Here is a 461,373-nt window from a genome sequence, read left to right on the forward strand (position 1 = left end):
GAAATTCATCAATCATAAAAAAGATAAGAAACAGCTTTTAAAAACCAAGAAACCCCGTATTCATAAGGTGAATCCTCGAAAAAAGATAGTGATTGCCCTGTGGATACTCTTAGGAATCAGCTTTAGCTTTGCGGTATTTAAGCATTTCACGGCAATAGATACCCATACGATTCATGAAACCAAGGTCATAGAAAAGGAATATACGGATACTCACAATGTAGAAAACTTTGTAGAGAAATTTGCGAAAGTCTACTACTCATGGGAACAAAACAGCTTCTCGATTGATAACCGAAACAAAACACTGAAAAACTATCTGACAGAAGAACTGCAAGCTCTTAACAATGACACGGTGCGAAAGGATATACCTGTATCTTCTACACTTCAAGGCTTTCAGATATGGAGCGTCAAGAATACTGGTGACAATACCTTTGATGTGACATACAGTGTAGAACAGGGTATTACAGAGGGAGAAAGCAAGAAAAATATACAATCCTCTTATTTTGTCAGCGTCTATGTGGACGCTTCCGGAAATATGGTGATAATTAAGAATCCTACCATCACCAGTACACCGGCAAAATCTTCCTATCAACCAAAAATGGTGGAAAGCGACGGTACAGTTGATTCCGTTACCACGAATGAAATAAACGACTTTTTAACCACCTTTTTCAAGCTCTATCCTACCGCTACGCAAAAGGAATTATCCTATTATGTGGCAGATAAAGTCTTAAATCAGGTCGGTAAAGAGTATGTCTTTCAGGAACTTGTCAATCCGATTTATAACCGCAAAGAAAATCAGGTTACGGTATCTTTAGCAGTAAAGTATCTTGACCCACAGACCAAAGCAACGCAGGTATCACAGTTCAGCCTGACGCTTGAAAAGAATGAGGGGAATTGGAAGATTATAAAGTAATCTTTCTTAACAACCAAAAGACCTGAAAAATAAGAGTTTATTAATTTTCAGGTCTTTACCTTGATAAATAGGTACAATTTACAGCTTTAATGTTTTAATTGTGTCTAAATCCTTTGTAACTATAGCCGTATCAAATCTTACTTCAAATAAAATCAAGGATTCCCCTGCATATTCTATAGTATCTTTGTAATCCGGAATTTTAGCAATAAATTGCTCAGCAATATCAAAAATAGTTTTGGGACTTTTTTGAACTATCCCCTTAGCTTTGACATGTTCATTTCCTGAGTGAGGAATTGTGGTAAATGCCACGTATGGATTTGACTTTATTTCTTTGACTTTGTCGTTCCCTTTAAAAGATGAAAAGTAAAGTATATTTTCAGCCGGCTCAAAATAAAAATTTACTATTCTCACATTTGGAACATTATTTACAGATGTTGCTAAGGCTATTTCTGTTTGTTCAGCCATAATTTTTAAAAATTCTGTTTTTGTATTCATTTAAGAAAACCTCCTTTTTTATACTTTAATTATACAGAATAAAAGTATCAAATTTTGAAACCTTTAAAATTTAGCTACAAACTTAAAGAGATTTGATATAAGTCATATTATCGTCTATTTTTTTAATAATCAATTCCTTTAATTCAGGTGGATTAATTGAAATAATTTCTTTTCCAAAAATAGAAAAGTAACTTGAGATAAAATCTTCCTCATTTTTGTTGTAGTATCCTTTAATAATCGGTGTATTGTTACACCAAATTAATGTCATTGATGGATAATTTTCTTTTATAAATAAATCTACACCTTTTTCTGTTATACTTACTTCAAAATCGGTAGAATTCTTTTCCTTGAAATTCTTTTTTTTCAAAGTTTCAATTCTATAGTTGTCAACAGGCTCTTTATTTTCATTGATAGATAAAGAAAGAATTTTATCACAACGAAATACTTGCATTTTGTCATTATCATAATTATATGCTGTTACATACCATTGACCAAACGATGTAGATACATTCAAAAATTGTACAGTGTATTTATAATCATTATTTTTGCTTTTATAAGTAATATCACATACAGAATAGTTAATTGATAAATACAATACATCTTTCAAAAATGGACAATTATTCACTTGCTTTAAAGATGTAAAGCTGAATACTGTTTCCATTCTGTCCAAATTCAGCTTATGTTCTTTAGAGATACAGGATTCAAATTTCAGTTTTAGTTTCTGTAGGTCTAAATCAAAAGGAGTAGATTGATACTCTTTTAGTGTCAGCATGGAGAAGTACATCGCATACATTTCATCAGTGGTAAAAATAATAGGTGAAAGTAATCGGTTCTTTAAAATTCCATATCTTCCATACCTGCCATGTTCCGAAAATATTGGCATTCCAATCTGTTCTAAAGATTGAACATCTCTAATTGCAGTGCTTCTTGAGATATTATATTTCTCCATCAAATCTGTTAAGTTAAAATAGCTCTTATTATTTAAATATATCATCATATCATTAAGTCGCTCTGATTTATTCATTCAAACATCTCCTCTAAACATAAAGGTGTCATATTTTGAAACCTTTATATATTATACTATAAGTGAAAGAAAAATACGAGGTGAAAACAAATGGTCAGAAAATTATTTTTAACATCTTATTTCAAAGAAGTAGCTACTTTTCTTCCTGAATTTGCAGGTGAATTACATGAAAAAAAGATAGTGTTTATACCAACAGCAAGTAATGTTGAAAAAGTTAATTTCTTTGTGAATTCAGGAAAGAAAGCGTTAGAAAACTTAGGGGCGATTGTTGATGTGCTGGATCTATCAACGGCAAATGAAAAGGAGATGAAAGCTAAGATAGCTGATAACGACATAATTTATGTTACCGGTGGAAATACATTCTTTTTATTGCAGGAAATGAAGAGAACAGGTTCAGACGTACTAATTAAAAATGCAATAAATTCGGGGAAAATTTATATAGGAGAATCTGCGGGAGCAATCATTACAGCTCCTAATATTGAATATATAAGTTCTATGGATAGTATAAAAAAAGCCCCCAATTTAAGTAATTATGAAGCACTTAGGATAGTAGATTTCTATACTGTTCCTCATTATTTGAATTCACCTTTTCAAAAAATAACAAGTAATATTGTAGAAAAATATTCGACAAAATTAGCCTTGCAACCAATAAGCAATGATGAAGTTATTTTAGTAGAAGGTGATAAAGTGACTATTCTGAAAAACTAATGTAGATAGCACTTATAAAAATTCTAAAAAACATGATTAAAGCCACATATTATCGCAAATTATACTTATCCTGAGATAGCAGATATATTTTATTTCAGGATTTAGTGAATGTATGGATTAACTTCATCTCACTGATTCTATAAAAAGTAAAGGCACACAAACAGAGCCATTCACCTGTTTGTGTGCTTTTTCATTATTTTAAAATTTTAAAAGTTTTTGACCGGCAATGCAACAAATCCCCCTTTCACGTCGGGACTAAGAGTGAAAGGAGGCAAAGGGGCAAAACTCACTTCCTTTCAATCCAGAGAAGGGAGGTGAGAACATGAAACCATCATCTTTTCAGGCAACGATAGAAAATCAGTTTGACTATATCTGCAAACGAGCTATGGAAGATGAACGAAAAGACTATTTCAAACAGCTTTCCAGACTTGCAAAGCATGAAGTGTCCTTTTCGGAAATTGGCGATTATCTTGTCAGCCAGTTTGCAACAGCAGACAGTTATTCAACGGATTTTCAGATTTTCACACTGAACAGCATATCCATTGGTATTGAGAATGACCTGCTAAGCGAAGCACTGCGGAATTTACCAAGCAATAAACGGAATATTCTGCTCCTGTTCTATTTTATGGATATGAGCGATTCAGAAATTGCTGACATGCTGAAACTTAACCGTTCCACTGTTTACCGACACAGAACCAGCGGACTTGCCATGATGAAAAAGTTTATGGAGGAATTTGAAGAATGAAAAAGAATTATTCTCTTGTTCCCTTTCCTCTCATTGTAAAGGCTACTGATGGCAATGCGGAAGCAATCAATCAGATTATCCGGCACTATCGGGGATATATGACAAAACGCTCCCTGCGTCTGATGAAAGATGAGTACGGAAATCAAAGCATGGTTGTTGATGAGGTTTTGCGTGGACGAATGGAAACAAGACTGATTACAAAGATTTTGTCATTTGAAATCAAGTGACACACGCTCTCTTTTCGTGGAAGCGTGATGATGTTTCCACGCTTCCCGACTGGAGAGGTTTGTTATTCTGCCAAAGCATATATCCTTTTATATGTTTTTGCAGGCGAATAAGCCCCTATGTTCTTTGAAAACTGAATAAAGCGGTCAAATACGTTGCGGTAAGAAACGAGCTGATGGAACCGATACGCCATGACCTGTCAGAAATGACAGCGAGCGATTCCTACCGGCATTCCATAAATCATCATTAGCAAGATGATTGCCATGACTTTCTTATTGACATAATGATACTCCCGTATAGTCACAGTCCGAGCGTTAGAAGCGTCGCAGGCAATGAGTACGGCTACATGAGAACCATGCAGGGGTGAGATTCCCGTGAGCCTTGCCAAGGCTGTTTGACTGCTTGTAAAACAAAAATTTGAAAGGAGGACTGATTTCATGAATCAAGTTGATGTTCCAATCTGGGAACGCTACACGCTGACGATTGAAGAAGCTGCTAAATATTTCCGTATCGGTGAAAATAAGCTCCGTCGTTTAGCAGAGGAAAATAAAAATGCAGGCTGGCTGATTATGAACGGAAACAGGATTCAGATTAAGCGAAAACAATTTGAAAAAGTAATAGATACATTAGATGTCATATAGTGTAAGGGTCTTGAATATGTATGGTATAATCGTATCAAGTCGTATCAAGGCTCTTTCCATACAGGAAAGGAGCAGATACCATGTCAGAAAAAAGGCGTGACCATAAAGGTCGGATTTTGAGGACTGGAGAGAGCCAGAGAAAAGACGGAAGATACTTATACAAATATGTAGATTCATTTGGAGAAACACAGTTTATCTATTCATGGAAACTGGTGGCTACGGACAGAGTTCCGGCAGGTAAACGGGATTGTATCTCATTACGTGAAAGAATTGCAGAAATACAAAAAGATGTTCAAGATGGAATTGATGTTGTCGGCAAGAAGATGACACTTTGCCAGCTTTACGCTAAGCAAAATTCCCAGCGTCCTAATGTAAAAGCAAATACAAAAAACGGGCGTAAATATCTGATGGAAATTTTGAAAACCGATAAGCTGGGAGCAAGAAGCATAGACAGCATTAAACCGTCTGACGCTAAAGAATGGGCTATCAGAATGAGCGAAAACGGCTTTGCTTATTCAACCATCAATAACTATAAGCGGTCATTGCGAGCTTCTTTTTACATTGCGATACAAGATGATTATGTAAGAAAGAATCCCTTTGATTTTCAGCTTAATACTGTTATTGATGATGATACCGTTCCTAAAACAGTATTAACATTAGAACAAGAAACAAGACTGCTTGATTTTGCAAAGTCCGATAAAATATATCAAAAGAATTATGATGAAATTCTGATACTGTTAAAAACAGGACTTCGCATTTCAGAGCTATGCGGTCTGACTGTTTCAGATTTGGATTTTGAAAATCATCTTATCTCGGTTGACCATCAGCTACTAAGAAACACGGAACTTTGGTATTACATCGAAACACCTAAAACCAAAAGCAGTGAGCGACAAATACCAATGGTTGAAGCTACCTATCAGGCATTGAAAAGAGTATTGGCAAAGCAAGGTGACAGAAAGTGTGTTGAGATTGACGGATACAGCAGTTTTCTTTTTCTCAACAGAAAAGGCTATCCTAAAACAGCATGTGATTTTAACAGCATATTGAGAAACCTCATTAAAAAGTACAACAAATACCATGAGGAAAAATTGCCACATATCACACCGCACACACTTAGACATACATTCTGTACCAACTGTGCCAATGCCGGTATGAATCCCAAAGCCCTGCAATATATTATGGGTCATGCAAACATAACTATGACATTAAACTATTATGCACATGCGACCTGTAATTCGGCTATGGAAGAAATGAAACGCTTGGAGAAAGAACATCAAGCAAGACATTCAGTCGCTTAGAAGAAATGAATTTACTACCCTTTTACCACTTTTGACAATCAATTCATAACAGATTATACAAAGAAACGTGAAGTATCTTCCTAAAGGAAAAACGCCAGAAAGCCTATACAGTAAGGCTTTACGAGCATTTAAGAATATTCAAAATGATAATGGAAAATTTGTGATATGTTTAAATATAAAAAATTTTTTATTCTACGGAATTAGAAACTGGGAATTTTACAAACTGGAATTACCTAATTTGACAACACAGTTTCAAAATATGTTTTATCAATATAAACAAAAAGAAATAAAAGAAACAATAAAATGCCTCTTAGAAGAGATGGCTTTCTTAAATGGCAATGAAATTTTGGATAATCTAACTAGCGATTCTTTAAAAATTTTAAAGGGGTATCTTGCTAATAAGTATGGAAAAGGGGGAAGGAGGGTACAATTTTCTGAGGAAGATTTACAGAGACAATCGGAACGAGTACTCTCAGAATACCCTGTTATTCTTAGTACAACATTCTCGTCGACAACAAGTTTAGGAAGAGATGTCATTTATGATTATTTAATCATAGATGAAGCTTCACAAGTTGATATAGCAACAGGTGCATTAGCACTATCTTGTGCACAGAATGCAGTGATTGTAGGAGACAGTAAACAACTACCACATATTGTGACAAAAGATGTCAAACAAAAGAGTCTTCAACTTTAATGAGTATAGAGTTAGCTATGGCTATAAATATACAAATAGTTTTCTTCAATCAGTATTGGATGTGATACCGGATATTCCAGAAGTACTGTTGAGGGAACATTATCGATGCCATCCCAAAATCATTAATTTCTGTAATCAAAAATTTTATAATGGCGACTTAATTATTATGACGATAGATAATGGAGAAAAAAATGTTCTACAGGCTATTCGGACACCCAAAGGGAATCATGCAAGGGAGCATTATAGTCAGAGAGAAATCAATATTATTTTAAAAGACATTATTCCCAATTACGATACCGATAGAGAGCAGACAGGTGTTATAACACCTTATCGAAAACAAAAAACTAAATTACAGGAACAAATTAATTATTTAGAGAGTGATACAGTCCATAAGTTTCAGGGAAGAGAAAAAGATACAATTATCATTACGACTGTTGATAATAATATAACAAGGTTTACTGATGATCCATATTTGCTTAATGTAGCCATTTCGAGAGCTAAGAGTAAACTATTTATTGTTATGACCGGGAATGAGCAATCATTAGATAAAAACATCAGCGATTTATTGGGGTATATACAGTATAACAATTTTGAGGTGAGAGAAAGTCCGATTTATTCCATTTTTGATTATTTATATAAGCAGTATGAGAAAGAGCGGAAAGAATACCTTAGTAAGCGTAAAAGACTATCTAGGTACGATTCTGAAAATTTGATGTATCATTTGATAAAAGAAATATTTACCAGTGATGAGAAATATAATAACTTAGATGTTATACATTCTTATAAATTGAGAAATCTTGTGAAAAATTTTGACTTACTAACAGAGTCTGAGGCAATTTATGCAAGTCATGGGAATACTCATCTTGATTTCTTAATCACTAATAGATTAACGAAGGAGCCTGTTCTAGCTGTAGAGGTAGATGGTTATGCTTTTCATAAAGTTAACAGTACGCAATTTAAACGCGATAGCATGAAGGATACTATTTTGGGAAAATGTGGTATTCCTTTGGTAAGATTTAAAACCAATGAGAGTCAGGAAAAACAAAGATTGATAAAAGTCTTGGACGAAGTATTAAGGAGAGAATAAATATGAACACAATCGACCTAAATCTGCCTGTGGCAGATATTATCAGTCAGCACCCCGAAGTTAAAGAACTCTTAATTGACCTTGGTTTTAAGCCCCTAGCTAATCCTGCTATGCTACATACAGTTGGCAAGGTGACTAGTCTTAAGACAGGTTCTAAGATGACCAAGATTCCACTTGAGCGTATCCAGCAGGTTCTGGAATACAATGGCTATGATGTGGTAGGAGAACAAGAATGAATAACCAACGTATTGAGATTTTGAAACGTATTCTTTTGGATTTGCACAATGGAGCGAACCCAGAAGAAGTCCAAGCTCAGTTTAATCAGCATTTTACGGGGGTTTCTGCCTTAGAAATCTCCATGATGGAACATGAGCTCATGTCTAGTGATACAGGAATTACCTTTGAGGATGTCATGAGTCTCTGCAATATCCATGCTAACCTCTTCAAGGGAGCGATTACTGATGTAGAAGTGGCGGATATTGATCAAGAAGGTCACCCTGTCTCTGTTTTTAAGCAAGAAAACCTTGCTCTGCGGGCAGCACTACTTAGGATTCGTCGTATTTTAGATCAATATGATCAAGTGAAAGAGTCAGAACTTCAAACCCAGCTCCTTCAAGGTTTGAAGCGCCAGTTTAGTCTTCTAGGACAGTTTGAAAACCACTATACTCGTAAGGAAAAAGTCTTCTTCCCTATTATGGAACGTTACGGTCATGATGCACCACCGAAGGTCATGTGGGGTGTGGATGATGAGATTCGTGACCTCTTTAAAATCGCCTATCAATCTTTAGAGAGTGGTGAGATGAGTGCTCTAAAAGAAAACTTTGAAGTTTTTGCTAAGGAATTCGAAGAAATGATTTTCAAGGAAGAGGCCATTCTTCTCATGATTTTACTTGAGATTTTCACTCAGGATGATTGGATCCAGGTGGCGGAAGATAGTAATGTTTACGGTTATGCTATTGTCAAACCGACAGCCAAGTGGATACCCCATCGGGAGGTTTTTGGAGAAATAGCAGAGCAGGAAGTGGAACCTCATCCTCCGAAAATCGATGCGCCAAATCAACAGATTATCGACACGCCAGAAGGTCGGTTCACCATTACTTTTACACCGAAGGAAAAATCAGAACGGATTCAGGATCGAACTAGCCCGCAAACCTTTGGTAATGGATACCTGTCTGTTGAACAAGCTAATTTAATTCTCAACCACTTACCGCTTGAACTGACATTTGTCAACAAGGATGATATTTTCCAATATTATAACGATAGCCACCCTGTTGAGGATATGATTTTTAAACGGACCCCCAGTCAAATCGGTCGCCATGTTGAACTTTGCCACCCGCCAAAAATTCTTGATAAGGTTAAGAAAATTTTTGATCTTCTCCGCACAGGACAAAAAGAACAGGTATCCATGTGGTTCAAGTCAGAAACCATGGGCAAATTTGTTTATGTAGTCTATAAGGCTGTTCGTGATAATCAAGGTGAGTTTCAAGGAGTTCTGGAGTACGTTCAAGATATTCAACCCTTCTTTGATCTAGAGGGCGAGTTTCATCGGGATATATAAATTCTTATCGGACTGCTCACAAGAGTGGTCCTTTGTGTTATAATGAAAGCATGATTTCAGGAATTATTAACCTAAAAAAAGAAGCAGGCATGACCTCGCATGATGCTGTATTTAAGCTACGCAAGATATTGCAGGAAAAGAAGATCGGTCACGGTGGAACCCTAGATCCAGATGTGACAGGAGTTCTCCCCATTGCAGTTGGAAAGGCTACTCGTATGATTGAGTTTATGCAAGAAGAGGGGAAAGTCTATGAGGGGGAAATTACCATTGGTTATTCGACTACAACAGAAGATGCTTCAGGTGATATTTTAGAGCAGACACCAGTTTTAGAGATAGCTGAGCAAGTAGTTGATGATGCCATGAAAGGTTTTGTTGGAACCATTACTCAAATTCCGCCTATGTATTCAGCAGTTAAGGTCAATGGACGTAAGTTGTACGACTATGCCCGTGCAGGTGAAGTAGTTGAACGGCCGAAACGTCAAGTTGATATTTATAGTTTTGAGCGAACTAGTCCTATCCAACTACTTAATAACTGTGCACGCTTCACATTTCGTGTTCGTTGTGGTAAGGGAACCTATGTTCGAACTCTATCTGTTGATTTGGGGAGCAAGTTGGGCTATGCTAGCCACATGTCCAAGCTGGAGCGGACAGGCTCTGCGGGAATGAAGCTAGAAGATGCCTTGACATTAGAAGAAATTGCGAGGAAGGTAGCTCAAGGAGATCTTAGTTTCTTACATCCGATTGAACAGGGGATTGGAGATTTACCGATTATCGAGTTGACGGATGAACAAGTCATAGACGCCACATTTGGACGGTTTGTGGACCTGGACTCAGAGAAGGAACGGTTGGCTGGTTTTCATTCTGGTAAGCTCATTGCTGTTTTTGAAAAAAGAGACCAAGTCTATAAACCAAGCAAGGTTTTACTTTAAAAGATTTCTGTAACTGTGATAAAATAAATATATGAAGATTACAACGATTAAAGACTATACAGAATTGCATCAAAACGAGCCAACGGTATTGGTTTTGGGCTACTTTGATGGGCTTCATCTTGGGCATAAAGCCTTGCTAGAACGAGCAAGAAAAATAGCAAACGAGCAGGGATTAACAGTGACTGTCTTAACCTTTCCAGAGTCTCCTCGTTTGGCTTTTTCGCGTTTTGAGCCGGAACTTCTACTACATTTAACGAGTCAAGAGCAGCGCTATCTCTTATTGGAAAAATACGGAGTGGATAATCTTTATTTAACGGCGTTTACCAGTGAGTTTGCTAGCAATACACCAGAGGAATTTGTAGAGCGTTATATCAAAGGAGTAAACGCCAAGGTTATAGTAGCTGGGTTTGATTATCATTTTGGTAATTGCAGAGCAAATGTGCAAGCTTTATCAACCCTATTTGAGGGGAGAGTGGAAGTTGTTGAGCAGGTTAGCTTAGGTGGTGAGAAAATATCTTCAACTCGTATTCGTCAGGCAATTCGATCAGGAGATGTTTCTTTAGCTAACCAACTTTTGGGCTATTCTTTTATGACAGAAGGGCTTGTTGTTCATGGGGATGCCAGAGGTCGGACAATCGGTTATCCAACTGCTAATCTAGCTCCATTTGATCGAGTTCATCTGCCTTCTGATGGTGTTTACGTAGCAGATGTTGAAGTGGATGGTAGGCGTTACCGAGCTATGACGAGTGTAGGAAAGAATGTTACATTTGATGGGACTGAGCTACGGATTGAAGCCCATATTTTTGGATTCAATCGTTTTATTTACGGTAAAAAAATAACGATTTTTTGGCTAGAGAAAATTCGAGATATGATTAAGTTTGATGGTATCAATAGTTTGATGGAGCAGATGAAATCTGACGAGAAGTTTGCTTTGCAGTGGGAAGACTATGTCCGTTGAAGCTCATGTAGCTGTCGAATCTATTCAATTTGTCATCCACCCCTCTCACCAAATTGTTAATACTGCGCTAGATGTACAAGTTCTCCTAGGTAGCAAAATACTTTGAAAAACACTAGTTGTGAAGATTGGCAAGTAGGTTGAACCTCTGAAATGATTAGAAAAAAAATAGAATCTTTAGAAGAATTAAGGGGAAATAGATTGGATTTTCTATTGAAAACTCTCTTAAATTAGAGTATAATGAAATAGAGAAAGTCTATAGAGGGGATGGAAGGTATGATCACTTTATTTTTGTCACCAAGTTGTACCAGTTGCCGTAAAGCTCGTGCTTGGTTGACAAGCCACGAAGTCCCTTTTACTGAGCATAATATTATGACCAGCCCTTTGACTGCTGAGGAATTAAAAAATATTTTAACACTGACAGAAAATGGGACGGATGATCTAATCTCAACTCGCTCGAAGGTTTTTCAAAAATTAGATGTTGATGTAGATGAGCTTTCTGTAGGGCAACTCATTGCGTTGATTGAAACCTATCCAAGTCTTTTGCGTCGTCCGATTATTCTGGATGAAAAGAGGATGCAGATTGGTTTTAACGAAGATGAAATTCGTGCGTTTCTTCCACGGAAATATCGTAAACAAGAGTTGAAGAACGCTACACTGCGAGCAGAAATAGGATGAGATGATATGAACAAAAATTATTCATATCCACTTGATTTTTCGTGGAGCACAGAGGAGATTTCCTCCGTGCTTTCTTTTTTCAATCAAGTGGAAGCAGCTTACGAGAAGGGGATTGATGCGGCGACAGTATTGGCTGCTTACAAGATCTTTAAAGAAGTTGTCAAAAGCAAGGGACAGGAACGTCAGCTTGATCGTGATTTTGAGGCGGTTTCTGGATACTCGCTCTATCAAGTTGTCAAAGCAGCTAAAGAGAAAGGGAAAGGGGTGATTCGTTTTGGAAGGTAAATATCAATTAGCGCAATCACTTGTCTTAGAGGCAGGAGAGTTCCTTCGTCAACATATAAACGATGAACTCCAAATTGAAGAAAAAGCTGGTTTTACAGACTTGGTTACCCATCTTGATCGGCAAGTTCAAGAGCAACTAGCTCACCACATCCAATCCTGCTATCCACAAGATAGGATTTTAGGAGAAGAAGGAAAAGATATTTTATCGGTTTCTGAGGGGAATGTTTGGGTGATTGATCCAATTGATGGGACAGCTAATTTTATTGCACAGAAAAATGATTTTGCTATTATGGTTGCCTATTTTGAAGATGGGGTAGGTCAGTTCGGTATCATTTACGATGTTATACGGGATAAACTTTTTCATGGTGGCGGTGTGTTCCCAGTTTACTGCAATCAAAAACGACTGGAAATCCCTGAATTACGCCCACTTCGTCAGAGTTTGATAGGGGTGAATGCTCAGTTATATGCAGCCAACGAGCATGGAGTAGCAGATTTGGCTTTGCAGAGTCTTGGGACACGGTCTGTTGGTAGCGCAGGAATCGGTTTTTCTCATGTTTTTGAGGGGCGTTTGTTTGCTTATGCTTCCTGTCTTTGTCTCTGGGATTACGCAGCAGCTAGTATTATCGGCCATTCTTTAGATTTGACGATGCTAAGTTTTGAAGAATTGGATCTTTCTTATGGTAAACGAGAGTTTGTTATGCTCGTGTCAAATGCTCATCTTGAGGAAGTAAAGGAGTATTTATTCTGATGCAATTACCGCAGGACTTTATTAAAAAATATAGTGATTTGCTTGGTACAGAAGCCCAGGCATTTTTTGAGGCCTTTCGTCAACCAGCAGTATCTGGTTTTCGCACCAATCCTCTCAAGGAAAATCAACAAAAGTTTGAGCAACCGGTTCCTTATATGCCCTGGTCTTATTATGGGAAAATTTCAGGAAAATCTCCTGAACATGTAACTGGATTGGTTTATTCCCAAGAGCCGGCTGCCCAGATTGTTGGTCAGGTTGCGGCGCCAGAAAAAGGGATGAAAGTCTTAGATCTTGCGGCTGCACCTGGTGGAAAAACGACCCATTTGCTATCTTATTTGGATAACACAGGGCTTTTAGTCAGCAATGAAATCTCAAACAAACGTGCAAAAATTTTGGTGGAAAATGTCGAACGTTTTGGCGCTAGAAACGTTGTTGTAACGAATGAATCAGCAGAGAGACTGGCTGGGATCTTCCCTTCATACTTCGATATGATTGTTTTGGACGCTCCATGCTCAGGCGAAGGAATGTTTCGAAAGGATCCTGATGCTATCCAATATTGGTCGAAGGATTATCCGGCTCAGTGCGCTAGTTTACAGAGAGATATTTTAGCGTCAGCTATGGATATGCTAGCTCCGAATGGCTATCTTATTTATTCCACTTGTACATGGGCGCCAGAAGAAAACGAAGAGATTGTGACTTGGCTTTTAGAACACTACGATTTGGAACTGGTGGATATTCCTAAAATAAACGGAATGGTTGAAGGAATTGCTTACCCTGAAACAGCTCGAATGTACCCCCATCACTTTGATGGCGAAGGTCAATTCGTTGCTAAATTCAAATATTGTGGTGAAGGCAAGTCAAGAAAAATAAAAACAGGCAAGTCTAATCTCAGTAGAGAACAAGGGGAGTTATGGAATGAATTTTCCAAAAAATACTTGGCTGTTCAGTTAGATGGATTGTTGCAGGTTTTTGGCGATAATCTCTATTTATTACCATCTGGTTTGCCTGACTTGTCTAAGATTAGGATTGCTCGAAATGGTCTTCACTTAGGTGTCTTTAAGAAGAAGCGATTTGAACCGAGTTTTGCACTAGGACTATCTTTACACAGCTCAGAGGTTAATTATAGGGTGGAGATTAGCTTACATGATTTTAAGACCTATGTCGCTGGTCATCCATTAGCAGTATCCAGAGATTTGGCTAATGGATGGTACCAAGTTGCCGTTCAAGGAAACGGTTTAACTTTCGCTAAGATTGTGTCTGGAACCTTAAAAAATACCTTCCCTAAAGGTCTAAGATTTTAAATAAATTAAGCAGATTTTTTTTGCAACTTGTCTTTTTATATGATATAGTGGATGAGTGGAAATATCTTGTAAATTCTATGTAAAAATGCAATGATGAATAAGGGAGATTCCATTGAAAAATGTAAAGGAAAAAACGAAATGAAAAAAAAGCAGAAACTTGGAATAGCAGCTTTCTTTCTTTTGGGTAGTCTAGTCTTTTCTGGTTGTTCTTCTTGGATTGATAGAGGAGAATCCATTACGGCTGTAGGTTCAACAGCTCTTCAACCACTCGTTGAGGCAGCGGCAGATGAATTTGCTAGTAGCAATATTGGTAAATCTGTCAATGTTCAGGGAGGCGGTTCCGGTACGGGCTTATCTCAGGTTCAGTCAGGCGCTGTCCAGATTGGTAATTCTGATGTGTTTGCTGAAGAGAAGGAAGGTATTGATGCGGGTAAACTTGTTGATCATCAAGTTGCAGTTGCAGGTTTAGCAGTGATTGTCAATGAGAAGGTAACTGTTGGAGATATTACGACGGAAGAACTTCGTAAAATCTTCACAGGTGAGATTACCAACTGGAAGGAACTTGGAGGTGAGGATCTGCCAATTTCTATCATCAATCGTGCTGCTAGTTCAGGTTCACGAGCGACTTTCGATAGCGTCATAATGGATGGGAAACCTGCGGTACAGAGTCAAGAACAAGACTCAAATGGCATGGTGAAATCCATCGTAGCTCAAACTCCAGGAGCCATTTCTTATCTATCGTTTGCCTATGTTGACACGTCCGTTAAGACGATTAAGCTAAATGGCTTTGCGCCAACTACTGAGAATGTGGCGACCAATGCTTGGCCAATTTGGTCTTATGAACATATGTACACTATGGGAAAACCAACCGAATTGACAAAAGAATTTTTAGAGTACATGATGTCAGATGAAGTGCAAAAGGGTATTGTTGAAAGTATGGGGTACATCTCTATCAACGATATGAAGGTTGTAAAAAGTGCGGATGGCACAGTGACGGAGAAGGAGTAAGTATGAAAAACGAACAACTTGCTAGAGAGCTATCATCGCCTTCTAAGAACTCTCGTTTAGAGAGGTTTGGTAAGGTGGTGACCTTTCTTTGTTTATCATTGATTGTCTTTATCGTTGCGATGATTTTGATTTTCGTAGCACAGCGTGGTTTGTCTACTTTCTTTGTGGACGGAGTTAGTATTGTCGAATTCCTATTTGGCAGCAAATGGGAGCCAAGCTCGAAAATATTTGGTGCCTTGCCAATGATTTCAGGTTCCTTTATTGTTACGATTTTGTCAGCAGTTGTAGCAACCCCTATTGCAATTGGTGCAGCTGTATTTATGACGGAAATATCACCAAAACGTGGGGCGAAAATCTTGCAACCAGTTATCGAACTCTTGGTTGGGATTCCATCGGTTGTATATGGTTTTATCGGTTTACAAGTAGTTGTACCATTCGTGCGCTCCATTTTTGGAGGTACAGGTTTTGGTATCTTGTCAGGGGTATTTGTACTCTTTGTAATGATTTTGCCAACAGTGACCTTTATGACAGTAGATAGCTTGCGTGCCGTTCCTCGTCATTATAGAGAAGCTAGTCTGGCAATGGGGGCTACTCGCTGGCAAACAATTTGGCGCGTTATTTTAAATGCAGCTAAACCGGGTATTTTTACAGCAGTTATCTTTGGTATGGCGCGTGCCTTTGGTGAAGCTTTGGCTATTCAGATGGTAGTCGGTAATTCGGCTGTCATCCCAACTTCTCTAACAACACCAGCAGCAACTCTAACTTCCATATTGACAATGGGGATTGGTAACACGGTTATGGGAACAGTTCAAAACAATGTTCTTTGGTCCTTGGCTCTTGTCTTACTCTTGATGAGTCTTATCTTTAATATGATTATGAAATTTATTACGAGAGAGGGTAAGAAAAACTATGCACGCTAAAAAATTTGATAAATTTGCGACGGGTATTCTTTACTCTATCGCTGGTGTGATTGTCGTTATTTTGACATCATTGATTCTCTATATTTTACTTCGCGGTTTGCCGCATGTCAGTTGGGATTTCTTGACTAGTAAGTCTTCTTCTTACAAGGCAGGAGGCGGTATCGGCATTCAGCTTTATAATTCTTTTTTCCTTTTGGTTATAACGCTTTTTATATCTGTTCCTTTATCGACCGGTGCAGGAATCTATCTAGCTGAATATGCTAAAAAAGGTCCCTTGACAAACTTCATTCGTACCTGTATTGAAATCTTGTCCTCTTTACCATCTGTTGTGGTTGGTTTGTTTGGTTACTTGATTTTCGTAGTACAGTTTGAATACGGATTTTCTATCTTATCAGGTGCTTTGGCCCTCACCGTTTTCAATTTGCCACAGATGACGCGGAATGTTGAAGACAGCCTTCGACACGTTCACCATACTCAGCGTGAGGCTGGCTTGGCTCTTGGGCTATCTCGGTGGGAAACAGTACTTCATGTTGTTATTCCCGAAGCACTTCCCGGTATTGTAACTGGTATTGTTTTGGCTTCTGGTCGTATCTTTGGTGAAGCGGCAGCTCTTATCTATACAGCAGGACAATCAGCGCCAGCTCTTGACTGGTCAAATTGGAATCCATTGAGCGTTACCAGTCCGATTTCTATCTTCCGCCAATCAGAAACCCTTGCGGTGCATATTTGGAAAGTAAACAGTGAAGGTACTATTCCAGATGCAACTCAAGTTTCGGCAGGTTCTGCGGCCATCCTCTTGGTCTTCATCTTGATTTTCAATCTTTCTGCTCGTTATATTGGTAAGAAAATTCATGCGAAAATGACTTCTGCAGTTTAAAAGTCAGACGTAATAAGGAGAAAAAATGGCAGATTATAACTGGAATGAACGCCATATCATCACTTTCCCAGAAGAAAAAATTGCTCTTTCAACAAAAGATGTTCATGTTTACTACGGTAAAAATGAAGCTATAAAGGGCATTGATATGCAGTTCGAGAAAAATAGAATTACAGCCCTGATTGGCCCATCGGGTTGTGGAAAATCAACCTACCTTCGTAGTCTCAATCGTATGAATGACACCATTGATATTGCAAAGGTTACAGGTCAAATCCTCTATGAAGGAATCGACATTAACAAGCCGGGAATGAATGTTTACGAGGTTCGTAAACATATAGGAATGGTATTCCAACGTCCAAACCCCTTTGCAAAGTCCATTTATCGTAATATTACTTTTGCACATGAGCGTGCAGGTGTAAAGGATAAGAAGGTTTTGGATGAGATTGTTGAAACCTCTCTCAAACAGGCAGCTCTTTGGGATCAAGTTAAGGACGACTTGCATAAGTCAGCCTTCACCTTGTCAGGCGGACAACAACAGCGCTTGTGTATTGCTCGAGCAATCTCTGTAAAACCACAAATTTTATTGATGGATGAGCCGGCCTCAGCCTTAGATCCAATTGCGACCATGCAGTTGGAAGAAACCATGTTTGAGTTGAAGAAAGAATATACGATTATCATCGTAACGCACAACATGCAACAAGCAGCGCGTGCAAGTGATTATACAGCCTTCTTCTATCTTGGAGACTTGATTGAGTACGATAAGACAGCGAACGTTTTCCAAAATGCAAAACTAAAATCTACTAGTGATTATGTTTCAGGACATTTTGGATAGAAAGGAAGATGATGACATCACCTATTTTACAAGTAAAAGATTTATCTGTTTACTACAATAAGAAAAGGGCTTTAAATAGTGTTTCAATTGATTTCTATCCAAATGAAATTACAGCCTTGATTGGTCCATCAGGTTCCGGTAAATCTACGCTTCTGCGTTCGATTAACCGAATGGGAGACCTGAATCCCGAAGTAACCTTGACTGGAGCAATTGATTATAACGGCAAGGATATTTACAGTCCTCGCACAGATACTGTTGATCTTAGTAAAGAAATCGGTATGGTTTTCCAACAACCAAACCCGTTTCCAATGTCTATCTATGAAAATGTTGTTTATGGTCTTCGTATCAATGGTATTAAGGATAAAGCGGTTTTGGATGAAGCAGTTGAGCGTTCCTTGATTGGGGCATCCATTTGGAATGAAGTAAAGGATCGGTTGCACGATTCAGCAGTGGGACTGTCAGGGGGTCAGCAGCAGCGTGTTTGTGTTGCACGTGTGCTAGCAACCAGTCCTAAAATTATCCTTTTGGATGAACCAACATCTGCTCTTGATCCAATTTCAGCAGGCAAGATTGAAGATACTCTGTATGGATTGAAGGATAAATATACCATGGTATTGGTAACTCGCTCCATGCAGCAAGCATCACGTATTTCTGACAAAACAGGCTTCTTCCTTGGTGGAGATCTGGTTGAATATAATTCGACAAAAGAAATGTTCTTAAATCCTGCTAATAAGGAAACAGAAGACTACATCACAGGTAAGTTCGGCTAAGCCCCGCAAGAAAAAGAAAAGAGGTTTACATGTTAAGAGCTCAATTTGAAGAAGAATTAGGAAAACTTCATAACCAATTTTATGCGATGGGAAATGAAGTATTGGCTCAGATCAACAATGCTGTTCGTGCCTTTACAACTCATGATCGTGAATTGGCTAAAGAAGTTATTGAAGCAGACAAGAAAATCAATGCTTTTGAAGTAAAACTAGAAAAAAAATCACTTGAAATCATTGCCCTTCAACAACCAGTTTCTACTGACCTTCGTCGTGTTATCACTGTTTTGAAGGCAACCAGTGATCTTGAACGTATGGGAGACCATGCTGTTTCGGTTGCGAAAGCTGCTATCCGCATGAAGGGAGAGGTTCGCATTCCCATTGTTGAAGAAAAAATCAAAAAAATGGGACGTGAAGTTCGCCAGCTAGTAGAAGAAACGTTGGAACTTTACCTGAGTGATGACGAGATGGAAAGAGCTTATGAAGTGGCTGCTCGTGATGAAGTTGTAAATGAATTTTACTCAGCCATTCAAGAGCTGACGACAGAGGAAATCAAGAAAAACCCAGAAGCCTTGATTGCAGGTCGTGACTACTACCAAGTACTAACTTACTTGGAGCGTACTGGTGACTATGCAAAAAATATTTGTGAGTGGGTTGTGTACCTTCGTACAGGCGATATTACAGAATTATAAGATAGGGCTCATAGAAGCTCTATTTTTAATTTTAGACAAGTTTAAGAAAGTTACTGTATAGTCTAGAGTAGACGAACTAAGTAGTGTTATTCTTGATGGCAGTTGAAAACTACGCTAAATACAAAGAGCTAAACTCCCATGTTCAAAAAATGATTACTAGTACGATTTTTAAGAAAATATACTTCAGAAATTGATATGGTAACTGTTTTATGGGACAATAGATAAAATAGTTTTTGTTTTTTTCATTCCATGATATAATAAACTTATTATAAGGATAGAAAAGGAAATCGTCCAAATCAAGTATAGTTTTTGGGTCTACGATTTTAAGAGTAATTTAGGAGGGAAAAATGATTAAAATCTTATTGATAGAAGATGATTTGAGTCTATCCAATTCAGTCTTTGATTTTTTGGATGACTTTGCAGATGTCATGCAAGTCTTTGATGGCGAAGAAGGAATCTATGAAGCAGAGATGGGGATTTACGATTTGATTCTCTTAGACTTGATGTTGCCTGAAAAGGATGGTTTCCAAGTATTGAAAGAGTTACGTGAGAAGGGTGTGGTAACGCCAGTTCTCATCACTACAGCTAAAGAAAGCTTGGAAGATAAAGGTCATGGTTTTGAATTGGGAGCAGATGATTACCTCATTAAGCCATTTTACTTAGAGGAGCTGAAAATGCGCATTCAAGCCCTATTAAAACGGGCTGGTAAATTTAATGAGGAAAGCACACTGAGTTTTGGAGATATCTTAGTTGATTTGTCCACGAATACGACAACCGTGAATGGTCAACCAGTTGAATTGCTGGGGAAAGAATTTGATTTGTTAGTCTACTTCCTACAGAATCAGAATGTTATTCTGCCTAAAACACAAATTTTTGATCGCATTTGGGGATTTGACAGTGACACTACCATTTCAGTCGTTGAAGTCTACGTATCTAAGGTTCGGAAAAAATTGAAAGGGACGGCTTTTGGGGAACATCTTCAAACCCTTCGTAGTGTCGGTTATATTTTGAAGAATGACTAAGCGATTTAGAAAGCTAGTTTACACGGATAAATTTTCTTTCTTTATCCGCTATTTTGCAGTCTTTACTCTGATTTTTGGTCTGATGACAGCTATCATCTTTCAATTGATGCGTTCAACCATGTATGAAAATTCGGATGACACGCTACATCGAATCAAAGAAGAACCTGCAATGGCAGTTGGACTGGCAGTGGCGAGAGCCTATCAACCGAATTCAGAACTCACTCTCCAAGACAATTCAAATAGGAATACGACGGCTTCCATTTTGGATGATACGATGACGCCCCAAAGCGGAAATGGGGAACAATTGAGGTTGGGAGTGAATACTCACGTACTGCTGTATAACAAGAATGGTGAAATCATTAACCCTGATAAATTCACCGGCTTATCAAGGTTGACCTTAGACAAGGAAAATTTAGATGAAATTAGGGAAACGACCGTTAAATCTTCTTTTGGTTTGAATGAAAATTATCGTTATGTAACGATTAAACTGGTAGTCGAGGAACTCGGTCGTTATGCGGTTTACGATATAAAGTATGCAACTATCCTAGTGAATGTTAGCCAAATTAAATCATCTATTGAGAAGTATGAAGCAACAGTTGCTGTTGTAATGGTTTCTGCTTGGTTGATTTCTATCTTGGCAAGTATTTACTTGTCCAATCTTAGTATGCGTCCTATTTTGACTAGCTATCAGAAACAAAAGGATTTTGTGGAAAATGCCAGTCATGAGCTACGTACACCATTAGCTGTTTTACAGAACCGCTTGGAAGGGTTGTTCCGTCATCCTGAAACGACCATTTTGGAAAGTAGCGAAAGTATCGGATCTAGTTTGGAGGAGGTCCGCAATATGCGGTTACTGACGACCAATTTGCTCAATCTCGCACGCCGGGATGATGGTTTTAAACTAGATATGGTAGAAGTACCTCCTACCTATTTTGATGAAATATTTGATAACTATATTATAATTGCTGAAGAAAACGGCAAGAAGGTGACTATCAACAATTTAATTAGCCAGTCTATTCGAACGGACAAAGTTTTAATTAAGCAATTGCTGACTATCTTATTTGATAATGCAATGAAATACACCGATGATGATTGCGATATTCAAATTACAGCCAGTATAAAAGATAAATTAGTCTGCTTTACCATTGCGGATAATGGCTTAGGAATTACCGACAACGACAAAAAGAAAATATTTGATCGTTTCTATCGGGTTGATAAGGCTAGAACACGTCAAAAGGGTGGATTCGGTCTAGGCTTATCTTTGGCGCAGCAGATTATCAAGGCTCTGAATGGAGAAATTTTCGTTAGGGATAATCAGCCTAAAGGGACTGTTTTTGAGGTGCAACTTCCAATCAAAAAATAAGGCCTAATAAGAGTAAGCGTAAAAAGCTTTGCTTCTTATCAGGTCTTTTTTTTTTTCGAGTCAGAAAGGAATAAGTTCACATGGTGTCAACCGATAGTACTTAACTTTTAGTGGTTTAGATGGTAGAATTATCACATACCAAAATGCTAAAAAAAAAAAGGAGAGTTAAATTATGTCAGAAACTACACTAAAGGGAACAGCAAGAAGGGCTCTGTATACCATGCTTGCTTCTTGGGGAAATATTATTTTGTTTACAGGTTTTGCTTTTTTTCTGACGAAGTTCATACTAGGTCAAGTTGGAACAGGACGAGGTGGATCAGATGGTACCAAAATACTGATTGCCATAGGAGTTTTCCTTTTCTGTATGTTACTTGCTTCTTTAGGCTTATACACGCTGAAAAGCTCGCAAACCATCTATTACTTTAAAGATGGATTTACTATTGGTAAAAATGGTGAAAAAATCCTTTACCAAGGGCTTCAGTATCACTTTGTTCCAGGAACAACACCAGATAGAGTGATGGCTATTTTTTACAAATCTGTTGGTAAAATAAAAAGAATTCCCGCAGTTTCGTATGCAACGAATGCTTTTGCTACTTTTCAGGAGGATGTTGTTGAGGCGAACTTGCCACAGGCTATTCAAAAAATTGAAAATGGTGGAACAGTTGAGTTTAGAGCTGTAGGAAAAGGTAGTGCCACCGTGAAAAACCTAGAGAAAAAACTCGAAAATGGTATCAAAATCAAGGTCAATACAGAAAGCATTACCTTTGATGATGAGGTATATAACTGGGCGGATTATACCATCATTTCAGATTATGTTGGTTTGGTTGTTGTCTTAGACTCAGAAACAAATAAAAAAATCATGAGCTTTAATCAAAAATATTTAGTGGAGCAACCACACATTCTGACAGGTTTGGTAAATATTCTTGGAGGACGTTAGTGAAAAATCATTTTAGAGGAACGGTGTCCCCTTGGACTATCCGCAAGGTTAATAAATGGTTAGCTTTTCTTGGTGGTCTATCGGGCTTTATTATTGCAACCATAGCATTGTACCTTTTTGCTATTTGGGGATATGCAAATAATCGTCTTGTCTTACTTGCTCTTTTACCATTGACCGGTACAGTTTGGTTTTCAACATTTGATAAGAAACAGTCAAGATCATCTTCTTCAGATGATTATTGGGATTTTGGCAAAGCGGAGAAAAAGAAGTCAAAATTTGATAAAGTAGATCCTAGCATAGATTGGTTCGGTGCGGTCGTTAGTATTGTTTTTGCCTATCTATCAATTTATTTATCCGAAGTCTTAGTTTTAGTTCATGCCTATCAAAAAGCGGGCTGGCAGAATAGCTTTTTCTCTTTGTTTACTGGTATTTTTACCAACATCTTGAGAATGGATGAGGCTAGCAAATATCTGTGGAAGCATTGGATTGGTTTGACAATAGTTCTTATGGTTGTTATTGTCGGTCTGTCTTTTCATTACATTTATATGAGAATAAATGCGACTCCTGGTCGCAAATTAACGGATACAGAAAAAGCAAAATTAGCCTATGGAGCTGTTCTATTTACCAGAAATGGCTTATCGATTATTTGCTGGGCTACTTGCCAACAGGCCGAATCAAAGCCAAAGAAGCAAAAGAGATGCTGGCCCGTGATTGGGACATTCATAATAAGAATGATGTTCTTCAGATTGTCAATGACTTATTGGACAAGAATTCCATCATTGGCGATTTAGATCAACTGTTGCAAAATATCCGTGATGGACAAGCGGATGTAGAGGATCAAGCTATTTATGACGATATTATCAGCAATCTAATGGCTCATTATCAATATACTGATAAAGAGTTGGAAAAAGTTCAAACTCTGGGTGCATGGAATAGTGATCGCCTAGTGAATTTAGTGCGGTATGCCTATGCTGCTAGGTACATCTCAGAAAAGGCGATGTGGGATATGGTTGATCAAGCAATTATCTATGCTAAGCATAGGTATGGTACATGGAGAGAATACTTTGCGGCTGTTATTCTTGGGCGAAGTCTTGGCTGGGGTGGTGATTTTGAAAGCAATCGAATAGTTGCTATGAAATTATTGAACAATCCCAATAGCATCTACAAACAATATCCCTTCTAATACCATATCCATACCACTACATTCTTGAATGCTTTGTCTTCTAAAAGTTTCTTTGGCGATTAACTTTCAACTTCAATGACAAGCCATAAAGTTTTCTTGTCAACATGGTGTTGTTATCCATCGTGTTAGACTTGATTGTTTCATTCGTTTTTCTATCATTTGTCAGAAGTGGTAGTTTTTTCAAGGATATTATTTTATAAGACAGTAGTTTTGAGCTACTGTCTTCTTTTCTATCTATTTAGGTAACATCTTTTAATATAAAGAAAAACAGCCCTACGGACTGTTTTTTAAGCAAGTTTTGATGCAAGACGTGCTTTATCGCGGCTTGCTTTATTTTTGTGAATCAAACCTTTAGTTTCTGCTTTATCAATTGCTGAGCTAGCAGCACGGAAAAGCTCTTCAGATGGGTTAGCTTCAAATGCTTTGATTGCAGTACGCATAGCTGATTTTTGTGCTGAGTTTTTCGCGTTTTGTTTAACGTTCAATTCAGCGCGTTTGATAGCTGACTTAATGTTTGCCAATGGTTTCACCTCCACCCTTTCTTGTACTAACCATACCATTATATCTGAAAAGATGGGTTTTGACAAGTGAAATTTATTTTTTTAGATAAATTTTGTCAATCTCATGATTTTCAGCCTTATGCAGAATAATATCTGCTCGATTTCTTGTTGGCTCAATGAATTTTTCTAGGTTGGCCAAATTGATATTTTTCCAGGTATTTTGTGCGATGGATAAAATTTCAGGATAGGTCATCTGCGTGAAGCGATGGTAATAATTATTTGGATCATTTTTAGCAAGAGTTAATAATTTTTGGAAACGCTCTAAATACCAGGTTTCAATGTGCTCAACATCTGCATCCACATAGATTGATAAGTCAAAGTAGTCGCTAACGTAGAGTCGTTGGTTTTGTGGATTTTGAAAAACGTTAATCCCTTCAACAATCAAAAAATCTGGAGCCGTTATCTCCTGTGATTCACCAGCAACAATATCGTAGATCTCATGCGAATAGACAGGAATTTGACAATCGTAGCCATTTTTAATCTTATCTAGGAAGTCAATCAAACGTTCCATATCGTATGATTCTGGAAACCCTTTTTTATTCAGTAACTGGCGTTCTTCCAAAATAGCATTTGGATATAAGAAGCCATCTGTTGTTACCAGTTCGACCTTGGCATGTTTAAATGTCCGAGCAATAAGAATTTGCAATAGTCTACTGGTTGTTGATTTACCTACAGCGACACTTCCAGAAACACCGATGATGAAGGGTTGCGGCTTAATCGTCTTTTGTAGAAAGAGACTCTTGGTAAAATTTAAGTCCTTTCTGGCCTTTCGATAGATATGGATGAGGTTGATTAAGGGAAGATAAATATCAGATACTTCATGCAACTGTATACGGTCATTGAAACTTTTTATGGAGTTCAGCTCGCTCTGACTCAAGGGGATAGTTGTTTTACGATGAAGCTGTTGCCAAGTGGTTCGATCAATTTGTTCAAAATTTAAAAATTCATTTTTCATGTGCATGTATTCCTATATCTGGTAAGCGTTTTAAAGATTGTAACCATTCTATCATATTTTTCATACTAAAAAAACTCTTGAAAACGTTTTTAAGAAGTGTTATAATAAACACATGTCCAATATGTATTATGAACAAAATCCTATAGTAGCACATGATATTCATGAAGTCCAGATTCGTTTGCTAGATACCCCAATGTCATTTTGGACAGATGCAGGTGTTTTTAGCAAGAAAATGGTTGATTATGGTAGTCAAGTGCTTTTAAAAACCCTTCATTTTGAAAAAGGGGAATCGGTGCTGGATGTTGGCTGTGGTTATGGTCCCATCGGTTTGACCCTATCCAAGGTTTTCTCTGTGCGGTCTACCCTGATTGACATCAATAGCAGAGCTTTGGATTTGGCTAGAAAAAATGCTGAGAGGAATGGTGTAGCTGCTGAGATTTATCACTCCAATCTTTATGAAAATGTAATTGGAACTTTTCATCATATCGTTTCCAATCCACCAATTCGAGCCGGTAAGATGGTTGTGCATGAAGTAATTGCTGGAGCCTTTCAACACTTAGAGGTAAACGGAACCTTGACGATTGTTATTCAAAAAAAACAAGGGGCTCCGAGTGCTAAAGCTAAGATGGAGGAAGTTTTTGGCAACTGCCAAATTATTAAGAAAGACAAAGGATACTATATCCTTGAAAGCGTGAAAGAATGAGAACAGTTGATTTAATTCAAAAAAAACGAGATGGCTTAGAACTATCTTCTGAGGAAATCAAGTGGTTAGTGGATGGTTATGTAGCCGGTACAGTTCCAGACTATCAGATGGCGGCATTGGCTATGGCTATCTACTTCAAAGGCATGTCGACGCGAGAAATTTCTGATTTGACCATGTCTATGGTTGCTACAGGAGAGCAGATTGACTTGTCAGCCATTCCCGGTATTAAAGTAGACAAACATTCTACTGGAGGGGTAGGTGATAAAGTTACCCTAATTTTGGCACCACTGGTAGCAAGTTTTAATGTTCCAGTAGCCAAGATGAGCGGACGAGGTTTAGGACATACAGGTGGTACTCTTGACAAGCTAGAGTCTATCAAAGGTTATAAAATTGAAGTCAGTCAAGAGGAATTCATCAAACAGGTTCAAAATACTGGTGTTGCTGTCATCGGTCAGTCAGACAATCTCGTCAAAGCTGACAAGTTGCTCTACGCACTCCGTGATGTAACAGCAACGGTTGATACGATTCCGCTGATTGCAAGCTCTGTGATGTCCAAGAAGATTGCAGCTGGTGCTGATGCCATCCTCCTTGACGTGACAGTCGGTGAAGGTGCCTTCATGAAAACAGTCGAAGAGGCGCGTGTGTTGGCTCAGACAATGGTAGATCTTGGAAAAGCAGTAGGGCGTAAAACAGTGGCTGTTCTGACCGATATGTCCCAACCAGTAGGGACGAGCATCGGAAATCGTTTGGAGATTTTAGAAGCTCTTGAAATTCTACAAGGTAGAGGCAGGGAAGATATTACAGAGTTTATCTGTGAACTAGCTCATATTATGTTGGGACTTGCTAATGTAGAAAAAACGGTCGAAGAGGTTCGTCAACATATTGAAAATGGTGCAGCTCTTAAGAAATTTGAAGAGATGGTTGTAGCGCAAGGTGGAGATTTAGAGGATCTTTATCGTCCTGTTCAGGTTGCACATCAGATTCCTGTTTTCGCTGAGGAAGATGGTTACATTGTCGGACTCCCAGCTCTAGAGTTTGGACTTTTCGCCATGAAACTTGGTGCAGGTCGTGCAGTCAAAACAGATTCTTTGGACTATGAAACAGGTGTCGTTTTCCATAAGAAAGTTGGTGAAGCAGTTTCTAAAGGAGAACAGGTTGCGACGATTTATGCCAATGAAAATATTTCGGAAAACATGCTTACAAATTTCCAAAAAAATGTTAAAATAGATAGAGTGAGTGTAAAAACGAAAGAAATTATTGAAATCATTTCTTAATGTACGGAGAAAACTATGAAATTGAATAAATATATTGACCACACGATCTTAAAACCTGAAACCACACAAGAACAAGTTGAGAAGATTCTAGCAGAAGCAAAAGAGTACGATTTTGCTAGTGTATGTGTCAATCCGACATGGGTCGCTTTGGCTGCTGAAAGTTTGAAAGACAGTGATGTAAAAGTTTGTACTGTTATTGGTTTCCCTCTTGGGGCAAATACCCCTGCTGTCAAAGCCTTTGAAACTAAAGATGCTATCGCAAATGGTGCAGATGAGATTGATATGGTTATCAATATCGGTGCTTTGAAATCAGGAAACTACGATTTAGTTTTTGAAGACATTAAGGCTGTGGTTGAGGCAAGCGACAACAAACTTGTTAAGGTAATTATTGAAACGTGCCTTCTGACAGAGGATGAAAAAGTAAAGGCCTGCCAGTTATCACAAGAAGCTGGTGCTGACTATGTTAAAACTTCTACAGGATTTTCTACAGGTGGTGCTACTGTAGCAGATGTTGCCTTGATGAGAAAAACTGTAGGACCAGATTTGGGTGTTAAAGCCTCCGGTGGAGCGCGCTCTTATGAAGATGCTATTGCTTTTATCGAAGCTGGTGCAACTCGTATTGGTGCATCATCAGGCGTTGCTATCATGAATGGAGTGCAGGCGGATGGCGACTACTGATTTAATAAAATTAGCTGTGAGCAATAGCCAGAAGGCTTATGTTCCCTACTCAAAATTTCCTGTTAGTGCAGTTTTGGTGTCAAAAGATGGACAAGTGTTCACGGGGGTAAATATCGAAAATGCTAGCTTTGGATTGACGAACTGCGCCGAGAGAACAGCCATCTTCAAGGCCGTTTCTGAAGGCGTACGAGAGTTTTCAGAAATCATTATATATGGTGAAACAGGAGAGCCCATATCGCCATGTGGTGCCTGTCGTCAGGTAATGGCGGAATTTTTTGAACAGGATTTAAAAGTGACCTTGGTCGCTAAGGATCAATCGACAGTCGAGATGACAGTCGGGGAGTTACTTCCATATTCCTTTACAGACCTCACATAGTCTGTATGACAGTCATTTGACTGTACCATTATTACTCTGCAACTACGGTTGCAAAAAGATTTTAGGAGGGTTCAGAAATGAACAAGAAACTTGTTGGACTTGGTCTAGCAGCTGTTGCGGCTCTATCATTGGCTGCGTGTGGTAACCGTGCTTCAAAAAGCGGTAGCTCAGAATCTTCAAAGTCAGCAGACTCAACTGTCAAGGCTGCTATTGTCACAGACCTTGGTGGTATTGATGACCGTTCGTTCAACCAATCTGCTTGGGAAGGTTTGACAGCTTGGGGGAAAGAAAATAATCTCGAAAAAAATAAAGGTTATGCCTACTTCCAATCAAATAGTGAATCAGACTATGTAACGAACCTTGACTCAGCTGTTTCTGGCGGATACAATCTTGTGTTCGGTATCGGTTTTGCCTTGGAGAGTGCTATTGCAGAAGTTGCTCCAAACAACCCTAAGACACATTATGTAATTGTGGATAGCACTGTTCCAAATCAAGACAATGTTGCCAGTGTTGGCTTTGCAGACCATGAAGCATCATATCTTGCAGGTGTTGCAGCAGCTAAATCAACCAAAACAAACCATGTAGGTTTCATTGGTGGTATGCAAGGTGTTATCATCGACCGCTTTGAAGCTGGTTTTGTTGCAGGTGCTAAATCTGTGAATAAAGATATTAAGATTACAGTAGATTATGCTGGTTCATTCGGTGATGCAGCTAAAGGTCAAACAATTGCTGCGACTCAATATGCAGCAGGTGCTGATGTTATTTTCCATGCTTCAGGTGGTACTGGTAACGGTGTATTTGCTGCGGCGAAAGCAGAAAATGCTACTCGTAATGAAGCAGATAAGGTATGGGTAATCGGTGTTGACCGTGACCAATCAGCAGAAGGTGCATATAAGTCTAAAGATGGAAAAGAATCCAACTTTGTTCTGGCATCAACTTTGAAACAAGTTGGTACTTCTGTTAAAAATATTGCAAACCAAGCCCTTAAAGGTGAGTTTCCTGGTGGAAAAGTTCTCCAATTCAAATTGGCTGATGGTGGTGTAGAATTGGCTGAAACAAACCTTTCATCAGAAGCTTCTAAAGCAGTTGCTGATGCTAAAAAAGCTATCCTAGACGGTAAAGTGGAAGTTCCAGAAAAACCTTAAATACTTTTTTAGACTATTCCGACTCGGCGACCTGACGGGTCGCCGTTTTTGGTTGAGATTTCTCTCAGTAAAGCCTATCAATGTACCGTGATGGTAGGTTTCACTGACAAAAATGATATGGTCTTTGGAACATTTTACGAGTCACATAGACCCTGATCAATGTTTCGGAAGACTGTAGTCAGAAAGGAAATAGATTATGACAAAGGATTATGTCATTGAGATGCGCAATATCACCAAAATATTTGGTGAGTTTGTTGCAAATGACCACATCAATTTAAATGTCAGACGTGGTGAAATTCATGCCCTTCTCGGTGAAAATGGGGCAGGAAAGTCTACTCTGATGAATATGCTTGCTGGTTTGTTGGAACCTACAAGCGGTGAAATTGCTATCAATGGTCAATCTGTAAAGATTGATTCTCCCTCTAAGGCAGCGCAATTGGGGATTGGTATGGTTCACCAACATTTCATGCTGGTTGATGCTTTTACAGTTGCTGAGAATATTATTCTTGGATCCGAGACCACCAAAGGTGGAGTGATTGACCTTAAGAAAGCTATTGCTGAAATTAAGGAACTCTCTGCTAAGTATGGTCTTGAAGTTGATCCCACAGCTAGAGTTGCGGATATTTCTGTTGGTGCTCAGCAGCGTGTAGAAATCCTTAAAACCCTCTATCGTGGTGCAAATCTTTTAATTTTTGATGAGCCTACAGCCGTTTTAACTCCAGCAGAAATTGCAGAGCTTTTAAAGATTATGAAAGCCTTGGTAGAGGAAGGAAAATCTATTATTTTAATCACGCACAAGCTGGATGAAATACGCGCAGTTGCTGACAGTGTAACGGTTATCCGTCGTGGTAAGTCGATTGAAACAGTTGCCGTAGAAGGTGCTACTAACCAAGATTTGGCAGAGTGGATGGTTGGTCGTTCTGTATCTTTCAAGACAGAGAAGATAAAAGCCAATCCAAAAGAAGTCATTTTATCAATTAAAGATTTAGTAGTAAATGAAAACCGAGGGATCCCAGCGGTCAAAGGTTTATCCCTAGATGTTCGTGCAGGTGAAGTTGTTGGTATAGCTGGGATTGATGGTAACGGTCAAAGTGAACTAATCCAGGCCATTACTGGTCTGCGGAAGGTGAAATCTGGTTCTATCACTATCAAGGGTGAAGAAGTTGTCGGCAAAACACCACGTAAGATTACAGAAATGCAAGTTAGTCATGTGCCAGAAGATCGCCATCGTGATGGCCTTGTCCTTCCGATGACTGTAGCAGAAAATATTTCCTTACAAACATATTATAAAGAGCCGATTTCTAAAAATGGTATTTTGAACTATGGTACTATTAACGAGAAGGCACGCTCGTTGATGGAAGAGTTTGATGTTCGTGGTGCTAGTGAATTGGTTCCGGTTAAGGCACTTTCGGGTGGTAACCAGCAAAAAGCTATTATTGCCCGCGAGATTGACCGCAACCCAGACCTCCTCATTGTCAGTCAGCCAACACGTGGTTTGGATGTCGGTGCTATCGAATATATTCGTAAACGTCTCATAGCAGAACGTGATAAGGGTAAGGCTGTTCTTGTTGTCAGCTTCGAACTGGATGAAATATTGGATGTATCAGATAGAATTGCTGTTATCCATGATGGGGTCATCCATGGGATTGTTGAACCTGCTAAGACCAATAAACAAGAATTGGGTGTATTGATGGCAGGTGGACATATTGAGAAGGGAGAAGAACATGCTTAAAAAATATAAGAATTTAACTCTTCCAATGTTGGCGGTGGTCAGTGGTATCCTACTTGGAGCGATTGTCATGCTTGTGTTTGGTTACGATCCAATTTGGGGTTATGAAGAGTTATTCTATTCGGCTTTCGGTAATATCAAGTCTATTGGTGAAATTTTCCGTGCGATGGCACCTCTTGTATTTACCGCTCTTGGTTTTGCTGTGGCTAGTCGTGCAGGCTTCTTTAATGTTGGTCTTTCAGGTCAAGCATATGTTGGTTGGGTTTTTGCAGGCTGGTTCGCTCTGGCGAATCCGGATTTGCCACGTCCAGTCTTAATTTTTGCAACAGTTGTGATTGCAATGTTGGCCGGTGGTATCGCTGGTGCCATTCCCGGTGTCCTTCGTGCTTATTTAGGAACGAGTGAAGTTATCGTTACCATTATGATGAACTATATCTTGCTCTATTCATGTAATTACATCATCCGTGATGTTTTTGCAGATAATTTGATGAAAAATACAGATTCGACTATCAACGTATCAGCTAATGCTTCTTATCAGACAGAATGGCTTCGTGCATTGACGGATAATTCTCGAATGAATATTGGTATCTTTTTTGCCCTTATCGCAGTTTTTGTTATTTGGTTCCTATTAACGAAGACAACACTTGGTTTTGAAATTCGTTCGGTAGGTCTCAATCCGACAGCTTCTGATTATGCTGGTATGTCTGCCAAGCGTACCATTATTCTGTCTATGATTATTTCAGGTGCTCTTGCTGGTCTCGGTGGTGCCATTCAAGGTTTGGGGACGTTCCAAAATGTTTATATCCAAAGTGGTAACTTGGACATCGGTTTTAATGGGATGTCTGTAGCGCTCTTGGCCTCAAATTCACCGCTCGGTATCCCACTAGCTGCCTTCCTTTTTGGGGTCTTGTCAGTAGGTTCTCCAGGTATGGTTCGGGCACAGATTCCGCCAGAATTGATTAACGTAGTCACTGCGTCTATCATCTTCTTCATCGGTGTGAAATTCATTTTTGAACAGTTGTTAAAATCTAGAAATAAAGCGAAAGGAGCGAAATAAGATGAATGTTTCAATGCTTGCCTTACTCATTTCGCAAATGCTGATTTATTCTGCACCTTTGATTTTTACCAGTCTTGGAGGAGTTTTCTCTGAGCGCGGTGGTATCGTAAACGTTGGTCTAGAAGGAATCATGGTGATTGGTGCCTTTGCTGGTGTTGTATTCAACATTGAGTTTGCAGAAACTTTTGGTAAAGCGACTCCATTGGTGGCAGTTTTGGTCGGTGGTTTAGCCGGTATCCTATTTGCTGCTATCCATGCGATGGCAACGATTAACTTCCGTGCGGATCATGTTGTGTCTGGTACTGTACTGAATTTGCTTGCACCTGCGCTAAGCGTCTTTCTTGTAAAAGTTATGTATCACAAGGGACAGACTGATAGCATAACACAATCATTTGGGAAGTTTTCATTCCCTATCTTGGCTGACATCCCTATCATCGGAGATATTTTCTTCAAAAATACTAGTTTGATGGGGTATGTTGCCATTGCAACAGCCTTTGTGGCATGGTTTGTCCTCTATAAAACAAAGTTTGGTTTGCGTCTTCGCTCAGTGGGTGAACACCCACAAGCTGCAGATACCTTAGGTATCAATGTCTATGCCATGCGTTATGCAGGGGTTTTGCTAGCTGGTTTTCTAGGTGGTGTTGGTGGTGCCGTAAGTGCCCAGTCAGTTAATATCAATTTTTCTGCTACGACAATTGTTGGTTCAGGTTTTATAGCCTTAGCGGCAGTTATCTTTGGTAAATGGAACCCGATCGGTGCCATGCTTGCTAGTCTATTCTTTGGACTTTCACAAAGTTTGGCAGTAATTGGTAGTCAGTTGCCTGGTTTGAAGGATATTCCAACTGTTTATCTTCAAATTGCACCCTATCTTGTGACAGTGATTGCGCTATCTGCCTTCTTTGGTAAAGCAGTAGCTCCTAAAGCAGATGGAATTAACTACATCAAGTCTAAGTAATCATATAATCTCAACTTCGGTTGAGATTTTTATTTATGGCTTCGAGCCAGTTTTTCTCGTAGAGAAAAACAAGAAAAGAGGTTGGGACAATAGTCCAATCTCATATATAAAAAGCGAACAAATCAAGATTCTGATTGTCAGAAAACTAGTTTTGTTCGCTTTTTTTGTTCAATTATAAATCTAAAGGACTTGATAATTGAGATTTTCAAAATTGAAAATCTTTTTGTCCCAAGCTCCTGACAAGGCTTTGAGCTTCCATTTCTTTTTCCTGATATAATCTAATTGTTCAGGTTAGATAAGGAGGAAAAAGAAATGGCTAAAACCAGTTACAGTTTATCACATACTAAATGGATGTGCAAATATCATATAGTTTTCACACCTAAGTATCGTAGAAAATCTATCTACTACAAATAAGACAAGACTTGATTGATATTTTCCGTCATCTATGCAAATATAAAGTATAAGTATGGAAATCGAAAGTTTTGGGCAAGGGGTTACTACGTCAGTACAGTCGGATTAAATGAAAAAACTGTTGCGAAGTACATTCGCGAACAGGAGAAAGACGACATTGTACTTGATAAGTTGAGTGTTAAAGAATATGAAGATCCGTTTTCGGATGGCGGATTCAGAACACGATAAAAGTCCGTTGTTACGGGCATTAGTCAAGTAATAAAAGCACTAACCTGAACGAAGTTCAGCGAACGCCTTTAGGTGTTGCTGGAGGAAAACGGCTTATAGCCGGTGTACAAGCCACCCGTTTTCACGGGTGGTTATGACTATGCTTGAAAGTAGAAAAAGGCAGACCGTTAGGTCCACCCTCTCTCAGGCTTGATGATTAGTTTTTAACACCTGCTGCAATTTCTGGCTTAGCAAAAGCATCGTCAATAATATCTTTCAATTGTTTAGCAGAAGCTTGCATTTTTTGCAATTCAGCTTCGCTCAATGGGATGTTAACTGGGCGAACAATACCATGTGCACCGATGATAGCAGGTTGACCGATGAAAACATCTTCGACACCTTCGTATTGACCTGCTTGGTAAACAGACAATGGAAGTACAGCATTTTCATCATCAAAGATTGCCTTAGTGATACGAGCAAGGGCAACACCGATACCATAATAAGTAGCACCTTTTTTATTGATGATGGAGTAAGCTGCATCACGAACAGATACAAACAAATCAACAAGACCTTGTTCATCAATGTCGCGGTTGTCTTGCAACCAGTCGTACAATTTCACACCGGCAACGTTAGCATGAGACCAAACAGCAAATTCTGAGTCACCATGCTCACCCATGATGTAGGCATGGACAGAACGAGCATCAATACCGATTTTTTCAGCTAATGCTTGACGGAAACGAGCTGAATCAAGTGAAGTACCTGAACCAATAACACGTTCTTTAGGGAAACCAGAGAATTTCCAAGTTGAATACGTCAAAACATCAACTGGGTTAGCTGCAACAAGGAAGATACCATTGAAACCAGACTTAACAATTTCAGTAACGATTTGTTGGTTAATGCGAAGGTTTTTCTCCACCAATTCGAGACGAGTTTCACCTGGTTTTTGTGGCAAGCCAGCTGTCAATACGACAAGGTCTGCATCATGAGCATCTGAGTACTCAGCAGAATAGATTTTTTTAGGGAATGTGAAAGCTAATGCGTGGCTCAAGTCCTCTGCATCACCTTGAGTGCGGTCTTTGTTAATATCAATAATACCCAATTCTTGGCCAATACCTTGGTTGACAAGAGCGTATGCATAAGCAGAACCTACAGCACCGTCACCGACAAGAATTACTTTTTTATGTTGTTTAGTTGCAGTCATCGCTAAACATCTCCTTAGTTTTATTTGGGGACGAATTCATCCCAACCATAATCCATTCTAGCATGTTTTGTATTTTTTGTCACTTGTGAAAGCGGTTTTGAAAATGTTTACATGCCATTTCCAACAAAGAAATTTACTTCACAATGTGATATAATAGAAGCACAATGACTGTTGAAAGAGGCATATAATGCAAGATAAGAATTTAGTGACGGTTAATCTGACCAAGGAGATGAAATCATCCTTTATTGACTATGCGATGAGTGTTATCGTTTCGCGTGCTCTTCCAGATGTACGTGATGGTCTGAAGCCCGTGCACCGCCGTATTTTATACGGAATGAATGAACTAGGAATTACACCAGATAAGCCACATAAAAAATCTGCCCGTATTACAGGGGATGTTATGGGTAAGTATCATCCACATGGTGACAGTGCCATTTATGAAGCTATGGTTCGTATGGCGCAATGGTGGAGTTATCGTCACATGCTGGTAGATGGCCATGGAAACTTTGGTTCTATGGATGGTGATGGTGCTGCTGCCCAACGTTACACAGAGGCTCGTATGAGCAAGATTGCGTTGGAGATGCTTCGTGATATTAACAAGAATACAGTTAATTTTGCCGACAACTATGATGCTAGCGAACGGGAGCCGGAAGTATTGCCAGCTCGTTTCCCAAATCTATTAGTTAATGGTACAACTGGTATTGCTGTGGGGATGGCAACCAACATTCCTCCTCACAACTTGGGAGAAACAATTGAAGCAGTTAAATTGGTGATGGACAATCCAGAGGTGACAACGCGTGAAATCATGGAAGTCCTACCTGGTCCGGATTTTCCAACCGGTGCTCTTGTTATGGGGAAATCAGGTATTCATCGTGCCTATGAAACTGGTAAGGGATCCATTGTTCTGCGTTCTCGCACGGAGATTGAAGAATATGGAAATGGTCGCGAACGGATTGTTGTTACAGAGTTTCCTTACATGGTCAACAAATCCAAGGTCCAAGAGCATATCGTCAAGCTGGTGCAGGAAAAGCGTATTGAAGGGATTACAGCAGTTCGTGACGAGTCCAACCGTGAGGGGGTTCGCTTTGTTATTGAGGTACGCAGAGATGCGTCTGCTAATGTTATCTTGAACAATCTTTTCAAGCAAACTCAACTGCAGACTAATTTTAGCTTCAATATGTTGGCTATTCAAAATGGTGTACCAAAGATTTTATCTGTTCGCCAGATTTTAGAGTCCTACATTGAACACCAAAAAGAAGTAGTTACCCGCCGTACGCAGTTTGATAAGGAAAAAGCGGAAGCGCGCGCCCATATTTTGGAAGGGTTGCTGATTGCTCTTGATCATATTGATGAAGTAATCCGTATTATTCGCAATTCAGAGACGGATGCGATTGCACAAGCTGAATTGATGACTAAGTTTCATTTGTCAGAGCGTCAAAGTCAAGCTATCCTTGATATGCGTCTCCGTCGTCTGACAGGTTTGGAACGTGATAAGATTCAATCCGAATATGATGAACTGATTGCCTTGATTGCTGACTTGACTGATATTTTAGCTAAGCCTGAGCGTGTTGTTTATATCATTAAAGAAGAATTAGAAGAAGTGAAGCGTAAGTACGCTGATAGTCGTCGTACAGAATTGATGGTTGGTGAAGTTCTTTCTCTCGAAGATGAGGATCTGATTGAAGAAACAGATGTCCTAATCACCCTGTCAAACCAAGGCTATATCAAACGCTTGGCTCAAGATGAGTTTCAAGCACAAAAACGTGGTGGACGTGGTGTACAAGGTACAGGTGTTAAAGATGATGATTTTGTACGTGAATTGGTATCCACTAGTACTCATGATCGTCTCCTTTTCTTTACAAATAAGGGGCGTGTTTATCGATTGAAAGGTTATGAAATCCCTGAGTATGGTCGTACTGCCAAGGGACTTCCGGTAGTTAATCTGCTCAAGCTAGAAGAGAACGAGTCTATTCAGACCATTATCAATGTGACGAAAGATCAAGAAGCAGATTGTTACCTATTTTTTGCAACTCGTCAAGGTGTAGTTAAACGTACCAGTGTTTCAGAATTTGCTAATATCCGTCAGAGCGGTTTGAAGGCTTTGAATCTGAAAGAATATGATGAACTTATTAACGTATTCTTGACAAATGGGCAGGCAGATGTTATCATGGGAACCAAATTTGGTTATTCCGTTCGATTTGCGGAAACAGCCGTCCGCAATATGGGACGAACAGCAACAGGTGTGCGTGGTATCACCCTTCGTGATGGAGACCAATTGGTTGGAGCTACCATGATTTCGGATGAACAAGAAGTTCTTGTCTTGACTGAAAAGGGCTTTGGGAAGCGCACTCCAGCTAGTGAGCACCCTACAAAAGGACGTGGTGGTAAGGGGATTAAAACCCTTAAAGTTGCTGAGAAAAATGGTCCGCTTGCAGGGCTGACAACCGTTTCTGGTGCTGAGGATATTATGGTAATCACAGATACTGGTGTCATTATTCGTACAAGTGTGGCTAATATCTCACAAACCGGTCGCTCTACCATGGGTGTTAAGGTAATGCGTCTCAATGATGAAGCGAAAATTATGACTTTTGCCTTGGTTGAAGCTGCTGAGATTAAAGAGGAAAAGGAATAAGCAGTCATGTCTAAACGTGAAAAGAAGAAGCGAAAGGGTTCTTTTTGGCGTAAACTTCTAACAGTTTTATTGGTATTGATTTCTCTGGCTTTGATATTTAATGCTCCTATCCGTAATTTTATCATTGGATGGAATACCAATAAATATCAAATCAAAAATGTTACTACAGAGGATATTGAGAAAAATAAACAAGCTGAAACGACTTTTGATTTTAATCAAGTTGAATCCGTTTCGACAGAGGCTATTTTGAAAGCCCAATGGGAAGCACAGCGTCTACCGGTAATTGGTGGAATTGCCGTTCCAGAACTTGGTATCAATCTTCCTATTTTTAAAGGTGTCTTTAATACCTCTCTTATGTACGGTGCAGGTACAATGAAGGAAAATCAGGAAATGGGAAAGGGGAATTATGCGTTAGCCAGTCATCATATTTTTGGAGTAACTGGTGCAGCGGACGTTCTTTTCTCACCGCTTGATCGTGCCAAAAATGGTATGAAGATTCATATTACCGATAAGACAACCGTCTATACGTATGTAATCGATAGTGTGCAGATTGTTCCTCCGGAAAGTGTACATGTTATTGACGATGTTGCTGGAAGAACAGAGATTACCTTGGTAACATGTACTGATTATTATGCTACAGAACGTATCATTGTAAAGGGAGTTCTTGAGTCAACAACTCCATACAAACAGTCACCAAAGGAAGTATTGGATGCATTTACAAAGAGCTACAATCAGTATGACTATGGTCAATAGGATTGGCTCGCCCCAACACTCTTAATTCCTAACGAGTAGGATAGTGGCTAATTGGTGCAGACTGTGGTAGTCGGTTTTTAAGGCGAATACAGTAAATTAACTTTGTGGGGGTGGTACAGAATTACTATTCTAATTCTGTACCACCCCTATTTTTTATCCACCTTACGAATAAATAAGTGAGGAGGAAATTATGTATCAAATTGATTTTAAAGAAGAATCTCTGCTCCCTCGTGAACGTCTTATGGAAGTAGGGGCTGAACGACTTAGTAATCAAGAATTATTAGCTATTTTTATTCGAACCGGAACAAAAAAAGAGCCTGTTTCCATTCTTTCCAATAATTTATTAAATCGCTTGGAGAACTTGGCGGCTTTAAGAGAATTGTCTATAGAAGAATTGCAGACTTTAACAGGAATCGGTCGTGTGAAAGCAATTGAAATCAAGGCCATGATTGAGTTGGGAAAACGGATCAACCAGTCTGAATTGCTCTTAAATGAACATATCTTGGGTAGTGAGAAGCTTGGGCGCAAGATGATCCAAGAACTCGGTGATAAGAAACAAGAACATCTGCTTGCTCTTTATCTAAATACACAAAATCAGATTATCAGTCAAAAGACTATTTTTATTGGTAGTGTTAACCGCAGTATTGCAGAACCACGTGAAATTTTGCATTATGCAGTCAAATGCATGGCAACATCTATTATTATCGTGCACAATCATCCATCGGGTTCAGTGCAACCTAGTAAAAATGATTTACTTTTCACAGAGAATTTAAAAAAATCCTGCGAAACGCTAGGATTGGTTTTATTAGACCACTTAATTGTAGGTTGCAAGGGGTATTATTCTTTTAGGGAAGAAAGTGAGTTATTTTAAATAGTCGTTTTAATAGTTTTGACGGGATAATGTCGTACATAGGAAATCAAGAGAGAGCTTTTTGTAGTATAGTGAGCTATACAAGGAAAGCTTTAAATAAAATGTAAGATTGTCCATCATGGTGTAACAGCTTGAAATATGATATTAAAAAACTGAATTGCAAAGTTATCATTTTAACATGGATAAAAATGTTATAGTAGATAAGGTACTTTTAGTTGGGATATTGAGTTGAAGAGAGCATGATTAAATTGTTCTAAAATAAAACAAGTGGAGCAATTTTAAAACCAGTCTATGTTTTGAGGACTGGTTTTGGTTATTTTTAGAAAAACTAGCTGCACGATAGACAGTGCAGCATGCGATAGGTTTTATTCGTGGGTTCATTTTCTGACATGCACCAATCATTATCCTTTGCGTATAAAGTAGAGCAAGGTTTGTAACTCGCTAGTCAAATCAACATATTGTACAACTACATCTTTTGGTACAGAGAGATTAACTGGTGAAAAACTGAGGATACCCTTAATACCAGCTTCAACAAGGATGTCTGTTACCTCCTGAGCTTTGATGCTCGGTACCGTTAAGATAGCTGTTTGTGAGTTGGCCTCTTGAATACGATCTTTAATATCTGAAATGGCATGAATAGGAATATTTTCGTCTATAGTGCCGACCGCAGGGCTGTCATCGGCCTCGAATGCCATGACAATCTTCATTTTATTCCGTTCGTGAAAGCGGTAGTGAAGCAAGGCGCGTCCCATATTTCCAACACCAACTAATATCACATTGGTAATGGAAGTATCGTTTAAAATATCCGCAAAAAAATCCATCAGCTCCTTGACATTGTAGCCAAAACCGCGCCGACCGAGTTCTCCAAAGTAAGAAAAATCACGGCGCACAGTTGCGGAATCTATGCCAATGGCTTCGGCGATTTCTTTAGAACTAGCTTTTTCAATATTACCTGCATAAAAACGCTTGAAAATACGGTAGTAAAGGGATAGACGTTTGGCAGTAGCGCGTGGAATATCTGATTTTTTATCGTTTTTCACTTTGGACTCCTTTATTTTTTATATCGATGATTCGTATGTTAAATAATTCTTTCCTCTATTCTAGTCCAAGTTTGTGAAAAAATCAACAGATTGATTTTAAAAAAGACCAAACAGAGAACCTGTTTAGTCTAGTGTCTGTAAATAAAGATAGAGGTCACCGATTGTTCCTTTGAAATCCAATTCCTTCCCATCTTTGATAATGCTAGAGATAGGATAGTAATCCGGTAGAGTAAGGCAACCAGAGAAGGCTAAAACTGCTGCCTCCTTATTTTCAAATGTCTGGCTACGCTCTTTTTTATAAGCATCACGATAATGGACTTCAATCATTTTTATGCTTCTTTCGTAAAGATGTCACGATCAATCAAGCTATCCATAAGGAAGTAAAACTTTTCCTGAATGACCTTATTGCTCTCTGGTTTAAAAATGTTAACCAAGTGTAGACCGGATTTATCTGTGATATTGATTTTAAAACCTGTCAAGTCCTGATTGATAATAATTTTTAAGAGGAAACCCTGGTTTGAGTTTGGAATTTCTTCCAGAAGACGAGTCAGTTGATAATGTCCTGCTTTGGTTTGTTCAAACGTATTGTCACGCAGTGTATATTTTTTGACAACAGGACTAATATGATAAGTAAAGTTACAATCTTTCAAGGTAACAGATTTTTGGAATGCCATTTTTAACCTCCAATTATTTTTTTTAATTCTACGATAAGAGTATCTATTTCTTGTTTTGTGTTGGTTTCTGAAAGGCTGATACGGATAGACTCCTTCAACCGAGGAGATTCTTTTCCATACATAGCTTCCAATACATGGCTGTTTTGAACAATGCCAGCAGTACAGGCAGAACCGCTAGATACAGCAATACCGACTAGATCTAATTGCATAAGTAGTTGTTCGTTTAGCTTGCCTGGGAAACCAATATTGAGGATATGGGGGAGATGGGGGCCAGACTGATTGATATAATAGTCTAATCCATGTAACCCTTCAATAAGTTGTTTTCTGAGTTGACTGATGTAGTTGCTATTTTTGTCTAATTCGGTAATTTGCTCCGTTAGAGCAGTTGCCATAGCAGCAATGGCTGGGAGATTTTCGGTTCCTGCTCGATGTTGAGCTTCCTGCTTTCCACCATGGATTAAGGAGTCGAACCGGTGAATTTTACTGTATAGAAAACCACTTCCTTTCGGGCCATGGAATTTATGGCCTGCAGCAGTAAGAAAATCAATCCCGTATTCAATCGGGTGTAGCTCTACCTTTCCAACAGCTTGGACAGCATCAACATGAAAGACAGCTTGATGCCCAGAGAGAACTTGACCAATTTCCTTAATGGGAAGTAGTTGCCCAGTTTCATTATTGGCGAACATAACACTGACAAGGATAGTATCTGGTCGTAGGGCTTTTTTTATTTGTTGAGCAGTGATGACCTGATCTATCGGCTGAATATAGGTTACCTCAAAACCAAAATGTTCTTCTAAGTACTGCATGGTATGAAGGACGGCATGATGTTCAATAGCTGTTGTAATCAGGTGTTTGCCCTTATCTTTATGAGCAAGGGCATAACCCTTGATCGCTAAATTATTCGCTTCGGAACCGCCGGAGGTAAAAATGAGCTGATCGGGCGAAACAGCTAAAACTTGGGCAATATCCTGACGTGCCTGACGAAGAATTTGGTTAGCATTGCGGCCAGCATGGTGAATACTGGATGGGTTGCCATAACTTTCTTGAGCAACTTCCATCATTCGTTGGAGAGCAATGGGAGAAGCGGGAGTGGTTGCTGCATGGTCTAAATAAATCAAAAAGTAGACTCCTAGTTTTCTTTTATCGGATTAGTAAACTTGAAGAGTGGGCTGAGCGGCTGATGTTCTTGAATACGGTGAATTGCATTTGCGATTAAGTCACTAGCTGTTAAGAAGGCAATGTTCTTTGGATGTTGCTCCTTGCTAGAAACAGAGTCGGTCACTAGGATTTCTTTGATTGGCGCTTCGTCTAGTAACTGCGCGGCTGTTCCTGCAAAGAGGCCATGGCTGGCAACAGCATAAATTTCAGTAGCTCCACCTTCTTGTACAATTTTTGAAGCTTGTGAAAAGGTGCGACCAGTATTGAGAATGTCATCTACCAAGATCGCTTTTTTACCAGCCACATCGCCGATGATGTATCCTTCGGAACGCTCAGAATCATCTTGAGCATAATCAATAATAGCAATCGGAGCATTTAAAAATTCTGCGATATTGCGAGCACGTTTGATACCTGAGTTTTTAGGGCTAACAATGACCACATCTTCTTTGCAAAGACCTTTTTCCATATAGTAGTGAGCAAAGAGAGGCTCAGTAAGGAGATTGTCTACTGGAATATCAAAGAAACCTTGGATTTGTGAAGCATGTAAATCAAGAGTTAATACGCGATCTACGCCAGCTTTAACTAGCATATTGGCAACTAACTTAGCTGTAATTGGTTCACGTGGAGAAGCAGTACGATCTTGACGCGCATAGCCAAAATAAGGGATAACAGCAGTGACGGTGTTAGCACTAGCGCGTTTACATGCATCGATCATAATCAATAGTTCCCACAGGTGGTTATTGACCGGATAACTAGTTGATTGGATGATGTAAACATCTACGCCACGTACAGATTCTTCAATGTTAATTTGGATTTCTCCATCTGAAAACTGACGAGAAGAAAGTTTCCCAAGAGGAATTCCAGCAGACTCTGCAATTTTTTCAGCAATGTCGCGATTGCTATTGAGTGAGAATAATTTTACGTTGTGTTCACCGAGAGGTTGCACCATTTTCAAGTAACTCCTTTAATACACTGAGCTTTTATGAAGATCATAAAAGTATTTTTTACAATAGATAATTTTATTTTACCAAAAAATTGAAAAATTTTCAGCAGAGAAATAAAAAATCAGTCCTATTGAACTGATTTTTTATAGGCAGCTGTTCGAGCAACTTTGCTGCTGGCATATTTGAATTGGATAGATTTTTTTTTGAGAAATTCATCAAATAGAATTTTCCCTTCATCGGCATCTGTAACCTCAACTTCTAGCTCGTAGTCTGTTTGATCAAGATAATCATTTTTATCCAGAGCCATGAGCCCGATAGATGTCTCTTTTTCATAGCGCTCAGTGGTTAAGCTACCCCAGACAGCAAGTCTATTGAGAGGAATAGCGGTGATTGAAATAATATCTGCAATCTGACCTGTTGGAAGTTGAAAATGTGTAAGTAAGGCTCTAGCGGTCTGAATATCCAGAGCTTGATTGTATTCTTGGTTGCCAATTTCCTGAGGAATTTTTAATGTTAGCTCTGCCATTTCTTCAAAGGTACGAATTCGGAGAGAAAGACGGTTATTTTTCAGATCAAAGTCTGGGGTATCAATATAGTGATTGGTTTGAAAAACGGGATTTACATCAGAAAAATCAGGCAAGAGGCGTTTGTATTCCGATTTGGTCAATAGTGTTTTGTACTCGATTTCTAGATGGTTTTTCATGCAGTAAACCCTTTCATATGTTATAATAGATTAGTCTTTGTGTTATCTTAACACTCTTTGAAAATCAAAATGAAATCTTGTTACTTCGTCTTGATGAGTGTCTTATCTGATGGAGGACTTTAGCTGCTGCTTGAAATTTAAAAAGTAGTAGAGTTCCATCTTTGACTTTATTGCTCATCTATTTTTGATTTTTTATTGAGTATAATACAATTTAAAAGTTTTGACAAGAAAGGGATCATATGGATTTTAATTGGGAAGAATTTTTAGACCCTTACATCCAGACAGTTGGCGAACTGAAGATCAAATTGCGAGGAATTCGTAAGCAGTATCGGAAGGCCAATCAGCATTCTCCAATTGAGTTTGTAACAGGACGAGTGAAGCCAATTGAGTCTATTAAAGAAAAGATGACCTTGAGACACATAAAATTGGAAAATCTTGCTCAAGATATGCAGGACATTGCTGGTCTTCGGATTATGGTCCAATTTGTTGATGATATAGAAGAAGTTCTAGCGATTTTAAGGAAACGAAAAGATATGCAGATTGTTCATGAGCGGGACTATATCAATCACATGAAGGCTTCTGGCTATCGTTCTTATCATGTAGTGATTGAGTACCCAGTGGACACCATAAATGGTAATGAGACGGTTTTGGCAGAGATTCAAATTCGTACCCTATCCATGAACTTTTGGGCAACGATTGAACACTCTCTCAATTACAAATATAGGGGAAACTTTCCCGAAGAAATCAAGAAGCGCTTGGAAGTTACAGCGAAAATTGCCTATGAATTAGATGAGGAGATGCGAAAAATCCGCAACGATATACAGGAAGCGCAGGTCTTATTTGATCCTGGCTATCGTAAACTGAATGATGGTGTTGGAAATAGTGATGATACAGATGAAGAATACAGGTAGAAAAAAAATCGCTCTGCTTGCAAGTCGAAATCCTAAGAGTGAAGCAGTGTCCAGAGAATTGTGGACAAAATTAAGGGAAGCAAATTTTATTTTAACCGCAAAAAATCCAGATATTGTCATCTCTATTGGAGGTGATGGGATGTTGTTATCAGCTTTTCATAAGTATGAGAAGTTGATTGATCGTGTCCGTTTTGTTGGTATTCACACGGGACATTTAGGATTTTATACGGATTATCGTGATTTTGAAGTTGATAAGCTGATTGAGAATCTCAAGCTTGATACGGGTGCACGAGTTTCCTATCCAATCTTAAATATTAAGGTCAAGATGACAGATGATCGGACGATTGAGGCGCGTGCTCTGAATGAAGCGACTATCAAGCGCTTATCTAAGACCATGGTCGCAGATATTATCATCAACAACGTTCCCTTTGAACGTTTTCGAGGTGATGGGATTTCGGTGTCTACTCCGACAGGCTCAACAGCTTATAACAAGTCCCTTGGTGGCGCTGTCTTACATCCGACAATTGAAGCCTTGCAGATTGCTGAGGTGGCTAGTTTGAACAATCGTGTTTATCGAACGTTGGGTTCCTCTATTGTTGTCCCCAAAAAGGATAAGATTGTGATAGAGCCTAAACACAATGACCGTTACTCGATTGCAGTAGACAATAAGACTTTCACTTACGACAATATCAAAACCATTGAGTATCAGATTGATAATAGCAAGATTCATTTTGTTGCTACCTCAAGCCATACTAGTTTTTGGAATAGGGTCAAAGATGCTTTTATTGGAGAGGTGGAGTGATGCGCTTTGAATATATAGCTGACCAGCATATAAAAATCAAGACATTTCTTAAAAAATATGGTGTTTCCAAGAGTCTACTCGCCAAAATTAAGTACATGGGTGGCAATATCTGGGTCAACGATATAGAACGCAATGCAACTTACTTGCTTGATATTGGAGATAGAGTTACAATTGATATACCGGCTGAGGAGGATGTTACGGGAAGTTTGAAACCGATTTCCTTTCCACTGGACATTGTTTATGAAGATGACCATTTCTTGGCTATCAATAAACCAGTTGGTTATGCATCAATTCCATCTGTTTTACATTCCTCAACGATTGCTAATTTTGTCAAGGGATACTTGATTGCTCAGGATTATGAAAATAAGCAGGTTCACATTGTAACGCGTCTGGATAGAGATACTTCTGGTGTGATGCTGTTTGCAAAGCATGGCTATGCCCATGCTCGTCTGGATAAACAGTTGCAGGCGAAATCGATTCAGAAACGTTACTATGCTCTAATCAAGGGAAATGGAGTCTTGAAAGTTCAAGGTGATATTATTGCTCCGATTGGGCGACCAGAAGATAGTATTATTACTCGCTGTGTGACCAATACGGGGAAGTATGCCCATACTTCCTATCGTGTTGTCCAATCATGGAATGACATTCATTTAGTAGATATTCAACTCCATACAGGTCGAACGCATCAAATTCGTGTTCATTTTGCTCACATTGGTTTTCCATTGCTGGGAGATGACATGTATGGAGGGAGTTTAGAATGTGGGATAGAGCGTCAGGCTCTGCATTGTCATCATTTGGTCTTTGACAATCCTTTTTCAGCCGAAAGGATTGATTTGGAAGTGCCCCTTCCAGATGATTTTCAGGCTATTATCAATCAGTTAACAAGTAAATAATTTTAAGGAGTTTGTTCATGAAAATTTTTGAGCAATTAGCTATAAAGCTAGAGGGTAAAAAAGTTCGTATCGTATTGCCAGAAGGCGAAGAACCACGCATCTTGCAAGCGACAAAGCGTTTGGTTAATGAATCAGATGTAGTACCAGTCTTGCTTGGAAACCCTGAACGTATTAAAATTTACCTAGACATCGAAGGGATTACAGAAGGTTTTGAAATTATTGACCCTGCTCACTATGACAAGTATGATGAGATGGTAGCAGCATTGGTGGAGCGCCGTAAGGGCAAAGTGACTGAAGAACAAGCACATGAATTGTTGAAAGATGTGAACTACTTCGGTGTGATGCTGGTCTATATGGGGGTTGTAGAAGGAATGGTTTCAGGTGCCATTCATTCTACAGCTTCAACAGTTCGTCCAGCCCTCCAGATTATCAAAACCGAGCCAGGAGTGTCTAAGACGTCGGGAGCTTTCTTGATGGTCAAAGGTGAAGAACGTTATATTTTTGGTGATTGTGCGATTAACATTGACCCGGATGCTCAAACACTTGCAGAGATTGCGATTAACTCGGCTCGTACTGCTAAGATGTTTGGTATTGATCCCAAAGTGGCCATGCTCAGCTATTCGACAAAGGGCTCAGGTTCAGGGCCTAAGGTTGATAAGGTTGTAGAAGCGACCAAGATTGCTCAGAAATTGCGTCCAGAGTTAGATTTGGATGGGGAATTGCAATTTGATGCAGCTTTTGTTCCAACGACTGGAAAGTTGAAGGCACCAGGTTCAAATGTAGCAGGTCAGGCAACAGTATTTATTTTCCCAGGTATCTCAGCAGGTAATATTGGTTACAAGATTGCAGAGCGTATGGGTGGTTTTGCTGCAGTTGGTCCTGTTTTGCAGGGACTTAATCAGCCTGTAAACGACCTGTCTCGTGGTTGTAATCCGGATGATGTTTACAATTTGACCTTGATTACTGCGGTTCAAGCCTTGGAGCACCGTTAATATGAAATTTTTATCACGATATTTTAAGGATTATACAAAGGAATCCATACTTGGTCCATTTTTCAAACTATTAGAGGCCTGTTTTGAACTTCTAGTACCATTGATTATTGCCAATATCGTTGATACAATTATTCCAAATGGCAGCCGGGGAGACCTGGTTGCTATGCTTTTTTTGCTGGTTACTTTTGCTGGTATCGGAGTTGTTGTTGCGCTTGTGGCACAATATTTTTCAGCTAAAGTGGCAGTTGGAGTGACAAAAGAGTTAACGGAAGATTTGTATCAAAAGGTGCTTTCCCTTCCCAAATCTAGTCGAGATAGGCTATCTTCTTCAAGTTTACTGACTCGATTAACAAGCGATACCTTACAGATTCAGACGGGAATCAATATTTTTTTACGTTTGTTTTTGCGTGCTCCGATTGTGGTATTTGGTGCCCTTATCATGGCCTTTTATCTCAGTCCTAGTCTGTCTCTTTATTTTATGGGGATGATCTTTATCTTGCTTGTGCTTGTGACAGGTATCTCCTTGATTACCAGCCGTATTTATCAAAGCTTGCGAAAAAAATTAGATAGTTTGGTCGGTCAAGTACGTGAAACTATGACAGGTTGGCGAGTTATTCGTGCTTTTGGGCAGAAAGAGCGTGAAATCAAGGCATTTCAGACAATCAATCAAGAGTATGAAAAGCAGCAGTTACAAGCTGGCTTTTGGTCCAGTCTTTTATCGCCACTAACATTTTTAGTAGTCAATATCACCTTGGTGGTTTTGATATGGCAGGGAAATGAGGCGATTTCTAGTAATGGATTGGAACAAGGGATGCTGGTTGCTCTCATCAATTACCTTTTACAAATTTTAGTGGAATTGGTCAAGATGGTGATGGTGGTTTCAACCCTCAATCAGACTTACATTTCAGCTCAGCGAATTCAAGAGGTGTTTGAGCAAGAATCAGAAGATATAGAAGCTCCATTACCCAAGATAACCTGTAAAGATAGGAACCTTATTTTTTCTGTCCAACATCTTTCTTTTTCCTACCCTCGGTCATCGGAAGCCTCTTTGTTAGATATTACTTTTAACTTGTATAAGGGGCAATTTATGGGAATTATTGGTGGTACAGGTGCTGGTAAGTCTACACTGGTAGACTTATTGCAGGCTCTCTATCCAGTGCCAGCTGATCAGTTATCCTTGTTTATAGATGGGGGGAATCCAGAAAATTTGAGGCTTTGGAGACAGCAGTTAGCCTTGGTTCCCCAGCAGGCTCAGCTTTTTGCTGGCACTGTCCGTTCTAATCTATCATTGGGGCTTAAACAGGTTTCTGATAGTGATGTGTGGGCTGCCTTAGACATTGCTCAAGCTAGAGATTTTATTGAGGAAAAGGGAGGTTTGGAGAGTCCAGTTGAAGCATTTGGTAAGAACTTTTCTGGAGGTCAACGTCAGCGTCTAACCATTGCGCGTGCCGTTTTACAGCAGGCATCGGTATTGATACTAGATGATGCAACTTCGGCTTTGGACTATATGACAGAAAGTCGTCTCTTATCTGCTATTCGCAAACATTTACCTGAAAAAACCTTGATAATGGTATCGCAGCGGACCAATAGTTTGCGGTTGGCGGATCAAATTTTAGTATTAGATCAAGGACAGCAAGTGGGGCTTGGTCGTCATGAGGATTTGCTAAGAATCTCAGCGGTTTACCAAGAAATCAATCAGTCACAAGAAGTCGAGGAGGTTAGTCATCATGCAGGAATCTAGTTTTAAAGGTCTTGTAAAATTGGTTGTGAAACAACCTTTAAGACTCAGCTTGCTTCTGATTGGAACCTTTGTACAGGTTGTGCTGACGGTTTATCTACCGATTTTAATTGGTCAAGCGGTAGATGCTACACTTTTAGCGGATAGCCAATTCTTATTTAAGATTGTTCAGCGGATGTTGCTTCTTATTCTGCTGAATACCATGGTTCAGTGGTGGCTGCCTCTAATAACCAATCGTTTGGTCTATGGTATAGTGACAAATTTGAGAGAACAGGTCTATGTCAAACTTCATCATATGCCTTTATCTTATTTAGATAGTCAGTCTGTAGGGGATCTGGTTGCCCGTTTCTCAAGCGATAGTGAACAACTGACCAATGGATTGTTGATGATTTTCAACCAATTTTTTATTGGAGTTTTGACGATTATCTTTACTATTTTTACCATGGCAGGACTGGATTTGACGATGATGCTATTGGTAGTTGCTTTGACTCCGGTTTCACTCCTGGTTTCACGCTATATCGCTAAAAAAAGTTATGGTTACTATAGAAAACAGACTCAGGCACGTGGACGGCAATCTCAACTTCTAGAAGAGTCTATAAACCAATTGACTCTCATTCAATCCTTTAATGCTCAAGATCAGCTTGCAAGTGACTTTCAGTCTGTCAATGATAGCTATGCAACCTATTCTCAGCAGGCTATTTTTGCTTCTTCGACCGTCAATCCCAGCACTCGTTTCATCAACGCTGTCATTTATGCTTTTCTTGCAGGACTTGGGGCTTTACGGATTATGATGGGAAACTTTACCGTTGGATCTTTGACAACTTTCCTCCATTATGCTAGTCAGTATAGTAAACCCTTTAATGATATTTCTTCGGTCCTTTCAGAGTTGCAGAGCGCGTTGGCTTGCGCAGATAGATTATTTACTATTTTAGCTTTAGATGGTTTGGCAGAACAGGCAGAGCGAACAATCAATCCCGAGGAGTTGAAAGGAGTTGTCTCTTTTGAAAATGTGTCCTTTTCATATCGCAGTGACCGTTCCCTGATTGAACATCTGGATATTCAAGTCAAATCAGGTCAGAAGGTAGCTATTGTTGGACCAACTGGAGCAGGCAAATCTACAATGATTAACTTGCTCATGCGCTTTTACGATGTGACAGCAGGTCAGATTGTGTTAGATGGCGTTCCGATTAGTCAGTACAGTCGTGAGGAACTCCGAAAGCAAATTGGGATGGTATTACAAGAAACATGGATAAAGTCGGGAACAATCCATGATACCATCTCCTATGGTTATCCCAATGCTACACGAGAATCAGTTATAGAGGCAGCCAAAGCAGCCAATGCTGACTTTTTCATTCGTCAATTGCCACAAGGATATGATACGATTTTAACGGATGGAGGACGTTCCCTATCTCAAGGACAACGTCAGCTCCTATCCATTGCGCGTGTCTTCATTAAAATTCCTAAAATCCTAATTTTGGATGAAGCAACCTCCTCCATTGATACAAGAACTGAGATTTTGGTACAAGAAGCCTTTGCAAAATTGATGAAAGGACGAACCAGCTTCATTATTGCTCACAGATTATCCACTATTCAATCGGCAGATTTGATCTTAGTTATGGTTGACGGAAAAATTGTAGAACAGGGGAATCATATAGAGTTAATGGCTCGTCAGGGTATTTATTATAAGATGCAGATGAGTCAGCAAGCAGAAGGAGAATGAACTTGATAGATAAATTGAAATTAACCCCTATCACAGCTCTGGATGATTACCAGACCGAAGTAATTAACGAACGTGAAGTGTTATTGACTGCTAAAGTCACTGAAAAATCGCTGAATCCATATGGTATGGCGCACGGTGGTTATCTTTTTACCTTGGCAGATTCTGTAGCTGGATTGACAACTGTTGCAGGTGGAGTGTACTCAGTCACTCTTCAGTCCAATATTCATTACATGAAAGCAGCAAAGCTAGAAGATACCCTATCAGTAACTGGTCGCTGTATCCATGATGGTAGCAGGACAAAGGTTGTTGAAGTAATGATACAAAATCAAGATAAAAAGTTGATAGCGACAGCGAGTTTTACCATGTTTGTGACAGGGAAAGTAGAATAAATTAGCAGGTGCTTCGTTACTGAGTATCAGGCAACAAATCATAGTTCTAAGGATACAAATGGTTTGAAAAGCTACCTTTAGCTGAGCATTAAGTTGAAAAACAAAGTGTGGAAGGTTTTAGAAGGAGAACTTACGGTAGCAAGACATTTCTATAGATTGCTATAAATTATATACAAAAAGATAAACTGAGAGACTACAGCAGTCCCCAGTTTATCTACTTTATGCTATACTAGGTATATGTTAGATTTGAAAAAATATGAAATAGAAATGTGGCCGAAAGAGAAGATTGTAGCTTTTCGCAAGGCACTTTTGGATTGGTACGATGCGAATAAACGTGACCTTCCTTGGCGAAGAACAAGAGATCCTTACGCTATTTGGCTATCAGAAGTCATGCTTCAGCAGACTAGGGTAGATACTGTGATTCCCTATTATGAACGATTTCTCTACCATTTGCCGACTATCAGTGATCTAGCTGCTGCTCCAGAAGAAGTCATACTTAAACTTTGGGAGGGCTTGGGCTACTATTCACGTGTTCGGAACATGCAAAAAGCTGCTCAACAGATGGTCGCAGATTTTGGTGGCCACTTTCCAAAAACGCATGCAGAAATTTCCAGATTAAAAGGAATCGGTCCCTACACTGCTGGGGCTATTGCAAGTATTGCTTTTGATTTACCAGAACCTGCTGTAGATGGTAATGTTATGCGGGTTCTCAGTCGTCTGTTTGAGGTAAATTACGATATAGGTTTGCCGGCAAATCGTAAGATTTTTCAAGCTATGATGGAGCTTTTGATTGATCCTGATAGACCAGGAGATTTCAACCAAGCTCTGATGGATTTGGGTTCTGATATTGAATCCCCGGTGAATCCCCGGCCAGAAGATAGCCCAGTCAAGGAATTTAGTGCGGCCTATCTCAACGGAACAATGGATAAATATCCTATCAAAGCTCCAAAGAAAAAGCCCTTGCCTGTAGCCTATCACGGATTTCTTATCAGAAATAAGGACAATCAATTTTTGCTGGAAAAAAAACACAGATGCAGGACTTTTATCCGGTTTTTGGTCCTTTCCACTTTTGAAAAAAGGGACAATCGTAGACAAGCAGGTATCTCTTTTTGAAATAGCAGAAGAACCTATTCAACCAGATATTCGGCAGAGCTTTACGGAACTTTATGGACTAACCATCGATTGGCAAGAGCAAGAATTTGACTCCGTTCAACATGTTTTTAGTCACCGCAAATGGCAGATAGATTTAACAGAAGGTCTAGCAAGGACAGCCCAACTCCCAACCAATCGAGAAATTAGGTGGGTATCTGTGGAGGATTTTCATTCTTATCCTTTTGCTAAACCACAGCAGAAGATGTGGGATTCCTTTCTCCGTGGAAAAGAAAGATAAAAAAGTAGCGTTTAGAGCGTATAAATGTTTGAAAGCGTTTTACAAACGTGGTATAATCTAATTGAAAAGGAGATATGTCATTTGAGATGTCGAACGCCATCTGACCTAAAGAAAGGAGTCTGAAAGCGTTCAATGATGAAGACTACTGGCTCGCCTTCTCCAATAAAAAAGGGAGGCAGCTAATAGAGGAAAAGTTCATTACCCCTGTTTTATATATCTATTTGTATACCTATTATCAAATGCGCAGCATGAATTCGTTGTTTAGCCTTGCTACCCAGTTCAATCAAAAGTAGGCTAGACTAATCGTTTGGTAACCACTGTATTAAAGAAAAAAATTTTGGAATATAATCACGGAAAATCATGAAGACCTCTAGTGATTTTCGTTATAGTAAGCAATCTCCATGCTTTAAGCAAATAGTACGAGGACAATTACAGACATAAGGGTAGCAGAATAATTATTTAATCATTAACTTATCGCCGAATGACGGTAATGAACTTTTCCGTTTTTAGATATGAGAAGGGGTGGTTGTGTTTCCCAGATTAAAGACAAACATTGTGTTAGTATCTACTTCATAGAAGTGCTACCCTTTGGGTAGCCCCCACTTAGTTTTTGATTCACAAGAAGATGAAATGAGTATTTTAACTGATGTCGGTTTAGAGAACTTGTAGCAATGGTTGCTAAAGTTGGAAAACACCAAGCAAAGACAAAATTAAAGAAAGCAGAGTTTTGGATGATGCTTTAAACTTAACCTCTCTTGGTTATCATATTGCTAAATATTGGGATAACCATGATAAATATCCAGGAAATGGTAGAATCAACTTTGAGTGGTGATTGTCTTGAAGAAAAATTTTATAATTATTATTTATATTTTATTATCTTTGTTTGGTAGTTTTCTCATATTTTCACTACTAGATTTAGATTTTAAATGGTGGACCACTTTAGCCATAAGTACGAGTTTTATATATACCTATCTCAATTCAAAAAATGATGGCAAATGACTTTGGCTAAATTACTTTACAGTCATGATGTAAAGTGCCTTTAAACAAGATCAGTCTTTTGTTGAAGCGATAGCGGACAGATGAACAGCCGTGGCGGAGATTGATTGTGATAAATAGTAAAGAAGTATATTGAAAAAGTTCCAGAATAGCCACTTGATTAGGCTTACATTCTGGAACTTTCTTTTTGGTATAGAGGATGATTGATAATCATGGTATAAAGTATATGGGAGTATTTAGAGTGTTATACCTCTTAAAATATACCCTTTCACATCTGTGTATTCAGAATCATTCCAAATTTTCTAATTCGATTTCTTCCAATCCTTTTTCTGTTAATCTATAAATCTTATTACAAACTTCTCTTAGAAACCGTCTATCATGGGAAACGCAGACTAGACCGCCAGAGTAATTTGTAAATAATTGTCGAATATAGGGTTGAGATGTCGGTGAGAAGTTGCGACTAGGTTCATCTAGCAGGAGGAAATTTGCACGATCAAGCACCATTTTGAGTAACAGCAGCTTGGCTTTTTGTCCACCAGACAATTCACTAATTTTATGATGAACTTCTTGACGGGTAAATTGGAGACTGGCAAGATGTGTCAAAATGATTTGCTCTTGTTCACGGTTACCCTGAGGTGATAGAAATGTGAGAGGTGAAACAGATTCATCCAGTAAATCTTCATAATGTTGAGGCATATAACCCAATATAATATCTGGTCGTTGGCTGAGTTGCTGATAGAGAATGTTGAGAAAGGTTGATTTTCCTATCCCGTTGGAGCCGATAATTCCGATTTTATCTTGGGCATTTAGGTAAAAATGAATCTGCTTAGCTAGTATCTGGTCGCCTATTTCTAGTTTAAAATTCTCATATTGTAAGAGTTGCTTTCTTGGTGGAAGGGGAGAAATATCTGAGAAAAATAGAGCGATGGTATCTTCGTGAAAGGGAACCTGAGTCAGATTTTCTTTCATTTTCTCATAGCGTTTTTCATGAGAGAGAACATTTTTCATTTTTTTAGCAATCAAGCGCCCCAGAGTCGCATCGTGGGTTTTTAATAGAGTATCGCGAACCTGAGATTTCTGTCGTAGGTGTTTAGCCATGACTTTATCAAATTCCTTGCGATCATTTTGAGCCTGTTGCTTTTGTTTCTGATAGGCTTCCTGACGTTGTCGACTGTAGTTCTGATAATCAACTTGTCGAACTTGTGTCTGGGCAAGCGTTTTTTTCTTGACGGATTCCAAATGGATAACCTTTGTAGCTGTTTTAGCAAGAAAGTCCTCATCGTGAGAGACAAAGATGATTGCCTGAGAGCTGGTTATGATGTAATTTTCCAACCAAAGCAAGGTATCCAAGTCTAGATCGTTAGATGGTTCATCTAGGAAAATAAGCTCCGCAGGACTGGCTAGTGATTTAATCAATTGAATTTTTAGCTTTTCTCCCCCTGACAGGCTAGCAATAATCTGTTGACTAGCAAAACGGTTGCTGTCAAATTGGAGCTGCTCAGCGTAGAGATAAAGTAAACCATAATCCAAATTGGCATCCATATCCCCAAAGAAGTAGTCGTTCAGAGTTAGCTCTGCTATTTCTTTGGAAATACTTTGAGGAATGTAGATAAAGGAATGAAAATTTCTCTGTATAGTACCAGTCATGAGTAGATAGTGAGCAACTAGTGATGAGTCCATTAGAGCTTGTAGCAGACTGGATTTACCATTTCCTTCTTCTCCTATAATAGCCACTTTATCGCCAGGATTAACAATTAAATTTAGATCCTGTACCAAGTTTCGTAGATCTTTTTGATGGTCAAGGGAGAGGTGTTGAGTAGTTAGTAGCATAGAGCCTCCTTTACAAGACAAAATACACTACCTATTTGGTAGTGTATGTGCATCCGCTCAAAAAGACCCTATCCGGAGAATAGAGAGTGCAGAAAAAAGACACAAGAAAACCACCAAATAAGCGTAGAACTTAGTTTGATGCTCTCGAAAATCAAAATGATAGGAAACCATTCGTCCAGTTCCAAAACAAACAATCTCCAGACTGTTTAGGTTTTAGGTATCTCGACATCGTTTCTATATCCAGATGATATTCATTGAGCATAGGTTTACTTGTTACTGTCCATTTCTCCTTACCCCACAATTACAATTTTCATTTAGTATATCATGTCTGAATAGACCTGTCAAGCCTATAGTTTTTGAATATCAAAACGATTTTAAGGGCTTTGATAGGTGATAAGCGTTATTGGAAAAAGGGACTTGGCTTTAAGGTGCTAGAGCGTATGATTGAGCGGGCCAAAGAACTGAATTTTAAAGAAATAATTGTCGAAGAAATTTACGATTGGAATGAAGGCTCTCGTAAGTTATTTGAAAAATGTGGCTTTATAGCTGTAAAAAAACTGCAAAAGGCTGGTCCTATAAGAAGGTAATACAATAAGACATCAAGATTATTGGTCATTCAGCTGGGGAAAATCTCTTATTAGCCATCAGAGAAATACCAAGATAAGAAAAATTATATTTATATGGATAAAAAAGGATTAACCTTTTAGGGACAGAGAAAATAACAAAAACTTGGAAAGGAGGTAATTCTCATGTCAAATACGAAAAGAACAGGACAAACAGCACTTTATGAGCGTTTAAGCCGTGATGATGACCAAGGGTCAGACCCTGAAATGCAAGGAGAAAGCAATTCCATCACCAATCAAAAGCAGTTACTTGAAAGCTATGCCAAAAGAAACGGCTTTATAAATATTTATCACTATACCGATGATGGAGTAAGCGGAACAACCTTTGATAGAGAGGGATTTCAAAAAATGATAAAAGCAGTAGAAGAAAACAAAGTATCTACTGTGATAGTGAAAGATATGAGTAGGTTTGGCAGAGATTACCTCAAAGTAGGATTTTACACCGAAATACTTTTCAAAGAAAAGGGAGTAAGGTTTATCGCCATCAATAACGGAATAGACAGCGAAAAACAAGCAGAAAGCGACTTTACCCCATTTCTAAACATCATGAACGAATGGTATGCAAGAGATACCTCAAGAAAAATAAGTCTATCTTTAGAGCAAGAATGGAAGAAGGCAAAAGAGTATCTCCAAGCGTTCCATACGGCTATTTTAGAAACCCAAAGAACAAACAGGAGCTACTTGTCGATAAAGAGAGTGCAAAGGTCGTAAAACGCATTTACCATCTTGTAATAGAGGGATATGGAGTAACACAGATAGCAGATATACTAACCAAAGATAAAGTCCTTATCCCATCAGCTTATGCAGAAATACACTATCCTAAAAATAACCATAGTTCAAAGAAAAGAGGAATAGAAGACCCATATTTTTGGACACCGACCACAGTAGGCTATATCTTAGAAAAAAGAGAATATATGGGACACACTATACTTGGTAAAACAATATGCCTTGATTACAAAACCAAGAAGCGAAGAAAGGCAAAAGAAGATGAACTCATTATCTTCAAAAACACCCATGAAGCTATCATTGACGAAGAAACATGGAACAATGCTCAAAGGCTAAGAAAAATGGTAAGAAGAAGTCCAAAATACGGAACAACCTCACACCCATTTACAGGACTTTTAATCTGTGCAGATTGTGGAGGTAAATTAAGTTACAGAGAGCCGGCAGAACATAAAGAAAAGAAATATGATTGTGATTACTCTTTTGTATGTCAACATTACAGACACAGAAAAGGCACTTGCAGTATGCACTATATCAAAGTAAAAACAGTGAATGAAATTCTCCTAAAATCAATCAGAGAAATCACAGATTTTGCAAAAGAAGATAAACAAGAATTTCTAAAAGTGATGAACAAGTTATCTGACGAAAAAAGAGAAGAAAAATATCAAGAGGATAAAGAGAAGTTAGAAAAACTGTCATCAAGAAATGAAGAATTAACAACCCTCATTACAAAGCTATATGAAGACCACGCACTTGGAAAAATTCCCGTAAAACATTTTGACAGATTATTTAATACTTATGATACGGAGCAACAAGACTTAGAAAAGCAAATACAGTATTTTAAACAAGAAATTGAAAGCTATTATCAGAGAAAAGTTGATACCGATAAATTTCTAAAGATGATAGAGAAATATACAGATATTGAAAAACTGACCGTACCAATGATAAATGAGTATATAGAAAAAGTAGTAGTCCATGAAGCAATGGGAGGAAGACAAGGCAAAGACCGAAAACAACAAGTTGATGTATACTTTAATTTTATAGGCAACTGTCAAGTGCCATAGAAAGAGGAGATAGAAAAACTGGCTTAAAAATGGTATAATATTGTTAATTATTTAGAGAGAAAAATTAGAAGTTGTGGAGGAAAAAATGTTTTTAGAAACGGAAAGGTTGATTCTTCGCCCATGGGTAGAAAGCGATGCGGATGATTTATTTCAATATGCCAGTAATCCGGAGGTTGGTCCGATTGCGGGTTGGCCAGCACATACCGATGTTGAAAACAGCAAGGAGATTATAAAAAGTGTTCTTTCCGCACCGGAGACATACGCTGTGGTTTTAAAAGAAACAATGCAGCCGGTGGGTAGCATAGGATTGATGATAGGCTCTGCAAGTAATATAGGTATTCCTGATACTGAGGGAGAGATCGGTTACTGGATAGGAGTTCCGTATTGGGGTCAGGGTCTTATACCGGAAGCAGTTCAAGAGATTATGAGACATGGATTTGATGACCTGAATCTGAAGAAAATGTGGTGCGGTTATTTTGACGGCAATACAAAATCAAAGAGAGTTCAGGAAAAATGTGGTTTCCGTTATCATCATACAAAAGAGAACGTTCCTTGTGCATTAGAAGGTGTTCTTCGCAAAGAGTACATAACCTGCCTATCAAAAGCAGAGTGGATTTCATTTAAGTAAATCCCAGTTTGTCGAAGTAAAATAATTAAATACAAGCTATAACATAGCAGTTCACGAAACAGTAAATCAAATCGGTTTACTGTTTTTTTTATTGCTCAAAATTAGAAAGAGAGGAAAAGAAAAAATGAAAAACATAGATGAAAAAATCTTAATGACAGAAGAAGAAATCAAGCAGTTACAAAATAAAAGAAAAAAGCTAATCAGTCAGCAGAAACAGGAAGAGAGAAAAAAGAGAGATAGACGGCTTTATGAAAAAGGAGCAGTCTTTGAAAGTATCTTTACCGAAAGCAAGAACTTAACCAAAGATGAATTTTATCAGCTCATTACATTTCCGAATATTAAAGAAGCGGTCAATCAAAAAATCAGAAAAATCATAGAGAAAAGAAAACAAACAGAAGAAGAAAACATAGAAAATCGAGAGGAAGAAATAAACACAGAGGAATAGTCCCTTGTTTACAAGGGCGCACTTATACACCCTAAAGGGTGTGTGCGTTCTCCGAAGGCTCTTAGCAGAGGGTATATCAGCTAACGCTGATACAGGGGAGCTACACTCCCCTACGGAAATAAATTTCCTACCCCTTGTGTACTTCCCAAAAGAAATCGGATAAAAGCTATCCGATTTTTTTAGGAAGTCTTATCCATCGCCACATCAAAGTATCAGAAAAACGAAAGGAGGTTTTTAGCTATGGCGATATATCATCTTTGCATAAAGATTATCTCAAGAGGTAAAGGCAAAAGTGCAGTAGCAGCTTCCGCCTATCGAAGTGGCGAAAAGATAAAAAATGAATATGACGGAATAGTCCATGACTTTACAAGAAAAGGTGGAATAGCACATACCGAAATTCTATTACCGCAAAATGCACCTGAAGAATTTTCAAACCGTTCTGTCTTATGGAATAGCGTGGAGAAAATAGAAAAAAGTAAAAATTCACAGCTTGCAAGAGAAATAGAAATTGCATTACCTAAAGAATTAAGCAGAGAAAAACAAATAAATCTTGTAAGAGAATATGTAAAAGAAAATTTTGTAAAAGTCGGTATGTGTGCCGACATCGCCTTACACGATAAAAATGATGGAAACCCACACGCACATATCCTACTTACCATGCGACCGTTAAACGAAGATACAACATGGGGAGCAAAATCAAAAAAAGAATATATCCTTGATGAAAACGGAGAAAAAGTAAAACTCAAAAATGGCAATTACAAAACAAGAAAAATCAATACAGTAGATTGGAACGAACAAGACAGAGCGGAACATTGGCGAAAAGCATGGGCAGACATTACAAACAAATATTTGGAAGAAAATAGCATACAGGAAAAAGTAGATCACCGTTCCTATCAAAGACAAGGCATAGAACAAATACCGACCATTCATTTAGGCGTATCAGCTACCCAAATGGAGAAGAAAGGTATAGCCACCGATAGAGGAAATATCAACCGAGAAATCAAACATCAAAACAAGATATTAAGAGAAATTGCAAGACGAATCAAAGCCTTAATGAGATGGATAAGGAGTTTAACGAAAGATAAAAATAATGATACATCAAAAGATAAACAGGACGATATGGCTATACAATCCACCACCCTACCAAAACAAAATGATTTAACAGATATGCTCTCTCATCTCATAAAAGAAAATGCAGATAATAGTAATATAAACTTAGAAAAATATATTGAAAGTTATCAATTCTTGAAAGAGAAAAATATTACATCAATATCCGAATTGAAAGAAAGTATATCAGCATTAAGAGATAAGAATTACAAGACTACAAGAGCAATAAAAGATACCGAAAAGAAAATCAATGACAGAGTACAGCTTATCGACCAAGCAGAGAAATATTTGAAACATAAAGACATATATAAAACCTATACCAAGATAAAGAAAAGCAAGCAGGAAGATTTTTATAACGAACATACCGCAGAGATTATTTTATTTGAGAGTGCAAGAAAATATCTAAAAGAACATTTAGGAGAAAGCAAGACCTTAGCTATATCAAAATGGAAATCGGAACTTACTACTTTGAAGAAAGAGAAAAATAGCCTTTATAGTCAAATATTAGAGATACGAGAAGAAGTAGAACAGGCTGAAAAAGTTAAGATCTGTATAGAACAATTACAGGAACAAGAAAAGCGACTATCACAGGTAAAGCGGAACGAGTTAGACCTATAAAATTAAGCGAAAAAATGGTATAATAATACAAATAATGTTTGTAAAATAATGAAAAAACACAAATGCAACTTCATGTTGCGAAAGTGCATTTGTTAAATGGTAGAAGTATACATTGTAGTTTGATAGATTTTAATTACCAAACTACAAGGAGGTTTCATATATGAATTTAGGCGAAAAACTTTTTAAGTTAAGAAAAGAAAAAGGGATATCTCAAGAAAACTTAGCAGAACAAATTGGAACAACAAGACAAGCTATTAGTAAGTGGGAAAACAATCAGGGGTTTCCAGAAGTTGAAAAATTACTTCAACTCTCCAATGTGTTTGAAGTGTCGGTAGATTATTTATTGAAAGACGACAAGATAGCTAATAGTTCTAATGAAAAGGGATATTATGTGAGTAAAGAGGTTGCAACAGGATATATTGCAAACGAAAAAAAGATCAGTTTTTTAATAAGTTTATCTTTTATGTTTTTAGCTTTTACAGGAATTCCATATACAATTTTTTCTCATGATAAATCTATTTCATATTTAGGAATGGCAGTTTGTGTAGTTCTTGGAATTGGGTTAATGGTATTTGGAATGTTTGCTGAAAATGAGCAGTATAAAATATTAAAACAAGAACCTTTGCTATTTGATTATGAGTATCTAAAAACATTAAGGGAAGAATACGCTCTGAAAAAAAGAAAATATATTTTTATTGCAATACCGTCAACAATTTTGTTTATTTTAGGACTTGTTAGTTTAGGGCTAACAGTTAGCAGATGGACAGAATATCATTCATTTATATTTTTTGGTTTTGGAATAGGATTGTTTGGATTTGCATATTCGTTAAATGCTATGGGAGCATACGAATTATTGGTTAAAAATGAGCAATACTCATCAAGCCTATCATTTAAGCTAAAAAGGAAGTTTAGAGATAAAATAGATAAATTTTAGCTTTCAAAATTTGAATAATTATTTTTTATGAACAGTAAATCAAAAGGGTTTACTGTTTTTTTATTGTCTAAAAATGGAAAGGAGAACTTATGGAAGAAGAAAAAAGGAAAATACAAGTACCACCACATAAACAGTTAATTATGGATATTGGAAAGACAAAATACACTGTAAACTTACATTTTAAGCAAGGTACAGGCGAAACACACAAGGATAAAATACTAAAGCTAATCAAGAGAGAAACAGAGAAGATATAAATTTGTCAAAGAAATTTTGTTTATGTCCTTGACAAATCTTCCCAAAGAGGTGAGTAATTGCTGAGTACATCGAAAAAACCTTGACAGTTTGTCAAGATTTTAAGTATTTAAACATTCAAAACTTTATCTAGGAAGTCTTTGAGACGAGGATGTTGCGGGTTATCAAAGATTTGCTCAGGAGTACCATCCTCAAGGAATTCACCGCCATCCGTAAAGATAACACGGTTGGCAACCTTGCGAGCAAAGCCCATTTCGTGGGTAACAATCAGCATTGTCATTCCTTGTTCAGCGAGGTCCTTCATGACCTTCAGTACATCACCGACCATCTCAGGGTCAAGGGCTGAAGTTGGTTCATCAAAGAGCATGATGTCTGGATTCATAGCTAGGGCACGAGCGATGGCTACACGCTGTTTCTGTCCGCCAGAGAGACTATCAGGCATGGCATCGCGCTTGTCTGATAAACCAACCTTTTCTAATAATTCCATACCGACCTTTTCAGCCTGAGTCTTGTCTAGCAACTTGTGTTCAATGGGAGCAAAGGTAATGTTGTCTAGCACGGACATATGCGGGAAAAGGTTAAAGTGTTGGAATACCATACCGACATTTGAGCGGAAGGCATCAACATCTGTTTTTGGATCTGTTAAATCATAACCATCAACAGTTACTTGACCACTGGTAATCGTTTCAAGCAAGTTCATTGTGCGAAGGAAGGTAGATTTACCAGAACCGGAAGGACCGATGATACAAACGACATCTCCCTCGTAGAACTTAGCAGTAATTCCTTTGAGAACTTCATTTTTACCATAGTACTTGTGTAAATCGTGGACGTTGATTTTTAATTGAGCCATTATTTACCTCCTTTTTCAAGTTTACGAGCCAAGCGAGTCAAGAGTGTGATAACTACCAAGTAGATGATAGCAAGGATGGCATACATACGGAATGATTGATAGTTACGGGCGATAATGATTTTCCCTGCTTGGAAGAGTTCAACCAAACCAATTGCAGAAATGATGGTTGTATCTTTTAAAGTGATGACAAATTGGTTGATGAAGTTTGGCAACATGATTTTCCCTGCTTGTGGCAAGATAATCTTCCGCATGGTTGTTCCATAGGAAATACCCAGACTTCGAGAGGCTTCCATTTGACCAGTTGGAACAGCTTGGATACCACCGCGAACAATTTCAGCAATATAGGCACCTGAGTTGAGCGAGAGGGCAATTGTTCCAGCAACAAAGTCGTTGATTGGTGCTTGTTGGCCTGTCATGGACTCAATCAGGTTTGGAATTCCCCAGAAGATAAAGGCTGCGACAATCATTAGTGGAATACCACGAACTACATCGACAAATATAGATGAAGTGACGCGGAGTGCTTTGATTGGGCTAACCGCAAACATCCCAAAGATAATACCGATAACAATAGCGATAGTAAATGAAAGAAGGGCAAGACCAATCGTAATGCCAAGTCCTGAGAACAATTGACCGTAATTATTTTTTAACAGACCGAAAATAGTTGTTTCATCAACAGTTGAGGTTGAAGTATCGGTCTTTTTGGTTGAATTGAAGTACTTGTTTAAGATTTCATCGTATTTGCCAGATTTTACAAGGGCAGCTAAACCGTTGTTGAACATTTCAATCAATTCAGGATTTGTCCCTTTTTTGACCGCAAATCCGTACTCACCAGATTTTTCACCTGGAATTGGCGTAGCAAAGTCGCGCCCTTGTTGGATGGCATAGAGGAGAACTGCTTCGTCATCCATCAAAGCGGCAATTGATCCGGAATTTAAGCTGTCATACATGCTTGAAGCTTCATCAAAGGCTTTTAGCGTATAACCGTACTTGGATTTGTTTTCTTCTAGGAAGGTATAGGAGGCAGTACCATTTTTTGCGCCGACAATCTTACCTTTCAAGTCTTTGTAGGAAGCAATCTCACTCCCGTTTTTGACAGCAAGTAGGATATTGGAAGTGTAGTAGGCATTTGAGAAATCAAAAATTTCTTTACGTGCATTGGTGATAGACATACCAGCGATGACAGCATCGGCTTGTCCTGCTTGAACGGCATTCAGAGCTGCATCAAAGCCAGGATTTTGAATGGAAATGGTAAAACCTTGTTGTTCAGCGATAGCCTTAATCAATTCCATGTCAATACCGACATAATTGCCAGACTTATCTTGGTACTCGAATGGTGCAAATGATGAATCGGCTACGATGGTATAACTAGCTTTAGCCGGTGTTGCTTTGGCTGTAGCACTTCCTGTTAAATTGAGCCGAGATGAATAATCCGTAGTCTCTGAAGTGGTAGTTGATGATCCTAACCATTTGTCCATGATAGTTTCATAAGTACCGTCTTTCTTCATTTCCGCTAGAGCCTTGTTGAAGTCTTTTACAAGGTATTCGTATTGACTACCCTTTTTGACAGAAAATCCAAATGAACCGATAGCTTCACCAGCAATATCAATGCTGAGATCCTGTCCTTGTTGGATAGCATATTTGATGACTGCTTCATCATCCATAACCGCATCAACAGCGCCTGTTGAAAGGCTATTGTACATCAGGTCACCTGTATCAAAAGTCTTGATATGATATCCATATTTACCCTTGTTTTCATCAAGGAAAGCTTGAGCAGCTGTACCATTTTTAACACCGACAGTTTTTCCTTTTAAATCCTTGTATGATGAAATCGTGTTTGCCTTGGTTGTCGCAACCACAATCTTTGTATCAAAGTAAGGATCTGAGAAGGTGAATACTTTTTTTCGTGCCTCAGTAATGGTTGTACCAGCCATGAGAGCATCAGCAGAACCAGCTTGGACTGCATTGACTGCAGCATCGAAGCCAGGGAAACTCTTAGTAATCGTCCAACCAGAACGTCTCGCTACTTCGTTGATAATATCAACATCCAATCCTTTATAGACCTGATCTGAATCTTTAAACTCGAATGGGGCATAAGCATTGTCAAATACAATATCAATTGCATCGTTAGCCTTTATACCGGTAAAGATAAAGAATGCTGGCAAAATACTTGCCAATAACATGAATAATTTTTTCTTCATTTCCATACTCCTTCTATTTAGATAACTGTCCCAGTATACCATATTCTGAGCATTATTGCAAAAACAGGAATCGAACCATGTTACATTTTGTGACATGAAAGGTTATTGAATTGTGAGAAAATGTAATATTCTTGAAATATTTATCAGAGGAATCGAATGTTTCACCATGAAATAAAGTTATGATAAAATAGAAGTATGATAAACAGAAGTAATGAAAATCAATTCAAATTAGTATCTAGCTATTCTCCATCAGGAGACCAACCTCAAGCGATTGAAACCTTAGTGGACAATATTGAAGGGGGAGAAAAAGCTCAGATTCTCATGGGGGCGACTGGTACAGGTAAGACCTATACCATGAGTCAGGTGATTGCTAGGGTCAATAAGCCAACCTTGGTTATCGCTCATAACAAAACCTTGGCTGGTCAATTGTACAGTGAGTTTAAGGAATTTTTCCCTGAAAATGCGGTGGAATATTTTGTTTCTTACTACGATTATTATCAGCCCGAGGCCTATGTACCTTCTAGCGATACCTATATCGAAAAGGATAGTTCAGTTAATGATGAGATTGACAAATTGAGACACTCAGCGACATCAGCCTTGCTAGAACGCAATGATGTGATTGTAGTAGCCTCAGTTTCTTGCATCTATGGTTTGGGCTCACCAAAGGAATACTCAGATAGTGTAGTTAGCCTACGACCAGGTCAGGAGATTTCTCGTGATGAGCTTTTGAATGCTCTGGTGGACATTCAGTTTGAGCGCAATGATATTGACTTTCAGCGGGGACGTTTTCGTGTTCGAGGTGATGTGGTGGAGGTTTTTCCAGCTTCGCGTGATGAACATGCCTTTCGAGTAGAATTTTTCGGTGATGAAATTGACCGCATTCGAGAGATTGAAAGCCTGACAGGGAAAGTTTTAGGTGATGTGGAACACTTGGCAATTTTTCCAGCTACCCACTTTGTGACGAATGATGACCACATGGAGATGGCTATTGCGAAGATTCAGGCGGAACTGGAGGAACAGCTTAAGGTTTTTGAGGCAGAAGGTAAACTCTTAGAAGCTCAGCGATTGAAACAACGTACCGACTATGATATTGAGATGCTGCGGGAGATGGGCTACACTAATGGTGTTGAGAACTATTCTCGTCACATGGATGGTCGTAGTGAAGGAGAGCCGCCGTATACGTTGTTAGACTTTTTCCCTGAGGATTTTCTTATCATGATTGACGAGAGTCACATGACCATGGGGCAGATTAAGGGGATGTATAATGGTGACCGCTCACGTAAGGAAATGCTGGTTAACTACGGTTTTCGTCTACCGAGTGCGTTGGACAACCGTCCGCTGCGCAGAGAAGAATTTGAGAGTCATATCCACCAGATTGTCTATGTTTCAGCAACTCCAGGTGACTATGAGATGGAACAGACAGATACTATTGTCGAGCAAATTATTCGACCGACTGGACTCTTGGATCCCGAGGTGGAGGTTCGACCAACCATGGGACAGATGGACGATCTTTTAGAGGAAATCACTGTTCGAGCGGAGAAGGGCGAGCGAACCTTTATCACGACTCTTACCAAGAAAATGGCAGAAGATCTGACTGATTACCTGAAAGAAATGGGTGTCAAGGTCAAGTACATGCATTCGGATATTAAGACATTGGAGCGGACAGAAATTATTCGTGATCTTCGCTTGGGGGTTTTTGATGTTTTGATTGGGATTAACCTACTTCGTGAGGGAATTGATGTACCAGAAGTCAGCCTGGTCGCTATCTTAGATGCTGACAAGGAAGGTTTTCTTCGCAACGAACGTGGGCTCATCCAGACAATTGGACGGGCAGCACGAAACTCTGAAGGTCATGTTATCATGTATGCTGATAAGATTACAGAATCCATGCGCAAGGCTATTGATGAAACTGCTCGGCGTCGTCAGATTCAAATGGTCTATAATGAGAAGCACGGTATTGTACCACAGACTATTAAGAAAGAAATTCGTGATCTAATTAGTGTTACTAAGGTTGTTACACAAGATAAGGAAGAAGTCATTGACTTCCATGCCCTCAACAAGGAAGAACGTAAAGCTATGATCAGAAAACTAGAAGGTCAAATGCAGGAGGCGGCAGAAGTTCTTGACTTTGAATTGGCAGCACAGATTCGGGATATGGTGATTGAACTAAAGAATCTGTAATATCATCTGTCGAAAGGGATTTACAATGCGCATTAAAAAGATGGAAACAGAAGTAGAAATAGAAGGCAAAGCCTATGTTCATTGGAAAGCCTAGCAGGAGACTTATGTTGGCTTATTGCCGCAGGAGTTTCTTGAAAATATCCGTACACTAGATTGCTGTCGGGACTGGGCCACTCGCTATCCTCAAAATGCTCTAGTTGTTTTGGTGGATAATCAGGCCATTGGATTTGTTTGCTATGGTGTGTCTAATCAGGCAGATTTAGAAAATGCAGGCGAGCTCTATGCTCTCTACGTTTTGGCTGATTATTATGGAAAAAAGATTGGCTATCAGCTTATGCAAGTAGATTTGAAAAAAATGCAGAGTTTTGATAAGATTGCTCTCTGGGTACTAGAGGGGAATGTGCGTGCCATTGCTTTTTACGAAAAAATTGGTTTTCGCTTTGATGGAGTCACCAAGACTGTGAAATTAGGAGTAGATCGAGTAGAACATAGGATGGTGTTTAGGAAGTAGTTTTGTTTAGTTAGCGATGCAAATCATCACAAGCTTGCCTTACATGACTATATCTCTGAATCGGATAATAATCTCCTCCAAATGATTGGTCATGAATTGACCCATCAAAGTGAACTTTTCTTGACCATGAGAAAGAAACCATGTGGTTTTAAGAGGGATGGTAGGAGATAGCGGTTATCGCTATTTTCTAGCTGATACGAACTCTATCAACCAGTGGTTAGAAGAAAAATATAGTTATCATCCTTTATCAGAATTTGGTAGAAAATCTTATAGAGGGAATTATGTTTCTATCTTTTGTGAATATTGGCGGACTTTTCTGGTTATTGGCTGCTAGTTGAACAGTTAGGGTCAGTTAAAAATGTGTTTGTAACTGACCATTGTTGGGATAAAAATGGAAGAACAGTTGATTTAACATTACCATCATAATATCTAGAGGAAGAGGAGACCAAGGTATAATATTGTTATTGAGGCAAGAACATTTGAGAATGTTTTCGCCTTTTTTTTAGTTTAAAGAAGACAAGCGAACATTTTAAGAATTGCAGGAACTAACAATATCCTTGCATAATCATTGTTCTCAGATCCTAATTTTATCCAAGCATTTTTCCAAAAGGTTAGTCATGTAGATAGAAGTTCTTTAAAAAAGTCATTATACAGTAAAAAACGAACATTCGATAGGCATCAGTATAAGAAAACGTATCGAAGTGATATACTAATAGTGTCTGGTTATGGCAGACAAATTTTAAAACATAATATCTAAATAATAAAAATTAGAAAGGGCCTTGGTTAGCCAATAAAATGAACAAAAAATTACACAAATTAATACTTACACTGCTTTCTATCTTTTTCTTATTTACTGAGCAAAATCATGTATTTGCAATCGATCATTATGATGAAACAGATTCGGTAGTATTTGAGAATGATAGGGCATATTTTAAGTTTAATGATTCGGATATTACTAACTATATTGTTAATAACTGGTGGACAAAAAATATTGTATTTACAGAAGCGGAAAAAAAGATTATGCATGATTATACCTATAACCAAGCTACTCCAATAAATACAGCAATCGAAACTGTCAAAGGAGATATTGAACAACTATCTCCCGAAATAAAGCAACAGGTTGTTTTGCTAGATCAAGCAACCCATAAACTGGCAATTCCTTGGGATATTATTGTTTATCGCTATGTGTATGAAACTTTTTTATTAGACTTAGGACTAACTCAGTCTGACTTAAATCAATATTATAAGGATAAGCGGTTTGATCCAGAGATATTGAGCAAAATAAAATCTGGGACTCAATATAAAAAATATAGTTTTATGAGTACTACTGCATTAAAGTACGGAGCACTAACACACAGGCCTATAGAGCTACGATTGAGAGTTAAGCAAGGAAGTTATGCAGCATTTGTTGCCCCCTATTCCTATTTTCCTTCAGAGCTTGAATTTCTCTTCCCAAGAGGAGGTCAATTGGAGGTGATAGGAGCCTACTTGTCGGAAGACAATAAAAGATTGAATATAGAAGTTCACTTTAAGGGGAGTTTATAAGTTATACTAACTTATGGAGGCTGGTCAAAAAAAGTCAATTTTAGTCAATCGTTGCGGAGAATTATCTGAAAAAAAGCAAGGATTTCCAACAAATACATTATTTTTTATGCATAAATATTGAAATATTCAGGTAATGAATGAGATGGAAGGTTGCTGGATTCACAGGTCAGATTCGATCAAGTGAGCTTAAATTAAGGCTCATTGGTTCTGGATACTGTAAAAAGGCATAAATGTAATTATATACAATAAAAATAGCAATAGTGAATCAGGGAATAAGTTTAAAAGAAATCAATCTAAAAAACATGCAAATGATTTTTTGATAGATTAAACAAAACATATATATAAAACGAATGAATAGGGGTAAATATTTTTTAATGCACTCTATTCATTCGTTTTTTGTCATTCAAGTATTCATTTCTTATTTTTAGTTAAGATGTTGTAATTGGAGTATTTGTGTATTTTATAAAGGATATTGTATATATAGTCTGTTGTTATTTGTAAGAAACTAGTCTATTTTTTGTTTTCATTTCTTTTTTCCTGTTAAAAATATTCTTTGTGAAAACGTTGACAATTAAGAAATTGTATATTAAGATGATTTGTGTGATGAGATTTACAAATATAGAATAGGGGGGATAACATGGGAGTAGATAATTTGTTTTCAATTGGTAGAGCGGCTGCTATGAGTGGTGTTTCAACAAAAACATTGCGCTACTACGAAAGTCTAGATCTAATCCATCCTAAGCATATTTCCAGTGAGAATGGCTACCGCTATTATGATAAAGATGCTCTGTTGCTGATACCATTGATTAAGTATTATCAGCAAGTTGGGTTAAGTTTAAAAAGAATTAAAGAGCTGATTCATGTAGCTGGGTGCTCTACTCACTATCATCATCTCAAGAAAAGGCGCGACGAGATCAATGCCGAGCGTGAAGAGCTATCTATCGCACTATCATCCGTGGATGATTGGTTAGAATTGATTGTTGAGGGTGAGATGTGCCTGCAAAGTAGGAAGCATCATCCTGGAGCAAACATAGAGCAGATGATTAGTGTAAAATATTATTCTGAGCAGGCAAGTTATTGTTATTTGGAACAGCCTTATAGCTATAATTACAAAGAGTCGATCATCAATTTGGAGTGGATTAGGCATTTAGAAGCACATCATTTAGAAGTTTCAGGGCCGGTTATTTTGAAATATAACTCTTATCTAAAAAAGATGAAGGGGGAAAGTAAATTCGCAACTATCTTGCAGCATTGTTTTCCAGAGTCGGAAACTTTTTCAAAATTTGGCGGTTTTATGGCTTTAACCTGCTATCACATTGGTCCACTAGAAAGTATTGCTGAGACATATAAGTATTTGCTACACTATGCAGAGAAGCATAAATATAGCCTAAAAGATGAGTGTTATGAACGCCATGTCATTGATTATTGGGTAACTCAGGACCATAATGAGTTTGTAACAGAGATTATTATTCCTGTTGTCACGCAGGATGAGCTTTATCAATAAAATAGTTAATAGATGGACGGTTTGAAGAATGTAAAGAGCATCTTCAGGCCGTTTTTTATATTTTCCAGTTAACGAATCAGTTAATTAGGGGAGATGTCATGATGTTTGACTGATAAATAGTTGTTCAGTTCACAAAACTTTACCCCTAGGATAAAGTTTTGTGAGCATATTTCTTGCAAAAATAAAGATAATGTGCTTGTTTGTTAAAATTGTTAAAATTCTCTAATATATTTTTCCTTTAAAATACCTGAGTGAGAGTACTGCCATGTCATAGAAAAATAGTGTAATTATTTATACATTTTCAAAAAACTAAAAATAATTTTGTAAAAATTTAAAAAAATGATTGACTTTGACTTTGTGGAAGGGTTTACAATGTTGTTATGTAGGGAATATAGAGATTTTTTACAATTGTGCAAAAAGTAAAATTTATATGTGTTTTTGTGTTAAATTTAGTATAAAAAATATATAAAGGAGGTAGTATCATGAGTTCCGAAGCATTGGGAATGATTGAAACTAAGGGATTAGTCGGCTCAATAGAGGCGGCAGATGCAATGGTTAAAGCAGCAAATGTTACTTTAATCGGGAAAGAACATGTTGGTGGTGGTTTAGTAACCGTCCTTGTTCGAGGAGATGTCGGAGCAGTTAAGGCGGCAACAGATGCTGGTGCTGCTGCTGCACAACGAATCGGTGAGTTAGTCTCTGTTCATGTTATTCCACGTCCGCACGGGGAAGTAGAGACAATCTTGCCTGGTTCTAAATAATGGCTCTCTATTTTAAAGAGATTAGGAGGTATTTTTATGGGACAAACGACAAGTACTATTGCACAACAAAAAATGAATGAAACGACCAAAAAATTCCGTATAGCAGGTATTCGAAGCGGAATTGTTTCTGGCTTATTTTATGGATTATACTCCTTTGTTATTATGATTCTTCAGAGATTTGATCCGATTAAGTCAGCGGTGGGCATTTTAGCAGCTCCCTTTGTAATGGGCGCGATAAATGATTTTTTGGGTGGTTGTGTGCTCTTGCTTGCAGCGATAAGAAATGGGAAATTCAAAGAATTGGGGCGTACATTAGCTACTAAACCAGGGAAAATTATGTTGCTCGGCTATATTTTGGGCGGTCCAGTAGCAAATGGTGCTTACCTAGTTGGTCTTTATTTAGCGGGAGCTTTTGCTATTCCAATTTCAGCGACAACGGCTGCGTTTGGTGCTCTTTTCTCAGCTATTTTCTTAAAACAAAAATTAAACATGCGCGTTGTTGCTGGGATGTTGATGTGTGTGGCTGGCGCGGTTGTTATCAATCTGGTAAAACCTGAGGGAGCTCCTAATTTTACACTAGGAATTATCCTGGCTGTAGTGGCTGCAATATGCTGGGGATTGGAAGGAACGATTTCAAGTTTTGGTGGTGCAATGCTTGACTCAGAAGTTACTGTAACCCTACGTCAATTGGTTTCTGGTTTAATTCAAATGGTTATCATTGTCCCAATTATTGGAGCGACGGGTCTATTTACAGCAACCTTAACTTCACCGTTTTTAGTATTTCTCCTACTGATTTCCGGTACATTGGTTGGTATTTCATATATGGAATGGTATCGTTCAAATGCTATGGTTGGTACTGCGATTGGTATGTCCTTAAATATTACCTATGCTTTCTGGGGTGTTCTACTTAGTGTTTTATTCCTTGGACAAGCAATTACAACAACTATTGTTGTTGGTTCGTTGGTGATTATCACAGGTGCTATTCTAGTAACGACGAATCCACTAGATTTTTTTAGAAAAGATGAGGTATAGTCCATGAAATTATTACCAGCAAGAACAGCAGTGCTAAATTATATGAGCACAGTGGAAGAGGCGGATGTATTTCAAGTTATGTCAGCCTTGGAACCTCTATTTGGCAGTGAAAAACAGTTCAGAGAGGACTTGTTTTTAGAACATTTGATGTCGTTAGAGTGCAATGGTTATCTCGTTCAGACGGGATTTAATTTGGATGAAAACGGAAAGTTGAGAATCCGCTATCAAATAAATGATGATGGAAGATACGCAGTGGAAAAATATATTGCAAAAGAATTTCGAAATGTAGAAGGAGGAGCGATATGAGGTATCATGGTGGTCAGGCATTAGGACTTGTGGAAACAGTTGGTTTGGTGCCAGCTTTGGAAGCATGCGATAAGATGTTAAAAGCCAGCAATGTCAAATTGATTTCCTACGAGAATGTTGGTTCTACATTGGTTACAATCATGGTAGTTGGTGATGTAGCTGCTGTTGAGGCTGCTGTTGAGGCTGGAGCACGTGCAGCTGAAGCAATTGGTAAATTAACTGCTCATAATGTAATGCCAAGGCCAATCTCTTCTGTTGGGGACATGGTTTCTGTACATGATATTGATAATTGATAAAGGAGGAGACAATGGAAAGATATCAAGCAATTGGTGCTGTGGAGACATTTGGTCTTGTATATGCACTTGAGGCAGCAGATGCAATGGTAAAGGCTTCAGATGTTGAAGTAATTGCTTATGTCAACACTGCATCCGGTTATATTGCAGTTATTGTCCAAGGTGAAACGGCAGCTTGCAAGACAGCTGTTGATGCGGGAGTTAGTGCGGTAGAAAAAATGGGGACTGAGGTATATAGTAGTGTTGTCATTCCAGGACCACATGAAGATTTAAAGAAAATCATCGATCGCTACTCATTAGAAATGATGTTCCCAGAAGAAGCAACAGAGTAGGAAAGTGTGAACGAAATGAGATATATTGACAAAGATTTGGAATCAATTCAAGAAATAAGAAATTTGCTTCTGAATGGTCAAATGTCTTTTGTTCACTTGCAGAAGTACAGTCAAAGTGATTTAGATGTCGTGACTTCTATCTTTATCAAAACTTTGCTGGACAAAACAAGCGAATATGTCCACGAGTTTGTGACTGGTAATGATTACGGTGTGGAAGAGGATGAGCATTTTTTATGTACACATTTTCTGAAACGTTTCGAGGAAACTCTTCAGAAGGAGTCATATATCGGCATCATCGGTGGAAATTCTACAGAAAAAGTTATCGAAATTGGAGCGCCGATGGGGGTTGTTGCGGTTTTGTTACCAGCTCGCCCAACCTTTACCTTATTGGTTAATGTCTGTTTACTAGCGATGAAAACAGGAAATTCTCTGGTATTCATTGCTAATCGGCAGTCAACAAGGTCAACTCTTCATAGTTTGAAAAAACTAATTACGCTTGCCGAAGAGTCTGGTTATCCTGAAGATGGTATCAGTCTAGGTGAGACAATTAGCGATGCAGGAATACTGGAATTGTTGGCCAGTGATAAGGTTTCTCTACTCATCAATATTGGCTGCCCAGAATACATTTCAAATAAGTTTGTCACCAATATACCTTTATTATATGGTGGGGATTCATCTGGACCAGTATTTGTAGAAAGAACCGCAAACATCGAGAAAGCTGTTAGTGATGTCATTCATTCGAGAAGTTTTCAAAATGGTATCTTACCCGGTGCAGAGCAATTTCTAGTTACTGAAAATGTTATTGCAGATCAAATCAAAGATAGCCTAGAAAAGAATGGAGCTCATTTGCTGACGGAGTCAGAGACTAGGAAGCTGATTGCATTTCTAACAGCTTCAGAGAAGAATATTAAGGAAAATTATATTGGGAAGTCAGCTATTTGGTTGGCAGAAAAATCCGGCATATCTGTTCCAGCAGAAACAAAGGTTCTTGTATCTGTCCAAGATTACATGAATGAAGAGGATTTTTTTAGTCGAAAATTACTCTGTCCAGTGATTGTAGTCTACTTGGAACCGGATTGGACCTTAGCTTGTGTTAAATGTATGAACTTGCTAGATGAGTTAAAAATGGGACATACGTTAACCATACATTCCAAAGATTGGAAAATCATCAGAGAGTTTGCCTTAGTCAAAAAGGTTGGGAGAATTGTGGTAAATGCACCTACAGTTTGTGTCGCTACAGGTATTGTTTCTAACTTCCCGACATCATTGATATTGGGTGGTATCACAACTGGTAAAGGATATAGCTCGGAAAATATCACACCGAAACATTTGACTTATACCCGTCAGGTTGGTTTTGAAGTTAATAATAAGTCATGAATTGATTGTTCGAAAGAGAGGAAATATTCAATATGGATATGAAGGAATTTACAGCTAAGCTGGAAGAAGCTACGAAGAAACTAAGTGCGGAAGAACGTGCATCACTGGTAAAAATTTTCCAAAGTGTTTCTGATGATATTACAAAGCCAGAAGTTAGTTTTGCAAATGTAGAACCGCTTGTGTCAGAAGGTACAGATATACCAGAGGGAATTACACCTCGATTGCAGGCCTTAAAAAACCAATATTTGAAAGCGCAACCAACAATCTCTTTAATTCGTGCGGTAAACCTGACACGAATTTCTAAAGAGAATGAAGGTATGCCAAAAGCAATCCTACGCGGAACTGCTTTCAAAGAATTTTGTAAAATTGCTCCAGTAGTCATTCAAGATAATGAATTATTGGTAGGTGCACCGAATGGTGGCGCACGTTTTGGTGCCTTTTCTCCAGATATTTCATGGCGTTGGCTTCGCGATGAAATTGATACGATTTCAACTCGTCCGCAGGATCCATATGCCTTGTCTGAAGAAGATAAAAAGGTTCTAAGAGAAGAAATTTTCCCATATTGGGAAGGACGTTCTGTAGATGAAGCCTGTGAATCACAATACCGTGAAGCGGGTGCTTGGGAACTTTCTGGTGAATCATTTGTCTCTGATTGTTCTTATCATGCTTGTTCTGGTGGTGGTGACTCAAATCCAGGATACGATGTGGTAGGGATGAAAAAAGGTATGCTAGATATTAAGGCTGAAGCAGAAGCCCACCTAGCAAAACTGGACTATGCTAATCCAGATGATTTGGAGAAAATCTATTTCTACAAATCGCAAATTCTAACAGCAGAAGGTGTTATGATTTATGCGAAGCGTATGTCTGAGTACGCAGCAGAATTAGCCGCAAAAGAATCCAATCCAAAACGCAGAGCAGAATTGGAGATGATTTCTCGCGTCAATGCCAATGTTCCTGCGCATAAACCAGAGACTTTCTGGGAAGCGATGCAATACGTTGTAACAATTCAGCACCTACTACTCTGTGAAGAAAACCAGACAGGTCTTTCAATTGGTCGTGTTGACCAGTATATGTATCCGCTTTATAAAAAGGATATTGAATCTGGCCGGATGAATGATTATCAAGCTTTTGAATTAGCCGGCTGTATGTTTATTAAGATGTCAGAAATGATGTGGTTAACATCAGAGGGATCTTCTAAATTCTTTGCAGGTTATCAACCATTTGTAAACATGTGTGTCGGTGGGGTAACACGTGAAGGGCGTGATGCAACAAATGATTTGACCTATCTTTTGATGGATGCGATTCGCCATGTAAAGGTTTATCAACCAACCTTGGCAACTCGTATCAATAACAAATCGCCACGTAAGTACTTGAAGAAAATTGTTGATGTTGTCCGTGCAGGAATTGGTTTCCCTGCGTGTCACTTTGACGACGCTCACATCAAAATGATGTTGGCAAAAGGTGTTTCAATGGAGGATGCACGTGATTACTGCTTAATGGGATGCGTAGAACCACAAAAATCGGGTCGTCTCTATCAATGGACATCAACAGCCTACACTCAATGGCCAATCTTAATCGAAACAACGTTGAACCATGGTATTCCATTATGGTACGGAAAACCAGTTACTCCAGATATGGGACCTCTTGAGCAATACAAAACATTTGAACAATTTGAAGCCGCTGTTAAAGAGACAATCAAGTATGTTACCAAATGGACTTCTGTTATGACCGTCATCTCTCAGCGTGTCCAACGTGAGTTAGCACCGGCACCATTGATGTCTATGATGTATGAAGGTACGATGGAAAATGGTCGTGGAGTTAAATCAGGTGGAGCGATGTACAATTTCGGTCCAGGTGTTGTTTGGTCAGGACTTGCTAACTACGCAGATTCCATGGCAGCAATTAAAAAACTTGTCTTTGAAGATAAAAAGTATACACTTGCCGAATTGAACAAGGCTTTGATTGCCGATTTTGAAGGGTATGATCAAATTCGCGCAGATTGTCTAGCAGCTCCTAAATATGGTAATGACGATGACTATGTGGATTATTTTGCTTCAGATATTGTCGAGTTCACAGAAGAGGAACATCGTAAGTATAAGACTTTGTATTCTATTTTGAGTCATGGTACCTTGTCCATTTCAAATAATACACCTCTCGGTCAAATTACAGGGGCCTCTGCTTCTGGTCGCCGTGCTTGGACACCGCTTTCAGATGGTATCTCACCAGATCATGGTATGGATACCAAGGGTCCGACAGCGATCATTAAGTCAGTTTCCAAGATGGCGAATGAAAATATGAATATCGGCATGGTTCATAACTTCAAGATTATGGCAGGTCTTCTTGACACTCCACAAGGTGAGGAAAGTTTGATTACCTTACTTAGAACCGCAAGTATTCTTGGTAATGGTGAGATGCAGTTTAACTATCTTGACAATGCAATTTTGCTAGAAGCACAACAACATCCAGAGAAATATCGTGATTTGATTGTTCGTGTAGCTGGTTATAGTGCCTTCTTCGTTGAATTATGTAAAGATGTTCAGGATGAAATTATTGCGCGTACAGTTTTGACACGGATTTAAAACATAATGTGGATACAGTGGTCTTCTTTAGCCAGAAGGCCTACTGTAACTATTCGGATAGGAGAAAATTGTAGTGGCAACAGTAAAAAAACATGAAACACGAATCAATGTATTCAATGTTCAAAAATATAATTTATATGATGGTCCAGGCATTCGTACTATTGTTTTCTTCAAAGGTTGTCCAATGCGTTGTAAGTGGTGTGCTAATCCAGAAGGACTAGAATTTGGGACAAACATCATGCATAAGGAAACCCTATGCAAACCCTATAACTCTTGTGCTAAAACTTGTCCGCTGGGAAGTGTTTGCTTTAAATTTGCTAATGAGGAAGTGCCTGTTCCATATGAGTATTCCGACAAAGAGCATCCAATTGATATTCGGCGTTATCAGAAAAAGCGTCCAACAAGAGCAGATATTGAGGGGTGTCCCGAAGGTGCATTAACAATTGCAGGAGAGGCTAAAACCATCTCAGAACTGATGGATATTATTCATGAAGATGATGCCTTTTATGAAATGTCTGGTGGTGGTGTTACTCTGTCTGGTGGAGAATGTTTGGCCCAGGGTGAAGGGGCACTTGCTTTGTTGAAAGCTTGTAAGCAAGATGGTTTGAATACCGCAGTAGAAACAGCAGGTCATGTTCCAAATAAGGTGGTGATGAAGGTCGCTGAGTATACAGATCTGTTCTTATTTGACTTGAAGCATATGGATTCAAAAAAACACAATGAATGGACAGGTGTTGGAAACGAGCGGATTTTGAACAATCTAAAATCTGTATTAGATGCCGGTTATAATGTGAAGATTCGCATGCCCATGTTGAAAGGAATCAATGATAGCGAAGAGGAGATTCGTGCTATTATTGACTTTTTACTTCCGTATAAAGACAGAGTAAATTTTCAGGGAATTGATCTTCTACCCTATCATAAATTAGGTGTCAATAAGTATAAACAATTGGGAATGGAATATCAAATTGAAGGTGATCCATCGTTAAGTCAATATGACTTAGATAGGATAGAAAGCTATATCTTATCGTATGATTTTCCAGTAAATGTTGTTAAACACTAAGGATTGGGAGGAGGAATTTTTGTGGAAGTAATTGGAGAAATCAATCGAATTATTCAAGAATCTGTTCCGGGTAAACAAATTACACTGGCTCATGTTATTGCTGCTCCCATCCAATCGGTTTATGACAGTCTGGGAGTAGAAGATAAAGGAGCTATTGGAATTTTGGCTATAACTCCATACGAAACAGCTGTTATTGCTGCAGATTTAGCCGGAAAAGCAGCAGATATAGATATTTGTTTTATTGATCGTTTCACAGGTTCTCTCATGTTTAGTGGAGATGTACAGAGTGTAGAAACAGCTCTACAAAGAATTCTTGACTATTTTAAGGCTAACTTAGGATTCTCCATTGTTTCATTAACAAAATCATGAGAAAACGAATACTGATTATTGGACCAGAGGGTTCTGGGAAAAAGGAACTCATTAGAGTACTAGAAAATGAGGAGGAGATTTGCCTCATAAAATCTATCGTGTATGGTTGTGAAACAATTTATGTTCCTAGCACTTATCTCAGGAGTCCCAGCATGAAAAAGCATATTATTGCAACGCAACAAAATGCTTATTGTCTCCTGATGCTCTTACATTCTAGCCGTGTCTATAGAGTCTATTCACCTAATTTTGCACAAGTGTTTAGACTTCCTAGTTTAGGGATTATTGTTCATCATTCAGGACAGTCTATTAAAAATACAGCTGATTGCATAGTTGAATTACAAGAAGCTGGTGTTGATGAGATTATTGAATGGGAGATGGGAGACTCTGATACCTATCACGAATTATGTAAAAAAATAGAACAATTAAAAGAAGGTAATCAATGAAAATACATGAATTTCAAGTGGGTCCACGCTTTATTTTTGGTAAAGGGGCTACAGCAAAAATTTCAGAATTACCAATTACGAAAGCCTATGTTATTTGCGATCCTTTCATGGAACAAAGTCACCTTGTGAACGAAGTTTTAGAGGTTCTAACTACTTCGGGAGCAGAGACCAAGGTTTTTTCAAATGTAGTCCCTGATCCGACAGTACAAGTCGTTTCTGAAAGTATGGCTGAAATTAGAAAGTATAAACCAGATGCTGTTATTGCCTTAGGAGGAGGATCAGCGATGGACACAGCCAAGGCAGTTGTCCGAGTATATTCTGAATCTGAAAAAGTAGACAGTCCTTACTTGATTGCGATTCCCACTACAAGTGGGTCAGGAAGTGAAAATACCGCTTTTGCAGTCATCTCAGATCCAACGCATAACGAAAAAATTGCACTAGTTGATGATTCAATGGTTCCGGATCTCGCTATTTTGGACACTACTTTTACAATGACTGTACCTCCATCGGTGACAGCGGATGCAGGAATGGATGTACTGACGCATTGTCTGGAAGCTTATGTATCCAATCAGGCTAATGATTTTTCTGATGCCTGTGCTGAAAAAGGTATCCGGTTGACTTGGCAATACATCTTTGAAACCTATAAAAATGGTGACAATCAATTAGCTCGTGAGAAGATGCATAATGCTTCATCTATAGCAGGTATCGCATTTAATAATGCAGGGTTGGGAATTTGTCACAGTTTATCTCATGCTATCGGTGCTTTCTTCCATGTACCGCATGGTCGGATCAATGCCTACCTATTGCCCTACATCATTTCCTTTAATGCTTCCTTGGATAGTTCAGGAGAGACAGAGGCAGCTAGACGATACGCTGAGGTTGCAGAGATGCTGAATATTGGCAAAGTCACAGTTAAACAATCAGTAGTAGCTCTGACAAGTGCAATTAAACAATTATCGATAAAAATGAGTATCCCAACGAAACTTGAAGAATTGGGAATCGATCGAAAAGAGTTTGAAAAAATGATTCCAGAGATGGCACAAAGGGTCATGGCAGATGCTTGTACACCAACAAATCCAAGGACCGTTACGCAGGAGCAGATTGAGGCTATCTATCGCTCAATGCACTAATGGCTAACATAAGTATATAAAAAGATATTATTGAGTGGAAGGAGGATGTTATGAAGTATCTAACTGAAGATGATTTACGTCTGATTTATCGTGACAATCCTTTTGAAACCTTCACTATTCAAAAACAAACTAGACTAACTCCAGGAGCAAAAACTTTTCTTATGGACCGTAAGGTTCGACTCATTGATGAGGCCGAAAAAAAGCCGTTAACCAATGCAGTAAAATCAAGTTCAATCACCAATAGCTGTTTATCATGTATCACACAGTCAAATGAGTGGCTGATACTTCGGAGTGAACTTTTACGAGTGGCCTATGAGTTGATTGAGTTGGATTTTTCTATCTCTGAAGAGCTATGCATGCTAGAACAATGTATGGCAACACCATCGATTTCAGACCGTCAAATGATTAAAGAACAAGCAATTAGTCAGCCATCTGTGGTCGAAAGTTTAGGAAGAATGCGATTGTTGTTGAGAACTAAAAAAGGGAGAGTAGCCTCTCGTCTATTCCCTCTATATTTTAAGTTTCAGACCTTATCTGAAAGAGTTGATGAACCAATACCTGAAGTGTTGCAAGAAGTTATCAATCGGTTGGCAAGCATGATTATATCTTGTGTCAAAAGATGTGAGGAGGTAGACGATGATATCAAACAAATTACCTAAAACATGCGATCAGTATGTGGAGGAATTTGAAAAGGCTGAAAAGCAACCTATTATTACAAAAAGTCATATTTATTATACGGGGGTTGATTTAGGAACTGCCTACATCGTCTTAGTTGTCCTAGATGAGAATCGAAATATTGTAGCTGGTGCACACCGCAGCGCCAATGTTATCAAGGATGGAATGATTGTTGATTATATTGGAGCGATTCGCATTGTCCGAGAACTAAAAGAAAGTTTAGAAAGACAATTACAGACGGAATTACTCTATGCTGCTGCGGCTCTTCCGCCAGGGACAGATCTATTAGATGGTGGAGTAATCAAAAATGTTGTTCAAGGAGCAGGCTTTGAGTTGACAGCTTTATTAGATGAACCTACAGCAGCTAATACCATTGTAGGTCTTAAAGATGGGGCAATTGTGGATATTGGTGGTGGGACAACAGGCATTTCTATCTTAAAAGATGGAGAAGTAGTGAAGACAGTTGATGAGGCAACAGGGGGAACGCACTTTACTTTGGTAATCTCTGGTGCTTACCACCTAACCTTTGAAGAGGCTGACGCCTATAAGCGAGATAACAACAATCATAAAGAACTGAATAGTGTTTTGAAGCCTGTCGTTGAAAAAATTGCCAGCATTATAAATAATAGTATTGCTGGATATGATGTGGATATCATCTACTTGGTTGGTGGCACCAGTTGTCTAACTGGAATTGAGGCCATTATCGAAAAAGAAACGGGGATTCGAACTGTTAAACCGAAAAATCCGATGTTTGTTACCCCGATAGGAATAGCAATGAATTGCAGTCAAGAAATTATGTATTAGGAGGCGAAGATGTTAGTTGCAGAATTAGTTGATACAATTTGGGCCACTAGAAAATCGGATGCCTTGAATGGTGCTAAATTTCTACTGGCAAAGGTAGTCGGTGGTAGTAGATCTGGAGAGATTATGGTCGTTGCTGATATGATCGGTGCAGGAATTGGTGATCGAGTCATTGTGGCAACAGGTTCTGCTGCCCGTCGTATGATGGAAAATGATTTGATGCCAGTTGATGCAGCGGTTATAGGAATTATTGACGAAAACTACGATCAAATCAAACAACAAAACGGAGAAATAAATAGATTGTTGGAATAGAAAGGAGAAGAGATGGCAAAATTGATAGTTGCAAAAGATGTTCTTGCATGTAAGGAAGCAGGGCAGATGGTGTGTCATATTGAAAAAGGGACAATTATTACTCCTGCTGCACAAGATGAAGCCAAAAAATATGGTATTTCATTTGAGTGTTGCGAAGATACTTGTACAACATCATTTGAAATGAGTAATCAACGTATCAGCACTGATGAAATCCTGCATATTTTAAAGAATATTTTAATGAATACAGATGACAAAATAGAGAGGGAAGCCAAGCCATACCGTTTTGTTTCGCATACAAATGGTATGAAAGTTGTACGTGGTTCAACGGTTCGGATGGATGACTTTGATACAGGAACACCGGGTGCCAAGGTCGGTTTTCAGGAACTTGTTGGCCAGCATGAATCAAAAATGAGTGCAGGTTTTCTAACGATTGATCAATCCAAATTTGCATGGAAACTACCATACGAAGAAATTGATTATGTTATCTCGGGAACGGTAACAGTTGAAATCGATGGACAAACTTTTGTAGCGCGTGAAGGAGATGTTTTATTTGTCCCTTCAGGCTCAAATGTGGTTTGGGGTTCACCAGATAATGCAAAACTATTTTATACTACGTATCCATCGAACTGGGCAGACTTAATGTAGTTGGGGAGGCCAAAGAATGAGAGCTTTAGGGTTGATAGAAACGTATGGGTTTATCGGAGCCATTGAAGCTGCGGATGTCATGCTAAAAGTTGCAAATGTTTCTTTGCTGAAATTAGAAAAAGTGCATGGCGGCTTGGTCACTGTCAGTATCGAAGGAGATGTTGGAGCAGTAAAAGTAGCTGTGGAAGTTGGTGCTAGCGCTGTTCAGAGATTTGGTACGGAGTTTCTTCATAGTTCGCATGTCATTCCTAGACCGGACCAACAACTCTCTTCCATTTTAGATGAGAATACTGAGATGAGCCTCTTACAAGATGAACCAACAAAAGAAGTAGCAGTTGCCCACTTATCAAACGCTTCAAAAGCGACAGATAAAATCGTTGAGGCAGAAGAACACGTCACAGATAGTATCGAAGAACCGATAGTAAATGTAACAACCGTTAAGGAATACAGGCGACAACTAGAAAGAACAAAGGCTGCAGACTTACGGGCGATGATTTCAGATAATGAGAATATTTCCATTGCAGAAGAAAAATTATCCAGCTTGGTAAGGAAAACGATGATTGCCATGTTGGTCGATGATTATTCTAAGAAAATCAAACAGTCAGTAGAAAAAACGTAGGAGGTTCAAAGCAGAATGAAGACAATTGATGTAGATCTCTGCTCTATACAAGAAGCACGTGATTTAGTAAGAAGCGGCAAAGAGGCGGCACAGAAGATTGCGCATTTTTCAGATGAGCAGATAGATGCCATTCTAAAAAATATCGTGAAATCAGTTGAAGCCAATGCTTATTATTTAGCTAACTTAGCAGTAGAAGAAACAGGCTTTGGTAAATTGGAAGATAAGGCTTATAAAAATTATGCAGCCTCAACTTTACTTTATGACGAAATCAAGGATTATAAGACATCGGGAATTTTAGATTTTGATGAAAATAATAAAGTTTTTAGAGTAGCTGAGCCAATGGGACTGGTGCTGGGGATTACACCTTCTACTAACCCAACTTCAACAATTATTTATAAGTCGATTATTTCTATTAAATCGCGTAATGCAATTGTGTTTGCCCCACATCCATCGGCTAAGAGGTGTAGTATAGAAGCGGCTGAACTAGTGAGAAAAGCTGCGGTTGAAGCTGGAGCCCCAGAAAATATTGTAGGGTGTGTTATGAACCCAACATTAGAGTCAACAAATGAGTTGATGCACTCAAAAGAAGTTGCAATGATTATCGCAACGGGCGGTCCCGGCATGGTAAAAGCTGCTTATAGTAGTGGCAAACCAGCTATTGGTGTCGGGGCTGGCAATTCTCCAGCTTATATTGAGAAAACAGCAGATGTAAAAAAAGCAATTGCTACTATTATTGCCTCTAAAACATTTGATAACGGGACGATTTGTGCTTCTGAGCAAGCGATTATCTGTGAGGAAAGCAATAAGGATGAAGTACTTCGCGAATTAAAAGAGCAGGGGTGCTACCTCATGACCCGAGAGGAGACAGATAGGGTTTGTCAGCTTCTCTTTAGAGGCAATACTAAAGGATGCCATCCGGCCATGAATCCGAAATTCGTTGGGCAACCAGCTATAAAAATTGCAGTTGCAGCAGGGCTGTCAGTACCAGAAGATACCAAGATTTTGGTAGGTCCTCAAGTTGGTGTTGGTCAGGGAAATCCACTATCGTTTGAAAAATTAACGACTGTTATTGGTTTTTATGTTGTCAAAGATTGGGAAGAAGCTTGTGCTTTGAGTATTCGACTGCTACAAAATGGTATCGGTCATACGATGAGCTTACATACAGGTGACCCAGAAATGATTTTCCGTTTCTCCAGTAAGCCTGCTTCTCGTATCTTAATCAATACAGGAGGAAGCCAAGGTGGTACAGGTATTTCCACCGGACTTCCAATTGCCTTTACCCTAGGTTGTGGTACTGATGGTGGTAGTTCTGTTTCGGATAATCTAACCCCAGAACACTTGGTAAATGTAAAAACAGTTGCATACGGAACAAAAGATGTTACAACTATTGTTGCGAAAGATAGTCGCTTTCAATCATTGCCAAAATTGACTATGCTATCTAAAACCGATACAAAGATTGATGCAGTATGTTCAGCGAGCATTCATTGTCAAAACAAGCATGAATTGGAAAAAGATTTTTTGAGTCAAACGCCACAGGCTATTCAAGAAAATTTTGAAAAGCGTCAAAACTTACAGTCTGATGAATTAAATGAGAAACAAACTCTGTCTACCGAAGATGATATTGATAATGAAGCTATTGTTAGAGAGATTTTGTCATCTTTAAGAAGATAGGAGGTGATTGTGTGGGAGAAGATCTAGAAAGCTTGTTTTACAAAGTAGTTGACTATCTTGATGGAAGAGATAGCAATAATGTAGAAAAGGTTTTGGTCGAAGAAAAGCCAGTGGCAGCCAAGGAACCTGTAACAAAAGCAGATGTTTTTGGTCGCAATGCCATTCCTCTAGGTATATCAAATAGGCACATTCATTTATCTCAGGTAGATATAGATTGTTTATTCGGTCCTGGCTACCGCTTTAATCAACTAAAAGAATTGTCGCAAAAGGGACAATTTGCCTACAAGGAATGTGTAACCATTGCAGGTCCTAAGGGAGTTATTGAAAGAGTTAGGATTTTAGGTCCATCACGAAGCCATACGCAGGTTGAAATATTAAGAAGTGATTGTTTTAAGCTGGGTATTGATGCACCGTTACGCTTATCCGGTGACATTGAACATACTCCAGGTTGCACAGTAATTGGTCCAGTGGGCTCGATTCAGCTAAATAAAGGTTGTATAGTCGCTAAACGACATATTCATATGAGCCCAAGTGATGCTAAACATTTCGGTGTAGAAGACAAGCAAGTTGTTTCTTTGGAAATACCTGGTGAGCGTGGCGGCATTATCCATAATGTTATTGTTCGTGTGAATGATAACTTCTCACTGGAATGTCATTTAGATACCGAAGAAGCAAATGCCTTAGGACTAACAGGGCTCAATAAATTACGCATTATTAAGTAAAGGAGAAGGAAATATGACTTCAGAAGCATTAGGCATGATTGAAACAAAAGGCTTGATAGGCTCAATAGAGGCTGCTGATGCTATGGTAAAAGCTGCTAATGTTACCTTGATTGGCAAGGAACACGTAGGTGGTGGTCTAGTTACCGTTTTGGTTCGTGGTGATGTTGGTGCAGTAAAAGCTGCTACTGATGCAGGTGCAGCCGCTGCCCAACGTGTAGGAGAGTTAGTCTCTGTTCACGTCATTCCGCGTCCACATGGTGAAGTAGAAACCATTTTACCACACTAATATAAGTAAAGGAGAAGGAAATATGACTTCAGAAGCATTAGGCATGATTGAAACAAAAGGCTTGATAGGCTCAATAGAGGCTGCTGATGCCATGGTAAAAGCTGCTAATGTTACCTTGATTGGCAAGGAACACGTAGGTGGTGGTCTAGTTACCGTTTTGGTTCGTGGTGATGTTGGTGCAGTAAAAGCTGCTACTGATGCAGGTGCAGCCGCTGCCCAACGTGTAGGAGAGTTAGTCTCTGTTCACGTCATTCCGCGTCCACATGGCGAAGTAGAAACCATTTTACCACACTAATATAAGTAAAGGAGAAGGAAATATGACTTCAGAAGCATTAGGCATGATTGAAACAAAAGGCTTGATAGGCTCAATAGAGGCTGCTGATGCCATGGTAAAAGCTGCTAATGTTACCTTGATTGGCAAGGAACACGTAGGTGGTGGTCTAGTTACCGTTTTGGTTCGTGGTGATGTTGGTGCAGTAAAAGCTGCTACTGATGCAGGTGCAGCCGCTGCCCAACGTGTAGGAGAGTTAGTCTCTGTTCACGTCATTCCGCGTCCACATGGTGAAGTAGAAACCATTTTACCAAAAGTAAAATAAATTTTGAGGAAGAAGAGCTCATCTGGTTTGGGGTGAGCTTTTCTAAAAATAGTAGGTAATTTCTTCTCGAAGAATTGGGGAAAGATTAAAAAATGTAGGGAGGAAGGAATATGTCACATCAAGAAATAATGGATGGTAATATGGCTGCGGCATACGTAGCATATGCTTTTAGTGATGTTGCAGGTATTTACCCTATTACACCCAGCTCTACAATGGGAGAATGGATTGATACTTGGCAGGCAGAAGGTAGAAAAAACTTATTTGATCAGACTGTAAATGTTGTTGAAATGCAATCAGAAGCGGGAGTGGCTGGCTTCGTGCATGGTTCATTAAAAACTGGAGCACTAACGACTACTTGTACCTCTTCTCAAGGATTGTTGCTAATGATACCTAACATGTACAAGATTGCAGGAGAATTACTACCAGCAGTTTTTCATGTTGCTGCACGTTCTGTAACGACAAATGCCCTCAGTATATTTGGTGATCATAGTGATGTTATGGCTGTACGACAGACAGGCTTTGCAATGTTGGCAGAAGGTTCCGTTCAAGAAGTAATGGATCTGTCACTTGTAGCTCATTTAGCAACACTAGAATCCAGTCTTCCCTTCGTTAATTTTTTCGATGGATTTTCGACAAGTCATGAACTACAAAAAATCACTGTTCTAGAATATGATGAGTTCAAGCCTCTAGTGCATGAAGAGGCGCTCAACATCTTTCGTGGTAGAGGAATGAATCCCAACCATCCAACGGTGTCCGGAACCAATCAAGGACCAGACACCTTCTTCCAACAGCGCGAGACAGTAAATCGACACTATCAAGTTCTTCCCTACGTTGTACGAAAGTACATGAAAAAAATCAATCAACTTCGTGGAACAGATTATGACCTAATGCGATATTATGGACATCCTGATGCAGAAACTATTATTGTAGCAATGGGATCCGTATCCTCTACAATTTGTCAGACTGTTGATTACTTGATGGATAACAATAAAAAAGTGGGCTTCATTCAGGTTCATCTCTATCGACCTTTTCCAATAAAAGATTTTTTAGAAAAAGTACCCAAGACAGTTCAAGCTATCGCTGTTTTGGATAGAACCAAAGAAGCAGGAGCCACAGGTGAACCTCTTTTCTTAGATGTAAGAACTGCGTTTTACGAAAGTGAGCGACACCCCATTATCATTGGGGGAAGGTATGGATTGGGTTCAAAAGAAGTGAGACCTAACCAGATAATGGCTATCTTTGCTGAGTTGGAGAAAGCTTCTCCAAAGCCTCATTTTACTATAGGAATAGAAGATGATGTTACCAACTTTTCATTAAAGGTGGGAGATTCTATTGATCTGACAAAGAAAACAACTTACCAAGTGAAATGTTGGGGATTTGGAGGAGATGGCACAGTTAGTGCCAATAAATCAATTATCCGCATTATGGGTGAACATTCTGACTCTACTATTCAAGGTTCCTTCTATTATGATTCTAGAAAACAGAATGGTCTCACGATTTCAAACCTTCGATTTGGTCGAGATAAAATTCAGTCTTCTTATTCTATATTAGAAGCGGATTTTGTTGGGGTTACCATGCCTGGATATTTAAGAAAAATAGACTTGGTAGAGGGATTAAAAAAAGGGGGAATATTTCTATTAAATACCACCTGGTCCCATGAAAAACTCAGTCGCTTACTTCCAAGCAAACTCAAACGCTACTTGGCTGATAACGAGATTCGCTTTTACACCATAAATGCCTACAAAATTACACAAGAAGTAGGATTGTATGGTAAACCAGGCATTTGCATGCAGGCGGCTTTCTTTAAAATAACAGACTTTTTATCGGAAGAAGCAGCAGTTGATGCCATGAAGAAAGAGATTGTTCAGGCGTATAGACATAAATCACCAGAAATTGTAGAACAAAATCTACGAGCTGTTGAGATGACTATTGCTTCTATAAAAAAAATAGACATTCCAGCCGATTGGAAATTATGTAGAGAGGAGCAAAACGCCCCATCAACCAATACTTTGAAGTATATACAGAAGATTCAGCAACCTGTTCATCGTCTGGAAGGAAATTCTGTGTCGGTTGGTCAATTGATAGAAAATGGTCTCGTCGCAGGAGATATTCCCTTGGGAATTGCGCCAGTAGAAAAACGCAGTACGGCTTGGGAAGTACCAGAGTGGAATTCAGAATTTTGTGTGCAATGTAATCAATGTTCATTTGTCTGCCCACATGCTGCCATTCGTCCTTTCCTAGTTGAACAAGATGAGTTGAATCAAGCTCCTGATGGCTACAGGGTTAGAGATTACAAGGGAAAAGATGGACTGATGTATCGTATTCAGGTATCTGTTGAGGATTGTACTGGTTGTGAACTGTGTGTAAAGATCTGTCCTGCCAAAGGCAAGGCTTTAAAGATGATTGAAGTGGATGACGAAGCTTCAGGTAAGTTTAAGGAAGAAGCCATTCATTGGGCCTTTTCAATGACCTTACGTGCCAAAGAAAATCCAGCAAAGCCAGGAACTATTGCACATACACAATTTGAACAGCCTCTCTTGGAATTTTCAGGTGCATGTTCAGGATGCGGTGAAACTCCGTATGTAAAACTATTAACTCAGTTGTTTGGTAGTAGGATGATGATTGCTAATGCTACAGGTTGTTCTTCCATCTGGGGAGGGATGTTTCCTATCACACCGTTTAGTACCAATTCACTTGGGCAAGGTCCTGCTTGGAGTAATTCTCTGTTGGAAGACAATGCTGAATTTGGATATGGTATGTTAATGGCTACGCAAACGAGGAGACACTCGCTGATTGCTGATATGCTCGCAGCAAAAGAGGAAGCAAGTTCACTTTTGGTAGAGCTGATAGATAACTGGATTGAAAACATTGATAAAGGCTATGGGACAATTGCACGAAGCAAAAAGTTGATAGACTTGCTCCTTGTTGAAATGGATGAGACAAAACCATTCTTGACAAAACTTTACGAAAAACGTGATTTATTTGTAAAACCCTCACAATGGATTATCGGTGGAGATGGTTGGGCCTACGATATAGGTTATGGTGGCTTAGATCATGTGCTTGCTAGCGGAGCGGATGTAAACATACTGGTACTTGATAATGAAGTATACTCTAATACTGGTGGCCATGTTTCAAAAAGTACACCGACATCAGCTATTGCAAAGTTTTCAGCTTCAGGTAACAGAGGAATAAAAAAAGACTTAGGAATGATGGCGATGACCTATGGTAATGTCTATGTAGCTCAGGTTGCAAGTGGTGCGAATCCAGTTCAGGTGATTAAAGCATTTGAAGAAGCAGAAAAACATCCAGGACCATCACTTATCATTGCCTACGTCCCATGTATCACTCACAAGATAGCAGGAGGAATGAAGGAAAGTCTTCAGGAAGCAAGACAAGCAGTAGAATCTGGTTACTGGTCCTTGTACCGTTACAATCCAAAGCTAGAACAAGAAGGAAGAAATCCGATGATTTTGGATTATAAGCGCCCAAATTTTGATAAAATGATTGATTTTATGATGAAACAAGAGCGATTTTCTTCCTTACAACAATTTAATCCTACTGTAGCTGCGGATTTATTTCATCAAACAGTGGAACAAGCCAAACGGCGTTTTATAAACTATGCCAAGTTATCTGGAGACTTCGACAACTATATGAAAAGAGTGCAAAAAAATCAGACAAAGAAAAGTAGCACAATACAGGAGTCTACATTAGAAACGATTATACATAGTTTAGATTTTTAATACTATACTAAAAATAAATACTATCTCTTTGGGGATGGTATTTATTTTTAGTTTTATCAGTGAAATAGATATTTTATACAAAATATTGAATAAAAATTTAAAAAATTATTGACAAGTGTATAAAAATGAATTAAAATGGAAATATATTCTGAAAAAGTAAAGAAAATATAGGAAAACAACCTATTTTCATACTTTCTAGGAAAATAGAATTTGAAAAAGAAGGTATTTAGGAAACTATGAAAAAACTATTAACATTAGCAACACTGTTAGCAATCTTGACTCTGGTCGCTTGTTCTTCAACCTCCCCTCAATCAAGATTGGATGCCATCAAAGAAAAGGGAACCTTGGTTGTAGCAACCAGTCCAGACTATGCACCATTTGAATTTCAAACCTTAGTGGATGGAAAAAATAAAGTTGTCGGGTCGGACATTGCTTTGGCGCAGAAAATTGCAGATGAACTCGGAGTCAAACTTGAAGTTTCGTCTATGAGCTTTGATAATGTACTAAGCAGTATACAGTCAGGCAAGGCTGATATTGCTATTGCTGGTCTATCCTATTCAGAACAGCGCGCAAAAGTATTTGATTTTTCTGAAATCTATTATCAAGTGGCAGATACTCTTCTTGTGAAGAAATCCAATCTGGATAGATATACCGCCTTAGCTGATTTAAAGGGACAAAAAGTGGCTGTTCAAAAAGGCTCTACTCAGGAAGTTTATGCCAAGGAGAACATGACCGATGTCAGCTTGATTTCTCTTGGAGCAATGGGAGAAGCAATCAATGAACTGAAAACTGGTCAAGTTGAGGCTGTCTTGGTAGATAAACCTGTTGCTCTTGGCTACGCTGCACAAAATGACGATTTAGTTCTTGCAACGATTCCCTTTCCAACAGTTAAAGAAAATGGCAAAGCTATTGCCATGCCAAAAGGTAGTACTGATCTAAAAGCAGCTATTGATGCTGTAATAAAAAAGGTTGTCGAAAACAATGAGTATGAAACTTTCTTAAAAGAAGCTGCTAAATACACTGTCTCAGAATAAGACAAGAAGAGCAATGCTGAACCTTTGTGGAACCAATCGAAAAACAAGCTTCGTCAAATCTAAAATAAATGATTTCGGATTGGAATAATGAAAAACAAAAAACGAATGGTAAATAGCTAATGTCTTTTGACCTTGCTATCTTCATCCGTTTTTTTTATATGGTTATCTCAGCAATCAGAGAATTTTCTGTGATTCTAATATAGAATTTTGCTTATCTTGTGCGCTCCAAATAGAAACTGGTTAAGCGTGGAATGGTAATAGTTGCTCCGTTTTCATCTGGATAGAGGGTGAACGATTCCATCGGAATGGTGTTAGATGAGAAGACCAATTGATATTCAGAACCTGCTGGAAGGTCTAGGTGAACATTAAAAAGTTCTTGATCGTTGAAGTTGTGAACCGTTAAGATTTCTTGCTCGTCACTCATGCGTGAAAATGCGTAGAGACTAACTTCTTCATCAATTTTTATCCAGTTAAAGCCTTTTTCATAGGCTTGATAATCATACTTCCAGAAAGCATCATGCTCTTTATAGAAAGTGGAAAGAGTCCTCATCATCTGGTAGAAAGAATGATGGATTGGAAAGTTCAGTAGATTCCAGTCCATTTCTGTATGCTCATGCCATTCTCGGATATGCCCCCATTCATTCCCCATGAAAAGTAATTTCTTACCAGGATGAGCGAAGTAGAAGCTATAATAAACCCGCGCTAGGTGGAATTTATCATCATAATCTCCGTTCATTTTGTTGATGATTGAGCATTTGCCATGAACCACTTCATCATGAGAAAGTGGTAGTAAAAATTGTTCATTTTGGTTGTAGTACATACCAAAAGTGATTTCGTTAGAATGATACTTACGATAAATGGCAGGTCGCTCTACAAATTTTAGCGTATCATTCATCCAGCCTAAATCCCATTTCATATCAAAGCCAATACCACCCTCTTCAAGAGAATGTGTGACTTTAGGGAAACTAGAAGAGTCTTCTGCAATCATCAGTACACCCTTATAATCAGTATGAACCATGGCATTGACCCGCTTGATAAAATCTATTGCAGCGTGGTTTATCTTGTCTTCGTCTGTTTCCCCACGCCAATAAAGAAGATAGGATAGAGCATCAACACGAATACCATCAAAATGGAAGTATTCCAGCCAATATTTGAGGTTTGATAATAAGAAAGAACGTGTTACACCCTTACCTAGATCAAAATTAGCTGTTCCCCACTGGTGATTTTCACGGTCGTGTTCATTGGGATACTCATATAGCCAACTACCATCAAATTGATAGAGCCCGTGCGCATCTTTGCAGAAGTGAAGTGGTACCCAATCTAAAATGACTCCGATACCTGCCTGATGGCATTGGTCAACTAAATACTTCAGCTCATCAGGTTTTCCGTAGCGACTAGTTGGACTATAATATCCAGTTACTTGATACCCCCAGGATGCATCTAGAGGGTGTTCTGTTATTGGAAGTAATTCGATATGTGTGTAATGATTTTCCTTGACATGTTCAATCAGAAGAGGAACGATTTCCTTGTAAGAATAAAAAGTGGTGGTTGAAGAAGCCTCTTCGTTTTTATTGGCCAATTTTTGTTTCCAGGATCCCAGATGAACTTCATAGATGGATACCGGTTGTTGCTTAAAATCATAATTTACACGATTGTACATCCAGACATCATCTTTAAACTTGTAACGTGGATTGTAGGTTGTAGAGGCGGTATCGGGACGAACTTGGCTGAAAAATGCATACGGATCTGCCTTATACATTTCCCGACCGTCATGAGTGATAATGAGATACTTGTAATTTTCCAGCGATCTCAGTCCTTCGATATACAGTTGGAATGTTCCATCGATTTCCCACTGCATCTGGTGACTACGTTGCCAGCCGTTAAAATCACCAACTACAAATACTTCTCTGGCGTTGGGAGCATAGACACGAAATTGAGTACCAAGAATCTTATTGCGTAGCTTAATGATATGAGCACCCATTTTTTCATAGAGGGTGGTATGCTCGCCGGAGTTCATATAATATAAATCTAAATCAGTAAATTCTGTCATAGCAATCTCCATTGCCGAAAAGGAGTGGACAGTGGTCGCACTCCAGTTCAGTTCTAATTTTTATTCTAACCGCTAATTTCACGATAAAGCCAGATGTATTTTTCAGCAGAAGCTGTCCAACTGAAATCGCGCTTCATAGCTTGATGGACCATTGCATACCAATCTTCTGGACGGTCATAATAGGTTTGAAGAGCAAAATCATAGACTTGACGCATACTATAGGCATCTCGTCCACCAAAACTGAAGCCCGTTCCTTCTTTGGTATCTATATGGTAAGGTGTCACTGTGTCAACCAAGCCACCGGTTTCTCGTACCAGTGGTAGTGTGCCATAGTGCATAGAAATCAACTGGCTGATTCCGCATGGTTCAAACATAGAAGGCATGAGGAAAAGGTCGCTTGCTGCATAAATTTGATGCGCTAAAGGCTCATTGTAACCACGATAGAAGGCAAATTTTTCAGGGTAAGTATGTTTAAAATGATTAAAGGCATTTTCGATGTCTGCTTCTCCATTACCCAAGATAATAAATTGTACATGTGCCTGTAAAAGATGACCGAGTACCTCGGTTAAAAGGTAGAAGCCTTTTTGCCATGTCAAACGGGATACAATACCAATCATCAAGACATTTTCATCTTGAGGTAAGGCAAATTGAGCTTGTAGAGCTAATTTATTAGCTTTTTTGTCTCCAAGGGTTTCTAAACTATAGTTCTTTACAAGATACTGATCTGTCTGACTATTCCAACTATCATAGTCAATACCATTGACAATACCAACGAGGTCATGTCTACGTAGTTCGAGAACATGTTGCATATTTTCGCCGAATTCTTCTGTCAATATTTCACGAGCATAGGTAGTTGATACTGTGCTAACTTTATCAGCGTAGAGAATACCCAATTTCATAAAGCTGATACACTCGTCGTGGAAGCGTGCGATACCATCCAGATAGTAGCTGTAATCCATACCGAGAGCTGACCAGAGTGCTTGCTTATGGAAGATACCTTGGAAAGCAAGGTTATGAATTGTAAAGACATGCTTGATATTTCGAAATTCCTCACGGTAGCTATAGAAGGTGCGGCAAAGGAAAGGAAGAGCAGCGGTATGCCAATCATGAGTGTGCATCACATCTGGGAAGAAGTTCAACGCTTCTAACAAGCGACAAGTAGCATGTTGGAAGTAACCAAAACGCATGGCATCATCATCGTATCCATACAGCTCATCACGTTCAAAGAAATCACGGTGTTCGATGAAGTAGAAGGTCACACCGTCAATGACTTGGCTATAAACATTGGCCATGGACTGAATATCACCTGCACGTACATCAAAGCTAGATACATAGTCGAAATCAGCATGATTGGCCATAGCAATTTTTTTATATAGTGGCAGGACTACGCGGACATCCAAGCCTTGTTTTACCAATTCTTTAGGGAGAGAGCCGATAACATCAGCTAAACCACCGGTTTTGATAAATGGAAGTCCTTCAGATGCCACAAAGAGAACAGATTTTTTTGCCATATTAGCTCCTATATGATTTGATATGGTTTCAAGTATGAAGGCGATGTTTCACTTCCTTTTATATCAATTGGATGGATGATTTTTGTTGCCTTATCAATAATAGCATTTTCAATGTTTGCACCACTTTTAATCGTTACACCATTGAGAATGATTGAGTTTTTGATGACAACACCTTCTTCAATAACAACGTCACGGTCAATAACAGAGTTTTCGATTTGACCATTGATATTGGCACCATTGGAAATCAGGCTGCGTTTGACCTCAGCAAGGGGACCATATAGACATGGCGAACTATCGCTTGTTTGAGTATGGATTGGCCAATCGTGTTTAAAGAGCAATTTGCGCGTATCTTGGTCAATTAACTCAATTTGAGTTTTGAAATACGAAGCAGTAGTATTGATACATGCGACATAGTCTCGGTGTGCATAGCCCATGATTTTGTATTGATCAACTGTATCGCGCAGTATATCTTTTAGCCAATAGAGAGATGAAACCTTATTTGCACGTCTAATCAGATCAATGAATGTTGTGCGTTTCATAATGTAGGCCTCAAGAGAAATTGGACGGTTTTTATACTTACCATGGTTTTCTTCAAAAGCGACAATCCGTCTATCTTCACCAAACTTAAGAGTTTGACATCCAATGAAATGGTCTTTAGCATCGGAAACATTCTTGTAAAGAACGGTTATATCTGCACCAGTTGCAAGATGTTCGCTCATAACTTTTGAAAAATCCTGACTGTAAATGAAGTAGGATGGTGCAATCAACACGTACTCTTTATTAGAACTTTCAATGTAGTGGATATTTTCTGAAAATGCGTTAATATCATGACGGTAAACGCTGCTTGGATCTGTTGCGCTATTTAGCAAGCGAAGAGAGCCACGTTTACTATTGATATTGTAATGTTTACCTGTACCGACGTGTTGAATGGTAGAACGCATCTCTGTAGGCATGTAGACTTGAAATTCGCTAATTCCAGAGTTTGACATATTGGATAAGACAAAGTCAATGAGGCGGTAGCGACCCAAAAAACCAAAGGCTTGCACGCCACGATGTCTCATCACATCGCCAAAGTGTACATTATTTCCTTCAATATTTACAATTCCGAGGGTATTTCTTAACATAGCAGTCCTTTCTTACTTAGTTACGTTCTTATCAATCAAGAGGATATTGTCCACATCGCCTGTCAGTTTGATACCATCTGCGATTTTAATGTTTTCAGCTACGATAACATGATTGAGTTCAGCCCCTTCACCAATAATGGCTCCAGGCAAAATGACAGAGTTTTTAACAATTGCACCTTGGCTGACCTGGACATCAGTTGAGATAACAGAATGTTCAACTGTTCCATCGATAACAGCGCCCTTATCAATATAGGCAGATTTTACGGTGGCAGTTGCACCGATCACTTGGGCAGGAGAGCCTTTGTCCTCAGAATAGATCCTCCATGACCGATCAGAAAGATCCAGATCCCCAGCATGGTCAATCAAGTCCATGTTAGACTCCCAAAGGCTATTAACAGTACCGACATCTTTCCAGTAACCTCGGAATGGATGTGCTACAAGAGTACGACCATCTTCTAGGTACTTTGGAATGATATCGTGACCGAAGTCGTGAGAAGAAGTATCTAGTTTATCGTCTTCTTGGAGATATTTTTTCAAGGTCTTCCATGTGAAGATATAAATACCCATGGACGCAAGATTGCTCTTAGGATTTTCTGGTTTTTCTTCAAATTCTTCAATACGGTAGTTTTCATCTGTATTCATGATACCAAAGCGAGAAGCTTCCTTGATTGGAACCTCTATAACAGCAATAGTAGCATCTGCTTTCTTCTGAATATGGGTATCAAGGAGTTTGTCATAGTTCATCTTGTAGATGTGATCACCGGACAAAATTAGTACGTATTCTGGATTATGAAGGTCAATGAAATCAATATTTTGAGTAATGGCATCTGCGGTCCCCTTATAGAGTCCAAAACCTTCTATTTTTTCACTTGGAGGTAGCACAAAGATACCAGAGCCTCGGACATCTAGTCCCCACCGTTGCGATTGAGCAACATATGAATTCAAGAGGACAGGTTCGTACTGAGTCAAAACTCCGACAATATCAATACCTGAGTTGGCACAGTTACTGAGTGGAAAGTCAATAATACGGTATTTTCCACCAAATGCAACCGCTGGCTTGGCAACTTTTTTGGTTAAACCTTCTAGACGAGTTCCACGTCCACCTGCAAGAATCATAGCTAACATTTTATTTTGAGCCATCTAACCACTCCTTAATATATGTGATACATGTATTATAGCATAGAATACAAAAAAATGAAAGCGTTTCCTAGGGGTGAAAACGAGATATTTTCATTTTCACTTTCAACATCTTTCATAAATATATCATAGCATATTATTTTGTGTTTGTCTATATAAAATTGTATTTATTTTTGAAGTAATCTATCGGTCTACCTCTGATTTTTGACACATAAGTTGAGCGTAAAAGGAGCGATGGGGTCTAACAAAGTCGAAGGTGTAACTTTCATTTTAAAATTTGGTGCATTTATCATAAAATCCATCGGAGAGACTGACTTGATAACCTATTGGTTTGCTATTAACCTTCTGGTACTTCTTAGGTGTTCAGTCTATTGTAGCAATGACAAATACTTTTTTAACAAAAGTGTAAAGTTCTACTATGCAAATATTAAAATGCTATAATAGAATTATAAAAGTAAAGGAAGTGATTGGTATGAACACAATCACAGCTTACAACTCACGCTGATTATGTAATCAAGCGTGAGTTGTAAAGTAGAAAAATAGGCTTTTTCACATATTTGTAGAGAGTTTTTTGTACTGTTTGCCTGTCACTATGCCTAACCATTTTTCAAATGAAGTTGATGGGCAATTAAGGTTTTACAAAGATTATCTTCCATCAACTGATGTTAATCTTTCAATAGACGATATCTTCACTGACTATACTGATTTATTACATTGGAAACTCAAAACCACATGAAAAGTCTAAGAGAATCTGATAGCCAGTTTTATCGTAATGAGCTATTTCTTGATACCACTAATGGAGAAACGTTGGCAACTACGGAATTGAAAGACTTGATTATTTCTGAAAAGGGAGCTAAATTGTTTTTGCAATGGAAAAATGTTTTAACAGAAGTAAAACAAAGGAGTGTGACCTCGCTTTAACTTATTCAGTTTACAAATTATTGATGAGCTGAATTTATTCAATAAACCAAAAGGAACTGGACAGAAAGGTCATCTATAGTCAATAGTTTTTCAAAAAGGCTTGGAATCAATATTTTTTAGAGGTGATTCCAAGCCTTTTATGAATTTATAGTGCAAACTGATATATGATTCCTTTATTTTTCATCAAATTTTACTTCTTCAAGTAAGTAGTTGATGAACTTTTCTCCCATGTCCGATAGGAGGGATTTTTCATGCTGAATATAAACTAATTCGATTTCATCGTCACATTCAAGAGGGATGGAGACGATATTGTCTCCGTTTAGATTTGAGTTTAGGATACCGGTAGCGATGGTATAGCCATTTAGACCAATGAGGAGGTTGAAGAGAGTAGCTCGGTCAGAGACAACAATGGATTTTTTGTGGTGTTCTTGGGCTAGAATTTCTTCAGCAAAGTAGAAGGAGTTATGAATCCCCTGTTCGTAGCTCAGATATGGGAAGTCAGATAATTCATCCAGTGTGATAGATTTTTTTGAGGCAAGGGGATTGGTCTTGCTGATGAAGACATGGGGGCTGGCTGTAAAGAGATGGGTGTAAGAAAGACGATTGTCATCTAGGAGTTTTAGCAAGACATCGCGGTTGAAGTGATTGAGAAAAAGAACTCCAATCTCAGAACGAAAGTTCTTCACGTCATCAATGATTTCCCAGGTCCTAGTTTCTCTCAGAAATAGCTCATAATCTTCCATCTCCGTCTCTTTTAGCAGAGAAACGAAGGCATTGACTACGAATGCATAGTGCTGAGATGATACACTAAACAGTTGACGCTTGGCGGTTGGATTTTTGTAACGATCTTCTAAAAGCTCAGTCTGTTCAACGATTTGGCGAGCATAAGAAAGAAACTCCATTCCATCCTTTGTCAAAGTAATGCCCTTGGAATTACGGAAAAAAATCTTGATGTTCATTTCTTTTTCCAAATCACGAACAGCATTGGAAAGGCTTGGTTGGGTGATAAAGAGTTGCTTAGCCGCTTCGTTCATGCTACCTGTTTCTGCAATCTTGATAATGTAGTATAATTGTTGGATTCTCATATTTCTATTGTATCATGATTTGACAAAATATTTGAAAAAATGTATAATGCTGAAAATATATCCTTTAACTGAGTCCAGAGAGGCGAAGAAGGGAACGTGAATATTGGGGCAATTATTGCCTTCTTTTCGTGTGACCTTGCTTAGCTAGCAAGGTTTTTTCTCTACATTGACTTTCTTGTTTTCTGTGCAACATAGAATTGGAGAAAAGATGATTTTAAAAGAACAGATGATGATTGTGGAACAAGTTCAGTTGGCACCACGGATATTTGCCATGACCTTAAAAGGAAATATGGTTCGAGAAATGAAAATGGGACAATTTATCCATATACGTGTTCCCGATGATTCTATGCTCTTGCGGAGGCCGATTTCGATTTCTGAGATTGATGTAGAAAATTCACAATGTCGTATTATCTACCGAGTTGAAGGTCAAGGGACAAATGTTTTTTCAAAAATGGTTTCAGGACAGAATTTAGATGTCATGGGACCACTCGGAAAGGGATTTGATACCGATTTTCTCAAAGAAGGGGATCATATCCTCCTCATCGGTGGAGGAATAGGAGTGCCTCCCTTAATTGAAGTAGCCAAGCGAGCCGTTCACCGTGGTGCAAAGGTTACGTCAGTCATTGGTTTTGCCACAAAAGAGGCAGTTATTTTAGAAGAAAAATTAGGCCGCTATGGACAGGTCTATGTTACAACGGATGATGGTTCCTACGGGAAAAAGGGGAATGTTGCTTCGGTTGTTAATCACCTATCTGAAGGATTTGCTGCAATCTATTCCTGTGGTGCACCAGCTATGATGAAGTATGTTGACCAACGCTTTCAGGATCATCCACATGCCTATGTTTCTCTGGAAGCTCGTATGGCTTGTGGAATGGGGGCTTGTTATGCCTGTGTTGTCAAGCCCAAGCAGGGACCAGAACATGAAAATAAGCGGGTTTGCAAAGAAGGTCCAGTCTTTGCAACAGGCAGTCTAAATTTATAGGAGAATGGTATGAATAAACGACTAGCGATTTCATTGCCGGGATTAGAGTTGAAAAATCCTATCATTCCTGCTTCGGGGTGTTTCGGTTTTGGTCAGGAATATGCAGGCTATTACGACCTAAATCAACTTGGTTCTATCATGATTAAGGCGACGACTCGTCACCCACGTTATGGTAATATGACTCCTCGGGTTGCCGAGACTCCAGCAGGAATGCTCAATGCCATTGGATTACAAAATCCGGGTGTGGATGTAGTTTTATCTGAAAAACTACCATGGCTTGCGAGCAACTTTCCAAGCCTACCCATCATTGCCAATGTAGCTGGTTTTTCAAATGAAGAATATGCTTATGTTTCTGGCAAGCTGTCCAAAGCTTCAAATGTAAAAGCCATTGAGTTAAATATCTCCTGTCCTAATGTCGATCACGGGAACAAGGGGCTACTCATCGGACAGGTTCCAGAGCTTGCATATGCTGCTGTAAAAGCAGCGGTCGCATCCTCGTCCGTTCCTGTTTTTGTCAAATTGACACCGAGTGTAGCTGATATTACTTTGCTTGCCAAAGCAGCAGAAGATGCAGGTGCTAGTGGACTGACGATGATAAATACTTTAGTTGGTATGCGGTTTGATCTCAAAACGCGTCAGCCAATTCTGGCGAACGGAACAGGTGGTATGTCTGGACCTGCAATATTTCCAGTTGCTTTGAAGCTCATTCGTCAAGTTGCTCAAACGACGAACCTGCCGATTATCGGTATGGGGGGAGTTGATTCGGCAGATAAAGCGATAGAGATGATGATTGCTGGTGCATCTGCAATCGGTATTGGTACAGCAAACTTTACAAATCCCTTTGCCTGTCCTACGATTATTAAAGACTTACCAGAGTGTATGGATAATCTGGGTATCAGTAGCTTAGAAAAATTGCGCCAAGAGGTCAAGCTCAGCTTGGGCTAGCATTGACAAATATAGAATAAAAGAATAAGATAAAAGAAAATATCTCCTTTAACTAAGTCCAGAGAGGCTGAAAAGGTGTCATGTAAAAAAGCTTGAGGCACTGTTCTCAGGCTGGTTTCGTGTAACCCACCTCTGTCCAATCTGGCAGGGGTTTTTGTGTAGATGAAAGGATTTTATGAAAGAAAAACGACCAATCATTGCCTTAGATTTTGCTAGTAGAGAAGAAGTTAAGTCTTTTCTTGAACAGTTTCCATCACAGGAAAAGCTCTATGTGAAGGTGGGAATGGAATTGTATTACGCGGAAGGGCCAAACATCATCGCCTATCTGAAAGGTTGTGGTCACAGTATTTTTCTAGACCTAAAACTTCATGATATTCCAAATACCGTTGAGGCAGCAATGCGGGTCCTAGCTGGAATGGGTGTTGATATGACGAATGTTCATGCGGCCGGTGGTGTGGAAATGATGCAGGCTGCTAAACGAGGTTTGGGGACAAAAGCAGTCTTGATTGCAGTTACTCAGTTGACATCAACATCGGAAGAGCAGCTGAGGAATGACCAGAACATCCAAACTAGTCTACAAGAAGCAGTGGTTCATTATGCCAAAAAGGCAGCTCAAGCAGGGCTAGATGGTGTTGTTTGTTCAGCTCAGGAAGTAGCTATGATTAAGCAGGCAACTGAGCAAGATTTTATCTGTCTGACACCGGGAATTCGTCCGATAGGTAGCGATGTAGGAGATCAAAAGCGAGTTATGACACCGGCAGATGCAGCACGTATTGGTAGTAATTACATAGTGGTTGGTCGTCCTATTACAAAAGTAGAAAATCCTTATCAAGCCTATTTAGACATCAAGAAAGAATGGAATACAGAAGTGGATAAGATGGGGCAGTAAGAGGGGAAAAGACATATTAAGTAATTACACATTATAAAGTTGATACGGGCTCACGTATCAAGCATTCTATGGAACTTATGAGGTTATCTGGCGAGATAAGCTTGGAAAAACAGAACACGCATTATATGAGGAGGTCTATTATGACACTAGCAACGGAAATCGCATCACACTTGTTGGATATTAAGGCAGTTCATCTGCGTCCGGAAAAGCCTTTTACATGGGCATCGGGGATCAAATCGCCAATTTATACTGACAATCGCATTACGCTTTCTTATCCTGAGACCCGTAATCTGATTGAGGATGGGTTTGTTCAGCGTATTGAAGAAGAATTTCCAGAAGTTGAAGTAATCGCGGGAACAGCGACAGCAGGGATTCCGCATGGAGCCATTATTGCTGATCGGATGAATTTACCATTTACCTACATTCGTAGCAAGCCCAAAGATCATGGAGCCGGTAATCAGCTAGAAGGACGTATTGTCAAGGGACAAAAAATGGTCATTATTGAGGATTTGATTTCTACGGGTGGTTCGGTTCTTGATGCAGTTGCTGCCGCAGAACGTGAGGGTGCAGATGTGGTAGGTGTAATTGCTATTTTCACTTATGAACTGCCACGTGCAGAGCGCAATTTTGATAATGCTGGTGTGAAGCTAGTGACACTTAGCAATTACTCGGAACTCATCAAAGTAGCTAAGGTACAAGGTTATATCAATGCAGATGGCTTGAATTTGCTTAAAAAGTTCCGTCAAAATCAAGAAACTTGGCAAGAAGAATAGAATCTAGAACCTCAAGGTGTACGATTTTTAGGAACTAATTCTGTAAAATGGTATAATAGTCACTGAGTACTTTAAAGTACAAAAATGACAGTATGAGGAGAAAATCATGATTTCAGTTATCGTGCCTTGCTTTAATGAGGAAGAGGTAATCCCTTATTTTTACGAGGCCATGGAAAAAGTCCGTAGGGAGATGGAAGAAGAGTTTGAGTATCTTTTTGTTAACGATGGATCAAAAGACGGTACTCTAAAGGTTCTACGTCAGTTGGCTACTGAGGATACAAAAGTTCGCTATCTTTCCTTTTCACGAAATTTTGGGAAAGAAGCTGCACTCTATGCTGGTTTACAAGAAGCCCAAGGAGATTTGATAACAGTTATGGATGTTGATCTTCAGGACCCACCGGAAATGTTGATAGAGATGAAGGCGCTACTTGAAGCCAATTCTGATTTGGATTGTGTGGGGACCCGCCGTGTAAGTAGAGATGGGGAGCCGCCGATTCGTAGTTTTTTTGCCAAGCTATTTTACAAGTTGATGAATAGGATTAGCCAGGTGGAAGTAGTGGATGGTGCTCGTGATTTTCGTCTGATGAGACGTCAGATGGTGGATGCAATTTTATCAGTCTCAGAGTACAATCGCTTCTCTAAGGGAATCTTTGCATGGATTGGTTTTGAGACGAAATACCTACCTTATAAAAATGTGGAACGTGTTGCTGGGGCCACAAGCTGGTCTTTTTGGAAGTTGCTATCCTATTCTGTTGAGGGGATTATCAATTTTTCGGACACACCATTGAATCTCGCATCTTACACAGGTTTTTTCACTTTCCTACTATCCCTTGTTTTGATGGCTCTAATCGTCTTTAAAACTCTGGTATTTGGAGAAGCAACTATCGGCTGGCCTTCAACCATTTGTATTATCCTTTTTTTAGGTGGATTGCAGTTGATGACGATTGGTATCCTTGGTAAATATTTGGCAAAAGTATTCTTAGAAACAAAAAAACGTCCGATTTATATCATTAAGGAAAAAAGTTCTAATTAGGAGTTACAGTATGAAACATTCGGCTTGGCATGACTTGATAAAGGCCCAGTTGCCAGAGCATTATTTTGGAAAGATCAATCAATTTTTAGATTATGTTTATGCTGGTGGAATAGTCTATCCACCGCGTGAGAAGGTTTTTGCAGCTATTCAGACTACAGCTTTAGATAAGGTTAAGGTCGTTATCTTGGGACAGGATCCCTATCATGGTCCACAACAGGCTCAAGGCTTGTCTTTTTCAGTACCGAATACGGTTCCTGCGCCGCCATCTCTTCAAAATATTCTCAAGGAACTAGCTAATGATATTGGTATCAAGGAGGAACATGACTTGACCTCTTGGGCTGAACAAGGTGTCCTTTTGCTCAATGCTTGTTTAACTGTGCCAGCAGGGCGAGCAAATGGACATGCTGGTCAGATTTGGGAGCCTTTCACAGATGCAATTATAAAAGTGGTTAATCATCTAGAACAGCCGGTTGTATACATTCTATGGGGCTCCTATGCTCGTAAAAAGAAAGCTTTAATTACCAATCCCAAGCATTTGATTCTTGAGTCAGCCCACCCGAGTCCCTTATCAGCCCATCGTGGCTTCTTTGGTAGTCGGCCTTTCTCGCAGACAAATGATTTTCTAATTGCTCAGGGGTTAGTTGGTATTGATTGGTTGAAATAATCAATGCCCTAATTCCTCATTTTTAAACTCGGGTTCTGAGGAATTTAGAAACATAGAATCAGGCTCTGTAAAATTGAAACTATACTTTGTCAACCAGCTTTTCCGAAGCTCAGTTTTATTTGTGGCTTTATTTCTTCATCTGGTTTTGATTTTCATTTGGTATCTTCCATTTATTTTTAACTAGATTTGCTTTAGGCAGTTTCGTAGCTGTTGAGGTGGCTATTTCTGATTTTTATTTTAATAACAAAGGAGAACATAAATGTTTTTAGTAAAGAATGGTCGGGTGATGGATCCCAAGTCTGGATTAGACAAGGTTTGTGATATTTTAATTCAAAATAAAAAAATCATTAAGATAGCAGAGAAGATTGAAGGTGATTTTGCACAAGTTCTGGATGTGACGGGATTAGTAGTTGCGCCGGGTCTAGTAGATGTACATGTACACTTTCGGGAACCGGGGCAGACACACAAGGAGGATATTCATACAGGGGCATTAGCTGCCGCAGCCGGTGGTTTTACCTCAGTTGTCATGATGGCCAATACCAATCCGACCATTTCAACCGTTGAGACCTTGCAAGAAGTACTGGCTTCAGCTCAGAAGGAAGCGATTCACATCTATAGCGTAGCGACAATTACAGATTGTTTTGATGGACAAAATTTAACAGATTTTTCAGCCTTATTAGAAGCAGGAGCAGTAGCATTTTCAGATGATGGTATTCCACTAACAAATGCTGGTGTTGTGAGAAAGGCTATGAAGTTGGCCAAGGAGCAGAATTGTATCATCAGTCTTCATGAAGAAGATCCGGATTTGAATGGTATTTTAGGACTCAACGAACAAGTGGCAGCCAAGCATTTTCATGTATGTGGTGCGACTGGTGTAGCAGAGTATAGTATGATAGCGCGAGATGCCATGATTGCTTATGAAACGGGTGCGCGGGTTCATATCCAACATTTATCGAAAGCTGAGTCAGTCAAAGTAGTGGAATTTGCCCAACATCTTGGCGCTAATGTAACAGCAGAGGTAGCACCTCAACACTTTTCTAGAACAGAAGATTTGTTGTTGACTAAGGGGGCTAACGCAAAAATGAATCCGCCTCTTCGCTTAGAAAGTGATCGGTTGGCTGTTATAGAAGGGTTAAAATCTGGAGTCATTACCGTTATCGCAACAGATCATGCACCACATCATGCTGATGAGAAAAGTGTAACCGATGTGACGCAGGCACCTTCTGGTATGACTGGACTAGAAACCTCCCTTTCTTTGGGCTTGACCCATCTGGTGGAAGAAGGTCACTTGACGCTTTTGGAACTACTAGAGAAGATGACCATCAATCCAGCTCAACTATACGGTCTTGATGCGGGTTATTTAGCTGAAAATGGACCAGCAGATTTAGTTATATTTGATCCAGATGCAGAACGAATTGTTGCTTCGGATTTTGCTTCAAAAGCAGTCAATTCACCATTTATTGGAGATTGTTTGAAGGGAAAAGTTTCCTATACAATAGCGGATGGGCAGGTTGTTTTTGGAAAATAGAAAATGAGCGAATTAGATTACTAATTCGCTTTTGTCGAACCTTTTTAAACCGTAAGCGATTTCAATGTTTTGATTTTGAGGAATAAAAAGTGTATAATATATCTATCAATAATGCCAAAGGAAGGTTGGTTTATGAAAAAGAAAGATTTCCTACTGCCGGTATTGTCCACATTACTGTTGTCACCATTTATTTTGACTCAGCAAGTGCAAGCTGCCGAAACCGCAACGACCCCTCAAGCTAATCAAGCTACCACCCCTGCCCCGAGCGCGAGCACTGCAGAAGCAACAACCCCGGTAGCAGAGGAAGCTGTGGAAGGTGTTATTATCCACACAAACGATGTTCATGGACGTATTCTTGAAGAACGTGGAGTTATTGGAGATGCAAAGGCTGCCGCTGTCATTGAAGAGGAGCGTAGCAAGGTCAAAAATACTATCGTTGTAGATGCAGGAGATGCTTTCCAAGGCCTACCGATTTCAAATTCTACTAAGGGCGAGGATCGTGCCAAAATTATGAATCAAGTCGGCTACGATGCGATGGTAGTCGGTAATCACGAGTTTGATTTTGGAATGGATCAAGCAATTAAGTACAAGGAAACATTAAACTTTCCGTTGTTGAGTGCGAATACTTATGTAAATGGTGCGCGTGTGTTTGAAGCTTCAACTATCATTGATAAAACACCGACAGTTGCAGGAGATGAATTTGTTGTTATCGGTGTAACAACTCCTGAAACAGCGACCAAGACCCATCCCAAAAATGTCGAAGGAGTAACCTTTACCGATCCTATCACAGAAGTCAATAAAGTGATTGATGAGGTAGAAGCTCGTGCTTTGGCAGATAATCGTGTTTATAAGAACTATATCATTTTAGCTCACTTAGGTGTAGATTCCACAACTCCTGTTGAGTGGAGGGGGTCAACATTAGCGCAGGCTCTTTCTGAAAACAGTAAACTTGCAGGTAAACGTGTCATCGTCATTGATGGTCACTCACATACAGTTGAAGCAACTACCTATGGCAAGAATGTTACTTATAACCAAACCGGTTCATACCTGAACAATATTGGTAAAGTAACTCTAAGATCTCAACAATTGTTGGGAGAAGCGAGCTTGATTTCTGCCGATGATGCAAAAAATATCACTCCAAATCAAGCCATTGCCAAGCTTGTTGAAGAAATTAAGGCAAAATATGAAGCAGACAATGCTCAAATAGTGATTGAAAAGAACAATGTTGAATTGAATGGTGATCGTTCAAATGTTCGTGTTCGTGAAACAAACTTAGGAAGTGCTATTGCAGATGCTATCTATGCTTATGGTCAAACAGGATTTTCAAACAAGACCAGTCTTGCAGTAACCAATGGTGGAGGCATCCGTGCAACAATCGCTAAGGATTTACCAGTTACAAAAGGTGATATCATTGCAGTTTTGCCATTTGGAAACATCATTTCACAAATCACAGTGACAGGTCAGCAGATTGCAGACATGTTTACCAAGTCCTTGTCATCTACCCTGCAAGTTGATAAAGAGACAGGTAAGATGATTCTGGATGAAAATGGCATGCCCCTTTTTGAAGCTAGCGGTGGATTTCTTCACATCTCCGGTGCACAAGTATTTTATGACCCAACTCTTCCTGCTAAAGACCGTGTCCTCATCATTGGTATTCTCAATCCAGAAACCGGTAAGTACGAGGAATTAGATCTTCAAAAGACTTACTATCTAGCAACAAATGATTTTCTTGCGGCTGGTGGTGATGGTTATACTATGCTTGGTGGTGCACGTGAAGAAGGTCCTTCAATGGACAGTGTTTTTGCAGAATACTTGAAAACTGCTGATTTATCAGTTTATAAAGTTGTTAATCCATATTCTCGGTTGCTACCTGTTAATTCGAGTTTGGACACAGATGGTGATGGTTATCCAGATTTTATGGAAATGTTATTAGATACGGATCCTGAAAATCCTACCTCTAATCCGGATGTGACACCTGAAGATAAATCTGACACTGTACCTCATCAAGTAGAAACAGTATCTATTCTTGAAAAGAATGATCAATCCAAGGTTTCTAAAAAATCAGATACAGTACGTACAGCTAAGACCTCAAAAGCGACGACATTGCCAAATACAAGTAGTCAATCCAATGTGGTACTCAGCTTGTTTGGTTTCGGTCTGGCTGGTCTAGCTGTAACTGTTCGTCGTAGAGAGAGCAAATAAATCATCATCTTAAACAGAGTCCTTGGGCTCTGTTTTTTGTTGTTGAGGAGGCATTTTATTTCAGTAATCTTGCTGTGGGTACCTTTCTGTAAAAAGGTATTCACTATCAGTTACAAATCTTGTCAAGAAACCAAGGATGATTTAGGTATGATGTGTTACCTAGATAAATATAACAGTTACCAATTATTAAGATAACTGTATCCATCTTTACAAAGTTGTAGAAGTTCTGCGGAATACTAATAGCATAAACTTAGAAGAATATAGAGAGGCAAGATATGAGGAAACAAGGCAATTTGTATTAACTATAAACTGCTTACCAGCAATCTCTAGCAATACTTGTAGAATTAAAGATCGTAGGTCAGATTAGATTGTTCAAACCGGCTATACATCTACACTATATAGCCCGTCTAAATAAAAGTGAATTTGCTTCTGGATGATCTTTAGTGAATTGTTTTCAGTTGTGTCTATAACCCCAAATGCTCGATAATGATTTTTGAAAAGTTCTTTATAGTTGATATGACTGCCGATGATGATAATGTTCGCTAAATCGGAGTGAGCTCGTATATCTTGCAGGTAGAAGGCCATCTGATCGGATGTTAAAAGCCTTGACTTTATGATAAAATAAGTGGTAGGTACATCAGATTTATAAGGATGATAGTATAGGGATAATTTGGACTTTTTCCGGATATTTTTGATGAGAAAATAGGCTTTAATGACAGTTGTTACGAATATACTGGTTAGGGAATTTGGAAAAATTTCAATCATACTGTCTTCTTCCTTCTAGAGGTTTTTTGACTCTATTTTATCAAATATGGTCTGGTAACTAGAGGATGTTTCCTGAATGGTCATTTAACTTTCCTAAATAGTATAACAAATACCATTTAAGATATTCTGATGACCGTTTGGGATTTTAGAAAGCGTAAATATCCATTTCGTGGTATCTCAGGTAAGGCAAGAGGAAGATACCAATGAAATCCATTATCGTGCAAATAAAACAAGAAACTACGAACCATTATGTCGTGTCCAATCAAACCTCACTATGTTTAAATGATTACCGAAGAGAAAACCTATGAGTTGCTGCAGCAATTATAAAACATTGAAAAACTATATCCCGAAGACTTATTAAGATGTCATAGAAATTGTTTAGTGAATATCTCAAAGATGAAGGCAGTCAATTTTCAAGAAAAACCATTTATCTTAAGGAGAAAGGACAGTATCAAGTCGTTTTTTCAAGACGTAGCCACCAACGGATACTAGAACGATAGCTGAATAAAGGAGATTGGTAAGATGAATATATTTGTACTAGAAGATGATATTATACAACAAACAAGGATTGAAAAAGTGCTTAACAATCTTTTGGAGAAACATAAAATAGAGCCCAAAAAACTTATAATTTCTGGGAAACCCGAACAGTTGATTGCTTCAGTGGAGGAGAAAGGGGCGCACCAGTTGTTCTTTTTGGATATTGAGATAAGATCAGAAGAACTTAAAGGTCTTAAAGTCGCTAAACAAATCAGAGATATTGATCCTTATGCTATTATTATTTTTGTGACGACGCATTCTGAATTTATGCCTCTCTCTTTTCGTTATCAAGTATCAGCATTAGATTATATTGAGAAGGAACTAGCAACGAGAGAATTTGAATCTCGCATAGAAACAGCTTTACTGTATGCAGTGAGTAAAGATAGTAAAACAGTAGCTGAGGATTCTTTCTATTTCAAATCTAAATATGCCCAAGTTCAGTACCCATTTGATGAAGTTTACTATGTTGAAACGTCTCCAAGACCACATAGGGTTATCCTTTATACAAGAACTGATTGTATGGAGTTCACCGCCAGTTTATCAGATATTTTAAAGCAAGAAAAGAGACTGGTACAGTGTCATCGTTCGTTTCTTATCAATCCTGCAAATGTTATCAAAATAGATAGACAAGCCAAAGTTGTTTATTTTCCCAATGGGACACATTGTTTGGTTGCAAGAAAAAAATTAGATGTTACTTTGGCGACTATAGACCAGTTGCACTGAGTGAGGAGAATGTATGAATGTTATCCAGTATATCATGGAAGTTGTTGTATCTAATAGCTTGATGATAGGGTTATTTTTCAAAATTAACCATATAAGATTTACTGTTAAATCAATTTCAATGGCGTTTTTTCTTAGAGTGCTGGTCGCATTTGTAATAGCTACCTTAAATAGTGTCTTATCAAGTCGTTTTTTTAACTATTTCGACGATCCTCTGTATGGTCTCTTATTCTCTTGGTTCTTTCTGAAACCACAGTCTAAAACACTACTTATTTTCTATGGTCTCTTTACACCTACTTTCTGGGATATTTTTAATCGGTTGATTGTATTTTTTATTATTCCCTTTTGGGGACAGCCCAAAGTTCTATTAGAAGATAATCTGTTCTCTTTTCTCTCTCTTTTTTTGAGTATTTTATTAACTCTTATTTTCCTTAAATGGCTTCGGTATGATTTTGTTGCACTTAGAGCTGAGATGGTTGATTTAAAAGAGAAAAAGCTATTATGTGTCGCCAATTGTGCAATGGTCATTTATTATTTGCTAATGCAAGTATTGACTTACTTTGAGTATGAGCATGCAGTTCTTACTCAAAGCTATCGCCAGTTTATATTAGTAATCTATTTGATACTATTTATGGGAATGATCAAGCAAGTTGATACTCACTTGAGGGAAAAATTACAGGCCAAACTGACTTTTCAACAGAGTTTACAACTCAATGATTTAGAGAGATATAGCAAGCACATAGAGGGGCTCTATCGCGAGGTGAGAGGCTTTCGCCATGATTATACCAATTTATTGACGACATTACGTTTGGGTATTGAAGAAAATAATATGGCACAAATTAAGGAGATATATGATTCCGTACTCAAGGATTAACATAAAAAGTTTAGACACCAAAAATACGACATTGGTCGTTTGATAAATATTCAAGATTCCGCCTTGAAGAGTTTGCTAGCTGCTAAGAGTATTCAAGCTGATGAACATGATGTGGCGGTAACCTTGGAAGTGCCGGAGGTTGTTAAACTCCAAGATATGGAGTTGATTGATTTTATCACGATTGTATCTATTCTTTTTGATAATGCCTTAGAAGCTGCTGTGGATACTAGCAGTCCAAAGGTAAATGTTGCCTTTTTAAATATAGGCGATAAGCAAATGTTTATTATTGAAAACTCGATTAAAGAGGAAACAATCAATATTTCAGAAGTTTATTCTTTTGGTCATAGTTCAAAGGGGAGTGACAGGGGGATTGGTCTATATAATGTGATGAAGATCATAGAACGTTATCCAAATGTATCGCTTAATACTAGAAGTCAATGCCATGTTTTTGGTCAAATGTTAGAAATTGGAAAGAATAAATAAAAATAAGTAGGCATAGGGAGTTAGTTCACACCTACCATTTTATATTAGTTCTATACTTATTTTTTATTTATAGAGACTGTAATTTTCTTGAGAAAATCAGCCCACCAATCTCCACCAGAGATACGGTTAAGTTCTGAGTCAGTTAGTTCGGTAAACTGAGTGAATGGTTTTTCTTTGTCCATTTTTGGACCTCCTTACATATTTGTTTATTTTATTGTATACAAAAACAGATGATTCTTTTCTTCAAATCCTAAATGGTCATCGAAACGTCCTAAATGGTAAAGTTAAAAAAATAATTTTCACAAACTCTTCCTAAACGGTCATTTTAAAGCTTTGAACGAAAAAAATTACCATTCAGGAAAGTTAAATGACCATTCAGGAAATGGAGCAAAAATTTTTTGAATACGTGGTATACTAAATTTGTCAAGGTTGCAACCCGACAAAAATAAAAAGCATATAGGAGGTCTTCGTTGTGAATACACAAGTTGTACATGATTTTACTACTATCAATGAGCTTGAACTTTCTGGTATTGAGGGAGGTAAGAATAACTGGCAGACTAATGTTTGGGAAGGCGGATCAGCAGCTGTTAGTGGCTGGGGCTTTGGATCAGCAGTTTGTGGAGTTCTTGGAGTAACTGCTCCCCTAATGCCAGCTTGTGGCTATATTGGAGCTAAATTTGGTGTAGCACTATGGGCAGAGGCGACAGGAGCAACGGGCGGATTTTAATAGAGGGAGACTTATATGAAGATTTATAACGATATAGAGGAAACTAAGTTGAGTGAAATCTGTGGTGGTAATCCCGCGGGAGCAGCAGTTGTCGGTGCTCTAGGTTGTGCAGCGGGCGGCGTGAAATTTGGCAGTAAATTAGGACCTGCAGGAGCTATAATTGGAGGAATTGGAGGAGCAGCTGTCTGTGGTTATCTTGCCTATAAAGCTGCAGGAGGGTAAACATGCAGTATGTTTTTCCTATAGTTATTTTTATTTTTCAAGTTTATCTGATCTATTTATCAACAAAAGGTTCTGATAAAAATAGCAGCATTGTTGAGATTACCACGTTGAACAGTTTCTTTATTTTATTTTTAATTTATGATAAATTGATTTTTCTTTTTATAGGGTACATTGCTTTGATAATTTTTGTTTTAGGGCATTATAAAAGACGATAAAACTTCAATAGTTACTTCTGAAATTTATCAAGTACGTTGGTGATATCAATAGATCCAATATTCTCTTGGAAAACAGCATAAATACTATTTTTGAAAGATACCCTGTTACGTATCGGTCACTATATTGTTACATTTAACATCAAATATCTTTTAGATGGCAGTGGTTTATTGTCCTAAACGGTCATTTTAAAGCTTTGAACGAAAAAATTACCATTCAGGAAAGTTAAATGACCATTCAGGAAATGGAGCAAAAATTTTTTGAATACGTGATATACTAAATTTGTCAAGGTTGTAACCCGATAAAAATAAAAAGCATATAGGAGGTCTTCGTTGTGAATACGAAAACAATGGAACAATTTGAACTTTTGGATAACGACAAGCTTGCCAGTGTTGCAGGTGGTGGTGCTTTACAATGTGTTACGGGGATACTTGGTTCAGCGGGACTTGGATTTTTGGCGGGAGCAAGTGCGGGAACTGTCACCATTCCATTCATTGGTTCTGTTCCTGGATCAGCTGTGGGTTTATGGTCAGGCTGGTCACTTGGTGCAGCAACGTTCTGTAATTGATAATATTATGAAGATAAAGTGGATAACTACTATTCCCTTGCTTATACTATTAACGATGGGAATAATAAACTTATTTCGAGTGACAGACTATTTGCTGTATATTCTAAATATACTGGGTTTGGTAGGAGTATTATTTCTGTGTTATCATACATCTAAAAAGAATAATCGGAATTAGTTGTAACGGATAAAAATGTAAAATACATAGGAGGTCTTCGTTGTGAATACGAAAACAATGGAACAATTTGAACTTTTGGATAACGACAAGCTTGCCAGTGTTGCAGGTGGTGGTGCTTTACAATGTGTTACGGGGACACTTGGTTCAGCGGGACTTGGATTTTTGGCGGGAGCAAGTGCGGGAACTGTCACCATTCCATTCATTGGTTCTGTTCCTGGATCAGCTGTGGGTTTATGGTCAGGTTGGTCACTTGGTGCAGCAACGTTCTGTAATTGATAATATTATGAAGATAAAGTGGATAACTACTATTCCCTTGCTTATACTATTAACGATGGGAATAATAAACTTATTTCGAGTGACAGACTATTTGCTGTATATTCTAAATATACTGGGTTTGGTAGGAGTATTATTTCTATGTTATCATACATCTAAAAAGAATAATCGGAATTAGTTGTAACGGATAAAAATGTAAAATACATAGGAGGTCTTCGTTGTGAGTACGAAAACAATGGAACAATTTGAACTTTTGGATAACGACAAGCTTGCCAGTGTTGCAGGTGGAGTAAAGATTGCACCTGGTGCGTATTGCAAGACTGTGAATGGTAAAACAAGCTGTTCGGTAGACTATAAGGAATTGTGGGGATATACTGGTCAAGTTATTGTTAATGGATGGATAAATTATGGTCCGTGGCATGCAAGACCAGGAATTGGAGTGATTATTCCATAATGAAAAAAGAATTGATAGAAAAACTAGAACAACTTTGTGAAGATGAAAGTGTCGTTCAAGTTCCTGATTTAATTAGCCTTTTTCAAACCAAATTAAAAGATATACAATTTTTAACTACAAAATATCAGTTGCTAAAATTTTCTGCTGAACTGAGTCAAGCGATATCCCTTTATTTAATGACACATCATTATCAAGCGCCTAAGTCGGTTATTGATTTTGGTGTTTGGATAGCCAGAACTTCCTCTGAATATAGAGGGCAGTTGTCATTTTGGCAAATGCTAGCCTTAAGTCTCTCTGGAATGATAAAATAGTATCAGATTATAATTTTTATTATTGAGGAACTGAAGAAAGATTTTTGAATACGTAGTATACTAAATTTATCAAGGTTGTAAGCTAATAAAATAGAAAAATAAGGGGGTATTCGTTTTGAATATAAAAACAATGGAATACTTCAATATTTTGGATGTTGATAGTCTTGTTGACTACTCCTAACCGATATAACGTAACTCCGTGGAGTACTAATTTATAATGTAAAAATGGGCCTCATACACCCAATCAAATGTGGATAAAGTCCTGTGTTGCTGATGCATGGACAAGTATGAATGATTAAAGCGATAGAAAAAAACTAATGGATACGGCTGTAATCCTAAGAAATATTCAAGATATGCTGAAACAATTAGAATTAACTCAAAAATAGGGAATAAAATTTTAATTGTTTTAGCGAAGTTTTATCAGTCAACCAGTCTTTTTTATTGAACCAGAGCAAGTAAAATTTGGTTCAGAATTTTACAAAGCAGAAGGAGAGTGTGATAAGTTTCATTTTCCAGAAGCTGTAGTGACCATTACACTTTTGTAAAATCACTAGTAGCTGGTGTAGTAGCTATTTTTGCTGTTGAGTAAATCAATAAAAAAACGACTGTAGGTATCTTTTATAGTCGTTCAATTTATCTTTTATTTATCTAGCGAGCGGAGCCAGAATTAAAAAGATTTTCAAATTAAAAATTCTTTATTATCATCAATAAAAAGGCGAACAAATCTGGGAGAGTTTATCAAACTAAGTCTCAACATGTTCGCTTTTTTATAATATTAGTAATCTGTTTTATATAAGTTCGATCGTTCTTGAACAAGCTTCCGCAACTTCTGGATCATGTGTCACAATCAGAATGGTTTTACCATCCTGATTTAACTTGCGGAGCAAGTCCAAAACAATTTCTTTATTCTTCCTATCTAGTGAGCCAGTAGGTTCATCGGCGAGAATCACTATACTTGGTTTTAGAATAGCTCTAGCAATAGCAACCCTTTGCTGTTCTCCACCAGATAGTTCAAAAATGTTATCATTTTCGTAGCCTTTTAAGCCGACTTGCTCTAATGCCTGACTGATTCGTTTCTTTTTTTCATGTTTGCTTAATTTTTGGTAAAAAAGTGCCAACATTAAGTTTTCTTCGACAGTCTTTGAATCCATCAGCGCAAAATTTTGAAAAAGGTAGGATATTTTATTTCTGATAATGCTACTAGCTTGGCTACTGTTGACCTTGATATTTTCCATACCATCAAATTGATAACTTCCATTTTGAAAATCATCAATCAAGCCAATGATATTAAGTAGGGTGGATTTTCCGCAGCCGCTAGGACCAGTTATTGCGACCATTTCGCCTTTTTTTATTGAAAGAGAAAAATCCTTTAATACATTCTTCTTTCCGAATGACTTGTTAATTCCATTTAGTTTAAGCATGCTTACTCCCCTTTCAAAATTTGTAGTGCGTTTTGATTTTCCAGCTTTTTAATGTTAAACATTGTGAAAAGTGTATCGACCAAAATCAAACCACCAAAAAGAATAAGAACTAGATGTGATCTGGAATAAATCAGCAGTGATAGCAAACCGATAAGATATAAAATCGTAAAACTGTAAAAGTGTTTGCGGTAGCGATCTACAAATGTGAAACCAAGTAATTTTTTTATCATCAAGTTAGATTTATTAGAGTGGAAAATAATGCCAGATAGAGCAAGTGAGACAAATAGTTCTATGCCTGTAACTAGCAGTAAGATGAAAGAGACAAAAACCAGGGCAATTTCTTGAACGTTCACATTTCCAGCTAAAATATCTTTTAAGATGGTGAATTTCGGAATAAGATATTTTGATTGAGAGGAAATGTTGGTTTCAATTGCTTCCCCTAATGTCTCACGATAAGGAATCTTGATTGGGTTATTTAATGCCCCTACATTCCCAAGAAACTGTTCCTCATGAAATAGCATGTTTTCACCAGTAAGGACGGTGAAGATTGGATTGTTGATTTGTCTATGTTCTTTGTCAAATGAAAAAATATTTATATTTTCGTTGTAGTAGATGATTTTTGTTTTAATGCTGGTAACATCTAACTTTTCTTGTTCCTGACGGTGGTATCGGTTGTACAGAAGATGCCGAATAGCTTCTTGTATATTCGTGTTTTTGTATTTAATGGGGACTAAGAATAGACGCTCGGAATTAGTTTGACCGTCAACTGTTAGTCCTAATTCTGACAAGTAATTGGAGTTGATAGTCATTATATTATAGGAATCATCAGCAGTGAAATGGATTGTTTCATCGTAATCATAAAACTTTTGTCCCTTCTCTATTTTTTCATAGTGAATATAAAAGGCATTTTCATTTTTTTCTAGAATTGAAAAGAGACTACGAAGTTCTCGCATTCCCTGGGTTCCACCACTTGAAAAATCTGCTTCACCAAGAGTGGTTAAACGATAATTTTCCAGTGTTAGGTAGTTGGAGTAGGGAGACCAGGCTATCTCGGTTTCTCTATCTTGTTTTAACTGTTGAAATGTAACGGACATGCTAACTAATATCAATGAACAGATGAGCAAGGTAATAGCTTTCAATCCATACATGATAAAGGTTCCGATTTTAAAATCTGCAAAATTTTTAAGTAACTTGCTAATGGATAAATTTCCTACGATGAGATAGACAAGCACCTGCAAGAACAGATAGAAACATAGGATTGACAACTGGCTAAGAAAAAGATGAAAATAGAAGTTATCAGGAGCTGTTTGTAGGGATAATGAGAAGTAGGTGTTAGTCAGAATCATAGCAGCTATGAGAAACAGCAGATCAACTTTTGCTCTAGATACCATGATTCTAAGATCGGAAAGCCCCATCATCTTCATAACACCTATTTCCTTGATTTTGCTAATGGTATCGTAGATCGTGAGAACTGCAACTACCAGCGCTAAAATAGCTAGAACAACAGAAAAAATGATGAGGTAGCGGTTGACAATACTAGTTGCTTCAGAACCACCTGGGGTTGAGAGCATGGCTGGGGAAATTTGATAAAAATCACTCAGTTCCTTGATGATACTGGTTACATCATAGGCATTTTCTGAAACAATGGTATAGTTGCCATTCACCGCTCGATCTTTATTTTTATAATATTCTTCTAAAGAGGTGATTTTTAATTTATTTAGGTAATAGAAAGATGGAAGAGTTTGTTTTTGTTTTGGGTTTCCAGTCGCAAAGTTTGCGTAGAAACCATCAGAAAAATCAATTGTTTTGATGTCAGGGAAAACTGATGCTGGGAAGGTATCAGAGTGTAAGAGGATGGATTTTCTGATGACCCCATCTTCCATATCTGTGCGAAGGATAGAAACCCTGTACTTTTCTTTTATGCTAGACAGAAATGAAAGGTGATCAGTCGTTGATACTGAAGAATTGGTGATATAAAACTTGGTCGTTTGCCCCTTGCCTGCTTCTATGTCTTGGAGGTTTTGATAGTCCTTGGTCTGATAGATATTAAGGATAAATAGACTGGCCAGCACAATCAGCAAGGAGTTAAAGATATGTAAAATTTTTTTCATTAGTTTCCTCCTAAGCAAAAAGGTCAGTTCAATGAGATTAGACTGACCTTCCGTTCTAGATATGATTAGTAAGTATTCCAGTAGTAGGACATTCTAGTTGGTGGAAATCTATAATAAACACTCTTGGCCCAAACACCTGGTTGAGCGCGACTTGATGCTACAACTTGACCATCAAATTTGATAGAAGAACTGTGTGTTTTAGAGTTGTGCAAATAGTCTGAATATCCGAAGTTTCCACTCCATCCAACTCCATAATTCCAATAGCCACCTCCAACCTCAACAGCTAGGACAACAACTGGAATTGTGAGCATTATTGTTAGGAGGCTGGACAAAATAATTTTTTGAAGTTCATGCCAATTCTCCTCATAAAAATGTAATAATGAAATAGTCGTATCGGAAGGATTTGCAATATAGTTTCCGGATTATTTTCCTCCTTTCTAGCAAACCCTCCATATCATCTTCATTATAGCATATAAAAACTTAACTTATCAAGTAAAATTAAAATGATTAGTGAAGAATGGTTGAACAAAATAAAGTGATGTAAGCGGCTGTCTCTCGCTCCAAAATTAAAGAAACAATCAAGAAGAGGTAATGGACATAGTAGTTGACTGTCCTGTTATAAAATTTGGAGAATTTTTGTACTGTAAACAACGGTAGTAATATTTTGGGCAAAATAATGGTATAATATAGACTGATTGGATTTTTTAAATCGGTACCAACGTATGAAAGAGATAAGGTGTTTAAACCTTGATATGAAAGGAATTTTTTAACATGGCTACTATTCAATGGTTTCCCGGTCACATGTCAAAGGCTCGCCGTCAGGTACAGGAAAATATTAAACACGTTGATTTTGTGACGATTTTAGTTGATGCACGACTACCCCAATCCAGCCAAAATCCCATGCTAACCAAGATTGTTGGTGATAAGCCCAAGCTGATGATTCTCAATAAGGTGGACTTGGCCGATCCAAGTCGTACTAAAGAATGGCAGAGCTATTTTGAATCTCAAGGGATTCGCACCCTTGCTATCAACTCAAAAGAGCAAGCAACGGTGAAAAAAGTCACCGACGCAGCCAAAAGTCTGATGAAGGATAAGATTGAACGACTACGCGAAAGAGGAATTCAAAAGGAAACCTTACGTACGATGATTATCGGTATTCCAAATGCAGGCAAATCTACCCTGATGAACCGTCTTGCTGGTAAGAAAATCGCTGTGGTTGGAAATAAACCAGGAGTCACCAAAGGGCAACAGTGGCTCAAATCTAATAAAAACCTAGAAATTTTGGATACCCCAGGAATTCTCTGGCCTAAGTTTGAAGACCAAGAAGTAGGGTTGAAGTTAGCCCTGACAGGCGCTATCAAAGATCAACTTTTGCCAATGGATGAGGTTACCATTTTTGGTTTGGACTATTTTAAAGTTCACTATCCAGAACGCTTACTAGAGCGCTTTAAGGGAATGGATTTAGAACAGGAAACACCTGAACTTATCATGACTTGGACACAGAAATTGGGCTTTCGTGATGACTATGATCGTTTTTATCATCTTTTTGTTAAGGATGTTCGAGATGGGCGCCTAGGTACCTATACATTGGATAAGGTGAGTGATTTGGATGGCAACAATTAAAGAAGTGACAGCTCTGCTGGCTAGGGTGGACAGTCTAGAAAGTCCGATATGGTCTGACTTGGCTCTGGATGAGCGAGCAGGTGTTCAGGCTGCCATTAAGAAACGCCAAAAGGAGCTGAAAAAAGAAGCAGCAGAAGATGCTCGCTTAGAAGCTATGCTATGTTACGAAAAAAAACTCTATGAAAATGGGGTTGAGTGGATAGCTGGTATTGATGAAGTTGGTCGGGGACCTTTAGCGGGGCCGGTGGTGGCAGCGGCGGTCATCTTGCCAAAAGGCTGTAAAATTCGTTACCTCAACGACTCCAAGAAAATTCCTAAGTCTAAGCATGAAGCTATCTACCAAGAGGTAATGGAGCAAGCAGTAGCGATCGGTATTGGGATAAAGAATGCTGAAATAATTGACCAAGTGAACATTTATGAAGCGACTAAATTGGCTATGTTAGAGGCTTTAGAAAAGTTAGATAAAGAACCCCAGCACCTCTTGGTAGATGCTATGAAGCTGGATAGTTCCATTCCTCAGACATCCATCATCAAAGGCGATGCGAATAGTCTATCCATTGCAGCAGCTTCTATTGTTGCCAAGGTGACACGGGATAGGCTGATGGCGGATTACGATAGAGAATTTTCTGGCTATGGCTTTGCTAAGAATGCTGGCTATGGAACTGCTGAACACGTAGAAGGTTTGAACAAACTTGGCATTACACCTATTCACCGTAGAAGTTTTGAACCTATCAAGTCTTTGGTAGAAGGAGGAGCGAGCTAGTGCCTGTTCTTATTGGTTTATTTTTTCTATCTTTGGTCGTCTTTATCGCTCTTTATTTTATTGAAAGACGATCTATTTTTATATCACTTTTTGCTCTAAATATCTTCATTTGGACTGTGGCTTCTGTGATTTCTACAGGAATTTTAGAGAGCAATGAAATCGTGCGACTATTAGCTATTGCGGTGGCTATGGTATTATTGCTAATCTTGCTAAGTGGTCCTGTCGTTCTGCTTCTTACTCTTTATTTAAATGGTTTTCAGATTTTGAAAAGAGAAGGTTTTTGTTTCCGTAATTTCCTGTCAATAGGATTGGCAGTTGGCTTAACATTCTACTTTTTTATCGCACCGTTTGTTGTTCGGTCTCTTTCTGATATTAGTTTTTTCAATATGCTTTTCATCTATGTTGGGTTCCTAGTGTCCTACGCTATTTTTATTAGCATTCTTTATACAATTTCTAGTTTTATCAATCTGATCAATCTATTTTCTGGGAAGCTAGACTATGTGGTCGTATTGGGAGCAGGACTGATTGGTGATAAGGTAACGCCATTGTTGGCTTCGCGGATTGATAAAGGCATAGCAATTTATCAGAAACACTCAGGCAGCAAACTAATTATGTCAGGCGGCCAGGGGGCTGATGAGCTCATTCCGGAAGGTCAGGCTATGGCAAATTATGCTATGGAACAAGGAGTTGCTGCCGAAGATATTATTATTGAAAGTCAATCTATCAACACAGAGGAAAATCTAAAATTTTCCCAAACCTTGATGAAGAAGGATAGTCGTTTTGCGCTTGTAACCAATTACTACCATGTTTTTAGAGCTCTCTTATTAGCTCGGAAATTGAAAATGAAATGTATTGGCTATGGAGCTAAAACCAAGTTTTACTTTAGTCTCAATGCCTTCATTCGTGAATTTGTAGGCTACCTAGTTATGAGTCGGAATGTGCACATAATCTTTTTAGGCATTGTATCAGTGATTTATTTGCTGGGAATGGTTGTTAGTTTGATGTATTAAAAGAGCCTAGACACATCAGTCTGGGCTCTTTTTCAGAGTTCTAATCACCTGTTAACGCAGTGGTTAACTGGCAGATTTGTTTCCAAATCAAGTCTCTACGGCTGTTGTGAATAGACCTTCGTTTTAAATTATCTACTAAGCAATTTAAGTACATCTATCGCGTATTTTATACCTATTTATTACAGCATAAAATATACGATTGCTACATACTGTAAGGCAGAAGCTAGAAGGATAAAAAGGTGCCAAATCATGTGAAAATAAGGTTTTTTCCTAGCATAAAAGAACGCTCCAATAGTATAAGATAGTCCTCCAGCTAACATGAGAACTCCAAAAGTCAGCCCTGTCTTTTGGAGAATAGAAGGAAGGATAAAGACAACCAGCCATCCCATAAAGAGATAGAGAAAGAGACTAAATTTTTCGTTGATTTTTTTAGCAAAAATTTTGTAGAGAATTCCCAGAATTGTTAATCCCCACTGTAAAATAACAATCAGATATCCAAGCCAGCCGCCAACCAAAGATAGGGCTACCGGTGTATAGCTTCCAGCGATGGCAATGTATATCATACTGTGATCTATGATGCGTAGGATATATTTGTGGGTGGATGCGTAGGGCATAGAGTGGTAGACAGAAGAAGAGAGGAACATTAAGAAGAGGCTGATGACAAAAATGGACATCCCCACTGTAGCTGTAAGATTGTAATCTTTGAAGGAATGTATGGCGGTAATGGGGAGTAAAACCAGCATGAACACAGCTCCAACGGCATGAGTCACACTATTTGCAACTTCTTCTCCAAAGGAAAGAGGGAGGCTGAGTTTTAAACTATTCTTCATGAAAACTCCTTTCTAGTTCAAAGGCAAGTTGATGTGTTTGATAATAGAGTTTGACAGTTTGACAAGCATGACGGATAATATCGGGAGTTTCCTTGCTGTCTTTATCTTGCATACAGTCAATAAAATGATTATATAAGGTTGCTGAGTCGCTAGATAGAAGTAGCATTTTAAGGGTTTGACTGATTTCCTGAATGGAAAACACATTTTTCAAAATGGTTAGGGCTATCAAACGGGCTAATTGATGCTTTTTATATTTTTTCTTAATCGGTTTTTCAATCTGTTTATGTTTGACATAATTATTTATCATGGCAGCAGTTAGAGCTTTTTGCTCCAAACAATATGGAGCTTTTGTTGCTTGATTAACATACATGAGAACCTGATCAAGGTACAAGTCTAAGTCAGGTAGCTCGTGCCAATAGGGTAAAGAATGATTCATAATTACCAGCTTTCTTTTATCTAGTATCGATAACTAGATTTTATGATATTATTTATCTGAAGTCAAGAAAAAGCTTCAACAATTTGAAGCCATAGTATTTTAGATTGTGTGAACATTTCGATTAACTTGTTGGTTAATACCATTAAGATTTGTTATTGACTTTTTTTAAAGCTAGTTATACCATATAGAAAATATATTGATAAATACAAGTGAGTACTATTCTCTTTGAATAACACAATGAAATTAGTCATTGCTTGGAAAGTTTAGACTTGTAATTGATATCTATCTAATCGTCCAAAGATTGGACTGATTACAAAAAATAGGAGTTTTTATGCTCACTGAGAGAGAAAAAATGCTTGCTGGTCAGCCATATACGGCCGATGACTCAGAACTGAGACAAATGAGGATGCTGGCCCGCCAAAATATGCAAAAATTTAATAATGAATTAGACGGTGAAAAGCGTTCTGAATTGATCAAGTCTTGGTTTGGCGGGACAGGTGAACGTCTCTATATGGAACCGAATTTTTGTTGCGACTACGGAAGTAACATTCATGTTGGAGAGGATTTTTATGCTAATTTTAACTGCACCATGTTGGATGTCTGTCCGATAACAATTGGAAAGAATGCCATGATTGGTCCCAACTGCCAGTTTTTGACGCCCTTACATCCGTTGGATCCCATTGAACGCAATTCTGGTTTGGAATATGGTTCGCCGATTACTATTGGGGATAATTTCTGGGCTGGTGGTGGAGTTATCGTTCTGCCAGGAGTAACCTTGGGTGACAATGTCGTTGTTGGTGCTGGTTCCGTTGTGACCAAGTCTTTTGGTGATAATGTCGTTTTAGCGGGCAATCCTGCGCGTGTCATCAAAGAAATACCTCAAAAATAATTCTTCCATTTGGGAGAATTTTTTGTTTTCATTACGAACAATATGATTGAGGTGAATAATATGAATAACTTTGAACTATTTAAACTAAAAAAAGCTGGACTAACTAATCTCAACATCAACAAGGTCTTGGCTTATAGAGAAAAATATGGTAAACAATTGTCCATTCGGAATATTGCTGTTGTCTCAGAGTGCAAGAATCCAATTCTTTTTATGGAAAATTATAAGAGTTTAGATTTAAAAGCTTGCAGACAAGAGTTTAATAAGTACCCATCCCTATCCATCTTAGATGATAACTATCCCTTAGCATTAAAACAGATTTATAATCCACCCGTCCTCTTATTTTATCAAGGTGATTTGGAACTCTTAGACAAGCCCAAGCTAGCTGTGGTAGGGACACGAACTGCCAGTAAAAATGGTATCCAATCCGTCCGAAAGATTCTAAAAGAACTCAACAATCGCTTTGTTATTGTTAGTGGTCTAGCGAGAGGAATTGACACAGCAGCCCATATTGCCAGCCTAAAGAATGGCGGACAAACGATTGCTGTTGTTGGAGCTGGTTTGGATATAGTCTACCCAAAGGAAAATAAGGAACTACAACACTATATTGGAAAGAATCATTTACTCCTAACAGAGTACGAACCGAGTGCCAAACCTCTCAAATTTCATTTTCCAGAGCGCAATCGTATTATTGCTGGTTTGGTTGAAGGTTTGGTAGTTTGCGAAGCCAAAATGCGGTCTGGTAGTTTGATTACCTGTGAAAGAGCTTTGGAGGAAGGTAGAGAAGTTTATGCCATTCCAGGATCTATTTTAGATGGAAAATCGGATGGTTGTCACCATTTGATACAGGAAGGTGCCAAATGTATTACAAGTGGTTTGGATATCATTTCAGATTATCAATTTTAAAATAAGTTTTTTTATAGGAAAATAAAAATCTTGACACTGGTTGAAAAATAGTATATTCTTTGTGAGGTTAAAAATATTTATTAGGATAAAAGAATGGCAACAAAATCAGTGAGCAAGAAAAAGACAGCAGCCAAGAAAAATTTAGTTATTGTTGAGTCGCCAGCTAAGGCCAAGACAATAGAGAAATATCTTGGTAAAAACTATAAAGTGGTAGCTTCGGTTGGGCATATCCGTGACTTGAAAAAATCCAGTATGTCCATTGACTTTGAGAATAACTACGCACCTGAGTACATTAATATTCGTGGTAAGGGACCTTTGATCAATTCTTTGAAAAAAGAAGCTAAAAGTGCCAAGAAAGTCTTTCTTGCAAGTGACCCGGATCGAGAAGGAGAAGCTATTTCCTGGCATTTAGCCCATATTTTGGGTTTGGACGAAAACGACAAGAATCGTGTTGTCTTCAATGAGATTACCAAGGATGCGGTAAAGAATGCCTTTCAAGAACCTCGGACCATTAACTTTGATCTGGTTGATGCCCAGCAAGCTCGTCGTGTTTTGGATCGTATTGTTGGATATTCAATCTCTCCTATTCTATGGAAGAAAGTTAAGAAAGGATTGTCTGCAGGGCGCGTTCAATCTGTTGCTCTTAAACTGATTATTGATCGTGAGAATGAAATCAGTCAATTTAAGCCAGAAGAATACTGGACTATTGACGGAACCTTTAAAAAAGGTAGTGAGAAGTTTCAGGCGTCATTCTATGGTTTGGATGGTAAAAAGACTAAAATTGAGAATAACGAGCAAGTGCAGAATATTCTGTCTCGTCTCACTGGGGATGACTTCTTGGTAGAACAAGTGGAGCGTAAAGAGCGTAGACGTAATGCTCCACTTCCTTACACGACCTCAACCATGCAGATGGATGCAGCCAATAAAATCAATTTCCGTACTCGCAAGACCATGATGGTTGCTCAGCAGCTTTATGAAGGAGTCAGCTTGGGAACAGGTGGGACGCAAGGTCTGATTACCTATATGCGTACAGACTCAACTCGCATCAGTCCTGTTGCTCAGGCTCAAGCAGCGGCATTTATCACAGAACGATTTGGGGTCAAATATTCTAAACATGGGAATAAGATTAAAAATGCAAGTGGTGCTCAAGATGCCCATGAAGCTATCCGACCTTCAAATGTCAATCTAACACCAGAATCAATCGCAAAATACCTAGATAAAGACCAGCTGCGTCTCTATACGCTCATTTGGAATCGTTTTGTAGCTAGTCAGATGGCTGCCGCAGTATTTGATACCATGAGTGTACGTCTAGGACAAAATGGCGTTATCTTTGCTGCTAACGGAAGTCAAGTTAAATTTGATGGCTATATGGCAGTTTATAACGATTCTGATAAAAATAAGATGTTGCCAGATATGGAAGAAGGGGATACGGTTGTTCGCCTCTCAACAAAGCCAGAGCAACATTTTACCCAACCACCGGCTCGCTATTCTGAAGCTACCTTGATTAAAACTTTGGAAGAAAATGGAGTTGGTCGGCCGTCTACTTATGCTCCAACCATTGAAACAATCCAAAAACGCTATTATGTTAAATTGGTATCCAAACGATTCGAACCAACAGAATTGGGAGAGATTGTCAATAAGCTAATTGTTGAGTTCTTCCCAGATATTGTCAATGTTAAGTTTACAGCAGACATGGAGCAAAAGCTAGATGATGTTGAAGTTGGAAAAGAGCAGTGGCAGAAGGTTATTAACAGTTTCTACCTACCATTTAAGGTTGAATTGGCAAAAGCTGAGCAAGAAATGGAGAAAATCCAAATCAAGGATGAGCCAGCAGGCTTTGCTTGTGAAGTTTGTGGACATGAAATGGTTATCAAATTGGGACGATTTGGAAAATTCTATGCATGTAGTAACTTTCCAGATTGTCGCAATACCAAGCAAATTACAAAAGAAATTGGGGTAACTTGCCCCATCTGCCAAAAAGGACAAGTCATTGAGCGTAAGAGCAAACGCAATCGTCTCTTTTATGGCTGTGACCGTTATCCGGAGTGCGAATTTACTTCGTGGGATAAACCAGTAGGCCGTTCTTGTCCAAAATGTGATCATCATCTTGTAGAAAAGAAAGTTCGTGGTGGTGGCAAACAAGTTGTTTGTCCTAACGGAGATTACGAAGAGGAGAAAGTCAAATAATCAGTGTTTGGGACAAAAAGATTTTCAATTTTGCAAATCTCAAATATCAAGTCCTTTAGATTTATAATTAAGTCAAAAAGCGAACAAACCGATATTCTGATTGTCAGAAAACTAGTTTTGTTCGCTTTTTATATATGAGGTCGGACTATTGTTCCAACCTCTTTCAAATTTTTAAAAAAATGAGAAAAAATTCTTGCTTTATTTGAAATACTGTGGTATGATTATTTAAGTTTGAAAAAACTGACCTAAGACAGTAGGGGAGCTAGACTCGTAAACATCCTACCGAGGCACAAAACGATTATTGATATAAACGTATTTGTACTTTCGTGTCTGGGTTTGGATGCGATTTTTTTGTGTCCAACCAAAATAAAAACGGAGGTAAAGAAATGAGTGAAGCTATTATCGCTAAAAAAGCGGAATTAGTAAATGCCGTTGCTGAGCAAATGAAAGCTGCAACATCTATCGTTGTTGTAGATGCTCGTGGTTTGACAGTTGAACAAGATACAGTTCTTCGTCGTAACTTGCGTGGTGCAGAAGTTGAGTACAAAGTTATCAAAAACTCAATCTTGCGTCGTGCTGCTGAGCAAGCTGGTCTTGAAGGTCTTACAGAATTGTTTGTAGGTCCATCTGCAGTTGCATTCTCAAATGATGCAGTTGCTCCAGCCAAAACAATTTATGATTTCGCAAAAACTGCTGATGCTCTTGAAATCAAGGGTGGTGCTGTAGAAGGTAAAGTTTCTTCTAAAGAAGAAATTGAAGCACTTGCTACATTGCCAAACCGCGAAGGCATGCTTTCTATGTTGCTTTCTGTACTTCAAGCGCCAGTTCGCAACGTTGCATACGCTGTTAAAGCTGTTGCAGAAAAAGAAGACGCTGCTTAATGTGTCAGAGTGTGGCTGCTTAGTGCTACAAACGAATTAAAAAACCTAAATTGGAGGAAAATCACAATGGCATTGAACATTGAAAATATTATTGCTGAAATTAAAGAAGCTACTATCCTTGAGCTTAACGACCTTGTTAAAGCTATCGAAGAGGAATTTGGTGTAACTGCGGCTGCTCCTGTAGCTGTTGCTGCGGTTGGTGGTGCTGCAGAAGAAACTAAAGACTCATTTGACGTAGAATTGACATCTGCTGGCGATAAAAAAGTTGGCGTTATCAAGGTTGTACGTGAAATCACTGGTCTTGGTCTTAAAGAAGCTAAAGAACTTGTTGACGGTGCACCAGCGCTTGTTAAAGAAGGTGTTGCAACAGCTGAAGCTGAAGAAATCAAAGCTAAATTGGAAGAAGCTGGCGCTTCAGTTACTCTTAAATAATAGAGTATCGCAATTTGAGAGCGATAAGCGATTGATAGAAACTGATAAATTGATTTGGTTTCCTGCCAAAAATCCTGCCAAAAAATCTTTGGCAGGATTTTTGTTTTATATAGATTTATTACCTATGTTGCTGAGAATGTAACCTAATTGATTATGTATTAAGAAAGGTATTTCATTTTAAAAAATGTTGGAAAAATCAACAATTTTTGATCATTTTTTGCTATAATGTAGAAAACCAACAGGAGACTGAACATGAATAAGCGTGAGAGATTAGATGAAATTACACGTCTGGTGAATAAAAAAGGGACTGTACGAATATCAGAAATTGTCGAATTATTGAATGTGACAGATATGACTGTCCGCAGAGATTTTGTCGAATTGGAAGAACAGGGAGTATTGACCAAGATACACGGGGGAGCTAGAAGCAATAAGGCCTTTCAGTATCGCGAATATTCCCATTCTGAAAAGCATATCCAGAATAAGAGAGCAAAGCAAGATATTGCAGAGAGAGCAGCTCAACTGATTGAAGATGGTGATACCGTATTTCTAGGTCCAGGGACAACGGTTGCTTTCTTAGCAGAAGCTATAAGGAATACACATCTGACAGTCATTACCAACTGTATGCCGGTCTTTACAATTCTTTCTCAAAAGAAAACAGATGATTTTCATGTTTTTCTACTCGGTGGAGAATACAGACAAGTGACGGAATCGTTTGTGGGAGAAATCACAAATACAAGCTTAGAAAAAATGCGATTCAGCAAAATCTTCTTTTCAGGAAATGGGCTCAAAGGAAGAGATGTCATGACATCCACTCTAGCAGAAGCCTATACTCAGGATTTAGCAATCAAACATTCTGTTGAAAAATATTTATTGCTTGATTCCTCAAAAATCGGAAAAGATGATTTTACAGTATTTTGTGATTTGAAGGATGTAACAGCCATCATCACAGATGTAAAAACTGGTGATGAAAACCACCAATTGCTTGAAAACTACATTGAAGTCATTAACGAATCAGACTAGATTGGAATGCCAATATATAAAATGTTGGCTTTTTGTTTTGTTTTTTTAAAAAAAATAACATTTTTTGCACAAAATAGTTGACTTTCTGTTTGATTAGCTATATAATTTAAACATAAAAAGTGAAAACGCTTTTAAAAAATGTAAAATCAATTAACTTTCTATTATGTTAGGAGATACGTTATGACAATTATTATCGGTGCTGATCCAGCAGGTGCTCAACTAAAGGAAGTCATTAGGCAGTATTTAGCTGAAAAATCATATGACTTTAAAGATGTCAGTGATGGAAGTGATTTTGTAGACACAACACTTGCTGTCGTTGCAGAAGTCAACAAAAATCAAGAAAATCTGGGAATCGTAATTGATGCTTACGGAGTTGGACCATTTATGACAGCAACAAAGGTAAAAGGTATGATTGCTGCAGAGGTTTCTGATGAACGCTCAGCCTATATGACAAGAGGACATAATAATGCTCGCATAATCACCATCGGGAGTGAGATTGTCGGAGCGGGTATTGCTAAAAATATCGTTAGGGGATTTGTTGAAGGGAAGTATGATGGTGGTCGCCACCAAATTCGTGTCGATATGTTAAATAAAATGTGCTAATAGTTTAGAATAAAGGAGCCTAATGATATGAAAATTGCAATCGGATGCGACCATATTGTCACTTATGAAAAAATAGCTGTTGTAGATTATTTGAAGAATCAAGGGTATGAGGTATTAGATTTTGGAACATATGACAATGTTCGTACCCATTATCCAATCTATGGTAAAAAGGTTGGTGAAGCTGTTACCAGTGGGCAAGCAGATTTGGGGATCTGTATCTGTGGAACTGGTGTAGGAATCAACAATGCTGTAAATAAAGTTCCGGGTGTACGTTCTGCTCTTGTTCGTGATATGACTTCTGCCTTATATGCTAAGGAAGAATTGAATGCGAATGTTATCGGTTTTGGCGGAAAAATTACAGGTCAATTGCTCATGTGCGATATTATAGAAGCTTTTATTAAGGCAGAATACAAACCGACTGAGGAAAACAAACGCTTAATTGAAAAAATTACAGCTGTAGAAACAGCCAATCAGGAGCAAGCTCATCCAGAATTTTTCAATGAGTTTCTTGAAAAATGGAATCGTGGGGAATATCATGATTAGGAGGGGCTTATGATAGTAACGATTACCTTGAATCCGTCTGTTGATATTTCTTATCACCTAGATTCATTTCATTTTGATAGGGTAAATAGAGTAGAAAAAGTCCGAAAAACTGCTGGTGGCAAGGGACTCAATGTGACTCGTGTTCTTCATCAAATTGGCGGAGAGGTAGTAGCAACAGGATTTGTTGGTGGGCAACTAGGAAATTATTTAAAGCAAGATTTAACAATAAAAGGTATCGAACATTCATTCGTTGAGATTGAAGGTGAGACTCGAAATTGTATTGCTATCCTCCACGGTGGTCAGCAGACTGAACTGTTGGAACAAGGGCCAACTATTCACGGGCATGAATCCTTAAATTTCATTCACCACTTGGAAACTTTATTAAAAAATAATGCTGAGCTTGTGGTTATCTCTGGAAGCCTACCTAAAGGATTGCCTGTTCATTTTTACGTAAAGGTGATGGAGATTTGTCAGAGATATAATGTAAAAGTGGTTTTGGATTGTTCAGGTGAACCACTGAAGAAAGTACTGACAAGTGCTAGTAAGCCAGTGGTCATTAAACCTAATATCGAAGAACTTTCTCAACTCATTGGAATAGAGGTAACCAACAATATTGAACAATTGAAAACAGTTTTATCAGAGAAGCTGTTTGAGGGAATTGAATGGATAATTGTTTCCTTAGGAGCACAAGGTGCTTTTGCCAAGCACAATGATACATTTTACCAAGTCAAAATACCTAAAATTCGTGTCGTGAATCCAGTAGGATCAGGAGATTCCACTGTAGCTGGAATTGCAGCGAGTTTAGTACACAACTCATCGGATGTTGAATTATTAAAGAATGCGAATGTTCTGGGGATGCTGAATGCTCAAGAAGAACAAACAGGCTATGTTAATACAAGTAACTCGGAGTCTTTATTGTCTCAAATTACAGTAACGGAGGTTTAATGATGATAGTATCAACTGATAAAAGAAAACAGATGGATAAGGTAAGCAATGAAATGGGCGTTATCTCTGCCTTAGCCTTTGACCAACGTGGCGCTCTTAAAAAGATGATGGCTAAGTACCAAGCTGAGGAGCCAACCACAGAACAAATAGAAGATTTGAAGGCGCTTGTTTCTGAAGAATTGACACACTATTCTTCCTCCATTCTTTTGGATCCTGAGTTTGGACTTCCTGCTTCTCGTGTTCGTAATAAAGAATGCGGATTGCTGTTAGCCTATGAAAAAACAGGGTACGATACAAATTCAACTAGCCGTCTTCCAGATTGTTTGGTAGAATGGTCTGTCAAACGCTTAAAAGAGGAAGGAGCAGATGCTATCAAGTTCTTACTCTACTATGATGTGGATGGAGATCCTTATGTTAACCTTCAGAAACATGCCTACATTGAACGCATTGGTGCGGAGTGTCAAGCTGAGGGGCTTCCTTTCTTCCTAGAAATCCTAAGCTATGATGAAACCATTGCAGATAATGCAAGCCTAGAATTTGCCAAGGTAAAGCCTCATAAGGTAAATGGTGCAATGAAAGTTTTCTCTTCTGAGCGTTTTGGTGTTGATGTCCTGAAAGTGGAAGTTCCTGTCAATATGAATTTTGTAGAAGGCTTTGGAGATGGGGAGGTTGCCTATACGAAAGAAGAGGCTGCCGAATATTTCCGTCAACAAGAAGAAGCAACTCAGCTACCATATATCTATCTCAGCGCAGGAGTATCTGCTAAGCTCTTCCAAGATACACTAGTATTCGCCCATGAATCTGGAGCCAAATTCAACGGTGTCTTGTGTGGACGTGCAACTTGGGCAGGAGTTGTTCCAGTATATATTGAACAAGGAGAAGAGGCAGCACGTGAATGGTTGCGGACAACTGGACGTGAAAACATTGAAGGACTGGATGCTGTTTTGTCCAAAACTGCAACTTCTTGGATGGAAAAATCATCATTTTTCTTTAAGTAAGGGTTTACATTTTCCAAGAATGTGCTATAATGAGTTTAATTAGTAAGAATAAGGTGGATTGTAACTAATTCGATTAGGCAAGACTGCAAATGGATTAGAGAATAGTGCATTCTCGGTTTGTTTGTAGTCTTTTTTGCTTCATAAATGTAGGAGGGAAGTATGTTTAGAATTATACAGCCGCTAAATAATAATGCCGCTCTGGTAAAAAATGAAAGTGGCGAACAGGCAGTTGTGATGGGATTAGGGATAACCTTTCAGAAGAAAAAAGGAGATCTCATTGCCAAAGATAAAATAGAAAATATTTTTTCATTGAAAAATGATGAAGCCAAGGAAAATTTTTTAACCTTGTTAAAAGATATTCCTCTCGATTTTATCTCTATAACTTACGCTGTCATTAGCCACCTAGTATCTACTTATCATTATCCTGTTCAAGAGTACCTATATGTGACATTAACCGATCATATTTACTGTTCTTATCAAGCCCTATTGAAAAATACTTATCAGGAGAGCAGGTTACCAGATATATCATCTGAATATCAACTAGAATATCAGATGGCACGAGAAGCTTTGCAGCTATTTCGTGATAAGTTGTCAGAAGATTTTCCGGATGACGAAATTGGAAGAATTGCCCTACATCTTATCAATGCCAAAGGAGAAACAATCTATCATACAACTGAAGAATACGACATCAGCAAAAAGATAATGACAGAAGTTGAGCGAACCCTTTTTGACAACGGTATAAAGAGAACGAAAGAAAATAGTAACTTTTACGATCGCTTTATGATTCATCTATCTTATTTTTTAAATTACTTAGATCGTCCCGAACAATCAAATGATTCCATCACTACCTTAGAGAGCTATATCAAGCTACATAATCCTAAGGCCTATCAGATAGGGGATCATATTTTTGAGATGATTAGAAATCTGGTGAGAGAGCCAGTTAATGATAGTGAGCGTTTTTATATTGTATTGCATATTCAACGTTTGTTATAAGTTTCGCTCCACATAAATCAAATATAAAAACTTGTTGACTAAAAACACCTACTCCTTGTAGAGAGATTTTTTGAATTTGATGTTTATTGAGTATCACTATAAAAAATAGAGGAGGTCCATATTATGAATAGGGAAGAAATGACGTTACTGGGCTTTGAGATTGTGTCTTATGCAGGAGATGCTAGGTCAAAGCTTATGAATGCTTTGACTGCTGCGCAGGAAGGGGATTTTTCCAAAGCTGAGGCACTCGTTCAAGCAGCAAATACATGTATTGTTGAGGCCCATAATGCCCAAACCAGTCTGTTACAAAAAGAAGCAGCGAGGGAAGATTTAGCTTTTAGTGTCACATTGATGCACGGTCAAGATCATCTCATGACAACATTGCTCTTAAAAGATATGATGAGCCACATGATTGAACTATACAGAAGGGGTAATTTATAATGAATACTTTGATCAATGCCTTAGAAAAACAAAAACCGTTATTTGAGAAAATTTCTCGGAATATTTATCTTCGCGCTATTCGTGATGGTTTTATTGCCAGCATGCCTGTCATTCTTTTCTCTAGTATTTTCCTTTTGATTGCTTTTGTTCCAAATATTTTTGGATTTACTTGGAGTAATGAAGCTGTTGCTCTGTTGATGAAGCCTTACAACTACACCATGGGAGTTGTTGCTTTGCTTGTGACTGGAACAACAGCCAAGTCATTGACAGACTCTGTTAACCGTGGTATGGAAAGCACAAATCAAATCAACTACATGTCCACCATGTTGGCTTCTATTACAGGCTTCTTATTGTTGGCTTCAGACTCGATTGAGGGGGGCTTTGCTAATGGATTCCTAGGTACTAAGGGGCTGTTATCTGCCTTTCTTGCGGCTTTTATTACAGTTACGATTTACAAAATTTGTGTTAAAAACAATGTCACCATCCGTATGCCAGCAGAGGTGCCACCGAACATCTCTCAAGTCTTCAAGGATTTGTTCCCATTCTCTTTCTCAATCTTTGCTCTTTATGGTTTAGATTTACTTGTCCGTAATACCATTGGGACAAGTGTTGCTGAAGCTATCGGTACGCTTCTTGCGCCACTCTTTACGGCTGCAGATGGTTATCTAGGTATTACTATTATCTTTGGAGCCTATGCTCTCTTCTGGTTTGTTGGTATCCATGGTCCATCAATTGTTGAGCCAGCGATTGCTGCTATTACTTATGCAAACATTGAAACCAACTTACAATTACTTCAAGCAGGTCAACATGCTGATAAAGTTTTGACTTCAGGGACACAAATGTTTATCGTTACCATGGGTGGTACTGGAGCTACCTTGGTAGTGCCATTCATGTTCATGTGGTTGACAAAATCAAAACGCAATCAGGCGATTGGGCGGGCATCAGTTGTTCCTACTTTCTTCGGTGTCAATGAACCAATTTTGTTTGGTGCGCCACTCGTTCTGAACCCGATTTTCTTTGTGCCATTTATCTTGACACCAATTGTAAATGTTTGGATCTTCAAATTCTTTGTAGATACCTTGGGTATGAACAGTTTCTCAGTAAACCTTCCTTGGACTACTCCAGGGCCTTTGGGTATTGTTATGGGAACCCAGTTTGCAGCCCTATCATTTGTTCTTGCAGCCTTGCTTATTGTTGTTGACGTTGCCATCTACTACCCATTCTTGAAAGTGTATGATGATCAAATTTTAGCAGAAGAAATTGCTGGAAAAACCAACGATAGCTTAAAAGAAAAAGTTGCTGCAAACTTTAATACAGCTAAAGCAGACGCTATTCTTGAAAAAGCTGGTGTGACAGAAAAAACATCCGAAACAGAACTCACTGAGCAAACCAATGTCCTCGTCCTTTGTGCGGGTGGTGGTACCAGCGGTCTCCTTGCTAATGCTTTGAACAAGGCTGCAAAAGAGTATGGCGCTCCAGTAACGGCAGCTGCGGGCAGCTACGGTGCTCACCGTGAAATTTTACCACAGTATCAATTGGTTATTCTTGCTCCTCAGGTTGCATCTAACTATGAGGATATCAAGGTCGAAACGGATAAACTTGGTATTAAATTGGCTAAGACTGAAGGCGCTCAATACATTGGTTTGACCCGTGATGGTCAAGGTTCACTTGAATTTGTTAAGCAACAATTTGATAATTAAATAATACGAAATGGAAGGTTGGGGGAGCTCAGCCTTCTCTTTTGCTTAGAAGAATTAGTTTTAGAAGAGGAACATGATGACAAAAACATTGCCAAAAGACTTTATTTTCGGTGGAGCGACAGCTGCTTACCAAGCAGAAGGTGCAACAAAAACAGATGGTAAGGGACCGGTTGCCTGGGATAAATACCTAGAGGAAAATTATTGGTACACAGCAGAGCCAGCAAGTGATTTTTATAACCGTTATCCAGTTGATTTAAAATTAGCAGAAGAGTTTGGTGTCAATGGCATTCGGATTTCAATTGCTTGGTCACGCATTTTTCCAACTGGGTTTGGCGAGGTCAATCCCAAAGGTGTTGCATACTATCACAAGCTTTTTGCAGAATGCCATAAACGTGGGGTAGAGCCATTCGTCACACTGCACCATTTTGACACGCCAGAAGCCCTGCATTCAAACGGTGACTTCTTGAACCGTGACAATATTGACCACTTTGTGAATTACGCAGCTTTTTGCTTTGAAGAATTTCCAGAGGTTAATTATTGGACAACCTTCAATGAAATTGGTCCAATTGGTGATGGACAATACCTGGTTGGAAAATTCCCTCCGGGTATTCAATATGATTTGGCTAAGGTTTTCCAATCTCACCATAACATGATGGTATCACATGCTCGTGCTGTTAAGCTTTATAAAGACAAGGGGTATGCAGGAGAAATCGGTGTGGTGCATGCTCTACCAACTAAATATCCCTATGATCCTGAAAGTTCAGGTGATGTCCGTGCAGCAGAACTAGAAGATATTATCCATAATAAGTTTATTTTAGATGCAACCTACTTGGGGCATTATTCTGAAAAAACTATGGAAGGTGTTCATCATATTTTAGCAATGAACGGTGGTGAGTTAGACCTTCGAGATGAAGATTTTTCAATTTTGGAAGCAGCTAAAGATCTTAATGATTTTTTAGGCATCAATTACTATATGAGTGATTGGATGCGTGCCTTTGATGGAGAAACAGAAATTATTCATAATGGTAAGGGGGAAAAAGGAAGCTCTAAATATCAAATTAAGGGAGTAGGTCGTCAAGAAGCACCTCTAAATATCCCTAAAACAGATTGGGATTGGATAATCTATCCACAAGGTTTGTATGACCAGATCATGCGCGTCAAAACAGACTATCCAAACTATAAAAAAATCTACATCACTGAGAATGGTCTCGGATATAAGGATGAATTTGTAGATGGCACGGTCTATGATGACGGTCGTATTGATTATGTGAAGAAACATCTTGAAATTATTTCTGATGCGATTGCGGATGGTGCGAATGTCAAAGGATACTTCATTTGGTCTCTTATGGATGTTTTCTCGTGGTCTAATGGATATGAGAAGCGTTATGGTCTTTTCTATGTTGATTTTGAAACGCAGGAGCGTTATCCAAAGAAAAGTGCTTACTGGTATAAAAAAGTGTCTGAAAGCCAACTCATTTGTTAAGAGAGGACAGAGCTGGTAAGTTACAAACTCTCAAAGAACTGCTTTCATTTCAAATAAAGTAGTTCTTTTTATTTTCAGACAATTTTTGGTATACTGGATAAGTATTACATAAAGAAAGGTTCTGTTTTGGGGTTACCCTATGGGGATTTGATAGTGTGCCGCTGAATTGTGTCTACATTTCATTTTCACTAAGTAATTGTCCCAGACAGTAGTCAGAGAGTATCTGACTAGAGGTATTAGTCTATTGTCTCAATCAACTGCAAAATATATCAATGTTATTGGAGCTGGTTTAGCCGGTTCTGAAGCTGCTTACCAGATTGCCAAGCGGGGCATTCCTGTGAAATTATACGAAATGCGTGGGAGCAAATCGACTCCCCAGCATAAGACAGATAAGTTTGCGGAGCTGGTTTGTTCCAATTCTTTTCGTGGTGATAGCTTGACCAATGCGGTCGGTCTCCTCAAGGAAGAAATGCGCCGTTTAGATTCGCTGATTATGCGAGCTGGCGAAGCTCACCGTGTGCCCGCTGGTGGTGCTATGGCTATGGACAGGGAAAATTTTTCGCAAGCTGTCACAGATGAAATTTACAATCATCCACTGATTGAGGTAATTCGTGAAGAAATTACGGATATTCCTAAAGAGGCTATTACGGTGATTGCAACAGGTCCATTGACTTCAGATGCTTTGGCGGAAAAAATTCATGCTCTCAATGGTGGTGAAGGCTTTTATTTCTACGACGCAGCAGCTCCGATTGTTGATAGCTCAACTATTAACATGGATTTGGTTTATCTCAAATCTCGCTACGATAAGGGAGAAGCTGCTTATCTCAATGCACCGATGAACAAGGAACAGTTCACCGCCTTTTATGAAGCCTTGATTTCCGCCGAAGAAGCACCACTTAACTCCTTTGAAAAAGAAAAATACTTTGAAGGTTGTATGCCGATTGAAGTTATGGCTAAGCGAGGAATTAAAACCATGCTTTATGGACCAATGAAACCGGTTGGCCTAGAATATCCAGAAGATTATAAGGGGCCGCGTGATGGGGAATATAAAACACCGTATGCTGTTGTCCAGCTCCGTCAGGATAATGCTGCTGGCAGTCTCTACAATATCGTTGGTTTCCAAACTCACCTTAAATGGGGTGAGCAAAAGCGGGTCTTTCAGATGATTCCAGGACTTGAAAATGCAGAATTTGTTCGTTACGGTGTTATGCACCGCAATTCTTATATGGATTCGCCAAATTTATTGGATCAGACCTTTGCGACTCGTAAGAACCCAAATCTCTTTTTTGCTGGTCAAATGACTGGAGTAGAGGGCTATGTTGAATCTGCGGCTTCTGGCTTAGTAGCTGGTATCAATGCTGTCCGTCGTTTCCTAGGTGAAGAACCTGTCATCTTCCCCCAAACCACAGCTATTGGGGCTCTGCCTTTCTATATCACCCATACCGAAAGCAAACACTTCCAGCCTATGAATGTTAATTTTGGCATTATCAAGGAGTTAGATGGACCTCGTATTCGTGATAAGAAAGAGCGCTATGAGGCAATAGCAGAGCGTTCCCTCAAGGACTTAGAAGAATTTTTGACTTACTGATATTGGTTGAAACCTTTTCCTGTCAGATGAGAACTTCACACACTTGTCTAATAATTGACATCTAAGTTTGCGGTTTTATTCATGTTTTGACAATGATACCAAGGCAATGGATAACTAGTTTTAAAGAAAAAATATACTGATTTAAGGACACCTTCGGGTGTCTTTTATTATGGCTTCGAGCCAGTTTTTCCCGTAGAGAAAAACAAGAAAACCACCAGCTATGCCGGTGGCTGACAAGGCTTTGAGTTTCCATTTCTTTTTCCTGATATAATCTAATTGTTCAGGTTAGATAAGAGGAAAAAGAAATGGCTAAAACCAGTTACAGTTTATCACATACTAAATGGATGTGCAAATATCATATAGTTTTCATACCTAAGTATAGTAGAAAATCTATCTACTACAAAATAAGACAAGACTTGATTGATATTTTCCGTCATCTATGCAAATATAAAGTATAAGTATGGAAATCGAAAGTTTTGGGCAAGGGGTTACTACGTCAGTACAGTCGGATTAAATGAAAAAACTGTTGCGAAGTACATTCGCAAACAGGAGAAAGACGACATTACACTTGATAAATTGAGTGTGAAAGAATACGAAGATCCCTTTAGGGATAGTGGCAAGTAATACTAACGCCTCTTTAAGAGGCGAGTGACGAGTCAAAAGCGGTTAGGCTTGAACAAAGTGAAAGCCAGCGTCTTTAGGCGCTGGCTGGTGATGTGGGCTTATAGCCGGTGTACAAGCCACCCGTTTTCACGGGTGGTTATGACTCTGCCAGTTTTGATCAACTTTTGCTCGGTTATGAAAAAAAGGCCAACCCTTTCTTTGATCCTAGCTATATTCGGAAAATTTATACCCTGACTGGTATTATAAAACCGACAGTCTTTTACAAGGGACGACTGGTAGCTACTTGGCGATGAGATAGGGGAAGGATTGTATTGGATATTTTTGAAGATCTGACCAATCAGGAGAAGAAAGAGATTGAATCCTACCGCCATATCTATGAAGAGGAGCTACGTGACTAGAGAATTTTGTTCGTAAAATCCGAAAATTACGAACGAATAACTAAATTTTCTGAATATTCCGCAAAAACTATGATATAATACTTAGAATAACACCGAGAAAAGGATTGTATATGAATAAGTCTTATTTTTACCTAGATGTAAAGTCACATGACTTAACCGTCCCTTTTACAGGAAGAAAACGCCGTGTGCGAGTATTGTTACCCAAAGGATATGAAGAGGATAAGGAAATGAGTTATCCAGTTGTTTATTTCCATGATGGACAAAATGTTCTCTATAGCAAGGAAGCTTTTTCAGGGCATTCTTGGAAGATTATTCCAGCAATTAAGAGAAATCCTGATATTACTAAAATGATTGTTGTTGCAATTGATAATGATGGTGCAGAGAGGATGCATGAGTACGCAGCATGGAAATTTAGTGAGATGGGGATTCCTGGTATTCAATTTGGTGGCAAAGGAACCTTATATGCAGAGTTTATCATGGATGTCGTGAAGCCATTCATTGACCGATACTATCGTACTAAGTCAGACAAGGAACATACGGCCATGATTGGTTCATCTCTCGGAGGCAATATTACCCAATTTATGGGATTAGCGTATCAAGATAAGATTGGCTGTCTGGGTGTTTTCTCATCCGCAAACTGGCTTCACCAAGCTGCATTTGATCGCTATATTGAGCGGAAACAACTTGATCCAGACCAACGTATCTACATCTATGTCGGTACAGAAGAAGCAGATGATACAGATAAGACCCTAATGGCTGGAAATATCAAACAGGCCTATATCAATTCATCTCTGACCTACTATCGTCAATTGGTAGCAGGTGGTGCTAAACTGGATCATTTAAAATTGGAAGTTATTTCTGGAGCTGTTCATAATGAAGAAGCTTGGGCAGCTTATTTGCCAGAATGTTTGCGTTTTTTAAGTGAAAAATGGTAGAAAGAAGGTAACAAGCTATGCATGTAGAATTTTTAAGCCACTGGTCAGGAAATCTTGGTCGTGAGATGCATGTCAATCGTTATGGTCATGCAGGAATTCCAGTTGTTGTTTTTGCTTCATCAGGTGGTTCCTACAATGAATATGCTGATTTTGGTATGATTGAAGCCTGTCGCGGCTCGATAGAAGCAGGGCATGTGCAATTTTTCACACTTACTAGCTATGATAAAGAAAGCTGGCTAGCTGATTGGAAATCTATTCATGATAAGGCTCAGGCACACCGTGCCTATGAACACTATGTAATTGAAGAGGCTATTCCTTTCATTAAACACAAAAGCGGTTGGTTTGATGGGATGATGGCAACTGGTTGTTCCATGGGAGCCTATCACGCGCTTAATTTTTTCCTTCAGCATCCAGATGTTTTCAATAAGGTGATTGCGCTATCGGGAATCTATGATGTACGGTATTTTAATCATAATCAGGACTATGGTCACGACGATGTTGTCTACCAAAATTCTCCGATAGACTATATTTGGAATCAAAATGATGGTTGGTTTATTGATCATTATCGCCGGGCGGATATTATTGTCTGCACTGGTTTGGGAGATTGGGAGCGAGATGGCTTAGAATCATTTTATCATCTTAAACGTGCTTTTGAAGAGAAGAATATTCCAGCTTGGTTTGATACATGGGGAACAGACGTAGCCCATGATTGGGCTTGGTGGAGAAAGCAAATGCCTTTCTTTCTTCACACACTAGGTTTGTAAGAAAGGAGACTCATTATGAATTATCTTGTCATTTCCCCTTTTTATCCAGAAAATTTTCAGCCCTTTACGATCGAGCTATCTAAGAAGGAAGGAGTTACGGTTCTCGGTATTGGTCAAGAGCCGTACGACCAACTTTCTGAGGAGCTCCGCAATGCCCTAACAGAATATTTTCGTGTTGAAAATCTTGAAAATTTAGATGAAGTGAAACGAGCTGCTGCCTTTTTGATATATAAACATGGTCCAATTGATCGTGTTGAATCACACAATGAATATTGGCTAGAATTGGATGCCAGTCTTCGCGAACAGTTTCATATCTTTGGCGCCAAACCTAATCATCTTAAAAAGACAAAACTCAAATCTGAGATGAAGAAATACTTCACAAAAGCTGGAGTACCAGTTGTACCGGGAATGGTTATCAAGACCGAAAAAGATATTGAGAAAGCTGTGAAAAAAATCGGCTTTCCAATGATTGCTAAACCTGATAATGGCGTAGGGGCATCAGGGACTTTCAAATTAACTCAAAAAGCTGATTTGGAAACTTTTAGGGCTACTTGGGATGGCCAGACAATCTATTTCTTCGAGAAATTTGTCAATTCAAGTATGATTACGACCTATGATGGTTTGGTTGATAGCAAAGGAAATATCGTTTTTGAAACAAGTCTAACCTATGTTCATACACCTTTTGAATTGTTGCAAAGTAAAAAAGATAACGCTTATTATATCGAAAAGGAATTGGATCCAAGGTTGGTAGCCTATGGTAGGGCCATTATGAAGACTTTCGGAATGAAAGAACGCTTTTTTCACATTGAGTTTTTTAAAGATGGTAATGACTACATTGCAATTGAGTATAACAATCGTATAGCTGGTGGTTTCACAGTAGAAGCATATAATTATGCTCATTCGATTGATCTTTTCCGTGATTATGCCAATGTAGTGACTGGGGGTGCCGTTGAAGAACGTCATTTTGCACCGCAATATTGTTTGGTGGTAACCCGTCGCGATACAACCAATTATGTCCACCCAGTTGATGAGCTTCGTAATCGCTACACCGATAAACTAAAAGCAATAAAACGTATGCCAGATGCTTTTGCAGGATTGCAAGGCAATGATGCCTATTTACTTGTAACAGATAGCAAAGAAGTACTTGACGATATGATTGCCTTCATTGGTGAAGTAAAATAAGATACCCAAAGACACTTGGCAGTGTCTTTTTTGCTTCCCTTACAAAGCTGTAAGTTTGCGGATTAGAATTGTAAGAGTAGGAACTTCCAAAAAGTTTATAATAAAATCAAACATTAAGGAAAGAGAGGAATGAGCTATGTTATTCAAATTTTTACGAGTAAAACAAGAGCGAAAGCAAGACTTTACCGAGAAGGAAAAAGTAGCAATGATGAAACAGATTGAGTTTCTAAAAGATATTTCTCAAGATTTGCAAACCATTCGATTTATGGCATACTAAATGGAGGGAATATGAAAAAGAAGATACTAGGCCTGATCGCTATAAGCAGTTTCGTCTTTACTTCTTGCTCCTCATCCTCGGCTGGAATTAGTTTTAATGAGACATACCAAATCTTCCATTACAAGGGCAAAAACTATGCTATTACCAAACAAAGAGTAAAGGGAGATTCTATTCGGACAGCAGAAACCAGATTTATGGAGTGGCCTGTTGTCAAAGAGAAAGGAAGAGTAAAAGAAACAGTTTCCCTTAATAACCTCTACGTGACAAGTAGTGACCAGTGGGTAATCGGTATTCAGGGACACTATTATAAAGTGGAACTTGCGAGTAGAGTTGCCGAGTCAGATCGTATTGATTACCAAAAAGTGCTAGATGAAGTTGATAGTCAAAATTATTTAAAAGATTAGAGCGATAGAATCGTTATGGTATCTATAGCAGAAATTGTAGTTCTGACCATTATTGCTTATCAGGAAAAAAGAAGTAAGAAAAAATAAAAGAAAGGAATTGAATACAGCTAGCAAATCTAGAATTGAGATAAACAGGTTGTGTGTAAACACGCTTTGCCAATATTTCAAAATGTTGCTAGGTTGTTGTTCGAAAGAGTATAAGTAAGTATGTTATTAGAAATCAATCATTTAGAAAAAATCTACCGCACACGTTTTTCAAAAGAGGAGACACGTGCCCTTCAAGATGTGGATTTTAAGGTAGAAGAAGGCGAGTTTATCGCCATTATGGGTGAAAGTGGATCAGGTAAAACGACCTTGCTCAATATTTTGGCGACTTTGGACAAGCCAACTAGGGGGTCGGTTATCTTGAACAATCAGGACATTACGAAAATCAAAGAGGGGAAGTTAGCAGATTTTCGCTTGCGCAATCTAGGTTTTGTATTCCAAGATTTTAATCTTTTGGACACTCTATCCGTTCAAGACAATATCTTTCTACCTTTGGTGTTGGCGCGTGAGAGTCACAAAGAAATGGACAAACGATTGGTGGCACTAGCTCCAAAACTTCGTATTCAAGATTTGTTGAAAAAACGTCCTTTTGAGCTATCGGGTGGGCAAAAGCAGCGCGTGGCTATTGCACGAAGCCTGATTACCCAGCCGCAGATCGTCCTAGCTGATGAGCCAACTGCTGCCTTAGATTACCGCAATTCAGAAGACTTACTCAGTCTCTTTGAACAGATCAATGAAGGTGGGCAGACTATCCTTATGGTCACTCACTCAGCCAATGCTGCCAGTCATGCCAAGCGAGTTCTCTTTATCAAAGATGGACGCATTTTCCATCAGCTCTATAAGGCGGGTAAGAACAATCAAGATTTTTCAAGGGAAATCTCACTCAATATGTCTGCCCTGCTAGGAGGTGAGTAGATGTTTTATTTCAAACTCGCCCAGCAAAATATCCGCAAATCCATTAGTGTATTTGCTCCCTTTGTTCTAGCTAGTTTAGTCCTATATACCATCATTTGTTCTATGTTTCTACTCATGTTGAGTCCTGTCATGGAATCCATGAAAACTGGTGGTATTGCCCTCGGACTTGGTTTAGTCGTTTTGACTATTTTCTCACTGATTATGGAAATTTATAGTTTTAATTTCCTTATGAAGCAACGAGCCAGAGAATTTGGTCTTTACAATATGTTGGGAATGAACAAGAAAAAAGTTTCATTGATTGCTAGCCTAGAGCTCATCATGATCTTCTTAATCATTGTTCTGATTGGATCTATCCTTAGTAGTATCTTTTCCAATGTTCTTTATTTGATCTTTGTTAATTTGCTAAAATACTCTGATTTACATTTTAGCACTGCTCCGTTGGCCTTTGTCATGACTGCTCTTCTTTTTGCGGGTATTTTCCTCTTCTTAGAATTACTTGCTATTCGGAATATCAGCAAGACCAGCCCTCTCATTCTCTTTAGAGCTAGTGAGAAAGGAGAGAAGGAGCCTAGGGGAAATATTCTTTTGGCAGTTTTGGGAGTCTTAGCTCTGGGAATAGGGTATTATCTCTCATTATCTTCTAAAGTACAGGGTGTTGGGGTTATCTATCGCTTCTTTATAGCTGCGCTTTGTGTCATTGCCGGTACCTATCTTTTCTACATTAGTTTTATAGCTTGGTATTTAAAAGCACGCAGAAAAAATAAAGGTTATTTTTACACCCCAGAACATTTCGTCACGACTTCACAGATGATTTTTCGGATGAAGCAACATGCGACAGGTCTTGCTAATATCACTCTTTTAGCGGTGATGGCTTTTGTAACCATTGCTACAACGAGTTCACTCTATGCCGGTACTTCAGGTATTGTAAACACTCTTTATCCAAAGGAATCCTCTATTTCCCTCCGTACTTCGGATCGCCAAACAGGTAAGCAAACCTTGCAGGATGTGGTACTTAGCCATTTTCCAGGAGAAAGAGTAGAGGATCATCTGACCTATTTGACCTATGATACTGCAATCCAATATGATAGCGGGGAAAAACTTGTCATCAATTCTGAAACTGTATCCAGTCCTGATTTTACAAAGATGTTTTATGTTTGCTTTATAACACAAGATGACTTTAGAGGATTGGGAAATAAGTTGCCAACATTGGCAGCCAATCAAGTCGCCTTTTTCCAACCAGGTAAAAAATATCCTTTAAAAACACTATCCATAGGTGATAAAATCCTTGAAAATGTGATTAGTCTGGATAAGGCGACCTTTCCAGATAGTGTCAGTACTATCAATCGTGCAGTCATTATAGTGAGTGATGATAAGGCTCTATTAAATATTCGTGATTATTATGAAGCGAATCACCCTAAAGGGTATCCCACAAGCTTGAACTATCGGGTTTTCATGGATTTGACCCAAGAACAGGTAGAGAGTATCGGTGAAATGATAGGAAATATGTTCATACTTTCTGATTCAACTGGTGAAAGAATCGGTACAATCATCCAGAAAGCAGATTTTCAAAACACAATGTTAGGCTTTACCGGGGGCTTCCTTTTTACAGGTTTCTTGTTAGGGATTAGTTTCCTTCTTGGTGCGGCTTTGATTATTTACTACAAGCAGTATTCTGAAGGATACGAAGATAAAAAATCCTATAAGATCTTGCAGGAAGTGGGCATGAGTCAGCAATCTGTCAAGAAAACCATCAATTCGCAAATACTGTTGGTCTTCTTTATGCCACTGGCTATAGCTACTCTACATTTCCTCGTTTCACTGGTTATGCTCAGACAAATGTTACTGATGTTTGGAGGAACCTCCTCCACCGTAATCTACACTGCCAGTGGGGTCACTCTAATCTTTATTGCTTTCATCTACTTTATCATTTATAAATGGACCAGTAGAACGTATTACCGGATTATTGAGCGGTAGGAGTAGAGCCGAGAAGTGATTAGTGATTGTACTAGACTGGAAGTTTGGGTTGAAAATAATTGACACATAGTAGTCAAATCAACCAATGTTTCTTAGGTTGTTGATCACTATAAGGAAGTAAGACTGGGGTCACCTCCAGTCTTTTTATACTAGAAGAAAGGCGGAAACTTTGATAAAATAAAGCTATGAAGAAAGAAACGATTTATATTGTAGAAGATGACGAAATGATTGTGCAGCTCTTGACACAGCATTTGGGGAAATCTTATCGAGTTGAGAGCGTACAAAATTTTCGAGCAGTTAGTCAGGAAGTAGCAGAACTCCAGCCAAACTTGATTCTGATGGATATTAACCTACCATATTACAATGGGTTTTATTGGACGACTGAAATTCGTAAGACTATGACCATGCCAATTATTTTCATTTCCTCCAGTGATGATGAGATGAATGCTGTAATGGCTATGAATATGGGCGGTGATGATTTTGTGTCTAAACCTTTTTCATTAGGCATTTTGGATGCCAAAATTGGAGCCTTTCTTCGTCGAGTCAATCAATTCAATAAAACAATGCAGCTAGAGCTTGATCATTACCTCTTGAGCTTGGATGGCTATTTTTCCAATGAATCGGACAAGGTTCATCTCTCTCCAACAGAAACCAAGATTTTAACGACCCTGTTACATCAGCAGGGACAAATCGTTCGTAAGGAGGATTTACTGGAAAAGCTCTGGGAAAATGAGGAATTTATTGATCAAAATACGCTCAATGTCAATATGACCCGACTGCGTAAAAAAGTCAGTGAATTAGGTTTTAACCGTATTCATACGGTTCGTGGTGTGGGGTATATTGTCAAATGATGATTGCATTTATTCGAGAATACCGGAGCTTGTATTTTTCTTACGTAGTTTTGGCAAGTAGTTTTATTTTACTTTTTTTCCTCTATCGCCTACCTGTAGAATTTTTGGGACATGCTCTGATGTTGTCTGTGACACTCCTTATCATCTTGACAATTGGGCTATATTGGAAATTTTACAAACGCATGAAAGCCCTAGAGGATTATGTGGATGAAAAGGACCTGCCCTTGCTCAACAAACCAATAGATTTGACCTACCTGCATTTAATTGAGTTGGAAAAACAAGCTACACGTGAACAACTTTTGGAATACAAGTCCAGAGAAGAAGATCTACAAGCTATGGTTAAAATGTGGTCCCATCAGATGAAAGTCCCCTTAGCAGCTCTGTCCTTGATGAGCCAGACCAGGAATTTAAAGCAGCAAGATGTCAATTACCAGCTTATGCGTCTGGACAATTATATGGGGAATCTTCTTAACTATCTCAAATTAACCAATCATAATAGTGATTTTCGTTTTGAGCAAATAGAAGTGAGAGAAGTAGTGATTGATGTAGTCAAAAAATACCGCAATCAGTTTTTACAAAAGGAAATAACTGTGAGCATAGATGGTACATGGATGTTGAAAACGGATAGAAAGTGGTTGAGCTTTGCTCTTTCACAGATTATTGACAATGCTCTCAAGTACAGCAAGTCAGGGGGCAGTGTGACAGTCATCTTAAATCAAGGAATTTCAATCAAAGATACAGGAATTGGCATATTACCTGAAGACATCCCAAGACTGTGCGACGAGGGATTTACAGGTTATAACGGGCGTGAACATCAGAAAGCGACTGGCTTCGGACTTTACTTGACCAAGCGGGTTCTGACACAATTAGAGTTGGATATGCGGATAGAAAGCCAAGTGGAAATTGGAACAGAGGTAGTTATCAATAAGCGGAGAGACTAGCCTATTTCTCCTCTTTTTTGAAAACGTTTTTAAAATATGTTATACTCAATCTAGTTTGATTTAGGAGGAAACTATGTCACATCATGTTTTACAGAATGGGTCAGATATTCGAGGAATTGCTATTGCAACTGATGAATACGCTGTCAATCTAACAACTCAAGCGACCCAAAATATTGTCCGTGGTCTCATTCATTGGTTGATTCAGGATCCCGAATTAGCCCAAACCTACCAGCAAGGTCAACTGACAATAGGTATTGGTCGGGACAGTCGTTTAAGTGGCCCTGATTTAGTATCAACTTTTACGGAAGAAGCTGTTCGCCTTGGAATTCAGATGATTGATTTTGGCATTGCCACTACACCCGCTCTCTTCATGAGTACTCAGTATCCGCAGTTCAAGTGTCATGCTGGTGTGATGATTACCGCCAGTCACCTGCCGTATTATTTTAATGGTATTAAGATTTTTTCAGCAAATGGCGGAGCAGAACACGATGATATTGACTTTATCCTCTCGCACTATGAAGACTTGCCAAGTTCACGCTTGGGAAGTGTGACTCAAGCAGATTTGATGACACCTTACGCTCAAGATCTAGTCACAAAAATCCGTCAGGCATGCAAGGGGCAGGAAAAACCATTAAGCGGTTTGAAGATTATTGTTGATGCTGGAAATGGAGCTGGAGGATTCTTTGCGGGAAAAGTTTTAGCAGAACTAGGAGCAGACACGACAGGGTCGCAATTTCTTGATCCAGATGGAACCTTCCCGAATCACATTCCCAATCCTGATAATAAAGAGGCAATGGAAAGCATTCGCCAGGCTGTCTTGAAACAGGGAGCAGATTTGGGCATTATTTTTGATACAGATGTTGACCGTGCAGCTCTTGTAACCAAGTCTGGCTCCATTCTCAACCGCAACAACCTGATTGCTGTTCTCAGCCAGATTATTCTAGCTGAACACCCGGGGACTAGTATTGTGACAAACTCTCCAACAACCGAACACCTAAAAGTGTTTATTGAAGGTCTTGGCGGCAAGCAAATCCGCTATATTTCAGGTTACCGCAATGTCATCAATAAAGCCCTTGAAACGAATAAGGCTGGTATCGACTGTCAGTTGGCGATCGAGACTTCTGGACATGCAGCATTCAAAGAAAATTATTTTCTTGATGACGGTACCTATGTCGCAGCAAAAATTCTCATGTTATTGCCAAAGCTCCAAGCGCAAGGGCAGTCTTTGGACGATTTGATTGCTCAGCTCAAGCAACCTGTAGAAACTCAGGAGGTTCGATTTAAGTTAGAATCACCAGATTACCGCAAACTTGGTGAGCAGGTAATCGCTGCTCTTCGTCAAACTCAGTTTGAAGGTTTTACTTTTAACCCAGAAAACGAAGAAGGAGTACGCTTTGATTTGACTGCTCCTTATGGCGAAGGCTGGTTATTGTTGCGAATGAGTCTGCATGAGCCATTATTGGTCTTACAGGTTGAAAATGATCAAGCAGGTCACATTCCAGCTGTTTTACAGACTATCTCTACTTTTTTAGATAAATATCCAACTGTCAATCAAGAAAAGTTGAAGGAATTGATGTAGTTAATTCGATAGTCTAAAAAATAAAAATCGAACAAATTAGTTTGCTAAACTTGCCCAATTTGTTCGATTTTTTATTTTATAGGCTAATAAGTAGTATGTTTTCTTTTTCAAGGAATTTGTAAACAGAAAGTTTTTCTTTATAAACTTTTTACATAATTTATTTTATGCAAAATTATAATTTATCCAAAGCATTTTTCTGTTCATCATTGACAATGTGAGTATAGAGGTCTGTAACCTGAGTATTGGCATGACCTAATTGATGACTAACAAGAACTTGTGACTTTGTGGCATCATAAAGGCGTGTTGCAAGCGTGTGTCGGAGCTTATGGGGAGTCACACGTATTTTAAAATCTGAGGAGTATTTGGCTACCATTTTCTCAATAGAAGAAGCGTCGATACGATTAGGAAGCCCACGGTATTCCGATAGAAAGAAGGCAGTATCTGCTTTTTCAGCCTTGTAGCGTTGCTGACGGATACTCATATAATTCTCCAAATAGGGCTTGGCAAAACCGGCTACATTTACTGAGTCGCGCTTGCCACCTTTACGCGTAACTTCAATCATCATCATTTTGATATTAACATCACGGAGATCTAAATTGACAGCCTCGGATAAACGGACACCAGATGCTAACAGAAGGGCTAGAATTGCTAAGTCTCTTTCTTTATTTTTTTGAAAAGAAGAGAGGGCTCGTTTGGATAATTTAGCTTGATATTCATTTTCTACATAGTCCAGGAATTCCATGGTCTCATCACCTAAAAAGAGCTTTTGTTTGATGTTTTCTGCCCGTGCTGCTAAGGTTTCTTTCTTTTTCTTGGTGGATACCTTTTTCATAACATTGCGGTAGAAGTAGGGTTCTCCTTGCTCATTCTCCACCTCTTCAGTCAAATACTTGAAGAGACTAGAAAGTGCCGACAGAGTACGGTTAATGGTGGTCTGCGACACGCCATTCTGCGTGGTGTTAGCATTTAATAAAGGGCGCTCTCGTAGATAAAGAATAAAGGCCTCCATATCTTTCTTTGTCAGATGTTCAAGCGCCTCCAATGGGATGTCAGCAATCTGTCTAGCAGACACCAAGGCAGAATCTTGTAGCCATTCAAAGAAACGTCGATATTCTTTCAAGTATTCGTATAAAGTTGTAAAGCTGTAAGGAACAGTTAGCTTAGATTGATAATACTCCAGCACATACCAAGGCATGATGGCTTTTAATTGCTCAATTTTCTCTAATAACAACTCACGTCGCATAATTTTCTCCTGATTTTTTACTTATTGGTAGTATAGCATAAGTCTATATAAGTTTCAAGAAAATTATAGTTTTTCGGAAAGATGTTTGTGAGTAAATTACTATCATAACCAAAAAAATTTTTTTCACCGCTTTCACTAAAAATGTACAAAACTAGGACTTATAATGACGGGAAACCGGATTTCTCAATATTTCCCATTTCGAGTAAAATGTACATAATCAAACGGAAAACTAAAAATTTTTTTAAAGTCCATTTTGAAAAAATGTACATTTGAATTTTATTTTTGCTTATGACTAAAGTATTTTGTAACGTCTCAATTATAGTCTCTATTTATTTCTTATTATATTTAGAATACACACTTCTAAACTTATTCCTTTAGGAAGGAGTGCAATTTTCTCCCCATAGTTTTGGTTCATCAGGAAATATATTATCATGTGTCTTAAAATAATACTCTCTCACTACTTCAACCCACTTATTTATCATATTAGCCGCCAACAATGCATCACTGGAAGGGTATAAAGTTAAAAATAGGGTTGTAAGTTGTGCTAAAGTAATAGCCGAATGTTCACCTGGAGTCGTTAAACCAAAATCTGTGCGCCCGACAGTAATGACCTCCTCGTTTCCGATTGTACCAAGTCTATTAAAGGTGCCTTGAGATGAGGGATGTATAACTTCATTGGCTAATTGATATTGATGTTGCCACAAATTTGCAGGAAAACTTGCTTTATTCTTTATATCATCAAAACGAATAAATTTCTGTTTAGAATCAAATTCACCACATGCTTTAGCCCAATCATACCTGTCTTCTGAATTGCGGGAAGAAATAAAGGACTCTGCTACTTTTTCTCCATATTTTGAGATAAATGATGCAATAATATTTAATTCATAAAGTGAGCGCCATCTAGCATAGGCACCATCAGCAAAACCATTCTTCATTAACGTAATAATCTCTAAAAATTGTTGAAGCCCTCTTCCGTGGATATATTTTAAGGCAGTATATGTCTGAATTGACTTCTCTTTTTCCTCAGCGTCTAATTCATTTACAAATTCAGAATAATCTCTTACAGCTTCTAAGACCATCATATACATAGCTTCAGAAGTCACAAAAGCACTAGACCATTCTTGATTTATTCGTGCAAGTATTTCTGTTTCTTCATTTCTAAAAAATAGTGAATTCTCATGCATTATCGTTTTAGCATCATCCACCATTTGATCCGAAACGTCAATAAGCATTGTTTGATATAAATCTGAAAGGTCAGCCTTTTCGTATTTCTCTAAAAAATTATCAATTTCTTCTTGATTAGTTAACGTACTTATTTGTTCTTCAAGTACCTTATTTAATGTATCTGTAAAAAACTTTTCGAATCTATCAGCCATTATTGCTCCTACTGCTTAATTCTCTAAATATAGACTGCTCTATACTCTTGCAACTTCTTGTTTAAAAATCTACCCACTTTAATGTCATGATTGTTAATCTGAGATAATCGTTCATCATCTGATGAAATTTGGGGTTTCTGAATGAATTGCAAATCTTTAGAGGATAAATTTTCTCTTAGAAATCTATTGAATTTTTCTCTTTCAAAATCATTTTCAAAAACTAAAATAACTTCTAAAAATCGTCTCTTTGAAATCGCAGCCTCATGGTTATCTGAATCAAATAAAAATTCATGTATATCCCATTCAATTGAGTCACGAGTAAAGTATCTATACGATAAGGAATCTTTTGTAATGCGAGCATTATCTAAGAATTCCCACTTAGGTATGGAAGTCATATATCTTCCTGAATCCATAACAATCATTTCATCCTCATACAATATCGTTTGATGGTATTTAAATTGATATTTTTTAAAATAATGATTTGAATTCATTTGTGTATGAGCATAAAATACATCTCGATTACGATCTTCAGAATCATTGTCTTCTTCAAATGTAAATTCAGGAAACAACTTATAGTATTTTCCGTTTGAATTATTTTCCCAAGAGCTCCTATCTTTTATATAACTGCTTAATTTATCAAAAGGTAAGAGATCTAGCCCAAATCTTTTACGCCATAATAATTCAACTTCATGAGAAGAAGCGATGCTACTAATTGGAGTATTGCTATCTTGTCTTCTAGTATAAATAACTCCTGGTAATATTTTTGATTTATCTCGGGTGAATTGTTCTTCAAGATAATAAGGAACTTGTTTTGAGTTGTATATAACTAAAACATCAATTTCATTATCTTCAATCTGAATAGTTTCTAGTTTAACAAAAGGAGAGATACCGCCAGCAAACTTTTGATTTCTAAGCATATCGACAATGTCAGCTTGGCTCTTTCTATTTTCGTCATGAGAAATACCTTTTATTTCTCCATCATCTGCAACACCAAATATTAGGTATGCATCTCTATTAACTAAATTATTTGCTAAACAAATAATATCATGAACAAACTTTGCATTGTTAGAATGATATTTTTCTTTATAATCCCAGTAACTTCCTTCTCGTTGCATTTTAATTAAAGAAAGTATTTCATCTTCAAAACTAGTATCCATTTGTTACCTCATTTCATAACATTATACACTTCTTATTATACCACTAACGCAGTAAAAACATATAGACTATATCACTACGGTACTCCTCTAAAATCTACACAATATTATCTTAAAAAATGTACATTTGAACTCACTAACTTCCTAATATTTTCTACTTCATTTTGTACAATTGAATCTCTAACCAAGCTACAATCTCCTCATCCAATACTGTACTTTATTAGTGTTTAAAAAAAAGTACAAAATAAAAATAAAGTACATTTTTTAATCAATGTACTTTATGCTTCTATCCCAGTATTATCAAGGGTTTAGACCATGTTAGGTCAATTGTTCATAAATTTTTAGTTTTTTAACATTCTAAGCTCGTGTAATAACCTAGAATTGGGTTATATGTCTTTTCAGGTTTCAAGTTATTTGTATGCTTCTAGAATCTGATTTTAAAATGCTTCTAAGCAGATTGTCAGCGGTCTTGTGACCCAAATGTTATTATTTGTTTGAGCGTTCTAGAATGGTTATTTTATCTACTGTTAAAATATAATGTTCCATCAGTTGCTGAATAGTTTTCTTTGTAGTATTTTTTCTTGTAAATTGTCATAGGAACAACGACCAGTAAGTTGGTTTTTGTTGATAAGTCATTTCATTTATAGTATTTAATAGGTAGCTTATCTCCAGATTACGAAATCATCATATAAAGACTCTTTTCTATTTTTATAAAAAATTACATAATATATATTATGTAATTTTTTAAAGTATCAATAAACCATAAACAATCAAAACACTAATAATGCTAAACAAAGAGCCGATTAGATAATACTCAGCAAATGCTTGGTTCTTTGAAATTTTATCGTAACGTGCAATGGATTTTGCTGTGAAGACAAGACCGATAGCAGTAAATTGTCCAAGAAGCAAAAAAATTCCCATAATCAAGCGTTCTAATTGCCCTATCAAGGCTCCTGCACCGCTAATTGTTGATTGATTAGCTTCCACTTCTTCCACCTGAACCTGATATTTACTGAAAAATAGCTTGAAAATAATGTTGACAGGCTTGGTAAGTAAGATGATGAAGAGGATTCGGACAAGCAAGAAAGCGCTAGAGTTCCAAAAAGAATGCGTAGCTACATTTACCCCTATCGTTTGATAAAGAATGAAAATGCAGCTAATATGCAAAAACTGATCCAATAAGAAAGCTACAGGCTCCCAAGATGATTTTATCCAATGATGTTTGTTGAGGAAATACTTGAGGTAATCAATCGCAGCGTGACTTAGCCAAATTTGGAAAAATAGATCTCCATTTTGATTTGGTGTGAGGATTGTTAAAATAAAAAGAGGAAAGGCGACAAGCAATAGATGGATAGCGAAGGCAGTAAATTCTCTTTTTTTCGCATCTGCTAGCCTTTGGCTTTGCAATGTGAAATCACTCAAAAAGTGTGCGATAAGAAGAGCAACTAGAACTGGTTCTTGGATTAAATAGCTAGATATAATAGAATAATTCATGAGCTTACCCCTCTTTTTGGCTTAGTTGCAAGATTAGATTCATAACAGTTTGACGATTTCGTAGATAGATTTTTATCCCACTTGATTTTAAACGTTTAGTAAAAGCACTTGGGCTCAGTTTCATCTTTTCAGCGATTTGTTTTTGCTTAAAATCTTCCTGGTAAATGTTATTGGTCAATAAGGTTTCAAACAATTCCGCCTGGGAAGAATTCCAGGCTGCTCTTATGAAATCGCTGGAAGTCAATAAAGGATTGATAACGTGGTCAATTTGCTTGTATTCGGACGAAAATGCTAGCTGACTGGTACCATAGTCATTATTATCATGGATAAATTCAATCGCTTTGCGTGCTTCCCAGTAAGCTGGACCATCTGCTCCGATACTTTGTCGAGGGTCAATCGTTGTTAAAATACCTCCCAGGCCAATTCCAAAGCGAATCTCTAACTCCCCTCGAAAAGCTATTTGTATTCGATCAATCATAAGAAAGATGTAAGGATTTGGTTTGCAGAGTGCCTGAAACTCATCTCCCTTTGTAATAGTAAATGGAGAGGCAAATTCACGAGAATAAGAAAAGTTGATTACTTTTAACACATTTTTTAAGCGTTCTTGAACGGTAGAACGATTTGAAGTCTGTTTTGAGTTGATAATATCACCGATAATGGCTATATAATTCATCAGATGTCCTCCATTCTTCTATATATGTCCATTTTACCAGACATTTTCTGATTTGTCCATCAAAACGGACATTTTCTGGTTTGTCCATCAAAACGGACATTTATTAAAGGGCTAAAACATTAAAATAACTTTTCAGCTACTTCTACTTTTCATTTTTGAAAAATATATTGCAATCATGAGATAGGATATCTTAAAAAAGAAGAGATTTATGTACTGACCCCAAAAAGTTGGACAAGAAATATTATTGAAAGGATTTAGTTCTGTATTGAACAGGGCTAATTGAGCTGTTGTTAGGAGAATATCTAGTCGGAATCCTCCCTCAACCATTTCTCTAATTGTTTCTGCCTTTCTCTCGCTAAGGCTTCGTCCCTGAGGCGCAGTTCCCTCAACTTTTTTAGATAGGCCACCTCAGTTCGTAGACGTTCATTTTCTTCCTGAAGTCGCTCCAGTTCTGTCATTTCTTCCCAAGTTTTCTTTGGTTTACGTCCCATTTTAGGTATCCTTCCTCTTGGTTTTTCAAGAATAGTATACCCGTTTTTCTTGTATTGCGCTATCCAATTAGGCAGTGTCCCTATATTTGGCAGTGCATAATCCAGTGAAACGTCTAGTTGAGAACGGCCTCTTAGTAGGACTTCGTTGATGATTTTCTCTTTCAGCTCTGGTGAATAGTAGTTGTTTTTCCCTTTTTGGGCACAGTCTAAACCATGTTTGTCAATCAGTCGGACCAAGTATTGTAGATGAACCTTAGTCACATTAAATCTTTGGCTGAGTTGTGGCCAAGTCCAACCTAATTGTTTTAAGTGATAATAGATTCCAACTTTATCGTTAGCGTTTAATTTCATAAGAAAAGCACCCCAAACGTTAGATTTTGTGTCTAACTTTTGGGGGGCAGTACATTATTTTCTCTTCTTTTTTGCTTTTTTAATTTTATTAGCTTGGCGCTTCATGGCTTGTTTCATGGCAAATTGTCCTATTTTTCCCTTCAGACCTCCGCCAAACATTTGAGACATATCAGGCATATCAGAATTCCCCATCAATTGACTCATGTCTGGCATATCAGCTCCTCCCATCATTCCCTCAAGGGCTGACATATCCATACCATTCATATTAGGCATATTTTTAGGGAGATTATTAGGATTGATTCCCATCTGTTTCATCATTTTATTCATATCACCAGACATGACACCTTGCATCATAGTCTTAGCCTGATTGAAGTCTTTGATAAACTTATTGACTTCTACAAAGCTGTTTCCTGAGCCATTAGCAATACGACGACGACGGCTAGGTGTCAATAAATCTGGATTTTCCCGTTCTTCTGGTGTCATAGAGGATACAATCGCACGCTTACGGGCAATTTGCTTTTCATCCACTTTAAGATTTGCCAAGGCAGGATTGCCAGCCATACCAGGAAGCATCTTTAAAAGTTCTTCCATAGGTCCCATATTTTGAACCTGATCCAACTGGTCAATGAAATCATTGAAATCAAAGGTATTTTCTCGCATTTTCTCAGCAAGTTCCAATGATTTTTTCTCATCATATTCTTTGCTAGCCTTTTCAATTAAGGTCAGCATATCTCCCATACCAAGGATACGTGATGACATACGGTCTGGATGGAAGGTTTCGATATCAGTAATTTTCTCGCCTGTACCAGTAAATTTGATTGGCTGACCAGTAATATGGCGAACAGATAAGGCTGCACCGCCACGGGTATCCCCATCAATCTTAGTCAAGATAACACCGGTAATAGCCAGCTGATTATTAAACTCACGCGCAACATTAGCAGCTTCTTGACCAATCATGGCATCCACAACCAAAAGGATTTCATTTGGTTGTGCAAACTCTTTGATTTCTTTTAGTTCAGTCATGAGAGCCTGATCAATTTGGAGACGACCGGCCGTATCAATCAGAACATAGTCATTGTGATTGCTCTTAGCTTGTTCCAAACCTTGACGGACAATTTCAAGAGCAGGAACTTGGTTTCCAAGCTCAAAGACAGGAACGTCAATTTGTTGACCGAGCGTTTTTAACTGGTCAATGGCTGCTGGACGATAAATATCAGCAGCAATTAGCAACGGACGTGCATTTTCTTCCTGTTTGAGTTTGTTAGCTAATTTTCCTGTAAAGGTCGTTTTACCAGCACCTTGCAAACCAGCCATCATGATGATGGTTGGAATTTTGGGTGATTTGATAATTTCTGATGTTTCAGCCCCCAAAATAGCTGTTAATTCTTCATCAACAATCTTGATGATTTGTTGGGCTGGGTTCAATGTTTCAATGACTTCGTGTCCAATCGCACGCTCACGAACTTTTTTGATAAAATCCTTTACAACAGGCAGAGCAACGTCGGCCTCTAATAATGCCAGACGAATCTCTTTGGTAGCCTCTTGAATATCACTCTCTGCAATTTTTCCCTTACGGCGCAAATTTTTAAATACATTCTGTAAGCGTTCTGTTAAGCTCTCAAAAGCCATATTTTCTCCTTTTACTCTCTATTGTCAATACTATTTAGAATGGTGATTTTTTCCTTCAAATACGTATCATTGGGATAGGTATTAAGAATGTCATCAAACACCTGACTGCGAACGACATAATCAGAATACATGTGCAATTTCATTTCGTAGTCTTCTAGCAATTTTTCTGTTCTCTTAATATTATCGTAGACTGCTTGACGACTTACCTGAAATTCCTCTGCAATCTCCGCTAGACTATAATCATCTGCATAGTAGAGTTCAATGTAATTCATCTGTTTGTCGGTTAGCAAGGCAGCATAAAATTCAAATAAGGCATTCATTCGATTGGTTTTCTCAATTTCCATAAGTTCTATTATATCAAAAAATCTGTCTTTAATAAATAAGAAATGGCACAATCCTTTTAACAGAAGTTCTTCCTTTCACAAGTAAACAGTGAAAAACAAATATTCGCTACAGAAAAGAATAGTAAAATGGCAAATTGTATTGTTTTTACATAATTATTATTACGTTAATTATTTTCCAAATAAAACTCAAAACGTTCGCCTACATATTGGCTATTTACAAACTCAAATGCTTGACCATCTTCCAGATAGGAGACCTGTTTCAGGGCAAGAATCGCTTGGTTCTTGGCAATTTGTAGGTACTGAGCGACCTTTTCATTTGCCAATCGAGCAAAAATTGTCTGCTTGCTGGTACCAATCCGGTAACCATTCTTTGTTAAAGTTTGAAAAAAATGGTTGGTTACTTCTTCTTTTGGAACATGTTTTATCAACCGTTCAGGAATACAGGCCACCTCGTACACTACGGGAATATTATCTGCGTAGCGAACACGCTCCATCCGCACTATATATTCACCCTTTCCTAACCCTAGTTGTTCTATCTCTTTATCTGTTGGCTTGGTTCGGACATACGACAAGAGTTTGCTCGTCGGTATTTTCCCTTGAAGCTGGACAATTTCGGTAAATGAGGTCGTGCCCCGCATCTTTTCCTGCACCCTCGTATTTGCTACATAGGTACCGGATCCGACTTTTCGTTGCAAGATTCCTTCTTCAACAAGCAGGGTAATACCTTGGCGAAGGGTCATTCTAGAAACACCAAATTCTTCTGCTAAGTCGCGCTCGCTCGGTAAACGTTGTCCAATTTTCCAAGTTCCACCGTCAATTTGATCTTTTATCTTATCGTGAATAGTGATGTATGCTGCTTTCATTTGTCTAGCCTTTCTAGCTTCTAGTTTACCAAAAATAAAGACGTTTGACTAATCTAGACTGGTTTCTATTTGGAAAAGATTGCTAGACAAACAATGTGAGTAAAAGAACTAAAATAAACGGTGTAAAACTAAGAAAAATACGAACACTCAATTTAAGAAAATCACTCATAGTTTGGAAAACAGATATTTAACAAATATGGTTTGGAAAATGTTCGTTTTTATGGTAGAATGAGTAACGATATTTGAATTTTATTCAAAATAAAGGGGTAAAACATGACAAAACAAGATGTTCAAAAAATCATTGTTCTGGATTATGGTAGCCAGTACAATCAGCTCATTTCACGTCGCATTCGTGAATTTGGTGTCTTTTCAGAATTGAAAAATCATACTATTACTGCTGAAGAAGTTCGTACAATCAATCCAATCGGTATCGTTCTATCTGGTGGCCCGAACTCTGTTTACGCAGAAAATGCTTTTGATATTGACCCGGCAATTTTTGAATTGGGGATTCCAATTTTAGGAATTTGCTACGGAATGCAATTGATTACTCATAAATTAGGTGGCAAGGTTGTGCCTGCCGGTGAAGCTGGTAATCGTGAGTATGGTCAATCCAACTTGCAGCTAGAAGCTGAATCAAAACTGTTTGCCGGCACTCCTGAGAAGCAACTAGTTCTCATGAGTCATGGTGATGCTGTGACAGAGATTCCTACAGACTTCCACTTAGTTGGTTTATCTGCTGACTGCCCTTATGCGGCCATTGAAAATACAGAACGTCATATTTACGGTATCCAATTCCACCCGGAGGTTCGTCATTCTGTTTATGGGAATGACATCTTAAAAAACTTTGCTTTTGCTATCTGTGGCGCTAAAGGTGACTGGACGATGGAAAATTTTATTGAAACAGAAATTGAGAAAATCCGTCAAACAGTTGGAGATAAGAAAGTCTTGCTTGGTTTATCTGGTGGAGTAGACTCTTCTGTCGTTGGTGTCCTTCTTCAACGTGCTATCGGAGACCAGTTGACCTGTATCTTCGTTGATCATGGCCTACTTCGTAAGAATGAAGGGGATCAGGTTATGGAGATGCTAGGCGGCAAGTTTGGTCTCAATATTATTCGCGTTGACGCTGCTAAGCGTTTCTTAGATTTACTTGCAGGTGTGTCTGATCCTGAGAAGAAGCGTAAAATCATCGGAAATGAATTTGTTTACGTTTTTGATGATGAGGCAAGCAAGCTGACGGATGTCGAATTCTTAGCTCAAGGCACTCTCTATACAGACATCATTGAATCTGGTACAGATACGGCTGAAACTATTAAGTCCCATCACAATGTTGGTGGTTTACCAGAAGACATGCAGTTCAAATTGATCGAACCATTGAATACCCTTTTCAAAGATGAGGTGAGAGCACTTGGTACTGCTCTTGGTATGCCGGATGAGGTTGTTTGGCGCCAGCCATTCCCAGGACCAGGTCTTGCTATCCGTGTTATGGGTGAAATTACCGAGGAAAAACTTCAGACAGTTCGTGAGTCTGATGCAATCTTGCGCGAAGAAATCGCAAAAGCTGGTCTAGATCGCGATGTTTGGCAGTATTTTACGGTTAATACTGGTGTACGCTCTGTAGGAGTTATGGGAGATGGTCGTACCTACGATTACACTATCGCCATTCGTGCTATTACTTCCGTTGATGGTATGACCGCTGACTTTGCTAAACTTCCATGGGATGTCCTTCAAAAAATCTCCGTCCGTATCGTAAATGAAGTTGAACACGTCAACCGCATCGTCTACGATATTACAAGTAAACCACCCGCAACTGTTGAGTGGGAATAATATAAACTATTCGAGAAGCCTTGTGAAATAATGTCTACAAGGTTTTTCTTTTATTTTTGACAATAAATTTGACATAAAATCCCCCTTAGCTGTGTCTCGATGGTGCTAAGGGGGAACCTTTTTTGAGAATCAACGCATTTGTATGTGTTTCCTAAGAGTTCTTTTGGCGAAGCAACAGCACTATTGCGACTAGTAAAAATGGCAAAGCTGCAAGCATGCCCATCGGTGCAGGTCCTAGTAATCGTGCAGAGCCAGTATTAGTAAGACAAACGGACAAAGGTAGAGCTGCTACTGCATTGATTGCACCGTGGAAAAGTGATGGTATCCATATACTTTCGCTTTTTTCATACAGCCAATCGTGCAGAATTCCCCATCCAACCGTGATGGCACAAAAGAGAAGCATACCAACAATAGGAAAACCAATATACCCATTTTGATTTGCTGTAGCCGCTCCATATTCATAACCAACTAGCCAAATGAGAGGCCAATGCCACATTCCCCAAATGATACCCCCTATAATCCATCCCATTCTTCTCCCTAATTTGGCTTTTAATTGAGGATATAAAAATCCACGCCATCCAATCTCTTCGCCTAGTGCTATAACCATATTGACGAATGGTGCATAAGTAATGCTACTGATGAAGCTCATTATGATATATAGGGGATAAGAAATACCTAGCGACTCCATCTGCTTAATAGCCTCTACGCCTCCAGTTACTACCAGATATTTTCCACTTATATCAAAATGCGTAGGAAAAATCATGAAGTATAAGCAAGCTCCGAGCGTTACTAGGACGATTGGAGCAAACCATGCTATCATAATGAATCGAAGGTTCTTCCGAAACTGCACCTTCCAGCCCATATCGCCTAACTTGACTCCTGAAATTAGCGCACCAATTGTAGGAACAAACATCATTCCTGTAATGATTAGTTGAGCAAATATGGTATTACCATTATTATAAATAAACGAGGCACCTATCTGTATGGCGTATGCAAGAAGAAATGTCCATATCAGATACTTCATCATCTGAATTTTATTGTATCTTTTCATTATGTGTCATCCTATCTCTTCTTGTGATTCGGCAGCAATCTCCACGCAGAAACCGTGATGGTTACAAGATGAACAAGTGAGTTTTCGCGTGGTATAGGTATGCTTGGCCCATAGTCCTTCCTTAATGGTTGGCTGAAAAACTGTATGACATTGTGGACAGATATAAGCCATCTTTTTGAAATACCAACGGCAAAACCAAATGATATATGGAACCACAACAATAACCCAGACAAGGAATAGCCACCAGATTCCCTTTGTGAACCATAAGATAATTGATGCCCACTGTAGAATACCGAGTGGTAGCGCACCAACTATCATAATGAGGCGGAGATTCCTCAGTTTCTTCCTGTTTGTCATAGTATATGCTATGTCACCGATAAATTCGATGGAAAATTCACTCACATTTTTAAGTCTGGTCTTCAGTTCGGAAATTTTATGTAGCTTCTCCTCCCGCTCGATAACCTCTCTCTTCAATATAGCTTCCTGCTGATTTAAAAGTAGAGAGATAATGCTACCGGGATCTTCCTCAGAAAGAATCTGTCCGATTGAGTCCAGAGAAAGTCCTAGTTCACGAAGAAAGCAGATAATTTTCATACGCTTTACATCATCTTCAGAGTAGAGCCTTCGTCCACCTTCTGTCAATTCACTCGGAACAAGAATACCACGGGTATCATAATATTGAACTGTTCTGACTGTCACTTCACAAAGTTTTGCAATTTCCCCTGTCGTGTATTTTGACACAGCTTTCACCTCCTTTATGCTAATAATAGCATATAACCTAGCGTCACAAGCAATACCTGACGTTAGGTTATGTTATATTTATTTGGAACACTTGCAATCACTGTCAAAAAGTAATTGTCTTATTAGGACATTTGTAACCTGCACTGCATACCTTCATCTTGTTCTGTATTTTTTATAAGGAAAAAGTACAAGTTGTTTTTCTTATCGTTTCATTATAGCGTATCATTGAAAGCTGTGTCTATATTTTCCTAGTAATTATTGCTAAAAAACGAAAATAGAACTTAACTCTGTCTAGCAACAGAACTAAGTTCTATCTCATTTTATGATTAGACAATCGCTATTGAATAATTTTTATCACCTGTTTATAAATAGCATTTGCAGTTAGTCCATATTCTTCCATCAGGTAGTTTTGTTGTCCGACCTGTCCGAATCGTTCGTCAACGCCAACACGGTAAACCAAAGTATCTTTAACTGTTGCCAGTAGCTCACAAATTGCACTGCCTAAACCGCCGATACGATTGTGATTTTCTGCTGTGATGACAGGTTTTCCCACAAGAAGATTTGTTACTTCTTCGTGAATTGGTTTAATACGAAAAAGATCTATCACTTGTACAGATATTCCTTCTTCTGCTAAACGGTTAGCAGCGAGTATAGCCTGTTCTACCATAATACCGCTAACGACTATAGTTGCATCTGTGCCGTTGCGTAAGATGGTATAGCCCTTACTGAAGTCCTCATCTCCTATATAAAGAGGAAATGGCCTTTTACGGATAGTTCGGATGTATTTGAGACCACCTATCTCTAAGGTTTCCTCCAAGATAGCTCGGAATTGAATGTCATCACTTACTTCATAAACTCGAGCATTTGGAATCAGGCGCATCAGTCCTAAATCTTCAAAAGGCATATGGGTGCCACCATTCATTTCAGCAGATACTCCAGCATCTGAACCAATAATAGTCGCATCAAGCTTAGCGTAACCAAGTGATAAGAATACTTGATCATAAACACGACGACTGGCAAACGGTCCAAAGGTATGTAGATAAGGCTTATAACCTAAAACAGATAATCCCGCAGCCACACCGACCATTTCCTGCTCCATAATGCCTACATTGATATAGCGACCACCATAAGTAGATTGTAATGTATTGGTGGACATAGAACTAGACAAGTCTGCTTCTAAGACAATGACCTGTTCGCTCTCTTTGCATTTCTCAGCTAAGAAATCACTATAGATTAGACGCATTTCTCTACTTTCTCTCATGTCCTACCCTCCAATTCCTTCTCCAAATCCTGCGCAACTTTCTCTAAATCTATTAGTAAATTGCCAGCAAGACGTAGGTGGTGGTTGTTTTCCATATTTTCAAGGAGAGGGACCCCTTGTCCTTTGATAGTATCAAGTACGATACACTTTGGTTTGTTGGAACGACTTGTTTTTACGGTTGTGATAGCATTTAAAATCGCTACAATATCACTGCCATCCACTCGTACTGCTTCCCAGCCAAAAGAAATAAATTTCTCCACAAAATCAAAAGTTTGACAGATATCTACTGTACGACCATCTAGCTGTTTCTTATTGTCATCAACAAATAGAATGAGATGAGATAATTCATGGTGAGCTGCAAATTGAGCAGCCTCCCAACATTGTCCCTCATTCAACTCACCATCTCCTACCAATGTATAAGTATAGTAAGGGAAGTTGGCAATTTTTTGACCGTAAGCAACTCCTGTGGCCACACTCATTCCTTGGCCCAAAGAGCCAGTTGTCATGTCAATCCCGGGAGTGAGATTACGATCAGGATGTGAAGGTAGACTAGTCCCGTTACGATTGAGCGACCACAAAAAATCATGATCAAAGAACCCTTTCAGATAAAGTGCGCTGTAGAGTGCTGGACCTGCATGCCCTTTAGAAAGGATAAAATGGTCTCGCTCTCGAGATGAAAAGTTTTGAACAGTGATATCCATTATTTCACCATACAGAACTGCTAAAACTTCCACGATAGATAAACTGCCGCCATAATGACCAAATCCAAGCTGGTTGAGGGTTGCTATTGTATGATAACGAATTTCATCCGTAAATTGTCGTAGCCTCGCTAGCTCTGCTGCCATATTAAACCTCTTTCTTATTTTTGGAAATAATAGTCAGTACTAGCATTAGTGCAAGAACAGCGAAAATACCAATAGATATTGTTGCCATACCACCATTTTTGGCTAAAACACCAAGGAAAATACCTGATAGCCCAAAATCTGCATCAGAGAATGTAGAACCTGCAAAGCCGAGATTTCCCAAAACTGGAAGTAAGAAGACTGGTAAAAAACTCAATAAAATACCTTGAGCAAAAGCTCCAACAATAGAACCACGAATACCACCAGAAGCGTTCCCTATAACACCTGCTGTTGCGCCGCAGAAAAAGTGCGGCACCACTCCTGGTAAAATCACTACGCTGCCTGTTACAATCATAACTGCCATACTGACCAAGCCACCGACAAAACTAGAAATAAAACCTATCAATACTGCATTAGGAGCGTATGGATACACAATTGGACAGTCAAGAGCTGGTTTGGAGTTCGGTACCAATTTTTCAGAAATACCTTTAAAAGCAGGTACAATTTCTGCCAATATTAACCGTACACCAGAAAGAATAACGAATACACCGCCGGCGAATGTACCACCCAATTGTAGTGCATAAACAAGACTGTTTGTACCATTACTCAATGTTGTTTCAATCCAGTCACCACCAGCGAAAAGAGCAACGATAATGTAAATAATTGACATTGAGATAGCGATACTGACAGTTGAATCACGTAAGAAGGCCAAACCTTTAGGGAATTTGATGTCTTCAGTTGATTTTGACTTGTCGCCAACCAAGCTACCAATGAAACCACTGAGCCAGTATCCTAAGGAACTAAAATGCCCAAGAGCAACTTTATCATTGCCTGTCAATTGAATCATATATTTGTGAACAAAAGCAGGTGACAAGGTCATGATAATTCCTAGAGCTAAACCGCCCATAATAATGAGTCCTGCTGATGTAAAACCTGCTACCGTCATGATGACAGCAATCATACAGGCCATGTAGAGGGTATGATGACCTGTCAAAAATATGTATTTAAAACGTGTAAAACGTGCAATTAAGATATTAAAAAACATACCAAGAAGCATAATGAGAGAAGTTGCTGTCCCGTATTCAGTCAATGCAAGTGCTACGATAGCTTCGTTGTTTGGAACGACACCTTGTAAATGAAAAGCGTGTTCAAACATGGTTCCAAATGGATTGAGGGAAGTTTGTAAAAGTGTTGCTCCACCACCAACTACAAGGAAACCAACAAAGGTCTTCAAGCCACCTTTAATTAGTTCGGATGCGGGCTTCTTTTGAAGTCCCAATCCTAAAACTGCAATCAAGGCAACTAGAATTGCTGGTGTCTTTGCAATATCAATTAAAAACTTTAACATACTCTTCTCCTTTACAATTTTTTCACTTAAATCAAATCTTTTTCCTGACAGATGGTGGTTACAAGCTCTCTCAGTTCATCCATATCAATAATGCTATTGAGCGAACGAACATCCCCAAGATGACTAGCAGAATCTGCCAAGTCACGACCAACAATCCATACATCGGCATCTTGTGCTGTTGCTCCACCAATATCATAATGCTCGACTTCAACATCTGCTATGCCTAAATCACGCAAGATTGATTCAATATTCATTTGAACCATAAAACTTGATCCCAATCCTGAGCCACAGGCTGCTCCAATTTTTAACATTTACCGTTCCTCCTTTAATAAATCTGCAATCTCAATGAACTCTTTTGAGTCAGTAAGTTGTTGAATAGTTGTTGTTTCTCTTAATATAGCTGTCAAATGTGACAAAGCTCGCAGATGGGTGTGATTATCTACTGCCGCAATGCAAATCAGCAAGCTAATCTCATGAGTAGGATCGTCTAATAGGTGAATGGGATATTTTAGGCTCAGCATAGACATGCCGACTTCCTTAACACCATCTTCTGGACGTGCATGAGGGATTGCTACTCCTTTTCCTAAATCAATAAATGGTCCTAAATTTTTTACCTTATCAATCATGGCATCAATATATCGTTCTTCGACTTTTCCCTGCTCAACCAGAGGTTGTGCAGCTAACGAAATAGCTTCCATCCAAGACAATTTTTGTTCTGTGTAACGGTAGGTGTCTACCGTAATCAATTCAGCTAACATCGGACTCCTCTCCCTTCCATTAGGTATTCTTTCATTTAAAAATTGTACAAGTTCATACTTTAGAGCTGGCTCGCGATGAACAGTGGCGTACCTACTGATAATGCTAAGCAATCGCTCAATCTCGATAGGAACATAGCCAGCGTTAACAAATTGTTCACTGACTAAATGAAAGAGCTCTCGCTTTTGTGCCAAAGTCATTAGAGTAGGAACTAAGAAAAAAGGACGTTGTGTCTCCAACTTAATTGTTGAAAAAATCATATCATAGTTGTCTTCAATGGCTCCTTCAAGATAGGCTAAAGAATGTAGGTCTGAGAAGCAAATATTAGGAAAAAGTTGTTTAAGATGCTCTTTCACAATCAAGGATGAACTTACTCCATTAGGACAGACCACCAAGGCTCGATAATGAAACGACCGGTCTGTAGCGGCTTCTATATATCCTCCAAAATGGATAACGAAGTAAGATACTTCACTGTCTGGAACATCAAATCCTAAATGATTTTCTAAAGGTCGTAAAGCCTTCTTAACAATTTCGAATAAATCCTTGTGTTCTTTTTTTACCACATTGGTATAAGCATTTACATTGACTAAACGTGATGTCAAACGTGCATAGGCCGGTATTAAATGTCTCTCCAGTCCTTGGATTAACTCCTTGCGATGCTTAAATTCAATCAAAGACAAACGTTCCATTTCATCAACAATTTCCAATGTTAATCGATGGAAGAAATCATTTTCACCACTAATTTGTCCCTCTAAACATCCCTGTAATAGATGGGTTAGATAAGCAACCCAAGATTCTGACAACTCCTGATGCGTCTCTAATCCCCTCCACAGTTCACGCACAATATCCTGAGGGAAGGGTGAAACTATGTCTGTAATATCCTTGTCTACTCGTTTTTTGCGGATAGAAAGATATTGAAGGAAATAGAGAAACTCATCCAGGCGGTCTTCCAAGGCTGACAACTGGTAAAAATGACAAAGGTGCTGACTAATCTGTTTGAGATTTGTAATGTGATTTTTTTCCTGCCAAGCCCTGAGAAGATAGTCCATAGCCCATATCCCAACGGAAGATCGTAAGCAACTACTAATTGCATAAAGTGCTAGACGATGTTTATTTTCTTCCTGTCCGATTAAATGGTAGCCGTCCGATCGAGTATAGGCAAGAAAAATATCAAAGCGACTGCAAACATTTCGCACAGCTTTAATATCAGCTAGAACAGTGTTGCGACTAACCCCCAACAAATCTTGAAAATGATTATTGGAAACAAATTCTTTTCGGATGAAGGTATAAAGGTAAAGAAGCATTTGTCGCTCCTCTTGCGACAAATAAATCTCGTGGCTCCGCAACCATTCAAAAATCTCTCGCTGGTACGATAAAAGTGTTTCGGGAACTTGATATAGTCCCCCTTTAAAATAGATGGGTTCATATCCTTCTCGCTCTAAAAGTTCGTTTACTTCTCGTAAGCCAACCAATACATTTTCCTTATCAACTCCTGTCTGAACACTTAATTCATAAAGACTCATTTCTTTATTAGCAAATAACTCTATGATAACAGCAATGGTACGATTATCCATTTCTCTCACCTCTTATTTTCATTTTATTCTTTTTTGAGCCCCTTTTCCAGTCTCTTTGAGTCCAATTTACACTCGTTTAGAAAACGCTCTCATTGTACTCAATAGAAATCGAGTAGAAAAATTATTCTCTTTCGTCTGTAAATAGCTGACTAATTGCCGAAATCCATCTCTATTCTCATTGTCTTGATATGTTGAATGATAAGGTCATAGAGGGAGACTTTATATCAAAACGACAGAAGATATAGTGAACACAGTTTGTATCAATGAGTCATAAACACCATCTAATATTTTTTTGAGTTCAAGCATTAGCTTAAAATAGATGGCAAGATGAGTTCAAATATTAAAGTGTCTCCTCATCTGCTAGAGAGAGCCATAAAGACTAAACTAAAAAGAAACAGCCCATGAGACCGTCTCCTTATCTTAAATGTATAATTCCGAAGCCCTTTATTTACATATGTCTGTACGCTTCAGGACAATTTTAAGGTTGATAGATAATCTGGTAACCAGCATTAACAATCACTCCGTTTTGATAAACTGTGTAACGGGTGTTATCGTTTCCTTCCAAAACATTGTAAGGTATAGACTCCGTTCGTGTATAATTCCCTTCGGTTACCCTCCAATTGTTCTTGCCTAAAATCCTATTTGCGTAATCAACTGTTTTGGGACCACTCTCTAATTGAACACCTGTTTCAGTATTTTTTAGTGGATCTATACCGCTATTAGCTGAATTCGATAGACGATAAAAGGCATCTGCATCAGCGCCTAACAATCCATTTTTGGCCACAATTCTATCACGGGAAGCATCTGTTGGGGCTGTCACTCCACTTGCAAGGAAAGAAGAACTCAATGTGGTACCTTTGGGAATCATAAGAAGGTCAACTTCTCCAACGCTTGAATCAACATAGCCAGTTTCAAAAATCCCATCCGTTATTTTTCCACGACCTAAAAGATTACGATTCTCATCAACTAAACCTTTGCTATTAAACACCAAGGTTTCCCCTTTACTATTCTGCCAAGTACCGAGAATGCTGTCATAATTCCCCTGCATTAGTGCATCAATATCCATAGAAAGTAGTGATAACTCTCTGGGTACAGTGGATGAAATACTTGAACTAGTTGACTGATGTTCAGTGTTTGATGAACTTCTTGTTGTCTTTTCTTTTCCCATGTGACAAGCAGAAAAAACGATAAGAGTAAAGAGTCCCAGTAATGCCAGAGGATATTTTTTCTTCATCTTGTCCTCGCCTCCTTATTCCCTATGAATCGTAAAACCAGTAGCCTGCTTCGTCGCCATGATAGTCATATCTGAAATCTGTACATGCTTGGGTTGATTGGCAACAAATAGAGTGCAGTTGGCAATATCTTCCGCTTGTAGCGCTTCGATTCCCTTATAAACAGTAGCTGCCCTTGCTTTATCACCATGGAAACGAACCTGACTGAAATCTGTTTCTACGATACCAGGTTGTATGGTAGTGACCTTAATTTGCTTATCAATTGTATCAATGCGAATACCATCTGATAGGACTTTTACAGCTGACTTTGTTGCAGCATAAACTGCCGCTCCTGCGTAGGCATAGATTCCTGCTGTTGATCCGATATTGATGATTTGTCCATCGTTATACATAACCATTTGGGGCAATAACTGATGCGTAACAGCAAGCAAGCCCTTTATATTAGTATCGATCATAACCATCATATCCGTCAAATCATAATCTTGGAACTTATCCAATCCCAGAGCTAGACCAGCGTTGTTAACCAAAATATGAATCTGACCTACTTTCTGTAAAATACTCTGACAATGTAGGATAACCTGCTCTATATCTGTCACATCAAAAGAATAAATATAGACCTGAACACCGTACTTATTTTCAATATCTCGTTTAATCGCTTCCAATTTGTCAAGTCTGCGCCCCGTGATGATAACATTATCACCATCTTTAGCAAAAGCATAAGCAATCGCTTTACCAATCCCACTGCTTGCACCTGTAATCAACACATTTCGTTTCATCACTTTGTCTCCTATTCTCCTATTATACTACATTTTTGATGAGATTGTTTCAAATACATATTCCGAGAGGGGAAATAAGACTGTTCGTACCATCACTCCTGATGATAAATTGATCCGATACAGATACCTGCTACCTATTGTCAAAGGAAAGCTGAGCGACACTTCAGGCATTTATCAGATAAGAGCATGTCTCCAACAGAAAAAACTCATTTCTCATGAGTTTTAGACAATTTAAAATAAATTTATGAATCGCATTAAATGCATATTAAAGCGAACTTGCCGTGCATAGTAGATGTTTCCGCCATTTACATATAATTTTCCACCATTCAGCAAGGCGATTGGGTGGTAGTAGGTATAGGTTTCCTGTGTAGTATTGCCTAGACTTGGTGCCACCACGTTTTTTGAATATTCTTCTGCTAAGGCAAGAGTATGCTCGCCACCATGTTTAGCAATATAATCAATATAGGCAGGACCGAAATTATAGGCTTGTACAGCGGTCCAGACTCCTACACCTTTTTCCTCTGCTAATCGTAGTTTTTCGGTAAGATAGACTATTCCTTGACGGATACTTTCTTTACTATCTGTAATGGTATTGGCAGAACCGCTTGCCGATTCGCTGGACTGCATGACATCAACTTCTCGTCCTTTGGTTTCTGTATAAATCATTGCTAAAATGAGCTCTTCATTGGCTGATGTGTCATTTTCCGCTAATATTTCTCGAACCATAGGTTGATAAGTCATAACTTGCTTGACTGTACGATACGTTTGAAAACATTTATAGCCAAGAAAGATTAGTAAAAGAAGCATTAGTATTTTTATCAATTTTTTCATTTACTTACTCTTTATATCTTCAATATTTTTGATAAGGATGGAATAAGTTCCATTATCATTTTGAATAAATTCGACCGCTTCCGCATCTTCATAGATAGCATTTGGTACAATCAGTTCAATACCATTTGATAAAGACAACTTTTGATTTTCAAACTTTTTGAGCTGGCGGGTCTTATCAATCTCATCAAAAGACACCTTGTCTGGAATGACTTCTTTCAGCTGATCAACAAAATTCAGACGAGCAGTTAAGTTGGTATCGAACAACTGATCTGCTAATTTCTCTGGTGATAATTCGTTACCTTCTTCCAAATTGTTAAAAATAGCTGATTTTACCTTGGAGTGGAATTGGAAATCATCTTGATGAAAACTATCTGCAATTTTCTGAGCAGTTTGTTCGACAGCTTTGATTGATTTTTTAGCGGAAATAGCTGGTGTGACCTGCAGAAGATTATCTGAAAAGTAATTGAGAAAGGCACCGTTGTGTTTGATTCGTTTCTCAATCAGATGATACCTATATGTCTGAAGATTGACAATTAAGGCCTCATCTGGTGCGGTTCCTGCTCCTGGCAAGTTATTCTGTGTAATTTTTATAGGACTCCCGCTCTCTGCTCCTACATGAGCCAGACTTTCACGTAAAGAAATTCTTAAGAATGCAAAATGTTCGATACCATTTTTCTCAAAAGTGATGAATATGAGGTCATTGGTTTTGAGGTTTTCAGAGATCGAAAATTCTTCCTTCCAGAGATTTGCAATCTTGACAGAATTGGTTAGTAAATCTCCTTTCAAATAATCCAGAAAAGGATGGTTTGCTTCAAATTGTCCTGTCTTAGCTTCATCAGAAAAGACACGCTCAATTTTCTTACGCAAATATTCTTCTATTTTAGGAGTAACAGTCAAAAGCTGGTCGGCAAGGACCAGCTCAGTATCATCAGAACTAAATTGATGTATTAGGGCTTTTTTTACAAATATATCCATTATAAACCTTCGTATAGAGGGAATTGTTCTGTCAAAGCACGAACTTCCTGACGAATTTCCTCAAGAACTACTTCATTATCAGCATTTTCAAGTGCTTTGATAGTTAAGTGGGCAACCTTACGAGCCTCTTCAATACCAAAACCACGAGCAGTGATGGCTGCTGAGCCAATCCGAATGCCACTGGTTTTGAATGGTGATAATTTCTCGTAAGGGATTGAGTTTTTATTTAGAGTAATATTTACTTCATCCAAAAGATGTTGGGCAACTTTACCATTTTCAACAACTTTGGTAACATCAACAAGGAAAAGATGGTTATCCGTTCCACCTGTGATGACTTTAAAATTCGGATTAGCAAGAAAAACTTCTGCCATAGCCTTACTATTATCTATGACTTTTTGAGCATAATATTTAAAGGAAGGATCCAATACCTCTTTAAATGCAACTGCTTTGGCAGCGATGACGTGCTCTAGCGGGCCACCTTGAATACCAGGGAAGATGGCTGAATTGATTTTTTTTATGATTTCTTCATCATTTGTCAAGATCAAACCACCGCGAGGACCACGTAGAGTTTTATGAGTTGTTGTAGTAACGATATGTGCATGCGGAATTGGACTTGGATGAAGCCCTGCTGCCACAAGACCAGCAATATGGGCCATGTCAACCATCAATTTTGCTCCTACACTATCAGCAATCTTACGGAATTTAGCAAAATCAATAATACGGGAATAAGCTGAAGCACCAGCAACAATCAATTTTGGCTGAACTTCTTTCGCTTGCTCCAAAATAACATCATAATCCAAGAAGCCCGTTTCTTCATCAACATTATAAGCTACAAAGTTATAGGTTTGGCCTGAGAAACTAACAGAAGCACCGTGAGTTAAATGTCCACCTGCAGCCAAATCCATTCCCATAACAGTATCTCCAGGCTCAATCAAAGCCATATAAGCTGCACAGTTGGCTTGACTTCCTGAGTGGGGTTGAACGTTAGCAAACTTAGCACCAAAGATTTCCTTTGCACGCTCAATCGCTAAACTTTCAACAACATCTACGCACTCGGTACCGCCATAGTAGCGACGGCCCGGATAGCCTTCAGCATACTTGTTGGTCAAGATAGATCCTTGGGCAGCCATGACAGCTTTAGAAACAACGTTTTCAGAAGCAATCAGTTCGATGTTATTTTGTTGACGAGCTTCTTCTGCCTTAATTGCATCCCATACTTCTTTATCAAAGTCTTTGTAATCAACTGTATCAAAAATCATGTGCGGTACTCCTTTATAAATGATGGTATTCTATAAAAATAGATGCGCTGTTCAATGGTTATTTTATAGAGTTTTAATAAAACGCTTCTGCAGCTTATCTGATATATAGCCATGCTGTTCGTAGAAATGATGGGCTTGTTTGCGATGGTCGGCTGAATTCAGGCGAATAAAAGTATATCCATTTTCTTTAGCTAACTTCTCGGTAGCTTCTAACAAAGCTGAACCAATTCCTTGTCCTTGAAAATTGGGTAAAACAGCTAAACCAAGGATATTCAATCCAGTTTCAGAATAGAGACTTTCGTAAACTTGAGCATGGATGTAACCCAGCACTCCTTGGTCTGCCTCATTTTCATAAACGAGAAAGAAATGTCCCCCAGCGTTGGAACAACGTTGAAATTGCCTTTCTGTTTTTTCCAAGGAAACGTCATATCCTAAGGAAACAGCGTTAATGGCTCTTATAGCTGATAAATCTGTTTGTTTTAGTGATCGAATCATAGGCTTAGTCCTCGAATTTTATTTCAGGAATAGCTGTCTCAATTGCCTCACGACTAATAGCGCCTTGACGAAGAATACGAGCTTTCTGTCCGGATAAGTCTAAGATAGTTGAATCCATACCTGTTAGAGCTTGATCATCTTCTATTCCTGCTAACTGTTCTGGAAACTGAGTCATCAGAAAGGCGAACTTTGTGCCACTTTCTTCTCCAGAAATATTGGCAGACGGTCCAATTAAAGGGCCAGTTTCTGAAATCAAACGTAAGGTTTTTTCATGGCTAGGAATGCGAAAACCAACAGTATTTAGCCCTGAATTGACCCAAAAAGGAACGTTTTTATTTGCTTTCAATATAATCGTTAAGGGACCAGGCATAAATCTATTATACACTTTTTCTAAAAAATTGGGTGGATTTTGACTAAAATATTGTATCTCTTCTAAGCTGGAAACATTTAAGTTCATTGCCTTGTCCCTAGGACGCCGTTTTAGACGATAAACATGATTAACTGCTTCTTCGTTCAAGGCTTGAGCGAAGAGACCATAGACTGTCTCGGTGGGGAGAACAACCGCGCCTCCACTTTCAATAATAGCTCGAATAGTATCTATTGTCATCTGCTACGACCTTCCTATCCTGACCAAACTGGTCTTTGAGAACTCGGACTCGTTTTTCAGGGAAATGCAACGCTAATAAATCAGCAACAGACTGCCCTTGCTTATAGCCAATTTCAAAGTATATTTTTCCATTATCCTTCAAAAATTGTCTTGCCTGCTCTACAATTTTTCTATAAATAACTAGGCCATCTTCCTCCGCAAATAAAGCTAAATGAGGCTCTGATGCGAGTACGTTAGTACCGACCTCATCTTTATCATTTGGTGAAATATAGGGAGGATTGGAAACAATAATATCAAAATTACCCGAAACTGCTTGGAAAAGGTCTGAGTGTAGAAACTGAACAGAAACTTGATTGCTTGCTGCATTTTCTACGGCTACTTCTAAGGCATCAGACGAAATATCGACTGCAACCACTTCCCAGTCAGGTCTAGCTTTAGCAAGCGAAATTGCAATTGCACCGCTGCCTGTTCCTATATCCAAAACTCGTAAATTTGCTCTGCTATTTTCCAGCAAAATCAACTCAACCAACTCCTCAGTTTCTGGTCTGGGAATCAAAACTCGCTCATCTACAGCAAATCTGAGTCCGTGGAAATCAGATCTGCCGATGATGTACTGAGCTGGTCGGTGAAGGGCAAGCTGATGGTAAATCTGGTCAATGAGTTTGCGGTCAGTGGGAGTCACTTCCTGACGAAGCATGAAGAGAAAATCTGTAAAATCAAGATTTTTCAAGCTACGATAAGCGAAGGATAAACTTTCTGCTTCTTCACCGATGGCTACTAGCTGTTTTTCATAGTCAGCAAATAATTGCGCATAGTTCATTATTTGCTAAGTTCTTCTAGTTTTTTCGTCTGATCGTAAAGAACAAGGGCATCAACAACCTCGTCCATCTTGCCAGACAAGATGGTATCTAATTTTTGTAGAGTCAAGCCGATACGATGGTCTGTCACGCGGTTTTGTGGGAAGTTGTAGGTACGAATACGCTCAGAGCGATCTCCTGTTCCGATGGTTGACTTTCTTTCAGCATCTTGTTCATTCTGTGCGATTTGCGCAAAATGATCAGCTACACGTGCACGGATAATTTTCATAGCCTTGTCACGGTTTTTTTGTTGTGTCCGTTCTTCCTGCATTTCAACCTTGATGTTAGTTGGTAGGTGAACGATACGAACAGCTGTGGCAACCTTGTTGACGTTCTGTCCACCAGCACCAGAGGCATGGTAGATGTCAACACGAAGGTCTTTAGGATCAATATCATACTCTACTTCTTCTACTTCTGGCATGATAAGCACAGTTGCTGTCGAGGTATGAACACGCCCCTGACTCTCTGTCACGGGAACACGTTGCACACGGTGGGCACCTGATTCATATTTAAGTTTTGAGTAGACGGATTGACCAGATACCATGGCGACTACTTCTTTGATACCACCGACACCATTATATGAAGCCTCCATGACTTCAAAACGCCAACCTTGACTTTCTGCATATTTTTGATACATGGTCAGAAGATCTCCGGCAAAGAGGGCAGCCTCATCACCGCCGGCTGCTCCACGAATTTCCAAGATGATATTCTTGTCATCATTTGGGTCTTTGGGTAGAAGAAGAATTTTAAGTTTTTCCTCGTAGGTTTCTTTGTCAGCCTTGGCTTGTTTGAGTTCTTCCTTAGCCATCTCTTCCAAATCTGTGTCGCCAGAAGATTCTTTAATCATCTCCTCAGCATCCACTATATTTTGCAGAACAACCTTGTATTCACGATAAGCTGTGACTGTATCACGAGTTGCTGCTTCTTCTTTTGACAAATCCATAAAACGCTTGGTATCGCTGACCACATCCGGATCAGAAAGCAATTCTCCAAGTTCCTCATAGCGGTCTTCAACCGCCTGTAATTGATCATAAATATTCATAATAAAAGATACAAAGCCCGTAAGGAAGCGATGGAAAAATAGGGGACTGATGAAGTGCGTCTACACGCAAGGCAGTCTATCTTTTTTTCGTAGCTTTCAGGGCATGTTCGATTCCTTTCTAAGATATTAAAGGGCATAAGCGAACTGAGAAAATGAGAGGTTCTGACGAAGGATAAAACCTCCCTAGGAAAAATATCTTTTTGTACAGCTCGTAACCCGTATTCAGTTCACTCTAAGATATTAAGGGCACTAAGCGACTCAAAGGAAATTAGGAATTCGGACCTAGAAACTAAAGTTTCTGGGAAGAATTATCTATTTCCACAGAGTCGTAGCCCGTATTCAGTTCCTTTCTGTAAAATAGTTGGAATGAATTCTTCCACATAATTAACTTGTAAGACATGCTCAGTTTTTCTGTGAAGTATTCAAAATAATACATCTTGCCTGAATGGCTCATATCTCGGGTGAGAAGTAGTGCTTGCGGCAAACAGGAATATAGGTTTCATTACCACCAATCTGAATTTGTTCTCCCTCGTAGGTTGGTTTCCCATCTTGAGTCCGCAAGACCATGGTTGCCTTTTTGGAGCAATACTGACAGATTGTTTTAATCTCATCCAACTTATCGGCCAATAAAAGCAGGTATTTGGAACCTTCAAATAATTCGTTTCGAAAGTCATTTTTAAGACCGAAGGCCATGACAGGCACATCCAATTCATCTACGACACGTGCGAGAGCATAAACATGATGACGTCGGAGAAATTGAGCTTCATCAATCAAGACGCAATAGGGACGTGTTTCCATTTTTTTGATAAAACCAAAAATATCCATTTCATCATCAATCGCTACTGCTTCTCTACGCATACCGATCCGACTGGAGACAACACCAAAGGCATCACGAGTATCCAAGGCTGATGTCATAATGACAACAGGCTTTCCTTGTTCTTCATAATTGTGTGCAACTTTCAAAATCTCGATGGTTTTACCAGAGTTCATTGTGCCGTATTTATAATATAATTGTGCCACTTTTTCTCATCCAATCTTAAATTTCACTCCTTCCATTCTATCACAAAATATGCTTTAAGGGAAACATAAAAACAAGCTCCAAAGAGCTTGCTAAAAATCAGGGCCATGTTAATAAATTCCCGATAATATCGAAAACAATTCGTGCAAATTTTGGTCTCCACTTATAAAGCATAACCAGGCCATAAATCATACTGTATAGGAAAAAAGTGATAAAAACCGGTCCTTCCCACGTACTCTGGGCAAAAACTGTTGCAGCCAAATATAAAGCCAGACAACCTAATAAAAACGACAAAATCATACGATTTCTGTGATTCATTGCTATCGACCTCCTATCTTAGATCAGAATACCATTTTTTGTAAACGCTGTCAAATAAGGGCTATGTGCTTATCGCTCGCAACCAATTCCATCACCGTCACGATCCAAATGCGGTCCATAGCCTGGTTGCCCTCTATAAACTGGAGCTGCTCCAGCTTGTCTAGCTGCCTTACAATTTGGATAATACACATTTTGTGAAGTATTTCCAGCAAATTGCTGGATTTGATTTTGCACTCTTACTTTAGTCTGCCTCTTAGCTTCGGCAACGATTCTTGCTTCTTCATCCTTAAGTGCCTTTTCAGCAATGGCTTTTTCTGCATTCCAATATTTAATAACTACTTGGCTATCTTTTTTAATAACTTTATCATTGATGTCACTGAAGACCTTACCATCAATTTCAACAGCAATGACTTGTCCATTCTTAGAAATTTCATTAGTATCTGTAGCTACTTCTGTTACTTGTGGGAAGCCACCGTCTATAAATAATTTTTTGGTATCTGCGATTTTGGTTGTTGAAATAGTGGTTGGTAATTCTGCGAAACTAGAAAAATCAGAATAAGCAATCACAATCGGAGTCTCTTTTTTTATAACAATTTCTTGCTTAGTGCGTAGCCTAAGTTCTACACCACCCAAGGTTATCTTTTGAATTTTCTCATGATTAGACTTATCTTTATCTGCAACAGCTTCCCATTTAATATCAGTAAAACCTGCTACTTTTATATGTTTTTCAAGTTCTGATTTACTTTCAGCATCAATTACATTTTCTGGCACCCTGATATTATCCTGACTAACATCAAAATAAGTCAACTTGACTGGCAAACTGGCAGAGTAAAAATATCCTGTTTGATACAGATGATTACCAATTTGAAGAGTGTCTACCCTATCTTTCTTATCTTCATTGCCTTTCTCTATCAGTAGAATAGGAATCATATCAATCTGCTTAAAGCCTAATTTACTTAGTTCTTTTTCAACATCTGCAATTTTACTAGAAGGCGAAAATTTCACCTCAACAGTATCTTCCTTAGGAGCATGATAGGAGATGACAATAGGAGCATTTTTTCTAACCCAGCCTTCCTTCCACTTCTCTCCGTCAACAGAGACAACTTCAACAGGATTATTTTCACCAATTTTTCCAAATTCTAAATCATTGATCTCCTTCCCCTGTATATTCTCGAAACCTGCTTCTTGAAAATGCTTTACAACTGTTGCATATTGTTGACCATAAAGTTTCTCTTTTTTAGGGAGTTCAGCAGTCGTTAATTGACCTGTAATAAAAATAATAGCTAATGTAACGCCCGCTATAATACCTGTTTTTCGATTAAAAAATTTACGCGATTTTTTCAAAAAAACGCTAGTAACTTTTTGAATAATTTTTCCAGTAAACATAATTCTCCTCCTTAATTCCATACACTGTTATTATAACAAAATATAATAGGTAATTGCAATGGTTTATAAGAATATCCTTGGAAAACAGTAGAAACTATGATACAATAAACAAAAAAATACTGGAGGACTGTCATGCCATTTGTACGAATCGATCTGTTTGAAGGACGCACCCAAGAGCAAAAAATAGCTCTTGCACGTGAGATAACAGAGGTTGTGTCTCGCAATACTAATGCACCTAAGGAAGCCATTCATGTCTTTATCAATGATATGCCAGAAGGGACTTACTATCCACAGGGGGAAATGAAGCATAAATAAAAATACTCTCGCAATTCACATTTGCGGGAGTATTTTTATCTTGTACTTTATTTCGTATTCAGCGATAACGTGATTACTTTTTCTCATCGTCATCCATGCTGAGAACGCTGAGAAAGGCTTCCTGTGGAACTTCTACAGATCCTATTGCTTTCATGCGTTTTTTACCAGCTTTCTGCTTCTCAAGGAGTTTTCGTTTCCGTGAAACATCGCCACCGTAACATTTTGCCAAAACGTTCTTACGAAGAGCCTTGATGTCACTACGGGCCACAATTTTATGACCGATAGCTGCCTGAATAGGAACCTCAAACTGTTGACGGGGGATAATTTTTTTGAGTTTATCTACAATGATTTTTCCACGCTCGTAGGCAAATTCCTTATGGACAATAAAGCTGAGAGCATCCACCTTATCTCCATTGAGGAGAATGTCCATCTTAACCAACTTGGAAGTGCGGTATTCAGAAATCTCATAGTCAAAGCTGGCGTAACCACGCGTTGAAGACTTGAGTTTGTCAAAGAAGTCAAAGACGATCTCAGCGAGCGGAATTTGATAGATAACATTGACTCGATTGTCGTCAATATAATCCATTGTTACAAAATCTCCGCGCTTGCGCTGGGCCAATTCCATGACCGCTCCAACGTACTCTTGGGGAACCATAATTTGTGCCTTAACATAAGGTTCCTCAATGGTTGCAATCTTGGTAGGATCTGGAAATTCTGAAGGATTGGCAACTTCAAGCATCTCACCATCTGTCATATTGACATGATAAACTACAGATGGGGCAGTCATAATCAAGTCAATATTAAACTCACGCTCGATCCGTTCTTGGATGACATCCATATGTAGGAGTCCCAAGAATCCACAGCGGAAACCAAAGCCTAAGGCTTGTGAAGTTTCTGGCTCGAACTGTAAACTAGCATCATTGAGTTGGAGCTTTTCTAAAGCTTCACGTAAATCGTTGTATTTGTTAGAGTCAATTGGGTAGATACCAGCAAAGACCATCGGATTCATCTGCTTGTAGCCTGACAAGGGCTCTGCTGCTGGATATTCTGCCAAAGTTACTGTATCACCGACACGGGTATCAGCAACAGTCTTGATAGAAGCTGCAATATAGCCCACATCACCAGTTGCTAAAAACTCACGTCCGATAGCTTTTGGTGTAAAAATACCTACTTCTGTGACATCAAAGGTTTTACCATTACTCATCATTTGGATGGTATCACCTGGTTTAACCACACCATTGACAATCCGAACTTGCAAGATGACCCCGCGATAAGGATCATAAACAGAATCAAAAATCAAAGCCTGTAATGGAGCCTCTACATCACCAGTTGGTGCAGGAACTTTCTCTACAATTTGCTCTAAGATTTCTTCAATACCGATACCAGCCTTAGCAGAAGTCAATACTGCTTCTGAAGCATCCAAGCCAATCACATCTTCAATTTCCTGACGGACACGTTCAGGATCCGCTGCTGGTAGGTCAATCTTATTGATAATAGGCAAGATTTCCAAATCATTATCCAAAGCTAAATAAACATTGGCAAGTGTCTGGGCTTCAATTCCCTGTGCCGCATCTACGACCAAAATAGCACCTTCACAAGCTGCTAGAGAGCGAGACACTTCGTAGGTGAAGTCAACATGTCCTGGTGTGTCAATTAGGTGAAAAATATAGGTCTCACCATCTTTAGCCTGATAATTGAGTTCAATAGCATTAAGCTTAATGGTAATACCGCGCTCACGCTCTAGATCCATGCTATCCAGTAATTGAGCCTGCATTTCACGGCTAGAAACTGTCTCTGTCTTTTCCAAAATGCGGTCTGCTAAAGTTGATTTACCGTGATCAATATGAGCAATAATAGAGAAGTTCCGAATCTTCTCTTGACGTTTTTTTAAATCTTCTAAATTCATTATCCATCCTCTACAAGGGTACTGCTCTTTATTATATCAGATTTAGCAAGAACTTTCCATAGCAAAAGCACCCAGATAACCTAGGTGCCTGCTCTGTTATTCTCTCAACCAGCATCTCTAAGTTTCGGATTCAACATTTATGAGAGAATGAAACCCGTAATTTAGCTCTTGGGGGCTATTCGTCTTTTGATGATGACGAATAAATCTCTGCTAGATATTATCCAAGATAGCCTCCCATGCTTGGTCGTAACCATGGCGAGTCTCAGAAGAGAAGACGACAAACTGGTCATTCTTATCAAAATCTAATTTCTTTTTAATAATGGATTCATGTTTATTCCATTTGCCACGAGGGATTTTATCCGCCTTTGTTGCAACGATGATAACAGGAATTTCATAGTATTTTAAGAAATCATACATTTGTACATCGTCTGCAGATGGCTCATGTCGCATATCTACTAAACTGACGACGACCCGTAAATTATTGCGGCTAGTCAAGTATTCTTCAATCATTTTTCCCCACTTGGCACGCTCAGTTTTTGAGACTTTGGCATAACCGTAGCCAGGAACGTCAACAAAGCGGATTTTGTCATCAATATTGTAAAAGTTTAATTGCTGAGTCTTCCCTGGTTTTCCCGAAGTACGAGCAAGATTTTTTCTCCCTAGTAAGGTGTTGATAAAAGAAGATTTTCCGACATTCGAACGACCTGCTAGAGCAATCTCTGGAATATCATCAGCAGGATATTGGGATTTTGAAACTGCACTAAGCAAAATTTCGGCATTATGTGTATTGATTTCCATTTTTTACCTTTCATAAGCAAGGGAGGGAAATCTCCCCCCTCGCTCCTCCTAGTTTTTCCTTAAGCAGTTTCTAGTAGTGGCTTTTCCTTGCCATTTACTGCAGCTTTGGTTACTCGAACACGCTTAACCTCATCTTGACCCGGCACTTCAAACATGACATCCAGCATTGTTTCCTCAATAATGGAGCGAAGACCACGAGCACCTGTTTTACGCTCAATTGCTTTTTTAGCAATTTCCTCCAAGGCATCCTCGTCAAATTCTAATTCCACATCATCGTACGAAAGGAGCGTTTGGTATTGCTTCACCAGAGCATTTTTAGGTTCAGTCAGAATGCGAATCAAATCCTCTGTTGTCAGTTGATCCAGAGCTGCAAAAACTGGTAAACGACCAATCAATTCTGGAATGATACCAAATTTTTGAATATCATCAGCGATAATATGTTGCATGTAGGATTCTTTTTCATCAATGGCACGATTATTCTGACCAAATCCAATAATTTTTTCGCCGAGACGTTGTTTAACAATTTCCTCAATACCATCAAAAGCACCACCTACGATGAAGAGGATGTTCTTGGTGTCTACATGGATCATCTCTTGGTTTGGATGTTTACGTCCTCCCTGTGGTGGTACGCTAGCAACTGTCCCCTCGATAATTTTTAGGAGAGCCTGCTGAACACCTTCACCGGATACATCCCGCGTAATGGACACATTTTCACCTTTTTTGGCAATTTTATCAATTTCATCCACATAGATAATTCCTCTTTCTGCACGGTCAATATTGAAATCTGCCGCCTGCAAGAGTTTGAGAAGGATATTTTCTACATCCTCACCAACATAACCTGCTTCTGTCAAGGCTGTGGCATCTGCAATCGCAAATGGCACATTCAAACTTTTAGCGAGAGTCTGTGCTAAGAAGGTTTTACCAGATCCAGTTGGTCCAATCATGAGGATATTTGATTTTTGTAAATCAACATCATTATCATCACGACTGTCTTGAAAATTGATTCGTTTATAGTGGTTATAAACCGCCACTGCCAGCGCACGTTTCGCCCGGTCTTGTCCGATGACATAGTTGTTTAGGATATTTAATAATTCCTGTGGTTTTGGCGTATCAGCCAAGTCTGTTAGAACTTCTTCTGCCAATTCCTCACGAATGATTTCTTGTGCTAATTCGACACATTCATTACAGATAAATACATTGTTTCCGGCAATAATTTTTTTGACTTCTTCTTGATTTTTTCCACAAAATGAGCAGTAAATAAGCTCATGTGTATGCTTAACAGCCATATACTTCCTCTTTCATACCTCATTATCTAAATAAAAATCCATAAATAGCGTGAATGCTATTGACCAGATTGGTAAAAGCGTTCAATAAAAATAGAATCGCTAAACCAAAACGTTTCTTTCTAAAAGCCTGAACAGCACAAAGAACGCAGATTCCGCATAGAAACGCTGTAAATAGACCAAATAAACTTCTCTCCATGCCTTACTTTTCTCTTCTTTCGTAGGTTTTGATTGTGAAATCAAACAGATTGACTTGATCTTTTTGTCGTAGGTGACTACTTTTAAGCTTAAAGTTAGCGAGTGAGAAACTATCTGGGAAAAAGACATCACCATCAAATTGCCCATGAATATTTGTCACAATCAACTCCTCTATGTATGGTTCAAAAACAGTAAAAATCTGACTTCCACCGATGACAAATAGATTCTTATCTTGCTCTTCATACCAATCAAGTACTTCTTCAACACTATGTACCACAGTAACGCATTCATTTTCTACATGATAAGACGGGTCTGTAGTCAGTACGAGTGATATACGATTGGGAAGGGCACGTTTGCCCATACCATCAAATGTTACTCGTCCCATGACCATAGCATGACCACTTGTAGTCTCTTTAAAGTGGGCTAAATCAGCAGGCAGGAACCAAGGCAACTTATCTCCTTGTCCAATCAATCCATTTTCATCTTGAGCCCAAATCGCAACAATCTTTTTCGTCATTATCCTCTCACTTTCCGTTTTACCATTCTATCAAAAAATCATAAAAAATGCACTTGCCAAGTCGACTTCATGCACTGATGACCTCACAAAACAAGGAAGTGAACAACGAAGGTTAGAGATAAGCAGTGCGCAGTTCACATCAATAGATTGGGGAGCAGCTATATGAAATTACCAGATAACCCAACAGTTGATATTATCTAGAAAATATAATATAAAAACGAAATCAATCGGAAATGATAGAAAAATCTTTCTAAATTATCCGATTGACCCGTTACATCAAATCTTAGTCACTTCAATAGTCAGTGAAGTGATTAGTGAGGATTGGAGGTAAAAATTAGCAATAATTCCTTTACCGCTTAAATTGTCCTGAGATTGTAGATAAAAAGAATAGCGTTCTTTACTACCATCTGATTAAATCGCTAAATCGAATTTTAGTTGCGGTTTAACCGGATGATAGTTCACTAATTCGAAATCTTCTGGCTTAATATCAAAGAAATTGGTACCATCAGGTACATTCAATATCAAATGTGGCTCTACTTCTGCCGATGTTCTACGAAGCAATTCTTCTGCTTGTTCAAATTGGTTATCGTAGATATGGAGATTGTTGATGAAGTAGAAAAACTTTCCAATTTTCCAGCCAAAATGTTTGGCAATCATCATCTGCAAAGCAACATACTGCATAGCATTGATATGATGAGCCACCAACATGTCATTTGAACGCTGTGTTAATGTTGCATCCAAGTAAATATCCCCATCTACTCGGCGAACATCAAACATAGTTTGAAAGGCACACGGCAAGAGACCTTCTGATTGTTCAAAAGCCTCATAATCCCAAAGTGAAATCACATTGCGGCGGTTCCAAGGATTTTCTTCTAACTGTTTGAGAATTTTGGAAATAATACTATGTTTTTTGACAATGGCTCCGTAGCGCTCACCAATGGTACCTGTTCCCTTGACCTCCCAGTCATTCCAATAGCTAACACCATACTTGTCCTGCAAGATGGATAAATCATTGGTCTGATCCTGATAGATCCAAAAAATCTCCTTGATGGCTGATTTTATAGGGATAGGACGCAAGGTGGTAATAGGAAATTCCCCCTTAGAAAGATCGTACTCAGCGAAACTTCCAGTTACGTACCTAGAGTTGGCAACATTTCCATCTTTATAACGAGGACGAGCATTTTCTGAAAAAACGCCCTCTTCCATAATCTTACGAATATTGTCTTTGAAAATCTTATCTGCTTTTGTCATGATTTTAGTATAGCATGTTCCAACCAAAAACTCCAGTTTGCACTGGAGTTTTCAATTATAAAGTAGCAGGTAGAAGTCCAGCTTAAATAAACCAGATGAAGCAATAGCTAGGTCCAAAAATGGAATGATAATGAAATGCAAATTTGCAACGCCAAACCATTGGTCAGTTGGTAAAAAAAGCAAAACTAAGAAAAGAACTGCAATGCTATACAAAACCATATTCAGTCTTTTTAATACAGTCATATTCATAAGTTGCTCCTTCTAGGGACCAAAGATAAGATACCCTAGACCGAAGATTAAGGGGAAAGAAATAATCAGAAATATACTGATTAAGCCTGTCCAAAGTTTCTTATAGTAGATAGACAATATAAGAATCAGAGTGCCAAGCAGGGGAAGAATCAACATAGTCGCTACAGACCCCCAGCTTGATGGAAAGAACCAATCACGGATCCAATAATCCACGAAAAATGTAGACAATAAAACCAACAAACCAAGTATAGTCAGATAATCAATTATTTTGGATATATTTAGCTGTTTCATAAACCAATACTCCTTTTCTTCACTATCAGAGTACGCTTTCTAGCTGTAACTTTCAATATATTTATATAAAATACATGTGACAGCGGATTAGAAAAAAGCAGAGTTCTCCTCTGCTTTCAACGATTATTTCAATACTAGTGATGCTGCACCAAGTACACCTGCATCATTACCACGTGTCGCCAATACAATCTGCGTACTTTCTTTAATTTGCGGGAAGCTGTTTTCAGCAAAGACCCTGCGAACACCATCCAACAAAAAATCACCTGCCGCAGACACACCACCGCCTAATACGATGTAAGCTGGATTGAGAACTGCTGCAATATTGGCACACGCTACGCCAAGATATTCGGAGAAATGACGGTAGACAATCAGAGCCAAACCATCCTTTTCTTTGGCCAAGTCAAAAACATCCTTAGCAGTTACTTCCTGACCATCATCAATCATTTGTTTTAGCTTGGCATCTCCAGCATATTCTTCTGCATAACGACGGGTTAGATTGACAATACCTGTTGCTGATGCAACGGTTTCCAAACAGCCTTTTTTACCACAAGTACAGGCAAATGGGTTCTCAAAATCAACAGTGATATGTCCGAGTTCACCGCCAGCTCCCTTAACACCACGAATCAAATTACCAGCAGCAATAACTCCACCACCAACACCAGTTCCAAGGGTCATGAAGACAACGTTTGGATTATTATTTCCTGCACCAACCCATTGCTCACCAAGTGCAGCCACATTAGCATCGTTATCAATAAAGAAAGGCAAACCTAGTTCTGCTTCAAACTGCTTCTTGACTAACTGCAATGTTTTCCAGTTAAGATTATAAGCACCGATTACCGTACCCGCTTCACTGTCAACTACTCCTGGTGATCCCATACCAACGCCTAAAAAATCATCTTTGGTCAAGCCATGGGTTTCAAAACGATGTTTGATACTCGTAATAATATTAGGAACGATATGGCTTCCCTCATCCAAAATGTCTGTTTTAATAGACCATTTTTCTTGAATCTCACCTTCAGTTGTTAAAATTGCTAGCTTAACAGATGTTCCGCCAAGGTCAATACCAATAATTTTTTTAGACATATCTTTTTTCACCTCAAATCAGTTTTCTTTATTATACCACAATGAAAAGGTTTGCGTAAAGCCCTTTCAATCGTTTGTTAGTCTTTTAGGGCTAGCTCTAAAAGTTCGTCAGATAGAGCGAACGCAGTTCGTTTTTAAAAAGGTGCAGGATACATCAGACAAGTTTATAACGAAACTAAAAAGCTTGATGGATGCTCCTATCCTATCTAAATAGATAGAGCAAGATTAAAAATTGAATGTGCAAAATAAATCGGCCAACACTAAATAGCATAATGATTGTGAAATTGCTACCTTCTTTAGTTCCATTGTAGAGAAATAGGGTTGAAATAAAAGTAAAACCAAGCGCAAATCCCAGCATTTGCCAGTCCTGATAAGAATGAGCATAAAAGGATGTGCTTATCGCTAATAAAGCTAAAGATAGCACGGTCAATAGCAAACGTAGAATCGTCATTTTTTTAGTCTTGAAATAACTAAAAATCGCAGCCATCAAGGTCACCAACAAATAAATGATCATATAGGATATGACAAGAATCTTCATCCTAGCCCTCCAATTCACTCAAATACTCGAAGCGATCGTATTTTTCTAGCAGTTGATCATTTTGGGCATCCAGCTCCTTTTGCAAGTCAGATAATTTTGTAAAATCACTACCACAGGTCAACATCTCTGCCTCGATAGCTTCAATCTTCTCTTCCAACGCTGCAATTTCATCCTCAATACTTGCCCACTCCTGCTTCTCAAAATAGGACATCCGCTTCTTATCTGTCTTAATTCTCTCTGTTTTTTCCTTTGCTTTTTCTTTGGAAATTGCAGAGCTAGCAGTTAGAAAGGCCTTCTCATCAAGATAGTCGGTGTAGTTACCGAAAAAGACTTGAATGTCATCCTTCTCAAAAGCAAGAATCTTGGTTGCTACCTTATCCAAAAAATAGCGGTCATGACTGACAGTAATAACCGGTCCCGCAAATCCTTGCAAGAAATGCTCTAATACCGTCAATGTTGCTATATCAAGGTCATTTGTTGGCTCATCTAGCAAGAGTACATTCGGCTTTTCCAAGAGAATTTTCAGCAAGTAGAGGCGTTTTTTCTCCCCACCGGATAATTTTTCAATCAAGGTACCATGGGTATTTCGAGGAAAGAGAAATTGCTCCAAAAGTTCTGCGATAGAAACTATGCCAGAGCTAGTCTTGGTCTCTTCCGCCACCTCTTGCAAAAAATTGATAACCCGCTTGCTTTCGTCCAACCCTCTAATAATTTGTGAAAAATAGCCGATGCGGACAGTCTCGCCAATATTCACTTTTCCACTATCGACTTGCAGCTCTCCTGCTATCAAGTTGAGCAGAGTCGATTTTCCCTTACCGTTATCCCCTACAATACCAATCCGATCCTTGTTCTGAATAAGCAGGTTAAAGTCAGATAAAATAGACTTATTCGGATAGGAAAAATAGACATCTTCAAAATGAATGACCTTTTTACCAATGCGCGAAGTTTCAAAGTTAATTTCTAAATTATTATCGTCAATTTTATGAGCAAGTTCACCCTTTAAATCCTGAAAACGATTGATTCGAGCCTGTTGCTTAGTAGCACGAGCTTGTGGTTGACGGCGCATCCAAGCAAGCTCTTGCTTGTAAAGTTGTTCTTTTTTGTGACGAAGTGCCGCATCACGCTCATCTTGCTCAGCTTTCAAGCGTACATAATCTTGATAATTTCCCTGATACTCGGTCAAGCTAGCACGATCTAGTTCAAAAATACGTGTCGCTACATTATCCAAGAAATAGCGATCATGGGTAATGAATAGAACGGACTTTTTTGTATTTTTCAAAAAAATCGTCAGCCACTCAATCGTTTCAATATCCAAATGGTTGGTCGGCTCATCCAGAAGTAAGAGATCTGAATCACCTAAGAGGACTTGGGCCAACTGAACCCTTCTACGCAAACCACCAGATAGCTCTGCCACTATTTGGTTACTATCTGTTAGCCCCAGTTTCGATAGAACCGTTTTCACCTGACTTTCAATTTCCCAAGCATTGAGGGCATCCATTTCTGACATAATTTTTTCCAAATGCTTTTGGCTAGCTTCATCGTAATTTGTCAAGAGCCGTTCATATTCGCGGATAAGCCGTATTTCTTGTAAATCAGATGATAAAACAGTATCAAGTACCGTCCTACCTTCATCAAAGTCAGGATCCTGAGTTAAATAGGCAATCTTGTAGGAATTTTTACTATAAAAAGGAGAAATATCACCATCAAACCCTATACGACCGGCCAGAACATCTAAGAGAGTTGTCTTCCCTGTACCGTTAACGCCGATAATTCCGATTCGATCACCCGGATGAACAATGAAAGAAAGGTCAGAAAAAACTGTCTTATCACCAACTGATTTGGTAAGATGTTCAACAATAAAATCACTCATTCTCTAAAATCCTTTTCACAAATGCCATAATTGCTGCTGTTTCATTAGGCAAATCCCCTTCAACAATCTGATACTCAACTTGTTTGAGTACTTTTCCAAGCAGAGGTCCTGGTTTTAAGTTGCATTCACTCATGATATGCCCACCATTAACCACTATTTCTTGCCTATCATAAATAGCCAGTTCACGATGTATTCTGTCAATTTTGTCAAAATCTGTGCTCAACCCTTGAGCATGACGTAATTCTTCAGCCAAACACAATAAGTCTTTTCCATACAGGAAACAGATTTGCTTGGTGATAGATCCTGTTTGACGAAGTTGATAAATCTCAACCAATTTGACAACCTTGCGCTGGAAATCGTTACTGGTTTTCCATTTTTTTAGGAAGGAATGGGTATTTTTTAACTCCAGACAGATAACAAGCATAGCCCAAGCTTGTTCAGAACTTGAAAAGTTAAAGCTTTCCTCTATGCTAGCTAACAATTTTTCCAAGTTTTCTCCCTTTCCTGCTAGGTCAGGTAGATGATTATAAGCCTTAGAATCAATCATAGCGCGTAGGCCTTTTCGCCAAAAATTTGCCACTAAAAGTTTGTCAAACTCAATAAAACTACGTTCCACGGAAATTTTTTCCAGTAGGGGAGCAGTCTCTATCATAGCTGTAAACGTTGAAGGCTCTATCTCAAAGTTTAAGGTGGCCGCAAAACGAAAACCACGCATGATACGCAGAGCATCCTCATTAAAGCGCTCAGTTGGAATACCAACTGCTCTTAAAACTCGATTTTTTAAATCGTCTAAACCATTAAACAAATCCACAACGGTCGCTGACTCATTAAGTGCAAAGGCGTTGACTGTAAAGTCACGACGTTTAAGGTCTTCTTCCAAAGAACGCACAAAAGAAACCTGACTAGGACGTCGAAAGTCAACATACTCCTCTTCAGTCCGAAAGGTTGTAATCTCATATTCTTTCCCTGCCTCAAGCACCAAAATGGTTCCGTGCTCAATCCCCACATCAATCGTTCGTGGAAAGATTTGCTTGGTTTCTTGAGGGTAGCTGGATGTAGCAATATCTACATCATGAATGGGTCTGCCAAGAATGGCATCTCGAACAGAACCACCGACAAAGTAGGCTTCAAAACCAGCAGATTTAATTTTCTCTAAAATCGGTAAAGCCTCCTGAAATTCAGAAGGCAAATTGTTTAATTTCATAATAATTGTTCCAAACCATAAACGAGTTGTGAGCGATTAACGACCTCTTTGATACCGAGATTGACACCGCTCATAAAGGAAATACGATCATAGGAGTCATGACGAATCGTCAACCCTTCACCTTGAGCACCAAAGATAACCTCTTGGTGGGCAACAAGTCCCGGCAAACGCACCGAGTGAATACGGAAACCATCAAACTCTGCCCCCCGAGAACCTGCAATCAATTCTTCTTCATCTGCTACACCTTGAATATGTGATTGCCGCACCTGAGAAATTAACTCTGCTGTTTTTATAGCAGTTCCACTCGGTGCATCTTTTTTCTTGTCATGATGTAACTCAATAATCTCAAGATTTGGGAAATACTTGGCAGCCTGTGCTGCAAATTGCATAAGAAGAATGGCACCGATTGCAAAATTCGGAGCAATTAGCCCCCCCAATCCCTTTTCTATGGAGAGGGCTATCAATTCCTTGATTTCTTCAGGTGTAAAGCCTGTCGTTCCCACTACAGGTGCAAAGCCATTCTCCAGTGCAAAACGAGTATTTTCATAGGCAAATTTCGGTGTGGTAAAATCCACCCAAACATCTGCATCAAGAGTGGTCACTTCTTCTTTTGTATTGAAAACAGGCACACCATCCAACTCTGTTTCAGATGCAAATGGGTCTATCAAAGCTGCCACAGCCAGTTCTGGATCGCTTTTTACCATATCCAAAGCTGTAGAACCCATTTTCCCTTTAAAACCAGCGATAATTACCTTGATTGTCATGCAAACTCCTATTCAATAATGGGAGAAATACCAAACGCCACTGCTCCTTCTCCAAGATGGGTTCCAATGACCGAACCAAATGAAACGATTGGCAAATCGCTGCCTATCCCTGCTTCTGCTAATTGTTGCTTAAAACGAATCGCTTTTTCAGGTGCATTGGCGTGAATAATGGCAATTTGGTACTGTCCTTCTTTGGTCTTCTCTTGAAGAATCTCTAAAAGCCGTCTGATGGCTTTTTTCTCTGTACGTACTTTCTCATAAACCTCAATTTTCCCTTCGCCTGTAAAGTAGAGAATCGGTTTTATACTGAGAAGATTTCCTAGCAGAGCTGCTCCATTTGATAGACGTCCACCTTTTACTAAATGATTCAGATCATCAACCATGATAAAAGCTGTAGTTTTTCCTATCTCTTGGTCTAATTTTTCTATAATCTCTTCAAAATCAAGACCTGTTTCAGCCCACTTGAGAACATTTTCCACCATCATTCCTAAAGGAGCAGAGGTAATTTTCGTATCAGGAAAGGCAACAGTTAAGCCGTCAATCTCATCTGCTAAATACTGGATATTTTGATAAAAACCTGAGATTCCAGATGACAAAAACAAACCTAGAACGTGCGTAAAGCCTTTTCCTTTCAGACTAGTTAGAATTTCTTCTAACTCTAATAAGCTTGGCTGACTGGTTTTGGGCAACTCTTTAGAAGAGGCCATTTTCTGATAAAATTCCTCAACTGTCAAGTTCTGCCCTTCAATATAATTCTCCCCATCTATGCTAACCGGGATACTCAAGACAAAGAGATTCTCTCTTTCCATACTTTTTGTATCCAAAACTGCTGATGAGTCAGTAATAACTGCTAACTTCATACTAAAACTCCAAATTTACTCCCGGGGCATCAAATGCAATTTCTGTAACGTCATACGTCATTCGCTTCAATATATCCAAAAGTGGCTCGACCAAAATGCGCTTGTCTTCGTCAGTAAACTCCGTTGGTTCTTCTACCAAGCGATGAGGTAAGTGAACTGCTTGACTCATGGCACCAGAAATAACAAAATGTTCCAATACAATCATGAAGCGTAAAATGGTCACCATAGATGTTCTATTTTCGGAACGATTTTGCTCAATCAATTGAAAGTCAACTTTCAATTTCGTTTCTGGTACACCGTTTTCTTTCTCCCATGCATGGTTTCGAGCGTCAAAATGATACTGGTTAACAAATTCTTTATCGCGAATGATTTCCATTTCAATTTCTCCTAATAACAATAGTACTCACATTATATCATAATTCGCTTGAGAATTGCGAAAAAACCTTGCTAGCCGCAAGGTTTTTCAGTGATTACTTAGATTGGCGAAGTGCTCCATAAAGGATACCTGAAACAACTGCACCAATTACTACATAAGCAATGTAAAGAAGTGGATTTGAAGTAAGGGCGATAACGAAAATACCACCGTGTGGAGCCATCAATTGAATACCTGACAGACCAACTAAGGCACCAGCAAGCGCAGAACCGGCGATAAAGCTTGGAATTGCACGAGCAGGGTCGGCAGCACCGAATGGAATGGCTCCTTCTGTAATGAATGAAAGTCCCATAACGATATTTGTCAAACCAGAGTTACGCTCTTCTTGAGTAAATTTATTCTTGTAAAGAAGGGTTGCTACGAAAACTGCCAATGGAGGAACCATACCGCCTGCCATTACCGCAGCCATCGCAACAGATCCACCATTAGAAACAGTCGCAGCAAGTGTACCAGTCCCAAAAACATAAGCTGCCTTATTAACTGGACCTCCCATATCAACTGCCATCATACCGCCGAGAACCAGTCCGAGTAGAATTGCCGAGCTACCTTCAAGACCACCAAGAAAATTATTCATGCCTGTATTGATAGCGGCCATTGGGATATTTACGAAAAACATCAAGAAACCAGTGATGGCTGTTCCCAAAAGTGGCAAAAGCAAAATTGCGTTCAGACCTTGCAACGATTTTGGAAGGTTACGTAACAGATTACGAAGTCCAAGAATGACACCACCAGCGATAAATCCACCGACTAAAGCGCCTAGGAAACCAGAAGACACACCAGCAAGAGCAAGTGTTGCTTCTCCACCGGCTGCATAAGGAATCTTACCGAATGCTAGACCACTGCTAGCTATAGACCCTGCTACAAAACCAGCTACCAACCCCGGTTTCTCAGCGATTGAGTAGGCAATATATCCAGCTAGAAGTGGCAACATGAAACCGAATGCTGCACTACCAATCTTCATAAACATGGCAGCAATTTCATTGTAAGACCCAAGGCTGCTTAGGCTATCACTTGGGACACCAAGTAGATTATCAAATAGAAAGGCCAAAGCAATCAAGATACCGCCACCAATTACGAATGGCAACATCTGAGATACCCCGCTCATCAAATGTTTATAGAAGGCTTTACCAAGGCTAAGTTTTTCTGTTGATTCCATTGTTTCTGTCCCTTCTTTGGCTGTATAGGTTGAGACATTTCCGCCTAAGACAAGATTGATGAGTTCTTCGGGTTGCTTGATACCAGCCGCAACTGGACGAGATAGCACTGGTTTGCCATTAAACCGTGGCATATCAACCGCCTTATCTGCTGCGATGATAACACCGACCGCTTTCCGAATATCCTCGGCAGTTAATCTATTGCCGATACCTGATGCTCCATTCGTTTCAACCTTAATATCCACACCCATTTCTGCCGCCTGCTTTTTAAGAGATTCCTCTGCCATATAGGTATGAGCAATGCCCGTTGTACAAGCAGTTACAGCTACGATGAATGGACGATCGCCACTTGCATTTAGTTCAACAGCTACCTTCTCAGCTTCTTCTGCTTCTGCCGCATCAAAGACTGCTAGAACATCTTCTGGAGATGAAACTTTGCGAAGTTGATCAGCAAAACCAGGTTTCATCAAGTATTTTGATATTTCTGCAAGAGCTGCTAAGTGGGTATCGTTAGCTCCTTCTGGAGCGGCAATCATAAAGAACAGATCAGTTGGTTGGCCATCAAGACTGGCATAATCCACACCCTTGTTTGACTTAGCAAAGAGAACGGTTGCTTCCTTAACGGCTGCATTCTTAGCATGTGGCATTGCAATACCATCTCCCAGACCAGTTGTTGTCTGTGCTTCACGATTTAAGATGCCTGTTTTGAAAGTCTCAAAATCTGTCACAACCCCTCTATCAACCAGACTAGTAATCATTTCATCAATGACCGCTTCTTTTGCTGTAGATTGCAAATCAAGAAGCATAACTTCTTTTCTTAAAACATCTTGAATTTTCATAGTTTTTCTACCTCAACTTTTTCATAAGTTTCCTTGATAAATGCAATGCTTGCCAAATCATCTGAAAAGGCAGTTGCTGTACCACATGCAACCCCCCACTTGAGGGCTTCAATTGGATCTTGCGAGCGAACGTATTCCCCTGTAAATCCTGCCACCATAGAATCACCGGCTCCAACAGAATTTTTTACGATTCCTTTGATTGGGCTAGCAAAGTAGGTTGCATCTGGAGTGACCAAAAGAGCACCGTCTCCTGCCATAGAAATAATGACATTTTGAGCTCCCATCTCTAAAATTTTCTTAGCGTAGTTTTCAATGTCTTCAATACTATTCAGCTCAACATTAAAAATAGCTTCTAGTTCATGATTATTCGGCTTGACCAACAAAGGCTGGTACGCCAAGGAGTCTAAGAGAGTTTGACCTTCAAAATCACAAACAACCTGCGCACCTGTTTGCTTGGCTACAGGAATCAATTTGTTATAAACTTCATTCCCTAGATTGGCTGGTGCAGATCCTGCAAAGACAACGGTATCTTCTTTTGTTAATCCTGCAAAAATCATCTCGAGCTCTGCTAATTGCAATTCAGTGACAATTGGTCCCAGACCATTGATTTCTGTTTCCTGATCTGCTTTTATTTTCACGTTAATGCGTGTATCTTGATCAACCTGTACAAAATCCGTATCAATACCTTCTGCAACCAATCCATCCTTGATAAATTGGCCGGTAAATCCACCGAGGAAACCAGTTGCTGTATTTGGATAACCTAAACGCTTCAAAATGCGGCTAACATTGATTCCCTTACCGCCGGTATACTTATCATCGCTTTCCATCCGATTGACGCTCCCCGTCTCGACATGGTCCAAACGAACGATGTAGTCAATAGCTGGATTGAGCGTAACTGTATAAATCATACCTCAATAACCCTCGTTTTCTCTTTTATAATGTCCAACAAACTGCTTTCCGAAGATTGACAGATAATATTGGCTTTTTCGATAGCTGCAACTTTTACAAAGGAAAATTGACCAATCTTTGAAGCATCCGCTAGAATATAGCTTTCTTTTGCATTTTCTAAAACAGTACGCTTAATGGTCGCTTCTTCAATGTCTGGAGTAGTCAGGTAATGTTTATCAATACCATTCATTCCCAAAAATGCTTTGTCAAAGTTAAGTTGCCGAATCTGTTCTAGTGCTACTGCACCGATAGAAGCGTCTGTTGACTGTTTGACAAATCCACCAATGATAATGGTTTTTATCTTGCGATCAACTAGCTTGACTGCGTGGTGGACAGAGTTTGTCACGACTGTTAGATTTTCTTTTTGGAGATAGTCAATCAATACACCGGTAGTTGTTCCTGCGTCTAAAAAAATCACATCTCCATCTGCAATTTGTTTTGCTGCTCTTTCAGCAATCTCTCGTTTTTCCTGAACGTTTTTGACAGATTTTTCAAGAATAGACTCTTCAAGCTGCAAGTTTGCTGGTGCTTGAGCTCCACCATGTATGCGACGAAGCTTTCCTTCGTTTTCTAATTCATCCAAATCTCTACGGACCGTGGACTCAGAGGTCTTAAGAATCTCGACCAACTCTTCTAAACGGACGAATTGTTGTGTCTGTATACGCTCCAATATCGCTTGTTTTCGTTCTGATTTGAGTATGTCCAACACCTCCTGCAATCGTTTACAAAATCTATTATACACGAAACTCAAACCTTGTCAATCATTTTCTATCAAAAACAATCAAAAAACTTCATTTTAGATCAAAAAGGCTCATAAAATCATCTCCACATTTCTCCGAAACAAATAAAAACACAGTCTAGTCAACTGTGCTCTCTGTTTTGATTTTTTGAAAAATAGCCGCTTCTTCGGCTGTAAATGGATAACTTTCTAACAAATCTGGACGACGGTGGTAGGTCTTTCGAAGACTTTCTTCTAAGCGCCACTTGCGAATATTTTCATGATGGCCACTCATCAGAACATCCGGCACTACCATCCCACGATATTCATAAGGGCGAGTATATTGCGGATATTCCAAAAGACCTGATGAGAAACTATCATCCGTATGACTGACTTCCTTACCAATCACCTCTGGAATCAACCGAACAGTCGCATCAATCATCGTCATGGCTGCCAGTTCACCACCTGTCAGAACATAATCTCCAAGTGATATTTCATCTGTTACTAAAGTTTTGATGCGCTCGTCATATCCCTCATAATGACCGCAGATGAAAATCAACTGCTCCTCCTGAGCCAATTCTTCTGCATAGGCTTGATTAAAGGTCCGTCCGGCAGGATCCAACAAAATGACTCGGGGATTGGTCTGCTCAATACTATCCATGGTGTCAAAAATGGGCTGAGCACGCAGTAGCATCCCCTGACCACCACCGTAAGGCTCATCATCGACATGACGAGCTTTCTCAGCTTTCTCACGAAAATTATGGTAAGAAATTTCTAACAAGCCCTTGTCACGTGCCTTACCGACAATCGAATGCTCCAATGGGGCAAACATTTCTGGAAAGAGGGTCAAAATATCAATTTTCATCATCTAGTCCTTCAAGCAATTCCACATCAACACGATGATTGGCAATGTCAATATTTAGAACAACTGGCGGGATATAAGGTAGGAGCAAGTCTTTTTTCCCTTTACGCTTGACAACCCAGACATCATTAGCACCCGGCTGGAGAATTTCTTTGATTTGGCCGATTCGTTGATCATTTTCATAAACATCCAAACCGATAATTTCATGATAGTAAAACTCACCCTCATCCAAATCAGCCAAGTCTTTCTCTGCAATTTTCAGACTGAAGCCCTTGTATTTCTCAATATCATTGATATGGCACATACCTTTGAATTTGATAATATCAAAGTTTTTTGCCTTACGATGACTAGCAATCTCCACTTCCATTACGAATTGTTCCTTATCGTTAAATAAGGCCAACTTAGCTCCTTTTTTAAAACGTTCTTCCGCAAAATCTGTCACAGAAAGTACACGCATCTCTCCTTGAAGACCTTGGGTATTGACAATTTTTCCTACATTAAAATAATTCATGATCTCTCCATTAGTATTTCTATCTCCTTATTCTATCACGAGCCAGACGATTTCTCAAGTACGGAAAAGGTAACCACAATCTCCAGCTCTTTAAGCACCATGGTGAGGCGGAATAAGGGATGATATTTTTTTCAAACGGAGATTAAGAGCAACACCACAGACAAAAATTCCTGCAATCAAACCAATCCAGTAGGCCTCTGGTCCCATTTTGAAGCATTTCTCTAAGAAAAAAGCGACGGGGAAGGTCATAGACCAGTAGGCAATCAAACCAAGGAGAAAGGGTACTGTCGTATCTTTGTAACCACGTAGAATTCCCTGAATTGGTGCGGTATAAGCATCAGCCAACTGGAATAAGAGTGCAAATGTCAAAAATTGTGATGTCAGTTTAATAAATTCTATATTATTTCCATAAAGAAAGGCGACTTTTGAACGGAAAAAATATAAAAATGTAAGTGTTAAGCCAGCAAAGCCTAAGGCAACAAGTCTCCCTAAATGGCTATAAGCTTTTACATCCTTGATGCGTTCTGCTCCTACTTCATAAGCAATCACAATAGCCAAGGTCGAAGAAACAGAAGAAGGGAATGCATAAAGTAAAGTAGCAAAATTCATGGCTGACTGGTGCGCAGCAATAATCTGAGCAGAAAATTTTGCCATATAAAGACCAACTACTGCAAAAATTGCCACTTCTGCAAACACTTGCAAACCGATTGGGACTCCTACTTTCAAGCCTTCCTTCAATAAAGAAAGATTGATTGGACTCCATTTCCAAACACTATAGGATGAGATGGTCTTATTTTTGAACATAACACAGATAATAACTACTAGAGTTGCCCAGTAAGCCAAAGCAGTCCCTAGTCCCGCTCCTGCTCCTCCAAGAGCTGGTAGGCCCATTTTCCCATAAATCAATAAATAATTAAAAAAGCTATTAAAAGGAACAAGAAGCAGCATGAGGTACATGGATAGACGAGTCAAGCCTAAAGCGTCAAAGAAGGAACGACAAACGCTGAACAACAAGAGAGGGAGGATGCCGAATGAAATGTAGAGAAGATAGTGTTTACCAACTTGGAAGACACTGGCATCCAAGTTGAAACGTGCTAAAACTGGAATCGCTACAAATAAAATCACGACTAGAAGGATACCTGTTAATCCCAACGCTAAATAGACAAACTGGTGAAACTCCTCACGAATCCTAGTGCGCTCACCACGTCCCAAGTACTGTCCAATAATGGGAACCATTGCTGAAACAATTCCTGTCAAAAAAGAGAAAAAAGGATTCCAAAGACTGGTTGCCATTGAAACACCTGCTAAATCCATGGTACTATACCGCCCTGTCATCATGGTGTCAATAAATGAGGCAGAATAGTTGGCGAATTGATAGATCAAAATTGGTAAAAATATCTTAATAAAAAGCCAGAGTTTCTCTGTATTGGTCTTAGTTGGATACATAGCTCATCCTTTTCTATTTTAATACAATTTATTGTAACAAGATTGCCCTTATTCTGCAAATACTACAAAAAGAAAAGGCCCTGCTTGCAGCCCCTTCTCATCCTTAAATCGAATCGCCATTCCAGATGGAATTTTTAACGATAACATAATCTACATGCTTGAGGCTGGTAATATCACGACCACCAGCATAGGAAATAGAGGACTGTAAATCCTGCTCCATTTCTATCAAAGTATCTTTCAGATGCCCTTTGGCTGGAAGTAAAATTTTCTTACCTTCTACGTTTTTGTAGGCACCTTTTTGATATTCTGATGCAGAACCATAGTATTCTTTGAATTGTTCACCATCTACTTCTACTGTTTTCCCTGGACTTTCAATGTGACCTGCAAAGAGCGATCCAATCATTACCATACTAGCACCAAAACGGATGGATTTGGCAATATCACCGTGAGTGCGAATACCGCCATCCGCAATAATCGGCTTACGAGCAGCTTTTGAACACCAACGAAGAGCCGCTAGCTGCCAGCCACCCGTACCAAAGCCTGTCTTAACCTTAGTAATGCAGACTTTACCTGGGCCAATACCGACCTTGGTCGCATCTGCACCAGCATTTTCTAACTCACGAACTGCTTCAGGGGTGCCAACATTACCTGCAATCACAAAGGTTTCTGGTAATTCTCTCTTGATATGCTGAATCATCCTGATCACACTTTCTGCATGCCCATGAGCAATATCAATCGTAATAAACTCAGGTGCATCTGCCTTCAAGCTAGTCACAAAGTCGTATTCATAATCTTTTACACCTACTGAGATAGAGGCAATCAATCCTTGCTCATGCATGCGCTTGATAAATGGTATCCGTCCCGCTTCATCGAAACGGTGCATGATGTAAAAATACCCTTCTTTAGCCAGCATTTCTGCTACATCTTCATCAATAATAGTCTGCATGTTAGCTGGAACAACTGGTAACTTAAAAGTGTATTTACCCAAAGTAGTCGTCGTATCCGCTTCAGAGCGGCTATTGATAATACACTTATTGGGAATAAGCTGAATATCTTCGTAGTCAAATACCGGAGTCTCGTTGAACATGATTTTACCTCTATTTTCGTATATTTTTCTGCGGCAACAGAATAATTTTCGTTTTTAAACGATTTTATATCATTTATTATAAAATATTGTTTGGTTTTTGTCAATTATCTAAACTTTTACAAGACTATCATTCGTCTATTTCCCTTATTTTGGATGATTATTATCTTTAACATTCGTATCATTCACGAATTAAGTGTTTTTTCCAAAAAAATTCCTAGAACGTTCTGGATTTTCGCCATATTTTTTATAATTTAAGATAAAAAATTTTAAAAAAACAGAATTTTTTGTTTTTAAAATAAGATTAGAATCATACAAAAAGACTAATCAAGTAGAACCTCACAACTTGACAACGCTTTCAAAAATATTTATAATAAATACATAAAAACATGAGTAATATCGTATCAGCTAACTCATTATTCCATTGATTTATATTATTTTAGAGAAAAAGAATTATAGATAAGGAGTATGTTATGAAACGTGTCTTTGTACTATTTTCAAACTTAGTGCTTTCTATCTTTTTTGTATGGGTATTTTCGATATGGTCTGACACTTTCGTCTCCTACCACTATCCGTCTGTTGTTGTTAGCGAGGCAAACTCACAGGTCAACTATTCTCATGTAAAGACTGCCTTGACCGATCTAGCTCATCGAACAGATAGCTTAATCGCCATACAGCACCAGGAACCAGGAGAAGATGGAAAAACAAGATTTTCCTATACCCCCTTTGGCAATGGCGATTTGCCTGAAGACTTGAAGAAAAAGGAGATTCAAGATCCCTCGACTGTCGGAGTGGAAGCCAACTATTTTATTCTAAAAGGATCAGTCACTACACAGAAACTCAGAAACACTTTGAGTCAGATAGGTATGACGAATCTATGGATTATTCAACCTACACCGCTTAGCAATCTGGCTAGAATCTTTACCAATGGTTTTCAACTGCTCAGTGTAGCAATATTCTTCTTGACCTTTGGCTCTCTCTGTCTCATCACTCAGATTAAGGCGCTTCGGTCAGCGGGAATACGGCTGATTTCAGGTGAGAATCGCTGGAAAATTTTTCTTAGTCCACTCCGCTCTGATTTGTTTAATGCTGTGGGAGGATTTGCCCTAGGGACTCTTGCCTTCTACATTCTCAGGCACATCTTTTCCCTCCCTAGCCTATCCATCTATACCGCTAGCACTGGACTATTGGTCTACAATCTTTTACTGTTGGGCATTGCTTTGTTCTTTGCAGTTTTATTTGCTACAGGGATTAAGAAAGTCCATCTGATGAGCGTTATCAAGGGAAAAATCCCTGTTAGAGGAATGATCAGTCTAATCCTCATCGGTCAGTTATTAGCAGTGATTATCGTCTCCTTTAGTATGTCACAAACACTAACTTACACCGCTGCTTGGAAACAGCAAGAGCAAGGACAAGTCGCTTGGCAAAAAGCTAAAAACTATATTACCCTTTCCGCGAGTCGTGAAGCCATAGATGTAGGTAGTCTAGATCAAGCTAGACCAAAACAAATCAAATGGTTAGAGTTTATGAAGCAGGCCGTAGCCGAAGACAAGGCGATGCTGGTACGCCATCATCTTGTTGATCGTGATCGAGGAAGTGGTCCTAACTCAAAGGTGCTAACAACCTCCACTGTCTGGCAGGACTATAGCCCTCAAGGTAATGTCTTGATTGTAACTCCCCAATATATCCGACAGGAAAATATCAAGCTCTCCCCAGCTACTAGTAACAAAGTCAACAACCTAGCTCTGGGGGAATTTGTCCTCCTCCTACCTGAGCAACTCCGGTCTGAGGAGTCCCGCTATCGGGCAACATTTGAAGAGTCCATGACAAATCTGATGTCCACAAAGTCCCTAAACATGACAGCTACAGTGGATTATTTACCAACTGGGCAGAAACGCTTTGTCTATAACACAACACCTATTTCCTATCAACAATTTCTGACAGATCCGATCATCATTGTGACTACTCCAACATCAACTGGACCGGATGCTATCGACTTTTGGAACAACGCTTTGCAGGATTATTTTCTGTTCAACAATCTCGAAACAGCACAGGCACTGATCAAACAAGCAGGATTTAAAACTTGGGTGAACGAACTAAAATCAGGCTACCATATTTATAAAACACTACTGGATAACCTTAAAAGAGAAGTTTGGTTTACAATTGCTGGCGGTATTTTGGGAATAGCAACCTCTATCCTGATGTTTAACACGATGAACCTTCTCTATTTTGAAGAATTTAGACGTGACATATTTATTAAACGGATAGGTGGCCTCAACTTCTTTGGACTTCATAAAAATTATTTATTAGCGCAATTAAGTGTATTGCTACTAGGTTTGATAGTCAGTCTTTTGCTAACGACTAACTTTGCTGTTTGTCTATTGGTAGCTACCCTCTTTGTTATAAATTCTATCCTACTTCTGTATCGGCAAATGAGACACGAAAATAGGATGTCTATGATTATTTTGAAAGGAGCTTAATGTGAGATGATTCGATTGGAAAGCGTTAGTAAACAATTTGGAGATCGTGTTCTTTTTTCTGATTTGACAATGACATTTGAGCCAGGGAAGGTGTATGCACTGATTGGTTCAAGCGGTAGTGGGAAAACAACCCTGATGAACATGATGGCAAAACTAGAGACTTACGATGGGAATATCTTTTTCCGTGAAAAGGAGCTGAGAAAATATAAGTCTAGTGAGTTTTTTCGCGATGAACTTGGCTATCTTTTTCAAAATTTTGGTTTGCTAGAGAGCCAGTCGATTGATGAGAATTTAAAGTTGGGTTTGATTAAGCAAAAAATGAGCAAAGAGAAACGAAAAAAGCTTGAGCTAGAAGCCCTCGAACGTGTTGGATTGCATTATCTTACTCTTGATAAGCGTATATTCGAGCTGTCTGGTGGCGAAGCCCAGCGTGTTGCACTGGCAAAACTGATTTTGAAAAATCCACCTTTCATTTTGGCAGACGAACCGACGGCCTCCATTGACCCTGAAACAGCTAAGGTCATCATGTCCATCCTATTATCACTGAAAAATGAAGACAGGACGATCATTATCGCAACCCATAACCCCACAATTTGGGAAATGACTGATGAAGTAATTGTTGTGGATCAACTTTAACCTCTATGTTCCTCGTAATAGATAAAAAAGATCTATGGTGTGTCTCCATATATCTTTTTTATCTAGATACTTTTAGTCAAAATCATATAACTGTGGGAACTTTTCACACTCAGGATTTTTAGGATGACAGACCTCACGTCCAAAATATATCATGGCTTGATGAGCCGGAAGCCAGAGCTCCGGTGGTAAAACTTCCATCACACGCTTCTCTGTCTCTAATGGTGTTGCAGATTTTTTCACAATATCATGATGTTTGCAAATACGTCCGACATGAGTATCTACGGCGAAGGCAGGAATACCAAAACCAACACTCATGACGACATTAGCAGTTTTGCGACCCACTCCTGCTAGAGCTTCCAATTCCTCACGTGTCTGCGGAACGATTCCATCATGTCGGTCTAGTAGTTGCTGGGCACATTCCTTTAAAAACTTAGCTTTATTGCGATAAAGACCCAAACGAGAAATATAGGGCTCGATCTCCTTTGTTTCTGCTGCTGCCATTGCCTCTGGAGTCGGAAAAGCCGCAAACAAGCCAGGAGTCGCCTTATTAACTGCTGCATCTGTCGTTTGAGCAGATAGAAGAACAGCTACTAAAAGTTCAAAATGATTGCGAAAATCTAAGCTGGGTTTAGCATCAGGATAAAGAGCAATAATTTCTTCAATAACTTTGCGTGCGCGTTTATTTGATAATACCATATACACATTATACCATGAAAGAACTCATTTTTCTCAGATGAGATTCCAGCTACAGGGGTAATTTTGTATACGGAGAAAAGACAATAAACCTCAGTAATTGACAAGACTTGCGCCACTTTATTTTCTGCATATCAAGTACGCAATACATGATACAATATAAGAAAACGATCAAGGTGATGAGTGTTATGAATCTGCAACAACTTTGTCAGCATGTCATCCAAGCTAGGCCACGTGATAGTCATAAGGGCAGTTTTGGGCGTGTCTTGCTTGTTGGTGGTCTCTATCCCTATGGAGGAGCTATTATCATGGCCGCCCTTTCTACAGTCAATAGCGGAGCTGGTTTAGTGACTGTTGCTACCGAAGGCGATAATATCTCTGCTCTACACAGTCATCTTCCTGAAGCTATGGCTTTTCCAATAGAAGATACCGCCTTATTCACTGAGATCTTGACCAATAGTGATTTAGTGTTGATTGGTCCGGGGTTAGGAGATAATAGCAGAGCAGAACAGTTATTAGATTTTGTATTAGAACAACTTACCGAGTGGCAAACTTTGATCCTTGATGGTTCTGCATTGACCTTAATTGCAAGAAAACATAGAAAAGACTTTCCTTGCAAACAAGTCATCCTTACGCCTCATCAGAAGGAATGGGAACGACTATCTACCATCCCTGTGACTGAGCAAAATTCCGAAAAAAACTTGCAGGCTCTAAAAACTTTCCAAGATTATACAATCTTGGTTTCTAAAGGCTCTGCTACACAAGTTCTCCAAACTCAGCCAGAGCGTTCCACTCCCATAATGGTCGGTGGTCCTTATCAGGCTATGGGAGGGATGGGAGATACCTTAGCTGGTATGATTGCAGGTTTTGCGGTTCAATTCCCACATGCTCAGCTCTATGAGAGAGTCCTTGTGGCTACCTATCTACATTCTTATATCGCAGATCAGTTGGCCGAACAGCAATACATTGTCAAGCCGACCGACATCTCCAAAGAAATTCAGCAAACCATGCGTTACTTTCAAAATCAAGAATAATAGAGAGACTATCAAAAAGGCTTAAAATCAATGTTTTACGAACAAGATTCTAAGCCTTTTATATTATATAGAGTTTTTATTCACGCTATCCGGAATAATCTTTCCTGAACATCTACTTTATAATAAGCTTAATCAGTTTGTCCCGAATCTGATGCTCCAAATTCATTATTCCCCTAGACTTTCTTTATCTTGTTTTAAATCAAAGGGAGCTATAAGAGTGCCAAACAGCATGAACAGACCGACCAATACAACTGTATTAGAAGAATCTCCTGTGCTTGGTAGTTTGCTTGCTCGAGGGATGTTGACAAGACTAGTTGGATTTATCAGGTGAGTAATAGGAGGAGCTAACTGTGAGTCCCCTGTCTCTGTACTAATCGGATGATAGACCAGATTTGATACTTTAATCACTGGTAACGGTTGTCCACTATCGACCTGCTGTTGCTCTTTTCCTGATGGAACTGCTATACCATCAAGATTTGCTTGAGCACTTGTCAAACTAGCAAGTGCTTGATCTACGCTCTCCTGACTCGCTTGCTCATCGGCCAGAATGGCTTTCGCTGTTTCAAGCGCTTGATCATAAGCAAGTTTTACATTGTCTGAAGCATTGAGATACTTAACATCTGTTGCTTTCAATACAGATGAAACAGAAACAGCATTACGAAGTGCAGTAAAGTCTGTCTTTTGTCCATCCAAATCTGCCTTGGTCGCTAATAAGTCTGCTAGTACTTGATCAATTTCAGTCTGAGTTACTTTTTCCTTGCTCAGTATCAGTTGTGCAGTACGAATAGCTGTATCATAAGCTACCTGTCTGGTAGTTTGAGCATTGTAGTAAATAAAGCTTGACTGGATTGATGGATAAGCTGCTACTTCCGCTATTAAAGAACCAGTATCAGTGGCTTTACCATTTAATTGTTCCTTTGCAGCGACCAGATTTGCTAACACTCTATCTACTTCTGCTTGATGATGTCTATTAGCAAGTACAGCATTGGCTTCTTCTAATGCCTTATCATAAGCTGCTTGAAGATTCATAGCTGCATTGTAATAAGTATCTGTAGCTTCTATCTCTGAAAGCTCAGAAATCAAGTCTTTTAAGGCAACCTTGTTAATCAAGGTTAATTTTTTAATATTTGATTGATTGGCAAGGACTGCTACATCCAATTCCTCTAAGAATTCATAACCATCTGGAAGAGTAGAAACAATAGTATAGGTACCTACCGGAACAAATTTACCATAGTCTGTCTTAGAATATTTCGCATTTGGCAAGAGGATCGTTTGTCCATCATTTGTTTTTAGCTGAATCATTGAACCAGTAGGTAGTAGTTTATCAATGTCTACAAGTAGATTAGCCTTATCTTTCAAAACGACATAGAAATTCACTTCTGCCGTGCTATTTTCTTCATTGATTGTAACTACAAACTTAGTCTCACCAGCTAAGACTGACCGTTCTGTATCATGGAGAAAGAGTTCAAAGGTATAAGTACCGAAAGGTAGTTTTAGGATACTACTATTATCAGCATAGCGTGGCAATTCAGCAACTATCTTGCCAGTTGCATCTCTTACAGAATAAGTAAAAGGAATTTGAACAGTTTTGTCGGTATCCTTATCCAGTATGCTTACTGTGACCAAACCTTTATCATTTCCTATGCTAATCAAATTCTCTACCTTTTCATAACTAACATTACCTGCATAATCTTCCACAGTATAGTAGAATTTTGAAATATCAGCCAGATTGAGCGGTAAAGTAAAGGAACCATCCTTATTTTGTGGGACAAAGACCTTATTATCTGCAACAACCACATCACCATTTTTTTCCAATGAATGGACTGTTGTCATACCATTGCCATCTGCTACAAGATAAAAGACTTGCTCTCGGAAAATACCTGATTCACCTTTTTCAATTGCCGGACGTGGTTTGAATGTGAATGTTGTTTCATCATAGGTTGCTGTTGTAATAACTGGAGCTTTTCTATCAATGATGACATCAAAAACCATGCTTTGTACTTTAGCTCCTGGAACTTCAGGAGAGTAGGTCAAAACATATTGGTACTTGCCATCTGCAAGGGCATTCCCAGCACTATCTGTTCCCTTCCATTCAGTTGGATAAATAATCGTTGATTTTGGATTCTTTTTATCATTACTATAAAAATTCTTATCACCACCTTGCGGCTCACTTGACCAAAGCGGTGTAGTCCGTTCTGTATCAGTTGCAGCATAAACATTTGCTACCAAATCAGTATAGTTTCGTAAGAACACACCTTTAAAAGCTAACGAGTCTTGATTACGGTCACCATTAGGGGAGATAGCTAAATGAGGCTTTCCTTCTTGATCTAACCGCAATACAAAGTGACCTGACTCATTTTTGAATGTTCCTAAAGTTTTGGTGGTAAACTCTGTTCGCTTACCCGTTGAGTAGACTAATTCTGTACTTCCGGTAACAAGACCTGTATAGTGTTGACGAATATCAACTGTGTCTGGTTGTTCTGCAACTGGCTCAAAATAGAACCCACCCTTTCCATCTGCAATCAGATTGTAAATCGGCTCTTCTACGACAGATAAGTTTTGAAATTCTCCACGGAAGCTAACATAAGGAATACTGACAATTTCCCCACTATCAACCACATTAGTGAATCGAACAAAACCTTCAAGATAATAGCCATTCTTCATCAAGTTTGTCAACTCTTTTGCAAAACTTGTCGCATCTACCTCAACGGAAATAGTTGTGGAGGAATTTGCCTTAACAGTAACACTACCGCCAGGAATTTCTTTTAACAAACGTGGTGCTAAGGTGATCAGTCCTTTTTCATCAACTGTATCGGTGGTTAATTGGGTAGAGTAATTCAGTGTCTTGTCTTCATTGGTGATATTATGAAGAGTGACAGTGAAATTAAATCTATCTCCAACATTGCCTAAAGTAATGCTACCATATCCATCTTCACCAGTCAGGTATAAACCTGTAGAGATAGCCGCTGCGGTGTCTATAATACCAGCACCTTGTTGACGTGGCGAAGTATAAGCTTTTGTTTCTTTGTTGATGTGTGCTTTCGCGGTTGACATTAACAGGTACTTGATAAGTGCTTCAACTTCTTGAGGTGTTTTTGTTGGATAAGTAGCTTGTATGTATTGCTTTACCAAAGCTGCTGCCGCAGCTACATGGGGAGCGGCCATACTGGTTCCCTGCATGCTAGCATAGTCATTGTCGTTGATTGCTGCATAGATAGCTCCACCAGGAGCAGCCAAATCCGGTTTCAACTCACCATCTGCTGACAATCCCCAACTTGAAAAGTCGGACAAAAGCCCGGCTTTAGGGTTAGGCTGAATATCGGTCTCGTTATTAAATACAATCTTGTATGAATTGGCAGCCAAAGCCTCACCAAATTTCATTGGGATAAATATTGAAGGGATGGCAATGGCTGTGTCATCCAATGCCATACTTACATTTGCCTCATCTGGAAGATTATTAAAGACAACAACACCCGTTGCACCTGCGGCAGTTGCATTGGCAATTTTTTCAGTGAAAGGAATGGAACCGCGTTTAATTAAAGCTAGTTTACCTTTTACATCTAGATTTTCAAAATCTTTTTCTGTACCAATTCCTGCAAATGCATACTCGTACTCTTTACCCAATTCAAATTTCACAGAACTTTTATCTGGATTATCAAATGTACTCTTACCATAGTTCAAATCTGCCCTATCCTCAAGTCCGACAATGTTGATAACCTTGCTACCAATGGTCGTATTGTTGTAAGAAGCAACTGAAATTGCATTACGAGCTGTAGAAGGTGCTCCTACCAAACCGTAATCTGGATTTTCTGCTGACGGATTGGAATGACCTGAGCCAAATGTTCCATCATTACCGGCAGCAATTACAACTGACACCCCTGCACGACGAGCAGCTTCTATGGCAGCAGTCACATTTTCATTCATATTGACAACAGAACCATTTGCTCCACCCAAACTGAGGTTAATGCTATCTGCACCCAATTTTACTGCATCTTCAATCGCTTTTACGTACAATGCTGCGCTGGTTGTAGACTGAATATCAGAGAAGACCCGCATGAACATGACCTGCGCTTCTGGAGCAACACCGTACATCAACTGTCCAGCTACAGGTTGAGTCGGATTCCCCGTTGCAATGCTTGTTACATGCATACCATGAGAACGCTGGTCTTTCTCCTTTAAGACAGTATTGGCATCAACATAATTATAACCAAATACAACCTTATCACTAAACCACTTACCATAAGTAATTCCTGCGGCTTTTTTAGCAGCTTCTAATTCTTCTGCTGTTTTATATTTTGCAGTTGAAGTATCTGAGATACGCATCGTATCATGATCAATATCCAAACCAGAATCAATAATCGCAACGACTGTTCCTGCACCCTTATAACCATTTTCCCAAACTTTAGGGACGGTGACGATTGTATTACTGTCAATATTTTGTGGTTTGGCTTCTTCAGAGACGCCAATCAAAGATGCTGTTTTGGTCTCTTTTTCTTCAGCATTTTCTTTCTTACTTGCAGCACGTGTTTTCTCGATTGTAGTAGATTGTTCGGGACTGATAGAAATGTCACTCTCAACTGGTTTGCTTTCGCTAGTTGATGTCGCAGCTTCATTCTCAACAGTGATTGTTTCGACTGGAGTTGTTTCTATGGGTAGGTCAGTCCTTTCTTTCACTGTCTGATTTTCCTGCTCGGCATTTTCCTTTGTCTCAGCAGAAAGGGTGGCTTCTACTTGTGTAGGCGCCGGATTATTAATTTCATTAGCGGCTACGGACTGGACTCCTCCAAACAAAAAAACTGCACCCAAAAGAACAGACACAGTCCCAATTTTATGTTTTCTAAGTGAGAAGGTTTCCTTCTTTTTCATACTACTTCCTCCTAATTTACTCCTTCATTATTGGAAAAACCAATAAGTCTATTTAAACATAAAATTATCAGTATTGCAAGTATATTCTGAAAATTCTATTATTTAGAAAAACTATGGCTTGTTATAACAAAAACTTATAACTATTAAAAATGATGCAAAAAAATACACTGAAACAAAGAGAATTGTTTGTCGCAGTGTATTTTTATTACTTATTTACGATACATCTTAACTTGCAGGTACAAATCATTATAAGTACCGAGCAAATCCTTTCCTAAGTTATCATAAACTTCCATCTTCTTCATTGTTTCTTCTGATGGATAGAAGGCTTCATCATTCTGAGTTTCTTCATCAAGCATTGCTTTAGCAGCAGGAATTGGGGTTGAATAACCAACATATTGTGCGTTTCGTAGAGCATTTTCTGGGCGAAGCATGAAACTCATAAAGGCATAAGCTCCACTAATATTCTTGGCTGTTTTTGGAATAACCATATTATCAAACCAGAGATTTGAACCTTTTGAAGGAACAACATAACGGAGATTTTCATTTCCCTCTAGCATATCGCTTGCCTCACCCGAAAAACTAACTGCAATAGCTGCGGCATCCTGAATCATATACCCCTTGATTTCATCAGCAACAATGGCCTTGATATTTGGGGTTAGATGATAGAGATGTTCTGCCGCTTTTTTAATCTCTGACGGATTCTTTGAGTTCAAGCTGTAACCTAAGGATTGCAAACCAAATCCCATAACCTCACGAACGCCGTCAATTAACATGATATTATCACGGTATTCTTCTGACCACAAGTCTTCCCACTCCCGTGGCGGCTTGGTAACCATTGTTTTGTTATAAACAATTCCCAAGGTTCCCCAAAAATAAGGAATAGAGTAGTCATTATTTTTGTCGAAACTTAATCCCATAAACCGTGGGTCAATATTATTGAGTCCTTCAATTTTGGATTTATCTAGTTTGATGAGCATATCTTCTTCAGTCATCTTAGAAATCATGTATTCTGAAGGGATAGTCAAATCATAGGTTGTCCCACCCTGTTTGATTTTGGTATACATCGCTTCGTTGGAATCAAATGTCTGATAATCCACTTGAATGCCTGTTTCAGCAGTAAATTCTGCTAACAAGTCTGGATCAATATAGTCTCCCCAATTATAGATAACCAATTTATCCTTTGTTCCCTGGGCTGAATGAGCTTCTAATTTGTAACTAATTCCCCACAGGACTAAAATAATCATCAAGATCCCTAAAAAGAACGAATAGAGTCTCTTCATTAGTTAGCCTCCTTCTCACGTGAAATGAAATAATAGCCTACTACTAGTAGGATAGAAAAGAGGAAAACTAGGGTAGACAGAGCATTTATCTCCAAAGATATTCCTTGACGAGCCCGTGAGTAAATCTCTACAGACAGGTTGGAATAACCATTTCCTGTGACAAAGAAGGTGACTGCAAAATCATCAAGTGAATAAGTAAAAGCCATGAAGTAACCTGCAATAATAGCCGGAGTTAAATAGGGTAACATGATTTCTTTTAACATTTGTGGCTGAGTTGCTCCAAGATCGTAGGCTGCCGAGATCATATCTGGGTTCATTTCCTTCAACCGTGGCAAAACCATCAAGACAACAATCGGAATAGAAAAGGCAATATGACTTAGTAAAACGGAGATAAAACCTAATTGGAAACCAATAATGGTGAAAAGAATGAGAAAGCTTGCTCCAATCATGACATCAGGAGCCACCATCAAGATATTGTTAACGGACAAAAGAGCGTTTTGAAAACGAGGTCTGGCTTGATAAATATAGATGGCACCAAATGTTCCAATAAGAGTCGCAATCAAAGAACTCAAAAAAGCTAACAAGAAGGTTTGAGCTAAAATTAGCATAAGACGACTATCACCCAACATAGATGAAAAATGTTTAAAAGTAAAGCCTGTGAAACCATTCATATCACCGCCTTTATTGAAAGCATAGAAGATGAGATAAAAGATTGGCAAATAAAGAACGAGAAAAGCAATCGTCAAGTAGATGGTAGCAAATTTCTTCATTATTTCTTCCTCTCTTTCGTTACCCACATAATCAACAGCATGGCTACAATCAAGACAACACCAATGGTTGAACCCATTCCCCAGTTTTCCGTAATGAGAAAATGTTGTTCGATGGCTGTTCCTAGTGTGATCACCCGGTTACCGCCAATCAAGCGAGTCAACATAAAGAGACTCAAACTTGGAATAAAGACAGCCTGAACGCCAGAGCGCACTCCATTCATAGAGAGAGGAAAAACAACTTTTACGAACGTTTGCCATGGAGTCGCTCCCAAATCTCGGCTAGCATTGATTAGATTCTTATCTAAATCGTCAAGCGCATTAAAGATTGGCAAGATCATGAAAGGAATTTCGATATAAGCAGCAACTGCAATAAAAGAAAAATCTGTAAAGAGGATTTGCTGGGCTCCCAAACCAACAAACTCCAGAAATTGGTTAATTGAACCATGCTGTCCGAAAATCCCAATAAAAGCATAAGCTTTAAGTAAGAGATTGACCCAAGTAGGTAAGATGATCAACATAAGCCAAAGTTGTCTGTGCTTAAGTTTAGTCAAAAAATAAGCAGTTGGATAGGCTACCAACAAGGTTGCTAAAGTGATGACTCCTGCATAAAAAATAGAGTTAAAACTCATTCGCAGGTAGGTCATATTGGGAGAATTAAAATAGGCCTGATAATTGGATAGTGTAAAATTATTATGAATATCAAAGAAGGATTTGAAAATAATCAGGGCAACTGGTGCAAGGACGAAGAGAGACACCCATAGTACATAAGGAATCGCAAATAGCCTAGAGGTTTTCTTCATTACGTTCCTCCTCAATAGCATTGATTAGGCCATCTTCTACTTCTTCTACCTCTACATATTCTTCAATACGGGCATCAAATTCTTCCTCAGTTTCGTTGAGACGCATAATGTGGATGTCTTCCGGTTCAAAATTTAGACCAATCACCTCACCGACAATAGCTTTGCGGGTGGAGTGAATCATCCATTCATTGCCCAAATCATCGTAGGCAATAATTTCGTAATGAACACCACGAAAGAGCTGAGTATCTACCTTCACCTGTAATTTTCCTTCTTCCGGTAAGGTAATGCGTAAGTCTTCGGGACGGATTACAATTTCAACCTCTTCATTTGGACGCATACCACCATCAACAGCTTCAAAACGCTTGCCGTTAAACTCGACCAGATAGTCTTCAATCATGCGTCCCGGTAGAATATTGGATTCTCCAATGAAAGTCGCAACAAAATGGTTAATCGGTTCATCGTAAATGTCTACCGGCGTCCCTGATTGAACAATTTCACCATCATTCATGACAAAGATCCAATCGCTCATCGCTAGAGCTTCTTCCTGATCATGGGTTACAAAGACAAAGGTAATCCCCAAACGCTGCTGAAGCTCACGGAGCTCATACTGCATTTCTGTTCGCAGTTTCAAATCCAAGGCAGAAAGAGGTTCATCAAGTAAGACAACTCGTGGCTGATTGATGATGGCACGTGCGATAGCGACACGTTGACGCTGTCCGCCAGATAGTTTTTGAATGGAGCGATTTTCGTAACCTGAAAGACGAACCATCTGAAGGACCTCAGTTACTCTTTGTTCAATTTCAGCTTTTTCAATTTTTCGCAGTTTTAAGGGAAAAGCCACATTTTCAAAGACGGTCATATGCGGGAAAAGGGCATAAGATTGGAAAACTGTATGGACATCCCGTTTATTGGTCGGAATATCATTGATGCGTTGACCATCCAGATAAATATCCCCTGAACTGGCTTCCAAAAGACCAGCAATAATATTTAAAATTGTTGACTTACCGGATCCAGAAGCACCAAGTAGGGTATAGAATTTCCCTTCTTCTAATTCAAAACTAATATCCTTTAAAACGGTCGTCCCACTGTCTTCGAATACTTTGGAAACGTTCTTAAATTCAATAATTGGCTTTTTCAATTTTCATAAATTCCTTCTTTTTTTGTAGGAGCCTAGTGGCTATAATGTGTCAGCAGGGTCACCGATAATGCGAACTTCCCTCTCCAAAGTGATGCCTGAAGATTTTTTGACCATTTCAATCACATATTCAATTAAATCTTCATAATCTTTAGCTGTCCCATCAGCAAGATTGACCATGAAACCAGCATGTTTTTCAGACACTTCTACACCACCGATACGATACCCTTTTAAGCCAGCTTCCATAATCAACTGACCTGCAAAATGCCCCAGTGGACGTTTGAAGACCGAACCACAAGATGGATATTCTAGAGGTTGTTTGAGTTCACGGATATGGGTCAAGCGAGCCATTTCTTGTGAAATTACAGTGTGGTTCCCCGGCTTAAGAGCGAACTTAGCAGACAAAACGATTGCACCATTTTCCTGTAAGACAGACGAACGATAGCCGAATCGGAGTTCACGATTATCCAAGGTTTCTACATAACCAGCCGGTGTTAAAATTTGTGCAGACACTAAAATATGAGCCACTTCTCCACCATAGGCTCCTGCGTTCATATAAACAGCACCCCCAATACTTCCCGGAATGCCACATGCAAATTCAAAACCTGACAAGGAATGGAACAGAGCAACCTTAGTTGTTTCAATCAAGTTTGCTCCTGCTTCTGCTTCAATAGTATAACCTGAAACCGTCACAGAATTAAGCTTATCCATTCGGATAACAAAACCACGAATCCCACCATCACGCACAATGATATTACTAGAATTCCCAAGTACTTGCCAAGCAATTCCCTCACGTTTGGCAAATTCTACAATACGAACAATCTCGTAGCGATTGCGCGGAAAAGCTAAATAGTCAACAGCTCCTCCTACTCTCGTGTAGGTATATTCTTTCAAAGGTTCATCAAACCGAATATCAATACCTTCCAATTCAAACCTAATTTTATCTTTCATAATCTTCTCGTTTCAATTTAGGATATACATGATTTATTATACCAAAAATTAGAAGATAAAACGAATAAAAATCAACAAAAATACATTTATAAAAAATAGCCCCTAAGGGGCTAGAAAGATTAGAAAATTTGAATGCCTTTAGTATCAACCCGGAGACGATGAATCGTCCCATCTAAGGTGAGATTTTCAAGTGCCTTAACTATTTGATCTTCTTTTTCTTTAGGCGCTAAAATCATAACAGTAGGACCTGCGCCAGACAAATAAGTTGCATATGCTCCTAAATCCTGTCCAACTCGTCTAATTGAACAAAACTCTTTCACTAATGATTGACGGAACGGTTCATGGAACATGTCAGACTGAATAGCTCTTCCAGCCGTTGTCAAATCTCCTGCCATCAGACTAGCAATCGCTACATTAGCAATCGCACTTGCTGCTACTGCCTTCTTATAGCTCATTTGGTACGGTAGGACTCCTCGACTTTCCACTGTTCTCAGCGAATAACTTGGAATAAATGCAACAAAACTAGCTTCAGGAAACTCCGTTACAACCGCTTGAACCCTTCTATTTACATAGCTAGAGATAACCAGGTTCCCATAGATAGCTGGTGCAACATTATCCGGATGTCCTTCAATTTCTGTTGCCTTCTGTAATTTTTCATCTGTAGTCATCTTCAACTTAGCTAGTTGATTTGCAAGTTCAATACCTGCTACAATTACTGAACTAGAAGAACCCAGACCACGCGCTAAGGGAATATCACTCGTCATCCTGATACGGTGTGGTTGCAATTTTTTAGTAACCTTCAAGGCTGTTTTTATTAAAAGATTATTCTTATCAGTCGGAACAAATTCAAGATTGTGCTCAATAATCCATTTATCTGTTGGCTCAAGTACCTCAATCGTTAAATACCTTGACAAAGCGACTCCAACCGAATCAAAACCAGGACCAATATTGGCTGAAGTTGCTGGTATCATGATTTTCATAACTTATTCTCCCAAAACTTTAAGAATATTCAAGACAGTGAAATCTGTCTCTTGTGCCAATCTCACTGTCACATTTTCTAGCTGCGTTTTGCTCATCTCGTGTGTCACAATAACCAGACGAGCAGTGTTACCATTGACTCCCTTTTGCAAAATTTGCTTGAAGGAAATTTCTTCGGCATTGAAAAGTTCTGCTAAACGGAGCATCTTCCCATTCTTATCAGGTGTTACGATAGAAAAGTAATATTCGCTCTTCACATCGCTTGGTATAGCCAATTTAAGCGAACGGCTATATTCATTAAAGGCTTTACCGACAGTTCCCTCCTTAAGACGACGAACGATGCGGATAATGTCTGCTACTACACTGGTCGCTGTGGGTTTTTGACCAGCACCAGGACCATAGTACATTGATTGACCGATACCGATGGACTCGACAAAGACAGCATTCATAACACCACTAACGCTTGCTAGTGGATGATCTTTCGGTAAGAAGGTAGGGGATACTTCTGCAAAAATACCAGAGGCGGTTTCCTGAATATCCCCCACAAGTTTAATGACATACCCTAATTCTTGAGCCACTGCTACATCCTCTGGCGTGATATGAGAGATCCCCTTGTGAGCTACATGTTCAAAATCAACAGTCATCCCAAATGCAAATTGGCTGAGAATCACTGCCTTGTAGGCAGCATCAATTCCTTCGACATCATTTGTCGGGTCGGATTCAGCATATCCTAATTCCTGAGCAGTCTGCAAAGCCTTATCATAAGTCCAACCTTCATCCACCATTTTTGTCAACATGAAGTTTGATGTTCCATTCAAAACTCCCAGAATGCGGGTTACTTTATCTGCTGCCAAAGAATTAACCAAAGTACGCAATACAGGGATACCACCTGCAACAGCAGCCTCATAATAGAGGGCTAAATTCTTTTCTTCTGCCAAGGCACATAATTCACTGCCGTAAACAGCCAGTAAATCCTTATTAGCTGTAACGACATGTTTGCCTGCTTCTAAAGCGCGGGTAATGAATGTTTTAGCAGGCTCGATTCGCCCCATCAATTCCACTACGATTGCAATCTCTTCGTCCTCTAAAATTTCACCAATATCTGTAACAAAATGATAGTTGTATCCCGCAACCAAGAGACTTTCTTTTTCTGCATCATCCTTGACAAGTACTTTGGCAACTTCAATTCTATCTTGGGCTGCTTTTTCAATTTTCTCTGCATTTTCTTTCAATAAAAATGGCACACCGCTTGCTACTGTTCCGAATCCCAATAATCCTACCTTAATTACCATGCACTCTCCTTCAAAAGTTTTTCTCTCATTATACCAAATATTCTGACTACTTGGCAAAAATTTGGTATAATTGTCTTACTATCTATGTTATGGAGAAACAATATGAGACATTCAAGAAGAGCAATACGAAAACGTAGACAGCATGGTAAACTAATTGTCGGCATGGTCATTGTCCTATTACCGCTTATAGCTATTTCTGCATTTCTATTTTCCATGTCAAAAAAAGTGGAAAATTCTAGTACTTCTAGCCCAGTTCAAAGCCAGCAAGAAATTTCAACAACCACAACAGCTAGTTCTAGTTCATCGGTGCAACCCGAAGTCACTTGGGAACGACAGGAACAGCCTGTCAAATTCCCTATCCTCATGTATCATGCCATCCACATAATGGCTCCTGAGGAAGAAGCCAATGCTAACCTAATCGTTGCTCCAACAACCTTTGAAAGTCATCTGAAAGCCCTGCAGGATGCAGGGTACTATACCTTATCGCCTGAAGAAGCTTATAAAGTTTTAAAGGAAAATGTCTTGCCAGCTGGCAAAAAAGTTGTTTGGCTCACCTTTGATGATAGTATTTGGGATTTTTACAGTCATGCTTACCCACTCCTTAAGCAGTACAAAATGAAGGCGACCAATAATGTCATTACTGGTTTTACAGAAAATGGACGAGCCGGCCACCTCACTTTAGAACAAATGAAAGAAATGCGTGCTGCTGGACTTTCCTTCCAAGCTCATACTGTCAGTCATCCCGATTTGGAATACAGCTCGATCGAAACACAAACCGATGAACTTACTGCTTCCAAAGCTTATCTGGATAACCAGCTAAATCAGGAGACGATTGCTCTTGCCTATCCAGGAGGACGATACTCAGCAGATACTGTTGCTTTAACCGAAAAAGCTGGTTACAAGCTCGGTGTGACAACCAATTATGGACTGGCTTCTGCCAGTGATGGTTTATTGACACTAAATCGTATCCGTATACTACCAACAACCAGTGCTGAAAGCTTGTTGGCAGAAATTGCCCAATAATAGCATATCTCCCTTCAGATTGAAGAAAAAGTCTATTTCGGACAAGATCTTCAATCTTTTTTTGCGATCAAAAGTAAAAACTCCCAGAAACGTTAAAAAGTAACGTCTCTAAGAGTTTAGTTACAAACCATATCTCAAAATGATTTGTTTTATCTGCACTCTCACTTCCTTAACAACTAGGAAGCTATTTTTCATTTTAGTTGATGAAGCAGAAGTTCAGGAATAAAACTTAATGTTCAAGTAATAAATTGATTACACAATGAACATCAGACTAGCAAATGCAACAGTAGGTAGAACTGAAGCTTATCAAGTCAGGTAGATGAAGTCTGGTTTTGACTTTCAAAGAATATGAAATACTCTCCTACTATGTCACCTATCAAGACAAATAAGTCAGTATTTTACTACTTAGATTGACTAAATTGACTTTGGTAAAGATTGTAGTAAAAACCTTTATCTGCTAGGAGGCTCTCGTGGTTCCCCTGTTCGATGATTTGTCCATCTTTTAGAACCAAAATTTTATCTGCTTCTTGAATGGTAGATAAGCGATGAGCGATGACGAAACTCGTCCGTCCCTTCATCAAGTGTTTCATAGCCTTCTGAATCAGCAACTCTAGTCGCGTATCAACCGATGAGGTTGCCTCATCTAAAATCAGAATCGCTGGATCTGCTAAGAGAGCACGAGCGATAGTCAATAATTGTTTCTGACCTTGAGAAATATTGCTGGATTCCTGATTCATCTCCATGTTGTAGCCACCGGGCAATGTGCGAATAAAATGATCTACATTGGCAGCTTTGGCAGCTTCAATAATCTCCTCATCCGTTGCATCTAGTCGACCAAAACGTAAGTTTTCTTTAATTGTTCCTTCGTAGAGCCAAGCATCTTGAAGAACCATCCCAAATTGACGACGATAAGATTGGCGAGAAATGGTTCTAATATCTTTTCCATCAACCTTGATAGAACCAGAGGTCACATCATAGAAACGCATGAGAAGATTTATCAAGGTTGTTTTTCCTGCACCTGTCGGACCAACAATAGCTACCATTTCTCCAGGTTCTACTTGTAAATTAAAGTTTCGGATAAGCGGTTTGTCATCCGAATAACCAAATTCAACTTGTTCAAAACTAACTTGACCAGATAAACTTTCTGTCAACTCAAGCGCATTGGCGTCTGCTTCATCAAGCTCATCTAGGACCGAAAAGATGCGTTCAAGGGAAGATTTAGCTGACTGGAGTTGGGGGGCCAGCTGAGTCAAGGTTTGGACAGGCTGCGAAATCTGCCAAACGTATTGGACGAAGGCCTGCATATTCCCTACAGTTAACCTCCCAGCAAGAACTTTTAAGCCAGCAAGCAGAGCGACCACTACATAGGCGATATTAGAAAAGCCGTGTACTATAGGCATCAGTAAACCAGACATGAAGCTAGCCTTAAACCCGACTTCCTGCAAATCTGAGGTTATTTGTCGAAACTCCACAGTCGATTGTTCTTCACGTCCATATAGCTTGACAACATTGAAGCCTGTGAGGTTTTCTTGAACAAAACCGTTGAGGCGACCGAGAGCATCTGCCTGTTGTTTAAAGTAGGGTTGAGATTTACCCATGATAAATTTTGAGCCAAAATAGGTCACAGGCACTAAGATCATCACCACTAGAGCCAGCGAAACATCTAGCCAGAAGCACATGAAGAGGGCTAGGGATAGGGCTAGGGCTGCGTTGACCAACTGAAGAAAACTTTGCTGTAGAGCATTTGAAACCGTCTCAACATCACTGGTGAAGCGACCTAAAAGATCTCCATACTGATGTTTATCAAAGTAAGATACTGGAATTTTGTTAATCTTATGACTCAAGTCATGACGAAGTTCCTTGGTAGCTCCTTGGACTGCCTTGGTCATAAAATAATTGGAACCGTAAGCTCCGATTTCATACAAAAGAGCTCGAAAAGCATAAATAGCCAGCAAGATAGCAATGTAGGAAACATTGATTTCCGCTCCAACTACACCATTGGCAATGTCAAGAAGATTTTTTGTCAGTTCTGTAATGATAAGTCCTAATACAAATGGTTCTAGCGCATTCATAACCGCACTAATTGTCTTTAGAAAAACAGCTAAAAATACAGAAGATTTATAATGACGTAGATAGTCCCAAACACGAGTAAATACAAATGTGTTCTTCATGATTCCTCCTATTCTTCTGTCAGGGATTGACGATTGAGCTGAGAATTTGCGATTTCACGATAAATCTCGTTATTTTCCATCAATTCATTGTGAGTACCGCGACCAACGATTTCTCCTTCATTCAGAACAATAATCTGATCTGCATCCATAATAGTTCCAACACGTTGGGCGACAATTAAGACTGTTGCATTTCCTGTAACTTCTTTCAAACGACTCCGTAAAAGGGCATCTGTCTTATAATCCAAGGCTGAAAAAGAATCATCAAAGATATAAATATCAGGCTGCTTAACAATGGCACGTGCGATAGAAAGGCGCTGTTTTTGTCCACCAGATAAGTTGCTTCCCCCTTCTGCAAGATGGGTATCGAACTGCTTCTCTTTGCTTTCGATAAACTCCTTGGCCTGCGCCACATCTGTTGCTTGATGAAGTTCCGTGAGACTAGCATCGATTTTCCCATATTTGAGGTTTTCTGCGATTGTTCCGGTAAATAGCAGAGCTTTCTGCGGAATAAATCCAATCTTGCTACGGAGAGCCTTCAGATTATAACGTCTGACATCCACACCATCTACTAGGATACGACCTAAGGTCACATCATAAAAACGTGGAATTAAGTTCACCAAAGAAGATTTACCCGAACCAGTTGAACCGATAAAAGCAATCGTTTCACCAGGATTAGCTTTGAAGGAAATGTTATGAAGAACTGGAGATTCTGTTTCACCCGGATAGGCAAACGTCACATTCTCAAATTCTAAATAGCCATGTGTATCCGTTTCTGTCACACCATCTTCATTCTTTGAAATAGAAATCGGCATGGCCAATACTTCTCGAATTCGTTGGCTAGATACAGACATGCGCGGATACATGTTAAATAAATTAGCAAATAGTAAGAATGAAAATAGAGCATGGAAGCTGTATTCAATAAAGGCTACCAAATCACCAATTTGTAAATTACCTTCTTTCAAAGGTTTTAAAGCAAACCATACGATGGCTACAATCATAGCAATGATAATCTGCACAAATAAGGGTTCTGTCAGACCGGTTAAATGAAACAGTTTTTTAGACGTTTCTGTGTATTGTTCATTGACTTCTTCAAAGCGTTCTTCTTGGAATGCTTCGCGTGTAAAAGCTCGAATAACCCGTAAACCCATCAAGTTTTCTCGCACATATTGGTTAATGGTATCCAAGCGCTTCTGTTGCTTTTCTGAGAGCGGACGGGTCTTCGTTGCTACATAGATGATAACCATGATAAGGAAAGGCGTAGCAACTGCTACTGTCCATGCAAGACTTGGACTAGTCACCAGAGTCATTACTACACTTGCAACCATCATTAACGGGGTAATAATACCTAGTTTTAAAATCATCTCTGAGAATTGCATTAAAACAAAGGCATCATTTGTCATGCGAGCCACCAATGAGGAAACACCAATCTGTTCATACTCATGATGTGAATAATCTTGGATTTTCTCATAAAGGTCATTACGAATATCTTTGACAATACTTGTTGTCAGTTTTCCAGCTGCATAGGCTAATGTTACCCGTCCTACAATACCGAGCAACACGATAAAACCCATCATGATAGCCCAATAATAGAGTTGGTTGACATTATTTTTGGTGATTCCTTGGTCAATCATTCTAGCTAGAAAAGTAGGTAAGCCTAGATTCACTACTACAAACAAGAAAGCTCCCAATAAATCTAGGGCAAGCCATTTGGGATATTTTTTTAAATAAGTCCAAATGAGGTTCATTATTTTCGTCCTTTCTATATGCTAAAAAGGGGCAAGCCCCTTCCTGATACATTGATAATAAAATTCCTCACTCCCTTTCAATCAGACAAGCGATGATTGGAAATAAGAATAAGCTTGCTAGATTGGATACAACTCACACTAGGCAAGCCAAAATGATAGTAGCAAGAGACTATAAAAGCCACCAAATGGTGACTTTCCTATTCTCTTTCGTCAATCACTAAACGAACTTTCTTACCACTTGTTGGAACAGAATAAACAATCGTCCTGATTGCAGAAATTGTACGTCCTTTCCTACCAATGATGCGACCAATATCAGACGGATCTAAATCCAAATGGTATTCCAAGAATTCAGGTGTATCAACGATTTTAATCGTCAAACTTTCAGGTTGTGAAATCAATGGTTTCACAATTGCAATAATGAGATTTTCAATCATGTCCATAAGTGTTCTCGCTTACTATTCTTATTTAGAGAATTTTTGCTCGTGGAATTTTTTCAAAACGCCTGCGTTTGAAAGAAGGGAACGAACAGTATCAGATGGTTGTGCACCTTTTGCCAACCACTCAAGTACACGCTCTTCTTTAAGAGTTACTGAGTTTTCAGCCAAAAGTGGGTTGTAAGTACCAACAGTCTCGATAAAACGACCATCACGTGGTGCGCGTGAGTCTGCAACGTTGATACGATAGAAAGGTTTCTTTTTAGAACCCATACGAGTTAAACGGATTTTTACTGCCATTTTTAGTATTCTCTTTTCTTTATGATAGTATTCGGTGAAATAGCAGAGCTATTTAGCACATGTTTTATTATATCATACTTCTATCAGGTGTCAAGAAAAAAACTTGACACTTTTAATTATTTTTCATATTTCTAGCAAAAATGTCTATTTTTGAGTCGGATGAATTTTCCCAAATTATCTATAATAAAATCCGGCCAGTACTTGTACTGTAACTAACTTATCAGACATCTTACTTAAAATAAATTTTTTATCATACCATCACGTATTTTCTTTTATTTTTTCTATCCATTTCATTTTGAGTATTTTTCATATTCAAGGGCAATTACAAATAGACATAATTTTTTTCGAGGAGTCCCATCAATGAGTCGCTCCTCCAACTATTTTCATATCTTCTTTCCCTGCATATTCTACAATAGTCTCTATTGCTACTTGGACCCCTTTTACGATAACCTCCAAAGACATTGAAGCAAGTCCGGATTTGCCAATAACTTGTTCAGGTATAAAAGGGATATGTAAAAATCCAGCCCTAGTCTGCGGAAAATTCCGCTCAGCCAGATAAAGGGATTGATACATAAGATGATTGCAAACAAAAGTTCCAGCAGTATTGGACACTGATGCAGGAATCCCAGCTTTACGAACAGCTTCTACCATAGCCTTGATTGGTAGCGTTGAAAAATAAGCAGGGGCCCCATTTTCACGAATAGCCGTATCAATCGGCTGTTGCCCGGCATTGTCTGGAATACGTGCATCATCTTGGTTGATAGCAACCCGCTCAAAAGTCAATTCCATACGACCACCAGCTTGACCGAGACAGAGAACAGCATCCGGCAAATGCTTTGATAACTGTTCTTCTAAAACACTGGCAGATTGATAAAAGACAGTCGGTATCTCAGCCACTATAATCTCTGCACCAGTGATATGCTTAGGCAAGCGCTTGATCACTTCCAAAGCAGGATTGACAGTATCACCACCGAAGGGATCAAAACCAGTTACTAAAATTTTCATTTTATCACTTCTCCTATAGTATTATTTCTCCGTAATGAAATTTTTGATTGGGTCGTATGTGACGAACAAAACCTAATTCCTCAAAAATCCTATCTCTAAAATGAGCTTTTAAAATAATTTTCTCTCTGGCAACCCGTTTGGCTTCATGGAGAATGTCCTCATTCAAGCGACTAACATTTGCCAGACCAGCCAGACCAGCTAAATTTTGTGATTCTTTTATTTTTTGTGAGAACATAGGATCAAAGTAGATTATATCAAAAGATTTATCTGGTTGCTCCCTTAGATAAGTCAGACTATCTGTCCACAAAGTTTTGACTCCTCGCATGGCTTGGTTGATAGATTCATCACCACTATCAAAATCCTGCAAACCTTGACGAACGATAAAATGAATCAGTTGAGAACTTTCCAGAGCTGTAACCCGATGGCCTGCACTAGCCAGTACAATACTATCAGAAGCAAGCCCCATGGTACAATCTAAGACTCTTTTTGCGCTAGCTCCTACCAGTTCTACAAGTGGGTCTCGCCCCGATTTAATCCGCAAAATAGCTGTATCCGGATGAAAAAACAGTCTTTGACCGTTCTTCTGTTCCAGAGTGAGTTGTTCTTGATAGACAACTAAGATACCATCTACCCTCCTTAATAAGGCAGAAACGGACTGCTTCTTGCGTTCGACATACCGAACCCCTAGGCCTCCAGCTATCTGCTTAGCTTTTGCGACAAGGAGTTCGTTCATTCTAAGACTAGTTGTAACAATATATTGCATAGTTAGATTATAACAAAAAGATGACCTCTTGCGAAATCACCCTCTGTACTAAATGTTGCAAATTCAATCAATAAACCAATTTAAAATCATGATTTATAAAAAATTGAAGACAGCAGGCATACTCTCTCTTCTAGATTGCCTGAGTCATAAAACTACGACTTTCCAGCACTTTTACCATTGCTTCTGCTGTATCAAGCGCTGTGAAAAGAGGAATTCCTCCTTCAATAGCAGATCTACGGATCATTTGACCATCTCCATCAACTATGCGCTTTTTGCTAACTGTATTGATGATTGCTTGAACTTTTCCTGCCCGAACCAAACTAGGGATGTCTGGATATTCAGAATCACCTAATTTACCAACAGGTGTCACGGATAAGCCTTTATTGACGAGATAGGCTGCCGTTCCTGCTGTTGCAAATAGACCATACCCCAACTCATGGTAACGTTGAGCAAGTCCTAACGCTTCTTCCTTATCTTCATCCGCAATGGTAAAAACGATATTCCCAAACTCCTCCAGATGCTGATGGCTAGCCTCAAAAGCCTTATAGAGAGCTTTTTCCAATGTCTGGTCTGAACCCATGATCTCACCAGTAGACTTCATTTCAGGTCCCAAAAGACTATCTACTTTGGCCAATTTAGAAAAGGAGAATACCGGTGCTTTCACATGAACTTGTTGACTTTCAGGATAGAGTCCCCCCTCATAGCCCAATTCAGTCAAGCACTTCCCTAAAATTAGCTGAGTCGCTACCTGAGCCATCGGGATATCGGTTACCTTTGATAAAAAAGGTACTGTACGACTGGCACGAGGGTTTACTTCAATAACATAGACCATCTCATCTTTGATGACAAATTGAATATTCATCATACCAATACAATGTAGACCAATCGCCAAGCGTTTAGTATAATCTGCAATTGTTTCTTGAACCTTTTTAGACAAACCTTGTGGAGGATAAACTGCCATCGAATCACCCGAATGGACACCTGCACGCTCGATATGCTCCATAATGCCGGGAATAAGAACATCGGTACCATCCGAGATAGCATCTACTTCACACTCTCGACCAAGAATATAAGAATCAACTAAGACCGGGTGTTCAGGTGATACCTTTACCGCAGTTCGCATGTAAGAACGTAAATCATCTTCATTTTCAACAATTTCCATGGCGCGTCCCCCAAGAACATAAGAAGGACGCACGAGTACTGGAAAACCGAGCTTGCAAGCTGCCTTGATGGCCTCTTCTTCAGTGGTTACAGTCTGACCTGGTGGCTGGGGAATACCTAATTCTTTCAATGCTTTTTCAAATAAATCTCTATCCTCTGCACGATCTAAATCCGCTACCTGAGTCCCCAAGATCTGAACCCCAGCTTTTGCCAATGATTCTGCCAGATTGATAGCTGTCTGTCCACCAAACTGAACAACGACACCTTTTGGTTGCTCCAAATCAATAACATTGAGAACATCTTCTAAGGTCAGTGGTTCAAAGTAAAGCTTATCTGAAATAGAAAAATCTGTCGAAACAGTCTCTGGATTTGAGTTCATGATGATAGCTTCATAGCCTGCGGCTTGAATAGCCTTAACCGAGTGAACCGTTGCATAATCAAACTCAACACCTTGACCAATCCGAATTGGACCCGAACCTAGAACCAAGACAGATTCCTTTTCTGATTTGATTGACTCATTTTCCCATTCATAGGTTGAATAGAAGTATGGCGTTGAGCTTTCAAACTCCGCAGCACAGGTATCGACCATCTTGTAGACTGGAATAATCTTGTTTTCCATCCGAACACGACGAATATAACTTTCTGTTCTGCCCCAAAGCTCTGCAATCTTACGATCCGAAAAGCCATATTTCTTGGCTTTTTTCAGAACATCAATATGATCAAAGTTAACTGCCAATTCCTGCTCTATTTCCAAAATATGAAGCAATTTATCGAGGAAAAATAGATCAATCTTCGTTAACTGTGCCAATTCTTCTACTGTATAACCGCGTCTGAGTGCTTCCGAAAGATAGAAAAGACGATCATCCTGCGCCTTGACAATTTTTTCGACCAGGGCATCATCCGACAGCCGGCTAAGTTCCGGCATTTCATTATGATAGACACCAATTTCAAGCGAACGGCAAGCCTTTAGCAGACTTTCTTCAATATTACGACCAATCGCCATAACTTCTCCCGTTGCCTTCATCTGTGTTCCCAAACGACGTTCGCCTTTTTCAAACTTGTCAAATGGAAAACGTGGAATTTTGGCTACTACGTAGTCCAATGCTGGTTCAAACATGGCGTATGTTGTTCCTGTTACAGGATTGATCATTTCATCAAGTCTGAGGCCAACAGCGATTTTGGCTGCCAATTTTGCAATCGGGTAACCAGTTGCTTTGGAAGCTAAGGCAGACGAACGAGATACACGAGGATTGACCTCGATAACATAATACTTAAAACTGTGTGGATCTAGTGCCAGTTGAACGTTGCAGCCGCCCTCGATCTTCAAAGCTCGAATGATACTAAGACTGGCATCACGAAGCATCTGATTTTCAATATCTGAGAGGGTTTGAGTGGGAGCAAAAACGATAGAATCTCCTGTATGAATCCCCACAGGATCGAAGTTTTCCATGTTGCAGACAACAAGGGCATTATCTGCAGCATCGCGCATCACTTCATACTCAATTTCTTTAAAACCAGCAATAGATCGTTCAATCAAACACTGAGTGACTGGAGAGAGCTTCAGACCATTCTTGACAATCTCACGTAATTCTACTTCATCGGTACACATTCCACCACCAGTACCACCTAATGTAAAGGCTGGACGAACAATGACTGGGTAGCCAATTTCACGAGCAAAATGCAAGGCTTCTTCAACAGTTGTTACAATAGTAGATTCTGGAATAGGTTGCTTCAATTCCTCCATAAGTTGCTTAAAGAGGTCACGATCTTCGGCTTGATCAATAGCAGATAACTTAGTTCCTAAAAGCTCTACACCCAGCTCTTCCAAAATCCCAGCCTTCGATAACTCCATCGCCATGTTAAGACCTGTCTGACCTCCGAGCGTTGGCAAAAGAGCATCTGGACGTTCTTTGCGTAAAATACGAGTGACAAATTCAAGCGTAATCGGCTCAATATAGACCTTATCCGCAATCTCCTTGTCCGTCATGATAGTTGCTGGATTGGAGTTGACAAGTACGACACTATAGCCCTCTTCTTTCAGAGCTAAACAAGCCTGAGTTCCAGCATAATCAAACTCGGCCGCCTGACCAATAACAATCGGACCAGACCCAATCACCATAATTTTTTTAATATCTAAACGCTTTGGCATAATTTATGATACAAGGCCCGTTAAGTAAACAAAGTCAAAATAAGAAGGCTAATACAATATCAACAGATACTAGAAACCTTATCCTTTTGACACAGCTTATAGGGCGTGTTCGAACCTGAAAACCAAAAAGTTTTCACGAACCTGTATTCTCCCCTTTCTATTTGTCGCCTCACAGGGCGACATTAAATAAGATTTTCGACACGAGAAAATAAGTCAAGATTAAATCATTTTAAAAACAAATGCAAGAATCGGCCACCTCTTGAAGGGAGGACAAGAAACTTAGCTTCTACCTAACTTGCTGTCTCATGGAACAGTACAAAATCCTTGCTAGTTTTCCTTCTTAAAAGAATCTATTAAGTCCATAAATTCATCAAAAAGGTAACTAGCATCGTGCGGACCGGGTGCTGCATCCGGATGGAATTGGACAGAAAAACCTGGGTGATATTTATGTCGCACACCTTCAACTGACCGATCATTGATCTCTTCATGCGTAATCATCAGACATTCTGGTAATTCCTCACGTGCGACAGCATAGCCATGATTCTGACTAGTAAAATCAACACGCCCCGTTGCAATCTCACGTACCGCATGGTTAAACCCACGGTGCCCAAACTTCATTTTATAGGTCTTTGCACCATTGGCTTTTGCAAAGAGTTGATGCCCCATACAGATACCGAAAATTGGAATTTTTCCAAGAATACCACGAATCATATCAAGTGCTTCAGGCACATCATCAGGATTCCCTGGTCCATTGGATAACATGACACCATCTGGATCTAGGGATAGAATTTCTTCAGCTGTTGTGTCATAAGGCACAACAGTTACGTTGCAATCACGCTTCGCTAATTCTCTGAGAATAGAATGTTTGAGCCCAAAGTCAACCAACACAATGCTGCGACCAATACCTGGTGCAGGATATGCAGTTTTGGTAGATACCTGCTGGATATTATTAGTTGGTAAAACGGTCGCCCTCAACTGATCTGTCAGATGTTCAACAGAATCTCCTACATTGGCCAAGGTAGCTTTCATGGTACCGTGTTGGCGAATAATTTTTGTAAGTGCACGCGTATCAATTCCTGAAATCGCAGGAATATTCTTAGCCTTTAAAAATTCATCTAAAGTCATTTGATTGCGCCAATTACTAGCTCGACGAGCCCATTCACTGACGACAACTCCCTTACAAGTCGGCTTAATTGATTCATAATCATCCCGATTTATACCATAATTCCCTATCAAAGGATAGGTAAACGTTAAAATTTGACCATTATAAGACTGATCTGTAATGGACTCTTGGTACCCCGTCATACCAGTCGAAAAGACCAATTCTCCTGTCACATCAGTAGTTGCACCGAAGGCTTCACCTTCAAAAATTGTCCCATCTTCTAAAATTAAACGTCTTTTTGACATAATAATAAGATATTAAAGGCGTTAAGCAGACACAATCAAAATAGGAATTTATTTGGATGAAAAACAAAACCATTCAAGGAAAAACTATCTTTTTGACTCAGTCCGTAGCCGGAATTCAATTACAAAACCCGGATAGAATAACACCCCTTCTCCTTTCTATTTGTAGCCTCACAGGGCGACATTAAATAAAACTTTTGACACCAGATCCAACTAGTACAAGATAAGCTCTTACACGACTCGTTCTTGACTAATAATATATTTTAAGCCTTCCCATTCACAATGGCTTCCAAAATCGCCATACGAACAAAAACACCATTTTGCATTTGGCGAACAATACGTGACTTTGAAGCTTCTACTAAATGATCATCAATTTCTACATCACGATTGACAGGAGCTGGATGCATGACAATGGCACTATCTTTCAAGCGTTTGTAGCGCTCATCTGTCAAACCATGCATGCTGTTATAGGTTTCTTTTGAAAATCCACCAGCACCATCGTGGCGCTCATGTTGTACCCGGAGCAACATCAATACATCCACTGTTTCAACAATATCATCAATATTCAAGTGCTGTCCATAAACATCAAAATCCTCTGAATACCACTCTTCCGGACCAGTAAAGAAAATCTCTGCACCCAAACGCTTCAATATCTGCATGTTGGATCTAGCAACACGCGAATGCGTAATATCTCCAGCAATAGCAATCTTTAGCCCCTCAAACGTTCCAAATTCCTCGTAGATAGTCATCAAATCAAGCAAGGATTGACTCGGATGCTGCCCAGAACCATCACCACCATTGACGATAGATGTCTGAATAGTCGGACTGTCGATTAGCTGTTTGTAGTAATCAACTTCTGAATGGCGAATCACGCAAATATCCACTCCCAAAGCAGACATTGTTAAAATGGTATCATATAAAGTCTCCCCCTTATTGACAGAACTTGTACGAGCATCAAAATCAATCATTCCCATATCCAAACGTAGCTCTGCCATTTCAAAAGACTTATGAGTTCGAGTTGAATCTTCAAAAAATAGATTAGAAGCGAAATACTTTCGATCCAATTCCACTCGTTCTCCGCGTTTAAAAGCAATTCCTCGTTGGATGAGTCCCAGCACTTCTTCATTCGAAAGAGTTTCCATTGTAACCAAGTGTTTGAGTGAAACTTTACCATTTGTAATTGTCATGATGATACCTACCTTTATAGTTTGGGTGTAAAATAATGATTTGTAATATTCTCTGGCAATCAAAAGGATAGCCTAGCAACTTATACCCTTATTAGCCTTAGATAGTCTACATTGATTTTCATCAAATATTGGGAATGACTATACTCCTTCAACGAGGAGCACAGCATCTTGTCCATCAATTTCAGTCATGTGGACAATAATTTCCTCCGCGTGACTAGTCGGAATGTTCTTTCCAACATAGTCCGCTCGAATAGGTAATTCCCTGTGTCCGCGATCTACAAGAACAGCCAGACTAACACGAGCAGGACGTCCCAAAGAAACTACATTGTCAATTGCTGCTCGAATGGTTCGACCTGTGTAAAGAACATCATCTACTAGTATCACATCACGATCATTAACATCTGCAGTTATACTTGTCGTATCTTCTTCTACTTTCATATCATCTCGGAAAGGCTTAGTATCCAATTCTCCCAGTGGAACATCTATACCTTCTAATTGTTTCAACCTTTCCTGAATTCGTCTGGCTATAAAGACACCACGTGTCTTGATTCCTGCAAGAACAATGTTATCCAAGTTCTTGTTGCGCTCAATAATTTCATAGGTAATACGGGTGATTGCCCGCTTCACCGTCACATCATCAACAATTTCTTTCGTCTTCATAAGACCTCCTCAAAATAAATAGTGCATTGATACACAGTTTCCTAAGATCTGCGACATCTTCAAACCTGTAATCACTAAGAAAAGAGAGGAACGGTGTTCTCACTGCCGTTCAAACTACATCAATTTCTCTAAGCTCTGTTGCCGTCGCTAAGAGAAACAGAAAAGTCTCCTTTTTACAAGGAGACCATGAAAACATAGACTAGTATAAACCAGTCTGCTTAACACACGACTCCTTGTCTGCCTCTCTGGACAGGTTTTAAAGGATTATTAGGCATAAGTATAGCATAAAATTTCAATCTTGACAATTTTTTTCTGAAAAAAATGAGAATTCTTCGTGTTTTACTGAGTATCAGACTTGATAGACACAGGACGTTGAAGGTTTAGAGATTTTATTGCCACCAATAAGAAACCACAGAGCAGGTAAGCTACAAAGATTGTACCCGCGTAAGTCAATACATAGGGCCAACCATACTTTGGAACATTGAGGAAAAAATAGGCAAAAGGACTATCCTTAGCGTCCGGAATAGGAATCTTGATAAAAAAGCCATTGATTAAACCAAAAATCATATAAAAGACTGGCAATGTTGTCCACCAAATTGGATCAAACCATTTGTACTGCCTTTGACGATCCACAATCAGAGTATCCAAAAGAAAATAAAGTGGCACAATGTAATGACAGAGCATATTTTCCACACGCCAGAAATCTTTAGCTAAGGGAGCTAGCATAAAATGATAAACCACGCAGGTAATCATAATAGACATGGTAACAGCCGCTTTGATTCGAAGGAATTTGTGATTTTGTAAATCAATATCCTTTCTCATAGCATAGAGCATATAAACTGCAAATATAGATACCAACAGATTGGACTGAACGGTATAGTACATAAGCATGCCAACACCGTATCGCATAATCTCCAATACCGTGCCAGTGATAGCTAAAATGGTTAACAAACAGCGACTATAAAATAAAATACTTTGATACTTCATACTATCCTTTCATATATGACAAAAGACTGGAATAGGCCAGTCTTTTACTTAGGCAATAAAATCTACTAGATTTTCTTAACAAACTCAGATTTAAGCTTCATTGCACCGAAACCATCAATCTTACAATCAATGTTGTGGTCTCCTTCAACGATACGAATCCCCTTGACACGTGTACCTTGTTTAAGGTCTTTTGGAGCACCTTTTACTTTCAAGTCTTTGATAAGCGTTACGGTATCACCATCAGCCAGACGGTTGCCATTAGCATCAATAGCTATCGGACCATTTTCTTCCTCAGCTACATCTGCTGGATTCCACTCATAGGCACACTCAGGACAAACCAAAAGCGCACCATCTTCATAAACATATTCAGAACGACATTCTAGACAATTTGGTAAAGTTTCCATTTTCACTCTCCTTACATTTTCCGTGTTCTAGTATAACATGTATTGGAAAAATGGGCAAGATGATAAGGTTTTCACTGGTGTTCAGTCCGCCGTAGTCTCTCTAGAGTCTCTTGAAAAATAGCTGGCGCTTCTGCTGTAAATTCGATGACCTCTCCTGTTCGCGGATGGGTAAATCCAAGTGTCCGGGCATGGAGAAATTGCCCCTGCCCCTTCAAAGTCTTACGTGGACCATAAACCTCATCACCAGCAACGGGATGTCCAATATAAGCCATATGAACACGGATTTGATGGGTACGACCCGTTTCCAAAGTTAGTTCTACTAAAGTATAAGTTTTAAATCGCTCCAACACCTGAAACCTAGTCACGGCTTCCTTACCCTTAGCGGTCACAGCCTGCTTCTTACGATCTTTTTCAGAACGACCAATCGGTGCTTCAATCTTACCACGATCATTTGGTAAATTCCCATGAACGATTGCCCAATATTTGCGAAGCGATTTTTTTGACTTCAATTCTTCAGCTAATCTCACATGAGCTTCATCATGTTTAGCAATCATCAACAAGCCAGATGTATCTTTATCAATCCGATGAACAATCCCCGGACGAAGAACACCATTGATCCCCGATAAATCCTTCACATGATAGAGAAGAGCATTTACTAATGTGCCAGAAGTATGGCCTGCTGATGGATGAACGACCATACCTTGTGGTTTATTTATAACAACAATATCTGCATCTTGGTAAACAATTTCTAGCGGAATATTCTCGGCAACATAAGAAAGTTCTTCAACCTCAGGCATTTGATAAGAAATGATATCACCGACCTGCACACTATACTTGGCTTTCTTTAGCTCACCATTGACCAAAACCTGGCCAGCTTTGATTTGCTCATTAGCGATTGATCGTGACAATTCTGTAAAATCTGCCAAAGCCTTATCCAGACGTAAACCACCTACTTCAACTCTTACTTCCATTCTTCTCTTCTTTCAAAATACAAATAAATAAAATACCTACACCAACAGTTAAACAAATATCTGCAACATTAAAAACTGGGAAATTGATAAAATCTAAATGAAACATATCTACAACATAACCTAGTCTTACACGATCTATAAAATTCCCCAAACCACCAGCCATAATCAAAGAGAGGCTGAACAAAATCCAAAAACTACCATTGATTTGTTTGATAAAATACCAAACTAACCCTACCATGACGATAATGGTTACAATGGTAAAGAACCATTGCTGATTCTGCAAAATGGAATAGGCTGCTCCATAATTCCGTAGATAGGCTAAACTCATAAAGCCGGGAACAAAATCTCGCACAGTATCTAACTCAATATTAGCAACTGTCCACCCTTTCACAAGTTGGTCTAAACCAATCAAAACAGCTATCCAAAGCGGAAATCCAATTTTACGCATTCTCATCCTTCTTCCTATCGAAATATGCCTGCATCGCTTCAATAAAATCTTGTGCACAGGTACTCAGCTCATCAGCAGCACGTTTGACATAAACCATACGATTGTCCCTCTTTCCTTTAAAGGGAATTACCGTAATACCATTTACACTCTCTTTGTCAAGGTAGCCTGAACCCGTTGCATAGGCATCTGTTCGTTCTAAAATTCCATTCAAAGTGGCACGATCTGTCACATCAAAAATAACTGAGGAATCAGAAGTGTCAATCAAATTTTCTGAATAGTAGAGATAAGCTTCTTTTTCCTGTGTAAATCTTACTGTAGGCAACCCCACCAAATCAGAAGACACAATCTCATCCTTCATCGTCAATGGATGATCCTTACGAAGATAAATGTGAGTTTGAAAAGATGCCAACTCAACCGCCTGCAACTGAAGCTTGTCTAACTTCTGCATAATCCCCTTGGTATTTCTCTCATTTAAGTAAATGATGCCAAGTTCACTATACCCTTGCGCAACCTCATCCAAAATCTGAACCGTTGTCGATTCAAAGATACGAAAATGTGGATACTGTGGGTGCTGACGAGAAAATTCGGTCATCAATGGCGGTAGAAAGTCATAATGCTGACTAGAAATTGAAAAAGTTTTCTCCCCCTCTTCCGGTTGCAAATAGAGGTGTTCAAACTGATCAAAGCCCTTGACCAACATCTGAGCCCTCTCATAAAATTCCATTCCTTTTTGTGTTAAAAATGTGCCTGAACTGGTTCGACTAAAAATCTGGAAGCCCAATTCTTTTTCTAAATCACGAATGGAAATTGACAAACTCGGTTGAGAAATATACATCTTCTCTGCCGCTTCTCGAAATGTACCACTATTGGCAATTGCCACTACATATCGTAATTGTTGAATATTCATCTTTGAACCTCCAAAACTGCTCTACTCATTATACCAAAAAAAGTAGGATTTGCCGACCTCCTACTTCTTTCGCATATAAACAATCTGCGTCTGCTCTGTAAAACCTAAGTTTTTATAAAGTGACCAAGCTCCAGCATTTTCTTCTTCAACTGCAATTTGAAATTTTCTCGTATTTCTGTCAATCAAATCATTGATGACTGATTTGACCAAAGCAGAACCAATCCCCTTTCCTCTCATATCTTCAGTAACAGCAAGACCATAAAGATAATTATAGGAGGTGGAGAGATCCACTGTACAGGAAGCAAAAATCTTCTCTCCTTTTTTTATAATATATAAAAGACTATTCTTATCATAGACTGCTTCTTTTGCATACTGAATGCTCACCTCCAAACTTGTTTCAAAAGTCTGAGACTGAAACTGCGCAATCGCTTCAATATCATCTGCTGTTGCTAACAAACATTCCATATCTGGCAAATAAACTTCCTTAAAAGCTTTTCGTTCCCTACTTAACCAAATCTCTTTCTCTTCCTCGGCTACTAACTCCATATTTTCTAAAAAATTCGGATTCTGTTGCAGAAAAACTTGCTCAGTAACAAAAAGCGGACCTAATAGTTTATGCTCCTCTTGTATCAAGTAAAATTGATCCAAGAGTTGGCTAGCAATTCCCTTTCCACGAACATCGGGCCTGACCATCAGACTAACTTCAGCTAGTTCTTCTCTATCGTCTGCATAAATGGCCAACAATCCTAGCAATCTCTCATCCTGATAAGCTAAAAGAAAGGCTGGCATATCTTTATCAAAATTGAGCATGTTAGACAAGTAAGGTTGACGATAGGTCCCATCAACCTCTCTACAAGCTGCATTCAAACTATGACAGGCCTCTAACTCAGCTTTCGATAGATTGGTTCGTGTTTTTATTATACACCTTTTCATAAAAAGTCCTCACTCACATATAAATTCCTATCTTTTATCATATCAGTCTATACAACTTTAATAGGATTGTCAAGAAGAAAATGAGTTCCAGATGATGGTAAATAGATCAAGAAAAAAGCTCTCCGAAATCTCGGAAAGCCTATTGTTAAGCCATTTTTTGACTTATTTTGCGATTGGGTAAACAGATACTTGTTTCTTATCGCGTCCTTTACGTTCAAAGCGAACAACACCTTCTACTTTAGCGTAGAGGGTATCATCTCCACCACGACCTACGTTAACTCCTGGATAGATTTTAGTACCACGCTGGCGGTAAAGGATTGAACCACCAGATACAGTCTGACCATCAGCAGCTTTAGCGCCAAGACGTTTTGCCTGTGAATCACGACCGTTTGACGTTGAACCTCCACCTTTTTTGTGGGCCATAAATTGCAAGTTAGCAAGATTCAAGTTTAACATATGTTATTCCTCCGAATTTCTGTAATGATTGTCTCAAGCTATACCAATTAAGCGTTGATAGCGTTGATAACAACTTTTGTGTAAGGTTGACGGTGACCTTGTTTACGGTGGCTACCTTTTTTAGGTTTGTACTTGAAGGTAACAACTTTCTTTTGTTTACCTTGTTTTTCAACAGTACCAACAACAGTAGCGCCAGCTACAAGTGGAGTACCAACAACAGTTTTCTCACCACCAACAAGAACCACTTCTTCGAAAGTTACTTCTTGACCTGCTTCAACGTTCAATTTTTCAACGTAGATAGCTTGACCGACTTCAACTTTAACTTGTTTGCCGCCAGTTTTAATGATTGCGTATGTGCTCATTATGCACCTCCTATGAAAGATATGGGCTCATGCCCGATTTTTTGTGAAGACTCGCCTAGTACCGTGGGACAAACCTCTTTTACTTAATAAGCCTAAGTGACGGTAATCGAGCGGTTGCACAGGCTGTGCATAGTCAACACTCCCACTATACCAAAAATCACCTGCAAATGCAAGTGATTTATATCTAAATTTTTTGGAAAGTCTAAAATCTCCTCAATAACTTAAGAAAACGTGTATTTCTCTGACTTAAGAAAGGCTAGAATAACGTTTTCTTTTACCTTCCCCTTCCATTACATTTCAAAAACTTCACTCTCTTGTTTATTTGGTAAGAAAAGAGAAAGGATAATACCTACGACAGCCGGTAAAAACCAAGCTAAAGATTGTCCCGCCAATGGTAAAGATGAGATGAAAGCTGAAACGGCTGTCCAACCCAATTTCCCTGCTAGAACTTCTACCAAAGATAAAATAGTTACTACTCCTACTGTCATCTGCATCCCATAGGTTGATAGTGGTGCAAACTTATTAACAATAGTAATCAAAACAATACAAATCGTAATCGGATAAAGAACTAATAAAACAGGCACTGAGTAGGTAATAATATTATTCAGACCGAGATTAGCAATCCCAAAACCAATCAAAGTAAAGATTGTCGCATAAATTTTATAACTAAAGCGTGGAAAACGATCAGCGAAAAACTCACCACTTGAAACAATTAGTCCTGCAGTTGTGGTAAAACAAGTCACGATAACCATAGCTGCTAAGAAAATCTGAGCACTTGGACCAAAAATCGCTTGTGTTGCTTGCGACAAAATGTAAACGCCCTTGTTTGTATCCGAAGATAAAACATCAGCCGGAACTGGGAAATGGTTTCCAAGGAAGGCCAAGCCGATATACAAAGCAGAGAAAGCCAAGGCTACAACAAGTCCTACCGACCAAATAGTAGATACATATTCTTTTTTACTAGAAAAACCAAGCTGTTTCAAGGTGTTGACAGCTACGACACTAAAGGCAATAGAAGCAAGAGCATCCAGAGTATTGTATCCTTCAATAAAGCCTGTACCAAAAGCCTGTGCAGTCGAATAAGCTGCAGATGCTGGTAATGGGTTAGTTGAACTGTATTTGAAAAAACCAAGAACAACTAAAATAACAATCAACATAGCAAATACCGGCGTTAAAATCCGGCCGATACTGTTCAAAATTTTAGATGGATTCAAGGCAATCAGGTACGCTGCAATAAAATACAAAGCTGTAAAGAGCAAAAGCCAAAATGAAGGATTACCATCTCCTAATAAAGGGGCAATCCCAATCTCGAATGAGGTCGTTGCTGTACGTGGAATAGCAAAGAATGGACCAATTGCCAAATATAATGCTACTAGATAAACCGTTGCAAAGAATGGAGAAATCTTGCGTGAAATTTCATAAACATAACCTTTAGGATTTAAGGTACCGACAATCAAGGCAATAACAGAAATTCCAACTCCTGATACCACAAAACCGAAAATAGCCGGCCAGAAATTTTCACCAGATAAAACTCCAAGTGCTGGAGGAAAAATCAGGTTACCAGCACCAAAAAACATACCAAACAAAAGTAAACCTGTTAAAGCTCCTTTTTTCATAACTCCTCCTCTTAAAAGAACTTTGTGATTTTTCATTATACCATGAAGCGTCACTATTTTAAATAATTAAAATCAGAAAAACCGGATTAGCAAAATCTGTAAAAATATCTTTGAAAGTAATATAATTCAATAAAATCAACACCAGATATTCCGATAGAAACAAAGCTGATGAAGATTAGAGATATTCCATTCAGGCTGGACAACTGCTGAAAGGAAAAAAGGGACAGAATTTTTTCAGAATGTTATAGCAATTCCTCAATCAAGCTCTCCACTTCATCTTGAACATCTTCCCTCGGTGTGATGTCACTTACGATAATACCTGCAACCGCCCTTTCCACCAAAGCTTCAACATCCATACGAGACTCATATTGTTCCACATTTTTGATTTTAGGGTTGGTTTTTGGACGATCCGGTGCAAAAATAGTACAACAGTCTTCAAATGGCTGAATGGAAATATCAAAGGTATCAATTTCTTGAGCAATTTCAATAATTTCCAGCTTATCCATTGTAACAACCGGACGAATAATAGGCGTATTAGTTACTGCATTGATAGCCTGCATAGACTCTAAAGTCTGACTAGCAACTTGTCCCAAACTTTCACCATTGACAATTACCATGGCACCACGCTCCTGACGGACACGATCTGCAATCCGCATCATAAAACGACGTGTCAAAGTCATCAAATAGGCCTCTGGTGCTTTTTCCTTGATTTCTTCTTGAATTTCGGTAAATGGCACTTCAATGAAAGTGATATTACCACCAAAAGCAGTCAATTTACGAGTCAAATCATGGGCTTTTTTCAAAGCACCAGGACTTGTATAAGGTGGACTTGCAAAATGGAGAGCTTCAATCTCCACACCACGTTTGAGTGCTAAATAACCTGCAACAGGAGAATCAATACCACCAGATAACATAAGCATCCCTTTACCGGATGTCCCGACGGGTAAACCACCCGCTCCTCTAATTTCTTCATGAGAAATATAGGCTGCATCCGAACGAATCTCTACCCGCAAAGCAATATCAGGTGACTTCATCTTGACTTGTACAGTCGGAATGGCCGTAAAAACTGCATCTCCTAAAACTTGATTAAGATCACGACTATCTAGTTCAAAGCTATGATCACTCCGACGTGCCGCAATCTTAAAAGTCATGCCTTCACGGTAAATCTCCTTCATAATGCCTTGAACAGCTTGCTTAAGAGCCTGAACAGACTTTTCTACCTTGTAGGAAGGAGCAAAACTCTGGATACCAAAAATCTTTTTCAAAGAGGTGGATACTGCTTGATAATCTGCACCATTCAGATAGACATGTCCACGATCTCGATCAAAATAAACTGTCACTTCTGGATAAACCGAGAGGATATGCTTGATATTATTGCGAAGTTTATTAACAAATCGCATTTTATTTTTACCTTTGGTTGATAATTCGCCATAGCGAATCATAATTTCTGAATAGTTCATATTACCTGACTTTCTGTGTATTCTGATAAATTTGCTTAAAAATAGTCAAAAATTGTTCGATTTGTCCCATATCATTTTCATCATCCAAGCTGATACGAACGGCAGTTTGAGCCAATTTCTGAGGAACTCCCATGGCAATTAAGGTTCCCGCTGGCTTTCCAACTTTGGATGAACAAGCCGATGTCGTTGAGATATAGATTTGGTGTTCCTCAAGAGCATGGACAATAACCTCGCCACGAATATTTCTAATACCAAAAGTTAAAATACTGGGGCTAAAACCATCCATCTCTGAAAAAACAATTACATCATCGTATTTGCTAAGTTCATCAAAAAGAATTTTCTTCATAGCAACAAGCTGCTTTTGACTCTCAGCTTCCTTATCTAGTATTAGGCGGAGCGCCTTAGCTGTTGCGGCTATTCCAGCCACATTTTCTGTTGTCGATCGTTTATCATTCTCCTGTCCACCTCCTGTCAATAACGGAGTGATTTTCTTTCCAGATTTGACATAGACAAAACCAACTCCTCGAACAGAATGGAATTTATGACCTGAAAAACTTGCAAAATCAACTCGATCTGTCAAATAATCTTCTGTTGGTACTTTTCCGATAGCTTGAACTGCGTCTACATGAAAAGAAATTGTTGGCTTATCAGCCAGAAGCTGAGAAATTGCACCAATCGGTTGAATTGTTCCAATTTCATTGTTAACAGCCATGACAGATATTAGAATAGTATCGGAACGTATCAAACCTTCCAAAGCTTCAAGATCCACAAAACCTTGAGAATTGACCGGAGCCACATCAACCTCAAATCCTTGTGTTTTGAGCCAGAGTGCTGACTCTTTTACCGCTGGATGCTCAATAGCTGACACGATGATGTGCTTACCCAGATGTGCCTTTTCAAATGCCACTCCCTTGATGACCCAGTTGTCACCTTCCGTACCACCTGAGGTGAAAAAGATTTCTTTGCTATCCTGGCCAAGCAATTCTGCGATTTGCTTGCGAGATGCTTCCAAAATACGGGTTGCTTGACTGCCTAGATGGTGCAAACTAGAAGGATTTCCCCAAATTTTTGTAACAACTTCTGTATAGGTCTTAAGAACTTCTGGATAGACCTGTGTCGTTGCCGCATTATCAAAATAAATCATTTTTTATTCCTTTTACTACAATAGTCCTATTTTATCATGTTTTACATGGAGTTTCCACTCTTTAAAATAGTTTTACAATTTGTTTTCTTAGCTGGAATCGAAGGTCAATTTTAGGTGTATACCAAAAATAACATACAGCAAAAATCATTAGTCTATCTGTTTTTTAAAAATTCTCACTTCTATCAACTCTATACTCTAGATAGGATTAAAACCTATATAAATAAACAGATAGTCTCTCTTGTGATTCCAGTCAATAGTACATCATCACCTAATGGTAAAATTCTTTTTATTTCCTTATAATCGCATCCAGATAGGGAACCCACTTGTCTCCAATCAATTCCGATAAGGAGCCAATCCAGCGGTAGGCAGTATGCTCTTCGGGATCTAATTGAATAGGCAAATTTGTAAGCAATTTTCCACTATAAACTAGCCGAGTGAAAACCATCTCCTTTGATACATCATATTGACTATCCTCATGGATAATAGCAAGCAACTCCACTTGTTGACCTGTTTCTTCAAACACTTCACGAATTGCTGCATCTTGGGGAAGCTCACCAACTTCTACCCCTCCTCCAGGAATATCCCAGAAGTTTGGGTAAACATTCTCTTGACCTCGTTTTATCATTGAGCGTTTGGTAACTAAATATCTTCCATCTTCCTCTAATAATACATGAACAATAAGTTTGACAGGCATATTTACTCCATTTCAAAAAGATAAAAACTCCTGTAAAAACAAGAGTTTCTAACGTATGTAGTCCACCCTGAGGGAATCGAACCCCCATCTCAAGAACCGGAATCTTGCGTGATATCCATTACACTAAGGGTGGAAAGGAAAAACTTGCGTAGAAGCAAGTTTTTATATCAATTACAATTCAATGTCACCGAAAAGGTCAGCCATTGAGAAACCAGATTGAGTTTCTGGCAATTCGTAATCACGTTTGTCTTCACGTTTTTGACGACGTGGACGTGGAGCACGTTTTTCAGCTTTTTCTTCACCTTCAACTGCTGCTGGACGCTCTTCCAAAGCTTTGATTGAAAGTGATACACGCTCATCCGCTGCATTTACTTCAAGAACCTTAACAGTAACTTCTTGACCTACAGACAAGGCATCTTTTGGATTTTCAACACGTTTGTGTGAAATTTGTGAGATATGTACCAAACCATCGATACCTGGCAATACTTCAACGAAAGCACCGAAGTCAGTCAAGCGTTTTACTTTACCTTCGATGACATCGCCAGCTGCCAATTTTTGCTCAACACCATCCCATGGACCAGGTTGTGTAGCTTTCAATGACAATGATACACGACCTTCAACTTCATCAATCGCAAGAACTTTAACTTCTACTTCCTCACCAACTGTTACAGCTGATTTAGGAGATACATTACGCTCATGTGACAACTCAGTCAAGTGAACCAAACCATCAACACCACCAAGATCAATGAATGCACCAAAACTTGTAATACGTGCAACTTTACCAGTTACAACATCACCAACTGACAACTTACCAAATACTTCGGCGCGCACTGCTGCAGCTTCTGCTTCAACAACCTCACGACGTGATAAGATAAAGCGGTTTTCAGATGGATCAACTTCCTTAATTTTTGCTTCTAACTCTTGACCTACAAAGCGCTCAGTATTACGAGTGAAACGGCTATCAATCATTGAAGCTGGAATGAAACCGCGAAGACCTTCAAATTCAACTGCAAGACCGCCTTTAACAGCGCGAGTTACTTTAACGGTAACAACTTCTTCCTCACGACCAACAAGCTTGTCCCATGCTTTACGTGCTTCCAAACGTTTTTTAGATACAAGATATGTAACAGTGTCTGTATCTTTGCCAACAACTTGGCGAAGTACAAGCAATTCAAGCGTTTCACCAACTTTAACAAGATCGTTGATGTCAGCTTCACGGTCATTTGTCAACTCACGAAGAGTCAACACACCCTCTACACCAGTACCCGAGATTGCTACATTTGCTTGACCAGCATCAACTGTCAATACTTCTGCAGTTACCACATCACCAGGTGTAACTTCATTTACACTGTTCAACAAATCTTCAAATTCGTTCATTAAAAACCTCCGACAATCAGGTCTCTCGACCCAAAACAAAATATATTTTATTTAAGGCACACGCAAGGACAAACAACAAATGGACATCTTTGACGAACTAGAATGAAACCTAGTACCTTTACTGGGGTAGCTGGATTCGAACCAACGCATGAGGGAGTCAAAGTCCCTTGCCTTACCGCTTGGCGATACCCCATGAGTATTCAAATAAGATATAAATTCTTCAAGCTGAACACGGACTAAAATCCTAGTGAAAAAGATAAACTTCCTCGTGCGTTGCACACATTACGTCAGTTTCCTATTTTCATACGGATTTATTAACGTTCTTTGTATCCTGCTTTATGGAGAGAGAGGGATTCGAACCCCCGAACCCGAAGGAGCGGATTTACAGTCCGCCGCGTTTAGCCTCTTCGCTATCTCTCCGTGCATCAACAGTCATTATTCTAACATAAAATAACGACTATTACAAGCCCTTTAGTGAGTTAAATTATAATTTTCAATAATATTTCCGACTGCTTTTTCTAGTTTTTTGTAAAAGCTTTCGGTATTTCCATTTTTTACAACAGCAAAATTGTTTTCAGCCAATTCAGCAATCTCACCAATAACTTTCTTGCCGATTACAAGGCGATAGCCAGAAAACTCTTCTTTATTTACCAAAACCTTACTATCTTCAATTTGAATTTCAATTTTTTTATCTTTTTTGCTCATTTTTTAACCTCACTTTTACTATTCTACAAAAAAAGAGAAAAGCTTGCAAGTACAAGCCTTATGAAATCAATCTACTTCTACAATCCAGCCTGCGGGTGCTTTAATATCCCCAAACTGAATACCTGTTAACTCATCATAGAGTCTACGAGTAATCGGTCCTACCTCCGTCTCACTGTAAAACACATGGAACTTGCCTCCCATTTGAACACCGCCAATTGGGGAAATAATAGCTGCTGTACCACAAGCACCCGCTTCCACAAACTGATCCAAATCTTTAATATCGATTTCTCGTTCCACTGCCTTCATACCCAGATGATGCTCTGCCAGATAGAGAAGAGAATATTTAGTAATAGATGGTAAGATTGATGGCGAAATTGGTGTGACAAATTCATTCTCCGCTGTGATACCAAAGAAGTTTGCTGAGCCGACTTCTTCTATCTTGGTATGGGTAGCTGGATCTAGGTAGATAACATCTGAAAACCCCTGTTTTTTTGCATACTGCCCTGGCAGAAGAGAAGCTGCATAGTTACCACCAACTTTGGCCGCTCCTGTTCCATTTGGTGCTGCACGGTCGTATTTGTCTTGGATAAGAAAATTAGTCGGAGCGAGACCACCTTTAAAATAATTGCCAACAGGCATCGCAAAGACTGTGAAGATGTATTCTTCTGCTGGCTTGACACCAATAATATCACCAACACCAATAAGGAGCGGACGGAGGTAGAGAGTTCCACCTGTTCCATACGGAGGAACATAGTCAGCATTGGCTTTAACTACCTGTTTGCAGGCTTCAATAAACAAATCTGTCGGAACTTGAGCCATCAGTAAACGTTTGGCTGTCCGCTGAAGACGTTCTGCATTTTGATCCGGACGAAAAAGTTGTAATTTCCCTTCCTTGGTACGGTAAGCCTTCAACCCCTCAAAAGCCTGTTGACCGTAGTGAAGGGCTGGCGAGCTTTCAGAAATATGAAGAATAGCCTCCTCTGTTAAGTCTCCCTTACTCCACCGACCATTTTTATAATAAGCAATGAAACGATAGGGTAATTTCATATACGAAAAACCCAGATTTTCCCAATCAATTAACACAGACATATCTACACTCCCAGATTACTTTCTATTATTTTACTACTTTTACAATGGATTTTCAATTAAAAATTCAGAAAATTTTGTGAATACAATAAAAACCCGCCATAGCGAGTTTGTTTCTAATCAATCCATGCTCTGAAAACTTCCTCATCAGAAATTGTATCTGAGATAAAGCTGCCATTGCTAGTGCGCTCTGATAGGCTGAGCTGAATGAGATCTATTTGATGGACTTTACCAGTTTTGGACTGAACATGGAGCATTTGACTCGATGTTTCCTCTTCGACTTGACTGGTAAATAAATCAAAATCTCCTTGATCTGTCAGAATCGGTCCAGCTGCAAAGACACGATGGGGCTTCGCTTTGAGCTCACGTAAAACTTGTAAACCACGCTTAGCACGGCTGGTCACCGGAATATCATTCGTCGCCATACGCTTTAGACTACCACGCTGAGTCAAGATATAACTTGAACTAGTATTGCTGATAAAAGCTGCAACCACCGTGTCTTTATCTTTGAGATTGATCGCCTTGACACCGGCTGCCTTAGCACCGATGACTGGCACTTCTTCGATGTTGAATCGCAGAGCATACCCTTTTTCTGTGATGATCATCATGTCATCCAAAACCACTGGAGATACTGCGATAACCACATCTTCTGCATCTTTTAATTTAGCATACTTGGTTGATTTTGACTTGTAAGTCCGCCAAGGAGTGAATTCCTTACGCTCCACACGCTTAATCTGACCATACTTGGTTGCCGCAAAGTAAGTCCCCTCTTCAAAATTCTCTAACAATTCAGCAAAGATAATCTCTTCATTAGTTTCAAAATTCATCAATGTCTGACTGAGGTGTTCTCCAATATCCTTCCAACGAATATCTGTCAGTTCATGAACTGGTCGGTAGATAACATTACCAAGATTAGTAAAGAGTAAGAGATGCTGAGTTGTCTTAGCATTCTGTAAGAAAATTAGCTGATCATCATCCCGTTTCCCCATTTCTTCAAGCGTTGAGGCATTAAAAGAACGTGGACTAGTTCGTTTAACATAGCCCGCCTTGGTTACGCTGACGAAGGTCTCTTCTTCAACAATCAAGCTGGCCGTATCAATTTCGATGGCTTCTGCATAATCTTGCAATTCACTTAATCTAGGATTACCAAATTGTTTCTTGACATCACGCAACTCTTTTTTCATGAGGTTGAACATAGTACGCTCATCACCGATAATAGCTGCTAAAGTCTGAATCTGCTCACGTAAGGCAGCTTCTTCGTTTTCCAAGGTAACAATATCCGTATTTGTCAAACGATAAAGTTGTAAGGTCACAATTGCTTCTGCTTGTTCCTCACTAAATTCATAGCTAACTTTTAGGTTTTCCTTGGCATCCGACTTATTCTCAGAAGCACGGATTAGGGCGATAACCTCATCAAGAATCGAAATAACTCGAATCAAGCCTTCTACAATATGAAGTCGTTTCTCAGCTTTTTCCTTATCAAACTTGGAACGTGCAATGATAATCTCTCTGCGATGGGTAATATAGCTGGATAGAATTTTCTGCAAGCCGACCTGACGCGGTGTAAAGTTATCAATCGCAACCATATTAAAGTTATAATTGATTTGTAAATCAGTGTACTTGTAGAGATAGTTGAGAATGGTCTGTTCATCACTATCCTTTTTTAACTCAATAGCAATCCGCAAGCCTGTACGATCTGATTCATCCCGAACTTCTGCAATACCAGGTACTTTATTGTTCACTCGAACATCATCAATCTTTTTAACTAAAGTAGCCTTATTGACTTCATAAGGAATTTCAGTAACGACAATTTGTTTCTTGCCAGCCTTGAGCTGTTCAATCTCACAACGACTACGGACAACGACACGCCCCTTACCAGTTTCATAGGCCTTCCTGATTTCATCAGCCCCTTGGATAATAGCACCTGTCGGGAAGTCTGGTCCCGGCAGGAACTCCATGAGTTTTTCTAGTTTCGCTGTCGGATGATCAATCAGATAAACAACAGCATCAATAACCTCTGCCAAATTATGCGGTGGAATATCAGTCGCATAGCCTGCTGAAATCCCCGTTGCTCCATTGACCAAAAGATTTGGGAAGGCAGCCGGTAGTACTGTAGGTTCTTTTTCTGTATCATCAAAGTTCCATGCAAAAGGCACCGTCTTTTTCTCTATGTCAGCAAGGAGATAGCCAGCCATTTCCGACAGGCGTGCCTCAGTATAACGCATAGCAGCAGGTGGATCACCATCCATAGAACCATTGTTCCCATGCATTTCCACCAGAATCTCGCGATTTTTCCAGTCCTGACTCATGCGCACCATGGCTTCATAAATGGAGGAATCACCATGTGGATGAAAATTCCCCATGATATTACCGACTGACTTAGCAGACTTACGATACCCCTTGTCAAAGGTGTTACCATCCCTATTCATAGAATAAAGAATCCGGCGCTGAACGGGCTTTAAACCATCACGAATATCAGGAAGCGCACGCTCCTGAATAATGTATTTGGAGTAGCGACCAAAACGCTCTCCCATGATGTCCTCAAGGGACATGTGTTGAATGTTACTCATAAGATACCTCAATTAAATATCTATACTATAGAATTTTCTTACTGCCTAGTCAAACATTTCGTGATCTCTACAATTTTCTCAGAAGTAAAAATCAATCATACGAGTAGGAAAAATGTCTAGGAGCAAGGCCACAATGGTAGGGAAATCACTATTTCCCGTTGTTTCCAATCTCAAATAGTTACTCCTCTGACTGTTTGATCTGACCTTAAATCACTTCAATCTTGTTCAAAATCAATTCCGACCTTTTGATACGATAAAAATGGGTGAACAATGTTCAGATTAGCATATTTTTCAACAATATCATCAAAGGTCTCACGAGGTAGCTTGTCGATATAGTTTAAGGATTGCTCTAAAAAATACGTGGTGCAATTTGACAGCAATCTTGGGCGACATTGGTGTGACGAATTTTACCGGCAAAACCATAAATGCCTTCAAGTTAAAACTCGATGAATTTGAGAACGTCTTAAACATTTCTCAATTTCTATCTTGAATAGTCAAGCAATCTTGAATAACTGAACAACCTTTTTCTAGCTTCTCCGCTCTTCAAGACGAGCTAACCATAGTTGCATTCCTAGTTCCTAGTTTATTTTCTAAAGCCATACCCTGCCTCAGTTTATTTGGTAAATGCTGTAGCTTCTTCCAAAGTAAACTTGACATTATCCTCAATCCATTTGCGGCGTGGTTCAACCTTATCGCCCATAAGGACGGAAACACGACGTTCAGCACGCGCTAAATCTTCAATCGTTACACGAATGAGGGTACGAGTATCGGGATTCATGGTGGTTTCCCAAAGCTGGTCTGCATTCATCTCACCTAAACCCTTGTAGCGTTGCAAGGTAGATCCCTTGCCAAATACCTTACGAAGATCTTCAAGTTCGCCATCTGACCAGGCATAGGCAATCTTCTCTGTCTTTCCTTTACCCTTGGACATTTTATAAAGAGGAGGAAGAGCAATGTAGACACGACCTGCCTCTACTAATGGTCGCATATAGCGATAAAAGAATGTCAACAAGAGAGTCTGAATATGAGCTCCATCCGTATCCGCATCGGTCATAATGATAATCTTGTCATAATTAACATCTTCAAGAGTAAAATCAGAGCCAACACCAGCACCAATGGTATAAATCATAGTGTTGATTTCTTCATTTTTAAGGATGTCTGCCATCTTAGCCTTGGCGGTATTGATAACCTTACCGCGCAGGGGAAGAATGGCTTGAAACTTACGATCTCGTCCCTGTTTAGCAGACCCACCAGCAGAGTCTCCCTCCACGAGATACAGTTCATTTTTAGCTGGATTCTTGGATTGGGCTGGAGTCAGTTTTCCTGACAATAAGCCTTTATCTTTCTTATTCTTCTTACCATTTCTAGACTCATCACGAGCCTTACGGGCAGCTTCACGGGCATCACGAGCCTTAATAGCTTTGCGAACCAGATTAGAAGCTAACTCGCCATTTTCTAAAAGGAAGAACGTCAACTTATCCGAGACAATGCCGTCCACAACTGGTCTAGCCAAGGGACTTCCCAACTTGTCCTTGGTCTGTCCTTCAAACTGCAAATGTTCTTCAGGAACGAGAATAGACAATACCGCAGACAGACCCTCACGATAGTCAGAACCTTCCAAGTTTTTATCTTTTTCCTTTAGTAAATTAGTCTTGCGAGCGTAGTCGTTCATAGCCTTGGTAATAGCTAATTTTAGACCTGTTTCATGGGTACCTCCGTCTTTAGTACGGACATTATTGACAAAGGACAGAATGTTATCTGAGTAGCCATCATTGTACTGCATAGCCACTTGAACTTGAAAACCAGAGTCTTCTCCTTCAAAGTAAAGAACGGGCGTCAAAGTCTCCTTGTCCTCGTTTAAATAAGAAACAAAATCCTGCACACCGTTTTCATAATGGTACTCTTCGTGCTCACCGGTCCGCTCATCTGTAAGAGTCATGGTGACTTGTTTGAGCAAGAATGCTGACTCTTTCAAGCGTTCGGAAATGGTGTTGAACTTGAAATCTGTCGTGGAAAAGACAGTGTCATCAGGCATAAAAGTGACCTTCGTACCAGTTTTTGATTTTGGTGCGGTACCAATTTTTGTCAAGGTTGTAACTGGATTTCCACCCTGCTCAAAACGCTGTTTATAGATAGCACCATCACGGGTAATTTCAACTTCCAACCAACTAGACAGGGCATTGACCACTGAAGACCCCACCCCGTGCAAGCCGCCCGACGTTTTATAACCACCTTGACCGAACTTACCACCTGCATGTAGAACGGTGAAGATGACTTCAACAGTTGGCTTTCCTGTGACATGCATACCAACCGGCATACCACGCCCTCGGTCAGTGACTGAAAGACTACCATCTTTATTAATTCTTACATCAATACGATCACCAAAGCCAGATAGCGCTTCATCAACAGCATTATCAACAATCTCCCAAACCATGTGGTGTAGACCATTGCCATCTGTTGAGCCAATATACATGCCGGGGCGTTTACGAACCGCATCTAAACCTTCCAACACCTGAATGGCATCATCGTTATAATTATTTACAGTAATCTCTTTTTTAGCCAAAACTGACCTCCATACTTATCATCCTTTCTATATTACAAGTTTTTGTTTATTTTTGCAAAAAATTTCTGTTTTCTATCCGATGAGACAACTTACTCAAGGATATTTTAGACAAAATTGTCTGAGAATATGCTATAATGAGAGCATGTTATTGAATTTTATTTTACTACTAGTTGCTTATTTATTGGGCTCTATCCCGTCTGGTCTCTGGATTGGTCAATTCTTTTTCAAAATCAATATTCGTGAGCATGGTTCGGGCAATACTGGTACAACCAACACTTTCCGTATCCTTGGTCCAAAAGCCGGAACAGTGGTGTTTGTAGTGGATTTCTTAAAAGGTACCTTAGCAGCTTTACTGCCTGTTTTCTTCCATGTTCAAGGTATTTCTCCGATTGTATTTGGGCTGATGGCAGTTTTAGGACATACTTTTCCTATTTTCGCACAATTTAAGGGAGGAAAGGCAGTTGCAACTTCAGCCGGTATGCTTTTGGGAGTGGCTCCAGCCTTTTGCCTCTATCTGGTCATTATTTTTGTGACTTCCCTCTACCTGACTTCTATGGTATCCTTTTCTAGCGTTTTAGCGGCTGGCCTAGCTATCTTGGGAGCTTTGTTATTTCCAGCGATTGGTTTTCTATTGATAGGATATGACTGGTTATTTACATTGATTATCATCTTCTTGGGATTATTTGTCATTATTCGCCATAAAGAGAATATCAGGCGCATCCTCAAAAAGGAAGAGAATATGGTTCCTTTTGGGCTCAATCTAACCAAGCAAAAAAAGCGAGCGTAAAAACTCGCTTCTATTCTTATTCCACATCAATTGACACAACCTCAATCCTATCACCACCAAGTAAAATCAAATAACAGTCTACACGATTTCTAGTGTAGGCTTTTTTTAATGCTTCTGCATAGAGCCCCATCTGTGTCTTGTAACGGTCACACAATTGACTGGGATGATCGTATTTATCCGTCTTATAATCAAAGAGAACAATATGATCAGCATAAAGCAGATAGCCATCAATAATTCCTCGAAGGACAAACTGTTCCTGCGAAAGAGGATCGATTTGCAGGCTAGCAAATGGTGCTTCACGATGGAGCTTGTCTGTGTTTGACAAAATTTCTTTCCCCAAATCTGTATCAAAGAAATCCAAGATTTTTTGAATATCAATCTTATCCTTTACCTCTTGCTCTGCTTGAACCCCCTGTAGGGCTTGGAAAACTGTGTCTTCTGTCACTAACCAAGATAAATCAAGGCGCTGCATCAGTTCATGAACTGCTGATCCGATTTGTGCACTACTAATGGTTAGTTTCTTAGAAAAATCTGGTAGATCAAATTTGACTTTTGGCCGATATGTCTCCATGATTTCCAAGCCTTCTTGCTCCAAAACAGGTTCATAAAGCTTTTTGATTTGACTTGGTGTTCGCAAGCTAGGTAATTCAATAGCAGACTTGTATTTGGTATTTAAATCTTGGACAGATGACAACTGATTCAAGGCGGTTGTCATATCTTCTGACTGACGAATATGTTGTAAACTGGCGCCCTCTAACTTATGTTTAACCACTAGTTTTCCAATCTTGTCTTCAGTCAAATCTTCATCGGTAACAAATACTTTCTTAAAATGAAGATTTTCTTCGGAAAAAGCTGCATCAATGCCCAAGATCCAGTCCTGAAAGGTTGCCATACTTTCCCTACTTGATTTGGCCAGAACACCATTTTCTCTCTTGCCATCAAAGCGATTGGCTAGTTTTTCTGCATTCCCTTTTCCAACCAAGTATAGCTTTTTCTTCGCACGAGTCAAAGCTACATAGAGTAAACGCATCTGCTCAGATAGATTGGCAATTTTCAGTTCTTGAAGATTTTGTCGATAAGGCAAGGTGGTCATTAAAACACGGACCTGTGGCAGCGGACTGTTGACTCTGGCTTTCATATCCGCTATATACTGGATACCCAAACCATTTTTCCGACTAATAATGACCGATTGATAGTGATCTTCCAAATTAAAACGCTTATCACTATTCATCAAGAAGACATAGCTAAATTCTAACCCCTTTGACTTGTGAATCGTCATAAGTTGTACGGCATTCTGTGGCAAAAATTCTTGGACATCTGCTAAGTCCTTATTATTGGCCAAAGCTCTGTCAATCATGGCTATAAAACGAGCCAGTCCCTTATAACCAGTCTTTTCAAATTGATTAGCACGAAGACCCAGAGCATAGAGATTGGCTTGACGCTTGCTACCATTTGGAAGGGCACCAACATAATCATAGTAGAATTTTTCATTGAAAATCTTCCAAATCAAGTCATAGATAGAATGCAGTTTTGCATAAGATCGCCAGCTGTCTAAAATAGATAGAAAGTCTCCAATTTTCCTTTTGAAGATATTATCAATCAATTCTGGATGCTGACCGGTACCGGCTTGAGCCAGTTTCATTTTTTGGTAATAAAAACCTCTGCTAGCCTGTAGGGCAATCCTCGTTAATTCGTCCTCATCAAATCGAAACATCGGTGATTTGAGAAGAGCGACTAAAGCATAGTCATTGAGTGGATGGTTAATGATACGTAACGTATCCAACATAACCATAACTTCCAAGGATTTTAGGTAGGAAGCTGTCCCTCCATCTGCTACCAGTGGGATCCCATGCTTGTCAAAAATGGACATAATCAAGTCATTATGGGTTCGCTTTTGCACCAAGAGAGTAATATCCTTAAACTCAACTCCTTTTTCATTATGGAGGCGAATGATTTCCTTGGCAACGACTTCTACCTCACCAGCAGTCAATGTAGCCTCATCAATAGTCTCCTTGCTTGATGGGCGGCTTCCTTCCTCATTGTCATAAATCAAATACTCCATCTCATGCTGGGGTTGAAGAAGCTTCTGACTCGGACTACCTGCTACCAGATGATGTGTCTCGTCATACCTGATTTCCCCAACTTCACGATCCATCAATCTTGTAAAAATGGCATTGGTAGCTTCTAAAACCTCTATCTGACTACGGAAATTTTCCTTAAGCAATATCAATTTCCCAGCAGATGGATTTTTCTGATAGGTTTCAAACTTCTCCTGAAAAATCATAGGGTCGGCCTGACGGAAACGGTAGATGGACTGCTTGATGTCCCCCACCATAAAGCGGTTATGCCCATTAGAGAGTAAGTCTAGCATCCGCTCCTGACTATGGTTGTTATCCTGGTACTCGTCCACCATAACCTCATGGTATTTTTCTTGGAAATGCTGGCGTATCTCCGCATTTTCCTCTAAAATCCGAATAGCAAAATGTCCAATGTCTCCAAATTCAAAGGCCGCTTCACTGATTTTCAAGTCCAAATAAGCTTGTGAAAAATCTAAAACAAAATCACGTAATAATTCCAGCAATGGAATCGCCTGACTCTGGTATTCTTTCAGCAAGTTCAGCTCGTAAACTTCTTGCCTTATATCACGCAAGTTAGCGATGATTTCACTCTTTCCTGCATTGTATTCTTCTTTGAAGGCAACCAAATGCTCATCCTTAGGACGATTAGCATTGGTTAATCCCTTACCACGTGACTGGTCATTGATAAGGAGAATGGTTTCAACCCGTTTCGTCAACTGCTCAGTATTGAGATGTTCTAAATCGGACAAAAGATGAACCACCTCTTCTACCTTGGCAAAATACTTAGCAGAACCAAAATCTCTCCTCCCCCATTCTACATGATGACGGAAAAAATCCTCAGCTTGGTAAAGCTGGTTTAATACCCTATCCTTAACACCTTGATTAAGTTGTTGCTCAATCTTCTCTGGACTATACATATCTGCCTGAACGGCTATACGTGTTAACCATTCTGATGGATTGCTGGTTGATTGACTGAATTCATAAATCTGATAGACCACCTCACGAAAGCCACTATTATCCTTGTGATTGCCAGAAAAATTACGAACTAGCTTGCGAAAGTTCCCAGAAGTATCCTGATCAATATACTGCTCAAATAACTGACTAAAAACTTCTTTTTTGAAGGCTGCTTTCTCTACTTCGTCCTGCAAGATACGAAATTGAGGTGAGATTCCCAGACTGTAGCCATAGGTCGTGACCAATTTCTGAGTAAAGGCATCCATGGTTCCAATATCTGCCTTGGTAAGATCTGCCAGTTGAGCAGATAGATGTCTACGCAAGTCCATATCACTTATCTGGGCAATAGTCTCATTGAGATTTTTCTCAATCCGTTCCTTTAATTCGCCCGCAGCTTTGACTGTAAAAGTTGAGATAAAGAGCTGGTCAATCCCAACACCACGCTTGAGCTTGTCCAATATCCGCTGAACCATCACAAAGGTTTTACCAGACCCTGCGGATGCAGAAACCAGAATATTTTGTCCATACGTATAAATAGCTTCTATTTGCTCAGGGGTTCGCTTTTGTTCCTTATCAGAAACAAGTTCGGCTGCTTGTAAATCTGCAATTTCCTCAGGGCCCAAAAAGCCTTCAAATGTCATTTGTTCTCTCCCCCTTTCATCCGTTCTATCCAATCTTGCCTCTTCGCTTCCCTAACCAGGCGCCGAGCCATTTTCATGTGTCGATCTGCTTCAAATCCAGTGATAGCTTTCAACTGATCACCTACTACTGAACGCCCATCTTTCGTGTAAGGGTTAATAGCAAAGCGGCCTGCAAGAATATCTTGAGCTGCTTGTTTGTAAAGGTGCTGATTGTAAGCCAACAAGGTCCTAAATTCATCTTCTGTGTAGAGCTGATTGTACGTCTGATATAAACTATTCAAACCAATACTCTGCTCTTTTAAATACAAGCCTTTGTAAACTAAACTGCTATTCGCAATCCCTTCCAGTTGCTCCATGCTCCTCGTATCTTTTAACTTAACAATCGGATCCTGCAAATGCAAATACATAGCACCAAAAATAGGTTTATCCTTGGTTTCTTCCAACTCCTGCAAGGCCGCTAAGTAGGTTACCAACTGAGGCTTTAAACCGTTGTAAAAATCAGCAAGAGAAAAAGTCTGATCACTAGACTTGTAGTCTACAACACCAATCGCCTGATTATTCTGTAAGGTATCTAAGCGATCAATGGTACCATTTATATGAATCTGCCTTCCAGTTTCCAAGCATAAGGAAAGAGCTTTCTCTTGACGGAAACTTTTTTCCTGACCATCAATAACGATTGTATCATTATCCCTTAAAACTGTTGCACTGGAGCGTGCAATCTTATCCAGAACCTCTTCTGTAAAGCGAGCCTCCGCATCCTGATTGTAAAACATGGCAAACTCAGCTTCCGAGCGAGTATTAGTGATTGCCATCTCCAGCTTCTCATCAAAGCTATTATCCGTTTGATCCATTACCAGACGCTCAAAAATCCTATGCAAAAATAAACCGTGCTGAAAAGCTGTTGGATGGATGGATTCCTGCTCTCTCAAACGTAGTACATTGCGGACAAAATAGAGATACTGGTTATTGTAAAAATTGGTCAAACTAGAGGCTGAAAGATTCAAAGGCTTATCTTCCGGATAGAGGATAGCTAGAGTTTCATCTGCCAGTTTTTTAGAAGAAATGTCTCCTGTAATGGTCGGAATCTCAATATCTTGCGACTCTAGTTTTTTCTTTAAATGCCGAACTAGAACCATCCAAAAAGCTGCTTGTCCTTCCCATTCTTCCCCTTCAAGAGCTGGATTTTCCAATTCCACCACTCGTGATAAGAGACTCTTATAGTGACCAATATCTTGTGGATGAAGTGTTTTATTGCGACCTCGTTCTTCCACTTTTAAACCCATCTTTTGTAAAATTTTGACGTAGGGAGAATGACTATTTTCCTCTTCTTTGTAAATCTGTGGCGTTGAAATGATTAGTTGCTCTGTTGCAGCATTCAACAGAGACATCATGGCAGCGTGATTCTTCTTGATATTTTCCCGACTCACCAGATCAAAACGTGATGAAGTGGCTGATACAAGATTAACCTTTTCCATCTCTTCTTCCGTTAGAAGACTAGTGTTTTTGACAACCTTTGGAAAGTTAGATTGTCCCATACCGATAGCATAGACATATTTAGCAGAATGAGGCTCAATCAAGTCATAGGACTTAATATTCACCACGTCAACAGTTGCAGGAACGGTCCGATAATGACTAGCCTGCATGCCTGCCCGTAAAATAGCTAAAAAGTCAGCTAGTTTCAGCTTTTCTTTACCAAAAATCTGGTGGAAAGAATGCAGGATATATGTAAAACTTTTCCAGACCTGCTCTTCTTTTTCCCGTTCAACTTCATTTAGTCCTCGAGATAGTTTTTCCATATTTTGAGGGAGATGAACAGCCTCTAAGAAGGCCATAAATTTCTCCAGCAAATTGGAACCGGATCGAACACCTGTCTTAAATAGATCATTCAAGGGCTCCATAATTTTTGCTCGCAAGGGTTCTAAGATATTCAAATCATAGACAAGTCCTCTATCTTTTATGACAACCTTATCATAATCTGCTCTGCTATTGACCGAAAACGCACGCGAAAAAGCAGCCTGACCCTTTATATCTGCAAAAAGAATATAGGATTCAAAAAGATCCTGCTCTTTTTGAGGAATGTTGGCATATAAACCTGATTTAAGGAGATTGAGCAAATCTTCAGCTCGAAAACGATACCGTTGCAATCTATCCAACGACTCAATAAAATGAACGAGTGGGTGGTGGCTCATTTCTTCTGCCTTGCCAAAATAGTAAGGAATTTCGTACTTATCAAAAATCTTCCCAATCTGCAATGCATAGCTATCCACATCACCCAGAAGTAACAAAATATCCTTATAACGAACTCCCTGATGCAGGTGCTGACGGATGGCCGTTGCAACCTGCTCCACCTCTTCTTTCTGATTGACCACATCCCAGAGTTGAACTCTTTTCAGATCTTCATCTGTCAAATCCAGCACAGAACCACTATAGTCATAGTAGGATTCCATGTTCTTAGAAAGTTTGCTTAAGCCATCCAAAGCAGGATCTTGTCCAACATAGGTTGCCTTGACACCGAATTGAGCGGACAACTGTCGCAAAAAGTCAACACTGGCTTGATAGACATTACCCTCTATATAACTAGCTTGAATCGCCTTTTTACTGGCATAAACACCGATAAAGATTTCTTTTACACGACTGTTCAAAGCCGCTACCAAAGCTTCTTCTTCCGCGGAAAAACGGGAAAATCCATCTACAATTAAAACAATGTCCTGTAGTTCCTCATCTAGCTGATTGGTTTCGAGCAAAGCTGTTAACTGTGCCAACTTAGATTGGTGTTCAAATCCCTCTTTAGATAGCAGTTCAGTCACTGCTAAAAAAATCCGAACGAGATCAGCCTGTTTGTCTGGAGAACCCATAGCTTCTAAATCCAAGACAGACATATTGGCACGTTGCAATTCTTTGTACAAGGCAACCAGCTGATTGATGAAAGCAAAATCAGTCTGTAAGCGCCCATAAACCTTCAGCTCTCCATCTTCAAATTGCGATAAGACTCTGAAGAAAATCATAGCCAAACCAACATCATCAATTGCTTGACCTGTTCCTATCTGCTTGATCATCAAGTAGCGTGTCAATTGTTCAAAACGTGTCACAATAATATCAAAAGAAGCCTGTTCTTGTAGATTTCTCAAGACCTTACGTTCCATCTCAAAAGACAAAGAGTTGGGTGCAATATAAAAGACACGCTTCCCTTGTTTAGCATAATCTGCTGCAATCTCCGTTAAAAACTGCGTCAGAGGGTTTCGTATATCTGTATAGACTAATTTCATAAGAAACACTCATACTTTCTAAAAATATCCAGTCAGTCTACATCAAAATTGACTAGATATGCTCTGATAAATCCTTGGTAATCTTCAATACTTACTACAATCTCTCAAAAGATTCTACCATCACTAGTATATCAAAATTCAGAATATAATAAAAAGGAAAGATGAGACTTTCCTTCTTCTTTTCTATGCGTCTTGCTCTTTTGCCAAGCGCTCCCGTTCCAAGCGTAATTTACGATTAGGGTTAAGCTTGTTAAACAATTCTTCCAATTTTTCAGCATTCCAAATGTCAGCCGCTGAAACAAAGTTACCATCTTTATCCTTGAAGGATATTGGTTTATCACCCATAAATACCTCCTCATAAATCATTCTTCAAATCAGAAAGAACACGACACAAAGGGCGGACAATTGATACTATTTATCCAGAGTGAGTAAGACAATTATCGCGTCTCCCAATGTTTGACCCAGGTTAAAACTGGACATTCTTCAGCTTCTGAGCTTGCACCTAGAACACTGCTATGTGGTATCTTAGTCTACAAATTCAAACTCAAACTTACCGATACGAACAATATCTCCATCTTTTGCTCCACGCACACGGAGGGCTTCATCAACCCCCATTCCTCGTAATTGACGAGCAAATTTCATAACGGATTCATCACGATCAAAGTTGGTCATGGTAAAGAGCTTTTCAAGTTTTTCACCAGATAGAATCCAACTTGCATCATCTGCGCGACTGATGTCAAATGCTGGTTCATCTGGATTAAAGCCATAATAAACTTCTTCTTCCTGAAAATCTGAAGCATCGTAGAGCAAGAATTCTGGTGTTTTTTCTAGCAACTCTGCAGTGGCTTCCAGCAGATTTTCCAGACCTTGGTGAGCGATTCCTGAAATAGGGAAAATCTTAGGCAACTCGTCAAATTCATCGTAGTTAGCTGCCAATTTTTTCTGAAATTCTTTCAAATTATCAGCTGCTTCTGGCATATCCATCTTGTTAGCAACAATAATCTGCGGACGCTCCATCAGGCGCAGATTATAGGTCTCTAGCTCTTTGTTAATAGCTACATAATCCTCGTATGGATCACGTCCTTCGCTCGCAGACATATCTAAGACATGAAGGATAACACGAGTCCGCTCAATATGACGGAGGAATTGTGTTCCCAAACCAACTCCCTGACTAGCTCCCTCAATCAGTCCCGGTAAGTCCGCAACTGCAAATGATTCACCAGACTTGGTACGAACCATCCCTAAATTCGGTACAATCGTCGTAAAATGGTAAGCACCGATTTTGGGCTTGGCAGCCGTTATAACACTGAGAAGGGTTGATTTCCCAACCGATGGGAATCCAACAAGACCGACATCAGCCAAAACCTTCAATTCTAATTCAAGATTGCGTTCCTCGCCTGGCTCACCATTTTCAGAAATCTCTGGCGCAGGATTCTTAGGTGTCGCAAAACGAATATTTCCACGACCACCACGACCACCGTGAGCAACAATAAATTCTTGCCCATTTTCAACCAAGTCTGTGATAATCTTTCCAGTATCTGCATCACGGACTGTTGTTCCTTGAGGGACTCGTACATAAAGATCCTCAGCACCGCGACCATGCATGCCTTTTGTCATCCCTTTTTCACCAGCATCAGCCTTGAAAGTACGATTGTAACGGAAGTCCATCAGGGTACGCAGACCTTCATCAACCGTAAAGATGACATTGCCTCCACGACCACCATCTCCACCCCAAGGACCGCCATTTGGTACATACTTTTCGCGGCGGAAGGCAACCATGCCATCTCCACCTTTACCAGCCTTGACCTTTATCTTAGCAGTATCTAAAAACATACTCATAATTTAACCTATTCTTTCCTAGAAAAAAACGCCTAGTAGCGTTTTACTTCATCAATGCATTGATTGCCGGTAAAATCAAACCAGCTAGTGTCACGACGACCATCACGACAACAATCGCTAATGTTACCTTTTCAAACGTTGTTTTTTTATGTTTTTCTTCACCAAAAGCCATTGCTTTCTCCTTATTTCAGTCATTGATAACCTATTCTACCACATTGTAAGATAGTTTTCAATTCTGATCCTTGGGCGATAAGCTTTCTTTCACTCTCTCTGCTACCTTGTATGGTACACCGACATCAGCGATTTCCTGTAAACTTGCTGCCTGAATTTTCCCAATGGATTTGAAATGTTTCATGAGTGCCTGCTTGCGTTTGGGACCCAACCCTTCAATACCATCTAATTTGGAAGAGAAAGAATTTTTAGATCGCAACTGACGATGAAATTCAATAGCAAAACGATGAACCTCATCCTGAATACGGTGAAGCAAGAAAAATTCCTGGGAATTACGAGGCAAGCTCACCACTTCTAGTGGATCTCCAAACAACAATTCATGTGTCTGGTGTCTGTCATTCTTTTGCAAACCAGCAATCGGAATAGCCATCCCCAGCTCTTGCTCAATAACCTCTTTTGCTACATTGACTTGTCCCTGACCTCCGTCAATGATAATCAAGTCAGGAACGATCAAACTTTCTCGCTGAACTCGACTATATCTACGATAAAGAACTTCACGCATAGAAGCATAATCATCTGGTCCTTCTACCGTCTTAATCTTGTACTTACGGTACTCCTTCTTATTTGGAACACCATTTTCAAAAACGACCATAGCTGACACAGGACTGGTTCCCATAGTATTGGAATTATCAAAAGCCTCTATCCGAAGAGGTGTCGGAATCCCCAAAAGTTGACCAATATTCTCGATAGCACCATAGGTCTTCTCCAGGTTCTTCTCCAAAAGGTTGAACTTCTGCTCCAGACTAACACGCGCATTCTTAGTCGCTAAATTGATAAGTTGCTTCTTCTCACCACGCTGAGGCTTAAACACCTTTGTATCAACCAAGGCTTCTACGGCTTCTTGGTCAATATCCTGTGGTATCAAGATTTCAGACGGTATTAAATGCTGCTGGTCTCTATAAAACTGACCGATATAGGTCAAAAAATCTTCGTCCGCATCGTTATAATAGGGAAAAAGATTGACATTCCGCTCAATCAGTTTACCCTGACGAACAAAGAAAACCTGCACACACATCCAGCCCTTATCCACATAGTAACCGAAAACATCCCTATTTTGTAAATCATGAGCCATTACCCGCTGTTTGGTCCGCAAGGTGGATATAGATTGTAAAACATCTCGGTATTCCGCAGCCTTTTCAAATTCCAGATTGCTGGCAGCTAGCTTCATCCTTTCTTGGATTTCCTTGACAATCTTATCATCGTTTCCATTCAAAAACTGAGCGACTTCCTTTGCCATCCTATCATAATCGGACAGACTAGGTAAATTTTCCCCGTGGGCTAAACATTGCCCCAAGTGGTAATACAGACAATACTTATTCTCAGGCAATTTGCATTTGCGAAAAGGGTAGAGACGTTCCAATAACTTCAGTGTCTGATTGGCTGCGCCAACATCAGGATAAGGACCAAAATACTGACCACCATCCTTCTTAATCTGTCGCGTAATGATGAGTCGGGGATGGCGTTCCTTAGTAATCTTGATAAAGGGGTAAGATTTGTCATCCTTGAGCATGATGTTATAGCGAGGCTTATTTTCTTGAATGAGATTGATTTCTAACAAAAGCGCCTCAATATTGGAATCAGTCACAATAAACTCAAAATCAGCTATCTCAGCCACCAAAGCCTCTGTCTTGGTGTCATGAGCACCACGAAAATAAGACCGAACCCGATTGCGCAGATTCTTGGCCTTGCCTACATAAATGATCTTTCCATACTTATTTTTATGGAGATAACAACCAGGGCTGTCCGGCAATAACTCCAATTTATGCTTGATGATTTCATTCATAGGATTATTATAACAAATTTTCCTGTTTTCTACCCTCGTATCCAACTAAAACCTTATCAAAAAGACTTTCTCTTTTATTTTATAGTAAATCGTTTTTTATCCTAGCATAGCCTTATAGTTATAAAAGCTAAGTCAAAAGGTTATACATTAAGCAATACTGAATCTAAATTAAATAGCAAAAATATTCTCAAAACATTTATAAAGAACTATTGCTTTTGTACTAACTCAGTAGTATAATGGTTATAATTTATCATATTTTAGGAGGTTGTTATGATTCAATTTGATCACATTACCAAAGCCTATGGCAAGACTATTGCACTTGATGATTTGAACCTAACCATTCAAAGTGGTGAAATTTTCGGATTGATTGGGCATAATGGAGCTGGTAAGACAACGACAATCAGTCTTCTTACTTCCATCATTGAAGCCAGTCAAGGTCATATCATAGTAGATAACCTTAACCTAGCAGAACACCGTGATGACATAAAAAAACGTATCGCCTACGTTCCTGACTCACCAGATATATTTCTTCATTTGACAGCTTTTGAATATTGGCATTTTCTGGGGAAAGTTTATGGTGTGACTAAAGAGGAAGTGGATGAACGCATCAGTAAGCTATCTACTCTCTTTGATATGACAGCACGCCAACATGAACCAATTGATAGTTTTTCACACGGTATGCGCCAGAAAACAATTATCATAGGAGCTTTGATTCCTAATCCTGATATTTGGATTTTGGATGAGCCCTTGACAGGTTTGGATCCCCAAGCATCTTTCGACCTCAAACAAATGATGAAAGACCACGCTCAAGCTGGTCATACAGTCCTATTTTCGACCCATGTCCTTTCTGTTGCAGAACAGCTCTGCGATCGTATTGCGATTTTAAGAAAGGGACAACTCATTTTCGTCGGAAGTTTGGATGAACTCAAATCTCAATATCCAGACAAGGACTTGGAAACTATTTATCTTGAGTTAGCTGGTCGGCAGCAAACGAAGGCAGGTGAGGAGGTATGAAGAAATCCATCATCTGGGAGCTAGTCAAGATCAATATTCTTTACTCCAATCCTCAGCTCTTGGCTTCTATTAAGAAAAAACAAAACAAACGCAAGACAGCTTCCTTTTCGGCTTATAAAAGCGTCCTTCGGCAGCAATTATTATTGACTTTAACCTTTGGCCTTATCTATTCTTTTCTCTTTATGGGTGTGGATTATAGTCGTTCTGTCGGCTTCTTCTCTCTGCAACTAGCACTCTTTACTCTGATTGCTATTGTCTATGGCTTTACCGGATTCTTTTCGGTTTTCTACGATAGTAAGGATACTAAGCTCTATTTGGCTCTCCCCATAAAAGCACAGGAAGTTTTCATCGCTAAGATTTTCTCCGCTCAGGGTATGGTTTTACCTTTCCTCATGCCCTGCTTGGCCTTGCTCCTTATTACCTATTGGCAAACTCGAGGCTCACTCTTTGCCTTACTGGCCATTCCATCTTTCTTAATCTTATGGTTATTCGTCAATATGGTTAACCTAGTTATCATGCATCTTGTCGGAGCAATTCTCACAAAAAGTCCTCGTAAAACCATGATTTCGACCATCTTGATGACAGGCTCTTCCTTGTTGGCATTTGCTGCTATCATGTTCCTCCAATCCCAACAAACCGTATCCTTGCAGTCTGGAGGATTCGTGAATTTTTCGATTATACCACTATTCGTTGGCTTCCATTACGTGATTAGCCAGACAATATCAATCGGAACTTTTCTACACTTTGTCATTCCTCTAATCTTGATGATTGGACTGATTATTTTTGCCTTTAAAGCAATCATTCCTAATTACTTCAATCAGATTTTAGCGATTGAAAATGTTTCTACCAAGAAGACAACCACTAAGCCTGCAAAAATTCCTAGCAATCTCAAACAAGCTCTCATTAAACATCACTTATCTACTTTAAAAGACAGCAACCTCATGGTTCAAACCTTGATTCAGCCCATCATTATGGGGGTAGCTTTATTTCCAGCATTCAGTCGTATGTCTGCAAATGGTAGCTTAAGTGCCTTTGACTGGAAGTACTTTGGTATCGCTATGTTAGCTGGCTTTCTATTTGGTAATCTCTTTTCCGGCTCGACAACCTTCATCGGTGTGGCCATGTCATTGGAAAAAGAAAACTATCACTTTATCCAAACACTTCCTATCAACTTCAAAAAGTTTATTATCCAAAAATTCTGGGTTATTGTGGCAGTTCAATTTTTCTTACCAACCCTACTCTACTTCGTTTTAGCTATCGGTCTAATGAAACTCAACCTTATCCTAGCACTCTTTTTCATTATCGGCATCATTATAGCTTCCCTACTCACAGGACAATTGTACTATTGGCGTGATCAACGCTTGCTTATGCTTAGCTGGCAGAATAGTAACCAACTATTTGGCCGTGGTAGTGGACAATGGCTGATTGCAGGTAGCATTCTTGGAACCATGTTTTTAGGGGCTATCGCTATGGTTATGAGTATTATCTTAGCTGGTACAATTGGGGCAATTTACGTTAGTTCTGCCCTATTAACACTGCTAGTTGTGCTATCAGCTGCTCTTCAATTTTATATTTACAAGGCCTATTGGCAAAAACTATAAGAGGTTGGGACAATAGTCCAATTTCATATATAAAAAGCGAACAAACCAAGATTCTGATTGTCAGAAAACTAGTTTTGTTCGCTTTTTTTGTTCAATTCTAGATCTAAAGGACTTGATAATTGAGATTTTCAAAATTGAAAATCTTTTTGTCCCAAGCTCATTTTTATAGTCAACGCAAGATCTTAAAAATCTGAATAGCTAGTAATGCTAACTATTTAGCTACCTCATACCAGTCGCTTGATCTCACAATTACCTTTAGTAATCCCCACCAGGAACACTATAATATTCTTCTAAAGTCAATCCTGAATTATAAATGTCTGTCGCTTCTTCACCGATATAGCGAACATGCCAAGATTCTGCCATATAGCCTGTAATGTGTTCTTTCCCAGGAAGATAACGAACAACAAAACCGTAGTTATGTGCATTGGTAGCTAACCACTGGGATGCTTTCGGTTCTTCCAGCAAATTGCCACTAGTATCTAGTAAATCAAATGCCAATCCTGTTTGATGTTCGCTGTAACCGGGTCTTGCAGAATAGGTATCTGCGGCAGCTTGGCCTTCTTGATTGACATACGACTGATAGACACTAGCTTGGTGTGCATATGAACGAAATCCACTATAGCTATTAGAAATACCGAATCCCAATGCCTGCATATCCGCCATCAATCGCCGAAATGCTGCAGCAGCTGTTGGATTTTCACCTGGTGCATAATCAGCCGCAAGTGGGTGCTTTTTATTAGCAATAATGACTTCTCCGTATTTTCCTTGAACGCTATAATAGGAACCATTAAAATGCGCTTTAGTCACTGTACCAGTATTTGTAGTTGTTTCTTCTCGGCTCTTCTCAGTCGTTGTAGAATCACTAGTAGATTGCTCTGTGGTCGTTGTCGAGTTAGTAGTTGAAACAACCGCTGAAGAGCTACTATTTGTGGAGGAGCTACCAGTAGTTGTCTGGCTTGCTTTTTGATTGCAGGCAGCCAATAATAGTACCATCGGAATCATCAATATAAAGCTACGTTTCATTTCTATAAACACCCCATTCTCCTTCATATCTATGTCTATTGTATCACAATCCAACAAAATAATCAGAATTTCCCTTAGTCTCCACTTCCTTTACATAAGGTTATTATAATAACTCTAAGAGTTCTTGATAACTATGGATAATATAAGTCGGGACAGCCTTACTTTCGTTCATTAGTCTGGTTGGATTGTACCAAACTGTATCAATACCTGCATTATTTCCTCCTTGAACATCTGCAGTTAAGCTATCTCCTATCATCAAAGCTTTGTCAGGACGAAAATCGGGTATCTGCTCTGCTATTTTTTCATAAAAAGCAGCCTCAGGTTTCTGTATCCCCATCTGCTCGGAAATAAAAACTTCTTTGAAATAAGAGCCAAGAGATGAGTGAAACAAACGATTTTTCTGAATATAGGTAACACCATTAGTAGCAGCATAAATATGATAACCACGCTCAGTAAGTTCTTGTAAAAGTGTGTCCGCTCCTGTAAAAATCTGCCCCTGCCGCCCAATGAACTCTTGATAACGAAGAGCCATTTCAGCCCCATCCACTTGATGTCCAAAGTGTGCAAAGACACGAGAAAAGCGAGTGTTAACCAACTCTTTCTTGGTAATGTTCCCCTTTTCCAAGTCCTTCCACATGGCCTGATTTATGGAACGATAAATATCTTTAAAGGTTTGAATATCATCTACAGCCATTGAAGTCAGAAACTCCGTTAGAGCCACTTCTTCTCCGCGGGTAAAATCAAGGAGTGTGTGGTCAAGATCGAAAAGTAGAAATTTGTAAGACAATTTAGGGATTTTCCTTTCTAGGGGGGGTGCAAATGGCTTTAAGGGGGTGCAAAATTACCCGACCCATTCTATAACTTCATTATACCACAAAACAAAAAAAGCGGTCACACCTACTAATGTATGACCGCTTCCCTTTTCTATGCTACAATATCTAATCCTGACTTAAATCTAATGAATATTATATGCTATTTACCAATACAAAAGGGCCCCTCCAGGATCACAAGGGGACGGTTTGAAGTGACCCCCTTGTGTTGTAACTATGGTTTTAGCTTCATATAATAATCCCTTTGCTCTGGATCTAGTTTTTCTATTGCCATCCGGAGGGTCACCCGGGGCATGGACTTCCCGTGTTGATCTAGAAATGCCAACAATTTCTCCCTGTCCTTCTTGCCTGCTTCTCTAATCCAGCTACCTACAGCCTTGTTGATGAGTTCATGTTCATCGTATAAGAGAATTTCAGCAATCTTAAAGGTATCCTCCACCTGTCCTTTCTTAATGAAGGCGTAGGTGCTGACAATTGCCGTTCTTCTCTCCCAGGGGTCATCAGATTCGGCAAGCTGATATAGGATTTTTCTATCCTTATCAATCAGATACTCTCCAATTATGTTATAGGATCCCCGATCTACAAAATCCCAATTGTTAAGTCGATCATGTCTTCTTAAATAGAGATCAAAGAGTTCTTTTTTCTTCTCGGGTGTAGTCTTCTTGTCCTTGGCTTGATAATCCATAATGCTTACTGCACCCATTCGGATTTCGTAGTATTTGCTTTCGAGAAGCTTTTCAATTTCTTCAATAGACATAGACTTATACTTTTTAGCGATTTTAAATACATCCCCAAATTTCACCCCAAAGGCTTGAGTCTCCTTGTCTTCTCCTTTGAAATACTTCTCGAGCTTCTTGAGCTCTTTTTCCGTCTTAAGCTCCTTTAGGGTATCGATAAAAGCCTCGGCTGTAAGCACTATATCTTGATTTTCTTGCTTCTTAACCATATCCTTTCTCTCCTTTTTTCATTTTTATTTTTATTTTTTACCCTCAGTTATAAGCTTTATTCAACTGTTCAATCTCAAGCTTCTTCATCTTTAAATCAATATCAATGACCCTTTTCACACGATCTTTGTCTTGGTCCTGAAGATATTCAAATAATACCTAAAGAAAAATTTTCCAACAGCACTTGTCTATCTGAAATAGTATACACTCGACATGATGTGTCTTTAGAGAATCAATGATACTATTTAACGATTTGACACTTTCTAACGATTAATTTTGAATAAATATTATAAGATGTACTACCATTACAAAAAAGTTTCCTATCATCCTTAAGAACAGCTAAAAAGCCTTGAAACCAAGCTATTTCAATGGATTTTAATCGTTTATTTGTATCATTTAACTTCTACAAATTTCGAAAAGTAGAAATTTGTAAGACAATTTAGGATTTTTCCTTTCTAAAAGCATGACATGTTCATTTTATCAAAAGTCAGGAAATACTATTGATCCTATTTACTCCTATTGCATAGTCTGGATAAAAATATTCTGAAACTGTAATCTGTCTAAAGAAACTAAAGAGTTCAGACTTGCTTTTTAGAGTTACCCTCTCAAAAACTATTCTTCCTTACTAATCGGCGCTAAACTTGCAAGAACTTTTTTAAGTCCCATTTCTGGGAAATTAATTTTCAATTCTTGATTGTTACCTGTGCCTAAAACTTCAAGGACTGTGCCAGGGCCCCATTTCTTATGGATAGCAATATCACCGACTGACCAGTTAATATCTGAATCTGATGTTGGATGATTGGAAGCAAAAGGCATGCTACCACCTAGCTTGGCAGACGGTTGTAGAGTCGCTTTTCGACTCTGCATGGCCTCCTGCAAACTCATCCCTTGTCCAAACTGAGAAGCTCTGCCATTGATATAGGATGCCTTAAAGCTAGTATTAGCTGGACGGGCTAGACCTTGATAGTCAAGGAGGTCACTGGAAATTTCACGGATAAAACGACTTGGTTGGTTGTAGTTGCTCCGCCCAAAGAGGAGACGAGAATTTGCATTCGTCAGGTAGAGTCGTTGCTCCGCCCGCGTAATACCAACATAGGCCAAACGGCGCTCCTCTTCCAGTTCTGCCTCTTCTTCTGCCGATCGGCTAAGAGGAAAGACATTTTCTTCCATACCAATCAAGAAGACAACCGGAAACTCTAAACCTTTGGCTGCATGAAGGGTCATGAGAGTAACCTCTGAAGATTCCGTATTGCCATCGTCTGTATCCGCAATTAAGGCTAAGTCATTAAGAAATCGACTGAGCTTTTCAAGACCTGTCTCTTCTTCCTCTAAACTTTTATCATCAAAATTTTTAGTTACAGATAGAAATTCCTGAATATTTTCAATACGAGCATTGGCTTCAAGCGTATTCTGAGTTGCAAGGAACTCTATATATCCTGTCTGATCCAGAACTGCTTCCACAACTTGGGTAACTGTTAAGGTATCCAATTGACTCCGAAGGTTATAAAGGAGATTGGCTAAGTTGTACACTGCTTGCGCTGCTTTACCCTTGATTGTTGACAGTAGAATATCTTGTGATGCTTCCAAAAGAGACTGCCCTCTGCTATTAGCAAAATCACGTATCTTGTCAACCGTTCCTGGTCCTACACCACGCTTAGGTTCATTAACAATGCGTGCATAAGAAATATTATCTGCTGGATTAGCAATGATGTTCAGATAGGAGATAACATCCCGAATCTCTTTACGACTGTAGAACTTAGTTCCACCAACCATGGTATAAGGAATGTTCGATTTAAGCAAGGCTTCTTCAATCGTACGAGACTGGGCGTTGGTGCGATAAAGAACAGCAAAATCTTTATAACTTTTACCTTCTCTGAACAATCTATCAATCTGACTGGCCACAAAAATGGCTTCATCATTCTCATCCTTTGCTCGATAATAGGTAATCAAATCCCCTTGTGGATTTTGGGTCCAGAGTTTCTTAGGACGACGGTTGCGATTATTTTCAATCACTTCATTCGCAGCCTGTAGAACCGTCTTGGTTGAACGATAATTCTCCTCCAAGAGAACCACCTTGCTTTCTGGATAGTCTTTCTCAAAATCAAGGATATTCTGCATATCTGCACCACGCCAACCATAGATAGATTGATCCGCATCACCGACCACACAAATATTTTTAAATCGTGAGGCTAAGAGCTTGACTAACTGATACTGGGCATGATTGGTATCTTGGTATTCGTCAACATGAATATATTGAAATTTTTGCTGATAATAGGTGAGAATCTCTGGATTTTGGTCAAATAGGCGAAGCGTTAACATAATGAGATCATCAAAGTCAACAGCCTCTGACTGGCGCAGTTCTTTCTGGTAGGCGGTGTAACACTTGGCAACAATCTGTGCATAGAGATCACCTGCCTGAGCAGCAAAAGCTTTATCATCAATCAGATCATTTTTAGCATTGGAAATAGTGGCTAGGATGGACCGCTCACTCCATTTTTTAGGATCCAGATTGAGGTTCTTCAAAATACGCTTCATGAGACTACGTTGCTCACCAGGATCTACAATCGTAAAATTGCGATTATAGCCAATATGGTCGGCATCTCGTCGCAAAATCCGAACACACATGGAGTGGAAAGTTGCGATCAAACTGTCCTGAGTAGCTGGATTGAGGGCATAAGCACGCTCTTTCATCTCACGTGCGGCCTTGTTTGTAAAGGTAATGGCAAGGATATTCCAAGGATTTATCATCTTCTCATCAATCAAGTAAGCAATCCGGTGTGTCAGCACTCTAGTCTTACCTGAGCCTGCCCCTGCCATAATCAAAAGCGGTCCTTCCGTTATCTGTACCGCTTCCGCTTGTCTGTCATTCATTCCTTTTAATAATGGATTCATATAAGATACATGGGGCTATGAAACAACCAAAAAATGACTGTTTCAGGTTTGAAATAAGGAAAGCTAAACTCTCCTTAGTATTCGCCCGTGTTCAGTTCGTTAAACCAAACACTCCTTTCTTTTCATCATACCTCCCATTATACCAAATTTCACCCAATCTTGCTTCCAGAGACGATAAAAGACCGAGATTTCGCTCGGTCTTAGCTTTGTTATTCCTACCCTAATTTTGCATTTCTAGCATAGGGATGAGGTTCTTTTATTCTTTTGCTGAAAGTGCAGCCATGGTGATGTAGTTATATGGCTTGTTGAAATGTGGCAAGAAGAGAATATCAAGAAGAGCTAATTTCTCAATCGTTACGCGCTCTTGGATTGCCAATGAGAACATGTGCATACCCATAGAAATATCTTCTTTAGAAGCCATTTGAGCACCTAGAATAACACGAGTATCTTTATCATAAACGATACGGATTTTCACTTCATGGTTGTCATGCTCTATGAACTCTGGTTTTTGCAAGTCTGAGAAGTCAGTTGCTACAGCATTGTAACCGAAACGTTTTGCTTTCTCTAGGGTCAAACCAGTTGAGACCATCTTAAGGTCGTAGATAGAGATACCGTTAGAACCTTGTACACCAGCAGTTTCAAGCTCAGTACCACATGCATTGTGAGCTGCAACGATGGCTGTACGAACAGCATTAGTAGCTAAAGCAATGTAGTTTGTATCTTGAAGAGCGTTATCATAGACAGTTGCACAGTCACCGATAGCATATACATCAGGAATGCTTGTTTCGCCTTTTTTGTTTACAAGGAAGGCACCATTGCGGAAGAGTTCAATCTTACCAGCACCAAGTTCAGTGTTTGGACGGAAACCTACAGCCAAGATGACCATGTCAACGTCAAAGGTTTCCTTATCTGTCACAAGACGCTCAACTTTACCATTACCTTCAACCGCCTGTACAGTTTGACCAAATGCCAACTTGATCCCATGCTCTTCCAAGTTTTTGTTCATCAAATCTGTAAACTCTGGATCGTAGTAACCACCGAGGGATGATTGAGCAATATCCACCAAGATGACTTCTTTATCAAGACGCTCAAACGCTTCGGCAAGCTCAACACCGATATAACCAGCACCAACAACTGCAACACGTTTGATGTCTGGGTTATTGAGTTTCTCAATCACTTCTGCTGAGTTTTGGTACAATTTAACGAATTGGAGATTTTCAAGAGTTGCCTTAAATTCGCGTGAACCCTCTTGGATTTCTGCCCCCTTGATTGGTGGCAAGATCGGCTGTGAACCAGTCGCTAAAATCAACTTATCATAGCTTTCAACATGCTTCTCACCGTTAACGATAGCTGTTACTTCTTTTTTATCATAATCAATAGACTCAACTGGTGACTCCATGTAAACTTTTGCACCAGCTGCCTCCAATTTTTCTTTGTCTGAATAGAAAAGACCTTCTGGACCAGAAATTTGCTTACCAATCCACAATGCCATACCACATCCCAAGAATGAGATGTTGTTGTTTTGGTCGAAAACGACAACTTCGTTTTCTGCACCATAATTGTTCAGGATCGTATTGATTGCTGAAGTACCGGCGTGGTTTGCACCGACAACAACGATTTTAGCCATAATGTAAAATCTCACTTTCAAAAATAAATTTTTTCCAGTTTATATTATACAACAGGCTTGGTACCGATTTCAAAAAATATGCTCAAAATATCACATTTTTTTATAAAAAACTTTTGATGGCCTAACAGTGCTATAATAAAGGGTATTCACAAAACAAAAAAACCTAGATTTCTCTAGGTTATAGCTTAGCGTACTTGCTCGAAACGCAGATGAACAATCATCTTATCAGCGTAGCCATTGCGTTCCAAATCACGTTGCAAACGGTATGAAATATAGTGCTCAGCAATCGTAATATAACCAGCATCCAAAAGGCGATGCTCCACCTGCGACTGAACCATACTAATCGTTGGGCGCTCTGTATGAGCTTCTTCCAAGTCAAGCACTACCTTTTTCGTTACCTGAGCAAGATTTTTCCGCCAAGTCTCATCAATGACATAAACAGTCTGTGCTGCCTTTAGAATGGCTTGGTAGATTTTATCCGGGTCAAATTCAACAATCTCTCCACTACGTTTAATGACTTGCATAAAAGCTCCTTTCTGGTTTTCAGTAAACCCTTTCATACTTCTATTATCTAGGTTTTTCACGGTTTTGTCAAGTTTCTTTTTCCATTCTATGGTATAATATCACTATTAACTTAAAAGAAAAAGGAGAAGCCAATGTCAAATGCAATGCCAAAGCGTCATGAAATAGACGTCCAGCTCACTTGGGATACCCATCTAATTTTCCCAGATAATCAAGCTTACAAGGATGCACTCGTATCCTACAAGACACAAACTGAACATTTTGAAAGAACCTATAAAGGAAATTTAACAAGTCTTGAAACAATCGTAGCGGCTCTCAAGGACTATGAAGGCCTCTCAATCCTCGTAAGCAAATTGTCTCACTATGCTTTTCTTCCGCTTGAAGTGGATAAGATGAATACTGAACTTGCTAGTTTATCTAATGATTTTGATTTAACACTCGCCTATACTACTCCTAAATTGTCCTTCCTTGAAACAGAATTAGGCTTGCTTGATCAAGAAGTTTTAGAAGATGTTATTACGAATCAACCGCAATGGAAAGCCTATATTGAAAATATTATCCGTCAGAAACCACATCAGCTTCACCCGCTACAAGAAGAACTTTTGGCCAACTTTGCTCCAACTCTCACCCAACCATATAACAACTATGGCGTAACCAAGTTTGAAGATATGACCTTTGATAGTTTCGAGGCTAACGGTGAAACATTGGGAAACAGCTATGTTTTATTTGAGAATGACTACGAAATTAGCCACGATACGGAAGTCCGTCGTCGTTCTGCTGCTGGTTTCTATTCTACCTTGAAAAAGTACAAAAATACCACTGCTGCAACTTACTTATCTCATATCAAAAACGAGCAAATTGAAGCTCGCCTGCGTGGATTTGATAATACGATTGACTTCCTTTTGCATCGTCAAAATGTGTCACGGGATTTGTTTGACCGCCAGATTGACATCATCATGAAAGAATTGGCTCCTCATATGCGCCGCTATGTGAAATTAGTTGCTAAGGCGCATGGTTTAGATAAAATTACCCATGCCGACTTGAAAATCAGTCTTCCATCTAAATTCAACCAGCGGATTACTCCAGAAGAGTCAAAACAATTTTTGATTGACTGTCTAGGTATCCTCGGTGAAGACTATGTTAAGATGATTGAACAATCATTTGATGAGCGCTGGATTGACTTTGCTCAAAATGAAGGCAAAGCGACAGGTGGTTTCTGCGCCACTCTTTACGATGGACCATCTTATATCTTGCTTTCATGGACTGGCTTGATGAATGAAGTTCTGGTACTAGCTCATGAATTGGGGCATGCGGGTCATTTCCAATTGGCTAAAAAACAAAGTGTTCTTAGCTACGAACCATCACTTTATTTCATTGAGGCACCATCTACTGCCAACGAAGTCTTGACATGTAATACTCTTCTGAAAAATAACCAAGATCCGAACTTCCAGGCATACTTGATTAGCGAATTGATTAGTCGCACTTACTTCCACAATATGGTTACCCATCTGCTTGAAGCAGCCTTCCAACGTGAAGTTTATACTCGTTTGGATAATGATGAATACCTCAATGGTGACATCCTCTGCCAAATCAAATTGGATATCATCAAAGAATTCTGGGGCGAAGACTTTGAAATCGGTGATGATGCTGGTCTTATTTGGATGCGCCAGCCACACTACTACATTGGTCTTTACCCATACACTTACTCAGCAGGTTTAACAATTGGTACTGCTATGGCAAAACAACTGGAAAAAAATCCAGAAGAAGTCGTTGAGAAATGGCTTGAGACCCTTTCACTCGGAGCCAGTCTTTCAGCTCAAGACTTAGCAAAACATGCGGGTGTTGATGTTTCGACCGACAAACCACTAAAAGATACTATCACCTATGTTGGCTCTTTGGTAGATAAATTAGAATGTTTAGTATAAATGGAACAGGATATCCTGTATTTCAGATTGAAGACAAAGTCCATTTTGGACGAGTTCTTCAATCTTTTTCTTTGCAGCCAACAGCAAAAAAACTCCCAGAAACGTCGAAATAATAGCGTTTCTAAGAGTTGAAAGATGAACAACATTATCGTAGGTTTTCAAAAGTTATTACATTTTAAGGGTTTGTCTACGCGCTGAGCAGTTTTTCCTGCTCTTTATTTGTTAATAATCGGGTCTTACAACTCCAGTCACAGTCGCTTTTGTTGCTTCATAATCTCCATCAACCACAACCTTAATAATACGTTTGGCATCTTCTTCTGGACATGGAACCAAGGGCAGGCGAAGCGGACCAACTTCAAAGCCCATATAATTGAGAACCGCCTTAACTGGCGCAGGACTGGGATAAGAAAAGAGGGCATTAACTTTAGGAATGAACTTACGTTGAATGGCCGCTGCGGTTTTGATGTCCTGTTGCTCGATAGCCACAAACATGCGATGCATCTCATCTCCATTAGTATGAGATGCCACAGAAATAACACCATCTGCCCCAAGATTCATTGCATGAAAGGCGTCTCCATCTTCACCTGTATAAATTAAGAAATCTTCTGGTTTATGCTCAATTAAATAAGCCATATTGGCCAGACTGGTACACTCTTTGACCCCGATAATATTTGGATGCTCGGCTAAGCGAAGCATGGTTTCAGGAGTCATCTCTACTACAACACGACCCGGAATATTGTAGATGATAATCGGCAAATCCGATGCATCAGCGATGGCCTTAAAATGCTGGTACATCCCTTCTTGTGATGGTTTATTGTAGTAGGGAACAATAGCAAGACCAGCAGCAAAACCACCAAAAGCTGCAACTTCTTTGGCAAATTCGATGGAATCACGTGTATCATTGGTTCCAATTCCAGCAATCAATGGCACGCGCCCCTTAACAATTTTTTGTACAGCAGCGAATAATTCTAATTCTTCCTCATGAGTCAAAGTGGGACTTTCAGCAGTTGTTCCGGCTAGTAGGATAGCCTCTGTATGGTGATCTAAGAGGTATTCAATCAGTTCGGGCAGAACCTCGTAATGGATAGAACCATCTTCTTTGAAGGGGGTAATCATAGCTGTGATGATTTTTACATTGCGTAATTCTTGGATGGACATCGGTTTCCTCCCTTTTTTATTGCCCCAAAAGACTATTAAGAGCCCTTTTTATGTTCATTTAATATGCCAGACTTATTGCAATTCAAACTTTAATTCCATGGTTGGACGGACAAGACCACGTTCATGGAGGGTTTCAGCAATCTGTACAGAATTCCAAGCAGCACCTTTGAGTAAATTATCTGAAACGACCCACATGTGGATCCCATTTTCCTTATCCAAATCTTTACGAATACGACCAACAAATGTATCACGACTACCGACCGCATTGATGGCTTGTGGATAGATTTGATTAGCTACATCATCCTCCAAAACCGCACCTGGAAAGGCCGCAATAGCAGCTTTTACTTCATCAATCGGTGCCACTTCCTTGGTTTCAATGTAGACAGACTCAGAGTGAGCTGACAAGACCGGAATACGGACACAGGTCGCAGAAACAGCAATGCTATCATCTTCCATGATTTTCTTAGTTTCTTTTGTCATCTTCATCTCTTCGTAGGTGTAGTCATTATCTGTAAAGAGGTCAATTTGTGGCAGAGCATTAAACCCGATTGGATAATGCTTCTTATCTCCACCTGAAGGTAAAATATTGGCTTCAACCGCTTTTGGTTCAACACCGTCATTCAAGATGGAACGAAGCTGATGTTGGGTTTCTAAAATAGCTCCCATACCTGCACCAGAAACTGCCTGATAGGTCGATACGATAATCCGCTCCAGTCCCCACCTCTGGCGAACTGGTTCCAAAGCTACCATCATCTGGATGGTTGAACAATTTGGACAAGCAATGATACCATTATGCCCCTCAAGTGCATGAGCATTGACCTCTGGAACAACCAGAGGAACATCTGGATTTTGACGGAAATATGAGGTATTATCCACAACAACTGCTCCCGCTTTGACTGCATAGGGAGCATACTTAGCAGATGTAGATCCCCCCGCTGAAAAGAGAGCAATATCAACACCTTCAAAAGCTGTTTCCTTTGTTTCTTCAATGACAATATCCTGACCTTTGAACTGTAAAGTCTTGCCCGCAGAACGTGCAGAAGCCAAGAAACGAACTTGTTTAATCGGAAGTATTGATTCTTCCAACATTTTAATCATCTGAGCGCCAACTGCACCAGTCGCACCAACGACAGCCACTACATAGGCCATAGTTACCTCCTTAAAAACAGCGTTGTGAAATCCCATGATAGGTCAGTACCTTCGTCTTACTCAAGACAAACACAAATAGTCTTGTCATATAAACTAGGTCCAGTTTACTTCCAGTCTCTTATACTCTATCACCAGACTATTAGAGCAAATCAGAAAGGTATTTCATCTAACTGAATCATTCTTCAAAATTTTCTAACTATTTATACCTACTAAGTATATCACAATTTTGCTAAATGAACAGTCCTAAAAAAGTATTTTCTCAAGTACAATCATTTTTTATGAATGAACATGGAATTGATTTTCACTGAACATTAAATAATAAAAAGAGGCATTGAAGACATTACTCCTAAAACTAAGATGAGCTTGGGACAAAAAGATTTTCAATTTTGAAAATCTCAATTATCAAGTCCTTTAGATCTATAATTGAACAAAAAAAAGGCGAACAAACCAAGATTCTGATTGTCAGAAAACTGATTTTGTTCGCTTTTTATATATGAAATTGGACTATTGTCCCAACCTCATGCTTAATGATTTATCTACCTCACAAAACCGGAAAAATACTATCGAAATATAGAGATAACCCCTTATTATTTTCCTTTTCGGCGATGCGAAACGGCTACGACTGTTCCTAGCAATGCCAATCCTACCAAGGAAAGTACGGAGATAGTCTCTCCTGTTTTAGGTAAAATTGCGGCTGTTTTAGGCAATTCTTTAGCTGCGCTAGCTACAGGTACACTTAAAACGCTATTTTGTGCTACTGCCAGAGATGATTCTTGTTCATCATTGATTGCTTTTGAAGTGCTATTGGTCTGCTCAATATTTTGTGCGGTTGCCTGATAGATAACAGCATAATCACTGAAACTTTTCGCAGTAAATTCGACAAAACGACCAGATTGTCCCAAATCCTGAACAGTGAAATCAAGGGAATGAACTTGTCCTGATTGTGGCAAATAGAGTACTTGAGCGACTGCTTTATCGGTAGCAACCGGTAGAGATACTCTAGCAGTATAAGCCATCTTCACCACTTTTCCTCTGCTATCAATGAGATCAATATCATACATTTTATAATCTTTACCTGCTAAAACAGATTGGGTCGGCAAAGAAGAGAGTGATTTTGGAGTAACACGTAGAGCAACAATTTCAGATGATTCTTTCTCTGACAATACTACTCTAACACCAGTTGGTACATCAACCAATTCACGCTTAGTAGAACTAGTACTACCATCCTCATTTTTCAATGTTGGTGTATTATCCTTCTTGGTCTCTGAATTTGGAACTTCAGGATCTGGTTTATCTGCATCTTTTTCTGGTGTTACATCTGATGGCTTATCAGGAGTAGATGGACTGCTACCTGAATCTGGTTTACCGTCTTCTTTCTCTGGTGTTGCATCTGATGGTTTATCAGGAGTAGATGGACTGCTACCTGAATCTGGTTTACCGTCTTCTTTTTCTGGTGTTACATCTGATGGCTTATCAGGAGTAGATGGACTGCTACCTGAATCTGGTTTACCGTCTTCTTTCTCTGGTGTTGCATCTGATGGTTTATCAGGAGTAGATGGACTGCTACCTGAATCTGACTTATCGTCTTCTTTTTCTGGTGTTGTATCTGATGGTTTATCAGGAGTAGATGGACTGCTACCTGAATCTGGCTTATCTACTTCTTTTTCTGGTGTTACATCTGATGGTTTATCAGGAGTAGATGGACTGCTACCTGAATCTGGCTTATCTACTTCTTTCTCTGGTGTTACATCTGATGGTTTATCAGGAGTAGATGGACTGCTACCTGAATCTGGCTTATCGTCTTCTTTCTCTGGTGTTGTATCTGATGGCTTATCAGGAGTAGATGGACTGCTACCTGAATCTGGCTTATCTACTTCTTTTTCTGGTGTTACATCCGATGGCTTATCAGGAGTAGATGGACTGCTACCTGAATCTGGCTTATCGTCTTGTTTTTCTGGTGTTACATCTGATGGTTTATCAGGAGTAGATGGACTGCTACCTGAATCTGGCTTATCTACTTCTTTTTCTGGTGTTACATCCGATGGCTTATCAGGAGTAGATGGACTGCTACCTGAATCTGGCTTGTCTACTTCTTTTTCTGGTGTTACATCCGATGGCTTATCAGGAGTAGATGGACTGCTACCTGAATCTGGCTTATCGTCTTCTTTCTCTGGTGTTACATCTGATGGTTTATCAGGAGTAGATGGAGTGTTATCAGAATCTGGCTTAGTCGGTGGTTCCTCTTGTTTAGGCTCATCTTTTTCCATTGGCTCTTGAGTCTCTACCTTAGTATAAACCACTTGGAAAACTGCTGGGGTAGCAGAGAAATAACCTGCCATACCGGCCATAGCTTCTGTCAGATTTGCTTTACCATTAACAGTATAAGTATAGCCTTCTCGTGCCAAATCAGTATCTGATACCGTAAAGCGAATTGCTTCTCCTTCTAAACCAATAGCTTGGTAAGTTCCACTAGCCTCACTAGCTGATTTCGGTAGTTTTTCCAATGGATCATTCTCAGACACAAGCTTGGCTGTCATTTCTTTAGCATAAGTAACCTTGACCTCTTGACGGGCTGATTCCAATCCCAGCACACTACTTGTGACCTTCTCTTTATCTCCAGCCTTTTCTGGACTGATAGACTGAACCTTATGACCTGTTACTTCAGGATAAGAGACATCATCGGTCCTTTCCCATACTTGACTGAGCCACTTCTTCTTATCTGTTGTATAGTTTGATGGAACCTCAACTCCCTCTGGTACCTCTTCAAGCAAGCCAAGCTGCGTTCTTTTTACCCATTTGACAGTATCAGAATCAACAGGTTTACCATCATCACCGATAGTCACATCAGAAAGATTGAGGTTTACTTCAATTGGTCGTCCATCCTTAGACGTAGCAACATAAACATACTTCACTGTTGGTAATGTTTTTGATACCTTATTAACAATATTTGAAGCATGGCCTAAGTCGGTTGGTGCAACTGGAATTTGGGAGTTTTCAAAACCAAATTTCAAGTCTGGAGCTGGTTCTTCAACAGTTAAGAAGGTCACTGCTTGTCTATGTGGATCCGATACCTGATTCCCCTGACGGTCAACATAACTTATCACACGTTCTACAGTTTTTAGCTCTGTTGCTTTAGCAGGAGCAGGAATAAAGAGAACCGTTGCAGACAGTGGATCAACTGTTAGCTCTTTTTGACCAACTTTTTGACCAATCTTGTCATAGAGACTCTTGGAATTCGAAGTCACGATAAAAGCATTGCTGAAATCATTAGTGCTATTGATGCGCCCTCGATTTCCTTCCATATTTTTAAATTCATTAAGTTTCTCATTACCTCCATAATACCACTGGTTACCACCAAGCGTCAGTGAAGATTTACTATCGCCATTATTGTTATTGAAAATAACGAGATACTTACCATTTTTGTTTTCACCTTTACCATCGAGACGGAGTTCATAAGTGATGACACCTGAACTACCTTGGGCATTTGTAACAACCATCTTCTCGTTAATATCATTATAGTCAGATAGTTGGAAGAGCGGTTCTGCCAATCGTAATTGGGTAATTGCTTTGGAGAAATTCACTGCATCTGCATGAGTTTTCACCAAATTCCAATCAATTTTATTGTATTCATCACCGCTGTTATAAGTATTAACGGAATTATTTTTTGTTCTCAAAAATTCTTGTCCATGTTGCGAGAAATGAATCCCTTGCGCTAAGGCACTCATGGCTGTCGCCAACTCAACACGATTCAGGTGAATCTTTGGATCACGTGTGTCAATGACATTGTAACGTTTCAAGAGGTCACTTAGAGTCATACCATCATGGCATTCCACATAGTTTAGTTGTTGAGAAGCGTTTGCATATTTCTTACGATCACCACCTAACAGACTGTCCGCTACCTGTGTTGCATTAGCAATGTTAGGATTGTTTTCTCCCTCATTGACAAACCCTTTGGCATCTAGATGGTCATTGTGAGCATGTCCAACGATAGCATTGCGACTCGTTGCATCGAAGAAACCGTAAGTCGGGATTTTCTTACCTTGAACATCGCTACCTGCCTCGCCTTTCGGCAAGTAGGTTCCCATACTATCCCAACCTTCACCATAGGTCACTATATTAGGACCAACCTTATCTAGAGCCTTACGAACTTCATTCAGTGTCGTTACATCAAGATCGCTCATGGCATCGAAACGGAAACCGTCCATACCATATTCTGCTGCCCAGAAAGCAGTTGAATTGACGATATAGCGTCTCATCATTTCAGAATTAGAGCGCACCGCATTGCCCACAAAAATATCGTTATTCATCACATTGGCAGGTTGGTTGATGGCATAGTAATACCCAGGAACAGTCTGCTCAAAGACATTCTTTTGCCCATGATAAAGGTGGTTATAGACCACATCCAAGGTGACATTAAGCCCTGCATCATGAAGCTTTTGCATCATCTCTTTGAGTTCTTTGATACGGTTTTCTGGGTCGCTTGGATCTGTAGCATAAGATCCTTCTGGAACGTTGTAGTTCTTAGGGTCATAACCCCAGTTTTGTTGGTTATTATGAACACCATCTGGTTCTGCTTTTGATATAGTGGTATTTTCTGGATTGTCCTTATCTAACTCAGGAACAGTTTCAAAATCATTAAGAGGCATCATTTGGAGATAATTGGTGCCACGATATTTTAGATAGTCCAAACCAGTCATCGTGCCATCGTTCGGATTTTTAGTACCTGACTGAACAAAACCAAGATAGTTCCCACGATCTTTTTTGTCAACACCAGATGATTCGTCAATAGAAAAATCACGGACATTGACTTCTAAAACACTAATTTCTGAATTCGTCTTAGCACGTTTATTGTTTGTCACCTGAACTTTTGGACCAACCTTGCTTGGGTCAAGAATGACAGACCGTGTGCCCCCTTGAATAACTGCTACAGAATACGGATCTTGAGTGGTGACCTCACGGTGATTGTGTTCCTTAACGACTATAGTATTATCACCATTCCCTTTTCGCTCAATTACATCCCCAGCGTAGAAGGCTGCTACTTCTTCACGGGTAGCCTCGCCATTCTCATTCAAAACTTTACCACTGGCAGAATTTCGATAAATTTTAACTTTTTTATCTCCCTTTTGTTGCTCCTCTACTTGTATAAAGTGCGCATTTGGCAGACTAAGAGTATAATCATATGCTAATTTTTCAGCAGTATCTACGCCCAGCTCTCCCAACAGTGATTTATCAAGTTTATAGGTCCATACACCAACGGTATTTTGGGTATGGTCATCTGGATTAGCAACTGTCCCGCGGGTCATATTGACCGTTTTATCAGCATTCGCAGTAGGGGTTAGAGTCTTATAAAGATTGAGTTTAACTTCCTTGGCTGTCGGTGCCCAGAGATTGATAGTCGCTGTGCCATCATCGTTTAAGGTCGAACCAAGTCGTCCCAAACTACCAACTGTTTTGAACTTATCTGGCTCAGATGCATCTACAACCTTATCCTCATAGCCAAATTTTTTATCAAATTCAGGTGTTTGTATGTTGGAAATTTGTGAGTAAAAATTGTCTCCAACATAGATATTTGTTTCAGTGTAAGGATTGACCGTTGCAGTCATATCACCAGTCTTTTTATTGTCCCACCCCGTTCCTTTTTTAATGATATAGTTAAAGAAAGTCGCATCAGCCTTAGGTGTAACCGTTACCTTCCACTGATCACCATCTTTTGTCATTTTGTGATCCTGTCCAGCTTGCCCATTTTCCCAAATATGTGCATAATAATCATCACCATTATCCGTCGGCTTGTAGTAAATATGAACCGGCTTAGCTGTTGTCACATCAACCTCATGCCGCGCTTGATGCTGATCATCCTTGACTGTCACATCTTGAGCCTGGTCTAAAAATGATGAATTAGACTCTTCAGCAGATTCAACACTAGAAGAGACACTACTATCCTCTTCTATCTTTGGTGCAGGTGGCTGCTCTTCTCCAGAATCCGTACTCCGCAATTCTGTTGAAATTGGTGATTCAACAGGTGTCTCCAGTGCAAGCGCTTGCATTTCGCCGCATAAAAAAATAGCTGTCATAGCTCCAAGACCAAATACCCATCGCTTCCCTGATTTCCACATTCTAAAACCTTTGGCTTTTAGAACAAGTTTTGGTTTCTGTTGCATAACAAACTCCTTTTGTGTTATTTATTTATCTCTATTATGCAACCGTTTTCCTAAAATGTCAAGTGTTTTACTAAGATATATCAAACAAAAAGTACACAGGGTGTCGCCCACCTTATCTCCAAGATTTAATAGACTGAGGTATAGCATATCAAGAAGATACCTATCTAAGTATCTTACCACCTCAGTTTTAGCATATTTCAAGCAGCATTCCAGTAGTTTAAATACCCCTCAAATTTTTTACTATAGATGGAAAACAATAGTCTCAAAAACTTCACCTAAATAGATTATTAGATTGTTTGAATAGGTATCCACATCTTTAAACGGTAACACTCTAAAAATCATAGCAAATGAATTCATAATTTCAAACAGCAGAAAAACTCCTAGATAGCAATAAAAAATAGTTCATACCAACTATTAACCAAACTATAACCTGCAAAAAAGCCCACCTAAAGAGTGGGCGAGAGTACTATTTCCAGTAAAGATAACCTTTTAATTAAACGAAGGTCCTCCTAACTTTAGATGCGATAAGGTCAACACTTGATCGGGCATATAAGGCTGTTCCATCACACTTTCTAATGTTAACTGAACTACTGCAATTTCTCAGAGCAATTGATTATCTATCTAAAGAGCGAACATAGTAGTCAACAGCCAAAAGAGCTTCTGCTACATCCTCGGCTGAAATAGCAAATGGCATACCATGGATAGTTTCCCCTGCGATAGTCGCCTGTTGCCCTACCTTCAGCAAATCTTCATAGCTAGCGTCTGCTAAATGCAATCCTGCTAAGGTAGTCGGCAAATTCAAAGCTTGGTAGAATCGGATATATTTTTCCAATTCTGCTTTCGGACGATTTTCCAAGAAAAGTTGTGTCAGGGTACCGTAGGCAACTTTTTCACCATGTGTTAAATGATGTATGTCACCTTCTAAAGCTGTGAAGCCATTATGGATAGCATGTGCTGCTGCCAGACCTGCACTCTCAAAGCCCAAACCACTTAATAGCGTATTAGCTTCAACAATATTTTCTAAGGCAGTGGTGACAACTTTAGCTTCACAACTTGCCATAGCTTGTAGTCCATAATCAAAGAGCACCTTCTCACAGGTCTGTGCGATTGCAATGCCTGCAAGGGTTTGAGCACCACCAGCCATAGTAGAACCATTACTCTGCAAAATAGCACGTGCCTCCACCCAAGTTGCCAAACCATCGGCAATACCTGAAGCCAGTAAACGTGGTGGTGCTTGACAAATAATGGCTGTGTCTACCAGAACAAGATCTGGATTTTTCTTATAGAAAATATAGCGCTCAAATGCTCCTTCCTCAGAATAAATGACAGACAGAGCAGACGTTGGAGCATCTGTGGAAGCGATTGTTGGAGCAATGACTACAGGAACCGCTAGCAAATCAGCAATAGCTTTAGCAGAATCAATTGTCTTGCCACCACCCAGGCCGATTACTACATCACTCATCTCCTTTTTTCCAATTTCCACAACACGCTGGATTTCTTTGTCTGATGCTTCACCATTAAAAGCAACTCGACAAGCTTTCATGTCCTCTCCAGCTAGATAGGATAGAAATTTCTCTCCTACAATGCCATAAACCAAATCATCGCAAAGCACCAGGGGCTTATCCCCCAATTTTCCAATTGCTTCTGCACCTTGAAACAGGACATGTTTTCCCTGTATATAACGTGATGGACTTGCGAATACTTTCATAGGAATTCCTCCTTATTGTTAGATAATAACTATTTTTATAGACTAATTCATCGCTAAAACTTGTTCAATCGCACATTGAACTTCCTCATCCTTTATTCCTAGTGGTTTCAGGTCTTTTCTTATAACATTCAGCAGTTCTAAACGATCTATTTTGTTGGAGAATGGTAATAAATGAAGCTGCTTGCACCATTGAATAATGGCTGTCATTTTCTCTTCTGACTCATGGTTCAAGTAAGTAAAAAGCAACAGGATAAATGCATTCCTTCTAAGCGATTCATCTAGCCAATTTAATTCTATTTTTGCGAGGTTTGCTCCTAGTTTCTCAACTAAAGACCAAGCATCTGTGCTCAGACAATATCCGTTTAGCACCGTGAGAACCTCTAAAATATCTTTCAGCACTCTTGATAATGTCGAATTTTCAAAATCAACTATAGCTTGAGAAGCATCTTTTAATAAAACGCTTTCACAACCTTTGATAAGAATACCATCTACCAAACTGGATAGATGATGATTGTTTATTTTTTTAATAACAGCTAGGTAAAGCAGAGAATTTATTATACCAGCCTTCAAATCTGAAACAGGCTGAGCCAGAAGCAAATCTCTATCCACTATAATGAGCCGAACTGACTCCTCCAGTAAGATTCGTGGATTTTTCCACTCCTCAGCTACTACAAATGGCAAACTTGTAGAAGGAAGTGACAGAGAAGTCGGAATCAAGACAAATGGCAAGCCCAGCAGATTTGCAACAGCCTTCGCACACTCCATCGCGACATTGGTACCAAACCCAATAACAAGATCTGCACGGTGCTGAAACCCCATTTCTCCAACTTCTTCAATCAAGGCTTGACTCATCTCTGTCAGACAGGCTACTTTGGTAATTAGCCCATGACAGGTTAGATGTTTCACCAAACCTTGTATATCTTTATTATACTCCCACTCTACACATAAAACAAGGGGACGATGACCTATCTTCAAAATATCAACCGCACAATTTTCTAAGAGATTATTCCCCTGGATGCTGCGTGAAAGACTTGAGAATCGTTTCATAATGTCCCCCTTATTTTTTTATTATATATAGCCTAAAAGTTCCTAGATGGATTTTTTTCCATAAATGGCTGACCAATCGCTGGCAAAGTCATCCACTGCCTTTTCAATAGCTGGCATAGCGAAAGCTGCTTCAAATACATCTACACCTGCTGTAACAGCCTGTGCACCGTGCGCAAATGCTTGATTGACTTGATGAACATTTTTAAATGAAGCTGCCAGGATTTTACTTTTCGAACAATCTCGATCAATAGCCTCTGCTAGTTGAGCAATAACTGCATTCGAATCAATGTTCAGATTCGCCATACGATTATAATAGGGCGCTAAGTAATCTGCACCAGCTTCAATAGCCAACAAACCTTGAAAAACACTGTAGATGGCCGTTGCTGTAATCTTATACCCTTCTGCTTTCAAGATTTTCATAGCAGCTAAGCCAGCAGATGTTACTGGAACCTTAATATAGACATTTTCTGGTGCCAACTCACGAATTTTTTTAGCATCTGCCAAAATACCTTCGTAATCTTTTGCCACAACTTGTACATGCAGTGAAGCTGTTGGTCCGATTAGATCACGAATAAAGTGCAAATGTCCGAAAAAGTCAATGCCCCCCTCTTTCTTTGCAATGGTCGGGTTCGAGGTCACTCCTGCAAGCGGAAGGACCTGAGCCCATTTTCTTATCTCCTCTATATTGAGGGTATCCAGCATAAATTCCATAATAAGTAACCTCTTTTACAATGTATGTTCTGTACGACCGATAATGTCGTCCTGCGTTGCTCTAGACAGTACATTGAAGAACGCTGAATAACCCGCCACACGGACAATCAGGTCACGGTGTTTTTCAGGATGCAACTGCGCATCAATCAAGGTTTCTCTAGAGACAACGTTGTATTGAATATGATAACCATGCAAGCGGTTAAAAAATGTCCGCAGTAGAGCAATCAATTTTTGTTTATCCTCTTCTTTTGCAAGAGTTTGTGGATTAACTTTCTGATTGAGCAAAACTCCTCCAACAATTTCATGTGTTGGTAATTTTGCAACAGACTTCAAAACGGATGTTGGTCCATTTTTATCCATATTATGAGATGGTGAGCAACCTTCTGCAAGTGGAGTCCCTGCATTCCGTCCGTCTGGAGTCGCTAGCGTGCCACGACCTTGTCCCACATTTGCAGAAATAGATGATGTACCTGAATAGCGAATACCACCAATAGGCCCCCTGCCAAAACGAGTATTTGGATACTTAGCAATCTCATCAATATAGATATCATAAGCTGCTGTCACCAACTGGTCTGCATAATCATCATCGTTACCATATTTTGGTGCATCCTCAATCAACATCTCTTGGATTTCTTTACCACGCTCACCAGCATAATCTGTTTCCAAAGCATACCACAACTCCTCTGGGGTCAGCCTTTCTTCTTCAAAGACCAGTTTCTTGATGGCTGCTAGAGAGTCAGATAAATTAGCAATACCAACCTGCAAACCTGAAATATAATCGTAAATCGCTCCGCCTTCTTTCAAATGCTTGCCGCGACCAATACAGTCATCTGTAAGGGCGGAGCACAGGATATCTGGTACCTCTCTTTCCAGAGCAAGGTCAATTGCATTTTCTACAATAACACTCATACGTGTCAAGTGGCGGAGGGTTTCTTCCCAAGCAGCTTGCAACTCTTCAAAAGATTTCATATCTTTGAAGTGGCCAAAGGCAGGAGCAAAGCGTTTCCCAGATGCCGGATCAATACCATTGTTCATGGCAATCAACAATACTTTCGGGAAGTTCATGTAGCTCATCCCTGTACAACGATAGCCCCATTTCCCCGGAACTGCTGTTTCTACACAGCCAATGGCACTGTAATCATAGGCATCTTCTTCCAAGACACCTTTGTCGATAAAGGATGGAATGATAATCTCATCGTTATTAAAAGCTGGCATACCAAAGCCAAGTTTCATTACTTCGATACATTCATTCATGAAGCGAGCATCCAGACCTGCATGATAGCGAACCGTTAAGTTTGGTTGTGGTAAATGCGTTTGGGCAACAGACTTCAATACCAGATAAGAAAGAGGATTGACCGCATCCTTCTTATCACGTGTCTGTCCGCCAATTGTGACATTTTGATACAACGGACTACCTGCAGATGAGAAGGTGTGGGACTGACTGCGAACCTTGTTGATAGTGATGGTCTTAATCCACAAGTTGGTCAAGCGTTCAACAATACTATCTTCTGTTTCACGACCTGCTTCCAAATCTGCTTTTACATAAGGATACATGTACTGATCAAACCGTCCATAAGATAGAGAATGTCCATTTGACTCAATTTGTAAGATACACTGAATAAACCAGACGGATTGTACCGCCTCTGCAAAGGTCTCAGCAGGCTCATATGGAACTTTAGAGCAAATGCGTGCAATTTCCAACAGCTCCTCACGGCGTTTAGCTGTCGGTGCTTTTTCTGCTAATGCTGTCGCCAAGGTAACAAAGCGATCTGCGTAGGCCTTTACAGCTTTAATGATGATGAAAATAGAGTCATAAAAGTGATACTTATCAATACTTGCCGGATCTGTCAAGTCAAGGTTTGACTTCGCTTTATGCACCCGTTCTTCAAAACCACGCAAACCCTGTTCTAATACTTTTTGGTAATTGACAGCCAAGTGCGCATCACCTGAGTTCATCTTACCTTCCATACCAAAGAAGCCAGTTTCCATATACACCTGAACCTCTTCTGGAAGTAGAACCCCAGCTCGTGATCGAAGATTGTTCTTTTCCCAGAATGGCGCAATATTTCGTAACTGCTCCTTGGTTTCTTCCGTAATATAGAAGACATCCCCATCCCGTTTTTCAAATAAATCCAATTCATTCAAAACAAATTCCAAGGTATACTCAGGGAAAATCGGAGCATCTTTGTTGGAAGAAGCTTGGTTTCCTACAATCAAACTTTCTTCTTCAATGTAGAGCGTCATGTTCTCCAATATTTCCTTGAGCATATAAGCTCTTTTTAACACATTAGGCTTTTCTCTATGCTCTTGATAAGCTCTTGTTGCTAGAACAGCTCGTTCTGCATCAATATAAGGTTTTTTATCAAGAACATCTTCTCTGTATTTGTTCATCCGATCTGTCAGACTTCCAAAATACTCTGTTTTAATGCTGGTGCTAGCTACTTCAGTTACTGTTTTCATAGTTTTATCCTTTCTTTAGAAACAGTATTTAGTTTCGTTTGTAAGAATAGTATACTCTGTAATAGAGCCTATTGTCAATTATAGTTAGTTAAAGCTAGGATTTCTGAGGCAACTTGCACATTCTTGCAAACTTTTTAAGTAGCATTCTTGGCTAAACTGCTTCTTTCGTCTCATTATCACAAGCTATCTTATCTTGAATCTTAAAGAATGGAAAATAAACAAGTGTTGATACTGCTAAAATAAGAATCTGAACAACCGCTCCCTGCCAGCCACCAACCATAAAACCAGAGATGATGGCAGGAGTGGACCAAGGCAAGGTGACACCTGAGAATGGCTGCATAAAGCCAATTGAAATAGCACCGTAGACAATGAAGGCTGCCAAGATTGGCACCAAGACAAACGGCAAGAACATCACCGGATTCATCACAATTGGGAAGCCAAATACAACCGGTTCATTCACATTAAAGAGTGCAGGAAAAGCTGCTACTTTACCGAGTGCTTTATACTGTTTTGACTTCGCTGCAAATAACATGGAAAACACGATACCAAACGTAATACCTGAACCTGACATAATCAAAAAACTATCTAAAAACTGCTGGGTCACAATATGAGCTCCATTTTCTAAAGATAGCTTATCTGCTGCTAGAAGAGCCTTATTAGCATCAAGGTTTGATAGAAGCAAAGCGGTAACAACACCATTCACAACTGACTGTCCGTGTACACCAAACCACCATAGGAAAGAAATGAAGAAGGCAATCCCGATGGCACCTGGCAATGAACCTGTTAGCCCTTGAAGAGGCACTTGGATTACATCGTAAATCATTTCAATGAAAGTACCACCATTTGTCACTATCTTAGAAATGATATAGACAATGAGAATATAACAAAGGCAGGGATCATCGCCTCAAACTGTTTAGCAATCGCCTGAGGCACTTGTTCAGGCATTTTAATAACAATATGACGCTGAATAAAGGTCGTATAAATAGCACCTACTACCAATCCGATGATGATTGCACCGATAATCCCCTGACCACCAAACCAAACTTTTGCAACAGCATCACTAATAGGTTCACCGCTTGCTGGAACATAAGAGGATTTCAAAAGAATAAAGAATGAAGAAACTGATAGCACACCGGCTGGAAGCGGTTCTACACCACTATTTTTCGCATAAGAGTAACCGATTGCAAAACAAGAAATCAAACCCATGATTGCAAATGTTCCACTATAAACCTGCATGAAAGGCTCTGTCCAATTAGGACCAAATAAAGAAGCAATTGCAGCATTCAAATCTGCAAAAGGTAATTGCCCTAAAATCAAGAAAATACTACCAACAACTGTCAAAGGCAAGATGGCTAACATACCATCTTTTAGAGCAATAATTCCTTTCATATTTACAAATTTCATGATTGGGACAATAATTTTTTGTGTATCAATTTGGGACATGACCATACTCCTTTATGAAACCATGCTGAGCGCTAATTGCAGAACTTTTTTGCCATCCAACATACCGTAGTCTGCCATTGGAATTACGGCAATCGGAATCTGTTTCTCATCGCAGAGAGCTTTTGATTTATCAAGTGTATAAGCCACCTGCGGGCCCAACAAAGCAATGTCAATTTTATCAAGGTAATCTGCAATTTTCCCTTGAGAGTGTGCAGTAATTTCAACCTCCACACCAGCATCCGCTGCAGCAATTTTCATATTGTTGACCAACATACCTGTAGAAAAGCCAGCAGCACAAAAAAGAGCAATTTTAACCATTTCGGTTTCCTCCTAAATATAAAATATATTTTGTTTTAATTAACTTTTTGTAGTTCTTTTCTCAAATCAATAATTTCTTTAATTAAATTGATTTCCGTAATGGATGTCATCAAATGGTCTTGAGAGTGGACAAATAAGGCAGTAATATCTGATTTTGAACCTCCTGCTTCTTGTGCAAGGAACTTGGTTTGCATATTGTGAGCTTCCAATAGTGCTGCATCTGCAAGTCTCAATTCTTCTTCAGCCCCTTCCTCCTCACCAGCTTTGACAAGTGAAAGAGCTTGATAGGCATGACTCTTTGCATCTCCAGCATAAATAATCAATCCCATGATCAATTGATCAGCAACAATCATTTCCATTGTTTTTTCCTCCAACTTGTTTTATTTGTAAGTAAATATTTTTCTTTCGTAACCAAATCATATCATTTTCTATAAATGGAGTAAACATATTTATGGAACATTTTCTGTTTTTATATATTTACGCACTTTTGTGCAATATTAAGTAATTAAAAAACACCCAAATCACATCTATAGTTGATTTAGGTGTTTTAAAGGTTACTCTTGCCTACTACTCCAACTGAAAGTTGGAAGCTTGATCAAGTTCCAAAACTTTCACTATTGTTCGTTCATCTGTCACCAAATGATGAATATATCCAGCACGTAAAACCGCTAGAATAGCTTGAGCTTTTTGATCTCCGTATGCCAACGCCATCGTGTCTGGAACCTCTTTCAAATCTTCTAAGGATATAGCAATGGTTCTTTTTTGCAAATCTTCAACAACTTGTTTCCCCTGTTGGTCAAAACAACGACAACAAGTTTCACCAACTGCTTTTTCAACTGATAATTGCTGGAAATCGTCCGCTGTCAACATATCTAACCACTGGCGATTTTTTTCATCAACCCCACCGCCAATTCCTACTACTGCAACATCCAACTGTTTCCAATCTGCCCGTAATTCCTCAAAATATTTAGAAGACAGAATACCATTGGCAAGTTCTTGATTTTCTTGAATGATAGTTGCATTGATAAAACGACATTCTCCGCGAAATTTGCTAGCCATGTTATAAATCAAGGTATTGACATGATAACGTGCGTGAATATGACTAGGCCCACCAGCAATAGGAACAAACTTGACTCCTTTCATGCGATGATGCCCGATTTTATCTACGATAAGACTAAGACTTCTTCCCCATGAAAATCCAACCTTCTTCTCATCATCAATCAGATTGGTTAGCATATCCGCAGCTGCTTGAGCCAAGCGATTTTCCAGATCAAACAGATCCTCATCTGTACTATTTTCAACCAGTTCAAGGCCTTTCAGACCATACCTATTCTGCACATACTTCTCTAGTTGATAAAGCCGCCTATCAAAATCTTGAATTTCAATCTTTACAATACCTTCCGACTTAGCCTTGGTCAGCATTCTACTGACCGTTGTTCGATAAATCCCTGTTTCAGTAGCAATTTCTGCCTGACTTTTTCCCTCTACATAATAAAGATAGGCGATTTTGGCTAGCTGCCTTCTTTTTTCTTGTTTCATCCTACCCTCGCACTAAACTATTGTTACCTTTACATGAGCTTGTTGTAATTCAGTTAGGACTGTTTCGGTGATAGAAGCATCTGTAATCACCTGCGCAACTTGACTCAAGCTAAATCTATGTACGGTTCCACGCTTTGTAAATTTACTAGCATCTGTCAGGACAATCATCTCTTCAGCAACCTCTGACATATATTGAACAACTTCACTCCGCATTAAATTCTTTCCAGTGAAGCCATGCTCGCTATCAAAACCATCTGCTCCTACAAAAGCTTTGTCAACATGGAAAAACTGAATCATTTTACGCAAGAGTGGCCCAACCGTCACTTGAGAATCTTTCTGAAATTCCCCACCTAGTAAAATAATCTGACAGCTATCATATTGTCGTACGAAATTCGCGATAAAATATGAATTTGTAATAATGGTGACATTCCTCTTGGTTTTACAAATCTCCTCAGCTAAAAGTGCACAAGTCGAACCAGACTCTATCATTATCGTATCGTTATCTGCAACCAAGTTAGAAGCTTCCTTAGCAATGCGTTTTTTCACATCATAGCGAAAAGACATACGAATATTGAGATCATCTCCACTATTTAAAACAGCATAACCATGCTCTCTCCGCAATAATCCTTTCGATTCTAGCTTATCTAAATCCTTACGGATGGTCACCTTAGAAACTTCCAACTGCTCTGCCAAACTGTTAACATCAATTTTCTCATGCTGTGATACTAACTGTATAATTTTATCTAAACGTTCCATTTTTATCACCTCATATTCATTCTACCAAATTTTTGCTCTTTTTCAACTATTAGCAGTCTTTTTGTTACGTTCGTAATTGTAAAACTTTCTTTTGTGTGATAAAATCAAATTAAATCGAAAAGGAGTGCGTCATGAACATAAGAAAAGGTATTATTTTTAACATCCAGCATTTTTCCCTCCATGATGGACCCGGTATTCGGACAACTGTTTTCTTAAAGGGTTGTCCCTTACACTGTCCTTGGTGTGCAAACCCAGAATCTCAAAAGCGAAAACCCGAGCCTATGTTAGATGCTATTAGTAAAAAAACAACTATCATAGGAGAGGAAAAGACAGTTGACGACATTATGATAGAGGTCATGAAAGATATTGATTTCTATGAAGAATCTGGAGGTGGTTTAACACTTTCTGGTGGAGAAATTTTTGCCCAGTACGAATTTGCTAAAGCCATTCTAAAAGAGGCAAAGTCACACGGTCTTCATACTGCTATTGAAACAACTGCCTTTGTTGAGCACCATAAGTTTGTTGATCTCATTCAATACGTTGACTTTATTTACACAGATTTGAAACACTATGATACTATATCCCATCGGAAAGTAACTGGGGTCAATAATAATCTTATCATCCAAAATATCCAATATGCCTTTTCTAGTGGAAAAGAAATTGTCCTTCGCATTCCTGTTATCCCTGAGTTCAATAACTCATTAGAAGATGCCGAAGAATTTGCTCAGCTCTTCAATCAACTCAATATAGACAAAGTTCAACTCCTCCCTTTCCATCAATTTGGTGAAAACAAGTATAAGCTCTTACATCGCACATATAGTATGTCTAATGTTAAAGCTCTTCATCCTGAGGAATTGAAGGAATACCAATCTATCTTCATAAAGCACAATATCAACTGTTACTTCTAGCAGTTAGGATGGAAAAATTACCATTCTACTACCTTGATACACTGCATCATCCTTGCTGGTCAAATCTTTCTCAATAAAAAAAAGCCCACCTAAAAGGTGGGACGGGGCATCGTATCCGATGAGAACAGAAGGTTCACACAACTATTCAAGGTCCGCTCCTGCGTTTCAATTAAATGAAGACCTCCCCAGCGTCGAACATGACAAAGTCACTATTCGGCTCATCGCATAAAATCATTTTATCATATCTCAAGATGGTTGTAAACTAAACCGATCTCTAAAATATCATCTGCTTATTTGATTACTACCTATTTTCCATATTGATGACATGTCCGTTATCATAGTCACAGGTTTATCTAAATATATTTGGAAGCCTCACGAATCGAAAGACTTGCCATCTGATTACGGTACTTATTGATAAACATCCGTACCCAATCGGGATTCGTTTTGGAATAATCTCGCAGACTCCAACCGATTGCCTTATTGATAAAAAATTCTGTTTGGTTGAGATTGTTGACAAGGATCTGTTCCAAAAGTTCTGTATCTGTATTCTCCTTTTCCAGTAACTGATGGTCAATCGCAAGCCGTCTCAACCAGAAATCATCATCCACACTCCAATCCAAAATAACCGTTTTAGCCTCTGGATGATTCAAAACAATCTTTCCGACCAGTTTGTCTAGTCCATCAATACTATCCCACCAAGATTTAGTTTGAGCCAATTTTTTTAAACGTGGTAAATCCTTCAGGGCTAGATCCTTCTTTTTTATCACCAAATAGTCAATCGCCACATATTGAAATTCACGATAAGGCTTGTCCCAACAAGCCTCTACAAAATCCCAATCAATCCCTTGACTCTTGCTTTTTTTAAACAATTCCCTTGTAACCTTGCGGCGATCTGGCGTGCGGACACCTAGGAAATCAAAATTGTTTTTCATATACGCTCTCATCGGCTGAACCTGATGAAAATCCGCAACAGCCAGTAACTGCTCTTCTAATTCTGCAATATTCATTTTACATTCCTTTTTGTAGTTTTTGTCTGTGCAGGGTACTTCTTTGTTTTCGGGCGACCAGCTGAAACAGTCTAACCCCAGACTGTATGGGCGCTTCCCTATTTTTGGGCGACCAGCTGAAACAGTCTAACCCCAGACTGTTTCAGTCCTCCACCAACGATTTTTGAAGCCAGACAACATCATGCCAGTTCCCAAACTTATAACCGACTTTCTTTAAATGAGCTACCTGTTTATAGCCCATTTTTTCATGTAGAGCAAGAGAAGCAGGATTAGGTAGGGATATACAAGCCAAGAAATTCTTAAAACCACGCGCAATTAGCTCTTTCTCCAAGTGACTATAAAGCAAATTTCCAATTCCCTGACCACGTGCCTTTTGACTAATATAGATTGACAACTCAACAGTCCAATCATAAGCTGCACGAGGGTAGTAAGTTGAAGCGTAAGCATAACCTAAGATTCTACCTTCCTCTTCCGCTACTAGATAAGGAAATTTTTCCAAAATCTTCTCTATCCGATCTGCAAATTCGGTAGCTGTAGGAACTTGCGTTTCAAAGGTAATAACTGTTTCTTCAACATAAGGAGCATAAATGGCAACCAGCTCTTCTACATCAGATGGTCGTACTGAACGAATTTCAATCATTTATTTCTCCAACAATGCACGATCATAAATCGTATAATCACAACGATAAATAATCAATCGCTTGCCATCAATCAATAATTCAGATGTTTTGGGTGCATCTGAAGCGTATAAAGACACCTTATCACCTGCGTAAGTCGCAAGCGGTGTCCCATTTTGCGAACGAATCAAAACAACCTTTGCCTTTCCTGTAAAATCATTTTGTAGGCTAGATACCATTCGATTAACAAGGGGAATTGCACGGTCGTAATTAGCAATGTTCACCGTGGTCTGATACTTGGCATATAGGTCTTCTAAACCTTCTTCTGCTGCAATCAATGACGAACCTACGTGATCAATCTCATATTTTCCAAGTGTTACTTTCAAAACAGAAGAGTCTGCCTTCGAGTTCCCTTCCCTATCAACAGAATCAAATTCTGCATTCCTTGAAATGGAGAGAGACTTACCAGCCATCTCGTCAATCAATTGGGAATTTTCATCAAAAGTTCGAACTGTCATCTCCAGACCAATCCACTCTTCCTTTGTATTCTTCCACCAGTTGGAGATAGATTGACAAGCTGATAAACTTATCAGGCACAGACTAAAGACTGTTAACACAGCCAACTTCTTTTTCAGTTTCATATAACACCTCCCAAGTGTGATACCTTATTGTATCATGGAACAAGAAAAAATTCCAAATCCAGTAACTCCTATAATGAGAGACACATCCAAACAACAAGGGTCTAAAATATAGTGTTATAATTATGTACAAAGCTTTTCAATTCATCGTCAATTAAATGATATTTTAGCTAGCATCATCGTCTTATTTAATTTAGAAAAATAATGCAAAAAAACGCACTCCAAACTTTGACGAGTAAGGATTACGGTTTTACTATTTTTTACTCTACTAACTTTGCGTCAGCATTGAGAAGAGGCAAATTCCAGTAGGATTTTACAAGAGTTGACAGCTTTCCTTTAAAAGATAATTAGCACAAAATCTTCTTTAGAAATTGAACACATCATTCAAATTCTCAGCCATGGTTGGATGGGTAAAGATTTGCGTTTTAAAATATGTATACGGAATCTTGTTATCAATTGCCATAGCAATTAAATTTATCAATTCCTCCGAATTGCGACCAAAAAGGGTTGCTCCCAGAACCAGCTTAGTTTCCTTATCAACAATTACCTTGAAGATCCCCTTTAAATCATTGTTGACATGGGCGCGTGGCATATTGATTACTGGAAGCTCATTGGTAATATAGTCATATCCTGCTTCTTTAGCCTCATTCTCCGTCAGACCAACACGTGAGAGAACCGGTGTGATGAAGACGCTCGTTGGAATAGACTTACGCTGACTTAGACAATAGTTACCAGTGCCAGTTAACTTACCAAAGACAATACGAAAATCATCTAGAGAAGTATAGGTGAATTGTGGACCACCGTTGACATCTCCAACAGCATAGACACCTGATACAGTCGTTTCACAGTAGTCATCCACTTTGATGGCTCCATTTTCTGACACGGCAATGGTAGTATTCTCCAAACCCAAGTCAGCGGTATTTGGCACACGTCCTGTCGCATAGAGGACTGCATCAAAGACGGTTTCTTCCCCCTTAATCGTCACAGCAACCTGTTCTCCTTTTGCTTCCACTCGCTCAATGCGTGCATTCATCTCAAAAGTCACACCGGCCTCTTCCATGTATTCTTTTGCTAATTTAGCGACTACTTCTTCTTCCTTTGGCAAAATGGTAGGACTAGCTTCATATACCGTTACCTGACTGCCTAACTTGTTATAAAGTCCGGCAAATTCTAAACCAATATTTCCGCCACCAATAATAGCTAGTTTATCAGGGCACGTTTTTAAGTTCTGGATGCCTGTACTATCATAAACATGGGGCGTATCAAGCAATCCAGGAATCGGAAGAACACGAGATTTAGCACCCGTATTGATAACAATAGTTTCTGCGGTCAACTGAATTGATTCACTTCCTGCAGACACTTCCACAATCTTATCTGCCACAAAACGAGCATGACCTTGGTAGAGATTTGCACCACTACCTTTTAAAACCGCTTCATTTTTATTACGCAGTCGAGTGGTAACCGTTTCTTTTTGATCCATAACCTGCTCAAAAGTCCAATTTTTATCCGCAGCTACTAAAAGTGTCTTGGTGGGAATACACCCAATATTGATACAAGTGCCACCAAACATTGCAGGATTTTCCTCAACCAGAGCGACCTTTTTGCCTGCCGCCGCTAACTTACCTGCTAGAGTCTTACCAGCTTTACCAAAGCCAATTACTAATAAGTCATATTGTTTCATACTATATTCCTCTTGTAATCTATTTTATTACTCAGTGTATCACAAACGGATATTTTTAGCACAATTCTGCTACGGTAAAGACTAGAGGGGCAAAAAGACTGCTAGAACAGACCAATGGCTGCTCCATCCTCCGCCACATCCATATTGAGAGCAGCAGGGGCTTTGGGAAGTCCTGGCATCGTCATAACATCACCTGTTAGAGCGACAATAAAACCAGCTCCCAATTTGGGAACAAACTCGCGTACAGTAATATCGAAATCAGTCGGAGCACCAAGAGCAAATGGATCATCCGAAAAACTGTATTGCGTTTTAGCCATACAGACCGGTAAGAAGTCCCAGCCATTCTTAGCAAATTCAACCAATTGGTTACGCGCTTTCTTCTCAAAAACAACACCTGAACCACCGTAGATTTCTGTAACAATCTTGGTCACTTTTTCTTCCAGACTATCTTCTAATTTGTAGAGCCCCTGATAGCTAGCAATCTGATTGTCAATAGTTGCAACAACTGTCTCAGCTAATTCGACACCTCCATCAGCACCATTTGCCCAAACACTAGCCAGTTCAACAGGCACACCGATTTCTTCACAAAGTGCTTTTAAGGTCATAATTTCATCTTCTGTATCTGATACAAATTCATTGATAGCAACCACTGCTGGAATGCCATATTTCTGTACATTTTCTACATGGCGTTTTAAGTTGACAAAACCAGCTTTTACAGCTTCTACATTCTCAGTCAAAAGCTCAGTTTTAGCTACACCACCATGCATTTTCAAAGCTCTCAAGGTCGCAACAATCACCACTGCATCAGGAGCCTTAGGTAGATTTGGCACCTTAATATCAAGGAACTTCTCTGCTCCAAGATCAGCTCCAAATCCTGCTTCTGTCACAGTGTAGTCCGCCAATCGCAGAGCTGTTGTGGTGGCAAGAACTGAATTACATCCATGTGCGATATTAGCAAATGGCCCACCATGAACAAAGGCTGGCGTACCATAAATAGTTTGAACAAGGTTTGGTTTTAAGGCGTCTTTCAAAATGAGGGCAAGAGCACCCTCTACAGCCAAATCACGCACATAGACAGGACTGCGATCAAAACGATAGCCAATCACAATATTGGCCAAACGCTCTTTCAAATCATTGAGATCAGTTGCCAAACAAAGAATTGCCATCATTTCAGAGGCTACAGTGATGTCAAATCCATCTTCTCGTGGAATGCCATTGAGCGGTCCACCCAAACCAACTGTAACCTTACGCAGAGCACGATCATTCAGATCCACCACGCGCTTCCAAATAATACGGCGTGGATCAATTCCAATGACATTCCCTTGATGGATATGATTATCAATCAGAGCAGAAAGAGCATTGTTTGCAGTTGTGATAGCATGCATATCACCTGTAAAATGTAGATTGATATCTTCCATCGGCAGAACCTGAGCAAAACCGCCACCAGCAGCTCCACCTTTAATCCCCATCACAGGCCCTAGAGAAGGTTCACGAAGGGCGACCATGGTCTTTTTGCCAATCTTTGAAAGAGCATCTGCTAAACCAATGGTAATCGTAGATTTTCCTTCACCAGCAGGAGTCGGGTTAATAGCCGTCACGAGAATTAACTTGCCGAGTTTGTTTTTCTTAACTGCATTGATTTTTTCAAAAGATAATTTTGCCTTATATTTCCCATATAATTCAATATCATCAAAATGAATTCCTACTGTTTCAACAATATCCGTAATGGGTTTCAAGGTAATACTTTGAGCAATTTCTATATCTGATTTCATGAGAATTCCTAATTTCTTTATTATTTTGATATTATTATATCACACAAAACTTATTTTCGCACGTTATTTGTATTTTTTTAAAAAACGTACGGTTTTTATAATTATTTGCTAATTTATTACCCTAATATAAGAAAAAATACTCTATTTTTCTGTTTTCGCATATAAATCAATTATTTTGAATGCAAAATAGTATTCCGTAAGCTTTACGAAAAATCAAAATTCTAGTACAATATGAGCATGAAACTATTGATTACATCCGGCGGGACAAGCGAAGCAATCGATCAGGTCCGCGCCATTACCAATCATGCCTCAGGTAGCTTAGGAAAAATCATTGCGGAACAGGCTCTAAAACGCGGTCATCAAGTCACTCTAGTTACAACAAAACAAGCTCTTAAGCCTGACCCACAGGATTGTTTAACTATCATTCAAATCACAGATGTAGACAGTCTGAAGACAACGTTGGAACCCTTGGTCAAGTCCCATCAGGTTCTCATTCACAGCATGGCTGTATCTGACTATACACCGATTTACATGACCAGTTTGGAGGAATTAGAAAAAACGGACGACCTCTCTTGTTTACTCCATAAAAAAAATACCGAAAATAAAATTTCTTCAAAAGAGGACTATCAAGTTCTCTTTCTAAAAAAAACTCCAAAGATCATCTCCTATGTCAAGGAGTGGAATCCAGCAATTCGACTCATCGGTTTCAAGCTATTGGTTGCTGTCTCAAAAGAAGAATTATTGGCAGTTGCTCGGCATAGCCTTGAAAAAAATCAAGCCGATTATATTTTGGCTAACGATTTGGTAGACATAGAAGAAAACAAACATGTTGCCTACCTCGTTGATCATGCTACAGAAACACAGGCAAATACTAAAGATGAAATTGCCCAGCTCATCTTAGAAACCTTAGAAAAAGGAGGTTAGAATGGCTAATATTACCCTCGCAGTAACCGGATCCATCTCAGCCTATAAGGCTGCCGATCTGACTAGTCAACTGACTAAGCTTGGACATCAAGTAACCGTCCTCATGAGTCAATCTGCCATGGACTTTATCACCCCCTTAACTTTCCAATCTCTGTCAAAAAATCTAGTCCATACAGATGTAATGATTGAAGAAAATCCCAGTCTGATTAAACACATTGATATAGCAAAAGAAACAGACCTCTTCCTAGTCGCTCCTGCTTCTGCCAACACCATTGCAAAACTAGCAAACGGTCTGGCAGACAATATCGTAACAGCAACAGCTCTTGCTCTTCCCGATAGAACGAAGAAATTAGTTGCACCAGCCATGAATACCAATATGTACCTCAACCCTGCTACCCAGAAAAATCTAAGCAGATTAGCGGATTACGGATTTGAGGAAATCAAACCACGTAAAGCCTTACTCGCCTGTGGTGATTTCGGAACAGGAGCTTTAGCAGAAACTGAATATATCTTGGAGAAAGTGAGTCAAACCCTTTATGAAAAACAATAAATCCAATTTTGTAGCAACTATTGCAATTTTCTTTGCTGTCATGCTAGTAGTCCATTTATCTAGCTCTATCATTTTTAATCTTCTACCCTTTCCAATCAAACCTACCTTGATACACATTCCTGTGATAATCGCCTCCATTCTTTATGGTCCTCGAATCGGAGCCACACTCGGTGGCTTGATGGGGATGATTAGCGTTGTGACAAATACCGTGATTCTCTTACCAACTAGCTACCTCTTCACTCCTTTTGTTCCCAATGGAAATATTTTGTCGCTTATCATTGCCATCGTACCACGTATTTTGATTGGTATAACACCCTATTTTGTACACCAATTTATCAAAAATAAATTAGGATTATTGATTGCTGGTGCAATTGGTTCTATGACGAATACTGTTTTTGTATTGGGAGGAATCTTTGTTTTCTTCTCATCAGTTTACAACGCTAACATCCAGCTTATGCTAGCTGGAATTATAGGTACAAATGCTATTGCTGAGATGGTTATTTCATCTATCTTAGCACTTATAATCGTCCCAAGAATATTAAAATTAAAAAATCAGCACACATCTTAAACCATGTTTGTGTAGCCATCATCCATAAATCAAACAGTAAAACTCTTGAAAAGTTTAATAGATAAGCAATATCAAGAGTTTTTTTATCTGTAAAAAAGAAACCCAAGTCAAACTTGAGTCTCTGTATACTTTAAGTAGTGTACTCTGTTCTTTTAATTTCGCCCCATACCTTCTTCTTTTTTTTATAGCCAATAAAGCTTGTCAGACGAACGTAATTTAAAATCCAGTGTAAGCAACAATATCTAAAAATAGAAACAACCGCTGCCTTACATAAATCAATGGGAGTAATAAACAAATCTTGAGAATAGGCGCGTTGCAAGAATGATGTGAAGGTCACAAGAGAGCAAAAAACAATATGGAGACAGAATAACGATACTAAAAACGAAGTATTTAATTGGTGAGAAAAGAAAGATAGCAAGATAATAAAACAACCAAATGTTTCTATAAATGGAGCCAAAAATTCAAACAGCAAGTAGTAGATATATGCAAAATATCCCACCACACCAAATTTTACTCTTGACAACATTTTATAGTATTTCTTCAAGCATTGATATAGACCTAAAAACCATCTGCGACGTTGCTGGCATAAATCTCCTAGAGAATTTGGAGCTTGACTCCAGCAAATAGCGCTTGTCTCATAGCAAATACGATAAGAAATATTATTATTACGACAAAAATAGTGCAATTTCATAACCAGTTCCATATCTTCCCCGAGAGTTTGCGTATCATAACCACCAACAGCTATTACATACTCTTTATGAAATAAGCCGAATGCACCTGATATAATTAAGTTAGATTGTAGATAATCAAATAAAATTCGTGTCCCTAAAAATGCACAGTCATATTCAATGGCTTGAGCACATGGCAGTAATGACCAAGGTAGTTGATAATTGTTGACTTGATCATCAACAATTCGCACTCCTTGTGCTACTTGAACGACCCCTCCAACGGAAATAACATTGTCCCACTTCTGCATTGGACGAACCAAGTTTTTCAAGGAATCTTTTTGGAGTATAGAATCTGCATCAATACACAAAAAATAATCATGGTTTGCTGCATTAATTCCAAGATTCAGAACATCCCCCTTGCCTCCATTCTCCTTTTCGATTAAGGTCAGATGTACGGAACCAAACCACTTCTCTGATATTCTATGATAAGGACGACAGGATAAGCGATACTTGATTTCACAATGACATTCTTCTAGTTGAAAATACTCGCGTACTAATTTAGCCGTTTTATCTTTCGAACCATCATCTAACACAATAATCTCATAAACAGGATAATCCAACTTGAGCAATGATTGTATGGAAGAAATGATTGTCACCTCTTCATTATAGGCTGGTACCAATATAGAGATGGGAGGGTAACTCTTTTTACTTTTCTCATATTTCTCACGATTTTTATAGCGCTCGTGGAGATGGACTCCTCCAGCAATGACCGAAAACATAAGAAAACTAGCATATATAGTGAGGTGTCCCAAAAACAAAGTTTGTGAAACCGTTAAAAAACCTTTTAACCAAACCATTTCCTTTTCTCCCCTTAACTAATGTTTTTTCTTCCATTGAACATAGGAGCGCTTGATAATGTAGGACATATTAAAAATAAAAATTGCGATACAAATAATGATATAAAAATACAAAAGATTATGAACCATCTTTATTCTCCTTCCAATAGTTTTTCAATATCGTATACGATTCCTTTAGAACACCAGTGACATTAGGTTTATTCCATTTATTGATACGATAAAACGCTATCGGTATATTATTATTTTGTCTCAACTGGCCAATTCCAATTCCAATCTGGTCAATGCGCATTTCGGAAACACCATAATGCATGTAGTAATCATCGTGGATTTTCCCTTGAGCAGGATTTGAAAAATTTAATAACTGCCATGGAATTCGTACTTCTACCACATCTTTACCAAAATAAATATCTGATCGTGAATCAAAATCCTCAGCCCCTCTTTGGCTATTTCCAACTCGTAGCTTACCAGTTTCAAAAACAGGATTCCATTTGTCTTGACGTGCCGCTTTCTCTAAATCATCAAAGATGCGATTATGCTTTAAAAGTAATGAGACAGGATGAAAATGTGACGAATCTGACTCAGGGATATCTACAAATGGATCTATTCCCTTTATTTGTTTTAGGTAATTAGCTCGAACAGCATCGTATCTATTTTGCACCAATAATTGACTACCATTTGTACCATCTATACTCAGGATAAAATCCACCTTACTTTGGAAGTTCAACTTTCCATGTTCCCAATACAAGCTCCCTGTCTTAGGTGTTATATCCAATGGAAGAGTCCATTTATCTTGTGGTGTTAAACCTTCTTTTTTTATAGCAAAATACAGATAATTTTCATCACTATCTACACTTAGTTTAGCTCCATCATGCTCTATTAAAGGCTGAATATTCCACTCTGTCAACTTTCCATCAATCACATGATTCTTGACTTGATTTTCAAAAGCTAATAATCCAAATCCTTGATTATTGGATTGAACATCCCCCCATTGGAAACGACTGTGTCTATTTGTCGTAAAGGAGGTGTTCCAAGTACGAGCTCCCCAATCATCTTGCCATGTTTCAACGAGAGCACCAACTGTCCCTGCTTTTAGAAATGATTGATAGTCTCGAACTAATAACTCACCTTGTTGTTTTTCTGATAATGGTCCTTCAATTCCTTCCTGACTAAGCGCAGTAATACCTCTGGAAGTTGAATACCCATAAGAGGAGATTAATACAGGAACACGATGATGACTTTTTAGAAGATGAGTATAGTTCTCTGGGTAATTTTTTTGTTTTGCCACTTCTATTACTTCTTGAGAAAGATTTGAACGATCCGCAATCACATAATCCAAGGCCTTTGGATGGTAGTCCAGTAACTGATAGGAAGCAAATAAACCTGTCTTCAAACGGCTAGTTGGAACTATATGTTCAATATCTAGCTGGGCATATTTTGAAGTCTGAGCTGCAAATGGTTTTTGATATATAAATGGATCTGTCAACGCGGAGCTGCCAAAGGTGATTAGGTGTTGCCAACCATATTTCTTTGATTCATACGCTACCATCTCATCCATAACTTGTGCTAGCATCACTTCAAAAGGTGTCACTTCTTTGATAGTACGAATATATTTTCCCTCATATGCTTCCTTCTTGACTTGATGATTTGTATAAGCAATTGTTGAACTATTCCACTGATCTCCAACTGCAAAACCAAGTACCCATTTTGAAACATCTTTTTTATAATACTGACTACCTAGATTTGTATTCCACACTTTTCTTCTACCATGTATTATATCTACTGCATCCTTTACATCGTGTAGCAGTTGTCCACGATAGTACTCATGAAAAGCATCAATAGCACTATTGTCTCGATAATCATCTATACGTACTCCTTGCAAAAGATACAGAGGATACTTTGAACGATTATTGTGTTCATCTAGCGCTTCATAGAAAGCAACATCCATAATCGATTTTACACGGATTGTATTGGCTCCCATCTCAGAAATTTTCTGCATCCAAGAAAGATATCTTTCCTTTCCTATCGCAAAGTCGTTCTCATGATAGCCTGCTATGCCGCTCCCCATATTTACTCCTTTGACGATGAAGGGACTATTACCTTGTTTTGTTTTTTGAATCAACTTCTGATTTTGAATTTGAAAAGTATACTGAATTTGACTATCTGAATACATTTGAGGCAAATATAAACTTCCATCAAAATAATAGAAATAATATCCAATACTTAAAAGGGCTGTTAGTAAACTAACTACAATAAGATATTTTTTCACAAGTCCCTCCTAATCTACTAATGTATTTGTGTTTTTTGATGGTGCACAATATTGATAAAGAGTATCAATGTGCTTGTCTAACCATTTTCCTCTATCTTCAATGAACTTCTTTAAAACATGAACAGACTCTCCGTAGCTAGTTTGATTTCTTTCAGGAGGCTGTAAATAATTCCTAGAGTCTACTTTTTGTACTTGAAATACATACCCCCACTTTTCATTATTGCGTTGGATAGCTGAACCTAAAAAATCGACAGTCTGATCAATATAATTTTGAAGTCTTTGTGTACTTAATTGATTTTTTCGCAAATGATGATATTTCTGAACCACTAGATCTACAAATTCTTTATCCTTCAACATCATGTTAAACCATGGAACATCTAGCATGGAAAAGCCAGCTTGGTCATAACTGACATCAATATGGTTATCAAAAGCATTATTAAAATCCCAGACAGCTATCTTCATTTTATCGCGCAAATCCTTATAAAGATAGGTTGAAAAAATCCCTGCATCCGTATTACGAAAGAACTCATTAATAATAAAATAGGTCGCAAATGCATTTCTATCAATGTATTGAGAGTATTTCTTTAAATCATACGAATACAGGATTCGTTCAATTTTACTAATATCTCGTTGAATAAAATCCTTTTGTTCTTTTGTGATATTTCTAATATTTGGATAGCGAATATCTAATGCTGAAATACCAGCCTGGTGAGTATAGCCAACAAAGTTATCAACAGGATTTTTTGCCTTATGTGGCCGATCCCAGACAGCAATATAGGATGTTAGAACCGCACGTTTATTACTTTTTTCAATAGCTATGCGATAAGGACCTTGTTCTATGCTTTCAACAATCAAATAAAGACCTTGGTACTCTCCATTTACAATCAATTCACAATAGCGAACATTTGGCGCATACTCCATTAGCTCTCCTGATATATTGTAAGAAAGATAATTCCGCACCAAAGTTCTGTCTAGAAATGGACCGTGCAATACCCACTCTGATTCTTTTGGCATACCAGCCACTGTATGAGCTACATCTTCACCATTTTTATTAACAAAACGCAACTTGATTGATTTTTTATCAAAATGTCGTGAAGAATTTCCACGATAGGCAACATCTGCCAAAGATTCTATACGAGCTTTTGTTGCCAGAGTATTTTTTTGATAAAGATCATCATGTAGACGGATTGTACTACGAACAGATTGTTGCCGAGTGGAACCTTCATTGAGACCTCTGTCTTGAGGGATTTCTTGCTTATTTTCCGTATCAATTTCAACAATTGGTAAATGGCTTGTTAGATATTCGGTAGAGTTGATAGGTTTATGAGAAACAGCTATTGTATGATGATGAAATCGTTCCTTAGATGGACGAAATTGAGCCACGTATAAATAGAAAATTCCTATTATCAAGCAACTTAAGGTCAGCAAATACATTAACTTTAACTTCATGTTTCTCACCCATTTATATCATCACTTTGTGTCACGATATTAAAATATTCAACTTCACCAAGTCGATAAACTTGATCAACCAATCCTTCCTCCTTTGTACAAGATTTATCATATACTCTTCGATTTACCTCAAATATTAACTCTACCATATCAGATTTAGTGTTTTTTACACGCTGAACTATTTGTCCACTAAAATATCGGAAAAAAAGTCCTTCCAAAGAAACCTCCAAATCCCGAGTAGCTCGTACAATCAATAACATACGATTCTCATTTTTTACCCTTCCCCAGAATAGTAATAATAAGAAAATCACACTACTACCAATCATTGCAACAATGTAATCACCAACTCCACAACAAATACCCACTACAATAGTCCAAAAAATATAAGTAGTATCACGAGAATCTTTCACGGCTGTTCTAAAGCGAACAACAGAAAGGGCACCGACCATACCTAGAGACAAGGCAACATTATTTCCAATAACGGTCATAACAGTGGCAGTTAGTACAGTAAGAGTCATAAGAGAAATGTTAAATTTCTTACTGTAAGTGGTACCTACATGAGTATAAGCATAGGAAATATAAATAACCCCACCTAAAAGCGCTGCTACTAAAATATGCATAAACATATCTTGTATCGTCAAAGTTCCGTTATGTTCTAAAATCTTTCGTAACAAGTCTTTCATTTTTAACCTTTTCCTATTTAAAATTGATAATGTTTACTAATCATTCTTCCCATACAATACTTGCTAGCACTTAGTTCACTACGATCCACCTCAGCTAGAAGATCTTTTATATAAGACAACAAAAAGCCATTAAACTTTACTTCTAGAATTACCAAGTGAGGGTCTAATAGCGTATATTGCAATAAATCATCATCGAAAATATCATGGGACGCTTCGGTTCCTTTTACTTGCCAATCAAAAGTGACACGGATGTCATTTTCAGGTGCAAAAAATGCTTTACGTCTGTACTCAATAATAGTTTTAGGTCGGTAACAATACTGATTCATACGATAATAAGACTCAAGAGCCAGTTGTTCAGAATGGCATAACAGTACAGAAGTATCCCCTAAAATTAGAGCCTGAGCTTCATCTTTCGGCAACAAAAGAGAGCGCTTTCTTTGACTATCTCCTTGTTTCTGCTTCATTTCTAATTTTGCATACGGTGAATTACCACCGTAGTTTCTCAGACGAATTTTGCGCCGAACTTCAAGACCGTCCTCTTTTTCTTGCCAATCCACATCCTCAAGCGAATCAAAATAAAGAGAACGTACACGGTAACCATCTCCTTTTCCATGGCTATCTGTCTGCATTATTCTTTCTAGTTTTAATGACAAATAATAATAAGCTTCTAACGGAATCAGGTATTTTTTTTCTTTCCGCAAGACTTCATTAATCACTGCATACTCCTTTCTAATAATACACATGCACAAAGAGAAAACAAAATTTACTTTCTAGTGCTTAGCTTTTTATCTAACTCACTAGAAACGGCTAAGGCTTGCTTCTGGTTGGCTGAGAAATCTTTTTTCTCAGATTTAAATATTAAAAAAGATTTCTAGGTTCATTTTCATTATCTTCTAGTGTGTTTTTTTATTGCTGCAAACAACAACAAATTCCTATCGATAACATTCATCTACATCCTACAAATGTTGTTGAGACATTTTTCAATTGCCATCACATATTCCTCCTTTATTATTCTCATAATAAATGTCTCCAATAGATATTATCCCCCCCCCCCCCCGAAAAATCAACTACTTCTTCTGTTTTTTATTTGTTTTTTATTTGTTTTTTAATTAGATTTTAATTAAAAAATAGTGCAATAAGTTACTTAAACAGTATGATAACATATGCTCTTAAACATGAGAAATCATACCTATTTTTGTATCGAACCCTTTAAATTCACACAATCCAAAACATCGATGAAAAATATTATTGTAAAAATTGATTTCAATGATATGACATCTATGCATTTCTCTATCTTCATTATCTTAATCTTGAATAGAATAACCTGAAAAACTGAATTTTTCTTTTTTGCAATTATTATCAGAAAACTTCTCTTTGCTCAAATATAAAAAATTTATTCAAATGAATCGCAAGATTGAACTTATAAATTTAGATGTAAAGATCACTTTTGCTGCAGACAGACAATGGCGATAAGGAAATTTTGAAGATTTAAAACCTTAAAAAATAAAGAAAAAATCACATATAAACGTGCTTTTTTTCATTGAAAATGATATAATGAAAGCGATTAACAAGATTTTTCAGAAGGAGAAATATATGACCTATATAAACAACTACCAAAAATGGCTCGATTTTGCAGAACTTCCGGACTACTTGCGCAAAGAATTGGTCGCAATGGATGAAAAGACAAAGGAAGATGCCTTCTATACAAACCTTGAGTTCGGTACAGCAGGTATGCGCGGCTATATTGGTGCTGGTACTAACCGTATCAATATCTTTGTTGTCCGTCAAGCTACCGAAGGCTTGGCTAAATTGGTAGAATCTAAAGGTGAAGAAGCAAAACAACGCGGTATTGCTATCGCTTACGACTCTCGTCACTTCTCACCAGAATTTGCCTTTGAATCCGCTCAAGTCTTGGCTGCACATGGTATCAAATCATACGTGTTTGAGAGCCTCCGTCCAACACCTGAATTATCTTTTGCAGTTCGCCATTACAATGCCATTGCAGGTATTATGATAACTGCTAGTCACAACCCTAAAGAGTTCAATGGTTACAAAGTCTATGGCGAAGACGGTGGACAAATGCCTCCAGCAGATGCTGATGCCTTAACCAATTACATCCGTGCTATTGATAACCCCTTCGCTGTAGAATTAGCCGATCTGGAAGCAAGCAAGGAAAATGGACTTATCACCATTCTCGGTGAAGAAACAGACCTAAAATACCTTGAGGAACTCAAAGACCTCACCATCAACTCTGACCTGATTGCCGAATATGGTAGAGACATGAAGATTGTCTATACCCCCCTTCATGGTACAGGAGAGATGCTGGCTCGTCGTGCACTTGCTCAAGCTGGTTTTGAGTCCGTACAAGTTGTCGAAGCACAGGCAACACCAGACCCAGACTTCTCAACAGTTGCCTCTCCAAATCCAGAAAGTCAGGCCGCCTTTGCCCTTGCTGAGGAATTGGGACGTCAGGTTGATGCCGATGTTCTATTAGCCACTGACCCTGACGCTGATCGTGTTGGTGTAGAAGTTCGCCAAGCTGATGGTTCTTACTGGAATCTTTCCGGCAACCAGATCGGTGCAATCATTGCAAAATATATTTTGGAAGCTCACAAACAAGCTGGTACTCTCCCTGCTAACGCTGCTCTCGCCAAGTCAATCGTATCAACTGAACTAGTTACCAAAATTGCTGAAAGCTATGGTGCAACTATGTTTAACGTTTTGACTGGTTTCAAATTTATTGCTGAAAAAATTCAAGAATTTGAAGAAAAACACAATCATACTTACATGTTTGGTTTTGAAGAAAGCTTCGGCTACTTAGTTAAACCATTCGTTCGCGACAAGGATGCTATTCAAGCTGTACTGATGGTTGCGGAAATCGCTGCCTACTACCGCTCACGTGGCATGACCTTAGCAGATGGTATTGAGGAAATCTTCAAAGAATACGGCTACTTTGCTGAAAAAACCATCTCTGTTACCCTTTCTGGTAAAGATGGTGCTGAACAAATCAAGGCAATCATGGCGAAATTCCGTGAAAACTCTCCAGAACAATTTAACTCAACGGATGTTACAGTCTTTGAAGACTTTGCCCTCCAAACCAAAACGGACAAGACTGGTAATGTAACAGCTCTGACAACTCCTCCATCTGACGTTTTAAAATATACACTTGCTGATGATTCTTGGTTTGCGGTTCGTCCTTCCGGAACAGAGCCAAAAATCAAATTCTACATCGCAACTGTTGGTGAAACCTTAGCTCAAGCAGAAGAAAAGATTGCCAACATTGAAAAAGAAATCAACGAATTTGTTGGGTAAAATTGGGAAAGAGTCCGAGAAAAGATCCGTTCTTAGTCCAAAATAGATAACCAACTGTACTATAAAAGACTTGAAATCAAGGTTTGTTTAAACCAAATTTCAAGTCTTTTCGTTATTTTATTAATTTTGGCAGCCTCTTTTTCTAAATCATTTCCCCTTAATATCTTAGACTGCTGCCCTGCCACTTAGTTTTACAAGTTTGATAATCATATCAAACTCTATAAAATCAATGCCATTTTTTATGATGAATTAACAACTTTACTACTCATTTACTTCTGCCATACCAGCCAATTGCTTCACGGACTATAAATCAGTAATATACTCACTCACAACCAGCAAAACTTTCCATCGTCTAGCGTTTGACTAAACTAGAGAATATACCTTTGTTTTGCCCACTATCTTTTAATCAATACAGATATATCATAACTAAAAAATTTATTTATTTTTTAACATAGAAAATAGCGGAATCAATTATTTGTGATATACTAGTGATAATAAAATGTTATCGGTAGGAGAAGTGTAGTGAATGAAAAGCTAGATTTAGTTGAAATAGAAAAGTTTTATAATGAACACGAAGCCATTTGGTATGATAACTGGTATCGATATACAAATAAATCGATTGAATTATTTTTAAAGAATAATTGCTCTTTTAATAATGATGATATTATTCTAAATGCTGGTTCTGGGGCAATACATATGGTTTATCGGGTCATACAATCCATATGGATATAGCTGAGAAAACCTTAAGTAGAATTTCTGACAAAATTATCGAAATATTGAGAATATTCCTATGAGAGATAATTACTTTGATCATATTGTTTGTGTAGGTTCTGTAATAAATTATTGTGATGCTAACAAAGTAATCAGTGAATTTGAACGTGTGTTAAAAGTTAAAGGAACTTTGTATTTAGAGTTTGAACCTAGTGATAGTTTTGAGTATTTCGGAAGTAACAAATACAAAAAATCCGTTTCAATTATAGAAACGGATTACTTAAAGACTAGGCATAGTAATTGGATATTTTCGGTAAAGTATATTGAAAATATATTAAAATCTCAGGGTTTCAAATTGATACCAAGTATCAGTTCATATAATAAGTTCTATCATCCTTAGAATAACGAATAACTACGATCTTGCAGCAAAGTTCACTGGACTAGATAAGATTGTTAGATTTTTTCCAGAATGCAACTGTTCTAGCAATATAATTTTGAATTACTAAATTCACTAGCAGTATTTTTTTTAGTAAAAATGGAGTATCTAACATTATGCTAGATTAATTATTGAGTTTAGTCAGCTTCGAATAAATTAATGATTAATCAATATTAATATAAATATAGATGTTAAATTATAGTTTAGTTTCTTTTTATGCAGTACTTTAACGTATGCATTTTGATTTTATCTTATTAACTTCAATAAACTGCAGTGTTCAGGTAACTCTTCAAGTTTATTTTGAATACTGAAAAAAGTATTTTGATCTGATTATTATATCGAAGTCTCTCACTTTCACTAAAAAATGTACATACCAATTTATATAGTATTCAAAATATAAAGATTGGATAATTCTAATATAAGTCTCTTTGGAATCGTCTTTATGTTAGTATTAGAATTAATCATTAATTTAGCTTCGAAGCTGCTAAACTCATTATTAATCTAAAGATATGTATAGTGAATTCTATAGTAAATTTCATAAATTTATATTATAGAACAGTTCATTGAAAAATTAACATCTTATCTAGTCATAACTTTGCTAAATCGTATTATTGTTATTCTAAATGATAGAACTTATTATATAAACTGATTCTTAGTATCATTTAAATAGCTAAGTAAGTATTATTTTTTCTGTATGCATCTTCGACAGCTATATACTCTAATTACAACTGTTTTAGTGGATTTTAAGTATGTACACATTGCTAGGCTCAATATTTGTATCGTTTAAGAAGAAGAGAAAAAGTAGCTCTCAAATTCTACAATTTTATTATCTAGCACAATATGTAGCTCGTATTATGTTTGTTCTATATTTGAAGTAGTAACTCTTAATTTTTCAGCTATATCATATGGATTGTATGACATAACTATGTATTGCAGAAAGCATTTGAATAATAATCATTTTAACAGAATCAATATAGTCAGTATCGGATGATGTCTTAATTAACTTAATTTTGTAATTATTTTCAAGATACTGGTTGTTCATTTTCACTTCTCCTACCGATAACATTTTATTATCACTATACAAAATGACTAAATCAGTTTATAATAGCGTAATTATTGATAAAGGAGACATTCATGAATTACACTATTATTTCTACTTACTTGGACTACTGTAAAAACCATAGACGTTTAAGCCAACATACTATCCGAGCATATAAAAATGACCTCAATCAATTTTACAATTCCAAACAGGAAAATATAGAAAATTATGTCGAATACTTAACAAAATCAGATATTAAAACGAGTACCTTACGACGAAAAATCGCGTGTCTAAAAGTTTTCTATAACTATCTAAAGTCCCAAAATATAATCAAAGAGAATCCCTTTAGTAAGTTACGCTTTCAATTTCGACCGGAAAAATCCTTGCCCAAAACTATTCCTTGTAGGGAATTAAAAAAGATTTATCTATATCTAAGCAAGAGGTGTCTAACTACCAAAACACCTTATCAGAGACAAAAAGCCGAGCGAAACTTACTTATTATCTCTCTCCTACTATCAACTGGCATAAGGATTTCAGAACTTTGTCATATTCAAATTTCAAGTATCAATCTCTCAAATCGTACTCTACATATTATGGGTAAAGGAAAAAAAGAACGAATAATATTTTTAGGGGACAATACCACTTTTATCCTATTAAAATCATACATAACAGCATATTGTAATGAGTCGGATAAGTTTTTATTTCCTGGTAATACTCCACACAGGCCACTATCCGATCAAAGTATCCGCTTAATCTTAAAAAATATTCGAGAGCATATTCATCTGAATATTCCTATTACACCTCATATGTTTCGACATAGCTTTGCTACGATGTTATTAGATAACGATGTAGATATTCGTTACATCCAACAAATACTTGGACACAGTTCTATTTCTATAACCCAAATTTACACCCACGTATCACAATCGAAGCAAAAAGAAATCTTAAGTTTATACAATCCAATCACCTCTATTCTTCCCAAATAACATGCTTAAGCTGGCGTGAAAAACTTTGAGCAAACTCTATTGTAGAGCCTTTTTAAGCATAGAAAAAACTTACGGACTAACCAAACTCCATTAGAAAATTATATGGAATTTAAAATGTTCTACAGCATAGGCGCGCGTTAAACTTGAAATCTCCTATTCGATGAACTGATTCCTCTAAAGAACTATGATGCTAAACATAAATGTCGCGTAAACAAAGGAAATAACTACGATGATTGCTCACTCCATCTCAAGAGTAAGTTACTCTCTGTTGACTAGCAACTAACTAATTCATGACATCCGTTATTATAAGTATAAAATATTAAAAAAGGCATGAATCCCATGGAATATGGAAAAACATACCTTTTAACTATCTAATTTAATTGAAACTTAGCAGATAACCTTTCTTATTTTCCACCAGAGACTTTCATCTCTGTGCTCTTTCAATCTACTGAACTCGACTTTCCTCTACAGCACCCCTAACTTGTTCTGCTGTCTGCCCTAAAACCTCTCCAGCCTTGGCCGCTTGTTCAGAGACAAAATCAGTCGTTGCCTTCCCTGCCTCTGTTACACGATCCTGAATTGTTATGGATTCTTTTTCAAATTCACCACGTGTCTTAATATCTACAACATGGACATTAACTTCAATGACTTCTAGATGGGTCATACGAGCGACTTCTTCACTGATAATTAACTTGATTGTATCAACAATTTCCGGAATATCACGACCGTATTCTACAACAATTCGCAAATCAGTTGCAACTTGCTTTGTTCCAACTTCAACATTAACCCCTTCAGTAACATCATCACTGTTAATAATTTTGTTTTTAAAATCCGTCAGGAATCCACCACTTACCGAAAGTAGACCTGGTACTGTCTCCAATGATTTACCAATGATTTTTTCAATAACCCTGTCACTGTACGTGATGTCTCCTTTAAGACCTGCTGCTTCATGTTGTTGCGTCAAGTTGTTAGTTGTTTGATTTGACATAATGAGTTCCTCCGCCTATTTCTTTAATGTATTACTTTCCTGCTTCATCATTGTCCGTGTGTTTTTTGACACCATCAATGATGCCTTCGACAGTACCCTTGACATCCGCTGCTACTTCCTTGATCTTACCGGCCACCTTATCAACAACACCTTCTGCCTCAATCTTTTTATCATCAGTCAGTTTTCCGACAGTCTCTTTGATAGTGCCCTTTGCTTGATCCAATTTTGCATCGATTTTTTCAGTCATATAATTTCCTCTTTCTACTTTTAACCTAGCTTATTACTACTAAATTACACGTGGTTCATCTGATTCTGTTAGGTTTTGGATTCCCTTAGCAGCTTTGTTATAATGGGCTGAGGCAAACTCACCAGTTGTTTGAGCAACTTCAGTGATTCGTTCCTGCAAACTAATCTTTTCTTCTTCATACTGCTGGCGGGTCTTAATATCTACGACGTTAACATTAACTTCTACGACATCTAAGTTTGTCATTCCCTTAACTTCTGTTTCGATGACCTTTTTAATATCTTCGAAAATTGTTGGAACATGTTTTTTGTACTCAGCCACAATATTCAAATCCACTGCAACTTGTTTTTTCCCAACTTCAACATTCACACCATCTCTGGTTGAGTCTGTATTAACCAATTTTTCTTTAATATTGGATAAGAAACCACCATCCACTCCCAAAAGACCATCTACGGATTCGAGAGCTAGTCCGATGATTTTTTCAATAACTTTATCATCATAAGTTAAATCACCACGGATAGTTTTTGCTTTTGTTAGTTCTACTGCTTGAGTCATACATTATACCTCTCTTTATTAGTTTATGTTTGCACTACTTATTTGAACAACTGTTTCAAAAGCTGTGTTTTTTGTAAGTAATTAGCAATGAAGATACCGCTTAGCATAAAAGCTACAATTAGTAACGTTTTTAAAAATCCAATTTGTATCAATAGTACTGCCACGAGTAAACCGACTAATGCACCTGTTATTGAGTATTGATAATGACTAAACCATTTTTTCCAGTTCATAATGCCTCCTATTCTACACGACTAGACGTTCCTTTCTGCTTAGGCTCGATATGAGTGACAGCTACATGGTAGTCTAATTTCTTGGCAATACCAAAGAATTGCTCCAATCCTGCCCGAATTTCTTTCTCTAGGGCTGCTAGTTTTGCGGGAACATCAACCTTTGGAACAATCCGTCCACTCGCGTAAACCTTGAAGCGATTACGAAACATCTTCACTTTGACAGCGGGTGAAGGCATGATTCCTTCTTCCTGAATCAAAGTACGAATATAAGATTCAATAGCATCTTTTTTGATTTCTAATCGTCCAGATTCTGTATCCTCCAATTCAACCTCTGTATAAAGTCTTGGATAAAATATCACTACCAGAATGAACATTAGGAGAAAGATTAGCACCGCCGTTGCCGTCCAAAAGATATAGGGAGCTAAGGTACTTTGTAAAGCTGACTTGAGATATAAGGAAGTTATTAGATTAGATACTTGATCCGGAAACCTTACCTTATCCACAGTCATTAGAGCCAATATTCCAACTAGAAGACTTAGAAGAAATCCGAAACTAACGAAACTTATTTTTTTGACCCTATTCATAAATTTCTCCCTCTAGCGAGATTTTCCTAGAAAGAAGGAAACGACTGCGACTACAATAACAGCTCCAAGAATTGAAGGAATTAAAGCCATGCCTGCTAAAGTTGGTCCCCAAACACCAAAGAGTGATTGGCCAACCGAGGCACCAATGAGCCCAGCCAGAATATTAGCTATCCATCCCATAGAGCCACCTCTTTTTGTTACAGCTCCAGCAACAACTCCGATAAATGCACCTACAATAATTGACCACAACATATTCTATGTTCCTTTCTGTATAGTTGCTAAAATTGACAACTATTTTTTTAATATATATTGTCATTTTACAGATTTTGAAGATAGTTGTCAACACTTTTGCTCATAGTTGCAACATTTTTTAAAAAATAAGTTGTCAAGTTTAGATAAAATAAATATCTCAAAAAAAAAAAAAAGACTAGGACACAAATCCTAATCTCAGCTCTTTAGGGAACCATCACCCTGATCCCCTCAGGCAGTACAGTCAATTTAACAGGTAAATAATCACTTTTATCTCCATCAATTCTTGTTCGAGCACTTCTGTAGCGTCGCTTGTATTGTTTAATCGATAGTTCTGAAGTACGAAAATGTTGAAGCTCTTGTAGTTGAGCGACTTCCCCTCTGAAAATACGAGGCAGACGAAGCAACCATCGCCACAAAGAAACATCTGAGAAGAGATAAACACTCATCAAACCATCGTCAAATTCAGAAACGGTATCAAATTGGGTTATGCCACCGATTGACTTGGTCAAAGTAATGAGCAAAATCTTAGTTTTATACCTGACGAGCTCTTGCCCATATCTTAGCTCCAGATAATAATTCCTATTTCTAAAAAGAACCCGTATCGTATCCTTAAGATAGGCTAACGGTCCCCATTTTCTTTTTTGTGCCGATGTTACCTTAGCTGCAATATCTGCCATAATGCCCAGAGTCAAACTCGAAATGGCGTATTGCTGGTTGACCTGGCATAGTTTTACAGCTTTAACCTGCCCCTTCAAAAGGTTTGGAATAGCTGCTTCTCCAATAGGAATTCCCAAGGATTTAGCAAAATTATTAACAGTCCCTGAGGGTAATATTCCCAGAACAGAATGGCCACCACCTTCATAGATACCACCTGCTATTTTATTTATGGTACCATCACCACCCATGGTAACCACCAAATCAACCCGTTCTTCAGAAGCTTGTTTGGCCAGAGCTACCGCTTCTTCAATACTTTTAGGTTCATGCAAGCAGATATTTTTTTCTTCTACCCCCTCACCTGCCAGATAGGTTGTCAATGTTTTGATTAAGCTTGTTTTATCACCAGAGCCTGACTTAGAATTGTAAAGAACCAATACTTTCATCTGCTTCCTCCCTTTCCTATCATTTATTATAACAAAATTCAGAAGAAGTTAGGAATCTAGTATTTCGCTTAGCGTTATTAGTAAGATATGAAAAGGGAGAATAGATGAGGACAAGGGAGGCTTCTCATTGGAATGAAGCAAGGTAATTACTATGAACTTAAAAAGACACTGTTGTTTATTTTTTATATTGTCTATTTTTAAAAATATCACTATATCAATAAGAAAAATAACTATAAATCACAAAAAGTGACAACAACAAATAAAAATATTGTAGCTTATTTTACTTTTCTAATCAATCCATGATATAATAATCGTAAAATCAGAAAATAAGAAAACGGAGGTTATAATGCCTAACAGAAAATTGATTAAAACATCAAAATTTCAGAAAATCGCTGTTGAAGTGGCTAAAAAAATCGCTATCGGTGATTACCCCGTAGGTTCAAGTATAAAATCTCGCTCAACACTCTCAGCCACTTTCGGCGTTTCTCATGAGACCATCAGGAAAGCTATGAATATCTTAGCCGACCTCCACATTGTAACCCTTAAACAAGGTAGTGGGGCAACTATATTATCAAAGGAGCGCGCAATTGAGTTTCTTGATGATTTTGAAAGTACTAATGATATCGAAACTCAAAAAAATAATATTCTAGAACAAATCAAAGAACAAGAAAGGCACCTAAAAAAATTATCCGGCTTGGTTTCTATCTATCTGGAACAGACTAAATTAGTCAACAAAAAATATCCCCTTGATCCCTATGGTCTCCGTTTATCAGCGGATTCTGAATTTATAGGAATGCAGCTCCTTGATGCTCAGATTTGGCATAAGACAGGGGCCACAATAGTGGCTATCGAGCGAAATAACGAACTCCTTCTCTCACCTAGTCCTTATCAGACATTCCAGAAGAATGATACAATCTACTTTATTGGTGAAGAACCTAGCTATGCTCGCATGGCTAATATCTTTAACCTTTCATAGTTTCACCTATGCTAAGAGCACAGTATAGAATTTCTCAGCTACTGATGAAGCCGAGACCAAACAAAAATTTTCAACTTTTGGCCCCCTTCTTCACCTATTGCTGTTCAATGAAATGACATACATAAAAATAAACAAAAAATGTGAAAAGAACCACTTATAATGCCCAGTATAAAAATTATATACTGTGCTTATCCAGAGGTTCTTTTTTCATAGCTGAGAAAGTTTACAATGTATTCGCCCATCTTCACTCTGTATTCCCTAATTAAAATGAGGAACTGTCTATCCCAATCATTTGATAAACTGCTATTGACCTACTGGTGAAGCTTGTCAAAAACCATTAAGGCGATAAAAAGATACAAACAGGCCATATCTATTTACTCTGCCACTATTAGTCTTAGAAATCAAAGGTTAACAATAATTTTCATCTAGAAACTCCATTACGACAGAAAAATTTAGATTTGATAACTATTTATATTTTTCTATACTTCTACTTCTGTTCCTTCAAGAAATCAAACGGTGATGTCTTCATCAAGACCAATAGTGATATGGTCTAGCACTCAACACAGATCAAGTGCCAAACTCTATTTGGTTCTACTTAAATACCAGGCTGTAGTGTCTATCAAGCAGGCGATTTTCTTCTAATATTCTCTCCTACTTATCATCAAGCAATTCAATGTTCTCACTTAAAAGCTCCAGTGCCTTAGAGTATTTCTTTGTACAAGTAGCTACTTCCTCCTAATATGATAACAACTGTTACAAATCTATCTATCCTTAGAGGAGAGACACCATCTTCTGAAATGACTAGATTTTTATCAATGAATCCCAGCCTCTATCTAATTTATATAAAATAATTATACTCTCTATGCTTATATAAATTCCAGTTTTCCACTTATACGTGACTTTCTTTCCATAAATTTCAATAGAAGAGAAGTTACGAATATGAAAGAAAAACCTAAGGCTAACTCTTCATAAATTAGTCCATAATATTTAGAAAGGCTATTTCCTTCTACTAAACCTTGAGCAATCTGAATAGATCTTGTCAAAGGTAGAATATTAGAAAACCATTGTAAAATATGAGGTAATTTACTAATTGGAAAATTAGCACCGGTAAAAATCAACAACAATCGACTTGCTAAATTCAATACAAGATTTGTCTCACTGGTAATTAAAATAAAACATGAAAATATATATCCAAAACTCATGGCTACAAAAGAGGAGAGAAAAAGAACTACAACAAACGAAGAAATCATTCTTATATTCCAACTAATTCCTAAAATAAAACTAACTAATGTCACTCCTATAGTTACAGATAGCATACTCGTAATCATTGTGCTAGTGGCACTGGAAAACAAGATTGAGCTTAACTTAGTTTTGGAAGCCATTAGAAAACTCAGTGTCCCATTGTATTTCTCTACCATCAGTTGTGTTCCAACACCAAACAAAGCGCCAAAAGAGGCAATGAGTATCGCATTTCCAATCATCCACTTTTGAATGTAATCCGTTCCGTAAATGTATCCGGCAACCATAGAGAAAAACAAGGTTTGTGAAATGGGAGGAATCAAGTCAAACATCATGTATGTTTTCCAATCCGACATTATTGAGGATTGTTTGTAAGAAAAGACAATCCTTCTAAAAAATCTTAAAATACTTTCCATTTAATACACCTCCAAAGTTGCGTCAATTCTACTTTTTTTCTCTACACTGACAAAGGCAAAGTAAGCAATTATAAAATTAAATACGGTAAGTAAGGAGAGAATTGATATAACAATAAATATCTCTTTTAAATTCCCACCGTATACAGCCAGTTCAAATCCTTCCATTACCCATGTTGGAGATAAAATATACGAAAACCACTTAACATATTGAGGGATAACATCTAAGGAAAAAACCATTCCGGTTACTAACAGTAGCGGATACTCTATTAAGTTCATTAACAACCGAGCACTTCTTGATAAAGTAAATGCTGAACACATTAGCATCCCTATACTGACAAAAGTCAGTACTGCCAAGACAATCACAATTACTAATAAGCTAAAATTTTTAACAACCAAAAAACGATTAAATAATATGGTCACAAAAAATACATTCAACAAAAATGCTATTACTCCCCAAAGACTGTTACCAAGTAATTTACCAAAAATAATCTTTTTAAAACCTGACGGTGATGTGAATAAAATAGGTAACGTCCCTAAATACTTTTCTCTGTTTATATCTGCCGCTGATGAAAAACAAATAATCGTCCAAAATGAAGATAGAGAGGTTCCCAAAATAGCATATAAAGTAAATTCTTGATTGGATCTATTACTATACATTAGCCCTAAGAGAACAGCATTACACAGAGGATTTAAAAATAGACAATAGCGAAACATACTTCTTGCTATCGCTTGCTTCATATGTACAAGAGCACTAGAAATAATAACTTTCATACTCCTGTCTACCTCACCAAATTCAAATAAATGTCTTCCAGTGTTACATCTATTTCTTTTTGTTCTTTCACTTTATCTTGAAGAATTTTTGTTCTATCTTCATCTGAAATTAATGATGCAATTTCTGGTAATGTACCACAGGTTACAATTTCGCCTCGATTAATGATTGCAATTCTATCACAAAGTTCCTCAGCTTCAGCCATATAATGGGTTGTTAAAAGAATTGTTTTCCCATTTTTAGCTAGCTCTTTTATGATGTTTCTCAACTCAAGTGCTCCTACTGGATCAAGACCAATACTCGGTTCATCTAAAAAAATTATCTCAGGATCATTTAACAATGCTCTAGCAATCTGAAGACGCTGCTTCATACCTTTTGAGAATGTCTCTACTCTACGTTTTGCAACACTATTCAACCCAACCTGTTTAAGTAAAGCTGGAATCAAAATCAGTTGCTTCTTTCGAGGTATCTTATATAAATCTGCAAAATAAAACAAATTATCCTCAGCAGAAAGTCTAAAATATAAACTTCTTTCTCCTCCAAAAATGAAATTTATTCTCTCGCGAATTTGTTGCTCATCTTTATAAATATCAAATCCAGATATTTCTACTTCACCTGATGTAGGAAGAAGCATTGTTGAAAGAATTTTTATTGTAGTTGACTTGCCTGCACCATTCGGACCTAATAAGCCAAAAATTTCTCCTGGATAGATTTCAAAGGAGAGGTCCTCAACTGCTTTAACAACACTAGGGTTCTGTTTAAAGAAACTCTTCTTTTCTGAATATTCTCTGCTCAACCGTTGAACTTTAACTACTGAATCCATAAAACCTCTTTTCTATTTTCATAAAAATCGATACACATCTAATTCGATTTTAATAGAATTTTATTTTTATGTCAATAAAAAAAATGTGGCTGTTACACCACATTCTTTATATTTACAGGTCAATCGAAAAGTCCTCAAGTAATTTCTTTAGTACTTCTTTCATTTTTGTTTCTGATATGGAATAATACTTTGAATTTTTAACCGGCTCCTCATTGATCAAGCCTACATCTTTCAAAAGTGAGATATGATGTGAAACAGTTGAAGGTGCTAGTTGCAACTCACGACTGAGCTCCTTACTATTCAAAGGAGAGGTGTGTTGTAATAGCTTCAAGATTTGATACCTGGTCTCATCAGAAATTATTTTGAGAACAGGCAATAAAGAAATCGTACTAAACTGAGGCTGACTGATATTATAAATCAAGATTTGCTTATTATTGCTAGTTCCATCATTATAGAATAATCTTACACATTTCCTAAAAAGTAAAAGTGTTGGTACAAAATAATAATGGTCATAAGGGCCTACGTTTTTAAACTTTTTTCCCATCATGCGTTGTGACACTTCAAATGAACTTTCATTTTGAAGATCCTGTATTAAGTTGTTTTTAAAGTCCCAAAACTGTTTTTCACTAGAGACCAGTTTTTCTCTCAAGGCATCATTTATCAACTCTCTTGATAAATCGAAAAATTCATTCAAGTAGCGGTCATTTTCTCGTAAAAAACAAGAAAAACCTAAAAAGTTAGAGCAACTTTCTTGCACAGTAAAAAATAGACTATTTAAAATTCCATCGTCGCTAAGAGCCTTTAAAATGGTTTCCGAAGCTATGCCACAATCATATGGCCAATCAATTAAACGGTAAATTCTTTCTCCCTTATTTAACCTAGCAATACTTGATTGAATCGAGTCTAGACTAAGCTCTTCCGAAATGCTATCAAGTAAAAAATCAAGAATGGAAATATTTGTTAAATCCTTTACCGCATGAAAGGTTTCAAATAAAAAGCGATAACGTTTTTTCCAATCTTCAATTTGGGCTTTAGAATAAAAATTTAGAGCAAGAAAATCATCTTCATCGTGCAACAAATAAAGACAGGCTAACATTGCCTCTATATCCTCAGAAACTGTATAGATTGCCTTATCCGACATCACTTGATAATCAGTCATTTTTCCTCCATGTAACCCTCAAAGCAAGAGTCTCATTTCAATTATACCACCTTTTCTCTATCTATACATATAAAAATCACTTAGTCATTTTCTATTCCCCCATACGCACAAATTGTTCCTTTCTTGATTAGTCGTCTGATAGTTTGATTGTTGGCATCATAAGTCTCTATCTCAGTATCCTTAAAGATCATCTTACCAAAAATGGAAAAGTCAGAAGAGAGCTTGGTTTCAATGACGGTAAGCCCCATAGCAACTACAAGCTCTGTCACGTCAATCTTGGTAGGTGACTGTAGTATTTGGCTAGAAAGGCATTGGTCAACTCATCAAAGTCTGCCTTTTTGATGTAGGGGACACCTGACCGACTAAGGGCTCGGCTACACCTTCTATTTTGTTCTTTCAGGTCAACTGACTGAATAACAAAAGACTGAATACCATTATCTAAGACAACTTCTGTGACCAGCGAGAGCCAGATGGTTTTCTCATCTACTTCAAGCTCTCCCTTATACCGCTCGCTCACTTCCACAAAGTCAGTTACCACAATCTTCATCTCTAAACGGTTATTGTCTAACATAGAGGTGTAAATAGCATAGACATCAATATCTATCAACTCGATATAATTTCTGGGATTTCGGATATTTCTAGTTGATAAATCAATCTCCTCTCTGTGTTCAATCAAAAATGCCCTGGCCTTAGCAAAAAGGAGGTTATAATACTTCTTTTAGATATGGGTTTCAAGAGATGGTCTGGACATGGCAGGACTCCTTTTCTTTTATCTTAAATTCTATTATAGCCTATGGTACAATTTGTCAAGTTATAAAATGACAAATGAGAAAAAGAGGAATTACTGATGTTCTCACCCAGTAAACTAAAACACTATCGATTAGCTAATAACCTATCTCAGACGGCTATCGCAAATAAACTAGGTGTCACCAGAGCAACTCTCTCAGCTTGGGAAACAGACAAAACTGTTCCCAATAAAAAACACCTTCAAGAACTAGCTCAACTCCTACACACTCACCCAGATAACCTGCAGGAAGAACACCCTCATCTCACTCTTTATAAACAGCTCAACAAGACAAACAAAAAAAAGTCGATGAACTCACTCATGACCTTCTCATGAAACAAAAAGTTGTCCCACTCTTCTCTGTTCATGTCCTTGACAACGTGGCTCTATCAGCTGGGTACGGTAACGATATCTGGGATGAATACGAAACTAAGGAAGTTTTCACAGATAGGGAATACCTCTACGATGTAGCGACATGGATTGACGGTCACTCTATGGAACCAGTTTATCAAGATGGAGAGGTCGCTCTTATAAGAGAAGGTGGTTTTGATTACAACGGTGCAGTCTACGCCATTGTCTGGAACGATCAAGTCTACATAAAGAAAGTGTATCTTGAAAAAGATGGCTATCGCCTAGTTTCAATCAATGACTCCTATCCAGATAAGTTTGTACCAGCCGAGGATAATCCAAGAATTGTAGGGAAAATAGTTAGAAACTTTATGCCTATAGAACAGTAAAGAGCTTGGGACAAAAAGATTTTCAATTTTGAAAATCTCAATTATCAAGTCCTTTAGATCTAGAATTGAACAAAAAAAGCGAACAAAACTAGTTTTCTGACAATCAGAATCTTGGTTTGTTCGCTTTTTATATATGAGATTGGACTATTGTCCCAACCTCTTTTGAGTACTGCTAGTATTTCTTATATCACATAACTAAATGGTACTTATTTCAAAAGGTTTTTCCACTGAAATTGCATGTTCAAACACCCTAATCATCACATCCAGTAAATTACTACCATTTAAAGTGATGAAATAATCCGATAGTAGTTTAATTTCCGAGCAAATTTGATTTCCCCAAGGAGCAGATTCTTCTAAGTTCTCAAAATCCCAAACATTGTCATAAGACGACAACTTGCTAAACTCTATTCGAATATTCTGCAGTTCAAGTAGACAATCCTTTAAATTATACACTGAAACTCTACCATAATACAATTCATTCATAAGGATTGGATATCGACTACCCCATTTTGAATTTTCAAGGCGTATAAATACAGTTGAAAAAAATGAATTAAAGAACCCAACTGATCCAACAGTGTAATAGCGCAGACCAACTTTTAATGCAACTGACATCTCATTCTCCTTTAAAGCGCTATTTTTAAAATGGTATATTAAACAAGACTAAACATTTTTGCTTTGATATTTTTTCTTAGATATAAAAGATGACACCAAGAACACTATGAACAACAGAACATCAACAACGTACAAAGACCTACTCTCAAGATATATTCGGATAGCATTGACCAAAAAAGCTATTGATAGAACGAGAAAAACGTACGGTATGGATTTTTTCATGAATTTCAACCTCCTCAATATCAGTATACTGAAGTCGTAGTAAAGAATCATGAGTAAAAAGGGTAATTATTTGATATATCCTAACTTTTGAGCCTTTATAACCGCCTTTAAAGTTGAATCCACTTCAAGTTTTTCTAATATATTTTGGATATGGTTTGTTAAAGTCCTATCAGAAATATAAAGGGATTTCGCAATATCTTTTCGTTTTTCACCATTGCCTAAGTGCATAAGAATCTCTTTTTCACGTTCTGTTAGTCCATCTATAAAATAATTCTGATTGGGAAAATAGTCTTTCTCGCAGGAGATATCTTTAATAATTTGAATTAATTTTTTAGAACTTATATTTTTAGGAACAAATCCTTTTACCCCAATTCGTTGAGCTTGATATTCATATACAGGTAAATCAAAGCCTGTTAATAGTACAATCTTACAGTCGCTGTATTTCTCTAAAATATCTTGAGCTATTTCAAAACCATCTGAACTAAATTTATTGTCTAAGTTAATGTCTAACAATATCACTCGGTATTCTGTCAAAGTTGAAAACAATTTTTTAAAATCATCCTCATTAGTCACAATATCAATGTGAATGTCTGACTGATACTGATGTATAGCTAAGGCTAAACTCTCTGCAAACAGGCTATGGTCATCTATTAATAAAATTTTCAATCGCTTTCTCTCCTTCCATCATCAGTTTAATATCAACTTGCAATCCATTAGAATCAGCTTGTTGAAAGGTAATAGCTCCTCCTACTGCCTTTACTTGTTCTTCCAAAACTGACAACCCGTGTCCGTGTTTAAAAGGCTTTAGCTTTTGATAACAACCATCATCAATGACCGACAAAGAGAGCTCCCGTCCATCTCTAACCAATGTAACAGTAATCGTTTGGCCTCTGGAGTATTTATAGGAGTTATTAACGAGCTCTCTTAGCCATCTGTAAATTAGAAAATCATAAGGAGGGTAGATTACTAAATCTTTTGCTGAATAAAATGCTAGAGAAATAGCCGTTTCAGGATAACGTTTTTCAAACGATTTTAGCACCATACGATAATTGTCATATAATGATAACCCTTTGAGTAACTGAGGACTATACTGATTCATTCGCTCACGGACAAAAATATTGAGATACTCTAATCTTTCTTCTATCGTTTTGACAGCGATACTTGGATTATCCAATCGAGACAACTGAATCAAAGCGTTTATATCCTGAAGAATATTATCATGCAAGAAATTCGCAAACTCTTGATTCAAAGCTTCCTCTTTCAAAACTGAACTAATCCCTACATAATCAGAATACGTACTTCCAGTTATTAGTCTGTAACTTTCTCCAAGTAACTGTAAGAAGTACTGAGTATATACAATAATTGTTACAATTTCAAGAACAACTAAACTCCTTCTATTTAAAATTAGAATAAACAGAACAATATAAAATAAAACTAGAAAGATAATCGTTAGTAATTGTTCTTTTTGCCTAAATACTGCGTCATTATGATAAAACAAGATGAGTACTAATCCTGCAATTAGAGCTAAAAAATAAAATAGCCATAAACCAGAAAATAAAACTGATGATTGAAAAAAAATGAAACCGATAGAAGTGAAACAAATTATGAGATAAGAGATTAACACCATTAACCAATAAAATCTATTGGAATCATTTCTATAAAACGTTTGCTTGCTCCTTAGAAAAACAATTAAGAGAGCCATCACGAAAGTGACAACCAAATAAAGCGAAAAGGCAAGACTAGTCAATTCTGGAAAAAATAAGCTTGTACCAGATAAAAGTCCTACTATCATCATGAACAGATAAAATGAAGTCTGTAACTTTTGAAAAAACAAGCTAAGAGATATGGATATTAATGAAGAATAGATTATGATGCCAGTTAAATATTGTAACCAAATAGGAACTGCAGTCCCCCCTATGACAAATAAAATAGAGTGACACTGACCAAATCTAACTAACCATACAATAAATTTGCTAATTTTAGACCTAATAGAAATTGTTCTATGCAAAATAAAATCCAATAGTAATAATACATTTAAAACAAGCAAAAGCAAGCTAGTTTCGATGTTATCTAGAAATCCTTTAAAGGACAAATAAATAAATCCTGTAATAAACAAAGCATAATACGCTGTACTTAACAAATTTCTTCTCATGTTTTACTCAAATCTATTCTTTTTCCTAAGTAGTATTATACCAATAAAAGACAAAGAAATGATTAGGAAAACAGCTAAATAGTGGATTGCAGCAAATGATTTAAAATCAGCCACATAACTTAAATAAGAGTACGGGTTAGCAATCCATATGATTTGTCCTAAAGGGAGACGTCCGAGGACGACTCCTACAACAGCTACTAAAATTGGTAATACATAAGTCCCACTGAACTGATGTATCAGCAGACTAATATTGACAAGTGCAACGATGCTTAAAATTGATAGGATCAAAAATAAACTATTATCAATAACCACGTTGAGGACACTCTCTCCTCTCAAGGCAACAAATACTAGTGGAATAAAAAAGTGACAAAGAAATATGAGTGGTATTACTATCCAATAAAATTTCAATATGGAGAACTGTATCTGTTGGCTAGAGATTCCTTTTATTGTTAAGTTTTGAAAAGCAGTATTCTCTACTTCACGGTAAATAGAAATGATTAGGAATACAGGAATCATCACTGGTAGTAAAAGATTACTGTATAAGTCTAGACCTGTCACAAATAAAACCTTTGCAGGAATCTCTTTGATTGTATATCCTGCGTAGCTTTGAAAAATGACTAAAAAGATACCTATCCCTATAAATACAGGAGCTAAATAAGTTCTCTTATACTTTAAAAATTCTAATTTCCACATAATTATAATCATTCCTTTCGTTTCACTCAAGGCTAAACACCGAATGAAAGGGTGCAGTTCCTTTATTTTTCCTTTATATTATAAAATGAGAAGGCCTATTACGACTACAGATCACGGAGAGATGAGTAGGTGAGTAGCTCTGTCTCCACCTTGAATTTTATAGGTTTAGCTCATCCCATCAAGCACAACTAACTGTGACGCTGTACACAGAAAACCAAAACAAGACAATGTCTATTCAAAACGCTATTCGCTTCACACAACAACACGGATTCTCTGTTGCTTAGTTTTCAAGCCTTCTTTTTAGCGTGCTCAAAATTACGATAAACCAGACATAAATTAACTGTTATTTTTTCAAACTTACCTACTAAAGATGAAATTTTTTAGTAGTGACTAAAAGAACAGCACCACTCCATATAATATTCCCTAGAGTGATTAGTAAAATTATCATTGGATTAAGAGCACTAGAAGTTATCAAATAAGAAATGCCATTTATTGGAAACACATAAACAAAAATCGGATTAGAAGCAAAAAGAGTTTGCAACAAAATAAGAATAATAACACTGCTTAGGGCAGATATACTGTTTTTTATTAACAGATGGGTACAAAACTGAAGTGTCATCGTGAGTAAGCTGAAAAATATAGTGGACGATAAAACTAAGAATACCATAGACCAATCAATTACTAACGATAAGTTGGTCTGTGTAACAATAACAAAGAAAATAGTTGACAGTAACTGATAAGAAATTAAAGACAGAATAACTGTGAAATATTTTGAAAAGAGAATTTTATTTTTCTTGCCTATCCCTAAAAGGAGTAATTCCCAAGTATGGTTATTGTGCTCAGTTGAAGTAACAAAATAGTTAATAATCCCATTTACCACTAAACTCACTAATCCAGAAAAACCCAAAAAGATCAGCATAGCCTTCTGAAAAGGTGTTTGCGCTATTTCCCCAACTCGCACATCTAATGATTTGAAGATAAAAACTGTTCCTAGTAATTGCAAACAAAAAGTAATGCCAAGCAATAACAAAGCTGTGGGAGTTCCCGCAAACCTCCTTATTTCATTTTTTATCAGCGTGACCATACACTTCATCTCCTTTCGTTAAGTCTAAGAAGATTCTTTCTAGATTTTTATTTGGTGAAACCTCCAAAATATCAACTCCTTCTTGTACAATTTCTTTTATTAAAACTGGTATATCTTGCTTGGAAGTCTTTATTTCAAAATGAGTTTCTTTTCGAACAAAAGAGATATTTCGGGCTTTCAAAACATTTTTCAGAACATATGGATTTGCAACTTCCAAATGATATGAGCTTTCCCTCTTATTATAAAGTTCAGAGAGGGGACCCTCAAAAATGAGTTCGCCATCATGTATTATACCGACCATATCCGCAATTGTTTCGATTTCACTAATATGGTGGCTTGATATAAAAATCGTTTTCCCTTCTTCTTTAGCTAGTCTGTATAAGAGTTCTCTGATTTCCACAATTCCTTTCGGATCTAGTCCATTCGTAGGTTCATCTAGTACCAGTATATCTGGATCATTCAGAAAAGCAAATGCTAAACCAAGGCGTTGTTTCATACCAAACGAGAATGAAGAGACTACTCTATTGCAGGCTTCACTTAAGCCCACTAAATTTAAAACTCGATCAATTTCTTCTTTCGGTTTTTTGAGAACTTCTTGTATAATAGCTAAGTTTTCATAAGCCGTTAAGTTTTTATAGTAACTTGGTGTACTAATAAATGCTCCGAATGTTGATTCCTGATTTTTTAAGTCTTTAAGACTTACCCCATCAAAGTATACGTTACCTTTTGTTGCAGGTAATAATCCTGTAAGGATTTTCATCGTTGTGGTTTTACCAGCTCCATTAGCCCCAATAAACCCATAAATTTTCCCTGAAGGAATCCTAATAGTAACATCTTTTAAAATGATTCGATCACCATATTTCTTACTTATATGATTTAAATGTATATCCATTTTCTTCCACTCCTAATTCTAATAGTTTTGATCCAGGTTTGATTAATTCTTTATCATGTGTAATAATAATTTTAGTTGCTCCAAGGCCATCAATAGCTGCCATAATGGCTTTAGCGTTTTCGGAATCCATATTACTTGTTGGCTCATCTAAAATAATAACTTTATATTCTTGCAAAAATAATCTTATCATTCCTATTCTTTGACGTTGACCAGTTGAAAAATTAGTACCATTTTCTAATATAAATAAATTTTCAATATTTAAAGCATGAGAGAACACATCTGAAAGATTTAGTTTATCAATTGCTAACATTAATTCTTCAACAGTATAGTTTGGACAGAATAATTTCAAATTTGACTTCAAAGTGCCTTTAAAAAGAATTGACGGATGTGATATATAGCAAACATCTCTTCTTAAATCTAACTTTTGGCTTAGAGAATTAACCCCTCCAATAGTTATTCTTCCCTTATTACCTGCTCCGCTAATACTTTGTAAGCCCAGTAAGATTTTAACCAAAGAGGTTTTACCGCTACCTGATTTTCCAGTTATAAAAAGAGTGTCTCCGTCCTCAAGAGAAAACGAAAGATTTTTGAAAAGATAAGCCGAATTATTATCATATCGATATGATAACTCATCAACATCAACTATGCCATTTTGAAGCTTTGCAAAGGTTTTAGGAGGTTGTTCTTCTCCTACTAAATCAATAAGTCTTTCAATATTTGGATACAGACTAGCTGCGTTAATAAGACTACTTACAATTCCCATCATGGGAGAATATAATATCATAGCCATAGAACTAATCAAAGCCACTTCTCCACTTTTTTCAGGACTCAATATAACTATAACTAGACTCACAATAGAAATTAAAAGAGAAAAGAATGTCGACGTAGTTTGCTGGAATGTAGTCGATTTAGCTTCTGCAATTCCTCTATCAATCTGCGACTGTACATAGTCTAATAAACTACTTTTAATCTTCTTTAGATAACGATGGGTAATCCCTGATCCAATTAAAAAATTATAAGCTAGGATACCATCACTGGCAACACTTCTAAATATAGACCGTTTATAACTTTCATTTTTAGATAATTTTATTAAATCAGTAATAAATATACAGTTAATGATAGCGATTAGTAAAATTAGCAAAATTATCATACTGGCGTAGATTCCAGCATTTAATATTAGATATAGACTTGCTAAGAAAATAAGCATTGTTGAGATAATCATATTGGGTACTTCAACTGCCAAAAATCTACAGATTTGAGGATTAAGCGATATTCGTGACATAATATCGCCACTATGATATCTAGCTATCTCAGATTCAGTTAAACTAAATAATTTCTCATAGATATTAACTGTTGATTTTTCTTCAAGAATTATAGTTTTTTGACTCCGTAATTTTTCTAAAATATAATTCAAGACAGCTGTTAAGCATATTACACCAATTAAAAAGAACACTCTGTGTATATTGATTTCTCTTGTTGACAAGTTATTAATTAATTTACTTATTAAAATAGGTGTCATTAATAAAAATATATTGTAACTCGCCAAAGCAATAGAATAGGTTTTACCAAGCTCAAAATTCCAAATTTTGGTATTTCTGATCCTAGATATCTTATTTATTATGGATAACTTTCGCTTAATAAAAGATTGATTGGGCTTTAGCTCCATACAATAACCTGAAAAAAATGTTATAAATGTATCTTTGTTAAGAGTTTTTCGACCATAATTAGGATCAAGTATAGTTGCCTCTAACTCATTGTACTTTTCTAACACTACAAAATGTGAGAAATCCCAAAAAAGTATTGCTGGAAGAACTATTGATGACATACCTTTCATATCATCTACTCTAAGCACAACAGCATCTACACCGAATTGTTTTGCAACATTCTTTATATCTCCCATGCTCCACCCAACAGCAGTATTCTTGTATTGATATAGTTCTGATAGCTCAACATCTCTTCCTAAATAATCCAAAATCATTGCTAAGCAACATGGTCCACAATCATTTTGCTGGGTTTGTAACTTTTCTCTTATTTTTTTCATTGCTCTTTACCTTAAAATCCTAGAGTAATAACAGAACCTCTAAGTGTTTTTTTTCGTTTGAGATAGTAGAGAAATCCTGATATTCCTGTAAATAGCGATATATCTTTTTTCAGAATGTTATTGTTATTGGACTTAAAAATTAAGGTTTCCTCCAACATTTTCAGTTTCTTCTGATACTCGTCAGAAAGTAAATTATCTTGATTCAATACTTGCAAGAAATCCAATCCGCCTAAAAATCCATGGCATAATGAATAATCCTCAGTCTCACTTAACTTATTCATTAGATAATCAATATTAGATAACACTTTATCAAGATATTTAGAGTCGTTACTTATTTTAAATAAAATATATTCAGAAACAAGATATCCTGTCAAACCGTTGCACCATCCCGATCCAGGGTATAACATAATATTATCCCGACTCTCAAAGTATTTAAATCTATTAGCAAACTCTGAATTATCTGGTAAAACAAGAGAACATATTTTATAAATAACTTTTATACCAGTAAACCCATGTGCAAACCCCACTTTAAACTGTTCCTGGTCTTTTGTTAATTCTAGAAAAACTTCTCCTAACTTCTTTAATTCAACAATATCTACAAATTTTGGATTTTTCAAAAATATCAAATATTTTTGTAAAATTAAACCACCGACTCCATCAATTATATCAAATTCAGTAAAGTCTAAATTGGGAATTATATCATCTTCTTTTATTGGAGAATTGCTTAAATTTTTATAAAGCAATAATGAAGCATAGCCATCAATTAGGCCTACGTCTTTTGAATTGATAATTTGTTGTTCAATAACTTTTAAATCAAATATTTCTTCCAATTCATCGTAAGATAATAACAATCCTAACTTCCCTTCATACAATCCCAAATTAGATTCTCCATATATGTAATTCCCATTAGGATCTTTCTGAAGGGTAAGAGCATACGGCGGTGTATCACTAAAGATTGACTCTCTTACTAATTTTTTAACATCTGCTTCAAGATGATTATTTCGCACTTGAGAAAAATTGTAATTATCAATATTTAAACTGACTCTAAGAAGATTTAATTGATATTGTAAATCTGCTTCAGACATACAATTTAACTTAAAATCTATAGAATCGTACAGACTCATAAAATTTTTTGCGTCAGTCATTGAAATAGTTCCAAAGTTACCAAATGTAAACAATGGAACTTCACCATTAACCAATTGATCAATTTCAATCATGATGTACTTCTTTTCATGACTATTAATCACAGGTATTTCTTTTAAGAAACTTGTTAAAATATTTCTTGTTTTTAGCTCGTCCATCAATAAATCTGGTACAGTTATTCGATCAATAAGTGCTGAATATATAGACGTATTTCTTAATACCAATCTACACTGTAAGACATTTTTATACTTTAAGATTACTGTTTTTAAAATTTTATAATAACTTCTTAACCTTGAATAACCAAAGATGAATCCAGATTCAATATCACCTAAAAACTTATTAGCCGAGACATGAACATCATCAAGCACTGGTAAAAATTCTTTAATATCTTTAAATTGATGCTCTTTTAATATTAAGCGTACTTCTGAACTAAACGGGTTTATTTCTTCAAAAATTTTTTTTACAACAATATTCTCTTGACCTATACTACTACAGTCAAATATTCCATCAAAATTTCGTCTATATTTCATGGGTAATAACCCAGTTGAAAAGATACTGTTTGAAATTTTTCCCTCTAGTTGAGACACAGGATTTATTAACGTTTCAAAATCGATTACATAGGGATGTTCTTTACAAGCAATAATATTTTCATTGTGCATATCATTTCCATTCAACACATACGTAAATGCTAGAAGTATTCCCATATTTCTATAAAATAAATGAATTTGATCTTTATCATGACAAGATAAATTGTCAATTTTCTCTTGAATCATAAAATTGTTACCAACAAATGTATCAGGAAACTTGAAATACTTGGAGTCGAATACTCTACGATTTAATTCATTCAAAATTGGATACAGAGTATATCCTGAAGTTTTATAAAAAAATGATTTACTTTGAAGTTGAAAGCTTATATTCCTATTACTACCATGATTGTCTCCCACTATTGATACTATTTTAACATTTATATTTTCCTTATTCAGGTCAAAATTTTCTATAATTTCATTATAATTTTGGCTTAAATTTGCTAAAAAACATTCAATACTCTGCTCATAATTGTCCTTTAATAACTTTAATCTTCTTTTTAAGACTGGATATTTATCAAGAAAGTATAATCCGTCATTAAGTATACTGTTACAAAATTCATTGTATTCTTTATATTTTGAATTGGTTCCTTTCTCTATCCTAAATAAATTAATTTCTTGGACTAATACAGGAAGTAGTATTTTTCTGAACTCCTCTTTAAAACTATTAAAAATGCTGTCAGAAAAGGAGCACACTCCATTAAATTTTGAAGTGGCGAATGAAAATTCTTCTATAACCTTCGATATGACTACATCAAAACTTCTTTCCTCTGCTATATTATTTGCCATATATATTACCTCTAAATAGAATAACAGGAAATGCCCTATCAAAAAATATGATAGGGCATACATAGCTACATAGCTACAAACTAATTTTTATTTTAACAGTTTTTACAACCAGAGATGAATCCAATGTTTACACAGATATTTGATAAAAAGCCTGGGCAATCTTTGGTTAAAGTCTTAACAAGCCCACTTCCAGCACCACCGACTAATAATGCAATTTCTTGATCAGTTGCAGTTTGAACATAAATTTCCGGATTAGTATTATTCATCATAAATTCCTCCTTGAATAAGTAATTATTTGTAACTATGTTTCCCTACAACTTCATTATAAATCGATTAGTGATGTAAAGCATGAGTAAAAAAGGCAAAAAATAAAAATTTTTTTGGTTCCAAATCTAAAAATATCGAAACATAAAAATAAAGTAAGCGTCCAATAACAAGGTATCTAGAAAATCCTCGAAACTTATGCCTCGAGGATTTTTGAATAGGGTTAGCTTGCTTGTAAGCGTCTAATAACGCTAACCGCCCCATAACGAAGTATATAGAAAACATCCCAAAGTCTATATTTGACTCTGGGATGTTTTTCTATTTACAGTTCCGTTGAATGGTTTCATTCCATGGTAAATAAGCCTCTAGCACCTCCTTTTTTACGAGTGTCTCCTCGTTAGGTAGATTGTCTAGAAGATAGGTCATATATTTCTCTGAATCAAGGCCGTGTCTCTTGGCTGTTTCCAAAAGACTCAAAATAACGGCTGTCGACTTGGCGCCCTCAAAGCTTTGAGAGAACAACCAATTTTTACGTCCTATAACCAAGATCTTCATAGACCTCTCAGCCATGTTGTTGGAAAGGACTAAGTTACCATCTGAGAGAACGGTTCGGAAGGTGGGTTCGTAGTTGAGACTATACTCAATCGCAGCACCCAATTCGGAACCTGGCAAGACAGCCTGTTCACGACACCAGTCAAAGAACTCATCCATTAAAGGGGCTAACTCTGCCTATCGGTTGTACAATCGCTCCTCAGCTGATAATCCCTCCCATTCCCTTTCAAGACTAAACAATTGGTCACAATAAGCTAAGCCTTTCGCGCCTAGAGAGCTCGTATCCGCCTTCTTGGGAGTTGCCTCAAAGAATTTCCGTCTCACATGTGCCCAGCAACCGACTAATGTGGCTTTGGGTAATTGTCGGTAGGCACTCCACATGTCACAGTGAACATAACCCTCATAATCCCCAAGAACTTCCTGAACAACCAAACCACTTCGGCGCTTGTCATGGTGATAGAGGGTAATCCCTTGCGCTTCCTGTTTTCCAGATAAGAAGGTCCAATAGTAGGTTAACTGACGATCACATTCTAAGACCTTGTAAGAGGTTTCGTCCGCATGAAGAATGGGCTGCTCCAGCAACTTCTCATGTAGAAGGGCATAAATCGGCTCGAAATAATATTGGCTAGACCTGATATGCCAGTTGGCTATTTCCTTGCGACTAATCGGTAAGCCCAGCTTGTTCCAATCCTCTTCTTGACGGTAATTCGGCACTTTCAGATTGAATTTCTGATGAATAGTGTGGGCGATGATAGAAGCTGAACCCAAGCTGTGTGCTATGGGGGCCTTAGGGACAGGAGCCTTGATAATCTTATCGCTGAGATTCTTCTGACTACATGCCTGACACCTATAGGCATGTTGGATATGGTCAACCCGTTTTAATTGCGCAGGAATAAAGATCAACTCTTGACGTTGAACCGTTGTGCCAATCTCCTTCAACGGCCCCTGACAGTCTGGACAAAGGCAATCTTCACCCTGTAATTCGTGATGAACTATCTCTGGAGTGAATTGGCTTAAAACACCCTGACGCACTCCCTTAGTTTTCTTACGTTTATAGGTAATCATTTCTGTCTCAACTGGGTAAGTCAGCTTCTTCTTCAGGGAGACTTTCTTCACCAAACAAGCTCAGCTGACCGAGTTGATGTACTACCTTTTCGGATGATTTTCCGTAGAGTTTCTGTCTCAGATATTCAACCTGCTCACGAAGGAGGGTCAACTCGTTGGTAAGTTGTTCAATCGTTGAGGTCTGTTGTTTTATAATTGCCATTAACTCATCCATACGATTGAGCCTCCTTCTTTTTATCTTATTATACACAAAGAAAAGCCATCATTTCAATAGAAATCACGACTTCTTGTAGGTTTTATGTTAGGACTTATCGAAAATCCTTTCATGAGCCAGTCCCCCTGCTCGGAAGTGAGGGCTTTAACCTCCTCTTCATTGTTTGGCCAAGTCAATTTCCCATTTTCAAAACGTTTATACAATAACCAAAATCCCTGTCCATCCCAGTAAAGAGCTTTGAATCGGTCTTTTCGACCTCCGCAGAAGAGATAGACCTGACCTGTGAAGGGATTTAGATTGAATTGACTTTTGACAAGGTAGGCGAGGGAATCAATCCCTTGACGCATATCTGTTTTTCCACAGACCAAGTAAACTTGTCCTAAATCACTGAGTCGGATGGTCATAGGCTAGTACCTTGTCCAAGATGGTTTCCAATACTTCATGGTTGATAGAATGAAAGAAAGTGAGTTCTACTTTTTCGGGACGAATTTTCAGCAGAGTAGCGTTTCTGTTTTTTCTCTCAAAGTGACGAGACTGTGGGGGTGAGTTTAAGGGGACGATAGGTGTTGGCATAATGAAAAAACCTCCATTTCTGTTTTCTATTAACAGTTTAAAAGAGGTTGGATTATTTTTATAGATACTTCGTTATTGGGCGGTTACATTTGACAGTGTTACTTCAAAAATGCTTTTGTAATGTCAAAGAGCTTATGTACAAGAAGATTTTAAAATTATACTTCCTACTCGATAAATAAGAAAATCTCACCTCAATCTATTCAGTTATCATTGAATAAATCAAGAAGAGACCTTTTTCTATCAAAGACAATAAGGGAAGCAACACGACCCAGTTAATACTCTGTACTGATATGAGAGTTTTTATAGTAAAATTAATTGATAATAGTCAATTCCAAACATCAACTTTAGAATAGACTAATCAACTATAGGTTAAATATTGAGTAAGGTATTTTTACGCAATTGCTTGTGCGTTCACTATTAAAATAATTATTTTTTATAATCGATAATTGAACGCGATATATTTTCTGCTTCTACCATAAGCTACTTACGAAATCTACTAAGATCCTCAACCTAGTTATAACTAACAGCATAACCTACATTATAATATGAAAATTCAGCACTCAACATCATTGGTTCAGCTTTAATTGATAAGCGTTTTAATAATTTATGAGTCCCTTGAGGACGAGACTTATGTTAGAATGTGCAATACTTATTAAAATTTGCCTTATCGGAATACACTTCACCTAACTAATAATTAGAAGGCCGCATAATCTGATTTCTTCTCAACTCAACTTTTACTAAAAAACTGAAATTTTCCAGTTATTGGTATAGATACTCTGGTATTGAATGAACTTCCGGAACTTTTTAATTTTCATAACATCCTCTTAACAATTATAATATAGATTATCATTTACATTATTTCAAATTTTTTCAAAGCTTTATTATTATAAAAGATAACTCCTGAGATTAAATATGGTAGCCCAATCAACAAAGAAATTAATTCAATATTCCAATTAAATACTATTCCAGCAACGATGCTTCCGAGTGGCATACCTACAGATATAAAAGAGTCGATTGTTGTATTTACTCTAGCTAGCATTTTTTTAGGAGGGATTTGTTGATAAATTGAATTAAAAATAATATTATACACTCCCTTTGATAAATAACATAGAAAAAATAAGAAAAGCGAAATAATATAGTTTTTAATTGTTATTGCTAATATCCAACTTATTGCGTTCATGCAAAGAAATATTCCGATAATTTGATTTGGGCGTAAATACTTCGCTATAATTGGAGAAAGGATATTCCCAAATATTCCACCAATCCCTGTTACAGTTAAGAAAGCACCATAAAAAATTGGTCCATTAAAGAAATTCGTTGAAATAATTGGAACAACTACCGTCTGAAAAGAGTTAAAAAAATTGATTAATAATAATAATTGCGCTGACTTCAATAACAGATCATTATGTATTATATAATTTGCTCCTTCAATCATTTCATTTTTATAGATTTTTATATTAAACTTACTCGAGCTTAAATTACCTTTGGATTTAAAGTCAAAAAATAATATTAAAACTAACGCTATTACAAATATACCAATATTTACCTTTAATAACAAAATAAGCCCAAGCATTGCTTGCAATACTGAAGATAGTGCATTAAAAAGCGAATCTAATACCTTATAAGATATACTGAATAATGAATTTGCAAAAATAATCTGATTATATTCAACAATCTGAGGAATAAGTACGTCTTCTATAACATAACTTATCGAACTTGCTAAAACAGAAGTAAATACTATAAGCATCATCCAACTAAATGGTATAGAATTTCTAAACGCTAGGAAAAGTATAACTGAAGTCAATTGAGTTAAAATTGATATGAATAAAACCTTTCGAGGATTTGATCTATCAATAATCGGACCCAAAAAAACTAAAAATATATCTGGTAAGTAATTAATTGCTACAAATACCCCTAATAAAAAACTTGATGAATAGTTATCATTGATATACCATAGTGTAGCAATATAAAAAATACTATCAGCTAAATTAACAACTAGCCTAATTAATAATAGTTTCAACAAATTTTTCACTTTTCATCTCCCCGCAAAATAATTTATAAAGATCATTCAATCCCAAGTGTTAATAATTTTTATATCTTGACCAATGCAAAGTTTTCAAGAAAATTGACTTACGGAACGGACTCATGGTCGTTTCTTTTTCTCAATGTTGCTTAAACTCCACATTTAGTTTTTTACCCAAGACTTGTCCTTGCTTTCAAAACACCAGCTGTTTCCTCTAGCCCCAGAATAATCTTATTCGAATCGTTGAGGTTAGGTATTTCTGGAGAAACCTAGGGTAGTAAAGTGATGTTCTAAATCATGAAATGTTTCGACTATATCTTGAAAAATCAAATAAAGTTTAGTCAATTTTCTCTTGACTATTTTCCAAAAAGTCTACTTCAAATTCGCTCAATAGAAAAGCCATTAAATAATAGTTAATTCCTTTAAAAACTCCTGGACAAATTTTAAAAATATAATTATTAGTTTCTAGTATCCCAAAATACTCGACAGTTAAATTTCTAAAACCAAAACTATTTCTTGCATGCAATGATAACCCAAATTGTTGAAATTTTGAACTTAACCACTGAAAAAATATTTCAAAATCTTCTTTCTCTTTGTCTATTAGTTGTATAAATACAAAAGGAACTCTACCCTCATATCGAATTAAAATACCTTTTTTCCTTTGACAAATATTTAAGATTTTCCTATGGAATTTTTTTGTAGTGTTTAAAACCAAATCTGAATAATGGTCACCATGCGTTAAACTTAATGAGTTATCAATTAGACAAAATTCATAAAAACTCAAATTTGAACCATGTGCATTTCTAAATTTATTTAGCTCCTTTTCAATAAAACTCCCTAATTTTCCTAAATGATTAGGGACAAATACTTCTACAATGCCACCATTAGTCAATTCTAAACCTAATTGATCTAATTTTATTAGAGAACGTACTACAAAAACAATTACATTTGAATTCTTATATACTCTTAAAAATTCCGCTAGATTAAAAGCTAATCCTTGATATGATATATCTAAAATAATGATCTTTAACTTATTATTTTGAAACTTAACAAGTTGTTCTACATAACGAAAATCTGTTGCTTGTAACGTTAAGTCGGCCTTATTAGGTTCAATGATAAATACATTAAATAGATTCAACTCATCATTTTGATTATCTAGATCATGACATTCAATTCCTGATTTCGCCAAATTATTTAATAGAAATTTTGTCTCATAATATCCAACAGAGTATGCTAACTTTTTAGGTTGAGATATAATAAGGGAATTCATTAACTCAAAACATAAATTTATTGCAGACATTCCATTCGCAGTTAGTGTATTATATGAAGTATAGCCATCTTCTTTTCTAATATGTATTGAACCATTGATAAAATATCTCTCGTATTTTGAATCAATTTTATTTCCTCTTAAGGTGTCCATTTTAATATCAGCTTCTATCAATGGAGAAGAAAGATACTTATATGTATGTTGAAAACATGCTATTTTCCATTCTGATCTAATTTTACAAGAATAGTCAAACAATAATTGTTCATTTCTAACTAAGTTAGCAATATCATCATTATCAAACGAAAAAGTAAAATGAAATTTTTCGGTTGAAAGTCCAAAGCTATCCCTTATATAATCCAGTCTAGAAAATTCCTTTTGCTGCTCATCTAATATTTTACTTTTCTTAGAATTAATATACCTTTCTGCTCTTATTATCAGCTCTCTGTTTGTGTCCATAAATAAACCTCAGACATAAATTTATTACTGTGTAGATTAGAATGATTACTTTTTACATATGCTCCCATTGGAAAAAATACCAAACTGCTCTCCGTTGATACTTTAGGTAAATAAATTTCTTCACTATACTTATCATATTCGAAACAAGTATTCCCATATATTTTAGAATGTATTCGATTAGTTGACGTTGGATTCAATGTAGTAATAATTTTTGGAGTAAACCATAATGTATTAGTGTATATTGAGGTATTAACTGTAATTATTTGTTTACCACTTTCTTCACTAACATTAATTGGCTTAGCAACCATATATCCTGAAAATTTAACCAAAGCATTACCAGGTTCAATTAGAGTAACAATCTTATCCTCAATGCCAAACATTTTATACAGTTTCATTAATTCGAGAAAGAAATTATTCAACTGATTGCTCATTAGCAACTGAATAAAGCCTCCCCCTATGTTAATTTCTGTAATATTTTTTAGCTTATCCATTTTCTTAAACTGAATTAATGTATCCTCTAATTTTCTAATAAAGTTTATGTTTTTTTCACCAAAATGAAGATGTAATCTTGTTATATTTGCTATCTCAATACTGTGAAAATAGTTATCATCAAATATATTTATACCAAATCTACTCAAAGAATTATTTTGTTCATCAACCTCCATAATTCTAATACCAATTTCACTATCTTGAAAATTATTTATTAGATATTCCGGGTAATTTATATCCGTTCTATATCCTTCACGATTTAATAGTTTTATATCCTCACAGGTAAATGCTGGTCCATTTATAGAAATTTTTTCTGAACTAAAAAATTTTTTAGCTATTTTCAATTCAGCTAATGAGGCTACATCTACTCCGTCGATTCTATCAGATAAATATTTCAATATTTCCTCATTTGCATTTGCCTTAATTGCATAAAAAAATTTATAATTGAAATTTTCTGGAATTTGTTTTTTAAATTCGAATAATACCTGTTCTAACAAACCAAAATCATAGACTAAACAGGGAGATTCTGAGTTACTGTAGGTAGTCACATACTTATTTATTGAATCAAACATTATCTTTTGTAATTTTTTATAAAACATTTTTTCCTAATACTCCCTAATTGTATAAAACTTATTCGAAAACAATAAAGCACAATACTAAAGATATGCAAAAAGCGAATCAATTTTACCCTGAAAACTTTAAATTGTTGATTAGCTTCAAATATGAAGCTTTCAAAACCATGATTTTCTACCTTAAATTAGCTCATATCACCAAGTACAGAAAAGCGTGGTGACAAAAATCTTTAAATCTTGAAAAAAGCTAATTAAGTAGAAAATACTAGTCATACTTCTGACCTTTTTTAATGAACCATATATAATCATTAAGTGTATCACACAGAAAGTCCAATTCAGCTCCTCAAAAAAAAATAAATTATTTTGGCAAAGGAAAATGAGACAGTCTCAAAATGCAATTTTTTTATCAACTAAGCACTCAACGAGCCCGTAATTGCCTATTACAGCTGGTCATGTCCAGAATTTTTCACTTTTAAAAAAAACCTCTCCTATGTATATTTTAGATGATTTGGTATCCTACAATACAATCTAACTACTTTCATTTCAGCGATATCTTCTAAACATCATTGTTTATTTAATAGAAAAAAATAGTCGAAAGTCGAAAGTTCATACCCCTCTCATTAAAATATATTACTCTAATGAGAAATTTAAACTTTTATATAATTGCACAACAGTATCGTAATCGAATAACATGTTTTGACAATCGCTCTGAGTTAATTTGCGGAATTATCAATTTTGAAACAATCCAATTTCCGAACAAGTCTATTTTAAAAGCTATCGGAGTCACAATTTAAATCCGATAGCTTATAAATATGTGATAGTTACGCACATAGTAACTTATTAGCAATCTTTATCAACAAAAACAATAGCCAATGCTTCCTGAGTCAATTCTTCCAAAAGCATTTCAACATCAATCACAGAATTTTCCATGTTACTCTACTCCCTTCTATATTTTTTTAACGAGTAGTTTTTAGTGTCCCTCTCCAAGGACAATTTTTTCAATTGATAGAACTTCTCGAACTAATGCTTGTGGTTGTAGCATAGAACACATGGAATCAGTTGCTTTTCGTAACCCTACTTCATAGCTTCGTTTAGATTCAAGTAAGAAAAAATGCCCTAATTCTTCTAAAATTGATACATTTTTTTGTACTATAGGATTATTCCACATAGTACTATTCATATTAGGACAGAAAATTATACTCTTAGAAAAATTCAATACACTTGATGTTACCAAATCGTCAGCTATTCCATTAGCAATTTTACCTAGTACATTAGCTGTTGCTGGTAATACCAGAACTAGATCTGTTTCATTTGGTAATATAACATGAGGAACAACTCCTTCAATAAATAATTGATCATATACCTTATCGCAAAAATAACTGACTAAATTTTTATTTATAAACTGCTTAGAATTTTCAGAGAGAATTACAGTTAAATCATAAAACTCTTTTAAATAGTATAAATAGGCATCAAGGTTGCTTGCACCAACCGAACCTGTCACAAGAATTAATAATTTTTTCTTCACTACTTCACCATAATATTTGCAGGCCCAGGATCAATTCCATTCATTGGTTTAACTTTATTCGTTCCACCTTTACCAATGGCTAAAATTAAACCTCCTAACAAAGATATAACAATGAGTTTCTTTAAAAACTTCCTCATAAGTATCTCCTTTAATTTTAATAGGTTTATTTTAACAACTATAAATTCATTTGTCAATATTTTTTATAAACTTATTTTATATTTTTTATATATATACTTTTTTGTATTTTGTCCAAAAAAGAAAACGATGCCCTTGAACATCGTTCTAGTATCTAATTTCGAAATTTATCTGCAATATAGTGCTCTACTGTCAAAGCCATCTCTTTATTACCTTCAATTTGCTGATACAAAAAAGTGCAGTCTCAAAGTAGCTTTTAACGGTCGATTTTTCTGAAAAATTTTGACTTAGATTTCCCAATAACAAAAATGAATCTGCTAATAAATAAGTTGTTCGATAATCTTGACATAGTTTTATAGTAGTGGTTACTTGTTTAATAGCAACCTCTATATTTTTTTGAAAAGAACCCCTTATAATGGACAGTATAAAAAGTACTATACTGTTCTTATAAGGAGGTTCTTTTCATGTTATCACAATAAATTTAGGGAAAAGAAAAAGGCTATCGGAAGCACAACCGATAACCTCTGAAGAATACTTAAAAATAAAAAAGAGGAGGACTGACGCATCAGACCCTCCCAGACGTGACTAGCACGCCCCAATTCGATACGACTATGATACCACTAATTTCGTTTTTCGTCAATAAATTTACTTAATTGTTGAATTGATGTTTTTCTATTTGTACTGATAATCTTAAAGAGAATATCACGATTATTGAGCGAAACATCAAATCGTTCAACAATTTCATTGAACTGATTGATATAATTATTGAGGACTACTGTATCAAATTTTAAAATGTTCAAAATCCAAATTAGTAGAATGAAATAATCTTCAATGAAAACACAAGTGAATGTCGATAATCCTAAATCTTGTTTTATCTGTTTTTTGAGTGCTTTAGATACACCGCTTGAAAAATTAGCATCAAAAATCGCACTGTTGTGCATGGTAGCATTTCTTAACTCAATAAGAGCATTGACAACTAACTCGAGAGAATTTGACCTATTAGGAATGATCGTGAAATCTTGATTTAATTTTTCACGACTTGACTTAGATAAACTTCCTAAAAATCTACTAAACTGTCCCAAAGTAATAACTTCAAAATAAGCCCAGAGAGGAATTTGATAATCACTTTTTAAATAATGCTTAATGACCTCATTTTTATCTGAGTAATAGTCAATTGTATCCAGTATATTTTGCCTTGTTTCATTATACTGATCGAGTTTATTACTATATTTTTCGTGGTCTTCAGGATAGTCCATGTAACAAGCTAATTGATGTTCTAATATATCCTCTATCCCACTACTAGATTCTGCTACAATTGAATCGATAGTCCGATTTTTTAATGCTGTCTCTACAAGCATCACTATTGGATAAAAAAGTCCTTTTAACTCCATATCAAAATTGTAGATTGCTTCAATTTCCTTAAATGAAGAAACGGGCAGAATCCCATCTGAATTAGATTTTTTAACAAATCTATATCGTTTATACCCATGATAATATCCCATATTTAAGAGTGTGACAGAGTCATCATCTTGAATATCTATTTTATGATTTTTAAAGATATGGTCAACTAGATCCCCAGAAGTTAAACCAGTTTTCGACTCTTTTTTCATTCTTTCAATAATTGTCTCCATTTAAAATATTCAGTAACCTCTCCTTAGTATTATACCATATCACTAAACTTTTCAAAGTAACTAAAAGGTAGAATTTCTAACGGATTATTTACAAAATAATGAGTCCGAGACAAAAGTCTTCCTCAGCTCAAAAAACAGGCTCTTTGTCAACCGTAGTGGGTAGATGAAAAGCTAACACCTAGAGAGGACGAACTTCGTTCTCTCTTTCTTTATGTTCAAAGCAATCAAAATGCGTTTTTTAAAGTTTTCAAAGTTCCTGAAACCAAAGGCATTTCTCTTAATGCCTTTGATGAGATTATTGCTAGCTTCCAGTTTGGCGTTGGAATAAGGCAATTCTAGGGCATTCAAAACCTTGTCTTTATCCTTTAGAAATGTCTTAAATCCCGTCTGGAAAATAGGATTAACAGTGGCTATTTCCTGTTCGATGAGGTCAAAGAAATGGTCTGAGTTCTTCTCTTGGAAATGGAATAAGAGCAATTGATAGAGTTCATAGTGCTGTCGTAGTTCCTCGGAGAAAGACAGGAGTTTTTCCAGTATTTCCTTGTTAGTCAAATGCATTCGAAACATAGGGCGATAAAATCGTTTATCGCTGAGTTTACGACTATCCTGTTGAATCAATTTCCAGTAGCGTTTCAAGGCTCGGTATTCCTGCGATGTTCTGTCGAATTGATTCATAATTTGAATACGAACACGGTTCATAGCACGGCTAAGTTGTTGAACAATATGAAAGCGGTCGAGTACGATTTTTGCATTCGGAAAAAGCTGTTTAGCAAGTTGATAATAGGGACTAAACATATCCATGGTAATCACTTTGATCCGATTTCTAACCTTTCTAGGATAGCGTAGAAAGTGGTTTCGGATGGTTGCTTGAGTTCTTCCGTCGAGAATGGCGATGACATTTAGGGAGTCGAAATCTTGAGCGATGAAGCTCATTTTCCCCTTCTTGAAGGCATACTCGTCCCAACTCATCACCTCAGGTAGGGTATTCCAATCCGTTTCAAACTTGAACTCATTGAGCTTTCTCATAACTGATGATGTTGAGATAGATAGCCTGTGTGCAATATGTTGCATTGCTTGATTTTCGATGAGTCATTGAGCGATCTTCTGGCTAACAGCGACGGAGATTTGGTGGTTCTTCTTGACAAGAGGAGTTTCAGCGACCGCCATTTTCCCACATTCTTTACACTTGAAACGACGCTTTCGAAGACGGATAAGTAAAGGGTAGCCAGCAGTTTCTAGGTAGGGGATTTTAGAGGTTTTCTGATAGTCGTACTTAGCCATTTGTCCCTTGCATTCTGGACATTTAGGAGCCATGTAATCCAAGTAACCGTGGAGTTCTAAGTGAGTTCCCATATCATATTCATCAGTGATAGTGATATTTTTGTCTTTAATTCTGAGAAAATTTGTGATAAGATTTAGTTGTTCCATATGAGTCTTTCTAATGAGTTGTTTAGTCGCTTTTCATTATAGGTTATACGGGACTTTTTTTCTACACTCAAAAAGGCTCCATAATCTCCACGGTGGTTTTACCCACTACAGAAATTATAGAACCTGTTTTTTGAGCTGAGGAAGACTTTTGTCTCGGACACTTTTTACTATTTCCATTTATCAAAGAGTTCTAGGCTTTCACCAGCAAACCAACCACCTCGACGTGTGCTGAGAGCTTTCTTCTATACTAATAGACGAAAGGGGGTGAAGGTGATTTTAGAATGATACTGTGGAACGGAAGTTATAAAAAAATTATTTCGTAAGTAAATCCTCTAGTTCGCCAATCAACCTCTCCTTTACAGAACCGAAATCAATACTCTGAACTGCTTCCAAGCGCCATTTTACTTTTGATTGAGTATTATAAGAATCTAACTCATCCTGATTGAAAAAATCTAAACCACTATATCTACGTATAGAGATAAGATTTTTATCATAATAAACTAGCATTTTAATAGGATTAGCTCGAAGTACCTCAGCTAATCCAGAATCCGCAGTTGCAAAATAATGAAGATATACAACTTCTGTATCTGCCATACAATCAAACAAAATACTTTTCTCTAATAATCTTATATGAAAAATATCCCATGCTATATTATGTATTTTATTTACTAGCTGCTTAGCCCCAATCTGCAACTTTTTAAACACTTCTTGAACCGAACTATCATTTTTCAAATACAATATTAGTAGAGGCATTTCCAACTCTAAAAATACACATAATTCCTCAAAACAATAGCGTTTGAATTCAGCTATTTTAGATTCTGTAGAAAGATTTTTTGTGTTTTTCAAAATAAATGCTTTCAATATATAACAACAAACCGCCTCATAATGTTGTATTTCTTCATCATTGTCTAGATAAGTGTGTGCATCATCCCAAATTTCTCTCATCCAAATATATTTGTCTTGCTCTAGAGCCTGAGGTACATTTGATTGAAACACATCAAATTCAACACTATCAAAATAAACATAACTTTCAATCATTTTAGCTAACAACTCCGAATTTACCGGGGTAGTATATCTTTCCATTAATGCCGTTGAGATGTTATTTGTTAAACGTTTTGTTTTTATTTCATTTAAAAATTTAATCAAATTTTCCTTATCCGGTACATTTCTTCTCCGATACAAATCGTTTATATAGGTGAATACATTCAAGTCATAGTTAACAATTCTAGCAACAGGTAACACATTGTCCCTCGTATTAGAGGTATTTTTATCAATAACCCAAATTTTTTGATAGTCGCCTATGCCAATCAAATTAAACTTTCCGTAACAAAGTGATTTACCTATATCTCCAAAATTTGATTTTTCTTCATCAAATAAAAAAACTCTACACTTACTCAGGTTCCACCTATTAAAGACTTCCATTTTTTGTATAGTAGTTTCACAATCGATCATCTCTTGAATAAAAGGATATAAGTTCAGCATAGCAATCTAACCTCCAGCCAATACTACATTATCTTGTTCAAAACGGATAACTTCCACCCAATAATCATATTCATCATTAATACACAAAATGACATTAAATAACTGGAGAAACATTTTCTCTGTTATTTCTTCTTCCCAACGGCCATGACCAATCATGTGACGATTAGGTTCATCAATTGTAAAACGTTTAGTATCTTTGAAAAAATTATATAGCCAATACATTAAACCGATATCTGTAAATGATTTATCAATAAATAATTCATCAATTTCTTCAACAGCATTATGACCAACCGGTATTTTCTTTTTTGAAGAAATCATTTCTGAAACTCTGTTGATAGCTCCATCAATTGCCAAACTAGCAAGAGTGTACGCAGCATAGAAATTCTTATTCTGATAACTGTCAACCATTGACTTTATTAACGGGTCTGAATAACATTTTGAATTTTGTAATTCAGCTGTAACATCTTTGTCCGCTAACCTTTCTCTCAATATTACAAACCACTTTTCCTCTATTTCAATCCAATCCTCAGTACAAATTCGGCGATAGATATTACTTTCCTGGAAATAGATAACCCAACCGTCTTCAGCTAATTGCTTTACACGTAGGGTAATTTGTTCAATTTCCTCCTTCGTATAAGGTGAAGGAAGTGACTTTAGAACTTCGCTTAAATTACTAATTATCTTAGAATAATCAATTTGATAGCTATCAATCAATCTTTTAGCAGATTCAGTAATACTCTGAATCGCTTGTAAATGCTCACTGGACCAAACCTTATTATACGAAGAAACAACTTCCGATATTGCATTAATAGCACTTTTATTTATTTGAATGGATGAGCTGAGTTTTTCAAAAGGGAGAGTTAGGTTAGCAAGGTTTGCTAAACTAGATGTATTTAACGCATTAGAAGCCGCTATAACTGCTGATAAATTTGTCTTATTGATTACATTTTGAAAGTTACTAAGCGAATTTGTCAATGCAGAGATCATCAGCGAGCTTTGTTCTAATCCTATTTTTTCAGGTAAGTTTGTCAAACTATCAACATCCATTTTAATAGAATCATGCTCCACCTTGCTTACATCATTATTATCAATCATCCTTTACTCCCTTAATATTTATTCTATTTAAACATTTTATGTAACCATGATTCAAGTTCATGATGTTCTACTTCGCTAATCGGGTACCGATTTCTATATATTTTCTTCTCACCATCAGTCAAGTAAGATGTTGTTACAATTATACCTTGATTAAAATTTCCATCAATCACGTCGAAGCAGAATGACTTAACTGAGTCTACAGAAACAGATCTATTTTTCCGATATCTTTTACATTGGATGATAGTTACTGTCTCTTCAATTTTATTTCTTGCAATCATATCTATACCACCATCATTCCTGCCCTTATTTAAAGTAATTTCGTATCCCTCACGAGAAAAAAATTCAGCTACCAAACCTTCAAATTGTCTCCAATGAATTGTTTCCAACTTATCTTGGTTCATTGATAGGTAATTAATAAAACGTTGATCAAAGAAACTTTTTTCGGGTAAATTTTCACTTTTAAAGAGTCTATCCAAATCAATAGGGTCTTCAAGAAGTCGTTGTGAAAACTCACTCCCAATACTTTCATTCAAATGAATAGACATTTTTTCCAAGAAAAGAAACACTGAGAGCTCACTCACACCATATTCATTTACTGCTTTATCAATGAATTCCAGACCTAATGGTTTTTCAATGCCAAATTCTTCTCTATGCCATTCCAATAACTCGATACTATTTTTGCACACTACCTCAAAGTCTTTAGAAAGTCGTTCATTATTTGCAATAAAATTTGTTATAACTAGACCATCTCTGTCGTCAACATCTCCAATATTTCTTCTTATCTCATTGATTAGTTCTTGTAGTTCCTCAGGCCTAAAACCAATTGTTCTAGAGTCACTTTTTAATAAATCACTTGCAAAACTCAAGTTTGATTTTTTCAATAATTCATCTAAATCACTCTTTTGTAATATAAGCTTAGACTTGATAATAATAGTATCAATGATGTAATCTTTAATTTGTGGTACAGTTAAATGAGTTCTCATATATCTTCCTTTTCTCATTGACAAGCTTGATACAATTAACTTTTTCATCCTCAATTATACCACAAAAACGCAAAAAAAGGCTGTAACCACAATGGTTTCCCACTGTCGTTACAGCCTTTCTTTTTTCTATAAATCTACTTCAGTTCCTTCCAGGAAGCGAACCGTGATTTCGCCATCAAACCCAATGCTGATATGGTCTAGCACTCGACACATGTCTGAAGGCTTGAAATCGATCTGGTCCTGCCTAAGAAGTTCCCCTAATGCCATGCTGTAGTACTTATCAAACAAATCAACGTTCCCACATTAGAGATTAAATGTAAAAATTATTGGATTGTTTTACTTAAGTGGGGAACATCTGTTCCCTCATACTCCTACCCCCATGTCCCCACCATACGTCTACGGAAATAAATCTCTCTCAAATCCCCCAGCAACTCAATTACCTCAACTGAGGTAGTTACTCTGATACTACCCCACTCCAAGCTAAAAAGCCTTGTCTCCAAGGCTTTTTAAGATGCTTTCGTTCAAAGGTTTCTAGGCTTTCACCAGCAAACCAACTACCTCGACGTGTGCTGAGAGCTTTCTTCTATTACTAATAGACGAAAGAGGGTGATAGTGATTTGGGAATTATACTGTGGAACAGAACAATATCCCTGTCAACTATTCACTTTTCAACCGACTAACCGAGGATAATCATGACTCAACAACATAAAGAAGACCGTAAGGACAATGGTTGCCCACTGTCGTTACAGCCTTTCTTTTTCTTTATAAGTCTACCTCAGTTCTTTCAAAAAATCGAACAGTAATTTCTCCATCAAGCCAAGCGACGACCATATCGTAATAATATTCAAATCAATTGATTCGAAGGTTATGCTCAATCCGCAGGCACATAATGTTTGAAGTTGCGCTCACGCTCCTCCAAAGTCATATTGAAATAGCGGAAGTCTTTATCGAGAGTATGGATGCTTGCCATTTCTTCCTCGGTCAAGGCAAAGTCAAAGATAGCGATATTTTCTTTTAGATGGTCAGGATTGGTTGTCTTTGGAAAGACAGCATGTCCTGACTGAATATGCCAGCGTAAAATAATTTGTGCATTGGTCTTATTATATTTTTGAGCCAATTGCGTAAAGACTGGCTCATTGATTAGAGTGGCGTCACCGTGTCCCAGCGGATACCAACTTTCGATGATAGCACCAATACCTGCAATCCGTTCTTTTAGCTCACTTTGCTGGAAATAAGGATGGCATTCTACCTGCAAGGCTGCTGGCTGAATGGTTGCTAGCTCTAACATTTCTTCCAAGCGGTCCGATTCAAAATTGCTGAGCCCGATAGAGCGCACCTTGCCAGCTTGAACGGCTGCTTCTAGATTTCTCCATCCTGCCTTGTAATCACCGATTTCCTGGTGCAAGAGCACAAGGTCAATGTAGTCCATATCTAGACGTGCCAGCATTTTGTCAATGGCTTCAGGATCTGCATAATCGCTCGGCCAGAATTTTGAGGTGATAAAAAGTTCGCTGCGTTCCAATCCAGAAGCCTTGACTGCCTGGCCCACCTCACGCTCATTTTGATAAGCATGCGCCGTGTCCACATGGCGATAGCCCAATTCAAAAGCGTCCAGTACATTCTGTTTGGTATCAGTTGGGGCAACGAGGTATACACCTATGCCAAACTGTGGCATCTTGTAGCCTGAGTTAAGTCTTAAGTAGGTTTGTTCCATGATCGTCCTCCTTTTACATTAAACAGCTTTCACATCTGTGTACACGAAATAAGACGTTCTCTTAGCAATCTTCCATTGACTATCAACTTTCACGTACTCATCTTCATAGCGAACACCTTGCGTGGTTTGGATACGCTGGCCCTCCTCGTTGGCACCAATCAAGACTACATGGCAGTAAGCTGTGCCACTAGCCTTGTTGCCATCAATGGTGACAAGCTGTTGTCCGTTGAGGTGGTAAACTGTATCGAATAATGCCAAGAAATTTGCACAGGCTTCTTCGATAGCCTCTCGCCCCTCCTGCTTGAAAACCTGGTCCCCATTGTGCGAGGTCAAGGTGGCATCTTCCACAAACAACTGGGCCTGTGTCTTGGTATCCTTACTGTCTGCCAAATTTGAAAATGTATCTAGCAGTTCTTTTAATTCCATCTTTGCAATCCATGTTTCTGTAGTCATATTTTTACCTCTCTTATCTTTTATGCAACAATTTGCCATTGGCCATCTATGTTTTGAAAGTAGCGATTTCCTGGGACAGACCAAGTCCCCTCACTACCATATATCTTGGCATGAATCCGCTGTTTGACCTGCATGAGGACCCGATCACCTTCTTGTGAAAAGGTATAGGCTGTGTCTAAAAAGTCATAGTAATTCATCTCGCCATTTTTGATGTCAGCTAGCCATTCCTCCTTGGTCTGGGTTCGCCCGGTGACATGCACCGCCACATAGTCATCTGGTAAAATAGCATCTAAGGTAGCCATATCCTTATCAATCATGGCCTGGCGCATCTGCTCAAAAATTGCAATCATCCTATCTTTATCTGCTTGTGTCAGCACGGTTTCCTCCTGCTTATTCGATTGACGCTGATCTGTCCTTATTTGCTCCGCTTGTCCAGTTTGTTCTTGCTGGTGACTGCACCCCATTAGCAACAGGGCAAGCAGAAAAGGCATTATTCCAAACTTAGTTTTCATTTGCCGGTTGCCACCTCCCTTCTATTTTTTCAAAGGGTAACTCAAAATCCATGGTCCAGACCTTCCGAAATCCATAAATGCGTGCATCCGTCTTGGCCTTAGAATGAAGAATCGCTCGCTCATCACTGAGTAGGCGCACCGTCTCCGAAATAGGCTCATAGGTGTAATATCGGAAAGTCCCTCCTCGAATATAGTCAAAGTATTCCTCCCGTGTCTGGCAGTAACCACCAACATGGCGGAAGAGATGATCCTCTGGATAGAGTTGATTGAGTTTATCAAAATCTTGTGCAATCATCGCTTCCCAAATTTCGTGTTGGAGGGCGATAATCTCTCTTTCTGCAGTTTGTGTCATTTAGTCTCCCTTCATCCGAATCACCTTAGCTGGATTCCCACCCACAATAGCATTAGCTGGAACATTCTTTGTCACGACTGCACCACTGGCTAACAATGCGTTGTCTCCAACCGTCACACCTGGCATCACTTTAACGCCTTCGCCAACCCAAACCTTCTTTCCAATCACGACAGGCTGGCAACGTAGGACCAGAAGATCTTCCATATCGTGATTATCCGTCACAATGCTGACGTTGGGCCCAATGAAGCTACCATCGCCAATCGTCACACCACCGATTGACATAAGGGTCAGACTGTGATTGATAAATACACCTTCTCCTAGGTGAACATGTTTTCCAAAATCAATTTGTGACGGACTCATGATATTAGTCGATGCAGGTAATTTCCTTCCAAGCAAATCACTATAGAGCTCATGAATTTCAGGAGAGGTTGGCTGGGTTTGATTGATTTGAAATTGTAGGTCTCGACAGCGATGAAACTCTGCTAGCACCATCTCTTGATAGTCCTCTTCCATCATATTAACCGCATCTCCATCAGCCAAACGCTTCCAAATATCCTTCATTATCGTACCTCCTTTTGTTCTATTCTAAGTCCATTATAAAAGCCCACTGTGAGAAACACAATGGGCAGTTTTCTAAAAAGGTGGCTTATGCCACACATGGGCTAAAAACGTGGCAGAATATTATTTTAAAAGGGAATTGACACCAGCAAGGGTAAGGAAGTTGGCTGTTTCAATCACATCATCAAGAGGTGTTTTCTTCCCCTCTTCGACCCATTGGCGATAAATAGACAGACCCGTTGTTTGAACAAAGTTCAGGAGACTGATCTTCTGAAAATCACTGAGTTGATTCACTTTTTCTGACTTAGACCAAGTAGAGGCCATGACCATATCAATCATATCCTGACGAATATCCCTGTAAGAAGATTGGCTGATGGTAATCTTATCATAGGCCTCTCCCTGCTGGGCTGAAAACTCAAAAAAGGCGCGCTGCATTTTTTCCAAATCCTCAGGCAGAGAAAAATCCTTAATCCTGTCAATATAGGCCTTAGAATACTCTTCCTGCATTTCAGCTAGCAAATCATCCAAGGACGGGTAATAGCGATAAAAGGTTTTTTTGTTAATCCGAGCACGCTTAGCCAGCTCTGTCACTGTGATTTTATCATAATCTAGCTCACAAATGAGCTCCTCAAAAGCCTGAGAAATAGCTGTAACCGTACGCTGAATCCGTAAGTCTTCAAAACCAGTTAACCTCATGACGTCTCCTCCTCTTGTATGTATCAAGCTTTTATAGAGTGCACCTAAGTAATCCTAGATTTTTTCCTTCATAGCCTTTATGAAAAGCAATACAAGCCTAATCGATATTTCGACTACACAATTTATTTTTTCTATAAAAACACCATTCACATCAATATACTTTTTTGAAAAGAACCACTTATAATGGACAGTATAAAAAAGTTGTATACTGTTCTTATAAGGAGGTTCTTTTCTCATGGCCAAAAAAGGAAGCAAGTTCACCAACTATCCACCCGAGTTCAAAATACAGGTAGTGGAAGACTACCTCAGCGGAAAGAGCGGAGGGATGCCTTCTATTGTTAAAAAATATGGGTTAAAATCAGACAGCCAGGTTCTAACTTGGACAAGAAAATACCGAGAAGACCCTGTTTTACTCACACAGGATTTACGAGGTAGGAAGTCCACTGGTCGTCCCAAAACCAGGAATCTAGAGGAGATGACCCTAGAGGAACAGAATACTTATCTACGAATGGAGAATGCGATTTTAAAGACCTTAAGGACTCTCCTCCATCCGTGAGAAGAGTCCACCTCTATCAAGTAGTTGAGCGGTTGAAAGATCGTTACTCCGTCTCCGCTTTATGTGCCTATTTCGGCTTCCCCAGGTCTTCCTACTACCTTTGGTTGAGCAAGGGGAGGCCGGTCTATAAGCGGTTTGATGCGAACTTAGCCCAAAAGATTACAACTATCTTCCATGACACTCAAAAGGGCTATCGCTTCATCTCTTATCAACTGAGAAGACACTATCAACTTTCCCCTAATCCTAAAACTGTCTTGCGCTATATGCGTATTCTTGGTCACCAGTCTCCTATTCGGAAGAAGCGGTATCACTCCTGCACGCAACGAGAGATAAATGAAAAGGCAAGACACGTCCACTACAATGTGCTTGCCCGAAACTTTAAAGCAGAACGTCCTCTCCAAAAACTGACAACAGATGTCAGCTACGTTTACCACAAACAAGGGAGGATGTTCTTAAGTGTCATAAAAGATTGTTATGACAATTCTATTTTAGCCTATACACTATCAGATTTCAATGATAACAAGTTAGTTTTTGACAATATCGACCTGGTCTTTCATGATTCCTGGGATTCGACCAAAGTCTGTGTCCTTCATTCTGACCAAGTTTTTCAATATACCAATCAACAGTATCTCCGAAAATTAGACCAATATGGTGTGACCATATCTCATTCTGGCAAGGGAAATTGTTATGATAATGCAGTATGTGAGAATTTCTTTTCTCACTTGAAGAGTGAGTCCTTGACACTATTTCCACCTGAGAATAAAGAAACCCTCGTCCATCAAATCAGGGAATACATTGACTGGTATAATCACCACAGACCACAAGAAAAATTAAAAGGTATGACTCCCTTAGAATTTAGGGAAGCATACCTTCTAAACACCTAACTTTTTTAACTGTACATTTTATCTGGGGCTTGACATTTTGAACTTTTTTTCATTATTTTACCACAAAAAAGACTGTAACCACAATGGTTTCCCACTGTCGTTACAGCCTTTCTTTTACCCTATAAGTTTACCTCAGCACCTTGATACTACCCCACCCAAAGCTAAAAAGCCTTGTCTCCAAGGCTTTTTAACATGCTTTCGTTCCAATGTTTCTAGGCTTTTACGAGCAGAGCAACACACTCCACGTGATGCGTATTCGGGAATAGGTCAACAGGTTTTACCTTAGTTAGTTTGTAACCTAATTCTTCATAGAGTTTGACATCACGCGCCATAGTGGCTACATTGCAGGAAATGTAGACAATTTTATCTGGTTGAACAGAGGTGCTTGCTTTGATAAAACTCTCAGTTAGGCCTTTTCTAGGAGGATCTACGAAAATAATTGTCGGCTTGATTCCTTCATCTACCCACTTTTTCATAGCAGACTCTGCACTATCACAGATATAGGTGGTATTGTCAATACCATTTCTAGCAGCATTCTTCCGACTATCAAGTACTGCTTTCTCAATTACTTCCACACCGTAAACATGCTTGACTTGTTTGGCAAAGGAAAGTCCAATTGTCCCAATACCAGAATAAGCATCAATTGCGACATCATCTGCTGACAAGTCTGCAAAGTCAATAGCAGTCTGGTAAAGTTGCTCTGCCATTTGCGTATTAACCTGATAAAAAGACGGACCAGAGATTTCAAACTCATTACCTAGCATGGTATCTACAATAGTCTCTGAACCATACAGCAGACGAAATTCTTGACCAAAGATGGTATTAGTAGCTCGATCATTGATATTTTGGATGACAGAAACAAGATTGGGAAACTGACCAGTCAAGTGTTCAATCAATGTCTCTACTCGGAAAATTTTAGGACGAGTTGTCACTAAAATCAGCATCAATTGTCCTGAATAATGTCCACGACGAACCACTAGATTTCGAATCAGACCAGTTTTCTCCCTTTCATCATACGGCTTCAAATCCAATTTACGTAAAAGATCGCGAGTTGCCACAATGAGAGAATCAATTTCTCTATGCTGAATATAAAAATCCTCAATTGGGATTAAATCGTGGGAATTTTTACGGAAAAAACCTGTCTCTAACTGCCCATTAACACGACGGACAGGAACTGCTGCCTTATTTCTATAGGCTACAGGGTTTTCCATTCCTAGTGTATCCCCTACTTCTATATCTGAGATTCCAGCAATCTTACGTAGGCTGGTTTCAACTTGTTTTCTCTTGAAAACTAATTGGGCTTCATAGGTCAAATGCCCCAAATCAGCAATACCTGTTCGCAAATAAGTCAAGTCTAAATTTTGATTGCGGTCTAAAGAATGAATTAGATAATCTTCCACTTTCCCAAAACCAATATTTTTCTTGAGCTTCAAGACACGCATAAGAATTTTCTCACCGGGAAGAGCATTTTCTATAAAAAAGACAAATCCATCTAATTTGGCAATCCCTTGCCCTTCATGTGTTAAATCCACAATTTCTACTTCAACAATATCATTTTTCTTTAACATTAGTTCTACTTTCTATTTGGCACTAGTCCCCTCTGAGAATGACAATTAGATAAATTCTCAAAGAGTTTACTCATCACGGTAAGACAAGACCCATAATACTGATTCGCAAAAACTATAAAAAGTGACCGAAGCCACTTCCATAATCAAGTGAAGGTATCGTCAGAACAAGGAGCTAGACTATAACCTATCATAGCGATCCTACGAGCTACGATAGACTACTCCTAGCGCAGACCCAACTCAGCCAAGCGGCGCTTGTATTTTTCAAAGTCGACACGCAGGGCCATTCCACCATACATGTCATAGTCATCAATCCAGTCGCCATTCTCCGGTATAGTCATTCGTTCGACTCCATTGGCAGCATCTAAAATGATTCCCGGTCCCTGTAACCACATGAAGCTTTGTGGCACAGTTGTAGGAGTCATAGCAACTACCTTTCCAATCGCTTCAATACCAGAAAACAATTTCATTGGATTTTTTGCCTGTGTCATCACAGCTGATAAGACTTGCTGCTGACGCTTAGTCCGCCCAAAATCTCCTTCATCATCTGAACGGTAACGTGCGTAGTTAAGCAAAGTTTTTCCATCCATTCGCTGCAAGCCAACCTGAATCGTCTGGTAAGCCGGAGCATTCTTCTCCAACTGTAAATCATTGGGTACCTCAACAGATTTGACTACTTCACCATTGACGGTAGAAAACTGAGCATCAATACTTACTCCTTCAGGGAATAAGGTATCAATGGTTGTTGCAAATGTTGCAAAATCAACCATGGCATAATATTTAATATCAATCCCAAAGTTATTTTTCAAAGCCTTGCGAACTTCTTCTGCTCCCTGCCGATTATCTTGTTCTCCCAGAGTATAAGCAGCATTAAGCTTATACTCATAGCCCTCAATATTTACCAAAGTATCACGCATAAAGCTGACAAGTTTCACCTTCTTGTCTTTATTATTGACATTTAAAACCATGATAGTATCTGTCCGTGTCTCGTCAGAGCTTTCACCAACACGCCCATCCGTACCTAAAATCAATATGTTTGTACCATTTGCTGTATCTACTCCATTGAAAACTTCAGGTACAGGCCTTTCAGTGACACTATTCATCCCTTTGAAAAAATGATAACCCATTGCGACAATGAGACAGACAAATGCAAGCAACAAAAAGCCAACAAATCGTTTCAGTCTCCCTTTTTTTCGAGGTTTCTTAGCTTTTTTTACTGGAGGTTCAAACTCCATTTTCAAAGGTCGAGCTGGAGATACTTGTCGACTTCTCTTTCTATGTTTGCGGTCAGGATATTGAGGCAAAAGCTCCTCTTCTTCCTCAATATACTCCTCTTCAAACAACTCATCCTCAAAATCATCTTCACTTGCAACTGGTATAAAGTTACGTGCAGACTGACTCAAGCTTCTGTTCGAGCTTTGTAATTCTTTTTTGTATAATAAATAATCCAGTTCCCGACTTTCTTTGTCGTTTAGATAATGGATATTTTTCTGTAAATAATCTAACCTCAACTGCTCATGATGGGTCAAGGCGCTATTGTTTTTATTCATTTGCTTACTTTCATCCTAGTTGGTGATATAGACTAGATAATTCCCTAGTATTTTACATGATATTCCCAAGCTAGTCAATTCTTCTTGCGCATAGGCCAGTAACTCATCAGATTGGCGGTCAATATCCAGTATAAAAAAATACTCTCCTAAAGCAGTTTTCAAGGGACGACTTTCAATTTTTGTCAAATTGATCTCACGCCATGAAAAAACTGACATAGCCTTATACAGGGAACCAGGTAAATTATCAGGCAAAGTCAAAGCTAGGGTAACCTTTTTCCCTGTTTCCTGCAATTGTAAGCTCGGTGCTTCATTTCCTAAAATCCAAAAACGTGTGAAATTCTCATTTATTTCTTGAATATTCTGGGCAAGCATTTCTAAACCATATTCCTTCGCTGCTGCCTGTGGAGCAATAGCTGCAAATGGTCGAGTAGGATGCTCAGCCACAAAACGAGCTGCATAAGCTGTGCTAGCTGTCATTTCTAAGCGAGCTTGCGGGAAATACTTCTGAATGTACTTCTTACCTTGAGCTATGGCTTGAGGATGAGAATAAATGGCTTCAATCCTTTGCCAACTCTTTACAGCCAAAAGTTGTTGGGCAATAGGCTTCACAACCTCAGCTACCGCACAAATATCAGCCTGATGAAAAAGATAGTCAATCGTTTCATGAACGCTTCCCTCAATAGAATTTTCTACTGGGATGACTGAATAGGCAGCCTGACCTGTCTCATAGGCCTTTATGACCTCTGTAATAGTGTCAAATGCTTGCAAATCAGCCTCCGGAAAAGTTTTTTGAGCAACTTGATGGGTAAAGGATCCTTTCGGTCCTAAATAGGCTACCTGCATAAAATATTCCTTGCTACTTGTTCTGGACTTAAATGATCGGTGTTGATGATGGTATTCGCTAATCCTTGATATAAAGAGATGCGTTCCATATAGATTGCTTTAACTTCTTCTTTACTAAGTTGTAAAAAAAGTGGACGTTCAGATTCTTTGTCTAAACAAATCCTCTTATAAGCAACTTCAAAGGAAGCAGTTAAAAGGATATTATTCTCCCTGTTTGCTACCAGCAACTTTCGATTCACTTCGGATTTAATCACACCACCGCCAGTCGACACAAGACAATCTTCTGGTAAATTTAACAATTCTTGCAAAACTTGAGTTTCCCGTTGACGAAAGGCAACTTCTCCCTCGTGATCAAAATAATCAACAATCGACATCCCAATTTGTTCTTCAATAATACGATCCATGTCATAGACAGGGAGAGGTAGTAAACGTGCAACAGTTGTTTTTCCAACTCCCATAAATCCCAGTAAAACGATTGGCATTGTCTCTCCTAATCTATCAAACAATCAAGGTGATCAAAGAAGGAAGGATAGCTAGTGTTGATGGCTTCAGCTCTTTCTAAAGCAACCTCTCCATCAGTAACCAAAAGAGCTGCAATGGCAGTCATCATACCGATACGGTGGTCACCGAAGGTATTAACAATGGTTCCATGTAGTTGCGTAGGCCCATAAACAATCATGCCATCTTCTGTCGGTTCAATAGCGGCTCCCATACTATTTAGTACATCAGCAACTACTTGGATTCGATTTGTTTCTTTGACCTTCAATTCTGCTGCATCACGAATAGTCGTTGTTCCAGCAGCCTGAGTAGCCAATAAAGCGATAATCGGCAGCTCATCAATCAAGCGTGGAATTAAATTCCCAGCAATTTCTATTCCCTGCAATGCAGAACTTTCAACAGTTATCGTCGCGGATTTAGCTAGTTCATCTATATTAGATAAAGTAATATTTCCACCCATAGCCCGAATGACATCAAGAATACCTGTCCGAGTCTCATTAATGCCAACGTTCTCAAGTACTATCTTAGAGTTGGGAACAACCAATCCCGCCACCAGCCAAAAAGCTGCACTAGAAATATCCCCCGGAACTATAACATCTTGAGCTGTAAATTCCTGACCTCCTTGGATCCGAATTTCTTTGCCAGAAACTGTCAGTTCCCCACCAAATTGCACAATCATATCTTCCGTATGATTACGGGTAATTTCCTTTTCAAGTATAACTGACTCACCTTCAGCTTGTAAAGCAGCAAATAGCAGAGCCGACTTGACTTGTGCAGAAGCGACTGGCAACTGGTAGCTAATCGGCTTCAGACTCTTGTTTCCTTTAATCGTCAACGGTGGCATATCACGCTCTGTCTGTCCAGAAATCTTGACGCCCATTTCACTGAGTGGGATTGTTATACGATCCATTGGACGCTTGGATAGAGAGTCATCACCAAACATGGTTGCTTCAAAATCTTGACCTGCTAAAATGCCAGAAATTAAACGGATAGACGTCCCAGAATTCCCCATATCCAGTTGAGTTTTGGGAGCATGAAATCCATCAAAACCAACGCCATGAATCTCAACAATATCATCCTTATCTTCTATCGTTACCCCAAGCTCACGAAAGACCTGCATAGTAGAGAGAACATCTTCTCCGTGCGAAATATCATAGACACGGGTTACCCCTTTAGCCAAAGCTCCAAAAATGATAGAACGATGACTGATAGACTTATCGCCCGGTACTCGAATAGTACCAGATAAGCGCTTGATATTGGTTTGTAATCTCATGAATTACCCCCAAGATAGTAATACTATTATTTTATCATAATTTTATAATATTTTCAGAAAATTTCGTAAGAAATATAGAAAAACCAGCCTCAAGACTGGTTGACAATCAATAAGCGAACCAATACAAGTGGTATAAAATCAAGGATGATTCCTACTTATTTTTACAAACTATAATTGCTGATAGATGTCAGCACTGGTCGGGTAAATCAAGGAAGTACCAATCTTCTCTACCAAAATAATATTTAAGCGATTCTCCAAATTCTTTTTATCAGCCGAAATAAATGGCAAAGCGGACTGGATCACCTTCTTATCTATATTTGTCGGTAAATGAAAAGCTCTTAGGAGTTGTTCAATACGCACCGCATCTGCCTCTTGCAACATTCCTGCTGCAATGGCCAATTGGTTAGCAGCCACCATTCCGATAGAAATGGCTTGCCCATGTGAATACACTTGATAGGCTGTGGCGCTTTCTAGGGCATGGCCAAGTGTGTGACCGTAGTTGAGTTTGAGGCGTTCTCCAGTATCACGCTCGTCATCCTCAACCACCTTCCGCTTAATGTCGCAACAGATATGAATGATTTCTTCAATCTGCTCCATAACAGCCTGACGATTCTCCAGTCTCTCTAGCAACTCGAAAAGTTGCAATCGTTTGATACAGCCATATTTAATGACTTCTGCCATCCCATCATGAAAGAAATGATCTGAAAGAGTATTCAATACCTCTGGATCAATCAAAACCGTTTTGGGTTGATAAAATGCACCGATTACATTTTTACCTTGTGCCAAATCAACCCCTACCTTACCACCAACACTTGAATCAACCTGAGCCAGAAGTGAGGTAGGAATTTGAACAAAGTCAATACCACGAAGATAAGAAGCTGCAATAAAACCTGCTAAATCACCTATCACACCTCCACCAAGAGCAATGATTAGATCACTTCGTGTCAGTCCAAAGGCTAACAAATCCTCGAAGATAGGTTGCAGATTAGAAAAATCCTTGGTGCCCTCTCCTGCTGGCAAAATCTTAATCCCCACTTCAAAAAACTTAGACAGTTGAGCTACCAAATCTTGCCCATAATGAAAGTGAACATGTTCATCTGTTAAGATAAAGACACGCTTTCCCTTAACAAAGGGATGGATATAGTCCACAAAGCGATGACGAAGCCCATTTTCAATATGGATGGTATAACTACGAGAACCTAAATCAACATAGATTTCCTTCATAAATCTACCCTCTATTAGCCAAGTTTTTTCTTTTCAATATCAAGAAGAATCTTAATAACTGCCATCATGTCATCAAATTGATCTGGTGTCAATGCCTGCTGACCATCTGACAGAGCATTCGCTGGGTCATGATGAACCTCAACTGTAATACCATTGGCACCTGCCATCACACCTGCTTTAGCCATTGGCTGCACCAAATAAGTATAACCACCAGCATGTGATGGATCAACAATGATTGGCAAGTGTGAATTTTTTTGAATAACTGGAACAGCTTGCAAGTCGAAGAGATTGCGAGTGGTCTGATCGTAAGTACGGATACCACGCTCGCATAAGATAACATTGTTATTACCACCAGCCATAATATACTCTGCCGACATCAACCATTCTTCATAGGTCGCTGCCAAACCTCGCTTGAGTAAGATTGTTTTTTGAGTTTGACCGATAGCTTTTAAAAGGTCAAAATTCTGCATGTTCCGTGCACCAATCTGGATGACATCAACCATTTCAACAAACTCATCCAAATGATCTGTCCCCATCAATTCAGACACAATTGGCAGACCTGTCTCGGCTTTAGCTTGCTGTAAAAGGCGTAAACCTTCTGTTCCCATACCTTGAAATGAATAGGGTGAGGTACGAGGCTTGTAAGCACCACCACGTAGCATGGTCGCACCAGCAGCTTTTACACGATGAGCAATCTGCATCAACTGTTCTTCTGATTCAACTGAACATGGTCCAGCAATCATTGCAAAATGGTCACCACCAACCGAAGTTCCGTCAACTGTAAAAATAGAATCTTCTGGATGCATGGCACGGCTCGCCTTTTTATAAGGAGCAGATATCTTCACAACACGCTTGACATCCTCAAGCGATTCAAAATGTTTGACTGGAACTTGTGTCGTATCACCGATAACTCCCAAAATCAAATCATTGACACCATAGTTTATATGAACCTCACAGCCACTTTCTTCCAATTGACGAATGATATTCTGAAGTGCCCAATCTTTGATCAATTTATGAACAATAATAATCACACTATTTCTCCTTATTTATCTTGAAACACTAGTTTTCTAATGTAGTCGACAGGCATTTCTTTCCCTGTAATCAAGCGGAAAGCTGCTGCACCTTGATGTAAAATCATACCCAAACCATTGATCGTTTTTCTAGCCCCTTGTTCCTTAGCAAAGGCAAGTAACTTGGTTTCTCTAGGTGTATATATAATATCATAAACAATTAACTTTGGATGAATAATCCCATCGGTTTCAATTAAACTCTCAGATGCCAGTGGTTTCATCCCCACACCCGTCGCATTGATGAAAATAGTACTTTCCTGAATAGATTGATGGAAATGCACTTGATTTTGTAAATCAGTTAGGCTTACTGCACAGTTCGTCACCTGATTAAGCTTGTCAACCAAATCTTTGGCAGCTTCAAAATTCTTACCCTCATTGTTGAAAATACGAATTTCCTTTGCACCGTCTAAAGCTGCCTGAACTGCAATCGCACGACCTGCTCCGCCAATTCCTGCTAGGGTAATAATTTGATCTGTGATGGCTACTCCTTCTTCTCGGAGTGATTCCATAGCACCAATCCCATCTGTATTATGTCCAACTAAATAACCTTGACCATCTTGATTGACTACCGTATTGACAGCTCCAATCAATTGAGCTGATGGTGAGATTTCATCCAGATACCCCATAACAGCCTGTTTATTCGGCATAGAGATGTTTGCCCCACGAATGCCTAAGGCTCGCATGCCTTTTACTGCATCCCCTAATTGCTCCACTCCAACCTCATAGGCTAGGTAAACATAATCCAGCCCTAGTTTCTCATAGGCTGCGTTATGCATACTAGGCGACAAACTATGTTCAACTGGGGATGCTAAGATACAAACTGTCTTGGTATATCCACTAATCTGCTTCGCCATTTCTCCTCCCAAAGTCCCACTACTGTCTTCAGCTTGTTCAGTCTATCATTACTTTACAAAATCATTTCATCATCGGTCAACTTCTCACCGCTATTCTTGTAGAAAAGATCCATCAAATTCTGGACGGTAAGATGCTTCTTTTTCTCACCTTCTACATCCACAACAATTTGGCCACGATGGAGCATGACCAGACGATTTCCATATTCAATAGCATTTTCCATGTTATGAGTAATCATCAAGGCTGTCAATTGATGCCCTTCAACGATTTTCTTGGTTAATCCCATCACCATATCACTCGTTTTCGGATCTAAGGCTGCTGTATGCTCGTCCAAAAGGAGAACCTTGGGCTTTACCAGTGAAGCCATCATCAAGGTTAGAGCTTGACGTTGCCCACCTGAAAGAAACTGTGTATCTACTTTCATACGATTTTCTAGTCCAAGCCCAAGCTCTTTCAAGGCCTCCTTGAAAATAGCACGTTCACTATCTTTTACTCCCCAGCCTAAACCACGAGAAAGGCCACGACGATAGGCAATAGCCATATTTTCCTCAATAGTCAATCGTGAAGCAGTTCCCATTTTAGGATCTTGAAAAACACGACTAATATTTTTTGAACGCTTCGCCGCTGAAACATGTGTGATGGATTTGCCTTCTAGGAGAATGTCCCCTGAATCTACCATCAAAGTTCCAGCTAAGGAATTCATGAAGGTTGATTTACCAGCACCATTGCCACCGATAATAGAGATAAAATCACCTTTTTTCACATCCAGATTCAATCCACGCAGGACATGGTTCTCATTGACCGTACCGGCTTCAAAAGTTTTATGAATATTTCGGATAGATAAAATTGTACTCATGGCTTTCTCCTAGACATTTCCATTTGATTTTGGACGACGGATATTGGCTTTTCTTTGCCATTCTGGCACATATAGAACCGTCGCCAACAGCATCGCTGAAAAGAGCTTTACAAGATCTGCGTCCATGCCTGGAATCTCCAAAATAGCAAGGATAATCAAGCGATAAATCACTGCACCAAGGACAACAGATAACAACCTCCATCCAAGACGTAAATTGCGTAAGATGACCTCTGCAATAATGATCGAGGCCAGTCCTATGACAATGGTACCTGTACCTGAGTTAAGGTCTGCATAGCCATTATTTTGAGTCAATAAAGCTCCGCAAAGGGCAATCAAACCATTTGACATCATATAACCATAGATTTTCATCCTATTGACATGTACACCGTTGGCCTCGCTCATTGGAATATTATCCCCTGTTGAACGAATTGCAAGACCAACCTGAGTATTCATCAATAGCGTTAAAATCCCTACTACAGATAAAACAAAGATGAGAGCAATTATAAACACTGCATTTGTTTTTCCAAAACCGAGACTTTGTAGTTGCGTCACTAGAGTTTCCTGTTTGAGAAGAGCCACATTGGCCTTGCCCAAAATCTTCAAGTTAATGGAATAAAGACCTGTCAAAGTGACAATACCCGTCAAGAGAGCAGGAATTTTCAACTTTGTATGTAGAAAACCTGAAATCAGACCTGCCCCCATACCAGCCAAAGCTGCGAATAACGTTGCTAGAAGAGGAGGAATCCCATTTACAATTCCTGTAGCACAGACAGCCGCTCCGAGAGGATAGGCTCCCTCAGCGGTCATATCTGCAATATTTAAAATGCGAAATGTCAAGTAGACACCAAGCGCCATGACTGACCAAAGCAAGCCTTGCGAGATACTTGATAAAATAATATCCACGATTTTCTCCTTTTAAGTTTTCTATAACCTTTTGAAATGGCTTGGATACCACACCATTTTCACCCTATTTGACTTTAGCAGTCTCCATATCTTAAAAATCAAGAAAATATGTAATGACAGTCGTAAACTAGATCCTATTTTACCACTTTTATCAAGATACAGAAAGTTTAGCTGCACTTCTTAACTCTTTTCTCACCTTATATGGAAACTGGTCGTTTCCTAGTACCCAATAGCATCGTAAAACTCTATCAATTTTTATTTTCTAATGCTTTCATCACTCCAACATCAATACCGATGGCCTTTGCCATGTCTTCATTCACAGTGATAGCTGCTGTATTTGGTTTTTCAACTGCTAAAGTCGCAGTTTTTTCTCCTTTCAGTATCTTCACAGCCAATTCTCCTGCCTGAACACCAATCGCATGGTAGTCAACACCATATGTAAATAGAGCTGCATCAATAACTGCTGCATCACTTCCTATAGCTGGTACTTTTGCTTCTTTTAAAACATCACCAATTGTAGATGCAGTTGAAGCAACTGTATTGTCGGTCGGAAGATAGATAGCATCGACTTTTGCTGCTAGGGAAGTCATAGTTTGTTGCACATCATTAGTTGATGTAACAGTCATCACTTCAACCTTCACTCCCTTAGTTCTAAGGGCTTTTTTGGCCTGCTCTGCTTGAACTTCTGAGTTTACTTCACTCGAATTGTAGAAAATTCCGACTGTTTTTGCTGATGGCACTACCTTGAGCAACATTTCAATTTGCCCTTCAACATCCGTTGTATCAACAGAACCAGTCATGGAACCTCCTGGCTTATCTAACGACTCAACCAAACCAGCCTCCACTGGATCTGTCACAGCAGTAAAAACACTTGGTGTTTTACGATCTGCATTGAGCATAGCTTGTGCTGCTGGTGTTGCAATTGCAAAGTTGAGATTATTTCTTCCAGCTAATTTTTCTACCATTGTTTGTAGATTTGCCTGATCTCCCTGTGAATTTTGCAAATCGATTATCAGATTTTCCCCATCCTTGTAGCCAGCTTTTTCAAGAGCTTCTACAAAGCCTTTACGAGCTGATGACAAGGCTTCGTGCTCCGCATATTGAATGATGCCAACTTTTACAGTCTCAGAATCTGATAATTTGGAACGGCACGCAACAAATACGACAAGGGCTAGAAATGCTACAAAACTCAGAATCATTTTTTTTGAACTCATAATTTTTCTCCTTAAAATAATATATGTAAATAAGAAAGGGACCGCTTAGAAGATACTCTAAACGGTCCCAATCTTTCAACTGTATCAGAAAAACAGACTGAATCTTCTGTGCCATTTAGATGTATCATCTATGAGGCACATGTCAAAAGAACTACAGCCACATAGATACAAACTTCACGTTCCCGGGTTTGCATCCATGTTTACCATGTCTACAAACACTATCTAAAATAGCCATAGAAATAAGTAGGTGCAACTGTTTGCTTTTGACGAATGAGTGACATATCTATTTTCCTTTCGCTTTTATTTTGTAACCATCATAACTATTTTTACACCATTTGTCAATAGGTAAATGGCATATTTTTCAACTTTTTTGAATATTTAAAAAATTGTCGAACCAGATAGGTGTTTATCTCTCAAAACGTTTCACACCATCGAGGTAGGTTGCCTGCAAATGGCCTTCATCATCCACTACGATAAAATCCGCTGCTCGTCCTTCTGCAATGCAGCCACAAACATGATCAATATTGACAGATCGAGCAGGCGCTAGCGAGGCCATCCGAAGGGCATCTGGTAAGCTAACTAAGCCCCATTTTACCACATTTTGTACCGCCTCAATCAATTCCAAAATGGATCCTGCCAAATTCCCACTCTCTTTCAGGCGTGCTGTCCCATCTTTGACAATCACTTCAAACTCACCCAATCGCGACTCTCCTTCGCCTATGCCACCTGCTCTCATACAGTCCGTAATGAGAACAGTTTCCTCAGCCCCGCGAGCCTTCACAACAATTTCTGCTGCAGCTGGATGTACATGATGGCCGTCACAAATCATCTCAGCATAGACATTTTCCAAATCCAAGGCTGCTCCAACCATACCTGGTTCCCGATGATGAAGACCACTCATACCATTATAGACATGGACAAAGATGTTAGCCCCAGCTTTTACCGCTGCCTGAGCCTGTGCATAGGTCGCATCACTATGGGCCAAAGCAGTGTGGATAGCCTTACTATTGGCAAAAGCAATAAACTCCTCCACCCCTTTACGCTCAGGGGCAATGGCGATTTTATTCACCAAACCATTAGATAGACTATGCCATTTTTCTAACTTATCAATGGAAGGGTCGCTCATATATTTTGTATTTTGAGCTCCCTTATATTTTTCTGTAAAGAATGGCCCTTCTAAAAAGATACCTTGGATTTTTGCTCCCTGTTCCTCACCAGCGTGCCTTCCTATCGTTTCACAAACCGCATTTAAATTTTCAGTTGTGTCTGTTAAGGTCGTTGGTAACCAAGATGTTACACCACAAGATAATAATCTTTCTGATATTACCTTAATTCCCTCAAAATTATTATCCATAACATCATGTGAAGCATATCCGTGGATGTGTGTATCTACTAAGCCAGCAGCCAGATGAAAATCCGAATAATCAATAATTTCTCCTTCCGGTTTTTCCGTCAAAATACGTCCAAATTGACCCTCATCTGTAATTTCTAAGTAAGCAGACTCTACTTCTCTATCTGACAAAATAATAGACTTTGCTTTAACAAATCGTGCCATATTGTCTCCTTTAACCGATCTAATTCTAAATTGATTATAATCATATACTAATTGTAGTTTAGTCCTATTAAAGTAAATTGTCAAGTTATTACCATACTATTCTGGCAAAAATAAAATTAAGTTTTTGCTATATAATTATGGTACAAATAGTAGAAATTGAGCAGAAAAATTGAGCTTCTTGGAGAGCTATTTTCGTCATATTGTTGACAATAAAAAAAGCAAGAGAGAGCAACAAATAACAGTCACTTTCTCCTGCTGTGAATAAGCTTTACTGGGCCCAAAGGCTATCTTAATAGCATTGGCCCTACAGCTGCTTTTTATAATAGTTCATTCAACGGTTTAAAAATTATGCGTTCCAAATCTGCAACATACGTACCAAGTTGCTGTTGTTTGTTGAAGTATTCTGTCAACAGTGGGGTGGCTTGAACTTTCTTATTGAAGTCCAACAATTTCTCCTGATCTGCCTCAGTTGGAATCTCGCCAGCTTGTAACTTACCTTGAATATCCTTTTGAAAAGAAATATAATTTTCCAAAACTTCCTTGGCTTCTGAATTTCCCTCAACTGAAGCTTTTACAGCTTCTACTGCCTTGTATTCAGGCAGATTGCGAATAGCACGCTCCAATTCATTTGCAATATCATAGATATTTACTGACATAAACTTTCTCCTAATCTAAGTAAATTTGGTAAGTCGTCTGCTTGCTCAAGCGTTTGGCAGCTTCTTCCAAATTTCCTTTATTTTTAAACGTAATTTGCAAAACACCGTGTATATCTTCACGATTTTCCTCATTGATACGGATATTAACAATAGAGATTCCACGTAAAACTTCTAAAACATTCAAGATTGTATCATCTTTATCTGGAATGTTGATAAACAAATCATAAAAAGAGTCAATTCCTGCTCGCTTGTGAATTTCCATTGCCTTGCGTGTCTGCCTACCTTTGTCAAAAAATTCCCAAATAGCTTCCTTGTTGCCAGATTTCAGTAAATCTGATACCGCAATCAGACGACTTTGAAACTCCTCAATTCTATCAATAATTGCTTCTGGATTGGTCATAAGGATACTCGTCCACATACTAGGCTCAGTCTCAGCAATCCTAGTCATATCTCTAAAACCACCCGCAGCAAAGTGATTCGTGAAAGGATGAAGCTGGGCATACTCCCCTGCTTGATGAATCAGGCTAGAAGCCAAGATATGTGGAAAATGAGAAATTTGACTAGTTACTTGATCGTGCTCTTGTGCTTCCAACTGAACAAAGCGAGCACCTGTTCCAGATAACAAATCCACCAGTGTGGGTATAGCATTTGCCTTGGTAACTTTGCAAGGCGTCAGAATATAATAAGCGTTCTCAAAGAGATGAATATCTGCAGCATCTACACCAGATTTATGACTACCAGCCATAGGATGTCCACCGATAAAATTAAGCTGCTTGGGAGCCAAGTACTGCTCAGCAGCAGCCATAATTACTGACTTAGTGGAACCAACATCCGTAATCAAGACTGTATCCTTCAAGGAAAAAGAACTCAACTCCTCTATCAAACCAATACAGACTTGGATAGGAGTACAAAGAAAGATAACATCTGCCTGATTAGCCAAGACCTCAAGATTTGTTGACACTTGATCTACCATTCCACTATCTAGAGCAATTTGCCAGGAATGCTCATTCGGATCAACTCCAAAAATTTGATAGTCGGGATGTTGTCTACGAATACACAAGGCAAGTGAACTCCCAATCAGCCCTAATCCAACAATCAAAATATTCTTGCTCATTTGATACCTAGAAATTTCTTATATGGTCACGATAACTTGCAACCGCAACTTTCAATTCTTCCATATTGTCTGAAGAGAATTTATCCAAAATCTCCATTGCAAGAGTTGTTGCTACAACAGATTCCATAACTACTCCAGCGGCTGGAAGAGCTGTTGGATCTGAACGTTCAACCGTTGCCTTGTAGGGTTTATGGGTATCAATATCAACAGACATGAGTGGCTGATAGAGTGTCGGAATCGGTTTCATGACACCACGAATGATCAAAGGTTGTCCATTGGTCATTCCTCCTTCAAAACCACCTAAATTGTTGGTTCTGCGAGTATATCCTTCCTCTTCAGACCAAAGAATTTCATCCATAACTTGACTCCCTTTAAGGTAGCCAGCTCGAAAACCAACACCAAACTCTACTCCTTTGAAAGCGTTGATGGAAACAACAGCTTGTGCTAGTTTGGCATCTAGCTTTCTATCCCATTGCACATAAGAACCAAGACCTGCTGGAACTCCTCCAACAATCGTTTCAACGACACCACCGATAGTATCACCATCTCGCTTAACTTGATCAATATAGTCCTTGATTTCCTCTTCACATTCTCGGTTCACAACTGAAACTTCTGATTGTTCAGCACGCTCACGGATTTCAGCGATGGTTAGACCATCTGGTATATCCATTTCCTTGCCACCAAAAACAACTATATGGTTGGCAATTTCAATATCTAGCTCCGCTAAAATACGCTTGGCAACTGCGCCTACAGCTACTCGCATGGTTGTTTCACGCGCACTGGAACGCTCCAGAGAATTTCGTAAATCGTCAAAGCGATACTTCATCCCTCCAACTAAATCTGCATGTCCTGGTCGAGGATGCTTGATTCGGCGCTTACTTTTTAACTTGTCCTCAATATCTTCAACAGACATAATATCCAGCCATTTTTGATGGTCCTTATTGGTGACATTTAGAGTGATGGGAGCACCTGTCGTCTTACCATGACGAACACCTGCAGTAATCTCTACACGATCTGTCTCAATCTGCATACGACTACCTCGACCATAACCACCCTGACGGCGTTCCAAATCAATATTGATATCCTCGGCTGTCAATGAAAGACCAGCTGGTACTCCCTCTACAATAGCTGTTAGTCGCGGACCGTGAGACTCACCGGATGTTAAGTAGCGCATACCTTAATTCTCCAAAATTTCCAAAAACTTACGAGTATTCCCCAGAGACATTTGACCCGGTGCAGATGTTTCATCAAGACTAGCAAATGTCCAACAAGAACCCGTAATTCCCCCTGCAATACGAGTCAACTTGCCCAATTCTCCCATTGCAAACGTAGCAAATTTTTGCTCTGCATTCAAGGACTTGAACCCACGAGTATAATTCATAACATCCAAGACATCCTGTTCAGTATTAGCCATCACAGCCATCTTAACAACAGCTGGTGATAGACTAGTTAATTCAGACATAATCTCCAAATAATTAACAGGCGTTTCCTCAAAATTATGGTAGCTCAAAACAAGATTCGGAAAATCCAACATCTGCTCAAAAACAGCCTGATAGGAATAATATTCAAAATCAATATAATCCGGCTGATAAAGAGCTGCAACTTCCTTAATCAAATTTACATACTCTTGATCTGCCAAATCCAAATGGCCACCCTCACGTGTCGTCCGTATAGTGAAAATCACTTCCTTACCATTACACTTCTCAAATATGGCTGGGGCTACTCTTAAAATATCATCTTTTGGGAGGTAATCAGCCCTCCACTCAATCAAATCAGCTTCTGCCAGACGCTCTACATCAATGACCTCTACATCTTCCAAGCTTCTAGGCATGATAGGAACTACTATTTGCATTTGTCTACCTGTATCGTAAAGACCTTGAGGTAATTACTACTTTCATCATTTTTATTGATTACAAAATCGGCTGGCAAGCGATAACTTGCCACATAACGGTGCTTTTTAGGCCCAAATCCTTTTTCGATTTGTCGCTTGAATTTCTCTACCGAAACATTGGCTGCATTGGTCGAAGCAATGATAGTTCCACCTGTATTTAGTATTTCTAGGGATTGTGCAATCAATTTATGATAGTCCTTAGCCACTGAAAAGGTCTGTTTCTTGTTTCGAGCAAAACTCGGAGGGTCCAAGATAATAACATCGTAACTTAATCCTTTTCGTTTGGCATACCTGAAGTACTCAAATACATCCATCACAATAAACTGGTGAGCCTTTACATCTACACCATTTTCTAAAAAATGCGCTTGTGACAGTTCGCGCGAGCGCTTAGCTAGGTCAACAGAAGTTGTCTGCGAAGCACCTCCTAAAGCCGCAGCAATGGAAAAGGCTGCTGTATAGGAAAACATATTTAGAAGTGACTTGCCAGCAGCTAGACCATCAACCAGTGAACCACGCACCTCATGCTGATCCAAAAATATACCGGTCATCAATCCATCATTCATAAATACCTGATAGCGAACACCGTTTTCTAAAACTGTAAAATAATCTGGAGCCTCTTCTCCATAAAGAAAGGCAGATTCAACATCTCCCCCTTTAAAACGGATTTTCTCATAACTCCCCTTGATTTCGGGAAATACGTTTCGAAAAGCTGAGACAATCCTATCCTTAATAGAGTAAATAAAGGTATTGTACCATGAAAAAACCGCATATTCACCGTACAAATCAACCGTCAAACCACCAAAACCATCGCCATCTTGATTGAAAACACGAAAAGCATCGGTCACCTCGGACTGGTAAAAAATTTGTCGTCTACGCTTGGCTTTAACAAATAAATTAACAAAAAAATCTATTGTTAATTCTTGATGTGATGTACTAAATACCCAACCTATTCCTTTATTTTGTTGGGATAAATAAGCCTGCCCTAGATGCTTTCCAGCCTCAGAATATAGACTAACCAGTGTGTCCTCATCAAGAGATAAGTCTGGAAAATCGGCACTTTCTAAGAGTTGAATTCCTCTATTAACCTTCTGTTCTACAATCCGATTCACCTTTATTTTCATAGAATGATTATAACATATTTCCACATATATACCAAAAAAGCTCCCCATTTTGAGGCTTATTAAAAAATTGTGGTATAATGAACTGAGATATTAGAAAGGATTATGAGCTTTTATCGTGCGAAAACTAATTGACTCTGTCAAGCCCCATGTACAGACTCGGCTTGGCTTCATCCTTACTTTGTTAATCATTTATTGGCTAAAAACCTTATGGGCCTATTATGTTGACTTCAACTTAGATACACAAGGATTTTTTCAAAATCTTATTGCTATTATCAATCCTTTACCAATCGGCCTACTCTTACTTGGACTTGCTCTCTATATAAAAAATACTAAGCTCTTCTATGGGTTGGCGATTGGAATTTATACCCTCCTTTTTATCTGGTTATTTTCAAATGCCATCTATTTTCGAGAGTTCTCAGATTATATCTCCATCTCTACCATGATGGCAACATCTAGCGTATCAGCAGGACTCGGTGAAGCAGCCATTAAGCTATTTAGATTGTGGGACATCATCTACTTTATTGATTTTATCGTCTTTGCTACCCTACTTTATCGAAAATCAATCCAATGGGATCAAAGAAGATTTCATCAAAAATCTAGTTTTGCTATTACTGCATTTTCTGTACTATTTTTCTCCATCAATCTATTTTTAGCGGAAATTGATCGTCCAGAATTGCTTACGCGTGGATTCTCCAATACTTATATTGTCAGGGCACTCGGATTACCTGCCTTCCTCGGCTACAATGCCAATCAGACATATAACACTCACAGGGATCGATCCGGTGCAACAGCTACTGCTCTTCCCCCTATCAAACAATATGTCGCGGAACACTATGCTCAACCGAATGATCAATATTTTGGAATTGCCAAGGGGCGGAATGTCATCTATCTCCACCTTGAAAGCTTACAACAATTTGTAATTGACTATAAGTTAAATGTTAATGGTGTAGAACATGAAGTAACTCCTTTCCTTAACTCCCTCTATCATTCTAACTCAACTCTTGCCTTTTCCAACTTCTTTAATCAAGTCAAGGCTGGAAAAACCTCAGACTCTGAGACAATGCTTGAAACCTCTCTCTTCGGGCTTAATCAGGGTTCCTTTATGGTTCAATACGGCGGAAGCAATACCCAGCAAGCAGCACCTTATATCTTATCAAAGAATGGAGGCTACACATCTGCTGTCTTTCACGGAAATGCGGCAAGCTTTTGGAATAGAAACAATACTTACAAACAATGGGGGTATAATTACTTCTTTGACCAGTCTTATTTTTCAAAAACTACTGCAGACAATTCATTCCAGTATGGTTTGAACGATAAAATCATGTTTGCAGATTCCATTCAGTATCTTGAACGCTTGCAGCAGCCGTTCTATACAAAATTTATCACTGTTTCCAACCACTATCCCTACACAACCAGCTTGACTGGAGATGAGATTGGCTTTCCACTAGCTAATACAAAGGACGAAACCATCAATGGTTACTTTGCAACAGCCAACTATCTAGATGCTTCCATCAAAGCATTCTTCGATTATTTAAAAGCAACTGGTTTGTATGAAAATTCTATCATCATCCTTTATGGCGATCACTACGGAATTTCTAATTCACGCAATCCAGATTTAGCACCACTAATTGGAAAAGACTCCCAAACCTGGTCAGACTTTGATAACGCTATGATGCAGCGTGTCCCATATATGATTGTTATTCCTGGGATGACAAATGGTGGTATTTTCAATACTTACAGCGGTGAAATAGATGCTCTCCCTACCCTCGAACATCTACTAGGTATTAAAGCAAATCATTTCCTTCAAGTTGGTCAAGACATACTTTCTAACCAGCACAACCAAATTGTAGCCCTAAGAACTGCGGGAAGCTTTATTACTCCTAAATACACTAGCTATGAAAGAAAACTCTATTATACTGAGACCGGACAAGAAATTACAAATCCGGATGAAACAACTCAAAAAGAAATCGATCATATCAAAGAAACAGTTGCAGCTCAATTAGCCGCTAGCGATGCTATTCAGACTGGTGATCTCATACGCTTTTTTGATAATGGTTTACCAGCTTTAGATATTAACCAATATAGCTACATAGACTCACTGGCTGCTGAAATTGCCATTGAAAATAAACTCGGTAAAAACTCGACCAGTCTTTATAGCAAAAACGGGAATAAATCTACTGTTGATTTGTTTAAAGCACCAAGCTATGCCGAGCTTTACAATAAGAATGGCTCAGTAAATACCGAAACAAATACGACAACTAGCACATCATCTGAATAAAAGAAACTAGGTTAATTCCTCTTGTTAGAATTTAGAACAAAAGTCAGACTCACCATACATTTAGTAGTCTGAATGAAAAGCTCCACATAAAATAAGGAGTTAAAAAGCTGAATATTTAAAAGGCATGATTCCCTCGGAATGTAGAGGGGCATGCCTTTTAATATGTCGCGATTTATCGTAGTTATACCAGTTACGATATATTCGATAATTTGATAGATGAGGCTCCCTTCTTTGAACGAGAGTAAACTCAGTGACTCATTCTTCAAATGAGAGAAAAAGTTTTATCATAACATGTCGTAGTTAAGGGGAGCCAATACTTCACCTGCTTTATCACCATAAGCTCTCGGAATTCTTGCATCATAAAATATCTGCAAAGTATCAAATTCTCCTCGTAATTTAGCATCACTCCAAATAGGTGAAATTTGATAAGCATCTTGCACTTGTCTCGCTGAATCAAATTTTGTAAATCCTACATAGCTACCGGGAGCTTGCATTGATTCCATTGTTTGCTTTGCATATTTAGAATCCATATATCTATAGCCAGTAGCTGGAAGGGTTGTTCCATCAGGTGCTACACAAAAATCTGTCTTGGGCGTGCTTTTATCGGGCCTAGAGACTTGTTGGACAGGGAGCGCATCCTTTTGTGAAGACACATCCCCCTTCTGTCCTTTAACAGTCTTGCTGGAGACACCTTCTGTTATGGCATTGATCGCTAGGTTTGTTCCAATGCTGGCTGGACTGATGTTGCCACCTTGGGCCGCATCCACAACAGTATCCACTGCGGTTTCAATGACAGTATCTGCTGCTTGGCGGCCCAGTGCATTCCCAATGCCTGAGGTAGCTCCTCCGAGTATACTGCTGCCTACATCCTTCACGATACTACCGGCTTGTTTACCTGAAAGAACGCCTGTGGTAAAGGCATAGGAGTACCATTACCTTTTTTTATAGTAACCTACTTATGTTCTTTACGCTTATTTATATATGTCAAATCTATCAATCGAACACTCTACCCAGTCCCCTGAAACAATATCTCCAGGTAATGGTCCGTCCAATTCTAAGACATAATCGAAGCATTGTATTAGTGGAATATCCCTATCTAATACTTGACCAACTACATAATGTTCAAAATTCCCAAGATATCCTAAGGAATAGGAATGTTCATCACTTCTAATTATCTCAGAACCTCCCATTCCCAAAATAACATTAAGTTTTTTCGCAATAATATCCAATGGTTCTGCATCAGTAAAACAGACCAACTTCTTATTATGACTATCCACCAAGGTAATTTCTCCCTCGTAACTTGCTTCATCAAGCCAGTTAACGTTGTGTATTTTTATCATATATCTCCTCCTACTCTAAGGTTTAATTCCTAAACTAGAATCCCATTCATACATTTTCTTAACGTTTTTTATATGATAGGTTGTTATTTCCCCAGTAACCCTATCAAGACCAACAACTGCATACTTTGTACTGCCTTGTCCATTCCCATCCTTACTGAAACCGATGTACTTATAATAAGCATTATTTTTAGAAGAGTACTCACCAGTTTGTATAACGTAATTTGCATCATCCAAATACTGCTCAATGGTATAAGTAGACTTATTCAGTGCATTCGCAACTTGCTGTCCGTGTTTATTATAATGATTCTCTAACTCGCCAGGTTTAAACGTCTTCTGACTACTACTTCCCCACTTCGCTCCATTACCTGTCGGTACACTTGAACTATACTTAGAATATTGGTAACCCGCAAAAGCTGCTGCACCAGCCTGCACGATTGGAATCAGTGGGACAAATGGCGCTATTTTCTTCTCTAAGTCAGTAGCTGGAGTACCATCAGGTCGTAGACCAGTTTCCGCAATGGTTTTATAGAGATTTAGATAGTGGTATTTATTCATCTCCGCAGCTTTAGCGGCTATCTTGGCTTCTTCCTCAGCTTTGAGAATCTTGTATCTTTCAATAACTGCTCTATTTTCACCATTAGCTAGTGGATTGAAATAACCTGTACCTATATAGGTACTGTAGTTTCCAATCACACTGCTGTACTTAGCTTTCAAGTCAGCCATAGACATTGTATCTATCTTAGTCTTTTCCGCTACCGTTAAGCCATATTTGTTGGCTTCCTCAATTTTGTGGAAATCCGCAACCCTGATGTTGGTTTTATTAGTGGTAACGCTCTGCACCCAGCGCTCGGCTGTTGTACAGACATGCGTTATGGTTTCCTCTAGGGATTTGGTCCAGTTGCGCGCAATATTGGTGGCCTCTCTTGTCCTTGAGGCACCCCAGTCATAGACCGATTGTCCTATGGCCTTGGCTTGTTCCCAAGCATTGGAAACACTTCTTTGGGCTTGAGCCTGTTGCCATAAGGTCTGCTGGTAGCTGGTTCTAGGAGCGTTATGAGATGGCGTGTAGTTGTAGGAATAAATCTGGGTCTGTTGTTGGCGAACCTGATGAGCCCTATGCTCCGGTGTGGATGGAGCGTACAAGGTGCCATCTGTTGGGTTCATCAGAGGTTTCGGTTGGCTGTACCCCCTGACAGGGCGACCCCTACCGCCTTCCATCATGGCAAACGGTGAACCATAATGCCCACTCGGGTCGGTATAGTTTGCTGGGTTATTCTGCACATAGGTGTAGAGGTTGTGACTGAGTGGGTCTGTCCGACTGCCCTGATAACTGTCCGCTGTCAGGAAAGTCCCCGTCTGACTATCGTAGTATCTGGCCCTTAGGTAATCCAAGCCCGTGACATCCCTAGCCTCACCATTGTAGGCGAACGGTTGCCCAGTCTGATCGGTGGTCTGCTTGGTGGCACCATAGAGACCATAGCTGCTGGAAGCGACTGCCTCCCCGTGCTCAGTCAGACCAGTCACAGAGCCAGATTGATTGGTTAGGTAGAAATAGCTCTTGCCTGTACTTTCATTCCTATAGTTGCTTCTTTCCCTACCATAGGTATAGGTCTCCCGCTTCTTGAGTTGTGCATCATAGGTCTGGAGGACCTGTGTGTGCTGGCGGTTGACATCATTGACATAGTTTCGAGTCTCGTAGTAGTGATAAGTGTCTTTCTTGGTCGTGTAAGGAATCAGAACCTCTTGGACCTCGCTTGAGTAGACCACTGGAGACTCTCCCGGCAGATGGTCTGCACTCGGTGGATGAACTACTAAACCTTCCTTGCTTGCCCGATCCTTTGCCACCTTCTGATGATAGGCGTTCGATACCGTATCGAAAGTCGCAATCCAGTCATAGCCCTCGCTAGTCGCAAAGCTAGAGAAGAACTGGATGACATTTTGTGTGAAACCATACCAGAAGAGACTGTGCTCTTTCCCGCTTGATGTGGTATATGGAGACTTACGCTTCTTATCCGCAGGCTTACGCTTGAAAAGTTGGTAGTGATGGGTCGCCTGTGTTCGACTAGCAGTGAAGACACGATTATGATCTCCATCATAGAGAGCCGCAAAGAGGAGACCTTCCTTATCCTTGACCGCAAGGAGACGATTCTCCGTATCGTAGATGTAGTTCAGCTTGGCATCCCCTTCGCCAGAAGCTGTGCGGTTGCCATTTTTATCATACTGATAGGTAGTGGTCTTATCTCCCGTCTTCATTTCAAGCAGACGATTATTGGCATCATAAGTATAGCTCGTCCTAGTTGACTTGCCCTCTACTTCCTCTGTGCTCGTCAGCTTGTTTCCTGCTTGGTCGTAGGTGTAGCTGAACTTACTTAACTCCTTACCAGCCTTGTTTGAAATCATCATGGTGGAGATTTGCCCCAAACTGTCGTAGCTATAGGCTTGAATGAGTGTTTCCCCATCCTGTGTGATGGTCTCCTTGGCGATATAATTACCATCATCATACTCGTAAGCATAGCTGGAGATGACCTTATGCTTCTTATCCCGATGGATCATTTCCTTCACCCGATGTGCCGCATCGTAGGTCAACTTGCTAGTCGTCCCATCTCCACGCTCTATCTTGACCATGTCCCCAGACTTATCATAGGTGTAGGTGGTGACGTTGCCATCACGATTGGTAACCTTAGTCAAACGATCAAGAGCATCATAACTGTAAGTTACCTCACTACCATCTGGATAGGTTAGTTTAGTAACATTACCATAGTCGTCGTAGGTGTAGGCAATGAGGCTGCCATCTCCCTGACGAACTCCTATCAACTCGCCCTCTTCATTATAAGCGTATCTAGTCTGACCCGTCAAGTCGCTCATAGCTACTCTGCGACCATCCGCATCATAGGCATAGAGAACCTGACCTTCCGACTTGACAGATGTCTTTTTGGTTAGGAGTTGGTCTAGCTTATTATAATCATAACGGATAGTCTGTCCATCCGCTTTCTTGACTTGAGAGAGTTGATTATTGAGGTCATAGGTGTAGCTTTCAACATCTCCCAACGCTGTCATCTTCTTGATAACATTGCCTAATTGGTCGTAGCTGTATTTGGTCACTTGACCATTGCCATTGGTAACAGAGGTAAGGTTGCCCACACTGTCGTAGGTATAGCTACTCGTTGAGGCCTTATCTCCACTTCCCTTGGTCGCTGTCAAGAGCTGGTCTTTCAGGTCATAGGTATAGCTAGAGATGCGTTTGCTTCCGGATAGAACACTGGTCAAGTTGCCATTGCCATCGTAAGACAGGCTGCTGCTTGCTCCTGTCGGGCTTGTGACCTTAGTCAGACGATTATCCTTATCATAGCTGTAGAGAGTGGTTTTCCCTCCCGTATCAGTTTCAGCTATCAAGCGATTGCCTACATCATAGCTACGCTTACTCACTTGTCCCAAAGCATTGACGACTTCCTGCAAGTTACCGTTTGGATCGTAGGTATAGGTTTCCTTCTGTTTGCCATTGATAGTACGTTTGGTCACTTGACCTACAGGGTCATAGCTTTGTTCCGTCTCACGACCTGTCGGTGTTGTGATGGTCTTGAGTTGGTCCAACTTAGTATAGGATAGGCTAGTCTTAGCACCACTTGGTGCAGTAATGCTTGCTAGATTCCCAGAAGCATCATAGCTATACTTCGTTTCAAGGTCCAGTGTATTCTTTTCAGATAGCAGACGACCAGCTATATCATAGGTGTATTTAGTCGTTCTGTTTGACTGGTCAGCCTCTGTGATGAGGTTACCTGAAACATCATAAGTATAAGACCTAGAAAGTCCTTGTGGAGCGGTCTGCTTCTCCAAACGACCAAGAGCATCATAGGCATAGCTAAATGTGGCTTGATTGGATAGAGTACGACGAGTCGCACGGCCATAGAGGTCATTGACATAGGTTGTCACTCCACCGTTTGGATCGGTCTCTGTGGCAATACTTCCTGTTTTATCATAGGTATAACTGGTTTTTCCACCTGTTGGCTTGGTCATACTAGCCAGACGATTGAGTGCATCGTAACTATAGATGGTGGTGTTACCCTCGCCTGTTGTTTCAGATAGACGATTACCCACTGCATCGTAAGTATGGGTTTGGCTGGCACCTGTTGGTGCAATTGTTTCTGTCAAGCGACCGAGTGGATCGTATTTCAATACCGTCTCTTGACCATTTGGATCCTTGTAAAGAATCAGATTTTCATTGGCATCATAACCGTAGGTAGTTTGATGCCCGTTGGCATCCGTTACACTTGCGACATGTCCCAACACATCGTATTCGTAACGAGTTTTGTGTCCTTCAGGATCTACCTTGGTGACAACACGGTTGAGCGGATCATAGGCGTAGCTGGTTGCCCGACCGAGATGGTCCACTGTCTTATTTAGATTACCGTTTTCATCATAATGATAGCTGGTCTTATGACCTTCTACATCTGTCTTTGTCACCAGATGACCGACCTCATCATAGGTATAGCTTTCGCTACGACCATCTGCATAGGTGACTGTAGTCAACTGATTATAAGCATCATAGGTTCTACTTGTCGTCTGACCGAGACTATTGGTCGTTGTGAGACGGTTACCTGCAGCATCATAAGTGTAGGTTTCATTTAAGGACTGGTTATCCTTAGCTGTAATAACACGGTTGGCAGCATCGTAACTATACTCGGTGATGAGTCCACTAGATTGACTTTGCTTCACCAAGCGGTCTAGGGCATCATATTCATTGAGGGTGCTTGTACCATCCGCTCGAATAATCTCTTTAACTTGAGCAGTCGGTGTATAGGTTAGCTGAGTCGCATGTCCATTTGGATTAATAACTTGCGTTACGTAGCCTAATTCATTGTACCGATAGACAGTCTTTCCTCCTAGAGCATCTGTTTTCTCTATCAAGCGCTCCATCTGATCGTAGGCAAAGTTGGTTGTGTGACCAAGGGCATCTACAACCTGTGCCACTTTATTCTGACCAGTATAACGGGAACTAGCGGTATAACCTGCAGCATCGGTCAAGCTATTCTGATTTCCATTGGCATCGTAGGTCATGTTTGTTGTTTGCCCGAGTGCATTTGTCGTACTGGTCAAACGGCCTGCGGCAGTATAGGCATAGCTGGTTTTAAGACCTTTGGCATCCACTCGTTCCAGAACATTACCCATGGCATCGTAGCTGTAAGAAATACTCGTTTGATCTGGATAGTGGATGGTCGTCACATTGCCAAGCGCATCATAAACATAGCTGGTCGTACGCTCTCCCAGACTTTCTGTGAGTTTATTGCCCACTGCATCATAGGTATAGGTTACTGTTTGACCGGCTTGGTCCGTATGGTTGAGGAGGCGTCCAAGTGAGTCATAGCTGCTAGAGGTGCTAGTGCCGATAGGGTACTTGGTACGAACCTGATTGCCCGCCTTATCATAGCTATAGGTGGTCACTTGACCAAGGGCATCTGTAACAGTCGCAATTTGGTTAACAGCTTCATCATAGGTGTAGGTTCTTGTCTGACCCGCTTCATTGGTTCGTGTCAAGACTCGCCCCAGCGCATCTCGACTGTAGGTCACGGTCTGTCCACCAGCATTCGTCTCTGTTAATAACCGTCCTCTACTGTCATAGCTATAGGTAGTCGTATGCCCTTCCGCATCCGTCTGGCTAAGGAGATTGCCCACCCCATCGTAGCTGTAACTATAATTACCTCCTTCACCATTATTGGCCGCAATCTTACGACCAAGCGCATCATAGCTAAAGGTACTGGTATTCCCATTACCTTCCGTCACAGTAATGACCTGCCCTGCTGGGTCAAAAGTCTGACTAGTACCAACACCATCCGCATCTTTTTCACTCAGTTTACGCCCTTCGGCATCGTAGGTAAAAGTAGTCACTCCACCACGTGGATTGGTAATGGTGGTGACTTGATTGTGAGCATTATAAGCAAGTGTGGTGACACCACCAGCTGAATTGGTCACTTTGACTAATTTAGCACCATCATAAGCTAGTTGAACCGTATTGCCACGAGCATCTTTTGTAGAAAGAATTCGTCCCTGCTCATCAACGGTATAGGCGATGGTTGAGCCATCTGCTAAAGTCGTAGAAAGAAGGTTGCCCTTATTATCGTAGGTATGACTAGTCGTATGCCCTGCAAAATCTGTGACAGAAAGGAGATGGTTGTTTCGATCATATGTAGAGGTCTTAACGGCACCATCAAAACGGGTCTCTGTGAGAATATTTCCTTGACTATCATAGGTGTAGCTAGTGGTTTGTCCCAACTCATTGGTTTTACTTGCCAAACGATTATTGCTATCATAAGTTTTTCTTACACTACTTCCATCCGGATAGGAAATCCCTTTTGTCCGATAAAATGTATCATAAGTATAAGTCGTCTGTTGCCCATTGGCATCAGTCGTCACTGTCTGTCCATCACTGTAAGAAAGGGTAGAAACTGCACCTGTGCCATCTGTTTGTTGGATTACACGGTTTTGATCATCATAGACATTCTCGACGATTTTGGTACCATTTGCATCATACCAGGCTGTCATGCGTCCCTTGTCATCATAATCGTAGCGAGTCTTAGCTCCTGCTGCATCTGTGTAGGCAATCAGATTACCGGCCTCATCATATTCATAGGCTAACGTTGCACCATTGGGTAACTGGATAGCTCCGATATAACCAGATTCATTCAGGATGATACCATATGTGATGCCTGTTGGAGATACAATCTTTCTTAGCTGTGCCTGTTCATTGTATTCTAGATCGGTTTTATTTCCTTTTTCATCAATCTGACGAATCAGTTGACCATGGAAATTAAAGATTTTTTCTTTCTGGTTGCTATCTTTGATATGGTATTCCTTGACTGCATATTCTTCCTCGCCATTGCCAAAATCAGCTTTTTTAGTTTCTAACTCTTTGACAGTCAGGGTCAAATCATATCCTTCTGGAGCCTTGTATGTATCACCTTCTTTAGTGAATATCAGGATTGAACCATCCATGCGTGTATAGTAAAGATTACCTTCCTCATCAAGGGATAGCTGTTCGTTGAAGGCAAAAGACCAGCCACGACCAAAGAGGGTATTCATTCCTGCGGCTTTGGAGTTATAATGACGAATAATGGCAAAATCTCCACCTAGGTCAGAAATAGCTACATCTGTCCGCTCTAGGAAAAAGTTCCCCGTATTGAGGTTAATCGGTTCAAAACCAAACTCACAGTGCAGTCCCCGTCCCATCAAAAGCATATCTACATCAGCCTTTGTCTTATCATTTAGGGCAGGCGGGTTGTAGGGAGTCTTAGCATTTTGCTTAGGATTACGGATAAAGAGGGTATTATTTTTAACCAGCAACATATCTTGAATCCGATTGTCAAAGGCAATCTGATTGAGAGAAACTCCGTAGTAGCTCGCTATCTTGGGCAAGGTATCATATTGAGTGACCTTGTAAATAATGAAAGAATCACTAGTTTTTTTCCCGCTAGTTTGTCCCTCCTTCTGACTTTCTGCATCAATAGTATACAAAGTATTGAGATCTGGCTCTGTAAAAGGTACCAAGGTCTGCCAGTTTGATAACTTATCTTTGTACTGAGTGGTTCCTTTTTCAAAAGCGGAGATAAAAGAGCTGGTATCAGGATACTTATACGAGAAACTAGCTGTACTCTGGCCACTATAATTCTTAGCAGGATCGCTCAATTGGTAACTAACTTGTGCTGCAGGACTAGTCAGACCATCCGCAAGGACTCCTTGAAACTGGAGCTTCCCAGACCTATCTGTTTTGACCATCGTTCGCAGGTTAATTGTCGTATCACCGATAGCATAATGAACATCTGCTGGATCGGGTACTGACCAATGAATCGTCAAACTTGGAGCCTTGTCAGAGGTAAAACCAATCTGTCCCGCATTGGAGGCAGTTGCTTCTGTCGTATAAAAAGCACCACCATCTGCATCTTCATCTGTAGCTGCAACGACCAAACCATAGTTAGGATAGAGTCCCTGTACCCATCCGTTAACCGCATCGCGAATATCAAAGTTGTGCATCCCCACTTTTTTAGTTGAAATAGCATTCTCGCCCGCAATTTCTCGACCTAGATTAACAGAAGAATTCCATGTCACTGTATTGATATCGAAGTCTTCTGTCATACGATAGGCACCAAATTGCGTTCCTTGATTTCCTGGAGCCGTGTACTCATAGAGATTTAGTGTAGCACTATCAATCTTAGCTTCTGATGGAATATGTTGTTTAAAGTCATAGTTTACTTTAAAATACATCCGACTACGGCCGATATCTTTGACATAAGGTACACCTGTCATCCCCATCAAGTCGACCGTCATATATCCTACATACCCATAGGCCAGACCTTGGTATTGACCATGAACAGTACTAGTAACAGAGTCAAGAATGTTTTCACGAGGAACTGTGATAGTCGGATCAATTCGTACAGGGTATTGACGAGCACTGTCTGCCAACCACTCTTTTCCAGCAACGACAGTAATCTGATAGCGTCCCTCTTTTTTTACTAATTCCAGTTTCAAATCTTGACTAGTCTCACCAGCCGCATCTACCATCATAGGTGCAGTCAGAACAAAAAGGATATCTTTTTTCCCCCTTTGACGAACCAAGACTTGATTGACTTCCAGAGACACATCATAGTCTCCCGCATCTAAAATATAGGTGAATCGGTTCTTTTCTTCCCATTTGGCGAGAACAATTTCTTCCTTGACCCCATTTGATTGGACAGTATACTGAACATCTGTTGTCCCATCAACATTATTGTAAAGGATAGCATTATCCTGCACAGTTGCATGTCCGTAAGTTTTATCCAAAGGGTAAATAGAAATCTTTTTCTCCTGACTGACCACATCAATCGGTGTTTCATTATTCACTTGAGAAGGTAAGACCACATTGACTGGGGATTCTTTTGGTAGGTAGTAGTGCTTCCCGTCTGCATGATAAGAGTAAAGACTCAAATCAATCGGAACCTCTTTCCCTTCGTGATCCAAGTAGGTCTTAGCCTGACTACCGATATGGGTCACAAAGCGAGTTTCATCCACCTTGTAGAGCTGTTCTCTCCCATTTTCGAGGATTGGAGCACCATACCGCTCACGCAGAGCCGCTTCTTCTGCACTCTGACTATCCTCACTAACTTTAGGCTGTTGGATGGCATCCCCTGCATCGTCCGCTGTTTCTTCCTGTTCTTGAGTCGTAGATGAAGGAGTTATCGTATTTTCATTACCAACTGTCGTCTTACGTGCTTCTTCCACCGACTCATTGTAATAAGCCTGGCGTTGCGAAGTTTCAACAATTTCCTGAATTTCCCTCGCATAGATTAGCGGGCTGTTAGTCAGCAGGAGGGTTGATAGCATCAGCCAACTAACTAGTTTTCTTATCTTTTTCATATTCATCATCCTATTATTTTCCAATTAAACGATATGCCGTTCCCAAGACAATTACAGTATCAACAGCACGCAACAGCAAGCCCGAAATGCTTGGTAAAATCAAACCTATACTAGTTGTGAAGATAAGTACTATTGATACAATAACCAGAATTCTCTGAAAGTTCTCCTCCTTCCAAGACAAGCTGGTTCCTTGATAGAAGCGATACAAAATAAACAACACAGTTACTTTCACCAGCGACTGAAACACACTAGTCACTAGCCAAACACCATTTTTTACATCTCGGTAGCTAAAGGAACTGTGATCATATATGAACTGCCCCAATCCACCAATCAGTAATCCTCCCAGAATGGCTACAGCGAATATCAAAATCAAGGTCTTAACAACACGATTGTCTTGATTATACTGCTTTATGAACCAAAGAGCTAATCTACCTATAATAAACAAAGCCACCCCTGATAAAAAAAGACCCACAATTCCGATTCCTAAAAGAAAGGGAATATTCTCAGACCAAGGTTTCAATAGACCGATTCTCATCAGCTCTTGACCTATCCCCAAACTGATAAAGCCAAACACAAACTCAGAAAATCGCCTACGTTTTCTAAAAATCTCCATATCAACTCTCTCCTTTTCTGATAGCATGGACAACAAAACGCATACCGTCATTTGCTGCATCACAAGTAGACAAAATCAATAGCCTATCCTCCGCAGCATCAAAAGGAACCGAACGATAAAAACCACCATATTCTCTTGATCTTGTCTCTAAATGAGAAACATAGGTTGCAACCTGTCTTGAATCACTCAGTCCATAGGTATGGTATAAATGATCATCTGTAAAAGAGTAGGCCGCAATAATTTGGTAAGAATAGGTTTTATCTTTTGTTATGATGGTCACTGTTTGAAATTCTTCAAATACAGAAATATCTGCAAAGTAATCCAAGCTTCCAAACATTGAATCATCCCTCATGGCGTGTCCATATAGAATAGTTGCCGGATCATCAAAACTCCTATTATTGACCTTCTCAGTGAAAATCGCACCGTAATTCGTCTCGTTGCCCTTTTCATCATGAGTCAGATAATACCGATCATCTGTCGGGTGTTGCAGGACAGGGTAGTTGATTTTCGTACCATCCACTCTAATCCAAGCATAGACATCCGAGTTTTGATGAAAACTTTGTTTCATCTGTTGTATCTGTCTTCGTATCTCTTCTGTCTTCTCCAAATGTAGCACTCCATGAGACAAGAGGAAAATCATACCACCAACTAAGGCTACACCCAGTAGCTGTCTAAAGTTCTTCAATTCAGTCTCCTTTTCTCTAATATTTTACCATAATCTTAATAGGAATAATAGCTTTTTACAAAAATTTATTTGGGAATTTCCTATAACAGTTAATGGACGAAAAAACGATAGTAACTTTAATGGAGATTCCCTACGTTCTAGATTGGTTACTCATTAGATACTATCCCTTCTGACTTTCAACTACTCTTTGGATACTTTTAAAATTTTCTATCAATAGGCTGAAATAGCTATTTTTCTATTGTTTTAATAAAACAAAAAAAGGAACCGATGACCAGTTCCTTTGCTACCTATGCCTTCTTGTCTTTTAGACATGGCTCTTCAATTTTTACTTACCTAATTTTGCTTTTGCTGCATCAGCAAGAGCTGTAAACGCTGCTGCGTCATTTACTGCTAAGTCAGCAAGCATTTTACGGTTTACTTCAATTTCTGCCAACTTCAAACCATGCATCAATTGTGAGTATGACAAGCCATTCATACGAGCAGCCGCATTGATACGAGTAATCCACAATTTACGGAAATCACGTTTCTTCTGACGACGGTCACGGTATGCATAGTAATAAGAGTTCATTACTTGTTCTTTCGCAGTACGGAACAAGAGATGTTTAGCTCCATAGTAACCTTTAGCTAATTTTAAAATACGTTTACGGCGTTTACGAGAAACAACGCCACCTTTAACACGTGCCATTTAATTTTCCTCCAAATAATAATCTAAATTCTAGTAGTCAGCTTATCTCAAACCTGTAAGCATTGATTTGATACGCTTAAAGTCACCTGCATGTACCATACCTGCTTTACGAAGGTGACGACGTTGTTTCTTAGTTTTACCATGGAAACGGTGTGAAGTATAAGCGCGGAAGCGTTTCAATCCACCAGAACCTGTACGTTTGAAACGTTTAGCTGATGCGCGGTGAGTTTTTTGTTTTGGCATGTTAATTCTCCTTTTGCTTAAAAAGCTTATTTTTTATCTGAAGCTGGGGCCAACTGCATAAACATTTGACGTCCGTCCATCTTAGCACGTTGTTCAATAATAGCAATATCTTGGGTTGCTTCGGCGAACTCAGCTAATACTTTCGCTCCAACTTCTTTATGGGTAATCATACGACCTTTAAAACGGATCGAAACCTTGACTTTATTTCCTTTTTCTAGGAACTTACGGGCATTGCGAAGCTTCGTATCAAAATCCCCTTTGTCAATCGTTGGACTTAGACGCACTTCTTTTACAGTGACAACACTTTGTTTTTTGCGTTGTTCTTTCTGTTTTTTCTGATATTCAAACTTGAACTTACCGTAGTCCATAATTTTTGCAACTGGCGGTTTAGCTTGTGGTTGAATCAATACTAAATCCACGTTTGCATTATCAGCAATGGCTTGAGCCTCATTGAGTGGTTTGATTCCCAACTGTTCACCCTCAAGACCGATAAGACGAACTTCACGCACTCGAATTTCATCATTGATGAACAAATCTTGCTTTGCTATGGCTTTTCACCTCATTTTATATTTTTCGAGAAAAACGAAACGGACTTGCTAAACAAGTCCGCACTACACCATTATTATTTCCGAAGAAATCTTAATCCGTAGAGCCAGACAACGTTAGTCGCAAGGCGAGAAGCTCTCACTTCTGCTTTTCTCAATACGACTATTTTATCACTTATCCGACTGCCTGTCAAGAATTTCTTTCGCTTTTTCTGTAATAAATTGAACAACTTCCTCAATTGATACACCTGTGGTGTCAAAAGTAATAGCGTCATCTGCTGCTTTTAAGGGGGAAACTGCTCGATTTGAATCCTTAAAATCACGAGCCGCAATCTCTTCTTTCAAGATTGCCAAATCAGTCTCAATCCCCCGCTCCATATTTTCCTTAAAGCGACGGCGAGCGCGTTCTTCTACAGAAGCAATGAGAAAGATTTTCAGCTCTGCCTGAGGTAATACCACAGTACCAATATCGCGACCGTCCATAACAATACCGCCACCCTCAGCAATTTTCTGCTGCAAACGCACCAATTCCTCCCTCACTAGAGGTAGAGCTGCTACTGCTGATACATTATTGCTCACCTGATTATCCCGAATAGGAAATGTTACATCCGTCTCCCCAACAAAGACCAGTTGTTGACCATTCTCATCTCTTCCGAAGCGAATGGGGTACTGGGTAAGTAGCTGAACAATCCTCTCTTGATCTGTGACATCAATACCATGCGTCAAGGCAAGGTAGGTAGCCGAACGATACATGGCTCCTGTATCTAAGTAAGTATAACCAAAATCTTTGGCTATCATCTTAGCAACGGTTGACTTACCACTTGAAGCCGGACCGTCAATTGCGATTTGAATTGATTTCATAACTCCTCTATCTAATACGAACTACATCACCAGGATGGGCAAGCCAAGAACCTGTCGTCATTTTTTCTGGATTCAGTCGTTCTAATTCGGCGATTGAAATGCCACCACGACTCGCTATCTGCCCAACCCCTTCTCCTGGTTGAACAGTTAGAGTAGACCCATCAGCAGCCTCAGCAACCTTAGAACTTGATTCTGTCGTCTCTGCCCCTGATGCCTCCGTAGAGCTAGACTCTGTCGTCTCTGCAATAGTTGATGAACTATTTGAAACGACCGCAGTGGTACTCGGATTATAAAATTCTTTTGTAGAATCCGTTCTACTACCACCTACAGATAGATAAAACGCAGTGACACCAATAATTAGCACAATGACAAAGAAAATGATTGCCAAGGTTGTAAAGACACTTGTGCTTGCCATTCCCTTACTCAAACGTTCTCTACGACTAAGAGATTCTGTGTGATAAACTTCTTCATTCCATGGCTCTTGTGACATTATCGGGAAAACTCCTTGTATTTTTATTAAAATATGATTACAATACTAAGTATGAAAATAAAACTTATTCCTGAGCGTTGCATTGCCTGCGGGCTTTGCCAAACCTATTCATCTATTTTCGATTACGATGATGAAGGCATTGTTGTCTTTTCAGACGATACAAATCTGGAAAAAATGGTTGAACCGACTCCAGAGATTCTTGCTGCCATCAAATCATGTCCTACAAAAGCCATTTTATCAGATTGATTTGGCTTTTTTTGTATAATATTCTTCAAAATAATCCAGTTTTATCAGGTGATCGACCAATTCAATTTCACCTTTGAAGTGACTATGAACAACCAAATGGTTCACAAAATACTTTTTCGGCCACTTGCGCATATAGTACACCTGACCGTTTGGTATTTCTTTAGAGAATATGCGAATCGCCAAATAAGTGACCTCTACTCGAGTTATGCTGGCAATTTCAATCTCCTGGACAGAAAATGGATTAGCCGAAACAATTCGTAAATGCTCTTCTCTTAACTCAAAGTAACGATGTAAGCCCAGTATGATCAAAATAAGGGAAAGGGCAACCAAAAAAATAAATAGTCTTGATATTCTTAATCGCTCCAGTAACAATATCATACCAACAAAAAGAGGGGTGAAGGCGAGTGACCAGTAAATAATAGCCCAAGATAACTCCGGCTGCCAATGGTAACGGATTTTACCGAAAATTTTAATCATGTCCAACCTCCACCTACTATTCTAGCATAAATAAAGAGATTTTCCTATGAAAACCTCCCCCTTTTGAATGTTTATTGCATTCACATGTCAGTTCAATTATGATGATAGAATAATTTAAATATACTCGTTACAAATCGCTAAAAATTAAGGAAAAAGAATCGATTTACCATTCTGTTCTGTCTTAACCATAATATATATCTTGAGATTTTTATACTAATTTTCGAGACAGACCAATAATAAGTCCTCTACTTTTTGTTAATAGCAATAAATTGAATAAGCTCCTTCAATTTAATTTCAAGTTTAGCCTGTTTTAAAGTCATACGATACTGATTGACAATCAACAAGAAAATAATTGCTAGAAATACAAAATTTGCAGGAGATTCAATACCTATCCAATCTGATAATTGACTAATTGCATTTGGCAAAAACGCAAAGACAAGTAAAACACCTGAGAAAAAAAACCAAAAAATACTATCCTCTATTTGAATCCTTGACTTGCGAATATTCATTAAAATAAAAGCTGAAGTAGACATAGCTGTCACAATAAGTAAAAATTGAAATTGGATAGCCATTATTTCCTCCTAAAGTTTTGAATCAATAAAATAGATGTAAACATATGTACCATATATTTTATAGAACGGGATAACGTCAAGTAAGATTGTCCAGCCTGTCTCTCCAGCATCTTAACTTGCACTTCTCTTATTTTATATCCTTGACGAATCAAGAAAGAAATAGTATCTGGTTCGGGTGTATAATTGACATTCAATGCAAAATCCCTGATAAGTTCCTTGTTAAACATCCTCATACCAGATGTGGGATCCGTAATTTTTTGACCAGTAGTTAGCCTGATAGACCAGCTAATTAAGCTATTACCTAACATTCTCAAAGAATAATTTTTAGGAGCAGATACGAAACGTGAGCCGATGACACAGTCATGTCCTTTTTTGATTTCCGTAACCAAATCACCAATATACTCTGGTAAATGCTGACCATCTCCATCAAATTGTATCGCCTGATTATAATTCATTTTATATGCGTATTTAAAACCAGTCTGAACAGCTCCTGTCAAACCAAGATTAACAGGAAGATCAATGATATTGAAGCCATTCCCATGACAAATTTCTGATGTACGATCTTTTGAACCATCGTTAATAACTACATAATCAAATTCAGGAAAATTGCTCTCCAGATTATTTACAACAGCCTCAATTGATCCTTCTTCATTATAAGCTGGAATAATAATCAACGTATCTGATTTCTTTTTAAACATATCTTCCCCTAACCATTTGATTCTTGACTTTTTTCATAAAAGTGAATAAGAATTCTTACCATAAATTCTGGCCAAAACAAACGATACATTTCCGTATCTTCTTTTGTCCGAACATTATCACGAATAGTATTAGATGTTTCTGATTCTTGATGAATACGGTGATACATCAGTTTTTCAGAAATATATCCAAAACTTCCCTTGTAATGCGTACTGATGTCATACCAAGCATACCAATCTAAGTTTGTTCTCATCTGTGTTTCAAATTGAAAACCAGATAATTTCTCCATATCATAGGTTACAGCAGGACAGCAGATGGCATTTCCAAAAGCTAATATGCGATTTCTCCAAAATCTCCAATTTGGGAATAAAGCTAGCGCTTGCAACATCAGCGTTTTAATCTTCAAATTGGTATTAGCTGGAACTTCCTGATTATCACGGTATTCTGCATAGTCTGAGTAAACTATTGTATTATTGGAATGACGAGAAAATTCTGCAAGGACTTGTTCAGCATAATTCTCTTTATAGAGGTCATCCTGATGTGCAATGGTTACATATCGACTACTGGCAAACGATAATGCATAGTTCCAATCTTCTCCAATCCCTCCACCACTACTTGTATGGTAAGGAATAGCATATTGCTTGCATAGCTGCTCAATATGTTTACTTGGTGTGGAAGTATACAGGATGATTTCTGATCTTACCGTCTGATTTTTCAAGGAAACAATACATTCTTTCAGGTATGGACTATCTCCATATGCGCAAATCACAAAAGTGTGATTGGTTTTCATAATTTTTTCTCCGATTTGAATACTTCTTTTGTGCTTCAAATGTTAATTTTATCAACAATCAAATAATATTACAATTCATTTTTTAGCGATTTCTTAATAAATACATAAATGCCGATACTTAGCAAAAAATATACCAGCATAGCTAGAGCAAAACTAATTGAAGCTCCTAGAATAGAGTAATGCTCAATAAAGGGAGTAGTAATTACTTTTGAAATAATAAAAGTTAAAATTGTCACTACTAGTAAATAGGACTGTTTTCTATGAATCGTCAGCAAATTATCTACCAATACTGAGTATACATTCAAGCCACCTCCAATGAGCAAGATCATAAATGGCAACTTATACTGTCCTAGTTCAACACCAAATACAATGCCTAACACAGGAAGGCCCAAAATGTAGCCTCCCAAGAGTACCACTAAATGAAATAGGGTCAACAATAAAAACAATTTCTTGACTTGTTTTTGATAGGATACTATTTCTCTCTTGTGCCAAAAGACAGATAGTTCAGTGAGCATAGGACGTAGAATATATACCAACAAACTCAATACAAAAGATGGCATAAAAATAATATTAAAGTCCCTCTGCAAACCTGCAAAATTGCCATTATTCTGTAAAACTGAAGAAATGACAAATTTAGGTTCAGAATAGATATAATTTACTAAAAACGCATTTATAAAAATTGGAAAACAATTGAACAATATGTCCATTACTGATTTAATATTCCGTATTGAAGTAAAAAGAGTATCTTCTGAAAAATATTTCTTCAAATAGTGTATATCTTGAATGATAAATAACAAAAAATTTACCAGAAGCATTGCAGAAACAGAAATATTTAGAGATTTGAACAACACAAGAGAAATGCTAAAAAATAGTATGGTACTTAAACTATGACCGAATAATACTTTTCCTGCTAAATCTGATCGATTATGTTGTTGAAAAAATCCCTGAAAAACATCCGAAAGCGCATCAAAACTTCTATGAAATGTTAAAAAAACTATTGGTAAAGTATAATCACTTGAAACTTTATTAAAATTTAAGTAAAAGCATAGACATATCATCATGCAGACGATAGTAAGTAATCTAGAAATAAAGTACTCTGAAAAATTATTCTTTTCAAGTATATCCGTTGATTGATACTGCCTTACACCAAATAATCCTACAACATACAATTGTTGCGCCACAGTAAAAGAAAAACTAAAAGTATCAGCAACAGCTGGAGAAGTCAGTCTACTCGCAACCATCAACAAGACAACAGATACCAAGGTCGCAAAGACTGTTCCAATAGTATTCCAAATTATCCCTACTTTTCCAATATTTCTGCTTTGCATCATTTATTCACCTTTACAATACAATTTTGAAAAGATAGGAAGAAGTTTAATTTTGTCTAGTAAATAAAACATAGAGACAATAAATCTATTTTTAAAACTCTCACCTTGGATAACTTTAGAAAAGAACATGCTTTTATACGCCATCTCACTATCCAAATAGTTCTTACCATTTTTAAACTGACGCATAAATTCCTCAGGTTTTGCCTTACTTCCAGAAAACAGCATGTACCATACCAAGTATCTATAAAGATAGTACTCTATCCTTCCCTTATCAAAGTCTCCGCTTTTAGATTTAATTTCCCTCATGACAACTCTCAAATCCAAATCCTCAGACAACCCGCGTTGATGAGTATTAGAGACACTAGCCTCATTATAATACCAGAAGTAGCCAACATATGGGATTACCTTTATCTTATTTGTTTTTGAGTATGCCACAATACTAAAAACAACATCTTCTCCAAGACCATAATTGAAAAATGTAATGGCATTGCTTAACAAAAAACTTTTCCTGTAGATTCTTGCCCATGGAGCTACAATAATATATTTTGACCACTCCGTATTGCTCAATACTTCTGTATGCAAAATTTTTCCACTCGAATTGACTCTTTGATAGCCTCCTATAACAATGTCCAGATTATTTCTTGTTATCTCTTCAAAAAAAATCTCTATATAATCTTCTCTAAAGTAATCATCATTATCTACAAACATGACATATTCGGACTCAGCAAGGGTTATTCCTAAATTTCGTGTTTTAGCAACGCCACAATTTTCTTGATCAACTACCCGTATATTTGAATACTTTTTAGCCCAATTATTCAATATAGACAACGAATTGTCACTTGACCCATCATTGATAGCAATAATTTCAAAGTTTTTAACTGTTTGTTCCAGGAGGGAACTCAAACATTTTTCAATCGTTTTTTCTGCATTATATACGGGGATAACGACCGAAACCATAGGTTTTTCCATAAAATATAATATTTCTCCTAGTTAAATCTGTATATAAAATCCAATACTTACTGTCAAAATAGTCAAAAATGATATCAATAGTTGTTGTATTTTACTAAAATTATCAGTATCTACAAGTTCACGATTGATAACACCTTTTGGCAAAATCACAGGTAAAAGTAAAGGTAAAAAACAAACCATCAGATAATAATATCGACCTTGAATACCGCCAACTAAAACATCACCGGGTTTGTAAACACGTGGATCTCCAGTTATAGCATAAACCATTAAAAATGATATACCTATGAAAAGAAATACTAAATACAATCGGAGTTTTTTAGGCACCCGTATCTGAAACTCAATGGAATTCCATATATATAAACAGATAAAAATAAGCATAGAAATCACAGCCAGAAACATTGGTTCGTGACTAACATATTGTAGGGGACGCGAGACAAAATTATTCAAAATAGCAGTCGGTGCATTTACCATCGTCCGAATAATTGGTAACGGATGTAGAAGGAAATAGGCCAAGCCCGGACTTTTACCAGTTACTGAAGTGGAGAAATTAAAAATATTTAAAATTCCAGTATAAACTAACCCTAAAAATAGGACTGGTATAAAAGAAAAAATTGCAAATAGCTTTACTTTCTTTGATACAAAGTATTTATTAGGTAACACTGCAAGCAAACTTCCCATCAATACAAATGGAAACTTAGAAAATACAAGCAACATTGCCAGACCTTGAAATAGACAAGAATATTTTAGCGTAATTTTTTCTTTTTCAGCCAAAACATTCGTCAGCATAGCAATCATAAGAAGACTAGCACCGTAATATAAATAATCATAATGATAACCTGAAACAACATATAAAGCAGAAGGTAAAGTCCCCATCAAATAAATCATATTTTGATAAACTCGACTTATTCTAATGGCCAAAAACACCAGTAAAGCATAAGCTAGCACATGAAAAATTCGACCAATATAATACGAAATATAGACTTTATTCGAAACTAAGCGACCAATATTCCATCCTATTGCTCCTGGTATAAAGGAAGGGTTATCAAAAGATGTTGGTGTCCCTGCAATTTTACTTTTCTGATGTTCTACATTATACCAATAATCATCACCTTTAAAATTTTGGGGATTCCGAATACTGTCATGTAAAAAGACAGAATCGTAATCTTTTAGCTGTTCATCAGAGTATTTAAATAAAAAACTATCTGAAATTCCTATAGCATTTGCTAAGTGTGATTCTTCATCCAAAGCATATTGAACAGGTCTAATCAAAGCAATAACAGTACCGAATGATAAAATAAGGAAAAAAGCGTTCCTAGCTAATTTCCTAGGTTCCTCCATATCAACTATTACAAAGTAAAATACAACAGCAATCACAATGTACCAAAAATTTTGATTGAACTTCCACTCAAAAAAAATCGGTAGAGTCAATTGAGCAAATAAAATCAAAAAAATACCAACAAGAATATTGCGTAGCTTTGTAATCCATAGACTGTTTGTCAGCATACTGTCATGAACCTTTCTTTTTTTCTAGTGAATAGCGTGAAATATCTTGATTGAGTTCAACAAGATTAGCCTGACGGATACCACGCCACTTTTCAATATGAAAAAGAGGGTTAATCGCTAGCCAATACAATTTTCGTTTCCAAGTATAATCATTATCTGAAATAATTTTCATACTATCTTCAAAACTTGACCTTAGTACTTGTTTCACCACCGAAAAAATCGATACCTTATTGGTTATACCACTATTCAAGCGGACATTATAAGCCTCATCAAAGATACGATGCCGGTACTCTGAAAGACGTACATCATTTGAATGTTCAACAATTGCTTTTGAATTATAAACCTTGATATAGCCCGCATCCAGTATATCCTTACCATACTCATAATCCTCTGAGTAAGCAACATTGCGGTAACCTATTTTTTCGATGAGAAATTTACGAGGGGCGGCAGAACATACATCGCTATAAAAAGACTCTTTAGTGTATTGCCCCTTCTGACTGGTATCCAATCTCTGCCAGAAAGTTAATGCATCCGCAACTCCTTGTTCATTGAAAACTGCTAAAATATCGTATTTCATTGCAGGAAAACAATAGTGACGCGGCTTTTGATTTCCGAGTACAGCTACAATATCTGGATGGATAGCAAACGGCCGAACCATTTCAACCAACCACTGCTCATTATGTGGTACAGCATCCTGACTAAGGTAAACCATTATCTCGCCTTGACTTAGTTCTGCTGCCATTTGACGAGTTCCACCATGAGAATACTCTTCTTTTTTCAGATGGAGGAGTTTCAAATTATTGTGCTTTTGGGCAAAACGATTGATAATATTGACTGAATCATCAGTGGAACCCGAATCCGTAATCAATACATCCCAACTGAAATCCGTTACTTGTCGATACAAAGCAGACAAAGTTTCTTCTAAGTGGTCATGTTCCCCATTGTAAACGGGAATAAATACCGTAGCTTTTATTTGATTAGTCATTCAAAACCTCACGACAAATAATCGTCTCCACTTTTTTATAACTTTCTTCCCACGAAAGTCCTGTATATTTTTCACTCATCGCCTGAGCATGCTCTGTAATATCCTGACGTTCAACAGCTTGACACAATTTATCTGCCAATGAAACAGGATACGCCTCTGTATAGAGAATGTCTTCAATTTCACCAAGTACCATGCGATTATTATCTCCATCATTCATGACTGGTACACAACCAGCAACTAGGAGTTCCAAAGGTAATAATGAAACGTTCGTCAGAGAAAGTACAAGGCAAGCCACACTTTCGTGATAAAGCTCTGCCAACTGTTCTTTATTCAAAATGCCACGATCTGTAAATTCAAAAGGAATATCATAATTTGACATATCTTGACCGAAAAACTCGATTTCATATTCAGGATGACGTTCTTTAAAAATGTTCAAAGCCATGACACCAATTTCAAAACCTCGACGTTCTGTATGAGCGCGAGCATAGAAACAAATTTTCTTTTTCTTGACAACAGTTTTTTGAGGTTTATAGATATCAATATCAGCACCAAAGTCAAAATAATCAGCCTGCATCCCATACTGACCAACTTTTTCTACAAGCCATTTTCCCGCAGTAATACCGTAAAAACCAAATTTATATGTAGCTTCTGCTAACATGTAACGAGAACCAACACCGAAGAAAATTGGCTCAAAATCCTGAACAAAATAAAACTTATGTAACTGTTCACCTTTAAGATTAAAAACAGCATATGCTGTTTCCCAGCTAGTTGCAAATACTACATCCTGATTTTTAAAATCTTGTAGCTCTTCTACATCTACTTCTATACCGTATGAGCGTGAAAAGATTTCCTGTGCTTCTTTAGCAGATTGGGGAATAGTATTATTATGGTGGATATAGAATGTAATACGATGTCCTTTACTTTGCAAATATTTCACAAAACGCGAAATCGTTGTATGACCTCCACCGCCAGGTCCAACTGGAGGTGACACCCAGGCAATATTCAGTTTATCCTTTGCCAGCTTTGCAGGCTTAATGTAAGGATTGTTGATATAGTCAGCACCAGCAATCTCTCGTATTCCGGGCATTTGCGGAAGCTTGTTCATATCTATTTTGGCAGGAATCGTTTGTGTCGCCAGAGGACTGGCTCCAGTTAATTTCTGTTTCACTTTCCTCGCTGTAGCGCGCCATCCCTCTTGTCTATAGCTTCTGATTATCTTATCTAACATTATAATTTCCTTCTTACCTTATTTATTTGAATCGTTTCAATAGACTTGATAATTTTCGTATTGGCTCAGTTATTTTCCATGAAAACGAGGCTTGTATTTTTTGAATTTCATCATTTAAACGATCAATATCATCGTTCAAACGCTGAATATCACCATGTAAGCTCTCCTGTTCAAAAAGTAATGTTGATATTCTATCCGTCTTTTCTCCCACAATTCTTTCAAAATCTGCTATCCGCTCTGCATCCCAGGCAACATCTCCTTCAAGCAAAGCCTTCTTAAAGGTAGATGACCAGGTATAGGCAAAAATACGAATCGCTGAGATATCCATTGGAAGTTTTTCTAGAGGTAGCGTTCGGAAAGTTTTATCATTCGAATACCCTGTAAAACTGCGGGCACGTTCTATCATCAATTCCCGAATTTCTTTATATCTTTCTGGATTTTTTAATGGCTCATCGAGTGGAAAGCGCTCAGGGTTTTCAATATACTCCTCATCTGTCAAGCTATGTGGTAAGACATCCAAGCCACCATATCGCGCAGGTTCATACTTTTCTGAATCCTTAATCAAAAGAACAGGAGTTTCAAAAGCCAATGAAGGCAAGAAACAATGCAATCGTGTCGTTACAACTGCGTGTGCTGACTGGTACAAAGCAAGCATATATTCAGCGACCGCAAATCGTTCCTCATTTTCCAAAAACGGGAAATGATAGACAGTCAATTCGATAATTTCACGATTAGTTGTTTCACGCATTTTTTCAACAACATTTTTCGGAACATCCACTGCTAAAATAAAGCCCTTTTTTTCAATTTCTGGATCACGCTGCAATGTCAATGTGAGACATCCTGAAAAGTAGGCATCTAGTCCATTTTGTTCAAAAAAGTCCAATGTTTGCTTATCGCGTGCACCAACTGGACCATTCTTCAAAAGGAACTTTAGACTTTCCTCCGATTCAAAAGCCTTTCTCACCTCATCATCTTTGGTACTTACATGTACGGAAGTGATAAGTGGTTTCAACTTTTCGGTATTCTGAGGAGGCCATCCCTTGGGTTCTCGATTGTACCAGCCATTCATAATAATCTTTGTAGGCTCTTTAGGTTCCCATTCTGCCAGCTTGTCACGATCAACATATTCATCAATATGTGGTAAAAAGCGTCTGGCAGCAATACTCTGAACCTCATCACCGATATTTTCAGTTGAGTACTTCATCAGTGCGAATTTATATTCCATAAAATCTCCTATTTTTCACTCCATACTCCCTGTGCATTAAACTGCCCGCTACGGGCAGGGTTTGACTCAAGGATATTGATTTTGGGTGGTTTTCCTTCCATCGTAATATCTTCATAGCCAAGGAGCTCACGTGTCTCACTCCAAAATGAAACATTAACCGAGTATTCCCCCTTCACAAATTGTGAAGCAGGAATCTTACATTCGGCTACATATTCACCTTTTTCTTTATCAAGAAGTTCCATATCTGCTATGCTACCGATACCAGCAATCAAATTATCCCCGTAATCGCGAAATGAGGTTCCAATTGTAAATTTTACAGGTTTATTTACCTTGTAACTCACCTCAACCCAAATATCATCTTTTAAATAAAAATTATTGGTTTCTTCTTTTGAATTTTTGGTCCGTATTGACACTATTTCTATGTCATTTTTACGTCTCTCTCTTTTATCATCTGTTTTTTTGATTTCTGTTCGGTGCTCGACATTTCGCAAGGTGTATTTTCCAGCAACCATATTGGGATCTCCGATAATGGATATTTCACCTGCATCAATCATCATCGCCTTTGTACAAAATCGTTGTACAGAAGCCATATCATGAGTTACTAAAATAACAGTTTTCTTTTGCTTTTTCAAATTCGCAAAGTACTCAAAACATTTTCTCTGAAATGCCTCATCTCCGACAGCCAGTACTTCATCCAGTACTAAAATATCACCTTCTGCCTTAATTGCAATCGAAAAGGCCAGACGAACCTGCATACCGCTTGAATAGTTCTTCAATTTTTGATCCATAAACTCTTCGAGTTCAGCAAATTCAACAATATCGCCGTACATATCATCAATTTCAGACCTAGTGAACCCTAGGAGTGCACCATTCAAGTAGACATTTTCTCTACCTGTTAATTCTGGATTGAAACCGACTCCGAGCTCGATGAAGGGAATGAGGGTGCCATTGACTGTCACTTTTCCTTTTTCAGGAACATATATTTGAGAAATGATTTTTAAAAGCGTTGACTTCCCAGAACCATTCCGACCAACAATGCCAAAAAAGTCACCTTTTTCAACTTCAAAAGATATATCTTTCAAGACATGCTGCTCTTTATAACCTTTTATCCCCCGAAAATAATTTACCAGCGTTGTCCTTAAACTATGGGTTGATTCGGTTGGTAATTTAAAATTTTTGCTGACAGAATCAACCTTTAATGCAATTTCCTTTTTCGACATTATAGAATCTCCGCAAATTTTTTAGAATTCTTTTTAAAGATGGTATATCCAACAACAAAAATTAGAATTGATAATACATAAGGAATGGCAACCATCCATTTAGCTTCATAAATATCCCATGAAATAGTTGCTCCATCATATACAATATGATGACGAAGATCTTGTACAATCTGAGCAATTGGATTCATCATCATCACCTTCGCCACTCCCGTATGACCGCGTTGGATAATATAGGTAATCGAATAAATAATCGGTGTTGAATACATCCCGGCTTGTAATACAACTTCCCAGATTGGTCCCATATCACGATATTTTACAAATAAGCTAGAAAGGATAAGGGCAACACCTGTCGCTAACACGATCAATTCCAAAAATGCGGGAATCAGCATCAATATACCAAAATCAAGTCGTACTCCATTGATGATCGCAAAAAGCATTACTACAGCAATGTTAATGCCATAGTTGATTGCAGCACCCACAATTGAAGAAATAACAATAAGTTCTTTAGGGAAGCTGATTTTGCGCAACAAGTCACCTCGAGAAACAATTGAGAGCATCCCCATATTGGTGGCTTCTGTAAAGAAGTTCCAAGTCACCATACCAAGAAGCAGACTTACCGCATAGTGTGGAGTACCGTCGTCAAACTTTAAAAATCTCACAAAAACCAAATACATAATGGTGAACATCATAAATGGCTTCAAAATGGACCAGAGGTGCCCGATTAAGGAGCCTTGGTAGCGAAGTTTAAAATCAGTTTTTACCATTTCTCTCAGGAGAATCTGGTTTTCTTTATTTAATAAGTTCATGATTATTCCTTATAAGCAAATTTTGTCACAATCAGTGTTGTGAATATAAATGTGTGAAAGGTTTTATTTTTTTTCAAACCATACTTACGCAAGGTTCTATAACGTTCCAGCATAGGCTTATCCATAATGGATACAAAGGCTTCAATCAACTCTCTATTCGACTTAGAAAGAGGCATCTCTAACAAATGACTAGCTTGCTTTTGACTGCTTTTTATCAAATCCCAATAGACTTTAAATAGAATATGAGGACGGATCCATTTTTTAAATCGTTTAGATAGAGTTCTCGCACCCAAAACATTATCAGAATGCTGCCGATATAGTTCGCCTGGCTGATCAATATAAACCAGTGTTCCAAATGCGGATGCTAGCAAAGCTAAATACCAATCATGCATGAGAATATTTTCTGTTACTCGCCACATTTGTGCTAGATGATGGTTGATCATGGCAACGCCACCGGTAACTGTATTTTCTGTTAACTCCTGAACCAATTCAGTATTAGCATGATGAGATTGGGAACGAATCATACTCTCGGTCATGACCTCTAACTGTTGATCAACCACTTTTAAGTCCATGTATACCATGAGTGGTTTATCCATCGGATACATCTGAGCTTTTTGTAAGCTAACTTCCAGTTTATCTGGTAGCCAGATATCGTCTTGGTCGCTGAAAAAATAATAGTCTGCAACATCGTAATTGACTAGGCGATGGAAGCTTTTGATAACTCCTATGTTTTCTCCTGGTTCCTCTTCGATAAAATGAATCCGACGATCTTGATTAACAAAATCTTGGATAATCTCTCTAGTCCGATCGCTCGAACCATCATCGCGAATGAAAAGCTCCCAATCTGTGTAAGTTTGTTCTTGAATGGAGCGAATCTGTTCTGGTAAGAACCGCTGACCATTGTAGGTCGACATGAGTATATTTACTTTCATTGTAGAAATAATTCCTCGTACTCTCGGACAATTTTTTCCCATGTATAGGATTCTTGCATGTGACTCTTTGCAATTTCTCCCAACTCCACTGCTTCGGATTGTCCGTCAATATTGTTTATAAGTTGAGCTAGATTCCCCTGCTCCTTACTCCAGTATCGTGCTCCATCTAAGGCAACTTCTCGGTTAAAGTCAATACCGAGAACTAGATTTTCATTGGTCTGAGCCAGAGCTTCCAGAAGACTGGGATTTGTCCCACCCACCTCATGACCATGGATATAAGCGCGACATTCTTGTCGGAGATACTTGAGCAGGTCTTGATCATAAACTGTTCCGATAAACTTGATGCGGCTATCCGTCTCAAAGTCAGTCTCTTCTTTTAGTCTTTGGAAATAAGCAGAGCCCTGATGATTGGCTACAATGACCAAATCACGTTTAGTAGAACTTGCCATAAATTCCTTAATGGCTGTTGCATAATTATTTTCTGGAACAAAACGACCGATGATGAGATAAAATTCTTTTTCCTTAATGCTCCATTTGTCAAAATGACTGCGAACCTGCTCAGATCCCTGTGTCAACTTTGTTGGACTTAAATCCGTACCATAAGCAATAAATCTTGTCTTAGTACCTGGGTATGTAGATTGAATATAATTCTCAATCCCCACATTATCTGCAATGATAAGATCAGCATATTTTGCCATCATCTTCTCAGAAAATTTTAGGTAGGATTGGATAGGTTTGGACCACTTAGCTCGTCTCCACTCCAACCCATCTGGATTGACAAATAGAGTTCCGCCTACAGAGTGAATCTTTCTGGCAAAAGGAGCAATAAAACCACCTATGGTATTTCCTAAAATATAGAAAATTGGCCTTTCTATCTGCTGTTCCTTGACTATTTTTAATGCATAAGTGATGGCCATCATATCATAAGCAATGACACGTGCAGGACCAAGTTTTGGGGGATTGATTGTAAAACAATCCGCACCCAAATAAGTTGAGTGCTGGTGGTGACTTGTATCCGATAGACAAGCCACGTGATAGCAAATGCTTTCGGACATCTGGTGTCCGACTAGTTGTTGGACAAAGGTCTCAAAGCCACCATATTGTGCTGGTAATCCACGACTACCGATGATAAAAATGTGTTTCATGATTCCTCTCCATCAAATTGCACTTCTTTTTATTATACCATTTTTTCGATTTTTTTCCTAATTCCATCCATGTTTTATCTGCAAAACTCTTCCTCATTTCTCATTCGTTTGAGACCCCAAAACAAGCTTCAAGTAGATTTTGAGTTATGGAAAAAATTTGATATGATATAATGTATAATATTGAAAATAAATAAACCTTAGAATTGTTAATCATTTATGAAGTCTATCAAATACCTCATTCACCTAATTGTCGTCGTGTTCCTATGTGGTTCTTTTTTTAAATATGTAAGCCTAATCCAAAATGAACTCGGATCTGCGGATAATAATGGAACTGTCCGTATAGTAGCTGATGAAAATCAGCAATACGTTTATGGAATCCAAATAAATGGAAGATATATCGTTGAAGAATACGTTGTCAAAAATGATTGGTACGTTGTCTCCCAAAATGTAGTAGATACATTCTATATTTCACAAACTGAAGAAAATATTATGGAGTTCAAGTTACCTACCTCGATAAAATCTGTCGCATTTGAATATCGAGTTAGCGAAGAACCAAAGACAATCAAGGTGTATATTGATAATAAACTAGTGAAAACTGTAGATACCTCAGATGGCAATAGTCATAAAAATATGGTTTTCATTGAAACTCCTCAGGTATCTATGCTGACAAAAGAAAATCAGTTATGGTATTTACAAATTGCTATTTTATCCATTGGACTATTATTTTATACACTGCATAATGCGACTTGGAGAATCAAACGCTATGAATTGCTTATCCTAGTTCTTCTACTCACTACTCAACATTTGTTAGTTTCACTTATTTTTCCCTATCTTTATCGAGATAGCTTAGTTTTATTTAACTCCTCTTTTAACCAAGTCGAGATACATCAACTCCTTGCTACACTCTCCCTATCAATATTTGCTAGCTTTTTGGGCTATAAACAACTTAAAAATAGTATAGTTAAGCGCCTAAGAGTCTTATTTCTCATGGCTAGTTTCCTTTCAGTGCCAATATTATCACTCTTTATCATAGAAAATAGCTACTCACAATTTTCAACATTGTCTATAGAGAGTATTAGAAACAATTTAATCATTATCGGAGTGTTGTACGGTATCTTTGCGCTCATAACAAATTTGAAATTTGCAAGTATTTTGGTACTAAGTAGCTCAGCAATAATTGGTATCAGTAATCAAATTATGATTACCAGTCGAGGAATACCACTACTGTTTTATAATATTCTCCAAATTGAGGATGGTTTGAATGTTGCTTCAAACCTTGCGCTGAGTTTTAATAATCAGATGCTACAAAGTCTTGTTTTTACCTGTATTTTAATCACATATTTTTCTTTTCTTCCAAAATTATCTATTTCTATTCCTCTCCCCAGTGCAGCATTTGACTCGAACTATGGCTACAGATGGATGAAGCGTCTTGCTAGAGTTATCACCGGATACATTGCTCTCCTGACAATCTTGCCAACAATGAGTCAAACTGTCGTTCATAGTGCCAATATTCCCTTAGATTATTGGAAAATGTATGTCACCTATGGACAATTCGGTCTACCACTTTCGCTTGCTTCTTTCTATGAAGATAGTAAAATTTCTAAACCAGAAGGGTACTCAAATTCAAAACTCCAAGAAGTACTTCGTGAATATCCTTCCGAGACGGCTCAACAGACAGTAAAACCAAATATCATCTTTATCCAGAATGAATCGCAAAGTGACTTTTCAAATCTGGCTGGACTGACTATGGAGCCAGATCCTTTGGCAAATCAGCACTCATTAGTTGAAAATACTATTCATGGTACACTAAATGTTTCTGTCTATGGTGGCGGTACTGCAAACACTGAGTACGAGGTTCTGACAAGCAATCCTATCAGTCTCCTCTCCTCCAACCTATTTCCTTATCAGCAAATTATCACCCAGGAACGGCCAAGTTTTGCTACTTATTTAAGGAATAAAAATTATGATACGATCGCACTCCATCCACAATCTGGCAACAATTATAATCGTAGAGCAGTCTACCCTCTCTTAGGTTTCAATAAATCCTATTTTCTGGATTCTACACCAGCAATCAGTAGTTTAGCACCGCTAACAAATGAGAGAGGCTGGCCATCTGACAGCTTTTTATTCAACGGAATCAAAGAGCTCTATTCTCAAAAGGCAGACAATCCTCTATTTAGCTTTGTAGTGACAATGCAAGGTCACGGAGGTTACCCAAGTACAGAGAGTGCTTATCCAAGAGAAGTTCGTATCAATGGTTCGACATCCGAATACTTAGCTGAAACCGAATTTCTGACTAGTATGAAGAAAACTGATGAAGCCTTCGCTGATTTGATTTCCTTCTTCCGTTCTTACAAAGAGCCGACAATCATTGTTATGTATGGAGATCATCAGCCAAGCCTAAGTCAGGAATTTTATTCTCAATTTATGGATGAAAATGACCCATCAGCAAAATATTCTGCTCCTTTTGTTATCTGGTCAAATTTTCATATCAAAGAGCGTGAAGCTACAACCATCAGCCCAAATTACCTTGTACCATACTTGATGGATATATTGTCCGAATCTGATTATCCTCTTCCTCGGTCATCATATCAGCAATTTTTAAGTGCTATGCAAAATCAGGCACCTGTTATTACTAGCTGGGGTAATCTAGATAGCAATGGACAACAAATTGAAAATCTGGGTACACTACCACTCTATCAAACATATTTACAATTAGAATATAACAGCGCTGTTGATAAGCAACCACTTTTAGACTTATATGAGTAACAAATAACCTCGCCCTAAACTGAGCGAGGTTATTTTACTGTCTATGTAGTTAATTATCCAAACGGTACAATTTATAACTTTCAATAACAGAACGTAGTTTTTCACCATATCGTGGATCAGTTGCATATCCCGATTGTCGCAAGGCAACAATAGCTTGCTGATAATCAGTCGCTTCTCTATAACCTTGATAATTCTTTGTTCTCCATGGAGTAGAGGTAAAGAATTTACCATAGTCAGCTATGCTTTCTTTCCATGAATTATATTTTCTAAATAACTGTTTTTCTTGTTTAAGCTCTCCGTTGCGGTATTCGTTGGTTACAATTTCGATAGTATCACCAGTCCATGTTTCGTCGGCCTTGATACCGAAGAGATTATTTCCCTTAGTAGCCAAATGAGACGTTCCCCATGCACTTTCTAAAATAGCTTGAGCTAACATGACACTTGGAAGAATAGAATGTACCTTGGAAGTTTGTTTGATGGCGGGTATTAAAACATCAATGAAACCTTTTTGCATATCAGAAATAGGTAATGATTCAGTCCCTATTGTCTTTCCCCCGACAGCACCATACCAAGCCATTACCCCCTCTGTCAAAGCTCTAGCAAGACGAGTATGATACGAATCTTGTTTGATAACCTGCAACTCGGAAGGATTATCCATAAAACCAAGTTCTACTAGAATAGCTGGAACTGCTGTTTCACGAAGCACTGCAAAGGTCTCCCTTTTCACCCCACGGTTTACTGCCCCAGTTTCCTTAATCAAGCTTGCTTGAACCTTATTAGCTAAGATTTCACTTTCAGCCAATCGGGTAGGATCATTGTGTTTTTCTTTGTTAATTTTTGGTTGATACTCAGGATCATACTTATACCAGTAAGTTTCAATCCCTTTCGTATCGGTCACCCCTGCTCCTGTCGCATTGAAATGAAGGCTAATGAACAGATCAGCATTGCTTTTATTAACCAGACTTGAACGCTCCGTACGATAGTCAACATCGTAATCACCGGTACGGGTCATTAAAACATTGATACCACGTTGTACAAGACTGTCTTTCAATTTATTTGCAACAGACATAGCGAGATTTTTTTCATGAATTCCACCGTAGGAGGCACCAGAATCTCTACCACCATGTCCCGGATCAAGGTAGACTGTGTAGGAACGTGGTGCTGAAGGTAAATCAACCGTGGTAGCATTCACATAGGTCATACTGCCATCAAAGCCTCGGTAATACAAGTGAACATTGTACTTGCCAGTGCCATTTTTGTGCTGAGATTTATTAACTTTCAGCAGGTAACTACCATCTGGTTGGCGATCTGCGGTGTGGTAAATAATATCATCCTGACCGTTGGTCTCTGTCCAAGTTGGGACCAAGACCTTACTGATACCTTGTTGGGAGGAGACATTGGTAATACGAACATCAAAACTACCTGTTTGATGGTTAACATTGGCAATACTCAAATTGCCCGTAGTAGAAACCTCTGACAAGCTAGTCGTGGTCTGTGCAACATAGGTCATACTGCCATCAAAGCCTCGGTAATACAAGTGAACATTGTACTTGCCAGTGCCATTTTTATGCTGAGATTTATTAACTTTCAGCAGGTAACTACCATCTGGTTGGCGATCTGCGGTATGGTAAATAATATCATCCTGACCGTTGGTCTCTGTCCAAGTTGGGACCAAGACCTTACTGATACCTTGTTGGGAGGAGACATTGGTAATACGAACATCAAAACTACCTGTTTGATGGTTAACATTGGCAATACTCAAATTGCCCGTAGTAGAAACCTCTGACAAGCTAGTCGTGGTCTGTGCAACATAGGTCATACTGCCATCAAAGCCTCGGTAATACAAGTGAACATTGTACTTGCCAGTGCCATTTTTATGCTGAGATTTATTAACTTTCAGCAGGTAACTACCATCTGGTTGGCGATCTGCGGTATGGTAAATAATATCATCCTGACCGTTGGTCTCTGTCCAAGTTGGGACCAAGACCTTACTGATACCCTGCTGAGAGGAGACATTGGTAATACGAACATCAAAGGTGCCTGTTTGATGGTTAACATTGGCAATACTCAAATTGCCCGTAGTAGAAACCTCTGACAAGCTAGTCGTGGTCTGTGCAACATAGGTCATACTACCATCAAAGCCACGGTAATACAAGTGAACATTGTACCTGCCAGTGCCATTTTTGTGCTGAGATTTATTAACTTTCAGCAGGTAACTACCATCTGGTTGGCGATCTGCGGTATGGTAAATAATATCATCCTGACCGTTGGTCTCTGTCCAAGTTGGGACCAAGACCTTACTGATACCCTGCTGAGAGGAGACATTGGTAATACGAACATCAAAGGTGCCTGTTTGATGGTTAACATTGGCAATACTCAAATTGCCCGTAGTAGAAACCTCTGACAAGCTAGTCGTGGTCTGTGCAACATAGGTCATACTGCCATCAAAGCCACGGTAATACAAGTGAACATTGTACTTGCCAGTGCCATTTTTGTGCTGAGATTTATTAACTTTCAACAGGTAGCTACCATCTGGTTGGCGATCTGCGGTATGGTAAATAATATCATCCTGACCGTTGGTTTCTGTCCAAGTTGGGACCAAGACCTTACTGATACCCTGCTGAGAGGAGACATTGGTAATACGAACATCAAAGGTGCCTTGAGCATCATTACGGTTCTCAACGGTAATGGTACCAGTAGGCTGACTAGCTATTGTTGAACCAGTACTCACCTGAGTTTGTGAAACATTTGATGACGCACTCAATGAACTTTCTGTTCTGCTTGTGGCTGAAGTTGTTGAATGACTAGCAACAGTCGACACTGCTTTCGCTCTTATATTGGTTGAAGCTGCTTGACTACCTCCTGAGGATGTTGGAGTACTTGCAACATCATGCTTTTCCACTTCCCATTTAAAACTATAATCCGTTAATTGTTGCGAGCTACCATCAGTGAGTTGTGCTGTTAATTTCAGTGTAAAATCTCGATCGTCTTGAGAAAAGTTTGTACGATCCAGAATCGCTACATATCTTCCGTATTCATCAATTGAAAATGTAAGGGGATAGCCAACACTAGTTTCTGAACTAAACTGAGCAGTTATGCCAATAATTTCTCCTGTGATCTGAGATAAGATAGCCTTCATTTGTCCTGCTTCTTCAACCACAGATAACTGACCACCAGTATTAGCCATTGCTGTTGAAGAAACATGACTTGATGGTGCGTCTATAGTATCTGCTTGAACAAGTTGACTAGATGATAGCAACGCACACAAAGAAAGAAATAATAAGGTTTTCTTTTTCATATAAAATCCGTTATCCTATTTTTTCTCTTGTTTATAAAATTCCTCTAATGCTTCTTGCCAGGTCGGAATGATAAAGCCAGTTGCTTTCGCCTTAGCTAGGCTCATAGTTGAATTAAATGGGCGTTTAGCTTTAGCAGGGAATTGACTAGAAGCCACCGGTAGTACCGTAGTATTGGTATCCTTGAGGATTTCTACTGCAAAGTCAAACCAGGTTGTATCTTCATTCGCGTCATTTGACAAATGGTAGTAACCAAATTCTTGCTTTGTATCCACTAGATGAACCATAAATTCCGCCAAGGTCCGTGTCCAAGTTGGGCGCCCATGCTGGTCGTTGACAACAGTCAAGGTGTCACGTGTCTCAGCAAGATTTTGCATAGTAAAGACAAAGTTTTTACCATAGTTACCAAATACCCAAGCCGTACGCACAGTGTAGAACTTATCGGCAAATTTCTCAACTGCCTCTTCGCCTAAGCGTTTGGCACGACCGTACTCAGACTGGGGATTTGGTTGATCATTGACCTGCCATTCTTGACCAACTGACAGATTACCATCGAAGACATAGTCTGTGGAGATGTAAACAAGAATTGCATCATACTTAGCAGCTGCCTTGGCAATATTTTCAGAACCGATAACATTTATTTTGTAGTTCAATTCTTTACCTTCATCTTCCGCCATATCAACTGCGGTATAAGCTGCGCAATGGTAAACGACAGTTGGCTTTACTTCTGCAAAAAATGTATCAACTGTTTCCGCATCTGTAATATCCATTTCTGCAACATCTGCGGCAATGTATTTGATACCACGTTCGTCCAAAAGGTAACGCAATTCAGTCCCTAACTGACCATTTGCACCTGTAATTAAAATCATGTTTGCTCCTTTGTTTTAAGAAAGGCTTGAGCACTTGCCCTAGCCTTTAGTTTATTCGATTACCTCTTGCGTTTTGGCGTAATTAGCTTCGACCGCTGCTTTTTCACCTTGCCACCATTCTTTATTATCGGTGTACCACTTGATGGTCTCTTCTAAACCTTCTGAGAAGTTGGTAAATCGTGGCTCCCACCCAAGTTCATCACGAAGTTTGCTAGCATCAATGGCATAACGTAAATCATGACCAGCACGGTCTGTCACATGATCGTAAGCATCTTTAGGTTGCCCCATTTTCTCTAAAATTAGTTCAAGAACTTCCTTATTATTCTTCTCACCATCAGCACCAATTAGGTAAGTTTCCCCTATACGACCCTTGGTCAAGATAGCCCAAACACCTGTTGAGTGATCATTGGTGTGAATCCAGTCACGAACATTCTTGCCTTCACCATAGAGCTTTGGTTTGATACCGGCCAAAATATTGGTAATCTGACGAGGAATGAATTTTTCAATATGTTGGTAAGGTCCGTAGTTGTTTGAACAGTTGGAGATAGTGGCCTTAACACCAAATGAACGCACCCAGGCTTTAACAATCAAATCAGAAGCTGCTTTTGTTGATGAATAAGGCGAACTTGGGTTGTAGTTGGTATCAGCAGTGAATTTCTCACCTGGTCCTTCACCATGCCCTGGTAAATCTTCACGTAGAGGAAGATCGCCATAAACTTCATCCGTTGATACATGATGGAAGCGAATATCATACTTACGAGCAGCTTCCAAAAGGGTGTAAGTCCCGATAAAGTTGGTATGGATGAATGGTGATGGATCATTGAGCGAGTTATCATTGTGACTTTCAGCTGCATAGTGGACAATCGCATCAGCGTTGGCTGCTAACTTGTCCACCAGCTCAGCATCAGCGATGTCACCGACAACCAACTCTACACGGTCACCCAGAATTGCTTCTAAATTGGCACGGTTACCCGCATAAGTCAATTTATCCAGAACAGTCACATGGACATCTGGATGGTTATTGTAAACGTAGTGCACAAAGTTTGAACCGATGAAGCCAGCTCCACCTGTGACAATAATATGTTTGAATTCTGACATGATTTCTCCATTTATTTTTTTATGTGCCATCTCAAGTCGTTCGGACAGCAATGATATATTGGTCAGGCTCGCTTTGCGCACCTTAGTTCTTTAGTGATTGACTTAGGTAGTCAATTTTTGCAAAATCTTTATGGTTATTTTGATCAGCTCGGTAAGAATCTTTTGAAGAGGATTGATAAATAGCCAAGTACTGCTCCAAGGTTGGTAGATAATAATGAACTCCTTTTGTCACTTGCTCTTCCAATTCTTCTAAGCGGATACCTGCAAAATCAGGGAGAGTATCTATGACACCAAACTCGATAGACAAATCATCCTTTTGATACTCGTGTTCATGACGGTCAACAAGCTTATAACCAAGCGTTACCATAACCTGATGAATGGCCTCAAACTGGTAAATCCGTTCTTCATCAGAGACTTGCCAGCCCCTTGGATCACCTGGCACGTGAATATCCAAATCTCTAGCTTGCCAGTCTTGAGCGGTCCTAAGTTCCAATCCAACAGAGCCCATTAACAAAGGAGTTATGCCAATCTTATTGAGCTGCTCTGCTATTTCCAAAAATACTGAAAACATTACAAATCCTCTTTTTTTAAGGGTTTAACATCCTTGAGCAAGGGGTGGTTCTTATCGGCTTCAGAAACTTCTGCCTCTGCCAGATTTTCCCAAGTGATGTCCAAACTAGGATCCGCATAGTTAACAAAGGCATACTTAGGCTTGAGCTCCAAAGCCCAGTAATCATTGACTAGATAGCTATAAGCTACAAAATCTGACAGTACTTGAAATCCGTTAGCAACACCGCGCGGTACAAAAATTCCCTTACTCGCATCAATGATTGTCTGATAGGTATTCCCAAAAGTGTCACCTTCACGCAGATCAACCCAAGTTCCTAAAACCTTACCACTATCTGCTACAGAGATGTACTTGTCCCAAGGCTCAGCATGAAGTCCCCTAAGGACATTCTTACGTGAAAAACTGACATTATTTTGCAACTTTCCTTCGGCAAAGAAACTTTCTGGAAAACCCAGTGGAAGCATTTTTTCCTTTTGAAAATTTTCCTTAAACCAGCCACGATTATCTCCGTGAACTGGAATATCGAATTCCAACATGCCGGGGATAGTTTCTACTGCACGTGCTGCTAATGTTTTTCCGAAAAAGTTTTCTATCATTCAGTTTCTCCAATCAAACGGAGCAGATACTGTCCGTATTCATTTTTCTTGAGTGGCTGTGCCAATTCATGCACTTGTTCCTTGCTGATATAGCCCATACGATAGGCAATTTCTTCTAAATTGGCAACTTGAACATTCTGCAAGCGTTGAACAGTCTCAATGTACTGCGCTGCTTCTAGTAAGCTCTCATGCGTGCCTGTATCCAGCCATGCAAATCCACGTCCCATTAGCTCAACAGACAAATCTCCACGCTCAAGGTAGGCTTTGTTGACATCTGTGATCTCAAGTTCTCCACGAGGTGATGGCTTGATATTTTTAGCAATCTCCACAACATCATTGTCATAGAAATAGAGACCTGTAACCGCAAAATTTGACTTTGGCTGCTCCGGTTTTTCTTCAATGGATATAGCATTCATATCTGAGTCAAACTCCACAACACCAAAACGCTCTGGGTCTTTCACTTGATAACCAAAGACTGTTGCACCAGTTTCCTTACTTGCTGCCCGTTGCAACATCTTGGTCAAACCATTACCATGATAGATATTATCTCCCAAGATAAGCGCAACAGGGTCATCACCAATGAACTCTTCGCCAATAATGAACGCTTGGGCCAACCCATCTGGACTTGGTTGCTCAGCATAAGAAAGCGAGATTCCCAATTCAGATCCATCTCCTAACATGTCCTCAAAACGTGGCAAATCTTGAGGTGTGGAAATAATCAAAATCTCTTTAATCCCAGCTAACATAAGTGTTGATAGCGGATAGTAAATCATCGGTTTATCATAAATGGGCATCAACTGTTTTGAAGCTGCACGCGTAAGTGGATAAAGCCGAGTTCCTGATCCACCTGCCAGAATAATACCTTTCATGTAAGAATACCTTCCCTAAATTAATATCAGTTCATTATACCATATTTCCAAAGACATTGTCAGTAGGAAAAAAACTATAAAAATAGCCTTTTTCAGAATTTATTCCACAGCAATATCCAAAATCACTTGGACAAATCCTGCCATAAAACCCAATAAATAAAATATGTTAGTAATAAACTGATAGGTAAATATTTCCTAAAATTTATCGACAGTTGTAAAGGTACCTTTACCTATAGTAGTTTATAAATGCCTAAATGGATTAGTCGAAATGGTTGAGGCTAAAATTTCCAACTCCCAATTCTCCTCTACCTTCCATTTTTCTAATAGACCTGCAATTTTAGTGATAAACAAGACTTCGATATGATGGCCGGGATCAATTGCCAAAAGTCCTTGAGTTAGCATATCCTGCCCTGTGTGGTAATAAATATCTCCTGTGATGTATACGTCTGCTCCTTTAGTTAGGGCATCTTGATAAAAAGAGCCTCCGCTACCTCCACAAATAGCAATGCGACTGACACGCTGTTTAGTTTGATGATTATAGGCAACCAGACGAACAGCATCCAAATCAAAGACGGACTTAACTTTCAAGGCCAATTCTTCCAGACTCTGCTCTGCTATCGTCCCAATACGACCGACTCCTTGACCTTCGGCAGTTTCATGCAGGTAAGTCGTATCTTTTATATCTAGCAATTCACAGAACCAATCATTCATCCCTCCTTCAACCACATCGATATCTGTATGGCTGACATAGACCGCAATATCGTTTTTGACCAAATCTAGGTATATTTTTGTCTGTGGGTTATCTTCCACCAAATCTTTTAGTGGTCGGAAAATTGGTGCATGTTTGACAATAATCAAATCAATCTGCTTATCAATGGCTTCTGCTACCGTTGTTTCTCGAATATCCAAGGCCACCATGACGCGTTTGACTTCTTTGCTGAGTGTACCGATTTGCAACCCCGAATCACCTTCCATGGATAAACTAGTTGGACAAAAAGCCTGATAGCGTTCGATAACTTTACTTGCTAACATAGAGAGCCTCCTCAATCTGTTTGATTTTATGAAAAATAACAAGTCGATCTTCACCGCATTCCAGTGGAATTTGTTCAAAAGCTACTTTTAACTTTTCCTGTTCCTTATGCCACTTTTTGATAAAAATCGAAGACTTTTGTTCTAATAAATACGGACCGAACCGATGTTCAATTTCCAATAACTTCATCTGCCCAGATTCTGCAACGAGGACTTCGTAGAATTTGCCATTTTCTTCCAGAATCTCTTCAGCAATCAATTTGAACTGATTTTTTTCAAGCCAGCGACGGACATCATCCTCACGATTATTAGGCTGGAGAATCAAGCGCTCAACGTTTGCTAATTTATCTTTTCCAGCTTCCAAAATATCGGCAATGAGCCTACCACCCATGCCTGCGATAGTAATTGCGGTGATATTATCAGCCACTTCTACAGCCGCCAAACCATTTGCTAAACGAACTTGAATCTTATCCAATTTCCCTGCCTGTTCCACATTTTGTAAGGCTGACCGATAAGGACCTTGAACAACCTCACCAGCTATCGCAAAATCAACTTGTCCTTGCTCCACCAAAAAAAGAGGGAGATAAGCATGATCACTCCCTACATCTACTAAACGTGCTCCTTTAGGCACAAAACTTGCGACTGTCTCCAATCTTTTTGATAATTTTGTTTCCATTTTACTCTTTCCAAAGATCCATCGCATCAAGAAAATCACTTGATACTGCTACATTCTTAGGTGTCTGAATCTCTCTTTCTGCATTCTTGGCTTCTACCTGAGCAGGAGTAGTAATTCCCTCCCGACGCCAATTTCGTAGAATAGCCTGGATATATTTCCAATTGGTCTTGTTATTAAAAACCGCTTCTTTCAAGGCTGCACGCACTAAATCCACAGAAGTCTTATCATCCTCAACAGTTTTCTGTAAGTCCTCAACCTCAAAAGGTGATAAGAAACGACCAAGTTCTCGTTCAAAATCACCAACTAAGGTCTTTAAATCATTCTCTGGCTGTATAAGTTCCGGCCGCTGCTTCTGTAACAAGAGATGATCTAGTCGTTCCAAAGCAGGAAAAGCATTAAATATCATTTCAATTTCACCTGCAATGCTGATTGTTTTAAATTCCAAAAGACCGGCTTCTTGTAGATTTTCAATAGCTTGGTTAACCTGAGCAACAGTCTTACCAGTTGCTTGTGCAATTTCACTTGGTGCTAGAGACTCCATGGATGATGAATTCTGATGAAAGAAAAATTGCCATATCAAAAAGTCATCTGCTGACGGAAAAAGCTCTTGGTAATGAAATAAGATGGCTGCAGGCAAAACCAGATACCCCTGCTGAAATTGCTGTGAATAGTTCATACTTCCTCTTTAAAGATTCATATAGTGCATCCCAAAGTCTAGAAAAGCTTGGGATATTATAATCTTGACAGCACTTGCCATAAACAAAACGTATGTTAAACAAGTGTGTTGACAAACCTATACGGCTGACTGCTTAAATGTCTGCCAGTTGTATGGAGTTTCTTGGTAAACAGCATAGTTGATCCAGTTAGTGAAAAACTGTGCTGCTGGCAAATTCCATGATAGAGAAGGTCTGCTTGTTGGGTCATCCTGTTTAAAATAATTTTCTGGTATGTGCGGATTTTTACCAGCCAGACAGTCACGTAAGTACTCCTTAGCTAATGTATCCCTATCATACTCAAAATGTCCAAAACTGTAGACTTCCCTCAAATCCTTACTAGCTAAGATTGACAAACCAACTTCTGACCCTTGTGATAAAATCATCAAGGTATCCAAATGTGAAATATCTTCCTCTTTTACTTCGGTATAACGCGAATGAGGCGAGCGAAACTCGTCATCAAATCCTCTCATAAGCGGACTGGTACGATTCGTTACTTCCTGCCAGTAGACACCTGATAGCTTGCGAGCCATACTATGCTTAGACACACCATAGCGAGCATACAAACCAGCTTGAGCCCCCCAGCAAATATGCAATGTAGAATAAACATGTGTTTTTGACCAGTCAAATATCTGTATCAGTTCTTGCCAATAATCTACTTCTTCAAAGGATAGATTTTCCACAGGCGCACCTGTTATGATAAGACCATCAAAATAGTTATCCTGAATTTGATTAAAAGTCTTGTAAAATTGTTTCAAATGATCTGAATGGGTATTTTTAGATTCATGACTAGCCATATGAAGAAATTCTACTTCTAATTGCAAGGGAGTATTAGCTAAAAGACGGAGCAACTGAGTCTCCGTCACAATTTTCTGTGGCATGAGATTGAGAATTAAAATCTTAATCGGACGAATATCCTGGTGACTCGCACGATCACTGTCCATAACGAAAATATTCTCTTCTCTCAAAATATCAACTGCTGGTAATGATTTTTCAATTTTAATCGGCATAGACAACCTCCTATTAGCTTATACATATTATAAGATAGGTTGCTATACAATTCAATTAGAAGAAAAATAGGACCAGTTATAATTTTTAGCTATATCTGAATACTAATAATGCATTAAGACCTTATAGTCATAATCTCCAATAGCTTCACGACCATTCAAATCATCTAGCTCAATCAGGAAGGCACAACCAGCTACAATACCTCCAAGTTTTTCAATCATTTCAATCGTTGCCTTGACGGTACCACCAGTCGCCAATAAGTCATCAACAATCAAGACACGCTGTCCTGGTTTTATGGCATCTGCATGCATGGTAAGTGTATCTACACCGTACTCTTTCTCATAATCTGCTGAGATAACCTCACGCGGTAATTTGCCTGGCTTACGAACTGGTGCAAAACCAATCCCCAATTCAAATGCAACTGGACATCCAACAATAAAACCACGCGCCTCCGGGCCAACGATCATATCGATTTGTTTATCAGTTGCATATTGTACAATCTCACGTATAGCATAGCTGTAAGCATTCCCATCAGCCATCAATGGGCTAATATCACGAAATTCGATTCCCTCTTTTGGATAGTTGGGAATGGTTGCAATGTAATCTTTTAAATTCATTTTTTTCTCTCTTTAAAAAATAATATTTTACTCTTCATTATACCATGAATTTGTATTTTGGTACACTGCACACCTAGAGAAAATAAAAATGATAGATAGCAACTCACTAATTTTCAAACCCATTGGCTTTTATCATCATTGTTGCCCTCTTCAAAAATTGCAAGTTTTGAAGAGAGATTAACTGAGGAATGTGTTAGTCAATCATCCTCGTCCGCATAGCCAATCATAGATTTCTTGAACTGTTCCAAGAGCCATTAGCTCTTGCTGGATGACTGTTTTTTTTAAGTTTTGATAGATTTGACTCTCCGAAAGTTCCTTCTTCTGGGCTGTTTTGTTAACACGCATTATACCATTTGTAATCGTGACAAATTCCAATTCTTGGAAAATTTGAATCATCTTGATTAACAGACTATCTTTGATTTTCAAGTAACCGGCCAAATCTTTTAATTTATAACGAACATCAAACTCATCGAACTGGTGGATAGTCTTATAGAGCCTCGCAAACTGATCTCGGCTGCCATAACCATCCAAATAGTAGGGTGTAGCCATTTCATTCTTAAAGTAGACCGCTTCAAATTTTGTCTTTTGAAAATAGCTGCGCAGACTCTCTATTTCCTCTGGTAAACTAACTAAGACAATGGCCTTTTCATCTGTAGGTGGATGTTCCAAATCCAAGATAGGGATGCCTGTTGGTAATGGATGCTGTTTGCCACGAATATTATAGAGTTGAATACCAACAACACGCGCGTCAACCAGCATCAATTGAAGACTAGTATTACCATTCCATTGATTGACAGACAAGGTAACCGCTAATTCTAACTGCTTGGCCTGAGAAAATTCCAAGGCTAGATTCCCTCTGCCGAATGCGACCACATCAAAAGTTGCTGTCCCTTTGGTGACCCGCAGTTTGAGATGGGCATTATTTTGTCCCATGGTTCGTGCAGATTCCACTTGAAACTCTTTGAGGTAAAAGACTGGTTTTTTATTATCCATACCGTAGGGAGCCAGTTTACCAAACGATTTGAGAGTTTCCATAGTCAGTTCTTCTAGGTCCAACTCTTCGTCTAAAACCAGCGGAGACTTACTAGGTTGATCCAAACTATTTTCTCTTATGTAGGTCGCTAATGTTTCAGATAGTACACCTAGTTTATCTACTTCCAAGGTCATCCCGGCCGCACCCGCATGTCCTCCAAAGGCGAGAAAAAGGTCCTGATGATCCTTTAGAGCTTGGAAAATATCAATAGCTTCAGTAGAACGAGCCGAACCTTTAGCCTTATCTGCTTCGATTGACAATACAATAACAGGTTGTTGTAATTCTTCCAGTAGACGTCCTGCAACGATTCCAAGTACTCCTGGATTCCAGCCTTCTCTAGCTAGGACTTGAACTGGTCTATCACTGCGAATCATGGTCCTAGCTTCATCATAGATAGCCTGAACCACATCTTTTCGCTCTGTATTTTTACTATCAATCAAAAGAGCAATTTCGTAGGCTTGCTCCTCATCAAAACCTGTCAATAATTCCACTGCCGGATTAGGGTCATCTAATCGACCAAGAGCATTGAGGCGGGGAGCGAGCTGAAAGCCAACGGTCTCTTCATCAAGACTAGCCACATCAATGCCTGCTATCTTTATCAGTTCTTGCAAACCAACACGTTCTGTCTGCCTAAGAAGAGACAAACCATACTTGACCATCACACGGTTTTCATCTGTTAGGCTAACCATATCAGCAATAGTTCCAATAGCCACAAGATCCAGCAAGTCAGCATGAACTGTCTCCAAAAGAGCGCAGGCCAATTTGAAAGCAACACCACAACCAGCCAATTGTTTGAAAGGATACGAACCATCTGGATGTTCTGGATGGATAATTGCATAGGCATTTGGCAGAGTCTCTTGTAAAGAGTGGTGATCAGTTACGACAACATCAACCCCTTTTTCTTGGGCATAAGCAATAGCTTCATGCCCTGCTACTCCATTGTCCACCGTCACAATAAGTGAGACTCCCTGCTGCTCAATAAAATACTTGTAAACTGATAGGTTAGGCCCATAGCCATCTGTAAAGCGATTGGGCAGATAGACCTGAACTTCTGCACCTAGTTCCTCTAAAACCTCCTTTAATATCGATGTTGCAGTCATGCCATCTGCATCATAGTCTCCATAAATCAGAATCTGTTCGTAATCTTCTATGGCCCGACGAATCCTATCAACAGCCTTGTCCATATCGTGAAGTAAATAAGGATCGTGCAAATCATCTAGGCTAGGGTGTAGAAATGTATGTAGATCTTCCGATGTATGAATACCCCGATCGTAAAGTAACTTAGCAGCTACTGGGTCCAGACCTTCTTTTTTAGCTAGTTTAGTAAATTGTTCACTGGAAGAGCTGGTCAACAACTGCCAGTCATATTGTGGTTTAATCACATTTTTACTCCTTATTCAAAAATGATATTTTTTTCAAGCTTCCTTATACATTTAAGAGAATTTTACCTATGTACGATTTGCCGAACAAACGTTATCTTCAGCTTTCTGGTGTTCATGGAAGATAAGCTGTCCTACCATTGTATCATTTTCACCTCAGAGCAGGGGCGAAATAATCCGAAATAAGGCTCCACTGAGGCGTTTATACCAAGAATAAGTCTTGTCAAAGGTCAGCAAATTGATACGTTGGGATTTTTTAAAAGACTGATTAAAATCTTCTTTTATCGCTGTTAAGACCGCTGAATGATTGTAAATGTAAAGACCACATTCAAAATTAAGATAGAAAGAACGAAAATCCATATTAACTGTTCCGACAGTTGCTTTTTTATCGTCAACCAGAACAACCTTTGAGTGGACGAAGCCTGGTTTAAACTCATAAATCTCAATCCCTGCTTCTAGATAGACTGGAAAATCCGTTCTAGCTGCCAGGTAAGCTGACTTCTTATCATAGATATGAGGTAGTAAGATCCGCACCTCTACCCCACGTTTTGCAGCGTAAGTCAGATTATCAATCATTTCATCATCTAAAACTAGATAAGGTGTCATGATGTAGATATAGTCTGTAGCTGATTGAATCATATCTAAGCATACCCGCTTAGCCACAGCTTCACCATCAAAGGGATTTTCACCATAGGGCAAAAAGAAACCTCCTATGTCAACGTTCCCTTTGTCTAACACTTTATAGGGTTTGAGGTATTTAAGGTCATCTGTCTCCCCCTTTTCATTGTAGTTCCACATTTGTAGAAACATGAGGGTAAAATTGGCAACCGCTTCTCCCTTAATCATAATAGCGGCATCCTTCCAGTAACCAAAGCGCGATTTTTTATTGATGTATTCATCCGCAATGTTGACTCCACCTGTAAAAGCAACCTTACCATCAATGATTGCAATTTTCCGGTGGTCACGGTTATTCTGAACAGTTGATAATGCAGGGATAATTTGTGAAAAAACCTTGGCCTTAATACCATATTTTCTCAAAGTTTTATAGTAGGTATAGGGAAGATTCGTCAGTGAATTCATACCATCATACATAAAACGGACTTCAACTCCCTGCGCCACTTTTTCCTTTAAAATTTCCAAAATGGAATCCCACATGTACCCCATATCCACGATGTAATATTCCATAAAAATATACTGCTCTGCTTTTTTTAATTCTTCTACTAGGACCTCAAACTTGGCCTGTCCCGTTGAAAAATAAACAGCATCTGTATTGGTATGGATAGGGTAACCGACATACTCACTCATATAATGGGCCAACTTTAGCTGCTCCCTATCTTCTCTCTCCAAAGCTTTCATCACCTGCTCAGATGTCTTACTATATTCTCTTAGACGTTGCGCCTGCTTCTGAAAATTTTTTCGATAGCGCTTGGTTTCAATATTTGATTGCAAAATAAAATAGAAAAGAGCACCGAAAATCGGAAGACCAATCACAAAGATGATCCATGTTAACTTAAAACTCGTATTCATGGGACGATTGATGATAGAAATAGCAACAACGATCGAGCAAAGTTGCATAACTATCAATAAAGCAGGGACATAAATCGCTGCAGAACCCACCAGCCATAAAACTAGAAAGATGGTCAAAGCTAGTAAGCTGATGACAATAAAGGCCCTACTGTAAATTATTTTCCAAATTTTCTCCATACATCGCCCTTCCAAGTTTTTTTTCCATTATAACAAATTTTAATCAAATATCCTATCTTAAATAAATGATCATATCAAGCAAATCTTTCCGAAAATTTTGAATATATAGATATATTCAATTAGTATTGTAAGCCCCTTTCTTTTTTGGTAAAATATATTTGAAAAATATCCCGTCCAATCTATTACACTGTACATTATTTCATAAAGGAGGAAGTTCCTATGAAACTTTCACATAAAAGGAAACTGTTGAATCAACTTTTACTTGCTTCAACAGCTCTTTTGGCTGCTTCCATCACACAGGCCAATGTCTTTGCAAATACAGAAGATGCTGTCCTGCCTGCTTCAAGTGAGACGCTAGTTCCAGCACCAACTGAAGCTAACCCCGATAAAAAAGCTGCCAATCCTTCCGAGGAGACCCCCGTAGAAAAACAAGTCGAGGAGGCAACTACGACACCCCCTACCCCCGCTTCTACGGAAATGGAAAAAAGCACTGCCGAAGTAAACAAGTCAACTGATGAATCTACACAAGATACTACTGAAAAAACTAATCAACCAGTTGCAGAAACACAAAGTACAGCCTCAAATACAACCATTGTCAATCTTAAAACAGAGACTGTTTATTTGTCCGAGACTGCTAGTATAACAGAAACTGTCCCTCTAGCAAACACCACCACTGAAAAAATCGAATGGAAATTGGATGGCAAACCAATTTCAGAATGGAAAACTTGGAACCTAGAAAAAGGGAACTTTACAGGAGATTCATTCATCACCGTTGAAGAAAGTAGACAGAATGACCAACTTCATTTGAACATTCATTTGGCAGCTTTATTCGGTGAGGATTTAAGCAAACGAACTCCAAGTAATATTCGCCGTACCTACCGCCAGCACATGAAGGACCTCGTTTTAGAAGGTACCAGTGTAGATGGAAAGTTGACTATCACTAAAACCCTTCATTTCCGCCCCTATGAGGCTTATCGTACCCACGACGAAATGCTTGCAGAGATAGAAGAAACTAAGAATGCTGCTGCCAAAGATCGTCTCGTGACCATTGATACGATTGGTAAATCCGCTGAAAATCGTGAGATAAAAATGGCCATTGTGGCTAAAGACCAAGCAAGTATTGATAAGTATCTTAATGAAACAACACCTCTCATGCTTACCCAGCCTGATCAGATGTTACAAAACTTAAAAGCTGGTACTTTCGACTACAAACTACCTATCTTAATCAACAATACCCATGCTGATGAGCAGCCTGGTATTGATGTAGTAACCAGTCTTTTCCGTGACTTTGCACAAAAGGATACCATTACCTTCCCATCTACAGATGCAAACGGTAAACCGATTACTCTGAATTTAAAAGTTTCAGACTTGCTAGATAAATTTATTTTCCTATTTAACTTTACAGAAAATCCTGATGGCGATGTTAAAAATCTTCGTTCTCTCGTAAATGGCTTGGACCCTAATCGAGACGCTGGTTTCCAGGTCAATCCTGAAACTCAAGCGATTGTCCGTCAAATTCACAAGTGGAATCCAATATCCGTCTTGGATATTCATGGCTTTGTATCTGGATTCCTCATTGAACCTGCCACTCCACCTCATGATCCGAACTTTGAGTATGACTTACTAGCAAATATAATGTTGGAAAAAGCTCATGAAATGGGACGAGCTGGAGTTGCCAATTCTAAATATACACGCTACACCATTCCAAAAGTACACTGGGGAGATGGTTGGGATGATTCCTTTTCCGGCTATACTGCTGTCTATGCAATGTATCATGGTATCTTAGGTCATACAATCGAAATTCCTGAAAGCAATCAAGAATCATTCAAAGCTGGATTTTTTGCAGTTTTAGGTGGCATTCACAATATGGCAACTAAACCAGACAGTCTGATGGAAATGCGCCTCAAGTACTACTCTCGTGGCGTTAACAAAGTTGAAGATCCAAAAGCCGAAGCTGAATTAGTCGGTCCTGATGGCAAGATAGTTGGTCGTGTGAAAAAGAACCAACCAAAATTCTTCCCAGACTACTATGTCATTCCTATGACACTTGACAAAAACAATGATATGCAAGAAGCATTTAAAATGATTGAGTACTTCAATCGCAATGGTGTTGTTGTCAAAGAATTGACCGAGGATGTCGGAAACTTCCACAGAGGAGACTTGGTCGTTGATATGGCTCAAGCCAAACGCGGATTTGCCAACCATGTCCTCTATTCCGGTTCAAATGAATCTGCTTGGGGGGCAATGTATGCTGAATTAGTTGTCAATTTCCCAAATATGAAAGGCTTCACAGCGAAAGCTATTTTCGATCAGGATGCTTTTAATGGAAAATTAGGAAGCATTACTTGGACCAAAGCACCGCGCACTACAGAAATCGATCATAAGGCTCCTTATTACATCGTTGCAAATACCTCTGAAAGTGCTGTTCAAGCTATCAATCAAGCTATCAAATCAGGGGCCAAGGTCTACTTGACAGAGGATGGTTACATTATGGAAACCAGCCAATTCAGTCACCTACTGGAACACTATGCTCTTTATGGTGAACCACTTTATAAGAAACCTGTTGGACAAGAATTAAAACCAATGAAGGTCTATGCACCATCACATTCTTACAGTTGGGCTGGAGATTTTGCAATTTTAGCCAATTCTGCTCTTGCTGCAGAGCGTATGGGATTCGAAGTTGTAAAAACTGCAGATGAGGCAGATGCCATTATCCTTGAATCCGATCAATTTGATGCTAGTGTATTCGGTAAGAAACCTGTCATCATTGTTGGCGGTGGTGCTATGCAAAAACTAGAAAAATTAGGAATTTTAGCGGGATTCAATGCTGAACAATTTGCAAATGGCAGTGACCATGAAGGACTTATGCGAGCCATTATTGATGATAAACATCCTCTAACTAGTGGTTATGCAATGAACGGTCTTTTCTACTCAAACTCCGGTAATTGGATCGAAGGTATCCCTGAAGGTTTCAAAACTCTCGTCAAAATTGCTGATAAAGATTACTATATTGCAGGTTGGTGGCCTGGTTATGAAAAATTAGCCAATAAGGTTGTTGCGATTGCCGGTAATCATCAAGGTTACCCAGTCTTCATCTATGCTGGTAACCCAACCAATAAGGTCCATCCCGTACACTTCTTCCGTTGGGTATCCAATGCCCTTTTTGGTAGTCAGTTAGCAACCTTGGAAGATCTTCCTCCTGTAGAGATTCTAGTGCCACAACCTATCAAAGAGGAAAACACTAAAGAGTCTAAAGCTACACTATTAGTCAAACAGACCGGCTCTAGTCAAAAACAGTTGCCTCGAACTGGCTCACAAACAAACTATATTGCTATTGCATTGGGTAGTCTGTTACTAGGCACAATTATCTTTCGTAAAAAAGAACGCAGCAATAAGTAAATAAAATACTAATAAAAAAACGCCGAATAAACATGAACTGCATTCCAGTTGTTAGATTGTTGGTCTAACTTTTGGAGGGCAATTCAAAGATTCGGCGTTCTTTATTTTAGGGAAAAGATTGTCCTAGCTAAATAATCAGCTATCTGCGGAAAGAGGGTGTAGAGCTTATGCGCTGCTGCCAAAGTCCACGGCAGATTGACATCACGCTTTTTCGTTCCCATAGCTGCCACAATTTTCTTAGCCACATAGTCAGGTTGTAATAAGAAAGCCTTTACACTTTCTTGATAACTTCCATCAGGATCTGCTTGGTCGAAAAAACCAGTTGCAATTGGGCCTGGATTGACCGTTGTAACAGCTACGCCGTACTTGGCCAATTCTAATCGAATGGTATTGGAAAAGCCTATGGCCGCAAACTTTGTTGCTGAATAAACTGATGATTTAGCTGAAGCGATGAGACCTGACATAGAAACAATATTGATAATATGGCCACTTCGCCTAGCTTTCATCCGCTTGCCAACCAAGCGACATAGAGTCATTAGAGAAAAAGTATTGATGTCAAACATGTCCTGCACCTGCTGGCTAGAAAAGTTCTCAAAATCATCATAAACAGCATAACCGGCGTTATTGACCAAGATATCAATCTGTCCATGTTGACCATCCAGCTCATCCAAGAAGGCTGTCAGAGCTGCTTCGTCTCGAATATCCACATCATAGACAGCTTTTTTCTCATGATAAGTATAAAGCTCCATTATTTTTTCCCGATTCCGTCCCAACAAAATCAGAAAATCATCTTTGAGCAAGGGTACCATTGCCTGTGCTAAACCACCAGAAGCACCCGTTATCAAAATCGTCCTCATAGCTCTACTTCCTCTAAGTCCTTGACAACATAAACATTTTCAAAAATTGTGCTCGCGTCCTTCCTAAGACGGCTAATATCTTTAGACAGGAAACGCGGGCTAATATGATTTAGGAGAAGTTGCTTTACTCCCGCTTCTTTGGCCACCTGTGCCGCTTCCATATTGGTCGAATGTCCATGCTTACGGGCAATCTGCTCATCACCCTTACCATAGGTCGATTCATGAACCAAAACATCTGCATTGACCGCTAAGCGCACACTCGCATGACACTTGCGCGTATCACCTAAAATCGTCACTACCTTCCCCGGACGTGGTGGTGAAACGTAATCACTAGCTATAATTTCAGTTCCGTCGTCCAACGTAACATTTTCTCCATTTTTGATTTTTCCAAAGAGAGGACCAAATGGTACACCCGCCGCACGAAGAGCTTCTGCATCCAATGTTCCTTCCAAATCTTTCTGGATAACACGATACCCGACACAAGGAATTGTATGATCTAGCTTTTCAGCAAATACCGTGAATTTATCTGTATCCAAAACCTGTCCAACGGTATCTACATCAAATTCATGAAAATGAATCCGATAAGGTAGGCGAGAACCAGAAACTCTGAGACTGCCTAGGACAAAAGAACGGATTCCCACCGGACCATAAATGTCAATATCCGTCTGTTCTTCACTAGACTGGAAAGATCGACTAGATAAAAAACCAGGTAAGCCAAAAATATGATCACCATGTAGGTGAGTAATAAAAATTTTTGCTACTTTACGAGGGCGAATGGTTGTCTCCAAAATCTGATTCTGTGTCCCTTCTCCACAATCAAAGAGCCAAACCTGATTGATTTCATCTAAAAGTTTTAAGGCCAAACTGGATACATTACGAGCCTTAGAGGGCTGCCCCGCCCCCGTACCTAAAAATTGAATTTGCATTGCTTCCCTTCTAAATTTCTATATATAAGACAGCTGAACGACCAGACCACGCAAAATACTGTCTACCAGAGTAAATTTCTGCCACTTCCATGATCTCATCCTGATTGAGTCCAGATAGTTTTACCAAGCTAGTAGAACTAGCTACCTGAGTCAGGAGGTAATCTGTTTCCTGTTCCATCAACTGATTATCATCGAATGCATTATATTGCATGAAAATCTTTCCATTCTCTACAAAAATAACATAGTGCGGAAAGATTTGAGCAATTTCAAAGAGCAGACTATCAGTGACTTCTTCCTCATGCTCTGAAAAAATCTGACTCAAACCATCAGTTCTTACGTAGGAAAAACCAAAAGATTTGCCGGACAAATTGAGGCGGATAAAAGGTTTCTCTTCTGCAAAGGAAGGATTTTCCTGAATCAAGCCCAACTCCAGAGATAGGTTAAAAAAATAATCTGTCGCCTGTTTGGCCCCCCGCTTTTGATACATTTCTGCAAAATAGGCATTGACCACAGAAGGGGGTGGTGTGATAAAGTCAAGCTTTTGTTGATCTGTTAAACCAGCCAATTTCCTGTCCAGATAAACCTTATCAAGACTGGTAAAACCACCGTATTTAAGAGCTAAATCAAGGTAATCTATCATACAATTCTTCCAACTTCCATTTATTTGTAGAGGCGATATAGCCCGAAACTACTTCGACATCGTCTTCATAACTTCTTTTATCAATCAAAGCCAGTGTGGATAAATCATGTAATTGATAAGCTTGAGTCAAAGGAACTCTGACCTCAAATGGCTCAAACATGGTCTTTATCTTTGCCAAAACCATCATCTGAATATGCCTTTTGGCATTTTCAGCCTTAGCCGATAGCATTACATGAGGAAACTGACTAGGAGTAAAATGATCATCTGTCTTATCCAACTTATTATAAAGAGCTAAGCGAGGAATATCCAGCATATCTAAGTCTTTGAGAATATCCAAGACTACCCTCTCTTGCTCACTATGATTCGGATCAGAAGCATCAATGACATGAAGTAAGAGGTCCACATTTATAGACTCCTCCAAAGTAGACTTGAAAGCAGAAATCAACTCCGTTGGCAAGTCCTGAATGAAACCAACTGTATCGGTCAAGGTTACATTGAATTTACCAGACAAGTTGATTTGCTTGGTCGTGGCATCCAGTGTCGCAAAGAGTTCATCAGCTTCATACTGTCTCTTGTCTGTCATAGCATTCATTATGGTAGACTTACCAGCGTTAGTATAGCCAATCAGGCCTATCTTGAAGACTCCTGATTGCAGGCGACGCTCACGAACAGTAGCACGGTTTTTCTCTACTATCTTTAGCTGACGTTCAATGTCATGAATCTGGTTACGGATACTCCGGCGATTTAGCTCCAACTGACTTTCTCCTGGACCACGAGAACCGATTCCCCCAGCCTGCCGACTGAGCATAATTCCCTGACCAATGAGACGAGGTAACATGTACTTGAGCTGGGCGAGGTGTACCTGCAATTTTCCCTCATGACTCCGAGCACGCATAGCAAAAATATCTAAAATCAACTGCATACGGTCAATAACTTTGACACCGAGAACGTCTTCTAGGTTAATATTTTGTCGCGGGGTTAGACGATGATTAACAATCACCATGTCAATCTCATCAGCTCTAACCATTTGAGCAATCTCATCTAGTTTTCCAGAACCAACAAAGGTCTTACTGTCATATTTTTCACGTTTTTGAGTATAGACTCCCTTAACCAAGGCACCCGCTGTTTTCGCCAGACTAGCCAACTCCTCCATAGACATCTCGAAATTGTCTGTCTGCTGCAATTCCACCCCGACTAAGAGAACACGTTCGTGGTCTTTTTGCGTTTCAATCATCTAAAAAATTCCTCCACAGCGGTGAAAATAGTATCCTTGTAATGTGAGCATCCAACGGAATAAAATGGGACGTGCATGCGATTTCTAAACCATGTTAATTGGCGTTTGGCAAAACGACGACTATTTTGCTTGACCTTATCAAGTGCTTCATCCAAGCTACACTCTCCAGCCAAGTAAGGAAAAATCTCCTTATAACCGATTCCCATAGCTGCCTGAGAAGTCGGATAATTTTGATAGAGCCAAGTTACTTCTTCTAATAGGCCTTGATCCATCATCTTATCCACTCTCTGATTGATCCGATCATAAAGAACCTGCCTGTCATCCGTCAAACAAATATAGATAGGCTCATAGTCCGACTCTGTATTTTCTAAATTCTTACCGAATTTTTTTAACTCTAATCCACGAATCATCCTCCGACGACTGCTATCTTGAACTGACAAACCTGCCTGCTCTGCCATTGTCACTAAAATCTCGTCTGAAAAGAGAGCAAGCTCTTTTCGATAGGCAAGAACTTCTTCTTGATTAACCTGCCCTCCCAGATGGTAACCCTCAAGGAGACTCTGGATGTAAAGTCCCGTTCCTCCTACAATGATAGGAAGTTTACCCCGACTAACTATGTCGGCAATCAACAGCTTAGCTTCCTTCACAAATTCATAAACCGAATAACCTTCTGCCACATCTCGGACATCTATCAAATGGTGGACAGCTGCCGCTTGCTCCTCTAAACTAGCTTTGGCAGTGCCAATGTCTAGCTTGCGATAGACTTGCTGGCTATCACCACTGATAATTTCACCATTGTAGCGCTGAGCCAACTCTATTCCTAGGGCAGTCTTTCCAACCGCTGTCGGTCCTACGACCACAATTACTTTAGTTTTCATCTTTTTCCTTGAAAATATTTTGTTTTTCCGCTAGAATCTATTATAACATAAGTAAAGGAGAATTCACTATGGCTAAAGGTTTTGGCAAAGGTTTCTTGACAGGTGTTCTTTCAACTGTTGCCCTTGCAGCAGGCGCTATCTTCACCGTTCATAAGACAATCATCGAACCAGAAGAAAAGAAAGAAGCTTTCATTGAGGAAAATCGTAAAAAAGCTGCTCGCAAACGAGTAGCACACTAAAAAGCTGGAAATGTTCCAGCTTTTTTATTTACATAAAAACATAGACTTATCAAACAACTTAAGGAATACTCAAAAAATCAAATCGCCATCATCATTTTAATTTCCTAAAAGCATTACAGAATAATATCTCTCTTCTCAATCAATACAATGGTCCACATCATAGCAAGCGTTACAATGGCAAGAGCAATCATTAACGGTAACCAACTACCAAACATCGGAAAACTATATCCCAACAATCCCGGACCAAGAGCTGCAATGAGATAGCCCCCTGTCTGAACCATTCCTGATAATTGAGCAGTCGCTTGACTATTACTTGTCTTCAAGGAAAAACTCAACATCATGTAGGGGAAGAGTGCCCCGTTTGAAAAACTGAGGATAATATGCAGTGCAGACCAGAGAAATAGATTAGCAGGAATAAAGGCCATCATGAACAGACCGAATAAGGTTACAGCAGAAATAGCCAACATGCTATTGCGTCTTGTAACTCTCGTCTGGCGTGATAAAATTGCCGGAATAATCATAGACATCGGAATGGCTGTCATATTGAACAAACCAGCCATCAAACCCGCCTCTGCCTTGCTAAAACCAACCGATTGTGCAATCGTTGGTAGCCAGGTGATTTCTGTATAGTAAAGCACAGATTGCAGACCTGCAAAGATAAGAAAGGCCAAAGCCGCCTTATTCTTCCAGATGGAGACTACCTTTTCTTCCTGAGAATCACTTGCAAATGTGTGATTCTGTTGAATATTAGGTAGCCAAATGAGGAAAGCCAAAAGAACCAATCCCGAAATCAGGTAAATGAAGAACTCCCAAGAACTAGCCGAAACAATCGGTACCGCAACCATTGAAGCAAAAGTGGCGGCCACCCCCATAAGAGTAATGTAGACAGTAGTGTATAGACCTATCTTTTGAGGAAAATTAGCTGCAACTAGACTTGGTAACAGAACATTTATAAAAGCAATGGTAGCACCAATAAGCATGGTACCAACATAAAGCGCCGGTAAGTTCAAGACCCGCATGCCTGAACCAACAACCATAACCAAAAGAACAATAATCATCAGTTTTTCCATACCAAACTTAGCTGCCAGACGAGGTGCTAAAGAAGAACAGAGAGCAAACATAATCAGTGGAATAGAAGTCAGAATCCCCAATGAGCTAACTTCTACTCCAAGTCCTACTGCTACATCCGTCAAAATAGCAGGTAAAGCAGTGAAAGGGGCGCGCATAACCACTCCCAGCATAACAATGCCAGCTACCATAAATGGTGATTGTTTTTTCATCATTTTTCTCCTAAATTTCCTAACGTTCGGATTTCAACACTTTTGATTATACCATAGTTGACAAATGAGAAAAAGGTTTTAAGCATGTAATTTTCTGTTGTTATAGTTTCTAGCTATGGATGCAGTATAAAAATAACTATTTTTCAAATACAGTAATCTGAGTTAGAATAGTTTCACTACTAAATTGAAAGAGAGAGAAATAATGACAACTTCAAGATTCCAGCTCGTCGGCTCACTCCTCCGTCCATCAAACTTAAAAGAATTTAAACGCAAGATTGAATATCGTGATGATATTCAATATCCATTCTACGATGCTTTTGATGGTTATCAGGAGACAGAAACTGCTGCTATTGAAGCAATTATTGCTGAACAAAAAGCAAACGGCATTGATGTCATAACGGATGGGGAGTTTTCCAAGTCCATGTGGCACCTTGATTTCATCTGGGGATTCCAGGGAATCAAGCGCTATATTGCTGAACATGGCTATCCTTTCAAAGACCACAACGGTCAGATTTTTGAAACTCGCAAAGATATTGGTCTATCTATCACGGGACCCTTATCTGCTAAAAATCACCATTTCATTGACATTTACAAAACTGTTAACAAACTGGCTGGCAACAGCGACACCAAGTTGACTGTCTGGGGGCCGGCTCATGCTTTCACTGAGCTTGTTCTCTTCAATGGACAGGTAGGACCTGATAAAATTTATAAGACACGTGAGGATTTAAAAGAGGGCTTGTTGGCAGCCTATAAGGAATTCTTAGTAGAATACAAAGAAGCCGGCGGAAGCATTATTCAGTTTGACGATTGTCTCTGGGAACTATTTGACCCTGCCAACCCTGTTCCATTTCTGCCACAAGATGATTCCGAAGCCTTAGCTGCATTGGCTGATGAATTTATTTCTATCAACAATACCATCATAGATTATGGACATGAAATCGGTTTAACCGTTTGGACTCACAATTGTCGTGGGAACTATGAAAGCCGAGCTGCGGCTAATGGTACCTACGAAGCCATAGCTGAAAAATTCCTTCGCGACCAAAAATACGACCGCTTTTTCCTTGAGTGGGATGACGAGCGCGCAGGTGACTTAAAAGCCTTAGAGAGCTTACGTGATAAGGATGTTGAAGTCGTACTGGGCTTGCTTTCCAGCAAAACTTCCAATCTAGATGATGAAAAACGAGTTTACAAACTATTGGAAGAAGCGAGCAAAATCATTCCTAAGGACCGACTCTACCTCTCACACCAGTGCGGCTTTGCTTCATGTGACTCAGGAAATGAATTAGCTATTCCACAACAATGGAATAAAATCAAACAAGGACAAGACATTGCCACTACATTCTGGTCCGAATAGCTTTACGCAGGTTATTCACACAAAATTGACTATCTCTATACAGTAACAAGAACCCTTTAGGCATTAACCTAGAGGGTTTTTACTATTATTCTATTTATTGAGAACTATCAATCCAAGCACCTGCTCTATTCAATCTTAGTAGCATACGACAACCTGCTGTTACCGCCAAGCATACTGGAAAATTAGCTGAGAACATTTTATGGACTTCGTAAAAAGCTGCAATGCAGCTCGCATACTGCACAAATTGCCTCCGGCAAAAATAATACTTTCTCTGATATTCCTGTTCAAAAACTAAAAGTAAATAAATTAAATACAGGTAGATAAACCAATCATCCTATTTACCACCTCTTGCCCTGACTCGTTATAATGTATCCCATCACTGGTGTACTCATATTTTAAATGACCTTCTTCTGCCATTGTTTCATTTAAGTCAATACAATAAAGTCCCATTTTTTCAGCCTTGTCTAAAATAAATTCATTGATTTTCTTCACATCTTCATTGTTAACACCATCTCTAAACAAAGAATAAGCAATCGTGGTAACATAGAGAGATTGACAATGGTCATTCAGTATGTTGAACAGACGATCCACATTATGCTCAATCGTTTCTAAATCATATCCAACGATAAAATCATTTATTCCCAATGAAATGATGACTGTGTGGAGTTTTTTTGTGAGAAGCTGATCTATATTATCCAAAAGCGTGTTGAACGTTATCCCCCCTATACTTAGATTATCAAATCCTTCCAATGAAAGATTTAAAAGACGACTATCTCCCAGAATGATATTACTCTGACTCTGTTTATGAACTAACTTTTCAATCTTTTCCGCATAAAAACGGCTGTTTTTCTTTTCTCGCTTTTGATAATCAAAATAAATACGACCAATAACTGCCATAAAATCAAAACGATCATCCACATCCACTGAATCTTCTTTTTTCATCAGATAGGCCTGAGTTTTCTCCGAAAAGTACGTTTCATCTCTTAAATAGGCATTTTTAGAGCTTATATATATAGCTCCATTAGGATAGTAAAGGAGCTTCTCGTCTTGCCTTCTATAGTTTTTCCCCAACCCGACACTATCTTTTATATAAGATCCCTCATCCAAAGTTGTAAATAAGGTTGGAGATTTATCAACCTTAGTAAAACTCACTACATGGTCTGCCTCCCCATTTAGATACAGAGCGAATGCTTCTTGGATATGTCTCCCCGTTCTCAAGGGTGAGGTAACTTGGAGTAGGACAAATACTTGATCCTCTGGAAAGGGCTCTAAAAAATGCTTGTTTACCTGATAGGAGGTGGCAAACTCTGTGGCCAATTCCTTGGGTCTCATGAGAACAGATACTCCTGTTGTTTCGCATATTTTTTTATAGTGCTCAGAATCTGTACTCACAAAAATATTTTCTTTCTTAAAACATCCTGACTCAATTGCGGCATGGATTGTATGGAAAATCATAGGCTTTCCATCTAAAAATAACATATTTTTATTTGGTAATCCTTTTGACCCAGATCGGGCGGGAATGATACAAACTGGTTCCATAGCGCACCTCTATTTTATCTTTTTTGCAGGCACACCAACATAGGTACCCGATTCCAAAATATTTCTAACAACAACACAGCCAGCCCCTATGGTAGTAAAGGGATGGATGCTGATACATTGAATAATGACCGCACCACTACCAACATAGGTTCCTTCTCCTATTTGGCAGAGACCATTAACGGTTGAACCTGGGGCAATGTTGCAATGCGGGCCAATGACTGAATGATGTTCAATTATCGCACCTGTATTGATAATACAGTTATCATATACAACGGACTCTGAGCCAATAAAACTGGAAAAACCCAAAAAGATTCCCCTCCCTTTGATGCTATCTTTTGAAAATACATTGGAATGGGGACTGATAATATTTATAATAGCAGAATAATGGTTCTCTGCGACTAGTTCAAAAACTTCTTTTCTCTTCTCATTATCCCCAATTGTAATAAAGACACAGTCAATCAATCCTTTTTCTAAGAATGATACACTTTCAGAAAGCTTCCCTAAAATAGGATACCGTCTATATTCCTTTATCGGTTTATCATCAAAATATCCAACAAATTCATACATGGTAAGATCTAAAAAGGGTAAAACTCCATCTGAAAAGGTTCCAGCACCGAGAAAGGCAACTTTCTTCATATTATCTCCTCATCACATTTCAAATCATAAAAATCTTTCATGACCACATCGCCAGCGGTTAAAAACTCTTTAATAGCGCTATAAGCCAAAAATGACGAATCTGCTTTTTCATAGGGATTTGTAAAATCACTTATTTTTTCAAGCTCATCTAGTCCTAAAACAATATCAGCTGTTCTAGTGTTAACATGGCAAACACTCGGCCCTGATACCCTGCCTAGCTGGCGATTTCCTATATTGAGAGTCGGAACTCGTAACGAAGGAACTTCAATTAAGCCTGAGGAAGAATTTCCTAACAGACCTTTAGAATGCTTTACCAACGAATGAAAGTATTGTGTCGGCAAAGAAGAAAACAAATGACACGAAACATTCTCCTCCACAAAGGAGTGTAAAACCTGCATAATAGCATCTGACGATGTATCTGAATTGGATCCAATAACAATGCATTGTGTTCCTGTTTTCTTTAGAGCCTCCACAAGGGCTTCTGTTTGGGATACCGCGGTCTGGTTTTCAAGAGTGACAGGATGAAACAGTACCACATAGTAATTTTCTTCCAACTCAATGTTCAATAAGCACGACAATTCTTCTTTGGATAGGAAATCCTGCAATAAAACATTTTCAACTCCCATACTTCCAATATGTTTTACCCGTTGCGGTGATTCTCCAAGCTGTATGACCCTTTTTCTGAACTCCTCGGTAGATGTCAGATGAAGATGACTCATTTTTGTAATAGCATGCCGAATCGACTCATCAAAGTTTCCCAACGTTTTTTCCCCACCGTGAATATGACAAATTGGAACAGTAAATATAAGCGCCACATTTGCGACTGGTAACATTTCATACCGATCACCAAGGATGATCACTAAATCATATTGTTCACTAGAAAAAACATTAATCAGACCATCTGTCAAAGTAGCTAGAGAATGTGCAATCGTTGCCTTAGAAGTATCTGTCAGCTGCAAGTAAATTTTCTTGGTAATGGTAAAACCATCTCGTTCAATATCTGTGAGTGTATAGCCATATTTCTCCTCAAGATGCATGGCCGTCACAATTAAATCCAACTGGATATCCTCATCCTGATCTAGCCTGGTCAACAAACGACGCATAATCCCATATTCAGCGCGCGAACCAGTCACAAAACAAATTTTTTTCATTACTCCCTCACATTATAACTGATTCGCAAAATCACTATGTATGATATTTTGATCCACTTCAAAATCTGCCTCACTCACCTTACCTAAAATATCATACCATTTCATAGGAGATATTCCATCTCCTGGCCGTTTAACGGTAATATTGTCTACAGAAAAAATATCGCCTTTTTTAATATCTTTTTTAGCCACTATAGACTTGCGAGCAACAATTTTATTCTTTTCTTCTACAGGATCTGGAATTTTTTCACTTCTTCCCAAAGCTTGTTCAATGATGCGAACCCCCTTTACCAAATCCGATAAAACTTCCGGAGTAGCACTGGCCCTATGGTCAGGACCTTCCATAGCATTGTCCAAAGTAAAATGTTTTTCTATGATACTAGCTCCTAGTGCCACTGCTGCAATTGGAACTTCCGATCCGATACTATGATCCGAATACCCAATGGATGCATTGGGAAACTCTTTCTTTAAGGTCGTCAGCACATTTAAATGGAGAGAGCTATAGGGAGCTGGATACTCTGTTGTACAGTGTAAAATAGAAATATCGGTTGTTCCATTTTCTCTCAAAATATTTACAGCCTGATGAATTTCCTCCATGGCTGCCATTCCAGTTGACAAGATAACCTTTTTCCCTTGCTTGCCAATCTTTTCCAAGTAAGGTAAATTCCTAATCTCCCCCGATGGAATCTTGTAAACAGGCATATTGGTTGAAATCAAAAAATCAAGTGATTCTTCATCAAAAGGTGTCGAAAACACATCAACATGTTTGGAGAGACAATAGTCACGCAGCTCCAAGTATTCATCGAAACTCAACTCCAATCGGCGAGTCATTTCCAGTTGCGAATCTTTTTCTCCTGTAGTCTCTTTCTGGTACTCTGCTTTAGGGGCATATTTTGAGATCAATTTTTCTGCTTTAAAGGTTTGGAATTTTACCGCATCAACTCCACATTGAACCGCGACATCAACCATTTTCTTTGCGAGGTGGACATCACCATTATGGTTGCATCCAATTTCTGCTATGATATAAACCATTCGTATTTTCCCTTCTTCTCTTCTTGGCTACTCGTAAAGATAGAGTATGAGCAAGTATGCCTATTACTATTGAGATGTAGCAAGAACATTGTAATAATATCACATTTTCTAAAAAATGTTTCTTGTTCTTTCTTAACAGACGGGTTAGCAGCAAGCTTGTTGAATGCTAGTAAAATCCATTACTTGCTAACTTCTATCATTTTTACAAATACATTATAACACTAAAAAAATTTATAGTGAGCTTAAAAATTATTTTTACTACTATGTTATAATCATACTCCATAGAGATCAGCCCTGCAAATTGAAATATAATTAAGTTTTGTATCAACAAAAGGTCGACAAATTATCTTACATTACAAGATAGAAAAGTTTACTTCTTTTTTTACACTACGAATAAGATCATGATATTCTTTCTATAGTGATAAGCCAAATAGAAGCGTTCATCCTATAGGCACTTATTGCATTTTCTGAGAACAACTGGAAAAGACCGCAAAGTATTGAGAAGTTGTTATAGTTTTCCTTATGAGACAAAAGTATTTTATTATCTATATAGTCATGGTAACATTCTATCATTTTCTAAGAATTTTGAAAAACACTCACTACAACGGCATAACAGTTTCATTACTTTATCATAGAAAAAGCAAAACATGATCACTAAAAATTTAAAGTTGTTGTTTCAAAGAAATCGCGACATTAAAAAAGCGATCTTCAACGGAGAAATAAATCGCTTCTTCTTTCATTCAAAAGCCTTTTAAAATTACATTTCAGGGCAAAACAAAAAGTTTGTCTTCATTTTAAGAAGACAAAAACAAGGTCAAGAAATCAATGACCTTAGAGGGGACTGTTACTTAAATCTTGAGAGTACAAAAACTGACTTTTTTCTTGACCTTACCGCAAAATTGTTTTACTGTTACTTAAATCTTGAGAGTACAAAAACCAATCCGTGCTGGTAAAAACTTAGAAGGATGTTTTACTGTTACTTAAATCTTGAGAGTACAAAAACAAGCAACTACCACAAACAATAAAGCGCAGGGTTTTACTGTTACTTAAATCTTGAGAGTACAAAAACAATCGAATATCACGATTACAGCTGACAACGGTTTTACTGTTACTTAAATCTTGAGAGTACAAAAACTAAAATTCACGTTTGTAGTTAGCTTTGGTTGTCTTACCTTTACTCAAATCCTAAGAATTCCCAAGAACACAAGAACAATATCATTATCTAATCATATTGTCAAGCATTTTACTATTATTTAAGCCTTGAGAGTACAAAAACTAGTTCACTTTTATCAATTACAGCACCTAGGTTTTACTGTTACTTAAATCTTGAGAGTACAAAAACAAAGTATGGACCCATCTCGCATCCGAGTTGTTTTACTGTTACTTAAATCTTGAGAGTACAAAAACCTGCTTGACCTGTACCATCTAAGATAGCTTGTTTTACTGTTACTTAAATCTTGAGAGTACAAAAACTTTAATTCTTTTATGGATTAAGTATATCATGTTTTACTGTTACTTAAATCTTGAGAGTACAAAAACTAGACTTTGTATTGGGTAAGATTAAATCTAGTTTTACTGTTACTTAGATCTTGAGAGTACAAAAACCATCCACTTGTCTTTGAATTTCGTGGTGGAGTTTTACTGTTACTTAAATCTTGAGAGTACAAAAACTGGGTAATGCAGTGGCTATACAAGACAATAGTTTTACTGTTACTTAAATCTTGAGAGTACAAAAACCAACAGTTAACGACAGTCCGGAACCAGCTAGTTTTACTGTTACTTAAATCTTGAGAGTACAAAAACATTCCCCTATTTTGAGGAAATAATCTTACCGTTTTACTGTTACTTAAATCTTGAGAGTACAAAAACTTCTAAAGGCGCTAGAGTAGTTGAAATCAGTTTTACTGTTACTTAAATCTTGAGAGTACAAAAACTGGCACAGTAAGAATGGATTGGAAGACTTGGTTTTACTGTTACTTAAATCTTGAGAGTACAAAAACTGTGACATTTTTCTGCCTCCTCTCATTAAAGTTTTACTGTTACTTAAATCTTGAGAGTACAAAAACTCCGTAATAAGTCCCAATCTGCAAATATCTGTTTTACTGTTACTTAAATCTTGAGAGTACAAAAACTAAAGTTGTTTAGAGATAATCAAGCATTGGGTTTTACTGTTACTTAAATCTTGAGAGTACAAAAACGGTCACCAATACTTAAAAATTGAATTTTTCGTTTTACTGTTACTTAAATCTTGAGAGTACAAAAACTACACAAAGAAGTATTGAACAAAGACGGTCGTTTTACTGTTACTTAAATCTTGAGAGTACAAAAACTACACAAAGAAGTATTGAACAAAGACGGTCGTTTTACTGTTACTTAAATCTTGAGAGTACAAAAACCATAGCCATCAGTTGTTAAATCAGCAAATTGTTTTACTGTTACTTAAATCTTGAGAGTACAAAAACTCATTATGGGAGCTTGGGAGACTTACACAAGTTTTACTGTTACTTAAATCTTGAGAGTACAAAAACTGGATGTATCCGTTTTTCGTTCAGTCGTTTGTTTTACTGTTACTTAAATCTTGAGAGTACAAAAACGAGGATGACATCTCCTGGCAAGTTAGTATGGTTTTACTGTTACTTAAATCTTGAGAGTACAAAAACTGGGTTAGATATGGGAAGGGACGAGGTTGGTTTTACTGTTACTTAAATCTTGAGAGTACAAAAACCTACTCCCAATCAGCAATTTTTAAGAGCATGTTTTACTGTTACTTAAATCTTGAGAGTACAAAAACCGGAGTAGCTGGAGGTATTTAGGTGAGCGAGTTTTACTGTTACTTAAATCTTGAGAGTACAAAAACAGGAATTTTCCATGAGTGCAACAGAAGTTAGTTTTACTGTTACTTAAATCTTGAGAGTACAAAAACCATCTCGTCTTCTTGACCATTCTTCTTATAGTTTTACTGTTACTTAAATCTTGAGAGTACAAAAACTTAGCATAGTTCAGGAGCAAAGTATGCCGAGTTTTACTGTTACTTAAATCTTGAGAGTACAAAAACTTTAATTTCAGGTGTCATACCTGCGCCTTTGTTTTACTGTTACTTAAATCTTGAGAGTACAAAAACTTTTGATAATGTCACGTTTTTTCATTTTAAGTTTTACTGTTACTTAAATCTTGAGAGTACAAAAACAAGGCTTACAAGTTTTCCCAGACCTTAATTGTTTTACTGTTACTTAAATCTTGAGAGTACAAAAACCTGAACGTGTTATTGGTATAATGAAAAGGCGTTTTACTGTTACTTAAATCTTGAGAGTACAAAAACAAGAACCTTCAAGGAATTTAACCACTCCTCGTTTTACTGTTACTTAAATCTTGAGAGTACAAAAACACTCTATGGCGTAGAGAGGAAAGGCGATGTGTTTTACTGTTACTTAAATCTTGAGAGTACAAAAACGAAAGTTGAAAAATTTAGAAATGTTTTAGAGTTTTACTGTTACTTAAATCTTGAGAGTACAAAAACAATTAAAAGAGAAATTTGATAAGGAGTTGCGTTTTACTGTTACTTAAATCTTGAGAGTACAAAAACAATGGCAGATGTCAGAGTAACAGTTGACCTGTTTTACTATTACTTAAATCTTGAGAGTACAAAAACTGGAAGTAGTAAATAAAGCCACTGGCACATGTTTTACTGTTACTTAAATCTTGAGAGTACAAAAACAACAGCGCTTGGTTAAAATCAACAACATAGGTTTTACTGTTACTTAAATCTTGAGAGTACAAAAACAACAGCGCTTGGTTAAAATCAACAACATAGGTTTTACTGTTACTTAAATCTTGAGAGTACAAAAACGGTGTTGGCTTATAATTGACAATGCACCCTGTTTTACTGTTACTTAAATCTTGAGAGTACAAAAACATAGTCACGCTGTATTAGGGCAAGCCTTGTGTTTTACTGTTACTTAAATCTTGAGAGTACAAAAACTAGTTCAATACAAACCTTGGATTGAAAAAGTTTTACTGTTACTTAAATCTTGAGAGTACAAAAACTAAAATTCACGTTTGTAGTTAGCTTTGGTTGTCTTACCTTTACTCAAATCCTAAGAATTTCCAAGAACACAAGAACAATATCATTATCTAATCATATTGTCAAGCATTTTACTATTATTTAAGCCTTGAGAGTACAAAAGCTAGGGAGCCAATCTTTAGTAGCTCCAAAATGTTTTACTGTTACTTAAATCTTGAGAGTACAAAAACCGGCTTTGCGTCGTAGGTACGAGCTTATCAGTTTTACTGTTACTTAAATCTTGAGAGTACAAAAACAATTGATGATGGGATTGAGAGTTTGACAAGTTTTACTGTTACTTAAATCTTGAGAGTACAAAAACCGTAGGCTCTCTTGTTATTGGAAAAATTCAGTTTTACTGTTACTTAAATCTTGAGAGTACAAAAACGCACGTTCACAGTACATAGAACAGTCACAGGTTTTACTGTTACTTAAATCTTGAGAGTACAAAAACGAAGTCTTCTAACGATGTCGCATTCTTCAGGTTTTACTGTTACTTAAATCTTGAGAGTACAAAAACAAGTACACTTTCGATTGCGACGGGCGATGAGTTTTACTGTTACTTAAATCTTGAGAGTACAAAAACCTCAAATGATTTTTATACTCTCTTACTCCAAGTATAATCCCTATCAAAATACTTGTCAACTTTAGGTATTAAGATAATTTTCTTCCAAAACAGACAAGGAATATTTCTCAAATTTTGGCTTTGTATCATACTGATAAAGGGTATTTATGATCTTTAACGTCAGTAGATCTCTATATGACAGACTAACCACTTCGCTTATCTCAGAGCAAAACAAATAGGAGCTAACTTTTCTCAAAGAAGTCAAAAACTCTTGTTTGTCTAATGGATTATTGGAAGGATAAGAGACCTTATAGCGCTCATATAGAAATTCAAGTGCTGGATAATGCTCAATTTGATCTGCTAAAATATTCACCGTTTCAATCGTGCTTTCATTTAAGTATAGATATCCCTCTTGAGAAGGAAATATCATAACATGAAAATATGGATATTTTCGACAGAGCACTTCTAAGTGTTGAGCGATTCTTGTAAAAGAAGAATAGCCCAAATAATCATCCATATTTTTGAAAACAAGTAATATCGACTTAGTTTGTTTCTCAAGCAAATAATCCATCATTTGTAGTAGAAACCATAACTTATTTTCATTAGGAACAAACTCAAAAGCAATTGAATCAAGCTTTTTCTTAAAGTAGGGTACCAATTGTTTTGTCACTATTTGTTCAGGAGTAACGTCCATATTTCCAACTTCGTAACAAGTATCATCAATAACTAAATCAATATTTGCACTTACTTTTTGAGCAGTTTTTTGTAAATGATGGTTGATCGCTTCTAGTTCTTCCATTATCTCAATACATTGTATTTTAGAAGAAAGGTAAGAAAAACCAATTGTCCCCTTCTTGTAAGACATCTGCTCTACAATATCTCTCACATCTGAAATAGAAATGATTTGAAATGCATTTCGCTTCAAAACAGTCTCATCTAAAAAAATTTCAGGCTCAGCTTGTTGAAAAAGAGTTAAATCTTCCTCTCTATATTTTTTGCCATCAAGATACCAAATGAGTAACTGCCAGATATAATATTTTAATTCTTGATTTTGACCGACAATCTGAGTAAACTGACCAAAATGAATTGGAATCCTACCAAGGGTATGATGAGTAAAAAACAAATTCATATAATCACCAACTTCTTATCACTGACAGTTTCTTCTTGTTTTGTTTTACCACCTACTATCAACACCATCTCTGAAAATTGCTTTTCTGTAACAGCTAATAATCTGACATTTCCAGCTGGCAAATAACTTTGTTGTAATTTCTTATAAAATTTACTTGCAAAACTTCTATTGGGACAAGTCCGATAGTATACGGAAAATTGTAACATTTCAAAGCCGTTTGCAATCAATTCTTTCCGAAACAAACGATATTGTCTCTTCTCTTGAGCAGTTTCCATCGGTAAATCAAAAAAGCATAATAGTCTCATTGCATCGTACCTCATGACTTCTCCATTTCTAAACTTGAAACAATAGGACAGAAAAATTGACTGGTCTCTTTATCTTCTATACAGCGAATAAATCCTTTGACAAATTTGTCCATCGCTACCGTAACACTACAATTTTCTTTACCATATCTCACTTTAGCATTTAATAAATTTGTTAATCCTAAGCGGTGCTCATAGGTCAAAAAATCTGCTTCTCTTAAATGATAATATACCCACACATCAACAATTTGCCTAAAAGGCTCCATTAAATCATCGACTAAATTAAACTGATTATATTCGTTTTTATGAAAAATACCAATTAAAGCATTTAAGCCATAACCTCAACGATTCGGGCCAGTTGAGCTCTGAAGATAGCATAACCATAATTCAAACCAGCATTGATTGTATCTGTTTCTTGTTGGGTGAGACGAACAAATTTTTTCCCAAACAATTCATTAAAGTAAACCTTGGCTGCATGTCCCTCTCGATTCGTTTTATCTCCAAGCTCAATGTGATCTCTATAATCCGCTAATAATTGAATTGTTCCCAAATCTTTCTCTAACATCGCCAGAACATCCTGTTGATTCCCTATTTTGAAATAGGTTATAATCTGCCACAATCTGTCCTTCTGCTGCTGGGTCCAGGCTAATTGAGCCTGTAATTTTTTATAGGCTCTAAAATGTCCATTCTGTGAATGATAGATACCTGTAGGCAAATGTTGGTTATCACAGACTATCAGAGCAATATTATACTTGCTGAGTGTACTCAATAGGCGCAGCGTAACAACTGTATCACCTCCTTCAGCAACAATAATTGAAATATCACTTAATGGAACTGTAAACTCTTCTCCCTGTTTTTTTTATAACTAGATTATCTAACTTTAAATGCATTTTTTCACTCTGATGAATATGTACAATTCTCCAAGTCATTTTTACCTCCTATTGCATAACGAAAAGCACCCCATACGAAATGGGGTGCTTGATTTCGGCATGAAGCCTTATCTTTGTAGGCTCAGCAAGATTTAAGTAACAGTGTAAGGCGTCCCTTACACTCTAAGTTTACACTTTTTACTTAAAAAATGCAACCCCTTTTTTTACTTATTTTTAAAATTTAACTGAGGTTGATCTCCCTCTTGTTTTATAAAGTATTTAAATCCCAATACATCTGTTCGGACCTTATAGATTGAAATATTTTTCTTCCCTAATCCCTTGATACATCGCCCTATCTTATCCGCAACTCCTAAAGTGCTTAACAATTCTTGACCAGCATCAAACTTAGCTTTATCATATGGTTTTAATTCAACATAGTGCTTTTGATTAGGTAATGTTCTAGAAAGAAAGCGGAATAGTTGTTTCTCCTTGGTAGAACTATCACAAACAAGCAGCAAATCATTTTTATATAAGGTAAATTTAAACTTCGATTCTTCTGATATTCCTTCTTGAACTTTAATTATATTGTATTGTTCTTGCGTAATACCATAATCTCCCGTTCGTTTTTGGTACCTCAAATCAGAATATTTAAGACCTAACAACTCATATTTTCCACTCTCAGGATTGAAATAAACATCTCCTCTCCAAGGATATCGCGACTGCAATACAACCGCATTGCGACTATTTTCAGGAGTGATATTGATATGATTTCCAAGTTTATTATCATAATACTTCAAAGATTTTATTGCTGGTCCGTTTCCTTTACGACTGTATTTCTTGATATAGCCATTTTCCTTGTAATACCGCTCAAATGGATTTCCTACTTCCTTACCCTTATCATCAAATTCTCGATAATCACGTAAAATAATCTCAATAACTTTTTCCCAAGTGTCAGGATCTTTTTGATACATTAGGAAGGATGTTTTATCTTTATGATAGCGTCTTGAAAAAGCCTCATATCCAGCCTGCGTATAGATATCCTTGATTTTTCCAAGAACGTAGGTCTCCTCTATTTTATCTTTTCCAAGCTGAGCTTTACGGGTTGCATAGATTGTCGCATCAGAAAGTTTACGATTCACTTTTGAATCTATTTGATAAGAGAACAAAATCTCATCTTCAAAAGCTGGACTAGAAATTGTACGTACAAACCCTTGATAAGGTGGTTGATAAACAAGTTCTTTGTATTGTTCATCCGTCAACTCTAATATTTCACCGGTTTCTAAATCAATTTGTTGTCCCTTTTGGTAATCTATAAGAAGAGGATTTTCCTGTTTCTTCCAAAGCTTTAACTGACTAGACGCTGCAATAATCAATGCATCTATAGCATGATGATGATAGGTTTCTCGCGTCTTTTCAATTCCCCATTTTCGGCGCAATTGCGAAGTGAATTGCCCTCGAACAACTGAAACCTTAGTTGATTTTCCTGAAGTTTTATAATAGTCTTGCAAAGCATTTAATATGACTCTGGAAGCGTAGCGAGTATCTACTAAATTACGTTGAATAAACTTGCTCTTTACTTCAAAAACATCAATATCTTCCTCAAATATCAGGTATTCACGTTTCTTCTTCCCAAGCCCTCTACACTTATTGACATAATCCTTGAACTCACGATAGGACCATGCTGCTGTCGTACTTTGAAGATAGCGATAAGGCGTCCGTTGCCCTTTTTCTTGATTGGCTGTTGCAAGAACTAAAACCTTATTTGATAAACTATCATCAAAAGTGAGAGAAAGCGGCAGAATATGATCAATTTCGTACTGATTCTGATTGTGTATCAAATCATGTATTGAAATTGGTTGTCCCGTATAAATACATCTTTCTCCCTGCTGATACCACAATCGAATTTTTGTTGCAAGCTGCTTGTGTCCATGATAGAGATGATCTGGCAATTCTTTACCGTTACAGTAAAGCTCTGCAGCTCTTTTTATGGAATCTACTTTCTCTTTTGCATTTGCTTTTTGCCCATCTGCAATGCGTTTCTTTTCCTCATCTTCATTGCGATCACGAGGCATTTCTATCACAATTTGATCAAATTCACCCCACTTTTTCGTAGCTGCATTGATAATCTTAATCGTCTGACGAATAGACTTGGCGACAACCGGGTTATAAATTTCTTCCACCACTTCATCAACCTTGATAGTGTTGGTATTTCCTTTTTCTTCATCATTCTTCTGAAACTTGCCTAGTCGAGTCAGAATTGTCATCTGCTCCTCAGATGTAGCATACAACTCTGGAATGAGTTCCAGCATCATTTTTTGAGAAAGACTGTGCCAACCTCTTGCAAATAATTGACTTTTTGCTTTTCGGAAACTTGCCAACTCCTTAACTTGTTCATGATTGAATAAGTCTGGTAGTTGTCTATCTAACGCTTCTTGAATTCCTTCAAAATCTGTATTAAGAGTCAATATATCTGCCAGTACATCTAATTGCTCACGTGATAAGTCTTCAATATCTACCAGTGGTACAAGTCCCTTCATTGCTCGAAAAACTTCAAATGTATGCATATCTGGCTTATCTTTATTATCTAAACGATAGCCTTTTATGTCATCAACCTCACAGCCAACGAGCTTTGCTACCTGTTGCAATACTTTCTTTGCACCTAATGTAGTAGTATGTTTTGCATACTCAACTAAACATTCCTTCTGATCCTGACTTAATTTTTTAGTCTCAGTGGGAACGGTTAAATTATTTAAATCATTTAAAAAATTGAATTCCTGTGCCGTATAAGAAGCCTTTGAGGAACGGTATTGGTCTTCATAAAAGGTACATTTTCCAATCAAAATACCAAATAAATTTTCCAAAGTTGTTCCATCTGTTCGATAAACACCATAATCTGTCCTAGATTTTTCATTTCCTGGTCCAATATAATATTTTCTCTTTCCAGTAAGTAAATGAAGCATGTTATCACAGAAATCGTCTGAAATAAAAGTGTGGTATGCCTTCTGACATTCTAAAATTTGTTTGACTTCTTTTGCATAATCAGAAGTAGAAAATACATTGATAATTTGTTGCGGCTGCCCTTCATCATCTATTATTGTGAAGTTTCCACGTAGCTGACCGTATTTCTCCAAACGGTCCAACTGAATCTCCCCTGGCGTCTTATTATCTAGCAACTTTCTATTTCTCTCAATAGCTTTTGCGTAGTCTGTTTGCCCAGCTTCACCATCTGCTTCCGCATCATCAAGGTAGGAGATTCCTCTACGTTTCATGATATTTTTTAGTGCGATATACAATTCATCAACTGTCAATTTTTGGGAAAGTCCCTTTACACGGAGAATATAAGGATTTTCGGACGATAATTCTCCCTTCAACTCCACTTGGTAAGTCGCAAATAAATCTTCCAATCTTTTTATTCTATGTTTCTTCCTCCTCACTAGGCGACGGCTTTTACGAAAATCTCTCCGCTCTGCATTATTAGCTGCATTTGCTGAAGGAAAAATCCGAGAGCTAGCATGAACAACTTCTCCAGTCTGTGCCTCAATGATCCCAACCCCAACAGAAGCTATACCAATATCTAATCCTAAAATTTTACCGTTTGACATATAGCACCTACTTTCTTTTTGTATATCTCATAATTATTTTACAACTTTTATAGAGTATTTTCAATATCTATATTAGGTTTTTATCTCTCAGAGGTGATTTTTTTTGCCTTCCATGTTAAACTATAAATGCTATATCAACTAGAAAGAACCAACCTATGATGATTACCAAAGAATTTGATACTATCGCTGCTATTTCTACCCCACTCGGTGAGGGAGCCATCGGTATTGTTCGCCTGTCTGGAACAGATGCTTTTACGATTGCAAGCAAGGTTTTTAAAGGTAAGGATCTGGCGACAGTTCCTAGCCACACTTTAAACTATGGGCATATTATTGATCCAGCCAATGGTCAGGTACTAGACGAAGTTATGCTTGGAGTCATGCGTTCGCCACGTACCTTTACACGTGAAGATGTCATTGAAATCAATACCCATGGTGGAATTGCTATAACAAACGAAATCCTTCAACTCCTCATTCGACAAGGAGCTAGAATGGCTGAACCGGGTGAATTTACCAAGAGAGCCTTCCTAAATGGTCGAGTTGATTTAACACAAGCAGAAGCTGTCATGGACGTGATTCGAGCCAAAACTGACAAGGCTATGTACAATGCAGTTCGCCAGTTGGATGGCTCGCTCTCTCAACTTATCAACGATACTCGTCAAGAAATTCTAAATACCTTGGCTCAAGTCGAGGTGAATATTGACTATCCTGAGTATGATGATGTTGAAGAAGCAACTACAGAGCTAATCCGTGAAAAGACTCTCCAATTCCAGATGCTGTTGGAGCAACTTCTCAGTACTGCCCGTCGGGGAAAAATTTTACGCGAAGGAATTGCTACTGCTATTATTGGCCGACCCAATGTTGGTAAATCTAGTCTACTCAACAATCTCCTGCGTGAAGAAAAAGCCATCGTAACCAATATCGAAGGAACAACGCGTGACATCATCGAGGAATATGTGAATATCAACGGTGTTCCCCTCAAGCTAATTGACACAGCAGGTATCCGTGAAACAGATGACATTGTTGAACGAATTGGAGTCGAACGTTCCAAAAAAGCCCTTGAAGAAGCCGACCTCATCCTCCTTGTTCTTAATGCAGCCGAGCCGCTCACCGAGCAAGATAGAAAGCTGTTAGCCATCTCTAACCTAGCTAATCGCATCATTCTGCTCAACAAGACAGATCTAGAGGAAAAAATCGAAGCAGATCAATTACCAAATGATGTCATTCGCATCTCGGTTTTAAAGAATCAGAATATCACTCAAATCGAAGAAAAAATCAACCAGCTCTTCTTTGAAAATGCAGGTTTGGTGGAACAAGATGCCACTTATCTATCTAATTCTCGCCACATTTCCCTCATAGAACAGGCTGTTCAAAGCCTACAAGCTGTCAACGATGGATTAGAGATGGGAATGCCTGTTGACCTACTGCAAGTTGATTTAACCCGTTGTTGGCAAATTTTAGGAGAAATTACAGGTGATGCTGCTCCGGATGAACTCATCACCCAACTCTTTAGTCAATTCTGCCTCGGAAAATAAAAAGTATCACATCACTTTTAATTGATCAATAGCCAATTAAAGCCATTAGATATTTAAAAAAACAGAGACCGTTAGAAATCATCGAGTAGATCCATTTTCAATAACCAACCTCCCCCATCCATGAAAAAATAAGCAAGCCATCAACTTGCTTATTTTTCTTTTCATCAGCTATCTTAGTTTCCTTTATTCCTTATCCCCTAAATCAACACTTGGTACTGTAGTTGTAGCATCATTGCTTGCTTGAAATAGTTCAACTTTTTTATAACCAAATATATTGGCATAGATCGAAGTTGGAAAACGTCTGATTTTTTTATTATACGTTGTTGCTACTGCATTATAATCCTTACGAGCTACCAAGAGTCGATTTTCTGTCCCTTCAAGCTCAGTAATTAAATTAGATACCTGCTGATTGGCAGTTAGTTGCGGATAGTTTTCCGCCACCACCAAAAGTCTTGATACAGCGGAATCCAACTGACCTTGAGCCTGATTGTATTCTGCTGATCCCTGTTTACTGGAACCAATTTTGGCCCGAGCATCTGCAATGGCTATAAAAATCTTTTCTTCATGTTTCATGGCTCCTTTAACAGCAGAAACCACATTGGGAATCAAATCATACCGCCGTTGCAATTGGGTATTCACATTTGCTTGGGCATTTTCTACCTCTGCATAACTATCTACCAGACCATTGTACTGTCCGATCGCTCCCATTCCCAAAAATAGCAAAGCTAAAACTGGAATAAGGATAATCAACCATTTTTTATTCATTTCAAATCCTCTCATTATCATTCATACATCCGTCAGCTATTGACTTGATTTCGCTACCAAGTGGTGTGTACCAAATAGAACTACCAGCCTGAAGAAGCGCCGCCACCGCCACCACCCCCTCCAGACCAACTCCCTCCTCCGAAGTCAGAGGATGATGAGCTAGAAGAGTGATTATTTCTATAATGCTGATGGTCATTTACTAACATCCAAAGGAGACTTCCTGTTCCACCGCCACCACGGCCAGATTTATCTATGACCAACAAAATGATGGCCACGAAAATGACAACTAGAAAGATGCTAAAGCCATCGCCCTCCGAGCTATTGTGTTTCTCCAAAGCTGCTAGTTGATTTTTAGCGTCACTCGTTCCATAAAATCGATCACCGATGGACTGAACAATATAGGACACCCCACCGTTATAATCTTTCTGACGAAAAAATTCCCTAGCATTGTCCAGAATCTTCTTTGCCACAATATCTGGCAAAACTGTAGCGGCATTGTCTGATGTCTCTATACGAAATGCCCTATCAGCTATAGCAATAACCAGCAAAATGCCATTGTTTGTCCCAGAAAATCCAATCTGCCAACGTCGAAAGGTTTCATTAGCTAAACTTTCAATATCACTTGACAGCTGCTCTTTCATATAGACACCAACCTGCAAGCGTTGTTCGGTTGCCGCCCAACTTCGATTGAGTTGATCAATCGTTGCGATGGTTTCTGTAGACAGTAGTTTTGTCTCATCAACTACTGTAGTATCAATCGGTTTTTCAGGAATCAGATCGGCACTGACCAACTTGGGAGCAAAAGAAAAGCTTATAATCAAGATTATTAAATAACCGATAATATTATTTTCCCATTTTCTCATCAGAACACCTCCTTCGATGAACAAAGATAAGAAAAAATCTATTAACAATATACATACAATTATATCATATTATTTGTTTTCTAACAACATCTTTACAATTTTTTAAAAGCAATCTACTCTAGCCCTACCTGTCAGCGATGTAGCAATGGCTAAGTAACAAAGACAGTCTTTTTAATCCAGTTAATCAAAATAATCTAAAACAATATAAAACGTTTGATAAAAAGCCAAAAACCTTTCCTATCAATTCTATAACAATACACAGTTTTCAAAAAAGACGGGCGAACCCGTCTATGTCGTTTACTTGATTAACTCATAAATAGCTTCTGCATAAATAGCAGCCGCACGATAGAGTTGCTCTACTTCGATAAACTCATTGGCTTGATGCATCGTGTTCACATCACCAGGGAACATAGCACCGTAGGCAACACCACGTTTGAGCAAGCGTCCAAATGTTCCACCACCGATAACTTGTTCGTAACCTTTTAGTCCTGTATGTTTTTCATAGACAGATAGGAGGGTCGCAACCATTGAATCATCAATCGGGCAATAGTGTGGTGTATGTCCCTGCTCAGAAAGGCTAACAGCCTCTACCCCTAGTTTTTCCAAACCAGCCTTAATGGTTTCAGGATTGGTATTTTTAGGATAACGGAAATTGAGGGCAATGGTATTGTCAGATGAAGCCTCATCAAACTTGAAAACACCCGCATTCATGGAAAGAGCACCCATTTGCTCATCGGAAATAGCTACACCAAGTTTCTTGGCTTCATGATCTTCTAGAAGAGTATCACCTGCCAATTCCAGATAAGCTTTCGCAGCTCCATCAAAGGCAAACTGCCCGAGGAACTTAGCCAAATAAGTTGCTCCGTTAACACCTTCTTCTGGGGTTGAACCGTGGGCTGATTTTCCGATGACAGTTACTTGTACCCTGCCGTTATCAAGAGCTTCTGCGTCAGCTTTTAGACCGTATTCTTCTACAAAAGCTGCAAGTTTACTATCTAAATCGGTCAAGTCTCCAGAAATAATAGCTGTTGCAGACTCAGGCACCATATTCTCACGTAAACCGCCTGCAAAGCTATGCAATCTAGCAGCTCCGCTATTTTCTCCAGTAAAATGCAGATAAGCTGTGATGTTCCCTTTCTCACCATTGATAATCGGAAACTCAGCATCAGGTGAGAATCCAAAGTCTGGCAAAGGCAGTCCCACATGCTCAAAGTAATAATCCATGTCCGCCCAACCTGACTCTTCATCAGTACCCACAATAAAACGAACTTTCTTAGAAGTTGGCAAACCTAATTCTTTGATGATTTTCAAACCATAATAGCAAGCCATGGTCGGCCCCTTATCATCAGAAGAACCGCGAGCAAAGAGTTTTCCATCAATAATTTGAGGTTCGTAAGGGTCTGTATCCCAACCACTACCAGCAGGTACCACATCTAAGTGTCCAAAGATTCCGAGAACTTCATCTCCTTCACCAAATTCAAAATGCCCTGCATAATTGTCTACATTCGTTGTTGGATAACCGTCACGGTCTGCAATTTCAAGGAATTTATTCAAGGCATGAACTGGGCCAGGACCAAATGGATGTTTTGCATCTGCTTGACTATCGTCACGCTCAGAATTGATGCGCAAAAGATCAAACAAGTCTGCCATAAACTCGTCTTTTCGTTTGTCTACTTCTGTTCTAAAATTCACTGTCATGATTTCTCCTTTTAATATTAAAGTAAGTCCATTCTATCATAATTGAAAGAGATTTCATAGAAAAAGCAAAGATGAGGTTGCTAAGCACCTCAACCTCTATCTTTTTATGGATAAATTGGCAAGATAGTCTGTGCCAAATTGTGTCAAGCGATTACGACTATCTTTGGATTCATAGAAATCAATCATAGCAAAACCTGCCTTGAGTTGACCACCTATTTGCTCCTCCAGTGTGTGACTAAATTCATAGCCATATTTGGGATTGATCGCCAGTTCGCCTGCCGCCTCCAATCTTCGTGAGTTGAAAGGTAAGCTATATTTAGGCTCTAAAGGTTTGTCTAGGTCATCCCATACATCATCACCATCAAACACATAGATCCATGGATTCATATAACCGACCATCAGCAAACCACCTTTTTTCAAGACTCTATAGGACTCCTGCCACATATTTGTTAAATCTTCAATGTAGACGTTAGACACTGGGCAGAAAATAATATCAAAACTCTCATCTTCAAAAGGAAAGGGATTCGTCATATCTGCTTGGACCGCTTGTAAATCTATATTTTCTCGCTCTGCAACTAGCCTATCTTTGGCTAACTGCTCTTGTGAAAAGTCCATAATCGTTGTGTTATAGCCATGCGCAGCAAAAATAGGTCCCTGTTGTCCACCACCACAGGCCAACCCCAATAGCTTTTTACCTCGGGCTTTTTCAAACCATTCTAGCGGTACCATTTTCCCAACTGTTAAAGAAACTTCTAAGAAACTGTTTTTTACTCTTAGGAACTCTTCATGACTAATAGGTACTGTGTAGCTGTTTCCTTGCTTACTAGAAATCCGATCCCAACGGTCTTGGTTGTAACTTACGTAATCACTCATCTTATGTTCTTCTAACGAGGTTTGAGCAAATACAACCTTATCTTTTTTATTATTCATTTATTTTACATTCCTTACTATGCTTATTATAGCATTCGCTAGCAAAAAAAGCCACCTTCCCGTGACTTTCTCTGCTAGGTTAATACATTAAAATCCCAAATATCGTCCACCCAATCTTGATAAAAGTCAGGTTCATGACAAACCATGAGGATAGATCCTTTGTAATCCTGAAGAGCCCGTTTGAGTTCGTCCTTGGCATCCACATCTAGGTGGTTGGTCGGCTCATCAAGGACTAGGACATTGTTTTCTCGGTTCATCAACAGGCAAAAGCGAACCTTAGCCTGCTCACCACCTGAAAGAACTTGAATTTGACTTTCGATATGCTTAGAGGTCAGACCGCAACGGGCGAGAGCCGCACGAACTTCTGCCTGATTGAGAGCTGGGAAGGCATCCCAGATAGCTTCCAACGGTGTCTGTCGGTTTCCTCCTGCTACTTCTTGTTCAAAATAGCCAAGTTCAAGGTACTCACCGCGCTCAACTGAACCACCTAGTGGTGAGATAATTCCCAGTAAACTCTTGAGAAGAGTGGATTTCCCGATACCATTGGCACCAATAATAGCAATCTTCTGATTGCGTTCAAAGGTCAGATTGAGTGGCTTGCGATTTAGGACACGATCATAGCCGATTGCCAAATCTGTCGTCTGGAAAATAAAGCGACTTGGTGTACGAGCCATCTTGAAATCAAAGTTTGGTTTCGGTTTTTCAGCTTGAAGCTCAATGATCTCCATCTTGTCCAATTTCTTCTGACGAGACATGGCCATATTCCGAGTTGCAACACGAGCCTTGTTTCGATTTACGAAGTCTTGTAAGTCTGCAATTTCTTTTTGTTGACGTTCATAGGCAGCTTCCAACTGAGCTCGTTTCATCGCATGAACTTCTTGAAATTGGTAGTAATCCCCTGTATAACGAGTCAGGAGTTGATTTTCAACATGGTAGACAATGTTAATCACATCATTCAAGAATGGAATATCATGTGAAATCAAGACAAAGGCATTTTCGTAGTTTTGCAAGTAACGCTTGAGCCAGTCGATGTGTTCTGCATCCAGATAGTTGGTCGGCTCATCAAGCAGCAAGATGTCTGGTTTTTCCAAAAGCAACTTCGCTAGAAGAACCTTGGTTCGTTGTCCACCAGACAACTCAGTCACATCTGTATCCATACCATAATCCATCACACCAAGAGCACGCGCCACCTCATCAATTTTAGCATCCAAAATATAAAAGTCACGACTTTCCAAACGGTCTTGCAATTCACCTACCTCTTCCATGAGGTCATCTATATCTGCTCCTTCTTCTGCCATGGATAGATAAATATCATTGATACGGGCTTCTGTCTTAAATAGTTCATCAAAGGCAGTTCGCAAAACATCACGAACCGTTTGTCCTTTCTCCAATTTAGCGTGTTGATCCAAGTAACCCGCTGTCACGTAGCGAGACCATTCCACCTTACCTTCATCTGGTTGCAGCTGTCCTGTCACGATGGACATAAAGGTTGATTTCCCTTCTCCATTGGCACCGACAAGTCCAATATGCTCTCCCTTTAACAGACGGAAGGATACATTTTCAAAAATTGCTCGATCACCAAAACCGTGACTCAAATTCTTTACTTCTAAAATACTCATTTTATCTCCTCTAAAACACCAAAGAACTGGAGTCTAAGACTCCAGTTTAATTCTATGTTACTCAATGAAAAACAGTAATGAACCAATACATTCGTATATCAAAACAAGTTGACAGATTCAGCTATCAATTCTTGACAAACATTAGTCCAAACCAATTTCTGCACGCACCACATCTGCAATTGTATTAACATAGTAATCAACTTCGGCATCCGTTGGTGCTTCCGCCATGACTCGCAAGAGTGGCTCAGTACCACTCGGACGGACTAAAATGCGTCCATTTCCTGCCATTTCAGCTTCCATTTTCTCGATAATAGCTGCAACAGCAGGCACTTCCATCGACTTGTCCTTCATGCTATTTTCCACACGGATATTGACTAATTTTTGTGGATAGATAGTTACTTCTGCTGCTAATTCTGACAATGTTTTGCCTGTTTCTTGCATAATTTTTGTCAATTGCACAGCGGTTAGCTGTCCGTCACCTGTGGTGTTGTAATCCATAAGGATGACATGTCCTGACTGCTCACCACCAACATTGTAACCTTCCTTACGCATTTCTTCTACCACATAACGGTCGCCAACTGCGGTCACAGCTTTTTCAATCCCTTCACGATCTAAAGCCTTATGGAAACCAAGATTGGACATGACCGTTGTCACAATCGTATTTTTAGCCAAAAGCCCTCTATCAGCAAGGTACTTGCCAATGATATACATGATGCGATCGCCATCTACTAGATCTCCATTCTCATCAACTGCAATCAAACGGTCACTATCTCCGTCAAAGGCAAGACCGATTCGACTTCCCGTTTCCCTGACTAATTTTTGAAGCTGCTCCGGATGTGTTGAACCGACACCTTCGTTAATGTTGAGTCCATCTGGATTTTCAGCCATGACAGTCAAATCTGCGCCCAAGTCTGCAAAAACCTGACGAGCAGAGGTTGAGGCAGCACCATTTGCCGTATCAAGTGCAACCTTCATTCCTTCCAATTCTATACCCGCTGATACAAGGAATTGTTGATACTTGCGCAAACCTTCTGGGTATTCTACTACATCCCCTAACCCTTGAGCAGATGGGCGTGGAAGAGTATCTTCTTCTGCATCAAGAAGCCCTTCAATCTCCGCTTCCAAAGCATCATCCAATTTGAAACCATCACTGGCAAAAAACTTAATGCCATTATCCTGAGCTGGATTGTGGCTGGCAGAAATCATAACTCCTGCACTGGCTTTCTCTGTTTTTACCAAGTGGGCAACACCTGGTGTTGCCAAAACACCCAACCTATAAACATGAATTCCTACTGATAGGAGACCGGCAATCAAAGCAGCTTCCAACATCTGCCCTGAAATCCGTGTATCACGCGCTACAAAAACGCGAGGGACTTCCGTCTCATGCTGGCTAAGTACATAACCACCGAAACGTCCTAATTTAAACGCCAATTCCGGCGTTAATTCAATGTTCGCTTCTCCTCGAACACCATCTGTACCAAAATATTTACCCATCTTATTTCTTAACCCCTTATTTTGTTTTTGTAAGTGCAACTTGCATATTAACTTCTGTTTGTGAAAGAACAACCGGCAAGACATTACCATCTGCATCAACTGCGCGCAACTTAGCAACCCCACTATAGTCCTCAGACAAGTTGCTAACATCCATGGCTACGGCTTCAATACGGTCAATCTTAGCCATGGTCTCCTCATCAGTCGTCACCTTGACCGTATCTAAATTAACAGAAACCTTGGACAGACTATAGCCTTCTGCCAACTGATTGCTGTAGACTCGTCCTTCAACTGGAAAAGCCTTGCTCACTCGTTTACCAATCTTGACAGTGATGGTATCAGGCGCTAAAGTCGCACTCACTCCTGCTGGCAAATTGGCTAATTGGAGTTTAACTGTCTGCGTTCCAGCGCTTACCTTCTTTAGATTTGCAATAACTTGAAAAGTTCGAGTCAATTCTGCAGATTCTCGCTGCAACAGAACGCGATTGGAGCCACGCAACTCAACTGCTACTGTTGATGAAAAGCCTGAAATAAAATACTTGCTCGTATCGTAATCTATCTCAATCGGCACGTTATTCAAGGTATGCACATAGGTTTCTGATTCTTTATTTTTTGCTGATGATTCTGATGTTTTATAGTTGGTAGTTGTTGCATAGAAAAAGAGCAACAAAGCTAGAAAAACTGATAAGACTAAGTGGCCGACCGCCTTAAATTTATCGTGCATGTTTGCTTCCTCCCAATCGTTTCCAAATAGGCTGTTTGTCTGCATGTTCAGAAATAAAAGTGGAGCGCAATTCAGCTTCAAATTCTTCAAGCGTCAAATCATGCTTGAAGACTCCATTGTGAGCAATTGAGATGCTCCCTGTTTCTTCCGAAACGATAAAGACAAAGGCATCTGAGACTTCAGACAAGCCGATAGCTGCACGATGGCGAGTACCAAACTCCTTTGAGATTCCTGCACTTTCTGACAACGGCAAATAGGCACAGGCAACTGCTACCTTATCTTCTTTAACGATAACAGCACCATCGTGAAGCGGTGTATTGGGAATGAAAATGTTAATCAGTAATTCCCGTGACACATCCGCATTTAGAGGGATTCCTGTCGCCCTGTATTCTTGCAAGGTTCGTGCTCGTTCAACTGCTACAAGTGCTCCGATTTTCCGCGGTGACATGTAAGCCACCGATTTGAGAATGGCATCAATTAGCTTCTCTTCTGCACTCACAGTATTTGCGGTAAAAATCTGAGTTGTACGGCCAAGCTTTTCCAACATAGCGCGCAACTCTGGTGCAAAAATAACAACTGCCGCAATAACTCCGTAAGTTATGACTTGATTCATCAACCAAGCAATGGTCTGCAAGCCAAATAAACTAGCCACAATCTGAGCAATGATAAACAGAAAAACCCCACGAATCAAGGTCATAATTTTAGTGCCTGCAATAGCCTTACTAAAATTATAAATTAAATAAACAACAATGCCAATATCAATTAAGTGAAGTAAGGCGGTCCATGGACTAACAATCAGACTCGACCAATACCCCGCATCTAATAACTGGTTAAAGTTTAACATATCGTTCTCATACTTTCTAACTCATACATAGTAACGACTCCATTATACCATATTTTTTCCTATATTCTTTAGAAAACCATGACCATCCCATTAAAAAGATTACAGATTTACTGCGAAAATATGTCGAAGATCTGCATACTCTATTATAGAAAATCAAAAGGCTTTGTGTTAAAATAAGTCCATGAAAATAAATACATTACTAGGGATGATAGCAGGAAAAACTTCCCAATTTGTTTTAAGTAAACTCGGTCGTGGAACAACCTTGCCAGGAAAAATTGCTCTTGCATTCGATAAAGATATTCTAAACAGTTTGGCAAAGGATTATGAAATCGTTGTTATCACTGGCACAAATGGTAAAACTTTGACAACTGCGCTAACAGTCGGTATTCTTCAGGAGGCTTTTGGGGAAATTACCACTAACACCAGTGGAGCCAATATGATTACAGGGATTACGGCTACCTTTTTGTCTGCCCCCAAAAATAAAAATGGCAAAAAAATTGCTGTGTTGGAAATTGATGAAGCCAGTCTTACAAGAGTGACTGACTTTATCAAGCCAAGCCTGATTGTATTCACTAATATCTTTCGCGATCAGATGGATCGTTACGGTGAGATTTATACGACTTACCAGATGATCTTAGATGGAGCTGCAAAGGTACCGACCGCCACTATTTTAGCTAACGGTGACAGTCCGCTTTTCAACTCAACGGCAGTCATCAATCCAGTCAAATACTACGGTTTTGCGACAGAAGAACATGAGCCTCGCTTGGCCCATTACAATACCGAAGGTGTACTCTGTCCACATTGCCATCAAATTATTCGGTATAAGCTCAATACCTATGCAAATCTTGGAAGTTATACTTGTAGCAATTGTGAATTTAGCAGACCTGAATTAGATTATAAGCTGACCAAGCTCAAAGAAATCACCAATACTTCTTCTTCCTTTGTTATTGATGATCAAGACTATAGAATCAATATCGGTGGTCTCTACAATATTTACAACGCTCTTGCAGCAGTCAGTGTCGCAGAGTTCTTTGGGGTTCCATCTGAGAAAATTAAAGCTGGCTTTGACAAGAGTAAGGCGGTTTTTGGTCGTCAAGAGACCTTCAAACTAGGCAACAAGGACTGTACCCTCGTCCTCATTAAGAATCCGGTCGGTGCAACTCAGGCTATGGAGATGATAAAGTTAGCTCCTTATGAATTTAGCTTGTCTGTTCTTCTCAATGCTCATTATGCTGATGGTATTGATACTAGCTGGATATGGGATGCCGATTTTGAGCAGATTTCACAGATGAAGATTCCTCAAATTTTTGCAGGCGGAGTTCGTTCTTCAGAGATTGCTCGCCGTCTCCGCGTCACTGGTTATCCAGAAGATCAGATTGTTGAGAAGTCAAAATTGGAAGACATCATCAACTTGATTGAACACTCCAGCAGTCAACATGCTTACATACTAGCGACCTACACTGCCATGTTGGAATTCCGTGACTTACTAGCCCAGCGCCAAGCTGTTGGAAAGGAAATGAAATAATGGTTTATACTTCATTAAAAAGTCCCGATAGAGACTATCCTTACAAGCTCTATATTGCTCATCTCTACGGAGACTTGATGAATACTTACGGTGATAATGGC

The 461,373-nt window shown here is 38.6% G+C and carries 413 protein-coding genes, 3 tRNA genes, 13 pseudogenes, 3 CRISPR repeat arrays and 3 other annotated features (2 of these 435 cut by a window edge); of the genes and pseudogenes, 162 read left to right on the forward strand and 267 right to left on the reverse strand.

The window, feature by feature from the left end:
- Nucleotides 1-910: the 3' portion of a conjugal transfer protein gene (locus BZG42_RS04135; RefSeq protein WP_155972103.1), read on the forward strand. It extends 2 nt beyond the left edge of the window; the window shows 910 of its 912 coding nt (coding positions 3-912); the start codon is cut by the window's left edge — 1 of its three bases falls inside, at nucleotide 1; it ends in the stop codon at nucleotides 908-910.
- Nucleotides 911-988: 78 nt separating this feature from the next.
- Here BZG42_RS04135 and BZG42_RS04140 read toward each other — a convergent pair whose 3' ends face one another.
- Nucleotides 989-1,405, reverse strand: coding sequence for a pyridoxamine 5'-phosphate oxidase family protein (locus BZG42_RS04140; RefSeq protein ID WP_155965671.1), 417 nt, complete (start codon nucleotides 1,403-1,405; stop codon nucleotides 989-991).
- Nucleotides 1,406-1,487: 82 nt separating this feature from the next.
- Nucleotides 1,488-2,429, reverse strand: coding sequence for a helix-turn-helix transcriptional regulator (locus BZG42_RS04145; protein WP_155965673.1), 942 nt, complete (start codon nucleotides 2,427-2,429; stop codon nucleotides 1,488-1,490).
- Between the two features lie 90 nt (nucleotides 2,430-2,519).
- On the opposite strand from BZG42_RS04145, the gene BZG42_RS04150 reads away from it, so the two are divergent.
- The 3 genes from BZG42_RS04150 to BZG42_RS04160 all read left to right on the forward strand — a co-directional run bounded on the left by BZG42_RS04150 (nucleotide 2,520) and on the right by BZG42_RS04160 (nucleotide 4,109).
- On the forward strand, nucleotides 2,520-3,137 hold the full coding sequence (locus tag BZG42_RS04150) for a peptidase E (RefSeq protein ID WP_155965675.1): 618 nt from the start codon (nucleotides 2,520-2,522) through the stop codon (nucleotides 3,135-3,137).
- 322 nt (nucleotides 3,138-3,459) lie between these two features.
- Nucleotides 3,460-3,882 carry a sigma-70 family RNA polymerase sigma factor gene (locus BZG42_RS04155; RefSeq protein WP_155972104.1) on the forward strand — a complete coding sequence of 141 codons (423 nt, stop codon included), beginning with the start codon at nucleotides 3,460-3,462 and terminating at the stop codon, nucleotides 3,880-3,882.
- A complete protein-coding gene (locus BZG42_RS04160) occupies nucleotides 3,879-4,109 on the forward strand; it encodes a helix-turn-helix domain-containing protein (RefSeq protein WP_106083821.1) in 231 nt (76 codons plus the stop codon). Before BZG42_RS04155 ends, BZG42_RS04160 begins: the two co-directional genes overlap by 4 nt.
- Nucleotides 4,110-4,306: 197 nt before the next feature.
- On the opposite strand, the gene BZG42_RS04165 is transcribed toward BZG42_RS04160, so the two are convergent.
- On the reverse strand, nucleotides 4,307-4,546 hold the full coding sequence (locus BZG42_RS04165; RefSeq protein WP_155965679.1) for a hypothetical protein: 240 nt from the start codon (nucleotides 4,544-4,546) through the stop codon (nucleotides 4,307-4,309).
- Between BZG42_RS04165 and BZG42_RS04170 the strand changes: the two genes are divergently transcribed.
- The 23 genes from BZG42_RS04170 (at nucleotide 4,545) to BZG42_RS10080 (ending at nucleotide 23,876) form a co-directional block, all read left to right on the forward strand.
- Entirely contained in the window at nucleotides 4,545-4,748 is a 204-nt protein-coding gene (locus BZG42_RS04170) for an excisionase (protein ID WP_002262306.1), read from the forward strand. The genes BZG42_RS04165 and BZG42_RS04170 overlap by 2 nt on opposite strands.
- 80 nt (nucleotides 4,749-4,828) lie before the next feature.
- Nucleotides 4,829-6,046 (forward strand): site-specific integrase, encoded by a 1,218-nt coding sequence (locus BZG42_RS04175; protein ID WP_155965681.1) that lies wholly within the window; start codon nucleotides 4,829-4,831, stop codon nucleotides 6,044-6,046.
- 67 nt (nucleotides 6,047-6,113) lie between these two features.
- Nucleotides 6,114-6,740, forward strand: a complete 627-nt coding sequence (locus tag BZG42_RS10075; RefSeq protein WP_227990316.1) for an AAA domain-containing protein — start codon at nucleotides 6,114-6,116, stop codon at nucleotides 6,738-6,740.
- A complete protein-coding gene (locus tag BZG42_RS04180) occupies nucleotides 6,712-7,827 on the forward strand; it encodes an AAA domain-containing protein (protein WP_227986028.1) in 1,116 nt (371 codons plus the stop codon). The genes BZG42_RS10075 and BZG42_RS04180 overlap by 29 nt, the downstream gene beginning before the upstream one ends.
- Nucleotides 7,828-7,829: 2 nt before the next feature.
- Complete coding sequence (locus BZG42_RS04185) at nucleotides 7,830-8,063, forward strand: DUF1858 domain-containing protein (protein WP_024531683.1); 234 nt, start codon at nucleotides 7,830-7,832, stop codon at nucleotides 8,061-8,063.
- Nucleotides 8,060-9,385 (forward strand): DUF438 domain-containing protein, encoded by a 1,326-nt coding sequence (locus BZG42_RS04190; RefSeq protein WP_155963853.1) that lies wholly within the window; start codon nucleotides 8,060-8,062, stop codon nucleotides 9,383-9,385. Before BZG42_RS04185 ends, BZG42_RS04190 begins: the two co-directional genes overlap by 4 nt.
- 53 nt (nucleotides 9,386-9,438) lie before the next feature.
- Entirely contained in the window at nucleotides 9,439-10,314 is an 876-nt protein-coding gene (gene truB, locus BZG42_RS04195; RefSeq protein WP_024531685.1) for a tRNA pseudouridine(55) synthase TruB, read from the forward strand.
- A gap of 31 nt (nucleotides 10,315-10,345) precedes the next feature.
- Nucleotides 10,346-11,272, forward strand: a complete 927-nt coding sequence (locus BZG42_RS04200) for a bifunctional riboflavin kinase/FAD synthetase (protein WP_120171590.1) — start codon at nucleotides 10,346-10,348, stop codon at nucleotides 11,270-11,272.
- 273 nt (nucleotides 11,273-11,545) lie between these two features.
- Entirely contained in the window at nucleotides 11,546-11,947 is a 402-nt protein-coding gene (locus BZG42_RS04205) for a Spx/MgsR family RNA polymerase-binding regulatory protein (protein WP_024531687.1), read from the forward strand.
- A 6-nt stretch (nucleotides 11,948-11,953) separates the two neighbouring features.
- On the forward strand, nucleotides 11,954-12,232 hold the full coding sequence (locus BZG42_RS04210) for a UPF0223 family protein (protein ID WP_029751278.1): 279 nt from the start codon (nucleotides 11,954-11,956) through the stop codon (nucleotides 12,230-12,232).
- A complete protein-coding gene (locus tag BZG42_RS04215; protein ID WP_155970960.1) occupies nucleotides 12,222-12,980 on the forward strand; it encodes an inositol monophosphatase family protein in 759 nt (252 codons plus the stop codon). Before BZG42_RS04210 ends, BZG42_RS04215 begins: the two co-directional genes overlap by 11 nt.
- Entirely contained in the window at nucleotides 12,980-14,281 is a 1,302-nt protein-coding gene (locus BZG42_RS04220; RefSeq protein ID WP_024531690.1) for an RsmB/NOP family class I SAM-dependent RNA methyltransferase, read from the forward strand. The genes BZG42_RS04215 and BZG42_RS04220 overlap by 1 nt, the downstream gene beginning before the upstream one ends.
- Before the next feature lie 138 nt (nucleotides 14,282-14,419).
- Nucleotides 14,420-15,289: a phosphate ABC transporter substrate-binding protein PstS family protein gene (locus BZG42_RS04225; protein ID WP_155962905.1), complete on the forward strand. Its 870-nt coding sequence runs from the start codon at nucleotides 14,420-14,422 to the stop codon at nucleotides 15,287-15,289.
- Between the two features lie 2 nt (nucleotides 15,290-15,291).
- On the forward strand, nucleotides 15,292-16,209 hold the full coding sequence (gene pstC, locus BZG42_RS04230) for a phosphate ABC transporter permease subunit PstC (protein WP_120171594.1): 918 nt from the start codon (nucleotides 15,292-15,294) through the stop codon (nucleotides 16,207-16,209).
- Nucleotides 16,199-17,086: a phosphate ABC transporter permease PstA gene (gene pstA, locus BZG42_RS04235; RefSeq protein WP_024531693.1), complete on the forward strand. Its 888-nt coding sequence runs from the start codon at nucleotides 16,199-16,201 to the stop codon at nucleotides 17,084-17,086. Before pstC ends, pstA begins: the two co-directional genes overlap by 11 nt.
- Before the next feature lie 25 nt (nucleotides 17,087-17,111).
- Nucleotides 17,112-17,915 carry a phosphate ABC transporter ATP-binding protein PstB gene (gene pstB / locus BZG42_RS04240; protein ID WP_024531694.1) on the forward strand — a complete coding sequence of 268 codons (804 nt, stop codon included), beginning with the start codon at nucleotides 17,112-17,114 and terminating at the stop codon, nucleotides 17,913-17,915.
- 11 nt (nucleotides 17,916-17,926) lie between these two features.
- Nucleotides 17,927-18,685: a phosphate ABC transporter ATP-binding protein PstB gene (gene pstB, locus BZG42_RS04245; protein ID WP_155996307.1), complete on the forward strand. Its 759-nt coding sequence runs from the start codon at nucleotides 17,927-17,929 to the stop codon at nucleotides 18,683-18,685.
- A 29-nt stretch (nucleotides 18,686-18,714) separates the two neighbouring features.
- Nucleotides 18,715-19,371 (forward strand): phosphate signaling complex protein PhoU, encoded by a 657-nt coding sequence (phoU, locus tag BZG42_RS04250; RefSeq protein WP_024531696.1) that lies wholly within the window; start codon nucleotides 18,715-18,717, stop codon nucleotides 19,369-19,371.
- Nucleotides 19,372-19,718: 347 nt separating this feature from the next.
- On the forward strand, nucleotides 19,719-20,393 hold the full coding sequence (locus tag BZG42_RS04255; RefSeq protein WP_120171596.1) for a response regulator transcription factor: 675 nt from the start codon (nucleotides 19,719-19,721) through the stop codon (nucleotides 20,391-20,393).
- The gene (locus BZG42_RS04260) at nucleotides 20,386-21,756 is read left to right on the forward strand and encodes a sensor histidine kinase (RefSeq protein ID WP_155963845.1); all 1,371 of its coding nucleotides are present in this window, start codon (nucleotides 20,386-20,388) and stop codon (nucleotides 21,754-21,756) included. Before BZG42_RS04255 ends, BZG42_RS04260 begins: the two co-directional genes overlap by 8 nt.
- A gap of 172 nt (nucleotides 21,757-21,928) precedes the next feature.
- Nucleotides 21,929-22,693 (forward strand): hypothetical protein, encoded by a 765-nt coding sequence (locus BZG42_RS04265; protein WP_227990319.1) that lies wholly within the window; start codon nucleotides 21,929-21,931, stop codon nucleotides 22,691-22,693.
- Nucleotides 22,693-23,484: a hypothetical protein gene (locus BZG42_RS04270; protein ID WP_227990321.1), complete on the forward strand. Its 792-nt coding sequence runs from the start codon at nucleotides 22,693-22,695 to the stop codon at nucleotides 23,482-23,484. The genes BZG42_RS04265 and BZG42_RS04270 overlap by 1 nt, the downstream gene beginning before the upstream one ends.
- A complete protein-coding gene (locus BZG42_RS10080) occupies nucleotides 23,391-23,876 on the forward strand; it encodes a DUF1266 domain-containing protein (protein WP_227990323.1) in 486 nt (161 codons plus the stop codon). The genes BZG42_RS04270 and BZG42_RS10080 overlap by 94 nt, the downstream gene beginning before the upstream one ends.
- Nucleotides 23,877-24,163: 287 nt before the next feature.
- Here the strand turns inward: BZG42_RS10080 and rpsT are convergent, their stop codons facing one another.
- On the reverse strand, nucleotides 24,164-24,412 hold the full coding sequence (gene rpsT, locus BZG42_RS04275) for a 30S ribosomal protein S20 (RefSeq protein ID WP_075098301.1): 249 nt from the start codon (nucleotides 24,410-24,412) through the stop codon (nucleotides 24,164-24,166).
- A 58-nt stretch (nucleotides 24,413-24,470) separates the two neighbouring features.
- Nucleotides 24,471-25,391 (reverse strand): type I pantothenate kinase, encoded by a 921-nt coding sequence (gene coaA, locus BZG42_RS04280; RefSeq protein ID WP_024531701.1) that lies wholly within the window; start codon nucleotides 25,389-25,391, stop codon nucleotides 24,471-24,473.
- Between the two features lie 112 nt (nucleotides 25,392-25,503).
- Here coaA and BZG42_RS04285 point away from each other — a divergent pair, with 112 nt between their 5' ends.
- The 9 genes and pseudogenes from BZG42_RS04285 (at nucleotide 25,504) to BZG42_RS04325 (ending at nucleotide 33,947) form a co-directional block, all read left to right on the forward strand.
- The gene (locus BZG42_RS04285; protein ID WP_120171599.1) at nucleotides 25,504-26,094 is read left to right on the forward strand and encodes a class I SAM-dependent methyltransferase; all 591 of its coding nucleotides are present in this window, start codon (nucleotides 25,504-25,506) and stop codon (nucleotides 26,092-26,094) included.
- Entirely contained in the window at nucleotides 26,091-27,368 is a 1,278-nt protein-coding gene (locus BZG42_RS04290) for a pyrimidine-nucleoside phosphorylase (protein ID WP_120171600.1), read from the forward strand. Before BZG42_RS04285 ends, BZG42_RS04290 begins: the two co-directional genes overlap by 4 nt.
- 15 nt (nucleotides 27,369-27,383) lie before the next feature.
- Nucleotides 27,384-28,046 (forward strand): deoxyribose-phosphate aldolase, encoded by a 663-nt coding sequence (gene deoC / locus BZG42_RS04295; protein ID WP_155962911.1) that lies wholly within the window; start codon nucleotides 27,384-27,386, stop codon nucleotides 28,044-28,046.
- Nucleotides 28,033-28,422 carry a cytidine deaminase gene (locus BZG42_RS04300; protein WP_024531705.1) on the forward strand — a complete coding sequence of 130 codons (390 nt, stop codon included), beginning with the start codon at nucleotides 28,033-28,035 and terminating at the stop codon, nucleotides 28,420-28,422. Before deoC ends, BZG42_RS04300 begins: the two co-directional genes overlap by 14 nt.
- Before the next feature lie 77 nt (nucleotides 28,423-28,499).
- On the forward strand, nucleotides 28,500-29,567 hold the full coding sequence (locus BZG42_RS04305; RefSeq protein ID WP_024531706.1) for a BMP family lipoprotein: 1,068 nt from the start codon (nucleotides 28,500-28,502) through the stop codon (nucleotides 29,565-29,567).
- 196 nt (nucleotides 29,568-29,763) lie between these two features.
- Nucleotides 29,764-31,299 carry an ABC transporter ATP-binding protein gene (locus BZG42_RS04310; RefSeq protein WP_155962912.1) on the forward strand — a complete coding sequence of 512 codons (1,536 nt, stop codon included), beginning with the start codon at nucleotides 29,764-29,766 and terminating at the stop codon, nucleotides 31,297-31,299.
- A complete protein-coding gene (locus BZG42_RS04315) occupies nucleotides 31,292-32,353 on the forward strand; it encodes an ABC transporter permease (RefSeq protein WP_024531707.1) in 1,062 nt (353 codons plus the stop codon). The genes BZG42_RS04310 and BZG42_RS04315 overlap by 8 nt, the downstream gene beginning before the upstream one ends.
- A gap of 1 nt (nucleotide 32,354) precedes the next feature.
- Nucleotides 32,355-33,308 carry an ABC transporter permease gene (locus BZG42_RS04320; RefSeq protein ID WP_024531708.1) on the forward strand — a complete coding sequence of 318 codons (954 nt, stop codon included), beginning with the start codon at nucleotides 32,355-32,357 and terminating at the stop codon, nucleotides 33,306-33,308.
- 312 nt (nucleotides 33,309-33,620) lie between these two features.
- Nucleotides 33,621-33,947: pseudogene (locus tag BZG42_RS04325) on the forward strand (transposase).
- Between the two features lie 196 nt (nucleotides 33,948-34,143).
- Here BZG42_RS04325 and BZG42_RS04330 read toward each other — a convergent pair.
- On the reverse strand, nucleotides 34,144-35,127 hold the full coding sequence (locus BZG42_RS04330; RefSeq protein WP_024532867.1) for an L-lactate dehydrogenase: 984 nt from the start codon (nucleotides 35,125-35,127) through the stop codon (nucleotides 34,144-34,146).
- Between the two features lie 187 nt (nucleotides 35,128-35,314).
- Between BZG42_RS04330 and gyrA the strand changes: the two genes are divergently transcribed.
- The 3 genes from gyrA to radC all read left to right on the forward strand — a co-directional run bounded on the left by gyrA (nucleotide 35,315) and on the right by radC (nucleotide 39,383).
- Nucleotides 35,315-37,759 carry a DNA gyrase subunit A gene (gene gyrA, locus BZG42_RS04335; RefSeq protein WP_155996294.1) on the forward strand — a complete coding sequence of 815 codons (2,445 nt, stop codon included), beginning with the start codon at nucleotides 35,315-35,317 and terminating at the stop codon, nucleotides 37,757-37,759.
- A gap of 6 nt (nucleotides 37,760-37,765) precedes the next feature.
- Nucleotides 37,766-38,512, forward strand: a complete 747-nt coding sequence (locus BZG42_RS04340; protein WP_024532869.1) for a class A sortase — start codon at nucleotides 37,766-37,768, stop codon at nucleotides 38,510-38,512.
- A gap of 190 nt (nucleotides 38,513-38,702) precedes the next feature.
- A complete protein-coding gene (gene radC / locus BZG42_RS04345) occupies nucleotides 38,703-39,383 on the forward strand; it encodes a RadC family protein (RefSeq protein WP_155996295.1) in 681 nt (226 codons plus the stop codon).
- Between the two features lie 401 nt (nucleotides 39,384-39,784).
- Here the strand turns inward: radC and BZG42_RS04350 are convergent, their stop codons facing one another.
- From BZG42_RS04350 to BZG42_RS04375, 6 genes are all read right to left on the reverse strand, one after another.
- Nucleotides 39,785-40,423, reverse strand: a complete 639-nt coding sequence (locus tag BZG42_RS04350) for a redox-sensing transcriptional repressor Rex (RefSeq protein ID WP_024532871.1) — start codon at nucleotides 40,421-40,423, stop codon at nucleotides 39,785-39,787.
- A 123-nt stretch (nucleotides 40,424-40,546) separates the two neighbouring features.
- Nucleotides 40,547-40,750, reverse strand: coding sequence for a DUF4649 family protein (locus BZG42_RS04355; protein WP_024532872.1), 204 nt, complete (start codon nucleotides 40,748-40,750; stop codon nucleotides 40,547-40,549).
- A gap of 2 nt (nucleotides 40,751-40,752) precedes the next feature.
- Entirely contained in the window at nucleotides 40,753-41,097 is a 345-nt protein-coding gene (locus tag BZG42_RS04360; RefSeq protein ID WP_024532873.1) for a DUF1831 domain-containing protein, read from the reverse strand.
- 2 nt (nucleotides 41,098-41,099) lie between these two features.
- Nucleotides 41,100-42,215 (reverse strand): cysteine desulfurase family protein, encoded by a 1,116-nt coding sequence (locus tag BZG42_RS04365; RefSeq protein ID WP_024532874.1) that lies wholly within the window; start codon nucleotides 42,213-42,215, stop codon nucleotides 41,100-41,102.
- A gap of 11 nt (nucleotides 42,216-42,226) precedes the next feature.
- Nucleotides 42,227-43,204, reverse strand: a complete 978-nt coding sequence (locus BZG42_RS04370; RefSeq protein ID WP_024532875.1) for a ribose-phosphate diphosphokinase — start codon at nucleotides 43,202-43,204, stop codon at nucleotides 42,227-42,229.
- A gap of 122 nt (nucleotides 43,205-43,326) precedes the next feature.
- A complete protein-coding gene (locus BZG42_RS04375; RefSeq protein ID WP_120171606.1) occupies nucleotides 43,327-43,902 on the reverse strand; it encodes a CYTH domain-containing protein in 576 nt (191 codons plus the stop codon).
- Between the two features lie 239 nt (nucleotides 43,903-44,141).
- Between BZG42_RS04375 and BZG42_RS04380 the strand changes: the two genes are divergently transcribed.
- The 8 genes and pseudogenes from BZG42_RS04380 (at nucleotide 44,142) to mutY (ending at nucleotide 52,737) form a co-directional block, all read left to right on the forward strand.
- Nucleotides 44,142-44,813, forward strand: a complete 672-nt coding sequence (locus tag BZG42_RS04380; RefSeq protein WP_024532877.1) for a GTP pyrophosphokinase — start codon at nucleotides 44,142-44,144, stop codon at nucleotides 44,811-44,813.
- Nucleotides 44,797-45,615 (forward strand): NAD kinase, encoded by an 819-nt coding sequence (locus tag BZG42_RS04385; protein WP_024532878.1) that lies wholly within the window; start codon nucleotides 44,797-44,799, stop codon nucleotides 45,613-45,615. Before BZG42_RS04380 ends, BZG42_RS04385 begins: the two co-directional genes overlap by 17 nt.
- Nucleotides 45,615-46,508 carry an RluA family pseudouridine synthase gene (locus BZG42_RS04390; RefSeq protein ID WP_024532879.1) on the forward strand — a complete coding sequence of 298 codons (894 nt, stop codon included), beginning with the start codon at nucleotides 45,615-45,617 and terminating at the stop codon, nucleotides 46,506-46,508. The genes BZG42_RS04385 and BZG42_RS04390 overlap by 1 nt, the downstream gene beginning before the upstream one ends.
- Nucleotides 46,509-46,525: 17 nt before the next feature.
- Nucleotides 46,526-47,500 carry a phosphate acetyltransferase gene (pta, locus tag BZG42_RS04395; protein WP_024532880.1) on the forward strand — a complete coding sequence of 325 codons (975 nt, stop codon included), beginning with the start codon at nucleotides 46,526-46,528 and terminating at the stop codon, nucleotides 47,498-47,500.
- Nucleotide 47,501: 1 nt separating this feature from the next.
- Nucleotides 47,502-49,241 carry an ABC transporter ATP-binding protein gene (locus tag BZG42_RS04400; protein WP_155996296.1) on the forward strand — a complete coding sequence of 580 codons (1,740 nt, stop codon included), beginning with the start codon at nucleotides 47,502-47,504 and terminating at the stop codon, nucleotides 49,239-49,241.
- Nucleotides 49,228-50,958, forward strand: coding sequence for an ABC transporter ATP-binding protein (locus BZG42_RS04405; RefSeq protein ID WP_155996297.1), 1,731 nt, complete (start codon nucleotides 49,228-49,230; stop codon nucleotides 50,956-50,958). The genes BZG42_RS04400 and BZG42_RS04405 overlap by 14 nt, the downstream gene beginning before the upstream one ends.
- On the forward strand, nucleotides 50,955-51,347 hold the full coding sequence (locus BZG42_RS04410; protein WP_165437150.1) for a PaaI family thioesterase: 393 nt from the start codon (nucleotides 50,955-50,957) through the stop codon (nucleotides 51,345-51,347). Before BZG42_RS04405 ends, BZG42_RS04410 begins: the two co-directional genes overlap by 4 nt.
- 237 nt (nucleotides 51,348-51,584) lie before the next feature.
- Nucleotides 51,585-52,737: pseudogene (gene mutY, locus BZG42_RS04415) on the forward strand (A/G-specific adenine glycosylase).
- 1,284 nt (nucleotides 52,738-54,021) lie between these two features.
- On the opposite strand, the gene BZG42_RS04420 reads toward mutY, so the two are convergent.
- Nucleotides 54,022-55,563 carry an ATP-binding cassette domain-containing protein gene (locus tag BZG42_RS04420; RefSeq protein WP_120171612.1) on the reverse strand — a complete coding sequence of 514 codons (1,542 nt, stop codon included), beginning with the start codon at nucleotides 55,561-55,563 and terminating at the stop codon, nucleotides 54,022-54,024.
- Between the two features lie 356 nt (nucleotides 55,564-55,919).
- On the opposite strand from BZG42_RS04420, the gene BZG42_RS04425 reads away from it, so the two are divergent.
- The 7 genes and pseudogenes from BZG42_RS04425 (at nucleotide 55,920) to BZG42_RS04460 (ending at nucleotide 61,959) form a co-directional block, all read left to right on the forward strand.
- Nucleotides 55,920-56,150: a GNAT family N-acetyltransferase gene (locus BZG42_RS04425; protein WP_227984757.1), complete on the forward strand. Its 231-nt coding sequence runs from the start codon at nucleotides 55,920-55,922 to the stop codon at nucleotides 56,148-56,150.
- A 162-nt stretch (nucleotides 56,151-56,312) separates the two neighbouring features.
- Nucleotides 56,313-57,973: pseudogene (locus BZG42_RS04430) on the forward strand (recombinase family protein).
- A gap of 85 nt (nucleotides 57,974-58,058) precedes the next feature.
- Nucleotides 58,059-58,601: a GNAT family N-acetyltransferase gene (locus BZG42_RS04435; RefSeq protein WP_155996298.1), complete on the forward strand. Its 543-nt coding sequence runs from the start codon at nucleotides 58,059-58,061 to the stop codon at nucleotides 58,599-58,601.
- A 124-nt stretch (nucleotides 58,602-58,725) separates the two neighbouring features.
- Nucleotides 58,726-59,046: a DUF3847 domain-containing protein gene (locus BZG42_RS04440; protein ID WP_155996299.1), complete on the forward strand. Its 321-nt coding sequence runs from the start codon at nucleotides 58,726-58,728 to the stop codon at nucleotides 59,044-59,046.
- A gap of 240 nt (nucleotides 59,047-59,286) precedes the next feature.
- Entirely contained in the window at nucleotides 59,287-60,771 is a 1,485-nt protein-coding gene (gene mobQ / locus BZG42_RS04450) for a MobQ family relaxase (RefSeq protein WP_155996300.1), read from the forward strand.
- A 160-nt stretch (nucleotides 60,772-60,931) separates the two neighbouring features.
- On the forward strand, nucleotides 60,932-61,705 hold the full coding sequence (locus tag BZG42_RS04455) for a helix-turn-helix domain-containing protein (protein WP_155996301.1): 774 nt from the start codon (nucleotides 60,932-60,934) through the stop codon (nucleotides 61,703-61,705).
- An 89-nt stretch (nucleotides 61,706-61,794) separates the two neighbouring features.
- Complete coding sequence (locus tag BZG42_RS04460) at nucleotides 61,795-61,959, forward strand: transposon-encoded TnpW family protein (RefSeq protein WP_155996302.1); 165 nt, start codon at nucleotides 61,795-61,797, stop codon at nucleotides 61,957-61,959.
- A 107-nt stretch (nucleotides 61,960-62,066) separates the two neighbouring features.
- Here the strand turns inward: BZG42_RS04460 and BZG42_RS04465 are convergent, their stop codons facing one another.
- Both BZG42_RS04465 and BZG42_RS04470 read right to left on the reverse strand, forming a co-directional pair.
- Complete coding sequence (locus BZG42_RS04465) at nucleotides 62,067-62,807, reverse strand: amino acid ABC transporter ATP-binding protein (protein ID WP_024532886.1); 741 nt, start codon at nucleotides 62,805-62,807, stop codon at nucleotides 62,067-62,069.
- Nucleotides 62,807-65,005, reverse strand: a complete 2,199-nt coding sequence (locus BZG42_RS04470; protein ID WP_155996303.1) for an ABC transporter substrate-binding protein/permease — start codon at nucleotides 65,003-65,005, stop codon at nucleotides 62,807-62,809. Before BZG42_RS04470 ends, BZG42_RS04465 begins: the two co-directional genes overlap by 1 nt.
- A gap of 195 nt (nucleotides 65,006-65,200) precedes the next feature.
- Here BZG42_RS04470 and uvrB point away from each other — a divergent pair, with 195 nt between their 5' ends.
- From uvrB to BZG42_RS04610, 28 genes are all read left to right on the forward strand, one after another.
- Nucleotides 65,201-67,186, forward strand: coding sequence for an excinuclease ABC subunit UvrB (gene uvrB / locus BZG42_RS04475; protein WP_155996304.1), 1,986 nt, complete (start codon nucleotides 65,201-65,203; stop codon nucleotides 67,184-67,186).
- A 115-nt stretch (nucleotides 67,187-67,301) separates the two neighbouring features.
- Nucleotides 67,302-67,697, forward strand: coding sequence for a GNAT family N-acetyltransferase (locus tag BZG42_RS04480; RefSeq protein WP_227985526.1), 396 nt, complete (start codon nucleotides 67,302-67,304; stop codon nucleotides 67,695-67,697).
- 157 nt (nucleotides 67,698-67,854) lie between these two features.
- Nucleotides 67,855-68,031 carry a hypothetical protein gene (locus BZG42_RS04485; RefSeq protein WP_155963819.1) on the forward strand — a complete coding sequence of 59 codons (177 nt, stop codon included), beginning with the start codon at nucleotides 67,855-67,857 and terminating at the stop codon, nucleotides 68,029-68,031.
- A 461-nt stretch (nucleotides 68,032-68,492) separates the two neighbouring features.
- Nucleotides 68,493-69,242, forward strand: coding sequence for an ADP-ribosyltransferase (locus BZG42_RS04490; RefSeq protein WP_120171615.1), 750 nt, complete (start codon nucleotides 68,493-68,495; stop codon nucleotides 69,240-69,242).
- Nucleotides 69,243-69,879: 637 nt separating this feature from the next.
- Nucleotides 69,880-70,746 carry a MerR family transcriptional regulator gene (locus BZG42_RS04495; RefSeq protein ID WP_120171616.1) on the forward strand — a complete coding sequence of 289 codons (867 nt, stop codon included), beginning with the start codon at nucleotides 69,880-69,882 and terminating at the stop codon, nucleotides 70,744-70,746.
- 482 nt (nucleotides 70,747-71,228) lie between these two features.
- Nucleotides 71,229-71,507: an ethanolamine utilization microcompartment protein EutM gene (gene eutM, locus BZG42_RS04500; RefSeq protein ID WP_024532891.1), complete on the forward strand. Its 279-nt coding sequence runs from the start codon at nucleotides 71,229-71,231 to the stop codon at nucleotides 71,505-71,507.
- 36 nt (nucleotides 71,508-71,543) lie between these two features.
- Complete coding sequence (locus BZG42_RS04505) at nucleotides 71,544-72,539, forward strand: DMT family transporter (RefSeq protein WP_024532892.1); 996 nt, start codon at nucleotides 71,544-71,546, stop codon at nucleotides 72,537-72,539.
- A gap of 3 nt (nucleotides 72,540-72,542) precedes the next feature.
- The gene (locus BZG42_RS04510; RefSeq protein WP_024532893.1) at nucleotides 72,543-72,845 is read left to right on the forward strand and encodes a hypothetical protein; all 303 of its coding nucleotides are present in this window, start codon (nucleotides 72,543-72,545) and stop codon (nucleotides 72,843-72,845) included.
- Nucleotides 72,842-73,138 carry a BMC domain-containing protein gene (locus tag BZG42_RS04515; protein WP_024532894.1) on the forward strand — a complete coding sequence of 99 codons (297 nt, stop codon included), beginning with the start codon at nucleotides 72,842-72,844 and terminating at the stop codon, nucleotides 73,136-73,138. The genes BZG42_RS04510 and BZG42_RS04515 overlap by 4 nt, the downstream gene beginning before the upstream one ends.
- A gap of 14 nt (nucleotides 73,139-73,152) precedes the next feature.
- A complete protein-coding gene (locus tag BZG42_RS04520) occupies nucleotides 73,153-73,470 on the forward strand; it encodes a BMC domain-containing protein (RefSeq protein ID WP_024532895.1) in 318 nt (105 codons plus the stop codon).
- Between the two features lie 15 nt (nucleotides 73,471-73,485).
- On the forward strand, nucleotides 73,486-74,847 hold the full coding sequence (locus BZG42_RS04525) for an aldehyde dehydrogenase (RefSeq protein ID WP_155996309.1): 1,362 nt from the start codon (nucleotides 73,486-73,488) through the stop codon (nucleotides 74,845-74,847).
- A 32-nt stretch (nucleotides 74,848-74,879) separates the two neighbouring features.
- Nucleotides 74,880-77,426 carry a choline trimethylamine-lyase gene (gene cutC / locus BZG42_RS04530; protein ID WP_155973088.1) on the forward strand — a complete coding sequence of 849 codons (2,547 nt, stop codon included), beginning with the start codon at nucleotides 74,880-74,882 and terminating at the stop codon, nucleotides 77,424-77,426.
- Between the two features lie 67 nt (nucleotides 77,427-77,493).
- Nucleotides 77,494-78,486 (forward strand): choline TMA-lyase-activating enzyme, encoded by a 993-nt coding sequence (gene cutD / locus BZG42_RS04535; protein WP_024532898.1) that lies wholly within the window; start codon nucleotides 77,494-77,496, stop codon nucleotides 78,484-78,486.
- Nucleotides 78,487-78,507: 21 nt separating this feature from the next.
- On the forward strand, nucleotides 78,508-78,855 hold the full coding sequence (locus tag BZG42_RS04540) for a BMC domain-containing protein (RefSeq protein ID WP_156805127.1): 348 nt from the start codon (nucleotides 78,508-78,510) through the stop codon (nucleotides 78,853-78,855).
- Complete coding sequence (locus BZG42_RS04545; RefSeq protein ID WP_024532900.1) at nucleotides 78,852-79,298, forward strand: EutP/PduV family microcompartment system protein; 447 nt, start codon at nucleotides 78,852-78,854, stop codon at nucleotides 79,296-79,298. Before BZG42_RS04540 ends, BZG42_RS04545 begins: the two co-directional genes overlap by 4 nt.
- Entirely contained in the window at nucleotides 79,295-80,428 is a 1,134-nt protein-coding gene (locus BZG42_RS04550) for a 1-propanol dehydrogenase PduQ (RefSeq protein ID WP_120171617.1), read from the forward strand. The genes BZG42_RS04545 and BZG42_RS04550 overlap by 4 nt, the downstream gene beginning before the upstream one ends.
- Nucleotides 80,429-80,478: 50 nt before the next feature.
- The gene (locus BZG42_RS04555; RefSeq protein WP_155996305.1) at nucleotides 80,479-81,087 is read left to right on the forward strand and encodes a hypothetical protein; all 609 of its coding nucleotides are present in this window, start codon (nucleotides 80,479-80,481) and stop codon (nucleotides 81,085-81,087) included.
- On the forward strand, nucleotides 81,065-81,907 hold the full coding sequence (gene eutJ, locus BZG42_RS04560) for an ethanolamine utilization protein EutJ (protein WP_162496985.1): 843 nt from the start codon (nucleotides 81,065-81,067) through the stop codon (nucleotides 81,905-81,907). Before BZG42_RS04555 ends, eutJ begins: the two co-directional genes overlap by 23 nt.
- Nucleotides 81,908-81,916: 9 nt before the next feature.
- The gene (locus BZG42_RS04565; protein WP_024532904.1) at nucleotides 81,917-82,216 is read left to right on the forward strand and encodes a EutN/CcmL family microcompartment protein; all 300 of its coding nucleotides are present in this window, start codon (nucleotides 81,917-81,919) and stop codon (nucleotides 82,214-82,216) included.
- Nucleotides 82,217-82,228: 12 nt separating this feature from the next.
- Nucleotides 82,229-82,861, forward strand: a complete 633-nt coding sequence (locus tag BZG42_RS04570) for a cupin domain-containing protein (protein WP_024532905.1) — start codon at nucleotides 82,229-82,231, stop codon at nucleotides 82,859-82,861.
- A 16-nt stretch (nucleotides 82,862-82,877) separates the two neighbouring features.
- Nucleotides 82,878-83,480 carry a BMC domain-containing protein gene (locus BZG42_RS10245; RefSeq protein WP_155962930.1) on the forward strand — a complete coding sequence of 201 codons (603 nt, stop codon included), beginning with the start codon at nucleotides 82,878-82,880 and terminating at the stop codon, nucleotides 83,478-83,480.
- Nucleotides 83,481-83,495: 15 nt separating this feature from the next.
- A complete protein-coding gene (locus BZG42_RS04580; RefSeq protein ID WP_120171619.1) occupies nucleotides 83,496-85,151 on the forward strand; it encodes an acetaldehyde dehydrogenase (acetylating) in 1,656 nt (551 codons plus the stop codon).
- 110 nt (nucleotides 85,152-85,261) lie between these two features.
- Nucleotides 85,262-85,873, forward strand: a complete 612-nt coding sequence (pduL, locus tag BZG42_RS04585) for a phosphate propanoyltransferase (protein ID WP_407697563.1) — start codon at nucleotides 85,262-85,264, stop codon at nucleotides 85,871-85,873.
- Between the two features lie 13 nt (nucleotides 85,874-85,886).
- A complete protein-coding gene (gene eutM / locus BZG42_RS04590) occupies nucleotides 85,887-86,159 on the forward strand; it encodes an ethanolamine utilization microcompartment protein EutM (RefSeq protein WP_120171621.1) in 273 nt (90 codons plus the stop codon).
- 22 nt (nucleotides 86,160-86,181) lie between these two features.
- Nucleotides 86,182-86,454 (forward strand): ethanolamine utilization microcompartment protein EutM, encoded by a 273-nt coding sequence (eutM, locus tag BZG42_RS04595; protein ID WP_120171621.1) that lies wholly within the window; start codon nucleotides 86,182-86,184, stop codon nucleotides 86,452-86,454.
- Nucleotides 86,455-86,476: 22 nt separating this feature from the next.
- A complete protein-coding gene (gene eutM / locus BZG42_RS04600; protein WP_120171622.1) occupies nucleotides 86,477-86,755 on the forward strand; it encodes an ethanolamine utilization microcompartment protein EutM in 279 nt (92 codons plus the stop codon).
- 110 nt (nucleotides 86,756-86,865) lie between these two features.
- On the forward strand, nucleotides 86,866-90,495 hold the full coding sequence (nifJ, locus tag BZG42_RS04605; RefSeq protein ID WP_155996457.1) for a pyruvate:ferredoxin (flavodoxin) oxidoreductase: 3,630 nt from the start codon (nucleotides 86,866-86,868) through the stop codon (nucleotides 90,493-90,495).
- Nucleotides 90,496-90,731: 236 nt separating this feature from the next.
- Complete coding sequence (locus BZG42_RS04610) at nucleotides 90,732-91,529, forward strand: transporter substrate-binding domain-containing protein (protein ID WP_155996455.1); 798 nt, start codon at nucleotides 90,732-90,734, stop codon at nucleotides 91,527-91,529.
- Nucleotides 91,530-91,740: 211 nt separating this feature from the next.
- On the opposite strand, the gene glgB is transcribed toward BZG42_RS04610, so the two are convergent.
- From glgB to BZG42_RS04630, 4 genes are all read right to left on the reverse strand, one after another.
- Nucleotides 91,741-93,579 (reverse strand): 1,4-alpha-glucan branching protein GlgB, encoded by a 1,839-nt coding sequence (gene glgB / locus BZG42_RS04615; protein WP_155973075.1) that lies wholly within the window; start codon nucleotides 93,577-93,579, stop codon nucleotides 91,741-91,743.
- Between the two features lie 65 nt (nucleotides 93,580-93,644).
- Nucleotides 93,645-95,090, reverse strand: a complete 1,446-nt coding sequence (gene glgA, locus BZG42_RS04620) for a glycogen synthase GlgA (protein ID WP_155996453.1) — start codon at nucleotides 95,088-95,090, stop codon at nucleotides 93,645-93,647.
- Between the two features lie 8 nt (nucleotides 95,091-95,098).
- A complete protein-coding gene (glgD, locus tag BZG42_RS04625) occupies nucleotides 95,099-96,214 on the reverse strand; it encodes a glucose-1-phosphate adenylyltransferase subunit GlgD (protein WP_155974484.1) in 1,116 nt (371 codons plus the stop codon).
- A 12-nt stretch (nucleotides 96,215-96,226) separates the two neighbouring features.
- Nucleotides 96,227-97,354 carry a glucose-1-phosphate adenylyltransferase gene (locus BZG42_RS04630; RefSeq protein ID WP_120171626.1) on the reverse strand — a complete coding sequence of 376 codons (1,128 nt, stop codon included), beginning with the start codon at nucleotides 97,352-97,354 and terminating at the stop codon, nucleotides 96,227-96,229.
- A gap of 729 nt (nucleotides 97,355-98,083) precedes the next feature.
- Between BZG42_RS04630 and BZG42_RS04635 the strand changes: the two genes are divergently transcribed.
- Complete coding sequence (locus BZG42_RS04635; protein ID WP_024532534.1) at nucleotides 98,084-98,272, forward strand: hypothetical protein; 189 nt, start codon at nucleotides 98,084-98,086, stop codon at nucleotides 98,270-98,272.
- Between the two features lie 173 nt (nucleotides 98,273-98,445).
- On the opposite strand, the gene BZG42_RS04640 is transcribed toward BZG42_RS04635, so the two are convergent.
- Nucleotides 98,446-99,357: a LysR family transcriptional regulator gene (locus BZG42_RS04640; RefSeq protein ID WP_155962937.1), complete on the reverse strand. Its 912-nt coding sequence runs from the start codon at nucleotides 99,355-99,357 to the stop codon at nucleotides 98,446-98,448.
- Nucleotides 99,358-99,565: 208 nt separating this feature from the next.
- Here BZG42_RS04640 and BZG42_RS04645 point away from each other — a divergent pair, with 208 nt between their 5' ends.
- The 12 genes from BZG42_RS04645 to BZG42_RS10095 all read left to right on the forward strand — a co-directional run bounded on the left by BZG42_RS04645 (nucleotide 99,566) and on the right by BZG42_RS10095 (nucleotide 111,752).
- Nucleotides 99,566-100,339, forward strand: coding sequence for a dihydroorotate dehydrogenase electron transfer subunit (locus BZG42_RS04645; protein WP_120171629.1), 774 nt, complete (start codon nucleotides 99,566-99,568; stop codon nucleotides 100,337-100,339).
- Between the two features lie 9 nt (nucleotides 100,340-100,348).
- Nucleotides 100,349-101,284, forward strand: coding sequence for a dihydroorotate dehydrogenase (locus BZG42_RS04650; RefSeq protein ID WP_120171630.1), 936 nt, complete (start codon nucleotides 100,349-100,351; stop codon nucleotides 101,282-101,284).
- A 175-nt stretch (nucleotides 101,285-101,459) separates the two neighbouring features.
- Complete coding sequence (gene pyrF / locus BZG42_RS04655; RefSeq protein WP_155996451.1) at nucleotides 101,460-102,173, forward strand: orotidine-5'-phosphate decarboxylase; 714 nt, start codon at nucleotides 101,460-101,462, stop codon at nucleotides 102,171-102,173.
- A 140-nt stretch (nucleotides 102,174-102,313) separates the two neighbouring features.
- Entirely contained in the window at nucleotides 102,314-102,946 is a 633-nt protein-coding gene (pyrE, locus tag BZG42_RS04660; RefSeq protein WP_024532539.1) for an orotate phosphoribosyltransferase, read from the forward strand.
- A gap of 103 nt (nucleotides 102,947-103,049) precedes the next feature.
- The gene (locus BZG42_RS04665) at nucleotides 103,050-103,979 is read left to right on the forward strand and encodes a glycosyltransferase family 2 protein (protein ID WP_165436987.1); all 930 of its coding nucleotides are present in this window, start codon (nucleotides 103,050-103,052) and stop codon (nucleotides 103,977-103,979) included.
- Between the two features lie 10 nt (nucleotides 103,980-103,989).
- The gene (locus tag BZG42_RS04670; RefSeq protein ID WP_155996449.1) at nucleotides 103,990-104,643 is read left to right on the forward strand and encodes a uracil-DNA glycosylase; all 654 of its coding nucleotides are present in this window, start codon (nucleotides 103,990-103,992) and stop codon (nucleotides 104,641-104,643) included.
- Between the two features lie 259 nt (nucleotides 104,644-104,902).
- Complete coding sequence (locus tag BZG42_RS04675; RefSeq protein ID WP_155996447.1) at nucleotides 104,903-106,171, forward strand: dihydroorotase; 1,269 nt, start codon at nucleotides 104,903-104,905, stop codon at nucleotides 106,169-106,171.
- A 132-nt stretch (nucleotides 106,172-106,303) separates the two neighbouring features.
- A complete protein-coding gene (nt5e, locus tag BZG42_RS04680; protein ID WP_155996445.1) occupies nucleotides 106,304-108,373 on the forward strand; it encodes a cell surface ecto-5'-nucleotidase Nt5e in 2,070 nt (689 codons plus the stop codon).
- 1,146 nt (nucleotides 108,374-109,519) lie between these two features.
- Nucleotides 109,520-109,630, forward strand: coding sequence for a hypothetical protein (locus BZG42_RS10265; protein ID WP_439709934.1), 111 nt, complete (start codon nucleotides 109,520-109,522; stop codon nucleotides 109,628-109,630).
- 30 nt (nucleotides 109,631-109,660) lie between these two features.
- Nucleotides 109,661-110,398, forward strand: coding sequence for a response regulator transcription factor (locus BZG42_RS04690; protein ID WP_155996443.1), 738 nt, complete (start codon nucleotides 109,661-109,663; stop codon nucleotides 110,396-110,398).
- A gap of 13 nt (nucleotides 110,399-110,411) precedes the next feature.
- On the forward strand, nucleotides 110,412-111,269 hold the full coding sequence (locus BZG42_RS10090) for a hypothetical protein (protein WP_227985528.1): 858 nt from the start codon (nucleotides 110,412-110,414) through the stop codon (nucleotides 111,267-111,269).
- A gap of 39 nt (nucleotides 111,270-111,308) precedes the next feature.
- Complete coding sequence (locus BZG42_RS10095) at nucleotides 111,309-111,752, forward strand: GHKL domain-containing protein (RefSeq protein WP_227985529.1); 444 nt, start codon at nucleotides 111,309-111,311, stop codon at nucleotides 111,750-111,752.
- A 56-nt stretch (nucleotides 111,753-111,808) separates the two neighbouring features.
- Here BZG42_RS10095 and BZG42_RS04700 read toward each other — a convergent pair whose 3' ends face one another.
- The gene (locus tag BZG42_RS04700) at nucleotides 111,809-111,934 is read right to left on the reverse strand and encodes a ComC/BlpC family leader-containing pheromone/bacteriocin (protein WP_079276156.1); all 126 of its coding nucleotides are present in this window, start codon (nucleotides 111,932-111,934) and stop codon (nucleotides 111,809-111,811) included.
- A 290-nt stretch (nucleotides 111,935-112,224) separates the two neighbouring features.
- Here BZG42_RS04700 and BZG42_RS04705 point away from each other — a divergent pair, with 290 nt between their 5' ends.
- From BZG42_RS04705 to BZG42_RS04730, 6 genes are all read left to right on the forward strand, one after another.
- Nucleotides 112,225-112,479: a Blp family class II bacteriocin gene (locus BZG42_RS04705; protein WP_155996441.1), complete on the forward strand. Its 255-nt coding sequence runs from the start codon at nucleotides 112,225-112,227 to the stop codon at nucleotides 112,477-112,479.
- Nucleotides 112,480-112,494: 15 nt separating this feature from the next.
- Complete coding sequence (locus BZG42_RS04710; RefSeq protein ID WP_155962947.1) at nucleotides 112,495-112,701, forward strand: Blp family class II bacteriocin; 207 nt, start codon at nucleotides 112,495-112,497, stop codon at nucleotides 112,699-112,701.
- Nucleotides 112,702-113,248: 547 nt separating this feature from the next.
- Nucleotides 113,249-113,482 carry a bacteriocin class II family protein gene (locus BZG42_RS04715; protein WP_155973059.1) on the forward strand — a complete coding sequence of 78 codons (234 nt, stop codon included), beginning with the start codon at nucleotides 113,249-113,251 and terminating at the stop codon, nucleotides 113,480-113,482.
- 217 nt (nucleotides 113,483-113,699) lie between these two features.
- Nucleotides 113,700-113,933 carry a bacteriocin class II family protein gene (locus BZG42_RS04720; protein ID WP_155970572.1) on the forward strand — a complete coding sequence of 78 codons (234 nt, stop codon included), beginning with the start codon at nucleotides 113,700-113,702 and terminating at the stop codon, nucleotides 113,931-113,933.
- 217 nt (nucleotides 113,934-114,150) lie between these two features.
- Nucleotides 114,151-114,384 carry a ComC/BlpC family leader-containing pheromone/bacteriocin gene (locus BZG42_RS04725; RefSeq protein ID WP_155973056.1) on the forward strand — a complete coding sequence of 78 codons (234 nt, stop codon included), beginning with the start codon at nucleotides 114,151-114,153 and terminating at the stop codon, nucleotides 114,382-114,384.
- Complete coding sequence (locus tag BZG42_RS04730) at nucleotides 114,384-114,695, forward strand: bacteriocin immunity protein (protein WP_162496986.1); 312 nt, start codon at nucleotides 114,384-114,386, stop codon at nucleotides 114,693-114,695. Before BZG42_RS04725 ends, BZG42_RS04730 begins: the two co-directional genes overlap by 1 nt.
- Nucleotides 114,696-115,483: 788 nt before the next feature.
- On the opposite strand, the gene BZG42_RS04735 is transcribed toward BZG42_RS04730, so the two are convergent.
- From BZG42_RS04735 to BZG42_RS10270, 3 genes are all read right to left on the reverse strand, one after another.
- Complete coding sequence (locus BZG42_RS04735; protein WP_120171642.1) at nucleotides 115,484-116,116, reverse strand: ABC transporter ATP-binding protein; 633 nt, start codon at nucleotides 116,114-116,116, stop codon at nucleotides 115,484-115,486.
- Nucleotides 116,117-116,118: 2 nt separating this feature from the next.
- Nucleotides 116,119-118,227 (reverse strand): DUF1430 domain-containing protein, encoded by a 2,109-nt coding sequence (locus BZG42_RS04740; RefSeq protein ID WP_155996439.1) that lies wholly within the window; start codon nucleotides 118,225-118,227, stop codon nucleotides 116,119-116,121.
- A 65-nt stretch (nucleotides 118,228-118,292) separates the two neighbouring features.
- Nucleotides 118,293-118,538, reverse strand: a complete 246-nt coding sequence (locus BZG42_RS10270; protein WP_120172472.1) for a lactococcin 972 family bacteriocin — start codon at nucleotides 118,536-118,538, stop codon at nucleotides 118,293-118,295.
- 460 nt (nucleotides 118,539-118,998) lie between these two features.
- Here BZG42_RS10270 and ylqF point away from each other — a divergent pair, with 460 nt between their 5' ends.
- From ylqF to BZG42_RS04760, 3 genes are read left to right on the forward strand one after another with little or no spacing between them, the layout of a single operon-like run.
- Nucleotides 118,999-119,850 (forward strand): ribosome biogenesis GTPase YlqF, encoded by an 852-nt coding sequence (ylqF, locus tag BZG42_RS04750; protein ID WP_155963037.1) that lies wholly within the window; start codon nucleotides 118,999-119,001, stop codon nucleotides 119,848-119,850.
- The gene (locus BZG42_RS04755) at nucleotides 119,837-120,613 is read left to right on the forward strand and encodes a ribonuclease HII (protein WP_155973047.1); all 777 of its coding nucleotides are present in this window, start codon (nucleotides 119,837-119,839) and stop codon (nucleotides 120,611-120,613) included. The genes ylqF and BZG42_RS04755 overlap by 14 nt, the downstream gene beginning before the upstream one ends.
- Nucleotides 120,613-121,623, forward strand: coding sequence for a YdcF family protein (locus BZG42_RS04760; RefSeq protein WP_155963041.1), 1,011 nt, complete (start codon nucleotides 120,613-120,615; stop codon nucleotides 121,621-121,623). The genes BZG42_RS04755 and BZG42_RS04760 overlap by 1 nt, the downstream gene beginning before the upstream one ends.
- 179 nt (nucleotides 121,624-121,802) lie before the next feature.
- Here BZG42_RS04760 and trhA read toward each other — a convergent pair whose 3' ends face one another.
- Nucleotides 121,803-122,453 (reverse strand): PAQR family membrane homeostasis protein TrhA, encoded by a 651-nt coding sequence (trhA, locus tag BZG42_RS04765; protein WP_024532812.1) that lies wholly within the window; start codon nucleotides 122,451-122,453, stop codon nucleotides 121,803-121,805.
- Nucleotides 122,443-122,889: a DUF1836 domain-containing protein gene (locus tag BZG42_RS04770; protein ID WP_155965517.1), complete on the reverse strand. Its 447-nt coding sequence runs from the start codon at nucleotides 122,887-122,889 to the stop codon at nucleotides 122,443-122,445. Before BZG42_RS04770 ends, trhA begins: the two co-directional genes overlap by 11 nt.
- Before the next feature lie 331 nt (nucleotides 122,890-123,220).
- On the opposite strand from BZG42_RS04770, the gene BZG42_RS04775 reads away from it, so the two are divergent.
- The 27 genes and pseudogenes from BZG42_RS04775 to BZG42_RS04905 all read left to right on the forward strand — a co-directional run bounded on the left by BZG42_RS04775 (nucleotide 123,221) and on the right by BZG42_RS04905 (nucleotide 149,384).
- On the forward strand, nucleotides 123,221-123,778 hold the full coding sequence (locus tag BZG42_RS04775) for a sugar O-acetyltransferase (protein ID WP_155964182.1): 558 nt from the start codon (nucleotides 123,221-123,223) through the stop codon (nucleotides 123,776-123,778).
- 60 nt (nucleotides 123,779-123,838) lie between these two features.
- Nucleotides 123,839-124,681, forward strand: a complete 843-nt coding sequence (gene dprA, locus BZG42_RS04780; protein ID WP_155996437.1) for a DNA-processing protein DprA — start codon at nucleotides 123,839-123,841, stop codon at nucleotides 124,679-124,681.
- 93 nt (nucleotides 124,682-124,774) lie between these two features.
- The gene (topA, locus tag BZG42_RS04785) at nucleotides 124,775-126,868 is read left to right on the forward strand and encodes a type I DNA topoisomerase (protein WP_155996435.1); all 2,094 of its coding nucleotides are present in this window, start codon (nucleotides 124,775-124,777) and stop codon (nucleotides 126,866-126,868) included.
- A 226-nt stretch (nucleotides 126,869-127,094) separates the two neighbouring features.
- Nucleotides 127,095-127,229 (forward strand) — a sequence feature (ribosomal protein L10 leader region).
- A gap of 25 nt (nucleotides 127,230-127,254) precedes the next feature.
- On the forward strand, nucleotides 127,255-127,749 hold the full coding sequence (rplJ, locus tag BZG42_RS04790) for a 50S ribosomal protein L10 (protein WP_024532817.1): 495 nt from the start codon (nucleotides 127,255-127,257) through the stop codon (nucleotides 127,747-127,749).
- A gap of 66 nt (nucleotides 127,750-127,815) precedes the next feature.
- Nucleotides 127,816-128,181 carry a 50S ribosomal protein L7/L12 gene (gene rplL, locus BZG42_RS04795; protein ID WP_024532818.1) on the forward strand — a complete coding sequence of 122 codons (366 nt, stop codon included), beginning with the start codon at nucleotides 127,816-127,818 and terminating at the stop codon, nucleotides 128,179-128,181.
- A gap of 252 nt (nucleotides 128,182-128,433) precedes the next feature.
- On the forward strand, nucleotides 128,434-129,201 hold the full coding sequence (locus BZG42_RS04805) for a DeoR/GlpR family DNA-binding transcription regulator (protein ID WP_024532819.1): 768 nt from the start codon (nucleotides 128,434-128,436) through the stop codon (nucleotides 129,199-129,201).
- Nucleotides 129,202-129,381: 180 nt separating this feature from the next.
- Nucleotides 129,382-129,804, forward strand: a complete 423-nt coding sequence (gene lacA, locus BZG42_RS04810) for a galactose-6-phosphate isomerase subunit LacA (RefSeq protein WP_155996431.1) — start codon at nucleotides 129,382-129,384, stop codon at nucleotides 129,802-129,804.
- Nucleotides 129,805-129,831: 27 nt separating this feature from the next.
- Entirely contained in the window at nucleotides 129,832-130,347 is a 516-nt protein-coding gene (gene lacB, locus BZG42_RS04815) for a galactose-6-phosphate isomerase subunit LacB (protein WP_024532821.1), read from the forward strand.
- 9 nt (nucleotides 130,348-130,356) lie between these two features.
- Nucleotides 130,357-131,292, forward strand: a complete 936-nt coding sequence (locus BZG42_RS04820; RefSeq protein ID WP_155996429.1) for a tagatose-6-phosphate kinase — start codon at nucleotides 130,357-130,359, stop codon at nucleotides 131,290-131,292.
- A gap of 2 nt (nucleotides 131,293-131,294) precedes the next feature.
- Complete coding sequence (gene lacD, locus BZG42_RS04825; protein ID WP_156009098.1) at nucleotides 131,295-132,290, forward strand: tagatose-bisphosphate aldolase; 996 nt, start codon at nucleotides 131,295-131,297, stop codon at nucleotides 132,288-132,290.
- 159 nt (nucleotides 132,291-132,449) lie between these two features.
- A complete protein-coding gene (locus tag BZG42_RS04830) occupies nucleotides 132,450-133,283 on the forward strand; it encodes a PRD domain-containing protein (RefSeq protein WP_120171687.1) in 834 nt (277 codons plus the stop codon).
- Between the two features lie 123 nt (nucleotides 133,284-133,406).
- Nucleotides 133,407-133,724: a PTS lactose/cellobiose transporter subunit IIA gene (locus tag BZG42_RS04835; RefSeq protein WP_024532825.1), complete on the forward strand. Its 318-nt coding sequence runs from the start codon at nucleotides 133,407-133,409 to the stop codon at nucleotides 133,722-133,724.
- Nucleotides 133,724-135,424, forward strand: coding sequence for a lactose-specific PTS transporter subunit EIIC (locus BZG42_RS04840; RefSeq protein ID WP_155996427.1), 1,701 nt, complete (start codon nucleotides 133,724-133,726; stop codon nucleotides 135,422-135,424). The genes BZG42_RS04835 and BZG42_RS04840 overlap by 1 nt, the downstream gene beginning before the upstream one ends.
- 76 nt (nucleotides 135,425-135,500) lie before the next feature.
- On the forward strand, nucleotides 135,501-136,907 hold the full coding sequence (lacG, locus tag BZG42_RS04845) for a 6-phospho-beta-galactosidase (RefSeq protein WP_156094553.1): 1,407 nt from the start codon (nucleotides 135,501-135,503) through the stop codon (nucleotides 136,905-136,907).
- 244 nt (nucleotides 136,908-137,151) lie between these two features.
- A complete protein-coding gene (gene trmFO / locus BZG42_RS04850) occupies nucleotides 137,152-138,495 on the forward strand; it encodes a methylenetetrahydrofolate--tRNA-(uracil(54)-C(5))-methyltransferase (FADH(2)-oxidizing) TrmFO (RefSeq protein WP_155962013.1) in 1,344 nt (447 codons plus the stop codon).
- A 305-nt stretch (nucleotides 138,496-138,800) separates the two neighbouring features.
- A pseudogene (locus tag BZG42_RS04855) lies at nucleotides 138,801-139,119 on the forward strand (transposase).
- Nucleotides 139,120-139,226: 107 nt separating this feature from the next.
- Nucleotides 139,227-139,412: a DNA glycosylase AlkZ-like family protein gene (locus BZG42_RS10100; protein ID WP_227984874.1), complete on the forward strand. Its 186-nt coding sequence runs from the start codon at nucleotides 139,227-139,229 to the stop codon at nucleotides 139,410-139,412.
- A 215-nt stretch (nucleotides 139,413-139,627) separates the two neighbouring features.
- Nucleotides 139,628-140,452 carry an alpha/beta hydrolase gene (locus BZG42_RS04865; RefSeq protein ID WP_024532754.1) on the forward strand — a complete coding sequence of 275 codons (825 nt, stop codon included), beginning with the start codon at nucleotides 139,628-139,630 and terminating at the stop codon, nucleotides 140,450-140,452.
- A gap of 17 nt (nucleotides 140,453-140,469) precedes the next feature.
- Nucleotides 140,470-141,216, forward strand: coding sequence for an esterase family protein (locus BZG42_RS04870; RefSeq protein ID WP_024532753.1), 747 nt, complete (start codon nucleotides 140,470-140,472; stop codon nucleotides 141,214-141,216).
- Nucleotides 141,217-141,231: 15 nt separating this feature from the next.
- On the forward strand, nucleotides 141,232-142,398 hold the full coding sequence (locus BZG42_RS04875; protein WP_155965527.1) for an ATP-grasp domain-containing protein: 1,167 nt from the start codon (nucleotides 141,232-141,234) through the stop codon (nucleotides 142,396-142,398).
- 136 nt (nucleotides 142,399-142,534) lie between these two features.
- A complete protein-coding gene (locus BZG42_RS09950; RefSeq protein WP_032537914.1) occupies nucleotides 142,535-142,675 on the forward strand; it encodes a hypothetical protein in 141 nt (46 codons plus the stop codon).
- Between the two features lie 11 nt (nucleotides 142,676-142,686).
- Nucleotides 142,687-143,079: a NisI/SpaI family lantibiotic immunity lipoprotein gene (locus BZG42_RS04880; protein WP_155996425.1), complete on the forward strand. Its 393-nt coding sequence runs from the start codon at nucleotides 142,687-142,689 to the stop codon at nucleotides 143,077-143,079.
- A gap of 207 nt (nucleotides 143,080-143,286) precedes the next feature.
- A complete protein-coding gene (locus BZG42_RS04885; RefSeq protein ID WP_024532751.1) occupies nucleotides 143,287-144,039 on the forward strand; it encodes an ABC transporter ATP-binding protein in 753 nt (250 codons plus the stop codon).
- The gene (locus BZG42_RS04890; RefSeq protein WP_155996423.1) at nucleotides 144,040-146,013 is read left to right on the forward strand and encodes an ABC transporter permease; all 1,974 of its coding nucleotides are present in this window, start codon (nucleotides 144,040-144,042) and stop codon (nucleotides 146,011-146,013) included.
- Nucleotides 146,014-146,198: 185 nt separating this feature from the next.
- A complete protein-coding gene (locus tag BZG42_RS04895; RefSeq protein WP_120171695.1) occupies nucleotides 146,199-146,864 on the forward strand; it encodes a DNA-binding response regulator in 666 nt (221 codons plus the stop codon).
- Nucleotides 146,861-147,805 (forward strand): sensor histidine kinase, encoded by a 945-nt coding sequence (locus tag BZG42_RS04900; RefSeq protein ID WP_155996421.1) that lies wholly within the window; start codon nucleotides 146,861-146,863, stop codon nucleotides 147,803-147,805. Before BZG42_RS04895 ends, BZG42_RS04900 begins: the two co-directional genes overlap by 4 nt.
- A gap of 73 nt (nucleotides 147,806-147,878) precedes the next feature.
- Nucleotides 147,879-149,384, forward strand: coding sequence for a phosphoglucomutase (locus BZG42_RS04905; protein WP_024532747.1), 1,506 nt, complete (start codon nucleotides 147,879-147,881; stop codon nucleotides 149,382-149,384).
- A 172-nt stretch (nucleotides 149,385-149,556) separates the two neighbouring features.
- Here the strand turns inward: BZG42_RS04905 and xerS are convergent, their stop codons facing one another.
- From xerS to BZG42_RS04950, 9 genes and pseudogenes are all read right to left on the reverse strand, one after another.
- Entirely contained in the window at nucleotides 149,557-150,627 is a 1,071-nt protein-coding gene (gene xerS, locus BZG42_RS04910) for a tyrosine recombinase XerS (RefSeq protein WP_155996419.1), read from the reverse strand.
- 374 nt (nucleotides 150,628-151,001) lie between these two features.
- Nucleotides 151,002-152,003: a DUF5677 domain-containing protein gene (locus tag BZG42_RS04915; protein WP_120171699.1), complete on the reverse strand. Its 1,002-nt coding sequence runs from the start codon at nucleotides 152,001-152,003 to the stop codon at nucleotides 151,002-151,004.
- Nucleotides 152,004-152,026: 23 nt separating this feature from the next.
- A complete protein-coding gene (locus BZG42_RS04920; protein ID WP_120171700.1) occupies nucleotides 152,027-153,160 on the reverse strand; it encodes an AlbA family DNA-binding domain-containing protein in 1,134 nt (377 codons plus the stop codon).
- 741 nt (nucleotides 153,161-153,901) lie between these two features.
- The gene (locus tag BZG42_RS04925; RefSeq protein WP_120171701.1) at nucleotides 153,902-154,651 is read right to left on the reverse strand and encodes a DUF3307 domain-containing protein; all 750 of its coding nucleotides are present in this window, start codon (nucleotides 154,649-154,651) and stop codon (nucleotides 153,902-153,904) included.
- Nucleotides 154,652-154,655: 4 nt separating this feature from the next.
- The gene (locus BZG42_RS04930; RefSeq protein ID WP_155996417.1) at nucleotides 154,656-155,324 is read right to left on the reverse strand and encodes a SatD family protein; all 669 of its coding nucleotides are present in this window, start codon (nucleotides 155,322-155,324) and stop codon (nucleotides 154,656-154,658) included.
- Nucleotides 155,325-155,597: 273 nt separating this feature from the next.
- A pseudogene (locus BZG42_RS04935) lies at nucleotides 155,598-156,166 on the reverse strand (transposase); the annotation flags it as partial.
- A 54-nt stretch (nucleotides 156,167-156,220) separates the two neighbouring features.
- A complete protein-coding gene (gene ffh / locus BZG42_RS04940) occupies nucleotides 156,221-157,795 on the reverse strand; it encodes a signal recognition particle protein (protein WP_120171702.1) in 1,575 nt (524 codons plus the stop codon).
- 11 nt (nucleotides 157,796-157,806) lie between these two features.
- On the reverse strand, nucleotides 157,807-158,139 hold the full coding sequence (locus BZG42_RS04945; protein ID WP_024532737.1) for a putative DNA-binding protein: 333 nt from the start codon (nucleotides 158,137-158,139) through the stop codon (nucleotides 157,807-157,809).
- Between the two features lie 164 nt (nucleotides 158,140-158,303).
- Nucleotides 158,304-159,002: a GntR family transcriptional regulator gene (locus tag BZG42_RS04950; protein ID WP_120171703.1), complete on the reverse strand. Its 699-nt coding sequence runs from the start codon at nucleotides 159,000-159,002 to the stop codon at nucleotides 158,304-158,306.
- Nucleotides 159,003-159,275: 273 nt separating this feature from the next.
- Here BZG42_RS04950 and guaA point away from each other — a divergent pair, with 273 nt between their 5' ends.
- Nucleotides 159,276-160,826: a glutamine-hydrolyzing GMP synthase gene (gene guaA, locus BZG42_RS04955; RefSeq protein ID WP_120171704.1), complete on the forward strand. Its 1,551-nt coding sequence runs from the start codon at nucleotides 159,276-159,278 to the stop codon at nucleotides 160,824-160,826.
- Nucleotides 160,827-160,977: 151 nt separating this feature from the next.
- On the opposite strand, the gene BZG42_RS04960 is transcribed toward guaA, so the two are convergent.
- The 18 genes from BZG42_RS04960 to BZG42_RS05045 form a co-directional block, all read right to left on the reverse strand.
- The gene (locus BZG42_RS04960) at nucleotides 160,978-161,877 is read right to left on the reverse strand and encodes a CPBP family intramembrane glutamic endopeptidase (protein WP_227985531.1); all 900 of its coding nucleotides are present in this window, start codon (nucleotides 161,875-161,877) and stop codon (nucleotides 160,978-160,980) included.
- Between the two features lie 6 nt (nucleotides 161,878-161,883).
- Nucleotides 161,884-162,618: a MerR family transcriptional regulator gene (locus BZG42_RS04965; protein ID WP_024532733.1), complete on the reverse strand. Its 735-nt coding sequence runs from the start codon at nucleotides 162,616-162,618 to the stop codon at nucleotides 161,884-161,886.
- A gap of 337 nt (nucleotides 162,619-162,955) precedes the next feature.
- On the reverse strand, nucleotides 162,956-163,879 hold the full coding sequence (locus BZG42_RS04970; protein WP_155996413.1) for a transketolase family protein: 924 nt from the start codon (nucleotides 163,877-163,879) through the stop codon (nucleotides 162,956-162,958).
- Nucleotides 163,876-164,724 (reverse strand): transketolase, encoded by an 849-nt coding sequence (locus BZG42_RS04975; RefSeq protein ID WP_155996411.1) that lies wholly within the window; start codon nucleotides 164,722-164,724, stop codon nucleotides 163,876-163,878. The genes BZG42_RS04970 and BZG42_RS04975 overlap by 4 nt, the downstream gene beginning before the upstream one ends.
- A gap of 1 nt (nucleotide 164,725) precedes the next feature.
- Nucleotides 164,726-166,069 (reverse strand): PTS ascorbate transporter subunit IIC, encoded by a 1,344-nt coding sequence (locus tag BZG42_RS04980; protein ID WP_024532730.1) that lies wholly within the window; start codon nucleotides 166,067-166,069, stop codon nucleotides 164,726-164,728.
- A gap of 26 nt (nucleotides 166,070-166,095) precedes the next feature.
- The gene (locus tag BZG42_RS04985) at nucleotides 166,096-166,380 is read right to left on the reverse strand and encodes a PTS sugar transporter subunit IIB (protein ID WP_024532729.1); all 285 of its coding nucleotides are present in this window, start codon (nucleotides 166,378-166,380) and stop codon (nucleotides 166,096-166,098) included.
- The gene (locus BZG42_RS04990) at nucleotides 166,381-168,399 is read right to left on the reverse strand and encodes a BglG family transcription antiterminator (RefSeq protein ID WP_120171708.1); all 2,019 of its coding nucleotides are present in this window, start codon (nucleotides 168,397-168,399) and stop codon (nucleotides 166,381-166,383) included. It abuts the gene before it with no gap.
- 478 nt (nucleotides 168,400-168,877) lie between these two features.
- Nucleotides 168,878-169,633, reverse strand: a complete 756-nt coding sequence (locus tag BZG42_RS04995; protein WP_155996409.1) for a DUF6287 domain-containing protein — start codon at nucleotides 169,631-169,633, stop codon at nucleotides 168,878-168,880.
- Nucleotides 169,634-169,648: 15 nt separating this feature from the next.
- Nucleotides 169,649-170,407 carry an SDR family NAD(P)-dependent oxidoreductase gene (locus BZG42_RS05000; RefSeq protein WP_120171710.1) on the reverse strand — a complete coding sequence of 253 codons (759 nt, stop codon included), beginning with the start codon at nucleotides 170,405-170,407 and terminating at the stop codon, nucleotides 169,649-169,651.
- Nucleotides 170,408-170,638: 231 nt separating this feature from the next.
- A complete protein-coding gene (locus tag BZG42_RS05005) occupies nucleotides 170,639-171,238 on the reverse strand; it encodes a lysozyme family protein (RefSeq protein ID WP_120171711.1) in 600 nt (199 codons plus the stop codon).
- Nucleotides 171,239-172,213, reverse strand: coding sequence for a nucleoid-associated protein (locus BZG42_RS05010; RefSeq protein WP_155964153.1), 975 nt, complete (start codon nucleotides 172,211-172,213; stop codon nucleotides 171,239-171,241).
- Nucleotides 172,213-173,472, reverse strand: a complete 1,260-nt coding sequence (glyA, locus tag BZG42_RS05015) for a serine hydroxymethyltransferase (RefSeq protein WP_024532723.1) — start codon at nucleotides 173,470-173,472, stop codon at nucleotides 172,213-172,215. Before glyA ends, BZG42_RS05010 begins: the two co-directional genes overlap by 1 nt.
- Nucleotides 173,473-173,535: 63 nt before the next feature.
- Nucleotides 173,536-173,967 (reverse strand): GNAT family N-acetyltransferase, encoded by a 432-nt coding sequence (locus tag BZG42_RS05020; protein ID WP_120171713.1) that lies wholly within the window; start codon nucleotides 173,965-173,967, stop codon nucleotides 173,536-173,538.
- Nucleotides 173,968-173,971: 4 nt separating this feature from the next.
- Nucleotides 173,972-174,574 carry an L-threonylcarbamoyladenylate synthase gene (locus BZG42_RS05025; RefSeq protein ID WP_165436940.1) on the reverse strand — a complete coding sequence of 201 codons (603 nt, stop codon included), beginning with the start codon at nucleotides 174,572-174,574 and terminating at the stop codon, nucleotides 173,972-173,974.
- Complete coding sequence (prmC, locus tag BZG42_RS05030; RefSeq protein WP_120171714.1) at nucleotides 174,543-175,394, reverse strand: peptide chain release factor N(5)-glutamine methyltransferase; 852 nt, start codon at nucleotides 175,392-175,394, stop codon at nucleotides 174,543-174,545. Before prmC ends, BZG42_RS05025 begins: the two co-directional genes overlap by 32 nt.
- A complete protein-coding gene (gene prfA / locus BZG42_RS05035; protein ID WP_120171715.1) occupies nucleotides 175,394-176,473 on the reverse strand; it encodes a peptide chain release factor 1 in 1,080 nt (359 codons plus the stop codon). The genes prmC and prfA overlap by 1 nt, the downstream gene beginning before the upstream one ends.
- A gap of 450 nt (nucleotides 176,474-176,923) precedes the next feature.
- Nucleotides 176,924-177,493 carry a thymidine kinase gene (locus BZG42_RS05040; RefSeq protein WP_024532718.1) on the reverse strand — a complete coding sequence of 190 codons (570 nt, stop codon included), beginning with the start codon at nucleotides 177,491-177,493 and terminating at the stop codon, nucleotides 176,924-176,926.
- Between the two features lie 385 nt (nucleotides 177,494-177,878).
- Nucleotides 177,879-179,195: an excalibur calcium-binding domain-containing protein gene (locus BZG42_RS05045; RefSeq protein WP_155996407.1), complete on the reverse strand. Its 1,317-nt coding sequence runs from the start codon at nucleotides 179,193-179,195 to the stop codon at nucleotides 177,879-177,881.
- 132 nt (nucleotides 179,196-179,327) lie between these two features.
- On the opposite strand from BZG42_RS05045, the gene BZG42_RS05050 reads away from it, so the two are divergent.
- A complete protein-coding gene (locus BZG42_RS05050) occupies nucleotides 179,328-179,510 on the forward strand; it encodes a 4-oxalocrotonate tautomerase (protein ID WP_120171717.1) in 183 nt (60 codons plus the stop codon).
- Nucleotides 179,511-179,583: 73 nt separating this feature from the next.
- Here BZG42_RS05050 and lepA read toward each other — a convergent pair whose 3' ends face one another.
- The 21 genes from lepA to guaC form a co-directional block, all read right to left on the reverse strand.
- A complete protein-coding gene (gene lepA, locus BZG42_RS05055; RefSeq protein ID WP_024532033.1) occupies nucleotides 179,584-181,416 on the reverse strand; it encodes a translation elongation factor 4 in 1,833 nt (610 codons plus the stop codon).
- A 210-nt stretch (nucleotides 181,417-181,626) separates the two neighbouring features.
- Entirely contained in the window at nucleotides 181,627-182,214 is a 588-nt protein-coding gene (yihA, locus tag BZG42_RS05060; protein ID WP_155972984.1) for a ribosome biogenesis GTP-binding protein YihA/YsxC, read from the reverse strand.
- Between the two features lie 59 nt (nucleotides 182,215-182,273).
- On the reverse strand, nucleotides 182,274-183,500 hold the full coding sequence (gene clpX / locus BZG42_RS05065; protein ID WP_024532031.1) for an ATP-dependent Clp protease ATP-binding subunit ClpX: 1,227 nt from the start codon (nucleotides 183,498-183,500) through the stop codon (nucleotides 182,274-182,276).
- Nucleotides 183,501-183,699: 199 nt separating this feature from the next.
- On the reverse strand, nucleotides 183,700-184,212 hold the full coding sequence (locus BZG42_RS05075) for a dihydrofolate reductase (RefSeq protein WP_120171718.1): 513 nt from the start codon (nucleotides 184,210-184,212) through the stop codon (nucleotides 183,700-183,702).
- Nucleotides 184,213-184,623: 411 nt separating this feature from the next.
- On the reverse strand, nucleotides 184,624-185,463 hold the full coding sequence (locus BZG42_RS05080) for a thymidylate synthase (RefSeq protein ID WP_024532029.1): 840 nt from the start codon (nucleotides 185,461-185,463) through the stop codon (nucleotides 184,624-184,626).
- A gap of 51 nt (nucleotides 185,464-185,514) precedes the next feature.
- The gene (locus BZG42_RS05085) at nucleotides 185,515-185,712 is read right to left on the reverse strand and encodes a hypothetical protein (RefSeq protein ID WP_120171719.1); all 198 of its coding nucleotides are present in this window, start codon (nucleotides 185,710-185,712) and stop codon (nucleotides 185,515-185,517) included.
- A gap of 12 nt (nucleotides 185,713-185,724) precedes the next feature.
- Entirely contained in the window at nucleotides 185,725-186,003 is a 279-nt protein-coding gene (locus BZG42_RS05090; protein ID WP_024532027.1) for a hypothetical protein, read from the reverse strand.
- Between the two features lie 123 nt (nucleotides 186,004-186,126).
- Nucleotides 186,127-187,086 carry an ROK family glucokinase gene (locus BZG42_RS05095; RefSeq protein WP_120171720.1) on the reverse strand — a complete coding sequence of 320 codons (960 nt, stop codon included), beginning with the start codon at nucleotides 187,084-187,086 and terminating at the stop codon, nucleotides 186,127-186,129.
- 202 nt (nucleotides 187,087-187,288) lie between these two features.
- A complete protein-coding gene (locus BZG42_RS05100) occupies nucleotides 187,289-187,624 on the reverse strand; it encodes a hypothetical protein (RefSeq protein WP_155996405.1) in 336 nt (111 codons plus the stop codon).
- 1 nt (nucleotide 187,625) lies between these two features.
- Nucleotides 187,626-189,494 carry an ABC-F family ATP-binding cassette domain-containing protein gene (locus tag BZG42_RS05105; RefSeq protein WP_155996403.1) on the reverse strand — a complete coding sequence of 623 codons (1,869 nt, stop codon included), beginning with the start codon at nucleotides 189,492-189,494 and terminating at the stop codon, nucleotides 187,626-187,628.
- The gene (locus BZG42_RS05110) at nucleotides 189,487-190,698 is read right to left on the reverse strand and encodes a CCA tRNA nucleotidyltransferase (protein ID WP_155996401.1); all 1,212 of its coding nucleotides are present in this window, start codon (nucleotides 190,696-190,698) and stop codon (nucleotides 189,487-189,489) included. Before BZG42_RS05110 ends, BZG42_RS05105 begins: the two co-directional genes overlap by 8 nt.
- Complete coding sequence (gene dapB, locus BZG42_RS05115; RefSeq protein ID WP_155964147.1) at nucleotides 190,695-191,462, reverse strand: 4-hydroxy-tetrahydrodipicolinate reductase; 768 nt, start codon at nucleotides 191,460-191,462, stop codon at nucleotides 190,695-190,697. The genes BZG42_RS05110 and dapB overlap by 4 nt, the downstream gene beginning before the upstream one ends.
- 8 nt (nucleotides 191,463-191,470) lie before the next feature.
- Nucleotides 191,471-192,322, reverse strand: coding sequence for a DegV family protein (locus BZG42_RS05120; RefSeq protein WP_120171724.1), 852 nt, complete (start codon nucleotides 192,320-192,322; stop codon nucleotides 191,471-191,473).
- A 1-nt stretch (nucleotide 192,323) separates the two neighbouring features.
- Nucleotides 192,324-192,698: a DUF1149 family protein gene (locus BZG42_RS05125; protein WP_024532020.1), complete on the reverse strand. Its 375-nt coding sequence runs from the start codon at nucleotides 192,696-192,698 to the stop codon at nucleotides 192,324-192,326.
- Nucleotides 192,699-192,792: 94 nt separating this feature from the next.
- On the reverse strand, nucleotides 192,793-194,748 hold the full coding sequence (locus BZG42_RS05130; RefSeq protein WP_155965573.1) for a PTS fructose transporter subunit IIABC: 1,956 nt from the start codon (nucleotides 194,746-194,748) through the stop codon (nucleotides 192,793-192,795).
- The gene (gene pfkB / locus BZG42_RS05135; RefSeq protein WP_155996399.1) at nucleotides 194,745-195,656 is read right to left on the reverse strand and encodes a 1-phosphofructokinase; all 912 of its coding nucleotides are present in this window, start codon (nucleotides 195,654-195,656) and stop codon (nucleotides 194,745-194,747) included. The genes BZG42_RS05130 and pfkB overlap by 4 nt, the downstream gene beginning before the upstream one ends.
- The gene (locus BZG42_RS05140; protein ID WP_155964143.1) at nucleotides 195,653-196,402 is read right to left on the reverse strand and encodes a DeoR/GlpR family DNA-binding transcription regulator; all 750 of its coding nucleotides are present in this window, start codon (nucleotides 196,400-196,402) and stop codon (nucleotides 195,653-195,655) included. Before BZG42_RS05140 ends, pfkB begins: the two co-directional genes overlap by 4 nt.
- A gap of 151 nt (nucleotides 196,403-196,553) precedes the next feature.
- Nucleotides 196,554-197,279, reverse strand: a complete 726-nt coding sequence (trmD, locus tag BZG42_RS05145; protein WP_156094552.1) for a tRNA (guanosine(37)-N1)-methyltransferase TrmD — start codon at nucleotides 197,277-197,279, stop codon at nucleotides 196,554-196,556.
- Nucleotides 197,269-197,787, reverse strand: a complete 519-nt coding sequence (gene rimM, locus BZG42_RS05150) for a ribosome maturation factor RimM (protein WP_155996397.1) — start codon at nucleotides 197,785-197,787, stop codon at nucleotides 197,269-197,271. Before rimM ends, trmD begins: the two co-directional genes overlap by 11 nt.
- 90 nt (nucleotides 197,788-197,877) lie before the next feature.
- Nucleotides 197,878-199,233 (reverse strand): MATE family efflux transporter, encoded by a 1,356-nt coding sequence (locus BZG42_RS05155; protein WP_155965581.1) that lies wholly within the window; start codon nucleotides 199,231-199,233, stop codon nucleotides 197,878-197,880.
- Between the two features lie 103 nt (nucleotides 199,234-199,336).
- Nucleotides 199,337-200,320: a GMP reductase gene (guaC, locus tag BZG42_RS05160; RefSeq protein ID WP_120171730.1), complete on the reverse strand. Its 984-nt coding sequence runs from the start codon at nucleotides 200,318-200,320 to the stop codon at nucleotides 199,337-199,339.
- A 470-nt stretch (nucleotides 200,321-200,790) separates the two neighbouring features.
- Between guaC and BZG42_RS05165 the strand changes: the two genes are divergently transcribed.
- Nucleotides 200,791-202,797 (forward strand): DUF1430 domain-containing protein, encoded by a 2,007-nt coding sequence (locus BZG42_RS05165; protein ID WP_155996203.1) that lies wholly within the window; start codon nucleotides 200,791-200,793, stop codon nucleotides 202,795-202,797.
- 6 nt (nucleotides 202,798-202,803) lie between these two features.
- Nucleotides 202,804-203,433, forward strand: coding sequence for a putative bacteriocin export ABC transporter (locus BZG42_RS05170; RefSeq protein ID WP_024532011.1), 630 nt, complete (start codon nucleotides 202,804-202,806; stop codon nucleotides 203,431-203,433).
- 72 nt (nucleotides 203,434-203,505) lie between these two features.
- Here the strand turns inward: BZG42_RS05170 and nth are convergent, their stop codons facing one another.
- Nucleotides 203,506-204,129, reverse strand: coding sequence for an endonuclease III (gene nth, locus BZG42_RS05175; RefSeq protein ID WP_155996204.1), 624 nt, complete (start codon nucleotides 204,127-204,129; stop codon nucleotides 203,506-203,508).
- Nucleotides 204,130-204,314: 185 nt separating this feature from the next.
- Here nth and BZG42_RS05180 point away from each other — a divergent pair, with 185 nt between their 5' ends.
- Nucleotides 204,315-205,160 (forward strand): NAD(P)H-hydrate dehydratase, encoded by an 846-nt coding sequence (locus BZG42_RS05180; protein WP_024532009.1) that lies wholly within the window; start codon nucleotides 204,315-204,317, stop codon nucleotides 205,158-205,160.
- A 165-nt stretch (nucleotides 205,161-205,325) separates the two neighbouring features.
- On the opposite strand, the gene BZG42_RS05185 is transcribed toward BZG42_RS05180, so the two are convergent.
- From BZG42_RS05185 to BZG42_RS05220, 8 genes are all read right to left on the reverse strand, one after another.
- The gene (locus tag BZG42_RS05185; protein WP_155996205.1) at nucleotides 205,326-210,026 is read right to left on the reverse strand and encodes a S8 family serine peptidase; all 4,701 of its coding nucleotides are present in this window, start codon (nucleotides 210,024-210,026) and stop codon (nucleotides 205,326-205,328) included.
- Between the two features lie 209 nt (nucleotides 210,027-210,235).
- Entirely contained in the window at nucleotides 210,236-211,306 is a 1,071-nt protein-coding gene (locus BZG42_RS05190; RefSeq protein WP_120171734.1) for an ABC transporter substrate-binding protein, read from the reverse strand.
- Nucleotides 211,306-212,076, reverse strand: a complete 771-nt coding sequence (locus tag BZG42_RS05195; RefSeq protein WP_024532006.1) for an ABC transporter permease — start codon at nucleotides 212,074-212,076, stop codon at nucleotides 211,306-211,308. Before BZG42_RS05195 ends, BZG42_RS05190 begins: the two co-directional genes overlap by 1 nt.
- A complete protein-coding gene (locus tag BZG42_RS05200; RefSeq protein WP_024532005.1) occupies nucleotides 212,076-212,876 on the reverse strand; it encodes an ABC transporter permease in 801 nt (266 codons plus the stop codon). The genes BZG42_RS05195 and BZG42_RS05200 overlap by 1 nt, the downstream gene beginning before the upstream one ends.
- On the reverse strand, nucleotides 212,860-214,014 hold the full coding sequence (locus BZG42_RS05205) for an ABC transporter ATP-binding protein (RefSeq protein ID WP_024532004.1): 1,155 nt from the start codon (nucleotides 214,012-214,014) through the stop codon (nucleotides 212,860-212,862). The genes BZG42_RS05200 and BZG42_RS05205 overlap by 17 nt, the downstream gene beginning before the upstream one ends.
- Nucleotides 214,015-214,053: 39 nt before the next feature.
- Nucleotides 214,054-214,962: a UDP-N-acetylmuramate dehydrogenase gene (gene murB / locus BZG42_RS05210; RefSeq protein WP_120171735.1), complete on the reverse strand. Its 909-nt coding sequence runs from the start codon at nucleotides 214,960-214,962 to the stop codon at nucleotides 214,054-214,056.
- Nucleotides 214,963-215,081: 119 nt separating this feature from the next.
- On the reverse strand, nucleotides 215,082-215,942 hold the full coding sequence (thrB, locus tag BZG42_RS05215) for a homoserine kinase (protein ID WP_155996206.1): 861 nt from the start codon (nucleotides 215,940-215,942) through the stop codon (nucleotides 215,082-215,084).
- Between the two features lie 3 nt (nucleotides 215,943-215,945).
- Entirely contained in the window at nucleotides 215,946-217,232 is a 1,287-nt protein-coding gene (locus BZG42_RS05220; protein WP_120171736.1) for a homoserine dehydrogenase, read from the reverse strand.
- Between the two features lie 102 nt (nucleotides 217,233-217,334).
- Between BZG42_RS05220 and BZG42_RS05225 the strand changes: the two genes are divergently transcribed.
- A complete protein-coding gene (locus BZG42_RS05225) occupies nucleotides 217,335-218,255 on the forward strand; it encodes a polysaccharide deacetylase family protein (protein ID WP_155969502.1) in 921 nt (306 codons plus the stop codon).
- Nucleotides 218,256-218,656: 401 nt separating this feature from the next.
- On the opposite strand, the gene BZG42_RS05230 is transcribed toward BZG42_RS05225, so the two are convergent.
- From BZG42_RS05230 to parE, 31 genes and pseudogenes are all read right to left on the reverse strand, one after another.
- A complete protein-coding gene (locus tag BZG42_RS05230) occupies nucleotides 218,657-220,426 on the reverse strand; it encodes an ABC transporter ATP-binding protein (RefSeq protein ID WP_024531999.1) in 1,770 nt (589 codons plus the stop codon).
- An 8-nt stretch (nucleotides 220,427-220,434) separates the two neighbouring features.
- The gene (locus BZG42_RS05235) at nucleotides 220,435-222,171 is read right to left on the reverse strand and encodes an ABC transporter ATP-binding protein (protein ID WP_155961984.1); all 1,737 of its coding nucleotides are present in this window, start codon (nucleotides 222,169-222,171) and stop codon (nucleotides 220,435-220,437) included.
- 197 nt (nucleotides 222,172-222,368) lie between these two features.
- On the reverse strand, nucleotides 222,369-222,611 hold the full coding sequence (locus BZG42_RS05240; protein WP_024531997.1) for a KH domain-containing protein: 243 nt from the start codon (nucleotides 222,609-222,611) through the stop codon (nucleotides 222,369-222,371).
- A 21-nt stretch (nucleotides 222,612-222,632) separates the two neighbouring features.
- Nucleotides 222,633-222,905 carry a 30S ribosomal protein S16 gene (gene rpsP / locus BZG42_RS05245; protein ID WP_002940682.1) on the reverse strand — a complete coding sequence of 91 codons (273 nt, stop codon included), beginning with the start codon at nucleotides 222,903-222,905 and terminating at the stop codon, nucleotides 222,633-222,635.
- A 357-nt stretch (nucleotides 222,906-223,262) separates the two neighbouring features.
- Nucleotides 223,263-223,910 (reverse strand): pyroglutamyl-peptidase I, encoded by a 648-nt coding sequence (gene pcp, locus BZG42_RS05250; RefSeq protein WP_155969500.1) that lies wholly within the window; start codon nucleotides 223,908-223,910, stop codon nucleotides 223,263-223,265.
- Between the two features lie 13 nt (nucleotides 223,911-223,923).
- On the reverse strand, nucleotides 223,924-224,673 hold the full coding sequence (locus tag BZG42_RS05255) for a class I SAM-dependent methyltransferase (protein WP_155965601.1): 750 nt from the start codon (nucleotides 224,671-224,673) through the stop codon (nucleotides 223,924-223,926).
- Between the two features lie 130 nt (nucleotides 224,674-224,803).
- On the reverse strand, nucleotides 224,804-227,983 hold the full coding sequence (carB, locus tag BZG42_RS05260) for a carbamoyl-phosphate synthase large subunit (protein ID WP_155963445.1): 3,180 nt from the start codon (nucleotides 227,981-227,983) through the stop codon (nucleotides 224,804-224,806).
- Between the two features lie 327 nt (nucleotides 227,984-228,310).
- Nucleotides 228,311-229,390: a carbamoyl phosphate synthase small subunit gene (locus BZG42_RS05265; protein WP_120171743.1), complete on the reverse strand. Its 1,080-nt coding sequence runs from the start codon at nucleotides 229,388-229,390 to the stop codon at nucleotides 228,311-228,313.
- Nucleotides 229,391-229,650: 260 nt separating this feature from the next.
- Entirely contained in the window at nucleotides 229,651-230,574 is a 924-nt protein-coding gene (locus BZG42_RS05270; protein WP_155974426.1) for an aspartate carbamoyltransferase catalytic subunit, read from the reverse strand.
- Nucleotides 230,575-230,712: 138 nt separating this feature from the next.
- Nucleotides 230,713-231,234 (reverse strand): bifunctional pyr operon transcriptional regulator/uracil phosphoribosyltransferase PyrR, encoded by a 522-nt coding sequence (gene pyrR, locus BZG42_RS05275; protein WP_024531991.1) that lies wholly within the window; start codon nucleotides 231,232-231,234, stop codon nucleotides 230,713-230,715.
- Nucleotides 231,235-231,573: 339 nt separating this feature from the next.
- Nucleotides 231,574-232,221, reverse strand: a complete 648-nt coding sequence (locus tag BZG42_RS05280; protein ID WP_120171745.1) for a Pr6Pr family membrane protein — start codon at nucleotides 232,219-232,221, stop codon at nucleotides 231,574-231,576.
- 65 nt (nucleotides 232,222-232,286) lie between these two features.
- Nucleotides 232,287-232,625, reverse strand: coding sequence for a zinc ribbon domain-containing protein YjdM (locus tag BZG42_RS05285; RefSeq protein ID WP_024531989.1), 339 nt, complete (start codon nucleotides 232,623-232,625; stop codon nucleotides 232,287-232,289).
- 71 nt (nucleotides 232,626-232,696) lie between these two features.
- Nucleotides 232,697-233,596, reverse strand: a complete 900-nt coding sequence (locus tag BZG42_RS05290) for an RluA family pseudouridine synthase (RefSeq protein WP_155961981.1) — start codon at nucleotides 233,594-233,596, stop codon at nucleotides 232,697-232,699.
- Nucleotides 233,580-234,044, reverse strand: coding sequence for a signal peptidase II (lspA, locus tag BZG42_RS05295; RefSeq protein ID WP_024531987.1), 465 nt, complete (start codon nucleotides 234,042-234,044; stop codon nucleotides 233,580-233,582). Before lspA ends, BZG42_RS05290 begins: the two co-directional genes overlap by 17 nt.
- Entirely contained in the window at nucleotides 234,037-234,951 is a 915-nt protein-coding gene (locus tag BZG42_RS05300; protein ID WP_024531986.1) for a LysR family transcriptional regulator, read from the reverse strand. Before BZG42_RS05300 ends, lspA begins: the two co-directional genes overlap by 8 nt.
- Before the next feature lie 60 nt (nucleotides 234,952-235,011).
- Entirely contained in the window at nucleotides 235,012-235,884 is an 873-nt protein-coding gene (locus BZG42_RS05305) for a GNAT family N-acetyltransferase (RefSeq protein ID WP_155996207.1), read from the reverse strand.
- A 162-nt stretch (nucleotides 235,885-236,046) separates the two neighbouring features.
- On the reverse strand, nucleotides 236,047-236,340 hold the full coding sequence (gene rpmA, locus BZG42_RS05310) for a 50S ribosomal protein L27 (RefSeq protein WP_024532936.1): 294 nt from the start codon (nucleotides 236,338-236,340) through the stop codon (nucleotides 236,047-236,049).
- Nucleotides 236,318-236,524, reverse strand: a complete 207-nt coding sequence (locus BZG42_RS10105) for a GerMN domain-containing protein (RefSeq protein WP_323131742.1) — start codon at nucleotides 236,522-236,524, stop codon at nucleotides 236,318-236,320. The genes rpmA and BZG42_RS10105 overlap by 23 nt, the downstream gene beginning before the upstream one ends.
- Nucleotides 236,457-236,702 (reverse strand): annotated as a pseudogene (gene rplU, locus BZG42_RS05315) (50S ribosomal protein L21); the annotation flags it as partial. The gene BZG42_RS10105 and the pseudogene rplU, both read right to left, overlap by 68 nt.
- A 37-nt stretch (nucleotides 236,703-236,739) precedes the next feature.
- Nucleotides 236,740-236,828, reverse strand: a sequence feature (ribosomal protein L21 leader region).
- A gap of 164 nt (nucleotides 236,829-236,992) precedes the next feature.
- Complete coding sequence (gene brnQ, locus BZG42_RS05320) at nucleotides 236,993-238,318, reverse strand: branched-chain amino acid transport system II carrier protein (RefSeq protein ID WP_155996208.1); 1,326 nt, start codon at nucleotides 238,316-238,318, stop codon at nucleotides 236,993-236,995.
- 242 nt (nucleotides 238,319-238,560) lie between these two features.
- Nucleotides 238,561-239,778: a tRNA uracil 4-sulfurtransferase ThiI gene (thiI, locus tag BZG42_RS05325; RefSeq protein WP_155996209.1), complete on the reverse strand. Its 1,218-nt coding sequence runs from the start codon at nucleotides 239,776-239,778 to the stop codon at nucleotides 238,561-238,563.
- 1 nt (nucleotide 239,779) lies between these two features.
- A complete protein-coding gene (locus BZG42_RS05330) occupies nucleotides 239,780-240,922 on the reverse strand; it encodes a cysteine desulfurase family protein (protein ID WP_155996210.1) in 1,143 nt (380 codons plus the stop codon).
- Between the two features lie 286 nt (nucleotides 240,923-241,208).
- Nucleotides 241,209-241,616 carry an NUDIX hydrolase gene (locus tag BZG42_RS05335; RefSeq protein WP_024532931.1) on the reverse strand — a complete coding sequence of 136 codons (408 nt, stop codon included), beginning with the start codon at nucleotides 241,614-241,616 and terminating at the stop codon, nucleotides 241,209-241,211.
- 61 nt (nucleotides 241,617-241,677) lie between these two features.
- Nucleotides 241,678-241,749 (reverse strand) — tRNA-Arg (locus tag BZG42_RS05340).
- Between the two features lie 38 nt (nucleotides 241,750-241,787).
- Nucleotides 241,788-242,993, reverse strand: a complete 1,206-nt coding sequence (gene rpsA, locus BZG42_RS05345; RefSeq protein ID WP_155961973.1) for a 30S ribosomal protein S1 — start codon at nucleotides 242,991-242,993, stop codon at nucleotides 241,788-241,790.
- A gap of 121 nt (nucleotides 242,994-243,114) precedes the next feature.
- A tRNA-Gln gene (locus tag BZG42_RS05350) sits at nucleotides 243,115-243,186 on the reverse strand.
- A 146-nt stretch (nucleotides 243,187-243,332) separates the two neighbouring features.
- Nucleotides 243,333-243,413, reverse strand: a tRNA-Tyr gene (locus tag BZG42_RS05355).
- 51 nt (nucleotides 243,414-243,464) lie between these two features.
- On the reverse strand, nucleotides 243,465-243,698 hold the full coding sequence (locus BZG42_RS05360; RefSeq protein ID WP_024532929.1) for a DUF2969 domain-containing protein: 234 nt from the start codon (nucleotides 243,696-243,698) through the stop codon (nucleotides 243,465-243,467).
- A 66-nt stretch (nucleotides 243,699-243,764) separates the two neighbouring features.
- Nucleotides 243,765-244,787: a branched-chain amino acid aminotransferase gene (locus BZG42_RS05365; protein ID WP_155996211.1), complete on the reverse strand. Its 1,023-nt coding sequence runs from the start codon at nucleotides 244,785-244,787 to the stop codon at nucleotides 243,765-243,767.
- Between the two features lie 113 nt (nucleotides 244,788-244,900).
- Nucleotides 244,901-247,354: a DNA topoisomerase IV subunit A gene (parC, locus tag BZG42_RS05370; protein ID WP_155996212.1), complete on the reverse strand. Its 2,454-nt coding sequence runs from the start codon at nucleotides 247,352-247,354 to the stop codon at nucleotides 244,901-244,903.
- A gap of 613 nt (nucleotides 247,355-247,967) precedes the next feature.
- Nucleotides 247,968-249,917 (reverse strand): DNA topoisomerase IV subunit B, encoded by a 1,950-nt coding sequence (gene parE / locus BZG42_RS05375; RefSeq protein WP_155961971.1) that lies wholly within the window; start codon nucleotides 249,915-249,917, stop codon nucleotides 247,968-247,970.
- 142 nt (nucleotides 249,918-250,059) lie between these two features.
- Between parE and plsY the strand changes: the two genes are divergently transcribed.
- Complete coding sequence (gene plsY / locus BZG42_RS05380; protein ID WP_155961970.1) at nucleotides 250,060-250,704, forward strand: glycerol-3-phosphate 1-O-acyltransferase PlsY; 645 nt, start codon at nucleotides 250,060-250,062, stop codon at nucleotides 250,702-250,704.
- Between the two features lie 16 nt (nucleotides 250,705-250,720).
- Here the strand turns inward: plsY and addA are convergent, their stop codons facing one another.
- From addA to uvrC, 6 genes are all read right to left on the reverse strand, one after another.
- Nucleotides 250,721-254,377, reverse strand: coding sequence for a helicase-exonuclease AddAB subunit AddA (addA, locus tag BZG42_RS05385; protein WP_165437151.1), 3,657 nt, complete (start codon nucleotides 254,375-254,377; stop codon nucleotides 250,721-250,723).
- Complete coding sequence (gene rexB, locus BZG42_RS05390; protein WP_155996214.1) at nucleotides 254,374-257,643, reverse strand: ATP-dependent nuclease subunit B; 3,270 nt, start codon at nucleotides 257,641-257,643, stop codon at nucleotides 254,374-254,376. Before rexB ends, addA begins: the two co-directional genes overlap by 4 nt.
- Before the next feature lie 183 nt (nucleotides 257,644-257,826).
- A complete protein-coding gene (locus BZG42_RS05395) occupies nucleotides 257,827-257,988 on the reverse strand; it encodes a hypothetical protein (RefSeq protein ID WP_024532922.1) in 162 nt (53 codons plus the stop codon).
- 180 nt (nucleotides 257,989-258,168) lie between these two features.
- A complete protein-coding gene (obgE, locus tag BZG42_RS05400) occupies nucleotides 258,169-259,482 on the reverse strand; it encodes a GTPase ObgE (RefSeq protein ID WP_155996215.1) in 1,314 nt (437 codons plus the stop codon).
- Nucleotides 259,483-259,525: 43 nt separating this feature from the next.
- Nucleotides 259,526-259,654: a DUF4044 domain-containing protein gene (locus BZG42_RS05405; protein ID WP_024532920.1), complete on the reverse strand. Its 129-nt coding sequence runs from the start codon at nucleotides 259,652-259,654 to the stop codon at nucleotides 259,526-259,528.
- Between the two features lie 57 nt (nucleotides 259,655-259,711).
- Entirely contained in the window at nucleotides 259,712-261,496 is a 1,785-nt protein-coding gene (uvrC, locus tag BZG42_RS05410) for an excinuclease ABC subunit UvrC (RefSeq protein WP_024532919.1), read from the reverse strand.
- Between the two features lie 270 nt (nucleotides 261,497-261,766).
- Here uvrC and BZG42_RS05415 point away from each other — a divergent pair, with 270 nt between their 5' ends.
- Together BZG42_RS05415 and BZG42_RS05420 are read left to right on the forward strand one after the other, a co-directional pair.
- The gene (locus tag BZG42_RS05415) at nucleotides 261,767-262,510 is read left to right on the forward strand and encodes an ABC transporter ATP-binding protein (RefSeq protein ID WP_120171759.1); all 744 of its coding nucleotides are present in this window, start codon (nucleotides 261,767-261,769) and stop codon (nucleotides 262,508-262,510) included.
- A complete protein-coding gene (locus tag BZG42_RS05420) occupies nucleotides 262,507-264,111 on the forward strand; it encodes a permease (RefSeq protein ID WP_155996216.1) in 1,605 nt (534 codons plus the stop codon). The genes BZG42_RS05415 and BZG42_RS05420 overlap by 4 nt, the downstream gene beginning before the upstream one ends.
- A 255-nt stretch (nucleotides 264,112-264,366) precedes the next feature.
- Here BZG42_RS05420 and ldcB read toward each other — a convergent pair whose 3' ends face one another.
- The 6 genes from ldcB to BZG42_RS05450 form a co-directional block, all read right to left on the reverse strand.
- Nucleotides 264,367-265,140 carry an LD-carboxypeptidase LdcB/DacB gene (ldcB, locus tag BZG42_RS05425; RefSeq protein ID WP_155996224.1) on the reverse strand — a complete coding sequence of 258 codons (774 nt, stop codon included), beginning with the start codon at nucleotides 265,138-265,140 and terminating at the stop codon, nucleotides 264,367-264,369.
- A 97-nt stretch (nucleotides 265,141-265,237) separates the two neighbouring features.
- Nucleotides 265,238-265,921 carry a YjjG family noncanonical pyrimidine nucleotidase gene (locus tag BZG42_RS05430; protein WP_155996217.1) on the reverse strand — a complete coding sequence of 228 codons (684 nt, stop codon included), beginning with the start codon at nucleotides 265,919-265,921 and terminating at the stop codon, nucleotides 265,238-265,240.
- 257 nt (nucleotides 265,922-266,178) lie between these two features.
- A complete protein-coding gene (locus BZG42_RS05435) occupies nucleotides 266,179-266,910 on the reverse strand; it encodes a DNA alkylation repair protein (protein WP_155996218.1) in 732 nt (243 codons plus the stop codon).
- Between the two features lie 610 nt (nucleotides 266,911-267,520).
- Nucleotides 267,521-269,800, reverse strand: coding sequence for a DNA helicase PcrA (pcrA, locus tag BZG42_RS05440; protein ID WP_155974416.1), 2,280 nt, complete (start codon nucleotides 269,798-269,800; stop codon nucleotides 267,521-267,523).
- Between the two features lie 256 nt (nucleotides 269,801-270,056).
- The gene (gene nox / locus BZG42_RS05445) at nucleotides 270,057-271,427 is read right to left on the reverse strand and encodes a H2O-forming NADH oxidase (RefSeq protein WP_120171764.1); all 1,371 of its coding nucleotides are present in this window, start codon (nucleotides 271,425-271,427) and stop codon (nucleotides 270,057-270,059) included.
- Nucleotides 271,428-271,612: 185 nt separating this feature from the next.
- Nucleotides 271,613-271,951: an ATP cone domain-containing protein gene (locus BZG42_RS05450; protein WP_024532912.1), complete on the reverse strand. Its 339-nt coding sequence runs from the start codon at nucleotides 271,949-271,951 to the stop codon at nucleotides 271,613-271,615.
- A gap of 132 nt (nucleotides 271,952-272,083) precedes the next feature.
- Here BZG42_RS05450 and pepF point away from each other — a divergent pair, with 132 nt between their 5' ends.
- Complete coding sequence (gene pepF, locus BZG42_RS05455) at nucleotides 272,084-273,874, forward strand: oligoendopeptidase F (RefSeq protein ID WP_155965627.1); 1,791 nt, start codon at nucleotides 272,084-272,086, stop codon at nucleotides 273,872-273,874.
- Nucleotides 273,875-274,096: 222 nt separating this feature from the next.
- Here pepF and dapA read toward each other — a convergent pair whose 3' ends face one another.
- The 12 genes and pseudogenes from dapA to BZG42_RS05515 all read right to left on the reverse strand — a co-directional run bounded on the left by dapA (nucleotide 274,097) and on the right by BZG42_RS05515 (nucleotide 292,321).
- Complete coding sequence (dapA, locus tag BZG42_RS05460; RefSeq protein WP_155965629.1) at nucleotides 274,097-275,032, reverse strand: 4-hydroxy-tetrahydrodipicolinate synthase; 936 nt, start codon at nucleotides 275,030-275,032, stop codon at nucleotides 274,097-274,099.
- A 72-nt stretch (nucleotides 275,033-275,104) separates the two neighbouring features.
- Nucleotides 275,105-276,181 (reverse strand): aspartate-semialdehyde dehydrogenase, encoded by a 1,077-nt coding sequence (locus BZG42_RS05465; RefSeq protein ID WP_155996219.1) that lies wholly within the window; start codon nucleotides 276,179-276,181, stop codon nucleotides 275,105-275,107.
- Nucleotides 276,182-276,768: 587 nt separating this feature from the next.
- Nucleotides 276,769-282,339 (reverse strand): KxYKxGKxW signal peptide domain-containing protein, encoded by a 5,571-nt coding sequence (locus tag BZG42_RS05470; protein WP_159780144.1) that lies wholly within the window; start codon nucleotides 282,337-282,339, stop codon nucleotides 276,769-276,771.
- 613 nt (nucleotides 282,340-282,952) lie between these two features.
- Complete coding sequence (locus BZG42_RS05475; RefSeq protein ID WP_155996220.1) at nucleotides 282,953-284,047, reverse strand: glycerol dehydrogenase; 1,095 nt, start codon at nucleotides 284,045-284,047, stop codon at nucleotides 282,953-282,955.
- Nucleotides 284,048-284,089: 42 nt separating this feature from the next.
- Nucleotides 284,090-285,094: an iron-containing alcohol dehydrogenase gene (locus tag BZG42_RS05480; RefSeq protein ID WP_155996221.1), complete on the reverse strand. Its 1,005-nt coding sequence runs from the start codon at nucleotides 285,092-285,094 to the stop codon at nucleotides 284,090-284,092.
- Between the two features lie 42 nt (nucleotides 285,095-285,136).
- Complete coding sequence (locus BZG42_RS05485) at nucleotides 285,137-285,805, reverse strand: fructose-6-phosphate aldolase (RefSeq protein WP_155996222.1); 669 nt, start codon at nucleotides 285,803-285,805, stop codon at nucleotides 285,137-285,139.
- A gap of 15 nt (nucleotides 285,806-285,820) precedes the next feature.
- Nucleotides 285,821-288,265 (reverse strand): glycyl radical protein, encoded by a 2,445-nt coding sequence (locus BZG42_RS05490; RefSeq protein WP_120171769.1) that lies wholly within the window; start codon nucleotides 288,263-288,265, stop codon nucleotides 285,821-285,823.
- A 151-nt stretch (nucleotides 288,266-288,416) separates the two neighbouring features.
- Nucleotides 288,417-289,708: pseudogene (locus BZG42_RS05495) on the reverse strand (PTS sugar transporter subunit IIC).
- Between the two features lie 12 nt (nucleotides 289,709-289,720).
- The gene (locus BZG42_RS05500) at nucleotides 289,721-290,026 is read right to left on the reverse strand and encodes a PTS sugar transporter subunit IIB (RefSeq protein ID WP_024532576.1); all 306 of its coding nucleotides are present in this window, start codon (nucleotides 290,024-290,026) and stop codon (nucleotides 289,721-289,723) included.
- Between the two features lie 35 nt (nucleotides 290,027-290,061).
- Nucleotides 290,062-290,385, reverse strand: coding sequence for a PTS lactose/cellobiose transporter subunit IIA (locus tag BZG42_RS05505; RefSeq protein ID WP_024532575.1), 324 nt, complete (start codon nucleotides 290,383-290,385; stop codon nucleotides 290,062-290,064).
- 208 nt (nucleotides 290,386-290,593) lie between these two features.
- Entirely contained in the window at nucleotides 290,594-291,565 is a 972-nt protein-coding gene (locus tag BZG42_RS05510; protein WP_024532574.1) for a sugar-binding transcriptional regulator, read from the reverse strand.
- Between the two features lie 12 nt (nucleotides 291,566-291,577).
- Nucleotides 291,578-292,321: a DeoR/GlpR family DNA-binding transcription regulator gene (locus BZG42_RS05515; RefSeq protein ID WP_155965637.1), complete on the reverse strand. Its 744-nt coding sequence runs from the start codon at nucleotides 292,319-292,321 to the stop codon at nucleotides 291,578-291,580.
- A gap of 131 nt (nucleotides 292,322-292,452) precedes the next feature.
- Here BZG42_RS05515 and BZG42_RS05520 point away from each other — a divergent pair, with 131 nt between their 5' ends.
- Nucleotides 292,453-293,229, forward strand: a complete 777-nt coding sequence (locus BZG42_RS05520; RefSeq protein ID WP_155965639.1) for a glycyl-radical enzyme activating protein — start codon at nucleotides 292,453-292,455, stop codon at nucleotides 293,227-293,229.
- 353 nt (nucleotides 293,230-293,582) lie between these two features.
- Here BZG42_RS05520 and BZG42_RS05525 read toward each other — a convergent pair whose 3' ends face one another.
- The 5 genes from BZG42_RS05525 to BZG42_RS05545 form a co-directional block, all read right to left on the reverse strand.
- A complete protein-coding gene (locus BZG42_RS05525; protein WP_155965641.1) occupies nucleotides 293,583-294,236 on the reverse strand; it encodes a DNA alkylation repair protein in 654 nt (217 codons plus the stop codon).
- A gap of 142 nt (nucleotides 294,237-294,378) precedes the next feature.
- On the reverse strand, nucleotides 294,379-294,876 hold the full coding sequence (locus BZG42_RS05530) for a GNAT family N-acetyltransferase (RefSeq protein ID WP_155965643.1): 498 nt from the start codon (nucleotides 294,874-294,876) through the stop codon (nucleotides 294,379-294,381).
- Nucleotides 294,877-295,494: a DUF5052 family protein gene (locus BZG42_RS05535; protein WP_024532570.1), complete on the reverse strand. Its 618-nt coding sequence runs from the start codon at nucleotides 295,492-295,494 to the stop codon at nucleotides 294,877-294,879.
- A gap of 361 nt (nucleotides 295,495-295,855) precedes the next feature.
- The gene (locus tag BZG42_RS05540) at nucleotides 295,856-297,172 is read right to left on the reverse strand and encodes an FAD-containing oxidoreductase (protein WP_120171774.1); all 1,317 of its coding nucleotides are present in this window, start codon (nucleotides 297,170-297,172) and stop codon (nucleotides 295,856-295,858) included.
- A gap of 101 nt (nucleotides 297,173-297,273) precedes the next feature.
- The gene (locus BZG42_RS05545; protein WP_155963512.1) at nucleotides 297,274-298,944 is read right to left on the reverse strand and encodes a formate--tetrahydrofolate ligase; all 1,671 of its coding nucleotides are present in this window, start codon (nucleotides 298,942-298,944) and stop codon (nucleotides 297,274-297,276) included.
- Between the two features lie 237 nt (nucleotides 298,945-299,181).
- Here BZG42_RS05545 and BZG42_RS05550 point away from each other — a divergent pair, with 237 nt between their 5' ends.
- The 3 genes from BZG42_RS05550 to BZG42_RS05560 are packed head-to-tail and all read left to right on the forward strand — an operon-like array spanning nucleotide 299,182 to nucleotide 300,986.
- Nucleotides 299,182-299,868, forward strand: coding sequence for a phosphopantothenate--cysteine ligase (locus tag BZG42_RS05550; protein ID WP_029751405.1), 687 nt, complete (start codon nucleotides 299,182-299,184; stop codon nucleotides 299,866-299,868).
- Nucleotide 299,869: 1 nt separating this feature from the next.
- A complete protein-coding gene (gene coaC / locus BZG42_RS05555) occupies nucleotides 299,870-300,418 on the forward strand; it encodes a phosphopantothenoylcysteine decarboxylase (protein WP_155974406.1) in 549 nt (182 codons plus the stop codon).
- Nucleotides 300,405-300,986, forward strand: coding sequence for an ECF transporter S component (locus BZG42_RS05560; protein ID WP_120171778.1), 582 nt, complete (start codon nucleotides 300,405-300,407; stop codon nucleotides 300,984-300,986). The genes coaC and BZG42_RS05560 overlap by 14 nt, the downstream gene beginning before the upstream one ends.
- A gap of 130 nt (nucleotides 300,987-301,116) precedes the next feature.
- On the opposite strand, the gene BZG42_RS05565 is transcribed toward BZG42_RS05560, so the two are convergent.
- The 5 genes from BZG42_RS05565 to BZG42_RS05585 all read right to left on the reverse strand — a co-directional run bounded on the left by BZG42_RS05565 (nucleotide 301,117) and on the right by BZG42_RS05585 (nucleotide 307,622).
- Entirely contained in the window at nucleotides 301,117-302,511 is a 1,395-nt protein-coding gene (locus BZG42_RS05565; RefSeq protein WP_165437152.1) for a glycosyltransferase family 2 protein, read from the reverse strand.
- 118 nt (nucleotides 302,512-302,629) lie between these two features.
- Nucleotides 302,630-304,777 carry a hypothetical protein gene (locus tag BZG42_RS05570; RefSeq protein WP_155996223.1) on the reverse strand — a complete coding sequence of 716 codons (2,148 nt, stop codon included), beginning with the start codon at nucleotides 304,775-304,777 and terminating at the stop codon, nucleotides 302,630-302,632.
- 9 nt (nucleotides 304,778-304,786) lie between these two features.
- Nucleotides 304,787-306,226, reverse strand: a complete 1,440-nt coding sequence (locus BZG42_RS05575; RefSeq protein ID WP_120171780.1) for a CotH kinase family protein — start codon at nucleotides 306,224-306,226, stop codon at nucleotides 304,787-304,789.
- Between the two features lie 5 nt (nucleotides 306,227-306,231).
- Entirely contained in the window at nucleotides 306,232-306,909 is a 678-nt protein-coding gene (locus BZG42_RS05580) for a DUF4956 domain-containing protein (RefSeq protein ID WP_120171781.1), read from the reverse strand.
- A 17-nt stretch (nucleotides 306,910-306,926) separates the two neighbouring features.
- Nucleotides 306,927-307,622: a polyphosphate polymerase domain-containing protein gene (locus tag BZG42_RS05585; protein ID WP_227984892.1), complete on the reverse strand. Its 696-nt coding sequence runs from the start codon at nucleotides 307,620-307,622 to the stop codon at nucleotides 306,927-306,929.
- Nucleotides 307,623-308,502: 880 nt separating this feature from the next.
- Between BZG42_RS05585 and BZG42_RS05590 the strand changes: the two genes are divergently transcribed.
- From BZG42_RS05590 to BZG42_RS05605, 4 genes are all read left to right on the forward strand, one after another.
- The gene (locus BZG42_RS05590) at nucleotides 308,503-310,221 is read left to right on the forward strand and encodes a phospho-sugar mutase (protein ID WP_155964064.1); all 1,719 of its coding nucleotides are present in this window, start codon (nucleotides 308,503-308,505) and stop codon (nucleotides 310,219-310,221) included.
- 522 nt (nucleotides 310,222-310,743) lie between these two features.
- Complete coding sequence (locus BZG42_RS05595) at nucleotides 310,744-310,953, forward strand: hypothetical protein (protein ID WP_159780096.1); 210 nt, start codon at nucleotides 310,744-310,746, stop codon at nucleotides 310,951-310,953.
- A gap of 58 nt (nucleotides 310,954-311,011) precedes the next feature.
- Complete coding sequence (locus tag BZG42_RS10275; protein WP_159780098.1) at nucleotides 311,012-311,332, forward strand: methyltransferase domain-containing protein; 321 nt, start codon at nucleotides 311,012-311,014, stop codon at nucleotides 311,330-311,332.
- Between the two features lie 1,170 nt (nucleotides 311,333-312,502).
- The gene (locus BZG42_RS05605; protein WP_120171786.1) at nucleotides 312,503-313,393 is read left to right on the forward strand and encodes a tyrosine-type recombinase/integrase; all 891 of its coding nucleotides are present in this window, start codon (nucleotides 312,503-312,505) and stop codon (nucleotides 313,391-313,393) included.
- A 445-nt stretch (nucleotides 313,394-313,838) separates the two neighbouring features.
- On the opposite strand, the gene BZG42_RS05610 is transcribed toward BZG42_RS05605, so the two are convergent.
- The 7 genes from BZG42_RS05610 to BZG42_RS05640 form a co-directional block, all read right to left on the reverse strand.
- Nucleotides 313,839-314,381: an Asp23/Gls24 family envelope stress response protein gene (locus BZG42_RS05610; protein WP_120171787.1), complete on the reverse strand. Its 543-nt coding sequence runs from the start codon at nucleotides 314,379-314,381 to the stop codon at nucleotides 313,839-313,841.
- Nucleotides 314,382-314,412: 31 nt separating this feature from the next.
- Nucleotides 314,413-314,628, reverse strand: coding sequence for a CsbD family protein (locus tag BZG42_RS05615; protein ID WP_024532563.1), 216 nt, complete (start codon nucleotides 314,626-314,628; stop codon nucleotides 314,413-314,415).
- Nucleotides 314,629-314,667: 39 nt separating this feature from the next.
- Nucleotides 314,668-315,180 carry an Asp23/Gls24 family envelope stress response protein gene (locus BZG42_RS05620; RefSeq protein ID WP_120171788.1) on the reverse strand — a complete coding sequence of 171 codons (513 nt, stop codon included), beginning with the start codon at nucleotides 315,178-315,180 and terminating at the stop codon, nucleotides 314,668-314,670.
- Nucleotides 315,181-315,218: 38 nt separating this feature from the next.
- On the reverse strand, nucleotides 315,219-315,410 hold the full coding sequence (locus tag BZG42_RS05625; protein WP_120171789.1) for a DUF2273 domain-containing protein: 192 nt from the start codon (nucleotides 315,408-315,410) through the stop codon (nucleotides 315,219-315,221).
- 8 nt (nucleotides 315,411-315,418) lie between these two features.
- The gene (gene amaP / locus BZG42_RS05630; protein WP_155996357.1) at nucleotides 315,419-315,994 is read right to left on the reverse strand and encodes an alkaline shock response membrane anchor protein AmaP; all 576 of its coding nucleotides are present in this window, start codon (nucleotides 315,992-315,994) and stop codon (nucleotides 315,419-315,421) included.
- Between the two features lie 12 nt (nucleotides 315,995-316,006).
- Complete coding sequence (locus tag BZG42_RS05635) at nucleotides 316,007-316,246, reverse strand: GlsB/YeaQ/YmgE family stress response membrane protein (protein WP_155996356.1); 240 nt, start codon at nucleotides 316,244-316,246, stop codon at nucleotides 316,007-316,009.
- 203 nt (nucleotides 316,247-316,449) lie between these two features.
- Complete coding sequence (locus BZG42_RS05640) at nucleotides 316,450-317,346, reverse strand: diacylglycerol/lipid kinase family protein (RefSeq protein WP_120171791.1); 897 nt, start codon at nucleotides 317,344-317,346, stop codon at nucleotides 316,450-316,452.
- 346 nt (nucleotides 317,347-317,692) lie between these two features.
- Here BZG42_RS05640 and BZG42_RS05645 point away from each other — a divergent pair, with 346 nt between their 5' ends.
- The gene (locus tag BZG42_RS05645) at nucleotides 317,693-318,322 is read left to right on the forward strand and encodes a TrkA C-terminal domain-containing protein (RefSeq protein ID WP_032537900.1); all 630 of its coding nucleotides are present in this window, start codon (nucleotides 317,693-317,695) and stop codon (nucleotides 318,320-318,322) included.
- A gap of 866 nt (nucleotides 318,323-319,188) precedes the next feature.
- On the opposite strand, the gene BZG42_RS05650 is transcribed toward BZG42_RS05645, so the two are convergent.
- From BZG42_RS05650 to BZG42_RS05675, 6 genes are all read right to left on the reverse strand, one after another.
- Entirely contained in the window at nucleotides 319,189-319,977 is a 789-nt protein-coding gene (locus tag BZG42_RS05650; protein WP_155996355.1) for an ABC transporter permease, read from the reverse strand.
- Nucleotides 319,978-320,748, reverse strand: a complete 771-nt coding sequence (locus BZG42_RS05655; RefSeq protein ID WP_120171793.1) for an ABC transporter permease — start codon at nucleotides 320,746-320,748, stop codon at nucleotides 319,978-319,980.
- Nucleotides 320,749-320,756: 8 nt separating this feature from the next.
- Nucleotides 320,757-321,569 carry an ABC transporter ATP-binding protein gene (locus BZG42_RS05660; protein WP_155996354.1) on the reverse strand — a complete coding sequence of 271 codons (813 nt, stop codon included), beginning with the start codon at nucleotides 321,567-321,569 and terminating at the stop codon, nucleotides 320,757-320,759.
- Nucleotides 321,570-321,681: 112 nt separating this feature from the next.
- The gene (locus BZG42_RS05665) at nucleotides 321,682-322,728 is read right to left on the reverse strand and encodes an ArsR/SmtB family transcription factor (protein WP_155996353.1); all 1,047 of its coding nucleotides are present in this window, start codon (nucleotides 322,726-322,728) and stop codon (nucleotides 321,682-321,684) included.
- A gap of 80 nt (nucleotides 322,729-322,808) precedes the next feature.
- Entirely contained in the window at nucleotides 322,809-322,997 is a 189-nt protein-coding gene (locus tag BZG42_RS05670) for a hypothetical protein (RefSeq protein WP_155996352.1), read from the reverse strand.
- Nucleotides 322,994-323,404 carry a hypothetical protein gene (locus BZG42_RS05675; protein ID WP_155996351.1) on the reverse strand — a complete coding sequence of 137 codons (411 nt, stop codon included), beginning with the start codon at nucleotides 323,402-323,404 and terminating at the stop codon, nucleotides 322,994-322,996. Before BZG42_RS05675 ends, BZG42_RS05670 begins: the two co-directional genes overlap by 4 nt.
- 171 nt (nucleotides 323,405-323,575) lie before the next feature.
- Between BZG42_RS05675 and BZG42_RS05680 the strand changes: the two are divergent.
- Nucleotides 323,576-324,249 (forward strand): annotated as a pseudogene (locus BZG42_RS05680) (LexA family transcriptional regulator).
- A gap of 195 nt (nucleotides 324,250-324,444) precedes the next feature.
- Here the strand turns inward: BZG42_RS05680 and BZG42_RS05685 are convergent.
- The 30 genes and pseudogenes from BZG42_RS05685 to BZG42_RS05820 form a co-directional block, all read right to left on the reverse strand.
- Nucleotides 324,445-324,861, reverse strand: a complete 417-nt coding sequence (locus tag BZG42_RS05685; RefSeq protein ID WP_155996350.1) for an Imm70 family immunity protein — start codon at nucleotides 324,859-324,861, stop codon at nucleotides 324,445-324,447.
- 288 nt (nucleotides 324,862-325,149) lie between these two features.
- Nucleotides 325,150-325,749: a response regulator transcription factor gene (locus BZG42_RS05690; protein ID WP_155996349.1), complete on the reverse strand. Its 600-nt coding sequence runs from the start codon at nucleotides 325,747-325,749 to the stop codon at nucleotides 325,150-325,152.
- Entirely contained in the window at nucleotides 325,727-327,235 is a 1,509-nt protein-coding gene (locus BZG42_RS05695; protein WP_120171797.1) for an ATP-binding protein, read from the reverse strand. The genes BZG42_RS05690 and BZG42_RS05695 overlap by 23 nt, the downstream gene beginning before the upstream one ends.
- 3 nt (nucleotides 327,236-327,238) lie before the next feature.
- Nucleotides 327,239-327,928 carry an ABC transporter permease gene (locus BZG42_RS05700; protein ID WP_024533068.1) on the reverse strand — a complete coding sequence of 230 codons (690 nt, stop codon included), beginning with the start codon at nucleotides 327,926-327,928 and terminating at the stop codon, nucleotides 327,239-327,241.
- A 364-nt stretch (nucleotides 327,929-328,292) separates the two neighbouring features.
- Nucleotides 328,293-329,012 carry an ABC transporter permease gene (locus BZG42_RS05705; protein WP_155996348.1) on the reverse strand — a complete coding sequence of 240 codons (720 nt, stop codon included), beginning with the start codon at nucleotides 329,010-329,012 and terminating at the stop codon, nucleotides 328,293-328,295.
- On the reverse strand, nucleotides 328,990-329,904 hold the full coding sequence (locus BZG42_RS05710) for an ABC transporter ATP-binding protein (protein WP_120171800.1): 915 nt from the start codon (nucleotides 329,902-329,904) through the stop codon (nucleotides 328,990-328,992). The genes BZG42_RS05705 and BZG42_RS05710 overlap by 23 nt, the downstream gene beginning before the upstream one ends.
- On the reverse strand, nucleotides 329,876-331,945 hold the full coding sequence (locus tag BZG42_RS05715) for a cysteine peptidase family C39 domain-containing protein (protein WP_155996347.1): 2,070 nt from the start codon (nucleotides 331,943-331,945) through the stop codon (nucleotides 329,876-329,878). Before BZG42_RS05715 ends, BZG42_RS05710 begins: the two co-directional genes overlap by 29 nt.
- An 11-nt stretch (nucleotides 331,946-331,956) precedes the next feature.
- A complete protein-coding gene (locus BZG42_RS05720; RefSeq protein ID WP_159780100.1) occupies nucleotides 331,957-334,461 on the reverse strand; it encodes a DUF4135 domain-containing protein in 2,505 nt (834 codons plus the stop codon).
- Between the two features lie 92 nt (nucleotides 334,462-334,553).
- Nucleotides 334,554-334,730 (reverse strand): type A2 lanthipeptide, encoded by a 177-nt coding sequence (locus BZG42_RS05725; protein WP_227985572.1) that lies wholly within the window; start codon nucleotides 334,728-334,730, stop codon nucleotides 334,554-334,556.
- A 313-nt stretch (nucleotides 334,731-335,043) separates the two neighbouring features.
- Nucleotides 335,044-336,396 (reverse strand): annotated as a pseudogene (gene tnpC, locus BZG42_RS05730) (IS66 family transposase).
- On the reverse strand, nucleotides 336,350-336,556 hold the full coding sequence (locus BZG42_RS05735) for a hypothetical protein (RefSeq protein ID WP_155996345.1): 207 nt from the start codon (nucleotides 336,554-336,556) through the stop codon (nucleotides 336,350-336,352). Before BZG42_RS05735 ends, tnpC begins: the two are co-directional and overlap by 47 nt.
- A 53-nt stretch (nucleotides 336,557-336,609) precedes the next feature.
- Nucleotides 336,610-336,960 (reverse strand): IS66 family insertion sequence element accessory protein TnpB, encoded by a 351-nt coding sequence (gene tnpB, locus BZG42_RS05740; RefSeq protein WP_155996344.1) that lies wholly within the window; start codon nucleotides 336,958-336,960, stop codon nucleotides 336,610-336,612.
- Nucleotides 336,941-337,129, reverse strand: coding sequence for a hypothetical protein (locus BZG42_RS05745; RefSeq protein WP_155996343.1), 189 nt, complete (start codon nucleotides 337,127-337,129; stop codon nucleotides 336,941-336,943). Before BZG42_RS05745 ends, tnpB begins: the two co-directional genes overlap by 20 nt.
- 850 nt (nucleotides 337,130-337,979) lie before the next feature.
- Complete coding sequence (locus BZG42_RS05750; protein WP_155961940.1) at nucleotides 337,980-339,161, reverse strand: MFS transporter; 1,182 nt, start codon at nucleotides 339,159-339,161, stop codon at nucleotides 337,980-337,982.
- A gap of 328 nt (nucleotides 339,162-339,489) precedes the next feature.
- Nucleotides 339,490-340,875: a hypothetical protein gene (locus BZG42_RS05755; protein ID WP_155961939.1), complete on the reverse strand. Its 1,386-nt coding sequence runs from the start codon at nucleotides 340,873-340,875 to the stop codon at nucleotides 339,490-339,492.
- Nucleotides 340,854-341,963, reverse strand: a complete 1,110-nt coding sequence (locus BZG42_RS05760; protein WP_156009169.1) for a pyridoxal-dependent decarboxylase — start codon at nucleotides 341,961-341,963, stop codon at nucleotides 340,854-340,856. The genes BZG42_RS05755 and BZG42_RS05760 overlap by 22 nt, the downstream gene beginning before the upstream one ends.
- 943 nt (nucleotides 341,964-342,906) lie before the next feature.
- Entirely contained in the window at nucleotides 342,907-343,461 is a 555-nt protein-coding gene (locus BZG42_RS05765) for a flavoprotein (RefSeq protein WP_155961936.1), read from the reverse strand.
- Nucleotides 343,461-343,598 carry a hypothetical protein gene (locus tag BZG42_RS09955; RefSeq protein ID WP_014621302.1) on the reverse strand — a complete coding sequence of 46 codons (138 nt, stop codon included), beginning with the start codon at nucleotides 343,596-343,598 and terminating at the stop codon, nucleotides 343,461-343,463. The genes BZG42_RS05765 and BZG42_RS09955 overlap by 1 nt, the downstream gene beginning before the upstream one ends.
- A 152-nt stretch (nucleotides 343,599-343,750) precedes the next feature.
- Nucleotides 343,751-343,995: pseudogene (locus BZG42_RS10110) on the reverse strand (helix-turn-helix domain-containing protein); the annotation flags it as partial.
- Nucleotides 343,996-344,216: 221 nt separating this feature from the next.
- Nucleotides 344,217-345,206 carry an Abi family protein gene (locus BZG42_RS05770; RefSeq protein WP_227985575.1) on the reverse strand — a complete coding sequence of 330 codons (990 nt, stop codon included), beginning with the start codon at nucleotides 345,204-345,206 and terminating at the stop codon, nucleotides 344,217-344,219.
- A 192-nt stretch (nucleotides 345,207-345,398) separates the two neighbouring features.
- Nucleotides 345,399-346,655 (reverse strand): annotated as a pseudogene (locus BZG42_RS05775) (ISL3 family transposase).
- Between the two features lie 312 nt (nucleotides 346,656-346,967).
- Nucleotides 346,968-348,137, reverse strand: a complete 1,170-nt coding sequence (locus tag BZG42_RS05780) for a hypothetical protein (protein WP_024531981.1) — start codon at nucleotides 348,135-348,137, stop codon at nucleotides 346,968-346,970.
- Nucleotides 348,138-348,143: 6 nt separating this feature from the next.
- Nucleotides 348,144-349,232, reverse strand: a complete 1,089-nt coding sequence (locus BZG42_RS05785; RefSeq protein WP_155996096.1) for a hypothetical protein — start codon at nucleotides 349,230-349,232, stop codon at nucleotides 348,144-348,146.
- Between the two features lie 23 nt (nucleotides 349,233-349,255).
- On the reverse strand, nucleotides 349,256-350,215 hold the full coding sequence (locus BZG42_RS05790) for a restriction endonuclease (RefSeq protein WP_024531979.1): 960 nt from the start codon (nucleotides 350,213-350,215) through the stop codon (nucleotides 349,256-349,258).
- Between the two features lie 871 nt (nucleotides 350,216-351,086).
- Nucleotides 351,087-351,929 carry an aldo/keto reductase gene (locus tag BZG42_RS05795; RefSeq protein ID WP_155996090.1) on the reverse strand — a complete coding sequence of 281 codons (843 nt, stop codon included), beginning with the start codon at nucleotides 351,927-351,929 and terminating at the stop codon, nucleotides 351,087-351,089.
- Between the two features lie 18 nt (nucleotides 351,930-351,947).
- On the reverse strand, nucleotides 351,948-352,382 hold the full coding sequence (locus BZG42_RS05800) for a nuclear transport factor 2 family protein (RefSeq protein ID WP_155996087.1): 435 nt from the start codon (nucleotides 352,380-352,382) through the stop codon (nucleotides 351,948-351,950).
- A 20-nt stretch (nucleotides 352,383-352,402) separates the two neighbouring features.
- The gene (locus BZG42_RS05805) at nucleotides 352,403-352,894 is read right to left on the reverse strand and encodes a nuclear transport factor 2 family protein (protein WP_155996085.1); all 492 of its coding nucleotides are present in this window, start codon (nucleotides 352,892-352,894) and stop codon (nucleotides 352,403-352,405) included.
- Nucleotides 352,884-353,246, reverse strand: a complete 363-nt coding sequence (locus BZG42_RS05810) for a nuclear transport factor 2 family protein (RefSeq protein ID WP_155970684.1) — start codon at nucleotides 353,244-353,246, stop codon at nucleotides 352,884-352,886. The genes BZG42_RS05805 and BZG42_RS05810 overlap by 11 nt, the downstream gene beginning before the upstream one ends.
- On the reverse strand, nucleotides 353,247-353,807 hold the full coding sequence (locus BZG42_RS05815; RefSeq protein ID WP_155970685.1) for a DapH/DapD/GlmU-related protein: 561 nt from the start codon (nucleotides 353,805-353,807) through the stop codon (nucleotides 353,247-353,249).
- Between the two features lie 120 nt (nucleotides 353,808-353,927).
- The gene (locus tag BZG42_RS05820) at nucleotides 353,928-354,500 is read right to left on the reverse strand and encodes a TetR/AcrR family transcriptional regulator (protein WP_155996082.1); all 573 of its coding nucleotides are present in this window, start codon (nucleotides 354,498-354,500) and stop codon (nucleotides 353,928-353,930) included.
- 235 nt (nucleotides 354,501-354,735) lie between these two features.
- Between BZG42_RS05820 and BZG42_RS05825 the strand changes: the two genes are divergently transcribed.
- Together BZG42_RS05825 and BZG42_RS05830 are read left to right on the forward strand one after the other, a co-directional pair.
- The gene (locus BZG42_RS05825) at nucleotides 354,736-355,056 is read left to right on the forward strand and encodes a transposase (protein WP_155963061.1); all 321 of its coding nucleotides are present in this window, start codon (nucleotides 354,736-354,738) and stop codon (nucleotides 355,054-355,056) included.
- A complete protein-coding gene (locus BZG42_RS05830) occupies nucleotides 355,053-355,940 on the forward strand; it encodes an IS3 family transposase (protein ID WP_156009170.1) in 888 nt (295 codons plus the stop codon). The genes BZG42_RS05825 and BZG42_RS05830 overlap by 4 nt, the downstream gene beginning before the upstream one ends.
- Nucleotides 355,941-356,152: 212 nt before the next feature.
- Here the strand turns inward: BZG42_RS05830 and rlmD are convergent, their stop codons facing one another.
- The 17 genes from rlmD to BZG42_RS05915 all read right to left on the reverse strand — a co-directional run bounded on the left by rlmD (nucleotide 356,153) and on the right by BZG42_RS05915 (nucleotide 374,125).
- A complete protein-coding gene (gene rlmD / locus BZG42_RS05835; protein WP_155995452.1) occupies nucleotides 356,153-357,508 on the reverse strand; it encodes a 23S rRNA (uracil(1939)-C(5))-methyltransferase RlmD in 1,356 nt (451 codons plus the stop codon).
- 221 nt (nucleotides 357,509-357,729) lie between these two features.
- Nucleotides 357,730-359,055 carry an LCP family protein gene (locus BZG42_RS05840; protein ID WP_155995450.1) on the reverse strand — a complete coding sequence of 442 codons (1,326 nt, stop codon included), beginning with the start codon at nucleotides 359,053-359,055 and terminating at the stop codon, nucleotides 357,730-357,732.
- Nucleotides 359,056-359,070: 15 nt separating this feature from the next.
- Nucleotides 359,071-359,898, reverse strand: coding sequence for a prephenate dehydratase (pheA, locus tag BZG42_RS05845; protein ID WP_155995448.1), 828 nt, complete (start codon nucleotides 359,896-359,898; stop codon nucleotides 359,071-359,073).
- Complete coding sequence (locus tag BZG42_RS05850; RefSeq protein WP_155995446.1) at nucleotides 359,889-360,380, reverse strand: shikimate kinase; 492 nt, start codon at nucleotides 360,378-360,380, stop codon at nucleotides 359,889-359,891. Before BZG42_RS05850 ends, pheA begins: the two co-directional genes overlap by 10 nt.
- 8 nt (nucleotides 360,381-360,388) lie before the next feature.
- Nucleotides 360,389-361,669 (reverse strand): 3-phosphoshikimate 1-carboxyvinyltransferase, encoded by a 1,281-nt coding sequence (gene aroA / locus BZG42_RS05855; RefSeq protein WP_155995444.1) that lies wholly within the window; start codon nucleotides 361,667-361,669, stop codon nucleotides 360,389-360,391.
- 168 nt (nucleotides 361,670-361,837) lie between these two features.
- Complete coding sequence (gene aroB, locus BZG42_RS05860) at nucleotides 361,838-362,893, reverse strand: 3-dehydroquinate synthase (protein ID WP_155995442.1); 1,056 nt, start codon at nucleotides 362,891-362,893, stop codon at nucleotides 361,838-361,840.
- A gap of 14 nt (nucleotides 362,894-362,907) precedes the next feature.
- Entirely contained in the window at nucleotides 362,908-363,924 is a 1,017-nt protein-coding gene (gene aroF / locus BZG42_RS05865) for a 3-deoxy-7-phosphoheptulonate synthase (RefSeq protein WP_120171834.1), read from the reverse strand.
- 11 nt (nucleotides 363,925-363,935) lie between these two features.
- The gene (gene aroE, locus BZG42_RS05870) at nucleotides 363,936-364,817 is read right to left on the reverse strand and encodes a shikimate dehydrogenase (RefSeq protein WP_155995440.1); all 882 of its coding nucleotides are present in this window, start codon (nucleotides 364,815-364,817) and stop codon (nucleotides 363,936-363,938) included.
- Nucleotides 364,818-364,870: 53 nt separating this feature from the next.
- On the reverse strand, nucleotides 364,871-365,671 hold the full coding sequence (locus tag BZG42_RS05875) for an ABC transporter ATP-binding protein (protein ID WP_155962316.1): 801 nt from the start codon (nucleotides 365,669-365,671) through the stop codon (nucleotides 364,871-364,873).
- Between the two features lie 9 nt (nucleotides 365,672-365,680).
- Nucleotides 365,681-366,574 (reverse strand): ABC transporter permease, encoded by an 894-nt coding sequence (locus tag BZG42_RS05880; RefSeq protein WP_155995438.1) that lies wholly within the window; start codon nucleotides 366,572-366,574, stop codon nucleotides 365,681-365,683.
- Between the two features lie 248 nt (nucleotides 366,575-366,822).
- Nucleotides 366,823-367,788, reverse strand: a complete 966-nt coding sequence (locus BZG42_RS05885) for an ABC transporter substrate-binding protein (protein ID WP_155970792.1) — start codon at nucleotides 367,786-367,788, stop codon at nucleotides 366,823-366,825.
- Nucleotides 367,789-368,194: 406 nt separating this feature from the next.
- Nucleotides 368,195-369,343: an N-acetylglucosamine-6-phosphate deacetylase gene (gene nagA, locus BZG42_RS05890; protein WP_024532999.1), complete on the reverse strand. Its 1,149-nt coding sequence runs from the start codon at nucleotides 369,341-369,343 to the stop codon at nucleotides 368,195-368,197.
- A 317-nt stretch (nucleotides 369,344-369,660) separates the two neighbouring features.
- Entirely contained in the window at nucleotides 369,661-369,999 is a 339-nt protein-coding gene (locus BZG42_RS05895) for a YlbF/YmcA family competence regulator (protein WP_024533000.1), read from the reverse strand.
- Nucleotides 370,000-370,009: 10 nt separating this feature from the next.
- Nucleotides 370,010-371,113, reverse strand: a complete 1,104-nt coding sequence (locus BZG42_RS05900; protein WP_155962310.1) for a prephenate dehydrogenase — start codon at nucleotides 371,111-371,113, stop codon at nucleotides 370,010-370,012.
- Between the two features lie 7 nt (nucleotides 371,114-371,120).
- Nucleotides 371,121-372,287: a chorismate synthase gene (gene aroC / locus BZG42_RS05905; RefSeq protein ID WP_155962308.1), complete on the reverse strand. Its 1,167-nt coding sequence runs from the start codon at nucleotides 372,285-372,287 to the stop codon at nucleotides 371,121-371,123.
- 3 nt (nucleotides 372,288-372,290) lie between these two features.
- Complete coding sequence (aroD, locus tag BZG42_RS05910; RefSeq protein ID WP_155962305.1) at nucleotides 372,291-372,965, reverse strand: type I 3-dehydroquinate dehydratase; 675 nt, start codon at nucleotides 372,963-372,965, stop codon at nucleotides 372,291-372,293.
- Nucleotides 372,956-374,125: a class I SAM-dependent rRNA methyltransferase gene (locus tag BZG42_RS05915; protein ID WP_155962303.1), complete on the reverse strand. Its 1,170-nt coding sequence runs from the start codon at nucleotides 374,123-374,125 to the stop codon at nucleotides 372,956-372,958. Before BZG42_RS05915 ends, aroD begins: the two co-directional genes overlap by 10 nt.
- A 115-nt stretch (nucleotides 374,126-374,240) precedes the next feature.
- Between BZG42_RS05915 and BZG42_RS05920 the strand changes: the two genes are divergently transcribed.
- On the forward strand, nucleotides 374,241-376,403 hold the full coding sequence (locus BZG42_RS05920; protein WP_024533005.1) for an LTA synthase family protein: 2,163 nt from the start codon (nucleotides 374,241-374,243) through the stop codon (nucleotides 376,401-376,403).
- 284 nt (nucleotides 376,404-376,687) lie between these two features.
- Here BZG42_RS05920 and BZG42_RS05925 read toward each other — a convergent pair whose 3' ends face one another.
- From BZG42_RS05925 to BZG42_RS05970, 10 genes are all read right to left on the reverse strand, one after another.
- The gene (locus tag BZG42_RS05925) at nucleotides 376,688-377,278 is read right to left on the reverse strand and encodes a hypothetical protein (protein ID WP_155995436.1); all 591 of its coding nucleotides are present in this window, start codon (nucleotides 377,276-377,278) and stop codon (nucleotides 376,688-376,690) included.
- 96 nt (nucleotides 377,279-377,374) lie between these two features.
- The gene (locus BZG42_RS05930) at nucleotides 377,375-377,743 is read right to left on the reverse strand and encodes a hypothetical protein (protein WP_155963599.1); all 369 of its coding nucleotides are present in this window, start codon (nucleotides 377,741-377,743) and stop codon (nucleotides 377,375-377,377) included.
- Between the two features lie 15 nt (nucleotides 377,744-377,758).
- The gene (locus BZG42_RS05935) at nucleotides 377,759-387,124 is read right to left on the reverse strand and encodes a DNRLRE domain-containing protein (RefSeq protein ID WP_155995434.1); all 9,366 of its coding nucleotides are present in this window, start codon (nucleotides 387,122-387,124) and stop codon (nucleotides 377,759-377,761) included.
- A gap of 13 nt (nucleotides 387,125-387,137) precedes the next feature.
- Nucleotides 387,138-387,737, reverse strand: coding sequence for a hypothetical protein (locus BZG42_RS05940; protein ID WP_155962294.1), 600 nt, complete (start codon nucleotides 387,735-387,737; stop codon nucleotides 387,138-387,140).
- A 1-nt stretch (nucleotide 387,738) separates the two neighbouring features.
- Complete coding sequence (locus BZG42_RS05945; protein WP_155970789.1) at nucleotides 387,739-388,422, reverse strand: class B sortase; 684 nt, start codon at nucleotides 388,420-388,422, stop codon at nucleotides 387,739-387,741.
- A gap of 325 nt (nucleotides 388,423-388,747) precedes the next feature.
- Nucleotides 388,748-389,107: a 50S ribosomal protein L20 gene (gene rplT / locus BZG42_RS05950; RefSeq protein WP_024531755.1), complete on the reverse strand. Its 360-nt coding sequence runs from the start codon at nucleotides 389,105-389,107 to the stop codon at nucleotides 388,748-388,750.
- Between the two features lie 42 nt (nucleotides 389,108-389,149).
- Nucleotides 389,150-389,350, reverse strand: coding sequence for a 50S ribosomal protein L35 (gene rpmI / locus BZG42_RS05955; protein ID WP_024531754.1), 201 nt, complete (start codon nucleotides 389,348-389,350; stop codon nucleotides 389,150-389,152).
- A 26-nt stretch (nucleotides 389,351-389,376) separates the two neighbouring features.
- The gene (infC, locus tag BZG42_RS05960; RefSeq protein WP_024531753.1) at nucleotides 389,377-389,883 is read right to left on the reverse strand and encodes a translation initiation factor IF-3; all 507 of its coding nucleotides are present in this window, start codon (nucleotides 389,881-389,883) and stop codon (nucleotides 389,377-389,379) included.
- Between the two features lie 40 nt (nucleotides 389,884-389,923).
- Nucleotides 389,924-390,052 (reverse strand) — a sequence feature (ribosomal protein L20 leader region).
- A gap of 14 nt (nucleotides 390,053-390,066) precedes the next feature.
- A complete protein-coding gene (gene cmk / locus BZG42_RS05965; protein ID WP_155970709.1) occupies nucleotides 390,067-390,756 on the reverse strand; it encodes a (d)CMP kinase in 690 nt (229 codons plus the stop codon).
- Nucleotides 390,757-390,763: 7 nt separating this feature from the next.
- Nucleotides 390,764-391,246: an SAG1386/EF1546 family surface-associated protein gene (locus BZG42_RS05970; RefSeq protein WP_120171850.1), complete on the reverse strand. Its 483-nt coding sequence runs from the start codon at nucleotides 391,244-391,246 to the stop codon at nucleotides 390,764-390,766.
- A 51-nt stretch (nucleotides 391,247-391,297) separates the two neighbouring features.
- Between BZG42_RS05970 and BZG42_RS05975 the strand changes: the two genes are divergently transcribed.
- The gene (locus tag BZG42_RS05975) at nucleotides 391,298-391,492 is read left to right on the forward strand and encodes a ferredoxin (RefSeq protein ID WP_024531750.1); all 195 of its coding nucleotides are present in this window, start codon (nucleotides 391,298-391,300) and stop codon (nucleotides 391,490-391,492) included.
- On the opposite strand, the gene BZG42_RS05980 is transcribed toward BZG42_RS05975, so the two are convergent.
- From BZG42_RS05980 to cps2T, 14 genes and pseudogenes are all read right to left on the reverse strand, one after another.
- Nucleotides 391,484-391,969 (reverse strand): EbsA family protein, encoded by a 486-nt coding sequence (locus BZG42_RS05980; protein WP_024531749.1) that lies wholly within the window; start codon nucleotides 391,967-391,969, stop codon nucleotides 391,484-391,486. The two genes, BZG42_RS05975 and BZG42_RS05980, sit on opposite strands and share 9 nt — an antisense overlap.
- A gap of 245 nt (nucleotides 391,970-392,214) precedes the next feature.
- Nucleotides 392,215-392,541 carry a DUF2304 domain-containing protein gene (locus tag BZG42_RS05985; protein WP_029751293.1) on the reverse strand — a complete coding sequence of 109 codons (327 nt, stop codon included), beginning with the start codon at nucleotides 392,539-392,541 and terminating at the stop codon, nucleotides 392,215-392,217.
- Nucleotides 392,541-393,239 (reverse strand): glycosyltransferase family 2 protein, encoded by a 699-nt coding sequence (locus tag BZG42_RS05990; protein ID WP_155995432.1) that lies wholly within the window; start codon nucleotides 393,237-393,239, stop codon nucleotides 392,541-392,543. Before BZG42_RS05990 ends, BZG42_RS05985 begins: the two co-directional genes overlap by 1 nt.
- A gap of 8 nt (nucleotides 393,240-393,247) precedes the next feature.
- On the reverse strand, nucleotides 393,248-394,027 hold the full coding sequence (locus BZG42_RS05995; protein WP_155995430.1) for a glycosyltransferase family A protein: 780 nt from the start codon (nucleotides 394,025-394,027) through the stop codon (nucleotides 393,248-393,250).
- A gap of 68 nt (nucleotides 394,028-394,095) precedes the next feature.
- Entirely contained in the window at nucleotides 394,096-395,358 is a 1,263-nt protein-coding gene (locus BZG42_RS06000) for a lipopolysaccharide biosynthesis protein (RefSeq protein ID WP_155995428.1), read from the reverse strand.
- Nucleotides 395,359-396,324 (reverse strand): glycosyltransferase family 2 protein, encoded by a 966-nt coding sequence (locus BZG42_RS06005; RefSeq protein WP_155995426.1) that lies wholly within the window; start codon nucleotides 396,322-396,324, stop codon nucleotides 395,359-395,361.
- A 21-nt stretch (nucleotides 396,325-396,345) separates the two neighbouring features.
- On the reverse strand, nucleotides 396,346-397,827 hold the full coding sequence (locus tag BZG42_RS06010) for a DUF2142 domain-containing protein (RefSeq protein WP_155962278.1): 1,482 nt from the start codon (nucleotides 397,825-397,827) through the stop codon (nucleotides 396,346-396,348).
- A 4-nt stretch (nucleotides 397,828-397,831) separates the two neighbouring features.
- Nucleotides 397,832-398,812, reverse strand: a complete 981-nt coding sequence (locus tag BZG42_RS06015) for a glycosyltransferase family A protein (RefSeq protein WP_024531743.1) — start codon at nucleotides 398,810-398,812, stop codon at nucleotides 397,832-397,834.
- Nucleotides 398,805-400,040 carry a rhamnosyltransferase WsaF family glycosyltransferase gene (locus BZG42_RS06020; protein ID WP_155995424.1) on the reverse strand — a complete coding sequence of 412 codons (1,236 nt, stop codon included), beginning with the start codon at nucleotides 400,038-400,040 and terminating at the stop codon, nucleotides 398,805-398,807. The genes BZG42_RS06015 and BZG42_RS06020 overlap by 8 nt, the downstream gene beginning before the upstream one ends.
- Nucleotides 400,041-400,062: 22 nt before the next feature.
- On the reverse strand, nucleotides 400,063-401,265 hold the full coding sequence (locus BZG42_RS06025) for a polysaccharide pyruvyl transferase family protein (RefSeq protein WP_155995422.1): 1,203 nt from the start codon (nucleotides 401,263-401,265) through the stop codon (nucleotides 400,063-400,065).
- 481 nt (nucleotides 401,266-401,746) lie between these two features.
- Nucleotides 401,747-402,485 (reverse strand): annotated as a pseudogene (locus BZG42_RS06030) (ABC transporter ATP-binding protein); the annotation flags it as partial.
- Nucleotides 402,485-403,291 carry an ABC transporter permease gene (locus tag BZG42_RS06035; RefSeq protein WP_155995420.1) on the reverse strand — a complete coding sequence of 269 codons (807 nt, stop codon included), beginning with the start codon at nucleotides 403,289-403,291 and terminating at the stop codon, nucleotides 402,485-402,487. The pseudogene BZG42_RS06030 and the gene BZG42_RS06035, both read right to left, overlap by 1 nt.
- Before the next feature lie 2 nt (nucleotides 403,292-403,293).
- Nucleotides 403,294-404,223, reverse strand: coding sequence for a glycosyltransferase family 2 protein (locus BZG42_RS06040; protein WP_155995418.1), 930 nt, complete (start codon nucleotides 404,221-404,223; stop codon nucleotides 403,294-403,296).
- Nucleotides 404,220-405,368, reverse strand: a complete 1,149-nt coding sequence (cps2T, locus tag BZG42_RS06045; protein WP_155995416.1) for a beta 1-4 rhamnosyltransferase Cps2T — start codon at nucleotides 405,366-405,368, stop codon at nucleotides 404,220-404,222. The genes BZG42_RS06040 and cps2T overlap by 4 nt, the downstream gene beginning before the upstream one ends.
- Before the next feature lie 216 nt (nucleotides 405,369-405,584).
- Here cps2T and BZG42_RS06050 point away from each other — a divergent pair, with 216 nt between their 5' ends.
- Nucleotides 405,585-408,137: an LTA synthase family protein gene (locus tag BZG42_RS06050; protein ID WP_155995414.1), complete on the forward strand. Its 2,553-nt coding sequence runs from the start codon at nucleotides 405,585-405,587 to the stop codon at nucleotides 408,135-408,137.
- A 49-nt stretch (nucleotides 408,138-408,186) separates the two neighbouring features.
- Here the strand turns inward: BZG42_RS06050 and BZG42_RS06055 are convergent, their stop codons facing one another.
- From BZG42_RS06055 to cls, 13 genes are all read right to left on the reverse strand, one after another.
- Nucleotides 408,187-411,435, reverse strand: a complete 3,249-nt coding sequence (locus BZG42_RS06055; RefSeq protein WP_159780102.1) for a GBS Bsp-like repeat-containing protein — start codon at nucleotides 411,433-411,435, stop codon at nucleotides 408,187-408,189.
- A 15-nt stretch (nucleotides 411,436-411,450) separates the two neighbouring features.
- Nucleotides 411,451-412,302, reverse strand: coding sequence for a dTDP-4-dehydrorhamnose reductase (gene rfbD, locus BZG42_RS06060; RefSeq protein WP_155995926.1), 852 nt, complete (start codon nucleotides 412,300-412,302; stop codon nucleotides 411,451-411,453).
- Nucleotides 412,303-412,353: 51 nt separating this feature from the next.
- A complete protein-coding gene (gene rfbB, locus BZG42_RS06065) occupies nucleotides 412,354-413,400 on the reverse strand; it encodes a dTDP-glucose 4,6-dehydratase (RefSeq protein ID WP_120171863.1) in 1,047 nt (348 codons plus the stop codon).
- Nucleotides 413,401-413,482: 82 nt separating this feature from the next.
- A complete protein-coding gene (locus tag BZG42_RS06070) occupies nucleotides 413,483-413,971 on the reverse strand; it encodes a phosphoribosylanthranilate isomerase (protein WP_024531965.1) in 489 nt (162 codons plus the stop codon).
- Nucleotides 413,971-414,564 carry a dTDP-4-dehydrorhamnose 3,5-epimerase family protein gene (locus tag BZG42_RS06075; protein ID WP_155969614.1) on the reverse strand — a complete coding sequence of 198 codons (594 nt, stop codon included), beginning with the start codon at nucleotides 414,562-414,564 and terminating at the stop codon, nucleotides 413,971-413,973. Before BZG42_RS06075 ends, BZG42_RS06070 begins: the two co-directional genes overlap by 1 nt.
- On the reverse strand, nucleotides 414,561-415,433 hold the full coding sequence (gene rfbA / locus BZG42_RS06080) for a glucose-1-phosphate thymidylyltransferase RfbA (RefSeq protein ID WP_024531963.1): 873 nt from the start codon (nucleotides 415,431-415,433) through the stop codon (nucleotides 414,561-414,563). The genes BZG42_RS06075 and rfbA overlap by 4 nt, the downstream gene beginning before the upstream one ends.
- A gap of 240 nt (nucleotides 415,434-415,673) precedes the next feature.
- Nucleotides 415,674-416,465 carry a Nif3-like dinuclear metal center hexameric protein gene (locus BZG42_RS06085; RefSeq protein WP_024531962.1) on the reverse strand — a complete coding sequence of 264 codons (792 nt, stop codon included), beginning with the start codon at nucleotides 416,463-416,465 and terminating at the stop codon, nucleotides 415,674-415,676.
- Nucleotides 416,452-417,138, reverse strand: a complete 687-nt coding sequence (locus BZG42_RS06090; RefSeq protein ID WP_155995928.1) for a tRNA (adenine(22)-N(1))-methyltransferase — start codon at nucleotides 417,136-417,138, stop codon at nucleotides 416,452-416,454. Before BZG42_RS06090 ends, BZG42_RS06085 begins: the two co-directional genes overlap by 14 nt.
- 1 nt (nucleotide 417,139) lies before the next feature.
- Nucleotides 417,140-417,814, reverse strand: a complete 675-nt coding sequence (locus tag BZG42_RS06095) for a DnaD domain-containing protein (protein WP_155995930.1) — start codon at nucleotides 417,812-417,814, stop codon at nucleotides 417,140-417,142.
- Between the two features lie 117 nt (nucleotides 417,815-417,931).
- Nucleotides 417,932-418,861: a homoserine O-acetyltransferase MetA gene (gene metA, locus BZG42_RS06100; protein WP_024531959.1), complete on the reverse strand. Its 930-nt coding sequence runs from the start codon at nucleotides 418,859-418,861 to the stop codon at nucleotides 417,932-417,934.
- A 102-nt stretch (nucleotides 418,862-418,963) separates the two neighbouring features.
- Entirely contained in the window at nucleotides 418,964-419,476 is a 513-nt protein-coding gene (locus BZG42_RS06105) for an adenine phosphoribosyltransferase (protein WP_024531958.1), read from the reverse strand.
- Between the two features lie 201 nt (nucleotides 419,477-419,677).
- A complete protein-coding gene (recJ, locus tag BZG42_RS06110) occupies nucleotides 419,678-421,891 on the reverse strand; it encodes a single-stranded-DNA-specific exonuclease RecJ (RefSeq protein WP_155995932.1) in 2,214 nt (737 codons plus the stop codon).
- A gap of 153 nt (nucleotides 421,892-422,044) precedes the next feature.
- The gene (cls, locus tag BZG42_RS06115) at nucleotides 422,045-423,592 is read right to left on the reverse strand and encodes a cardiolipin synthase (protein WP_024531956.1); all 1,548 of its coding nucleotides are present in this window, start codon (nucleotides 423,590-423,592) and stop codon (nucleotides 422,045-422,047) included.
- 219 nt (nucleotides 423,593-423,811) lie between these two features.
- Between cls and BZG42_RS06120 the strand changes: the two genes are divergently transcribed.
- The gene (locus tag BZG42_RS06120; RefSeq protein ID WP_155995934.1) at nucleotides 423,812-426,991 is read left to right on the forward strand and encodes a M14 family zinc carboxypeptidase; all 3,180 of its coding nucleotides are present in this window, start codon (nucleotides 423,812-423,814) and stop codon (nucleotides 426,989-426,991) included.
- Between the two features lie 101 nt (nucleotides 426,992-427,092).
- Here BZG42_RS06120 and BZG42_RS06125 read toward each other — a convergent pair whose 3' ends face one another.
- Genes BZG42_RS06125 through miaA form a run of 5 tightly spaced genes read right to left on the reverse strand, consistent with a single transcriptional unit; the run spans nucleotide 427,093 to nucleotide 431,526 of the window.
- On the reverse strand, nucleotides 427,093-427,848 hold the full coding sequence (locus BZG42_RS06125) for an SDR family NAD(P)-dependent oxidoreductase (protein ID WP_024531954.1): 756 nt from the start codon (nucleotides 427,846-427,848) through the stop codon (nucleotides 427,093-427,095).
- On the reverse strand, nucleotides 427,845-428,774 hold the full coding sequence (gene rnz, locus BZG42_RS06130; protein WP_024531953.1) for a ribonuclease Z: 930 nt from the start codon (nucleotides 428,772-428,774) through the stop codon (nucleotides 427,845-427,847). Before rnz ends, BZG42_RS06125 begins: the two co-directional genes overlap by 4 nt.
- Before the next feature lie 10 nt (nucleotides 428,775-428,784).
- Complete coding sequence (locus BZG42_RS06135; protein WP_120171870.1) at nucleotides 428,785-429,414, reverse strand: cystathionine beta-lyase; 630 nt, start codon at nucleotides 429,412-429,414, stop codon at nucleotides 428,785-428,787.
- Nucleotides 429,398-430,648, reverse strand: a complete 1,251-nt coding sequence (hflX, locus tag BZG42_RS06140) for a GTPase HflX (protein WP_155995936.1) — start codon at nucleotides 430,646-430,648, stop codon at nucleotides 429,398-429,400. Before hflX ends, BZG42_RS06135 begins: the two co-directional genes overlap by 17 nt.
- Nucleotides 430,645-431,526, reverse strand: a complete 882-nt coding sequence (gene miaA / locus BZG42_RS06145; protein ID WP_155995938.1) for a tRNA (adenosine(37)-N6)-dimethylallyltransferase MiaA — start codon at nucleotides 431,524-431,526, stop codon at nucleotides 430,645-430,647. Before miaA ends, hflX begins: the two co-directional genes overlap by 4 nt.
- Nucleotides 431,527-431,594: 68 nt before the next feature.
- Between miaA and BZG42_RS06150 the strand changes: the two genes are divergently transcribed.
- Entirely contained in the window at nucleotides 431,595-431,765 is a 171-nt protein-coding gene (locus BZG42_RS06150; RefSeq protein ID WP_032502441.1) for a DUF3042 family protein, read from the forward strand.
- 113 nt (nucleotides 431,766-431,878) lie between these two features.
- Here BZG42_RS06150 and BZG42_RS06155 read toward each other — a convergent pair whose 3' ends face one another.
- The gene (locus BZG42_RS06155) at nucleotides 431,879-433,045 is read right to left on the reverse strand and encodes an MFS transporter (RefSeq protein ID WP_155995940.1); all 1,167 of its coding nucleotides are present in this window, start codon (nucleotides 433,043-433,045) and stop codon (nucleotides 431,879-431,881) included.
- Nucleotides 433,046-433,247: 202 nt separating this feature from the next.
- Here BZG42_RS06155 and BZG42_RS06160 point away from each other — a divergent pair, with 202 nt between their 5' ends.
- The gene (locus tag BZG42_RS06160) at nucleotides 433,248-434,399 is read left to right on the forward strand and encodes a cobalamin-independent methionine synthase II family protein (RefSeq protein ID WP_155995942.1); all 1,152 of its coding nucleotides are present in this window, start codon (nucleotides 433,248-433,250) and stop codon (nucleotides 434,397-434,399) included.
- Nucleotides 434,400-434,705: 306 nt separating this feature from the next.
- Here the strand turns inward: BZG42_RS06160 and BZG42_RS06165 are convergent, their stop codons facing one another.
- The 8 genes and pseudogenes from BZG42_RS06165 to cas9 all read right to left on the reverse strand — a co-directional run bounded on the left by BZG42_RS06165 (nucleotide 434,706) and on the right by cas9 (nucleotide 449,281).
- The gene (locus tag BZG42_RS06165; protein WP_155995944.1) at nucleotides 434,706-435,938 is read right to left on the reverse strand and encodes a cytidylyltransferase domain-containing protein; all 1,233 of its coding nucleotides are present in this window, start codon (nucleotides 435,936-435,938) and stop codon (nucleotides 434,706-434,708) included.
- A gap of 9 nt (nucleotides 435,939-435,947) precedes the next feature.
- Nucleotides 435,948-436,574, reverse strand: coding sequence for an acetyltransferase (locus tag BZG42_RS06170; RefSeq protein ID WP_155963255.1), 627 nt, complete (start codon nucleotides 436,572-436,574; stop codon nucleotides 435,948-435,950).
- A complete protein-coding gene (neuC, locus tag BZG42_RS06175) occupies nucleotides 436,571-437,725 on the reverse strand; it encodes a UDP-N-acetylglucosamine 2-epimerase (RefSeq protein WP_155995946.1) in 1,155 nt (384 codons plus the stop codon). Before neuC ends, BZG42_RS06170 begins: the two co-directional genes overlap by 4 nt.
- 12 nt (nucleotides 437,726-437,737) lie before the next feature.
- On the reverse strand, nucleotides 437,738-438,754 hold the full coding sequence (gene neuB / locus BZG42_RS06180; protein WP_155995948.1) for an N-acetylneuraminate synthase: 1,017 nt from the start codon (nucleotides 438,752-438,754) through the stop codon (nucleotides 437,738-437,740).
- 835 nt (nucleotides 438,755-439,589) lie between these two features.
- Nucleotides 439,590-439,890: a CRISPR direct-repeat array (repeat unit 36 nt; unit sequence GTTTTACTGTTACTTAAATCTTGAGAGTACAAAAAC).
- Nucleotides 439,891-439,994: 104 nt separating this feature from the next.
- Nucleotides 439,995-442,799: a CRISPR direct-repeat array (repeat unit 36 nt; unit sequence GTTTTACTGTTACTTAAATCTTGAGAGTACAAAAAC).
- 104 nt (nucleotides 442,800-442,903) lie between these two features.
- Nucleotides 442,904-443,400: a CRISPR direct-repeat array (repeat unit 36 nt; unit sequence GTTTTACTGTTACTTAAATCTTGAGAGTACAAAAAC).
- 61 nt (nucleotides 443,401-443,461) lie between these two features.
- Nucleotides 443,462-444,508: a CRISPR-associated protein Csn2-St gene (csn2-St, locus tag BZG42_RS06185; RefSeq protein WP_155964831.1), complete on the reverse strand. Its 1,047-nt coding sequence runs from the start codon at nucleotides 444,506-444,508 to the stop codon at nucleotides 443,462-443,464.
- Nucleotides 444,505-444,828, reverse strand: a complete 324-nt coding sequence (cas2, locus tag BZG42_RS06190; protein ID WP_024531942.1) for a CRISPR-associated endonuclease Cas2 — start codon at nucleotides 444,826-444,828, stop codon at nucleotides 444,505-444,507. Before cas2 ends, csn2-St begins: the two co-directional genes overlap by 4 nt.
- Nucleotides 444,825-445,739: pseudogene (cas1, locus tag BZG42_RS06195) on the reverse strand (type II CRISPR-associated endonuclease Cas1). Before cas1 ends, cas2 begins: the two are co-directional and overlap by 4 nt.
- A gap of 164 nt (nucleotides 445,740-445,903) precedes the next feature.
- The gene (cas9, locus tag BZG42_RS06200; RefSeq protein WP_155995950.1) at nucleotides 445,904-449,281 is read right to left on the reverse strand and encodes a type II CRISPR RNA-guided endonuclease Cas9; all 3,378 of its coding nucleotides are present in this window, start codon (nucleotides 449,279-449,281) and stop codon (nucleotides 445,904-445,906) included.
- 158 nt (nucleotides 449,282-449,439) lie between these two features.
- Here cas9 and mnmE point away from each other — a divergent pair, with 158 nt between their 5' ends.
- The gene (gene mnmE / locus BZG42_RS06205; RefSeq protein ID WP_024531939.1) at nucleotides 449,440-450,813 is read left to right on the forward strand and encodes a tRNA uridine-5-carboxymethylaminomethyl(34) synthesis GTPase MnmE; all 1,374 of its coding nucleotides are present in this window, start codon (nucleotides 449,440-449,442) and stop codon (nucleotides 450,811-450,813) included.
- 183 nt (nucleotides 450,814-450,996) lie between these two features.
- Here mnmE and BZG42_RS06210 read toward each other — a convergent pair whose 3' ends face one another.
- The 8 genes from BZG42_RS06210 to cdaA form a co-directional block, all read right to left on the reverse strand.
- Entirely contained in the window at nucleotides 450,997-451,578 is a 582-nt protein-coding gene (locus BZG42_RS06210; RefSeq protein WP_120171881.1) for a LemA family protein, read from the reverse strand.
- Nucleotides 451,579-451,658: 80 nt separating this feature from the next.
- On the reverse strand, nucleotides 451,659-452,441 hold the full coding sequence (locus BZG42_RS06215) for a TPM domain-containing protein (protein ID WP_155995952.1): 783 nt from the start codon (nucleotides 452,439-452,441) through the stop codon (nucleotides 451,659-451,661).
- Nucleotides 452,442-452,738: 297 nt separating this feature from the next.
- Nucleotides 452,739-454,139, reverse strand: a complete 1,401-nt coding sequence (gene pepV / locus BZG42_RS06220) for a dipeptidase PepV (protein ID WP_155995954.1) — start codon at nucleotides 454,137-454,139, stop codon at nucleotides 452,739-452,741.
- 96 nt (nucleotides 454,140-454,235) lie between these two features.
- Complete coding sequence (locus BZG42_RS06225) at nucleotides 454,236-455,012, reverse strand: class I SAM-dependent methyltransferase (protein WP_120172486.1); 777 nt, start codon at nucleotides 455,010-455,012, stop codon at nucleotides 454,236-454,238.
- Between the two features lie 131 nt (nucleotides 455,013-455,143).
- Nucleotides 455,144-456,688 (reverse strand): ABC-F family ATP-binding cassette domain-containing protein, encoded by a 1,545-nt coding sequence (locus BZG42_RS06230; protein ID WP_155995956.1) that lies wholly within the window; start codon nucleotides 456,686-456,688, stop codon nucleotides 455,144-455,146.
- 141 nt (nucleotides 456,689-456,829) lie between these two features.
- Entirely contained in the window at nucleotides 456,830-458,182 is a 1,353-nt protein-coding gene (glmM, locus tag BZG42_RS06235) for a phosphoglucosamine mutase (protein WP_155995958.1), read from the reverse strand.
- Nucleotides 458,183-458,198: 16 nt separating this feature from the next.
- The gene (locus tag BZG42_RS06240) at nucleotides 458,199-458,903 is read right to left on the reverse strand and encodes a CdaR family protein (protein WP_024531932.1); all 705 of its coding nucleotides are present in this window, start codon (nucleotides 458,901-458,903) and stop codon (nucleotides 458,199-458,201) included.
- Nucleotides 458,893-459,747, reverse strand: a complete 855-nt coding sequence (cdaA, locus tag BZG42_RS06245; RefSeq protein WP_024531931.1) for a diadenylate cyclase CdaA — start codon at nucleotides 459,745-459,747, stop codon at nucleotides 458,893-458,895. Before cdaA ends, BZG42_RS06240 begins: the two co-directional genes overlap by 11 nt.
- A 181-nt stretch (nucleotides 459,748-459,928) precedes the next feature.
- Between cdaA and murT the strand changes: the two genes are divergently transcribed.
- On the forward strand, nucleotides 459,929-461,272 hold the full coding sequence (gene murT, locus BZG42_RS06250) for a lipid II isoglutaminyl synthase subunit MurT (protein ID WP_155995960.1): 1,344 nt from the start codon (nucleotides 459,929-459,931) through the stop codon (nucleotides 461,270-461,272).
- A protein-coding gene (gene gatD, locus BZG42_RS06255) for a lipid II isoglutaminyl synthase subunit GatD (RefSeq protein WP_120171886.1) crosses the window boundary here: on the forward strand, nucleotides 461,272-461,373 show its start. It continues 684 nt past the right edge of the window; the window shows 102 of its 786 coding nt (coding positions 1-102); its start codon is at nucleotides 461,272-461,274; the stop codon falls past the right edge of the window. The genes murT and gatD overlap by 1 nt, the downstream gene beginning before the upstream one ends.

Source organism: Streptococcus sp. DAT741 (genome assembly GCF_009866825.1).
GTDB lineage: Bacteria > Bacillota > Bacilli > Lactobacillales > Streptococcaceae > Streptococcus > Streptococcus ruminantium.

Excerpts from the sequence above, each read along its gene's own strand:
- BZG42_RS04140 (WP_155965671.1), bottom strand. The coding sequence starts at position 1,405 with ATGAATACAAAAACAGAATTTTTAAAAATTATGGCTGAACAAACAGAA.
- BZG42_RS05695 (WP_120171797.1), bottom strand. The coding sequence starts at position 327,235 with ATGAGAAGAAATTTGTTAAGTACAGCGTATTATGCTTTGTTTATTACA.
- BZG42_RS06010 (WP_155962278.1), bottom strand. The coding sequence starts at position 397,827 with ATGCTGACAAACAGTCTATGGATTACAAAGCTACGCAATATTCTTGTT.
- BZG42_RS04485 (WP_155963819.1), top strand. The coding sequence starts at position 67,855 with ATGGTAGGAGATAGCGGTTATCGCTATTTTCTAGCTGATACGAACTCT.
- BZG42_RS05650 (WP_155996355.1), bottom strand. The coding sequence starts at position 319,977 with ATGGAAAGTATTTTAAGATTTTTTAGAAGGATTGTCTTTTCTTACAAA.
- BZG42_RS06000 (WP_155995428.1), bottom strand. The coding sequence starts at position 395,358 with ATGATGCAAAGCAGAAATATTGGAAAAGTAGGGATAATTTGGAATACT.
- BZG42_RS04630 (WP_120171626.1), bottom strand. The coding sequence starts at position 97,354 with ATGGCTCAAAATAAAATGTTAGCTATGATTCTTGCAGGTGGACGTGGA.
- miaA (WP_155995938.1), bottom strand. The coding sequence starts at position 431,526 with ATGAAAACTAAAGTAATTGTGGTCGTAGGACCGACAGCGGTTGGAAAG.
- BZG42_RS04920 (WP_120171700.1), bottom strand. The coding sequence starts at position 153,160 with ATGGATACTAGTTTTGAAGATGAAATACTTTCTTTAATTAAAATGCAA.
- prmC (WP_120171714.1), bottom strand. The coding sequence starts at position 175,394 with ATGAACTATGCGCAATTATTTGCTGACTATGAAAAACAGCTAGTAGCC.
- BZG42_RS05580 (WP_120171781.1), bottom strand. The coding sequence starts at position 306,909 with ATGAAAGACTTGTTACGAAAGATTTTAGAACATAACGGAACTTTGACG.
- BZG42_RS04255 (WP_120171596.1), top strand. The coding sequence starts at position 19,719 with ATGATTAAAATCTTATTGATAGAAGATGATTTGAGTCTATCCAATTCA.
- BZG42_RS05620 (WP_120171788.1), bottom strand. The coding sequence starts at position 315,180 with ATGACTCAAGCAGTAGAACTAACAAAAGCAAAAACTATCCGTGGTGAT.
- coaC (WP_155974406.1), top strand. The coding sequence starts at position 299,870 with ATGGCTAATATTACCCTCGCAGTAACCGGATCCATCTCAGCCTATAAG.
- rpsA (WP_155961973.1), bottom strand. The coding sequence starts at position 242,993 with ATGAACGAATTTGAAGATTTGTTGAACAGTGTAAATGAAGTTACACCT.
- BZG42_RS05705 (WP_155996348.1), bottom strand. The coding sequence starts at position 329,012 with ATGGTCACGCTGATAAAAAATGAAATAAGGAGGTTTGCGGGAACTCCC.
- BZG42_RS04515 (WP_024532894.1), top strand. The coding sequence starts at position 72,842 with ATGAGGTATCATGGTGGTCAGGCATTAGGACTTGTGGAAACAGTTGGT.
- rpmI (WP_024531754.1), bottom strand. The coding sequence starts at position 389,350 with ATGCCAAAACAAAAAACTCACCGCGCATCAGCTAAACGTTTCAAACGT.
- BZG42_RS05265 (WP_120171743.1), bottom strand. The coding sequence starts at position 229,390 with ATGTCAAAAAGACGTTTAATTTTAGAAGATGGGACAATTTTTGAAGGT.
- BZG42_RS04310 (WP_155962912.1), top strand. The coding sequence starts at position 29,764 with ATGACAAAGGATTATGTCATTGAGATGCGCAATATCACCAAAATATTT.
- pstB (WP_155996307.1), top strand. The coding sequence starts at position 17,927 with ATGACATCACCTATTTTACAAGTAAAAGATTTATCTGTTTACTACAAT.
- xerS (WP_155996419.1), bottom strand. The coding sequence starts at position 150,627 with ATGCGACGTGAGTTGTTATTAGAGAAAATTGAGCAATTAAAAGCCATC.
- BZG42_RS04690 (WP_155996443.1), top strand. The coding sequence starts at position 109,661 with ATGAATATATTTGTACTAGAAGATGATATTATACAACAAACAAGGATT.
- BZG42_RS05825 (WP_155963061.1), top strand. The coding sequence starts at position 354,736 with ATGGCCAAAAAAGGAAGCAAGTTCACCAACTATCCACCCGAGTTCAAA.
- BZG42_RS04895 (WP_120171695.1), top strand. The coding sequence starts at position 146,199 with ATGAAGAAAGAAACGATTTATATTGTAGAAGATGACGAAATGATTGTG.
- BZG42_RS04155 (WP_155972104.1), top strand. The coding sequence starts at position 3,460 with ATGAAACCATCATCTTTTCAGGCAACGATAGAAAATCAGTTTGACTAT.
- guaA (WP_120171704.1), top strand. The coding sequence starts at position 159,276 with ATGACAAAACAAGATGTTCAAAAAATCATTGTTCTGGATTATGGTAGC.
- BZG42_RS04410 (WP_165437150.1), top strand. The coding sequence starts at position 50,955 with ATGAACTTGATAGATAAATTGAAATTAACCCCTATCACAGCTCTGGAT.
- BZG42_RS04510 (WP_024532893.1), top strand. The coding sequence starts at position 72,543 with ATGAAATTATTACCAGCAAGAACAGCAGTGCTAAATTATATGAGCACA.
- BZG42_RS05895 (WP_024533000.1), bottom strand. The coding sequence starts at position 369,999 with ATGTCAGTAAATATCTATGATATTGCAAATGAATTGGAGCGTGCTATT.
- BZG42_RS05230 (WP_024531999.1), bottom strand. The coding sequence starts at position 220,426 with ATGAAGAACACATTTGTATTTACTCGTGTTTGGGACTATCTACGTCAT.
- eutM (WP_024532891.1), top strand. The coding sequence starts at position 71,229 with ATGAGTTCCGAAGCATTGGGAATGATTGAAACTAAGGGATTAGTCGGC.
- BZG42_RS05815 (WP_155970685.1), bottom strand. The coding sequence starts at position 353,807 with ATGAAGGATATTTGGAAGCGTTTGGCTGATGGAGATGCGGTTAATATG.
- BZG42_RS06050 (WP_155995414.1), top strand. The coding sequence starts at position 405,585 with ATGAAGTCTATCAAATACCTCATTCACCTAATTGTCGTCGTGTTCCTA.
- BZG42_RS10245 (WP_155962930.1), top strand. The coding sequence starts at position 82,878 with ATGAGAGCTTTAGGGTTGATAGAAACGTATGGGTTTATCGGAGCCATT.
- BZG42_RS04870 (WP_024532753.1), top strand. The coding sequence starts at position 140,470 with ATGCATGTAGAATTTTTAAGCCACTGGTCAGGAAATCTTGGTCGTGAG.
- BZG42_RS05000 (WP_120171710.1), bottom strand. The coding sequence starts at position 170,407 with ATGAAACGAAATGTGTTGATTACAGGTGCAAGCAGTGGGATTGGTAAA.
- BZG42_RS05535 (WP_024532570.1), bottom strand. The coding sequence starts at position 295,494 with ATGAAACTGAAAAAGAAGTTGGCTGTGTTAACAGTCTTTAGTCTGTGC.
- BZG42_RS06085 (WP_024531962.1), bottom strand. The coding sequence starts at position 416,465 with ATGTTAGCAAGTAAAGTTATCGAACGCTATCAGGCTTTTTGTCCAACT.
- BZG42_RS04385 (WP_024532878.1), top strand. The coding sequence starts at position 44,797 with ATGAAGAATACAGGTAGAAAAAAAATCGCTCTGCTTGCAAGTCGAAAT.
- BZG42_RS04670 (WP_155996449.1), top strand. The coding sequence starts at position 103,990 with ATGAAACATTCGGCTTGGCATGACTTGATAAAGGCCCAGTTGCCAGAG.
- lacA (WP_155996431.1), top strand. The coding sequence starts at position 129,382 with ATGACAATTATTATCGGTGCTGATCCAGCAGGTGCTCAACTAAAGGAA.
- BZG42_RS06035 (WP_155995420.1), bottom strand. The coding sequence starts at position 403,291 with ATGAACTTATTAAATAAAGAAAACCAGATTCTCCTGAGAGAAATGGTA.
- cps2T (WP_155995416.1), bottom strand. The coding sequence starts at position 405,368 with ATGAAACACATTTTTATCATCGGTAGTCGTGGATTACCAGCACAATAT.
- BZG42_RS04640 (WP_155962937.1), bottom strand. The coding sequence starts at position 99,357 with ATGAGAATCCAACAATTATACTACATTATCAAGATTGCAGAAACAGGT.
- pstB (WP_024531694.1), top strand. The coding sequence starts at position 17,112 with ATGGCAGATTATAACTGGAATGAACGCCATATCATCACTTTCCCAGAA.
- BZG42_RS04775 (WP_155964182.1), top strand. The coding sequence starts at position 123,221 with ATGCTCACTGAGAGAGAAAAAATGCTTGCTGGTCAGCCATATACGGCC.
- BZG42_RS04960 (WP_227985531.1), bottom strand. The coding sequence starts at position 161,877 with ATGAAAAGATACAATAAAATTCAGATGATGAAGTATCTGATATGGACA.
- prfA (WP_120171715.1), bottom strand. The coding sequence starts at position 176,473 with ATGAATATTTATGATCAATTACAGGCGGTTGAAGACCGCTATGAGGAA.
- trhA (WP_024532812.1), bottom strand. The coding sequence starts at position 122,453 with ATGAAGAATAGTTTAAAACTCAGCCTCCCTCTTTCCTTTGGAGAAGAA.
- dprA (WP_155996437.1), top strand. The coding sequence starts at position 123,839 with ATGAATAACTTTGAACTATTTAAACTAAAAAAAGCTGGACTAACTAAT.
- BZG42_RS04340 (WP_024532869.1), top strand. The coding sequence starts at position 37,766 with ATGTCTAAACGTGAAAAGAAGAAGCGAAAGGGTTCTTTTTGGCGTAAA.
- BZG42_RS04905 (WP_024532747.1), top strand. The coding sequence starts at position 147,879 with ATGTCACATCATGTTTTACAGAATGGGTCAGATATTCGAGGAATTGCT.
- ylqF (WP_155963037.1), top strand. The coding sequence starts at position 118,999 with ATGGCTACTATTCAATGGTTTCCCGGTCACATGTCAAAGGCTCGCCGT.
- dapB (WP_155964147.1), bottom strand. The coding sequence starts at position 191,462 with ATGACAATCAAGGTAATTATCGCTGGTTTTAAAGGGAAAATGGGTTCT.
- BZG42_RS05475 (WP_155996220.1), bottom strand. The coding sequence starts at position 284,047 with ATGAAAGTATTCGCAAGTCCATCACGTTATATACAGGGAAAACATGTC.
- mobQ (WP_155996300.1), top strand. The coding sequence starts at position 59,287 with ATGGCGATATATCATCTTTGCATAAAGATTATCTCAAGAGGTAAAGGC.
- BZG42_RS05940 (WP_155962294.1), bottom strand. The coding sequence starts at position 387,737 with ATGGAGATTTTTAGAAAACGTAGGCGATTTTCTGAGTTTGTGTTTGGC.
- BZG42_RS06170 (WP_155963255.1), bottom strand. The coding sequence starts at position 436,574 with ATGAAGAAAGTTGCCTTTCTCGGTGCTGGAACCTTTTCAGATGGAGTT.
- BZG42_RS05200 (WP_024532005.1), bottom strand. The coding sequence starts at position 212,876 with ATGAAGAAAACCTCTAGGCTATTTGCGATTCCTTATGTACTATGGGTG.
- BZG42_RS04210 (WP_029751278.1), top strand. The coding sequence starts at position 11,954 with ATGAACAAAAATTATTCATATCCACTTGATTTTTCGTGGAGCACAGAG.
- BZG42_RS05755 (WP_155961939.1), bottom strand. The coding sequence starts at position 340,875 with ATGGACACAAACAGAGAGCTGATAATAAGAGCAGAAAGGTATATTAAT.
- BZG42_RS06070 (WP_024531965.1), bottom strand. The coding sequence starts at position 413,971 with ATGTTTTCAGTATTTTTGGAAATAGCAGAGCAGCTCAATAAGATTGGC.
- BZG42_RS05525 (WP_155965641.1), bottom strand. The coding sequence starts at position 294,236 with ATGAATATTGCAGAATTAGAAGAGCAGTTACTGGCTGTTGCGGATTTT.
- aroD (WP_155962305.1), bottom strand. The coding sequence starts at position 372,965 with ATGCAAATAGTAGTTCCTATCATGCCTAGAAGCTTGGAAGATGTAGAG.
- radC (WP_155996295.1), top strand. The coding sequence starts at position 38,703 with ATGTATCAAATTGATTTTAAAGAAGAATCTCTGCTCCCTCGTGAACGT.
- rexB (WP_155996214.1), bottom strand. The coding sequence starts at position 257,643 with ATGAAATTAGTCTATACAGATATACGAAACCCTCTGACGCAGTTTTTA.
- BZG42_RS05715 (WP_155996347.1), bottom strand. The coding sequence starts at position 331,945 with ATGAAAAAAATAAGAGAAAAGTTACAAACCCAGCAAAATGATTGTGGA.
- BZG42_RS05770 (WP_227985575.1), bottom strand. The coding sequence starts at position 345,206 with ATGAAAAAAGAGTCGAAAACTGGTTTAACTTCTGGGGATCTAGTTGAC.
- aroE (WP_155995440.1), bottom strand. The coding sequence starts at position 364,817 with ATGGCGAAGCAGATTAGTGGATATACCAAGACAGTTTGTATCTTAGCA.
- BZG42_RS05005 (WP_120171711.1), bottom strand. The coding sequence starts at position 171,238 with ATGAAAAAATTGATAAAAATACTAATGCTTCTTTTACTAATCTTTCTT.
- rpmA (WP_024532936.1), bottom strand. The coding sequence starts at position 236,340 with ATGTTAAACTTGAATCTTGCTAACTTGCAATTTATGGCCCACAAAAAA.
- nt5e (WP_155996445.1), top strand. The coding sequence starts at position 106,304 with ATGAAAAAGAAAGATTTCCTACTGCCGGTATTGTCCACATTACTGTTG.
- BZG42_RS05405 (WP_024532920.1), bottom strand. The coding sequence starts at position 259,654 with ATGGCTTTTGGTGAAGAAAAACATAAAAAAACAACGTTTGAAAAGGTA.
- BZG42_RS05190 (WP_120171734.1), bottom strand. The coding sequence starts at position 211,306 with ATGAAGAGACTCTATTCGTTCTTTTTAGGGATCTTGATGATTATTTTA.
- obgE (WP_155996215.1), bottom strand. The coding sequence starts at position 259,482 with ATGAGTATGTTTTTAGATACTGCTAAGATAAAGGTCAAGGCTGGTAAA.
- gyrA (WP_155996294.1), top strand. The coding sequence starts at position 35,315 with ATGCAAGATAAGAATTTAGTGACGGTTAATCTGACCAAGGAGATGAAA.
- BZG42_RS05185 (WP_155996205.1), bottom strand. The coding sequence starts at position 210,026 with ATGAAAAAGAAGGAAACCTTCTCACTTAGAAAACATAAAATTGGGACT.
- BZG42_RS04635 (WP_024532534.1), top strand. The coding sequence starts at position 98,084 with ATGAAAAGTCTAAGAGAATCTGATAGCCAGTTTTATCGTAATGAGCTA.
- metA (WP_024531959.1), bottom strand. The coding sequence starts at position 418,861 with ATGCCGATTAAAATTGAAAAATCATTACCAGCAGTTGATATTTTGAGA.
- BZG42_RS05130 (WP_155965573.1), bottom strand. The coding sequence starts at position 194,748 with ATGAAAATTCAAGATGTTTTAAGAAAAGAAGTTATGCTTCTTGATTTG.
- neuC (WP_155995946.1), bottom strand. The coding sequence starts at position 437,725 with ATGAAAAAAATTTGTTTTGTGACTGGTTCGCGCGCTGAATATGGGATT.
- BZG42_RS05780 (WP_024531981.1), bottom strand. The coding sequence starts at position 348,137 with ATGCTGAACTTATATCCTTTTATTCAAGAGATGATCGATTGTGAAACT.
- neuB (WP_155995948.1), bottom strand. The coding sequence starts at position 438,754 with ATGGTTTATATCATAGCAGAAATTGGATGCAACCATAATGGTGATGTC.
- BZG42_RS04290 (WP_120171600.1), top strand. The coding sequence starts at position 26,091 with ATGAGAACAGTTGATTTAATTCAAAAAAAACGAGATGGCTTAGAACTA.
- BZG42_RS06125 (WP_024531954.1), bottom strand. The coding sequence starts at position 427,848 with ATGAGGACGATTTTGATAACGGGTGCTTCTGGTGGTTTAGCACAGGCA.
- BZG42_RS06160 (WP_155995942.1), top strand. The coding sequence starts at position 433,248 with ATGACAACTTCAAGATTCCAGCTCGTCGGCTCACTCCTCCGTCCATCA.
- BZG42_RS06155 (WP_155995940.1), bottom strand. The coding sequence starts at position 433,045 with ATGAAAAAACAATCACCATTTATGGTAGCTGGCATTGTTATGCTGGGA.
- BZG42_RS04830 (WP_120171687.1), top strand. The coding sequence starts at position 132,450 with ATGTTTAGAATTATACAGCCGCTAAATAATAATGCCGCTCTGGTAAAA.
- BZG42_RS04995 (WP_155996409.1), bottom strand. The coding sequence starts at position 169,633 with ATGAAGAAAAAATATCCTCTGGCATTACTGGGACTCTTTACTCTTATC.
- BZG42_RS10090 (WP_227985528.1), top strand. The coding sequence starts at position 110,412 with ATGAATGTTATCCAGTATATCATGGAAGTTGTTGTATCTAATAGCTTG.
- BZG42_RS05995 (WP_155995430.1), bottom strand. The coding sequence starts at position 394,027 with ATGAAAACCAATCACACTTTTGTGATTTGCGCATATGGAGATAGTCCA.
- BZG42_RS05075 (WP_120171718.1), bottom strand. The coding sequence starts at position 184,212 with ATGACGAAAAAGATTGTTGCGATTTGGGCTCAAGATGAAAATGGATTG.
- amaP (WP_155996357.1), bottom strand. The coding sequence starts at position 315,994 with ATGAATAGGGTCAAAAAAATAAGTTTCGTTAGTTTCGGATTTCTTCTA.
- BZG42_RS06025 (WP_155995422.1), bottom strand. The coding sequence starts at position 401,265 with ATGGAATATAAATTCGCACTGATGAAGTACTCAACTGAAAATATCGGT.
- BZG42_RS05045 (WP_155996407.1), bottom strand. The coding sequence starts at position 179,195 with ATGTTTACTGGAAAAATTATTCAAAAAGTTACTAGCGTTTTTTTGAAA.
- aroC (WP_155962308.1), bottom strand. The coding sequence starts at position 372,287 with ATGCGCTACTTAACATCCGGTGAGTCTCACGGTCCGCGACTAACAGCT.
- BZG42_RS06120 (WP_155995934.1), top strand. The coding sequence starts at position 423,812 with ATGAAACTTTCACATAAAAGGAAACTGTTGAATCAACTTTTACTTGCT.
- BZG42_RS05970 (WP_120171850.1), bottom strand. The coding sequence starts at position 391,246 with ATGTCACAAGAGCCATGGAATGAAGAAGTTTATCACACAGAATCTCTT.
- BZG42_RS04170 (WP_002262306.1), top strand. The coding sequence starts at position 4,545 with ATGAATCAAGTTGATGTTCCAATCTGGGAACGCTACACGCTGACGATT.
- BZG42_RS04890 (WP_155996423.1), top strand. The coding sequence starts at position 144,040 with ATGTTTTATTTCAAACTCGCCCAGCAAAATATCCGCAAATCCATTAGT.
- BZG42_RS05540 (WP_120171774.1), bottom strand. The coding sequence starts at position 297,172 with ATGAAACAATATGACTTATTAGTAATTGGCTTTGGTAAAGCTGGTAAG.
- BZG42_RS05335 (WP_024532931.1), bottom strand. The coding sequence starts at position 241,616 with ATGCCTGTCAAACTTATTGTTCATGTATTATTAGAGGAAGATGGAAGA.
- BZG42_RS04770 (WP_155965517.1), bottom strand. The coding sequence starts at position 122,889 with ATGAATCATTCTTTACCCTATTGGCACGAGCTACCTGACTTAGACTTG.
- BZG42_RS04645 (WP_120171629.1), top strand. The coding sequence starts at position 99,566 with ATGATTTTAAAAGAACAGATGATGATTGTGGAACAAGTTCAGTTGGCA.
- pepF (WP_155965627.1), top strand. The coding sequence starts at position 272,084 with ATGTCAAATGCAATGCCAAAGCGTCATGAAATAGACGTCCAGCTCACT.
- BZG42_RS04970 (WP_155996413.1), bottom strand. The coding sequence starts at position 163,879 with ATGAGAGAAAGTAGAGAAATGCGTCTAATCTATAGTGATTTCTTAGCT.
- BZG42_RS04180 (WP_227986028.1), top strand. The coding sequence starts at position 6,712 with ATGTCAAACAAAAGAGTCTTCAACTTTAATGAGTATAGAGTTAGCTAT.
- lacB (WP_024532821.1), top strand. The coding sequence starts at position 129,832 with ATGAAAATTGCAATCGGATGCGACCATATTGTCACTTATGAAAAAATA.
- cas9 (WP_155995950.1), bottom strand. The coding sequence starts at position 449,281 with ATGTCAAACGGTAAAATTTTAGGATTAGATATTGGTATAGCTTCTGTT.
- BZG42_RS04165 (WP_155965679.1), bottom strand. The coding sequence starts at position 4,546 with ATGAAATCAGTCCTCCTTTCAAATTTTTGTTTTACAAGCAGTCAAACA.
- BZG42_RS05290 (WP_155961981.1), bottom strand. The coding sequence starts at position 233,596 with ATGGAAGTAAGAGTTGAAGTAGGTGGTTTACGTCTGGATAAGGCTTTG.
- BZG42_RS05240 (WP_024531997.1), bottom strand. The coding sequence starts at position 222,611 with ATGGACATGATTGAAAATCTCATTATTGCAATTGTGAAACCATTGATT.
- cas2 (WP_024531942.1), bottom strand. The coding sequence starts at position 444,828 with ATGAGGTACGATGCAATGAGACTATTATGCTTTTTTGATTTACCGATG.
- BZG42_RS05790 (WP_024531979.1), bottom strand. The coding sequence starts at position 350,215 with ATGAGAACTCATTTAACTGTACCACAAATTAAAGATTACATCATTGAT.
- BZG42_RS05900 (WP_155962310.1), bottom strand. The coding sequence starts at position 371,113 with ATGAGCAAGAATATTTTGATTGTTGGATTAGGGCTGATTGGGAGTTCA.
- BZG42_RS06090 (WP_155995928.1), bottom strand. The coding sequence starts at position 417,138 with ATGGAAACAAAATTATCAAAAAGATTGGAGACAGTCGCAAGTTTTGTG.
- BZG42_RS04435 (WP_155996298.1), top strand. The coding sequence starts at position 58,059 with ATGTTTTTAGAAACGGAAAGGTTGATTCTTCGCCCATGGGTAGAAAGC.
- eutJ (WP_162496985.1), top strand. The coding sequence starts at position 81,065 with ATGATATCAAACAAATTACCTAAAACATGCGATCAGTATGTGGAGGAA.
- BZG42_RS05935 (WP_155995434.1), bottom strand. The coding sequence starts at position 387,124 with ATGAAAAAGATAAGAAAACTAGTTAGTTGGCTGATGCTATCAACCCTC.
- BZG42_RS04505 (WP_024532892.1), top strand. The coding sequence starts at position 71,544 with ATGGGACAAACGACAAGTACTATTGCACAACAAAAAATGAATGAAACG.
- BZG42_RS04980 (WP_024532730.1), bottom strand. The coding sequence starts at position 166,069 with ATGTTAAAGTTTTTAATTGATATTGCAAAGACACCAGCAATTCTAGTT.
- BZG42_RS05640 (WP_120171791.1), bottom strand. The coding sequence starts at position 317,346 with ATGAAAGTATTGGTTCTTTACAATTCTAAGTCAGGCTCTGGTGATAAA.
- BZG42_RS05500 (WP_024532576.1), bottom strand. The coding sequence starts at position 290,026 with ATGGTTAAAATTGCTCTTTTTTGTGCTGCTGGCTTTTCTACAGGTATG.
- BZG42_RS05020 (WP_120171713.1), bottom strand. The coding sequence starts at position 173,967 with ATGATTCGATCACTAAAACAAACAGATTTATCAGCTATAAGAGCCATT.
- BZG42_RS05165 (WP_155996203.1), top strand. The coding sequence starts at position 200,791 with ATGAAACGTGTCTTTGTACTATTTTCAAACTTAGTGCTTTCTATCTTT.
- BZG42_RS04520 (WP_024532895.1), top strand. The coding sequence starts at position 73,153 with ATGGAAAGATATCAAGCAATTGGTGCTGTGGAGACATTTGGTCTTGTA.
- BZG42_RS04985 (WP_024532729.1), bottom strand. The coding sequence starts at position 166,380 with ATGTTAAAAATTGGAGCAGCCTGTGGCTCAGGATTGGGATCAAGTTTT.
- BZG42_RS05725 (WP_227985572.1), bottom strand. The coding sequence starts at position 334,730 with ATGATGAATAATACTAATCCGGAAATTTATGTTCAAACTGCAACTGAT.
- BZG42_RS05095 (WP_120171720.1), bottom strand. The coding sequence starts at position 187,086 with ATGTCTAAAAAAATTATTGGTATTGACCTTGGCGGAACATCTGTTAAG.
- BZG42_RS04455 (WP_155996301.1), top strand. The coding sequence starts at position 60,932 with ATGAATTTAGGCGAAAAACTTTTTAAGTTAAGAAAAGAAAAAGGGATA.
- cls (WP_024531956.1), bottom strand. The coding sequence starts at position 423,592 with ATGGAGAAAATTTGGAAAATAATTTACAGTAGGGCCTTTATTGTCATC.
- lacG (WP_156094553.1), top strand. The coding sequence starts at position 135,501 with ATGACAAAAACATTGCCAAAAGACTTTATTTTCGGTGGAGCGACAGCT.
- BZG42_RS10270 (WP_120172472.1), bottom strand. The coding sequence starts at position 118,538 with ATGCTCACAATTCCAGTTGTTGTCCTAGCTGTTGAGGTTGGAGGTGGC.
- BZG42_RS04730 (WP_162496986.1), top strand. The coding sequence starts at position 114,384 with ATGAAAAAAGAATTGATAGAAAAACTAGAACAACTTTGTGAAGATGAA.
- brnQ (WP_155996208.1), bottom strand. The coding sequence starts at position 238,318 with ATGAAAAAAGGAGCTTTAACAGGTTTACTTTTGTTTGGTATGTTTTTT.
- eutM (WP_120171621.1), top strand. The coding sequence starts at position 85,887 with ATGACTTCAGAAGCATTAGGCATGATTGAAACAAAAGGCTTGATAGGC.
- BZG42_RS05930 (WP_155963599.1), bottom strand. The coding sequence starts at position 377,743 with ATGATAAAAATACACAACGTTAACTGGCTTGATGAAGCAAGTTACGAG.
- BZG42_RS05050 (WP_120171717.1), top strand. The coding sequence starts at position 179,328 with ATGCCATTTGTACGAATCGATCTGTTTGAAGGACGCACCCAAGAGCAA.
- BZG42_RS04145 (WP_155965673.1), bottom strand. The coding sequence starts at position 2,429 with ATGAATAAATCAGAGCGACTTAATGATATGATGATATATTTAAATAAT.
- thrB (WP_155996206.1), bottom strand. The coding sequence starts at position 215,942 with ATGAAAATCATGATACCAGCAACTTCAGCCAATATTGGTCCTGGTTTT.
- BZG42_RS05875 (WP_155962316.1), bottom strand. The coding sequence starts at position 365,671 with ATGAGTACAATTTTATCTATCCGAAATATTCATAAAACTTTTGAAGCC.
- csn2-St (WP_155964831.1), bottom strand. The coding sequence starts at position 444,508 with ATGAATTTGTTTTTTACTCATCATACCCTTGGTAGGATTCCAATTCAT.
- BZG42_RS05435 (WP_155996218.1), bottom strand. The coding sequence starts at position 266,910 with ATGGTTAAGAAGCAAGAAAATCAAGATATAGTGCTTACAGCCGAGGCT.
- clpX (WP_024532031.1), bottom strand. The coding sequence starts at position 183,500 with ATGGCTGTTAAGCATACACATGAGCTTATTTACTGCTCATTTTGTGGA.
- BZG42_RS04360 (WP_024532873.1), bottom strand. The coding sequence starts at position 41,097 with ATGGCATTCCAAAAATCTGTTACCTTGAAAGATTGTAACTTTACTTAT.
- BZG42_RS04915 (WP_120171699.1), bottom strand. The coding sequence starts at position 152,003 with ATGGCTGATAGATTCGAAAAGTTTTTTACAGATACATTAAATAAGGTA.
- BZG42_RS05010 (WP_155964153.1), bottom strand. The coding sequence starts at position 172,213 with ATGGATATATTTGTAAAAAAAGCCCTAATACATCAATTTAGTTCTGAT.
- BZG42_RS06165 (WP_155995944.1), bottom strand. The coding sequence starts at position 435,938 with ATGGAACCAGTTTGTATCATTCCCGCCCGATCTGGGTCAAAAGGATTA.
- BZG42_RS04260 (WP_155963845.1), top strand. The coding sequence starts at position 20,386 with ATGACTAAGCGATTTAGAAAGCTAGTTTACACGGATAAATTTTCTTTC.
- BZG42_RS05745 (WP_155996343.1), bottom strand. The coding sequence starts at position 337,129 with ATGCCAACACCTATCGTCCCCTTAAACTCACCCCCACAGTCTCGTCAC.
- rimM (WP_155996397.1), bottom strand. The coding sequence starts at position 197,787 with ATGAATTATTTTAATGTAGGAAAAATTGTCAATACCCAAGGTCTTCAA.
- BZG42_RS05565 (WP_165437152.1), bottom strand. The coding sequence starts at position 302,511 with ATGGTTTGGTTAAAAGGTTTTTTAACGGTTTCACAAACTTTGTTTTTG.
- uvrB (WP_155996304.1), top strand. The coding sequence starts at position 65,201 with ATGATAAACAGAAGTAATGAAAATCAATTCAAATTAGTATCTAGCTAT.
- BZG42_RS04820 (WP_155996429.1), top strand. The coding sequence starts at position 130,357 with ATGATAGTAACGATTACCTTGAATCCGTCTGTTGATATTTCTTATCAC.
- pheA (WP_155995448.1), bottom strand. The coding sequence starts at position 359,898 with ATGCAGGTAGCCTATTTAGGACCGAAAGGATCCTTTACCCATCAAGTT.
- BZG42_RS04205 (WP_024531687.1), top strand. The coding sequence starts at position 11,546 with ATGATCACTTTATTTTTGTCACCAAGTTGTACCAGTTGCCGTAAAGCT.
- BZG42_RS06015 (WP_024531743.1), bottom strand. The coding sequence starts at position 398,812 with ATGACTAATCAAATAAAAGCTACGGTATTTATTCCCGTTTACAATGGG.
- BZG42_RS05840 (WP_155995450.1), bottom strand. The coding sequence starts at position 359,055 with ATGAATAAAAACAATAGCGCCTTGACCCATCATGAGCAGTTGAGGTTA.
- carB (WP_155963445.1), bottom strand. The coding sequence starts at position 227,983 with ATGCCAAAGCGTTTAGATATTAAAAAAATTATGGTGATTGGGTCTGGT.
- BZG42_RS04300 (WP_024531705.1), top strand. The coding sequence starts at position 28,033 with ATGGCGACTACTGATTTAATAAAATTAGCTGTGAGCAATAGCCAGAAG.
- BZG42_RS04285 (WP_120171599.1), top strand. The coding sequence starts at position 25,504 with ATGTCCAATATGTATTATGAACAAAATCCTATAGTAGCACATGATATT.
- BZG42_RS04875 (WP_155965527.1), top strand. The coding sequence starts at position 141,232 with ATGAATTATCTTGTCATTTCCCCTTTTTATCCAGAAAATTTTCAGCCC.
- hflX (WP_155995936.1), bottom strand. The coding sequence starts at position 430,648 with ATGATTGAAACGCAAAAAGACCACGAACGTGTTCTCTTAGTCGGGGTG.
- BZG42_RS04545 (WP_024532900.1), top strand. The coding sequence starts at position 78,852 with ATGAGAAAACGAATACTGATTATTGGACCAGAGGGTTCTGGGAAAAAG.
- BZG42_RS06210 (WP_120171881.1), bottom strand. The coding sequence starts at position 451,578 with ATGAATAAAAAATGGTTGATTATCCTTATTCCAGTTTTAGCTTTGCTA.
- BZG42_RS05225 (WP_155969502.1), top strand. The coding sequence starts at position 217,335 with ATGAGACATTCAAGAAGAGCAATACGAAAACGTAGACAGCATGGTAAA.
- BZG42_RS05420 (WP_155996216.1), top strand. The coding sequence starts at position 262,507 with ATGAAGAAATCCATCATCTGGGAGCTAGTCAAGATCAATATTCTTTAC.
- thiI (WP_155996209.1), bottom strand. The coding sequence starts at position 239,778 with ATGAACTATTCAGAAATTATGATTCGCTATGGCGAATTATCAACCAAA.
- BZG42_RS05590 (WP_155964064.1), top strand. The coding sequence starts at position 308,503 with ATGACCTATATAAACAACTACCAAAAATGGCTCGATTTTGCAGAACTT.
- BZG42_RS04650 (WP_120171630.1), top strand. The coding sequence starts at position 100,349 with ATGAATAAACGACTAGCGATTTCATTGCCGGGATTAGAGTTGAAAAAT.
- BZG42_RS09950 (WP_032537914.1), top strand. The coding sequence starts at position 142,535 with ATGTTATTCAAATTTTTACGAGTAAAACAAGAGCGAAAGCAAGACTTT.
- uvrC (WP_024532919.1), bottom strand. The coding sequence starts at position 261,496 with ATGAATGAAATCATCAAGCATAAATTGGAGTTATTGCCGGACAGCCCT.
- BZG42_RS05305 (WP_155996207.1), bottom strand. The coding sequence starts at position 235,884 with ATGAAAAGGTGTATAATAAAAACACGAACCAATCTATCGAAAGCTGAG.
- BZG42_RS05255 (WP_155965601.1), bottom strand. The coding sequence starts at position 224,673 with ATGCAATATATTGTTACAACTAGTCTTAGAATGAACGAACTCCTTGTC.
- BZG42_RS05710 (WP_120171800.1), bottom strand. The coding sequence starts at position 329,904 with ATGGATATACATTTAAATCATATAAGTAAGAAATATGGTGATCGAATC.
- BZG42_RS05480 (WP_155996221.1), bottom strand. The coding sequence starts at position 285,094 with ATGAAACGATTCTCAAGTCTTTCACGCAGCATCCAGGGGAATAATCTC.
- rplJ (WP_024532817.1), top strand. The coding sequence starts at position 127,255 with ATGAGTGAAGCTATTATCGCTAAAAAAGCGGAATTAGTAAATGCCGTT.
- tnpB (WP_155996344.1), bottom strand. The coding sequence starts at position 336,960 with ATGACCATCCGACTCAGTGATTTAGGACAAGTTTACTTGGTCTGTGGA.
- BZG42_RS05365 (WP_155996211.1), bottom strand. The coding sequence starts at position 244,787 with ATGTCTGTGTTAATTGATTGGGAAAATCTGGGTTTTTCGTATATGAAA.
- BZG42_RS04930 (WP_155996417.1), bottom strand. The coding sequence starts at position 155,324 with ATGAATTATATAGCCATTATCGGTGATATTATCAACTCAAAACAGACT.
- pepV (WP_155995954.1), bottom strand. The coding sequence starts at position 454,139 with ATGACAGTGAATTTTAGAACAGAAGTAGACAAACGAAAAGACGAGTTT.
- BZG42_RS05270 (WP_155974426.1), bottom strand. The coding sequence starts at position 230,574 with ATGACAATTACAAATGGTAAAGTTTCACTCAAACACTTGGTTACAATG.
- BZG42_RS04740 (WP_155996439.1), bottom strand. The coding sequence starts at position 118,227 with ATGAAAAAAATTTTACATATCTTTAACTCCTTGCTGATTGTGCTGGCC.
- BZG42_RS04420 (WP_120171612.1), bottom strand. The coding sequence starts at position 55,563 with ATGCTACTAACTACTCAACACCTCTCCCTTGACCATCAAAAAGATCTA.
- BZG42_RS06075 (WP_155969614.1), bottom strand. The coding sequence starts at position 414,564 with ATGATAGAAAACTTTTTCGGAAAAACATTAGCAGCACGTGCAGTAGAA.
- BZG42_RS04305 (WP_024531706.1), top strand. The coding sequence starts at position 28,500 with ATGAACAAGAAACTTGTTGGACTTGGTCTAGCAGCTGTTGCGGCTCTA.
- BZG42_RS04945 (WP_024532737.1), bottom strand. The coding sequence starts at position 158,139 with ATGGAAATTGAGAAAACCAATCGAATGAATGCCTTATTTGAATTTTAT.
- BZG42_RS04900 (WP_155996421.1), top strand. The coding sequence starts at position 146,861 with ATGATGATTGCATTTATTCGAGAATACCGGAGCTTGTATTTTTCTTAC.
- BZG42_RS04525 (WP_155996309.1), top strand. The coding sequence starts at position 73,486 with ATGAGATATATTGACAAAGATTTGGAATCAATTCAAGAAATAAGAAAT.
- BZG42_RS05820 (WP_155996082.1), bottom strand. The coding sequence starts at position 354,500 with ATGAGGTTAACTGGTTTTGAAGACTTACGGATTCAGCGTACGGTTACA.
- BZG42_RS05125 (WP_024532020.1), bottom strand. The coding sequence starts at position 192,698 with ATGGAAATCATTCGCGATAAAGAATTTGTTAACCAGTATCATTTTGAC.
- BZG42_RS05330 (WP_155996210.1), bottom strand. The coding sequence starts at position 240,922 with ATGATTTATTTTGATAATGCGGCAACGACACAGGTCTATCCAGAAGTT.
- nth (WP_155996204.1), bottom strand. The coding sequence starts at position 204,129 with ATGGTATTATCAAATAAACGCGCACGCAAAGTTATTGAAGAAATTATT.
- BZG42_RS05180 (WP_024532009.1), top strand. The coding sequence starts at position 204,315 with ATGAATCTGCAACAACTTTGTCAGCATGTCATCCAAGCTAGGCCACGT.
- BZG42_RS05490 (WP_120171769.1), bottom strand. The coding sequence starts at position 288,265 with ATGAAAACAGTAACTGAAGTAGCTAGCACCAGCATTAAAACAGAGTAT.
- glyA (WP_024532723.1), bottom strand. The coding sequence starts at position 173,472 with ATGATTTTTGATACAGTTGATTACAAAGACTTTGATAAAGAAGTATGG.
- BZG42_RS05805 (WP_155996085.1), bottom strand. The coding sequence starts at position 352,894 with ATGAAAACTAAGTTTGGAATAATGCCTTTTCTGCTTGCCCTGTTGCTA.
- phoU (WP_024531696.1), top strand. The coding sequence starts at position 18,715 with ATGTTAAGAGCTCAATTTGAAGAAGAATTAGGAAAACTTCATAACCAA.
- rnz (WP_024531953.1), bottom strand. The coding sequence starts at position 428,774 with ATGCAAATTCAATTTTTAGGTACGGGGGCGGGGCAGCCCTCTAAGGCT.
- BZG42_RS05610 (WP_120171787.1), bottom strand. The coding sequence starts at position 314,381 with ATGTCAAATCAAACAACTAACAACTTGACGCAACAACATGAAGCAGCA.
- trmD (WP_156094552.1), bottom strand. The coding sequence starts at position 197,279 with ATGAAAATTGATATTTTGACCCTCTTTCCAGAAATGTTTGCCCCATTG.
- parC (WP_155996212.1), bottom strand. The coding sequence starts at position 247,354 with ATGAGTAACATTCAACACATGTCCCTTGAGGACATCATGGGAGAGCGT.
- BZG42_RS05735 (WP_155996345.1), bottom strand. The coding sequence starts at position 336,556 with ATGGATGAGTTAATGGCAATTATAAAACAACAGACCTCAACGATTGAA.
- BZG42_RS04565 (WP_024532904.1), top strand. The coding sequence starts at position 81,917 with ATGTTAGTTGCAGAATTAGTTGATACAATTTGGGCCACTAGAAAATCG.
- rpsP (WP_002940682.1), bottom strand. The coding sequence starts at position 222,905 with ATGGCAGTAAAAATCCGTTTAACTCGTATGGGTTCTAAAAAGAAACCT.
- BZG42_RS06150 (WP_032502441.1), top strand. The coding sequence starts at position 431,595 with ATGGCTAAAGGTTTTGGCAAAGGTTTCTTGACAGGTGTTCTTTCAACT.
- BZG42_RS05025 (WP_165436940.1), bottom strand. The coding sequence starts at position 174,574 with ATGACAATAGATACTATTCGAGCTATTATTGAAAGTGGAGGCGCGGTT.
- nagA (WP_024532999.1), bottom strand. The coding sequence starts at position 369,343 with ATGGCACGATTTGTTAAAGCAAAGTCTATTATTTTGTCAGATAGAGAA.
- BZG42_RS04735 (WP_120171642.1), bottom strand. The coding sequence starts at position 116,116 with ATGCTTAAACTAAATGGAATTAACAAGTCATTCGGAAAGAAGAATGTA.
- cutC (WP_155973088.1), top strand. The coding sequence starts at position 74,880 with ATGGATATGAAGGAATTTACAGCTAAGCTGGAAGAAGCTACGAAGAAA.
- BZG42_RS05170 (WP_024532011.1), top strand. The coding sequence starts at position 202,804 with ATGATTCGATTGGAAAGCGTTAGTAAACAATTTGGAGATCGTGTTCTT.
- BZG42_RS04315 (WP_024531707.1), top strand. The coding sequence starts at position 31,292 with ATGCTTAAAAAATATAAGAATTTAACTCTTCCAATGTTGGCGGTGGTC.
- BZG42_RS05915 (WP_155962303.1), bottom strand. The coding sequence starts at position 374,125 with ATGAAAATAAAGGTGAATCGGATTGTAGAACAGAAGGTTAATAGAGGA.
- BZG42_RS04370 (WP_024532875.1), bottom strand. The coding sequence starts at position 43,204 with ATGGTGCAACCTCTCGGTGAACACAACGTAAAATTATTCTCACTCAAT.
- BZG42_RS04460 (WP_155996302.1), top strand. The coding sequence starts at position 61,795 with ATGGAAGAAGAAAAAAGGAAAATACAAGTACCACCACATAAACAGTTA.
- BZG42_RS04225 (WP_155962905.1), top strand. The coding sequence starts at position 14,420 with ATGAAAAAAAAGCAGAAACTTGGAATAGCAGCTTTCTTTCTTTTGGGT.
- BZG42_RS04700 (WP_079276156.1), bottom strand. The coding sequence starts at position 111,934 with ATGGACAAAGAAAAACCATTCACTCAGTTTACCGAACTAACTGACTCA.
- BZG42_RS04200 (WP_120171590.1), top strand. The coding sequence starts at position 10,346 with ATGAAGATTACAACGATTAAAGACTATACAGAATTGCATCAAAACGAG.
- eutM (WP_120171621.1), top strand. The coding sequence starts at position 86,182 with ATGACTTCAGAAGCATTAGGCATGATTGAAACAAAAGGCTTGATAGGC.
- lepA (WP_024532033.1), bottom strand. The coding sequence starts at position 181,416 with ATGAATTTAGAAGATTTAAAAAAACGTCAAGAGAAGATTCGGAACTTC.
- BZG42_RS05575 (WP_120171780.1), bottom strand. The coding sequence starts at position 306,226 with ATGAAGTTAAAGTTAATGTATTTGCTGACCTTAAGTTGCTTGATAATA.
- BZG42_RS04570 (WP_024532905.1), top strand. The coding sequence starts at position 82,229 with ATGGCAAAATTGATAGTTGCAAAAGATGTTCTTGCATGTAAGGAAGCA.
- BZG42_RS04405 (WP_155996297.1), top strand. The coding sequence starts at position 49,228 with ATGCAGGAATCTAGTTTTAAAGGTCTTGTAAAATTGGTTGTGAAACAA.
- BZG42_RS05800 (WP_155996087.1), bottom strand. The coding sequence starts at position 352,382 with ATGACTACAGAAACATGGATTGCAAAGATGGAATTAAAAGAACTGCTA.
- BZG42_RS05220 (WP_120171736.1), bottom strand. The coding sequence starts at position 217,232 with ATGGTAATTAAGGTAGGATTATTGGGATTCGGAACAGTAGCAAGCGGT.
- rfbB (WP_120171863.1), bottom strand. The coding sequence starts at position 413,400 with ATGTCAGAATTCAAACATATTATTGTCACAGGTGGAGCTGGCTTCATC.
- BZG42_RS05515 (WP_155965637.1), bottom strand. The coding sequence starts at position 292,321 with ATGGAACGTTTAGATAAAATTATACAGTTAGTATCACAGCATGAGAAA.
- rplL (WP_024532818.1), top strand. The coding sequence starts at position 127,816 with ATGGCATTGAACATTGAAAATATTATTGCTGAAATTAAAGAAGCTACT.
- ffh (WP_120171702.1), bottom strand. The coding sequence starts at position 157,795 with ATGGCTTTTGAGAGCTTAACAGAACGCTTACAGAATGTATTTAAAAAT.
- BZG42_RS05465 (WP_155996219.1), bottom strand. The coding sequence starts at position 276,181 with ATGGCCTATGTAGTGGCTGTCGTTGGTGCGACTGGTGCAGTTGGCGCT.
- BZG42_RS05665 (WP_155996353.1), bottom strand. The coding sequence starts at position 322,728 with ATGACTGATTATCAAGTGATGTCGGATAAGGCAATCTATACAGTTTCT.
- pyrR (WP_024531991.1), bottom strand. The coding sequence starts at position 231,234 with ATGAAGACGAAAGAAATTGTTGATGATGTGACGGTGAAGCGGGCAATC.
- BZG42_RS04550 (WP_120171617.1), top strand. The coding sequence starts at position 79,295 with ATGAAAATACATGAATTTCAAGTGGGTCCACGCTTTATTTTTGGTAAA.
- BZG42_RS05685 (WP_155996350.1), bottom strand. The coding sequence starts at position 324,861 with ATGTCAGTTGCATTAAAAGTTGGTCTGCGCTATTACACTGTTGGATCA.
- pstC (WP_120171594.1), top strand. The coding sequence starts at position 15,292 with ATGAAAAACGAACAACTTGCTAGAGAGCTATCATCGCCTTCTAAGAAC.
- BZG42_RS04465 (WP_024532886.1), bottom strand. The coding sequence starts at position 62,807 with ATGGCTCAATTAAAAATCAACGTCCACGATTTACACAAGTACTATGGT.
- BZG42_RS05300 (WP_024531986.1), bottom strand. The coding sequence starts at position 234,951 with ATGAATATTCAACAATTACGATATGTAGTGGCAATTGCCAATAGTGGT.
- BZG42_RS04710 (WP_155962947.1), top strand. The coding sequence starts at position 112,495 with ATGAAGATTTATAACGATATAGAGGAAACTAAGTTGAGTGAAATCTGT.
- BZG42_RS05520 (WP_155965639.1), top strand. The coding sequence starts at position 292,453 with ATGAACATAAGAAAAGGTATTATTTTTAACATCCAGCATTTTTCCCTC.
- BZG42_RS05700 (WP_024533068.1), bottom strand. The coding sequence starts at position 327,928 with ATGTGGAAATTAGAATTTTTAAAGTATAAGAGAACTTATTTAGCTCCT.
- BZG42_RS06020 (WP_155995424.1), bottom strand. The coding sequence starts at position 400,040 with ATGTTAGATAAGATAATCAGAAGCTATAGACAAGAGGGATGGCGCGCT.
- BZG42_RS04400 (WP_155996296.1), top strand. The coding sequence starts at position 47,502 with ATGAAATTTTTATCACGATATTTTAAGGATTATACAAAGGAATCCATA.
- BZG42_RS04755 (WP_155973047.1), top strand. The coding sequence starts at position 119,837 with ATGGCAACAATTAAAGAAGTGACAGCTCTGCTGGCTAGGGTGGACAGT.
- rfbA (WP_024531963.1), bottom strand. The coding sequence starts at position 415,433 with ATGAAAGGTATTATTCTGGCAGGTGGATCAGGAACTCGGCTTTATCCA.
- BZG42_RS04190 (WP_155963853.1), top strand. The coding sequence starts at position 8,060 with ATGAATAACCAACGTATTGAGATTTTGAAACGTATTCTTTTGGATTTG.
- topA (WP_155996435.1), top strand. The coding sequence starts at position 124,775 with ATGGCAACAAAATCAGTGAGCAAGAAAAAGACAGCAGCCAAGAAAAAT.
- BZG42_RS04555 (WP_155996305.1), top strand. The coding sequence starts at position 80,479 with ATGAAGTATCTAACTGAAGATGATTTACGTCTGATTTATCGTGACAAT.
- pta (WP_024532880.1), top strand. The coding sequence starts at position 46,526 with ATGAAAATTTTTGAGCAATTAGCTATAAAGCTAGAGGGTAAAAAAGTT.
- BZG42_RS06005 (WP_155995426.1), bottom strand. The coding sequence starts at position 396,324 with ATGGAAAAACCTATGGTTTCGGTCGTTATCCCCGTATATAATGCAGAA.
- BZG42_RS05285 (WP_024531989.1), bottom strand. The coding sequence starts at position 232,625 with ATGGAAACTTTACCAAATTGTCTAGAATGTCGTTCTGAATATGTTTAT.
- coaA (WP_024531701.1), bottom strand. The coding sequence starts at position 25,391 with ATGAAAAATGAATTTTTAAATTTTGAACAAATTGATCGAACCACTTGG.
- BZG42_RS05795 (WP_155996090.1), bottom strand. The coding sequence starts at position 351,929 with ATGGAACAAACCTACTTAAGACTTAACTCAGGCTACAAGATGCCACAG.
- BZG42_RS05280 (WP_120171745.1), bottom strand. The coding sequence starts at position 232,221 with ATGAAGTATCAAAGTATTTTATTTTATAGTCGCTGTTTGTTAACCATT.
- BZG42_RS05985 (WP_029751293.1), bottom strand. The coding sequence starts at position 392,541 with ATGGCTATCCAATTTCAATTTTTACTTATTGTGACAGCTATGTCTACT.
- BZG42_RS04185 (WP_024531683.1), top strand. The coding sequence starts at position 7,830 with ATGAACACAATCGACCTAAATCTGCCTGTGGCAGATATTATCAGTCAG.
- BZG42_RS05110 (WP_155996401.1), bottom strand. The coding sequence starts at position 190,698 with ATGAAATTAAACAATTTGCCTTCTGAATTTCAGGAGGCTTTACCGATT.
- cmk (WP_155970709.1), bottom strand. The coding sequence starts at position 390,756 with ATGAAATCAATTCAAATCGCAATTGACGGTCCGGCTTCAAGTGGTAAG.
- BZG42_RS05560 (WP_120171778.1), top strand. The coding sequence starts at position 300,405 with ATGAAAAACAATAAATCCAATTTTGTAGCAACTATTGCAATTTTCTTT.
- aroA (WP_155995444.1), bottom strand. The coding sequence starts at position 361,669 with ATGAGATTACAAACCAATATCAAGCGCTTATCTGGTACTATTCGAGTA.
- addA (WP_165437151.1), bottom strand. The coding sequence starts at position 254,377 with ATGACATTTGAAGGCTTTTTGGGCCCTGAGGAAATTGCAGATTTACAA.
- BZG42_RS04610 (WP_155996455.1), top strand. The coding sequence starts at position 90,732 with ATGAAAAAACTATTAACATTAGCAACACTGTTAGCAATCTTGACTCTG.
- BZG42_RS04390 (WP_024532879.1), top strand. The coding sequence starts at position 45,615 with ATGCGCTTTGAATATATAGCTGACCAGCATATAAAAATCAAGACATTT.
- BZG42_RS04320 (WP_024531708.1), top strand. The coding sequence starts at position 32,355 with ATGAATGTTTCAATGCTTGCCTTACTCATTTCGCAAATGCTGATTTAT.
- BZG42_RS04380 (WP_024532877.1), top strand. The coding sequence starts at position 44,142 with ATGGATTTTAATTGGGAAGAATTTTTAGACCCTTACATCCAGACAGTT.
- BZG42_RS06095 (WP_155995930.1), bottom strand. The coding sequence starts at position 417,814 with ATGAACTATTCACAGCAATTTCAGCAGGGGTATCTGGTTTTGCCTGCA.
- BZG42_RS05090 (WP_024532027.1), bottom strand. The coding sequence starts at position 186,003 with ATGAAACAGCTAAATATATCCAAAATAATTGATTATCTGACTATACTT.
- BZG42_RS04265 (WP_227990319.1), top strand. The coding sequence starts at position 21,929 with ATGTCAGAAACTACACTAAAGGGAACAGCAAGAAGGGCTCTGTATACC.
- BZG42_RS06105 (WP_024531958.1), bottom strand. The coding sequence starts at position 419,476 with ATGAATTTAAAAGATTACATTGCAACCATTCCCAACTATCCAAAAGAG.
- BZG42_RS05850 (WP_155995446.1), bottom strand. The coding sequence starts at position 360,380 with ATGCCAATCGTTTTACTGGGATTTATGGGAGTTGGAAAAACAACTGTT.
- BZG42_RS04865 (WP_024532754.1), top strand. The coding sequence starts at position 139,628 with ATGAATAAGTCTTATTTTTACCTAGATGTAAAGTCACATGACTTAACC.
- BZG42_RS04835 (WP_024532825.1), top strand. The coding sequence starts at position 133,407 with ATGAATAGGGAAGAAATGACGTTACTGGGCTTTGAGATTGTGTCTTAT.
- plsY (WP_155961970.1), top strand. The coding sequence starts at position 250,060 with ATGTTATTGAATTTTATTTTACTACTAGTTGCTTATTTATTGGGCTCT.
- BZG42_RS04805 (WP_024532819.1), top strand. The coding sequence starts at position 128,434 with ATGAATAAGCGTGAGAGATTAGATGAAATTACACGTCTGGTGAATAAA.
- BZG42_RS06230 (WP_155995956.1), bottom strand. The coding sequence starts at position 456,688 with ATGAGTATTTTAGAAGTAAAGAATTTGAGTCACGGTTTTGGTGATCGA.
- BZG42_RS10275 (WP_159780098.1), top strand. The coding sequence starts at position 311,012 with ATGAGAGATAATTACTTTGATCATATTGTTTGTGTAGGTTCTGTAATA.
- BZG42_RS06135 (WP_120171870.1), bottom strand. The coding sequence starts at position 429,414 with ATGATAGATTACCTTGATTTAGCTCTTAAATACGGTGGTTTTACCAGT.
- mnmE (WP_024531939.1), top strand. The coding sequence starts at position 449,440 with ATGATTACCAAAGAATTTGATACTATCGCTGCTATTTCTACCCCACTC.
- BZG42_RS05195 (WP_024532006.1), bottom strand. The coding sequence starts at position 212,076 with ATGAAGAAATTTGCTACCATCTACTTGACGATTGCTTTTCTCGTTCTT.
- lspA (WP_024531987.1), bottom strand. The coding sequence starts at position 234,044 with ATGCGTAAAATTGGATTTCCGCTTTGGATAGCTGTTTTGATTGGTTTA.
- BZG42_RS05655 (WP_120171793.1), bottom strand. The coding sequence starts at position 320,748 with ATGAAAGTTATTATTTCTAGTGCTCTTGTACATATGAAGCAAGCGATA.
- yihA (WP_155972984.1), bottom strand. The coding sequence starts at position 182,214 with ATGGAAATCAATACACATAATGCCGAAATTTTGCTTAGTGCAGTTTCA.
- pstA (WP_024531693.1), top strand. The coding sequence starts at position 16,199 with ATGCACGCTAAAAAATTTGATAAATTTGCGACGGGTATTCTTTACTCT.
- pfkB (WP_155996399.1), bottom strand. The coding sequence starts at position 195,656 with ATGATTTATACAGTTACGCTCAATCCAGCTATTGACTACATCGTTCGT.
- BZG42_RS05760 (WP_156009169.1), bottom strand. The coding sequence starts at position 341,963 with ATGTTTTATAAAAAATTACAAAAGATAATGTTTGATTCAATAAATAAG.
- BZG42_RS04330 (WP_024532867.1), bottom strand. The coding sequence starts at position 35,127 with ATGACTGCAACTAAACAACATAAAAAAGTAATTCTTGTCGGTGACGGT.
- BZG42_RS04470 (WP_155996303.1), bottom strand. The coding sequence starts at position 65,005 with ATGAAGAAAAAATTATTCATGTTATTGGCAAGTATTTTGCCAGCATTC.
- BZG42_RS05615 (WP_024532563.1), bottom strand. The coding sequence starts at position 314,628 with ATGACTGAAAAAATCGATGCAAAATTGGATCAAGCAAAGGGCACTATC.
- BZG42_RS04440 (WP_155996299.1), top strand. The coding sequence starts at position 58,726 with ATGAAAAACATAGATGAAAAAATCTTAATGACAGAAGAAGAAATCAAG.
- BZG42_RS05990 (WP_155995432.1), bottom strand. The coding sequence starts at position 393,239 with ATGTTTAAAAAGAAATCAGATACGTTGATTATTATTCCAGCTTATAAT.
- BZG42_RS04355 (WP_024532872.1), bottom strand. The coding sequence starts at position 40,750 with ATGATTGAAGTCCATTATCGTGATGCTTATAAAAAAGAGCGTAGCCAG.
- BZG42_RS05235 (WP_155961984.1), bottom strand. The coding sequence starts at position 222,171 with ATGAACCTCATTTGGACTTATTTAAAAAAATATCCCAAATGGCTTGCC.
- lacD (WP_156009098.1), top strand. The coding sequence starts at position 131,295 with ATGATAGTATCAACTGATAAAAGAAAACAGATGGATAAGGTAAGCAAT.
- BZG42_RS05100 (WP_155996405.1), bottom strand. The coding sequence starts at position 187,624 with ATGAAGATTCTTGTCATATCCTATATGATCATTTATTTGTTGGTGACC.
- BZG42_RS05720 (WP_159780100.1), bottom strand. The coding sequence starts at position 334,461 with ATGGCAAATAATATAGCAGAGGAAAGAAGTTTTGATGTAGTCATATCG.
- BZG42_RS05980 (WP_024531749.1), bottom strand. The coding sequence starts at position 391,969 with ATGATTAAAATTTTCGGTAAAATCCGTTACCATTGGCAGCCGGAGTTA.
- nox (WP_120171764.1), bottom strand. The coding sequence starts at position 271,427 with ATGGCTAAAATCGTTGTTGTCGGTGCAAACCACGCCGGTACTTCAGCA.
- cdaA (WP_024531931.1), bottom strand. The coding sequence starts at position 459,747 with ATGTTAAACTTTAACCAGTTATTAGATGCGGGGTATTGGTCGAGTCTG.
- glgB (WP_155973075.1), bottom strand. The coding sequence starts at position 93,579 with ATGACAGAATTTACTGATTTAGATTTATATTATATGAACTCCGGCGAG.
- BZG42_RS06215 (WP_155995952.1), bottom strand. The coding sequence starts at position 452,441 with ATGAGAAAATGGGAAAATAATATTATCGGTTATTTAATAATCTTGATT.
- BZG42_RS05155 (WP_155965581.1), bottom strand. The coding sequence starts at position 199,233 with ATGTATCCAACTAAGACCAATACAGAGAAACTCTGGCTTTTTATTAAG.
- BZG42_RS05550 (WP_029751405.1), top strand. The coding sequence starts at position 299,182 with ATGAAACTATTGATTACATCCGGCGGGACAAGCGAAGCAATCGATCAG.
- glgD (WP_155974484.1), bottom strand. The coding sequence starts at position 96,214 with ATGTTAAGAAATACCCTCGGAATTGTAAATATTGAAGGAAATAATGTA.
- BZG42_RS05810 (WP_155970684.1), bottom strand. The coding sequence starts at position 353,246 with ATGACACAAACTGCAGAAAGAGAGATTATCGCCCTCCAACACGAAATT.
- rlmD (WP_155995452.1), bottom strand. The coding sequence starts at position 357,508 with ATGTTAAAGAAAAATGATATTGTTGAAGTAGAAATTGTGGATTTAACA.
- BZG42_RS05085 (WP_120171719.1), bottom strand. The coding sequence starts at position 185,712 with ATGAATATGACTGTATTAAAAAGACTGAATATGGTTTTGTATAGCATT.
- BZG42_RS04175 (WP_155965681.1), top strand. The coding sequence starts at position 4,829 with ATGTCAGAAAAAAGGCGTGACCATAAAGGTCGGATTTTGAGGACTGGA.
- BZG42_RS05645 (WP_032537900.1), top strand. The coding sequence starts at position 317,693 with ATGCCTAACAGAAAATTGATTAAAACATCAAAATTTCAGAAAATCGCT.
- BZG42_RS05605 (WP_120171786.1), top strand. The coding sequence starts at position 312,503 with ATGAATTACACTATTATTTCTACTTACTTGGACTACTGTAAAAACCAT.
- BZG42_RS04160 (WP_106083821.1), top strand. The coding sequence starts at position 3,879 with ATGAAAAAGAATTATTCTCTTGTTCCCTTTCCTCTCATTGTAAAGGCT.
- BZG42_RS09955 (WP_014621302.1), bottom strand. The coding sequence starts at position 343,598 with ATGAGGAAGTTTTTAAAGAAACTCATTGTTATATCTTTGTTAGGAGGT.
- pyrF (WP_155996451.1), top strand. The coding sequence starts at position 101,460 with ATGAAAGAAAAACGACCAATCATTGCCTTAGATTTTGCTAGTAGAGAA.
- BZG42_RS06040 (WP_155995418.1), bottom strand. The coding sequence starts at position 404,223 with ATGAAAGTAAATATACTCATGTCGACCTACAATGGTCAGCGGTTCTTA.
- BZG42_RS05450 (WP_024532912.1), bottom strand. The coding sequence starts at position 271,951 with ATGCAAGTCATTAAACGTAGTGGAGAGATTGTTGAATTTGACCCGGAT.
- pcrA (WP_155974416.1), bottom strand. The coding sequence starts at position 269,800 with ATGAATCCATTATTAAAAGGAATGAATGACAGACAAGCGGAAGCGGTA.
- murT (WP_155995960.1), top strand. The coding sequence starts at position 459,929 with ATGAAAATAAATACATTACTAGGGATGATAGCAGGAAAAACTTCCCAA.
- rfbD (WP_155995926.1), bottom strand. The coding sequence starts at position 412,302 with ATGATTTTAATTACAGGTGCAAATGGTCAGTTAGGGACTGAATTGCGT.
- BZG42_RS04220 (WP_024531690.1), top strand. The coding sequence starts at position 12,980 with ATGCAATTACCGCAGGACTTTATTAAAAAATATAGTGATTTGCTTGGT.
- BZG42_RS05360 (WP_024532929.1), bottom strand. The coding sequence starts at position 243,698 with ATGAGCAAAAAAGATAAAAAAATTGAAATTCAAATTGAAGATAGTAAG.
- BZG42_RS04490 (WP_120171615.1), top strand. The coding sequence starts at position 68,493 with ATGAACAAAAAATTACACAAATTAATACTTACACTGCTTTCTATCTTT.
- glgA (WP_155996453.1), bottom strand. The coding sequence starts at position 95,090 with ATGGCAAAAAAATCTGTTCTCTTTGTGGCATCTGAAGGACTTCCATTT.
- BZG42_RS04990 (WP_120171708.1), bottom strand. The coding sequence starts at position 168,399 with ATGGATAATCGTACCATTGCTGTTATCATAGAGTTATTTGCTAATAAA.
- BZG42_RS05505 (WP_024532575.1), bottom strand. The coding sequence starts at position 290,385 with ATGGAAATGATTGTTGCTGATCAATTGATCATGGGATTGATTATTTAT.
- deoC (WP_155962911.1), top strand. The coding sequence starts at position 27,384 with ATGAAATTGAATAAATATATTGACCACACGATCTTAAAACCTGAAACC.
- BZG42_RS04675 (WP_155996447.1), top strand. The coding sequence starts at position 104,903 with ATGTTTTTAGTAAAGAATGGTCGGGTGATGGATCCCAAGTCTGGATTA.
- BZG42_RS04880 (WP_155996425.1), top strand. The coding sequence starts at position 142,687 with ATGAAAAAGAAGATACTAGGCCTGATCGCTATAAGCAGTTTCGTCTTT.
- BZG42_RS06225 (WP_120172486.1), bottom strand. The coding sequence starts at position 455,012 with ATGAGTGATTACGTAAGTTACAACCAAGACCGTTGGGATCGGATTTCT.
- murB (WP_120171735.1), bottom strand. The coding sequence starts at position 214,962 with ATGAAAGATAAAATTAGGTTTGAATTGGAAGGTATTGATATTCGGTTT.
- rplT (WP_024531755.1), bottom strand. The coding sequence starts at position 389,107 with ATGGCACGTGTTAAAGGTGGCGTTGTTTCTCGTAAACGCCGTAAACGT.
- BZG42_RS05530 (WP_155965643.1), bottom strand. The coding sequence starts at position 294,876 with ATGATTGAAATTCGTTCAGTACGACCATCTGATGTAGAAGAGCTGGTT.
- BZG42_RS05625 (WP_120171789.1), bottom strand. The coding sequence starts at position 315,410 with ATGAACTGGAAAAAATGGTTTAGTCATTATCAATACTCAATAACAGGT.
- pyrE (WP_024532539.1), top strand. The coding sequence starts at position 102,314 with ATGACACTAGCAACGGAAATCGCATCACACTTGTTGGATATTAAGGCA.
- BZG42_RS05395 (WP_024532922.1), bottom strand. The coding sequence starts at position 257,988 with ATGGGTGATAAACCAATATCCTTCAAGGATAAAGATGGTAACTTTGTT.
- BZG42_RS05885 (WP_155970792.1), bottom strand. The coding sequence starts at position 367,788 with ATGAGTTCAAAAAAAATGATTCTGAGTTTTGTAGCATTTCTAGCCCTT.
- BZG42_RS04950 (WP_120171703.1), bottom strand. The coding sequence starts at position 159,002 with ATGAAAGCAGCATACATCACTATTCACGATAAGATAAAAGATCAAATT.
- eutM (WP_120171622.1), top strand. The coding sequence starts at position 86,477 with ATGACTTCAGAAGCATTAGGCATGATTGAAACAAAAGGCTTGATAGGC.
- BZG42_RS05470 (WP_159780144.1), bottom strand. The coding sequence starts at position 282,339 with ATGCAACAGAAACCAAAACTTGTTCTAAAAGCCAAAGGTTTTAGAATG.
- BZG42_RS05635 (WP_155996356.1), bottom strand. The coding sequence starts at position 316,246 with ATGTTGTGGTCAATTATTGTAGGTGCATTTATCGGAGTTGTTGCTGGA.
- BZG42_RS06055 (WP_159780102.1), bottom strand. The coding sequence starts at position 411,435 with ATGAAAAAGAAAACCTTATTATTTCTTTCTTTGTGTGCGTTGCTATCA.
- BZG42_RS05510 (WP_024532574.1), bottom strand. The coding sequence starts at position 291,565 with ATGAAACAAGAAAAAAGAAGGCAGCTAGCCAAAATCGCCTATCTTTAT.
- BZG42_RS04925 (WP_120171701.1), bottom strand. The coding sequence starts at position 154,651 with ATGAATTATTCTATTATATCTAGCTATTTAATCCAAGAACCAGTTCTA.
- BZG42_RS04975 (WP_155996411.1), bottom strand. The coding sequence starts at position 164,724 with ATGGCAGCAGAGCTAGCGAGGCTACGACAATTTACGGATGAAATTCGT.
- BZG42_RS05975 (WP_024531750.1), top strand. The coding sequence starts at position 391,298 with ATGAAAATAAAACTTATTCCTGAGCGTTGCATTGCCTGCGGGCTTTGC.
- BZG42_RS04580 (WP_120171619.1), top strand. The coding sequence starts at position 83,496 with ATGAAGACAATTGATGTAGATCTCTGCTCTATACAAGAAGCACGTGAT.
- aroB (WP_155995442.1), bottom strand. The coding sequence starts at position 362,893 with ATGAAGGAAATCTATGTTGATTTAGGTTCTCGTAGTTATACCATCCAT.
- BZG42_RS05660 (WP_155996354.1), bottom strand. The coding sequence starts at position 321,569 with ATGGATTCAGTAGTTAAAGTTCAACGGTTGAGCAGAGAATATTCAGAA.
- BZG42_RS04885 (WP_024532751.1), top strand. The coding sequence starts at position 143,287 with ATGTTATTAGAAATCAATCATTTAGAAAAAATCTACCGCACACGTTTT.
- BZG42_RS05415 (WP_120171759.1), top strand. The coding sequence starts at position 261,767 with ATGATTCAATTTGATCACATTACCAAAGCCTATGGCAAGACTATTGCA.
- BZG42_RS05785 (WP_155996096.1), bottom strand. The coding sequence starts at position 349,232 with ATGATTGATAATAATGATGTAAGCAAGGTGGAGCATGATTCTATTAAA.
- BZG42_RS05545 (WP_155963512.1), bottom strand. The coding sequence starts at position 298,944 with ATGAAATCAGATATAGAAATTGCTCAAAGTATTACCTTGAAACCCATT.
- BZG42_RS04150 (WP_155965675.1), top strand. The coding sequence starts at position 2,520 with ATGGTCAGAAAATTATTTTTAACATCTTATTTCAAAGAAGTAGCTACT.
- BZG42_RS04495 (WP_120171616.1), top strand. The coding sequence starts at position 69,880 with ATGGGAGTAGATAATTTGTTTTCAATTGGTAGAGCGGCTGCTATGAGT.
- nifJ (WP_155996457.1), top strand. The coding sequence starts at position 86,866 with ATGTCACATCAAGAAATAATGGATGGTAATATGGCTGCGGCATACGTA.
- BZG42_RS10080 (WP_227990323.1), top strand. The coding sequence starts at position 23,391 with ATGCTGGCCCGTGATTGGGACATTCATAATAAGAATGATGTTCTTCAG.
- BZG42_RS05105 (WP_155996403.1), bottom strand. The coding sequence starts at position 189,494 with ATGAGTGATTTTATTGTTGAACATCTTACCAAATCAGTTGGTGATAAG.
- dapA (WP_155965629.1), bottom strand. The coding sequence starts at position 275,032 with ATGTCCATCCAAGAATTACGCAATGTAAAAATCATCACAGCTATGATT.
- BZG42_RS05120 (WP_120171724.1), bottom strand. The coding sequence starts at position 192,322 with ATGAAGTTAGCAGTTATTACTGACTCATCAGCAGTTTTGGATACAAAA.
- glmM (WP_155995958.1), bottom strand. The coding sequence starts at position 458,182 with ATGGGTAAATATTTTGGTACAGATGGTGTTCGAGGAGAAGCGAACATT.
- guaC (WP_120171730.1), bottom strand. The coding sequence starts at position 200,320 with ATGTTCAACGAGACTCCGGTATTTGACTACGAAGATATTCAGCTTATT.
- pcp (WP_155969500.1), bottom strand. The coding sequence starts at position 223,910 with ATGAAAATTTTAGTAACTGGTTTTGATCCCTTCGGTGGTGATACTGTC.
- BZG42_RS04840 (WP_155996427.1), top strand. The coding sequence starts at position 133,724 with ATGAATACTTTGATCAATGCCTTAGAAAAACAAAAACCGTTATTTGAG.
- BZG42_RS05485 (WP_155996222.1), bottom strand. The coding sequence starts at position 285,805 with ATGGAATTTATGCTGGATACCCTCAATATAGAGGAGATAAGAAAATGG.
- BZG42_RS06240 (WP_024531932.1), bottom strand. The coding sequence starts at position 458,903 with ATGCACGATAAATTTAAGGCGGTCGGCCACTTAGTCTTATCAGTTTTT.
- BZG42_RS04375 (WP_120171606.1), bottom strand. The coding sequence starts at position 43,902 with ATGAAAAACCATCTAGAAATCGAGTACAAAACACTATTGACCAAATCG.
- BZG42_RS05080 (WP_024532029.1), bottom strand. The coding sequence starts at position 185,463 with ATGACAAAAGCAGATAAGATTTTCAAAGACAATATTCGTAAGATTATG.